Annotated in this window: 448 protein-coding genes, 8 tRNA genes, 1 other RNA gene and 17 pseudogenes (1 of these 474 cut by a window edge); 266 read left to right on the forward strand and 208 right to left on the reverse strand. The window is 67.9% G+C overall.

The genetic code is table 11. The features are described 5' to 3' along the window. The 12 genes from MTAB308_RS17155 to MTAB308_RS17210 form a co-directional block, all read right to left on the reverse strand. A protein-coding gene (locus MTAB308_RS17155; protein WP_108637438.1) for a galactan 5-O-arabinofuranosyltransferase crosses the window boundary here: on the reverse strand, positions 1-1764 show its 5' portion. Its footprint begins 93 nt before the window's first position; 1764 of the gene's 1857 nt are visible here — the first part of the coding sequence; its start codon is at positions 1762-1764; its stop codon lies beyond the left edge, outside the window. Positions 1765-1796: 32 nt separating this feature from the next. Next, complete coding sequence (dprE2, locus tag MTAB308_RS17160; RefSeq protein WP_077100667.1) at positions 1797-2561, reverse strand: decaprenylphospho-beta-D-erythro-pentofuranosid-2-ulose 2-reductase; 765 nt, start codon at positions 2559-2561, stop codon at positions 1797-1799. Further along, the gene (dprE1, locus tag MTAB308_RS17165; protein ID WP_077100669.1) at positions 2562-3926 is read right to left on the reverse strand and encodes a decaprenylphosphoryl-beta-D-ribose oxidase; all 1365 of its coding nucleotides are present in this window, start codon (positions 3924-3926) and stop codon (positions 2562-2564) included. A 112-nt stretch (positions 3927-4038) separates the two neighbouring features. Next, positions 4039-4467, reverse strand: a complete 429-nt coding sequence (locus MTAB308_RS17170; protein WP_077100671.1) for a GtrA family protein — start codon at positions 4465-4467, stop codon at positions 4039-4041. A gap of 39 nt (positions 4468-4506) precedes the next feature. Next, positions 4507-4986 carry a GreA/GreB family elongation factor gene (locus tag MTAB308_RS17175; protein WP_077100673.1) on the reverse strand — a complete coding sequence of 160 codons (480 nt, stop codon included), beginning with the start codon at positions 4984-4986 and terminating at the stop codon, positions 4507-4509. A gap of 148 nt (positions 4987-5134) precedes the next feature. Continuing rightward, positions 5135-5674, reverse strand: coding sequence for a 6-carboxytetrahydropterin synthase (locus MTAB308_RS17180; RefSeq protein WP_083746573.1), 540 nt, complete (start codon positions 5672-5674; stop codon positions 5135-5137). Between the two features lie 54 nt (positions 5675-5728). Next, positions 5729-7147 carry an HNH endonuclease signature motif containing protein gene (locus MTAB308_RS17185; RefSeq protein ID WP_173842197.1) on the reverse strand — a complete coding sequence of 473 codons (1419 nt, stop codon included), beginning with the start codon at positions 7145-7147 and terminating at the stop codon, positions 5729-5731. A 169-nt stretch (positions 7148-7316) separates the two neighbouring features. After that, complete coding sequence (gene wzm / locus MTAB308_RS17190) at positions 7317-8147, reverse strand: galactan export ABC transporter permease subunit Wzm/RfbD (protein ID WP_077100677.1); 831 nt, start codon at positions 8145-8147, stop codon at positions 7317-7319. After that, entirely contained in the window at positions 8144-9052 is a 909-nt protein-coding gene (glfT1, locus tag MTAB308_RS17195; RefSeq protein WP_077100679.1) for a galactofuranosyltransferase GlfT1, read from the reverse strand. Before glfT1 ends, wzm begins: the two co-directional genes overlap by 4 nt. Further along, on the reverse strand, positions 9049-9846 hold the full coding sequence (gene wzt / locus MTAB308_RS17200) for a galactan export ABC transporter ATP-binding subunit Wzt/RfbE (RefSeq protein ID WP_077100681.1): 798 nt from the start codon (positions 9844-9846) through the stop codon (positions 9049-9051). Before wzt ends, glfT1 begins: the two co-directional genes overlap by 4 nt. Before the next feature lie 9 nt (positions 9847-9855). Beyond that, on the reverse strand, positions 9856-10392 hold the full coding sequence (locus MTAB308_RS17205) for a bacterial proteasome activator family protein (RefSeq protein ID WP_108637341.1): 537 nt from the start codon (positions 10390-10392) through the stop codon (positions 9856-9858). A gap of 14 nt (positions 10393-10406) precedes the next feature. Continuing rightward, positions 10407-12386, reverse strand: coding sequence for a DUF6541 family protein (locus MTAB308_RS17210; protein WP_077100683.1), 1980 nt, complete (start codon positions 12384-12386; stop codon positions 10407-10409). 102 nt (positions 12387-12488) lie between these two features. Between MTAB308_RS17210 and MTAB308_RS17215 the strand changes: the two genes are divergently transcribed. Beyond that, complete coding sequence (locus tag MTAB308_RS17215; RefSeq protein ID WP_077100685.1) at positions 12489-13685, forward strand: cysteine desulfurase-like protein; 1197 nt, start codon at positions 12489-12491, stop codon at positions 13683-13685. An 8-nt stretch (positions 13686-13693) separates the two neighbouring features. Here MTAB308_RS17215 and MTAB308_RS17220 read toward each other — a convergent pair whose 3' ends face one another. Continuing rightward, positions 13694-14662 (reverse strand): NAD(P)H-quinone oxidoreductase, encoded by a 969-nt coding sequence (locus tag MTAB308_RS17220; protein ID WP_077100687.1) that lies wholly within the window; start codon positions 14660-14662, stop codon positions 13694-13696. A 37-nt stretch (positions 14663-14699) separates the two neighbouring features. On the opposite strand from MTAB308_RS17220, the gene MTAB308_RS17225 reads away from it, so the two are divergent. Beyond that, positions 14700-14786 (forward strand) — tRNA-Ser (locus tag MTAB308_RS17225). Positions 14787-14823: 37 nt separating this feature from the next. Here MTAB308_RS17225 and MTAB308_RS17230 read toward each other — a convergent pair. The 3 genes from MTAB308_RS17230 to MTAB308_RS17240 are packed head-to-tail and all read right to left on the reverse strand — an operon-like array spanning position 14824 to position 17131. Next, positions 14824-15015, reverse strand: coding sequence for a hypothetical protein (locus MTAB308_RS17230; RefSeq protein ID WP_077100689.1), 192 nt, complete (start codon positions 15013-15015; stop codon positions 14824-14826). A 29-nt stretch (positions 15016-15044) separates the two neighbouring features. Further along, a complete protein-coding gene (gene lipE / locus MTAB308_RS17235) occupies positions 15045-16280 on the reverse strand; it encodes a lipase LipE (RefSeq protein ID WP_077100691.1) in 1236 nt (411 codons plus the stop codon). Positions 16281-16306: 26 nt separating this feature from the next. Beyond that, on the reverse strand, positions 16307-17131 hold the full coding sequence (locus MTAB308_RS17240) for a crotonase/enoyl-CoA hydratase family protein (RefSeq protein ID WP_077100693.1): 825 nt from the start codon (positions 17129-17131) through the stop codon (positions 16307-16309). Positions 17132-17154: 23 nt separating this feature from the next. Here MTAB308_RS17240 and MTAB308_RS17245 point away from each other — a divergent pair, with 23 nt between their 5' ends. After that, positions 17155-17739, forward strand: a complete 585-nt coding sequence (locus MTAB308_RS17245; protein ID WP_173842198.1) for a TIGR03086 family metal-binding protein — start codon at positions 17155-17157, stop codon at positions 17737-17739. 82 nt (positions 17740-17821) lie between these two features. Here the strand turns inward: MTAB308_RS17245 and MTAB308_RS17250 are convergent, their stop codons facing one another. Further along, positions 17822-18283, reverse strand: a complete 462-nt coding sequence (locus tag MTAB308_RS17250; protein WP_077100697.1) for a DUF4334 domain-containing protein — start codon at positions 18281-18283, stop codon at positions 17822-17824. After that, entirely contained in the window at positions 18280-19344 is a 1065-nt protein-coding gene (hisC, locus tag MTAB308_RS17255) for a histidinol-phosphate transaminase (RefSeq protein WP_077100699.1), read from the reverse strand. The genes MTAB308_RS17250 and hisC overlap by 4 nt, the downstream gene beginning before the upstream one ends. An 89-nt stretch (positions 19345-19433) precedes the next feature. Between hisC and MTAB308_RS17260 the strand changes: the two genes are divergently transcribed. Both MTAB308_RS17260 and MTAB308_RS17265 read left to right on the forward strand, forming a co-directional pair. After that, positions 19434-19525 (forward strand) — tRNA-Ser (locus MTAB308_RS17260). A gap of 20 nt (positions 19526-19545) precedes the next feature. After that, positions 19546-19618: transfer RNA gene (locus MTAB308_RS17265), tRNA-Arg, on the forward strand. Between the two features lie 253 nt (positions 19619-19871). Here MTAB308_RS17265 and MTAB308_RS30465 read toward each other — a convergent pair. The 4 genes and pseudogenes from MTAB308_RS30465 to MTAB308_RS17280 form a co-directional block, all read right to left on the reverse strand. After that, positions 19872-20051: pseudogene (locus MTAB308_RS30465) on the reverse strand (DUF3800 domain-containing protein); the annotation flags it as partial. A 19-nt stretch (positions 20052-20070) separates the two neighbouring features. Continuing rightward, entirely contained in the window at positions 20071-20631 is a 561-nt protein-coding gene (locus MTAB308_RS17270) for a DUF3800 domain-containing protein (RefSeq protein WP_245831436.1), read from the reverse strand. After that, a complete protein-coding gene (locus MTAB308_RS17275) occupies positions 20628-21809 on the reverse strand; it encodes a tyrosine-type recombinase/integrase (protein ID WP_077100701.1) in 1182 nt (393 codons plus the stop codon). The genes MTAB308_RS17270 and MTAB308_RS17275 overlap by 4 nt, the downstream gene beginning before the upstream one ends. Beyond that, positions 21802-22356 (reverse strand): helix-turn-helix domain-containing protein, encoded by a 555-nt coding sequence (locus tag MTAB308_RS17280; RefSeq protein WP_077100703.1) that lies wholly within the window; start codon positions 22354-22356, stop codon positions 21802-21804. Before MTAB308_RS17280 ends, MTAB308_RS17275 begins: the two co-directional genes overlap by 8 nt. A gap of 112 nt (positions 22357-22468) precedes the next feature. Between MTAB308_RS17280 and MTAB308_RS17285 the strand changes: the two genes are divergently transcribed. From MTAB308_RS17285 to MTAB308_RS28930, 15 genes are all read left to right on the forward strand, one after another. Then, positions 22469-22681, forward strand: a complete 213-nt coding sequence (locus MTAB308_RS17285; protein ID WP_077100705.1) for an excisionase family DNA-binding protein — start codon at positions 22469-22471, stop codon at positions 22679-22681. 104 nt (positions 22682-22785) lie between these two features. Beyond that, positions 22786-23463 carry a hypothetical protein gene (locus MTAB308_RS17290; protein ID WP_157900960.1) on the forward strand — a complete coding sequence of 226 codons (678 nt, stop codon included), beginning with the start codon at positions 22786-22788 and terminating at the stop codon, positions 23461-23463. 77 nt (positions 23464-23540) lie between these two features. Next, positions 23541-23705: a hypothetical protein gene (locus MTAB308_RS29340; protein ID WP_173842199.1), complete on the forward strand. Its 165-nt coding sequence runs from the start codon at positions 23541-23543 to the stop codon at positions 23703-23705. Further along, positions 23705-24016, forward strand: a complete 312-nt coding sequence (locus tag MTAB308_RS17295) for a DUF2742 domain-containing protein (RefSeq protein WP_077100709.1) — start codon at positions 23705-23707, stop codon at positions 24014-24016. The genes MTAB308_RS29340 and MTAB308_RS17295 overlap by 1 nt, the downstream gene beginning before the upstream one ends. Next, positions 24013-25662: a hypothetical protein gene (locus MTAB308_RS17300; protein ID WP_077100711.1), complete on the forward strand. Its 1650-nt coding sequence runs from the start codon at positions 24013-24015 to the stop codon at positions 25660-25662. Before MTAB308_RS17295 ends, MTAB308_RS17300 begins: the two co-directional genes overlap by 4 nt. Further along, positions 25659-25964 carry a WhiB family transcriptional regulator gene (locus MTAB308_RS17305; RefSeq protein WP_077100713.1) on the forward strand — a complete coding sequence of 102 codons (306 nt, stop codon included), beginning with the start codon at positions 25659-25661 and terminating at the stop codon, positions 25962-25964. The genes MTAB308_RS17300 and MTAB308_RS17305 overlap by 4 nt, the downstream gene beginning before the upstream one ends. After that, entirely contained in the window at positions 25961-26173 is a 213-nt protein-coding gene (locus MTAB308_RS28925) for a zinc finger domain-containing protein (RefSeq protein ID WP_157900961.1), read from the forward strand. Before MTAB308_RS17305 ends, MTAB308_RS28925 begins: the two co-directional genes overlap by 4 nt. Continuing rightward, positions 26170-26442 carry a hypothetical protein gene (locus MTAB308_RS17310; RefSeq protein WP_077100715.1) on the forward strand — a complete coding sequence of 91 codons (273 nt, stop codon included), beginning with the start codon at positions 26170-26172 and terminating at the stop codon, positions 26440-26442. The genes MTAB308_RS28925 and MTAB308_RS17310 overlap by 4 nt, the downstream gene beginning before the upstream one ends. 68 nt (positions 26443-26510) lie before the next feature. Further along, a complete protein-coding gene (locus MTAB308_RS17315) occupies positions 26511-26762 on the forward strand; it encodes a hypothetical protein (protein ID WP_245831437.1) in 252 nt (83 codons plus the stop codon). A 169-nt stretch (positions 26763-26931) separates the two neighbouring features. Then, positions 26932-27141, forward strand: a complete 210-nt coding sequence (locus MTAB308_RS17320) for a hypothetical protein (RefSeq protein WP_077100719.1) — start codon at positions 26932-26934, stop codon at positions 27139-27141. Then, on the forward strand, positions 27131-27523 hold the full coding sequence (locus tag MTAB308_RS17325; protein ID WP_077100721.1) for a helix-turn-helix domain-containing protein: 393 nt from the start codon (positions 27131-27133) through the stop codon (positions 27521-27523). The genes MTAB308_RS17320 and MTAB308_RS17325 overlap by 11 nt, the downstream gene beginning before the upstream one ends. A 10-nt stretch (positions 27524-27533) precedes the next feature. Further along, positions 27534-28163, forward strand: coding sequence for a hypothetical protein (locus tag MTAB308_RS17330; RefSeq protein ID WP_157900962.1), 630 nt, complete (start codon positions 27534-27536; stop codon positions 28161-28163). 14 nt (positions 28164-28177) lie between these two features. Further along, a complete protein-coding gene (locus tag MTAB308_RS17335; protein WP_157900963.1) occupies positions 28178-28603 on the forward strand; it encodes a hypothetical protein in 426 nt (141 codons plus the stop codon). Between the two features lie 127 nt (positions 28604-28730). Further along, positions 28731-28985 (forward strand): hypothetical protein, encoded by a 255-nt coding sequence (locus tag MTAB308_RS17340; protein WP_077100726.1) that lies wholly within the window; start codon positions 28731-28733, stop codon positions 28983-28985. A gap of 19 nt (positions 28986-29004) precedes the next feature. After that, positions 29005-29190 carry a hypothetical protein gene (locus MTAB308_RS28930; protein WP_077100728.1) on the forward strand — a complete coding sequence of 62 codons (186 nt, stop codon included), beginning with the start codon at positions 29005-29007 and terminating at the stop codon, positions 29188-29190. A 273-nt stretch (positions 29191-29463) separates the two neighbouring features. Here the strand turns inward: MTAB308_RS28930 and MTAB308_RS17345 are convergent, their stop codons facing one another. Together MTAB308_RS17345 and MTAB308_RS17350 are read right to left on the reverse strand one after the other, a co-directional pair. Further along, positions 29464-29721, reverse strand: a complete 258-nt coding sequence (locus MTAB308_RS17345; RefSeq protein ID WP_077100730.1) for a hypothetical protein — start codon at positions 29719-29721, stop codon at positions 29464-29466. After that, positions 29718-30449, reverse strand: coding sequence for a RelA/SpoT domain-containing protein (locus MTAB308_RS17350; protein WP_083746574.1), 732 nt, complete (start codon positions 30447-30449; stop codon positions 29718-29720). Before MTAB308_RS17350 ends, MTAB308_RS17345 begins: the two co-directional genes overlap by 4 nt. A gap of 275 nt (positions 30450-30724) precedes the next feature. Between MTAB308_RS17350 and MTAB308_RS17355 the strand changes: the two genes are divergently transcribed. Then, the gene (locus MTAB308_RS17355) at positions 30725-35653 is read left to right on the forward strand and encodes a phage tail tape measure protein (protein ID WP_077100734.1); all 4929 of its coding nucleotides are present in this window, start codon (positions 30725-30727) and stop codon (positions 35651-35653) included. A 477-nt stretch (positions 35654-36130) separates the two neighbouring features. On the opposite strand, the gene MTAB308_RS17360 is transcribed toward MTAB308_RS17355, so the two are convergent. Then, the gene (locus tag MTAB308_RS17360) at positions 36131-36523 is read right to left on the reverse strand and encodes a DUF2510 domain-containing protein (protein WP_245831438.1); all 393 of its coding nucleotides are present in this window, start codon (positions 36521-36523) and stop codon (positions 36131-36133) included. A 246-nt stretch (positions 36524-36769) separates the two neighbouring features. After that, positions 36770-37024: a MerR family transcriptional regulator gene (locus tag MTAB308_RS17370; protein ID WP_077100739.1), complete on the reverse strand. Its 255-nt coding sequence runs from the start codon at positions 37022-37024 to the stop codon at positions 36770-36772. 317 nt (positions 37025-37341) lie between these two features. Between MTAB308_RS17370 and MTAB308_RS28935 the strand changes: the two genes are divergently transcribed. Continuing rightward, entirely contained in the window at positions 37342-37485 is a 144-nt protein-coding gene (locus tag MTAB308_RS28935) for a hypothetical protein (protein WP_157900964.1), read from the forward strand. 74 nt (positions 37486-37559) lie between these two features. On the opposite strand, the gene MTAB308_RS17375 is transcribed toward MTAB308_RS28935, so the two are convergent. From MTAB308_RS17375 to MTAB308_RS17390, 4 genes are read right to left on the reverse strand one after another with little or no spacing between them, the layout of a single operon-like run. Then, positions 37560-38102 carry a GNAT family N-acetyltransferase gene (locus MTAB308_RS17375; protein ID WP_077100741.1) on the reverse strand — a complete coding sequence of 181 codons (543 nt, stop codon included), beginning with the start codon at positions 38100-38102 and terminating at the stop codon, positions 37560-37562. 10 nt (positions 38103-38112) lie between these two features. Then, complete coding sequence (locus tag MTAB308_RS17380) at positions 38113-38739, reverse strand: hypothetical protein (protein ID WP_077100743.1); 627 nt, start codon at positions 38737-38739, stop codon at positions 38113-38115. A 39-nt stretch (positions 38740-38778) separates the two neighbouring features. Continuing rightward, the gene (locus MTAB308_RS29875; protein ID WP_077100745.1) at positions 38779-39285 is read right to left on the reverse strand and encodes a hypothetical protein; all 507 of its coding nucleotides are present in this window, start codon (positions 39283-39285) and stop codon (positions 38779-38781) included. Between the two features lie 19 nt (positions 39286-39304). Next, positions 39305-40336, reverse strand: a complete 1032-nt coding sequence (locus tag MTAB308_RS17390) for a phosphotransferase family protein (protein WP_077100747.1) — start codon at positions 40334-40336, stop codon at positions 39305-39307. A gap of 100 nt (positions 40337-40436) precedes the next feature. On the opposite strand from MTAB308_RS17390, the gene MTAB308_RS17395 reads away from it, so the two are divergent. Beyond that, on the forward strand, positions 40437-41378 hold the full coding sequence (locus MTAB308_RS17395; protein WP_077100749.1) for a class I SAM-dependent methyltransferase: 942 nt from the start codon (positions 40437-40439) through the stop codon (positions 41376-41378). Between the two features lie 18 nt (positions 41379-41396). On the opposite strand, the gene MTAB308_RS17400 is transcribed toward MTAB308_RS17395, so the two are convergent. Next, on the reverse strand, positions 41397-42230 hold the full coding sequence (locus MTAB308_RS17400) for a hypothetical protein (protein ID WP_077100751.1): 834 nt from the start codon (positions 42228-42230) through the stop codon (positions 41397-41399). Between the two features lie 69 nt (positions 42231-42299). Between MTAB308_RS17400 and MTAB308_RS17405 the strand changes: the two genes are divergently transcribed. The 5 genes from MTAB308_RS17405 (at position 42300) to MTAB308_RS17420 (ending at position 45578) form a co-directional block, all read left to right on the forward strand. After that, complete coding sequence (locus MTAB308_RS17405) at positions 42300-42710, forward strand: MmcQ/YjbR family DNA-binding protein (RefSeq protein ID WP_077100753.1); 411 nt, start codon at positions 42300-42302, stop codon at positions 42708-42710. Positions 42711-42810: 100 nt separating this feature from the next. Continuing rightward, positions 42811-43059, forward strand: coding sequence for a hypothetical protein (locus MTAB308_RS17410; protein WP_077100755.1), 249 nt, complete (start codon positions 42811-42813; stop codon positions 43057-43059). A gap of 12 nt (positions 43060-43071) precedes the next feature. Further along, complete coding sequence (locus MTAB308_RS29350) at positions 43072-43227, forward strand: DUF6131 family protein (protein WP_173842201.1); 156 nt, start codon at positions 43072-43074, stop codon at positions 43225-43227. Between the two features lie 148 nt (positions 43228-43375). Continuing rightward, positions 43376-44080, forward strand: a complete 705-nt coding sequence (tcrX, locus tag MTAB308_RS17415) for a two-component system response regulator TcrX (protein ID WP_077100757.1) — start codon at positions 43376-43378, stop codon at positions 44078-44080. Further along, positions 44058-45578, forward strand: coding sequence for a sensor histidine kinase (locus MTAB308_RS17420; protein ID WP_077104464.1), 1521 nt, complete (start codon positions 44058-44060; stop codon positions 45576-45578). Before tcrX ends, MTAB308_RS17420 begins: the two co-directional genes overlap by 23 nt. Here the strand turns inward: MTAB308_RS17420 and MTAB308_RS17425 are convergent. Then, positions 45575-46030 carry a lipoprotein LpqH gene (locus MTAB308_RS17425; RefSeq protein ID WP_077100759.1) on the reverse strand — a complete coding sequence of 152 codons (456 nt, stop codon included), beginning with the start codon at positions 46028-46030 and terminating at the stop codon, positions 45575-45577. The genes MTAB308_RS17420 and MTAB308_RS17425 overlap by 4 nt on opposite strands. Positions 46031-46192: 162 nt before the next feature. Here MTAB308_RS17425 and MTAB308_RS17430 point away from each other — a divergent pair, with 162 nt between their 5' ends. Next, positions 46193-48073 carry an alkyl/aryl-sulfatase gene (locus tag MTAB308_RS17430; RefSeq protein WP_173842202.1) on the forward strand — a complete coding sequence of 627 codons (1881 nt, stop codon included), beginning with the start codon at positions 46193-46195 and terminating at the stop codon, positions 48071-48073. A 15-nt stretch (positions 48074-48088) separates the two neighbouring features. Here the strand turns inward: MTAB308_RS17430 and MTAB308_RS17435 are convergent, their stop codons facing one another. The 7 genes from MTAB308_RS17435 to MTAB308_RS17465 form a co-directional block, all read right to left on the reverse strand. Then, positions 48089-49063 carry an NADPH:quinone oxidoreductase family protein gene (locus MTAB308_RS17435; protein WP_077100763.1) on the reverse strand — a complete coding sequence of 325 codons (975 nt, stop codon included), beginning with the start codon at positions 49061-49063 and terminating at the stop codon, positions 48089-48091. After that, positions 49063-49689, reverse strand: coding sequence for a TetR/AcrR family transcriptional regulator (locus MTAB308_RS17440; protein WP_425436280.1), 627 nt, complete (start codon positions 49687-49689; stop codon positions 49063-49065). Before MTAB308_RS17440 ends, MTAB308_RS17435 begins: the two co-directional genes overlap by 1 nt. Continuing rightward, a complete protein-coding gene (locus MTAB308_RS17445; protein WP_077100766.1) occupies positions 49679-50962 on the reverse strand; it encodes an acyl-CoA dehydrogenase family protein in 1284 nt (427 codons plus the stop codon). The genes MTAB308_RS17440 and MTAB308_RS17445 overlap by 11 nt, the downstream gene beginning before the upstream one ends. Before the next feature lie 18 nt (positions 50963-50980). Continuing rightward, positions 50981-51745, reverse strand: coding sequence for an SDR family NAD(P)-dependent oxidoreductase (locus tag MTAB308_RS17450; protein ID WP_077100768.1), 765 nt, complete (start codon positions 51743-51745; stop codon positions 50981-50983). Between the two features lies 1 nt (position 51746). After that, the gene (locus MTAB308_RS17455) at positions 51747-52793 is read right to left on the reverse strand and encodes a phosphotransferase family protein (RefSeq protein ID WP_077100771.1); all 1047 of its coding nucleotides are present in this window, start codon (positions 52791-52793) and stop codon (positions 51747-51749) included. A 63-nt stretch (positions 52794-52856) separates the two neighbouring features. Further along, on the reverse strand, positions 52857-53216 hold the full coding sequence (locus MTAB308_RS17460; RefSeq protein WP_077100773.1) for a hypothetical protein: 360 nt from the start codon (positions 53214-53216) through the stop codon (positions 52857-52859). Then, a complete protein-coding gene (locus tag MTAB308_RS17465) occupies positions 53213-53893 on the reverse strand; it encodes a class I SAM-dependent methyltransferase (RefSeq protein ID WP_077100775.1) in 681 nt (226 codons plus the stop codon). Before MTAB308_RS17465 ends, MTAB308_RS17460 begins: the two co-directional genes overlap by 4 nt. Before the next feature lie 63 nt (positions 53894-53956). On the opposite strand from MTAB308_RS17465, the gene MTAB308_RS17470 reads away from it, so the two are divergent. Continuing rightward, entirely contained in the window at positions 53957-54565 is a 609-nt protein-coding gene (locus MTAB308_RS17470) for a histidine phosphatase family protein (RefSeq protein WP_077100777.1), read from the forward strand. A 35-nt stretch (positions 54566-54600) separates the two neighbouring features. Continuing rightward, complete coding sequence (locus MTAB308_RS17475; RefSeq protein ID WP_077104466.1) at positions 54601-55647, forward strand: phosphotransferase family protein; 1047 nt, start codon at positions 54601-54603, stop codon at positions 55645-55647. 18 nt (positions 55648-55665) lie between these two features. On the opposite strand, the gene MTAB308_RS17480 is transcribed toward MTAB308_RS17475, so the two are convergent. Next, complete coding sequence (locus MTAB308_RS17480; RefSeq protein ID WP_077100779.1) at positions 55666-55983, reverse strand: lipopolysaccharide assembly protein LapA domain-containing protein; 318 nt, start codon at positions 55981-55983, stop codon at positions 55666-55668. Between the two features lie 114 nt (positions 55984-56097). Here MTAB308_RS17480 and MTAB308_RS17485 point away from each other — a divergent pair, with 114 nt between their 5' ends. The 5 genes and pseudogenes from MTAB308_RS17485 to MTAB308_RS17505 all read left to right on the forward strand — a co-directional run bounded on the left by MTAB308_RS17485 (position 56098) and on the right by MTAB308_RS17505 (position 60197). Then, positions 56098-57051, forward strand: a complete 954-nt coding sequence (locus MTAB308_RS17485; protein WP_077100781.1) for an ABC transporter substrate-binding protein — start codon at positions 56098-56100, stop codon at positions 57049-57051. Beyond that, positions 57048-58194: pseudogene (locus tag MTAB308_RS17490) on the forward strand (ABC transporter ATP-binding protein). The gene MTAB308_RS17485 and the pseudogene MTAB308_RS17490 overlap by 4 nt, the downstream one beginning before the upstream one ends. Next, complete coding sequence (locus MTAB308_RS17495) at positions 58152-58838, forward strand: ABC transporter permease (RefSeq protein WP_077100785.1); 687 nt, start codon at positions 58152-58154, stop codon at positions 58836-58838. Before MTAB308_RS17490 ends, MTAB308_RS17495 begins: the two are co-directional and overlap by 43 nt. Next, on the forward strand, positions 58835-59593 hold the full coding sequence (locus MTAB308_RS17500) for an ABC transporter permease (RefSeq protein ID WP_077104468.1): 759 nt from the start codon (positions 58835-58837) through the stop codon (positions 59591-59593). Before MTAB308_RS17495 ends, MTAB308_RS17500 begins: the two co-directional genes overlap by 4 nt. A 4-nt stretch (positions 59594-59597) precedes the next feature. Next, on the forward strand, positions 59598-60197 hold the full coding sequence (locus MTAB308_RS17505) for a putative glycolipid-binding domain-containing protein (protein WP_077100787.1): 600 nt from the start codon (positions 59598-59600) through the stop codon (positions 60195-60197). Here the strand turns inward: MTAB308_RS17505 and MTAB308_RS17510 are convergent. Next, on the reverse strand, positions 60160-61098 hold the full coding sequence (locus tag MTAB308_RS17510; protein ID WP_281253142.1) for a prephenate dehydrogenase: 939 nt from the start codon (positions 61096-61098) through the stop codon (positions 60160-60162). The two genes, MTAB308_RS17505 and MTAB308_RS17510, sit on opposite strands and share 38 nt — an antisense overlap. 102 nt (positions 61099-61200) lie before the next feature. On the opposite strand from MTAB308_RS17510, the gene MTAB308_RS17515 reads away from it, so the two are divergent. The 4 genes from MTAB308_RS17515 (at position 61201) to MTAB308_RS17530 (ending at position 62999) form a co-directional block, all read left to right on the forward strand. Then, entirely contained in the window at positions 61201-61722 is a 522-nt protein-coding gene (locus MTAB308_RS17515; RefSeq protein WP_068229845.1) for a tRNA adenosine deaminase-associated protein, read from the forward strand. 6 nt (positions 61723-61728) lie between these two features. After that, positions 61729-62184 carry a nucleoside deaminase gene (locus tag MTAB308_RS17520; protein ID WP_077100791.1) on the forward strand — a complete coding sequence of 152 codons (456 nt, stop codon included), beginning with the start codon at positions 61729-61731 and terminating at the stop codon, positions 62182-62184. Positions 62185-62213: 29 nt separating this feature from the next. Then, positions 62214-62303 (forward strand) — tRNA-Ser (locus tag MTAB308_RS17525). A 387-nt stretch (positions 62304-62690) separates the two neighbouring features. Then, a complete protein-coding gene (locus tag MTAB308_RS17530; RefSeq protein WP_077100793.1) occupies positions 62691-62999 on the forward strand; it encodes a WhiB family transcriptional regulator in 309 nt (102 codons plus the stop codon). A gap of 78 nt (positions 63000-63077) precedes the next feature. On the opposite strand, the gene MTAB308_RS17535 is transcribed toward MTAB308_RS17530, so the two are convergent. Then, positions 63078-64238: a cellulase family glycosylhydrolase gene (locus tag MTAB308_RS17535; protein WP_077100795.1), complete on the reverse strand. Its 1161-nt coding sequence runs from the start codon at positions 64236-64238 to the stop codon at positions 63078-63080. A 201-nt stretch (positions 64239-64439) separates the two neighbouring features. Then, positions 64440-64823, reverse strand: coding sequence for a hypothetical protein (locus MTAB308_RS17540; RefSeq protein ID WP_077100797.1), 384 nt, complete (start codon positions 64821-64823; stop codon positions 64440-64442). Between the two features lie 112 nt (positions 64824-64935). Here MTAB308_RS17540 and MTAB308_RS17545 point away from each other — a divergent pair, with 112 nt between their 5' ends. The 7 genes from MTAB308_RS17545 (at position 64936) to MTAB308_RS17575 (ending at position 71638) form a co-directional block, all read left to right on the forward strand. Then, a complete protein-coding gene (locus MTAB308_RS17545; RefSeq protein ID WP_066967387.1) occupies positions 64936-65322 on the forward strand; it encodes a DUF2237 family protein in 387 nt (128 codons plus the stop codon). A gap of 55 nt (positions 65323-65377) precedes the next feature. After that, positions 65378-66646 (forward strand): sulfotransferase family protein, encoded by a 1269-nt coding sequence (locus MTAB308_RS17550; protein ID WP_077100800.1) that lies wholly within the window; start codon positions 65378-65380, stop codon positions 66644-66646. A 14-nt stretch (positions 66647-66660) separates the two neighbouring features. Then, entirely contained in the window at positions 66661-67896 is a 1236-nt protein-coding gene (locus MTAB308_RS17555) for an MBL fold metallo-hydrolase (protein WP_077100802.1), read from the forward strand. Further along, on the forward strand, positions 67893-68642 hold the full coding sequence (locus MTAB308_RS17560) for an SDR family NAD(P)-dependent oxidoreductase (RefSeq protein ID WP_077100804.1): 750 nt from the start codon (positions 67893-67895) through the stop codon (positions 68640-68642). Before MTAB308_RS17555 ends, MTAB308_RS17560 begins: the two co-directional genes overlap by 4 nt. A gap of 16 nt (positions 68643-68658) precedes the next feature. After that, entirely contained in the window at positions 68659-69126 is a 468-nt protein-coding gene (locus tag MTAB308_RS17565; RefSeq protein ID WP_077100806.1) for a VOC family protein, read from the forward strand. Positions 69127-69139: 13 nt separating this feature from the next. Further along, a complete protein-coding gene (locus tag MTAB308_RS17570) occupies positions 69140-70111 on the forward strand; it encodes an LLM class flavin-dependent oxidoreductase (protein ID WP_077100808.1) in 972 nt (323 codons plus the stop codon). An 87-nt stretch (positions 70112-70198) separates the two neighbouring features. Beyond that, on the forward strand, positions 70199-71638 hold the full coding sequence (locus MTAB308_RS17575) for a hypothetical protein (RefSeq protein WP_077100810.1): 1440 nt from the start codon (positions 70199-70201) through the stop codon (positions 71636-71638). A 5-nt stretch (positions 71639-71643) separates the two neighbouring features. Here the strand turns inward: MTAB308_RS17575 and MTAB308_RS17580 are convergent, their stop codons facing one another. The 5 genes from MTAB308_RS17580 to MTAB308_RS17600 are packed head-to-tail and all read right to left on the reverse strand — an operon-like array spanning position 71644 to position 75689. Beyond that, positions 71644-72753, reverse strand: a complete 1110-nt coding sequence (locus tag MTAB308_RS17580) for an NAD(P)H-dependent amine dehydrogenase family protein (protein WP_077100812.1) — start codon at positions 72751-72753, stop codon at positions 71644-71646. Then, positions 72750-73355, reverse strand: coding sequence for a TetR/AcrR family transcriptional regulator (locus tag MTAB308_RS17585; RefSeq protein WP_077100814.1), 606 nt, complete (start codon positions 73353-73355; stop codon positions 72750-72752). The genes MTAB308_RS17580 and MTAB308_RS17585 overlap by 4 nt, the downstream gene beginning before the upstream one ends. Beyond that, complete coding sequence (locus MTAB308_RS17590) at positions 73352-74125, reverse strand: SDR family NAD(P)-dependent oxidoreductase (RefSeq protein WP_077100816.1); 774 nt, start codon at positions 74123-74125, stop codon at positions 73352-73354. Before MTAB308_RS17590 ends, MTAB308_RS17585 begins: the two co-directional genes overlap by 4 nt. Further along, positions 74122-74619, reverse strand: coding sequence for a VOC family protein (locus MTAB308_RS17595; protein WP_077100818.1), 498 nt, complete (start codon positions 74617-74619; stop codon positions 74122-74124). Before MTAB308_RS17595 ends, MTAB308_RS17590 begins: the two co-directional genes overlap by 4 nt. After that, the gene (locus tag MTAB308_RS17600) at positions 74616-75689 is read right to left on the reverse strand and encodes an NAD(P)H-dependent amine dehydrogenase family protein (RefSeq protein WP_077100820.1); all 1074 of its coding nucleotides are present in this window, start codon (positions 75687-75689) and stop codon (positions 74616-74618) included. The genes MTAB308_RS17595 and MTAB308_RS17600 overlap by 4 nt, the downstream gene beginning before the upstream one ends. A 99-nt stretch (positions 75690-75788) precedes the next feature. Between MTAB308_RS17600 and MTAB308_RS17605 the strand changes: the two genes are divergently transcribed. Continuing rightward, positions 75789-76652, forward strand: coding sequence for an SDR family NAD(P)-dependent oxidoreductase (locus MTAB308_RS17605; protein WP_077100823.1), 864 nt, complete (start codon positions 75789-75791; stop codon positions 76650-76652). A gap of 150 nt (positions 76653-76802) precedes the next feature. Next, positions 76803-77168: a hypothetical protein gene (locus MTAB308_RS17610; protein WP_077100825.1), complete on the forward strand. Its 366-nt coding sequence runs from the start codon at positions 76803-76805 to the stop codon at positions 77166-77168. Between the two features lie 33 nt (positions 77169-77201). Here the strand turns inward: MTAB308_RS17610 and MTAB308_RS17615 are convergent, their stop codons facing one another. Beyond that, the gene (locus tag MTAB308_RS17615; protein WP_077104470.1) at positions 77202-78008 is read right to left on the reverse strand and encodes a lysophospholipid acyltransferase family protein; all 807 of its coding nucleotides are present in this window, start codon (positions 78006-78008) and stop codon (positions 77202-77204) included. 176 nt (positions 78009-78184) lie between these two features. On the opposite strand from MTAB308_RS17615, the gene MTAB308_RS17620 reads away from it, so the two are divergent. Genes MTAB308_RS17620 through MTAB308_RS17640 form a run of 5 tightly spaced genes read left to right on the forward strand, consistent with a single transcriptional unit; the run spans position 78185 to position 83316 of the window. After that, positions 78185-79261, forward strand: coding sequence for an SDR family oxidoreductase (locus MTAB308_RS17620; protein ID WP_077100827.1), 1077 nt, complete (start codon positions 78185-78187; stop codon positions 79259-79261). 41 nt (positions 79262-79302) lie between these two features. Continuing rightward, entirely contained in the window at positions 79303-80658 is a 1356-nt protein-coding gene (locus MTAB308_RS17625) for a WS/DGAT/MGAT family O-acyltransferase (protein WP_077100829.1), read from the forward strand. Positions 80659-80664: 6 nt separating this feature from the next. Continuing rightward, positions 80665-81150 (forward strand): NUDIX hydrolase, encoded by a 486-nt coding sequence (locus MTAB308_RS17630; RefSeq protein WP_077100830.1) that lies wholly within the window; start codon positions 80665-80667, stop codon positions 81148-81150. A gap of 3 nt (positions 81151-81153) precedes the next feature. Further along, positions 81154-82059, forward strand: coding sequence for a haloalkane dehalogenase (locus MTAB308_RS17635; protein WP_077100832.1), 906 nt, complete (start codon positions 81154-81156; stop codon positions 82057-82059). Positions 82060-82089: 30 nt separating this feature from the next. Beyond that, positions 82090-83316 carry a cytochrome P450 gene (locus MTAB308_RS17640; RefSeq protein ID WP_077100834.1) on the forward strand — a complete coding sequence of 409 codons (1227 nt, stop codon included), beginning with the start codon at positions 82090-82092 and terminating at the stop codon, positions 83314-83316. Here the strand turns inward: MTAB308_RS17640 and MTAB308_RS17645 are convergent, their stop codons facing one another. Together MTAB308_RS17645 and MTAB308_RS17650 are read right to left on the reverse strand one after the other, a co-directional pair. Then, positions 83317-83685, reverse strand: a complete 369-nt coding sequence (locus tag MTAB308_RS17645) for a hypothetical protein (RefSeq protein ID WP_077100836.1) — start codon at positions 83683-83685, stop codon at positions 83317-83319. It abuts the gene before it with no gap. 41 nt (positions 83686-83726) lie between these two features. After that, positions 83727-84176 carry a hypothetical protein gene (locus tag MTAB308_RS17650; protein WP_077100838.1) on the reverse strand — a complete coding sequence of 150 codons (450 nt, stop codon included), beginning with the start codon at positions 84174-84176 and terminating at the stop codon, positions 83727-83729. Positions 84177-84343: 167 nt separating this feature from the next. Between MTAB308_RS17650 and MTAB308_RS17655 the strand changes: the two genes are divergently transcribed. Beyond that, positions 84344-84739, forward strand: a complete 396-nt coding sequence (locus MTAB308_RS17655; protein WP_077100840.1) for a hypothetical protein — start codon at positions 84344-84346, stop codon at positions 84737-84739. 56 nt (positions 84740-84795) lie between these two features. Here the strand turns inward: MTAB308_RS17655 and MTAB308_RS17660 are convergent, their stop codons facing one another. After that, on the reverse strand, positions 84796-85866 hold the full coding sequence (locus MTAB308_RS17660; RefSeq protein WP_077100843.1) for an ATP-dependent DNA ligase: 1071 nt from the start codon (positions 85864-85866) through the stop codon (positions 84796-84798). Between the two features lie 25 nt (positions 85867-85891). Between MTAB308_RS17660 and ligD the strand changes: the two genes are divergently transcribed. From ligD to MTAB308_RS17675, 3 genes are all read left to right on the forward strand, one after another. Beyond that, a complete protein-coding gene (gene ligD / locus MTAB308_RS17665) occupies positions 85892-86920 on the forward strand; it encodes a non-homologous end-joining DNA ligase (protein WP_108637443.1) in 1029 nt (342 codons plus the stop codon). A 143-nt stretch (positions 86921-87063) separates the two neighbouring features. Continuing rightward, the gene (locus MTAB308_RS17670; RefSeq protein WP_077104474.1) at positions 87064-90309 is read left to right on the forward strand and encodes a LuxR family transcriptional regulator; all 3246 of its coding nucleotides are present in this window, start codon (positions 87064-87066) and stop codon (positions 90307-90309) included. A gap of 130 nt (positions 90310-90439) precedes the next feature. Beyond that, entirely contained in the window at positions 90440-91447 is a 1008-nt protein-coding gene (locus tag MTAB308_RS17675; RefSeq protein WP_077100845.1) for an ABC transporter ATP-binding protein, read from the forward strand. Positions 91448-91481: 34 nt separating this feature from the next. On the opposite strand, the gene MTAB308_RS17680 is transcribed toward MTAB308_RS17675, so the two are convergent. Next, on the reverse strand, positions 91482-92270 hold the full coding sequence (locus MTAB308_RS17680) for a rhomboid-like protein (protein ID WP_245831439.1): 789 nt from the start codon (positions 92268-92270) through the stop codon (positions 91482-91484). A gap of 2 nt (positions 92271-92272) precedes the next feature. Then, positions 92273-93631, reverse strand: coding sequence for a diaminopimelate decarboxylase (gene lysA, locus MTAB308_RS17685; protein WP_077100849.1), 1359 nt, complete (start codon positions 93629-93631; stop codon positions 92273-92275). A gap of 190 nt (positions 93632-93821) precedes the next feature. Here lysA and MTAB308_RS17690 point away from each other — a divergent pair, with 190 nt between their 5' ends. Then, entirely contained in the window at positions 93822-94658 is an 837-nt protein-coding gene (locus tag MTAB308_RS17690; RefSeq protein ID WP_077100851.1) for a mycofactocin-coupled SDR family oxidoreductase, read from the forward strand. A 10-nt stretch (positions 94659-94668) separates the two neighbouring features. Continuing rightward, on the forward strand, positions 94669-95871 hold the full coding sequence (locus tag MTAB308_RS17695) for a cytochrome P450 (RefSeq protein ID WP_077100853.1): 1203 nt from the start codon (positions 94669-94671) through the stop codon (positions 95869-95871). A 6-nt stretch (positions 95872-95877) separates the two neighbouring features. Here MTAB308_RS17695 and MTAB308_RS17700 read toward each other — a convergent pair whose 3' ends face one another. Beyond that, positions 95878-96426, reverse strand: coding sequence for a TetR/AcrR family transcriptional regulator (locus tag MTAB308_RS17700; RefSeq protein WP_108637343.1), 549 nt, complete (start codon positions 96424-96426; stop codon positions 95878-95880). Positions 96427-96585: 159 nt separating this feature from the next. On the opposite strand from MTAB308_RS17700, the gene MTAB308_RS17705 reads away from it, so the two are divergent. Continuing rightward, positions 96586-97290, forward strand: a complete 705-nt coding sequence (locus MTAB308_RS17705; RefSeq protein WP_077100856.1) for an SDR family NAD(P)-dependent oxidoreductase — start codon at positions 96586-96588, stop codon at positions 97288-97290. 37 nt (positions 97291-97327) lie between these two features. After that, positions 97328-97714 carry a PPOX class F420-dependent oxidoreductase gene (locus tag MTAB308_RS17710; RefSeq protein ID WP_077100859.1) on the forward strand — a complete coding sequence of 129 codons (387 nt, stop codon included), beginning with the start codon at positions 97328-97330 and terminating at the stop codon, positions 97712-97714. On the opposite strand, the gene MTAB308_RS17715 is transcribed toward MTAB308_RS17710, so the two are convergent. Together MTAB308_RS17715 and MTAB308_RS17720 are read right to left on the reverse strand one after the other, a co-directional pair. Then, the gene (locus MTAB308_RS17715; protein ID WP_077100861.1) at positions 97698-98861 is read right to left on the reverse strand and encodes a zinc-binding dehydrogenase; all 1164 of its coding nucleotides are present in this window, start codon (positions 98859-98861) and stop codon (positions 97698-97700) included. The two genes, MTAB308_RS17710 and MTAB308_RS17715, sit on opposite strands and share 17 nt — an antisense overlap. 12 nt (positions 98862-98873) lie before the next feature. After that, the gene (locus MTAB308_RS17720; protein ID WP_077100863.1) at positions 98874-100262 is read right to left on the reverse strand and encodes a wax ester/triacylglycerol synthase family O-acyltransferase; all 1389 of its coding nucleotides are present in this window, start codon (positions 100260-100262) and stop codon (positions 98874-98876) included. Between the two features lie 151 nt (positions 100263-100413). On the opposite strand from MTAB308_RS17720, the gene MTAB308_RS17725 reads away from it, so the two are divergent. After that, the gene (locus MTAB308_RS17725) at positions 100414-100797 is read left to right on the forward strand and encodes a hypothetical protein (RefSeq protein ID WP_077100865.1); all 384 of its coding nucleotides are present in this window, start codon (positions 100414-100416) and stop codon (positions 100795-100797) included. Positions 100798-100805: 8 nt separating this feature from the next. Here MTAB308_RS17725 and MTAB308_RS17730 read toward each other — a convergent pair whose 3' ends face one another. The 3 genes from MTAB308_RS17730 to MTAB308_RS17740 form a co-directional block, all read right to left on the reverse strand. Beyond that, positions 100806-101792 (reverse strand): SDR family NAD(P)-dependent oxidoreductase, encoded by a 987-nt coding sequence (locus tag MTAB308_RS17730; RefSeq protein WP_077100867.1) that lies wholly within the window; start codon positions 101790-101792, stop codon positions 100806-100808. Positions 101793-101811: 19 nt separating this feature from the next. Further along, positions 101812-102510, reverse strand: coding sequence for a cutinase family protein (locus MTAB308_RS17735; RefSeq protein ID WP_077100869.1), 699 nt, complete (start codon positions 102508-102510; stop codon positions 101812-101814). Between the two features lie 108 nt (positions 102511-102618). Next, positions 102619-102792 carry a CsbD family protein gene (locus tag MTAB308_RS17740; protein ID WP_068106689.1) on the reverse strand — a complete coding sequence of 58 codons (174 nt, stop codon included), beginning with the start codon at positions 102790-102792 and terminating at the stop codon, positions 102619-102621. A gap of 303 nt (positions 102793-103095) precedes the next feature. On the opposite strand from MTAB308_RS17740, the gene lipL reads away from it, so the two are divergent. Continuing rightward, positions 103096-104403: an esterase/beta-lactamase LipL gene (gene lipL / locus MTAB308_RS17745; protein ID WP_077104477.1), complete on the forward strand. Its 1308-nt coding sequence runs from the start codon at positions 103096-103098 to the stop codon at positions 104401-104403. Here lipL and MTAB308_RS17750 read toward each other — a convergent pair. Genes MTAB308_RS17750 through MTAB308_RS17760 form a run of 3 tightly spaced genes read right to left on the reverse strand, consistent with a single transcriptional unit; the run spans position 104400 to position 107970 of the window. Next, positions 104400-105455, reverse strand: a complete 1056-nt coding sequence (locus MTAB308_RS17750) for an NAD(P)H-dependent amine dehydrogenase family protein (RefSeq protein WP_077100871.1) — start codon at positions 105453-105455, stop codon at positions 104400-104402. The genes lipL and MTAB308_RS17750 overlap by 4 nt on opposite strands. Positions 105456-105496: 41 nt before the next feature. Then, positions 105497-106654: a hypothetical protein gene (locus MTAB308_RS17755; RefSeq protein WP_077100873.1), complete on the reverse strand. Its 1158-nt coding sequence runs from the start codon at positions 106652-106654 to the stop codon at positions 105497-105499. Next, positions 106651-107970 (reverse strand): hypothetical protein, encoded by a 1320-nt coding sequence (locus tag MTAB308_RS17760; RefSeq protein ID WP_077104479.1) that lies wholly within the window; start codon positions 107968-107970, stop codon positions 106651-106653. Before MTAB308_RS17760 ends, MTAB308_RS17755 begins: the two co-directional genes overlap by 4 nt. Positions 107971-108014: 44 nt before the next feature. Between MTAB308_RS17760 and MTAB308_RS17765 the strand changes: the two genes are divergently transcribed. Then, positions 108015-108359, forward strand: a complete 345-nt coding sequence (locus MTAB308_RS17765; RefSeq protein ID WP_077100876.1) for a hypothetical protein — start codon at positions 108015-108017, stop codon at positions 108357-108359. Positions 108360-108362: 3 nt separating this feature from the next. Here MTAB308_RS17765 and MTAB308_RS17770 read toward each other — a convergent pair whose 3' ends face one another. The 3 genes from MTAB308_RS17770 to MTAB308_RS17780 all read right to left on the reverse strand — a co-directional run bounded on the left by MTAB308_RS17770 (position 108363) and on the right by MTAB308_RS17780 (position 112032). Then, positions 108363-109709, reverse strand: coding sequence for a CHAT domain-containing protein (locus tag MTAB308_RS17770; RefSeq protein WP_077104481.1), 1347 nt, complete (start codon positions 109707-109709; stop codon positions 108363-108365). After that, positions 109706-111436, reverse strand: coding sequence for a hypothetical protein (locus MTAB308_RS17775; RefSeq protein ID WP_077100878.1), 1731 nt, complete (start codon positions 111434-111436; stop codon positions 109706-109708). Before MTAB308_RS17775 ends, MTAB308_RS17770 begins: the two co-directional genes overlap by 4 nt. Before the next feature lie 95 nt (positions 111437-111531). Next, positions 111532-112032, reverse strand: coding sequence for a lipoprotein LpqH (locus tag MTAB308_RS17780; protein WP_173842251.1), 501 nt, complete (start codon positions 112030-112032; stop codon positions 111532-111534). 119 nt (positions 112033-112151) lie between these two features. Here MTAB308_RS17780 and MTAB308_RS17785 point away from each other — a divergent pair, with 119 nt between their 5' ends. Beyond that, the gene (locus MTAB308_RS17785) at positions 112152-112526 is read left to right on the forward strand and encodes a hypothetical protein (RefSeq protein ID WP_077100882.1); all 375 of its coding nucleotides are present in this window, start codon (positions 112152-112154) and stop codon (positions 112524-112526) included. Beyond that, on the forward strand, positions 112523-113263 hold the full coding sequence (locus MTAB308_RS17790) for an enoyl-CoA hydratase/isomerase family protein (RefSeq protein WP_077100884.1): 741 nt from the start codon (positions 112523-112525) through the stop codon (positions 113261-113263). The genes MTAB308_RS17785 and MTAB308_RS17790 overlap by 4 nt, the downstream gene beginning before the upstream one ends. A 15-nt stretch (positions 113264-113278) precedes the next feature. Here MTAB308_RS17790 and lucA read toward each other — a convergent pair whose 3' ends face one another. Together lucA and MTAB308_RS17800 are read right to left on the reverse strand one after the other, a co-directional pair. Continuing rightward, positions 113279-114061 (reverse strand): lipid uptake coordinator LucA, encoded by a 783-nt coding sequence (gene lucA, locus MTAB308_RS17795; protein ID WP_077100886.1) that lies wholly within the window; start codon positions 114059-114061, stop codon positions 113279-113281. Positions 114062-114174: 113 nt separating this feature from the next. Beyond that, positions 114175-114263, reverse strand: a tRNA-Ser gene (locus tag MTAB308_RS17800). 67 nt (positions 114264-114330) lie between these two features. Between MTAB308_RS17800 and ffs the strand changes: the two genes are divergently transcribed. Beyond that, positions 114331-114425: signal recognition particle sRNA small type (gene ffs / locus MTAB308_RS17805), an RNA gene on the forward strand. On the opposite strand, the pseudogene MTAB308_RS30600 reads toward ffs, so the two are convergent. Continuing rightward, a pseudogene (locus MTAB308_RS30600) lies at positions 114421-114591 on the reverse strand (2-isopropylmalate synthase); the annotation flags it as partial. The gene ffs and the pseudogene MTAB308_RS30600 sit on opposite strands and share 5 nt — an antisense overlap. Before the next feature lie 34 nt (positions 114592-114625). On the opposite strand from MTAB308_RS30600, the gene MTAB308_RS17815 reads away from it, so the two are divergent. After that, positions 114626-115921, forward strand: coding sequence for an aspartate aminotransferase type Ic (locus MTAB308_RS17815; protein WP_108637346.1), 1296 nt, complete (start codon positions 114626-114628; stop codon positions 115919-115921). 108 nt (positions 115922-116029) lie between these two features. Next, entirely contained in the window at positions 116030-117715 is a 1686-nt protein-coding gene (locus tag MTAB308_RS17820; protein ID WP_077100891.1) for a DNA polymerase III subunits gamma/tau, read from the forward strand. 7 nt (positions 117716-117722) lie between these two features. Here MTAB308_RS17820 and MTAB308_RS17825 read toward each other — a convergent pair whose 3' ends face one another. Beyond that, positions 117723-119033 carry a class I SAM-dependent methyltransferase gene (locus MTAB308_RS17825; RefSeq protein WP_216823675.1) on the reverse strand — a complete coding sequence of 437 codons (1311 nt, stop codon included), beginning with the start codon at positions 119031-119033 and terminating at the stop codon, positions 117723-117725. Continuing rightward, a complete protein-coding gene (locus MTAB308_RS17830) occupies positions 119030-120364 on the reverse strand; it encodes an FAD-binding oxidoreductase (protein WP_216823676.1) in 1335 nt (444 codons plus the stop codon). Before MTAB308_RS17830 ends, MTAB308_RS17825 begins: the two co-directional genes overlap by 4 nt. Positions 120365-120524: 160 nt before the next feature. Between MTAB308_RS17830 and MTAB308_RS17835 the strand changes: the two genes are divergently transcribed. After that, entirely contained in the window at positions 120525-120962 is a 438-nt protein-coding gene (locus tag MTAB308_RS17835; RefSeq protein WP_077100895.1) for an SRPBCC family protein, read from the forward strand. A 5-nt stretch (positions 120963-120967) separates the two neighbouring features. On the opposite strand, the gene MTAB308_RS17840 is transcribed toward MTAB308_RS17835, so the two are convergent. Then, positions 120968-121741 carry an Rv3717 family N-acetylmuramoyl-L-alanine amidase gene (locus MTAB308_RS17840; RefSeq protein ID WP_077100898.1) on the reverse strand — a complete coding sequence of 258 codons (774 nt, stop codon included), beginning with the start codon at positions 121739-121741 and terminating at the stop codon, positions 120968-120970. A gap of 98 nt (positions 121742-121839) precedes the next feature. Here MTAB308_RS17840 and MTAB308_RS17845 point away from each other — a divergent pair, with 98 nt between their 5' ends. Beyond that, complete coding sequence (locus MTAB308_RS17845; RefSeq protein WP_077100900.1) at positions 121840-122196, forward strand: YbaB/EbfC family nucleoid-associated protein; 357 nt, start codon at positions 121840-121842, stop codon at positions 122194-122196. A 12-nt stretch (positions 122197-122208) separates the two neighbouring features. Then, positions 122209-122820, forward strand: a complete 612-nt coding sequence (recR, locus tag MTAB308_RS17850) for a recombination mediator RecR (protein WP_077100903.1) — start codon at positions 122209-122211, stop codon at positions 122818-122820. Between the two features lie 4 nt (positions 122821-122824). Here recR and MTAB308_RS17855 read toward each other — a convergent pair whose 3' ends face one another. The 3 genes from MTAB308_RS17855 to MTAB308_RS17865 all read right to left on the reverse strand — a co-directional run bounded on the left by MTAB308_RS17855 (position 122825) and on the right by MTAB308_RS17865 (position 125591). Beyond that, positions 122825-123487, reverse strand: coding sequence for a C39 family peptidase (locus MTAB308_RS17855; RefSeq protein ID WP_077100905.1), 663 nt, complete (start codon positions 123485-123487; stop codon positions 122825-122827). Positions 123488-123661: 174 nt separating this feature from the next. After that, a complete protein-coding gene (locus MTAB308_RS17860; protein WP_077100907.1) occupies positions 123662-124369 on the reverse strand; it encodes a type 1 glutamine amidotransferase in 708 nt (235 codons plus the stop codon). Further along, positions 124362-125591 (reverse strand): Mur ligase family protein, encoded by a 1230-nt coding sequence (locus MTAB308_RS17865; RefSeq protein WP_077100909.1) that lies wholly within the window; start codon positions 125589-125591, stop codon positions 124362-124364. Before MTAB308_RS17865 ends, MTAB308_RS17860 begins: the two co-directional genes overlap by 8 nt. A 188-nt stretch (positions 125592-125779) precedes the next feature. Here MTAB308_RS17865 and MTAB308_RS17870 point away from each other — a divergent pair, with 188 nt between their 5' ends. Genes MTAB308_RS17870 through MTAB308_RS17880 form a run of 3 tightly spaced genes read left to right on the forward strand, consistent with a single transcriptional unit; the run spans position 125780 to position 127828 of the window. Beyond that, on the forward strand, positions 125780-126772 hold the full coding sequence (locus MTAB308_RS17870; protein WP_077100911.1) for a DEDDh family exonuclease: 993 nt from the start codon (positions 125780-125782) through the stop codon (positions 126770-126772). 46 nt (positions 126773-126818) lie between these two features. Then, positions 126819-127265, forward strand: coding sequence for a hypothetical protein (locus tag MTAB308_RS17875; RefSeq protein ID WP_077100913.1), 447 nt, complete (start codon positions 126819-126821; stop codon positions 127263-127265). After that, the gene (locus MTAB308_RS17880; protein ID WP_077100915.1) at positions 127265-127828 is read left to right on the forward strand and encodes a TetR/AcrR family transcriptional regulator; all 564 of its coding nucleotides are present in this window, start codon (positions 127265-127267) and stop codon (positions 127826-127828) included. The genes MTAB308_RS17875 and MTAB308_RS17880 overlap by 1 nt, the downstream gene beginning before the upstream one ends. Here the strand turns inward: MTAB308_RS17880 and leuA are convergent. Then, the gene (gene leuA, locus MTAB308_RS17885) at positions 127825-129627 is read right to left on the reverse strand and encodes a 2-isopropylmalate synthase (RefSeq protein ID WP_077100917.1); all 1803 of its coding nucleotides are present in this window, start codon (positions 129625-129627) and stop codon (positions 127825-127827) included. The genes MTAB308_RS17880 and leuA overlap by 4 nt on opposite strands. A gap of 328 nt (positions 129628-129955) precedes the next feature. Here leuA and MTAB308_RS17890 point away from each other — a divergent pair, with 328 nt between their 5' ends. The 14 genes from MTAB308_RS17890 (at position 129956) to MTAB308_RS29880 (ending at position 144039) form a co-directional block, all read left to right on the forward strand. Then, positions 129956-131221, forward strand: a complete 1266-nt coding sequence (locus MTAB308_RS17890; RefSeq protein ID WP_077100919.1) for an aspartate kinase — start codon at positions 129956-129958, stop codon at positions 131219-131221. Beyond that, positions 131222-132256, forward strand: coding sequence for an aspartate-semialdehyde dehydrogenase (locus MTAB308_RS17895; RefSeq protein WP_077100921.1), 1035 nt, complete (start codon positions 131222-131224; stop codon positions 132254-132256). A gap of 8 nt (positions 132257-132264) precedes the next feature. After that, positions 132265-133398 (forward strand): DUF4185 domain-containing protein, encoded by a 1134-nt coding sequence (locus MTAB308_RS17900; protein ID WP_216823677.1) that lies wholly within the window; start codon positions 132265-132267, stop codon positions 133396-133398. A gap of 96 nt (positions 133399-133494) precedes the next feature. Continuing rightward, the gene (locus MTAB308_RS17905; RefSeq protein ID WP_108637347.1) at positions 133495-133881 is read left to right on the forward strand and encodes a hypothetical protein; all 387 of its coding nucleotides are present in this window, start codon (positions 133495-133497) and stop codon (positions 133879-133881) included. A gap of 172 nt (positions 133882-134053) precedes the next feature. Beyond that, complete coding sequence (locus tag MTAB308_RS28940; protein WP_077100927.1) at positions 134054-134500, forward strand: hypothetical protein; 447 nt, start codon at positions 134054-134056, stop codon at positions 134498-134500. A gap of 69 nt (positions 134501-134569) precedes the next feature. Continuing rightward, positions 134570-136012 (forward strand): catalase, encoded by a 1443-nt coding sequence (locus MTAB308_RS17915; protein WP_077100929.1) that lies wholly within the window; start codon positions 134570-134572, stop codon positions 136010-136012. 52 nt (positions 136013-136064) lie between these two features. Continuing rightward, positions 136065-136712: a sensor domain-containing protein gene (locus tag MTAB308_RS17920; protein ID WP_108637444.1), complete on the forward strand. Its 648-nt coding sequence runs from the start codon at positions 136065-136067 to the stop codon at positions 136710-136712. Between the two features lie 165 nt (positions 136713-136877). Continuing rightward, entirely contained in the window at positions 136878-138137 is a 1260-nt protein-coding gene (gene egtA, locus MTAB308_RS17925) for an ergothioneine biosynthesis glutamate--cysteine ligase EgtA (protein ID WP_077100932.1), read from the forward strand. 26 nt (positions 138138-138163) lie between these two features. Beyond that, a complete protein-coding gene (gene egtB, locus MTAB308_RS17930; protein WP_425436347.1) occupies positions 138164-139438 on the forward strand; it encodes an ergothioneine biosynthesis protein EgtB in 1275 nt (424 codons plus the stop codon). Beyond that, positions 139438-140145, forward strand: a complete 708-nt coding sequence (gene egtC / locus MTAB308_RS17935; protein WP_077100936.1) for an ergothioneine biosynthesis protein EgtC — start codon at positions 139438-139440, stop codon at positions 140143-140145. Before egtB ends, egtC begins: the two co-directional genes overlap by 1 nt. Continuing rightward, the gene (egtD, locus tag MTAB308_RS17940) at positions 140142-141107 is read left to right on the forward strand and encodes an L-histidine N(alpha)-methyltransferase (RefSeq protein WP_077100938.1); all 966 of its coding nucleotides are present in this window, start codon (positions 140142-140144) and stop codon (positions 141105-141107) included. The genes egtC and egtD overlap by 4 nt, the downstream gene beginning before the upstream one ends. Further along, on the forward strand, positions 141104-142246 hold the full coding sequence (gene egtE / locus MTAB308_RS17945) for an ergothioneine biosynthesis PLP-dependent enzyme EgtE (RefSeq protein ID WP_077100940.1): 1143 nt from the start codon (positions 141104-141106) through the stop codon (positions 142244-142246). Before egtD ends, egtE begins: the two co-directional genes overlap by 4 nt. Before the next feature lie 188 nt (positions 142247-142434). Then, positions 142435-142614 carry a hypothetical protein gene (locus MTAB308_RS28945; protein WP_077100942.1) on the forward strand — a complete coding sequence of 60 codons (180 nt, stop codon included), beginning with the start codon at positions 142435-142437 and terminating at the stop codon, positions 142612-142614. Between the two features lie 30 nt (positions 142615-142644). Beyond that, a complete protein-coding gene (locus MTAB308_RS29880) occupies positions 142645-144039 on the forward strand; it encodes a PE family protein (RefSeq protein ID WP_245831440.1) in 1395 nt (464 codons plus the stop codon). Between the two features lie 24 nt (positions 144040-144063). Here MTAB308_RS29880 and MTAB308_RS17955 read toward each other — a convergent pair whose 3' ends face one another. Together MTAB308_RS17955 and MTAB308_RS17960 are read right to left on the reverse strand one after the other, a co-directional pair. Further along, complete coding sequence (locus MTAB308_RS17955) at positions 144064-144741, reverse strand: class I SAM-dependent methyltransferase (protein WP_077100946.1); 678 nt, start codon at positions 144739-144741, stop codon at positions 144064-144066. Positions 144742-144759: 18 nt separating this feature from the next. Further along, a complete protein-coding gene (locus MTAB308_RS17960) occupies positions 144760-146232 on the reverse strand; it encodes a glutamate-cysteine ligase family protein (RefSeq protein ID WP_077100948.1) in 1473 nt (490 codons plus the stop codon). Between the two features lie 182 nt (positions 146233-146414). On the opposite strand from MTAB308_RS17960, the gene glpK reads away from it, so the two are divergent. Then, positions 146415-147881, forward strand: coding sequence for a glycerol kinase GlpK (gene glpK, locus MTAB308_RS17965; RefSeq protein WP_245831527.1), 1467 nt, complete (start codon positions 146415-146417; stop codon positions 147879-147881). Between the two features lie 87 nt (positions 147882-147968). Here the strand turns inward: glpK and MTAB308_RS17970 are convergent, their stop codons facing one another. Further along, positions 147969-148679, reverse strand: a complete 711-nt coding sequence (locus MTAB308_RS17970) for a PadR family transcriptional regulator (protein WP_077100950.1) — start codon at positions 148677-148679, stop codon at positions 147969-147971. A gap of 203 nt (positions 148680-148882) precedes the next feature. Between MTAB308_RS17970 and MTAB308_RS17975 the strand changes: the two genes are divergently transcribed. Then, on the forward strand, positions 148883-149272 hold the full coding sequence (locus MTAB308_RS17975; protein ID WP_077100952.1) for a hypothetical protein: 390 nt from the start codon (positions 148883-148885) through the stop codon (positions 149270-149272). Between the two features lie 30 nt (positions 149273-149302). Here the strand turns inward: MTAB308_RS17975 and MTAB308_RS17980 are convergent, their stop codons facing one another. Continuing rightward, positions 149303-150199 carry an RDD family protein gene (locus tag MTAB308_RS17980; protein ID WP_077100954.1) on the reverse strand — a complete coding sequence of 299 codons (897 nt, stop codon included), beginning with the start codon at positions 150197-150199 and terminating at the stop codon, positions 149303-149305. A gap of 36 nt (positions 150200-150235) precedes the next feature. Here MTAB308_RS17980 and MTAB308_RS17985 point away from each other — a divergent pair, with 36 nt between their 5' ends. Continuing rightward, a complete protein-coding gene (locus MTAB308_RS17985; RefSeq protein WP_077100956.1) occupies positions 150236-151228 on the forward strand; it encodes a stage II sporulation protein M in 993 nt (330 codons plus the stop codon). A 16-nt stretch (positions 151229-151244) separates the two neighbouring features. Here MTAB308_RS17985 and MTAB308_RS17990 read toward each other — a convergent pair whose 3' ends face one another. The 5 genes from MTAB308_RS17990 to MTAB308_RS18010 are packed head-to-tail and all read right to left on the reverse strand — an operon-like array spanning position 151245 to position 156753. Then, entirely contained in the window at positions 151245-152567 is a 1323-nt protein-coding gene (locus MTAB308_RS17990) for a DUF58 domain-containing protein (RefSeq protein WP_077100958.1), read from the reverse strand. Then, positions 152567-153544, reverse strand: coding sequence for an AAA family ATPase (locus tag MTAB308_RS17995; RefSeq protein WP_077100960.1), 978 nt, complete (start codon positions 153542-153544; stop codon positions 152567-152569). Before MTAB308_RS17995 ends, MTAB308_RS17990 begins: the two co-directional genes overlap by 1 nt. Then, positions 153541-154704 (reverse strand): DUF4350 domain-containing protein, encoded by a 1164-nt coding sequence (locus MTAB308_RS18000; RefSeq protein WP_173842204.1) that lies wholly within the window; start codon positions 154702-154704, stop codon positions 153541-153543. The genes MTAB308_RS17995 and MTAB308_RS18000 overlap by 4 nt, the downstream gene beginning before the upstream one ends. Beyond that, the gene (locus MTAB308_RS18005; RefSeq protein ID WP_077100962.1) at positions 154686-155339 is read right to left on the reverse strand and encodes a DUF4129 domain-containing protein; all 654 of its coding nucleotides are present in this window, start codon (positions 155337-155339) and stop codon (positions 154686-154688) included. Before MTAB308_RS18005 ends, MTAB308_RS18000 begins: the two co-directional genes overlap by 19 nt. A 13-nt stretch (positions 155340-155352) precedes the next feature. Beyond that, positions 155353-156753, reverse strand: coding sequence for a DUF7847 domain-containing protein (locus MTAB308_RS18010; RefSeq protein ID WP_216823678.1), 1401 nt, complete (start codon positions 156751-156753; stop codon positions 155353-155355). Between MTAB308_RS18010 and MTAB308_RS18015 the strand changes: the two genes are divergently transcribed. Both MTAB308_RS18015 and MTAB308_RS18020 read left to right on the forward strand, forming a co-directional pair. Further along, the gene (locus tag MTAB308_RS18015; RefSeq protein WP_077100966.1) at positions 156752-157216 is read left to right on the forward strand and encodes a GatB/YqeY domain-containing protein; all 465 of its coding nucleotides are present in this window, start codon (positions 156752-156754) and stop codon (positions 157214-157216) included. The genes MTAB308_RS18010 and MTAB308_RS18015 overlap by 2 nt on opposite strands. A gap of 98 nt (positions 157217-157314) precedes the next feature. Next, complete coding sequence (locus MTAB308_RS18020) at positions 157315-159507, forward strand: FUSC family protein (protein WP_077100968.1); 2193 nt, start codon at positions 157315-157317, stop codon at positions 159505-159507. 10 nt (positions 159508-159517) lie between these two features. Here the strand turns inward: MTAB308_RS18020 and MTAB308_RS18025 are convergent, their stop codons facing one another. The 3 genes from MTAB308_RS18025 to MTAB308_RS18035 all read right to left on the reverse strand — a co-directional run bounded on the left by MTAB308_RS18025 (position 159518) and on the right by MTAB308_RS18035 (position 162539). After that, positions 159518-161146, reverse strand: coding sequence for a SelB domain-containing protein (locus MTAB308_RS18025; protein WP_077100970.1), 1629 nt, complete (start codon positions 161144-161146; stop codon positions 159518-159520). Continuing rightward, the gene (gene selA / locus MTAB308_RS18030; RefSeq protein WP_077100972.1) at positions 161134-162426 is read right to left on the reverse strand and encodes an L-seryl-tRNA(Sec) selenium transferase; all 1293 of its coding nucleotides are present in this window, start codon (positions 162424-162426) and stop codon (positions 161134-161136) included. Before selA ends, MTAB308_RS18025 begins: the two co-directional genes overlap by 13 nt. A gap of 18 nt (positions 162427-162444) precedes the next feature. Beyond that, a tRNA-Sec gene (locus MTAB308_RS18035) sits at positions 162445-162539 on the reverse strand. Positions 162540-162566: 27 nt separating this feature from the next. On the opposite strand from MTAB308_RS18035, the gene selD reads away from it, so the two are divergent. The 10 genes from selD to MTAB308_RS18090 all read left to right on the forward strand — a co-directional run bounded on the left by selD (position 162567) and on the right by MTAB308_RS18090 (position 173917). Beyond that, positions 162567-163559, forward strand: coding sequence for a selenide, water dikinase SelD (selD, locus tag MTAB308_RS18040; protein WP_077100974.1), 993 nt, complete (start codon positions 162567-162569; stop codon positions 163557-163559). 39 nt (positions 163560-163598) lie between these two features. Beyond that, positions 163599-166922 carry a formate dehydrogenase gene (fdh, locus tag MTAB308_RS18050; protein ID WP_245831441.1) on the forward strand — a complete coding sequence of 1108 codons (3324 nt, stop codon included), beginning with the start codon at positions 163599-163601 and terminating at the stop codon, positions 166920-166922. Next, a complete protein-coding gene (locus tag MTAB308_RS18055; protein ID WP_077100978.1) occupies positions 166885-167856 on the forward strand; it encodes a 4Fe-4S dicluster domain-containing protein in 972 nt (323 codons plus the stop codon). Before fdh ends, MTAB308_RS18055 begins: the two co-directional genes overlap by 38 nt. Then, complete coding sequence (gene nrfD, locus MTAB308_RS18060; protein WP_077100980.1) at positions 167853-168938, forward strand: NrfD/PsrC family molybdoenzyme membrane anchor subunit; 1086 nt, start codon at positions 167853-167855, stop codon at positions 168936-168938. Before MTAB308_RS18055 ends, nrfD begins: the two co-directional genes overlap by 4 nt. Before the next feature lie 65 nt (positions 168939-169003). After that, entirely contained in the window at positions 169004-169990 is a 987-nt protein-coding gene (locus tag MTAB308_RS18065) for an LLM class F420-dependent oxidoreductase (RefSeq protein ID WP_077100983.1), read from the forward strand. Between the two features lie 176 nt (positions 169991-170166). Then, entirely contained in the window at positions 170167-171117 is a 951-nt protein-coding gene (locus tag MTAB308_RS18070) for an SRPBCC family protein (protein ID WP_077100985.1), read from the forward strand. Next, a complete protein-coding gene (locus MTAB308_RS18075) occupies positions 171114-172283 on the forward strand; it encodes a zinc-dependent alcohol dehydrogenase (RefSeq protein WP_077100987.1) in 1170 nt (389 codons plus the stop codon). The genes MTAB308_RS18070 and MTAB308_RS18075 overlap by 4 nt, the downstream gene beginning before the upstream one ends. Positions 172284-172296: 13 nt before the next feature. Beyond that, entirely contained in the window at positions 172297-172851 is a 555-nt protein-coding gene (locus MTAB308_RS18080; protein ID WP_077100989.1) for a type 1 glutamine amidotransferase domain-containing protein, read from the forward strand. Positions 172852-172961: 110 nt separating this feature from the next. Beyond that, complete coding sequence (locus tag MTAB308_RS18085) at positions 172962-173645, forward strand: HemK2/MTQ2 family protein methyltransferase (protein ID WP_077104493.1); 684 nt, start codon at positions 172962-172964, stop codon at positions 173643-173645. After that, positions 173642-173917, forward strand: a complete 276-nt coding sequence (locus MTAB308_RS18090) for a CDGSH iron-sulfur domain-containing protein (protein ID WP_077100991.1) — start codon at positions 173642-173644, stop codon at positions 173915-173917. The genes MTAB308_RS18085 and MTAB308_RS18090 overlap by 4 nt, the downstream gene beginning before the upstream one ends. Here the strand turns inward: MTAB308_RS18090 and MTAB308_RS18095 are convergent. From MTAB308_RS18095 to MTAB308_RS18120, 6 genes are read right to left on the reverse strand one after another with little or no spacing between them, the layout of a single operon-like run. After that, complete coding sequence (locus MTAB308_RS18095) at positions 173859-174884, reverse strand: iron-containing redox enzyme family protein (protein WP_077100993.1); 1026 nt, start codon at positions 174882-174884, stop codon at positions 173859-173861. The genes MTAB308_RS18090 and MTAB308_RS18095 overlap by 59 nt on opposite strands. A gap of 43 nt (positions 174885-174927) precedes the next feature. Beyond that, positions 174928-177144: a SpoIIE family protein phosphatase gene (locus tag MTAB308_RS18100; protein WP_077100995.1), complete on the reverse strand. Its 2217-nt coding sequence runs from the start codon at positions 177142-177144 to the stop codon at positions 174928-174930. Beyond that, complete coding sequence (locus MTAB308_RS18105) at positions 177141-177713, reverse strand: SpoIIE family protein phosphatase (RefSeq protein WP_083746581.1); 573 nt, start codon at positions 177711-177713, stop codon at positions 177141-177143. Before MTAB308_RS18105 ends, MTAB308_RS18100 begins: the two co-directional genes overlap by 4 nt. Positions 177714-177759: 46 nt before the next feature. Continuing rightward, a complete protein-coding gene (locus tag MTAB308_RS18110) occupies positions 177760-178170 on the reverse strand; it encodes an ATP-binding protein (RefSeq protein WP_077104495.1) in 411 nt (136 codons plus the stop codon). Then, positions 178160-178549 carry an STAS domain-containing protein gene (locus MTAB308_RS18115; protein ID WP_066916656.1) on the reverse strand — a complete coding sequence of 130 codons (390 nt, stop codon included), beginning with the start codon at positions 178547-178549 and terminating at the stop codon, positions 178160-178162. Before MTAB308_RS18115 ends, MTAB308_RS18110 begins: the two co-directional genes overlap by 11 nt. Before the next feature lie 22 nt (positions 178550-178571). Further along, complete coding sequence (locus MTAB308_RS18120; protein ID WP_077100999.1) at positions 178572-179465, reverse strand: STAS domain-containing protein; 894 nt, start codon at positions 179463-179465, stop codon at positions 178572-178574. Between the two features lie 151 nt (positions 179466-179616). Here MTAB308_RS18120 and MTAB308_RS18125 point away from each other — a divergent pair, with 151 nt between their 5' ends. Beyond that, entirely contained in the window at positions 179617-179985 is a 369-nt protein-coding gene (locus MTAB308_RS18125) for an STAS domain-containing protein (protein ID WP_108637348.1), read from the forward strand. A gap of 57 nt (positions 179986-180042) precedes the next feature. Beyond that, positions 180043-180543 (forward strand): DUF6328 family protein, encoded by a 501-nt coding sequence (locus tag MTAB308_RS18130; protein ID WP_077101001.1) that lies wholly within the window; start codon positions 180043-180045, stop codon positions 180541-180543. Here the strand turns inward: MTAB308_RS18130 and MTAB308_RS18135 are convergent. Beyond that, positions 180517-181230: an HAD family hydrolase gene (locus MTAB308_RS18135; RefSeq protein WP_077101003.1), complete on the reverse strand. Its 714-nt coding sequence runs from the start codon at positions 181228-181230 to the stop codon at positions 180517-180519. The two genes, MTAB308_RS18130 and MTAB308_RS18135, sit on opposite strands and share 27 nt — an antisense overlap. Positions 181231-181478: 248 nt before the next feature. Between MTAB308_RS18135 and MTAB308_RS28950 the strand changes: the two genes are divergently transcribed. The 4 genes from MTAB308_RS28950 to MTAB308_RS18150 all read left to right on the forward strand — a co-directional run bounded on the left by MTAB308_RS28950 (position 181479) and on the right by MTAB308_RS18150 (position 184325). Then, positions 181479-181751 carry a hypothetical protein gene (locus tag MTAB308_RS28950; protein ID WP_077101005.1) on the forward strand — a complete coding sequence of 91 codons (273 nt, stop codon included), beginning with the start codon at positions 181479-181481 and terminating at the stop codon, positions 181749-181751. A 149-nt stretch (positions 181752-181900) separates the two neighbouring features. Further along, positions 181901-182203, forward strand: a complete 303-nt coding sequence (locus MTAB308_RS18140) for a DUF4193 domain-containing protein (protein WP_077104499.1) — start codon at positions 181901-181903, stop codon at positions 182201-182203. A gap of 58 nt (positions 182204-182261) precedes the next feature. Further along, entirely contained in the window at positions 182262-183635 is a 1374-nt protein-coding gene (locus tag MTAB308_RS18145; protein WP_108637349.1) for a cytochrome P450, read from the forward strand. Positions 183636-183734: 99 nt separating this feature from the next. After that, positions 183735-184325, forward strand: a complete 591-nt coding sequence (locus tag MTAB308_RS18150) for a restriction endonuclease (protein WP_077101008.1) — start codon at positions 183735-183737, stop codon at positions 184323-184325. Between the two features lie 131 nt (positions 184326-184456). Here MTAB308_RS18150 and MTAB308_RS18155 read toward each other — a convergent pair. The 4 genes from MTAB308_RS18155 to ponA2 form a co-directional block, all read right to left on the reverse strand. Continuing rightward, positions 184457-184530, reverse strand: a tRNA-Pro gene (locus MTAB308_RS18155). Positions 184531-184591: 61 nt separating this feature from the next. Continuing rightward, positions 184592-185698, reverse strand: coding sequence for an L-cysteine desulfhydrase Cds1 (gene cds1 / locus MTAB308_RS18160; protein ID WP_077101010.1), 1107 nt, complete (start codon positions 185696-185698; stop codon positions 184592-184594). Beyond that, positions 185695-186654: a metallophosphoesterase gene (locus tag MTAB308_RS18165; RefSeq protein ID WP_077101012.1), complete on the reverse strand. Its 960-nt coding sequence runs from the start codon at positions 186652-186654 to the stop codon at positions 185695-185697. The genes cds1 and MTAB308_RS18165 overlap by 4 nt, the downstream gene beginning before the upstream one ends. A gap of 92 nt (positions 186655-186746) precedes the next feature. Continuing rightward, positions 186747-189137 (reverse strand): transglycosylase/D,D-transpeptidase PonA2, encoded by a 2391-nt coding sequence (gene ponA2 / locus MTAB308_RS18170; protein WP_077101014.1) that lies wholly within the window; start codon positions 189135-189137, stop codon positions 186747-186749. A gap of 361 nt (positions 189138-189498) precedes the next feature. On the opposite strand from ponA2, the gene MTAB308_RS18175 reads away from it, so the two are divergent. Further along, a complete protein-coding gene (locus MTAB308_RS18175; RefSeq protein ID WP_066916639.1) occupies positions 189499-189849 on the forward strand; it encodes a WhiB family transcriptional regulator in 351 nt (116 codons plus the stop codon). A 460-nt stretch (positions 189850-190309) separates the two neighbouring features. Here the strand turns inward: MTAB308_RS18175 and bagB are convergent, their stop codons facing one another. Both bagB and bagA read right to left on the reverse strand, forming a co-directional pair. Next, on the reverse strand, positions 190310-191464 hold the full coding sequence (bagB, locus tag MTAB308_RS18180; RefSeq protein ID WP_077101016.1) for an ATPase BagB: 1155 nt from the start codon (positions 191462-191464) through the stop codon (positions 190310-190312). Next, the gene (bagA, locus tag MTAB308_RS18185; protein ID WP_066916635.1) at positions 191461-192486 is read right to left on the reverse strand and encodes an ATPase BagA; all 1026 of its coding nucleotides are present in this window, start codon (positions 192484-192486) and stop codon (positions 191461-191463) included. The genes bagB and bagA overlap by 4 nt, the downstream gene beginning before the upstream one ends. Before the next feature lie 74 nt (positions 192487-192560). On the opposite strand from bagA, the gene sp36 reads away from it, so the two are divergent. The 3 genes from sp36 to MTAB308_RS18200 are packed head-to-tail and all read left to right on the forward strand — an operon-like array spanning position 192561 to position 193979. Then, positions 192561-192722 carry a Sp36 family protein gene (gene sp36, locus MTAB308_RS18190; protein WP_007166633.1) on the forward strand — a complete coding sequence of 54 codons (162 nt, stop codon included), beginning with the start codon at positions 192561-192563 and terminating at the stop codon, positions 192720-192722. A gap of 2 nt (positions 192723-192724) precedes the next feature. Next, complete coding sequence (locus tag MTAB308_RS18195; protein WP_077101018.1) at positions 192725-193180, forward strand: RidA family protein; 456 nt, start codon at positions 192725-192727, stop codon at positions 193178-193180. Between the two features lie 4 nt (positions 193181-193184). Further along, positions 193185-193979: an MBL fold metallo-hydrolase gene (locus MTAB308_RS18200; RefSeq protein WP_077101020.1), complete on the forward strand. Its 795-nt coding sequence runs from the start codon at positions 193185-193187 to the stop codon at positions 193977-193979. 61 nt (positions 193980-194040) lie between these two features. On the opposite strand, the gene crp is transcribed toward MTAB308_RS18200, so the two are convergent. Together crp and MTAB308_RS18210 are read right to left on the reverse strand one after the other, a co-directional pair. Next, the gene (crp, locus tag MTAB308_RS18205; RefSeq protein WP_003877056.1) at positions 194041-194715 is read right to left on the reverse strand and encodes a cAMP-activated global transcriptional regulator CRP; all 675 of its coding nucleotides are present in this window, start codon (positions 194713-194715) and stop codon (positions 194041-194043) included. 97 nt (positions 194716-194812) lie between these two features. Then, positions 194813-195196, reverse strand: coding sequence for a hypothetical protein (locus MTAB308_RS18210; RefSeq protein ID WP_077101023.1), 384 nt, complete (start codon positions 195194-195196; stop codon positions 194813-194815). Between the two features lie 173 nt (positions 195197-195369). Between MTAB308_RS18210 and nth the strand changes: the two genes are divergently transcribed. From nth to marP, 4 genes are read left to right on the forward strand one after another with little or no spacing between them, the layout of a single operon-like run. Next, complete coding sequence (nth, locus tag MTAB308_RS18215; RefSeq protein WP_077101025.1) at positions 195370-196050, forward strand: endonuclease III; 681 nt, start codon at positions 195370-195372, stop codon at positions 196048-196050. A 17-nt stretch (positions 196051-196067) separates the two neighbouring features. Further along, a complete protein-coding gene (locus MTAB308_RS18220) occupies positions 196068-196706 on the forward strand; it encodes a TlpA family protein disulfide reductase (protein WP_077101027.1) in 639 nt (212 codons plus the stop codon). 17 nt (positions 196707-196723) lie between these two features. Continuing rightward, positions 196724-197545 (forward strand): NUDIX hydrolase, encoded by an 822-nt coding sequence (locus tag MTAB308_RS18225; RefSeq protein WP_077104503.1) that lies wholly within the window; start codon positions 196724-196726, stop codon positions 197543-197545. Between the two features lie 11 nt (positions 197546-197556). Further along, positions 197557-198750, forward strand: coding sequence for an acid resistance serine protease MarP (gene marP, locus MTAB308_RS18230; RefSeq protein WP_108637447.1), 1194 nt, complete (start codon positions 197557-197559; stop codon positions 198748-198750). On the opposite strand, the gene MTAB308_RS18235 is transcribed toward marP, so the two are convergent. Continuing rightward, on the reverse strand, positions 198743-199720 hold the full coding sequence (locus tag MTAB308_RS18235; RefSeq protein ID WP_077101032.1) for an alpha/beta fold hydrolase: 978 nt from the start codon (positions 199718-199720) through the stop codon (positions 198743-198745). The genes marP and MTAB308_RS18235 overlap by 8 nt on opposite strands. Beyond that, entirely contained in the window at positions 199721-200251 is a 531-nt protein-coding gene (locus MTAB308_RS18240; protein ID WP_077101034.1) for a phage holin family protein, read from the reverse strand. Between the two features lie 259 nt (positions 200252-200510). On the opposite strand from MTAB308_RS18240, the gene MTAB308_RS18245 reads away from it, so the two are divergent. Beyond that, positions 200511-201206: a S1 family peptidase gene (locus MTAB308_RS18245; RefSeq protein WP_108637350.1), complete on the forward strand. Its 696-nt coding sequence runs from the start codon at positions 200511-200513 to the stop codon at positions 201204-201206. Between the two features lie 6 nt (positions 201207-201212). Here the strand turns inward: MTAB308_RS18245 and acs are convergent, their stop codons facing one another. Beyond that, complete coding sequence (acs, locus tag MTAB308_RS18250; RefSeq protein ID WP_077101038.1) at positions 201213-203162, reverse strand: acetate--CoA ligase; 1950 nt, start codon at positions 203160-203162, stop codon at positions 201213-201215. A gap of 216 nt (positions 203163-203378) precedes the next feature. Between acs and MTAB308_RS18255 the strand changes: the two genes are divergently transcribed. Beyond that, complete coding sequence (locus tag MTAB308_RS18255) at positions 203379-203873, forward strand: DUF4232 domain-containing protein (RefSeq protein WP_245831442.1); 495 nt, start codon at positions 203379-203381, stop codon at positions 203871-203873. A 5-nt stretch (positions 203874-203878) separates the two neighbouring features. Here the strand turns inward: MTAB308_RS18255 and MTAB308_RS18260 are convergent, their stop codons facing one another. Further along, entirely contained in the window at positions 203879-204541 is a 663-nt protein-coding gene (locus MTAB308_RS18260; protein ID WP_157900966.1) for a hypothetical protein, read from the reverse strand. 59 nt (positions 204542-204600) lie between these two features. On the opposite strand from MTAB308_RS18260, the gene MTAB308_RS18265 reads away from it, so the two are divergent. From MTAB308_RS18265 to MTAB308_RS18285, 5 genes are read left to right on the forward strand one after another with little or no spacing between them, the layout of a single operon-like run. Further along, entirely contained in the window at positions 204601-206220 is a 1620-nt protein-coding gene (locus MTAB308_RS18265; RefSeq protein ID WP_077101042.1) for a peptide ABC transporter substrate-binding protein, read from the forward strand. 1 nt (position 206221) lies between these two features. Then, positions 206222-207148, forward strand: coding sequence for an ABC transporter permease (locus MTAB308_RS18270; protein ID WP_077101044.1), 927 nt, complete (start codon positions 206222-206224; stop codon positions 207146-207148). Next, positions 207141-208016 (forward strand): ABC transporter permease, encoded by an 876-nt coding sequence (locus tag MTAB308_RS18275; RefSeq protein ID WP_077101046.1) that lies wholly within the window; start codon positions 207141-207143, stop codon positions 208014-208016. The genes MTAB308_RS18270 and MTAB308_RS18275 overlap by 8 nt, the downstream gene beginning before the upstream one ends. Further along, positions 208013-209638: a dipeptide ABC transporter ATP-binding protein gene (locus tag MTAB308_RS18280; RefSeq protein ID WP_077101048.1), complete on the forward strand. Its 1626-nt coding sequence runs from the start codon at positions 208013-208015 to the stop codon at positions 209636-209638. Before MTAB308_RS18275 ends, MTAB308_RS18280 begins: the two co-directional genes overlap by 4 nt. Before the next feature lie 34 nt (positions 209639-209672). Next, a complete protein-coding gene (locus tag MTAB308_RS18285) occupies positions 209673-210431 on the forward strand; it encodes an oxidoreductase (protein WP_077101050.1) in 759 nt (252 codons plus the stop codon). A 431-nt stretch (positions 210432-210862) separates the two neighbouring features. On the opposite strand, the gene MTAB308_RS18295 is transcribed toward MTAB308_RS18285, so the two are convergent. After that, on the reverse strand, positions 210863-211720 hold the full coding sequence (locus MTAB308_RS18295; RefSeq protein ID WP_077101052.1) for an HAD-IB family hydrolase: 858 nt from the start codon (positions 211718-211720) through the stop codon (positions 210863-210865). 492 nt (positions 211721-212212) lie between these two features. Here MTAB308_RS18295 and ssd point away from each other — a divergent pair, with 492 nt between their 5' ends. Genes ssd through MTAB308_RS18335 form a run of 7 tightly spaced genes read left to right on the forward strand, consistent with a single transcriptional unit; the run spans position 212213 to position 216691 of the window. Further along, positions 212213-213262 carry a septum site-determining protein Ssd gene (gene ssd / locus MTAB308_RS18305; protein ID WP_077104507.1) on the forward strand — a complete coding sequence of 350 codons (1050 nt, stop codon included), beginning with the start codon at positions 212213-212215 and terminating at the stop codon, positions 213260-213262. Continuing rightward, positions 213259-214422: a TadA family conjugal transfer-associated ATPase gene (locus tag MTAB308_RS18310; protein ID WP_077101056.1), complete on the forward strand. Its 1164-nt coding sequence runs from the start codon at positions 213259-213261 to the stop codon at positions 214420-214422. The genes ssd and MTAB308_RS18310 overlap by 4 nt, the downstream gene beginning before the upstream one ends. Continuing rightward, positions 214419-215216 (forward strand): type II secretion system F family protein, encoded by a 798-nt coding sequence (locus MTAB308_RS18315; protein WP_077101058.1) that lies wholly within the window; start codon positions 214419-214421, stop codon positions 215214-215216. The genes MTAB308_RS18310 and MTAB308_RS18315 overlap by 4 nt, the downstream gene beginning before the upstream one ends. After that, a complete protein-coding gene (locus MTAB308_RS18320; RefSeq protein ID WP_077101060.1) occupies positions 215213-215815 on the forward strand; it encodes a type II secretion system F family protein in 603 nt (200 codons plus the stop codon). The genes MTAB308_RS18315 and MTAB308_RS18320 overlap by 4 nt, the downstream gene beginning before the upstream one ends. 18 nt (positions 215816-215833) lie before the next feature. Beyond that, a complete protein-coding gene (locus MTAB308_RS18325; protein WP_077101062.1) occupies positions 215834-216034 on the forward strand; it encodes a DUF4244 domain-containing protein in 201 nt (66 codons plus the stop codon). A gap of 35 nt (positions 216035-216069) precedes the next feature. Next, positions 216070-216360: a TadE family type IV pilus minor pilin gene (locus MTAB308_RS18330; protein WP_077104510.1), complete on the forward strand. Its 291-nt coding sequence runs from the start codon at positions 216070-216072 to the stop codon at positions 216358-216360. Positions 216361-216376: 16 nt separating this feature from the next. Further along, on the forward strand, positions 216377-216691 hold the full coding sequence (locus MTAB308_RS18335; RefSeq protein ID WP_077101064.1) for an Rv3654c family TadE-like protein: 315 nt from the start codon (positions 216377-216379) through the stop codon (positions 216689-216691). Here MTAB308_RS18335 and MTAB308_RS18340 read toward each other — a convergent pair. After that, positions 216688-217725 (reverse strand): PAS domain-containing protein, encoded by a 1038-nt coding sequence (locus tag MTAB308_RS18340; RefSeq protein WP_077101066.1) that lies wholly within the window; start codon positions 217723-217725, stop codon positions 216688-216690. The genes MTAB308_RS18335 and MTAB308_RS18340 overlap by 4 nt on opposite strands. Before the next feature lie 199 nt (positions 217726-217924). Further along, positions 217925-220240 (reverse strand): DEAD/DEAH box helicase, encoded by a 2316-nt coding sequence (locus MTAB308_RS18345; protein ID WP_077101067.1) that lies wholly within the window; start codon positions 220238-220240, stop codon positions 217925-217927. 248 nt (positions 220241-220488) lie between these two features. Between MTAB308_RS18345 and cspA the strand changes: the two genes are divergently transcribed. The 3 genes from cspA (at position 220489) to topA (ending at position 224446) form a co-directional block, all read left to right on the forward strand. Continuing rightward, the gene (cspA, locus tag MTAB308_RS18350) at positions 220489-220692 is read left to right on the forward strand and encodes a cold shock protein CspA (RefSeq protein ID WP_007166602.1); all 204 of its coding nucleotides are present in this window, start codon (positions 220489-220491) and stop codon (positions 220690-220692) included. Between the two features lie 155 nt (positions 220693-220847). Next, positions 220848-221447, forward strand: coding sequence for a hypothetical protein (locus MTAB308_RS18355; RefSeq protein WP_077101068.1), 600 nt, complete (start codon positions 220848-220850; stop codon positions 221445-221447). Between the two features lie 194 nt (positions 221448-221641). Continuing rightward, positions 221642-224446, forward strand: a complete 2805-nt coding sequence (gene topA, locus MTAB308_RS18360; RefSeq protein WP_077101069.1) for a type I DNA topoisomerase — start codon at positions 221642-221644, stop codon at positions 224444-224446. Here the strand turns inward: topA and MTAB308_RS18365 are convergent. Next, positions 224443-226113, reverse strand: a complete 1671-nt coding sequence (locus MTAB308_RS18365; protein WP_425436283.1) for an adenylate/guanylate cyclase domain-containing protein — start codon at positions 226111-226113, stop codon at positions 224443-224445. The genes topA and MTAB308_RS18365 overlap by 4 nt on opposite strands. A gap of 87 nt (positions 226114-226200) precedes the next feature. Here MTAB308_RS18365 and MTAB308_RS18370 point away from each other — a divergent pair, with 87 nt between their 5' ends. Together MTAB308_RS18370 and MTAB308_RS18375 are read left to right on the forward strand one after the other, a co-directional pair. Continuing rightward, positions 226201-227406 (forward strand): DNA polymerase III subunit delta', encoded by a 1206-nt coding sequence (locus MTAB308_RS18370; RefSeq protein ID WP_077101070.1) that lies wholly within the window; start codon positions 226201-226203, stop codon positions 227404-227406. Between the two features lie 42 nt (positions 227407-227448). Further along, positions 227449-227521, forward strand: a tRNA-Thr gene (locus tag MTAB308_RS18375). Between the two features lie 98 nt (positions 227522-227619). On the opposite strand, the gene MTAB308_RS18380 is transcribed toward MTAB308_RS18375, so the two are convergent. Continuing rightward, a complete protein-coding gene (locus tag MTAB308_RS18380; RefSeq protein ID WP_245831443.1) occupies positions 227620-229437 on the reverse strand; it encodes a hypothetical protein in 1818 nt (605 codons plus the stop codon). Here MTAB308_RS18380 and MTAB308_RS18385 point away from each other — a divergent pair. Next, positions 229403-230347 (forward strand): NAD-dependent epimerase/dehydratase family protein, encoded by a 945-nt coding sequence (locus MTAB308_RS18385; RefSeq protein WP_077101072.1) that lies wholly within the window; start codon positions 229403-229405, stop codon positions 230345-230347. The genes MTAB308_RS18380 and MTAB308_RS18385 overlap by 35 nt on opposite strands. Here MTAB308_RS18385 and MTAB308_RS18390 read toward each other — a convergent pair. The 3 genes from MTAB308_RS18390 to MTAB308_RS18400 are packed head-to-tail and all read right to left on the reverse strand — an operon-like array spanning position 230344 to position 232717. After that, entirely contained in the window at positions 230344-230685 is a 342-nt protein-coding gene (locus MTAB308_RS18390; protein ID WP_077101079.1) for a DUF2304 domain-containing protein, read from the reverse strand. The two genes, MTAB308_RS18385 and MTAB308_RS18390, sit on opposite strands and share 4 nt — an antisense overlap. Next, complete coding sequence (locus MTAB308_RS18395; protein WP_077101082.1) at positions 230682-231380, reverse strand: glycosyltransferase family 2 protein; 699 nt, start codon at positions 231378-231380, stop codon at positions 230682-230684. The genes MTAB308_RS18390 and MTAB308_RS18395 overlap by 4 nt, the downstream gene beginning before the upstream one ends. Positions 231381-231403: 23 nt before the next feature. Further along, the gene (locus MTAB308_RS18400; RefSeq protein WP_173842255.1) at positions 231404-232717 is read right to left on the reverse strand and encodes a hypothetical protein; all 1314 of its coding nucleotides are present in this window, start codon (positions 232715-232717) and stop codon (positions 231404-231406) included. Between the two features lie 54 nt (positions 232718-232771). On the opposite strand from MTAB308_RS18400, the gene MTAB308_RS18405 reads away from it, so the two are divergent. Continuing rightward, positions 232772-233860 carry a DUF475 domain-containing protein gene (locus MTAB308_RS18405; RefSeq protein ID WP_077101087.1) on the forward strand — a complete coding sequence of 363 codons (1089 nt, stop codon included), beginning with the start codon at positions 232772-232774 and terminating at the stop codon, positions 233858-233860. 6 nt (positions 233861-233866) lie between these two features. On the opposite strand, the gene MTAB308_RS18410 is transcribed toward MTAB308_RS18405, so the two are convergent. After that, positions 233867-234559, reverse strand: coding sequence for a hypothetical protein (locus tag MTAB308_RS18410; protein WP_077101089.1), 693 nt, complete (start codon positions 234557-234559; stop codon positions 233867-233869). A 55-nt stretch (positions 234560-234614) separates the two neighbouring features. Further along, on the reverse strand, positions 234615-235103 hold the full coding sequence (locus tag MTAB308_RS18415) for an inorganic diphosphatase (RefSeq protein WP_066916568.1): 489 nt from the start codon (positions 235101-235103) through the stop codon (positions 234615-234617). A gap of 115 nt (positions 235104-235218) precedes the next feature. On the opposite strand from MTAB308_RS18415, the gene dacB reads away from it, so the two are divergent. The 4 genes from dacB to hpt are packed head-to-tail and all read left to right on the forward strand — an operon-like array spanning position 235219 to position 239252. Further along, entirely contained in the window at positions 235219-236604 is a 1386-nt protein-coding gene (dacB, locus tag MTAB308_RS18420) for a D-alanyl-D-alanine carboxypeptidase/D-alanyl-D-alanine endopeptidase (protein ID WP_108637351.1), read from the forward strand. After that, positions 236601-237659 carry a zinc-dependent metalloprotease gene (locus MTAB308_RS18425; protein WP_077101093.1) on the forward strand — a complete coding sequence of 353 codons (1059 nt, stop codon included), beginning with the start codon at positions 236601-236603 and terminating at the stop codon, positions 237657-237659. The genes dacB and MTAB308_RS18425 overlap by 4 nt, the downstream gene beginning before the upstream one ends. Next, positions 237638-238597 (forward strand): tRNA lysidine(34) synthetase TilS, encoded by a 960-nt coding sequence (gene tilS, locus MTAB308_RS18430; protein ID WP_077101095.1) that lies wholly within the window; start codon positions 237638-237640, stop codon positions 238595-238597. The genes MTAB308_RS18425 and tilS overlap by 22 nt, the downstream gene beginning before the upstream one ends. Positions 238598-238640: 43 nt before the next feature. Further along, positions 238641-239252, forward strand: coding sequence for a hypoxanthine phosphoribosyltransferase (gene hpt, locus MTAB308_RS18435; RefSeq protein ID WP_077101097.1), 612 nt, complete (start codon positions 238641-238643; stop codon positions 239250-239252). Between the two features lie 3 nt (positions 239253-239255). On the opposite strand, the pseudogene MTAB308_RS18440 reads toward hpt, so the two are convergent. After that, positions 239256-239990 (reverse strand): annotated as a pseudogene (locus MTAB308_RS18440) (SIMPL domain-containing protein). Between the two features lie 617 nt (positions 239991-240607). Here MTAB308_RS18440 and MTAB308_RS18445 point away from each other — a divergent pair. Beyond that, positions 240608-240850, forward strand: a complete 243-nt coding sequence (locus MTAB308_RS18445; RefSeq protein WP_157900967.1) for a hypothetical protein — start codon at positions 240608-240610, stop codon at positions 240848-240850. 97 nt (positions 240851-240947) lie between these two features. On the opposite strand, the gene MTAB308_RS18450 is transcribed toward MTAB308_RS18445, so the two are convergent. The 3 genes from MTAB308_RS18450 to MTAB308_RS18460 are packed head-to-tail and all read right to left on the reverse strand — an operon-like array spanning position 240948 to position 244116. Next, positions 240948-241961: a zinc-binding dehydrogenase gene (locus tag MTAB308_RS18450; RefSeq protein ID WP_077101099.1), complete on the reverse strand. Its 1014-nt coding sequence runs from the start codon at positions 241959-241961 to the stop codon at positions 240948-240950. Beyond that, a complete protein-coding gene (locus MTAB308_RS18455) occupies positions 241961-243151 on the reverse strand; it encodes an LLM class flavin-dependent oxidoreductase (RefSeq protein WP_077101101.1) in 1191 nt (396 codons plus the stop codon). The genes MTAB308_RS18450 and MTAB308_RS18455 overlap by 1 nt, the downstream gene beginning before the upstream one ends. After that, complete coding sequence (locus MTAB308_RS18460) at positions 243148-244116, reverse strand: alpha/beta fold hydrolase (protein ID WP_108637352.1); 969 nt, start codon at positions 244114-244116, stop codon at positions 243148-243150. The genes MTAB308_RS18455 and MTAB308_RS18460 overlap by 4 nt, the downstream gene beginning before the upstream one ends. A gap of 137 nt (positions 244117-244253) precedes the next feature. Here MTAB308_RS18460 and MTAB308_RS18465 point away from each other — a divergent pair, with 137 nt between their 5' ends. The 19 genes and pseudogenes from MTAB308_RS18465 to MTAB308_RS18555 all read left to right on the forward strand — a co-directional run bounded on the left by MTAB308_RS18465 (position 244254) and on the right by MTAB308_RS18555 (position 261990). Next, positions 244254-244670: a VOC family protein gene (locus tag MTAB308_RS18465; protein WP_077101103.1), complete on the forward strand. Its 417-nt coding sequence runs from the start codon at positions 244254-244256 to the stop codon at positions 244668-244670. A 246-nt stretch (positions 244671-244916) separates the two neighbouring features. Beyond that, positions 244917-247304 carry an ATP-dependent zinc metalloprotease FtsH gene (gene ftsH, locus MTAB308_RS18470; protein WP_077101105.1) on the forward strand — a complete coding sequence of 796 codons (2388 nt, stop codon included), beginning with the start codon at positions 244917-244919 and terminating at the stop codon, positions 247302-247304. Between the two features lie 259 nt (positions 247305-247563). Then, a complete protein-coding gene (gene folE / locus MTAB308_RS18475) occupies positions 247564-248196 on the forward strand; it encodes a GTP cyclohydrolase I FolE (protein WP_077101107.1) in 633 nt (210 codons plus the stop codon). Further along, positions 248193-249017 carry a dihydropteroate synthase gene (gene folP, locus MTAB308_RS18480; RefSeq protein WP_108637353.1) on the forward strand — a complete coding sequence of 275 codons (825 nt, stop codon included), beginning with the start codon at positions 248193-248195 and terminating at the stop codon, positions 249015-249017. Before folE ends, folP begins: the two co-directional genes overlap by 4 nt. After that, a complete protein-coding gene (folB, locus tag MTAB308_RS18485) occupies positions 249010-249411 on the forward strand; it encodes a dihydroneopterin aldolase (protein WP_077101110.1) in 402 nt (133 codons plus the stop codon). The genes folP and folB overlap by 8 nt, the downstream gene beginning before the upstream one ends. Continuing rightward, positions 249408-249935, forward strand: a complete 528-nt coding sequence (folK, locus tag MTAB308_RS18490) for a 2-amino-4-hydroxy-6-hydroxymethyldihydropteridine diphosphokinase (protein ID WP_077101112.1) — start codon at positions 249408-249410, stop codon at positions 249933-249935. Before folB ends, folK begins: the two co-directional genes overlap by 4 nt. After that, on the forward strand, positions 249935-250411 hold the full coding sequence (locus tag MTAB308_RS18495) for a DUF3180 domain-containing protein (protein ID WP_077101113.1): 477 nt from the start codon (positions 249935-249937) through the stop codon (positions 250409-250411). The genes folK and MTAB308_RS18495 overlap by 1 nt, the downstream gene beginning before the upstream one ends. 87 nt (positions 250412-250498) lie before the next feature. Then, positions 250499-251745, forward strand: a pseudogene (locus tag MTAB308_RS18500) (DUF6779 domain-containing protein). 125 nt (positions 251746-251870) lie between these two features. After that, positions 251871-252782 (forward strand): Rossmann-like and DUF2520 domain-containing protein, encoded by a 912-nt coding sequence (locus MTAB308_RS18505; protein ID WP_077101115.1) that lies wholly within the window; start codon positions 251871-251873, stop codon positions 252780-252782. Then, complete coding sequence (panC, locus tag MTAB308_RS18510) at positions 252779-253708, forward strand: pantoate--beta-alanine ligase (RefSeq protein WP_077101117.1); 930 nt, start codon at positions 252779-252781, stop codon at positions 253706-253708. Before MTAB308_RS18505 ends, panC begins: the two co-directional genes overlap by 4 nt. Next, positions 253708-254127, forward strand: coding sequence for an aspartate 1-decarboxylase (gene panD / locus MTAB308_RS18515; RefSeq protein WP_066971501.1), 420 nt, complete (start codon positions 253708-253710; stop codon positions 254125-254127). The genes panC and panD overlap by 1 nt, the downstream gene beginning before the upstream one ends. 2 nt (positions 254128-254129) lie before the next feature. After that, entirely contained in the window at positions 254130-254954 is an 825-nt protein-coding gene (locus tag MTAB308_RS18520; RefSeq protein ID WP_077101119.1) for a type III pantothenate kinase, read from the forward strand. Positions 254955-255040: 86 nt separating this feature from the next. Then, positions 255041-256540, forward strand: a complete 1500-nt coding sequence (gene lysS, locus MTAB308_RS18525) for a lysine--tRNA ligase (RefSeq protein WP_077101120.1) — start codon at positions 255041-255043, stop codon at positions 256538-256540. A gap of 113 nt (positions 256541-256653) precedes the next feature. Further along, positions 256654-256992 (forward strand): histone-like nucleoid-structuring protein Lsr2, encoded by a 339-nt coding sequence (gene lsr2 / locus MTAB308_RS18530; RefSeq protein WP_036363110.1) that lies wholly within the window; start codon positions 256654-256656, stop codon positions 256990-256992. 279 nt (positions 256993-257271) lie between these two features. Then, positions 257272-259806, forward strand: a complete 2535-nt coding sequence (gene clpC1, locus MTAB308_RS18535) for an ATP-dependent protease ATP-binding subunit ClpC (protein ID WP_077101121.1) — start codon at positions 257272-257274, stop codon at positions 259804-259806. A gap of 130 nt (positions 259807-259936) precedes the next feature. Further along, on the forward strand, positions 259937-260317 hold the full coding sequence (locus MTAB308_RS18540) for a YbjQ family protein (protein ID WP_077101122.1): 381 nt from the start codon (positions 259937-259939) through the stop codon (positions 260315-260317). 137 nt (positions 260318-260454) lie between these two features. After that, positions 260455-260670: a CbtB domain-containing protein gene (locus tag MTAB308_RS18545; protein WP_077101123.1), complete on the forward strand. Its 216-nt coding sequence runs from the start codon at positions 260455-260457 to the stop codon at positions 260668-260670. Between the two features lie 4 nt (positions 260671-260674). Further along, positions 260675-261442 (forward strand): CbtA family protein, encoded by a 768-nt coding sequence (locus MTAB308_RS18550; RefSeq protein ID WP_077101124.1) that lies wholly within the window; start codon positions 260675-260677, stop codon positions 261440-261442. Then, entirely contained in the window at positions 261439-261990 is a 552-nt protein-coding gene (locus tag MTAB308_RS18555) for a histidine phosphatase family protein (RefSeq protein ID WP_077101125.1), read from the forward strand. The genes MTAB308_RS18550 and MTAB308_RS18555 overlap by 4 nt, the downstream gene beginning before the upstream one ends. A 73-nt stretch (positions 261991-262063) precedes the next feature. Here MTAB308_RS18555 and MTAB308_RS18560 read toward each other — a convergent pair whose 3' ends face one another. From MTAB308_RS18560 to mhuD, 3 genes are read right to left on the reverse strand one after another with little or no spacing between them, the layout of a single operon-like run. Next, positions 262064-262840 (reverse strand): hypothetical protein, encoded by a 777-nt coding sequence (locus tag MTAB308_RS18560; protein WP_077101126.1) that lies wholly within the window; start codon positions 262838-262840, stop codon positions 262064-262066. 1 nt (position 262841) lies between these two features. Further along, positions 262842-264188 carry a serine hydrolase gene (locus MTAB308_RS18565; RefSeq protein WP_425436284.1) on the reverse strand — a complete coding sequence of 449 codons (1347 nt, stop codon included), beginning with the start codon at positions 264186-264188 and terminating at the stop codon, positions 262842-262844. Next, entirely contained in the window at positions 264181-264501 is a 321-nt protein-coding gene (gene mhuD / locus MTAB308_RS18570; RefSeq protein ID WP_066916506.1) for a mycobilin-forming heme oxygenase MhuD, read from the reverse strand. The genes MTAB308_RS18565 and mhuD overlap by 8 nt, the downstream gene beginning before the upstream one ends. Positions 264502-264564: 63 nt before the next feature. Here mhuD and MTAB308_RS18575 point away from each other — a divergent pair, with 63 nt between their 5' ends. Further along, complete coding sequence (locus MTAB308_RS18575) at positions 264565-265332, forward strand: alpha/beta fold hydrolase (protein ID WP_077101128.1); 768 nt, start codon at positions 264565-264567, stop codon at positions 265330-265332. Here the strand turns inward: MTAB308_RS18575 and MTAB308_RS18580 are convergent. Both MTAB308_RS18580 and MTAB308_RS18585 read right to left on the reverse strand, forming a co-directional pair. Continuing rightward, positions 265316-267013: a GMC oxidoreductase gene (locus MTAB308_RS18580; protein WP_066916502.1), complete on the reverse strand. Its 1698-nt coding sequence runs from the start codon at positions 267011-267013 to the stop codon at positions 265316-265318. The genes MTAB308_RS18575 and MTAB308_RS18580 overlap by 17 nt on opposite strands. Further along, the gene (locus tag MTAB308_RS18585; protein WP_066916500.1) at positions 267006-267794 is read right to left on the reverse strand and encodes a gluconate 2-dehydrogenase subunit 3 family protein; all 789 of its coding nucleotides are present in this window, start codon (positions 267792-267794) and stop codon (positions 267006-267008) included. The genes MTAB308_RS18580 and MTAB308_RS18585 overlap by 8 nt, the downstream gene beginning before the upstream one ends. 182 nt (positions 267795-267976) lie before the next feature. Between MTAB308_RS18585 and MTAB308_RS18590 the strand changes: the two genes are divergently transcribed. The 7 genes from MTAB308_RS18590 to MTAB308_RS18620 are packed head-to-tail and all read left to right on the forward strand — an operon-like array spanning position 267977 to position 275329. Continuing rightward, positions 267977-268312: a lsr2/espR transcriptional regulator gene (locus tag MTAB308_RS18590; protein ID WP_066916498.1), complete on the forward strand. Its 336-nt coding sequence runs from the start codon at positions 267977-267979 to the stop codon at positions 268310-268312. A gap of 5 nt (positions 268313-268317) precedes the next feature. After that, complete coding sequence (locus MTAB308_RS18595) at positions 268318-268797, forward strand: NADH-quinone oxidoreductase subunit B family protein (RefSeq protein ID WP_066916496.1); 480 nt, start codon at positions 268318-268320, stop codon at positions 268795-268797. Further along, positions 268794-270770, forward strand: a complete 1977-nt coding sequence (locus MTAB308_RS18600) for a proton-conducting transporter transmembrane domain-containing protein (RefSeq protein WP_083746584.1) — start codon at positions 268794-268796, stop codon at positions 270768-270770. Before MTAB308_RS18595 ends, MTAB308_RS18600 begins: the two co-directional genes overlap by 4 nt. After that, positions 270767-271726, forward strand: coding sequence for a respiratory chain complex I subunit 1 family protein (locus tag MTAB308_RS18605; protein WP_077101130.1), 960 nt, complete (start codon positions 270767-270769; stop codon positions 271724-271726). Before MTAB308_RS18600 ends, MTAB308_RS18605 begins: the two co-directional genes overlap by 4 nt. Continuing rightward, complete coding sequence (locus tag MTAB308_RS18610) at positions 271723-272385, forward strand: hypothetical protein (RefSeq protein WP_066916492.1); 663 nt, start codon at positions 271723-271725, stop codon at positions 272383-272385. Before MTAB308_RS18605 ends, MTAB308_RS18610 begins: the two co-directional genes overlap by 4 nt. Next, entirely contained in the window at positions 272385-273854 is a 1470-nt protein-coding gene (locus MTAB308_RS18615; RefSeq protein WP_077101132.1) for a proton-conducting transporter transmembrane domain-containing protein, read from the forward strand. The genes MTAB308_RS18610 and MTAB308_RS18615 overlap by 1 nt, the downstream gene beginning before the upstream one ends. After that, entirely contained in the window at positions 273851-275329 is a 1479-nt protein-coding gene (locus tag MTAB308_RS18620) for a hydrogenase large subunit (RefSeq protein WP_066916490.1), read from the forward strand. The genes MTAB308_RS18615 and MTAB308_RS18620 overlap by 4 nt, the downstream gene beginning before the upstream one ends. Positions 275330-275339: 10 nt before the next feature. Here the strand turns inward: MTAB308_RS18620 and MTAB308_RS18625 are convergent, their stop codons facing one another. Further along, positions 275340-276239, reverse strand: a complete 900-nt coding sequence (locus MTAB308_RS18625; protein WP_066916488.1) for an HhH-GPD family protein — start codon at positions 276237-276239, stop codon at positions 275340-275342. On the opposite strand from MTAB308_RS18625, the gene MTAB308_RS18630 reads away from it, so the two are divergent. Both MTAB308_RS18630 and MTAB308_RS18635 read left to right on the forward strand, forming a co-directional pair. After that, on the forward strand, positions 276238-276855 hold the full coding sequence (locus MTAB308_RS18630) for a carbonic anhydrase (protein ID WP_066916486.1): 618 nt from the start codon (positions 276238-276240) through the stop codon (positions 276853-276855). The genes MTAB308_RS18625 and MTAB308_RS18630 overlap by 2 nt on opposite strands. Before the next feature lie 105 nt (positions 276856-276960). After that, on the forward strand, positions 276961-277776 hold the full coding sequence (locus MTAB308_RS18635) for a hypothetical protein (RefSeq protein WP_108637449.1): 816 nt from the start codon (positions 276961-276963) through the stop codon (positions 277774-277776). 6 nt (positions 277777-277782) lie between these two features. Here the strand turns inward: MTAB308_RS18635 and disA are convergent, their stop codons facing one another. From disA to MTAB308_RS18650, 3 genes are all read right to left on the reverse strand, one after another. Next, a complete protein-coding gene (gene disA / locus MTAB308_RS18640) occupies positions 277783-278856 on the reverse strand; it encodes a DNA integrity scanning diadenylate cyclase DisA (protein ID WP_066916482.1) in 1074 nt (357 codons plus the stop codon). Then, complete coding sequence (gene radA / locus MTAB308_RS18645; protein ID WP_077101136.1) at positions 278853-280289, reverse strand: DNA repair protein RadA; 1437 nt, start codon at positions 280287-280289, stop codon at positions 278853-278855. Before radA ends, disA begins: the two co-directional genes overlap by 4 nt. 71 nt (positions 280290-280360) lie before the next feature. Beyond that, positions 280361-280879, reverse strand: coding sequence for a copper chaperone PCu(A)C domain-containing protein (locus tag MTAB308_RS18650; RefSeq protein WP_077101138.1), 519 nt, complete (start codon positions 280877-280879; stop codon positions 280361-280363). Between the two features lie 291 nt (positions 280880-281170). Here MTAB308_RS18650 and carD point away from each other — a divergent pair, with 291 nt between their 5' ends. From carD to MTAB308_RS18690, 8 genes are all read left to right on the forward strand, one after another. Then, positions 281171-281659: an RNA polymerase-binding transcription factor CarD gene (gene carD, locus MTAB308_RS18655; protein WP_003419482.1), complete on the forward strand. Its 489-nt coding sequence runs from the start codon at positions 281171-281173 to the stop codon at positions 281657-281659. Positions 281660-281674: 15 nt separating this feature from the next. After that, entirely contained in the window at positions 281675-282361 is a 687-nt protein-coding gene (gene ispD, locus MTAB308_RS18660; protein WP_077101141.1) for a 2-C-methyl-D-erythritol 4-phosphate cytidylyltransferase, read from the forward strand. Beyond that, a complete protein-coding gene (gene ispF, locus MTAB308_RS18665) occupies positions 282358-282843 on the forward strand; it encodes a 2-C-methyl-D-erythritol 2,4-cyclodiphosphate synthase (protein ID WP_077101143.1) in 486 nt (161 codons plus the stop codon). The genes ispD and ispF overlap by 4 nt, the downstream gene beginning before the upstream one ends. A 41-nt stretch (positions 282844-282884) precedes the next feature. Further along, positions 282885-284294, forward strand: a complete 1410-nt coding sequence (gene cysS, locus MTAB308_RS18670; protein ID WP_077101145.1) for a cysteine--tRNA ligase — start codon at positions 282885-282887, stop codon at positions 284292-284294. A gap of 11 nt (positions 284295-284305) precedes the next feature. Next, a complete protein-coding gene (gene rlmB, locus MTAB308_RS18675) occupies positions 284306-285235 on the forward strand; it encodes a 23S rRNA (guanosine(2251)-2'-O)-methyltransferase RlmB (protein WP_077101147.1) in 930 nt (309 codons plus the stop codon). After that, positions 285236-286204: a glycerophosphodiester phosphodiesterase gene (locus MTAB308_RS18680; RefSeq protein WP_077101149.1), complete on the forward strand. Its 969-nt coding sequence runs from the start codon at positions 285236-285238 to the stop codon at positions 286202-286204. 103 nt (positions 286205-286307) lie between these two features. Then, positions 286308-288935, forward strand: coding sequence for a helix-turn-helix transcriptional regulator (locus tag MTAB308_RS18685; RefSeq protein ID WP_077101151.1), 2628 nt, complete (start codon positions 286308-286310; stop codon positions 288933-288935). An 89-nt stretch (positions 288936-289024) separates the two neighbouring features. Beyond that, on the forward strand, positions 289025-290413 hold the full coding sequence (locus MTAB308_RS18690; RefSeq protein ID WP_108637354.1) for a cytochrome P450: 1389 nt from the start codon (positions 289025-289027) through the stop codon (positions 290411-290413). Here MTAB308_RS18690 and MTAB308_RS18695 read toward each other — a convergent pair. The 5 genes and pseudogenes from MTAB308_RS18695 to MTAB308_RS18715 form a co-directional block, all read right to left on the reverse strand. After that, positions 290410-291623 (reverse strand): annotated as a pseudogene (locus MTAB308_RS18695) (SLC13 family permease). The gene MTAB308_RS18690 and the pseudogene MTAB308_RS18695 overlap by 4 nt on opposite strands. 5 nt (positions 291624-291628) lie before the next feature. Next, positions 291629-292549, reverse strand: a complete 921-nt coding sequence (locus MTAB308_RS18700; protein WP_077104525.1) for an MBL fold metallo-hydrolase — start codon at positions 292547-292549, stop codon at positions 291629-291631. Beyond that, positions 292549-293307: a LamB/YcsF family protein gene (locus MTAB308_RS18705; protein WP_077101153.1), complete on the reverse strand. Its 759-nt coding sequence runs from the start codon at positions 293305-293307 to the stop codon at positions 292549-292551. The genes MTAB308_RS18700 and MTAB308_RS18705 overlap by 1 nt, the downstream gene beginning before the upstream one ends. 39 nt (positions 293308-293346) lie before the next feature. Continuing rightward, entirely contained in the window at positions 293347-294057 is a 711-nt protein-coding gene (locus MTAB308_RS18710) for a sensor domain-containing protein (RefSeq protein ID WP_077101155.1), read from the reverse strand. A gap of 33 nt (positions 294058-294090) precedes the next feature. Continuing rightward, positions 294091-294407 (reverse strand): annotated as a pseudogene (locus tag MTAB308_RS18715) (metal ABC transporter permease); the annotation flags it as partial. 92 nt (positions 294408-294499) lie between these two features. Here MTAB308_RS18715 and MTAB308_RS18720 point away from each other — a divergent pair. Further along, positions 294500-295582 (forward strand): Rv3575c family transcriptional regulator, encoded by a 1083-nt coding sequence (locus MTAB308_RS18720; RefSeq protein WP_077101158.1) that lies wholly within the window; start codon positions 294500-294502, stop codon positions 295580-295582. A gap of 1 nt (position 295583) precedes the next feature. Here MTAB308_RS18720 and kstR read toward each other — a convergent pair whose 3' ends face one another. Beyond that, entirely contained in the window at positions 295584-296195 is a 612-nt protein-coding gene (gene kstR / locus MTAB308_RS18725) for a cholesterol catabolism transcriptional regulator KstR (RefSeq protein ID WP_157900968.1), read from the reverse strand. Between the two features lie 268 nt (positions 296196-296463). Here kstR and MTAB308_RS18730 point away from each other — a divergent pair, with 268 nt between their 5' ends. After that, the gene (locus tag MTAB308_RS18730) at positions 296464-298587 is read left to right on the forward strand and encodes an acyl-CoA dehydrogenase family protein (protein WP_077101162.1); all 2124 of its coding nucleotides are present in this window, start codon (positions 296464-296466) and stop codon (positions 298585-298587) included. A 103-nt stretch (positions 298588-298690) separates the two neighbouring features. Beyond that, positions 298691-299567: pseudogene (locus MTAB308_RS18735) on the forward strand (hypothetical protein). A 75-nt stretch (positions 299568-299642) separates the two neighbouring features. Here the strand turns inward: MTAB308_RS18735 and MTAB308_RS18740 are convergent. Continuing rightward, entirely contained in the window at positions 299643-300176 is a 534-nt protein-coding gene (locus tag MTAB308_RS18740; protein ID WP_077101164.1) for a hypothetical protein, read from the reverse strand. A gap of 28 nt (positions 300177-300204) precedes the next feature. After that, positions 300205-301287 (reverse strand): ferredoxin--NADP reductase, encoded by a 1083-nt coding sequence (locus MTAB308_RS18745; protein WP_077101166.1) that lies wholly within the window; start codon positions 301285-301287, stop codon positions 300205-300207. Positions 301288-301436: 149 nt separating this feature from the next. On the opposite strand from MTAB308_RS18745, the gene hsaA reads away from it, so the two are divergent. From hsaA to MTAB308_RS18770, 5 genes are all read left to right on the forward strand, one after another. Then, a complete protein-coding gene (gene hsaA / locus MTAB308_RS18750; protein ID WP_077101168.1) occupies positions 301437-302621 on the forward strand; it encodes a 3-hydroxy-9,10-secoandrosta-1,3,5(10)-triene-9,17-dione monooxygenase oxygenase subunit in 1185 nt (394 codons plus the stop codon). 16 nt (positions 302622-302637) lie between these two features. Then, on the forward strand, positions 302638-303516 hold the full coding sequence (gene hsaD / locus MTAB308_RS18755; RefSeq protein WP_077101170.1) for a 4,5:9,10-diseco-3-hydroxy-5,9,17-trioxoandrosta-1(10),2-diene-4-oate hydrolase: 879 nt from the start codon (positions 302638-302640) through the stop codon (positions 303514-303516). Further along, positions 303513-304415 (forward strand): iron-dependent extradiol dioxygenase HsaC, encoded by a 903-nt coding sequence (gene hsaC, locus MTAB308_RS18760; protein ID WP_077101172.1) that lies wholly within the window; start codon positions 303513-303515, stop codon positions 304413-304415. Before hsaD ends, hsaC begins: the two co-directional genes overlap by 4 nt. Positions 304416-304428: 13 nt before the next feature. Continuing rightward, on the forward strand, positions 304429-304992 hold the full coding sequence (gene hsaB / locus MTAB308_RS18765) for a 3-hydroxy-9,10-secoandrosta-1,3,5(10)-triene-9,17-dione monooxygenase reductase subunit (protein WP_077101174.1): 564 nt from the start codon (positions 304429-304431) through the stop codon (positions 304990-304992). A 72-nt stretch (positions 304993-305064) separates the two neighbouring features. After that, positions 305065-305892: a CHAD domain-containing protein gene (locus MTAB308_RS18770; protein WP_245831444.1), complete on the forward strand. Its 828-nt coding sequence runs from the start codon at positions 305065-305067 to the stop codon at positions 305890-305892. 59 nt (positions 305893-305951) lie between these two features. Here the strand turns inward: MTAB308_RS18770 and MTAB308_RS18775 are convergent, their stop codons facing one another. Continuing rightward, positions 305952-306386, reverse strand: coding sequence for a hypothetical protein (locus MTAB308_RS18775; protein ID WP_216823679.1), 435 nt, complete (start codon positions 306384-306386; stop codon positions 305952-305954). Between the two features lie 150 nt (positions 306387-306536). On the opposite strand from MTAB308_RS18775, the gene MTAB308_RS18780 reads away from it, so the two are divergent. Then, the gene (locus tag MTAB308_RS18780) at positions 306537-307367 is read left to right on the forward strand and encodes an arylamine N-acetyltransferase family protein (RefSeq protein WP_077101178.1); all 831 of its coding nucleotides are present in this window, start codon (positions 306537-306539) and stop codon (positions 307365-307367) included. Between the two features lie 81 nt (positions 307368-307448). Beyond that, positions 307449-309308, forward strand: a complete 1860-nt coding sequence (locus MTAB308_RS18785; RefSeq protein ID WP_077101180.1) for a fatty acyl-AMP ligase — start codon at positions 307449-307451, stop codon at positions 309306-309308. Here MTAB308_RS18785 and MTAB308_RS18790 read toward each other — a convergent pair. The 5 genes from MTAB308_RS18790 to fadD3 are packed head-to-tail and all read right to left on the reverse strand — an operon-like array spanning position 309298 to position 315026. Beyond that, complete coding sequence (locus tag MTAB308_RS18790) at positions 309298-310467, reverse strand: pyridoxal phosphate-dependent aminotransferase (RefSeq protein WP_077101182.1); 1170 nt, start codon at positions 310465-310467, stop codon at positions 309298-309300. The two genes, MTAB308_RS18785 and MTAB308_RS18790, sit on opposite strands and share 11 nt — an antisense overlap. Continuing rightward, positions 310464-311417, reverse strand: coding sequence for an acyl-CoA dehydrogenase IpdE2 (gene ipdE2 / locus MTAB308_RS18795; protein WP_108637355.1), 954 nt, complete (start codon positions 311415-311417; stop codon positions 310464-310466). Before ipdE2 ends, MTAB308_RS18790 begins: the two co-directional genes overlap by 4 nt. Continuing rightward, positions 311414-312349, reverse strand: a complete 936-nt coding sequence (locus tag MTAB308_RS18800) for an acyl-CoA dehydrogenase family protein (RefSeq protein ID WP_077101195.1) — start codon at positions 312347-312349, stop codon at positions 311414-311416. The genes ipdE2 and MTAB308_RS18800 overlap by 4 nt, the downstream gene beginning before the upstream one ends. After that, positions 312349-313482: an acyl-CoA dehydrogenase family protein gene (locus tag MTAB308_RS18805; protein WP_077101197.1), complete on the reverse strand. Its 1134-nt coding sequence runs from the start codon at positions 313480-313482 to the stop codon at positions 312349-312351. The genes MTAB308_RS18800 and MTAB308_RS18805 overlap by 1 nt, the downstream gene beginning before the upstream one ends. Beyond that, positions 313482-315026: a 3-((3aS,4S,7aS)-7a-methyl-1,5-dioxo-octahydro-1H-inden-4-yl)propanoate--CoA ligase FadD3 gene (gene fadD3, locus MTAB308_RS18810; RefSeq protein ID WP_077104529.1), complete on the reverse strand. Its 1545-nt coding sequence runs from the start codon at positions 315024-315026 to the stop codon at positions 313482-313484. Before fadD3 ends, MTAB308_RS18805 begins: the two co-directional genes overlap by 1 nt. A 59-nt stretch (positions 315027-315085) precedes the next feature. Between fadD3 and ipdE1 the strand changes: the two genes are divergently transcribed. Further along, on the forward strand, positions 315086-316234 hold the full coding sequence (ipdE1, locus tag MTAB308_RS18815) for an acyl-CoA dehydrogenase IpdE1 (RefSeq protein WP_077101199.1): 1149 nt from the start codon (positions 315086-315088) through the stop codon (positions 316232-316234). Further along, a complete protein-coding gene (ipdF, locus tag MTAB308_RS18820; RefSeq protein WP_077101201.1) occupies positions 316231-317019 on the forward strand; it encodes a (5R,7aS)-5-hydroxy-7a-methyl-1-oxo-2,3,5,6,7,7a-hexahydro-1H-indene-carboxyl-CoA reductase in 789 nt (262 codons plus the stop codon). The genes ipdE1 and ipdF overlap by 4 nt, the downstream gene beginning before the upstream one ends. A 337-nt stretch (positions 317020-317356) precedes the next feature. Here ipdF and MTAB308_RS18825 read toward each other — a convergent pair whose 3' ends face one another. From MTAB308_RS18825 to MTAB308_RS18835, 3 genes are all read right to left on the reverse strand, one after another. Then, complete coding sequence (locus MTAB308_RS18825) at positions 317357-319000, reverse strand: PPE family protein (RefSeq protein ID WP_077104530.1); 1644 nt, start codon at positions 318998-319000, stop codon at positions 317357-317359. A gap of 190 nt (positions 319001-319190) precedes the next feature. Further along, complete coding sequence (locus tag MTAB308_RS18830) at positions 319191-320837, reverse strand: PPE family protein (protein WP_077101204.1); 1647 nt, start codon at positions 320835-320837, stop codon at positions 319191-319193. Positions 320838-320987: 150 nt separating this feature from the next. Then, positions 320988-322640 (reverse strand): PPE family protein, encoded by a 1653-nt coding sequence (locus MTAB308_RS18835; protein WP_077101206.1) that lies wholly within the window; start codon positions 322638-322640, stop codon positions 320988-320990. Between the two features lie 298 nt (positions 322641-322938). On the opposite strand from MTAB308_RS18835, the gene kstR2 reads away from it, so the two are divergent. Beyond that, positions 322939-323541 carry a TetR family transcriptional regulator KstR2 gene (kstR2, locus tag MTAB308_RS18840; protein ID WP_108637356.1) on the forward strand — a complete coding sequence of 201 codons (603 nt, stop codon included), beginning with the start codon at positions 322939-322941 and terminating at the stop codon, positions 323539-323541. An 88-nt stretch (positions 323542-323629) separates the two neighbouring features. After that, positions 323630-324790 carry a steroid 3-ketoacyl-CoA thiolase FadA6 gene (gene fadA6 / locus MTAB308_RS18845; protein WP_077101208.1) on the forward strand — a complete coding sequence of 387 codons (1161 nt, stop codon included), beginning with the start codon at positions 323630-323632 and terminating at the stop codon, positions 324788-324790. Between the two features lie 85 nt (positions 324791-324875). On the opposite strand, the gene MTAB308_RS18850 is transcribed toward fadA6, so the two are convergent. Genes MTAB308_RS18850 through echA20 form a run of 7 tightly spaced genes read right to left on the reverse strand, consistent with a single transcriptional unit; the run spans position 324876 to position 330231 of the window. Then, positions 324876-325616 (reverse strand): hypothetical protein, encoded by a 741-nt coding sequence (locus MTAB308_RS18850; protein WP_077101211.1) that lies wholly within the window; start codon positions 325614-325616, stop codon positions 324876-324878. After that, on the reverse strand, positions 325613-326260 hold the full coding sequence (locus MTAB308_RS18855; protein ID WP_077101213.1) for a SatD family protein: 648 nt from the start codon (positions 326258-326260) through the stop codon (positions 325613-325615). The genes MTAB308_RS18850 and MTAB308_RS18855 overlap by 4 nt, the downstream gene beginning before the upstream one ends. A 42-nt stretch (positions 326261-326302) precedes the next feature. Further along, positions 326303-326725 carry a nitroreductase/quinone reductase family protein gene (locus MTAB308_RS18860; protein WP_083746586.1) on the reverse strand — a complete coding sequence of 141 codons (423 nt, stop codon included), beginning with the start codon at positions 326723-326725 and terminating at the stop codon, positions 326303-326305. A gap of 53 nt (positions 326726-326778) precedes the next feature. Further along, complete coding sequence (ipdC, locus tag MTAB308_RS18865; RefSeq protein WP_077101215.1) at positions 326779-327852, reverse strand: (3aS,4S,5R,7aS)-5-hydroxy-7a-methyl-1-oxo-octahydro-1H-indene-4-carboxyl-CoA dehydrogenase; 1074 nt, start codon at positions 327850-327852, stop codon at positions 326779-326781. Then, positions 327849-328595, reverse strand: coding sequence for a cholesterol ring-cleaving hydrolase subunit IpdB (ipdB, locus tag MTAB308_RS18870; protein WP_077101217.1), 747 nt, complete (start codon positions 328593-328595; stop codon positions 327849-327851). The genes ipdC and ipdB overlap by 4 nt, the downstream gene beginning before the upstream one ends. Beyond that, a complete protein-coding gene (ipdA, locus tag MTAB308_RS18875; RefSeq protein WP_077101219.1) occupies positions 328592-329476 on the reverse strand; it encodes a cholesterol ring-cleaving hydrolase subunit IpdA in 885 nt (294 codons plus the stop codon). The genes ipdB and ipdA overlap by 4 nt, the downstream gene beginning before the upstream one ends. Continuing rightward, a complete protein-coding gene (gene echA20 / locus MTAB308_RS18880; protein ID WP_077101221.1) occupies positions 329473-330231 on the reverse strand; it encodes a (7aS)-7a-methyl-1,5-dioxo-2,3,5,6,7,7a-hexahydro-1H-indene-carboxyl-CoA hydrolase in 759 nt (252 codons plus the stop codon). Before echA20 ends, ipdA begins: the two co-directional genes overlap by 4 nt. 84 nt (positions 330232-330315) lie before the next feature. On the opposite strand from echA20, the gene MTAB308_RS18890 reads away from it, so the two are divergent. Together MTAB308_RS18890 and MTAB308_RS18895 are read left to right on the forward strand one after the other, a co-directional pair. Beyond that, the gene (locus tag MTAB308_RS18890) at positions 330316-331074 is read left to right on the forward strand and encodes an SDR family oxidoreductase (protein ID WP_077104533.1); all 759 of its coding nucleotides are present in this window, start codon (positions 330316-330318) and stop codon (positions 331072-331074) included. Positions 331075-331088: 14 nt separating this feature from the next. Continuing rightward, positions 331089-331994: an SDR family oxidoreductase gene (locus MTAB308_RS18895; protein WP_077101223.1), complete on the forward strand. Its 906-nt coding sequence runs from the start codon at positions 331089-331091 to the stop codon at positions 331992-331994. A 79-nt stretch (positions 331995-332073) separates the two neighbouring features. Here the strand turns inward: MTAB308_RS18895 and MTAB308_RS18900 are convergent, their stop codons facing one another. From MTAB308_RS18900 to MTAB308_RS18910, 3 genes are read right to left on the reverse strand one after another with little or no spacing between them, the layout of a single operon-like run. Beyond that, on the reverse strand, positions 332074-332529 hold the full coding sequence (locus tag MTAB308_RS18900; protein ID WP_077101225.1) for a nitroreductase family deazaflavin-dependent oxidoreductase: 456 nt from the start codon (positions 332527-332529) through the stop codon (positions 332074-332076). Between the two features lie 21 nt (positions 332530-332550). After that, positions 332551-332925 carry a DUF8021 domain-containing protein gene (locus MTAB308_RS18905; RefSeq protein WP_077101227.1) on the reverse strand — a complete coding sequence of 125 codons (375 nt, stop codon included), beginning with the start codon at positions 332923-332925 and terminating at the stop codon, positions 332551-332553. Continuing rightward, complete coding sequence (locus MTAB308_RS18910) at positions 332926-334089, reverse strand: steroid 3-ketoacyl-CoA thiolase (RefSeq protein WP_077101229.1); 1164 nt, start codon at positions 334087-334089, stop codon at positions 332926-332928. Between the two features lie 194 nt (positions 334090-334283). On the opposite strand from MTAB308_RS18910, the gene MTAB308_RS18915 reads away from it, so the two are divergent. From MTAB308_RS18915 to MTAB308_RS29885, 7 genes are all read left to right on the forward strand, one after another. Next, positions 334284-335537: a cytochrome P450 gene (locus MTAB308_RS18915; RefSeq protein ID WP_077101231.1), complete on the forward strand. Its 1254-nt coding sequence runs from the start codon at positions 334284-334286 to the stop codon at positions 335535-335537. A gap of 17 nt (positions 335538-335554) precedes the next feature. Further along, positions 335555-336568 carry an acyl-CoA dehydrogenase family protein gene (locus tag MTAB308_RS18920; RefSeq protein ID WP_077104534.1) on the forward strand — a complete coding sequence of 338 codons (1014 nt, stop codon included), beginning with the start codon at positions 335555-335557 and terminating at the stop codon, positions 336566-336568. Next, complete coding sequence (gene fadE29 / locus MTAB308_RS18925; RefSeq protein WP_077101233.1) at positions 336559-337722, forward strand: acyl-CoA dehydrogenase FadE29; 1164 nt, start codon at positions 336559-336561, stop codon at positions 337720-337722. The genes MTAB308_RS18920 and fadE29 overlap by 10 nt, the downstream gene beginning before the upstream one ends. Beyond that, positions 337719-338666 (forward strand): bifunctional MaoC family dehydratase N-terminal/OB-fold nucleic acid binding domain-containing protein, encoded by a 948-nt coding sequence (locus MTAB308_RS18930; RefSeq protein ID WP_077101236.1) that lies wholly within the window; start codon positions 337719-337721, stop codon positions 338664-338666. Before fadE29 ends, MTAB308_RS18930 begins: the two co-directional genes overlap by 4 nt. Then, positions 338663-339064 (forward strand): MaoC family dehydratase, encoded by a 402-nt coding sequence (locus MTAB308_RS18935; protein WP_077101238.1) that lies wholly within the window; start codon positions 338663-338665, stop codon positions 339062-339064. Before MTAB308_RS18930 ends, MTAB308_RS18935 begins: the two co-directional genes overlap by 4 nt. Beyond that, positions 339064-340257, forward strand: a complete 1194-nt coding sequence (locus MTAB308_RS18940; RefSeq protein WP_077101240.1) for a lipid-transfer protein — start codon at positions 339064-339066, stop codon at positions 340255-340257. Before MTAB308_RS18935 ends, MTAB308_RS18940 begins: the two co-directional genes overlap by 1 nt. A gap of 106 nt (positions 340258-340363) precedes the next feature. Then, entirely contained in the window at positions 340364-340600 is a 237-nt protein-coding gene (locus tag MTAB308_RS29885; protein ID WP_245831445.1) for a hypothetical protein, read from the forward strand. Between the two features lie 331 nt (positions 340601-340931). Here the strand turns inward: MTAB308_RS29885 and MTAB308_RS18950 are convergent, their stop codons facing one another. Together MTAB308_RS18950 and istA (MTAB308_RS18955) are read right to left on the reverse strand one after the other, a co-directional pair. After that, positions 340932-341645, reverse strand: a complete 714-nt coding sequence (locus MTAB308_RS18950) for an ATP-binding protein (RefSeq protein WP_083746431.1) — start codon at positions 341643-341645, stop codon at positions 340932-340934. 98 nt (positions 341646-341743) lie between these two features. Next, positions 341744-343261 carry an IS21 family transposase gene (gene istA / locus MTAB308_RS18955; protein WP_077097808.1) on the reverse strand — a complete coding sequence of 506 codons (1518 nt, stop codon included), beginning with the start codon at positions 343259-343261 and terminating at the stop codon, positions 341744-341746. A 186-nt stretch (positions 343262-343447) separates the two neighbouring features. Between istA (MTAB308_RS18955) and MTAB308_RS29890 the strand changes: the two are divergent. After that, a pseudogene (locus tag MTAB308_RS29890) lies at positions 343448-343816 on the forward strand (hypothetical protein); the annotation flags it as partial. A 61-nt stretch (positions 343817-343877) separates the two neighbouring features. On the opposite strand, the gene MTAB308_RS18965 reads toward MTAB308_RS29890, so the two are convergent. Further along, entirely contained in the window at positions 343878-344738 is an 861-nt protein-coding gene (locus tag MTAB308_RS18965) for a MaoC/PaaZ C-terminal domain-containing protein (protein WP_077101242.1), read from the reverse strand. 1 nt (position 344739) lies between these two features. Further along, the gene (gene kstD / locus MTAB308_RS18970; RefSeq protein ID WP_077104535.1) at positions 344740-346422 is read right to left on the reverse strand and encodes a 3-oxosteroid 1-dehydrogenase; all 1683 of its coding nucleotides are present in this window, start codon (positions 346420-346422) and stop codon (positions 344740-344742) included. Between the two features lie 72 nt (positions 346423-346494). On the opposite strand from kstD, the gene MTAB308_RS18975 reads away from it, so the two are divergent. From MTAB308_RS18975 to MTAB308_RS19010, 8 genes are all read left to right on the forward strand, one after another. Beyond that, a complete protein-coding gene (locus MTAB308_RS18975) occupies positions 346495-347280 on the forward strand; it encodes a 2-keto-4-pentenoate hydratase (RefSeq protein ID WP_077101244.1) in 786 nt (261 codons plus the stop codon). Between the two features lie 41 nt (positions 347281-347321). Further along, on the forward strand, positions 347322-348242 hold the full coding sequence (locus tag MTAB308_RS18980) for an acetaldehyde dehydrogenase (acetylating) (RefSeq protein ID WP_077101246.1): 921 nt from the start codon (positions 347322-347324) through the stop codon (positions 348240-348242). Beyond that, a complete protein-coding gene (gene dmpG / locus MTAB308_RS18985; RefSeq protein ID WP_077101248.1) occupies positions 348239-349294 on the forward strand; it encodes a 4-hydroxy-2-oxovalerate aldolase in 1056 nt (351 codons plus the stop codon). Before MTAB308_RS18980 ends, dmpG begins: the two co-directional genes overlap by 4 nt. Before the next feature lie 139 nt (positions 349295-349433). After that, a complete protein-coding gene (locus MTAB308_RS18990) occupies positions 349434-350651 on the forward strand; it encodes a PPE family protein (protein ID WP_077101250.1) in 1218 nt (405 codons plus the stop codon). A gap of 78 nt (positions 350652-350729) precedes the next feature. Then, positions 350730-351035, forward strand: coding sequence for a hypothetical protein (locus MTAB308_RS18995; RefSeq protein ID WP_077101252.1), 306 nt, complete (start codon positions 350730-350732; stop codon positions 351033-351035). Between the two features lie 97 nt (positions 351036-351132). Next, a complete protein-coding gene (locus tag MTAB308_RS19000) occupies positions 351133-352260 on the forward strand; it encodes a hypothetical protein (RefSeq protein WP_077101254.1) in 1128 nt (375 codons plus the stop codon). A gap of 2 nt (positions 352261-352262) precedes the next feature. Further along, positions 352263-353045 (forward strand): SDR family oxidoreductase, encoded by a 783-nt coding sequence (locus MTAB308_RS19005; protein WP_066916357.1) that lies wholly within the window; start codon positions 352263-352265, stop codon positions 353043-353045. Then, positions 353045-354190, forward strand: a complete 1146-nt coding sequence (locus MTAB308_RS19010) for a sulfotransferase family protein (RefSeq protein ID WP_077101256.1) — start codon at positions 353045-353047, stop codon at positions 354188-354190. The genes MTAB308_RS19005 and MTAB308_RS19010 overlap by 1 nt, the downstream gene beginning before the upstream one ends. 16 nt (positions 354191-354206) lie before the next feature. Here the strand turns inward: MTAB308_RS19010 and MTAB308_RS19015 are convergent, their stop codons facing one another. Next, a complete protein-coding gene (locus MTAB308_RS19015) occupies positions 354207-354497 on the reverse strand; it encodes a hypothetical protein (RefSeq protein WP_235852806.1) in 291 nt (96 codons plus the stop codon). Positions 354498-354602: 105 nt separating this feature from the next. Between MTAB308_RS19015 and MTAB308_RS19020 the strand changes: the two genes are divergently transcribed. Next, positions 354603-355175 (forward strand): TetR/AcrR family transcriptional regulator, encoded by a 573-nt coding sequence (locus MTAB308_RS19020; protein ID WP_066916353.1) that lies wholly within the window; start codon positions 354603-354605, stop codon positions 355173-355175. A 1-nt stretch (position 355176) separates the two neighbouring features. On the opposite strand, the gene MTAB308_RS19025 is transcribed toward MTAB308_RS19020, so the two are convergent. Beyond that, a complete protein-coding gene (locus MTAB308_RS19025; protein WP_077101258.1) occupies positions 355177-355623 on the reverse strand; it encodes a hypothetical protein in 447 nt (148 codons plus the stop codon). Positions 355624-355627: 4 nt separating this feature from the next. Then, positions 355628-356785 carry a 3-ketosteroid-9-alpha-monooxygenase, oxygenase component gene (locus MTAB308_RS19030; RefSeq protein ID WP_066916349.1) on the reverse strand — a complete coding sequence of 386 codons (1158 nt, stop codon included), beginning with the start codon at positions 356783-356785 and terminating at the stop codon, positions 355628-355630. Between the two features lie 109 nt (positions 356786-356894). Here MTAB308_RS19030 and MTAB308_RS19035 point away from each other — a divergent pair, with 109 nt between their 5' ends. Beyond that, positions 356895-357419: a gamma carbonic anhydrase family protein gene (locus tag MTAB308_RS19035; protein WP_066916347.1), complete on the forward strand. Its 525-nt coding sequence runs from the start codon at positions 356895-356897 to the stop codon at positions 357417-357419. 119 nt (positions 357420-357538) lie between these two features. On the opposite strand, the pseudogene MTAB308_RS19040 reads toward MTAB308_RS19035, so the two are convergent. From MTAB308_RS19040 to MTAB308_RS19060, 5 genes and pseudogenes are all read right to left on the reverse strand, one after another. Next, a pseudogene (locus MTAB308_RS19040) lies at positions 357539-358436 on the reverse strand (PE family protein); the annotation flags it as partial. A 111-nt stretch (positions 358437-358547) separates the two neighbouring features. Further along, complete coding sequence (locus tag MTAB308_RS19045; protein WP_066916342.1) at positions 358548-358982, reverse strand: nuclear transport factor 2 family protein; 435 nt, start codon at positions 358980-358982, stop codon at positions 358548-358550. A gap of 2 nt (positions 358983-358984) precedes the next feature. Then, complete coding sequence (locus MTAB308_RS19050) at positions 358985-360172, reverse strand: thiolase domain-containing protein (RefSeq protein WP_066916340.1); 1188 nt, start codon at positions 360170-360172, stop codon at positions 358985-358987. Next, entirely contained in the window at positions 360172-361236 is a 1065-nt protein-coding gene (locus MTAB308_RS19055; protein ID WP_066916338.1) for a thiolase domain-containing protein, read from the reverse strand. Before MTAB308_RS19055 ends, MTAB308_RS19050 begins: the two co-directional genes overlap by 1 nt. Before the next feature lie 15 nt (positions 361237-361251). After that, positions 361252-362247 (reverse strand): Zn-ribbon domain-containing OB-fold protein, encoded by a 996-nt coding sequence (locus MTAB308_RS19060; RefSeq protein ID WP_077101262.1) that lies wholly within the window; start codon positions 362245-362247, stop codon positions 361252-361254. Between the two features lie 64 nt (positions 362248-362311). On the opposite strand from MTAB308_RS19060, the gene MTAB308_RS19065 reads away from it, so the two are divergent. Genes MTAB308_RS19065 through MTAB308_RS19075 form a run of 3 tightly spaced genes read left to right on the forward strand, consistent with a single transcriptional unit; the run spans position 362312 to position 365293 of the window. Next, positions 362312-363343, forward strand: a complete 1032-nt coding sequence (locus tag MTAB308_RS19065; protein ID WP_066916334.1) for an LLM class F420-dependent oxidoreductase — start codon at positions 362312-362314, stop codon at positions 363341-363343. 43 nt (positions 363344-363386) lie between these two features. Next, positions 363387-364103, forward strand: coding sequence for an acetoacetate decarboxylase family protein (locus tag MTAB308_RS19070; protein ID WP_077101264.1), 717 nt, complete (start codon positions 363387-363389; stop codon positions 364101-364103). After that, positions 364100-365293: a cytochrome P450 gene (locus tag MTAB308_RS19075; protein ID WP_066916330.1), complete on the forward strand. Its 1194-nt coding sequence runs from the start codon at positions 364100-364102 to the stop codon at positions 365291-365293. The genes MTAB308_RS19070 and MTAB308_RS19075 overlap by 4 nt, the downstream gene beginning before the upstream one ends. Before the next feature lie 63 nt (positions 365294-365356). On the opposite strand, the gene MTAB308_RS19080 is transcribed toward MTAB308_RS19075, so the two are convergent. Together MTAB308_RS19080 and MTAB308_RS19085 are read right to left on the reverse strand one after the other, a co-directional pair. Then, complete coding sequence (locus MTAB308_RS19080) at positions 365357-366196, reverse strand: hypothetical protein (RefSeq protein ID WP_066916328.1); 840 nt, start codon at positions 366194-366196, stop codon at positions 365357-365359. A gap of 114 nt (positions 366197-366310) precedes the next feature. Continuing rightward, complete coding sequence (locus tag MTAB308_RS19085; protein WP_077101266.1) at positions 366311-367123, reverse strand: crotonase/enoyl-CoA hydratase family protein; 813 nt, start codon at positions 367121-367123, stop codon at positions 366311-366313. 64 nt (positions 367124-367187) lie between these two features. Between MTAB308_RS19085 and MTAB308_RS19090 the strand changes: the two genes are divergently transcribed. Genes MTAB308_RS19090 through MTAB308_RS19105 form a run of 4 tightly spaced genes read left to right on the forward strand, consistent with a single transcriptional unit; the run spans position 367188 to position 372011 of the window. Further along, positions 367188-368828 carry an acyl-CoA synthetase gene (locus MTAB308_RS19090; protein WP_077101268.1) on the forward strand — a complete coding sequence of 547 codons (1641 nt, stop codon included), beginning with the start codon at positions 367188-367190 and terminating at the stop codon, positions 368826-368828. Between the two features lie 15 nt (positions 368829-368843). Next, a complete protein-coding gene (locus MTAB308_RS19095) occupies positions 368844-369611 on the forward strand; it encodes a fructosamine kinase family protein (protein ID WP_077101270.1) in 768 nt (255 codons plus the stop codon). 28 nt (positions 369612-369639) lie between these two features. Further along, entirely contained in the window at positions 369640-370464 is an 825-nt protein-coding gene (locus MTAB308_RS19100) for an amidohydrolase family protein (protein WP_077101272.1), read from the forward strand. After that, a complete protein-coding gene (locus tag MTAB308_RS19105; RefSeq protein WP_077101274.1) occupies positions 370461-372011 on the forward strand; it encodes an acetolactate synthase large subunit in 1551 nt (516 codons plus the stop codon). The genes MTAB308_RS19100 and MTAB308_RS19105 overlap by 4 nt, the downstream gene beginning before the upstream one ends. A 59-nt stretch (positions 372012-372070) precedes the next feature. Here the strand turns inward: MTAB308_RS19105 and MTAB308_RS19110 are convergent, their stop codons facing one another. Genes MTAB308_RS19110 through MTAB308_RS19125 form a run of 4 tightly spaced genes read right to left on the reverse strand, consistent with a single transcriptional unit; the run spans position 372071 to position 376644 of the window. After that, a complete protein-coding gene (locus tag MTAB308_RS19110) occupies positions 372071-372778 on the reverse strand; it encodes a serine hydrolase (protein WP_077101276.1) in 708 nt (235 codons plus the stop codon). A 12-nt stretch (positions 372779-372790) separates the two neighbouring features. After that, a complete protein-coding gene (gene fadD17, locus MTAB308_RS19115) occupies positions 372791-374299 on the reverse strand; it encodes a long-chain-fatty-acid--CoA ligase FadD17 (RefSeq protein ID WP_108637452.1) in 1509 nt (502 codons plus the stop codon). 38 nt (positions 374300-374337) lie between these two features. Next, on the reverse strand, positions 374338-375435 hold the full coding sequence (locus MTAB308_RS19120) for an acyl-CoA dehydrogenase family protein (RefSeq protein ID WP_077101278.1): 1098 nt from the start codon (positions 375433-375435) through the stop codon (positions 374338-374340). Positions 375436-375462: 27 nt separating this feature from the next. Beyond that, a complete protein-coding gene (locus MTAB308_RS19125) occupies positions 375463-376644 on the reverse strand; it encodes an acyl-CoA dehydrogenase (protein ID WP_077101280.1) in 1182 nt (393 codons plus the stop codon). Positions 376645-376856: 212 nt separating this feature from the next. On the opposite strand from MTAB308_RS19125, the gene MTAB308_RS19130 reads away from it, so the two are divergent. From MTAB308_RS19130 to MTAB308_RS19185, 12 genes are all read left to right on the forward strand, one after another. Next, a complete protein-coding gene (locus MTAB308_RS19130; protein WP_066916368.1) occupies positions 376857-377048 on the forward strand; it encodes a ferredoxin in 192 nt (63 codons plus the stop codon). 13 nt (positions 377049-377061) lie between these two features. Further along, positions 377062-377973 carry a 3-oxoacyl-ACP reductase gene (locus MTAB308_RS19135; protein ID WP_077101282.1) on the forward strand — a complete coding sequence of 304 codons (912 nt, stop codon included), beginning with the start codon at positions 377062-377064 and terminating at the stop codon, positions 377971-377973. 240 nt (positions 377974-378213) lie between these two features. Continuing rightward, positions 378214-378978, forward strand: a complete 765-nt coding sequence (locus tag MTAB308_RS19140; protein WP_077104537.1) for an MlaE family ABC transporter permease — start codon at positions 378214-378216, stop codon at positions 378976-378978. Positions 378979-378994: 16 nt separating this feature from the next. Further along, on the forward strand, positions 378995-379837 hold the full coding sequence (locus tag MTAB308_RS19145) for an MlaE family ABC transporter permease (RefSeq protein ID WP_077101284.1): 843 nt from the start codon (positions 378995-378997) through the stop codon (positions 379835-379837). A gap of 6 nt (positions 379838-379843) precedes the next feature. Then, a complete protein-coding gene (locus tag MTAB308_RS19150; protein WP_077101286.1) occupies positions 379844-381046 on the forward strand; it encodes an MCE family protein in 1203 nt (400 codons plus the stop codon). Then, the gene (locus MTAB308_RS19155; RefSeq protein WP_066916310.1) at positions 381046-382098 is read left to right on the forward strand and encodes an MCE family protein; all 1053 of its coding nucleotides are present in this window, start codon (positions 381046-381048) and stop codon (positions 382096-382098) included. The genes MTAB308_RS19150 and MTAB308_RS19155 overlap by 1 nt, the downstream gene beginning before the upstream one ends. Further along, positions 382088-383152 carry a virulence factor Mce family protein gene (locus tag MTAB308_RS19160; protein WP_066916308.1) on the forward strand — a complete coding sequence of 355 codons (1065 nt, stop codon included), beginning with the start codon at positions 382088-382090 and terminating at the stop codon, positions 383150-383152. Before MTAB308_RS19155 ends, MTAB308_RS19160 begins: the two co-directional genes overlap by 11 nt. Beyond that, positions 383149-384594 carry a virulence factor Mce family protein gene (locus MTAB308_RS19165; protein WP_077101288.1) on the forward strand — a complete coding sequence of 482 codons (1446 nt, stop codon included), beginning with the start codon at positions 383149-383151 and terminating at the stop codon, positions 384592-384594. Before MTAB308_RS19160 ends, MTAB308_RS19165 begins: the two co-directional genes overlap by 4 nt. After that, positions 384591-385757: an MCE family protein gene (locus MTAB308_RS19170; protein ID WP_066916304.1), complete on the forward strand. Its 1167-nt coding sequence runs from the start codon at positions 384591-384593 to the stop codon at positions 385755-385757. Before MTAB308_RS19165 ends, MTAB308_RS19170 begins: the two co-directional genes overlap by 4 nt. A gap of 9 nt (positions 385758-385766) precedes the next feature. After that, positions 385767-387488, forward strand: a complete 1722-nt coding sequence (locus MTAB308_RS19175) for a virulence factor Mce family protein (protein WP_077101290.1) — start codon at positions 385767-385769, stop codon at positions 387486-387488. Next, positions 387488-388207 carry a mammalian cell entry protein gene (locus tag MTAB308_RS19180; RefSeq protein WP_077101292.1) on the forward strand — a complete coding sequence of 240 codons (720 nt, stop codon included), beginning with the start codon at positions 387488-387490 and terminating at the stop codon, positions 388205-388207. The genes MTAB308_RS19175 and MTAB308_RS19180 overlap by 1 nt, the downstream gene beginning before the upstream one ends. Beyond that, positions 388207-388698, forward strand: coding sequence for a mammalian cell entry protein (locus MTAB308_RS19185; RefSeq protein WP_077101294.1), 492 nt, complete (start codon positions 388207-388209; stop codon positions 388696-388698). Before MTAB308_RS19180 ends, MTAB308_RS19185 begins: the two co-directional genes overlap by 1 nt. Before the next feature lie 3 nt (positions 388699-388701). Here the strand turns inward: MTAB308_RS19185 and MTAB308_RS19190 are convergent, their stop codons facing one another. From MTAB308_RS19190 to MTAB308_RS19200, 3 genes are all read right to left on the reverse strand, one after another. Continuing rightward, on the reverse strand, positions 388702-389280 hold the full coding sequence (locus tag MTAB308_RS19190; protein WP_077101296.1) for a hypothetical protein: 579 nt from the start codon (positions 389278-389280) through the stop codon (positions 388702-388704). An 81-nt stretch (positions 389281-389361) separates the two neighbouring features. After that, a complete protein-coding gene (locus tag MTAB308_RS19195; RefSeq protein WP_077101299.1) occupies positions 389362-390843 on the reverse strand; it encodes an alpha,alpha-trehalose-phosphate synthase (UDP-forming) in 1482 nt (493 codons plus the stop codon). Further along, on the reverse strand, positions 390844-391008 hold the full coding sequence (locus MTAB308_RS19200; RefSeq protein ID WP_096866203.1) for a hypothetical protein: 165 nt from the start codon (positions 391006-391008) through the stop codon (positions 390844-390846). Positions 391009-391102: 94 nt separating this feature from the next. Between MTAB308_RS19200 and MTAB308_RS19205 the strand changes: the two genes are divergently transcribed. Both MTAB308_RS19205 and MTAB308_RS19210 read left to right on the forward strand, forming a co-directional pair. Then, complete coding sequence (locus MTAB308_RS19205; RefSeq protein WP_066916292.1) at positions 391103-392026, forward strand: enoyl-CoA hydratase; 924 nt, start codon at positions 391103-391105, stop codon at positions 392024-392026. A 332-nt stretch (positions 392027-392358) separates the two neighbouring features. Next, a complete protein-coding gene (locus MTAB308_RS19210) occupies positions 392359-393567 on the forward strand; it encodes an exonuclease domain-containing protein (RefSeq protein WP_066916364.1) in 1209 nt (402 codons plus the stop codon). Between the two features lie 4 nt (positions 393568-393571). Here MTAB308_RS19210 and MTAB308_RS19215 read toward each other — a convergent pair whose 3' ends face one another. From MTAB308_RS19215 to MTAB308_RS19240, 6 genes and pseudogenes are all read right to left on the reverse strand, one after another. Then, positions 393572-394795, reverse strand: a complete 1224-nt coding sequence (locus tag MTAB308_RS19215; protein WP_077101301.1) for an IS110 family RNA-guided transposase — start codon at positions 394793-394795, stop codon at positions 393572-393574. A 366-nt stretch (positions 394796-395161) separates the two neighbouring features. After that, complete coding sequence (locus tag MTAB308_RS19220; RefSeq protein WP_066916289.1) at positions 395162-395707, reverse strand: hypothetical protein; 546 nt, start codon at positions 395705-395707, stop codon at positions 395162-395164. A 34-nt stretch (positions 395708-395741) separates the two neighbouring features. Beyond that, the gene (locus tag MTAB308_RS19225; protein ID WP_066916288.1) at positions 395742-396116 is read right to left on the reverse strand and encodes a DUF3060 domain-containing protein; all 375 of its coding nucleotides are present in this window, start codon (positions 396114-396116) and stop codon (positions 395742-395744) included. Positions 396117-396939: 823 nt separating this feature from the next. Next, positions 396940-398535: a 3'-5' exonuclease gene (locus MTAB308_RS19230; protein ID WP_157900971.1), complete on the reverse strand. Its 1596-nt coding sequence runs from the start codon at positions 398533-398535 to the stop codon at positions 396940-396942. A 157-nt stretch (positions 398536-398692) separates the two neighbouring features. After that, a complete protein-coding gene (locus tag MTAB308_RS19235; RefSeq protein ID WP_083746588.1) occupies positions 398693-399235 on the reverse strand; it encodes a DUF4352 domain-containing protein in 543 nt (180 codons plus the stop codon). 362 nt (positions 399236-399597) lie between these two features. Next, positions 399598-399993: pseudogene (locus MTAB308_RS19240) on the reverse strand (IS30 family transposase); the annotation flags it as partial. Positions 399994-400068: 75 nt separating this feature from the next. Here MTAB308_RS19240 and MTAB308_RS19245 point away from each other — a divergent pair. The 3 genes and pseudogenes from MTAB308_RS19245 to MTAB308_RS19255 form a co-directional block, all read left to right on the forward strand. Then, positions 400069-400893, forward strand: a pseudogene (locus MTAB308_RS19245) (IS256 family transposase); the annotation flags it as partial. Between the two features lie 236 nt (positions 400894-401129). After that, positions 401130-402353: an IS110 family RNA-guided transposase gene (locus MTAB308_RS19250; protein ID WP_077101307.1), complete on the forward strand. Its 1224-nt coding sequence runs from the start codon at positions 401130-401132 to the stop codon at positions 402351-402353. 81 nt (positions 402354-402434) lie between these two features. Then, positions 402435-402914, forward strand: a pseudogene (locus MTAB308_RS19255) (transposase); the annotation flags it as partial. Positions 402915-402961: 47 nt separating this feature from the next. Here the strand turns inward: MTAB308_RS19255 and MTAB308_RS19260 are convergent. Beyond that, positions 402962-403495 (reverse strand): hypothetical protein, encoded by a 534-nt coding sequence (locus MTAB308_RS19260; protein ID WP_066916280.1) that lies wholly within the window; start codon positions 403493-403495, stop codon positions 402962-402964. 991 nt (positions 403496-404486) lie between these two features. On the opposite strand from MTAB308_RS19260, the gene MTAB308_RS19265 reads away from it, so the two are divergent. The 5 genes from MTAB308_RS19265 (at position 404487) to MTAB308_RS19285 (ending at position 412978) form a co-directional block, all read left to right on the forward strand. Then, entirely contained in the window at positions 404487-405533 is a 1047-nt protein-coding gene (locus MTAB308_RS19265; RefSeq protein WP_173842207.1) for a PPE family protein, read from the forward strand. Between the two features lie 842 nt (positions 405534-406375). After that, positions 406376-407437: a PPE family protein gene (locus tag MTAB308_RS19270; protein ID WP_066916276.1), complete on the forward strand. Its 1062-nt coding sequence runs from the start codon at positions 406376-406378 to the stop codon at positions 407435-407437. Positions 407438-409083: 1646 nt separating this feature from the next. Further along, positions 409084-409599 carry a MarR family winged helix-turn-helix transcriptional regulator gene (locus tag MTAB308_RS19275; RefSeq protein ID WP_066916274.1) on the forward strand — a complete coding sequence of 172 codons (516 nt, stop codon included), beginning with the start codon at positions 409084-409086 and terminating at the stop codon, positions 409597-409599. Positions 409600-411076: 1477 nt separating this feature from the next. Continuing rightward, positions 411077-411589 (forward strand): MarR family winged helix-turn-helix transcriptional regulator, encoded by a 513-nt coding sequence (locus tag MTAB308_RS19280; RefSeq protein ID WP_066917772.1) that lies wholly within the window; start codon positions 411077-411079, stop codon positions 411587-411589. A 1014-nt stretch (positions 411590-412603) separates the two neighbouring features. Continuing rightward, entirely contained in the window at positions 412604-412978 is a 375-nt protein-coding gene (locus tag MTAB308_RS19285; RefSeq protein ID WP_083746702.1) for a winged helix-turn-helix transcriptional regulator, read from the forward strand. A gap of 62 nt (positions 412979-413040) precedes the next feature. Here MTAB308_RS19285 and MTAB308_RS19290 read toward each other — a convergent pair whose 3' ends face one another. From MTAB308_RS19290 to MTAB308_RS19300, 3 genes are all read right to left on the reverse strand, one after another. Then, entirely contained in the window at positions 413041-413697 is a 657-nt protein-coding gene (locus MTAB308_RS19290; RefSeq protein WP_077101314.1) for a DUF5642 family protein, read from the reverse strand. A gap of 78 nt (positions 413698-413775) precedes the next feature. Then, positions 413776-414462 (reverse strand): hypothetical protein, encoded by a 687-nt coding sequence (locus MTAB308_RS19295; RefSeq protein ID WP_077104538.1) that lies wholly within the window; start codon positions 414460-414462, stop codon positions 413776-413778. A gap of 59 nt (positions 414463-414521) precedes the next feature. After that, the gene (locus MTAB308_RS19300; RefSeq protein WP_108637357.1) at positions 414522-415319 is read right to left on the reverse strand and encodes a hypothetical protein; all 798 of its coding nucleotides are present in this window, start codon (positions 415317-415319) and stop codon (positions 414522-414524) included. A 58-nt stretch (positions 415320-415377) separates the two neighbouring features. On the opposite strand from MTAB308_RS19300, the gene MTAB308_RS28965 reads away from it, so the two are divergent. Then, the gene (locus MTAB308_RS28965; RefSeq protein ID WP_157900972.1) at positions 415378-415704 is read left to right on the forward strand and encodes a hypothetical protein; all 327 of its coding nucleotides are present in this window, start codon (positions 415378-415380) and stop codon (positions 415702-415704) included. Between the two features lie 1269 nt (positions 415705-416973). Beyond that, positions 416974-417666 (forward strand): annotated as a pseudogene (locus MTAB308_RS30605) (PE family protein); the annotation flags it as partial. A gap of 501 nt (positions 417667-418167) precedes the next feature. On the opposite strand, the gene MTAB308_RS28975 reads toward MTAB308_RS30605, so the two are convergent. From MTAB308_RS28975 to MTAB308_RS28980, 3 genes are all read right to left on the reverse strand, one after another. Then, positions 418168-418461: a hypothetical protein gene (locus MTAB308_RS28975; protein ID WP_157900974.1), complete on the reverse strand. Its 294-nt coding sequence runs from the start codon at positions 418459-418461 to the stop codon at positions 418168-418170. Between the two features lie 217 nt (positions 418462-418678). Then, a complete protein-coding gene (locus MTAB308_RS19305; protein WP_077101316.1) occupies positions 418679-419890 on the reverse strand; it encodes a hypothetical protein in 1212 nt (403 codons plus the stop codon). Positions 419891-420453: 563 nt separating this feature from the next. After that, positions 420454-420636: a hypothetical protein gene (locus MTAB308_RS28980; RefSeq protein WP_157900975.1), complete on the reverse strand. Its 183-nt coding sequence runs from the start codon at positions 420634-420636 to the stop codon at positions 420454-420456. A gap of 506 nt (positions 420637-421142) precedes the next feature. On the opposite strand from MTAB308_RS28980, the gene MTAB308_RS19310 reads away from it, so the two are divergent. After that, positions 421143-421946 (forward strand): sulfotransferase family protein, encoded by an 804-nt coding sequence (locus MTAB308_RS19310; RefSeq protein ID WP_077101318.1) that lies wholly within the window; start codon positions 421143-421145, stop codon positions 421944-421946. A 79-nt stretch (positions 421947-422025) separates the two neighbouring features. Here MTAB308_RS19310 and MTAB308_RS30470 read toward each other — a convergent pair. Together MTAB308_RS30470 and MTAB308_RS19315 are read right to left on the reverse strand one after the other, a co-directional pair. Beyond that, positions 422026-422370: pseudogene (locus MTAB308_RS30470) on the reverse strand (PIN domain-containing protein); the annotation flags it as partial. A gap of 98 nt (positions 422371-422468) precedes the next feature. Further along, a complete protein-coding gene (locus MTAB308_RS19315; RefSeq protein WP_077101320.1) occupies positions 422469-423278 on the reverse strand; it encodes a sulfotransferase family protein in 810 nt (269 codons plus the stop codon). A gap of 407 nt (positions 423279-423685) precedes the next feature. Between MTAB308_RS19315 and MTAB308_RS19320 the strand changes: the two genes are divergently transcribed. Then, positions 423686-423934 (forward strand): hypothetical protein, encoded by a 249-nt coding sequence (locus tag MTAB308_RS19320; protein WP_157900976.1) that lies wholly within the window; start codon positions 423686-423688, stop codon positions 423932-423934. Between the two features lie 691 nt (positions 423935-424625). On the opposite strand, the gene MTAB308_RS19325 is transcribed toward MTAB308_RS19320, so the two are convergent. Beyond that, positions 424626-425774 carry a PPE family protein gene (locus tag MTAB308_RS19325; RefSeq protein ID WP_245831530.1) on the reverse strand — a complete coding sequence of 383 codons (1149 nt, stop codon included), beginning with the start codon at positions 425772-425774 and terminating at the stop codon, positions 424626-424628. A 56-nt stretch (positions 425775-425830) separates the two neighbouring features. Continuing rightward, on the reverse strand, positions 425831-426130 hold the full coding sequence (locus tag MTAB308_RS19330) for a PE family protein (protein ID WP_066916244.1): 300 nt from the start codon (positions 426128-426130) through the stop codon (positions 425831-425833). A 793-nt stretch (positions 426131-426923) separates the two neighbouring features. On the opposite strand from MTAB308_RS19330, the gene MTAB308_RS19335 reads away from it, so the two are divergent. Next, entirely contained in the window at positions 426924-427484 is a 561-nt protein-coding gene (locus MTAB308_RS19335) for a MarR family winged helix-turn-helix transcriptional regulator (protein WP_083746703.1), read from the forward strand. 58 nt (positions 427485-427542) lie between these two features. On the opposite strand, the gene MTAB308_RS19340 is transcribed toward MTAB308_RS19335, so the two are convergent. From MTAB308_RS19340 to MTAB308_RS19350, 3 genes are all read right to left on the reverse strand, one after another. Continuing rightward, positions 427543-428418, reverse strand: coding sequence for a peptidylprolyl isomerase (locus tag MTAB308_RS19340; RefSeq protein WP_077104542.1), 876 nt, complete (start codon positions 428416-428418; stop codon positions 427543-427545). A gap of 87 nt (positions 428419-428505) precedes the next feature. Next, entirely contained in the window at positions 428506-429588 is a 1083-nt protein-coding gene (locus tag MTAB308_RS19345; protein WP_235852804.1) for a hypothetical protein, read from the reverse strand. Between the two features lie 171 nt (positions 429589-429759). Further along, a complete protein-coding gene (locus MTAB308_RS19350; RefSeq protein WP_077101328.1) occupies positions 429760-430911 on the reverse strand; it encodes a hypothetical protein in 1152 nt (383 codons plus the stop codon). A 642-nt stretch (positions 430912-431553) separates the two neighbouring features. On the opposite strand from MTAB308_RS19350, the pseudogene MTAB308_RS29895 reads away from it, so the two are divergent. Further along, positions 431554-432003 (forward strand): annotated as a pseudogene (locus MTAB308_RS29895) (Fur family transcriptional regulator); the annotation flags it as partial. Between the two features lie 774 nt (positions 432004-432777). Here MTAB308_RS29895 and MTAB308_RS19360 read toward each other — a convergent pair. The 4 genes from MTAB308_RS19360 to MTAB308_RS19370 all read right to left on the reverse strand — a co-directional run bounded on the left by MTAB308_RS19360 (position 432778) and on the right by MTAB308_RS19370 (position 434477). Beyond that, positions 432778-433371 carry a DUF3558 domain-containing protein gene (locus MTAB308_RS19360; protein ID WP_077101330.1) on the reverse strand — a complete coding sequence of 198 codons (594 nt, stop codon included), beginning with the start codon at positions 433369-433371 and terminating at the stop codon, positions 432778-432780. Between the two features lie 54 nt (positions 433372-433425). Then, entirely contained in the window at positions 433426-433563 is a 138-nt protein-coding gene (locus MTAB308_RS28985; protein ID WP_157900978.1) for a hypothetical protein, read from the reverse strand. 253 nt (positions 433564-433816) lie between these two features. Beyond that, on the reverse strand, positions 433817-434230 hold the full coding sequence (locus tag MTAB308_RS19365) for a type II toxin-antitoxin system VapC family toxin (protein ID WP_077101332.1): 414 nt from the start codon (positions 434228-434230) through the stop codon (positions 433817-433819). Then, entirely contained in the window at positions 434223-434477 is a 255-nt protein-coding gene (locus MTAB308_RS19370; RefSeq protein WP_066916240.1) for a type II toxin-antitoxin system Phd/YefM family antitoxin, read from the reverse strand. Before MTAB308_RS19370 ends, MTAB308_RS19365 begins: the two co-directional genes overlap by 8 nt. A gap of 268 nt (positions 434478-434745) precedes the next feature. Between MTAB308_RS19370 and MTAB308_RS19375 the strand changes: the two genes are divergently transcribed. From MTAB308_RS19375 to MTAB308_RS19385, 3 genes are read left to right on the forward strand one after another with little or no spacing between them, the layout of a single operon-like run. Beyond that, positions 434746-435378, forward strand: a complete 633-nt coding sequence (locus MTAB308_RS19375; protein WP_066916238.1) for a nucleotidyltransferase domain-containing protein — start codon at positions 434746-434748, stop codon at positions 435376-435378. Positions 435379-435416: 38 nt separating this feature from the next. Further along, positions 435417-435779, forward strand: coding sequence for a hypothetical protein (locus MTAB308_RS19380; protein ID WP_245831447.1), 363 nt, complete (start codon positions 435417-435419; stop codon positions 435777-435779). Between the two features lie 51 nt (positions 435780-435830). Next, complete coding sequence (locus tag MTAB308_RS19385) at positions 435831-436661, forward strand: SDR family oxidoreductase (RefSeq protein ID WP_077104546.1); 831 nt, start codon at positions 435831-435833, stop codon at positions 436659-436661. On the opposite strand, the gene MTAB308_RS19390 is transcribed toward MTAB308_RS19385, so the two are convergent. After that, the gene (locus MTAB308_RS19390; protein ID WP_077101334.1) at positions 436644-437534 is read right to left on the reverse strand and encodes an NAD(P)-dependent oxidoreductase; all 891 of its coding nucleotides are present in this window, start codon (positions 437532-437534) and stop codon (positions 436644-436646) included. The genes MTAB308_RS19385 and MTAB308_RS19390 overlap by 18 nt on opposite strands. Before the next feature lie 19 nt (positions 437535-437553). On the opposite strand from MTAB308_RS19390, the gene MTAB308_RS19395 reads away from it, so the two are divergent. Continuing rightward, positions 437554-438345, forward strand: a complete 792-nt coding sequence (locus tag MTAB308_RS19395; protein ID WP_077101337.1) for an SDR family NAD(P)-dependent oxidoreductase — start codon at positions 437554-437556, stop codon at positions 438343-438345. A gap of 68 nt (positions 438346-438413) precedes the next feature. Here the strand turns inward: MTAB308_RS19395 and MTAB308_RS19400 are convergent, their stop codons facing one another. Further along, on the reverse strand, positions 438414-438698 hold the full coding sequence (locus tag MTAB308_RS19400; protein ID WP_142308749.1) for a hypothetical protein: 285 nt from the start codon (positions 438696-438698) through the stop codon (positions 438414-438416). 122 nt (positions 438699-438820) lie between these two features. On the opposite strand from MTAB308_RS19400, the gene MTAB308_RS28990 reads away from it, so the two are divergent. Next, positions 438821-439111: a hypothetical protein gene (locus MTAB308_RS28990; RefSeq protein WP_142308748.1), complete on the forward strand. Its 291-nt coding sequence runs from the start codon at positions 438821-438823 to the stop codon at positions 439109-439111. Positions 439112-439171: 60 nt separating this feature from the next. Here MTAB308_RS28990 and MTAB308_RS19405 read toward each other — a convergent pair whose 3' ends face one another. Beyond that, positions 439172-440716 carry an LCP family protein gene (locus MTAB308_RS19405; RefSeq protein WP_077101339.1) on the reverse strand — a complete coding sequence of 515 codons (1545 nt, stop codon included), beginning with the start codon at positions 440714-440716 and terminating at the stop codon, positions 439172-439174. Between the two features lie 877 nt (positions 440717-441593). On the opposite strand from MTAB308_RS19405, the gene MTAB308_RS19410 reads away from it, so the two are divergent. The 4 genes from MTAB308_RS19410 (at position 441594) to MTAB308_RS19425 (ending at position 445638) form a co-directional block, all read left to right on the forward strand. Further along, positions 441594-442202, forward strand: coding sequence for a TetR/AcrR family transcriptional regulator (locus MTAB308_RS19410; RefSeq protein ID WP_077101341.1), 609 nt, complete (start codon positions 441594-441596; stop codon positions 442200-442202). A gap of 63 nt (positions 442203-442265) precedes the next feature. Next, positions 442266-443012 carry a TetR family transcriptional regulator gene (locus MTAB308_RS19415; protein ID WP_077101343.1) on the forward strand — a complete coding sequence of 249 codons (747 nt, stop codon included), beginning with the start codon at positions 442266-442268 and terminating at the stop codon, positions 443010-443012. A gap of 176 nt (positions 443013-443188) precedes the next feature. Next, positions 443189-444172, forward strand: a complete 984-nt coding sequence (locus tag MTAB308_RS19420; RefSeq protein ID WP_077101345.1) for an AAA family ATPase — start codon at positions 443189-443191, stop codon at positions 444170-444172. Continuing rightward, a complete protein-coding gene (locus MTAB308_RS19425) occupies positions 444172-445638 on the forward strand; it encodes a S8/S53 family peptidase (protein WP_108637359.1) in 1467 nt (488 codons plus the stop codon). Before MTAB308_RS19420 ends, MTAB308_RS19425 begins: the two co-directional genes overlap by 1 nt. A gap of 37 nt (positions 445639-445675) precedes the next feature. Here the strand turns inward: MTAB308_RS19425 and MTAB308_RS19430 are convergent, their stop codons facing one another. Together MTAB308_RS19430 and istA (MTAB308_RS19435) are read right to left on the reverse strand one after the other, a co-directional pair. Beyond that, positions 445676-446488, reverse strand: coding sequence for an ATP-binding protein (locus MTAB308_RS19430; RefSeq protein WP_077097804.1), 813 nt, complete (start codon positions 446486-446488; stop codon positions 445676-445678). Next, positions 446485-448038, reverse strand: a complete 1554-nt coding sequence (gene istA / locus MTAB308_RS19435; RefSeq protein ID WP_077097370.1) for an IS21 family transposase — start codon at positions 448036-448038, stop codon at positions 446485-446487. Before istA (MTAB308_RS19435) ends, MTAB308_RS19430 begins: the two co-directional genes overlap by 4 nt. Positions 448039-448205: 167 nt before the next feature. Between istA (MTAB308_RS19435) and MTAB308_RS19440 the strand changes: the two genes are divergently transcribed. Beyond that, a complete protein-coding gene (locus tag MTAB308_RS19440) occupies positions 448206-449324 on the forward strand; it encodes a S8 family serine peptidase (protein ID WP_281253122.1) in 1119 nt (372 codons plus the stop codon). Between the two features lie 228 nt (positions 449325-449552). Here MTAB308_RS19440 and MTAB308_RS19445 read toward each other — a convergent pair. Then, positions 449553-450087, reverse strand: a pseudogene (locus MTAB308_RS19445) (DUF222 domain-containing protein); the annotation flags it as partial. A 93-nt stretch (positions 450088-450180) separates the two neighbouring features. Between MTAB308_RS19445 and MTAB308_RS19450 the strand changes: the two are divergent. The 5 genes from MTAB308_RS19450 (at position 450181) to MTAB308_RS30475 (ending at position 453155) form a co-directional block, all read left to right on the forward strand. After that, on the forward strand, positions 450181-451056 hold the full coding sequence (locus MTAB308_RS19450) for an alpha/beta fold hydrolase (protein WP_216823681.1): 876 nt from the start codon (positions 450181-450183) through the stop codon (positions 451054-451056). A 188-nt stretch (positions 451057-451244) separates the two neighbouring features. Then, positions 451245-451892 carry a S1 family peptidase gene (locus MTAB308_RS19455; protein ID WP_077101347.1) on the forward strand — a complete coding sequence of 216 codons (648 nt, stop codon included), beginning with the start codon at positions 451245-451247 and terminating at the stop codon, positions 451890-451892. An 84-nt stretch (positions 451893-451976) separates the two neighbouring features. Further along, the gene (locus MTAB308_RS19460) at positions 451977-452447 is read left to right on the forward strand and encodes a lipoprotein LpqH (protein WP_077101350.1); all 471 of its coding nucleotides are present in this window, start codon (positions 451977-451979) and stop codon (positions 452445-452447) included. 40 nt (positions 452448-452487) lie between these two features. Further along, complete coding sequence (locus MTAB308_RS28995; protein ID WP_157900979.1) at positions 452488-452994, forward strand: hypothetical protein; 507 nt, start codon at positions 452488-452490, stop codon at positions 452992-452994. Continuing rightward, entirely contained in the window at positions 452988-453155 is a 168-nt protein-coding gene (locus MTAB308_RS30475) for a hypothetical protein (RefSeq protein WP_173842208.1), read from the forward strand. The genes MTAB308_RS28995 and MTAB308_RS30475 overlap by 7 nt, the downstream gene beginning before the upstream one ends. Positions 453156-453488: the final 333 nt, after the last annotated feature.

The raw sequence follows: 453488 nt of genomic DNA on the forward strand, positions 1-453488 counted from the left end.
GGTGTACCGACGAACGTTGGGCTGGTTGGGATACACGTCCTGCGCCAGCCGCAACGTGTAGGTGCTGTTCGCCCCGCGGCGCATCAGGAAAACCGTCGGCGGGGGCCACGGCGACGTATCCAGCGCGTGGATGAACTCGTCGGCGGTCTTGAGCTTGGACCACTTCTCGATCTGGGTGGCTCGCAGGTCGAATTGCGCCAGCGGGTTGGCGTAGTGCGACGTCAGCCCCTGGAAGCCCCAGTACGGGTAGTAGGACAGGAAGCTGTAGTCGGCCGTCATCACGACGATCTGGTCGCGCGGCCTGCCGGTCATCTTGAGGATTGCGGCGTCGATGACCGGGTAGAACTTCTCGGAACTCGGCGGTCGCCGGTCGCCGCGCTGGCCGTGGCCGTCGGTGTCCGTATAGGCGATGGTCAGATCCGGGCGCAGCACGTCGGGGATGTCCTGGCTGAACGCGATGGCCCCGGCCAGCCCGATCGCGGCGGCAACCGGCACGACGGCGCGGCCGCGCGGGGCGAGGGCCGTGACGGCCTCGACGAAGCCGAACACCCCGGCGGCCACCAGCAGCACGCTCAACGTCGGCTGCAGCCGGAACGACAGCAGCGTGGTGCGCGCCAGTGTGGTCAGCATCGACAGCAGCGACCACAGGTACACGGCGAGCACGCCGATGGCCAGGGCGCCCGCCCGCACCGAGGTGCCCGCCCGCACCACCAGCCACAGCGTGCCCAGCATGCAGATCGCCCCCAGCAGCGAGAACTGCAGCATCGGGAAGGTCAGTTCGGCGCCGTCGGCCGGCAGGTAGTGCAGGGCGCTGCCGCTGTTGCTCACCGGGCTGCGGGCCACACGCAGAATGAACGGCAGCCAGGTGATGCTCGCGATGGCCGCCGCGATGACGGCGATGAGGGCGAACCGGCGCAGCGGGTCCAGCGCGGGCCGGAAGCCGTCGCGCCGCCAGCGCGCACCGGCCAGCAGCAGCGCCATCAGCCCCATCGTGAACGCGGTCAAGCCGAACAGCAGCGTGTACCAGGTGGCCGTCCAACCGAGGAACAGCCCGGCGCCGACCACAGCGGCCCTGGGGGCACCTCCCGCTTGCGGGGGTCCGCCGCGCTCGCCGGCCCGCAGTCCCGACCACGTCAGCACCAGCACCGGCGGCAACATCACCGTGATCATCGCGGAGTAAGGCTCCGGCGAGCTGTAGGCAAGCGTCACCGCCGCGGTCGCGGTGGTGACGATCAGCGCGTATTCGAAGCGAATCAGCCGCCACCACAGCACCAGCGCGACGGCGACCGCGATGGTGATCGAGGTGATCGCCCACGGCTTGTACATCTCCCAGGCCGGCGTGCCCGTCAGCGCCGCGACGCGGCCGCCGATCCAGAACCAGCCCGGCGGGTAGAAGGTCGGCAGCCCGAGGTAGGTCATGTCGTGCAGGGCGGGGCTGTCCGCGAGGCGGGTCAGGTATTCGGTGCGGAACTGCTGGTCGACGGAGATGCCGAACAGGTACAGCTTCGTGGCACCCAGCGGCATGCCCAGCGTCACGACGGTGAACGCGGACAGGAACACCAGCCCGCCCAGGCGCGCCACGACGCGACGCCCGCGGCGCCACAGCCAGCCGACCGCGACGAGCCCGGCCAGGCAGCCGACCTGCCCCACGGTGGTCAGCGCGTGCAGCTGGTTCGACGACGGAAACGCCGGCCATTGCACGCCGGCGATCGCGATCAGCGACGGCACCGCCACGATCACCGCGACCGCCAACCCCGCGGCCATCTGGCCCAGGGTGGCCAGCGCGTTGCGCACGCTCAGATTGGCAGCTTGCGGAAGATGCTCCGCGGAATGTGTCGCAACACCATCATCACGTAACGGAATGCCGCTGGCGCCCAAACCAATTCCTTACCTTGTGCCGCCGCGGTCACCGCGAGGTTGGCGACGTACTCCTTGTCGACGGTGAGCGGGGCCTCCTTGACGTGCGCGCTCATCCGGGTGCGAACCTGGCCCGGCCGGATCACCAGGACACGAACCCCGAACTCGCGCAACGCCTCTGCCAATCCGAGGTAGAAACCGTCCAGCCCGGCCTTGGTGGAGCCGTAGACGAAGTTGGACCGACGCACCCGCTCGCCGGCGGCCGAACTCATCGCGATGATCTGGCCGAAGCCCTGGGCGCGCATTTTCTGGCCCAGCAGGACGCCCACGGAAACCGCTGCGGTGTAATTGATCTCGGCGGCCAGCACGGCCTTGTGCTGGTTCTGCCACAGCTCCTCGGCGTCGCCGAGGATGCCGAACGCGACGATCGCGACGTCGACATCGCCGTCGGCGAAGGCCGCCTCGATCATCTTCGGGTGGCTGTCGGGGTCGGTGGCCTCGAAGTCGATCAGCTCCACCGAGCGCGCGCCCGCGGCCTTCATCTGGGCCACCGCTTCGTCGCGGCCCGGGTCATTTGGCATGGCCGCCAGGATGATTCGGGCGTGCGCGTTTTGCAGGTAGCGCTCGCAGATGGCCAGTCCGATCTCGGAGGTGCCCCCGAGCAACAGGATGGTCTGCGGATTTCCCACGGCGTCAAGCACCATCTACAGCAGCTCCAAGCGTCGGGCCATGTCGGAGGCGAACACCCGCAAGGGATCGACCTTGCGGCGCACGGCGATCCACTCGTCGATGCGCGGGTACATGGCGTGGAAGGTTTCGGCGTTGGTGCGCGAATCCTTGGCGGTGTAGACCCGGCCACCGAATTCCAGCACGCGGCGGTCGAGTTCGTTGAGGAACTCGTTGAGCCCCGGCTTGATGGGGAAGTCGACGCACACGTTCCAGCCCGGAATCGGGAAGCTCAGCGGGGCCTGGTTGCCCGGGCCGAACAGCTTGAACACGTTGAGAAACGAGTAGAAACCGGACTTTTGGATGTCGCGGATGATGCCCTTGAACTGCTCCACCGCGGTGGTGGGCACGACGAACTGGTACTGGCCGAAACCGGCTGGGCCGTAGGCGCGGTTCCATTCGCCGAACATGTCCAGGGGGTGGTAGAACTGCGTCAGGTTTTGAACCTTGCCCCGGTAGGTGCCGGACTTGCGGTACCACAACTCGCCGATGGACCCGAAGGTGTACTTGTTGGCCAACCCGTTGGGGAAGACATCGGGCACCGTAAGCAGTTGCGGCGCATCGAATTTCAGCGGATTGCGCCGTAGCTTCGGCGGCAACTGATCGAGCTTGGCGAGTGAGCCGCGCGATATCGCAGCGCGGCCGAGTTTCGGCGGCGCGCTGATCGCGTCGAACCACGCGCTGGAATAGGTGTAGTCGGCCTCGCTGCCGTCACTGTGAAATGCGATGGTTTCGTCCAGGCTGGCGGTGACGTCGCCGTCGGCGATGAAATAGGCCGTCTCCGTCGGCGTCATCTCAACGGTGGCCCGCAGGATGATCCCGGTGAGGCCGTTGCCCCCGACCGTGGCCCAGAACAGCTCGGAGTCCGCACCGATCGGCGTGAGGTGGCGGACCTGGCCGTCGGCGGTCAGCAGGTCCATGCTGCGCACGTGGTTGCCGAAGCTGCCCGCGCTGTGATGGTTCTTGCCGTGGATGTCGCACGCGATCGCCCCGCCGATGGTGACCTGCCGGGTGCCGGGCAGGACCGGCACCCACAGGCCGAACGGCAGCGCGGCCTTCATCAGTTGATCGAGGTTGACCCCGGCATCGAGGTCGGCCAGCTTGGTGTCGGCGCTGATGGAGTGAATGGTGTTCAGCTCGGTCATGTCGATCACCAGGCCGCCGCCGTTTTGCGCGTTGTCACCGTAGGAACGGCCCAGCCCGCGGGCGATCACGCCGCGCCCGCCCGAGTCGGCCGTGTTGGCCACGGCCTTGGCGATTTCTTCCGGGTCCGGCGTGGAAAGCACCGTCGCCGCCGACGGCGCGGTACGCCCCCAGCCCGCGAGCCGCTTGGTGGTGGACATCGTCAAAGAGGGTACCGCCTGGTTCGGCGACGATGCGGGACGCGTGCATCCCGCTGTGGGGGCACCTCCCGCTTGCGGGGGAGAGGCGGACAGTCCGATCGGGCCAGGTCGGTCAGCGGATGCGGAAGATAACGGCTCGCTGCACGATGAAGTTGATCACCGTCGCGGTGCCCTGCGCGATCACGAACGCGACGACGGGCGCCCACCCCCGATAGTGCAGAAGCACGAGGCAGAGGTGGTTGAGCCCGACCTGCACCGAGAAGGTGATGGCGTAGAGCACCATGACCGCGACGAACCGGGCGGTACTGGCCGCCGCCTGAAACGTCCATCGGCGATTGATCAGGTAGGCGGTGATGGTGCCGACGATGAAGCTGGTGGCCTTGGACAGGTCAACCTGCAGGCCCACCACCTTCCAGAGCACCAGGTAGAGGCTGAAATCGACGATCCCGGCCAGACCACCGGTGACGACGAAACGCGTCACCTGTGTCGTCAGACCCAGGTGTGGGCGCGCGGGAGCGGCGCCAGGTTCTGGGGGGATCATGGCGGGGAGTCTATCGGGGCCGGCGCCGACGACGGTGAGTTAGCGGGGCAGCTTCACCGAGATGAGCTCGACCTGGTTTTCGCCCTGCGGGGTCGTGTACGTCACCGTGTCGCCCGCCTTGCGCCCGGCCAGGGCCTGGCCCAGCGGGCTGCGGGCGGTCAGCGTCTCGGCCTCGCGGCCGATGGGGGTCTCCTCGACGATGGAGATCACGTGCATGGTGACGACCTCCCCGTCGGGGAATCGCAGCGTCACCTCGGTCCCGCCGGGCAACGTTTCCGAGTCGTCCGAGGCTGACGGCCCGCTGCGCAGTCGCCGGTCCAGCTCGTTGATCCGGTCGGCGAGGACGACGAGCTCGTCCGCGCGTTGTATCGCCTCGGCCGCGTCGCCATGGTCACCGACCATGCCGCGGTCATTTTTGACCTCGACCTCGAGGCGATCGTGCCGCTGCTTGAGCCGGTCCAGCTCCGCGGCGAGGTTTTCCCGCGCCACGTCCACCGCCGACTTGGCCTTTTTGCTCACGTCAGTCGACCCGATCCAATCTGCCGTCACTGCTGACCTGTAGCGCTACAGTGTCGCACCACCACCAGGCAGCCGCCACCTTACGCGAACGCAAACTTTGGTGTTCTACACATACCCAGTAGGACGGCGGCGAATCTACCCCCGGTAGCTACGCCCAGCCGCCGGCCGTCACCGGTCCCGCGGTGAGGGTGACCACGTTGTTGCGGCTTTCCCGCGCCTCGATGCGAGAGACCCACACCCGGCCGCCGGTCGCCAGCGCGACGATGCGCTCGGCGGTCTCGAACGCCCAGGCCGCCGAGCCCTCCATGCCGGTGTTCTCCATGATCCGCAGGTCGACGACGCCGCGCTCGGCCAGCAGTTCGAACAGGTCGCGCTGCGGGTCGTCCGCGGCGATCAGCGTGGTGTGGTCGAACTGATAGCGCAGTGCCGAGCGGATTTCGCCGACGGCGCTGCCGTCGACCACCAGGCCGGTGCCGAGTTCGGTTTCGGCGCAGGCGAACTCGACCTCGAACGCGCGCTCGCAGCCGTGCAGGAAGAACCGCTTCCCCAGATTGGCCCACGAGCGATGGCAGCACGGGAGTTCGTCGAAGAGCTTGCGCATGTGGAATCGCGCGGTGCGGCCGCTCGGTGCGTCGGCGCGGTGCATGGTTGCGACGTACACGTCGTCGTCGAAAGCAATGTGACTCATGAGTGCAGCGTCGGGTCGGCGCCTTGACGGATCCTTGAAACATCCTTGGCACCGCTAGAAGGGCGGCGGCTCGTAGCTGGCGGCGATACGCTCGGCGCGTCGCGCCGCCTCTGCGGCGATGCGCGCTTCGTTCATGCCGCGCTCCCACCTGATTCGCGCCGCTCGCTCCTGTGCCCGGGTTCGCCGACGGGCCGGCATCATCAGTCCACGGCTTTCATGCGGCTGGGGCGCGTCAGTGGGCAGCACCAGCGCTCCGGTCGGAACGGCCAACGCTGGAAAGAGCAGGCTCCCACCGGGTTTGGTGGCGTACTGATGCCCCGTCGGCGAGGTCCACACCACAGTGCCGTCGGGCTCCTGCCGATCCCGCCATTGGACGTAGAAGGTCTTGAGCAGGTGGTGGTAGCGGCAGAGCAGTTTGAGATTGGACGGGTGGGTGGGCCCCAGCGGAAACGGCACCGTGTGGTCGATGTCGCAGATTTCAGCCGGCGCGTCGCAACCCGGGAAGCGGCAGGTCAAATCGCGAAACCGGACGAACTCGGCCAGCGCCGCCGACGGTCGATAGCCCGACTCCGCCTTGGCCGGCGGGAGCCAGAGGGGCTTGATCTTGGCGTTTCCGGCCACCTCCCGTAGCAGCTCCGCCGGCAGCGGACCATGACCGGACAGATAGCCCGGAGCCTGCGACTCGCCATCGACCGCACCCTGCTCGGCGAGCACGTGAATGACGACGTTCGTGCCAGCGCGTTGCGGCGCGGCGCAATCCGGTCCACCGCACAGGCAGCCCAGTACCTCGGCCCCGGCGGCTAAGGCCCCCAGCGCGTCGGCTCGGCGCTGGGCTTTGGTGCGCGGATCCTCGCGGCAGACCGTGGCGGCGAGCGCGTCGAGCTTCTGCTCGAGGGTGGCCCCGTCGGTGGCGTGCAGCTGCGCCCACACCCCGGCCAGCCCCGCGTCGGTGGACGCGATATCGACGTAGCGATTGTCGTTGCGGGGCCCGGGCACCCGCACCCCGGCGGGGTCGAAGCGGGCCACCCACATGTCGATGCGCTCGGCGACGCTGGGCCCGGACAACCGCATCCACTTCGTGGCGTGGCGGGCCACCGCGGCGTCGATCTTGGCGATCAACTCCGCATCGTCGACCACCTCGGTGCGCGTCACCAGCGCCGCTACCAGCCGGAAGTCGATATCGCCCCGCGCAAACACCTCGGCTACCCGGGGCAACCGCTCACGAAGGGCGATCGCGTGCCGCAGCCGCCCCCGGGCGCGGCCACGGCTGATCCGCAACGCCGCGGCGACCTCGGCGACCACGTTCTCGTGCCCGTCGACGGCCCAGCTGAACCGCTCGCAATCGTCGTCGGGCGCCCGTCGCGCGTACAACTCACCTATCGCCGCCAACTCCCGGGCGCACGCCACGTTCTGTGCGCGACCCGCATCGGAGATGGCATCCACCACCCCGGCATCGCCCACGGTATCGAACATACGTTCGAATATACACCGGTCCATTGACTTAAACTTTTGGCAGGGTCGCCGCTTGTGCATAACCGCGGCTGCGGGGTCGCCCCCACCAGATATAGCTGCGACAGTTGCAGACCGCCCTCGACGAGGCGAATCGTTTGCTACCGCCCACCGGCGGCCCGGCTAGAGCCAGCTAGACCCAGTACGGCACCCGGGCGCGGTATTGCCGCATCGCGAACGCGGCCAGCAGCCAGCCGACGCCGGTGAGGACCAAGACCACCACCCAGTGCCGCAGTTCCTGGTGGCCGCCCAACAACGGCGTCCGAACGATGTCGAGGTAGTGCAGCAGCGGGTTGAGCTCGATGATGCTCGCCCAGCGCCCGGCACCCTGCGCCCGCAGCGTCTCGTCGTTCCAGATGATCGGCGTCATGTAGAACAGCAACTGCACAACCGAGAACAGCAGGGGACCGATGTCGCGGTAGCGGGTCGCCAGGATGCCGAAACACAGTGACACCCAGATGGAATTCAGCACGATCAACCCCAGCGCCGGGATGACCGACAGGTCGGCCCACGACCACGGTTTGGGGAAGATGATGGCGACGACGACGTAGATGGCGATGTTGTGTGCGAACAGGATCATCTGCCGCCACACCAGCCGGTAGACGTGCACGCTCAGCGGCGTCGGCAGCTGCTTGATCAGCCCCTCGTTCGCGACGAACACCTCGGAGCCCTCCAGGATGGCGGCGTTGATCATGTTCCAGATGATCAGCCCGAGGGTGACGTAGGGCAGGTGCACCGCCAGATCGAGGTGGAACAGCTTGGAATACAACGCGCCCAGCGCGACGGCGGTGGTGCCGGTGGCGATGGTGATCCAGAACGGCCCCAGGACGGAGCGGCGGTAGCGCTGCTTGATGTCCTGCCAGCCCAGGTGCAGCCACAGCTCGTGCCGGCGGAAGCCGTCGAGCAGGTCGCCGCGGGCGCGCCCGAACGTCCGCGACTGCGCCGCCGCGTCGATGAATGTCATGCCGACCCTCCCGGTTTCCCGAAGCGCTCGCGACGCCCCAAGCGGCGCAACCGGATCCACTCGACCAGGCCCTTGGGGTCGTGGCGGGTCACCAGGAAGTACCAGCCAAAGCGGACCCACTCCTGGAACAGGAGCCTGCGCAGGCCGGGCTGCGCCATCAGGTAGCCGCGGTTGCGGTAGGTGAAGAACCGCTTGGCGGCGTCGTCGGGGTACTGGGTGTGCATCCGGCCGCCCAGGATCGGCTTGAACTCGTCGGATCCGCACGGGTGCAGGTAGACCGCGTCCAGGCAGGTGCCGAACGGCAGGCCGGACCGAACCAGCCGGCGGTGCATCTCCACCTCGTCGCCGCGAATGAACAGCCGCAGGTCCGGAACGCCGATCGATTCCAGCGTCGACGCCCGGAACAGCGCGCCGTTGAACAACGACGCGATGCCGCGCAGCAGCTCCTGGCCCGCTTCGGTGCGCAATTCGCTTGCGCGCCTGCGCCATACGAGGCCGCGGCGCAGCGGAAACGCCAGCCGCTGCGGGTCGTCGGAGTTGCACACCATCGGCGACACCTCGGCCAGGCCGTACTTCTCGGCGCAGGCCAGCAGCGTCGCCAGCACGCGAGAGTCCTGCGGGCGCCCGTCGTCGTCGGCGAGCCAGACCCAGTCGGCCCCCTGTGCCAGCGCGTGCAGCATGCCGAGCGCGAAACCCCCTGCGCCGCCGAGGTTTCGGCGCGAACCGAGGTAGGTCGTCGGAACCGGTTGGCCGGCAACCAGATCCCGGACCCGGTCGTCACCGTCGTTGTCGACCACGATCAGGTGATCGGGCAGCCGGGTCTGCGTGCTGAGCACGTCCAGCGACTTGGCCAGCTCGTCGGGGCGACGGTGGGTGACCACCACGGCGCAGACGGTGTCGCTCACGGCTGTCCGGCGGTCTCGGCCAGCACCTCGCGCACGTGCCGTGCCGCGTCCTCGCCCTCGTAGGCGCGCACCACGTCCTCGATGCCGCCGGACATGCGGATGACGCCGTGGTCGATCCACATCGCGGTCTTGCACAGCCGGGCGAGAAATTCGTTGGAATGGCTGGCGAACACCAGGATTCCGGAGCGCTCCACCAGTTTCTGCAATCGGGTCTGGGCCTTCTTCAGGAAGTCGGCATCGACCGCGCCGATGCCCTCGTCGAGCAGCAGGATCTCGGGGTCGATGCTGGTGACCACGCCCATCGCCAGCCGGACCCGCATCCCGGTGGAGTAGGTGCGCAGCGGCATCGACAGGTAGTCGCCCAGCTCGGTGAACTCGGCGATCTCGTCGACCTTGGACATCATCTGCTTTCGCGTCTGCCCCAGGAACAGCCCGCGGATGATGATGTTCTCGTAGCCGGAGATCTCGGGGTCCATGCCGACCCCGAGGTCGAAGACCGGCGCGACCCGTCCGGTGACCTTCGCCCACCCGCGGGTGGGCTCGTAGATGCCCGAAAGGAGGCGCAGCAGAGTCGATTTCCCGGCCCCGTTGTGGCCGACGAGCCCGACCCGGTCGCCCAGCTCGAGCTTCATGGTGATGTCGCGCAACGCCTCGACCACGACGACGTTGGAGCTGTTACGACCGATCGTGCCGCCCGCCTTGCCCAGGAAAGCCTTCTTCAACGATCGCGACTTGGCGTCGAAGATGGGAAATTCCACCCACGCGTCGCGCGTCTCGATGTGAGGCCCCGGCACCGTTGGCTACTAGAGGTATTGACCGTGTCCGGAGCCGCCGCCCTGCTTGCCGAGGCCCGGCGGCAATGCGCCCTGGCGCATCTGCTCAAGCTGCGCGCGGGCGGCCATCTGCTGGGCGAACAACGCGGTCTGAATGCCGTGGAACAGCCCTTCCAGCCAGCCGACCAGCTGCGCCTGCGCGATGCGCAATTCGGCGTCCGACGGCGCGACGTCCTCACTGAACGGCAGGGTGAGCCGATCGAGCTCCTCACGCAGTTCCGGTGCCAGGCCCTCCTCGAGCTCACGGATGCTCGTGGCGTGGATGTCGCGCAGCCGGTTGCGGCTGGCCTCGTCCAGCGGCGCGGCGCGCACCTCCTCGAGCAGTTGCTTGATCATGGTGCCGATCCGCATCACCTTGGCCGGCTGCTCGACCAGGTCGGTCAGGGAGCGTTCGTCGGAGTCGTCCTCCGCGTCGCGGATCGCCATGATTCGCGGGTCGACGCCGCCGATGACCTCGATGCCGTCGGCGTCCGGTCCGTCGTTGCCGTTCGTCAATCCATTCACCATCCTCTTTGGGGACTTTAAGGGTGCGGGGCCGCCACGTCCGGGCGCCACTCGTAGATCCGAGCCCCACCGTTGTCGTAGATCATCGTCCACGACGTCGATTTATCCAGAGAGACTAGCCCTTCGGGAGTGGCAAACCCTCTGACGTTGGGCGTGCTGGTCAAGATGTACCTGATATTGAGCGCTTTAATCGCCTCGACCACCTTCGGATCCGCTTCACCTTTGCGCGCCGAGGTCCAGAAGATGTAGCGGTAGTAGCCGGGGCCGGTCTGCTGCGGGAAGTCGTAATGCGTCCATAGCGGGTGCAGGTCGGCCACCGCGTACATCCACGTGGTGCCGTCGACGTTGGAGTCGCCGATCAGCGTGTCGTGAGCGCCGGGCAGCGTGGCCAGGTAGGCCATCGCCATGAGGTCGCGCTGGTCGACGATCACCGAGTCGTACTTGTCGCCGAACAGCACGAGGTGCCGGTACAGGTAGTGCCGGGCGGTCAGCACGGTGGCCAGCAGAAGAAGGACCGCCGTGGCGGCGGTCCAGACCGGGGAACGTATCTGTTTGAACCGGCCGGTGACATACCTGGCCGCCCCCACCACCACCGCGACGATCGCGCACAGCGCGATGGCCGCCATCGGCGTCACCAGCATCGTCACCACCGCCGCCAGGCGCCGCGGATCGTTGTAGAAGAACTGGCTGAACTCCTCGATGGCGCGGCCGACGGGATTGCGAAACGGCGCCCCCGAGTAGATCGTCGCCACGGTCAGCACCAGCCAGACGGCCGGTGGCCACCAGATCCGCTTGTACAGCAGGATCGCCATGCCGAGGTAGATCAGCACCAGCAAGCCGTATTGGGTGGGGAAGTCGTTGAGGTGGCGGGTGTGCAGGAGCAGCGCGTCGATGACGCCCTGCTTGGCGCTCTTGAAGCTGGGGAACGCGTGCCCGGCGATGATGTCGGCCTGCCGGAGCACCCCGAGGAACTGCGGGGCCAGCACCAGGCCCGTCGGCACGGCCACGGCGGCCAGGGTGAGCGCGTCGGCGAGGCGGCCCCGCACCGGATGCCACACGGCGTCCAGCAGCCACCAGGCCAACAGGAACAGGATGACGATGAACCCGCCGGTCAGGTGCATCGACAGCACGCCCACCAGCGCCAGCGCCGCCGCCGGAACGCGATCGCGGTGCCGCAACGTCGACGCGATCAGGACAAACGTCGGGATCGCGACCCCGTAGGCGGCCAGGTTGGGCATCGCGGCGACGCCGAACTCGACGTAGGGGACCGAGGTGAACGACGCCGACAGCGCCGCGGCGGTCGCCGAGACGGCGGCCGTGCGCCATTGGGTGCTGATCGGGCGCAGCAGGAACCAGGTGAGCGTGGCGGCGCTGGAGGGAAACAGCCACACGGACGCGGCCAGCGACGTCAGGGTGTAGCCGGTGGTCGGAGCCGCACCGGTGAGCTGGCAGTAAATCGCGGTCAGGGCGTGAAAGACCGAAGGGTAGTACAGCGGCTGGTGGGTCTCGACGTTGCGCAGCTCGCCCATGTGGGTGGAGGACGCCTGGCCGGTGTCGAGGATGTAGCGCACCTCGTTGGCGTGCCAGGCCGCGTCCCAGGTGCTGGGGATCGACTGCCAGTGCGTGAGCCCGCGGTAGCCCGCCCACATGATCAGCGCGGCGCCCAGCAGCACGCCCGCGGCCACCAGCGCCGCCGGCCAGCCGCCGATTCCGCGGGCCCCTCCTTCCCCGGCGTCGCCGCGGTGGTAGCGGGCCATCAGCAGCTGCAAACCCGTCGCCGCCAGGCACACCGCCGCGAGCGTGGCCAGCGCAGTCCAACCGTTCCAAGGGATTCCGAGCGCACCGAAGGGGATAATCGCCAGCGCCACAACGCCATAGGTCAGCGCCGGGCCAACCGCGATGGCGGCCGGCCACGTTTGCTGGGCGATGCGCGCGACTATCACACCCGGTGCGATCAGCAAGAACAGCGCGATCAGCGTTCCGGTCCATAGGCCCACTCGACTAGTATGGCTGCCCGGGTGACCCGGCTTGCCAATGCCTAAGGGGCACCCGCTACCGTCACAATTTTCGCGGAATTGCGAAGCTCTAAGGTGGCTGGCATGGCTTACGACGTCGCCCGGGTGCGCGGACTGCATCCGTCGCTGGGTGACGGATGGGTGCACTTCGACGCGCCGGCCGGCATGCTCATCCCGGATTCCGTTGCGACCACGGTGTCCACCGCGTTTCGCCGGTCCAGCGCCACCACCTCCGGCGCCCACCCGTCGGCCCGGCGCAGCGCCGCGGTGCTCGACGCGGCGCGGGCCGCGGTGGCGGACTTGTTCAACGCCGACCCGGCGGGCGTCGTGCTGGGCGCCGACCGCGCCATCCTGTTGTCGTCGCTGGCCGAGGCGTCGTCCTCGCGCGCCGGCCTCGGCTACGAGGTGGTCGTCAGCCGGCTCGACGACGAGGCCAACATCGCCCCGTGGCTGCGGGCCGCCCACCGCTACGGCGCCAAGGTGAAGTGGGCCGAGATCGACATCGAGACCGGCGAGCTGCCGACATGGCAGTGGGAAAGCCTGATCGGGAAGTCGACCCGGCTGGTCGCCGTCACGACGGCGTCGGCGACGCTGGGCACGGTCACCGACCTGCGGGCGATGACCAAGCTGGTGCACGACGTCGGCGGCCTGGTGGTGGTGGACCACTCCGCCGCCGCCCCGTACCGGCTGCTCGACGTCAGGGAGACCGACGCCGACGTGGTGGCGGTGAACGCCCTCGCCTGGGGCGGCCCGCCGGTCGGGGCGCTGGTGTTCCGCGACCCGGGCATGATCGGCACGTTCGGCACCGTCTCGACCGACCCCAACGCGTCCGGCCCGTCACGCCTGGAGCTCGGCGCCCACCAATTCGGCCTGCTGGCCGGGGTGGTCGCCAGCATCGAGTACCTGGCGACGCTCGACGAGTCGGCCCGCGGCGGCCGCCGCGAACGCCTGTCGGTCTCGACGCAGTCCGCCACCGCGTACCTGAACCGGGTGTTCGACTACCTGATGGTCGCGCTGCGGTCCCTGCCGCTGGTGATGGTCATCGGCCGTCCCGAGGCGCGGATACCGGTCGTCAGCTTCGCCCTGCAGGACGTCCCGGCCGAACGCGTCGTGCAGCGCTTGGCGGACAACGGAATCCTGGCCGTCACCAACGAGAGCTCGCGCGCGCTCGACGTGCTGGGCGTCAACGACGTGGGCGGCGCCGTCACCGTCGGGCTGGCGCATTACTCGACGACGGCCGAGGTCGACCAGCTGGTGCGCGCGCTGGCGTCGCTGGGCTGAGCGCGCCGCTAGACGGTCAGCACGATCTTTCCGGTCACCTTGCTGCCCACCAGCTGTTGGTGCGCCTCACCGGCCTGCTGGATGGGCAGGCGCGCGCCGATGATCGGCCGCACCCGGCCCTCGGCGATCATCGGCCACACCGAGGTCCGCACCGCCTGCACGATCTCGGTCTTGCTGTTCGGCCCGGTCACCGGGCGCGCCCGCAGCGTGGTGCCGATGACCCGCGCCCGCTTGGCCAGCAGCTTGCCGATGTTCAGCTCGCCCTTCAGGCCGCCCTGCATGCCGATGATGACGAGCTGCCCGTCGGTGGCCAGGGCGTCGATGTTGCGGTCAAGGTAGGCGGCGCCCATGATGTCGAGGATCACGTCGGCGCCGCCCTGTTCGCGTAGCCGCGCGACGAAGTCCTCGTCGCGGTAGTTGATGGTGATCTCGGCGCCCAGCTCGCGGCAGAATTCGAGCTTCTCCGCCGACCCGGCGGTGACGGCCACCCGCGCGCCGAGCGCCCGCGCGACCTGGATCGCGTGGCTGCCGATGCCGCTGCCCCCACCGTGCACCAGCAGCACCTGGCCCTTACCCAGGTGGGCGACCATCACCAGGTTCGACCACACCGTGCACGCCACCTCCGGCAACCCGGCGGCGTCGACGAGGTCCACGCCGTCGGGAACCGGCAGCACCTGGCCGGCGGGCACGGCCACGTATTCGGCGTAGCCACCGCCGGCCAGCAAGGCGCAAACCTCTTGTCCCGCAGACCAATCCGTGACGCCCTCGCCCGCATCGGCGACAACCCCCGACACCTCCATGCCGATGATGTCGCTGACGCCCGGCGGGGGCGGGTACTTGCCGGCGGCCTGCAGCACGTCGGCGCGGTTCACGCCGGCCGCGGCGACCTTGATCAATATCTCGCCGGGCCCCGCCGCGGCATCGGGCACTTCTCGCCAGGACAGCTGGTCGGAGGATTCGGCGACGATGGCGCGCATGGGGGCAACGCTACCCAGCCCCGTTACCCTTATCAGCGGTGGCGTGGCAGAGCGGCCTAATGCACTCGCCTTGAAAGCGAGAGACGGCTAAAACCGTCCGGGGGTTCAAATCCCTCCGCCACCGCGGCACGTTGGTTGCCCCGCCAGTCGGGAGACAAACACTAGTAGCTTCGATCGCCCTCGCTGTCGTCGAAGAAATGCCATTCGCCGTCCTGCTCGACTTCCATGCGCCAGCCCAGTTCGTTGCCCTCGACCGCGTCGTCGGCGAACCACGCGTGGGCCTTGTCGGCGCTGTCGATCTCCTTTGTCGCGACGACGTCGCCCTTGGGGTTGAGCACTCGGTAGGTAGCCATGTCGGCAGTGTTCCCACCGCCGGCAGAGCTCAACCGGTCGGAATCTCGGCGGCGATCGTGTCCATCAGGGCGGTGTAGCGGCCGATTTCGGGATCGCGGCCCGGCTTGCCGCTGCTGATCACGCCGGCGGCCAGGCTGCGCTCGGGGTCGGCCCAGATCGCGATGTTGGCCAGGCCGAGGTTGCCGAACGCCTTAGACGCGTTGCGGCCGAACGGTCCGAAGCGCTTCGTGCCCAGCATGTACCCGGTGCCCCAGCGGGCCGGCTGCAGGCCGACGGCGAAATCTGGCCGCAGCCGCCGGCACTCCTGCACCGCGCCGTACATCCGCTCCGGGCTGATGATCCGCACCCCGTCGAGTTCGCCACCGCGCCGCCACATTTCGGCGAATCGCGACAGTTCGTTGGCGGTCGAGATGGTGTTGGACGAGGGCACCACGGTGGACAGGAACGCCGGGGTGTTGGTGTACGGGATGATCTCGTGCACGGTTCCGCCGATCGCCTTGCGGAAGATCGCCGCGATCACGGGCGGCAGGGGCTTTCCGGTGGCGTGGCTGGGCGCCACCAACGGGATGTCCTCCTTGGCGACGCCGAAGTTGGTCCAGCGGAAGCCCAGCGGGTCGAGGATCTCGGTGGCCAGGATTTCGCGGATGTCCTTTCCGGTGGCGGCGTAAACGATTTCGCGCATCAGCGGGCCCCAGGTGAGCGCGTGGTAGATGTGCACCAGCCCCGGCCGGTACAGCGGCCGCAGCTTGCCGAGCTGTTCCTGCGCGTACTCGTGGTCGTCGGCCCGGCGCAGGTCCGGCTTGGGCCCGGTGGGGAACGGGACACCCGCGCTGTGGGTCAACACGTGCCGGATCGTGGTGCGGTGCTTGCCGTGGCTGGTGTAGGTGGGGATGTACTCGCAGACCCGGTCGTCGAGCGAGAAGTGCCCCTGTTCGACGAGCATGTGGACGACGGTTGCGGTGATGCCCTTGGCCGCCGAGTACACGCAGAACGGTGTGTCGGTGGTGACGGGCTTCTTCTCGGCGTCGGGCGGATCGGTGGGCGCGTTGCCCCAGCCGTGGCCGATGGCGCGGTTCAGCACGACGCGCCCGCGGTGCCGGATGGCCACCTGGATGGCGGGGTGGAAGCCGGCCCGGTACCAGTGCCGGGCGGCCTGCCAGACGCGCTCGACGGCCGCGCTGTCGATTCCGGAGTGGTCCTCGTCGCCGATCGCCGTCACGGCGTCCAGGTCGGCCGGGACGCGGATTCTGCCGTCGGGAGTCACTTCAGCGAGAGTAGCCGAGGGGCTCGTCACTCCCCGGTGAACTGCGGCGGGCGCTTGGCGAACGTCGCCGAGATGCCCTCGGTCAGGTCCTTCGACGGCAGGAACGCCGCGTTCCAGGCGGCGACGTAGCGCAGGCTCTCCGAGACCGCCGCGATGCGCTGCTGGTCGAGGACGTCCTTGATGCCGTTGACCGTCAGCGGCGGATTGGCCGCGATCTCGGCGGCGGTGGCGTGGGCGGCGGCCAGCGTGGCGTCGGGGTCGGCGTAGACGTCGTTGACCAGGCCGATCTTCTCGGCGCGGGCCGCGTCGATGTCCTTGCCGGTCAGCGCCAACTCCCGCAGGTGTCCGTCGTTCAGGATCAGCGGCAGGCGGGCGAGGCTGCCGACGTCGGCGACGATGGCGAGCTTGACCTCCCGCACCGAAAACTTGGCGTCGGCGCTGGCGTAGCGGATGTCCACCGCGGAGATCAGGTCGACGCCGCCGCCGATGCACCAGCCGTGCACCGACGCGATGGTCGGTGTCCGGCAGTCGGCGATGGCCGTGATCGCGGCCTGCATGCGCTTGACCTCGCGGTGGAAATCCGCGCGCGGGCCGGCCAGCGCGTCACCGGACAGGAGCGGGGTGAACGACCCGCCCATCGCGGGCACGTCGAGGCCGTAGCTGAAGTTCTTGCCCGACCCGGTGATGACGATCGCCCGCACGTCGCGGTCGGCGTCCAGCGCCGCGAACACCTCCGGCATCTCCGACCAGAACGCGGGCCCCATCGCGTTGCCCTTGCCCGGCCCGATCAGCGTCACCTGCGCAACCTGGTCCTTGGTTTCGATGGTGACGGATTCGTATGTTTCGCCCATCAGCAGACCGTAGCGTGGCAAACATGGCTCCCGATCTGCGACCCGGACCTCATTCCCCGCCCACCGACGAGCTGCACAGCGCCGAGGACACCCTGGCGGTGTTGCAGCGCGTCCTGCACCCGATCGCCGCCGACGACCTGACCCGCCAGACGCCGTGCAGAGAGTTCGATGTCACGCAGCTGACCGCGCACCTGCTGGAGTCGATCGCCGGCGTCGGCGGCATGGTGGGCGCGGAAATGCCGGAGCGTGACGAGGGCGATTCGGTGGAGCGGCAGGTCATCGCCGCGGCCCGGCCGGCCCTGGACGCCTGGCACCGCCGCGGTCTGGACGGCACCGTGCCGTTCGGCAAGGGCGAGATGCCGGCCAGGAGCGCGTGCGGCATCTTCTCGATCGAATTCCTGGTCCACGCTTGGGATTACGCCGCCGCGGTGGGACACGAGGTGCACGCCCCCGAACCGCTGTGCGAGTACGTGCTGGGGTTGGCGCACCAGATCATCAGGCCGGAACTGCGGGGCAGCGCCGGGTTCGACGAGCCGGTCGACGTGGCCGCCGACGCCGGCGCCCTCGAGCAGCTGATCGCGTTCACCGGCCGCAGACCGGCCCGCTAGCTGCCTGCGCCGAGCGTGCTCTCAGGGCGAGATCCCGCACGGATTTTCGCCGTCACGACACGCTCGGCGCCGGCGACGGGCCCTACGCGCGCTCGAGGTAGAAGTAGTAGTACCGGCCGTCGTCCAGGACGCCCTTGCCGTTCATGATGCCCATCACGGCGTCGTCGTCGATCTTCTTGAAGTGGTCGTGCACGGGCTGGCCGTCATAGACCATCGTCGCGGTGACCTCGCCGCGGAATTCCTCCAGCCACAGGCTGGCCTCACCCTTGCCCATCGCCTTGTTGGAGAACTTGTTCCCGTCGGCGTCCAGGCAGACCAACGGCTGCACGTCGGCGGCCGAGGTGAAGGTCTTGCCGAACCAGCCCGCCTTTTCCAGCTGGCCGTTCATCTTGTGGCCGGTGCGGAACTCACCGCCCTTCCACTCGCCCATCATGCCGTCGATGGTCGCGGGCGCCAGCGTCGCCCAGAAGTCGTCCAACTCGGCGTCGGCGATGGCGTCGCCTCGCTCCTTGAACTCGGTGAACTTCTTGCGGGCCAGGCTCATTGGTTCTCCTTGTTCCAGTCGCGGGCAAACCGCAGCAGGGCGTCGTTCTCCTCGGGCGCCCCGACGGTGATCCGGACGCCGTCGGGCGCGAAGGGACGGACCACGATGCGCGCGTCGGCGGCCCGCGTCACGAAGTCCAGCGTTTGAGCGCCCAGCGGTAGCCAGACGAAGTTGGCCTGCGAAGGCGGCAGCGCGTACCCGGCCTCCCGCAAACCGTCGGCGACCCGGCGGCGCTCGGCGACCACGGCGTCGGTGCGCGCCAACAGCTCGTCGGCGGCATCCAGTGAGGCGATGGCGGCGGCCTGCGAGATGCTCGTCACCGCGAACGGAACGTAGACCTGGTCCAGCGCCGTGATCACGTCGGGATGGCCGACGGCATACCCGACGCGCAGGCCCGCCAGCCCATACGCCTTCGAAAAGGTGCGCAGCACAACGACATTGCTGCGGGCGCGGGCCAGCCCCAAGCTGTCGGGCAACATGCCGTCGCGGATGTACTCGACGTAGGCCTCGTCGATGGCGATCAGGATGTGCGGGGGCACGGCCTCGACGAACCGGGCCAGGGCGTCGGGGTCGACGACCGTCGACGTCGGATTGTTGGGGTTGCAGACGAAGATCAATCGCGTGCGGTCGGTGATCGCGGCCAGCATCGCGTAAAGGTCGAATGCGTGGTCGGCCAAGGGCACCTTGACCGCGGTGGCTCCGGCGACCTGCACCATGGGCGGATACAGCTCGAAGCTGTGCCACCCCATCACCACCTCGTCGCCCGCCGAGGCGGTGATCTGGATCAGCTGCTGGCACAAACTCACCGAACCGCAACTCACCGCGACGTGCTCGGGCGCGAAGTCCGAACCGAGGTGCTTCGCCAGCGCCTCCTTGAGTTGCACGTTGGCGCTGTCGGGGTAGCGGTGCACCGTGTCGGTGGCCCGCTCGATCGCCGCGCGGACACTGGGCAACGGACCGTGCACCGTTTCGTTGCTGGCCAGCTTGATCGAACCCGGCACCGTTTTACCGGGGACGTAGACCGGCAGACCTGCCAACTCGGGTCGCAGGCGGGCGGTCACTTCGACAGCATATGTCGGCGCTGTGTACGCTATGCCTCCGGCGGTTCGGGGACACCCGAAAGGGTTCGGGTACCCTCAGGAAGTCCAATGGAGGCGTGCCAGAGCGGCCGAATGGGGCTCACTGCTAATGAGTTGTCCCCCTCAAAGGGGACCGGAGGTTCAAATCCTCTCGCCTCCGCCACGCGAGACAACTGAAGACAGGCGCCCGTAGCTCAACGGATAGAGCATCTGACTACGGATCAGAAGGTTGGGGGTTCGAATCCCTTCGGGCGCGCTCACTACCAGGAAAAACGGCTCCGGTTGGCCACGCGACACGCCGAAAATCTGACACTTTCCTGATACTTTCAGACGCTGCTCGTCCGCCACTGTCACCGGTCAGGAGTAGGGTGTTGCCCGCACACTTTGCGCGAAATGCGCGAAATGACGGCGTTTAGTGACATACTGGTGGTTGCTGGCTGAGCCGGTCGCATGGCCGGGGTAGGTCAGCCGTCAAGGGAGGTGCCGAGAGGCGCCTCCCCTTCACTTTGCTACGGCCACTTGTAGATTCCGTCGCCGCGCGTGCTGACAGCTTTCATCTGAATCTGATCCAGACGCTCCCACATCGTCCTGTCGCAGATACGAGTTGTCTTGCCAGACGCGGGAACTGCATGGCGCGACGCGGCGTACGAGACAAGATCCGCGAGCTGGATGAAGTACGAATGCTGAGAGTTGCGGGGTACCGGATCTTCAACAAGGAGCCTCGCCGAACCGAACTGAGCACCTTGCCAATTGGCGCCGGAACCGTCTTAGGTGCTTACGCACCCGATCTTCATCCCCCTGATCGTGGATGAGCAGGATTGGTTGCTGCCGATCTTCGGTCCGCTTCCGAAGTCGGGTGAGCAAGTACTCCCAGGCCGTCGCAAAGACGTCGATGTCTGGCCTCTTGATTTCCGATTTATGCACCACGATGGCCCCGACACCGCTGCAGGATTGCACGCAAGCGTCTATGTGCCGCCGGTAAATGTCTCGGACCTGGCCGTCGCCAAGTCCAAGGTCGCGGTACACACTCTTCACGCCGACCAGGTGGTTGGCCTTGACCTCTTGCGACATCTTCAGGCCGTAGGTCGATTTCAGGTTGCGCCGAAGGTTCACGAAGTAGTCCAGCGAATCGGTCCACCGAAGCATCGGGATCAACACGCAGCCCAACGTGTAGGTCTGCGACCCGCCGTTCGAAACGCTCCCGATGTCCCCAGTTTCGTCGACGTAGGCAAATTCAGGACCTACAGGCCGCTCTTGCACCGCGGTCACCGGCGTCCGGGCCTTCCACTGCCCTGATTGGCGAATTGGTCCAGCACTCCTCGTACATCCGGCCCATGGGTCCGCCGCTGCAGGTAATGGGCCTCCGTGGTCGCCAGCTTGGCGTGGGAAAGCTGCTGCTGCGCCAACTCCGCCCCCATCGCGTCCCTGACGACACTGGCGACCGTGCGCCGGAACGCGTGCGGGGTCACCCAGGAAAGGTCGTCGGGGAGCGCAGCCCGCAGCGCGCGCCGCATATTCGCCAATGACATCCAACCGCCCTCGCGGTTTGCGAACACGGGCCCGTCCATTCCCGATTCACCGACCACCGATGCCAACGCGTCGACACCGAACCGAGGGAGAACCACCGTGTGCGGCGGGGCATCGCCCTTGCGAGAATCCTGCCGATGCAGAGGTTTACCAGCGATACGCCCATGGTCGACCAGGGTCCCGGTGATCGTCACCGTGGGTGGCTCGCCAAGGAGGTCCACATCTGCCCACTGCAACGCCAAGAGCTCGTTCGGCCGGGCGCCGGTCGCCGCCAGCAGGTCCACGAATGCGGGCAGCAGCCGCGCCGGCCGCGGACCTGGACCTTGCTTCTCGACGTAGGCCCGCGCCGCCGCGCGGACCCGCGCAAACTCGGCCGGCGTCGCAGCCCTAGCCGCCTTTCGTACTGTCTTGACAGTGCGAGCCTCGCGAATCGGGTTCACCGACAACACGTCGTAGCGCACCGCCAACCCACACATTCCCGACAAAATCATCCGAAGGCGCTTCGCCTGAGTCGTCGACCCCATCGCCTGCAGACGGGCATTTGCGCGGCTGGCCGGCAACTCAGTTATGCGCAGCGCACCCAGCTGCGCCGCCCCGTGAACCTTCCAAACCGCCCGATAGGCATCTGCCGTCTGCCGGCTGACTCCGTCCTCGGCCACCTTCGCCTCAATCCACAGATCGAACAACTCGGCCAGCGTCGTCCGATCGGTCACGACCTGACTCGTCAACGGCGACCGGCGCTGCACCAGGTGCCGCTGCAGCAACCGGCGCGCGTCCTCGACAGACCTGGCGCTGGACCGCTCCACACGACGCCGCCTACCATCCGCATCACGCACATACGTCGAAGCGAAAAACCTTCCACCACTAGCCTTCTCGGTAATTCGACCATGCTCCCCAGGTCGCATACGCTGCCTAGGCATCGTTGATGACACCGCCCGCCTCGTGGATCTCGGCGTTGAGCCGGCTAATCCGGGCAGCGACCTCGGTCCGGCGGCTTTCCAACGATGCCTTGAGCGCAGCGTCATAGCCGTACAGGCCAGCATTCACGTGCAAATGGGCCAGCTCCGCCATCAGGTCCGAGCGCTCGCGTACAGCGGCAATCAAACGCTCGCCGGCGGTCGGCGCGGCAGCAGGACTCGTTAGTGACGGGCCGATGCCGGTTGCCCACAAGTAGGCCACCCAGCTTGTACCGATGCGGCCAGGGATGATCTCAACCTGACCGGCTGGCAAATCCGGGTAGAGCAACACCATCGGCGGAACATCAAGCGCCGCAGCAAGAATCAGCAACTCGGCGATGTCCAAATTCTTCTTCCGGCCGCTTTCATAGTTTGCAATTTGCGCCCGACTGATCGGATAGCCGAGTTCCGCAGTCTTGTCCGCGAGCCATTGGGCGGAACGGCCGGCGCCCCGATGTTTCTTGATTGCGGCAGCGATCCGCGCATGCAGGTCCGCATCCCATTGGCTCATAACGACACAGATTATCAGGTACTTGTGCGGATTCAACACGACGTGTAAGAATCTCTCATTAGGACACAAAACTGTCCCAATCGAGTGTCAAATCTACACAGGAGGGTTCCTGATGACCGAGATCCAAACCAGAACGCCGCCGACGCTGCACCCGGTCGAGTCTGTTATGGCCCGGCTGCACTTGGGCCGCTCGAAGGTTTTCGAATTGCTTGCCAGCGGGGAGCTTCGAAGCGTCAAAGTTGGTCGGCGACGGCTTGTTTCGGAGTCTGCGCTGTGCGAATTCATCGACAAGCTGGACGGCACAATCGGCGGGGATGCAGCCTGATGACCACTCCGCAAAAGACAGCGGCCCCCGCATGTCCAGGTGTTGGAGCACCTGGCGGAGGCCGCTGCAACCCATCCACTTACACCAGACAGGAAACCAACATCATGCCACACGTCAACGACGTCCCGCTCCCCGAAGGCGCATCGCCAGGCAACGAAGGCTGTGCAGCGTGGGACGGCGCGTTCCGGGTGATCTACGGCATCGAGCGCAAGATCATCGATAGCGACTCCTGGGTGCAGACATCAGCCGTCCAGCTGCCAGACGGCACCCTCGACAGCGCGGAGGGGCCATCACGCTCCGATCCCGGCATCAGCGTCAACTCATCCTGGGAGAACTACCTCACCGGCTCGCAGGCCCGTCAACTCGCAGCCGCGATCATCGCCTCAGCCGACGAACTTGATACCTGGACGCGTGAGCGCCACGGGTGCCCGTTTTCCTGGTGCACCACCAGGCCGCGCCACACCGATGACCAGGATCACTGGTCGGGAATCACCTACACGACTGCATCACTTCGCCACGGCGACCCTTACCACCTGGAGGGGGACAGGTCGCCGCTGACGGTTGGAGCAGGCGTCGCATATGTCGAGGGCCAAATGCCCGCGGTGGTAGTGCATCTCGACGGCGGCCAGTACGACTACGACCACGACGCTTTCCTCCGCCTCGACGAGGCCTACGAACTCCGGCGCGCACTCGACCAAGCAATCGACCACGCCACCGAGGCGTTCAGCCACATGTGCGACGAAATCGTCTCCGGCGCGCACACCCTGGGCGGTGACAAGTGAGCAGCCGGTCGCGCCAGCGCCGCCCGCGGCTGCGTCCTTGTGACCGCTGTGGTCGCCGGGGCCGCAGCCTCGCGGCAATGGCCGACTGGAATGTCATCGTCGAGTACGGGCTCATCACAGGCCTGCTGTGCCCGGCCTGCCAAACCCCAGAAGAAAACGTCGAGGCCGCGGTCAACGAAGCCACCCTCGACTACACGATGATCGGCGACCGGCTGGCCGGCAGACCCAAGGGGCTCTGCTAATGGCGCAGTACGACATCGAATCCCGGTCGGTCGACTGGTACTCGGTCCACCTATTCGTGATTCCGGTGCTCGACGAGGCGGGGAGCTGGCCACTGGCCGGCTCCCCAGCCTGGCGCCAGCTCCCCGATGGCCATCCAGCCAAGCTCGCTGCCGTGCTCGACGGCGGCCGGCACTGGGCCCTACACGTCGATGTCGCTCAGGAGGCATTAGCCCAAGCCTCCCGAGCCATTTCAGCGGCCGCGGACTGGGCCGAGATCTCGCGCGACATCCGCCGCCGCAACGCGATCTACATTCCGAGGAGGTCGGCGTGACCGGCATTGAGTTCGAAGAGTTCTGGACGGCCTGGCCAATCCTGGCGCATATCCGTCAGTTCGCTCAGTCCCGGCGCCGCTGTCCGTGGGCGGTCCTCGGCGTGTCCATGGTCCGCGCCGCCGGCCTCATTCCGCCGGGGACCGCGCTGCCACCCCACGCCGGCGGCCGCGCCAGCCTCAACCTCTTCGTGGCGTTAACCGGCCCGAGCGGTGCGGGCAAAGGCACCAGCGAGGCTGCAGCGCGAGACGCGATCGCGTTGCGCTGGCACCACGGCGCAGTAGTCGACCTGCCCGAATTCCCAATCGGCTCCGGCGAGGGCATCGCCCGGACGTTCATGCCGCCCCCCATGGACAAAGACGGCCTGCCCGAGCGCGAACAGATCACCACCGCCATCTTCTCGGTGCCCGAAATCGACACCGCCGCGGGCCTCTTCTCCCGCTCGGGCAGCACGTTGGAGTCCGAGCTGCGCAAGGTCTTCAGCGGAGAGCAGCTGGGATTCACCAACGCCCAGGCCCACACCCGAACACGGGTGCCGGCACACACGTACCGCTGCGGACTCGTCGTCGGTGTGCAGCCTGGCCGGGCCGGCGCGCTGCTTGACGGCGCGGACGGTGGGACACCTCAGCGGTTCGTCTGGCTGCCCGTGCTGGATGCCGACATGCCCGACGAGCGTCCCGCCGAGCCCGCCCCCGTCGTGATCACTCAGCCGCGCTTCGCCGGCGACCTCACGGTGCCGAAGGTCGCGCGCGACGCCATCGACGCCCACCAACTCGCAATGCACCGCGGCACCGTCGACCCCCTCGACGGCCACAAGCTGCTGGTGCGGCTCAAGGTGGCGGCGGCGCTGATGGTCCTCGACGGCCGCGACGAGAAACCGGCCATCAACGATGAGGACTGGAACCTGGCCGGGGTGGTGATGGCGGTCTCCGATCACACCCGCGCGTGGGTCCAGCACGAGCGCACCAAGGCCGCCCAGCAAAACAACCGAGGCCGCGCGCTCGCCACGGCCGAACGCGACGAGGTGATCTCAGATCGCAAACTCCAGCGGGCCAAGGAAGCCGTGCTGCGGTGGCTGGCAAGACAAGCCTCTGGTGAGACATTCGGCGCGGACCTTCGTAGGAAGCTGAAGGCCGACCTGCGCGACAACTTCTCAGCAGCCGTATCAGAGTTAGCTGATGAGGGCCGCATCATCGTTATCGAGACCGACAAGGGAAGCCGCTACCGTCTGGCGGCTGAAAGTACACCGTGTACCGAAAGTACACCCCTATATCCGCAGGTCAATGGCGGTGTACCCAAAGTACACGGTGTACCCCCTGTTGCCGCCACAGCCGCCGATTCTCCCAGCTCGCCGCGATCCGACGCCTCAGCCCAGTCCGACAGCCCGACCGGCGAGCCCACCCTCACAACCGCGGAGGAACCAATGAATCAACCCCGCCCAAAGGTTTGCCAGCGCTGCAACGTCGAGCTGCCGTTGGCCGCGGCCGGACCGTTCTGCGACGACTGCGACGGCCCACCGGCCCGGCCACCAGCCGCCCGGAAAGCACCAGAAACCACCCTCCGGGTCGTGCATAACGGCACCAACGATCGCGGCCTCCCGCGCGCACCGAGCAAAAGACCAGACGCTACCCGGGACGTGGGAACGTGACCCTCGACAACCTGCTCTCGGTCATCGGCGGCGCACCCGCACTACCCGGCGCACGCTGCCGCGGCCGGCATCACCTCTTCGATGACGCCGGGCCCGGTGAGGACCCCGAAGCCGTCGAGCAGCGCCACAATCAGGCGCTGGGGCTGTGCTCCCGGTGTCCGGCCGCTGACCGCTGCCGCGCCTGGTTCAGCACGCTGCCGGCGCGGCAACGCCCCCTCGGCGTCGTCGCCGGCCGCGTCAACACGCCGCGACCCGTCGGCCGGCCTCGTCAGACCCAGGCCGCGGCGGAGGTGACTTCGTGAGGACGCCGCGACCCGTGCGCACCGCCTACGAAACCGCGCTCGACGTCGCCTGCAGTAACTGTCGCGCCGAGCCCGGCCAGTGGTGCACCCGCGACGACGGGATGCCCAAGCGGATCCCCTGCGTCGCGCGCCTCGCCGCGGCCGGCGCGACAGACCAGGGCCACCCACATAACTTCGACGAACCCCGAACCACGGAAGGAACGCCATGACCACGATGCCACCAACGACTCTCGGCCTCGCTGATCAGGCCCGCGCTGCGCGCCTCGCCTTGGCGGTGCTCGACGGCGACGGAGACAGATACGACGCTGCCGTGGCCGACGCGCTCGGCCGGGGCCCTGAGCTGATCTATGCACTGGTCCGCAACTGGATCATGGCGCTGATCGAACACCAAGGGAAAGCCCGAGCTCGAGACCGCGTCGTGCAGATCCTCGCTGGCATCGTCGAGCACTACGAAGAGCTTGGGGAGCCCCGATCATGACCAAGCCGAGGCGCCGACTGCGCAACAGGTCAGGCCCACCCCCAGCCGAACCGGCTGAGGCACAGCAATTGTCGGCCCTCCGGGCGGCCGCGCTCGGGCTGCTGCTTGCCGGCCTCACCGGTGACGGCGCGCGCGTCGGTGTCGAAACCGGGCGGATCATCGCGGCCGGCGAGAAGGTGACAGCGGCCGTGATCGGGTTCTTGACCGCGCATGCCGCCGAGGCCTACACCAACAAGTACGGGAGCCAGGAGGCCGCGATCGACGCGGTCAGCACCGAGCTGGACGCCGCCGTGCTCGCAGCTAGCGAGAGACAGCTATGAGCAGCCACCGGAAGCTCCCAATCACCGAGTCGCCGCTACCCGAATCACAAACCATCGGAATCGACGCGCCGCGACCAGTCATCGTGCGCAACTGTCCAGACTGCGGCCGGACAATCGGGCCCATGCCGCCGTCCGACGTGGTGTGTCCCCGGTCTGACGGGCTGACGTCATGAAGCTGAGCTGTCATCAATGCGGTCGTGAGCTCGACGCCGACGACCGCGCGGGCTGGGCGGCGTGGCCCTTCAGGGGTCATGTCCGGATTCGACTGGGCACCATACGGATCACCGCCACACCGGACGAGGCTTTCCAGCTGGCCAGCGAGCTCGTCGACGCGATCGACACACTCCGCGGCGCCCGCGAGGTGCCTAGTGGCCGCTGACATCCGCTACGGCGACGGCATCACGATCAGCGTCGCCGCAGCAGCCGTCATGGTCGAAGTGATCGGCCTGGCCGAGAAACTGCTGGCCCGGCAGAACGGTCAGCCCCTTTCACCGAGATTGCAGGCGATGCGAAACGACTTGACGGACTGCGTTGCTCGCGCCGCCGCTAACGCCGACGTCAGCACCAACGAGGTGACGGCCCGAGCTGTCCTAGCCTTCGAGAAGGACACCACCGCTGCAGCTGAGGCCCTCGGGATCAGCCCTAGTGGTGTCCGCTGGGCCTGCCGGGCAGGTCGGCTCGGCAGGAAAGTCGGCGACCGCTGGCTGATCAGCGATCAGGAGATTGCAATGTACAAGCAGCAGACTCAGGGAGTGTCCTGAAATGCCGAAAATGACTGATACGCAACGACAACTCCAAGAAGACCTCGACGTGCGGCTGGTCGCAGCCGCGATAGAGGACGGCCGCATCAGCGCCGCCAACGCACCGAACTGGGTGCTAGCCATGAGGGCCGACCGCGTCCAGGCGCGCGGGATGCTGGCCGCCTTGACACCGATTCCGGGCAAGGACTTGGTGCATGAGATGGCTGAGGAACGTCGCTCTGGCACCGACGCTTCAGCAGGCGGTGTCGGCGTTACCGATGCGCACAACGCGGTCATGGGCTTCCTACGCGGCACCCCGCCGCCAACACGGCGCACACCGCGACCAGCAGTGCAGGCTTCCGCCACTCAAGCACCCGCCGCCCCGGCGCCCGTCGACGACCTCGGTCTGCCGATCCCGCAGGCATCGCAGCCGGTGCGCATCCGGCAGGGCACCCCGGTCGAGCAGTGGACACCGCAGCAGCAGGCCGACTGGTTCCAACGGCAACTCGGGCCGGCGTTCCACCCGGGCACCCAACCGCCGCCGCCGGCCGACGGCTGGTACCACCCCAGCCCCAACGATCACTGCGAGTTTGTCCAAAACGCCGACGGCACCGGCGGTTGGCGTGAAAAACCCGACTACCGCCCGCACAACTGGGACTAGGAGGAGCACAGTCGATGCTCGCAAATGCGCCGACAAACGAGCCGATGGGCATCACCGGAGACTGGAAGCCAAGATTCCGGGTCACCGCGGCACTCGTCATCGCCCACGATCAGCAAGGGCGCCTTCGCCACTGCTACCGCGATTCGCTGCTCGGCTGGCTCAGCGACGAGCAGGCCGCGCACTTCGTGACCCACAACCTCGTCGAGCGAATCGAGGAAAGCCCTGACGTGCCGACAATGCCGGCCGCCGAAACGGTCGCGAATTGCGTTGTGGCGCTCGACAATCTGGGAATCAGAGTCGCGGCCGGCGACCCGACCGCGCGCCAGGCCCTCCGCGACGCCGGCCACCGGTTCGCCAACGACGTCGTCGCCGCCGCCGTCAAACAACGCAAAGCCTCCAAACCCGACCTGGACGAAGAATTCGACGAAATCACCATGTGAACTGCCCCAGACATCCCGCACAGGCAGCTGAAAAGAACTGCCCTACCCGATATTCGGCGCCGCCGGAGAAACAGACTCCGACGCGACCGGCCGGGACTCTAACCAGACAAGAAAGAGGAGCAAGCCAATGAACGCAACCACCGTCACCATCGGCACCACCCCCACGCTCATCTGCGCGATCAGCTACGGAACCTGCGGCGCAATCGTCCAAAACTCCGGCGACGTACCAGTGTTCCTCGGGAACCAGTCAGTAGCCCCCGACAACAGCCTGTCCTTAGCCCCCGGCCAGGTCATCACGATCCCCGGAGGCACCGACCGCGGCTTCACCCTCTACGGCGTCGCCGCCACCGACACCGGCGCCGTGACATTCCTCGACCTCTGACGCGCGCAGGAGGTAGACGATGGCACACAGCGACGCTGCACAGAAGCGCTGGACAGAAGCCACAGCAGCTCAGCGGCTGATGATCGGCATGAGCGATCGCCCCGGACAGTTCCGCCAAGACCCGATGATGGCGCTGATCAACCAGGCCCACCGCGCCACACAGAGCAGCCACGACGGCATCGACTACATGTCCACGCCTTTCTAGGCGTGCAGAACACGGCCACCGAGCGCGGCCTCGGGCCGCAGGTAATCCCGCTGGCCCCTACCCGCGGCACCAAGCGATGGTGGCCGGACAAAGGGGCCCCACCCCCCGGCCGAAAAAATCAAGGGGAGGGGGGCACCAGGCGACCGCCTGTCCGTCGCCGATTTTTACGTACAGGCCCAAAAAATCGGGGAACTAGCCCTCTGACGTGGGATTTTGGCCTATTGTTGCGGTGTTGCGGTGTTGCGGTGTTGCGGCGCGCGTGCCGCCGATAGTTCAGATGCCGGCGAAGTATTTCGAGACGGCTACGGTGCCGTCGAAGTAGTTCGCGTGGGTGATCTTCACGGTTTCCAGCGAATCCGAGCCGATCAGGACGATCTCGATCGAGTCTGACTCTTTCATGTGTGCACGTTCTAGCCGGGCGTATTCGGCCATCGCACTCTTGGCGTCCGTGCCGAACTCTTTCAGGCCGATCAGCTGGGCGCGGTTGTGGTCGAATACGAGCAAGAAGTGCTTGAGCTGCGATGCAGTCATCGACGAACTCCTTGCAAGTAGGGTTGGGCTGTCTCTCTCAGTTTATATACCCGGTGCAGAAGCTCTGGGCCCACCGGTTGGTCGTGTTCCTCGAGTGCCATCGCCTCTGACACTGCCGCGAACCAGTCTCGCACGGGCGGCGGCCCGCCGCCAGCTTTGATATCCAACCCGAACCGAGATGTGACGCTCTCGACCGTGTAGGCCCATTCATGCTGGACCTGCGTTCGAAGCTGGACTTCGATCAGCCGCCCCTGATAGCGGACGATCACGTGCACTGCGCGATAGCCGTCCGGTTTTGGCTGGGCAACGTAGTCCTTGGTTCTGGCAGTGACCGGATCGCCGGAATATCTCGATTGGACGCGTTGGACCTCGTCCAGGCTCTGCAGGACAGCGCGACATCCGCCGATGTCGTGCATCCGGCCCAGGTTCATGCCAGGCTCGCGTCTGAGTTTGTCGATGATCGTTGGAATGCGCTTCAACCGCTGCGAGACCTCGATATGAGCGCAGCCCATTGTGGCGACACGTGACCGCAGTCCCATCGTTGCGGCCCCGAGAGGACGAGCGTGCGCGGCGCGCCACGCCTCCAGTGTGTCCAGTGCGGCGAAGATCTGTTCGGCCGTGATCTCCACCGCGGCGGGCACCTTGACCCGATTCCCGGTTACTCGCAGATTGCGCAAGACATTCCCGGCCCGGTTCACTGCGGACACGCTCGGCACAGACGCAGCCATGATAGGGAACGCTACCGCTCGCACGGCGCAGGCCTGCGCAGGCTTGCTCGCGCCGGCGCGAGCAAGCGAAGCGTTTAGGGCTCTTGGTCTCTAGCGTTTGAGCTATGAGTTACCTGCGCGGCGCCGGCCTGGGCTTGGTGGTTCACCCGCCGTCGGGCGAGCGGCTTCGGCGATAGAGGGGGTCCACCATTCCTGTCTTCCTCGACGTTGAGAGCCGCCTGGATCGCTCCGCCCTTACGGCGACCGCCCGCGAGATTCGGCAAGCGTTCGACGCCTTGGGCAAGGACATCTCCCACGGGCTGGGCGGCTCGCTCTCTCAGGCGTTCAGGGCGTTTGATGCCGGCAGTGCGCGTCAGCATGTGTTGGCGATGCAGCAGGATCTGGCGCGGCTGCGTGATGCTGAGATTGAGACTGCGCGGGTGGCGCAGCGTTCGGCTGCTGAGGTGGAAGTCGCGACGCGTCGTGCGGCTGAGATGACCGCCCGGTGGGGGGATGCGAGTAGTCAGGCGGCGCGGGGGCAGATGCTGTTGGCCGATGCCCAGGCCCGCCAGGCGCGGGATATGCGGGCGAATGTGGATGCGCTGGCGGCGAGTGAGGCGGCGCACCGGAAACTGGGCAGCGCAGCTGAAGATAGCGCAGCGGCCGCCACTGTGGCGGGGCGGGCGTGGAATGCGGTCGGTGTCGGGTCTTTGGCGGTGCTGGGGACGTCGTTGGTTTCGGCGACCGAGGCTGCGGGCAATTTTCAGGCCTCGCAGACGCGGCTGGTTGCCTCTGCGGGTGAAACGACCGCCAATCTGCGGGCGGTGCACGATGGCATCTTGCAGTTGTCCGGCCAGGTGGGCTATTCGGCGCAGGACTTGATGAACGCGATGTACGGCGTTGAGAAGGCCGGCTATCGGGGTGCTGACGGCGTGAATGTGCTCAGAGCCGCATCCCAGGGTGCGAAGTCGGAGAACTCCGAGCTGAAGGAGGTTCTCAATGGTCTGACGACGTCGATGAATGACTTTGGCTACAAATCGGATGATGCCGCCGATGTGATGTCGAAGATGGTCACGGCAACGTCGTTGGCGAAGAGCAACTTTCAGGATTTCTCGGGAGCGCTTCATTCTGCTGAGCCGCTGATCGCGAACATCGGTAAGAGCCAGGGTCTCAGCGCGACTCAGATGCATTATCTGATGGCCGACCTCTATGGGCTGGGCGCGCAGATGACGCAGACGGGTGACTCGGCGCAGCACGCGTTTGAGCTGATCGGTCACGCGACGTCGAAGATGCTCGGCCCCACGGCGTCGATGCGGGCCATGATGGGTTCGCTGGGCCTGGACGCGCAAGATGTGACGGACCATCTTGGCGAGCGCGGTGTGACAGGGACGCTGCAGCTGCTGCAGCAGGCACTGCAGGCGCACACCAAAGACGGCATGGTCGACGTCGGTGTGCACTACCAAAGCGCCCAGGCTTCCCGCGCCGAGGCTGAAGCGTTCAACGCGCTCACCGGGCCGGCGAAAGCTGTTGCCGAGCAGATCAAAAACGGATCGCTCACCTACCAGGAGTGGCGCAAGTCCAGGGGCGGCGTAAGTAAGCAGCTGACCAGCGAGCTCGGCCAGTGGGACGCGCTCTACAGCAAGCTGACCGGTTACAACGATTTAATCAAGAGCGGTATCGGCGATCACATCAGCTACGACCAGGCGCTGAAGATCCTGACCGGCGACCAGGAAACCCTGCAGGTCGCGTTGCAGGCAGCCGGTGAGAATGCCGGCGCGGTGAACGACAAGATCAAGCAGATCGATGGGTCGGTTCGTGAGGCCGATGGAACGGTCAAGGGCTACACCGAGACCACCGCCACGTTCAACGCCAAGATGGACCAGTTCAAGCATTCGATGGGCGCGGCGCGGATCGAGATGGGTGAGGCGTTCCTGCCGGTCATGACGGACGTGGCTGGGGCACTGCGGACCACGGGCCAATTCCTGGCAGAGCACAAGGGTCTCGCGGAGGGGTTGACGATCGCGGTCGGCGCCCTGGGCGTGACGTGGACCGCCACCAAACTCGCCACCCTGGCCTACAAGGATGTGCTGAAACCTCTTGGCACTGCGGCGGCCTGGGCGTTCAACAAGATCGGCGCGTCGGCAGGTACCGCGAACACGGCGATCGCGGCGGGGGGCCCGGCCGCGGCCACCGCTGCGGCCCAGGTGGACGCCGCGGCCGCGGAGGAAGTGGCCGCCGAGGGCCGAGTGCGGGACGCTGCCTTGCAGGCCGACGCCGCCATGGACGCCGGCCACGGCCCAGCCGGCGGCGCGGGTGGCGGGGGTGGTGGCCGGTTCTCTGCTGCGTGGGGGCCGCTGGGGTTGGCGTTCGCCGGCGCAGGTCTGGCCAGTGAGGCGATGGACCACATCAAGGAAAAGTTCCCGTCGCTGGGGCCGACGCTGGACACGTTGTGGCTGCATAACCCGGCGTCGGGGGTGGGGGCCTATAACTTCCTGTTCGGCGACGGCCACGCTGGCGGCGGCCCGATCCACGGCCGCGGTCCCAAAGGTGTTGATTCGGTGCCGATCTGGGCTGCGCCGGGCGAGCACATGCTGACCGCCGACGATGTGGATGCGATGGGCGGCCACGGCGCGGTTCACGCCTTCCGGAACGCTTTGCACCGCCAGTACGGCGGCCCGATCGGTGATGATGACGGCGGCCCGGTGTCGCGGCTGTATCAGGAAGCCCAAGCGCTCAACGGCGGCCCGTATGTGTGGGGCAGCACGGACTGCTCGGGCGCGGTGTCGGATTTGGTGAACGCGGCGCTGGGCACCAGCGGGCGGATGTCGACGGCGACCGCGCAGAACTGGTTGGCGGAGAAAGGTTTCCAGCCAGGCATGGGCGGCCCGGGTTCGCTGAACATCGGCTGGTACAACGGCGGACCCGGCGGCGGCCACATGGCGGCGACACTGCCGGATGGTACGCATTTCGAGTCCGGTGGCTCCCACGGCGGCATCATGCTCGGCGGCGGCGCTGCCGGCGCGGAGTCGAGCGAGTTCACCAACCACATGCATCTGCCGTTGCAGGGCTTCTATCCGGACGGCCCCGCTGGCGCCGCCGGCGGAATGGGCATGTTCGGTGGTGGCGGCTTGGGCGGCTTCGGTGGTGGCGGCTTTGGCGGTGGGATTCCGCCGGGCGCGACGGCGGGCACCGGTCCGGGCGGGATGCCCGGCTATTACACGCCGAATCCGCAGCGGGTGGCATCCGCTCAGGAGCAGCTGCGTCACATCGACGCGGAGATAGCGGCCGCCGAGAAACGCCGCAGTGAGCTCAAGAGCGACGCGAAGCAGTCGGAGAAGGACCGCCTCGATGAGGAGATCCGCCACCTCAGGGCCGAGCGCGTCCAGGAGGAGCAGCGGCTACAGCAGGCTGAGCGCGGCACATTCCACGCCGGACACGGCCGCGGCGGTATGGGCGGTATCGGGTTGCCGGTGCCGCTGGCTGACCGGTTCGGGCTCGGGAAGGGCCTTCCCGGCCTGGCGGAGTGGGCTGTCGGGTTCCTCGAGGACCTGGTGCTGGGCCCGATGGAGACCGCGGTGATGGCCGGGCTCGGCGGCAGCGCGGGCGGTTTCGGCAATGTCGGGTTGGCGCAGGCACTGGGCCCGCTGACCAACGGCCCGCTCGGCGGCGTTGATCTGGCCAGCGCAGTAGGTCCAGCCAGCGGCGGCGGGGGTGGCGGCGGAGGGGCGCCCATTTCTGGGCCATCCGGCGGGGCGCCGGCGACTCCGGGCTGGTACAACGACCCCTGGTTCAAGAGCGGCGCGGCGCCCGGCGGTTCAGCGCCCGGCGGTTCGGCCCCCGACTGGTCGCGCCAGGATCTGGTCCGCAAGTACTTTCCGGCGCCGGGCTCGCGATACAACCCCAAGACAGGCGAATGGGAGGCGCCCCCGCCGGGCGCCCCGGCTGCAGCTCCTGTAGCGCCGCGAAACCCTATCCCCGGCGTCGACTACCCAGGGCTGGCCGAACTTCCGCCCGAGATCAGGCAGTGGGCGTTGCAGCGCGGCTACATCGACGCGTACGGCAACTACACAGGTCCGCCGATCCCATCCGGACCCGTCGGGACGCCCCCAACGGCCAGCGTGCCAAGAGGCCCCTACCCGGGCGATCTGGACCAGCTTCCCAACGAGGGCAAACCAGGCCGGAATTGGCGCCAGGGCCTTCCCGTGCCGCCGCCCGGCGGCTACCTTCCCGGCGTCAACCCCGGCGCGGTGCAACACCACGCCGCCGGCGGCCCGTCTGGGTCGGACACGATTCCGTCATGGCTCTCGCCAGGGGAGTTCGTCGAGCAGCCCTCGGCGGTGCAGCGCTACGGCGCCCCGTTCATGGATGCCCTGAACCAGGGCCGGGTCGATCCGTCGTCGGTGCGTTACTTCGGTGGGGGCGGCCCGACAGATTTTGCGTTGACCCCTCCGCCGGCGCCGGCGCCGCAGCCCGGACCGAAGACGGCCAACCCGGCGCCCGGCGGCCAGCCCAAACCCCCGCAGCCCGGCCCCACCCTCACCGGCGCCCGGCGGCCAGCCCAAACCCCCGCAGCCCGGCCCCACCCTCACCGCCGCCGTGACCCCCGGCGTTCCCGGCGGCGCCAACACCCACCAAGGGCTGCAGCAGCCCGGCGCGTCAAAAGAGGTCTTCGGCCAGGAACTCCCCGCCTCCCCAGGCCTCGGCCTCGGCGGCGGCTTCCTCGGGGCAGCCGAGAGCGCAGCCTCCCAGGCCGCCGGCATGGCCGCCAGCATGGGCAGCTTCGGCGGCGCGGGCGGCGCGGCGAGCTCGGCGACGCAGATGGCTTTCCAGCTGCTCAACCGGACCGCCGCCTACGGCGCCCAGGACGCGGGGATCCTCGCCGAGGGGATCATCGAAACCCTCTCACTGTCCGACAGCCCGTTGTCGAACTTCGCCAACACCCTCCCCGGCAAGCTGCTGGCCGGCGTCGCCGGTGTGCGGCCGGCGGAAAACAACACCGCGGGCCAGACCAAAGCGCCGCTCACCTCAGACCAAGCCGGCGCCCAGGGCGGCGCAGGCGGCCAGGGCGGCGGGGGTCAGTCCTTCCACGTCTCCGGCGACGTCAACGTGCACCCACGCAACTTCGACGACATGGTCAACCAGATCGCCGACCGCGCCCAACGGATGTCCTACGCCAGCGCCGTCGCCCAACACGGCGACACCCGCGGATAACGACAAGTTGCTAATCCGCAGGTCAGATACTCCGGGTTCAAACCCGGGTATCTAGGAGACGTGTTGGGCTACTTCGGTGGGCAAACGACATTCGGCAGGAATGCCTCGCCGGCGTACACCCTCCTCCAGTCGCGGCGTAACCGCTGACGCTGTTTACGGCGCTCGCGTCGCCGGCGTTGCGCCTCGGTGCGGTCGGGATACTCGGCTGCATGGCACATCGGACAGCAGCACACCCTGATGTCCGTTGCGAAGAACTCCCTACGGCAACGCGTCCCCAGCCGGCTAAACGCCAAGGCATCCAACCGGTCCGGCAGATCACAGCAACCGTCACGATGATCGTGACGCTCAACAACCGCCAAATCACCATGAGCGAGCTTCACCCAAAACGGCTTGGTCTTATCGGTGCGGCTCAACAGCACGCCCCCTCGGGACTCCGCCCCACAAGCGAAGTCCGCCAGCGTACACGCAAGCGGGCGACCCTCAAAAGGGGCCTACCGCGTCGGAGTCGGAAACGGCACCTGTGACGGCCCGGGAGCGGTCGGGAACGTCGTAAACGGCCGCTCGGGCAGCGGCGAACTCGACCATGGCGCCAACGACGTCGGGGTGCCGGTGTCGGTGACCATCGGAACCGGAATCCGATCGGCGCGCGAGCTGACCACGATCAGCAACGCCACCACACCCAGCAGAGCGCAGACGACCAGCACGACGATTCCGGTGAGCATTGCGCCTGTCACTCCAACAGCCACCGATCCCACCGTCTTCGCCGTGCTGCCCTGACCTGGCGGCGGAAACGGCGCGGGCATCTGCCACGCCCGGCCGTCCCAGTACAACATCCCGGGCGCACCCGACGGGTTCGGATACCAACCCGGCGGACTCGGCGTCATCATGCGCTCCCGGAGGGCTTGAAATTGGTCGTCGGCACGATCCACAATCACACCCACTTCTGGACCCGGGCTTGCCTCGTTTCCCGGGCGCACGGCACGGCGGCAACTCCTGCTCGACGACGATCGGCTCGTCGGCAGGCGTTTCCACGTCGGGTTCGGCAGGTGGTGTACTTTCCACCACCTGAGCGAGGTCCTTGATTACGGTCTTGCGGCTGACTCCGGTCGCCGCACGCCAAGGGCGGCCCATCAGGTCAGCCTCTGCAACCGGCGGCGCGACCGTGGAGATAATCCGTCGAGGAAACTAGCCGGACTCTCATCGGCTGGATCGGCGGTCGCCAGCTTCGGTTGATTCACGGTGTTGCTGTAGCGGGCGATCAGCGCTTCGACGTCGGCGGCTGTCATCCGCCACACCCGGCCGACCTTGTATCCGTGGATCTCGCCGGCGTTGAGTCGACGTGTAAGCCAACGCTTGCCATCACGCCACTCAGGCGGCAGAACCATCGCCGAGACCTCATCGAGACTGTACGTCTGAACAGGACCAGGGGCTGAGGATGGCTGGGGCTCCGTCAAGTCTCCACTTTCCTGATACAAACGCCGGCGGTCGCGCCCGGATTACGCAATTCTGCTACGAACGCAAGATTCCATATCCTGTTGCGGCATAATACTTTAGCGGACCATAGCGTACTGTCCGCGCTGGCCCGAATACGCCAGAAGGTTGGGGGTTCGAATCCCTTCGGGCGCGCAACAGCTCGGCGTGGTTCAAATCGTTAAGACGGAGTTTGTTGTGGCCGCGGATATTCGGCTATAACGTCCGGCCCATGATGACGATCAGCAGTGTGGAAACGATGGGTATCGGCGGCGGTGCGGGCGGTGGCCGCTTCGGCGGTGGCGCCGGCGGTGGCCGCTTCGGCGGCGGTGCCGGCGGTGGCCGCTTCGGTGGCGGCGCCGGCGGCGGGCGCTAGCCTCTTACAACCTTTCGGCTCGGGACGGGCGCACCCAAGGCGTTGCCCGTCCCGGGTTGAAGCCTGTCTGCCCGCTAGGTGATCGGGCCCGCCGGCGCGCCCCGATCGGCATCGCCGAGCAGATCGAGTTGCATCCACGCGACGTCGTGCCAGCTGCCGAGCTTCCATTCGACCCGCCGGTACAGCCCGGCTTCGGTGAACCCGAAGGATCGATGAAAACCGTTGCTGGCGGCGTTGGGCTGGGTGATGCCGGCGACGGCCCGCCGGTAGCCGCGCTCCGCCAGCCGGCGCAGCAGTTGCGTGTACAGCTCGCGGCCGCCGCCGGTTCGGTGGTGGTCGGCGTCGACGTAGATGCCGGTCTGAGCCGACCACTGGTAGGAAGCCACCCGATAAAGGGCGTGCCCGTATGCGTAGCCGATGACCCGGTCGTCATGTTCGAGGACGAGCCATTCGTGGGTCTGGCGCGCCGCGGTGATGCGCGCGGCCATCTCGTCCACGGTCGGGACTTCGAGTTCCCAGCTGATCGCCGTGTCCAGGACGTAGGGGCGGTAGATCGCCGCGCAGGCGGGCGCGTCCTCCGGGCCGGCCGGCCGGACCCGACCGATGCTCGCGTGCATGCCGGCGGTCTCAGCCGTTGACCGGTGTCCAGTCGTCCCAGAACTCCGAGAAGTCGAGCGTCGTCTGGGGGATCGGGGCGGTGCGGATGATGTCGCGGAAGTGATCCTGCCACCCCCACCACAGGCAGATGATGAAGACATACTGATACCAGCTCAGCTGGTAACCGTCCGGAATGGCTTGCCCCTTGTTCTCCGGTGCAAACACGGCGATCGCCAACAGACCGATCGCGGCCGCCGCGGGAAGCTGGATCCTCCCGGTTTTCCAGAGTTGGATTCCCAGCGGGCGGGGCCCGTGGGGAGTCAGTTCGAATCCCGCGGGCAGCTCGTCGTCGTGGCCGTGGCTCCAGCGGTGAACGCCGTAGAGGACATCGGCGATGTCGGGACGGCCGTCCGGCAGGTCCGACTTCACCGCAATGGGAAACCGGGTCTGCTCCAAGTCGATATCCGGTGCCGCCATCACCCGGAAGATGTCCATCGAATCGCGGATCGTCCGCTTGAAGCGGGTCGCCACCCCCAGCTGCGGGTAGCGCTTTTTCGCGGTTTCATCGAGGCCGTTGCCGGCGTGCACCATGGCCGCGTCCCACTCACCGCGTTCCCAATGGTCGAGTGAGTGCCTGACGGAGTCCCCGACTTCCACCCATCGGATGCTATCCGCCCGGCTGCAGCGATGTCTGCACTATGGGCGCGGCTGGAACGGTCGCCGCGGGGGGACGGTCACGGTCTGGGTGACCGTACTGGTTTCGGTGCTCGGCGAAACCGTGACCGTGCTCGGCGGGACGGTCGTCGTGGGCGTGTCCGTGGGGGTGGCGGTAGGCGTGTCGGTGCTCGGCGGCGGCGCCGTCTCGGTGACGGTCTGCGTCGGCGCGCCCCCGCCGCCTCCGTGGTGCCGCGGTGGCTCCGCCGTCGTGCTCGGCACCGTCGTGCTGGGGATGGGCGTCGTGGTCGTGGTGGTGCTCGGGGCCTTCGGCGCGGGCGGGCCGGCCACGAGCTTGACCACCGCGTACGCCGCGAGACCGAGCACGATCACCGCGAGGGCGCCGGCCGCGACCAGGGCCGCCGGACGGCGGTACCAGGGCGTCGGCGGCTCGGGCGGCGGCGGCCCGGGCTCGTCGTAGTAGCCACCGTATCCAGCAGCCTGCGTCGGCTCGGAGTAGAAGTCGGGGTTCTCGGGGTAGGACGGCACGGGGGGAGATGTTAGTGCGTCAGGGTTGCGTGTCGATAAGTGTCAGCGCCCGCTCGAACAGGTGCACCGTGGCGGCGTGGAGCTGGTCGCCGACCTCCTTCTCGGCCTTGCCCGCGCAGGCCCGCGCCAGCGTGCCCTCGATCACGATGCCGAGCTTGAAGCAGGCCAGCACCGTGTACCAGGCGATGTTCGACAGGTCACGGGTGGTGTTGGCCGCGTACCGCCGGAACACGTCGTCGGTGCTGGCCAGCCCGTCCTGGCCGCCGAGGGCGTGGCTGAACACGCTGGACCCGTCGGGCTGGCGCCAGGTGGCCAGCAGCCAGCCCAGGTCCAGCAGGGGGTCACCGATCGTGCACATTTCCCAGTCGACGATCGCGACGACCTCCGGCCCGGTGCGGGAGAACATGACGTTGGCGGCGTGGTAGTCACCGTGCATGATCCCCGGCGTCCACGTCGTTGGCCGGCGCCGCTCCAGCCAGGACGACACCTCCTCGATCCCAGGGATCTGCGGCCCGGGGTAGCCGTCGTACTCGCGGTAGGAGTCCAGCTCCGAAAGCCAGCGCGGCACCTGGCGCTCCAAAAAGCCCTCCGGCTTGCCGAAATCCGCGAGCCCCACCGCGACGTGGTCGACGGCACCCAGCTTCGCCAGCGCGTCGGCCATCGACAGCCCCATCCCGAACCGCACGTCCGGGTCGCCCGCGTGCAACGGCGGCAACCCCTCGCCGGCGTTGAACCCGTCGACGGGTTCCATCAGGTAGAAGACGGCGTCGCCGAGCACGGCGGGGTCGTCACAGGTGGCGATCAGGTGCGGATGCGGTACGTCGGAGCCGGCCAACGCCGCAAGGACCCTGGTTTCCCGCAGGATCACGCTGTTGCTGCGCGGCCGCAGGTGCCGGGGCCCGCGCCGCAGCACGTAGGGCCGGCCGGCCCGGGTGAAGCGCAGCATGACGTTCTGCGTTCCGCCGGTGACGGTGGCGACATCCTCGAGCGGTCCCTCGCCGAGCCCCTGGGCGGACATCCATCCCGCTACGGCCTCCAGGTCGACGGTCATGGGAAGAAGCCTAGGTCACGGGGGACGAGCGGCGGGTCGCGCGGGAGGCTGGAACAATAGTGTGCGGAACTAACGGACTTTGGGCCTGAAGGGGTTGGCGATGCCGCGTACCGACAACGATTCCTGGGACATCACTCAAAGCGTGGGGGCCACCGCGCTGGGTGTCGCCGCGGCGCGGGCCGCCGAGACCGAGAGCGCGAACCCGCTCATCAGCGACCCGTTCGCGCGCGTGTTCGTGGATGCGGCGGGCGAGGGGATGTGGAGCATCTACGCGGACCCCAAGCTGCTGGCCAAGGCGGTCGAGCTGGAGCCGGACGTGCGGGCGCGGATCCAACTGATGATCGACTTCATGGCAACGCGCACAGCATTTTTCGACGAATTCTTCCTCGGTGCGGCCGACGCCGGTGTCCGGCAGGTGGTGATCCTGGCCGCAGGCCTGGACGCACGCACCTGGCGGCTGCCGTGGCCGGACGGCACGGTGGTGTACGAGCTGGACCAGCCCAAGGTGCTGGAATTCAAATCCAACACGCTGCGCGAGCACGGCGCGGACCCGAAGGCGCGGCTGGTGAACGTGCCCATCGATCTGCGCCAGGATTGGCCGAAAGCGCTGCGGGACGCGGGTTTTGACTCCTCACGCCCGGCGGTCTGGTCGGCGGAGGGGCTGGTCCGCTACCTCCCGGCCCAAGCCCAGGACCTCCTGTTCGAACGCGTCCACTCGCTGAGCGTCCCGGGCAGTTGGCTGGCGTCAAACGTGCCCGGCGCCGGCTTCACCGACCCCGACCTCGTCCGGCGCCAGCGCGAGGACATGCAGCGGATGCGGGCCGCGGCCGCCAGGCTGGTCGACACCGAGATCACCGACTTCGACGACCTCTGGTACCCCGAGGAACGCACACCCGTCGACGGTTGGCTGCGCGAGCACGGCTGGGACGTGTCGACGGCGACCTTCGCCGAGCTGATGGCTCGGTATGGCCGCAGCATTCCGGAGGGCACCGGGCACGTGATGCCGCCGACGCTGTACGTGTCGGCGCAGCGGCGAGCGTGAATTGCCTAGCGGCGCAAGCTAGCCCGCCGCGCTCGCCCGCATCCCCTCCACGTCCTGCTTGATCGCCGCGATCGCGTCGACGGGCGTGAGGTCCTGGCCTTCGCTGTTCTGGCCGAGCTGCGGCCAGCCCGCGCCGTCCGGCCCGCGCAGCTGGTCCCAGATGTCGCGGACCTTGCTCAACAGCTCGGCTTGTTCGGCGTCGGTGAGTGCCATCAACCATCCTCCGTTCGCGCTGATGCCGCACGCGGCGGCAAACTCTTGCGGTGTCAGCCCGTCGGCCGAGTTCATGTCGCAGTTTCCGAAGGGCGGACACCCCTGCGGCAGGTTCGGGCTGAAGCCGGTGCCGTCGGTGTACTGGTGGGCGACTTGGCCCGGAAGGTCCGGGTTGGTTCCGTAACCGGCCGCGATGACCCGTAGGCCATCGGGCCGCGTCCGCCACATGTTGAAGAAGTCATAGGCGTTGGCATAACCGATGATTCGCGCGGGATCACCGGCGTAGTCGGCCAGGTTCCAGTACAAACCGTTGATCCAGCTCGAACCGTCGCCGGGCGGGTTCCCGCCCGATTCGACGTCGAGCATCAGGGCGACCCGCGGATGCAGGCCGCCGCCGGCATCGACCATCGAGCGCACCGTGTTGGCGTTGTCCAACCAATTCGGGCGGACGTAGGTGTAGACGATTCCGAACGTCAGGCGTCCGCTGTCCAGGGCTGCCCGCATCCACGCATAGTTGGCCGCGAAATTGTGATCTCTATAGGTGCCATCACAGGCGCGGACCGAGAGCACCCGGTACGGATACGAATCATTCACGGGGACTTGAAATTCGGAGACGTCAGCGAACAGGGTGTCAGTCACCGCACATCAATCCCCCTTCACCGCAACGCCACTCGCCATGCTACAGATCCGGGCGGTAGTGTCGCGGCCATGGGTGATCGGCCCGCCCGGGTGGGCGACGTGCATCGGATCGCCGCGTCGATGCCCCACGTCAGGCGGTTGGAGGGCCCGAAGGGCAATCCGATCTATCAGGTGGGCGGAAAGTCATTCGTCTTCTTTCGCACGCCCCAGCCCGACGCGGCCGATCCGGACACGGGCGAGCGCTACGGGGACGTGATCATGCTCTGGGTGGAGTCGGAAAGCGACAAGCTCGCGCTCACCCAGGATCCCGCGTCACCGTTCTTCACCACGGGCCATTTCGACGGGCACCCCTCGGTGCTGGTGCGGGCCAGCCGACTGTCCGAGATTACGACGACAGAACTGGCCGAGCTGATTCAGGACGCGTGGCTGTCGCGCGCCTCGAAGCGGCGGGCCGCGGCCTGGCTGGCCGAGCATTCCTAGCGTCTCGCTTTAGCGGTTGACGCGGGAGGAATGGGAATCGGCAAGGTTTAGACATAAGTCGAACGGGTAACGCTAGGCGCACGGGAATTTCTCGAACACAATGGAGGTCACCATGCGTGGACGCGGAGTGATCGGCGCGATTGTCCTGGTGTGGCTGCTCATCGGAGTCTTCGCGGCGTTCCAGCGCGACTACTTCAAGGGTGATTCAACAAACTGTGTCACTGCGGGAAATATCGCGTTGACAGTAATTGCCGGGCCGTTGAACTACGCGGGTGTCAATCCGAAAGTCAAGGATTGCAAAGTCCCGCAGCCCAGCTCGATGTCCAGCAGCCTACTACCCCTCATGTAAAGGAAATTTGTCATGATCATCCTCGGCATCGTCTTGCTTGTTCTGGGATTCATCTTCGGCATCCATTTGTTATGGGTGCTGGGCGTGGTCTTGCTCGTCATCGGCGCGGTCCTGTGGATATTGGGATCCGTCGGCCGGCCGGTCGCCGGCAGGCGGTATTGGTATTAGCCAGCGCCCGGATACCGGATCGCGTGACCGCCCGGCGGTCACGCGATCTTTTCACAGGACACCCATAGGAATGGCATAGCGTCGACTCAGTCCGCTGCGGATACTGGACCCTGTGACACAGTCGCGAGCGTCGGTAGAGCGGGTTGTCATGTGCCGTGCCGACGGCAACCCGATCAATGTCCTCGTCGTCGACGACGAAGCGGTCCTGGCCGAAATGGTGTCCATGGCACTGCGGTACGAGGGCTGGAACATCTCCACCGCCGGCGACGGGTCGTCGGCCATCGCCTCCGCCAGGGCGCAACGGCCCGATGTGGTCGTCCTCGACGTCATGCTCCCCGACATGAGCGGGCTCGACGTGCTGCACAAGCTCCGCGAGGAGAACCCGCAGCTGCCGGTGCTGCTGCTGACGGCCAAGGATGCGGTGGAAGACCGCATCGCCGGGCTGACCGCGGGCGGAGACGACTATGTGACCAAACCGTTCAGCATCGAAGAGGTAGTGCTGCGATTGCGCGCCCTGCTCCGGCGTACCGGGGTCACGACGGTGGACAGCGGGGCGCAGCTGGTGGTCGGCGACCTGGTGTTGGACGAGGACAGTCACGAGGTGACCCGCGCCGGCGAGCCAATCTCGTTGACCTCTACCGAGTTCGAGCTGTTGCGCTTCATGATGCGCAACTCCAAGCGGGTGCTGAGCAAGGCCCAGATCCTGGACCGGGTGTGGAGCTATGACTTCGGCGGCCGATCCAACATCGTCGAGCTCTACATTTCCTACCTGCGCAAGAAGATCGACAACGGTCGCGAACCCATGATCCATACGCTGCGTGGCGCGGGCTATGTCCTCAAGCCAGCCCGCTAGGACACGGCGGGTCTGGTCGCTTCGGCTCCGGCTGTTGGTCGGGCAGATCGTCGTTCTGGCCGTCGTCTGCGTCGGCATCACCGCGGCCACCGAACTGGCGTTGCTGCACCATCTGGTGGCGCAGCTGGACGGGCAACTCGCCGGGGCTTCCTATCGGTCGGCACTGATGTACCCCGAGCCAAAACGTCCCGGCTGGCGCCATGAATCGCACTTCTACTATCCGCGGCCGGGTCCCGGTCCGCGGTTCCTCGATGCCCCGGGCCAGCCCGCCGGCATGGTCGCCGCGGTGATCAGCAACGGCAAGACCGTCGACGCGGGATACCTGACCAGCGCCGGGTCGCGGGCCGCGCTGACCCCCGCCGCGCAGGCACAACTCGAACACATCGCCGACAGCCGCAAGGCGATGACGCTCGACCTCGACGGGCTCGGGCGCTACCGCGTCGTCGCCGCCCCGAGCCGCAGCGGCGGCGACATCATCGTCACCGGCCTGTCCATGTCCAACGTAGACGCCACCATGATCCGGATGCTGGTCATCCTCGGAATCGTGACGGTGATCGCGCTGGTCGCCGCGACCACGGCGGGCGTCGTCATCATCAGGCGGGCGCTGGCGCCGCTGCGCCGCGTCGCGCAAACCGCGAGCAAGGTGGCGGACCTGCCGTTGGACCGCGGCGAGGTCGAGCTGCCGGTGCGGGTGGCCGAGTCCGACGCGAACCCGGCCACCGAGGTGGGTCAGCTCGGGTTCGCGCTGAACCGGATGCTCGACCACATCGCCGCCGCGCTGTCGGCGCGGCAGGCCAGCGAGACGCGGGTTCGGCAGTTCGTCGCGGACGCCAGTCACGAATTGCGCACGCCGCTCGCCGCGATCCGCGGCTACACCGAGCTCACCCAGCGCATGGGTGATGACCGCGAGGCGGTGGCGCACGCGATGAGCCGGGTGGCATCCGAGACGGAGCGGATCACGCGCCTCGTCGAGGACCTGCTGCTGCTCGCCCGCCTGGACTCCGGCCGGCCGCTGGAACGCGAACCGGTGGACCTGACGCGCTTGGCGGTCGACGCGGTCAGCGACGCGCACGTCGCCGGGCCGGATCATCAGTGGGAGCTCGACCTGCCCGAGGAACCCGTCGTCGTCACAGGCGATGCGGCGCGGCTGCACCAGGTCTTGACGAACTTGCTCGCCAACGCCCGCGTCCACACCGCCGCCGGCACCGTCGTGACGACGAGGCTGACCACCGAGTCGGCGCACACCCTGCTGCAGGTCATCGACAACGGCCCCGGCATCCCGGCGGCGCTTCAATCCGAGGTCTTCGAGCGATTCGCGCGCGGCGATTCCTCGCGCTCCCGAAAGGGGGGCAGCACCGGGCTGGGCCTGGCGATCGTCTCGGCCGTCGTCAAGGCGCACAACGGGACGATCACGGTCAACAGCGCACCGGGCCACACCGAGTTCACGGTGCGGTTGCCACTCAACGGGTGGCAACCGCCCGCAGAGTCACCGAGTTAAGAGCAAGTCGCGTCGATTTCGAACGGCTTGTTCACCGGTTGCATCGGGTTGGCCATGTCCACGCCCGTGGCGGTGCCGGTGATCTTGTAGGTGTTGCCGTCCTTGGTCGCCGAGGCGTTGCCCTGACCGCCCTGCGCGTACTGCAGGGTCACACCGTTGACGTTGCCGAGCTGGACTGCCTTGACACCGGGCGGGTTGGCATCGGTAAGCACCACGCTGATCCCGGTGTTGCTGCCGCCGACCGCGATGTTCACGTTGCCGGCGGCCTTGGTGCACACGGTGCTGCCCTGGACGTTCTGGTCCTTGCCGTCGATGATGACCTTCGTCGTGCCGCCGGTGCTCGCCGTGACGCCGCCGCCACTGACCGTAGTTCCCTTGTTGCTCGAACAACCCGCAATACCTGCTGCCAGAATTGCGGCTCCGGCCGCCGCGATTGTCAGTCCACGCTTCACCTGTTCTCCTTCGCCCGATCGTTGCGGTCCTCGCCATCGAGAGCCGTCAAGGCAGTATGCGGGTTTGCCCCGCCGCATAGAAGAGGTTCAAGGAAAATTCTTTTGACCGGCCAGCTGTCTTTTTTGCGTTCGTTCCCGGGACGGCGCGTTAGTGGCAATGTATTGCCGGTGGAACATAAGCCCCCGACCGCCATTATCGAGTCGGCCCATGGTGGACACGCCTTGCCGGTCGATGACACAAGGGACTTCGACGACGCCGATCGCGGCTTCATCGCGGCCCTGTCGCCCTGCGTCATCAAGGCGGCCGACGGCCGCGTGGTGTGGGACAACGACGCCTACTCTTTCCTCGGCGGGGCCGCGCCGACGTCCGTGCACCCCAGCCTCTGGCGTCAGTCGACCCTGGCCGCCAAGCAAGGTCTCTACGAGGTGGTGCCGGGCATCTATCAGGTCCGCGGCTTCGACATCTCGAACGTCACCTTCGTCGAGGGCGACACCGGTGTCATCGTCATCGATCCGCTGATCTCCACGGAGGTGGCCGCGGCGGCGCTGGCGCTGTATCGCACCCACCGCGGTGGCGACCGCCCCGTCGTCGCGGTCATCTACACCCACAGCCACGTCGACCATTTCGGCGGCGTTCTCGGCGTCACCGCGCAGGCCGACGTGGACAGCGGAGCGGTCGCGGTGCTGGCCCCCGACGGCTTCGTCGAGCATGCCGTGCAAGAGAACGTCTATGCGGGCCCGGCGATGACGCGCAGGGCGACCTACATGTACGGCACCCTGCTGGCGCGCGGGCCGATGGGTCAGGTGGGCTGCGGGCTCGGCCAGGCCCCGTCCACCGGCGAGGTGGCCGTCATCGTGCCGACCATCGACATCCGGGAGACCGGCGAGAAGCACACCATCGACGGCGTGGACATCGAATTCCAGATGGCACCCGGCACCGAGGCGCCCGCCGAAATGCATTTCTACTTCCCGCGTTTCCGCGCATTGTGCATGGCCGAGAACGCCACCCACAACCTGCACAACCTGCTGACGCTGCGCGGCGCGCTGGTGCGCGATCCGCACGCCTGGTCCGGCTACCTTACCGAGGCGATCGACACCTTTGCCGACCGCGCCGACGTGGTGTTCGCCTCCCACCACTGGCCGACCTGGGGACGCGACCGCATCGTCGAATTCCTTTCGCTGCAACGGGATATGTACGCCTATCTGCACGACCAGACTCTGCGGCTGCTCAACAAGGGCTACACCGGCGTCGAGATCGCCGAGATGTTCCGGATGCCGCCCGCGCTGGAGCGGGCCTGGCACACCCACGGGTACTACGGGTCGGTCAGCCACAACGTCAAGGCCGTCTACCAGCGCTACATGGGCTGGTTCGACGGCAATCCGGGGCGGCTGTGGCCCCATCCACCCGAGGCCCTCGCCCCGCGATACGTCGATGCGATGGGCGGCATCGACCGGGTCGTGGACCTCGCCCGCTCGGCCTTCGGCGCCGGTGACTTCCGTTGGGCGGCAACGCTGCTCGATCACGCGATCTTCACCGACAGCGATCACGCCGCGGCCCGTGCGTTGTACGCCGACACGCTGGAGCAGCTGGCCTACGGTGCCGAGAACGCCACGTGGCGCAACTTCTTCATGAGTGGCGCAACCGAACTACGGGAGGGCAATTTCGGCACCGCCGTGACCGCGGCGTCGGCCTCGATGCTCAACCAGCTGACACCCGAGCAGATCTTCGACAGCTTCGCCCTGCGGGTCGACGGGCCGCGCAGCTGGGACCTCGACATCGCGCTGGACATCTCGTTCGCCGACCTGGCCGCCAACTATCGACTCACCCTGCGTAACGGGGTGCTGGTCTATCGAAAGGCGGCCGCCGACGCGGCGACAGCTGCCGTTACGGTCAAGCTGGACAAGAAGTTTCGATTGCTGACGGCGGCTATGGGTGACTTCGCCTCGCCCGGGCTCGAAATTTCCGGCGACCAGTCGGCGCTGCAGGCGTTTTTGGGTGTGCTCGACGAGCCGGACCAGAACTTCAACATCGTCACGCCGTAGCGCCTGCGCGGGGAACTACCGCGCCACGTCGATGACGACCTTGCCCAGCACCTTGCGCTCGGAAACATGCCGCAGCGCGGCCGCGGTTTCGGATAGCGGGAACCGTGCGGCGATGTAGGGCCGGACGGTGCCGGCGGCGAACATCCGCGACAGCTCGGCCATGTCGCGCGCTGCGTCGTCCGGCCGGTCGCCCATGAAGGTGCGAATCTCCATGCCGCGGATAATGATTCCCTTGAGCAAGACAAGGTTCAGCGGTATGGACGGGATGCTGCCCGAGGCGTAGCCGAGGGTGACGAACGTGCCGCCACGGGCCAGACCCCGCAGCGCGGGCTCCGCGTAGGACCCGCCCACGGGGTCGAGGACCACGCGGGCGGCGTCGCCGGTGAGCTCGCGGATCCGTGTTTTCAGGTCTTCGCTGTCGTAGTCGACGGTTGCCTCCGCCCCACGCCGCCGGCACAGCTCGAGCTTCTCCGGGGTGGACGCCGCCGCCAGCACCCGGGCCTTCATCGCCACCGCCAGATCGACGGCGGCCAGCCCCACGCCACCGGCGGCGCCCAGGACTACCACCCAATCGCCTTGCGCCACTTCGGCGATCGATCGCAGCGCGTGATAGGCGGTTCGATACGTGACGCCGAACGCCGCGGCGGAGGCGAAGTCGGCGCCGTCCGGAATGGGCGCCACCGAGCCCGCATCGAGCAGCGCCTGCTCCGCGAACGCCCCGGTCGGCGTGGTCGCGAACACCCGTTGGCCGCGCCGGTACGGCGTGCCGTCACCGACGGCCACCACTTCCCCGGCCAGCTCGCTGCCCGGGATGAACGGCACCGGGATCTTGACCTGATACTTCCCGGCTATCAGCAGCACGTCGGGAAAGTTGACGGCCGCGGCGTGCACGCGAACCACGAGCTGGCCGGGGCCGGGTACGGGGTCGGGAACGTCGTCGACGACCAGGTCCTCCGGCGTGCCGTAGGCGCGGCAGACGGCGGCGCGCATCATCCGACCCCCAGGCCGCGCAGGCAGAACCCCACCAGGTGTGCGATGTCGTCCGGCTCGGGCCGGTCGGTGGAACCGACATATCGCCGCATGGCCGCGGCGGTGCAGCAGAACACCGCTTCGACGTCGCGGTCGACATCGGTGCTACCCAGCGCCGCAACGGGTTCGGAAAGAAGCTCCCGCAGCGGTCGCAACATCTCCTGGTCGGCCATCCGCCGATTGGCGCCGGCCGACATCTGCCCGGCCGCCGCGCGGCTCATGCTGATCAGGTGGGGGTCGGCGACCTGCGCCAGCGTGCCCTCGATCCAGCGCGCCACCTTGTCCTGCGGCCGGGTCTCCTTGGCCATCTGGTGCTGCAGGTAGGACACGACGATGGCCACACCGCGTTCCATCACCGCGAGGATGAGGTCGTCCTTGCCGGCGAAATACCGGTAGAACGCCTTGTTCGACGAGCCGGCCTCCGCGACGATGTCGCTGACCCGGGGCGCCTCGGGCGCGACCCGTTCCATGACGCGCACCGCGGCCGCCAGGATGCGCTCGACCTCCTCGGTTGCCTCCCGCTGGCGCTCGTCGAGGGCCCGCTCGACCGCCGCGACCACCCGGCTATTGGGCTTGCTAGTTGTCAATGAGCTCACCGTATTTGGCGCGGGCCGCCTCGCGCCGGACGTCCAGCATCTCACTGGGCCAGTCCCCGCCCTCGGCCTCGTAGCCCTTGAGCAGCATCCGCGCCAGGTTGACCTTGTGCGCCTCCGTCGGCCCGTCGGCCAGCCCGAGCGCGATGCCGCCGAGCAGCACGTTGACCAACGGCAGTTGATCCGTGAGCCCCAGCGCGCCGTGGACCTGAATCGCCCGCAGCGCAATCGACTTCAGCACCTGCGACGCCAGGATCTTGCAGGCGGCGATCTCGGCGCGGGCGGCGCGCTCGTCGCCGTTGTCAATGAGCCAGGCGGCGTGCAGCACGGTCAGCCGGAACGGCAACAGCTCGGTGTAAGAGTCGGCGACGAACTCCTGCACCAACTGCTTGTCGGCCAGCGAGCTACCCTGGGTGAAGCGGCTTTTCGCGCGCCGGGACATCATCTCGACGGCGCGTTGCGCCATGCCGATCGAGCGCATCGCGTGATGCAGCCGCCCGCCGGCGAGGCGGGTCTGCAAGATCAGGAAGCCCTGGCCCGGTTCGCCGAGCAATGCGTCGGACGGCACCCGCACCGCGTCGTAGCGAACCAGGGAATGCCCGGGCTCGTGTGGGTCGGCGCCGACGAGGTGGTGGGTGGCCGCCACGTTCAGACCGGGGGTTCCGGCCGGGACGAGGAACGTGGAGGCGCCCTGATGTACGGGGACGTCCGGATCGGTGATCGCCACCACGATGAAGAACGAGGCGACGGAGGCGTTGGACGAGAAGTACTTTCGGCCCGTGATGACCCAGTCGTCACCGTCCCGTTCGGCCCGGGTGGTGAAGACCCGGGGATCCGACCCGCCCTGCGGCTCGGTCATCGAGAAACACGAAAAGATCTCCCCGGACAGCAGCCCCGCCAGGTAGCGGTCCTTCTGCTCTTGGGTTCCGAAGCGCGCGATGATCTCCGCGTTGCCCGTGTCGGGCGCCTGCGTGCCGAACACGATCGGCGCCCACGGGCTGCGGCCCAGGATCTCGTTGATCAACGTCAGCTTGACCGCCCCGAAGCCCTGCCCGCCCAGCTCGGGGCCCAAATGCGGGGCCCACAAGCCGTTGTCGCGTACCTGCTGCTTCAGCGGATCGACGATCCGGCGCCGCTCGTCGTTGAGCGGCAGGAACTCAGCGCCCGGAAACAGCACCTCGAGGGGTTCCACCTCCTCGCGCACGAATTCGCGGACCCAGTCCAGCTTCTTCTCGAACTCCGGTTCGGTGGAAAAGTCCCACGGCATTGCGAATACTCCTCGTTGTCAGGGGATCCCGCCGTCGGCGCGCAGGATCGAGCCGGTGGTGAAGCTGGACGCGTCGGAAGCCAGGAACAGCGCGGCGCCGACGATTTCACGCGGGTCGCCGGCGCGCCGCAACGCCAGGTGGGCGAACGGTTTGCCCTCGGCTTGGTCGAGATTCCAGGCCTTGCTGACGTCGGTGAGAAACGGCCCCGCCATCAACGTGTTCACCCGGACGGCCGGTCCGAACGCCTTCGCCAGGGCTTCGGTCATGGCGTTGAGGCCGGCCTTGGCCGCGGCATACGGGACGATGTCGGGGGCCGGGCGCAGCGATCCGGCGGTACTCACGTTGATGATGGATCCGCGACCCGCCGCCACCATCCGCTCACCGACCAACGCCGACAACCGGAACGGCCCCTTGAGGTTCAGGTTGAGCACCGCGTCGAACAGCTTCTCGGTGACGTCGGTCAGCTTGTCGTACAACGGTGACATGCCAGCGTTGTTGATCAACGTGTCCACCTTGCCGAACCGCTCGTAGGTCGCATCGACCAGGCCGTCGAGCTGTTCCCAGCGCCCGACGTGCACCTGGTAGGGCATCGCGGAACGGCCCGTCTCGGCCTCGATCTCCTTCGCGGTGGCCACGCAGTTGTCCATGTTGCGGCTGGCGATCACCACGTCGGCGCCGCAGTGCGCGACGCCGAACGCCATCTCGCGCCCCAGGCCACGGCTGCCGCCGGTGATCAGCACCACTCGGTCCGTGAGGTCGAAAAGCCGCTCGGCATAAGCCATTTCAGCGTCTCCGCGAAGGCAGGGACCGGGCGAGCTCCGCTGCGGTGGCGATCAGGCGGGGGATCATCGTCCCGAAGGTGTCTTGGATCTGGGGGTCCACCTTCCCGGTGCGCACGCCGGCCGCATAGGTCTTCTCCAGCACGATCCCCAGCTTCCAGTTGGCCAGCACCAGGTAGTAGTCGATGTTCTCGGTGGACAGCCCGCTGACTTTCTCGTAGTGCGTGAGCAATTCGCTGCGCGTCGGCATGCCCCGCATGTCCAGATAGAACCCGTCGGTGCTGGGCTCCTCGCCGTCGTAGCCCAGCAGCGCCCACGCGAGATCGAGCAGCGGATCACCGACCGTCGTCATCTCCCAGTCCACGATCGCGGCCAGCCGCGCCGGCTCCCCGTGCGCGAACATCACGTTGGCGAACTGGTAGTCGCCGTGCATGATGCCCGGCCGGTAGCTCGCGGGCCGGTTGTTGCGCAGCCAGTCGGCGGCCTCGTCCAGCCCGGGCAGCTCGCGCACCCGGTAGGCGTCGAGGAACTTCAGCCAGCGGTCGACCTGGCGCTCGTGGAATCCGTCCGGGCGGCCAAAGCCCTCGAGCCCCTGCGCGCGCCAATCCACCCGGCCGAGCTTGGCGGCGCCCTCGACGAGTTGGAACGCGAGGCCGCGACGGGCGCGCAGGTCGGTGTCGAAGGGCGCCTGCCACCCGCCGTCCATCGGGCTCCAGCCGTCGATCGCCTGCATCACGTAGAACGGCATGCCCAGCACGGCGCCGGTGTCGTCGGCGGCGACCAGCGCCGCGTGCGGGACGTCGGTGCCCGACAGCGCGCGGACCAGGCGGATTTCCCGCAGCAAGCCATCGATGCGGGCCGCGTCGGCGCGGGCGCCGGGCATCCGCAGGACCATCCGCTGCCCGCCCCGCTCGACCAGGTAGAGGGTGTTCTGGGAACCGCCCTTCAGCGGTTGAAGCACCGGTTGCTCGCCGCCGCCCGGTGCGTCGTTCGCATCGAGCCAGCGGGCAAGAACGCCCGCGTCCAGTTGGGATTCGCTGACACTCGTCATAGGCTGCACACCCCGCTCTCCACAGGGAGAATAGCATTCTCCGCGGTGGGCGGGAACCCTCGGCTATCCGCCGATGCCGTTGTCGAGGCCGAGATGGGTGATGAAGTACCACGGGATGCCGATCCATTGGACGAGCGCGACGAGGGCCAGGGCGACCACGGCGGCGAGCGATCCGATGGCGCGGGCCCGTGTGCCGATCGGCGCGAAGGCGAGGGTCAGAAAGGCGAGAACGAAAGCCACCTCCACCCATATGAGGATCCGTTTGGGCGTGTCGGCCGCTTTGTCGTAGTCAGTGAAGTGGGAGTCGGGAAAGCCGGTGAGGTAGAGATCCGCGGACGCCACGGACACCAGGCCCAGCGCCGCGACGGCGCAGACTACGCACGCGGCCGTCAGCGGGGCTCTCCAACTCCGCGAACGCGTCATCGCTCCGGCTTGTGCGCGCTGAGCAGGAAGCCGGGAGCCAGAAAGTGGCCTTCGTCGTCACGTCCGACGCGCGGCGACAGGCCCGGGGCGGACGCGAGTGCGGAGGCGTTGCCGTACAGCGTTGCGGGGCGGATGTCCTCGACCCGCCACCACTGCCCGACGGCCTCGCGCAACTCCGCCTCGGTGAAGCCGCGCGGGCCGGGCCCGTCGCTGTCGCCCAGCGCGCCTGCGGCGAACGCCAGGATGTACAGCGCGGCGCCCGGCGCGGCGGCCCGAGAGATCGACTGCAGGTAGTCCTGGCGTCGCTCGGGCGGCAGCGCGTGGAACAGCCCGCTGTCCAGGATCGTCGAGAAGCGCCCTTCGGAACCGCGGGGGTAGCCCCGGAAGCTGGTGACGTCGGCCTGCGCGAAGGTCGCCGTCGTCAATCCACGTTCGGCCGCCGCCGCCGTCGCCGCCGCGACCGCGGTCGCGCTGGCGTCCAGGCCGACCACCGTGTAGCCGCGCGCCGCGAGCGCCAGCGACAGCTCGGCGTGGCCGCAGCCGGCGTCCAGGACATCGCTGCAGACCTTGCCTTGGTCGATCAGAACCGCCAGCTCGGGTTGCGGCCGGCCGATGCTCCACGGCGGCGGTGACTCCTGACGGTAGGCGGCGTCCCAATCCATGCCCGGCTGGGTCATCTCTCCTCCTGTGAGGCGCGATGAGAAACTGGCGCTGCCCACAATCCGACGACGGGAACGAACATGCAAGTGCTGCTGGTCCGCCACGCGTTACCGCTGCGCAGCGAACACGGCGAGGGCTCCGATCCGAACCTGTCGGAGGACGGGTTGGCTCAGGTCAAACGGCTGCCCGACGCGCTCGCCAGGTTTCCGATAGCGCGCGTGGTGAGCAGCCCGCAGCGGCGCGCCATCCAGACCGCCGAACCCGTCGCGGCGGCCCGCGGGCTCAGCGTCGAAATCGACCCCCGCTTCGCCGAATACGACCGCGACCTTCCGGTCTACATCCCCGTCGAGCAGATCAAGGCGGAACGGCCGGAGGAGTGGAAGCGCCTGGCCCAGGGGCAGCTACCCAGCGCGGTCGACGAGGACGCGTTTCGGGCGCGCGTCCGCGCGGCGGTCGACGACCTGGTCACCGCCGCCGATCCGGAGGACACGGTTGCGGTGTTCAGCCACGGCGGCGTGATCAACGTGCTGCTGCACCAGATCCTCGGCACTGCCCGGTTGTTGTCCTTTCCCGTCGATTACGCGTCGGTGAGCAGGCTGTTGTTCTCGCGGTCCGGCGAGGCGACGGTGGCGGGGGTCAACACCATCGAGCACGTGTGGGACCTGTTGCCCCGAAACCAGCGGTGGTGAACTTGGCCGGCACCGGCGGTGGTAAACAATCTCGAGTGACTTCAACTGACCGACTCGAAGGGCTGGACCTGGTCGCGCTGGACAGGTACCTGCGCTCCCTCGGGATTGGCCGCGACGGCAAGCTGCGGGGCGAGTTCATCTCCGGTGGTCGCTCGAACCTGACGTTCCGGGTGTACGACGACGCGACGAGCTGGCTGGTGCGCCGCCCCCCGCTGCACGGGCTGACACCGTCGGCACACGACATGGCCCGCGAATACAAGGTCGTCGCCGCGCTGCAGGACACCCCCGTCCCGGTGGCACGCACGATCGCGCTGTGCGAGGACGACTCGGTGCTGGGTGCGCCGTTCCAGATCGTCGAATTCGTTGCCGGGCAGGTGGTGCGCCGCCGCGCGCAACTCGAAGCGTTCAGCCACACCGTCATCGACGGTTGCGTCGATTCCCTGATCCGGGTGCTCGTCGATCTGCACAGCGTCGACCCGAACGCCGTGGGGCTGGCCGACTTTGGCAAGCCCAGCGGTTACCTGGAGCGGCAGGTGCGGCGGTGGGGTTCGCAGTGGGAGCTGGTGCGGCTGCCCGACGACCACCGCGACACCGACGTCGAGCGATTGCATTCGGGCCTGCGGCAATCAATTCCGCAGCAGAGCCGGACCTCGATCGTGCACGGTGACTACCGGATCGACAACACCATCCTGGACGCCGACGATCCGACGACGGTGCGCGCCGTCGTGGACTGGGAGCTGTCCACGCTGGGCGACCCGCTGTCCGACGCCGCCCTGATGTGCGTCTACCGCGACCCGGCGCTGGATCTGATCGTCAACGCGCAAGCCGCCTGGACATCGCCGCTGCTGCCGACGGCCGACGAGCTGGCGGACCGCTATTCGCTGGCGGCGGGGCTGCCGCTGGCGCATTGGGAGTTCTACATGGCGCTGGCCTACTTCAAGCTCGCCATCATCGCCGCGGGCATCGACTTCCGCCGTCGGATGTCGGACCTGGCCAGCGGAACGGAGCCCGAACACACCCCCGAGGTCGTCGCGCCCCTGATTTCGCGCGGATTGGCGGAGCTCGCCAAGCTGCCCGGCTAGGCTAGGCGGCCGGCACACTCAGGGATTCGAGTGTGCCGCCGAGTGATGCTTCTTGGCTGCGCGACGCAGCTGAAGGATCCGCGCGGTGCCGGCCGCGACGGTGATCAGCCCGCCCACCACCGCCGCCAGCAGGATCGCCACGCCCAGCGGCAGGCTCCAGCGCCAGCCGAAGAACGCAAACGACGCCGAACTCGTGTTCTGGGCTATGAAGATGAGCAACAGGATCAGGGTCAGGAAGCCGACGGTCAGGGACGTCCACAGGGCGCCGGCGCGGGTGAACCCGACGGCCGGCTCCATGGGGGTCGCGCCACCATGGGCAGGCGGGGGTCCGCTCATACTGTCATCTTTGTCCCATCCTGGGCAGATTCAAACAAATACACGCAAAACACCACCCGCGACCTGCCCTCGGGACGGGCGCGTAGCGGCGGTTCTGCCGTTAGTGTCGGCGTTATGAGTCAGCTGCCGCGCGTCCGCCGCACGACCTTGCGCGCGGCACTGTGGCTGGCCACGGTATGCCTGATCGCGGGCTGCAGCAATTCCGATCCGCTGGGGGCGGAGACCCGCAGCCCGAAATCCATCGTGGTCGGCTCCGGTGATTTCCCGGAATCGCAAATCGTTGCCGAGATCTACGCACAAGCGCTGCAGGCCAACGGTTTTGAGGTCGGGCGGCGAATGGGCATCGGCAGCAGAGAGACTTATATCCCTGCGCTGAAGGATCATTCCATCGATCTGGTGCCCGAGTACATCGGGAACCTGCTGTTGTACTTCGCGCCCACCTCCACGGCCACCATGCTCGACGACGTCGAGTTGGAGTTGTACAAGCAACTTCCCGGTGACCTGTCGATTCTCACGCCGTCACCGGCTTCCGACACCGACACGGTCACCGTCACCGCCGGCACCGCCCGCAACTGGAACCTGAAGACGATCGGTGATTTGGCCGCCCACTCGCCCGAGGTGCGGTTCGGGGCGCCCTCGGCGTTCGAGAACCGGCCGTCCGGCCTGCCGGGCCTGCGCCAGAAGTACGGCCTGGCCATCAGCCCGGGTAACTTCGTCGCCATCAACGACGGCGGCGGCGCCGTGACCGTGCGCGCGTTGCTGGAGGGCAGGGTTACGGCCGCCAACATCTTCAGCACCTCACCGGCCATCCTGCAGGAACACCTGGTGGCGCTGGAGGATCCCGAGCACAACTTTTTGGCCGGCAACATTGTGCCGCTGGTGAATTCGCAGAAGAAGTCGGATCTGCTCAAAAGCGTGCTCGACGCGGTCTCGGCCAAGCTCAGCACCACCGGCGTGGCCGGCCTCAACGCCGCGGTGTCGGGCAACTCGGGGGTAGACCCGGACCAGGCGGCCCGAAACTGGGTGCAATTCAACGGCTTCGCCCACCCGATCGGCCAACGGCGTTGATCGTCTTCGACAACGTCAGCAAGGTATTCGCCGACGGGACCGCCGCCGTGGACCGGCTGAGCCTGGTGGTCCCCAACGGCAAATTGACCGTCTTCGTCGGGTCCTCGGGCAGCGGAAAGACCACCGCGCTGCGGATGATCAACCGGATGATCGAGCCGACCTCCGGCACCATCACCGTCGACGGCAAGGACGTCAGGGCCGTCAACCCGGTCCGGCTGCGGCTCGGGATCGGCTACGTGATCCAGCACGCCGGCCTGATGCCCCACCAGCGCGTCATCGACAACGTCGCAACAGTTCCCGTCCTGAAGGGCCAACCTCGTCGGGCCGCCCGCAAAGCCGCCTACGAGGTTCTCGAACGCGTCGGCCTGGACGCCAAGATCGCCACCCGCTACCCGGCCCAGCTGTCCGGCGGTGAACAACAACGCGTCGGCGTGGCACGCGCGCTTGCCGCCGACCCGCCCATCTTGCTGATGGACGAGCCGTTCTCAGCCGTCGACCCCGTGGTGCGCCACGAGCTGCAAGACGAAATGCTGCGGCTGCAAAGCGAATTGCACAAGACCATCGTCTTCGTCACGCACGACATCGACGAGGCGCTCAGACTGGGCGAGCGGGTGGCCGTGTTCAAGAGCGGCGTACTGCAGCAGTACGACGAAGCGGCGCAGCTACTTTCGCGGCCCGCCAACGAATTCGTGGCCAGGTTCATCGGGCTGGGCCGCGGCTACCGATGGCTGCAGCTCATCGACGCGTCCGACGTTCCCCTTCGGGACATCGAGCGCGTCGCCGCGGCCGGCCTGCGCGAGGCCGGCCCGCCCGACGGATGGGCGGTGGTGGTCGACGATGCGGGAGCCCCGGTGGGGTGGATCGACGCCGAGGGCCTGCGCAAGCACCGCGCGGGTGCGTCGTTGGCCGACAGCGTGAGTGGCGTCGGCTCGCTGTTCCGCCCGGACGGCAACCTCAGCCACGCCCTCGACGCGGCGCTGTCGTCGCCGTCGGGCATCGGCGTCGCCGTGGACGACGGGGGCAAGGTCATCGGCGGCGTGCTGGCCTCCGACGTGCTGGCCGTGGTCGACGCGCGGCGACGGGCCTGAAGGAGGGGGTCGATGCACTACCTGCTCACCCACCTCGACGACGCCTGGGCCCTGACCGTGGTGCATCTGCGGCTCTCGTTGGTGCCGGTAGTGATCGGGTTGGCGATCGCGGTCCCGCTGGGGGTCGCGGTCCAGCGCACGCCCGTCGCCCGGCGACTGACGACGGCCACCGCGGCGGTCGTGTTCACCGTTCCGTCGCTGGCGCTGTTCGTGGTCTTGCCGATGATCATCGGGACGCGGATCCTCGACGAGGCCAACGTCATAGTCGCGCTGACCGCCTACACCGCTGCGTTGCTGGTGCGGGCGGTGCTCGAGGCGCTGGATGCGGTGCCGGCCCAGGTGCGTGACGCCGCGACCGCCGTCGGCTACCCGGCGCTCAGGCGGATGCTGAAAGTCGAACTGCCGCTGTCCATCCCGGTGTTGGTCGCCGGGTTGCGCGTGGTGGTGGTGACCAACATCGCGATGGTCTCGGTCGGCTCGGTGATCGGCATCGGCGGCCTGGGCACCTGGTTCACCGAGGGCTACCAGACCGACAAGAGCGACCAGATCGTCGCGGGCATCGTCGCGCTGTTCGTGCTGGCGACCGTCATCGACGCGCTCATCGTCGTGGCGGGGCGGCTGGCGACGCCGTGGGAGCGCGCCGGGCGCAGGCCCGGGCGCCGCCCGGTGGTGGCCCCGGTCGTGGGCGGCGCGCGATGAACTTCGTGCATCAGGCGCTCTCCTACCTGCTGACCGCCGACAACTGGACGGGTCCGGTCGGGCTGGCGGCGCGCATCGCGGAGCACCTGGAGTACACCCTCGTCGCGGTGGCCGCCTCCGCGGTGATCGCCGTCCCGATCGGGCTGATCATCGGGCATACGGGTCGCGGCACGCTCCTGGTGGTGGGGGCGGTCAACGGCCTGCGGGCGCTGCCGACGCTGGGCGTGCTGCTACTGGGGGTGTTGCTGTTCGGGCTGGGCATCGGGCCGCCGCTGGTCGCCCTGATGCTGCTCGGCGTGCCCTCGCTGCTGGCGGGCACCTACGCGGGCATCGCCAATGTCGAGCCGACGGTCGTCGACGCCGCCCGTGCCATGGGGATGACGGAGACGCGGGTATTGCTGCGCGTGGAGATACCCATCGCGCTGCCGCTGATCCTGGGTGGGCTGCGCAACGCGACGCTGCAGGTGGTTGCCACCGCGACGGTGGCCGCCTACGCCAGCCTGGGTGGGCTGGGCCGATACCTGATCGACGGGATCAAGGAGCGCCAATTCCAGCTCGCGCTGGTCGGCGCGCTGATGGTGGCCGCGCTCGCGCTGATCCTCGACGGCCTGCTCGCGGTGGCGGTGTGGGCGTCGGCGCCGGGCACCGGGCGGTTGCGGGGCCGCCCGGGCGGGGGCCGCCCGGGCGCCAGCCACGTGACGCCCACCGCAGTTCGGGGCAAACCCGCCGCCGCGGATGGACAAGTCCTACGGTAGAAGCGTGAACGCAGCCCCCTCTGATCCAGCCAAGCGCGTATGGCAGGCGATGTTGACCTGGCGCGCCCAGGACGTATCCCGCATGGAATCGGTGCGAATCCAGGTGTCCGGCAAGCGGATCCGGGCCAATGGGCGCATCGTGGCCGCCGCCACCGCGACCAACCCGGCGTTCGGCGCCTACTACGACGTGCAGACCGACGAGTCCGGCGCCACCAAGCGGCTCGGCCTGACCGTGACGCTGGCCGAGCGGGAACGCGTGCTCTCCATCGCCCGCGACGAGGAAAACATGTGGTTGGTGACCGACCACCAGGGCGAGCGGCGCGCCGGGTACAACGGCGCGCTCGACGTCGACGTGGTGTTCAGCCCGTTTTTCAATGCGCTGCCCATCCGGCGCCTCGGGCTGCACGAACGGGCGGACATGGTCACGCTGCCGATGGTCTATGTGAACGTGCCCGACATGTCCGTCACCGCGGCGACGGTGAGCTACACCAGCGAAGGAAGCCCCAACGGGATCAAGCTGCGCTCCCCGGTCGCCGACACCGCGGTGAGCGCCGACGAAGAGGGATTCATCGTCGACTATCCCGGCTTGGCAGAGCGGATCTGATCACCCCACCCGCCCGGCCCGCGGCGGCCAGTTCTTCCCGCCAGTTCTCCGCGCCGATGACGACGGTGAAGATGTCGGAGCGCGGGAAGCTGTCGTAACGGGTCCGCGCGGCGTGGCCGGCGTCGATGAGCTCGGCCACCGAGTTGTGGGAGGCCAGCGACTCGCGGGCGCGGGTGAGTAGCTCGATCACCTGGTCGAGCTCCGGCAGTAGCTGAGCGGAATTGGACTCGCACATCGCCCGCACCAGTTCCGGGGCGGTGCCGGCCACCCTGGTGCCGTCGCGGAAGGAGCCGGCCGCCAGGGCGAAGGCGAGCGGGACCTCGCCGGCGGTGACGGCCAGCGCCTCGGCGAGCAGGTGCGGGAGATGGGAGATGGCGGCCGCCGCGGCGTCGTGCTCGTCCGATTTGGCCGGCACCACCAGCGCGCCGCAGTCCAGCGCGAGCTGCATCACCATCGACCAGATCCGGGGGTCCACGTGGTCGTCCACGCTGACCACCCACGGCGCCCTGGTGAACAACCCGGCGTAGCCGGCGGCCCAGCCCGAATCCGCGGTGCCCGTCATGGGGTGACCGCCGACGAAGCGCTCCAGCAGGCCCGCCGCGGCCACCGCGTCGAGCACCGCGCTTTTGACGCTGGTGACGTCGGTCAGCGGGCAGTCGGGGGCCACTTCGCTGATGTGGGCGAGCATGCCCGTCAACGCCGGCATCGGCACGGCCAGGACGATCAGCGCGCCGGTGTCGGCGGCCCGGGTCAGGGTCTGGGTGAGATCGGTGCTGGCGTCGAAGCCGTCGGCGCTGGCGGCGTGCGCGCCCTCCACCGACCGGTTGTAGCCGAACACCTCGCGCCCGGCCGCCTTGGTGGCCCGCATGATCGAGCCGCCGATCAAGCCCAGCCCGAGCACGCAAACGGGTGCCTGGGACCGAGGATGAGCCACGGTCCAAGGTTGGCACAGTCAGCGCTGCGTCTGGTCAGAGGGCCTGGTCAGCGACTAGCGTAGGCGCCCATGGGAGCACAGCGGGCCTCGGCGCAAGGCCCGTCCGCGGACACGCCGGACGGCTTCGGCGTCGCGGTGGTGCGCGAAGAGGGCAAATGGCGCTGTTATGCCATGTCTCCCAAGGCTCTGACGAGCCTCAAGGCCGCCGAGACCGAGCTGCGTGAGCTGCGCAGCTCCGGCGCGGTCTTTGGGCTCCTCGACGTGGACGACGAATTCTTCGTCATCGTTCGCCCGGGACCTTCGGGGACCCGGCTGCTGCTCTCGGATGCCACCGCCGCACTGGACTACGACATCGCCGCCGAAGCGCTGGACAACCTGGACGCCGACATCGATCCCGAGGACCTCGAGGATGCGGACCCGTTCGAGGAGGGCGACCTGGGGCTGCTGTCCGATGTCGGGCTGCCCGAGGCGGTGCTGGGCGTCATCCTCGACGAGAGCGACCTGTACGCCGACGAGCAATTGGGCCGCATCGCGCGCGAGATGGGCTTCGCCGACGAGCTGTCGGCGGTGATCGACCGCCTCGGTCGGTGATCACCGATCACCGACGAAGATCTGATCCGCACCGCGCTGACGGTCGCCGCGACGGCGGGCCCCCGCGACGTGCCGATCGGCGCGGTGGTGGTCGGCGCCGACGGGACCGAGCTGGCACGTGCGGTGAATGCCCGTGAGGCCCTTGGTGATCCGACCGCGCACGCCGAAATCCTGGCGATGCGCGCGGCGGCGCAAGTGCTCGGTGACGGGTGGCGGCTGGAGGGCGCCACGCTCGCGGTGACCGTCGAACCGTGCACCATGTGCGCGGGCGCGTTGGTCCTGGCCCGCATCGCCCGGCTGGTGTTCGGGGCGTGGGAACCCAAGACGGGAGCGGTCGGATCGTTGTGGGACGTGGTCCGCGACCGTCGGCTCAACCACCGCCCGCAGGTGCGCGGCGGCGTTCTCGCGCGGCAATGCGCCGCGCCGCTGGAGGACTTCTTCGCCCGCCAGCGATTGGGGTGAGCGGCCAGCGGTTGGGTAAGCTGCCTGGCGGTGGCGTGTCCGAGCGGCCTAAGGAGCACGCCTCGAAAGCGTGTGACGGCTAAAACCGTCCGAGGGTTCAAATCCCTCCGCCACCGCCAAAGCCAGTCGAGCCGACGGCGTTCTTCACGCCGGGGTTAACGGCGTTTATCGTGCGCCGATATCCGCCGGTGTCGCCTCGTGATGCCTCCCTCTCGGTCTGTTCGGCCGCGTGCCGGGCGGTGCCCGATGGGTGCCTGCACACCCACACGTCTACGGAGTCGCGGGCTGCTTCTGCGCCAATTTGCGAGGAAAGGTACGTCTGTACCAGAAAGCCGTTGCGCAATCGATATCGAACCGCTACCTTGGGCGATGGGGGGATCCAGGTCACAGCAACGGGCTCATGTGGCGCGAATCCCAGCATCGGGGAGGCGGTCGCAGACTCGCGGCCGAGACGAAGGGACGGCTCGTTGCCAGGAACAGGACCGGCCTTGCGGCCGCTAGATCTTGTGCCAGACGCCCGCGCTTCGCGCGCGGTGGACCCGGGCGATCGCGCGTGGGTCACGAAGGCGCTATGTCGGGAAACAGATCCCGAAGAACTGTTTGTGCGGGGAGCCGCCCAGCGAAGGGCTGCGGTTATCTGCCGTCACTGCCCGGTGATGCAGGAATGCGGGGCCGAGGCGCTCGACAACAAGGTCGAGTTCGGGATCTGGGGTGGGATGACCGAGCGGCAGCGCAGGGCCCTGCTCAAGCAGCACCCCGAGGTCGTTTCGTGGGCGGATTTCTTCGACAGGCGCAAGGCCCGCTCGGTCGGATAGGAGCCCGTGGGTGCGAACCCCGGCGGGGCCTCGAGTTCCTCATTACGATCTTGTTACGGCTTCCCGCGCCCGCCGCGCTCAGGTAGGCCCGCCGCTGGTCAGGCCCCGAGCCACCTGCAATTCGCTATCCCGGAAGGGCCGGCCATCGGGTTGCAGAAGGTCATGGAACCACACCTTCGGGGGCGCCGCATACGGATGGTCCCAGGAGTCCCACGGGAAATAGGTCTGGGTCTTGCCGGCGACCAAACCCCAGTTGAAGGCGCCGACGTTGCGCCGCTTTGCGATGGGCAGGATCGCCTCGATGGTGCTGCCCTGCGGCCGGGCCATGTACTCCGTGCAGATGATCGGTCGCCCCAGCGGCGCAAGCTCGGCGATCCGCGACTCGAAGCCGGCGGGCTCGGCATACGAGTGAAAGGTGATCACGTCAGCGTTGTTGAGTTGGATGTCGCTGATCGGGCTGTGGCCCCCTTGCTCGCCCTGATCGGCTCCGCGCCACACGCCGCTCGTCAGAGGTTGGCTGGGGTCGACCGCGCGGGCCCACCGGAACACCTGGGGGAGCAGGTCGGCGACGAGCTCCAGCTTGTCTTTTCTCTCCACCTTTTGGTACACGCGCGCCGGGTTGTCGGGCTCGTTCCACATGTCCCAGCCCAAAATCCGGTTGTCACTGCGGAATTGGGTCAACACGCTCGTCACGTAGTCATGCAGGACGCGGGTATAGCTGGGATCGCCGAGGCGTTCGGCGCCGGGGCTCTGCACCCAGCCCGAGTTGTGCACGCCGGGCCTCGGCGCCCGTTGCGGACCCATTTTGGGGAACGGGTCCCAGCACGAGTCGAAGAAGACGAACAGCGGCCTGATGCCATGGCTGGCCGCGACGCTGACGAACTGCGCGAGGCGATTGTGGAAGCCGCGGGCGTCCTGGGCCCAGAGCTGATCGTGCAGAAAGACCCGCACGCTGTTGAAGCCGTAGGCACGGGCCCAGCCCAGCTCGGTGTTGATGCGTCGCAGGTCGTAGGTGCCCGGCTGGAACATCTCGAGCTGGTTGATGGCGGTGGACGGGATGTAGTTTGCGCCGACGAGCCATCCCTGCGCTTGGTACCAGCGATTGGCGCGGTCGGGTGACCACCGGATCACCTCACCGGAGGAGCGGGGTGCCGGTTCCGCCGAGGCGCGGGGGGCGTGGGCCAGCGCCGTGCCCGCCGCCAGCAGCAAGGGGATCTTGAGGGCCGTTCGACGGTGCACGATCTGACGATAAATTTCGCGGGGCCGCCTCCCCGGTATTTGGCCAGCGAGTCGCCGAGGAGCTTATCGGCCCTTCGGCAATTGTTATCTTGTTGTGACCTAGCGGCATTCACGCGCGGGGTCCGGTGGTGCGTTGTGGCCCTTGGGGTGCGACCGCGACGGGCGCCAAGACCGTTGTGCGCCTAGTGAAAACGGGCACACTCAGATGCCGAATGACTGCGGCGACCACTCATCTACGACAAGGGGTAAAGAGACCACCGAATCGCCGCACGAAACGTCGATCACCCAGCGGCCGTCAAACGGCAGCCGCGTCTCGATCGGAAAGAAGGCAAAACCGGGAAATTCCCCGACGGCGGCTTGTGGCGCTTCGAACGACGTGTGTTGAGTGGCGTCAAGCGTCGGAGGCTTCATTTCCACGTCGATCCGGCGTTCCGAATCCTCGCCATCGGGCAGCGTCAGCACGACGAGGACAACCCGGGCTACCCGGTCGGGCCCCACCGTGAATTTGGACAGCACGCCGCCCTGCACGTTGAGTTTGTTGTCGACCGTCGCGGCCGCTTCCGCCAGGAAAGCACCGGTAAGCATCACACGCAGAAGGTACCGCTTAGCAGGGCCGATTGGGTACCGGATGGCATTGCCCGTAACGGATGCCAAAAGATCCTTCAAACTTCGCGCCGGGGAGCGCGATACTAATCGCGTGCCTGATCGCAATGTGCTCGGCGGTCCGCTGGAACCGTGCGGCACGGAACCTCTTACCGGTTACTACCGCGACGGCTGTTGCTCGACCGGTTCGGAGGACCTCGGCCGGCACACGATCTGCGCGGTGATGACCGCCGAATTCCTGGAACACCAGCGTTCCATCGGCAACGACTTGCTGACGCCGGTTCCCGAGCTTCGGTTCCCCGGGCTGTTGCCCGGCGATCGCTGGTGTGTCACCGCGCTGAACTGGCTCCGAGCGCATCACGACGGGTGCGCCGCGCCCGTGGTGCTGGCCTCCACCCACGAGCGCACGCTCGAGGTGGTCCCGCTGGAGGCGCTGCAGGAGCACAAGGTCGACGTTCCCGACGACCTGGCCAACCTGTAGAACTCCCGGCTTGCTGCGGTAACTTCGACGCAGTCGAAGTCGAGGAGGCGGGCGCGTGGGTCATGCGGTCGGCGACGTGGACGACATCGACTTCGACGATCTGACGTCGCCCCGGCTGACCGATGTCCAGCGTCAGATTCTGGAATTCACCGAAGCCAGGCGCGTCGACTTCGACATCGACCGGATGCTGGCCGAAGCGGTCGAGCAGGCCGGCGCAGACGACCTCGACGACGGCGACGGGTTCGGTGAGCGACTGGCCGCGCACGTGGCGGCGATCGAGGCGGACGAAGGGCTGACCCAGCTCACCCGCACGTCACTGCGGCAGCGAGTGGTTCGCCTGCTGCGCAACCGGCTGTCGCTGGTCGAGCTCATCAGGCGCTATCCCGAAATCGAGTCGATCGCGATCGAAAAGCCCTTCATCGTGGTCGGGATGCCGCGATCCGGTACCACGCACCTGGTGAACCTCATCGCCGCCGATCCGCGCCGGCGCGCGCTGCCCTACTGGGAGAGCCAGGAACCGATTCCCGCCCGCGGCCAGGGCCCCGACATCTTCGGGGTCGACCCCCGCTACGCGCGGGCGAAGTCCGAGCACGACGCGCTCATGGCCAGCGCGCCGGTGGTGGCCGCCATGCACGACCGGTTTCCCGAGGCGATCGAGGAGGAGGTCGAACTGCTCGACCTTGACCTGGCCGCCTATGTCCTGGAATGGCATGCGCGCGTGCCCGATTGGCGCGACTACTATCTCGCGCTCGACCAGAACCGGCACTACCAGTACCTGAAGAAAGTCCTGCAGGCGCTGACCTTCCTGCGCGGTCCGCGGACCTGGGTCCTGAAAAGCCCGCAGCACTGCGAGCAGCTCGGCCCACTGATGGTGACCTTCCCCGACGCGACGGTGGCCTTCACCCATCGCGACCCCGTCGCGGTGGTGCAGTCGGCGATCACGATGATGGCCTATTCCGATCGGCTGCGCCGCACCAGCATCGACCCGGGCTGGCTGCTGGACTACTGGAGCGACCGGGTGCAGCGGTTGCTCGGCGCATGCGTGCGCGACCGGGACCTCGTTCCCGCCGAGCGCAGCATCGACATCGGCTTCCACCACCTGGGCGGCAACGAGATGCCGTTGCTGGAGCAGCTATACCAGCGCGGCGGTGTCGAGCTGACACCGAAGGTGCGGGGGCGCCTGCAGCAGTACCTGCAGGGCAACCCGCGGGGCAAGCACGGTCGCATCCGCTACGACCTGCGGCGGCACTTCGGCATCTCGCCCGACGAACTGCGCGGGCGCTTCGGCTTCTACTTCGACAGGTTCGACGTCCGCCCCGAATGAAGGAGACATCAGCGATGGAACCCCTCTATCGCAGCAGACCCGGCGCCGACGCCCTGCGCCCGGCGGCCGCCGAGAAGGCCGACCAGATAGCGCCGGGACTGTGGTGCTCGCCGGGCCTGTCGAACGCCTACCTGCTGACCACCGCCGATGGCCGTGTCGTCGTCAACACCGGGATGGGGTTCGAGGGACCGGTGCATCGCGCCAACTTCGACGCCGTCGACCCCTCCCCGGTGCGCTACATCATCTTCACCCAGGGCCACGTCGACCACGTCGGCGGCCTGGACAGCGTGCGCGATCCCGATACAACCGTTGTCGCGCAAGCGAACTGGACCACGTGGCGCGACGACAACGAACGGCTTATCCCGTACCGCGCCGCCCGCAGCGCGTTCGCCTTCAAGGACAAGCTGGCGACGGGAATCCAAGCCATCCAGCGCCGTCTCGGTACGACGCGGCTGGCCGGCCAGAGCGTCCCCGTCGTCGACGTCGAATTCGAGGATACGTTGACCCTGCAGGTCGGTGGCCGGCGGATCGAGCTGATCTCGGTGCCCGGCGGGGAGACCACCGACTCGCTGGTGGTGTGGCTTCCCGACGAACGGATATGCCTGTGTGGAAACACCTTTGGCCCGGTGTTCGGGCATATCCCCAACCTCGTGACGATGCGCGGTGACCGGTACCGGGACGCCCTGACGGCGATCGCATCGGTCGAGCGGGTGCGCCAGCTGGAACCCGAACTCCTGGTGACCGGCCACTTCGACCCGATCGCCGGCAAGGAGCGCATCAACGCCGAATTGACCCGGCTGCGCGACGCGGTCCAATACATCCACGACCAGACCGTCGCCGGGATGAACGCGGGCAAGGACGTCCGGACCCTGATGCGCGAGATCACCTTGCCCCCGGAATACGAAGTGGGCCAGGGCTATGGCAAGGTCGCGTGGGACGTGCGCGCCGTCTGGGAGAACTATTCGGGCTGGTTTCATCACCGGTCGACCACAGAGCTGTACCCCATTGGGTTCGACGCCGTCGCCGCCGACGTGGTGGAGCTGGCCGGCGCCGACGCGCTGGTGGACAAGGCGCGCACGCACCTCGAGGCGGGTCGGGCGCTGCACGCCATCCACCTCGCCGAGCTCGTGCCCGCCGAGCACGCGGGCGCGCGCGAAGTGTTGCACAGGGCGCATGAAACGCTGCTGGCCGACAGCACCAACTTCTGGGAAAGCGCCTGGCTCACAAACCAATTAGCGAGGAACTCATGACGGCGCGTGTCACCTTCGACTTCACCGGGACGGCGGTGCTGATCACCGGCGGCACCAGCGGTATCGGGCACGCCACCGCGACGCTGTTCCGCGACGCCGGCGCCTCGGTCGCCATCACCGGGACCAAACCGACCACCGCGGACTACGAGGCCGATCTGTCCGGGATGGCCTATCACCAATTGCAGATCACCGAGGAGAAGTCGATAGACGCACTCGCGCAGAAGTTCACCCGCCTCGACGTGCTCGTCAACAACGCCGGCGCGAATTTCCCCGGCGGCCTTGACGAGTCGAAGCCCGAGGGGTTCGACGCGTCGGTGGCGCTCAACCTGACCGGTCCGTACCGGCTCACGGTCGCCCTGTACGCGGCGTTGAAGTCGTCGGCCGCGGCCGGGGGCGCCAGCGTGGTCAACCTGGCCTCGATGTCCGCGCTGCGGGCCGTGCCGCTGGTTCCCGGCTACGGTGCCGCGAAGGCGGGGATCGTCTGCATCACCCGCAATCTCGCGGTCAAGTGGGCGCGCAAGGGTATCCGCGTGAACGCGGTGGCGCCGGGCACGATCGACACCCCGATGACCGCTCCCATGCACGGGGCGAGCGAATTGGTGGAATCCGAATTGGCGCACATTCCGTTGCGCCGCTTCGGCTCCGTCGGGGAGATCGCGCCCACGATCGCGTTTCTGTGCACCGAGCAGAGCAGCTACACCAGCGGCGCGCTGTTCGTCGTCGACGGCGCGTCCGACTGCGTCTGAAAGCAAAGGACTCACAATGACATTCGCTTTGCGGCCGGAGGACTTCTACCATACCGGCATCGTCGTGCCCGACCTCGACGCGGCGATGGCCAGGCTGAGCGCGCTGGCCGGCTACCGGTGGATCACTCCGATGAGCTACACGCTGCCCTTTCGCACCGCCGCCGGCGTCCGCGAACTGACCTCGACCATCGTCTACTCCCTGCAAAGCCCCCACGTCGAACTCGTGCAAGAGGTGCCCGGCAGTCCGTGGACTGCCGCGCCCGGCAACGCCGTCCATCACCTCGGTTACTTCAGCGACAACCTGGCCGAGAGCGCCGGGGCGCTGGAGGCCAACGGCTTTACCTTGGAGATGACCGCCGATACGCCCGGCTCCGATCTCGCGCTGTTCGCCTACTACACGGACGCTTGCGGCACCCGCATCGAGATCGTCGACCGCGGGCTTTTTCCCGACTTCCCCGCATTCCTGCAGTCGATGGCCGGCTGACCGGAGGTTTGACGTGCTATTGACCGTGCTGCGCTTCAATTTTGCTTCCCCGCAGGGCGACCCGCGCGTGCAGAGCGAACTGCTCGCGGCCGCGCTGGAACTGGCGCAGTGGGGCGAATCCCACGGGATCACCTCGATCAGCGTGGACGAGCATCACGCGACCGGGCACGGGTGGAGCTGCAACCCGATCATGGCGGCGTCGATGTTCCTGGCGCGCACCTCGACGCTGATCGCCAGCGTCGACTGCGCGCTGGGGCCGCTGTGGAATCCCGTCCGGCTGGCGGAGGACATCGCGCTCGTCGACAACATGAGCCGCGGCCGGCTGCACACCACCGTGGGCCTGGGCTACCGCACGGTCGAATATGACTCGCTCGGGGTCGATTTCGCCCGCCGCGGCGCACTGATGGACGCCCTGGTCGAGCGGATGCTGTCCGTCTGGTCCGGTGCCGACGCCGACGCGGGAGTATGCACCGGTACCTGGACGCGGCCGCATCCGCCGCTGTACGTCGGTGGCGGTTCGCGCGCCACCGCGCGGCGGGCGGCGCGTTTTCGGCTGCCGCTCAGCCTGGCCGACCACCTGCCCGAGATCGCCGCCTACTACCGCGAGCTGTGTTCGGGGGCCGGCATCAAACCCCTCATCCTCATGCCCGGCCCGGTCAATCGCGGGATGATCTACCTGCACGAGGATCCGGACCGGGCCTGGGCGGAACTCGGTGAGCACATCCTCTGGGAGGCAGTCACTTACGGCGGATGGTCGGCCGAGGAGCGTTCGCTCATGCACCTGCCCGGCGTGCGGACCCTGGACGAGGTCAAAGCCTCGGGACGGTACCGGTTCCTGACTCCCGACCAGCTCGTCGCCGAAGTGCGAGAGTCCCGGCAGTACGGGCCGCTCGTCCTGCATCCGCTGGTCGGTGGGATGCCGGTCGACGAGGCGTGGAAGTCGGTTCAGCTGCTCACCGACAAGGTCCTGCCCGCGCTCGTCTGATCGCCCCCGCGCACAGCGGGCGCGGCGAGGTGTCGCCGTGTGGTTCGATCAGCACGAGCGACGGCCGACAATGGAGGCAGGACAAACGTGACACGACGATTCGGCGGGATCCTCGCGGTCCCGTTCCTCGCGGCGCTGGCGATGCTGCTCGCGCCGTCTGCTTGGGCCGACGGCTACACCGACCAGGTGGTGGGCCGGTTCAACGCGCAGACCCACGTGGTGGCGGACGCCGCGGGCCGGCCGCCGCTGGAAAACGCCGACAAGCTGAACCAGCAGATCCTCACCAGCAGGTGGGCGTGGAGCCCCGCCCCGCCGGTGTGGGTGGCCGCGGTGGCGCCCGACCAGACCGGTGTGACGACGCCGGACGCCATCCACAACATCATCGTGGGCCGCGATCCGGGGTTCAGCGGCGTCATCCTGGTCATCGACGCCAAGGGCTATCACGTGCGCGCCTACAACGTGCCGAGGGTGATCGCGGACAGCGTGGACCCGTTCCTGGGACAGTCGGCCAGGGAGCACCGCAACGACCCCTACGGCGCGACCAGTGACTTCGTCAGCAAGCTCTCCGGTGTGACCGCCGCGTCCGGTAGCACGGTGACGACTTCGCCCGTCGGCAGCGCCAGGCACACCGGCTTGGCTCCGCTGTGGACGGCGCTGATCGTCATCGGCGTCGCCCTGGCGGTAGTCGGCCTGATCTGGTTCGCCGTGAGCCGAAGCCGCAAGCGCCGCAAGGACAACGAGGCGCGCGAGTGGATCAAGGGACAGCTGATCGCCGCCGAATCCGAGGTCGCCGATCTCGACAACGCGGTGATCGCCAACGCCGACATCGACGTCAGCGCGGAGTCGCTGAAGGCGAACGCGGGTCTGGGCGACGCCCGAAAGGCCTACCAGGCGGGCGATTACACCGCTGCGCGGGCTCACCTGCGGGCCGTGCAGGCCACCGTGAACAAAGCGAACCGCAAGCTGAACCCGGGGCCCAACGTTTCCGCCGTGACGTCGGTGCCGGAGCAGGACCGCAAGCAGGCCACGGTGCGGGCGAAGGACCCGGACACCGGGCAGTACGTGACGATCAACAACAACAACTACAGCACCACCCCGCAGCCCGGCTATGCGAACTACTACCCCGGTGGCATGTACAACGGGATGTTTTTCTACCCCGGTTACTACCCGTACGCGTTCTGGGGGCCGGGCTGGGGTTGGGCCCTCGCCGATGTCCTGTTGATCGACGCCATGCTCGACGACCATTGGGGCGGCAGTTACGACCGCGGCTTCGACGCCGGATGGGATTCGGCGACGGCGAATCAGAGCTTTGACTACGCCCCGAGCGGCGGCTACGACAGCCAGCAGGGCGACGCCGGCTTCGACGGGGGCTACCAGTCTTCAGGCGGCGGCGACACCGGTTTCGGCGGCTACGACTCGGGCGGCGGCTACGACTTCGGCGGATCGGACTTCGGCGGCGGGTTCGACTCGGGCGGGTCGGACTTCGGCGGCGGGTTCGACTCCGGCGGGGGAAACGACGGTTTCTGAGGCCCTCAGAAGGCCGAGATCCCGTCGCGACGCGGGTGCAGCGCCCCGACCGGTGAGGTCAGCGGGAGATGCAGTGCGTCAACGATTCCCGGCTCGGCCTCGCAGACCCTGGGGATGGCGTTGACCGCGCGCATGCCGGTTGCCAGCAGGCCGTGATCGTTGTGGCTGTCGCCGGGCCGATGCCCGACTTCGAATTCGGCATCGAAGCTCGGCTCACCGTCGATGACGACGCGCCAGATGCCATCGGTTCCGCCGGTGCGTCCCTTGGGCCAGTCGGGGGCGAGGTCGTCGGCGATGCGGTCGACGTGCTCGATGGTGATGACGTCGACGCCGTCGACGACCCCGATGCAGCGCGCCCGGGTGGCGCCGACTGTCCCCGCTTCGACAAGCCCGAACGCGGTGGGAATGTCACGCGGCGTGGCCTGAAACTCGCACGTTTCGCGAATGTCGTCGAGTCGCGCCCCCAGCGCGTCGGCCACCATCGTGACCGCGGCGCCCCAGCCCCAGCGGAGGACGCCCGGCCTCATCAGGCCGCCTTGGTAGTCCAGCGGCTGGCCGAATCCGAACAGCTCGCGCATGTCGTATTCCGCCGGGTACTCGGAGTAGTTCGTGATTTCGATGCCCCGCACCGAATAAACCTTGTGCGACATCGACATCAGCGCGATCGGGAACAGGTCGGCGCCGAACCCGGGCTCGATGCCGCTGGAGAACAACGAGCTGCCGCCGGTGTCGGCCGCGCCGCGGATCGCATCGATCACCTTCTCGGGCAGCGAGCCGCGCGGGTACACCAGCCCCGGTATCGCGGTCGTCACCACGTTCTTGCCGGCGGCAAGAATTCGGCACAGGTCGCCGATCGCCTCCTTCATCCGGGGTGGGGCAGGCGCCGCGTAGACGACGCAGTCCGCATCGCCGCCGAGGATCGTCGACTCGTCTTGGGTGGCGAGAACGCCGACGGGAGCTATGCCGGCGAGTTCGCCGGCGTCCTTGCCGTTCTTGCTGTCCGAGTGCACCCACACCCCGACGAGATCGAGGTTGGGACGGTCGGTGACGGTTCGGATCGCGTACTTCCCGACGCCGCCGGTGGCCCATACCGCGACTTTGTACCTGTCCTTCACGAGATCGACTTCCTTTTCCAGTGGTTGCCCTTGACCGCTTCGAGGGCCTCGGTGACGTAGAGATCCAGCGTTCGCGGCGCCCCGGATTGCCGCACCCATTGCTGGAAGGCGAAATCGGCTGCCGCGAAGGCAAGTTGGACCAGCAGGCCGGGCCGGAGGTCGTCCCCGGGGTTGGCGCCCATCCGTTCGCCCACCAGCTTGGCGGCGCGTTCTTTGTCGGCGGGCGTGTGGATCGTGGCCTTGTCGAGCAAGCCGGGGGCGACCAGCAGGGCTTCTCGCCACTCCTCGACGTCGGCTTGGTCGAACGAGCGGATCCGCGCGACGATGGCGTTGATCAGCGCGACATCGGGCGACTCCCGGGGTGGCCGCTGTTCGAGCAGGTTGACGATCGCGGCGCCGCCGTGCCGCACGGGAGCCAGCAGCAAGTCCTCCTTCGTCGGCACGTGGCGGAAAAAAGTGCGCGGGGAAACGCCTGCGGCCGAGGCGATTTCCTCGGTGGTCACCGCGTCGTAGCCGCGCTCGATGAACAGCCGGAACGCCGCGCGCCGGATCTCGGCGCGGATCTGAGCGCGCTGTCGATCCCGCAGGGACCCCTCGGTCATCGGAAACAGCCGATGCCACCGTCGACGTGAATGGTCTGTCCCGTGATGAACGTCGCATCGGTGCCCAGCAGGAACGCCACCAGCGCTCCGACGTCGGTGCGGACGTCGCCGATCCGCTTCATCGGCACGCGTCGAACCGCCTTGGCGTAATCGTTGGGCGCGAACTGCTTCCACAGCTTGACACCGTCGGACTCGGCGAACGGGCAGATGACGTTGACGCGGATGTTGTCGCGGCCCCACTCCAGCGCGGCGACCTTCGACAACCCGCGGATGGCCTCCTTGGCGGCGGCGTAACCGCCCCACCTCGGTTCACCGCCGGTGCCCGTACCCGAGCCGAGGTTGACGACCGACCCACCACCGGCCGCGACCATCACCGGGTGGGCGGCCTGCATGAGCAGGAATGTCGCGCGGGGGCCAACGTCGTAACCGAGTGCCAGGTCTTCGGTGGTGACATCGACGAACGGCTTGGGCTCATTGGTGGCGATGGCGTTGTTGACCAGCCCGTGCACGGTGCCGAAGGCGTCGACGGCGGCGGCCACGATCCGCGGGGCGTTGCCGGGGTCGCGCAGGTCGGCGACCAACTTCTCCACCGGGCCCGCGGCACTCAGTTCGTCGGTGGTGGCGCTCAGGGCGTCGGACTGAATGTCGACCAGCAGCACCGACGCACCGCGCTCGAGCAGCGCCGCCGCTATGCCCTTGCCGACGCCCTGCGCGGCGCCGGTGACGATGGCGACGTGCCCGCGCATCGAGGCCGGGTGCGTATACGTCATCGCGCGGGCCCGATGTGCAACGGCACGCCCCGGTGCATCTCGTAGGTGCTGCGCACCCCGTTGGGCAGCTCGATGAACTCGACCGGCGTCCCGTCGGGGTCCTTGACGAAAAACATTCGCACACCGCCTATTTCGAAGGGATCCTGGTCGGGCGTGTAGCCCGCCGCGTGCAGCCGGCGGTGGGTGTCATCGAGGTCGCGGACGGACAGCGAGACGTTGTGGATCCCGGTGCCGGCCCGGCGTGCCGGTGGGTCGGCGGTGGGCTTGGCGCCCAGCGAGAGCAACTCGACCATCAGCCCGCCCAGCAGGCCGCCGACCACCCGGCCCTCCTGATTTCTTTTCGCGTGCAACACCGCGTCGAAGGGCTCGCCGGAGATCAGCGTTTCGAAGACGATGTCCATGCCGAGCGCGTCGCGGTAGAACGCCAGCGCGCGGTCCATGTCGGTGACGCCGATGACGAGGTGGCAGAACGACACGTCGCCCACGACGGTCATGGGGTCGCCGCCGCAAGATCGGGGGCCGGGCGGCCCGCGAACAACGGCAGCTGGAGGTAGGTCTTGATGCCGGGCGCGGCGGCGCACACGTCGGGGATGGCGTTCACGCAGTGGTTGGCCGTGGCGACCACGCCCGGATTCTTCACCAGCCCTTCGGCGATCGTCTCGGGTTGCAGACCTTTGAAGGTGAGGCTCACGGTCGGGTCGCCGGTGATCTCGACCTCGAAGCGTTCGCCCCGCCCGCCGAAATTCCAGGCCGGCTCCAGGTCTTGTTCGCCCATCAACCAGTTCACCGCGGCGGTGATGACCGGTTCGCCATCCACCAGGGCCTGCCAGCGGAAGCGGCGCGCGGCCACCGTTCCCGTGGTGATCGGGAAAGGGGCGTAGTCGATGTCGGCGGTCGCCACCGCGACGTCTTGGATGGTCCGTATGTTCGGTTCGATGCGAAATCCCATGTGGTCGGCGATCATTCGGACCGATTGCTTGAAGCCCGCCTCGAGCAGGCTGGCCATGGGGCCTTGCATCGCTTCCTCGGGCGTGCCGCCGAATCCCATGATGTGGCGCACGACGTCCGGGGCGTTGTAGGTGCGGATGTCGGAGAACTCCTCGGCGCGCACGTGCGTGACCGCCGACGACAGCGACGACACCATGAGCGGGAACCGTTCGGTGATGCCCCCGGGGTGGATCCCCGAACCGTGCAGGGTGACCCCGCCCTCGAGCGCCGCGTCGGCAACCGCCTGGTGGCGGGGATTGCCCGGGTCCGGGTACACCCAGCCGACCGGGGTGACCACGTTCTTGCCGGACCGCAAGATCGCGATGACCTCGTCGTCGTTGGGGACCAAGGGGCTATAGACGACGCAGTCCGCCTCCAGGGCCAGCAGCTCGTCGACGTTGGTGGTGGCGGCGACGCCGAGCGGCGCCGTGCCGATGATGTCGCCGACGTCCACGCCGTCCTTGCTCGCACTGTGCACCCAGCAGCCGACCAGGTCCAGCTGCGGATGATTGAGCACGCACGCGATGGCGGCCTTGCCGACACCTCCTGTCGCCCATTGGATGACGCGGATGTTCATGTGGCCTCCCAGGTGCCCCGCCTTTACACGCCGACGGCTGAAATGGCACAGTATGACCCGCTGACAGTCACTGTCAATGACGCACAGGAAGGCCTGACGATGGGCGCCCTCGACGGCAAAATCGCGATCGTCACCGGAACCAGCCGCGGTGTGGGCGTCGGCATCGCCCACGAATTGCTACGCGCGGGCGCCACGGTCATCGGCTGCTCGCGCTCGCCGCTGGCGGCCATCCCGGGTGTCGACGCGGAACCCGACTGGGCGGCCCGAGCCCACCAAAAGGTTTGCGACCAAGGCGATTACCGCTCGATCGACTCATTCGTCGCCGATGTCGTGGCCGCGCACGGGCGCATCGACATCCTGGTGAACAACGCCGGCGGCACGGTGCCGGCGCCGCACGCCGAAAGCATTCCCGAACTCGTGCAACGCATCCAGGGCGCGCCGCCGAGCGACGACGACTATGAGCGCACGGCGCTGTTTCACGCGTACGCGATCCAGATGAACCTCATCAGCCCGCTGTGGTTCGCGATCCGCGCGTACCGGCAGATGAGCACCCAGGACGGCGTGGGCTGCATCATCAACATCTCCAGCGGCGCCGGGCACCCCGCCGGGTCGCCCACGCTGGTCTCCTATGGCGCGGCCAAGAGCGGGCTCAACCAGCTGACCCGGTCGCTGGCCGAGGAATGGGGGCCCAACGTCCGGGTCAACTGCGTCGCGCTGGGCCCGACCATGACCGAGAATTTCCGGTCGTTCGTCCTGCCGAAGGACGACCCGACCGGCGAGAAGTACTTCGCCGCCGTCCCGCTGCGCCGGGCGGGCGAGCCGGCGGAGGTGGGCCGGGTCTGTGTGTTCCTGGCGAGCGGAGACGCGGACTTCGTCAACGGCACCACCATCGAATGCGACGGCGGCATGCTGCCCGGCGTGCTGTACGACGCGGGCCTGAAGACCATCACGGACCTGCTGTAGCGCCGTCTTCGCTCGTCCACCGAAACTGCCCACGTTGATCAACGGCGGTGCTAACTTCCCGGTTAGTCAATGGTTCGGGGAGGCACCATGCATCGGATAGTCGCTGCGGCAACGTGGGCCGCGCCAGTGATCGTCGCAGTTGGCTGCTGCATGGGAACGCAGCGGGCCGCCGCGGACAATCCGGTCTGCATACAGACGTGGTGTTCGTTCTTGTCCCCGTCCGGCAACATCGGCTGCGAGATGGATTACCAGCGCAACGGCGTTCCCGACGAAACCTATTGCCAGTCCACCTCGCCGCCGCAGTCCGCGCGGCTGTCCACCGACGGAACCTTCAAGAGCTGCGCGGGGGAGTCCTGCCTCGGCAACGCGGGGGAGGGCACGCCCACCCTGCCCTACGGCCAAACCGCTTGGATGGGTCCCTTCAGCTGCCGGTCGGAAGAAAGTGGCATCACCTGCAAGGTCACGTCCGGCCGCGGATTCACCATTTCCAACGCGGGGATCGAGCCGCTCCGGTAACGGTCAGATCGCCACGCCGGAGTGGCCGCTCGCTTAGCCAAGGATCGGGAGACGGCGCTCGCGGCCCAGCGCGTCGAGGGCGGCCTGCATGACCGAGCGCACGTAGGCGTCGACCTCATCGACGTCGGGATCCTCACCGAACCTCGCGGCGACATCGATCGGCTCCAGCACCCGATAGACGATCTTGGCCGGCAACGGCATGTTGGCGGGGAAGAAGACTGTCATACCGAAGGGGAAACCGATAGTCACCGGGAGGATCTCAATCCGAAAGCGCTTGAATCGCAGCCGCTTCGCGAGCCAATTGCCCCGGGTGAGGAATAGCTGCGTCTCCTGACCACCGATTGACACGGCGGGCACGATCGGCACGCCCGCTTCGATTGCGGTCCGCACATATCCGGTACGGCCGCCGAAGTCGATGACGTTCTGGCTCAGCGTCGGTCGGAACGCGTCATAGTCGCCGCCCGGAAATGCCAGCACGACTCCGCCCGAGCGCAACACCTCGCCGGCGTTTTTCCGGCTGGCATGAATGACGCCGAGGCGGCCCAAGGCCGCGCGAAACGGCGTGAAGAACACGCCATAGTGGGCGAGGGTGTACAGCGGGCGGTCGTAGCCGAATCTGCCGTAGAGCGCTGGGGCCAAGACGTTCCAGTCGGGTGTCAGCACGCCACCGGAATGGTTGGACACCAACAAGGCGCCGCCGGCCGAGGGGAAGGTTTCCAAGCCCCGCACCTCCGGCCGGAACCATCGGTTGATCACGGGCGTCACCGCATTGATCAGAAGCTCGGTGAAGGTGGGGTCCCACTTGGCCACCTCGTGCGGGGCCACTTCGTCGCCGGCCATGTTCACTCCTGCGCTGCAGTCCAATGCGGTCATGCTCGCGCGCCCATGGGGCGCCGCGGCAGAGCCACAATTCCCCGCAGCCGGGGACCAATGGCGGCCATGGTGGGTCAAAAGACTCGTTCGAACCACCGCGGTCATCGATACCGTCAGCCCTCGAGTGAGTTAGAGGTGCGCCCATGACTGTATTGATGACCGGATTTCCCGGCTTTCTCGGCAGCGCACTGCTGCCGGGAATCCTCAAACGCGTTGACAGCTCAGCAATCTGCTTGGTGCAGCCCAAGTTCGCGCCGCTCGCGGAGCGGCGCGTGGCTGAACTGAGCGGTGCCGATCCGTTCCTGGAGGGCCGGATCGCGGTGGTCGAGGGTGACATCACGCAGCCTGGTCTGGGCCTCGCGGCGGATGCGCTCACCGGGGTCACCGAGGCGTGGCACCTGGCCGCCGCCTACGACCTGGCCGTGCGCCGCGACGTGGCGGTCCGGGTCAACGTCGACGGCACGCGGAACGTCCTGGATACGCTCGAACGCTGCCCCATGTTGACGCGACTGCACTACTTCAGCACGTGCTACGTCAGCGGCCGCTACGCCGGCCCGTTCGGCGAGGAAGACCTCGAAGTCGGCGCTCCGTTCAACAACTACTACGAGGAGACCAAGAACCTCGCCGAGGCGGAGGTCCGCCGGCACATGGCCGCCGGCATGCCGGCCACGGTCTATCGCCCCGCAATCGTCGTCGGTGACAGCCGCACCGGTGAGACGCAGAAGTTCGACGGACCCTACTTCGTCATGCAGTGGCTGTTGCGGCAGCCACGCCGCGCGCTCCTACCGCTGGCCGGCGACCCGACGGCGACGCGGGTGAACGTGGTGCCGCGCGACTTCGTCGTCGATGCGGTCGGGTACTTGAGCGGCCTTCCCGCCTCCGAGGGCCGAACCTATCAATTGGCGGATCCGCGCCCGCTCACCGTCGAGGAGATCGCGGAGGCGCTCGCCGAGGCGACGGGCCGGCAACTCATCAAGGTGCCGTTGCCGCGCAAGCTGGCCAGGGCGTCCCTGGCGCACGTGCCGGGGCTCTACCGCCTGATGCGGATCCCGCCCGAGGCGGTCGACTACTTCGCCCACCCCACCACCTATTTGACCGACCATTGCCGCGCCGACCTCGCCGGCAGCGGCATCGAGGCGCCGCCGTTCCGCAGCTACGTCGATCGGCTCGTCGAGTTCATGCGCGGCCATCCCGAGGTCGGGTCGGCGGCGATGTTCTGAGAGCGCTTCGCGTCGCGAGCCGTTCGGGGTCTAATTGGTGGATGGAACTGATGATGCCCACCGACGCGGTCTTCCTGCTGGGGGAATCCCGTGAACACCCTATGCACGTCGGCGGCTTGCAGTTATACGAGCCACCCCCGGGCGCCGGTCCCGACTTCGTCCGGGAGTTCACGGACGCGCTGATCTCCAGCGACGAATTCCAGCCCACATTTCGCAAGCACCCCGCGACGATCATGGGCGGGATAACCCCAATGGCGTGGGCCTATGACGACGAGGTCGACGTCGACTACCACGTTCGGCGCTCGGCGCTGGCCTCACCGGGCCGGGTGCGCGAACTGCTGGAGCTGACCTCCCGGCTGCACACCAGCCTCCTCGATCGCCACCGCCCGCTGTGGGAGCTCTATGTAGTGGAGGGGCTGAAGGACGGCCGGTTCGCCATGTACTGCAAGATGCATCACGCGCTGATCGACGGCGTCTCGGCGCAGAAGCTGATGCAGCGCGCACTGTCGAACGATCCCGATGACCCCGAGATTCGCGCGCCGTGGAGCCTGGCGAAACCCAAGCGCAAGTCCAGCCCCACCTCCCGGGTGGGCTCACTGCTCCGGACGGCGGGATCGGTTGCGGCGCTTGGTCCTTCGACGGTGTCGCTGGCCCGCGCCGCCCTGTTTGAACAGCAGGTGACGTTGCCGTTCGGCGCCCCGCGCACCATGCTGAACGTCAAGATCGGGGGCGCCCGCCGCTGTGCCGCCCAGTCCTGGTCGGTGGACCGCATCAAGAGCGTCAAGCGGGCCGCGGGGGTGACTCTCAACGACGTCGTCCTGGCCATGTGCTCGGGTGCGCTGCGCTACTACCTGCTCGAGCAGAACGCGCTGCCGGACACGCCCCTGGTCGCGATGGTCCCGGTGAGTCTGCGTCGCGAGGACGAGGCCGACGCCGGCGGCAACCTCGTCGGCGCGATCCTGTGCAACCTGGCCACCGACGCCGACGACCCCGCGGAGCGGCTCCAGGCCGTCAGCGAGTCGATGCGCAGCAACAAGAAGGTGTTTTCCGAATTGCCCCGGATCCAGGCGCTGGCGCTGTCGGCGATGAACATGGGCTCGCTGGCCCTGGCCGCGGTCCCGGGTTGGGTGAACTCCACGTCGCCGCCGTTCAACCTCGTCATATCGAACGTGCCGGGTCCCCAGGAGCAGCTGTACTGCGGGGGTGCGCGGCTCGACGGCAACTACCCGCTGTCGGCCATCCTGGACGGACAGGCGCTGAACATCACCCTGGTCAGCAACGCCGGCAATCTCGATTTCGGTCTGGTCGGGTGCCGTCGCAGCGTTCCGCACCTGCAGCGCCTGCTCGCGCACTTGGAGTCGTCGCTCAAGGATCTGGAACGCGCCGTCGGGGTCTGACGGTCGATGCCGACGCTCAGCGCGGGCGTGCTGGTGTACCGGATCGTCGACGGCGTCGTCGAGGTCCTGATCGCACACCCGGGTGGCCCGTTCTGGGCACGCAAAGACGATGGCGCCTGGTCGATTCCCAAGGGCGAGTATGCCGACGGCGAGGATCCCTGGGCCGTCGCGCAGCGCGAGTTCCATGAGGAACTCGGGATGCCGGTGCCGGCCGGGCCGCGCGTCGACCTCGGCGCGCTGAAACAACCGAGCGGCAAGGTGATCACCGCGTTCGCCGTCGCGGCCGATCTCGACGTCACCGACGCGCGCAGCAACACCTTCGACATGGAGTGGCCCAGGGGCTCGGGCCGGATGCGGGAGTTTCCCGAGGTCGACCGGGTTGGCTGGTTTACGGTGGCGCGGGCACGCGCGAAGCTGCTCAAGGGTCAGCGCCCTTTCCTCGATCGGTTGCTGGCCGATCCGGCGCTGGCGGGATTGGACGAAGGGACTTGAAATATGCAGACGCTCCGCACCCCCGACGACCGATTCGACGACGTGCCCGACTTCCCTTATGCGCCAAGGTATTGCGAGATACCGGACGGCGAGGGCGGTGCGCTGCGGGTCGCCTGGGTGGAGGACGGGCCGCGGGATGCCGACCCGGTTCTGATGCTGCACGGCGAGCCGTCCTGGTCGTACCTGTACCGCAAGATGATTCCGATACTGGTGTCCGCCGGGCACCGCGTCATCTGCCCCGACCTCGTCGGCTTCGGTCGCTCGGACAAGCCGACCCGCCGCGAAGACCACAGCTATGCGCGCCACGTCGAGTGGATGCGCGCCGTCGCCTTCGACGTCCTGGGCCTTCGCGACGTGACCCTGGTGGGCCAGGACTGGGGCGGGCTGATCGGATTGCGGTTGGCGGCCGAGCATCCGGAGCGGTTCGCCCGGCTGGTCGTCGCCAACACCGGTCTGCCGAACGGCGAGCAGCCGATGGCCGAGGACTGGTGGCATTTCCGTAAGGCCATCGACATCATGCCGGACCTCAACATCGGGTGGTTCGTGCAGGGCGGATGTATCCAGCAGCTGAGCCACGGGGTGTGCGCGGCGTATAACGCGCCGTTTCCCGATGACGAGTACTGCGCGGGGCCACGGGCGATGCCCGGGCTGGTGCCCACCACACCGGACGACCCCGCCGCGGCGGCCAACAAGGCGGCGTGGGCCAAGCTGTCCGTGAGCCCGACGCCCATGCTGGTGGCGTTCAGCGACAGCGACCCCATCACCGGGCCAATGGCCGCGATTTTTCGGCGCGAGATGCGCGGCGCCCAGGGTGTCGACCACCCGACGATCCGCGGCGCCGGGCACTTTCTGCAGGAGGATGCCGGCGAGGAACTGGCCAACCACATCGTGGAGTTTCTGCGGCGCTGAGCCGACCGCCGGTGCGGGCAGAATGTGAGCATGACGACCGCCCAAGCCGAATCGCAGGGGCTGTTGCTGCAGCTGATCGACCCGGCCAACCGCGCCGACCCGTATCCGCTGCTGGCACAGTTTCGTGACCGCGGTCCGCTGCGACTGCCGCAGACCAACCTCACGGTTTTCTCGGCGTACCGAGACTGCGACGAGGTGTTGCGGCATCCGTCGTCGAGCAGCAGCAACATGAAGTCCACGGTCGCGAAGCGCCAGCTCGAGGCGGGATTGTTGCAGCCCCGGCCGTTCCCGCCGGGGTTTTTGTTCCTCGATCCACCCGATCACACCCGGCTACGCAAGCTGGTCGCCAAGGCGTTTTCGCCGAAAGTGGTGAACGCGCTGCAACCCGAAATCGTTGCGCTGGTGGACGGACTGCTTGATCGGATCGCCGAGAAGGGCGAGTTCGACGTCGTCGAGGATTTCGCCTATCCGCTGCCCGTGGCGGTGATCTGCCGGCTGCTCGGCGTGCCGCTCGACGACGAGCCGCAATTCAGCCAGGCGTCGGCGGTGCTGGCGCAGGCGCTGGACCCGTTCTCGACGATCACCGGTGTCCCGCCGGACGTTGTGAATGAGCGAATGCAGGCGGTGCGGGGGCTGCGCGGCTATCTCCACGACTTGATCGAGCGGCGGCGGTCAGAGCCGGGCGACGACCTGTTATCGGGCCTGGTCGCGGTGGAGGAGTCCGGCGATCAGCTGACCGAGGAGGAGATCGTCTCCACCTGCAATCTGCTTTTGATCGCCGGACATGAGACCACGGTGAACCTGATCGGCAATGCGATCTTTGCCATGCTGCGCCACCCCGAGCACTGGATGGCCCTGGGCGCCGACCCGGCCCGGGCTCCGGCGATCGTGGAGGAGACGCTGCGCTACGACCCACCCGTGCAACTGGCCGGGCGGGTCGCGGCGGCGGACATGACGATCGGTGACGTCGACATGCCCGCGGGCGACATCATGATGGTCCTGCTCGCCGCGGCCCAGCGTGATCCCGCCGAGTTCGACCGGCCCGACAGCTTCGACCCGGACCGGGGGACCCTGCGGCACTTGGGATTTGGCCGCGGAATTCACTATTGCCTGGGCGCACCGCTGGCGCGGCTGGAGGCCGGCGCGGCCCTGTCGGCGGTCACGGCACGCTTCCCCCGTGCGCGGCTGGCCGGTGAACCGCACTACAAGGCCAACGTCACGCTGCGCGGCCTATCGGAGCTGATGGTCGCGGTCTGATCAGCCGCGCTCCCACGGCGCGCTTTCGCCCATCTTCTTGTAGTACTTCGCCAGGTGGCTTTTGACGCGGGCGACGTCTGCCCTGGGCAAATCGATACCGCCGCGAGCGCCGTCCATGATCGCGCCCGCAATCATCACCCCCCGCGGCACCGCTTTGAGTTCGCCGCCGATCACGTCGGCGAACAGCAGCTTGTATGCCGTGAAGTTGTCCTTTTTGCCGCTGTCGTACCAGATGTGGGCGTCCCGGTATTTCTGGTTCGGTTTGTCCCGGGCACCGGCCCACTTGCGCACCCGCTTTTCGGCGGCGGCGCCGTCCCACGGGCGGTCGCGGTCGGCCAGCGGCAGATCCTTGAACGCTGTTACGGACATGGTTTTCCGCGTGCCCGCTGAAAGGCCCGGATAAACGCCGACTAACCGTCCGCTTCGGCGGCCTCGGGGACCTCGCCGGCTCGGCCGGCCGCGGCCAACGCGATCGAAACCGGTACGGGCGTGGCCATCTCGATTTTTCCGTGCGGATCGTAATAGGCGCCGATGGTGTACTCGCCTTCGGCCTCGACCGGGAAGCTCAGGTTTTCGGTGAAGCACCGGTACTTGGACGGTCGGTCGCCATCGTCCGGCCAGTGCCACGACGCCTCGAGGCTGCCGCATGGCTCCCACGCGGGATCTTTGCACACGACGTGCAGTTCCGCGTCGTAGTCACCACCGGACCGCGCGTGCACCACGAGGACGATCGGAACAATTGCCAGCAAGGGGATTTGGTCGACCCGATACCACGTCGTGGGTATGCCGGTGGCATAGATCGCGCCGTTGTCGTCCAGCGCGGCACTGCCGGCCACGAACAGCGCGGCGATATTCAGCATCACGACAGCTTAATTCGCAAGAAATTCGCAAGTGATCGGCGGTAGCTTTCGGCTCGGCGAACTGAAGTTGGGACCGGTAGCAACGCGGGCGATGTCGAATTGCACAGCAACCCGGCCCACCAGGGCCCCCACCATCGGAAAGGACAACGATGAGCAACGTTCGTTCCATGACACGACGAATCGCGCGGGCCGCGACGACGGCGTTGGTGGCCGGCGGTATCGGCGTGGCCGGCCTTGGCCCGACCGCAGCAACCGCCCACGCGCACCCCGGCCCCGTGCCGCTGAACGCCTGGCCCGGCTGCCCGAACGATCACCCGCAGGGGCCCTGCCACTGGTGCCCCGGGGATCCCCCCGTGCAGACGGGCAACCTTCGGGTCGACCCCGTACGTTGGGACGCGAATGTCTGCCACACCTACTGGTACGTGTATCCGGGGCAGGGCAACGTTGCCAACATGATTTTCGAGGGCGACAGTCCGCCCCCGCCACCCCCGCCGGCGGGGCCGGGCCTGATCAACAGAGACAACTGCCAGCAGATCCTCGGGATCTTCTGCCCTCACGCCTGATCGGACGCGTGGCGATCGCAAGCGCGGCGCAGCCGGGCGCGGCGGGTCGCCACCATCTAGGCCGGCCCGAGGCCGGGCACGATGTCGCCGAGGCGGAACGTCACCGGCTGCTCGAGCTGCGCGTAGGTGCACGAGCGGGGGTCACGGTCGGGTCGCCACCGGCTGAACTGGGCGGTGTGCCGGAACCGCGGGCCTTCCATGTGGTCGTAGCGGACCTCGACCACCCGCTCGGGTCGTAGCGGCACGAACGAGAGATCCTTGCCGGCGTTCCAGCGCGAGAATTCGTTCTTGCGCGGCGTGCGTTCGCCGGCCTCGTGCGCGGCCCAGTTCCACGGGTGCCCCTCGAAACCGGTTACCAGCGCCTGCAATTCGGCGAACAGCCGTCGCCGTTCGGCCATCGCCAAGGCGCCGATCACGCCGACCGAGGCGAGCTGCCCGTCGTCGGTGTAAAGCCCGAGCAGCAGCGAGCCGATCGCTTCGCCGCCCGACTTGTGTACCCGATAGCCGGCGACGACGCAGTCGGCGGTCCGCTCGTGCTTGATCTTGAACATGACGCGCTTGTCCGGCTGATACGTGACGGTCAACGGCTTGGCGATGACGCCGTCGAGCCCGGCGCCCTCGAACTCCTCAAACCATCGTTGCGCGGTATCCGGGTCGGTGGTCGCCGGCGTGAGATGAATCGACGGCCCGGAGCCCGCCAAGGCGTCGACGAGGGCGGCGCGCCGCTCGTGGAACGGGCGCCCGGTGTAGTCGTCATCGCCGAGTGCGAGCAGGTCGAACGCGATGAACGCGGCCGGCGTCTTCTCGGCCAGCATCCGCACCCGCGAATCGGCCGGATGGATCCGCTGCTGCAGCGCCTCGAAGTCCAGGCCGTGGTCGCTCGCGACGACGATCTCGCCGTCGATCACGCAGCGTTGCGGTAGTTCGGCTCGCACCGCCGCGACCAGCTCGGGGAAATAGCGCGTCATCGGGCGCTCGTTGCGGCTGCCCAGCTCGACCTCGTCGCCGTCGCGAAAGCAGATCGACCTGAAGCCGTCCCACTTGGGTTCGTACGACGCGTCCGCGGGGATCGATCGCACCGGCTTGGCCAGCATCGGCGACACCGGCGGCATGACGGGCAAGTGCATGAGGTCATTGTGCTGGAATCATCGGGTGGCTGTTGCAGCGGAGGAAATCGACGTCGACGGCATCGCCGTGCGGCTGACCAACCCCGACAAGGTTTATTTCCCCGCGCTGGGGTCGGAAGGGACCAAGCGGCGGCTCGTCGAGTACTACCGGGCCGTGGCGGGCGGGCCGATGCTGACCGCGCTGCGCGACCGGCCCACCCATCTGCAGCGTTTCCCGGACGGCATCGACGGCGAGGAGATCTACCAGAAGCGGGTACCGCAGCACCATCCCGACTACCTGGAGACCTGCCGGGTGACGTTCCCGTCGGGACGCTCCGCCGACGCGCTGAAGGTGACCCACCCGTCGGCGATCGTGTGGGCGGCGCAGATGGGCACCATCACGCTGCATCCGTGGCAGGTGCGCTGCCCGGACGTCGACCATCCCGACGAGTTGCGCATCGACCTGGATCCGCAGCCCGGCACCGGTTTTCAGCAGGCGCGCGCGGTCGCCGTCGATGTGCTGCGGCCGCTGCTCGACGAACTCGGCCTGGTCGGCTACCCGAAGACCTCGGGCGGGCGTGGGGTGCACGTGTTCCTGCGCGTCGCGACCGACTGGGACTTCGTCGAGGTGCGCCGGGCGGGCATCGCGCTGGCCCGCGAGGTGGAGCGCCGTGCGCCCGACGCCGTGACCACCTCGTGGTGGAAGGAGGAGCGCGGCGAGCGGATCTTCATCGACTTCAACCAGAACGCCCGGGACCGCACCATGGCCTCGCCGTATTCGGTGCGGCGCACGCCGATCGCGACGGTGTCGACGCCGCTGACGTGGGACGAGCTGGCCGGCGCCGATCCCGACGACTACACCATGGCGACCGTGCCCGACCTGGTGCGGCGCCGGTCCGATCCGTGGGCCGGCATCGACGACGTGGCCCAGTCGATCGCGCCGTTGCTGGAGATGGCCGACGCCGACGAGAAGCGCGGACTGGGCGACATGCCCTATCCGCCGAACTACCCGAAGATGCCGGGCGAGCCGAAGCGGGTGCAGCCCAGCAAGGACACGGACCGCAAGCGGACCTGAGCCGGAAGAAGTCCGCGTGCGCAGCGGCTAGACGTACGCGTTTTCGCTGATGTTTTATTGCGCCTGTGGGCCGCATGCTGGCTAGCATGAGCGAGATTGATCCACGCGCGGATGCACCGCTGGTGGAGTGGAGCGATCTTGGTGTGAGCGGGCTTTTGCCGACGGGCACAGTAACGCTGCTGTTGGCTGATGTGGAGAACTCGACCGGGTTGTGGGAGTCCCAGCCCGAGCAGATGACCGCGGCGTTCGCGCGGCTGGATGAGGTGTTGTCGCAGCTGCTGGCCGCCCATGGTGGGATGCGCCCGGTGGAGCAGGGTGAGGGCGACAGCTTTGTGGTGGCCTTCGCGCGGGCCAGTGATGCGGTGGCGTGCGCGCTGGGTTTGCAGCGGGCGCCGTTGGCTCCGATCGGTTTGCGGATTGGGGTGCATACCGGCGAGGTGGTGTTGCGTGGCGAGGGCAACTACATCGGTCCGGCCATGAATCGCACGGCGCGGCTGCGTGATTTGGCCCGTGGCGGGCAGACGGTGTTGTCGGGTGTGACCGAGGCGCTCGTGGTCGACACGCTGCCGCCCGATGCGTGGCTGATCGATCTGGGCACCCACGAGCTGCGCGGTATGGCCCGCCCCGAACGCGTGGTGCAGCTGTGCCATCCCGACCTGCGCACCGAGTTTCCGACCTTGCGCACGCCAAAAAGCATTGCCGCGCACAATCTTCCGTCGCAGTTCACCCGGTTTGTGGGCCGCCGCCTACAGGTGACCGAGGTCCGCAAGCTGTCGTCGGAGGACCGGCTCGTCACCCTGACCGGGGCGGGCGGGGTAGGCAAGACGCGCCTGGCCGTGGAAGTCGCGAGCCAGTCGGTGGCCGAGTACGGCGATGGTGTTTGGTATGTGGATCTGGCGCCGATCACCGACCCCGAGCTGGTGCCGGTGACGGTGGCCCGCGCGCTGGGGCTGCCCGACCAGCCCGGCCGATCGACGATGGACACAGTGCTGCACTTCGTTCGCGATCGCCAGCTGCTGATGGTGCTGGACAATTGCGAGCACCTGCTGGACGCGTGCGCGGAAATGGTTGTCGCTCTCTTGAGTGCGACACCGGGGCTGAGCCTGCTGGCCACCAGTCGTGAACCGCTCGGCGTGGGTGGCGAGGCGACGTGGCGAGTGCCGTCGTTATCGGTGGCCGACGAAGCCATCGAGTTGTTCGCCGACCGTGCGCGTCTGGGCCACACCGGTTTCGCCCTCACCGACGACAGTGCCGCCGTTGTTGCCGAGATCTGTCAGCGTCTCGACGGGATGCCGCTGGCAATTGAGCTGGCGGCGGCACGTGTACGGGCGTTGTCGCTGCCCGAGATCCTCGGCAGCTTGCACGACCGCTTCAGGCTGCTGACCGGCGGGTCGCGCACCGCGGTGCGCCGCCAGCAGACGCTGCGCGCGTCGGTGGATTGGTCGCACGCGTTGCTCACCGAGCCGGAGCGGGTCCTATTCCGCCGGCTGGCGGCATTCTCGGGTGGCTTCGACCTCGACTCCGCCCAGGCAGTCGCCGCCGGCGGCGAGATCCAGCGCTACCAAGTGCTCGATCAACTCAGCCTGTTGGTGGACAAGTCTCTGGTGGTGGCGGACGAGAGCGGCAGCCGAACGCGCTATCAGCTCTTGGAGACGGTGCGCCAGTACGCGCAGGAAAAGCTCGGGGAGTCCGGCGAGGCCGATGCCGTGCGGACGCGCCACCGCGATCACTACACGGCGATGGCGGCTCTGCTCGACGCGCCAGCGGGCAGTGATTACGAGCAGCATCTCGAGCAGGCCGAAACCGAGATCGACAACCTGCGCGCCGCGTTCGGGTGGAGTCGCGAAAAGTTCGATCTCGAGCCGGCGTTGGCGCTGGCGTCGTCACTCCAGCCGCTGTGGCAGGGACGTGGCCGCCTCCGGGAAGGGCTGGCCTGGTTCAACGCCGCCCTCACCGGCGACAACGCGCCGTGTCCGGAGGTGGCGGGCGCGGTGCGGGCGAGCGCGCTCGCCGACCGAGCCTTGCTCGCCACCTGGATGGGCGAGCCCGACACTTTGGATCAGGCTCAGCAGGCTCTGGCGCTCGCGCTCGAGGTCGACGACCCCTCGCTGCTGGCGCGGTCGCTGAGCGCCTGCGGGTACGTAGCCGCCTACACCAATCCAGAGGCGGCCCGGAGATACTTCGCGGAAGCGATCGGCCCGGCCCGGGCGTCGGGCGATCGGTGGAGTCTTAGCCAGATCCTGGCCTCGCAGGCGGCCGGGGCAATCGTGGCGGGTGACCCGATCGCGGGGCGCGCGGCCGCCGAAGAAGGACTCGACCTTGCCGATGCGATCGGTGACCGGTGGACCTCGCGCCGGTGCCGCTGCGGCCGCGGAATCACGCAGCTTTGGCAGGGCGATCTGGCTGGAGCCGTAGCGCAGTTTCGCGAGGTCGCTGCCGAGGCTGAGGCTGCCCACGACCATGTCTTCAGGGGGGACAGCCTCGCATACCTGGGCGTTGCACTCGCGCATAAGGGCGACGCGGATGCGGCCCGCGCCGCCGCCGACGCCGCCGTCGAAGCCGCTGTCGAGCTGGGTCGGCTCAAAGCGGGCGTCGCCTACGTCACGTTGGCTGTCGCGGCCTTGGCTGTCGGCGATGCTGCGACAGCGCGGGACGCAACCGAGGCCGCGCCTGAGCTGAGTGTTCATTTGGAGGGGCGCCGCGCCATGGGTGCGGAAACCGCGCTGGCGGCCGGGGATTTGATCGCTGCGCGCCGTCGGGCCGACGACACGATCGCGACGGCTTCCGGCTTTTGGTTGATGTCGGCCCTGACCACACGCAGCCGCGTAGCGATCGCGCAAGGCGAGCCGGAGCTGGCCGAACGCGACGCCCACGACGCGCTCGCAATCGCCGCCGAGATCGAGGCATACCTCTTGGTCCCCGACATTTTGGAGTGCCTCGGTGTGCTGGCCGGCGACACCGGCAGCCACCGCGGGGCCACCCGCCTCTTCGGCGCGGCGCGCGCCAGCCGTCAGCGCATGGGCACCGTGCGCTTCAAGGTCTTCGACGCCGGCTACGAGGACTCTGTGGCGGCGCTGCGAGCAGCGTTGGGGGAGAAGGACTTTGACTCCGCCTGGGCCGAGGGCGCCGCGCTGTCCACCGGGGAGGCGATCGCCTACGCGCGGCGCGGGCGCGGCGAACGCAAACGGCCCGCCAGCGGCTGGGCGTCGCTCACGCCAGCCGAGCGCGACGTCGTAAGACTCGTCAGCGAGGGGCTCGGCAACAACGACATCGCCACAAGGCTGTTTGTTTCACCGCGCACCGTTCAGTCCCACCTCACCCACGTCTACGCCAAACTCGGCCTGACGTCGCGGGTGCAGCTCGCGGCGGAGGCGGCCCGCCAGGCCTGAGCGGCCTCGCGTCCGCTGTCGGACTTCAATCAGGGAATCTCCAGCTCACGGGTTTTTCGCGGCGGTCAACCGGTTATTCCGTCTCAAAAACCATCGACCGCAGAATTGCACGATCAACTGGAGGTCGCACATGGGCATCGGAATTTCGGTCCGGGGGTTGACCAAGTCGTTCGGGGCCGCCCGAGTGTGGGAAGACGTCACGCTGGACATCCCGGCTGGGGAGGTGAGCGGGCTGATCGGCCCGTCGGGAACCGGCAAATCGGTGTTTTTGAAGTCGCTGATCGGGCTGCTGCGCCCGGAGCGCGGCTCGATCGTCGTCGACGGTGTCGACATCATGCAGAGCACGGCCAGGGAGCTGTACGAGATCCGCAGGCTGTTCGGCGTCATGTTCCAGGACGGCGCGCTGTTCGGCTCGATGAACTTGTACGACAACACCGCATTCCCGTTGCGGGAGCACACCAACAAGACCGAACGCGAGATCCGCGACATCGTCATGGAGAAGCTCGAGCTGGTGGGGCTGCAAGGCGACGAAAACAAGTACCCCGGCGAGATCTCCGGCGGTATGAAAAAGCGCGCCGGACTGGCCCGCTCGCTGGTCCTCGACCCGGAGATCATCCTCTGTGACGAGCCCGACTCCGGACTGGACCCCGTCCGCACCGCCTACCTGTGCCAGCTGCTCATCGACATCAACGCGCAGACCGACGCCACGATCCTGATCGTGACCCACAACATCAACGTGGCTCGCACCGTGCCCGACAACATCGGCATGCTGTTCCGGCACAAGCTGGTGATGTTCGGTCCGCGCGAGATGCTGCTGACCAGCGACGAACCGGTGGTGGGACAGTTCCTCAACGGCCGCCGCATCGGACCGATCGGCATGTCCGAGGAGAAGGACGAGGCGACCATGGCCGAGGAGCAGGCGATGGTCGACGCCGGCCAACACGCGGGCGGCGTGGATGACGTCGAGGGGGTGCCGCCGCAGGTGGTTGCCACTCCCGGCATGCCGGTGCGCAAGGCCGTCGAGCGTCGCCGCGCTCGTGTGCGCGAGATGTTGCACACCCTTCCACCCAAGGCGCAGCAGGCCATCCTGGACGACTTGGAGGGCGATACCGCATCGGTTGGCGCACAGCGGCGCTGAGCACCCGGTGCGGAAAGCGATCCTAGCCCGGCGGCTACGCCGGCGAGGGCTGCGGCCGCGATGCGCGGCCGGCAAGTAGCCCGATGAGGGCCGCCGCCAGGCCGGTAGCGGTCGCCTCCACCGACGACCCCGACAGCACGAAATACCCGAAAGCGCAGCCGCCGCACAGCAAAACGATGCGCGACGGCGTCCACGCGGCCGCGGAGGGCAGCCGGTAGGACAAACCGATGCCGAGCAGCAGGGCCAGGACATGGCCGACGGCGGTGAAGTCCGCTCCCAGCGCCACCGTCACTGCGATCCCGAGCCACCACCCGGCCCACGCCGCTCGCCAGCGCGACGGTACGGACGCCGTCAGCGCCCCGAGCACGCACACTGCGCCGTAACTGACCCCCACGTCGCTCGCTCGCGCAATAGAGGACGGCAGCCAGCCCGCCTCGAGCGCGACGACCAGCCCCAGCGCGACCAGCAACGTGGCGCCGATATGGCCGACCGCGAAGGTGACGACCAATCCCTTGCCACGCCAAAGCAATTCGCCCAAGGCTAACAAGCACACCAGCCATGGCAGCCAGAGGTAGACCTCGCCACCGTCGTCGACGAACGCGCTGCCGACCAACGTGGTGAGGCGCCCGTGGGCGAGGTTGTGCAGGTTGGTGCTCATCCGGCTGACGACGACGTCGCGCGCGTGCGGACCGAGCGCCTTCAGCATGACCGAGATCGCGGCCAGCGCGACGGCGTAGGCCGCCGTGACGCGCACCGATGCCGCGCGGGACAACGCCCGCGCGGCCCAGCTCGCCGTGGTCTCGCGAACAGCTATGGCGGCCATCGTCATTCGGTCGCCTCCGACCGGCCCGACCAGCCGCGGTCTCGGGCGAGCAGGTCGGCGATGGTCTCGCGGCGGACCAGTTCACGGGCCCTGCCCGCGGCGGCGGCGACCAGCGGCGGGCGGCCCACCTGGCTGCAGGTGGATCCCATCGAGTAGTGGTAGGCGCCGGTGCAGGCCACCGCCAGCAAGTCGCCGGGATGGATGTCGGCGGACAGCTCGACATCGCTGGCGATCTCGTCACCGGCCTCGCAATGACGGCCCACCACCGTAACCAGCGTGGTGTCGGCGCACGAATGCCGATTGGCCAGCGCCACCGTGTATTTCGCGTCGGCGCCGGCCACGCGCGGATTGTCGCTCATCCCGCCGTCCACCGCGACGAAGGTGCGTCCGTCGCTCTGGCGCTTGACGGCCACCACCCGGTACAGCGTTATCCCGGCGCGGGCGGCGATCGCGCGGCCCGGCTGGATCACGATGCGCGGTTGCGGATAACCGTATTTCCTGCAAGCGGATTGGAGTGTGGCGTCGATGACCGCGCCCAATGCCCGCGGGTCGAGCTGGGGATCCCCGGACCGATAGGGGACGGCGTGGCCGCCGCCGAGGTTGAGCTCGCCCAGCGCGATCCCGTGGCGGTCACGGACCTGGGCCATCGAGGCGATCACCTGCCTGATCGCCTCGCCGTACAGCGCGACGTCGGCGAGCTGCGAGCCCAACTGGCAGTGCAGCCCGACCAGGTCGAGCCACGGCTGATCCAAGACGCGCTTGACCGCGCCGTAAGCCTGGCCGCCCGCCAACGCGAAGCCGAACTTCTGGTCGAGCACCCCGCCGCTCACCGCGCCGGCGTCGATGTCGGGGATCACCCGGATCAGCACGCGCTGGCGGCGGCGCACCCGGCCGGCCAGCAGCGCGATCTCGTGGGGCGTGTCGATCACGATCCGCCCCACCCCGGCGGCCACCGCATCGTCCAGCTCGCCGGCGGTCTTGGCGTTGCCGTTGAGGATGATCTTCGCCGGCGGCACCTCGCCGGTGAGGGCGGTGGCCAGTTCGCCGCCGGAACAGACGTCCACGCCCGCGCCTTCGTCGGCGGCCCACCCCGCCACGGCCGCGCTCAGCAGCGCCCGACCGGCGTAGATCACTTCGGCGCCGGGAAGCGCCGCACGATAATCGCGGATGCGCGTCCGGAAATCGTCCTCATCGACGACGTAGGCGGGGGTGCCGAACGAGGCGGCCAGCTCGGTGGCGGCGACCCCGCCGACGCACAACCGGCCCCTCCCGTCGACGTAGCTGCTCAGCGGCCAGATCGCCCGGTCGAGGTGCGAATCCACCTCGTGCCGCGGCGAGGAAACCAGCTCGAACAGCGTCATACGTCCACGGTGCAGGTGCGCGGCGGGCTCCGCCTCGCTCTTAACGAAGCTTTCACACCCGTGTGATCAATCTTCACAGAATCTGCACGGCCGCCAGGCTCGTCCGCGCCTTGACGCGCTCGTCCCGGTGCTGCTACACATGGCGTGCGGCAGAAATTGGGCGATCGCCCAAAAATGGATAGAGGTGACTATGGCGGGCCGGATGGACGGCAAGGTCGCGTTCGTGACCGGCGCGGCGCGCGGGCAGGGCAGAAGTCACGCGGTGCGGCTCGCGCAGGAGGGTGCCGACATCATCGCCGTCGACATCTGCCGCAAGTTCGAGGCCTCGCCGGCGGACGGCGCGACGCCCGAGGACCTCGATGAGACCGCGGGCCTGGTGAAGGACGCCGGCGGTCGGGTCGTCACTGCCAAGGTCGACGTGCGCGATTTCGACGCCTTGCGGGCCGCCGTCGGCGGCGGGGTCGAACAACTGGGGCGCCTGGACGTGATCGTCGCGAACGCCGGCATCGGGACGACGGCGGGAAAGCTCCACAAGACCGACGAGGCGCTGTGGCAGGAGATGATCGACGTCAACCTGAGCGGGGTATGGAAGACGGTGAAGGCCGGCGTTCCGCACATCCTGGCAGGCAATCGCGGCGGCTCCGTCGTCCTCACGTCCTCGGTGGCCGGGTTCAAGGCCTACCCCCACGTGGGCCACTACGTGGCGGCCAAGCACGGCGTGATCGGGCTGATGCGTTCGTTCGCGGTCGAATTGGGCCAGCGCATGATCAGGGTCAACGCCGTCCTGCCGACGCACGTGAACTCACCGCTGCTGATGAACGAGTCCACCTACCGCGCCTTCCGGCCGGAGCTGGAGAATCCCGGCCCCGACGACCTCGCGCCGGTGTGCCGAAGCTTCCACTACCTGCCGATCCCCTGGGTGACCCCGGAAGACATCACCAACGCCGTGCTGTTCCTGGCCTCCGACGAAGCGCGCTTCATCACCGGCGTCGCGCTGCCCGTGGACGCCGGCAGCTGCCTGAAGTAAGGAAGCATCGATGACCGTCACCCATGACACCGACGTCTACTACGACCCCTACGATACCGGCATCATCGCCGACCCGTACCCGACCTATGCGCGGCTGCGCGAAGAGGCGCCGATCTACTACAACGAGCGGTACGACTTCTGGGCGATATCAAGGCATTCCGACGTCGAACGCGCGCTGGCCAACTGGGAGGTGTTCTCCAACCGCCGCAGCGACATCCTCGAGTTAATTCAGTCGAAATTCGACATGCCCGGCGGCGTCATGATGTTCCAGGATCCGCCCGAACACACCAGGCTGCGCGGCCTGATGTCGCGGGTGTTCACGCCGCGCCGGATGGCCGAGCTCGAAGACCAGATCAGGCGGTACTGCGTGCGGTGCCTTGATCCGCTCGTCGGGTCGGACGGATTCGACATCATCGCCGAACTCGCATCGATGATGCCGATGCGAGTGATCGGGATGCTGCTGGGAATTCCTGAGTCCGAACAGGTTACGGTCCGTGACGCCAACGACGCCAACCTGCGCACCAAGCCGGGCACGCCGATGAAGGTCGCCGACGCCGACTCCATCGCCGACGGGCGCATCTACGCCGACTACGTCGAATGGCGTTCCAAGAACCCGTCGGACGACCTCATGACGACTTTGCTCAACGTCGAGTTCGACGACGAGCACGGGGTGCACCGAAAGCTGACGCGCAAAGAGGTGCTGCATTACACCCAGGTGGTGGCGGGCGCCGGAAACGAGACGACGGGCCGGCTGATCGGCTGGCTGGCCAAGGTCCTCGCCGAGCGCCCGGACCAGCGGCGCGAGGTCTACCAAGACCGGTCGCTGCTGACCCGGACGGTTGACGAGACGCTTCGATTCGAGCCCACCGGTCCCCACGTAGCCCGTTGGATGGCAAAGGATTTCGAGTGTTACGGCAAGACTGTTCCGGCCGGCAGCGCCATGCTGCTGCTGTTCGGCGCGGCCAATCGCGATCACCGCCGCTATACCGATCCGGACACGTTCAACATCCGTCGCGACAACATCTCGCACATCACTTTCGGCAAGGGCGTGCATTACTGCCTCGGGGCGAACCTGGCGCGACTCGAGGGCCGCGTCGCGCTCGACGAGATCCTCAACCGGTGGCCGGAATGGGACATCGATTACGACACGGCGCAATTGGCGTCGACGTCGACCGTACGCGGCTGGGAGCGCCTGCGGGTCGTGCTGCCCTAGGTCACCTCAATCGCGCCGCTTGCTCGGCATCTCGAACCGGTCCAGGAATCGGGTGACCAGCGCGACGGCCTCGTCGTGGCCGCCCTTGGTCCCGAGCGTCTGCTCGAGGATCAGGGTGCGTCCGACCGCGGCGATGACGACCGCGAGACCCGCCGGCGGGAATTCGCTTGTGTCGAGGCCATGTTCGCGGACGATGAAGTTCAGCGCGGTGATCTGCATCTCGCGCCACCGGTCCTGCCAGGCGGAGATTTCCGCACGGATCTCCTTGCGGTGGTTGGCAAGCCCCATGAACTCCAGCAGCAGCCGGGCGTCCTTGGGTTCGATGAGCGTCTCCCAGAAGGCGTGCAGGGGCCGGTCGGAGGCGAGCGCCTCGCGTTGCCGTTCCAGGTAGGCCGCGGCGCCCCGCCGGAACACGTCCAGATACAGCTCGTCCATCGTCGGGAAGTAGTAGTGCACCAGGGCCGGTTTGACCCCGGCCGCGGCGGCCACACGCCGCGAGGTGGCCGCGGCGTACCCCTCGTCGACCATGATTCGACTCGTCGCGTCGATCAGCATGTCCCGAGTGGTGGAGTCCCTGGCCATCAACGGACCCTAGATTGGGCGATCGCCAAAAATCAACCGTCCGGCGTGGCGCGCGGCTTGACCCTCGTCGCACGCGGGTGGTAGGCAGTGTCAAGCCCCATGCTGGGCGGTCGCTCAGGAAGGTGGGTGCGCGTGAAGACTGCGGTGGTGACCGGCGGGGCGTCCGGGATTGGCCGAGCGGTGGCGGAGCGATTGCGCAGCGACGGATTTCGGGTGGCGGTCATCGACCTGTCGCCCACCGGCGACGGGTTCGGCTACGTCGCGGACGTGACCGATCGTGCGCAGGTCGACGCCGCGATGTCGGCGATCCGGGATGCGCTCGGTCCGATCCTGGTGCTGGTCAACGCGGCCGGCGTGGAGGGCTTCAAGAAATTCCTGGGCATGTCGTTCGAGGAATGGTCGAAAGTGGTCGACGTCAACCTCAACGGTGTGTTCCACACGATTCAGGCGGCGCTCCCGGACATGGTCGAGGCGGGCTGGGGGCGCATCGTCAACATTTCGTCGTCCAGCACGCACTCCGGTCAGCCGTTCATGGCCCACTACGTCGCCGCCAAGTCCGCGGTGAACGGCCTGACCAAGTCGCTGGCCCTCGAGTACGGGCCGAGCGGGGTCACCGTCAACGCGGTCCCGCCGGGGTTCATCGACACCCCGATGCTGCGCAGCGCCGAGCGCCGGCAGCTGCTGGGCGGCACCGTGGAGGACCACATCGCGCGCACGCCGGTGCGCCGGGTGGGCAGGCCGGAGGACATCGCCGCCGCGTGCGCGTTCTTCGCCTCCGAGGAGGCCGGCTACATCACGGGCCAGATACTCGGCGTCAACGGTGGACGCAACACCTGAGGGTTAGGAAATCGCGTCAATGGGGAACTGTTCAGCCGTGCCTCCGCGCTTTCAGGACGTCATCGCGTCCAAGTACCTGCTCCTGACCACCTTCACCAAGGACGGTCGTCCCAAGCCGACACCGATCTGGGGCGTGCGGGACGGCGACAAGCTGTTGGTCATCACCGACGACGGGTCGTGGAAGGTGAGGCGGATCAAGAACACGCCCCGGGTGACGATCGCCCGCAGCGCGGCGCTGGGCAAGCCGAAGAGCGAACCGGTCGAAGCGGTCGCCCGGGTGCTGCCGAAATCCGAGACGCGGCGGGTCTATAACGCCGTGCTCAAGCGGTATTGGTATCACGCGTGGTGGTTCTACGCGCACTCGATCGTGCGGGGCGGCATCGACAAGGTGCACGTGGGGCTGGAGATCACGCCGGCTGCGTAGCGTCGCTGCGGGGGTCGATGAGGATTTTCGCGTGCGCCTCGGGGTCGCCGAGGGCGTCGAACGCGGCCTCGACGCCGGCCAGCCCGACCGTCCCGGTGATCAGCGGCGTGACGTTGACCTTGCCGTCGGCGATCATGTGCAGCGTGTCGCGGAACTCCAGCGGGGTGTAGCCGAGCACGAAGCGAAGGTCGATCTCCTTGTTGATCGCCATCGCCGGCCGGAGGCGGTCCGAGCCCATGCAGACGCCGACCACGACGACGCGCGAGAACACCGGCGCGCTGGCGATGATCCCGTCGATAATGCCTGGGACGCCGACGCATTCGAAGATGACGGGGTGCTTGGGCGTTGCCGCGCCGGCGGCCTCGGCGGCGCGCCACACGTGCCACCAGGGCAGCCGTAGCCTTTGCAGCTTCTCGATCGTGCCGACCGCCAGATCGAACGCCTCGAGGATCCCGTGCAGGTGTTTGCGGCTCGCGTCCGTCGCGTAGGGCGAATCCTGCGCGGGATCGACGACGACGTCGGCGCCGCAGGCGGTCGCCAGCGCGCGCCGGCCCGGTGCGAAGTCGCTGGCGATCACGGTGCGCACCCCGTGCGCCTTGAGCATGAGGATCACCGCGAGACCAATTGGCCCGCAGCCGATCACGATCGCCACGTCGCCCTTGCCCACCTCGCCGCGACGGACCGCGTGCCAGCCGACGGCCATCGGCTCGGTGAGGGCCGCCATCGTGGGGGACAACCCGTTCGGGACGGCGAGCGTCAGCGACTGCTCGACGAGCAGCTGCTCGGCATAGGCTCCCGGCGCCATCGTGGACAACCCGATCCCGTGCACCTCCTTGCCGCGGCGCAGCAGCGGCAGGGCGACGACCGTGCTGCCGGGCCGCGGTGCCTTGCGCGTGCCCGGGCCGTAATCGAGCACCTCGCCGCAGAATTCGTGACCGAAGACGACCGACTGATGCGATCGCATGAACGCGTCGTACCCGGATTCGACCATCACGTCGGCGAGCTCGTCGCAGTGGTGGCGCGCATGCAGGTCCGATCCGCAGATGCCGCACCGCAGGACCTCGATCAGCAACTGACCCTTCGCCGGGGCCGGGGCCGCGGTGTCGACCACCTCGAGCTTCGCATTGGTGCACGTGACGGATTTCATGTGCCGATCCTCCTACACCGCCGCGGGTTGCAGGCCCGCCGCCTCCCTCAACTCCTCGTAGGCTCGCCTCGTGCAGCGGGCGAGTTGCGGAAGGCCGTCGAGCGCGGCGCTGTTGCCGACGAACCCGAAGTCCATGCTGTCGTGGTAGGACGCCAACGTGGCGTTGAGCCCGATCGAGGCGGCGAGGGCCGAAACCGGGTAGATGCCAACGAGGCGCGCACCGTTGAGGTATCGAGTTTCCTTGGCTCCCGCCACATTTGAAATGACGAGGTTGCACGCCGGGCGCGCCACCCGGTCCAGGTGTGTCGATGCCCCGAGGCCGGCGAGCGCGACGAGCCCCACCGCATAGGTCATCGCCGCCTCGCTGGACATGCGGCCGAGTTCCTTCTTGCACGACGCGACCGAGTCGGCCACTTGGCGGATTCGTTCCGCCGCGCCGGCGCCGGGGTCGCCGAGACGCGGGAATATCGCCGACACGCGCGTGCCGATCGCGGTGTCCCCGTCGGCCCGCATCGACACCGGGCACATCGCGATGAAGGGATGCGCGACGGCTCGGCCCGTCTCCCTTAGGTAGGCGTGCAGCCCCGCGTCGATGACGCTGACCGCCACGTCGTTCAGGGTCGCCCCGAAGTGGCGGCCGACCCGGCGCATCTCGTCGAGCGGCAGCGACAGCGTCGCGAAGCTCCGCCCGATGTGGAGCGGGGCGTTGGTGGGGCCGTGCTGCGCCACGAACGGCAGGCTGCCCTCAAGACGCGATCGCAGTGCGCCCGCGAGCACCTTGCGCAGCGCGCCGACGGAAACCTGGTTCAGCGCCTCGACCTGCATGAGCGCGCCGCGAACCGAATCGGCGATGCGCGCTGCCAGCGACGTCGCGGAGTGCGCCGGGGGCTCCGGTGTGCCCAACGCAAAGGCGGGGGGTGGGACGGTGCGCCGGTCGGTCGTGCTCAGCCCGGCGTAGAGCCGCCGCAGGCCCGATTCTCCGTCGATGATCGAGTGGTGGGTCTTGGTGTAGATCGCGAACATTCCGTCCGGCACACCATCGATGACCCAGCAGCGAAAGAGCGGCCGATCACGGTCGAGTTGTGGCTCGTGCAGATCGGCGACGAGCCGCAACAGGTCGTCATAGGACGCTCCGGCGGGCAGCGCCAGGTGCCCGACGTGGTAATAGGGGTCCCAGTCCGTCACCTCCCGGAAATGGGGCGCACTTCGGCCCAGCAGCTCGGGGACGTAGTTGAACGGCGGCACCGGCGTGCACGCCCGATAGGCGTCCACGATCTCCCGCACGATGGGCGCGCGGCCGGCCGGCTTCTCGAACAGCAGCATCGCGCCGACGTGCGTCGTGCCGGCCGGTGATTCGATCAACAGCCACGAAAGGTCCAGCGGCGGAATCGGTTTGGTCATGCCGTACCTCCTGGCCGATGTCCGCGGCGCTTGCCGGAGCGCGCAGGAACGAAAACCCCACGGTGATGATCTCTCCGGGGACCGGCGCCCACGAGGGCACTAGGGCACCCGTTAGGGCGGTCGTAAGTCCCTCAGCGCTTAGGGTTGATCCATGCCGCGCGACCGCACCCGGACAGCGCCACCGATCTTGGCACTGGTGGCAGCGGCGCGCGTCGGGGTGGGCGCGACCATGCTCCTCGCGCCGGACCGGTTCTTCTCACCCGAATCGGGAACGGAGACCCTGCTGATGCAGACGATCGGGATTCGCGACCTCGTCCTGGGGTCGGGCGGGTGCGCGGCCTGGCTCCGCGGCGTCGACAACGAGTTCCGGGGCTGGGCGACGATCGGTTTGATCAGCGACAGCGCCGATCTGCTGCTGGGGCTGCGCAGCAAGCCCCTCGTCGGTACCAGGGGCGCGCTGGTCGCCACGCTGGCGCCCGTGCCATTCGTCGGCGCGGGCTTGTTCGGCTTGGCACGCCGGCTCCGCACGGCCTGACATCGCGGCTAAGCGCCCGCGGCGCGCAGGGCCTCGAAGGTGTCCGCGATGGTTTCCTTGGGGTCCCGATAGGTGATGCCGAGTTCCCGCTCGCTGGGCGAATCGTCTGACGCCGGCATCTGCGTGTAGTACTGCATCCCCGCCGACGTGAAGGGCGTGTCGAAGGGCAGGAACCGGCCCGCCCGATCCATCACCGCGCCGGCAACGCGCAGGGCGCTGTCCGGGATGGGAACCGCCACCATCGGGGTCCCGGCGACCTCGCCGAGCATGGTCGCGAGCTCGGCCGCGGGGACGCGGTGACCGCCGGCGGTGTAGCGGCGCGGCCCGCGCCCGGGTTCGAGGAGCGCCGCGTGCAACGCGGCCAGGTCCCTGGCGTCGACGACCAACCATGCCGCGCTGCGCCCCGGGATCGCGTGCATCTGCACCGCCGCCCTGACACCCTCGCCGGCCTCACCGAACTGGTTGCCGACCGGCGGGCCCAGCACCATGCCGGGATAGGTGATGTTCACCGGTGCGCCGGCGTCCTGCAGCCCGCGAGCATAGATTTCGACCTGCGCCTTGGACGTCCCGTAGCCGTCCGCCCCGCCGACGACCGGGAGGTCCGAAGTCAGCGTCTCCAGGCCGGGACGGAACAGTGCGGTGAAGCTCGACACGTGAATGATCGGGTCCAGGCCCAGCTCGACGGACTGCCCGAGGACGTTTTGCGCGCCCTGCATGTTCGTGGTCAGCATCTCGTTGGTCTGCCGGGGGTCGACGGCCACCAGGGCGGCGCTGTGCACCACGGCGTCGCAGCCGCGCAGGGCATCCCGCACCGAAACGCGATCGGTGATGTCCCCGACGGCGAAGTCCGAGACGTCGACGCCCAGTTTGGCCACCGAGGTGTGCAGCCGATCGGGATTGCGCACCAGGAACCGGATGGAGTGCCCGGCGTCGGCGATCGCCTTGGCGGTCCACCCGCCGACGAATCCCGTCCCGCCCGTGACCAGAACGTGCATGGTGCGATTCTGCACGGGCCTACAAATGGCTCGCGGCGTAGGTCGCGGCTTGGCCCGTCATGCCGTTCATCGGATAGGACATATGCGCGAAGGCGTCGTTGCCGTCACCGCAAATCCCGTCGCCCGGCGCGCACAACTCGAGCGTCTTGGGCTGATACAGCGGGCCGATGACGATCACCGGTGCGCCGTACTTCTGCAGCCACGGACCCGACGGCGTCCCGAACAGCGTGACCGCCGCGACGTGGTTCGCGATCTCCGGTGGCATCGGCGGGGGCACCGCGGAAGCCGGGACGCCCGCCGGCACGGCGGCCGAGGTGGTGAAACCCGCCACCGCGGCGCCCTGGGAATACCCGCCGAGCACCTCTTTGGTGTTCGGGCAATTTTTCGCCATCGACTCGATGTGGGTGCCGGCGTCACGGATGCCGTCGATGACGGTCGCCGGGAAATCGGGGTTGGAAAAGTCAGTGCTCGCAGGGTAATTGACCGGGTACACCCCGAGCGAGCGGGCGCCGAGCTGACCGCGCAGCGCATCGATGAACGATCCGCCGACGCCGCCGACACCGGGCGGCTCGCCGGATCCGCGCGCGAAGACGACCTCGACGTCCGGGCACGGATCGCCGGACGCCGGGGTGGGGGCGCCCAACAGCGCGAAGGCGGCCAGCATCGCCGCAACTCCGGCGGATGTCGTGAATCGGCGCATGCTCGTCAACCTTCGCATCATCGATGTCCTTACCTGATATTCGGCGCCACACGCGCTGCGGATTGCCACAGCGAACGACCAGCGGGCCGGCAGCCGTCTGGGCGGGCCCGCTGGTCGTTCGATCGGTTACTTCTTGAAGGCGTCCTTCACCTTCTCGCCGGCATCCTTCAGGCTGGACTTCGCCTGATCGGCGCGGCCTTCGTTCTTGGTGTCGTGATCGCCGGTGGCCTTGCCGATGGCTTCCTTGGCCCGGCCGCCCAGATCCTCGATCTTGTTCTTCGCCTTGTCTGTGCCGCTCATGTGTACTCGCTCCCTCGTCATCGATGCGTTATTCGTGCTCTTGTGGCTACCCAGCGGCGGGTGATATTGAAACCGCAGCTCGTCCGGGCTGTCATCATGGACTGCGTGGGCACCGCAATAGTGGTGGCGATCGTTGCGACGCTGATGCTGCTGGGCATCGGCATGGTGGTCAATCAGCTTCTTCGGCTCAGGAAGTGGCTGAACGCCCAGCCCCCCGAGCCACCGCCGGGCGAACAGGCCCACCCCACCCCCCGGAGTGATTTGTGTCCGGGCCTTTTCCCGGCTGATAGCTTGATTTCCGTGATGGCCTCGCGGCGCGGATCGGCCCTGTTGGTGACCGACGACGGCTTGCCACGCGGCGTGTCCGGGGCCGCCGACCCGCACTTCGCCAACGTCATCGGGATCTTTGCGCGGCTGTTCCCCGGCCGCCGGTTCGGCGGGGGAGCGCTGACCGTCTACATCGACGGCGTGCCCGTCGTCGACGTCTGGACGGGCTGGTCGGACCGCGCCGGCACCGAGCCCTGGACCGCCGACACCGGCGCGATGGTGTTCTCGGCGACCAAGGGCGTCGCATCGACGGTGATTCACCGCCTGGCCGACCGGGGTCTGCTGTCCTACGACGATCCCGTCGCCGACTACTGGCCCGAATTCGCGGCCAACGGGAAGGCCGACATCACGGTCCGCGACGTCCTGCGGCACCGGTCCGGGTTGTCGCACCTGCGGGGCGTCACCAAGGCGGAGCTGATGGACCACGTCCTCATGGAGGAGCGCCTCGCCGCCGCGCCCGTCGATCACCTGCGCGGCGTGCAGGCGTATCACGCGCTGACCTACGGATGGCTGCTGTCCGGTCTGGCCAGGGCCGTGACGGGCAAGGGCATGCGAGAGCTGATCCGGCAGGAGATCGCGCGCCCGCTCAACACCGACGGCCTGCACCTGGGCCGCCCGCCCCGGGGCGCGTCGACCCGGGCGGCTCAGATCCTGATACCGCAGGGGAAGCTGCGCGCCCCGGTGTTCAATTTCATCGCACCGAAATTGGCCGGCCTGCCGTTCTCGGGCGCGCTGGGGGCGATGTACTTCCCCGGCGTCATATCCCTGATCAAGGGGGAGACCGAGTTTTTGGACGGCGAGGTCCCGGCGGCCAACGGCGTGGTGACCGGACGCGGGTTGGCCAAGATGTACGCGGTGCTGGCCAACGACGGCCGCATCGACGGCAAGAAGTATTTGTCGAAGGAGTTGGTGCGCGGCCTGACGGGCCAGCCGCAACGCAAGTGGCCTGACGCAAACATGGTGGTGCCCATGCCGTTTCATTTGGGCTACCACGAGTCGCCGGTCCCCGGCCTGCTCAAGGGATTCGGTCACGTGGGGCTGGGTGGAACGCTCGGCTGGGCCGACCCGGAATCCGGCAGCGCGTTCGGGTTCGTCCACAACAGGCTGTTGACGCCGTTGCTGTTCGACATGGGATCGTTCGCGGGCTTGGCCGGCCCGCTGCGCAACGCCATCGAGGCCGCCCGTCACCAGGGCCCGCTTCCGGTGCCGCAGCTGGGCGCGCCCTACGCCAGGCCCGCCCGGAGGAAGGCCGTGCAGGCGACGGCGGCGTCGGGCGGGGGTTAGACCTTTGCGAAGCCCCTGGGAAGCGTGAGCGGCAGGTCGGTGTACGTCACGATGCCCGGCGGCGCGGCGACGACGGCCGGGATCGCGTTGATGACCGGCAGCGCCGTCATGATGTGCCCGAGCGCCATGAAGTCGGCGATGGTCTCGGCCTGGAAGTAGGGGGGTGGCAGGAACCCGACCTTGGTGGTCACGGTCGGCTGCCCGTCGATCTGGATGACCCAGCCGTCCTGGTCGATCTTCCAGTCGGGCTCCAGCGTCTGCCCCTTGCGCCACCGGACGTTGAGGTCGATCAGTGTTTTGTCGCCGACGATGCCCTGCCAGCTGATGTATACACCCGCGACGCATCCCGCGGCGATCGTCCAGGATGCCATCTCGAGATCGGCTGTGGTCTGGGCGAATTCGGCCACGCAACGCACCTCGTCGAGTTCGACACCGAGCGCGTCGGCCACCAGCCGCACGGCCTCGCCGAAAATGGCCGTCCCCTTGCGGGCCATCTCCGAAAGGTCCGGATGGTCGATCGGCTGACCGAAGCCCACCGGCTTCTCGGTCTCCGGCGAGTCGTAGAACGTGGTGTCGGCCGCCTCGATCACGCTCACCTTGTCGATCCTGTTGCACACCATCGCCGAGACGATGGCCAACAGCTCGGCGAAGCCCGGGCTGACGCCGGAGCCGAACATCGTCGACCCGCCCTTCTGGCAGGCTTCGACGATTCGGTCGCGGCCATCGCCGAGGTTGGCCCCGGTGATGAAGGACGCCGTCGTCACCACGTTGACGCCCGCGGACAGGATGCGGACCAACTCGTCGACGTCGATCCACATCGGGTTGTACACGACGCAGTCGGGTTTCAGGGCGAGCAGTTCGTCGACGTCGTTGGTGGCGGCCACGCCCAGCGGCGCGATGCCGACCAGCTCGCCGGCGTCGCGGCCTACCTTCGACTCTGACCAGGCATAACAGCCCACAAGCTCGAGCGTGGGGTTGTCGGCGATCGATTGCAGCGAGCTCTTGCCGACGTTCCCGGTGTTCCACTGGACGACCCGATAGGTGTTTGGCACTCGCTCAGCATAGGGAATGACGCCGGGCCGGGCGAGAAAGATCAGTAATCCGATTCGGCGGCCAGGATCTCGGCCAGGAAGGCGTCGTGCGGCGGCCGGTCCAGCCGCGCCCGCGCCCAGCGGCGGACCCTGTCCCGAGTGTCGCGGGTCTCGATCCCGCCCGACACGTCCGCGCCGACGATCACCGAGGTCGCCGACCAATCGTGGGCCCAGGCAGCCGATTCCGTCACCGGCCGCCGCTCGCGGTCGACCAGGGCGAGGGTGGCGTCGCCGTCGGCGTCCAGGGCGCCGCTGCCGCTGATGGCCCCGGACCGCAGGTGCACGGCTATCCCGGTGGCCGGGCCGGGCCCGATCACGCCCGCCCGCACGACGGCGACCACCTCGGCGCCGGCCACCTCGACGCTCCAGTCGACGGTGTTCTCGCCCGCGTCGAAGATCCCGGGCGGCACCGCACTCCAGCTGACGGACGCGACACCGCGGGCGATCGGGGCCGCGTCCCGGGGGCCGGCCCCGGTGCCGGCGGCCAGCGCGTAGTCGTCGCGACGCCCGCCCGGCCGCATCGGCTCACCGGCCGGCGCCAGGTCCGGATCGTCGAGCAGCGCCAGCAGTTGCGCCCATCCCGCGCCGTCGACCCCCACCTCGTCGGCCAGCCCGGCGCCCGCTCGCACCATGTCGACGACTCGCGGATCGCCGCCCCGCGCGTGGGCGATGAGGGCCAGGGCGTGCGGCGCCAGCAGCTCCTCCACATCCGAATCCAGGGTGTCGTCGGTGAAGAAACCCTCTGCGCCGGAGGTCAACAGCGCGACCTCCACGTCGAGCAGAGCTCGGTCGAGTCCGGCGATGCCGTCCACGCGGCTGACGGGCCACCACCGCCGCAGCCAGTGGCCCACGGCCAGCCGCCGGAGCGGGGCAACCGAGCCGGGCACGATCTCGACGCCGGCGAGCTCGATGCCGTGCGGTCGATCGGCCGCACCGTCGACCGCCGACACCAGCGCGACGTGCCCGGACTCGCCGAGGACGCGCCAAAGCCAGTCGGCGCGTGCCAAATCGGTGAAGGCGATTCGGGTGCCCGCATCGCCGGGGGGATCGTCGATCGTCCAGGACAGCACCGCGCCACTGACTTCCAGCACCACGGCCAGCGGGGTCTCGACGGGGGCCGCGCCCGTCGTCCACAGGCCGGAATCGGCAACCAGTCTCATCCGGCCACCTGCAATTCCAGCATCGCCTTGATCCGCTGGCGGTGGTCCAGGCTCACCGACCGCGCGACTCCCTCCAGCAGGGACCGCACCTCGTCGACGTCATCGCAGGGCTCCTGCCAGACGTCGCGTCCGTGCAGTCGCGCCCACAGCCGGCTCAGGTAGGGCCTGGTGTATGCCGCCAGGTCGTCAACGACCTGCCGTTGGCGGGGATGGATCGGACCGCCCTCGGCGAGGTAGCGCCGGGCGTGCAGCACGTAGGCCTCCTTGCGCAGCCGGGCCTGGATCTGCGCCGCCAACGCGTAGCGGCTGGCGACGGACGGGTCCAGCGGCGCCAGCTCGACGGCCACCTCGATGCCCGCCACCAGCGTGGCCTGCTTGTCCTCGGACAACAGCCCCCAGGGCGCCGACGCCCGGTCCACTTCCTCCTCGCACAGCAGCGGGATGTCGGGCAGCGCGTCGCGGTCCAGGGCGCGCCGCAGCGTCGCGCGTACCCGATCCACCACGCTGCGATCCAGCGGACGATCGCTGTCGGATTCGCCCGCGATTCGGGGTTGTCGTTGGGGCTCAGCCGAACTCAACCCCAGCCCGACGATCGACCACGGCAGCTCGGCGCCCTCCAAGCGGGCCGACGCCCCCAGGTTGTACGGGGTCGCGTCGGCGATCACGGCCGACCAGACACGCTGCCGGCCCGCCGCGGCGCGATGGCCGTTGACGGCTCCGAGCACCGTCCCGAGTTCGGCCAGGAACGGGCCGGTGGCCGTGGGTGCGGCCCGCACGTCGCGCCAGCTGCGGTCGAGCTGCTCGGCCAGCCTGCCCACGACATCGGGGCTTGCCACGTATTGGCGCAGCACCTCGATAGCGGTGCGGTCGCGGCCCTGGTGGATGTCGGTGAGCACGGCGGCAGCGGTCTCTCGATCTTGCGGCGCCGGTGGGCCTTTCGTCACCGCGAGCTCGAAGCACACCGGGAAATACAGTTCCTGGGCGTTGCCGGTGCGGATTCGCTGCCTGCGGCGCTCGAGCTTGAGTGTGTCGAACCATGATGCCGCGTAACGCAATTCGCGTGCGCTCCCGACGATCAGGTCGTGCATCGCGGCAGCGGTTTCCGGAGGGACGACGGGTGCGGAATACTGGGGATTGGCGCGTAGCCGAAGCACCAAGGGGTCGAGGATGCGTTTGACGGTCCGGCTCAGGGGCCCGCCGTCGTCGCTGCTGAGCACCTCGACGCCCGGGCCGATCGCGCGCCACGCAGCCTCGATCACCGACCGGCGCGGCTGGCCCACGGCGACGTCGGTCGCGATCTGCGAATCCGCGCTCATCTGCACAGGATAGGGGCATTAGGAAAATATCGGCAGCCGAAAAGTTGGGTTCGGTAGCCGCCCGGCGGTTGGAGCCTGGTGGCATGACGAAGCTCATCATGTTGCTGGACCGGTTCCCGTTCGCTCGCCGTCGGATCCCGGCGGGCCCCGCCGTCGCGGTCGGCACCGTGCGCAACGTCGGTGACGAGCGCCAGGTTTTCATCGAGGTGGTGGCCGTGTCCGGCGAGACCTTCATCGGGAAATTGGCGGGCGGCGCGGGTGATCCGGCCGTGTCAATGCTGCGGCCCGGGCTGGTCGTGCTGGTGGCGTTCGATCCCGCTGCCCGCGAGGAGCTTTCGTTGCCGGATGACGTGCTGGCCGTCCACGCCGCCTGGCCGGCGTCGGTCTGAGCGCTATCGCGCGCCGTCCACCGCGAAAGTGACCAGGGCGCCCCAGTACAGCGGGCTGGCGGTGCCGTCGCCGTCCCGCCAGCGCCGCATCTGCGCACGCTGCCAACGATTCACCGCGCACCCCGCGTCGGCGCCGTCGTGCGCGTCGTCCACGGCGGCAACGACATCGGCCATCGGGTCGGCCGCTTCGTCTGCGGTGAACCGTCGATATGCCGCGGAGGTGGGCAGCGACCACAACGTGGCGGTCACCAGCTCGGCGCCGCCGAGGATCATGGCCGCGACCAGACCGGTCGCCTCGTCGAATTGATAGTCGCCGCCCGATCCGCACGCGAGCAGGGCGACCCGCGGCGGGATCGGCAGTTGCAGCGACATCAGGTCCGAGGCGGTCAGCGGGCGATGATCGCCGATCGCCTCGGCATCGCCGGGGATCCCGGCCCCGCAGGCCAGGTGCAGCGCGGCCTGGTCGGCCCTGCCGTGCGCCGAACTGGCGTGGCCGACGTACACGAGCCGACCCGGGGCCTGCGCCAGCTGCTTGGCCAGCCAGAGGCGGTCGGCGTCCTGGCGGCGGAACAGCTCGACCGGGTCGCCGACCTCCGGCAGCACCGGGCGGCGTTTCATCAGCCCGGCGAAGTGTTGCGCCAGCGGCGTTTCCGGCGACGGCCTGCCGAGCACCGAGCCGAGCGCGGAGTCGGGGCGCTGCCCGGGTACCCGGGGGTCGAGCAGCAACACCGGCGGAGCGCCCCGCCTGGCGTCCCAGCCGGCCGGTGACCGCGGCGAGTGAACGATGTTGGGCGGCACCGCCATCAGGACGTCGACCAGCTCCATCAGCCGGTGGCCGTCGGTTTGGGCGCCGACGTCGGCCAGCTGCCAGGGGATTCGGGCGGCTACCCGCCCGCTGCGTGTGATAGCGTCCTGGCGCGCGCGCACCAGCTCTTCCTTGCTCGGGCCCGATTTCGGCACCGCCAGCAGCCCCCAGGGAATGCGTGCCAATCGCGCGCTGGGCGAGACGAACAACACCGCCCGCGGCGATGCCGCGCACTGCAGCAACAGCTCCCACCCCGCCGACCCGATCAGCAGCACCCCGAGGATGTAGGCCACCGTGAGTTCGGCTTCCGGCGCCGCGAACGGACCACTGGTCAGTGCCCGCTCGATGGCTTCGGCCCGGCTCTCGGCGCCGTGTGGCTCGGGGAGGGCGTCGGTCAGCTCCTGCAACGCCGCGAGCAGAATCGGTTCCTCCACCACCCAATTGACGGTCTTGGCGGGCTGCCCCACGACCCGCAAACTGCCGTAGGTGGCGATCCCGACGTCGGCGAAGCGCAGTACCAGAGTCAGCCGGTCCGGATCGCTCATGGCCAGGTCGACCACGCCGGCTCGGCGGCGGTGACATCGCGGCCGTAGCGCTGCCGCGCCAGGTCGCGATAGTGGCTCATGATCGGCGGACTGCCGGGCTGCATCTGCAGCGGTGGCAACGGGCCGAGCCGCGTCAGCGAGCCGCCGGCGCGCGCCGCGGCCGGGCCGGCCGCGGCCAGCGCCAACTCCGCGTCGGTGTCGATGACGACGGTCGCGGTGGCCGTCGAGGCCCATTCCCCGATCTTCGGCCGCTGCAGGTCCGTGTCGAAAGTGCCTCGTGCACTGTGGTATTCGACCAGCTCACTGATCAGTTGGGTGTTTTCCCACTCCCACGCGACGGCGAAGGCGCCGGCCAGGATGGGCGCTGAAATGCTGGCCGCCCAGCGCGCTCTCGCGTCGGCGTCGGCGATCGAATAGCGCACCGAGTCGACCGCCAGCGCGGCCGGGACTTTGAGCTCCGCGGCCTGTTCGAGTTTGGTCATCGCGCGCCAGTACTGGGGGGTGCCGACCTCGCCGTGCAGGATGCCGAGCCCCTCGGCCTGCCGCGCCTCGGTTTCCTGCAGCGTCTCGTCGGGGTCGCCCGAACTGTCGAAACCGAGGTCGGCCAAGGCGTCCGCGCGCCACACGGTGCCGAGATGGCTGTCGAGCTGGGCGTACTGCAACCAACTGCTGCGCGGCGAGGCGTCGAGTAGCTCCCGGGCCTGCGCGATGAGCTCGACCGCATCGGCGAAGCGGCTCCAAAAGATGGCAATCCAGCTGCGCTGCAACAAGATACGATGCAGATGCAGGGGCTTCCCCAATTCACGCCAGAGCCGCTCGGCATGCTCCCAGCACTCGTCGGCGGCCTCCAGCGCTCCGGATCCCAGCCGGGTGAGCCCCATGTACAGCCAGCAACGCGCGACGTCGTGCGTCCGGCCGTATCGGGCGACGACGGGCTGGACCTCGGATGCCAGCTGCTCGGTCGTCGCGTGGTCACCGACCAACCAGCGGGCCGCGGCCCGCTCTAATTTCGTTCTGGCGCTTGCCAGTTCCCATTTTCGCGCCTCCGCCCTGGCCCCGGCGCGACGCAACCAGGGTTCGGCCTCGGGCAACCGGCCCGTTTCCACGCAGAACCGGCCGAAGGCGGTGCCCGCGGCGATCAGGAGATGGTCGGCCAGCTCGCTGCCGTCGCGGAGCTGGTCCACGCCGTCAAGAACCTGCTCCCACAACGGAACTGATCGCACATGCAGGTCGTCGTCGCAGAGCGCCGCGGCGCACAAGACTTGCGCGTGGGTGCGCAGGTAGGTGTGTTCGTCAACCAGGTCGTCGAAGCCGGACTCGGTGTCGCTCAACGCGCTCAGCGCCGACGCGGCGCCCTCATGGTCGCCGACGGCCGCGGCCAGGCCCGCCTCCAGGAACAGCGCCCGCCGTGAGTACCGGCAGATGAGGTGCGCCATCTCGGCGTCGGACATGCTTACCCGCGCCGCGGCGTCCGGCAGCGTCCCGGCGGCGATACCCGAATAGATGCCCAGGCAGTCGCGGATGCGCCGGATGGACTCGCGCACCCCCTCGTGCGTTCCGCGCGCCAGGTAGATCTCCCCAAGCTGCGCAAAGACTTCCAGCATCAGGTCGTCACGGTCTTCTCGCTCGATCTGCGGCATCAGCGACAGCAGCAGATCCCGGGCGCGTGTCTCGTCGGCGGCATACGCCAACCGGCGGGCGTTCGCCAACTCGACGGGGATCGACACGGCTGCATCATAAGTCCGCCGTCGCCGGCGTGGCGAGGATCCGGAGTGGCGGGCGTGTGAGTGAGGGCACGCCCGCCACCCCGGAGTTCCATCGATCAACCGCAAGTCACCTTGATGTTGAAGTCCTTGGTGATCATTCCGGCCATCGGGTTCTTCATGTCGGCGCCCTGCGCCTGTCCGGTGATGGTGTAGGTCTTGCCGTCCACCGCCACGTTGGCCGAACCAACCTTGGCGCCCATGCCGTTGCTGACGGACAGGGCGTTGCCGTCGACGAAGAGGGCCAGCGACTCGACCTTGGGGGTGGTCTCGTCGGTCATCACGACGGCCAGCGCTTGCTGGGCACCCGTGTTGCCGCTGCCGATGTCGATCTTGCCGCCGGTCCGGACGCAGGTCACCGAGGACGGGTTCAGGCCGGCGAGGTCGGTTCCGCCCACCTTGACCTGCGCGTTGGTACCGGTGGCGGCGCTGGTCGGCGCCGCGCTCGACGCGGGGCTGGCCGTGTGGCCGCCACTCGAGCAGCCCACCAGCGCCGACGCGACGCCAAGGGTTCCGATCGCTCCCGCGATAAGACGTTTCACTGGGTTTCCTTCCTTCATGCGCCGCCCGATTGGCGTCGCCATGAGCGCAAGTACAGCCCCGCCTCGCCGCTACCGATCCCAATTTCCGGCCCGGCCCGGTAGGCTGCCTCGACACGGCCGATGAAGGGAGACGCGCGATGGCGAGCGTGAAATGGCTGGAAAAGCCTGAGGCGCATGACTTCCCGGCGGCAGCCGACTACCTCGCCCTGCTCGCGGAGCCGGGGACCGCCAATCAGTTGGCGGAAAAGCTGAAGGCCGGAATCGTCAGCCACAAGAAGGCAAAGGACATCCTCCGGGCGGCGCGGCTGCGGCTGCTGCCAGACGACAATCCCCACGTCGCCGCCGATCTTTCCAAGATCAAGAAGGGGCAGGCGTTGTCCCCGATCCTGCTGGTGCGGGGCGATTTCACGACGGGCGTCCCGCTGCAGATCGCCGACGGCTACCACCGGGTGTGCGCGAGTTACCACACCGACGAGAACACCGACATCCCCGTCGTTATCGTCTCATCGTGATCGAGATCGAAGCCGCCGGCGCGGTCCAGGTGCTGACCCTTTCCTCCGGGCGCGTCAACGCCCAAGACGTCGAGCTGCTCAAAGAGCTGGCGGACGCGCTGGGCGAGCTGCAGCACTCCGGCGCGAAAGCGCTCGTGATCACCGGCGCAGGCCGCGCGTTCAGCGCGGGGGTCGACCTCAACCGCGTGGTCGACGGCAGTGCCGACTACACCGACCGGCTGATCCCGGCGCTGTCCGAGGCGTTCGAGGCGATGTTCTGCTATCCCGGCCCGACGGTGGCCGCGATCAACGGCGCCGCCATCGCGGGCGGATGCGTGCTGGCGTGCGCCTGCGACCGCAGGCTGATCGGCCCCGAGGCGCAGATCGGGGCATCCGAGGTCCGCGTCGGGGTGGCGTTTCCGGTCGCCGCGCTCGAGGTGATGCGCTACGCGTGCGGGGACCGCGCCGAGGACGTGTTGCTGGGCGGGCGCGTCTATCGGGGTGACGAGGCGATCGCCAACGGGCTCGCCCATCGCGTCGTCGCCGACGACCTCATCGGGGCGGCGGTGGCCGAGGCCGCCGACCTCGGCGGCATCCCGGCCGACGCCTATCGACACACCAAAGTGCAGCTGCGAGCCCCCGCCCTGGCGCGGATGCGCGAGGGCGCCCTCATCGACAGCGAGGTCCGTCAGCTGTGGGGCGCCGAGCAGACGCAGCGGCGCATCGCCGCCTACGTGGACAGCCTCAAGCGCCGCTGACGGCGCTGGCGGCGGTCATTCGTCGACCGCGACGCCGCCTCGGGTGCGCCGGCGCCGCATCCAGTGGGAACCCTTGCCCGTCGGGCGGCGGTTCTGCAGCCCACCCTTGGTCTCTCCGGTTTCCTGCGCCGCCGGCGTTTCCTCGGTGGCTTCGTCCGTTTCGACCGGTTCTTCGGGTTCTTTGGCCGGCTCCTCCGCCGCGGTTTCTCCGCTCGCCTCGGTCTCCGGGGCCTCTTCGGTCTCTTCGGCCTCGGGCTCAGCACCCTCGTCGGCGACTTCTTCGGTCACCTCTTCGGCCTCGTTGCCCTTCTTGCCGCGCAGGCCCCGCTTCTTGCGCTTTTCCTTCTTCGGCTTGATCGGCTTCGGCGGTGGCGGCGGCAACTCGGCGATGAACGACAGATAGAACGCGAAGACGCCGAGCACCCCGATCGCCGCGGCGGCGCCGTAAACGCCGAACAGCCAGCGCCCGGCGGCGTCGATGCTGAGCCAGATCTCGCTGATCGCGGTGCCGATGATCAGCGCGCCGGCCAGCACGTGGGCCACGATCGACCACAGCCGGATGGTCAGCGCCAGCTGCGGCGTGCCCAACTCCGGCTTGCGGGTCCGCAGCTGGGTGAAAACCACCGGCAGCGCGGCCAGGGCGACCAGCGCGCCGGTCACGATCCGCAGCGTCGTCCCCACCGAATGCGAGGTGTCGCCCATCAGTTCAGGCCAGCGGGGCAGGACGAAAAAGAAGTAGAGGACGCCGGCAGCGATCGAAAACGTCGCGTGCCACGGTATGGCGACCTTGCGCCCCATACGCCTCCTCATGCTGCCGGTGAGCCTTGTCGGCCGGTAAGCCAGCCTAAAGGCCGGTCAGAGCGATTCCAAACAACCCCCGTGCGTGGTCGCGCCCTATCGGGTGCGACCGGTGGCGGAGGATGCGGGATTTGAACCCGCGAGGGCTGTTAACCCAACCCGCGTTCCAGGCGAGCGCCATAGGCCACTAGGCGAATCCTCCGTGGGCCATGGTAACCGAGTGGCACGCGGTCGCCGCCGGTTGTTCGGATCCCAGGGACTACACTCACCATGGACCCCGCGCGGCGTCTATCCTGTGAACTCCCCCAGGGCCGGAAGGCAGCAAGGGTCAATGGGCTCTGTCGGGTGCGCGGGGTCCCCTATGTCAGACGGTGGCGACCCGCCTCGCCCGGCTCCGCCGCGCTCGCGATCGCCACTAGGGTGAAACGGTGGCGACCCGCCTCGCCCGGCTCCGCCGCGCTCGCGATCGCCACTAGGGTGAAACGGTGGCGACCCGCTTCGCCCGGCTCCGCCGCGCTCGCGATCGCCACTAGTGTCCAGCCTTCGACAGCGAAAGGGCCCCTGGTGTCTTTCGATTCCCTCAGCCCTGACGAGCTGACCGTGGTGCACGCGCGCAACCAGCAGGATTACGCGGAGCTGCAGGGCAAGAAGCTGGCCCTGGATCTGACCCGCGGCAAGCCCTCGCCCGAGCAGCTTGACCTGTCCAACCAACTGCTGAGCCTGCCCGGCGACGATTTCCGCGATTCCGAGGGCACGGACACCCGCAACTACGGCGGCCTGCACGGGCTGCCGGAACTGCGGGCCATCTTCGGGGAGCTGCTCGGGATCCCGGTGCAGAACCTGATCGCGGGCAACAACTCCAGCCTCGAGCTGATGCACGATCTGGTCGCCTTCTCGATGCTGTACGGCGGGGTCGACTCGCCGCGGCCCTGGATGAGGGAGCAGGACGGCATTAAATTCCTGTGCCCGGTCCCCGGCTACGACCGCCACTTCGCCATCACCGAGACGATGGGCATCGAGATGATCCCCGTCCCGATGATGCAGGACGGGCCTGATGTCGACCTCATCGAGGAATTGGTCGCGGTCGACCCGGCGATCAAGGGGATGTGGGCGGTGCCGGTGTTCGGCAACCCCACCGGCATCACCTACTCGTGGGAGGCGGTTCGCCGGCTGGTGCAGATGCGGACGGCGGCGCCCGACTTCCGCCTGTTCTGGGATAACGCGTACGCGGTGCACACGCTGACGCACGACTTCGTCCGCCAGGTCGACGTGCTCGGGCTCGCGGCCACGGCCGGCAACCCCAACCGCCCCTACGTCTTCGCGTCCACCTCGAAGATCACCTTCGCCGGCGCCGGGGTCAGCTTCCTGGGCGGGTCGCTGGGCAACATCGCCTGGTATCTGCAATACGCGGGGAAGAAGTCGATCGGCCCGGACAAGGTCAACCAGCTGCGGCACCTGCGCTTCTTCGGCGACGCCGACGGGGTGCGCCTGCAGATGCTGCGCCACCAGCAGATCCTGGCGCCGAAGTTCGCGCTGGCGCTCGAGATTCTGGACAACCGGCTGAGCGACTCCAAGATCGCCTCGTGGACCGAACCCAAGGGCGGCTACTTCATCAGCCTCGACGTGTTGCCCGGCACCGCGCGGCGGACCGTCGCTCTGGCCAAGGACGCCGGTATCGCGGTGACCGAGGCGGGCGCGTCGTTCCCGTACCGGAAAGACCCCGACGACAAGAACATCCGGATCGCGCCCACCTTCCCGTCGCTTCCGGACCTGCGCGACGCGGTCGAGGGGCTGGCGACGTGCGCGCTGCTGGCGGCTACGGAGTCGATGCTGGTCTCCTCCGCATCGAGTGTGAGCTGACGGCGACGACACGCCGGGCGGTTGACCGCAGGTTCGCACACAAAAGCCGGCGATGCACACCCGACGCCCGCCCGGCTGTAGTCAGCGCGCGCCGGTAGCCTGCTGACCGTGGCCCTCTACCGCAAATACCGACCGGCAACCTTCGCCGAAGTAGTAGGGCAGGAGCACGTCACCGAGCCGCTGTCGATCGCCCTGGAGGCCGGCCGGATCAACCACGCCTACCTGTTTTCCGGGCCGCGCGGCTGCGGCAAGACGTCGTCGGCGCGCATCCTGGCCCGGTCGCTGAACTGCGCGCAGGGGCCGACGGCCAACCCGTGCGGCGTGTGCGACTCCTGCGTCGCGCTGGCGCCCAACGCGCCGGGCAGCATCGACGTGGTGGAGCTCGACGCCGCCAGCCACGGCGGCGTGGACGACACGCGCGAGCTACGCGACCGCGCGTTCTACGCCCCCGCGCAGTCGCGCTACCGGGTGTTCATCGTCGACGAGGCGCACATGGTGACCACCGCCGGGTTCAACGCGCTGCTCAAGATCGTCGAGGAACCGCCCGAGCATCTCATCTTCATCTTCGCCACCACCGAACCGGAGAAGGTGTTGCCGACGATCCGGTCGCGCACCCACCACTACCCGTTCCGGCTGCTGCCACCCAAGACCATGCGGGCGTTGATCGGGCGGATCTGCGAGCAGGAGGACGTCGTCGTCGACGACGCCGTGTACCCGCTGGTGATCCGGGCCGGCGGGGGTTCGCCGCGCGACACGCTCTCGGTCCTGGATCAGCTGCTGGCCGGCGCGGAGGGCAACCACGTGACCTACCAGCGCGCGCTGGGGCTGCTCGGCGCCACCGACGTCGCACTGATCGACGACGCCGTGGACGCGCTGGCGGCGTCGGATGCCGCGGCCTTGTTCGGCGCGGTCGAATCGGTGATCGACGCCGGCCACGACCCGCGGCGCTTCGCCACCGATCTGCTGGAGCGGTTCCGGGATCTCATTGTCCTGCAATCGGTTCCGGATGCCGTGAGCCGCGGCGTGGTGGACGCGCCCGAGGACGTGCTGGACCGGATGCGCGAGCAGGCGGCGCGGATCGGCCCGGCGACCCTGACCCGGTACGCCGAGGTCGTGCAGGCCGGGCTGGGGGAGATGCGCGGTGCGACGGCGCCGCGCCTGCTGCTCGAGGTGGTGTGCGCGCGGCTGCTGTTGCCGTCGGCCAGCGACGCCGAGTCGGCGCTGCTGCAGCGCGTCGAGCGGATCGAGGCCCGCCTGGGTGTGTCCCTCCCCGCCTCGGAGAGCGCCGCGGCGCCGTCCCCGCAGCCCGAATCGGCCGCTGCCCCAGGCGAACTCAACGCGGCCGCGCTGCGGTCGATGTGGCCGACGGTGCGCGACAAGGTGCGCCAGCGCAGCCGCACCACCGAAGTGATGCTGGCGGGCGCCACGGTCCGGGCGGTGGAGGACAACACGCTGGTGCTGACCCACGCGTCGGCTCCGCTGGCCAAGCGGCTGTCCGAGCAGCGCAACGCCGACGTCATCGCCGAAGCGCTCAAAGACGCGCTGGGGGTGAACTGGCGGGTGCGCTGCGAGGTCGGCGCGGGCGACCCGGCCGCGAGCGCCCCGGCGCCCGCCAGGCAGGTGGCGCCCGTCGACGAGCCGGCCGAGGCGGAATCGGCGCAGCGAGACGAAGAGGAGCACATGCTCGCCGAGGCCGGGCGCACCGAGCCGTCCGCGCCGCGTCGCGACCCCGAGGAGGCCGCGCTGGAGCTGCTGCAGAACGAGCTGGGCGCCCGCCGGATCGACGGGAGCTAGCGGCGGCCTAGGGCGTCCACCACGGCCGCAGCGGCAGGCCGTCGTCGCCGCGGGCGGCGACATTGGCCGCCAGCACGTGGTGCAGCTGAAGGTTGTTCTGCTCGAAGGCCACCCGTGAGGCCGCCATGTACAGGCCCCACACCTTGGCCGTCGCCAGGCCGACCTCGTCGACCGCTTCGTCCCAGTGCTCGACGAGGTTGTGGCACCAGTCGCGCAGCGTCATCGCGTAGTGATGCCGGAAGTTCTCCGCGTGCAGCACCTCCAGGCCGGCGTCCTGGGCCTCGGTGATGATGCGGCCCGAGCCGGTGAGCTCGCCGTCGGGGAACACGTAGCGGTCGGTGAACCCGCCGGCGAACGAGGTCGACTTGTTGTCGTGGCGGGTGATGCAGTGGTTGAGCAGCAGGCCGCCGGTGCGCAGCTTGGACTTCAGGAAACCGAAGTACGCAGGGTAATTCTTGACGCCGATGTGCTCGGTCAGGCCGATGGAGGAGACGGCGTCGAAGTCCGCCTCGGCGACGTCGCGGTAATCGGAGTGACGCAGCTCGGCCAGGTCGGCAAGACCCTCGTCTTCGATGGCCCGTTGCGCCCATTTCGCCTGCTCGGCCGACAGGGTGGCGCCGATCGCGCGGACACCGTGCCGCGCCGCGTAGCGCACCATGCCACCCCAGCCGCAGCCGACGTCGAGCAGCCGGTCCCCAGGCTGCAGGCCCAGCTTGTCGAAAATCAGCCGGTACTTGTTGTCCTGGGCCTCTTCCAGCGTCGCGTCGGCGTGCGGGTAGACGGCGCAGGTGTAGGTCATCGACGGACCCAGCACCCATTCGTAGAAGGTGTTGGAGACGTCGTAGTGGTGGTGGATGGCCTCGGCGTCCCGGGTCTTGCTGTGCATGACACCGGCCGCAACCCGCCGCCACCGCGGCGGCGCCTCCTCCGGCGGCGGGGCGACGGGCAGCAGGTGCTCGACGCCCATGGAACGGACGACGTTGGCGAGCGTCCGCGCCGACGGCCGCTTGAAGTTGACCCGGTCGGTCAGCGTCTTGAGCAACTGATACGGATCGCCGGGATGCACGCCGTATGCCCGCAGGTCACCCGACACGTAGGCGCGGGCCAGGCCGAGTTCGCCGGGGGCGGTGGCCAAATAGGTGGCCCCGCGCGGCGAGCACAGGTCCAGGCCCAGCTCCGCGTCCTCGCTGCCCGCGATGCTGCCGTCGTACGCGGTGAACTTCAGCGGGTGCCGTCCGGTCGCGGCGAAAAGCTCCAGGATCTCCGCCATGCTGAGCTTCCCGGTCGTGGTGTGGTGGGGTTCTCGGGTGGTCGTCATCGCCGTTGCACCGCCTTTGCGTACAGGTCCAGAAGACGCGAATCGGGGTCGTAGATTTTCTTGACCGTCTTGTAAGCCTCCCCGCCGTAGAGCTCGTCAAACTCCTCGCGGGTGTAGTAGGAGTCGGAATACAACGACTTGTGCCCGTCCAGCTCGCTGACCTTCGCCTCGATCGCCCGGTTGGTGACGCCTTCGGTCGAGCCGGCCGGTACTGACGACCAAAACCCGATGTTGACGTAGGTGTGGTCCGGGCGGATCGGGTACAGCGGCCAGCCGTCTTGATCGCGCAGTCGCAGCGGGCACAACCAGATCGGGGTGATCGGCACGTTGCTAGCGAACCACTCCAAAAACTCGCAGGTCCGTTCGACCGGCACCTCGACGTCCTGCACCACCCGCTCGCGCGGCGGACGGCCGTTGCGCTTCTCGATACGGTCGGCGACGCCGAAACGCTGGTCCAGGGCGACTAGCTTCCAATAGAAGCTGCTGCGCCGGTATCGGCGCGGCCACCAGCGCCGCAGCCGCGGGTTCTGGGCGCCGAAGGCGCGCGAGCACCAGAACCAGTCGGTGTCCCAGCGCCAGAAATAGTCGTGAATCGTCAGCCGGTCGTCCTTGGTGGCCTCCACGCCGGGGGAATCGTGCCGAATCGATTGGTAGTAAATGTTTTTCCCGGTGTAGTCGCTGACCGGGCCCGGGGTGGCGGTCCGACGGCCCACGCACAGGTAGCTTTCGTCGGGGCTGAAAACCACGCCGTCCAGATAGTCCACCGGGGTGCCGCCCTGGCCGCCGGTGTCGATGATGCGTTCCATCGCCGCGATCATGTCGGGCAGCGCGCGGAATCGGATATGCCGCAGCGCCACAAACGGCGCGACGGGTTCCAGCTCGATGCGCAGCCTGGTCGAATACCCCAGGGTGCCATAGGAATTGGGAAAGGCGCGAAACAGGTCAGGGTGTCGGCTGCGCGATGCGGTCAGCAATTCACCGGCGCCGGTGAGGATGTCCATTTCCAGCACCGATTCATGCGGCAGGCCATTGCGAAACGACGCCGACTCGATGCCCAGGCCGCTGACCGCACCGCCCAGGGTGATGGTCTTCAGCTGCGGAACCACCAGTGGCGAAAGGCCATACGGCAGGGTCGCGGCCACCAGGTCCTCGTAGGTGCACATGCCGGCCACGTCGGCGGTGCGGGCGTCGGGATCGACCGACAGGACACCGGTCAGGCCGGAGGTGTCCAGGCCGCGCGCATCGCGTTTGGCGCGGGCGCGGAACAGGTTTGAGGTGGGCTTGGCTAGCCGGACGGCGGACGTCGCGGGGATGGATCGATAACTCGCCATCAACCGGTCGACGCCCGCTGCGTGAGCGGAGAGTGCAGATCCAGGGACAGGCACCACATATACCCTAGTCTTCGGAGTCAGCCCGTGCACCGCGTGCGGGGGATTACCAGGCATCACAATGTCATCGAAAAAGTGTCGTCGAAAAGAGGAGTCGCGCCTGATGGGCCAGGTGAGCGCAGCCAGCACGATCTTGATCAACGTCGAGCCCGGGGCAACCCTGGCCGCGGTCGCGGACTATCAGAAGATGCGCCCGAAGATCCTGTCCCCGCAGTACAGCGAGTACCAGGTGCTGCAGGGCGGGCAGGGGGCGGGCACCGTCGCCAAGTGGAAGCTGCAGGCCACCAAATCACGGGTTCGCGACGTGCAGGTGAACGTCGACGTGGCCGGCCACACCGTCATCGAGAAGGATGCGAACTCGTCCATGATCACCAACTGGACGGTGGCCCCCGCCGGGCCGGGATCGTCCGTCACGGTGAAGACCAGCTGGACCGGCGCCGGCGGCGTCAAGGGCTTCTTTGAGAAGACCTTTGCGCCCTTGGGGCTGAAGAGGATTCAGGGCGAGGTGCTGGCCAACCTGAAGAAAGAACTGGAAGGCTAGCGCGCTCAGCGCGCCTGGCCCTGGGTGGCCAGGAAGCCCGCGACGCCGCGGACGAGCGCATCGGCGTACTTCTGCCGGCCCTCGGGCGACTCCATCAACGCCGAGTCCACGGGATTCTTCATGTTGCCGCACTCCACCAGGATCGACGGATACTGCGCCAGGTTCAGACCGGCGAGGTCCGAGCGCCCGTACAACCCGTCCTGGCCGATGTAGTTTGCGGGCGGAATGCCCGACGCCTGCATCTGGTCGCGCATGATTCGGGCGTACTGCACCGAGGGCCCGGCCTGCGCCGGGTTGAGCGGCGGCGCCGAGTAGTTGACGTGGAACCCCCGCCCCGACGGCGGGCCGCCGTCGGCGTGGATGCTCAGGACCGCGTTGGGGTGCAATGAGTTGGCCGCGGCGGCGCGCGCGTCTACGCACGGCCCCAGCCCGGTGTCGTCGCCGCGCGACATGGCGGTCCGCACACCCAGGGCGCTCAGCTCGGCGCGCACCCGCAGCGCGGTGTCCCAGGTGAAGGTGTGCTCCATGTAGCCGCTGTTCGTCGACGTTCCGCTGGTCTGGCAGTCCTTGGTGCCGCCGCGGCCGGTGGGCACCTGGCGGCCGATGGATGCGTCGTTGGACCCGTTGTGGCCGGGGTCGATGAAAACGACCATGCCGGCGATATTGGACGGCACCCCCCAGGCGGCCGGGACGGCCGTCGGCAGGATCGCCGCCGAGGCGGCGACCAGCACACCGACCAGCGATTTGATTCCGACACGCCTGCTCACTCGTAGGTCCACGGCGCAAAGGTAACCTCGCGCGGTCTACGCTGGGTGTTTCGAATCGCCCGGCACCCACAGGCGAAACCAACTCGAGACCAAGATGCGAGGGGATTGTCATGCAACCCGGAGGCGATATGTCGGCGCTGCTCGCTCAGGCGCAGCAGATGCAGCAGAAGCTACTGGAGGCCCAGCACCAGCTCGCCAACGCCGAGATACACGGTGAAGCCGGCGGGGGCTTGGTCAAGGTCGTCGTCAAGGGGAGCGGCGAGGTGACCGGGGTCGAGATCGACCCCAAGGTCGTGGACCCCGGCGACATCGAGACTCTGCAGGACCTGATCGTCGGCGCCATGCGCGACGCGTCGGCGCAGGTCACCAAGATGGCGCAGGAGAGGCTCGGGGCGCTGGCCGGCGGCATGGGCGCCCCACCGGCTCAGTCGCCGGCGCCGCCACCGACTCAGATGCCGGGGCTCTGACGCTGCACCGACATGTTTGAGGGACCTGTCCAGGATTTGATCGACGAGCTCGGCAAGTTGCCGGGCATCGGGCCCAAGAGCGCGCAGCGCATCGCGTTTCACCTGTTGTCGGTCGAACCGCCGGAGATCGACCGACTGACGGCGGTGCTGGGGAAGGTCCGCGAGGGCGTGCGCTTCTGCGCGGTGTGCGGCAACGTGTCCGACGACGAGCGCTGCCGCATCTGCTCCGACCCTCGCCGGGACGGCTCGCAGGTCTGTGTGGTCGAGGAGCCGAAGGACATCCAGGCCGTCGAGCGCACCCGCGAATTCCGCGGCCGCTACCACGTGCTGGGCGGCGCGCTCGACCCGCTGTCCGGCGTGGGCCCCGAGCAACTGCGCATCCGCGAGCTGCTGACCCGCATCGGTGAGCGGGTCGACGACGTCGACATCACCGAGGTGATCATCGCCACCGACCCCAACACCGAGGGGGAGGCGACGGCCACCTACCTCGTCCGGATGCTGCGCGACATCCCCGGCCTGACCGTGACGCGGATCGCGTCCGGGCTGCCGATGGGCGGTGACTTGGAGTTCGCCGACGAGCTGACCCTGGGCCGCGCGCTCACCGGCCGCCGGGCCATGGTCTGAGCCGTCAGTTGGTGACGACGGCGAAGTTGTCGCTGGTCTGCCACGCCGCTTCGAAGGTGGCAACGGAAACTTGTTCGTCGCGGCCGGCCGCGCTGCCGCTGTCGTTCAGGTGCACCACGTGGGCTGAGGTGTCGACGCCGATGACGACGACGAAGTGGTTTTCCTGGCTGCGGTCGCCCGACTTGTTCCAGAGGATCCTGTCGTTGAGCCCGACGATCACCTTGCGCCCCTGATCCAGGTCGTGGGCGAGGGCGTCGAGGTTGGGGTGGACCGCGGTGGCCGGGACGCCGTAGTGCGCCAGCAGCACGGGCAGGTCGGAGTTCTTGGTGTTGGCCCCTGGCCGGTAGATGGGTCCGGGATGGCTGACGCTCGGGATGTTCCCGGCCGCGGCGGTGATCTCGTTCTCGCTGGGTTCCTGGCCGGTGACCTGGCCGACGACGTCGGCCACCGCCATCTCCCCGCAATCGCGGTCCTGCTGCTGGTAGCGCCAGTAGGGCGCCGCGGCGGCCGGATTGCCGTGCATCCCGTCATGGCCGGCGACGGGAGCGCCCGGGGCAGCGTCGGCCGTCGCGGCGAACGCAACCATCGAGCCGGTGGCCGCGCTCAAGACGGCCGCGAGCCCGACGATGCGGGCAGCCTGGGCGACGATAGTTCTGGCATTGCTCATTCGAGTCCTTTTCTCGGTCGGTGCGTCGAGAAAAGGCTGGGGGGCGCCGCTAGACGGATCCTTGAAGAAAACTTGGAGCCCAAGTCAGGCGGCGTCAGCCCGAGATGTAAACCCTTGCGACGGGCCTCGGCGTGTCGTCGCAGAGATTTATGTGTCGCGGACGCAGGGCGGCGCTCAGCGAGCCGCCAGTCGCTCGCGGCGCAGCAGGTCCACCTCGGGCAGTTGCAGTGGCGCGAGGTCGCCCACCACCTTGCCGAGCAACAGGTCGGCCAGCTCGGGGTTGCGGGCCAGGCACGGCCCGTGCATGTAGGTCGCGACCACGCTGCCCTGCACCGCGCCGTCGAAGCCGTCACCGGCCCGGTTTCCCGCGCCCTTGACCACCGCGCCCAACGGCGCCGCGGCCGGCCCCAAAACGGTGCCGCCCCGGTGGTTCTCGAAGCCGGTGAGCCGTTGCGTGAGGCCGGCCAGCAGCGGCTTGCTGACCAGCTCGCCGATGGTGCGCCTGTCTTGCGGTGTGGTCGTCAGATCCAGCAGGCTCACGCCGTCGACCCGTTCCCCGGCCGACGTCTCATACCAGTGCCCGAGCACCTGGATGGCCGCGCAGATCGCCAGCACCGGTGTGCCGCGGTCCGCGGCGCGCTGCAGGCCCGGGTAGCGAAGTAGGTGCCGGGTGGCGAGCCGCTGCGCGTAGTCCTCGGCCCCGCCCAGCGTGTACAGGTCCAGCGACTCGGGCACCGGATCGGTCAGCGTGATCTCGACGATCTCGGCCGCGATGCCCCGCAACCGCAGCCGCTGGCGCAGCACCAGGGCGTTGCCGCCGTCGCCGTACGTGCCCATCACGTCGGGCAGCACCAGCCCGATCCGCACCGTCGAGTCAGCCATGGCGCGCCAATGCCCGCTGCAGCTGCAGGAAGGCGGTGTAGTTGGCCACGACCTCCACCCGCCCGGGCGGGCACGACGCGATGGCGGCCACGGTGTCGTGCACCAACGTGTGCTCGACGCCCGCGTATCCCAGACGCACCGCGAGGTCGGTGCCGCGTTCCCCGGCGGCCACGACGGCGGTGTGCTCGAAGTGTTCGAATCGCACGTCCCACAGCCAGGACAGGTCCTCGCCGTCGGGCACCTGCCCGTTGACCGAGATGACCACCCCCGCCGCGTGCTTGTCGACCATCGACAGCGCCTCCTGCCAGCCGGCCGGGTTCTTGGCCAGCAGGATCCGCGCCTCGTGGTCGCCGACGCGCACGCTGCGGTAGCGCCCGGCAACCTCGTCGACTCGGGCAACCGCCGCCACCGCTTGCGCTGGGTCGGCGCCCAGCGCGACCGCGGCGGCCACGGCCTGGGCGGCGTTGCCCCGGTTCACCGCGCCCGGCAGCGCCAATCGCATCGGCAGGGCCAGGCCGTCGGGCCCATGCAGCGTCTCGTCGTCGAACCACCACTGCGGCCTGGGCCGCTTGAAATCGGCGCCGGTGGAATACCAGTGTTCGTTCTCGCGGACGATGACCTCGCCGCTGCGCGGGCAGCTGACCGAGTCGTTGGCCCACGCGCCGCCCGCGGCCACCCACACCACGTTGGGGCTGTCGTACGCCGCTGAGGTCATCAGCACGTCGTCGCAGTTGGCGACGATGACCGCCTTGGGGTGACGCGCCAGGCCGGCCCGCAGCGTGCGTTCGATGACGTTGATCTCCCCGACCCGGTCCAGCTGGTCGCGCGACAGGTTGAGCAGCACGATGACGCTGGGCTCGACGGCGTCGGCGACGTGCGGCACGTGCATCTCGTCGACCTCCAGGGCGGCCAGCGCGGCCTCGCGTTCGGCGGCCAGCGCGGCGACCAGGCCGGCGTCCATGTTGGCGCCCTCGGCGTTGGTGGCCACCGGGCCCAGCGTCGCGAGCGCGGCCGCCGTCATCCGCGTGGTCGTCGACTTGCCGTTGGTGCCGGTGACGATGACGATGCGCCGCCCGGCCCCGAGCTGGCGCAGCACCGAGCGGTCCAGCGTCATCGCGACCAGGCCGCCGATCATGGCCCCGGCCCCGCGCCCGGTGACGCGCGACGCCCAGCGCGCACTTGCGCCCGCGGCGAGGGCCAGGCGTGCGCGGGTGGTGATCACCCGGGAGAGTTTAAGGGCGATCACTAGCGCGGCGCTTTGCGCCGGGCGCAGTGGGTCGCCCCCGTTGTTTAAGGGCGATCACTAGCGCGGCGCTTTGCGCCGGGCGCAGTGGGTCGCCCCGTCGATTTTGTTCACGACACGACTCGCAGCGAACCGGTGATGTCGGTCCGGCATGCCATCCTCGGTTCATGAACCGGGTGTCCTGGGGGCGGCCGGCCAGCGAGCCGGGCGGGGGTTGGGCAGTCATCGACGTCGAGACCTCGGGCTTTCGGCCGGGTCAGGCGCGGATCATCAGCGTCGCCGCGCTCGGGCTCGACGCCGACGGCCGCGTCGAGCAGTCGGTGGTCAGCCTGCTCAATCCCGGGGTGGACCCGGGGCCGACCCACGTGCACGGCCTGACCTCCGCGATGCTCGAGGACCAGCCGCAGTTCGCCGACATCGTCGGTGACCTGGTCGAGGTGCTGCGCGGGCGCACGCTGGTGGCGCACAACGTCGCCTTCGACTACGCGTTCCTGGCCGCGGAGGCCGAGCTCGCCGAGGCCGAGCTGCCCGTCGACGACGTCATGTGCACCGTCGAGCTGGCGCGGCGGCTGGACCTCGGGGTGGAGAACCTGCGGCTGGAGACGCTCGCGGCGCACTGGGGCGTGGTGCAGGAGCGCCCGCACGACGCCTTTGACGACGCCCTGGTGTTGACCGGCGTGCTGGAGTCGGCGCTGCAGCGGGCGCGTGAACGCGACGTCTGGCTGCCGGTGCACCCGGTGACCCGGCGGCAGTGGCCGAACGGCCGGGTGACCCACGACGAGCTGCGCCCGCTGAAGGTGCTGGCGTCGCGGATGCCGTGCGCCTACCTCAACCCGGGGCCCTTCGTGCGGGGCCGGCCACTGGTCCAGGGCATGCGGGTCGCGCTGGCGGCCGAGGTGAGACGCACGCACGAGGAGCTCGTCGAGCGGATCCTGCACGCCGGGCTCGCCTACAGCGACGTGGTGGACGGGGAGACCTCGCTGGTGGTCTGTAACGACGCCGCTCCCGTACAGGGCAAGGGCTTTCACGCCCGACAGCTGGGGGTGCCGGTGGTGTCCGACGCGCAGTTCATGGAGGGCGTCGGTGCCGTCGCGCGCGGCACCAACATGGAGGAATTCACCGACGTCACCGTGACCGACGCGCAGCTAGCGCTGTTCTGAGTCCACACCTTGTAATCACTACACCTGTAGTAGTACTGTCGTGCGCATGGGGACCACTACAGATGTAGTACAGAGGGCTTGGTGGGCCGCATACCGCCGCCACCACTACTTTTTCCGCGCGGCGGGCCTGCTGACCATTTCGCTCGGTGTGCTGATCCACCTGTACCGGGTGATCTTCGGCGACGAGCTCACGCTGAAATACGCGATGACGCTGACGACCGACCGGATCCTGCTTGTCCCGATGACGTATGCGGCCGTCACCGGCATCCTGGTGTACCGGCGCGTGCGGTTCGCCAACAAGCCGCATCGGGCGTTCTTCACGGCGTCGCTGATCTACATCGCCGCCAGCGTGCCGCTGCACATCTACTGCTCGTATGTGACCAAGGATCTTTCGCTGTACATGTGGTTTCCGATGTGGTTCAGCTACCTGCTGCTGATCGCCGTGTATCCGGCTTTCCTGACGATGTTCTGGCGGCTGCGCTACAAAGACTGATGCCGCCTAATCCGGAGCGCCGCGCGCAGCTGCTGGACGCCGCGATCGGCATCCTCGCCGACACCGGCGTCGGTGGTCTGACGCATCGCCAGGTCGACGAGCGGGCGGGCCTGCCGGCGGGCACCACCTCGAACTACTTCCGCACCCGGCAAGCGCTGCTCGAAGCCACCGCGTCGCGGACCGTCGATCTGCATTGGGAGCGCGTCGAGGCCCTGCGGGCCTCGATCGGCTCGCTGACGCGGGACGGCGTCAAAGCGCTGATGACGCGGCTGATCTCCGACCCCGACGAGCGGGCCCGGCGTTACACGCTGGCCCGGTTCGAGTTGTTCATGGAGGGCACACGGCGGCCCGAGCTTCGCCCGCTTCTGACGGAGCTGCAGGCCGCGGCGGTGAAGTCCGCCACGCTCATCTTCGAGGCGGCGGGCCTTGCCCCGGAACCGCAACAGCTGGAGGAGCTAAGCCGCCTGCTCAACGGCTACGTGTTCAGCAAGCTCACGATGCCCACCGATGATGACCCGGCGGGGCTGGTCGATCGGCTGCTGCAAGCGTTCTTCGACGCCTAGCGAGAGGCGCGGTTGACCGCCGAGACCACGGCCCGCAGCGACGCGGTGGTGATCGACGGCGCGATGCCGACGCCCCACACCGTGCGTCCGTCGACCGACGCCTCCACATATGCGGCGGCCTGCGCGTCGTCACCCGAGCTCATCGCGTGCTCGGAGTAATCCAGCACGGCCACGTCGAAGCCGACGGTCCCCAGCGCGTGGACGAATGCCGCGAGCGGGCCGTTGCCGGCGCCGCTGATCTCGGTCTCCACGCCGTCGATCTTGACGGTGGCTTCGATCGTCGTCACGCCGCCGTCTTCGTCGGAGGCGTCGACGCGCTGCTTGATTCGCTCCAGCGGCCGCACCGGGGCCAGGTACTCCTCGGAGAACGCGTCCCACATCTCCTTGGGCGAGACCTCGCCGCCCTCGCCGTCGGTGATCTTCTGGATTACCTGGGAGAACTCGATCTGCAACCGCCGCGGCAGCGCCAAGCCGTGGTCGGCCTTCATGATGTAGGCCACCCCGCCCTTGCCGGACTGCGAGTTGACCCGGATCACTGCCTCGTAGGTGCGGCCGACGTCCTTGGGATCGATCGGCAGATAGGGGACTTGCCAGAGCATGTCGTCGACGTCGGTGTCGGCCTCGTCCGCCGCGATCTTCATCTGGTCCAGGCCCTTGTTGATGGCGTCCTGGTGGCTGCCGGAGAACGCCGTGTAGACCAGGTCCCCGCCGTAGGGGTGGCGCTCGGGCACCGGCAGCTGGTTGCAGTACTCGACGGTCCGGCGGATCTCGTCGATGTTGGAGAAGTCGATCTGCGGGTCCACGCCGCGCGAGAACAGGTTGAGCCCCAGCGTCACCAGGCACACGTTGCCGGTGCGCTCCCCGTTGCCGAACAGGCAGCCTTCGATGCGGTCCGCCCCGGCCTGATAGCCCAATTCGGCCGCGGCGACGGCGGTTCCGCGGTCGTTGTGCGGATGCAGGCTCAGGATCACCGATTCCCGGTTGGCCAGGTTGCGGCTCATCCACTCGATCGAATCGGCGTAGACGTTCGGGGTGGCCATCTCCACGGTGGCGGGCAGGTTGAAGATGATCGGGTTGTCCGGCGTCGGCGCGATGATGTCGCCGACGGCGTCGCACACCTGCTTGGCGTACTCGAGTTCCGTGCCCGTGTAGGACTCCGGCGAGTACTCGAAGCGCCACTGCGTGCCGGGATGTTTGGCGGCCTCCTCGACGCACTTGCGCGCGCCGTCGGTGGCGATCGCCTGAACCGCGGCCCGGTCGGCCCGGAACACCACCCGGCGCTGCAGGATCGACGTCGAGTTGTAGAAGTGCACGATGGCCCGGGGCGCGCCCGCACACGCCTCGAAGGTGCGCTCGATCAGCTCCGGCCGGCACTGGGTCAGCACCTGGATCGTGACGTCGTCGGGGATGGCGCCCTCGGTGATGATCGCGCGGACGAAGTCGAAGTCGGTCTGGCTGGCCGACGGGAAGCCGACCTCGATTTCCTTGTAGCCCATGCGCACCAACAGGTCGAACATGCGGCGCTTGCGGGCCGGGCTCATCGGGTCGATCAGCGCCTGGTTGCCGTCGCGCAGGTCCACGGCGCACCACAGCGGGGCGCGGGTGAGGACCCGGTCGGGCCAGGTGCGGTCGGCCAGGCGGATGGGCTCGACCTCTTCGGCGAAGGGTCGATACCGGTTGATCGGCATCGACGACCCGCGCTGGAGATTCCACGCGGGCTGGCCGGGCCCCCGCGGGCCGGCGGGTTTGACGATGGTGCGTGCCGACTTGTAGGCGTCGGGCGAATCAGGATTGGTCACGGTAGTCGCTCCGGGGTTTGGAAGGAACCTCAGACCGGCGCATCGCGAACCCCCGCGACGGGAAGCCGGTCTGGATCAGACCCCGTCGCGGCGTCCGAGGAGGAGCACCCGCTGCACGGTGTGCACTCTACCGCGATCGGCGCCGCGAGGGAAAACCGGCGTCGAGCGTGCGGTGACGGCTTTGCGCGTGCGTTCAGGGCGAGAAAATCGTGAAAGTCCCGCCCTGAGCTCACACGCAAAGCCCAGATCGCACTAGCAACGGCCGAAAAACCGAGATGCGCCCCCACGTATTCTGTTGTGGACTTAAGACCAGCCGGGAAGGGAAACAGTGGCGCTCGTCGTACAGAAGTACGGCGGATCATCCGTGGCAGATGCCGACCGGATCCGCCGCGTCGCCGAGCGCATCGTCGCGACCAAGAAGCAGGGCAATGACGTCGTGGTGGTCGTATCCGCGATGGGCGACACCACCGACGACCTGATGGACCTGGCCCAGCAGGTCTGCCCGGCCCCCCCGCCGCGGGAACTCGACATGCTGCTGACCGCCGGTGAACGCATCTCCAACGCGTTGGTCGCCATGGCGATCGAATCGCTTGGCGCGCAGGCGCGGTCGTTCACCGGTTCGCAGGCCGGCGTGATCACGACCGGCACGCACGGCAACGCGAAGATCATCGAGGTCACGCCCGGCCGGCTGCGGACCGCGCTCGACGAAGGCCGCATCGTGTTGGTCGCCGGGTTCCAGGGGGTCAGCCAGGACACCCGGGACGTCACCACGCTTGGCCGTGGCGGCTCGGACACCACCGCGGTGGCCCTGGCCGCGGCGCTCGAGGCCGACGTCTGCGAGATCTACACCGACGTGGACGGCATCTTCAGCGCCGACCCCAGGATCGTGCACAACGCCCGCAGGCTGGACACCGTCACGTTCGAGGAGATGCTCGAGATGGCGGCGTGCGGCGCCAAGGTGCTGATGCTGCGCTGCGTCGAATACGCTCGCCGCTACAACATTCCGGTGCACGTCCGGTCGTCATACTCGGACAAGCCGGGCACCGTCGTTAAGGGATCGATCAAGGACATTGCCATGGAAGACCCCATCCTGACCGGAGTCGCGCACGACCGCAGCGAGGCCAAGGTGACCATCGTCGGGATACCCGACATCCCGGGTTACGCCGCCAGGGTGTTCCGGGCCGTCGCCGACGCCGACGTCAACATCGACATGGTGCTGCAGAACGTCTCCAAGGTCGAGGACGGCAAGACCGACATCACCTTCACCTGCTCGCGCGACAGCGGGCCCACCGCGGTGGAGAAGCTCGACGCGCTGCGCGACGAGATCGGGTTCACCCAGCTGCTCTACGACGACCACATCGGCAAGGTGTCGCTGATCGGGGCGGGCATGCGCAGCCATCCGGGCGTCACCGCGACCTTCTGTGAGGCGCTGGCCACCGTGGGCGTCAACATCGAGCTGATCTCCACCTCCGAGATCCGGATCTCGGTGCTGTGCCGCGACACCGAACTAGACAAGGCCGTCGTGGCGTTGCATGAGGCGTTCGGGCTCGGCGGCGAGGAGTCGGCGACGGTATATGCGGGGACGGGCAGATAGATGGTTGCGATAGGCGTAGTGGGCGCCACCGGTCAGGTGGGCCAGGTGATGCGCACGCTCCTCGAAGAGCGTGACTTTCCCGCGACGACGGTGCGGTTCTTCGCCTCCGCCCGCTCGCAGGGCCGCAAGCTGGCCTTCCGCGGCCAGGAGATCGAGGTCGAAGACGCCGCGACCGCGGACCCGACGGGGCTGGACCTGGCGGTGTTCTCGGCGGGCAAGACGATGTCGCTGGTGCAGGCACCGCGGTTCGCCGCCGCCGGCGTGACGGTGATCGACAACTCGTCGGCGTGGCGCAAGGACCCCGACGTCCCGCTGGTGGTGTCGGAGGTGAACTTCGCGCGGGACGCCGCCAACCGCCCCAAGGGCATCATCGCCAACCCGAACTGCACGACGATGGCCGCGATGCCCGTGCTCAAGGTGCTGCACGACGAGGCGCAGTTGCAGCGCCTGGTGGTGTCCAGCTATCAGGCGGTCTCCGGTAGCGGTCTGGCCGGCGTCGAGGAATTGGCCACCCAGGCGCGCGCCGTCATCGACGGCGCCGAGCAGCTGGTGTACGACGGCGGCGCGTGCGACTTTCCGGCGCCGAAGACCTACGTGGCGCCCATCGCGTTCAACGTCCTGCCGCTCGCCGGATCGCTGCTCGACGACGGTTCCGGCGAGACCGACGAGGACGCCAAGTTGCGCTTCGAGAGCCGCAAGATCCTGGGCATCCCCGACCTGTTGGTGAGCGGCACCTGCGTGCGGGTGCCGGTGTTCACCGGCCACTCGTTGTCGATCAACGCCGAATTCGCGCGGCCGCTGTCCCCGGAGCGGGCCCGCGAACTGCTCGACGGGGCACCGGGCGTCAAGGTGGTCGACGTGCCGACGCCGCTGGCCGCCGCCGGTGTGGACGAATCGCTGGTCGGGCGCATCCGGCGCGACCCGGGCGTGCCCGACGGGCGCGGCCTGGCGCTGTTCGTCTCGGGGGACAACCTGCGCAAGGGTGCGGCGCTCAACACCATCCAGATCGCCGAGTTACTCGCCGCCCAGTTGTGAATCCGCGGGTGAGTTCCGCGACGCGGTTCTCGCTAGTTGTGGCCGCTTTGATTGTGCCGCAGTGCTTTTGGGCAGCGCACGCCGATCCCCCGGCGCCGGCGCCGGAGCCGATCCTGCAGCCGCTGGCGCCCGGGCAGGTGCTGCGAATCGGACCGACGGCCGGCACCGGCACCCCCACGGGGGACTACGGCATCGGCGCGACGGACCTATGTGAGTTCGTCGAGTTCCCCACCGAGCTGCTGCAGGTCTGCGGCGACAGCTTCGCCGGCCAGGGCGTCGGCTTCGGCGGCTGGTACTCGCCGATCGCGCTGCGGGTGGATACCGCGTCGGTCGACGACCCCGCCGGGGTGCGCTACACCGGCGTCACCGGGATCAACAAGCCGCTGCTGGCCGACCCCACGCCGGCCGGGGATTCCCAGCTGCCCGCCGGGGTGGTGCAGATCAACCGGCGCAACTACCTGATGGTCACCACGACGAAAAACCTGGAGCCGCAGAGCTCCCGGCTGGTGACGCCCGAGCCGGCACACGGCAGCTGGCAGACCGTCGCGGGATCCTGGCGCGACGGCTCGTATCAGGGTGGTTCGCAGTCGCAGATCAGCGGCTACTACGACCCCATTCCCGCGCCCGATTCGCCGAGCGGGTGGGTGTACATCGTGGCCAACAGCTTCACGCGTCGTAATCCGGTGTTGCTGTACCGGGCCACCCCCCAGACGTTCACCGACCGGTCCCGCTGGCAGGGCTGGGCGTCGGGCGCCGGTGGCGGCTGGAACAAGGCGCCGACGCCCCTGTGGCCGGATCAGGTGGGTGAGATGTCCATCCGGCAGATCGACGGCAAGGCGGTGCTGTCCTATTTCAACGCCAGCACGGGCAACATGGAGGTCCGGGTCGCCGACGACCCGACCTCACTGGGCACCGCGCCCGTGACCACGGTGGTGCAGCACGACGAGTGGCCCGATCCGGCGGAGAGCCTGCCGCCCCCGTACGACAATCGGTTGGCACAGCCGTATGGCGGCTACATCTCGCCGGGGTCCACCCTGGACGAGCTGCGGATCTTCGTCAGCCAGTGGAATAACGTCGATCCGCGTGCCCGGTCGCCGTACCGGGTGATCCAGTTCGCGGTCAACCCGTTCAAGCCCGATTAGCCGTCGCTGGGGTGGTTTGGGCAGGTCAACGCCGCTTTCAGCTCATAGCTGGTACTTAAGTAGCGCATAGCCGTCACTACTGTTAACGCCCGCATCATGAGTCTCATGAGTGAAACATCTGACACCCCAACTGTGCGGACCTCAACCGCAACTGCGCCCGCGCCGGCGGCCGAGCCGGCGCTCTTCCGGACCCCTCGGGTCTTCATTGCCGCGGCATGGGTGGCCATCGTCGCCGGCGTCGTGTTCATCGTCTCGGTGATCTTCTTCACCGGGATGGCCCTCGGGCACCACGGTCACGGCGGCATGCACCACCACAAGCACCACGCGGCCTTCATGCACCCGCACCGCTTCGGCGGCCCGGGTGGTCCCGGCGGGCCGGGTGGCCCGGCGGCGGTCCAGGGCGGCGGGCCCGCGTCGGCGACACCGGGCGCGCCCGGACCCAGCCAGATCCCGTCGTCGGTCGCGCCGTCTCGCACGCCGTAGGCGGGCATTTAAACCTCCACCGATAGCCCGGCGCTCGAACGAGCGCCGGGCTACACAATTCACAGCAACTTTTTGTCCGCGTGACCTGTTAGCGGGGTCGACGAGACGGGCACTATTCAAGGCGTCCGCGTGACCTGTTAGCGGGGTCGACGAGACGGGCACTATTCAAGGCATGACCCAAGCACCCGAACCGTCAGCGCCACCGACTGCCGCCGCCGCCCCGCCGCCGCCCGCCTACGAGCGGGTCAAGCCGCCCAGGCTCTACGTCGCCGCCGCGTGGGTGGTGATCGTGGCCGGCATCGTCTTCATTCTGTCGACCGTCTTTTTCGCCGGCGCCATGGTCGTCGGGTTCAACCATCACTGCCACCACAAACATCATCACGGCATGATGTACGGCCCCGGCGGCCCCGGCGGGCCGGGCGGCGGCCCGTGGCAGTTCGGCGGGCCCGGCGGTCCGGGCATGGTCGTCGGCCCGTGGGGCCCGCCGGGCTTCGCTCCAGGTGGGCCGGGCGGCCCGTTCGGTCCGCCGCCGGGTGCCGGTCCGGGTGGTCCCAGCCAGTCGCCGACGCCCAGCGCGCCCGCACCGGCGCCGAACACCCCGGGCAATCCGCGCCCGTAGCCACACCGTTGGTGCCGCGCGCATCGAAAGCTGTTGGGCTCGTTCAAGATAACGAAGAGGTAGATAAGAATGACTGACCGCCATACCACCACCGACGCCGGCATTCCCGCACCCAGTGACGACCAATCGTTGACGATCGGCCCCGACGGGCCGATCCTGCTGCAGGATCACTACCTGATCGAACAGATGGCGATGTTCAACCGGGAGCGCATCCCGGAACGCCAGCCGCACGCCAAGGGCGGCGGCGCCTTTGGCCACTTCGAGGTGACCAACGACGTCAGCCGGTACACCAGGGCGGCGGTGTTCCAGCCGGGCACCAAAACCGAGACGCTGATCAGGTTTTCGACCGTCGCGGGCGAGCGCGGCAGCCCGGACACCTGGCGGGATCCACGCGGCTTCGCGCTGAAGTTCTACACGACCGAGGGCAACTTCGACATGGTCGGCAACAACACGCCGGTCTTCTTCATGCGCGACCCGATGAAGTTCCAGCACTTCATCCGGTCCCAAAAGCGCATGCAGGCAACGAATTTGCGCGACCACAACATGCAGTGGGATTTCTGGACGCTGTCGCCGGAGTCCGCACACCAGGTCACCTGGCTGATGGGCGATCGCGGGATCCCCAAGAGCTGGCGGCAGATGAATGGCTACAGCAGCCACACCTACAGCTGGATCAACGCCGGCGGCGAGATCTTCTGGGTGAAGTACCACTTCATCACCGATCAGGGCGTCGAGTTTTTGACCCAGGAAGACGCCGACCGGCTGGCCGGGGAGGACGGCGACTACCACCAGCGGGACCTGTACGACGCGATCGAGCGCGGCGATCACCCGAGCTGGACGCTGAAGATGCAGGTCATGCCGTACGAGGAGGCCAGGAACTACCGGTTCAACCCGTTCGACCTGACCAAGGTGTGGCCGCACGGCGACTACCCGCTGATCGACGTCGGCAGGCTGACGCTGGATCGCAACGTCACCGACTACCACACCGAAATCGAGCAGGCGGCCTTCGAGCCCAACAACACCGTGCCCGGCACCGGATTGAGCCCCGACAAGATGTTGCAGGCTCGTGGGTTCTCCTACTCCGACGCGCACCGCGCCCGGCTGGGGACCAACTACCGGCAGATCCCCGTCAACACGCCGAAGGTCGAGGTGAACAGCTACTCCAAGGACGGCGCGATGCGGATGAACAACGTCTCCGATCCGGTGTATGCGCCCAATTCCTACGGCGGCCCGCAGGCGGACCCCGCCCGCGCCGCCGAGGTGCGCTGGCACGCCGACGGCGACATGGTCCGCGCCGCGTATACGCTGCACGCCGAGGACGACGACTGGGGCCAGGCCGGCACCATGGTCCGCGAGGTGCTCGACGATGCGGCCCGGGAACGCTTGGCGCACAACATCATCGGGCACGTTTCCAAGGGCGTCAAAGAGCCGGTGCTATCGCGGGTGTTCGAGTACTGGCGCAACGTCGACCCCGACCTCGGTAAGAAGGTGGAGGAGGGGGTGCGGGCGCAATAATCCGGCGTTCGCTATCGCGCACCCGCCCCTGGCATGATCGAAACCCATGACCATGCGGATCTGTGCCGCGGTGGTGGCCGTCGGCGTTGCGGCCGGAACGGGGATGGGCGTTCCCGTGGCGGCCGCTCATCCGTCAGAGCCCGGGGTGGTCAATTACGCGGTCCTGGGCAAGGGGTCGGTCGGCAACATCGTCGGCGGGCCGATGGGCTGGGAGTCGACGTTCACCCAGCCCTTCCAGGGCTTCTCCGTCGACGTGCCGGTGTGCAACAACTGGGCGGACATCGGGCTGCCCGAGGTGTTCGACGATCCGGACCTGGCGTCGTTCAACGGGGCGACCACCCAGACTTCGGCCAACGACCAGACCCATTTCGTCAAGCAGGCGGTCGGGGTGTTCGCCAGTGACGACGCCGCGGGCCGGGCGTTCCATCGCGTCGTGGACCGGACCGTGGGTTGCGCGGGGCAGACCACCGCGATGCATTTGGACAACGGGAGCACGCAGGTGTGGGCGTTCGACGGCGGCCCGGCGACGGGTACCGATGCCGGTTGGACCAAGCAGGAGGCGGGCACCGACCGGCGCTGTTTCGATCAAACCAGGCTGCGCGAAAACGTGTTGCTGCAGGCCAAGGTCTGCCAGTCTGGCAACGCGGGTCCCGCGGTCGACGTCCTGGCCGGGGCGATGCAGAACGCGCTGGGCCAGTAGCGTGGACGCGCGAACCCGGGCGGGCGGATGGTTTTTGACTGGGAAGTCCCGGCGGGACGGGAATATGTCGGTGCGATCTGCAAGATGAAGTAGTGGCGATATTTCTCCGTTCGTTGCGCAACCAGCGGTCCGCGTCGTCAGCCCGGGCCTCGAAGGGATCGTGATATGACGTCCGCCGCCGTCAGCGCCGCCCAGGCGGAAATGGTCGACTCCGCCGCCGCCGCGAAATACATCGCCGAGGCCTGCCTGATCGATGGACCGCTGCGGCGTATCGGCCTGGAGCTGGAAGGGCATTGCCACGACCCGACCGACCCGCACCGCCGGCCCGGCTGGGACGAAATCAGCGACGTGCTCGAGCGGCTGCCCGCCCTGCCCGGCGGCAGCGCCGTCACGGTCGAACCCGGCGGGGCCGTCGAGTTGTCCGGCCCGCCCGCCGACGGGGCGCTGGCCGCCATCGACGCGATGAATCGGGATCAGGCCGTGCTGCGGTCGGCCCTCGCCGACGCCGGGCTGGGCCTGGTTTTCCTCGGGGCCGATCCGCTGCGGCCGCCGAAGCGCATCAACCCGGGCCCGCGCTACCGCGCCATGGAGCAGTTCTTCGGCGCCAGCCGCTCCGGGGAGGCGGGTGCGGCGATGATGACGTCCACCGCGTCGATTCAGATCAATGTCGACGCCGGGCCGCGGGACGGCTGGGCGGCGCGGGTCCGGCTGGCGCACGCGCTGGGCCCGACGATGATCGCGATCTCCGCGAACTCCCCGATGCTGGGCGGCGAGTTCACCGGCTGGGTGTCGACCCGGCAGCGGGTGTGGGGAGACATGGACTCGGCACGCTGCGGGCCGATCCTGGGCGCCAGCGGCGACGACCCGGGCACCGACTGGGCGCGCTATGCGCTCAAGGCCCCGGTGATGCTGGTGCGCGACCCCGAAGCGGTGGCCGTCACCCGGTGGGTGCCCTTCGCGGACTGGGTGGACGGCCGCGTATTGCTCGGCGCGCGGCGCCCGACGATCGCCGACCTGGAATACCACCTGACCACGCTGTTCCCGCCGGTGCGCCCGAGGCAGTGGCTGGAGATCCGCTACCTCGACAGCGTCCCCGACGCGTTGTGGCCGGCGGTGGTGTTCACGCTGGTGGCGCTGCTCGATGACCCGGTCGCCGCCGACCTGGCGGCCGAGGCCGTCGAACCGGTGGCCACCGCCTGGGACACGGCGGCCCGGCTGGGCCTGCGCGACCGGCGGCTCTACGAGGCGGCCAACAAGTGCATGGCGATCGCGGCCGAGCGGGCGCCCGCGGAGCTGACCGAGTCGATGCAGCTCCTGGTCGGCGGCGTCGAGCAGGGCCGATGTCCGGGCGACGAGTTTTCCGACCGGGTCATCGAGCATGGCATCGCGCCGGTGGTGGCGCGGTTGGCGCAAGGGGGCCTGTGAGGTCCCGACAGAGGCTTGCCGACGACATGGCGCGGGCGCGGGCGCGCACGCTGCGACTGGTCGATTTCGACGACGACGAGCTGTGGCGGCAGTACGACCCGTTGATGAGCCCGCTGGTGTGGGATCTGGCGCACATCGGTCAGCAGGAGGAGTTTTGGCTGCTGCGGGGCGGCGACCCGGCCCGGCCGGGGATGTTGCCGCCGGCCGTCGAGGGTCTCTACGACGCGTTCGAACACTCCCGGGCCAGCCGCGTGGAGTTGCCGCTGCTGCCCCCCGAGCGGGCGCGGTCCTATTGCCGCACCGTGCGGTCGGCCGCGCTGGACGCTTTGGACGCGCTGCCCGACGACCCCGCCGGCGACCGAGCGGCGTTCGTCTTCGGGCTGGTGGTCAGCCACGAAAACCAGCACGACGAGACCATGCTGCAGGCGCTGAACCTGCGCACCGGCGCGCCGCTGCTGACCGGCGGTTCCGCCCCGCCCGAGGGCCGGCCGGGCCTGGCCGGGACGTCGGTGCTGATCCCGGGCGGCCCCTTCGTGCTGGGCGTCGACGCCGCGAGCGAACCGTACTCGCTCGACAACGAACGCCCCGCCCACGTCGTGGACGTGCCGGCGTTCCGGATCGGCCGGGTTCCGGTCACCAACGGCGAGTGGCGCCAGTTCATCGACGACGGGGGCTACCACCAGCCGCGGTGGTGGTCCGAGCGTGGCTGGCAGCACCGTCAGGCCGCTGGCCTGAGCGCGCCGCAGTTTTGGAGTCGCGACGGCAAGACCCGCGCCCGGTTCGGCTACATCGAGGACATCCCCGCCAATGAGCCGGTGCAGCACGTCACCTACTTCGAGGCCGAGGCCTACGCCGCCTGGGCGGGCGCGCGGCTGCCCACGGAAGTGGAATGGGAGAAGGCCTGCGCGTGGGACCCGGCGAGCGGCACCCGCCGGCGCTATCCGTGGGGTGAGCAGGAGCCGTCCGAGGCCCTGGCCAACCTGGGCGGCACCGCGCTGCGTCCCGCGCCCGTCGGCGCGTACCCGGACGGCGCCTCGGCCTACGGGGTCGAGCAGATGCTCGGTGACGTCTGGGAGTGGACCGCCTCGGCGTTGCGGCCGTGGCCGGGCTTCGTCCCGATGATCTACGAGCGCTACTCCCAGCCGTTCTTCGACGGCGACTACCGGGTGCTGCGCGGCGGCTCGTGGGCGGTGGAGGCGGGGATTCTGCGGCCCAGCTTCCGCAACTGGGACCATCCGGTGCGCCGGCAGATCTTCTCCGGCGTGCGGCTGGCCTGGGACGTGCTGGAGGAATCGGCCTGATGTGTCGCCACCTGGGCTGGCTCGGCGCCGACGTGACCGTCTCCTCGCTGGTGCTGGACCCGCCGTGCGGGCTTCGGGTGCAGTCGTATGCCCCGCGTCGTCAGAAGCATGGCCTGATGAATGCCGACGGTTGGGGCGTCGGGTTTTTCGATCGCGAGGTGCCCCGCCGCTGGCGCAGCCCGGCACCGCTGTGGGGCGACGTGTCGTTCGACTCGATCGCGCCGGCGCTGCGCAGCCACTGCGTGGTGGCCGCGGTGCGCTCGGCGACCGTGGGGATGCCGATCGAGGCCAGCGCGACCGCGCCGTTCACCGACGGCCGCTGGCTGTTGTCGCACAACGGGGTCGTCGATCGCGCGGTGCTGCCGCCCACTTCGTCTGCCGAATCTTCTTGCGACAGCGCGATACTCGCGGCCACCATCTTCGAGCGCGGGCTTGACGCACTAGGCGACACCGTCGCAGAGATCGGGGCCGCCGACCCGCTCGCCCGGCTCAACATCCTGGCCGCCGACGGCTCCCGGCTGCTGGCGACCGCCTGGGGAGACACCCTGTTCATCCTGCGGCGCGACGACGGGGTGGTGTTGGCCAGCGAGCCCTACGACGACGCGCCCGGCTGGGACGACGTGCCCGACCGGCACCTCGTCGAGGTCACCCCGGCGGGCGTCACGATCACCCCGCTGAGCCACCCGCATTCGAAAGGATCTCGATGACGCTGACGCTGTCCAACCACCTCGCCGCCGACTCCGCGTATCACGCGCTGCGACGCGACGTGCTCGACGGCCTGCAGCAGACGCCGAAAACCTTGCCGCCCAAGTGGTTTTACGATTCGGTGGGCAGCGACCTGTTCGACCAGATCACCCGGCTGCCCGAGTACTACCCGACCCGCGCCGAGGCCGAGATCCTGCGCGACCGGTCCGGCGAGATTGCGTCGGCCAGCGAGGCCGACACCCTGGTCGAGCTGGGCGCCGGAACGTCGGAGAAGACGCGGCGGCTGCTGGACGCGCTGCGCGACCGCGGCTCGCTGCGCGGGTTCGTGCCGTTCGACGTCGACGCCAGCGTGCTGTCGGCCACCGCCACCGCCGTCCAGCGCGAATACCCGGGCGTCGAAATCAACGCCGTCTGTGGGGATTTCGAGGAACACCTGACCGAGATCCCCGACGCGGGCCGGCGGCTGTTCGTTTTCCTGGGATCGACGATCGGCAACCTCACGCCCGAGCCGCGCGCGGAATTCCTCAGCACCCTCGCGGGGGTGATGCGGCCGGGCGACAGCCTGCTGCTGGGTACAGACCTGGTCAAAAACGCCGAACGGCTGGTGCGCGCCTACGACGACGCCGCAGGGGTGACGGCCCGGTTCAACCGCAACGTGCTCGCGGTGATCAACCGCCAACTCGACGCCGATTTCGACGTCGAGGCCTACCAGCACGTGGCGCGCTGGAACACCGACGACGAACGCATCGAAATGTGGCTGCGGGCCGGCCGGCGCCAGCGGGTGCGGGTCGGGGCGCTCGACCTGACGGTCGATTTCGCGGACGGCGAGGAAATGCTCACCGAAGTGTCGTGCAAGTTCCGCCCGGACGGGGTCAGCGCCGAATTGGCCGAGGCCGGCCTCCGTCGCGTCCGGTGGTGGACCGACGGCGCGGGCGACTTCGGCCTGTCGCTGGCGGTGAAGTGACGGCGGATTCGCTGGCCGACCGGTGGCGGGCGGCGCGTCCGCCGGCGGCAGGGCTGCACCTCGACAGCGCCGCCTGCTCGCGCCAGAGTTTCGCGGCGCTCGACGCCGCCGCCCAGCACGCGCTGCACGAGGCCGAGGTCGGCGCCTATGTCGCGGCCGAGGCGGCGGCCCCGGTGCTTGACGCCGGACGGGCCGCGGTCGCGAGGCTGTGCGGCATGCCCGACGCCGAGGTCGTGTTCACCACCGGCTCGCTGCACGCACTGGATCTGCTGCTGGGCGCCTGGCCGACCGACCAGCGCACGCTGGCCTGCCTGCCCGGCGAGTACGGGCCCAACCTGGCCGTGATGGCCGCCCACGGCTTCGAGGTGCGCACCTTGCCGACCCTGGGCGACGGCAGGCTGGCGCTCGACGACGCGGCATTCCAGCTTGGCGAGGACCGGCCGGACTTGGTGCACCTCACGCCGCTGGCCAGCCACCGCGGCGTGGTGCAGCCCCTTGCCATGGTGGCCAGGCTCTGCGGTGAACTGGGCGTGCCGCTGGTGGTCGACGCCGCACAGGCGCTGGGGCACGTCGACTGCGCCGTCGGCGCCGACGCCATGTACTCGTCGTCGCGCAAATGGATCGCCGGGCCGCGCGGCGTCGGCGCCCTGGCCGTGCGACCCGGGTTGATGGATCGGCTGACGCCGCGACTGCCGGCACCGCAGTGGGCCGCGGGCCTGTCGGTGGCGCAGCAACTCGGCTTCGGGGAAGCCAACGACGCTGCGCGCGTGGGCTTTTCGGTCGCCGTCGGCGAACACCTGGCCTACGGGCCGGAATTGATCCGCGCCCGGTTGGCCGAGCTCGGCGACATCGCCCGCGGCCTGCTGGCCGACGTCGACGGCTGGCTGGTGATCGAGGAGACCGAGGAGCCGAGCGCCATCACCACGCTGGCCCCCGTCGACGGCGCCGACCCCGAGGCGGTGCGGGCATGGTTGCTCGCCGAGCGGCGCATTGTGACCACCTACGCGGGGGTGGCGCGGGCGCCGCAAGAGCTGTCCGCGCCGGTGCTGCGGATCTCGCCCCACGTCGACACCACGGCCGACGACCTGGAGAGCTTCGCCGAGGCGCTGATCGCGGCCACCGCGGCCACCGGCACCTAGCGGTCCGGCCGCGGCGCCGCCCGAAGAAACCGATTCGGGAAATCCGGTGGGAAATTTTGACCGAAAGTATGAAAAGCCCTGGGCTTATTAAGCACGTGTGCGGTAGGTTTTTTCTAGCGCGCCCGGGTTAAGGGTCGGCCCGCGACTGCACGCCGCTCGACGACGAGCAGGTGAGAAAGGGGTGCCGGATGAGATCCGCTCCGATGCTTCAGGCGGCGGCCCGGGACCTGCGGAGCGGCGAATTGGGCGCGGCCGCAGCGTCATTCAGCTCGGTGACCCCGGGCCTGGCGGGTGCGGCACGGCAGGGTTGGGCGGTGCAGGCGATGACGGCCGCTGCCGCCCGGCCCCTCTCTTTGCGGCGTGCGTGAAAGGAGATGGCGATGTCGTATGTGATCACCGTGCCCGACGTGGTGCAGGGTGCAGCTCAGGACCTGGCGGGTATTCGTGCCTCGCTGAGCCAGGCCGCCGCGGCCGCGGGCCCCACTACCACCGGGATAGCGGCGTCCGCGGCAGACGAGGTATCGATCGCGATCGCCTCGCTGTTCGGCAGCGCCGGCCGGCAATTTCAAGCTCTGAACGCCCAAGCGCAGGCGTTCCACGCCGAGTTCGAAAGCTTGCTGAGCGCTGGTGCGGCGGCATATGTCAGCGCCGAGGCCGCTAACGCGGGGCAGGTTCTGAGCAACGCGGTGACCGGTGGCGGCCCAGCGGCCGCCGCGGCGGTACCCGCCGCGACCTACCGCACCTTCAACCTTTTCAACAACGCACTCGACATCAACATCGGGACGGGTGGCATCCAATTCACGATCAGCACTCCGGGGGTCATCCTGCCGGCGGTGCACGTGCCTCCGATCAGCGTCGCCCCCTTCAACCTGCCTCAGCTCACCATTCCGCCCATCAACATTCCGGCGGGTTCCACGGTCGCCAACGTCACGGTGAGTGCGTTCAGCTTGCCGCAACTGTTGATACCGTCAATCGAGATCCCGGCCGGCACCACCCCTGCCAACATCACCGTCGGCGCATTTGACCTGCCGTCGATAACGACCCCCGCCATCACCGTGCCGCCGATCAACCTGCCGGCGGTGACCATACCGGCGTTCCAGACGCCCCTGATCCAGGTGACGGGCTGGAGCCTGCCTTCGATAACCGTCCCGCAAATCACCCTTCCGCAGATCCAGTTCCCGGATATCAATGTTCCGGGTGGTGGCCAGACAGTGGTCCACTTGCACACCAGTAACGTCCTCTTCCCGGACTATGACATCAACCTCGAGTCGTTCGATCTCGCGCCATCGCTTGGCTTAAACACACTGGGCTATATCACTCAAATCAGCATCCCCAGCATCCAAATCGGGGCTTTCACCCTGCCGTACCTGAACATCAGCAACCCGAGCGGCGGCAGTTACGTGTTCCCGTCCATCGGCCTCGCCGGCTTCTCCATCCCGTCGGTCACCGTTCCGCCCATCGCCGTCAGCGGTTTCACGCTGCCGCAGGTGAGCTGGCCGGCGGTCACCACGGCACCGCTGACCGTCCCGCCGATCGGCGTCGGTGGTTTCACGCTGCCGCAGGTCAGTTGGCCGGGGTTCGCCACGGCACCGTTGACCGTCCCGCCGATCGGCGTCGGCGGCTTCAGCCTGCCCGACGTCAACATCCCCAACATCACCCTGGCCCCCGTTCAGCAGGAGCAGTTCACGATCCCGCCAATACCCACCTGGCTGAACGGAGCGACCGTCATAGCAAACGACTTTGTTTCGATCGTGGATGACGTCGCGGCCAGCCTGCTGGGCGTGAGCCCCTGACCCGCGCGTGGCGCGGTTACATCCTCAGCCGGACTTGTGCGCGGTCAGCAGGTAGGCCGGCAACTTCGTCCGGCCCTTCTCGTCGTGGTCGTGCGGCGGAAACTCGAACGGCGCGTTGGAGATTGGGGGAATGTTCGCGTGGATGTAGGCGGGCCGGATCTCGTCGATGTCCCAATACTTGCCCACCGCGGCGCGCAGCTCGTCCGCGTCGACCTCGTTCGGCTTCGGTTCCATCTCCGCGGGGAAGGCGCCCTTGGCGAACACCAGCACGAAATAGGCGGCCCCCGGGGCGGCCGCGCGGTGGATCGAGCTCAGGTAGCCGTCGCGGCCCTCCACCGGTAGCGAATGGAACAACGTGCTGTCGACAACCGTCGAGAAGCGTCCGTCGTATCCCGTGAACGACGTGATGTCGGCCTGCACGAAGCTGGCGGTGCTCAGGCCGCGTTCTTGCGCCGCCCTGGTGGCCGCCGCGACGGCGGTCGGCGTGAGGTCGATGCCGACCACGGTGTAGCCCTGCGCGGCCAGCGCCAGCGACAGCTCGGCGAAGCCGCATCCGGCGTCAAGCACGTCGCTACGGAACTGTCCGGCCTCGATCAGCGCCGCCAATTCCGGCTGCGGCTCGCCGATGTTCCACGGCGGTGGCCCCTCGAATTCGCCGTCCTCGCGATAGGCGCCGTCCCAATCCATGATGTCGGATGACATGGTTACCCCTTTGCGCAGCTATGGATCCCAGGTGTGCACCGGCTCGTTGGCGTGCATGTGTTCGCAGTACCTGCGCAGCATCTCGGCGAGTGCCGCAGGCCGGCTCACACCAGCGTTCTCCAGGGTACGCACGGTGGACACCTGCCAGGTCGCCCCGTTGCGGCCGGCACGGGCGCGGCCCTCGATGACGCCGAGGAAGCGGTCGCGCACCTCAGCGTCGACGCCCCAGCGGCGCAGGCCGTCGTCGGCGATCGGCAGCAACGTGTCGAGGACCAATTCGCGGGCCGTCACTTCGCCGACGCCGGGCCAGTGCAGCCGGGCGTCGATGCCGTGGCGGGCCGCCTCGAGGAAGTTTGCCTGTGCCACAACGAAACCCATCTTGTTCCACAGCGGGTCCTGGGCTTCGGACAGGCTGCGCAGCACGCCGTAGTAGAAGGCGGCGTTGCCGAGCATGTCGATGACGGTCGGCCCGGCCGGCAGCACCCGGTTCTCCAGCCGCAGATGCGCGCGCTCGTCGACGACGTCGTACACCGGCCGGTTCCAGCGGTACACGGTGCCGTTGTGCAGGCGCAATTCGGCGAGCTGCGGGGTGCGCCCGGCGGCCAACTCGGCGACCGGGTCTTCGTCGGAGATTTCGGGCAGCAGGGACGGGAAGTATTGGATGTTCTCTCCGAACAGGTCGAGCACGGAGGCGATCCAGCGTTCGCCGAACCACACCCGTGGTCGCACTCCCTGGGCCTTGAGTTCCTCGGGCCGGGTGTCGGTGGATTGCGCGAACAACTCGATGCGGGTTTCCGACCACAGCTGATGGCCGAAGAAATAGGGGGAGTTGGCCGCCAGGGCCAGTTGGGGGGCCGCGAGCACCTGGGCCGCGTTCCAGTTGGCCGCGAATTCCTCGGGGGCCAGCTGCAGGTGCAATTGCATGCTGGTGCAGGCGGATTCGGGCGCGATGGTCGCGGCCCGCCAGCTCAGCGGTTCCGGGCCGGAGATGTTGATCGGGATGTCCTCGCCGCGGGCGGAAAAGATCGAATCGTTGAGGGCCGCATACCGCTTCGATTCGCTCATCCAGTTGTCGTCGAGATGCTCGGGCATCAGCGTGGGCAGGATCCCGATCATCACGATGTGGGCACCCCAGGAGTTTGCCTTCAGTTCGGCGTCGTTGAGGCTGGTCCTCACCTCGGCCTCCAGGTCCAAGCCGGTGTGCCCGGGCAACGGCCGGGGCGGAACGTTGAATTCGATGTTGTAGGCACCCAATTCGGTCTGATAGGCCGGATCTGCGATGGCGTCCAGCACGACACGGTTCGACATGGCGGGCTGATAGTCGGAGTCGACGAGATTGCACTCGATCTCCATGCCGGTGAGCGGCCGGTCGGCGTCGAAGCGCGACCGTGCCAGCATCGTCTCAAAGACGTCCAGGCACAGCCGCACCTTGCGCCGGTATTCCTCCCGCTGCGCGCGGTCGTACGTGGTGCGCTTGACCTCTTCGCCCACAACGCCGATGGAACAGGTTTACCGGCCGCAACGCAAGGCCGCGGGGCTGACCTGTGCGGACGGGCGCCGAGCGGGTAGACCATCATGGACGTGCACGTCTCACATGGGTGGAGGAGAGCTCGTTGGCCGAGTCCGCGGAATTCGTAGCCGCCATCGATCAGGGCACCACCAGCACCCGGTGCATGATCTTCGATCACGACGGGGCCGAAGTGGCCCGCCATCAGCTCGAGCACGAGCAGATACTGCCCCGCGCCGGGTGGGTCGAGCACGACCCGGTGGAGATTTGGGAGCGCACGTCGTCGGTGCTCATGTCGGTGCTGAACCGAGCCAACCTGTCGTCGAAGGAGCTTTTGGCCCTGGGCATTACGAACCAGCGGGAAACGACGCTGGTGTGGAACAAACGGACCGGACGGCCGTATTACAACGCGATCGTCTGGCAAGACACCCGCACCGACCGGATCGCGTCGGCGCTGGACCGGGACGGCCGCGGGGACGTGATTCGGCGCAAGGCCGGCTTGCCGCCGGCGACCTATTTCTCCGGCGGCAAGCTGCAGTGGATCCTGGAAAACGTGGACGGTGTGCGCGAGGCCGCCGAAAGCGGTGACGCCCTGTTCGGCACCGCCGACACCTGGGTGTTGTGGAATCTGACCGGCGGCCCGCGGGGCGGCGCGCACGTCACCGACGTGACCAACGCCAGCCGCACGATGCTGATGAACCTGGAGACGCTGGACTGGGACGACGAGCTGTTGTCGTTCTTCGCGGTTCCGCGCGCGATGCTGCCGGCGATCGCGCCGTCGTCGCCGCTGCAGCCCTACGGCGTGACGCTGGAGTCCGGGCCCTTAGGCGGCGAGGTGCCGATCACCGGCGTCCTCGGCGACCAGCACGCGGCGATGGTCGGCCAGGTGTGCCTGGCCGAGGGGGAGGCCAAAAACACCTACGGCACCGGGAATTTCCTGCTGCTCAACACCGGCGAGACGATCGTGCGGTCGGACAACGGCCTGCTGACCACCGTCTGCTACCAGTTCGGCGACGCCAAACCCGTTTACGCGCTTGAGGGTTCGATAGCGGTCACAGGCTCGGCGGTGCAGTGGTTGCGCGATCAGCTGGGCATCATCAGCGGCGCCGCGCAGAGCGAGTCGCTGGCGCGTCAGGTTCCCGACAACGGTGGCGTGTATTTCGTTCCGGCGTTTTCCGGTTTGTTCGCCCCGTATTGGCGATCCGACGCCCGTGGCGCGATCGTGGGGCTGTCGCGGTTCAACACCAATGCGCACCTGGCCCGCGCGACGCTGGAGGCGATCTGCTACCAGAGCCGCGATGTGGTGGACGCGATGCAGGCGGATTCCGGTGTGCGCCTTGAGGTGCTGAAGGTCGACGGCGGCATCACGGGCAACGACCTGTGCATGCAGATCCAGGCCGACGTGCTGGGCGTGGACGTGGTGCGGCCGGTGGTCGCCGAGACCACCGCGCTCGGCGCCGCCTACGCGGCGGGACTGGCCGTCGGGTTCTGGGCGGACCCGTCCGACCTGCGGGCCAACTGGCAAGAGGACAAGCGCTGGACGCCGACGTGGGACGACGACCGGCGCGCCGCGGGGTATGCGGGCTGGCAAAAGGCCGTGCAGCGGACCCTGGACTGGGTCGATGTGACCTGATCCAGGGCCCACCGCCGCGAGCGTGCGTGTTTGTACGCCGACACGCCGGTGTGGCCGTACATTTGCGCACGCTCGCGACGAACAGGTTCAGTCCTCGCCGAGGATGCCGTAGACCTCGCGGCGGGCATTGTTGAGGATTTCGACGATGCGCTGCTGCTGCTCGGCGGTGGCGGTATGCGCGGATTGCGCGACCGCGCCGAACAGCTGGCCGATCGCGGCCCGCAGGTTAACCTGGCCGGGATCGGCGCCCTCGGCGATCTCGTCCCACGGCGGGGTCTCGATCTTCTCGGCCGCCGCGCGGCCCTCGTCGGTCAGTGTGAAAAGCTTTTTGCTGCTGTCGGTTTCGGTGGCGCTGACGAGGCCCTCGTCGTCCAGCAGCTGCAGCGTCGGGTACACCGACCCCGGGCTGGGCCGCCAGATTCCGTTGCTGCGCTCGGCGATCTGCTGAATCATTTCGTAGCCGTGCATCGGCCGCTCGGCCAGCAGGGCCAGGATGGCCGCTCGCACGTCACCGCGGCGTCCGCGGCCGCGGCCGCCACGACGCGACCCGCGCCGGCCGCCGGGGCCGAAGCCGAATCCCGGGCCGAATCCGGGCCCGAATCCGGGGCCGAATCCAGGTCCGAAGCCGGGGCCGAAGCGGTCGCCACTGTGGTCGCGGAGGTGTTCGCGGAATTCGCGGCGGGCCTGGCGCCTGGCGTCGTGCAGGGCGCGCCGGTCCACCGGGCCGGGGCCGAAGCCGAATCCGAAACCGGGCCGGCCGGCGAATGGTCCCTCGGGGGGAGTAAAGGGGTTGCTCATGTTGGTGGTCCTTACGTAGTGGGGAACGCACACGTCGTGCGCTTCGGAGTATCACGATATATCGGAAACTAACGCGATGCAACAAGATATTCCGGAATAACGGGAAGCGCTGCCCGCCGCGGCCCTCTGAGCTGCGGGAAATGGAACCGAGGACCGCGGGACCCGCGGTTTGCCTCCCACGGACCGGGGGTAGGAACTGGAGGATGGACGCTCACAACGACCTGACCGTCGGCGGCGGCACCGGCAGCGTGGCCGAGGTCGCGCCGCGCGAGGGCAGCCGCGGCCGCAACGCGTGGCCCTGGGTCAACTGGGGGTTGGCGCTGGCCACGGTGCCCGCCGCGGCCATTGTGATGCTCTTCGCGCTCGGCGCGGTGATGAGCACCGACGGGTGCGGCGAGCGGACCTGTCCCAACCTGGGCCGGGGCGGCATCGATTTCGGTGTCGCGTTCTACGGCGCACCCGTCGTGGCCTTCGTCGTCATCGTCATCTCGTTCTTCACCGCTAAGCGCCGGGGCGGCATCGCGGTTCCGCTGGCCGGCTGGGCGCTCCTGGTCCTGGACGTGGCCCTGATGGCGGCGGCCGTATCTGGCTAGCCGCGTCGCCCGGTCGCGACGGTCCAGCTGCTAGACCGGCGGCGCGAACCCACCCGGTGGCGGCCCCGGCGTAGCGGGCTCCGGCCCCGGGTTGGTCGACCCCGGTTGCGGCCAGGGCGCCGGCGTCGGTGGCGCGGGCGGCCAGCGGGGCGGGCCCGGTTGCGCCCAGGTCCCCGCGGGGGGCATCGCGGGGCGAAGCCGCGCCAGTTCCCGGCGGTGTCGCTCGGCGAGCACCGCGGCCAGCGCCAGCTCCGGCGGCGCGCCGGGCGGCGGTGGCGGGGCGATGCGCGACACGACGTCACCGGCGATTCGGTACGCCATCTGCTGGCGTAACTGGCGGTCGAGTTGCGGTGCGCGGGAAAGGAACTGGCGTGCGACCTCGGCCTGGCCGGCGTCCAGGCCGGACAACTGCAGCGAGGCCGCCCACCACGCCAGCGACGGTGGCATCACGGGCGGAGGGTCGGACCGCGGCCCGCGTTCACTGATCACGACCGTGCCGGCAAAGACGTCGCCGATGCGTTTGGCCTTCGCCGACAACAAGCTGCAGATGACGGCGGGACTTCCCGCGAGCATCCAAATTTCGACCACGGACGCCAGCGCGCGAAACAGCGCTTGCCGGAAGCGTTCTGGGCCGCCGTCGTCGGACACCACGCGCAGGCCCATCACGATCTTGCCGACCGATCGCCCACGGGTGGCGGTTTCGAACAGCACCGGATACCCGACGATCACCAGGACTGTGAAAATGAGCAGGATGGCGGCGCTCAGCGCGCTGTCGAATTGGGTGAGGGTGGCCGCCCACAACATCAAGCCGAGCACGTAGCCGACGAAGATCACCGCAATGTCGATCAGTGCGCCCACCGCCCGCACCGGCAACTGCGCGATCTGCACATCGAGCACCACGGCGTCCCCGGTGACCACCTCCGACATAACACCGAACGGTACAGGGCGATTAGGCTGCGCAGGGTGGACGTCGACGCATTCGTGCTGACCCATCGCGCAACGTGGGACCGGCTCGACCAATTGGTCAGAAGGCGCCGATCCCTGACCGGCGCCGAGGTCGACGAACTCGTCGAGCTCTACCAGCGGGTCTCCACCCATCTCTCGATGCTGCGGTCGGCGTCCTCGGACTCGCTGCTGATCGGCCGGCTCTCGAGCCTCATCGCGCGGGCCCGCTCGGTGGTGACCGGCGCGCATGCGCCGCTGAGCAGTACGTTCGCCCGGTTCTGGACGGTGTCGTTTCCGGTCGTCGCGTACCGCACGTGGCGCTGGTGGGTGGGCACGGCGGTCGCGTTCTTCGCCGTCGTGGTGGTCATCGCGATCTGGGTGGCCGTCAATCCGGAGGTCCAGTCCGCGCTGGGAACGCCAAGTGACATAGACGAATTGGTCAATCACGATGTGGCGTCGTATTACAGCGAACACCCCGCCGCGGCATTCGCCCTGCAGGTATGGATCAACAACTCCTGGGTGTCCGCCCAGTGCATCGCCATGTCGGTCGTGTTGGGCCTGCCGATCCCGATCATCCTGTTCAACAATGCCGCCAACCTGGGGCTCATCGCGGGGCTGATGTTCCAGGCCGGCAAGGGTGGCATCCTGCTGGGGCTGCTGGCCCCACACGGGCTGCTGGAGCTGACGGCGGTATTCCTGGCCGGGGCGACGGGGATGCGACTGGGGTGGTCGGTGATTTCGCCCGGGGACCGGCCGCGCGGACAGGTGCTCGCCGAGCAGGGCCGCGGCGTCGTCTCGATCGCCGTCGGATTGGTGGCGGTGCTGCTGGTGTCGGGATTGATCGAAGCTCTCGTGACGCCGTCCCCGCTGCCGACGTTCGTCCGGGTGGGCATCGGAGTTCTCGCCGAGGCGGCGTTCTTGTCCTACATCGTCTACTTCGGGCGCCGCGCGATGAAGGCCGGCGAGACCGGCGATGTCGAGGACGCGCCCGACTTCGTCCCGACCGCGTAGGCCGCTTGCCCGAAAGCTAAAGCCGGCCAGTCGCTTTCATCGCCAGGTAGTGGTCGGCGAGGGCGGGCGCGATCTCGGCGGGTGGCGCGTCGACGACTTCCACTCCGCTGTGGCGTAGCCGGGTGGCGATCGCGCGCCGGTCGTTGCGGGAGCGTTCGGCGGCGGCCGCGTCGTAGACCGCCGCCGCGTCCGAGCGCCCCGCCGCCATCTCGTCGACGCGGGGGTCGCCGACGGCGGCGATCATCACGTGGTGTTTGGCCGACAGTTGGGGGAGCACCGGCATCAACCCCTCGTCCAGCGCGGTCGCGTTCAGATCGGTCAGCAGCACCACCAGCGAACGCCGCCGGGTGCGCCGCAGCACGGCGGCGACCATTGCGCGCCAATCGGGTTCGATCAGGGCCGGTTGGAGCGGTGCCATCGCCTCGACCAGCTGGGCGAGCAGCTCGGTGCGTGACGCGCCGAACACGGCGGCGCGGCTCACCCGGTCGTGGGCGAGGAAGTCGACGTGGTCGCCGGCCCGGGATGCGAGCGCGGCCAGCAGCAGCGCGGCGTCCATCGACCAGTCCAGCCGGGGCCAGCCCGCCGGATCGGCCGCCGTCGGGTCGACACCGACGCGACCCGCCGCCGTGCGCCCGGTGTCGAGCACGATCACCACCCGCCGGTCGCGTTCGGGCCGCCACGTGCGGACCACCACGTCGGCGCGCCGCGCGGTCGCGCGCCAGTCGATCGAGCGCACGTCGTCCCCGACGACATACTCACGCAGCGAGTCGAATTCGGTGCCCTGCCCGCGTATCAGCGTCGGCAGGAGGCCGTCGATCTCGCGCAGCTTGGCCAGCCGCGACGGCAGGTGCTTGCGCGACAAGAACGGCGGCAGCACCCGGACCTGGCCCGGCACCGAGCGCGAACCCTGCCGTCCGGCCAGCCCCAGCGGCCCGACCGACCGGGCGGTGATCAGCGCCGCGCGCTGATCGCCCCGGCGAACCGGTCGCAGCCGTGTCTGCACGCGCAGCTGCTCGCCGGCGCCGATGCCGACGGCATGACTGCGCGGTTCGGCGCGCGCGCTGGGCGGCCAGGCGTCGCGGACCTGCCCGCGGAACCGGCGGCCGCCGTCGTTGTGGATCACCAGCTCGACGTCCACCTGCTGCGCCAGGCGCGCCGAGCAGTCCGGCGACCGGACATAGCGCAGTGCGCGGGGGCTGGCCGCCAGCGCCGCATCGACGATCACGAGTGCGATAAGGATGAGCAGCAGGACGACGAAAGCCCTTGCGGGCCAGGGTGATGCCGCAATGGGCAGGACGCAGATCAACGCCACCAGCCCGGTGCGCCCGGTCAGGATCACTAGCGGGGCACCGGCACCGACGCCAGGATTCCGTCGAGCACGCCGTCGGGCGTGGCCCCTTCGAGCTCGGCCTCCGGACGCAGCATCACCCGGTGCCGCAGCGTCGGGCGGGCCATGGCCTTCACGTCGTCGGGGGTGACGTAGTTGCGGCCGGACAGCCACGCCCAGGAGCGGGCGGTGGCCAGCAGCGCCGTCGCCCCGCGAGGCGACACTCCCAGCTGTAGTGCGGGGGAGGAGCGGGTGGCGCCGACGATGTCGACGATGTAGCCCAGCACCTCGTCGGCGACCAGGACCTGTTGCACCGCTTGGCGTCCTGCGGCGAGTTCGGACGGTCCGGCCACCGGCTTGATCGCCGACAGGTCGCGGGGGTCGAATCCGTGCGCATGCCGGGACAGGATGGCGATCTCCGCGTCGCGAGCCGGCAACGCCACATTCAGCTTGAGCAAAAAGCGGTCCAGTTGGGCTTCGGGCAGCTGGTAGGTGCCCTCGTATTCGATCGGATTCTGCGTCGCGGCGACGATGAACGGGTCGGGCAGCGGCTTGGCTTCGCCTTCCACGCTGACCTGGCGCTCCTCCATGGCCTCCAGCAGGGCGGCCTGGGTTTTGGGCGGGGTGCGGTTGATCTCATCGGCCAGCAGCAGGTTGGTGAACACCGGACCCCGCCGGAATTCGAACGCGGCGGTGCGCGTGTCGTACACCAGCGAGCCCGTCACGTCGCCCGGCATCAGGTCGGGGGTGAACTGCACCCGCTTGAACTCCAGCTGCAGCGCGGCCGCCAGCGACCGCACCAGCAGCGTCTTCGCCACTCCCGGAACGCCTTCCAGCAGCACGTGGCCGCGGCACAGCAGCGCGATCACCAGGCCGCTGACCACTCCCTCCTGCCCGACGACGGCCTTGGCGAGCTCCGCTCGCAACGCGAGCAGCGCCTCGCGCGCCGAATCGGTAGCGGGCGTCTGGGTGGCGGATGGTTGCGTCACGTGTGTGTGACCTGCCTTTCGATGTCGTCGAGCGCACGGGCGAGGTGTAACAGGTCCTGGTCGGTGGCCGGGGGCGGCCCGAACAAGTGATAGGAGACGAATCCCGAGTCGGCGCCGGTGCGCTGGGCCACGGTCGCCACCACCGCCGGTGGCGGTGCGCCCGGGCCGAGGCCGAGCCTGGGCAGCAGCCGCTGCACGGTGGCGGTACGCAACGCCGCGGCGGCGCGATCGCGGGCCCGGCGCGAGCGGTAGAGCCGGCCGCGACCCTCGACGGTCTCCGAAGCCCGCACCACGACGGGCAATTCCTCGGCCACCAGCGGTCCGGGGCGGCGGCCCTTCCACAGGGCGACCAGCAGTACGACCAGGCACAGCTGCCACACGATCCAGGTGACGTTCTGGGGAATCAGATCCAAAACCGATGAGGGCGTGGATGTTTCGCCCTCGACGCGGTGCGGTGCGTACCAGACGAGGCGGGGCCGATCGCCGGCGAGGTTCATCGCCAGCGCGGCATTTCCCGCCTGCAGCAGGCCGCCGTTGGTCATGAAGTCGGTGTTGCCGACGGCGGTGATGGTCCGTCCGTCGTCCCGATAGCGGATCAGCACCCCGTCGTAGCAGCTGGTCATGGTCCGGGAGTCGGTGGCCTGGTAGGTGTCGCTCGGTCCGAAGCGGGCGGTCCCGGCGCGATTGGCCTCGCGCAGGGTGCAATTGGGGTTGCTGTCAAAGGCAATGCTCCCGACCGACTTCCGCACGCCCGGCATCAGCGCATCCCGGGTGCGCGCCGTGGGTTCCACCAGCAGCAGGTCGGCGGGGACCTTCGCCAACCGGTCCAGCAGCGCGGTGTCGGTGAGGAATTGGCTCTGTGCCACCAGGATCTGCGTGCCGGGCCTGGTCGCGCGTTCGACATCGGCGATGGTGTCGGCGACCACGACCTCGACGCCGCCGTCGCGCAACAGCGTCACCAGCGCGCGCGCCCCGTCGGGCAGCGTCGATTCCGGGTCCATCCGGTCGCCGGGCCGCGGTGCGGTCAGGTAGGCGCCGATGCCGGCGATGGCGGCGAGCGCCACGATGGTGGCGACCGCCCAGGCCCATGGCCTCCAGCGCCGCGCGGCCCCGGCTGGCGGACGCGCCGCGACGGTCGCCATCACCGGACCTGCGCCCATGCTTCGGTTGCCGCCGGCTGGCCCGCCATCGCCGGTGGGCTCGGTGCGCGCGACCGCAGATGATCGTCGAGGGCGACGATCGTCCGGTAGGCTGCCTCGGTCCCGGGCCGCTCGCCGTACGTCACGTCGTTGAATGCCGTTGCCGCCTGGGACAATTCGTCGGCCAGGTGGGGGAGTGCTGCGGCGGCGTCTCGGGCCAGCTCGTTGGCGGTGCGGCCCGGAGCCGGTTCCAGGACGCCGGTCTCCTCGAGCTGGCGCGCGACGGCGCGCAGCCGGTGCCGGATCGCCGCCGACCAATTTCCCTCTGCGGCATAGCTTTCGGCGGTGGCGCGATGCTGGGCCGCGGTGAGCAGGCCGGCCTCGAACAGCAGGTAATCACCGCCCCGGTTGGTGCGCATGGTGCGTCGTGCGATGTGGATGCCGACCACCACCGCGACAGCCAGCAGGACGAGGAGCACGGTGGTGGTGAACCATCCGCCCGGTATCTTCGCGGTCTTTTCCAGCAGCCGGTACAACAGTTCGTTGACCCAGTCGGCGAATTGCCGGGCCGCGGAACCCTTGGAGTAGATCGGTTTGTTCAGCTCGATCTGTGCGGCCTGATGGGCGGCATCGCGGTCGATGTCGATGGAAGGCACGGTCAGTGGGTCCTCAAGCCGGCCGGGTCAGCCATAGGTTGTCGGTGGATTCGACCGCGTAGGGCCCGCCGGCGGCGCCGCTCTGCAGCACCAGGTCGAACGCCTCGGCCCGCATCCGGCGGTCGGTGTAGAGCAGCACGATGACACCGGCGTTGAACGGCGCGATGATGATCTGGCCGATCGCCGTGCCGACCGCCGCGATCGCGGTGCTCAGCAGCAGCCCCCCCGTGGACGGGGTCAGGACGGCGAGCAGGATCTGCCCGCCGATGGCGAAGGGCGCCGCGACGGCGTTGCCGATGAACGACGCCACGATGAAGGTCAGCGTCCGGATCCCCAACACCCGCCAGAAGCCGTTGCGGACCAGCGCGAACGATCTGGCGACCGCGTCGAAGACCGGCAGCCGCTCGAGGACGATCAGCACCGGCGCGAACAGCACCACGGTGTACAGGTAGACGAGCAACGCGATCACCGCGAACACCAAGGGCAGGCCCAGCAGCACAGCGAGCGCCGCGCCGCCGGCGACGGCAAATAGCGCGATAGCAACCGCCACCAGCCCGAAAAGAACCGCCACCACGGCGGCTTCCAGCAGCGCCAGCCCGAGCAATGGCACCAGGCGCCCCCGGATCTTGATCCAGGTTTCCCCGATGGTGATCGGCGATCCGAACACCGCCCGGCCCACGATGACGGTCAGCATGCCGGACAGCAGCATGCCGCCGAGCCAGGTGACCAGCATCCCGGCGCCCATCGACGCCATCCAGGCGCCCACGATGCCGCCGCTCAGCTCGTTGGAGCGCGCGATGGTGATCCTGCCGTAGGCGGCCAACGGGCCGAACGTCGCCACCAGCGAGATCAGCTGCATGAGCACCACGACCGTCGCGGTCAGTCCCAGCGTCGCCCGGGGGTTGGCCCGGACGTAGCCGACCGCGCCGTTGAAGATGTCGCTCAGCGTCAAGGGGCGCAGCGGGATGATTCCGGGTTTGATCGCTCCGGGAACCAACTGCGGCGGGCCGTAGGGCGTCCCGTAGCCGGGCGGCGGGCCGTATCCGGGTGGTGGTCCATATCCCGGTGGGGGCCCGTAGCCGGGCGGTGAGCCGTAGCCGGGCGAGGCGCCGTACCCGGGTGGCGGTCCATATCCCGGTGGCGGGCCGTAGCCGGGCGGCGGTCCGTAGCCCGGTGGCGGTCCGTAGCCCGGTGGGGGGCCGTAGCCCGGTGGCGGGCCGTACGCCCGCGGCGCATAACCGCCCGGCGCATACTCACCGGGCGGGGGCACAACCGGATAACCGGGCGGCGGCGCGGTCACTGTGTTCCGCGACCTGTAAAGCCGGGCCCGTCGTTCGTCATGGGCTCCATCCTGTCGGCGGTCCGGGCATTTCACAATCTCGACCGGCGCCCCGGCGCGTAGCGTCTCAGGCATGGCGGAACTCAAATCCCGGCTTCGGGCCGACCTCACCCAGGCGATGAAGGCCCAGGACAAGTTGCGAACCGCGACCCTGCGCATGCTGCTGGCCGCGATCCAGACGGAGGAGGTCTCCGGCAAGCAGGCTCGCGAGCTTTCCGACGACGACGTCATCAAGGTGCTGGCCCGGGAATCCCGGAAGCGTGGTGAGGCCGCCGAGATCTACACCCAAAACGGTCGCGGTGAGCTGGCGGCCAACGAGCACGCCGAGGCGCGGATCATCGACGAGTACCTGCCGACGCCGCTCACCGAGGCCGAGCTGGCCGACGTCGCCGACACCGCGATCGCGCAGGTCGCCGAGGAGATCGGGGAGCGGCCGGGCATGAAGCAGATGGGACTGGTGATGAAGGCGGCCACCGCGATCGCGGCCGGCAAGGCCGACGGCGCGCGGCTCTCGGCGGCGGTGAAAGAGCGCCTGTAGGGCCAATTGCCCTGTGCCGCTGGGGAATCCGGCGGCCGAGCGCGCGGGGCGGCGGTCTCGACGCGACCGCCGCCGGGTAACGGCCCTATCATCCACTCATGCTGACCCGGGTCTCGCCGATCCGGCGCGCGATGCAGGTGGTTCGTGACACGGATCCGGAGCGCGACGGGCTGCGCCGCGCCGTCCGCGCGGCGATCATGGTGCCAGCGACGGCCGGGTTCGCCTTCGGCGTCGTGGGCGGCAAGGCGGTACCGCTGTACGCGTTGCTCGGGGCTTTTTGGCTGTTGGTGGTCACCGAATTCCCGGGCAACCGCCAGCAGCGCGCGGTGGCCTACCTCGGCTTGGCCGTCAACGGTTTCGTCCTGATCACCCTGGGCACGCTGGTGGCTCCCATCGCACCGCTGGCGGTGACACTGATGTTTTTCCTCGGTGTGGCGGTGGTGCTGGCCGGCATGCTCAGCGCGACGATGTCGGCCGGCCTGCGCGCGACCCTGTTGTGCTACGTCTGGCCGGTCTGCACACCGGTCGGGCCCGTCGGCGAGCGGTTGCTGGGCTGGCTGATCGCCGTCGCGATATGCGTCCCGGCTGCGCTGTATTTGCTCCCGCCACGGCACTACGGCGCCCTGCGCCGTCACGTCGCACTCGTGTGCGGCGCGCTGGCCGACCGGATCGAGGGTGTCGGCTCGGCCGAAGACGTGGCGGCGGCCATGGACGAGCTGCGCGCCAATTTCCTGGCCGCCAGTTTTCGACCGGTCGGCCTGAGCGCCGGCAGCCGGGCCCTGGTCCGCGTCGTCGACGTTCTCGAACTGGTCGCCGACCTGGTTGACGACGACACCGGGGTGACACTGGGGGCCGTGGCACCGGCGGCTGTCGACGTCCTGCGCAGCTGCGCCCGGTTGCTCGACGCCTCGCAACTGCCCGATCGCGCCGCGAATCGCGCCGTTCTCGATGAGGCGCTGCCCCGATTGCGGTCGTCGGCACGTCACAATTACCGCGAGGACGTGGCACTGATTCTCGGCGCCAAAGACGACGCGTCGGCCATCGAGACCGGTCGGCTGCTGCTTGGATGCCGAATCATCACGACAACCATCGCGTTGACGGGCAGGGTCATCGCCGCGGCCGCGGCGGCCGACGCCCGGCCGGTGTGGGCACGGGCCCTCGGCCTACAACTGCCACCCACCGGATTCGCCGACCGGCTGTCATCGGAGACCGCCGCCGGCGCCACGATCGTGACCGGGTTTCTGGCCGCCCGTTCCGTTGCGGCACACAATGGCCTCCGCATGGGGGTGGGGCTGGCCCTGGCCGTCGCCGTCACGCATCTGCATCTGGTGGAGCACGGCTTCTGGGTCGTGGTGGGAACGATGGTGGTGCTCAGCAGCAGCGCCCTGAGCACCCGAACCAAAGTGTTTCAAGCGGTTGCGGGTACCACGCTGGGAATCGCCCTCGGCGGTGTGCTCGTCGGGGCCGTCGGTTCAGTACCGGCGGTGCTGTGGCTGCTGGTGCCGGTCACCGTTTTCGGGTCGACCTACCTGCCGCGGTTCCTTTCCTTTACCGCCGCTCAAGCCATGAGCGCGTTGAGCTTGCTGGTGATCCTCAACCTCACTGCGCCCGCCGGCTGGCACGTCGGCCTGTTGCGCATCGAAGACATCGCGATGGGCGCGGCCGTCGGCATGGCCGTGTCGCTGCTGCTGTGGCCCAGAGGAGCCACGGCCGCGGTGGCCTCGTTGATCGGCGCCGCGGTCGACGTCAACGTGCGCTATCTCCAGGTGGCCGTGCTGCGCGTCGTCCGGGACCGCCCGCAGCATCCCCCGCAGGGAACGGAGGGAGCGGAGGGGGCTGACGGCCACCTCGCGGCCCTGAGTCACGACGCGCTCGTGGGCGGTCGAAGAGTCGATGACGCTGTGCGCCACTACCTTTCGGAGACGGGAAGCGGGGCCGACCTCCGGACCCCGGTGGTGCGGGCCGCCAACCGGGCCACTTGGCTGCGCCTCGCGGCCGACATGGTCGCCGACGTCAGGACGCTGCCGCCGAGCGGGGCCTACCCAGCCGCCCGGGCCGTATTGAAGGAGCACCTGCAATTCGTCACCCAGCAGGCCTCGGGGCGCAGCGACGCGGCAAGTCGGCCCATGGCCGGGGAAGTCGCCCGGGCACTGCGCGCCGAGGCGATCGATCAAGTCGAACCGGTCGAGGCGGCGCAGCCGTTCGTCACGGTGGCGGCCACCCTCTCCCAACTCGAGTTGATCCTGCAACACGAAACCGACTCCGCCACAACAAGTTCCATATCCGAGTAGATACGCTTGATCAGACGACCATCCGGGTGCCGTCGCCGCCCCGGCTGGTGACACGCCGGGCGTCGAGCTGCTCCAGCAACGGCACGGCGACGCGCCGGGTGGTCCCCAGCGCCCGGCGCGCCTCGCTCACGGTGAACGGTTGGGGCAGCGTGGCGAGGACCCCGGCCGCTCGGTCCAGCGCGTCGGGTCCCAGCACGACACCGTCGGCGATCCGGGTCAGTCGGCCGGCGCGCACCGCCGCGGCCAGCTCGCGGGGCCCGAGCTTCAGGTCGGCCAGTTCGTCGGCCTCCGGCGCGCGGAAGGGCTCGGCGGCCAGCCACTCCTCGACCGCGCGCACGGCCTTGTCGACGCGGGGCGGCAGGCCCGCCCCGGGCGGGCGCACCAACCCGTCGACCACCTCGAGGCCGGTGCCGGCGAGCAGCGGCGCCACGAGTTCGGCCGCGGGGAGCCCGACGCGCTGGCGCAGCGCCTCCAGCGGCATTCCCGCCGCGATGTCGTGCTCGTTGGCCCAGCGCCGCGCGGCCGCGGTCGCGCAGTCGCGGCGTTCGGCCCACCACCGGGGGTCCACCACCCAGTCGCCCACCCGCTGCCCATGCGCCGGCAGGCCCATGGCCCGCAGTTCGGCCGCCCGGGCGCAGTCGGGCGGGCGGGCGCGGCCCGTTGCCAGGTCGGCGGCGCGGTCGCGGGCCGCACCCCGGCGGCGCAGCCCCGGCGGGTCCGAGACCCGCAACGGCAGCGGCCTGCCCAGGCGCAGCCGCGCCGCCGTCGCACCGAGCCGGCGCACCTGAACCGGCACCGCGGCGGACCCGATGTGCAGCACGAGCTGCCGGTGCAAGGCGCCCGGTGATCGCAGGCCGACGTCGATCTCCGCGGTGTCCAGCCATACTCCCGGCGTCCGAACGGCATCCCCGCGGCCGACGTCGCGGCGATCCACGCCGCGCAGGTTGAGCGCCACCCTGGAAACCGGGCCCACCGCGTCGGCGCCGCGGCCCAGCGACTGCAGCCCGCGGACGGTGACGCGGCGCCCGGCGAGCTCCAGCTCGTCGCCCGCCCGCACCGTGCCCGCCGCCAGCGTGCCGGTCACGACCGTGCCCGCGCCCCGGACGGTGAAGCACCGGTCGACCCACAACCGCACGTCGGCGCCGGGGTCCGGCGCTGGCAGCCGGTCGGTCAGCGCCAGCAGTTCGGCCCGCAGCCGGTCCAGGTCGGTGCCGATCACGACGGGGGCGTCGCCCAGCGACGTGGCGGCGAACCGCTCGGACACCTGCGCGACCGCCGGACCGGGGTCGGCGAGGTCGGCCTTGCTGATCACCACCAGCCCGTGGCGCACCCCGAGGGCGTCCAGCGCCGCCAGGTGCTCTTCGGACTGCGGCATCCAGCCCTCGGTGGCCGCCACCACGAACACGACGGCCGGGACGGCTCCCACCCCGGCCAGCATGTTGGCCACGAACCGCTCGTGGCCCGGCACGTCGACGAACGCCAGCTGACGTCCGCCGATCTCGGTCCAGGCGAAGCCCAGGTCGATGGTCAGGCCCCGGCGTTGCTCCTCGGCCAGCCGGTCGGGCCACATGCCGGTGAGCCGGTGCAGCAGGGTCGACTTGCCGTGGTCGACGTGCCCCGCGGTGGCTAGGACGAACACGCCAGCACCGCCGCCGCCAGCGGCGCGTCGTCCTCCGGTGCCACGGTGCGCAGGTCCAGCAGGCACCGGCCGGCCTCGATGCGACCGACGACCGGCGGGCTGCCCGCGCGCAGCGCGGCGGCGTAGGACTCGGGCAGGCTCACGGCGGCGCTGGGCAGCTCGACGCCCGGCGCCCCGCCGCCGCCGACGGCGGCCACGCAATCGACCGCCAGTGCGCCCGGCAACTGAGCGGCAAGCGATTCGGCGCGCGCCCGCAGCCGCAGCACGTCCGCGGCCAGCGCCTCGTGCACCGGCGGCGGCGGGCCCGTCAGGGTCGCTTCCAGCGCGGCGAGGGTGAGCTTGTCGACGCGCAGGGCGCGCGCCGACGGGTGGCGGCGCAGCCGCTCGATGAGCCCGGCGTCGCCGAACAGCAGGCCGGCCTGCGGCCCGCCCAGCAGCTTGTCGCCGCTCGCGGTGACCAGGTTCGTGCCGGCGGCCAGCATCGACGCCGCGTCCGGCTCGTCGGGCAGCGCGGGATGCGGGGCCAGCAGCCCGGAGCCGATGTCGACCACCAGCGGAACGTGGCGTTCGCCCAACAGCTCGGCCAGCTCCGCCACGCTCACCGCCGAGGTGAACCCGGTGACGTGGAAGTTCGACGGATGCACCTTCAGTACGAAACCGGTGTCCGGCCCGATCGCGTCGGCGTAATCGCGCGCGCTGGTGCGGTTGGTGGTGCCGACCTCGCGCAGCCGCGATCCGGTGGACGCCAGCAGCTCGGGGATGCGGAAGCCGTCGCCGATTTCGACGAGCTCGCCGCGGCTGAGCACGATCTCCTTGTCCGGGGCCAGCGTGACGGCGGCCAGCAGCAGCGCGGCGGCGTTGTTGTTGACGACGTGCACGCCGCCCGCGGCGGGCACCGCCCGGGCCAGGGCGCCGAGCGCCCCGCGGCCCCGCCGCGCGCGCCGGCCCGTCGCGAGGTCGAACTCGACGTCCGTGGTGCCCGCCGCCGCGACCACCGCGTCCACCGCGGCCCGAGACAGCGGCGCCCGGCCCAGGTTGGTGTGCACCACCACCCCGGTGGCGTTGATGACGGGCCGCAGGCTCGACGCGGTGGGCGGCAGCGCGGCGACCGCGCATTCGGCGACGCGCTCGGGCTCGATCTCCCCGGCCCGCGCCCGCTGCTGCGCGTCGGCGATCACCGACTTGACCAGCGCCCGGCCCAACACCCGCTCGGCCTGGGCGAGGCGCGGATCGGCGAGCAGTGTGTCGGTACCCGGCACCCGCCGGCGCGGGTCGCTCATGTCGGGACCGACGGAGTATGGCGGAGGCGGACGGGAATCGAACCCGCCAGCGGCAGCGTCTGCCGTTCGACGGTTTTGAAGACCGCGCCGGTCACCAGACCGGACACGCCTCCTCGGACCATGGCGACAATTATGTATCCGTGAGCTATCGACTGACCCAGTACGCCCATGGCGGCGGCTGCGCGTGCAAGATCCCGCCCGGGGAGCTGGAGGACGTGGTCCGCGGGTTGGGGGCGGGCGCGCCGCGGGATCCGCTCGGCGAATTGCTGGTCGGGCTGGACCACGGCGACGACGCGGCCGCGGTGCGCCTGGCGAACGGCATGGCGCTGATCGCGACGACGGACTTCTTCACCCCGGTGGTGGACGACGCCTACGACTGGGGTCGCATCGCCGCGGCGAACGCGCTGTCCGACGTGTACGCGATGGGCGGGCGACCGGTGGTGGCGGTGAACCTGCTGGGTTGGCCGCGCGAGGTGCTCCCCTTCGAGCTGGCGGCGGAGACGCTGCGCGGCGGGCTGGACGTGTGTGGCCTGGCCGGCTGCCACCTCGCCGGCGGGCACAGCGTCGACGATCCGGAGCCCAAATACGGGCTTGCCGTCACCGGGATCGCGGACCCGGACCGGTTGTTGCGCAACAACTCCGGCAGGCCCGGCGTCCCGTTGTCGCTGACCAAGCCGCTGGGCATCGGTGTGCTCAACAGTCGGCACAAGGCCACCGGTGAGCGCTTCGAGCAGGCGATCGAGGCCATGACCACGCTCAACGCCGCCGCGGCCACCGCGGCGCTGGCCGCCGGCGTCGAATGCGCCACCGACGTCACCGGATTCGGCCTGCTCGGGCACCTGCACAAGCTGGCGCGCGCCAGCGGCGTCACCGCGATCCTCGACGCCGCGGCGGTGCCCTACCTGGACGGCGCGCGGGACGCCCTGGCGGCCGGCTACGTCAGCGGTGGCACGCGGCGCAACCTCGACTGGGTGGCGCCGCACGCCGACCTGTCGGGGGTCGGCGAGGACGAGGCCCTGTTGCTGGCCGACGCGCAAACCTCGGGCGGCCTGCTGATCGCCGGCGAGATCCCCGGCGCCCCGGTCATCGGGGAGCTGGTGCCGCGGGGCGAGCACACCATCGTGGTGCGCTGAGCGAGCGACGTTTCGGCGCCACGCACTAGGGTAAGAGTCATGCCCATGCGGAGGATTTTCCTGGAGTGGCCCGTCCTGCGTCAGCTGCGGTCGGGGGACAAGCTCGGCCGCGGGTCGGCCGTAACCTCCAAGCGCACCCGCGCGATCACGCCGCGCACGACGACGGCCGACCGGGTGGTGCAGAGCGTGTGCCCGTACTGCGCGGTCGGTTGCGGGCAGCGGGTGTTCGTCAAGGACGAGCGGGTGGTCCAGATCGAGGGCGACCCTGACTCGCCGATCTCGCGAGGCCGCTTGTGCCCCAAGGGATCCGCCAGCGAGCAGCTGGTCAACTCGCCGGGCCGGCAACTGCACGTGCTGTACCGTGCGCCGCGGGCGACCGACTGGCAGCCGCTCGAGCTGGACACCGCGATCGACATGATCGCCGACCGCTTCATCGAGTCGCGCCGGCACACCTGGCAGGACATCGACAAGAAGGGCAACCTGCTGCGGCGCACCATGGGCATCGCCGCGCTCGGCGGTGCCACGCTCGACAACGAGGAGAACTACCTCATCAAGAAGCTCTTCACCGCTGCGGGCGCCATACAGATCGAGAATCAAGCTCGTATTTGACACTCCGCCACGGTTCCCGGTCTGGGAGCCTCCTTCGGGCGCGGTGGCGCCACCCAAACACTGCAAGACATGGCCAACGCCGACTGCATCGTCATCCAGGGCTCCAACATGGCCGAGTGCCACCCGGTCGGCTTCCAGTGGGTCGAGGAGGCCCGGGCCCGCGGCGCCCGGGTGATCCACGTCGACCCGCGCTTCACCCGGACCTCGGCCGTGTCGGACAAACACATCCCGATCCGGGCCGGCTCCGACGTCGTCCTGCTCGGCGCGCTGATCAATTACGTCCTCAGCAACGACCTGTGGTTCTCCGAATACGTCGTCGCCTACACCAACGCCGCCACGCTGATCAACGAAAAGTTCAGGGACACCGAGGATCTGAACGGCTTATTCTCCGGCTTCGACCCCGAAACCGGGCAGTACGACACCTCGACGTGGGCGTACGACGAGCCCGAAAACGGCCAGATCGAGTCCCCGGCCGGCGGTCACACGCACGGCGCCACCGCCGCGCAGAGCGCGGCGGGTGACGAGCATGGCAGCGGCGGTCCGCCCCTCGCGCACGCCCGGGTGAAGCGCGACGAAACCCTGCAACACCCGCGGACCGTCTTCCAGATCCTCAAGCGCCACTACGCCCGCTACACCCCGGAGATGGTCACCGACGTCTGCGGCATCAGCCGCGCGGATTTCGATTACCTGGCCCGCTCCATCGTGGAGAACTCCGGGCGCGAGCGCACCACCTGCTTCGCCTACGCGGTCGGTTGGACGCAGCACACCCTCGGGGCCCAATTCATCCGCACCGCAACCATTTTGCAGCTCCTGTTGGGCAACGTGGGCCGCCCGGGCAGCGGCATCATGGCGCTGCGCGGCCACGCCAGCATCCAGGGCTCCACCGACATTCCCACCTTGTTCAATCTGCTGCCCGGTTACCTGCCGATGCCCAAGGCGGGCACGCACGACACCCTGCAGGCCTACCTCGACGCGGTGGGATCCAAGCGGCAGAAGGGCTTCTGGGCCAACGCCGACAGCTATGCGATCAGCCTGCTCAAGGCGTGGTGGGGCGACGCGGCCAGCAAGGACAACGACTGGGCCTACGGCTACCTGCCGCGGCTGACCGGACCGCACGGCACCTACCAGACCGTCACCGGGATGCTGGCCGACGAGGTGGAGGGTTACTTCCTGCTCGGCCAGAACCCCGCGGTCGGTTCGGCACACGGCCGCATGCAGCGCCTCGGCATGGCCCACCTCAAGTGGCTGGTGGTCCGCGACCTCAACCTCATCGAGTCGGCCACCTGGTGGAAGGACGGTCCCGAGATCGCGTCCGGCGAATTGAAGACCGAGGACATCGAGACCGAGGTGTTCTTCCTGCCGGCGGCCTCGCACGTGGAAAAGGCGGGATCGTTCACGCAGACGCAGCGGCTGCTGCAGTGGCGCCACAAGGCCGTCGAACCGCCCGGCGACTGCCAAAGCGAATTGGCCTTCTTCTACGAGTTGGGCAAGCGCATCCGGCAGCGGCTGGCCGGCTCGACCGACGACCGCGACTGGCCCCTGCTGAACCTCACGTGGGACTACCCCACCGACGAGCACGGCGACCCGGATGGGGAAGCGGTCCTGGCCGAAATCAACGGATATCATGTCGAGCAGGGCAATCCCCTGTCGTCGTACACCGAGCTGCGCGCCGACGGGTCGACCGCCGCCGGCTGCTGGATCTACACCGGGGTCTACGCGGACGGGGCCAACCAGGCCGCCCGCCGCGTCCCGCACGGCGGCGCGTCGCCCAGCCAGCAGGAGTGGGGCTGGGCGTGGCCCGCCGACCGCCGGATCCTGTACAACCGCGCCTCGGCCGACCCGGACGGCAGGCCGTGGAGCGAGCGCAAGCGATACGTGTGGTGGGACTCCGACCGGCAGCGGTGGGTCGGCTATGACGTGCCCGACTTCGTGGCCGACCGGGCACCGGGCAGCCGGCCCGATCCCGACCTCGGCGGTCCCGACGCGCTGGCCGGCGACGACCCGTTCATCATGCAGGCCGACGGCAAGGGTTGGCTGTTCGCACCGAAGGGCGTCGTCGACGGGCCGCTGCCCACGCACTACGAACCGCAGGAGTCACCCGTCGCCAATCCGCTGTATCCCCAACAGCGCAACCCGGCGCGAATCACCTTCCCGCGCAAGGACAATCTGAGCGCCCCCAGCGCCGGTGAGCCGGGAGCCGATGTGTATCCGTACGTGTTCACCACCTACCGGCTCACCGAGCATCACACCGCCGGCGGGATGAGCCGGTGGCTGCCGTACCTGTCGGAGCTGCAACCGGAGATGTTCTGTGAGGTCTCCCCGGAGCTGGCCGCCGAACGCGGTCTCGAGCCCTACGGGTGGGCCACCATCGTCTCGCCCCGCGCGGCGATCGAAGCCCGGGTCCTGGTCACCAAACGCGTTGCGCCGCTGGTCATCAACGGCCACACGGTGCATCAGATCGGGTTGCCGTATCACTGGGGCGTCGGGAGTGACGCGGTGGTCAGCGGCGATGCGGCCAACGACCTGCTCGGCGTGACGCTGGATCCCAACGTACAGATCCAGGAGTCCAAGGTCGGCTCCTGCGACATCCGCCCCGGGCGCCGGCCGCACGGCGAGGAACTGCTGCGCCTGATCGCCGAGTACCAATCCCGCTCCGGCGCCACCACCGAAACCGGCAACGCACCAATCAGCGACGGCGTATGGGAAGGGGGAGCCGATGGGTCAGCTGAGCGGCCCGACCGACCCGACGAGTGACGCGGGTTGGTCACATGCCAAGACTCGCAAGGGATTCTTCACCGACACCTCGATCTGCATCGGCTGCAAGGCCTGCGAGGTGGCGTGCAAGGAATGGAACCGCAACCCGCAGGACGGTGACCTCGAACTGCTGGGCTCGTCCTACGACAACACCGGCTCGCTGGGCGCGAGCACCTGGCGGCACGTGGCGTTCATCGAGCAGGACCGCGACCGCATCGAGGAGGCGCGCGAATCCGGGCGCGCCCTCATCGATTTGGGGATGCCCCCGGTTCCCGGGGTCGCGAGCCACCCCGACATAACGCCGCCGGACACCCCGGAGTTCCGCTGGCTGATGTCGTCGGACGTCTGCAAGCACTGCACGCACGCGGGCTGCCTGGACGTCTGCCCGACGGGGGCGTTGTTCCGCACCGAGTTCGGCACCGTCGTCGTGCAGGACGATGTCTGCAACGGCTGCGGGACCTGCGTGGCCGGGTGCCCGTTCGGGGTGGTCGAGCGCCGCAACGACGGCACGTACACCACCCCGGCGCAGCGCCCCGGCCGCCCGGCCGAAAAGCCCGTCACCGGGGTCGCCCAGAAGTGCACCCTGTGCTACGACCGCCTGGTCGAGGACCAGATACCGGCGTGCGCCCAGACCTGCCCCACGACCTCGATCAAGTTCGGCGACCACGACGAGCTGGTGGTCAAGGCCCGCGAGCGGGTCGCACAGCTGCACGCGCAGGGTCTCACCGAGGCCCGGCTCTATGGCGCCAACGAGCGCGACGGTGTCGGCGGCACCGGGTCGATCTTTTTGCTGCTCGACGAGCCGGAGGTCTATGGCCTGCCGCCCGATCCGCGGGTGTGCACGGCTGACCTGATGACCATGTTCAAGCGCGCCGGCGTGGCCGCGGCCGGCATGGTCGGCGCGGCCGCCTGGGCTTTCTGGAGGGGCCGGTGAGTACGTCCGAGTTCGACAGCTTCCGTCCGCCGGAGCCTGAGGGCGGCAGGCGCAAGAAGGGTAGGCGCGCGGGCCGTCGCGGTGGCGGGGACGGTTCCCGCGAGATGCCGATGGTTCCCGAAGCCGAGTTCACCTCGTATTACGGACGACCGGTCGTCAAACCCGCGCCGTGGGGACACGAGGTCGCGGCGTATCTGTTCCTGGGCGGCGTCGCCGGTGGGTCCGGTCTGCTGGCGGCCGGCGCCCAGCTCACCGGGCGAAACACGTTGCGCCGCAACACACGGCTGTCCGCTCTGGTTGCGGTGATGCTGGGCGCCGCCGCGCTGGTGAAGGACCTGGGCCGGCCCGAGCGTTTCGTGAACATGCTGCGGACGGTCAAATTGACCTCGCCGATGAGCATCGGCTCCTGGATCCTCAGCTTCTTTTCCGCCGGCATCGGGATTGCCTCGGTCGCCGAGGTCGACCGGATGACCGGCGGACGAATCCCGTTGGGCCGATTGCGGCCCGTGCTGCGCGCCGTGGAAGGGCCGGCGGGATTGGAAGCCGCCGTGTTCGCGGCGCCGCTGGCGGTCTACACCGCGGTGCTGCTCACCGACACCGCCACCCCGACCTGGAACGCCGCCTATCGAGACCTGCCGTTCGTCTTCGTCAGCTCGGCGAGCCTGGCCGGATCGGGGCTGGCGATGATCACCACCCCGGCCGCCGAGGCCGGCCCCGCCCGCAGGCTGGCGGTCATCGGAGCGATCGGTGACCTGATCTCCGCCCGGTTCACCGAGTACCGGATGGACCCGGTGACCCGGGAGCCGCTGCACCGGGGCAGGCCGGGCCGGCTGCTGGCCTGGAGCGAACGGCTCGCGGCCGCGGGCGGTCTGGGCGCGTTGCTCGGCGGCCACCACCGCGGCGTCGCCGCCTTGTCCGGTGTCACGTTGCTGGCGGCGTCGGCACTGCTGAGGTTCGGTTTCTTCGAGGCCGGCCTGGAATCGGCCAAAGACCCCCGCTACACGATCGAGCCGCAAAAACGCAGGCTCGCCGCCCGCCGGGCGGCCGGGGATACCGGGGACTCCATCACCACCGCGGACTGATCCTCGCGCGGTCTGCGCCGCCGTTCGCGCGGTTTGCGCCCCGCGGACCGGGGTACGCATAGCGCATGACGAATTTTGGCTACACCCTCATGACCGAGCAGAGTGGACCCAAAGAGCTTGTGCGCCACGCTGTCTCGGCGGAGGAGCGGGGCTTCGACTTCGAGGTGTGCAGCGACCACTTCTCGCCCTGGCTGACGTCGCAGGGCCACGCGCCCAACGCCTGGGCGGTGCTGGGGGCGGTGGCGCACGCCACCGAGCGGGTCGACCTGTACACCTACGTGACCTGCCCGACGATGCGCTATCACCCCGCGATCGTCGCGCAGCAGGCCGCCACCGTGCAGATCCTGTCCGACGGCCGGTTCACCCTCGGGTTGGGCAGCGGTGAGAACCTCAACGAACACGTGGTCGGCAGGGGTTGGCCGACGGTCGAGCGTCGGCAGGACATGCTGCGCGAGGCCATCAAGATCATCCGAGAGCTGCTCGGCGGCCAGCTGGTGAATTGGCGGGGCGAGTACTTCCAGGTGGATTCGGCGCGGCTGTGGGACACCCCGGACGTTCCGGTCGCCATCGGGGTGGCGATGTCGGGGGCGAAGGGCGTCGAGAAGTTCGCCAAGCTGGCCGAACACCTGATCGCCGTGGAACCCGACGGCGAACTCGTCCGCGAGTGGCACGCCGCACGGCAGGCCGCCAACCTCGCCGGGGGCGGACGGGCGGTCGGCCAAATCCCGGTGTCCTGGGATCCCGACCGTGATGCCGCCGTCAAGCGCGCCCACGACCAGTTCCGCTGGTTCGGCGGCGGCTGGAAGGTCAACGCCGACCTGCCGACACCGGCCGGTTTCGCCGGTGCGACCCAATTCGTGCGACCCGAGGACGTCGCCGATGCCATCCCCTGCGGCCCTGACCTGGACGCGATCGTCGACGCCGTCCGGCCCTATTGGGAGGCGGGGTTCACCGACATCGCGCTCGTCCAGATCGGGGGTGAGACGCAGGACCGTTTCCTCTCCGAAGCCGCCCGCCCTTTGCTCGAGGCGCTGCGCGACGCGTCGGGGTGATGGCAAGTTTGGGCCGTTCCTGCACGGGTACCCGATTGCAATCGTGGGCATCGGGCCACCACCGGCAGTTTGACCTACCACCAACGGCCTAGGGCCGGGCGAGCGGACGGCCGGCAAACAAGCTGTCCAGCAGTTGTTTTGCGCCATCGCATGTTCGGCCTGACAGGGAGTCGACGATGAATGATCAATCCGGCAACACCACCGCGCCGCTGGTGCGGGCGCTCGCCGGTGCCAGCTTCGGGCTGGGTTTCGCCGAGCTGATGGCGCCCCGGAAAGTTGCTGCGGTTGCGGGGGTGGACGACACGCGCCTGTCCCGCCGGGTCATCCGCGCGTTGGGTGCGCGCGAATGCGGCCACGGCACGGCGCTGTTGGCCGGTTCCGACAAGCTGGTCTGGACGCGGGTGGCCGGCGACGTCTTGGACGTGACGCTGCTGTTGGCCGGCGTGGCGGCCCGCGGCCGCGGCCGGCGGCGCCGGGGCGCGTTATCGGCCGCCGTCCTCGGCGGCATCGGCGCGGTCGACCTCTACGTGGCGCTGGGTGCCACCCGCGATGGCGGCGCCCGACACGCCAGCGGTGCCCCGCGCCGCACCCTGCGCGCCGCGGTCACCGTGCGCCGCCCACCCGAGGACGTCTACCGCTTCTGGCGCGACCTGGAGAACCTGCCCAGCTTCATGCACCACCTGCGGTCGGTCACCGTCGGCCCCGACGGCCGGTCCCATTGGGTCGCCAGCGCGCCCGTCGGCCAGCCGGTGCAGTGGGACGCCCAGATCACCGAAGACCAGCCCAACGAGCGGGTCGCCTGGCAGTCGCTGCCCGGCTCGGCGATCGACAACGGGGGCAGCGTCGAATTCACGCCCGCGAGCAACGGCGCCGGGACCGAGGTCCGGGTCCGGATGGGCTACCAGATGCCGGGCGGCGTCATCGGCAAGGCCGCCGCGAGCCTGTTCGGCGAGTCGCCCGACCAACAGGTCAACGACGATCTCCGCCGGTTCAAGCAGATCCTCGAGACCGGCCAGGTGCTGCGGTCGGACGGCTCCCCGGAGGGCACCGTCGCGGCCCGACAGTTGCGTCAGCAGCCCGCTCAGCCCAACGGTGACAAGGGCACCAGCAAAGGAGCCACCGCATGAGAGCCACCGTCTGGGCGGGACGCAACAGCGTTGAGGTGCAATCGGTTCCGGACCCGAAGATCCTCAACGATCGCGACGCCATCGTGCGGGTCAGCTCGACGGCGATCTGCGGATCGGACCTGCACCTCTACGACGGCTACATCCCGACGGTGAAGCGCGGGGACGTGCTGGGCCACGAGTTCATGGGCGAGGTCGTCGAGGTCGGCAAGGCGGTGAACAACCTCGCCGTCGGCGATCGGGTGGTGGTGCCGTTCCCGATCGCATGCGGGTCGTGCTCGGCCTGTGAACGCGACCTGTACTCGCTGTGCGAGAACTCCAACCCGAACGCCGGCATCGCGGAGAAGTTCATGGGCCATTCGCCGGCGGGATTGTTCGGCTATTCGCACATGCTTGGTGGATTCGCCGGCGGCCAAGCCGAATACGCCCGCGTGCCCTTCGCCGACGTGGGGCCGCTCAAGGTCGACGACGACCTCACCGACGATCAGGTGTTGTTCCTGTCGGACATCTTGCCAACCGGCTATATGGGTGCGGAGATGTGCGACATCCAGCCGGGCCAGGTCGTCGCGGTCTGGGGTGCCGGACCCGTCGGCCTGTTCGCGATGATGAGCGCTTTCTTACTCGGTGCATCCAACGTCATTGCCATCGACCGGGTACCGTATCGCCTGGCGTTGGCCGAGAAGATCGGCGCCACACCGGTCAACTTCTCCGAAACGTCGGTGCTCGGGGAGCTTCAGGACATCACCGCCGGACGGGGACCGGACCACTGCATCGACGCGGTCGGCATGGAAGCCCGTAACGGGTCTGCCCCGGTGGACGCCTACGACCGCGTCAAGCAGGCGATGCGCCTGGAAACCGAACGCCCGCATGCACTTCGGGAAGCGGCGATGAGTTGCCGAAACGGCGGCACCATTTCGATCGTCGGTGTCTACGGCGGGCTGATGGACAAGTTTCCCATCGGCGCGGTCATGAATCGGTCGCTGACCATCAAGACCGGGCAGTGCCACGTGCAGCGTTACATGCGCCCGCTGCTGGAGCGGATCCGCCGCGGAGACATCGACCCGACCATGATCATCACCCACCATTTGGGACTCGATGAGGCGCCGCACGGCTACGAGATCTTCAAGCACAAGCAGGACGGCTGCACGAAAGTCGTCCTCCACCCATGAAGGAGGTACCGCGATGTCAAATGAGTTGCGAGGGGTGAAGGTTGCCATCCTGGCGGCCGACGGCGTTGAGAAGGTCGAACTCGAGCAGCCGCGCTCGGCCGTCGAAGAGGCCGGCGGCCAGGTCGAGGTGTTGTCGCTGAAGCCAGGCGAAATCCAGGCGCGCAACCACGATCTCGAGCCGGCCGGGACCTTCGCGGTCGACCGCGCCGTGTCGGACGCGTCGGTGGGCGAGTTCGACGGCCTCGTGCTGCCGGGCGGCACGGTGAATCCGGACAAGCTGCGCATCGACGAGGCCGCGGTCTCGTTCGTCCGCGACTTCGTCACATCCGGAAAGCCGGTCGCCGCGATCTGTCACGGACCGTGGACGCTCGTGGAGGCGGGTGTGGCCGTGGGTCGGACGCTGACGTCGTACCCCAGCATCCGCACCGACCTGCGGAATGCGGGAGCGCATGTGGTGGACGAAGAGGTTGCTGTCGACGGCAATCTGATCACCAGTCGCTCACCGTCGGACCTTCCGGCGTTTTGCGAGACGATCATCAAGCAATTCGCGCGCGCGTCGACGGGATAGCCGAACCGAAATCGTTCCGCACCGTTTTAACCACCGCTGTTGGGGGAATCACACAGGTCAAGGCCGTGATCGGAACGGCGCTCTTTTCCAGGCTGACCGAAAGGCCCACTTTGACAACCACCTATCCCGAGCCCGCCATTTCGGTTGCGCACAACGTGTATCAGCCGCAAGAAGATTCCCGATTGCTGGTCGACGCGATGCACCATTCCGCGCTGATTCCGGGGCGGCGGGTGCTCGATCTCTGCACGGGCAGCGGGTTCGTCGCGATCGCCGCGGCCGAAATGGGCTGTGCCAGCGTTACTGCGTTCGACATCTGCCCGCACGCGGTGCGGTGCTGCGGGGACAATGCTGCGCTAGCGGGCGCCGCGGTGGATGTCCGTGAGGGATCGTGGCTGGACGCCGTCGACCTCGCGCCGTTCGACGTGGTGGTGGCCAACCCGCCGTACGTACCGACGCCTCCCGGCGACGACTCCGGATCGATCGGCGCCGGCCCGTCAGTGGCCTGGAACGCGGGGTCCGATGGGCGGCTGATCCTGGATCCCTTGTGCGAGGCGGCGCCGAAGCTGCTGTGCGACGGGGGATCGCTGCTGCTCGTGCATTCCGCGATCGCCGGGGTCCAGCAATCGCTGGACCGGTTGAAGTGGGCCGGGATGGAGGGTGAAGTGATTGCCTCCAAGTGGATCCCGTTCGGCCCCGTCATGTCGGCGCGGGCGAAGTGGTTGGAGGACACGGGCCGGATCCCGCGCGGCCGCCGTGAGGAGGAGCTCGTCGTGATCCGGGCGGAGAAGCCGTGACGACGACGCGCGTACAGGTGGTCAAGGGAGGACCCGTGCTGGTCTCCGGACCGGTGCGCATCGAGATGCCCGACGGCGGCGTGGTCGAGTCCGACCGGTTCATGGTGGCGATCTGCACCTGCCGGCGCAGCGAGGCATATCCGTTGTGTGACACCAGCCATCGGCGTTGCCGTCGCACCGGGAAACGGGCGGGCGCGGAAGGCTCCCGAAAGGCTATGGCCAATCCAGCGGCCGCCGCAACGACGTCTGACCCCGCTGCCACGACTCCATAAGCCTGTCCGCCAAGCGGTTTTCGACCGCTGCGTGTGCCCGCATCCCGAATACGACATCGGGGTCCAGGTGCGGCTCCCGGGCGACGAGATCGCCGACGACGTCGATGCGCACCACCTGCTCGTGTACCGCGTCGGCTTCGACATGCTCGCTGTAGAAACCGATGCACGCCGACGGCGCCCCCATCCGCTGCAGGGCCTGCACCATCCGTCGGGATCCCGGCGGGGAGGTGATCTCCGTCGAGGCGAAGTGCCCCACCGCGGCGCCCCGGCGCGAGCGGTGCAGCCCGAACAGTGACATGAGATTGACCACCGCCAACGACTCGGCGGGCACGGCGTCGAGGTAACCGAGATACGTCGAATCCAGCTCGGCGGCCACCAACAGATCGGCGAAGAGTTGCTGGTGCAGGCGCGGCCCCCGACCGGCGCCGTATTCGTCGAACTCGACGGCCACGAACGCCGCCTTGGCGGTCCCCATCAGCCGCGGGATCGCGAAGGCGTGCGGATCGCCCTCCTTCAGGTGATACAGCGACCGGTGCGCGAAGTACTCGCGCATCTGCTCCCAGCTCCCCGAGTCGCGCAGGTAGTACGACGGACCGGTCCCGTCGGTGGGCTCGATGGAGATCGCCTCCATCTCGGCGGCCGCCGTGTGCCCGGGTTCGATGGGGCCGACGTCGCGTCGCACGCCGGCCAAAAAGACGCGTTCGAGTTGGGCGCGCAAGTGCAGCAACCCAGGGTTCCACTCCCAGGCGGGGTCGACGCCCGCGAATCCCCGATAGTGCAGTTCGTAGCACATGCACAGCGCCAGCTGCAGATCCAGGCCGTAGGGATCGGAGTCCCGGACGGACGCACCGATGCGTGTGAGGTGATCGTGCGAGGGCGGCCCGACCAGCGCATGCCGGACGGCGGTCGACAGCGGCCCGTGGACCGCGGGCAGGGCGGGTTCCACCGGGATTGATGTGCGGGTCACGCCGATGACTACCCGTCAACGGGCCGGGGCAAACGGTGGTGCGTCACTGCCCCACTTCGGGAACGCGGAAGGTGATCTCGACGGCGGTGCCCGTCGGGGCGCTTTGCAGGTCCATCGCCTCACTGAGCGCGCGCATCAACACCAGCCCGCGTCCGCTGTTGCCTGGGTCGGCGGCCGGTGGTTTCCACGAACCCGTGTCGGAGATCCTGGTTCGGACCCGGCCGGCGGTGACTTCGGCTTCGAGCAGCATGGTCCCGATGCGGTGTCCGCGGTAAGCATGCTCGACGCAGTTGGTGCACGCCTCGTTGACGACCAGCACGATGTCGGCCGCCACCGCCTCCGGGACATTGGCGGTGCGCAGCCAGGCCGCCAGCCGATGCCGGATGTCGACCAGCTGCCCGGCGAAGGCCTCGCTTTCGATGCGGAGCTGCGTCGGGAGATGCCGGTACATCACCATCGCGACGTCATCGTCATACCCCGACGCCGGGGCGAGCGCGCCGACTACCGCCTCCGGGGCCCGTTCCAGGGGAAGCTGGGCCGTCTCGAGCAAAACGTCCGCGGCACGGGCGATTCCGATGTCAATCGACTCGTGTTTGCGCTCGACCAGGCCGTCGGTGTAGAGCATCAAAGTCGAGCCCGGTGGCAGCACCCGGGACGCCTGGGGTCGCGGTTCGTCCCGCCGGACCGCCAGTGGCACCGACGCGGCATCGGTCAGCACGCTGGTGTTCGCCGGTGCAGGGCCCGCGACCATTGCGGGCATGTGCCCGGCATTGCTGTATTCCAGCACTCCGGTTTCGGTGTCCAGGATCGCCAGAAAGACCGTGGTGCAGTACGCATTCGGGATGAGCGACGCCGCCAAGTCAAGCTGCTCGAGCAGCAGCGCCGGTTGAGCGCCGTTAATCAACAGCGCCCGCGCCGAGCTGCGCAGCTGGCCCATGGTCGCGGCCGCCTGCAGGCCACGGCCGACGCAGTCGCCGACGACGATGCCGATGCGGTTGTCGCCGATGGGCAGCACGTCATACCAGTCGCCCCCGATCTCCAGGGGCGGCACCGCGGGTTCGTAGCACACCGCGAAGCCGGGAGGCGTCTGCACCGTGGGCAGCATCGCGCGCTGCAGCGTCAGCGAGGTTTCGCGGGCACTCTCGAACTGACGCACGTGCTGCATGGCCAGGCTGAGGTGGCCGATGAGCACCGTGATCAGGAGCCGATCTTCGGCGCTGACCCAGCGGGGGGAACGAAGCTCCAACCACAACGCCAAGTCCCCGGCATTGGACAGCACTGCCACCAATCCCTGTGCCTTGCCGGGATTGTCGGGCCTGTCGACGGTCTTCGCGGTCAGCGGCAGCTGGTTGCGGGCGTCCTGGAAAGTGCTACGCAACCAGGGATCCATTCCGCGCCAGGATGTTTCGGGCGGCCCGCCCGCCACCTGGACGTCCGGTTCGCCGCCGCCGCTGGGCCACGACACGGCGATCACGCGTTGGACGTCGATCGCCGCCCGGCACTCGTCCAGGGTGATCGCCAGCAGCTCGGCGACGCTCTTGGCCACCGCCACCGCCGTCGCCAGTCGCAGGACCGCGCTCTCCCGCGCGGCGAATGCCCGCTCCGCCGTGATGTCGCGAATCGTTCCCACGTAGACGTCTCGATCGCTGCCGGCCTCATTGACCGCGTTGATGCTCACCATCACCCAAGCCAGATGGCCGTCCCGGTGCCGGATCGGGGTTTCGTACTCGGCGCTGCCGTTGCTGCGGACCAGGGATTGTTGTTCCCGGGCGGTCTTCTTGTCGACCAGCCAGGGGTGGGGCCAGCGGTAGGGCAGGCCCGAGGCGGGATAACCCAGGATCTCGATGAAGGCCTTGTTCATCTCGATCACCGAGCCTTCGTGGTCGGCGACGAAGAAGCCCTCCTGTAGCGAATTCACCAGGGCGGTGCGGAATTTGTCGCGATCGGCCAGACCCTCGGCGCGGGCCCGCTCGCGCGATAAGAGCTTGGTGCCGTCGAGGAATCCCCGGGTCGCCACGTCCAGCGGCGCCAACGTCTGCAACAGAAATTCCAAAGCGACGGGCGCGGCGATTCGCGCGTCGTCGAATAGATCGAAGACCAGTTGCACATGGTGCTCGATGATTTCGAGCATGCTGATTTGCTCTTGCAGGGCGCGGCGTCCGAGCTCATGCCCCACGCTCAGGCTGTCCTCGTCCCGGGTGTCGAGGTAGGCGCGCAGGGCGGCCGCATATGCGGCGAGAAATTCCTGGTTGGTGCTCATGTCGACACCCCCCGATGACGCGCGGCGAGCACCATGGCATCGTCGGTTTCCTTGGCGTGCTTGCTGAGCAGATCTTCGGCGATTGTCACGGAGTGAGCCGCAAAGTCGATGTGCTCCAAGTAATCCTCGCCGATGCCGTCGGTGCTGATCACCAGCAGGTCACCGGGCCGGATCGAAAGCGTCTGGGCGGGCCTGATTTCCGGTATGCGGTAGCCGACGATTCCGGCGCTGAGGCGGGCGCTGGATCGGACCTCGACGCCGGTCGGGGCCTTGGCCACCAGATCGGCGGTGACGTTGCCCACGCCCGTCCACGCCAGCGTATTCGTGGCAAAATCGATCCGCGCCAACGTCATTGCGACTCCGCGGCTGCCGGTCAGCACGCGATGGCACAGCTGGATCAGCACCTCGAGCCGCTCGGAGCTTGCGCGCTTGACCGCATCGACGGCGCGCAGCGCGGCGGTCGCGGCGTCCGGACCATGGCCGAGCCCGTCCACCACGCCGAACAGCGCGGCGGCGCCGTCCAGATCCACCGCGATGCCCCGGTCGCCGGACGTGAACTCGCTGGGCATCGGGCGACCCGCCCTTGCCCACTCGATCGGCCCGAAGCGACCGTCCTCATGCACGCGCGGGAACCCACTTCCACATCTCGATGACGGTCCCGTGGCCCAGTGTCGAGTCGATGATCAACCGGTCCATCAGCCGCCGCGCTCCGGGCAGGCCCAGCCCCAATCCGCGACCGGTCGAATAGCCGTCCTCCAGCGCGCGCTCGATGTCGGCGATGCCGGGTCCGTCGTCCTCGGCGCGCACCACCAGCGCCTTGCGGCCGTCCCGGTCGGCCACCCAGAGATGAACCGTGCCCCGACCCGCGTAGCTGGTGATGTTGCGGGCGACTTCGGAGATGGCCGTTGCGACCATGGTGACGTCGGTCAGCGAGAATCCGAGATTGAGGGCGAGCTCATGTCCGGCTCTGCGGGCGGCGACGATGTCGTCGGAATTGTTGATGTCGACGACAACGTCAGCCGCCACCATCGCGCCCGATCGTCGATTTCCCCAGCCCCAGTTGCCGGTTCAATAGGGCGAGGCCCTCTTCCAAATCCAGCGCGGTGTTCATGTCGTCGAACGCCAACCCGAGTTGGACCATCGCGAACGCGACCTCTGGCTGCAGGCCCACGATGACGGTGTCCGCGCCCCGCAATCGGGTCATGTGCGCGATGGTTCGCAGCGATCGGGCGGCGAACGAGTCCATTACGTCGATGGCGGTGACGTCGACGATGATGCCCTGCGCGCGAAACCTGCTGACCCGCTCCATGAGGTCGAGCCGCAGCCGCTCGGTCTCGGAATCGGTCAGGGCGGACTGCACCGTGGCGATCAGGATCGCGCCCTGTTTCAGGATGGGGACTGGCATGGGGTGCTCGTGCTAATGGTGTCTACCCGGTGGTCTCGCCGGTGCGGGTGACCTCGTAGCCCAGCAGGCGTTCGGCCTCTTCGATACCGCCCTGCAGGTCGCCGACGGCGTTCATCTTGGACAGGTCCAGCCCGATCGTCACCAGGGTCAGGGCGATTTCCGAGGACAGGCCGGTGATGATCACGCTCGCACCCATCAGGCCCGACGCGTCGACCGTCTGCACCAGGTGGTTGGCCACCGTGGAGTCGATCGTGGGCACACCGGTGATGTCGATGACGACGACCTTCGCGCGGTTGGCGCGGATGGCTCTCAGCAGCTGTTCGGTGACCTGGCGGGCGCGCTGACTGTCCAGCACGCCGATGATCGGCAGAATCAGCAACTGCTCGCGCACCTGCAGCACCGGTGTCGACAGCTCGCGGATCGCTTCCTGCTGCTGCCGGATGATGCGCTCGCGCTCCTGCACGAAGCTGACGCCCACGGTGTTGGCGATGCGGTTGGCCGCCGGCTCGTAAGCGTCGAGCACCCGGTTGAGCATCTCGAAATCGGTCTGGTACTTCTCGAACAGCGAGCGCGCGAGCACGTCGCGCAGCAGCAGGACGATTCCCAGCACCTCGTCGGTCTCCACGCCGCGGGGGATGATGCGTTCCGACAGGTCGCGCGCGTAGGCCTGCAGGGCCTCGACGCTGCCGGTCTCGAGCACCTCGACGTAGTTGTCGTAAACGGCGGTGGCCTCGGAGAAGAGCTCCTCGGGGGTCATCGCGGTGAGCAGCTGCGCCTCGGTGATCCTGCGGGCCCACTCCTCGCGCAACACGGTGCGGTTCTGGCGCAGGTGCTGGACCAGCTGGGGCAGCAGGCCTTCGCTGACTGTCTGCGCGGCGGTGGTGGTGCTTCCGAACTCCGACGACGAATCTGACATCTAGCCTCCCGTTGCCGCGTCGCGCTCAGCAGTGCCTATGGGGAGACTAGTCTGGGTTATCGCGTCGCAAGTGTCGAGGGCATATTCTTCTCGCAGTTCGCCCCGCAGGTTACGCTTGCACCACACTTACGCCCGGGACAAAGGATCGCCATTGTCAGCTCCTGATTCGATTACCACGCTGGTCACCGACCACGACGGTGTGTCAGTGGTCAGCGTCAGCGGCGAAATCGATCTGGTCACCGCCCCGGCGCTCGAACAGGCCATCGGCGCGGTGGTCGCCGACGCCCCGACGGCACTGGTCATCGACCTTTCCGCGGTGGAGTTTCTCGGCTCGGTGGGTTTGAAGATCCTCGCCGCGACCTACGAAAAGCTGGGCAAATCCACCGAGTTCGGTGTGGTGGCCCGGGGGCCGGCGACCAGGCGGCCGATACACCTGACCGGCCTGGACAAAACCTTCCCGTTGTACCCGACGCTGGACGACGCGTTGACCGCCGTCCGGGACGGCAACCTCAACCGCTGAAGATAGGCCACCGCGAGCCTTTCTTACTTCGCGGCCGTCGGTGCGAGGATCACCACCATGGACGTCGATCACCCCGAGGACGACCAGCAGTGGGACCGCAACGAGCGCGGCGAGACCGAAATTGAACGGCTGGACCGCAATTGGAACAGCCTGCTGCAGGAGCTGCGCGTGGTGCAGACCGGGGTGCAGCTGCTCACCGGCTTCCTGTTGACGCTGCCATTCCAGCAGCGCTTCGACGTCCTCAGCGACCAGATGCGGTTGGTGTACCTGGGGACGGTCGCGTGTTCGGTCGGCGCAACGGTGCTGCTGGTCGCCCCGGTCGGCATTCACCGGCTGCTGTTCCGGCGGCACCGCCTCCAAGTCCTGGTGTCGGCCGCGCACCGTTGCGCCTATGCGGGGTTGGCGCTGCTCGGCTTGGCGCTGACGGGGGTGACCGTGATCGTTTTTGCCTCGGTGGCCGGAAACCGGACGGCGTTGATAGCGGGAGCCTGTGCGCTGGCGCTGTTTACGTGCTTTTGGTGGGTATTGCCGCTACTGCTGCGAACCCGCGGTATGTAACTCGGCGATGCGGGTGGACCCCCAGTGATCGAGGAGGTCCTGCGGATCCGCGAAAATCGGCGACGCGCCGGCGGCCTCCAATTCGGCTGAGGAGATGCCGCCGCTCAGCACCCCGATGCACGGCACTCCCGCGGCCGCGGCGGCGTGCGCGTCCCACACGGCGTCGCCGACGAACACCGCGTGGTCGGCGCCCACCCCGGCCCGGTCCAGCGCGACCTGCACGATGCCGGGTTCGGGTTTGGCCGTGTCGACATCGCCCGACGACGTCGTCTCGGCGATGACGTCGTCGCAGTCGAGCGCCTTGAGCAGCGCCTCGAGTTCGTCGTCGGGCGCCGAGCTGGCGAGCACCACTTGCAGTCCGAGGCCGGCGACGTGCCGCAGCAACTCGCGGGCGCCGGGCAGCGGTGCCAACAGCGGTAGGAGGTCGCGGTAGTACCGGCTGTGGCCGTCGCTGAGCCGTTCCCGAACGTCGTCCGGCGCGTCATCGGACAGGGTGCGGACCAACTTGTCGCCGTCCATGCCGATGCAACGGTGCATCTTCCACGCGGCGACCGGCAGTTTTTCGTCATCGAAGGCGCGCTGCCAGGCATAGACGTGCAGATAGTTGGAATCGACGAGGGTTCCGTCGACGTCGAACAGGACGGCGGGGGTGCCCTGAAGGCGCCCCGCCGGCTTCGCGGTTGTCATGTGCGCGGCATACCCGCGCCGAGGCGTGCCGACACGTCGCTCGGGGCCGTCGCGTCGCGGGTACCCTTCGAGCGATCCCGTCGCGGCGGCGCGCCGTACGAAAGACGTTGGCGGACAGCATGTCTCCGGTTGGCCAGCGGGCACGCCGCTCCGAGCTGCGTTGGCACGTCACGAATTCGGGCCGGCTCGCGCCCCCAGCCGAGGTACCCAGAGGTTTAAATTTCGGCCTGACCGGGTAAAACCTCAGCATGCTCGACACGTCCGACAGGCTGCACGCCGGAATCGATTTCGGCGTTCCCGGCCGGGTGGCCGCGGCGCTCTGGGCGCTGGGTGTGCTGGCCGGCGTGCTGGCGCTGCTGACGGGGCACGCCGGGTTGGCCATCGCGGGGCTGGTATTGGCCGTCGCGTCGCCATGGTTCGGGCTGGCCTATGTGTCGCACAACCACCGTCGGCCCGACGAATCCGCTTGGGCCGCCAGTTCAGCGCCGGTCGTCAGCGGGCCGATAAGCCTACGCAGCTGAACTTATCGACGCCGAGACGCGTCTATTGTCATGCCCGCAAAATTTTTGGGCCCGATTAGGTGTGGCGCAGGCCCGATCGGGGTATCGACTCAGCCACGGGTGAGTACAGGCAAGTGCGGGAACCCGTCATCCAGCAGGAAGGAACGCCCATGGCGACCGCAAGCGATTACGACGCACGCCGTGTAGCCGATGTCGAGACCCAGGACCCGTCCCCGCTCCGCGAGCTGGCCACCACTCTGCCCGCCTCGTCCACCGCGGTTGTCGACGAGGATCCCAACGACGTTCTCTTCTTCGAGCTGCCGGGCGCGGACCTGTCGAGCGAAGAGCTGTCGGTGACGGTGATTCCCCAGCGGGCCGACGAGTTCACTTGCTCGAGCTGCTTTCTAGTGCAACACCGCAGCCGGATGCGTACCTCGGGTTCGGGGCTTCCCGTCTGTGCCGACTGCGCCTGACGCCCGGGCCTGCCACGCACCTTGACCCGAGCCGAGGCGCCGTGTTTGTGTCGTCAACGTGGCAGCCTCCGCGATTCGTCCGGACGGTAAGCCGGACGCCTTGAGCCCCCCGCCGGGCCTGCCCGCTCCGCGTGCGCTTCGCTCGGCTTTCGCCGCCGCGTACGCGGTCGCGTACCTCGTGGGCGGCGAGCGCCGGATGCTGAGGGTCATCCGCCGCTACGGGCCCATCATGACCATGCCCATTCTCAGCCTGGGCAACGTCGCGATCGTGTCCGACCCGGATCTGGTCAAGCAGGTGTTCACCGCGCCGGCGGACGTGCTGCTCGGCGGCGAGGGCGTGGGTCCCGCGTCCGCCATCTACGGGTCGGGATCGATGTTCGTGCAGGAGGAGCCGGAGCATCTGCGGCGCCGCAAACTGCTGACACCCCCGCTGCACGGTGCCGCGCTGAGCAGCTACGTGCCGATCATGGAGAACTGCGCACGAACGGCGATGCACGGCTGGCCCGTGGACCGTCCGTTCGAGATGCTCAAGGCGGCGCGGGCGCTGACGCTGGACGTGATCGTCAGGGTCATCTTCGGCGTCGACGATCCCGACGAGGTTCGGTGCCTGGGCCGGCCCTTCGAGGGCCTGCTGAACCTCGGTGTCTCAGAGCAATTGACGCTGCGCTATGCGCTGCGCCATCTCGGCGCGTTGCGGGTGTGGCCGCAGCGCGCCCGCGCCCACCGGGAGATCGACGACGTCGTCATGCCCCTCATCGCGCGGCGCCGCAACGACCCCCACCTCAGCGAGCAGCTCGACATTCTCGCGTTGCTGATGTGCGCCCGCGGCGAAGACGGAGAAAGGCTGTCCGACAGCGAGATTCGTGACGATCTGATCACCCTGATGCTGGCCGGGCACGAAACCACCGCTACCACGCTGGCGTGGGCCTTCGACCTGCTGTTGCATCACCCCGAGGCGCTACGACGCGTGCAAGCCGAAGCGCTGAGTGGGGAGGAGGCTTTCACCACCGCGGTGATCCACGAGACACTGCGGGTACGGCCGCCCGCGCCGTTCACGGCTCGCGTTGCGGCACAACCATTTCCGATCGGCGGCTACCTCGTCGACGCCGGCACGCGTATCGTCGTTCACATCATCGCGATAAACCGCAACCCGGTCACCTACGAGCACCCGAACGAGTTCCGGCCGGAGAGGTTCTTGGGCAGCCGGCCCGAGACGTACGCGTGGGTGCCGTTCGGGGGCGGGGTGAAACGCTGCCTGGGGGCGGCGTTCTCGCTGCGGGAGTTGATCACCGTGCTGCACACGCTGCTGCGCGAGGGCGAGTTCAGCGCCGTCGACGACGAGCCCGAAAGGATCGTGCGGCGCTCCATCATGCTGGCGCCGCGCCACGGCACCCGGGTGCGGATGCGCCCGATCCAGGCGGGTGCGCGATAGCCGGACCGGTCGTCCCGCACCCGCGCCTGCGCCTGCGCCGAAATGTCGCACCCATCCGCTAGGTTCGTCGGCGAGTGCATGCCGTCACCGTGAGGAGTCATGGAGAAGATACTCGGGTCCTTCCTGCTGGTGGGGTTGGCTCTGCCTTGGTTTTTCACTCAGCGCGCGACCGGCAGTGTGGTCGCGGGATTCTCGGCGGGACTGGGCGGCCTCGTCTTCACGGTGGTCGCCCTGCTGTGGCTCGGTGTGCAGCGCGACCGCTATCGGACCGGGCGGCAGCGCCGGCGTGACCTGCGGTACGCGATGTCGGACCTCGCGGCCGTCGATGACATGTCGGGGGTCGAGTTCGAAGAGTTTGTCGCGGCGCAGCTTCGGACCGTGGGGTGGGGCGTCACCCACACCGCCAGCACCGGAGACTACGGCGTGGACCTGGTCGCCCAGAAGGACGGCACCCGCATGGCGGTCCAGTGCAAACGGCAGGCGAAGGCGGTCGGTGTGGCCGCCGTCCAACAGGTCGTCTCCGGCGCTCGCCAGCATGGCTGCAACCGGGCGGTCGTGGTGACCAATCGGGCGTTCACCAAAGCGGCCCGCCAGCTGGCGGCCACCCATCGATGCGGCCTCGTCGGGCGCGAGCAACTGCACATCTGGGCGCGGGCCGAAATCGACGCCGGCGCGAAGAAGTACGAGTAGGCGCGGCCACGGCACGTTCGACAGCGCGCGTCCTCGGAAGCGTCGGCAGCAGCGATCGGCCCAATTCCTCGGCGTCAGTGTCGTGCGGGCCGCCGAGACCACCGCCGCCATCGCGGAGATACTCGACTGAGTCGGGGTGGCGGGATTCGAACCCACGGCCTCTTCGTCCCGAACGAAGCGCGCTACCAAGCTGCGCCACACCCCGCTTGAAGCCACGACAGCCTATCGCACCGGCCCGCCGACTGACCAAACCGCAGGCCGCCGCGCTAGCTCCACGCGCAGGTGCGCTCGAATTCGACCAGCGCCTCCGCCGGGCCGCTCGGGTCGAGCCCCTGCGCGGCGACCCACTCGTCGCTGAAATAGGTGTCGGCGTAGCGGTCGCCGCTGTCGGCGAGCAGGGTGACCACCGACCCGCTGCGGCCCTGCGCGACCATCTCGGCGATCAGCCCGAAACAGCCCCACAGGTTGGTGCCCGTCGACGGCCCCACCCGGCGGCCGAGCACGGCGCTGACGTGGCGGGCCGCGGCGATCGACGCCGCGTCGGGCACCGCGACCATGCGGTCGACCACGCCGGGCAGAAATGACGGCTCGACCCGCGGCCGGCCGATGCCCTCGATCCGCGAGGACGTCGGCATCACGACGTCGTCGCGCTCCTCGGCGTAGGCGGGAAAGAACGCGGAGTTCTCCGGGTCCACGACGCACAGCCGGGTCGCGTGCCGTCGGTAGCGGATATAGCGGCCGATCGTCGCACTGGTCCCGCCGGTGCCCGCGCCGACCACGATCCACTCCGGGACGGGGTATCGCTCCTCGCCCATCTGCTCGAAGATCGACTCCGCGATGTTGTTGTTCCCGCGCCAGTCGGTGGCGCGCTCGGCGTTGGTGAACTGGTCGAGGTAGTGCCCGCCGGTGTCGTGGGCGACCCGCTCGGCCTCGGCGTACACCTGACTCGAATCCGTCACGAAATGGCAACGGCCGCCCTGTGATTCGATCAGCGCCACCTTTGCAGCGCTGGTCGATGCCGGCATCACGGCGACGAACGGCAGCCCCAGCAGGGCCGCGAAATAGGCCTCCGACACCGCCGTCGACCCCGACGACGCCTCGACAACCGTGGTGCCCTCGCCGATCCACCCGTTGCACACCGCATACAGGAACAGCGAGCGCGCCAGCCGGTGCTTGAGGCTGCCGGTGATATGCGTGCTCTCGTCCTTGAGGTACAGCGCGATGTCGACGCCCGTGTCCCAGGCCGAGGGTAGCGGGTAGCGGAGCAGGTGGGTATCGGCGCTACGCCGGGCGTCGGCCTGGATCAGCCGGATCGCGTTGTCCGTCCAGTCTCGTGGCAGGGAGCGAACCGCGATCCGCGCCCGATCGCTCAACGCACCGAAGCTGTTGGCTGCGAACGGCTCAGGTCACTGGTGGCATCGCGGTCGCCCATCGCCGTGGCGATCAGCGTCAGCAGCATCGCCTCGGGCCTGCAGCAGAATCGCACCGGCGCGAACGGGGAGGTGCCGATGCCGGCGGACACGTGCAATTGCATGTTGGCGCCCCACCGGGACGGTCCCTTCGCGCGGGAGCGGTCCAGGCCACTGTTGGTCACCAGGGCGCCGTAGAACGGCAGGCAGAGCTGCCCGCCGTGGGTATGCCCCGCCATCACCAACTGGTAGCCGTCGGCGGCGAAGCGGTCCAGCACCCGCGGCTCGGGGGAATGGGTCAGCCCCAGTCGGAGGTTCGCGGCCGGGCTGGCAGGGCCGGCGATCGTGTCGTAGCGGTCCCGGTCAATGTGCGGGTCGTCGACGCCGGCGGCGGCGATGTGCAGGCCGGCCACCTCGAACTCGCGACGGGTGTGGGTGAGGTCGAGCCAGCCGCGCTCGGTGAACGCCGCCCGCAGGTCCTGCCAGGGCAACGGCTCGCCACGGACCCGATGCGACGGGTTGGTGAGGTAGTTCAACGGGTTCTTCAGGCGCGGCCCGAAGTAGTCGTTGCTGCCGAAGACGAAGACGCCGGGCCGCGACAGCAGGTCGCCGAGGGTCTGCACCACCGCGGGCACCGCCTTGGGGTGCGCCAGGTTGTCGCCGGTGTTGACCACCAGGTCGGGCTCCCAGGCGGCCAGCTCGCGGAGCCAGGCCTGTTTGCGGCGCTGGTTGGGCAGCATGTGGAGGTCGCTGATGTGCAGCACTCGCAGCGGCGTGGATCCCGGCGACAGGACGGGCATGGTGATCTCGCGCAGCACGAATGCATTGCGCTCGACGAACGCGGCATAGCCGATGCCGGCCACGGTCGAGCCGAGCGCGACCGCGCCGGTGCGCATCAGGACGGGCATAACTGAAGCCATGCAGGCAGCCTACTGCCGGTTGGCTTCTGGTCGCGTGTAGCTTGCGCCAACGGGGGCCGCGCGCCTAGGGGGGCGGCCCCCGTTGGCGCAAGCTACACCGGGATCGTGATGGGCGGCAGACCGGGGATCTCGACGACCTGCGATCCGATCGGCACCGGCGCACCCTCGGGCGGCGGAGGCGGCGCCGGAGGGATGCCGTTGCTGACCTGGATCGTGACGATCGAGCCCGGAATCGTTTGGCCGCTCGGCGTCGTTCCGACCACCTCGCCCGCCTTCGCGCTGCTGTTGACCGAGTTCGTTTGGTCGGCGACCTGGAAGCCGGCGTCCTTGAGGCGCTGGCGGGCCATGTCGACCTCCAGGCCGGTGACGGCCGGCACCCGGGAACCGGGGGAGCCGTCGACGTAGCGCGGGTCGGTCGGCGGCAACGCCACCGGCCCGAAGTTGGTGGCGATCGGCTTCATCGCCGTGAACCAGGTACGCGCCGGCTCGTTACCGCCGTACAGGTCACCCTCGCTGCAGTGGCGCAGCGGGGAGGAGCACAGGTCGGTCGGGTTGGGAGAGTCGTCATAGATGTAGTTCGCCGCCGCGTAGTGGCTCGTGAAACCCACGAAGCCGGACGACCTGTGGGCCTCGGTGGTCCCCGTCTTACCCGACACCGGCAGGTCCCAGCCCGCCGCCCCGGCCGAACCGGCCGCCGTGCCGCTGCCCACCGCGTCCTTGCTCATCGCGTTGGCCATGGTGTTGGCCAGACCCTCGGGCACCACCTGATCGCAGGTCTCGGTGGTCACCGAGACCTCGTTGCCGTTGCGGTCGATCAGCTTGTCGATCGGGTTCGGCGGGCACCACACCCCGCCGGACGCCAACGTCGCGGCGACATTGGACAACTCCAGCGCGTTCACCTCGATCGGGCCGAGGGTGAACGAGCCGATGTTCTGCCGCTTGACGAAATCCGCCAAGCTCTCGTTGCTGTCCCGGTTGTAGTCGCGGGCCGTGCCGGGGTCTGCGTAGGAGCGCAGCCCGAGCTTGATCGCCATGTCGACCGTGCGGGTGACGCCGACCTGCTGGATCAGCTTGGCGAACGCGGTGTTGGGCGAGGTGGCCAGGGCATCGGTGACGTTCATCGAGCCCCGGTAGTTGCCCGCATTGACCACGCACCAGGTGTCCTTGGGGCAGCCCTTGGCCCCGCCGCTGCCCATGCCCTTGGCCTGGAACCTGCCCGGAACCTCGAGGGTGGCGTTGATGCCCATGCCCATGTCCAGCGCGGCGGCGGTCGTGAAGATCTTGAAGACCGACCCCGCGCCGTCTCCGACGAGGGAGAAGGGCTGCGGTCGCATCGTTTCGCCGGCCTCGGTGTCCAGCCCGTACTTGCGGTTACTCGCCATGGCCATGACGTGGTGGGAGGTCTTGCCGGGCTCGATCACGCTCATCACGCTTGAGATGCCCTGCAGGTTGGGGCTGGCGAACTTGTCGATGGCCGCCTTGACCGGGATCTGCACGTCCGGGTCCAGCGTGGTGCGGATCAGGTAGCCGCCCCGAGCCACCTGTTCCTTACTAATCCCCGCGCGCGAGAGGTACTCCTGGACGTAGTCGCAGAAAAAGGCGCGGTCGCCGGCCGCGATGCAGCCGCGGGGCAGCTCATTGGGTTGCGGCAGTACGCCCAGCGGCGTGGCCTTGGCGGCGCGCAGGGCGTCGGCCTCCTGCGGCAGGTTCTCGATCATCGTGTCCAAGACCAGGTTCCGCCTGGCCAGCGCGCCGTCGGGGTTGGTGTACGGGTTCAGCGCGCTGGTGGACTGCACCATGCCCGCCAGCAGCGCCGCCTGCTGCCAGTTCAGGTCCGACGCGTTGATGCCGAAGTAGGTCTGCGCCGCGTCCTGCACGCCGAACGAGCCGTTTCCGAACGAGACCAGATTGAGGTACCGGGTCAAGATCTCGGGCTTGGTGAACGTCTTGTCCAGCGTCAGCGCCATCCGGATTTCGCGCAGCTTGCGCGCCGGGGTGGTCTCGACGGCCGCGCGCTTCTCGGCGTCGGTCTGAGCGGTCACCAGCAGTTGGTAGTTCTTCACGTACTGCTGCTCGATGGTCGAGCCGCCGCGGGTGTCGACGTCGCCGGACGCGTAGCCCGCAAGCCCGGTCAGGGTGCCCTTCCAGTCCACCCCGTTGTGGTCGGCGAACCGCTTGTCCTCGATCGAGACGATCGCCAGCTTCATGGTGTTGGCGATCTTGTCGGTGGGCACCTCGAACCGGCGCTGCGAATACAGCCAGGCGATGACGTTGCCCTTCTTGTCGACCATCGTCGATACCGCCGGCACCTCGCCCTGTAGCAGCTGCGCCGAGCCGTTGGCGACCACCTCGGAGGCCCGGTTGGACATCAGCCCGACGCCGCCGACGAGCGGAAACATCAGCGCGGTGGCGACGACGCTGGCCAACAAGCAGCACCCCGCGAGCTTGACAATCGTGAGCGCGGCCGGGGGGCGGTCTGACATGCGTTCCAGGGTAGCGGCCCCTGATCAGCCGGCCACGCCACGAGGTGACCAAGGCCTCTCCCGCACGGTGACCAGCGAACTTACGCTCGGGTTTGGCAGAAAATTTGCGCCGCCGTCACAGCTCATCCACCGGCACGAAGTGCGCGGTCGGTTTGGCGGGCTTATCCTTTCCGACAAGACTGCACGCGCGTCCCAAAAAAACCGTTATCAGACTGTTGCGCAATTGCCACCTGACCACCTAACTTAGACACACGGTGAGATTCAGATAACACCGAACTGCATGGTGTGGCGTAGATCGCAAGCAGGGTCTGCACCTGAGGAGGGCGGCCGCGACGAGCGGTCGGAAGGAAGGGAACAGCTCGTGTCAGGTTCACGGCCGGCCGCGCGTAGAACAAACAATGCGGCTGCACAGGGGGTTCTGCGCAGTGTCGATGCCGAAGACCGGATCGCCTGGGTCTCAAGAGCGTTGTGTCGGACCACTGACCCCGATGAACTGTTTGTCCGGGGCGCCGCCCAGCGTAAGGCGGCGGTGATCTGCCGGCATTGCCCGGTAATGCAGGAGTGCGGGGCGGACGCGTTGGACAACAAGGTCGAGTTCGGAGTCTGGGGCGGCATGACCGAGCGCCAGCGGAGGGCTCTGCTCAAGCAGCACCCGGAGGTCATCTCCTGGTCGGACTTCTTCGAAAAGCGCCGCGGCCGCTCCGCCGGCTGACTCGATCGATTATTACGGCGCCGTTTCGCCACCGGCGGGGGAACCCGTCCAATGGTTTTGAAAATATCGGTTTTCATAATTACGTCATTGTTACGTCTCTAGTCGGCCGACCCGGCTGCACCATGTCTAATAGCGGGCTGACGTGTGTTGAATACGAGCTGGCTTGTGCCCAATAGGAATTCGACAGCAACGAAAGCGGGCTTTCCGGATAAGACTGGCTCGTGTCAAATAATGCGCAACGGGCACTTACTGGCGTGTGATAAATAGGATCAGCCACTCAGCGGATCGTCGCCGCCAATTGCCGAGCGTGAAGTGTGCGTAGCATTTTCGGCGTGTTCCGGCGTGAATTCACGCTCGGCAGCACGGGCCGTCCGGTTCTCCCCCGCAAGCGGGTGGTGACCCCACAGCGCCCGGCGGGGCGGGCCGCCTCGTCGCCGGCGGGGTTCGGATTCGCCGCTCCTCAGCGCCCCGCGGGGCGGGCCGCCTCGTCGCCGGCGGCGGTGATCTGGTCGGCGAGAGCGCGCAGCGCATCCAGGTCCGAAACGTCGAAGGGCAGCGACGGGACCCCGATGACCGGCACGTGCGGGTGGGCCCCGGTGAACCGGGAAAGCAGCCTGACCTCGCGTTTGGCGGTTTGCGCGCGGTCGGAGTGAATCCGCAGGACCGCGGCCGCCAGCGCGGCGGCCTCGGAGTCCAAGGCGTCCAACGTCTCGGTTCCGTCGATCGCCCGTTCGGCCGGCAGGGAACACAGTGTCGGGTGAGTGCGGTTCAAGACCAGCCCGGCCAGCGGCATGGCTTCCTGCGACAGTCGGTCGACGAAGAAGGCGGCCTCGCGCAGCGCGTCCGGCTCGGCGGCGGACACCACCACAAACTGAGTGCCGCGCCTTTTCAGCAGCGCGTAGGTGCGGTCGGCTTTCTCACGGAAGCCGCCGAAGGTGCCATCTAGCGACTGCACGAATGCGGCGGCGTCGCCCAGCATCTGCGAGCCGAGCACCGTCGACAGCGCCTTCATCGCCAAACCCATTGCGCCGGTGACCAATCGGCCGATGCCTCGTCCGGGCGCGAGCAGCAGCCGCCACAATCGGCTGTCCATGAAGCTGCCCAGTCGCTTGGGCGCATCCAAGAAGTCGAGCGCGTTGCGCGACGGGGGAGTGTCCACCACCACCAGGTCCCAGCGGTCCTGGCCCAACAGTTGGCCGAGCTTTTCCATCGCCATGTACTCTTGCGTGCCGGCCAGCGAGGTCGCGACGGTCTGATAGAACTGGTTGTCCAAGATCGCTTGTGCGCGACCGGATCCCGAGTACTGGACCACCATTTCGTCGAACGTGCGGCGCATGTCGAGCATCATTGCGTGCAGCTCGCCGGACACCTCGGGCGCCAGCGGCACCCGCTGCGGTGTGTTGCCGAGGTCGTTGACCCCGAGCGCTTGCGCCAGCCGCTTGGCCGGGTCGATCGTCAAAACGCAGACGGTGCGACCGTATTCGGCCGCGCGCAGCGCCATGGCCGCCGCGGTGGTGGTCTTGCCGACGCCGCCGGCCCCGCAGCACACGACCACCCGGTTGGCCCTGTCGGCCAGGATTGCTGCCATATCAAGGGCTGTCGGTGCGGTACTCATCGAACTCCCTGCTGCGCAAGCGATTCGGAAAGCTCATACAGGCTGCCGAGGTCGACTCCGTCGGAGATGGCCGGCAGTTCCAGCCGCGGCACCTTCAAGGCGTCGAGCTGCTGTGCGGTCTCGGCCCGCGCGGTGATCCGGGTCGCGTGCTCGATGGTTTCGGTCAGCAGGCCGGCGAAGTCGGTGTCGTTGAGCTTGATTCCGGCCATCTCCAGGCCGGCCCGCACCGAGTCCGCGTCCACGTCCCCTTCGGCCGCCTTGGCCAGGTCGCGCGGCTCCAGGAAGGAAGGGATGTTGCGGTTCACGATCACACTGCCGATCGGCAGCTCCATCTCGGCAAGCTCCTCGATGGCTTCCAGCGTCTCCTGCACGGGCAGCGCTTCGAGCAGTGTGACCAGATGGATGGCCGTCGCCTCCGAATGCAGCAGCTTCACCACGCCCTCGGCCTGCGAGAAAACGGGCCCGCCCTTGGCCAGGTCCTTCACCGCCTTGGTGACATCGAGGAAGCGGGCGATCCGGCCCGTCGGCGGCGCGTCGACGACGACCGCGTCGTAGACAGGGGTCTTGGACCCCTTGTTGAGGCGCACCACCGACTCCTTGATCTTGCCGGTGAGCAGCACGTCGCGCAGGCCCGGCGCGATCGTCGTCGCGAACTCGATGGCGCCGATGCGGCGCATCGCGCGGCCCGCGATGCCCAGGTTGTAGAACATGTCCAGGTATTCCAGGAACGCGGCCTCGATGTCGATCGCCAGCGCGTTGACCTCGCCGCCCCGCTCGGCTGTGGCGATCTTGAGTTCCTGATAGGGCAGGGGCGGCACGTCGAAAAGTTGCGCAATCCCTTGGCGCCCTTCGACTTCGACGAGCAGGACCTTGCGGCCTCCCGCCGCCAGCGTCAGTGCCAGCGCGGCCGCTACCGTCGACTTACCCGTCCCGCCTTTGCCGGTCACGAAATGCAAGCGGGCCTTCGACAGGCGCGATGGCCAGCCGACCGAACTGCCGCCGCTAGGAATGGATGCCACCATCGCATGCTAGCCCGACCGCCGCACGGCGCTTGGGCAGGCCAGAGCCGTTGAACGCCGACCGATAAGCTCGCGTCATGAGCCAACCCACCGCATGGGAATACGTCACGGTCCCACTGCTCACGCACGCGACCAAACAGATCCTCGACCAGTGGGGGGCCGACGGCTGGGAGCTGGTGTCCGTACTGCCCGGGCCCACCGGCGAGCAGCACGTCGCGTATTTGAAGCGCCCCAAATAGAGATGAGTGCTTCCGCCCGGCTGGAGCGGCTCGGGGTCGCGCTCCCGGAGGTGGCTGCGCCGCTGGCCTCGTACGTACCCGCGGTACGAACCGGCAACCTGGTCTACACCTCGGGTCAGCTGCCGATTCAGTCCGGACAGCTGGCGGGGACCGGCAAGGTCGGCGCCGAGGTCAGCCCCGAACAGGGCAGGGCGATGGCGCGGATCTGCGCCTTGAACGCGCTCGCGGCTGTGAATTCGCTGGTGGGCGTCGACGCCGTCGCCCGGGTGGTCAAGGTGGTCGGGTTCGTCGCCTCGGCTCCGGGTTTCAACGGCCAGCCAGGAGTCGTCAACGGCGCATCGGAGCTGCTCGCCGAGGTGTTCGGCGACGCGGGGGCGCACGCGCGTTCGGCGGTCGGCGTATCCGAGCTGCCGCTGGACGCGCCGGTGGAGGTGGAGCTGATCGTGGAGGTTGGCTGAGGCCGTGACCGAGGTTGCCGAGTCACTGACCCACCCCGCATACGGCAGGTTGCGGGCGGTCACCGACACCGTCTCGGTCCTGTTGGCCGACAACCCCGGCCTGCTGACGCTGGAGGGCACCAACACCTGGGTGCTGCGCGGCCCCGGCAGCGACGAGATGGTCGTCGTGGATCCCGGGCCGGAGGACGACGAGCACATCGAACGGGTCGCCGCCGCCGGTCGCATCTCCCTGGTGCTGATCAGTCACCGGCACGGCGACCACACCGACGGCATCGACAAGCTGGTCGAACGCACCGGTGCCACCGTCCGGTCGGCGGGCAGCGGGTTTCTGCGCGGCCTCGGCGGTGAGCTCGTCGATGGGGAAGTGATCGATGCGGCCGGCCTGAAGATCAAGGTGATGGCGACGCCCGGCCACACCGCCGACTCGCTGTCGTTCGTCCTGGACGACGCCGTGCTCACCGCGGACACCGTGCTGGGCCGCGGCACCACCGTCATCGACAAGGAGGACGGGAGTCTCGCCGACTACCTGGAATCGCTGCGGAGGCTACGCGGCCTGGGCCCGCGCACCGTGTTGCCCGGGCACGGGCCGGATTTGCCGAATCTGGAAGCCGTCGCGGCCGGATACCTGATGCACCGGCACGAACGTCTGGAGCAGGTGCGCGCGGCGTTGCGGCAACTCGGCGAGGATGCCAGCGCGCGCCAGGTCGTCGAACACGTCTACGTCGACGTCGACGAGAAGCTCTGGGACGCGGCCGAGTGGTCGGTTCAGGCGCAACTGGCCTACCTGCGTCGAGACTGAATTTCTGCAAGAAAGGTGCGAGTAGGGGCCTGCAAAATCACAGGCTCGGCGCGGGCCGCGGCTAACGAGCGCGCCTGGCCAGCCGTTCGGAGTCCGAAATCAGCACGCTCTTGCCCTCCAGCCGGATCCAGCCGCGGTGGGCGAAATCGGCCAGGGCTTTGTTCACAGTCTCCCGGGACGCGCCCACCAGCTGGGCGATCTCCTCCTGCGTCAGGTCGTGGGTGACCCGCATCGCGCCGCCCTCCTGGGTGCCGAAGCGCTGGGCCAGCTGCAGCAGCTGCTTGGCCACCCGGCCGGGCACGTCGGTGAAGATGAGGTCGGCGAGGTTGTTGTTGGTCCGGCGCAGGCGCCGGGCCAACACCCGCAGCAGCTGTTCCGCGATCTCCGGCCGGTCGGCGATCCAGGCCCGGAGCGCGTCGCGGTCCATCGACACCGCCCGCACCTCGGTAATGGTGGTGGCGCTGGAAGTCCGCGGGCCGGGGTCAAAGATCGACAACTCACCGAACATGTCCGACGGGCCCATGATCGTCAGCAGATTTTCCCGGCCATCGGGCGAACGCCGCCCGATTTTGACCTTCCCCGAGACGATGATGTACAGGCGATCCCCGGGCTCCCCTTCGGCGAAAACCGTGTGCCCGCGCGGGAAGTCGACGGGTTGCAATTGCTTGGTCAGCGCGGTGACCGCGCTGGGCTCAACCCCTTGGAAGATTCCTGCTCTTGCCAGGATCTCGTCCACGTTGCCTCTTCAGCTTTCCGATTATGTGTACGGGCAGGCCAACCCTGCTCGTGTGACGTAAGTCTAGAGGTAAGCGAATTGTGTCCAACGTGCCACGCTACACACGATTGACGTGTCGAGCCCCCCTAAATTGCGGATTGACATGCGAATGGGCTCCCACCCGCGTCGGCAATCCGGGCTCGTCGGGGGCGCCGAAGGCGATGGCAAACTCCGGCGCGGCGTGGCGGGGGCCGGCCGATTCCGGCCCGGCCGGCCGCAGCGCCTGGCGCCGATGCAGGTATTCCAGCGCCTCGGGCATGCCCTCACGGGCCAGCGTGTGCACATCGACGGCGTCCGCATGGTCGAGGAAGTCCTCGACGTCGCTCGTCGTGACGGTGTCGTGGGCGAGGTCGGACTCCAGCCGCCCCAGACCGAGCGCCACGAGCATGAGCAGCCCGGGAACGCACGCCACCAGCAACCATGACACAAGGAGAGTAAACATGGCTTAGGTCTCAGCCAGATCACGAAATCAGTACTCTGTCGTAGGTGACAGCGGCGAAGGCATCCGGGCGTTCGAAGCCCAAGCCGACCACGCAAGACGGTGCCGTCAACGGGCGGCGCAGGGCGCCGGAGACCCCGGAGACCCGGGTTGGCCTGGTCCGCCGGGCGCGGCGGATGAATCGCGCACTGGCGCAAGCGTTTCCCGACGCGCACTGCGAATTGGATTTCACGACGCCGCTGGAGCTGACGGTGGCCACCATCTTGTCGGCGCAGAGCACCGACAAGCGGGTCAACCTGACGACGCCCGCGCTGTTCAAGCGGTACCGCTCGGCGCTGGATTATGCGCAAGCCGACCGCGGCGAGCTGGAGAATCTCATCCGCCCCACCGGGTTTTTCCGCAATAAGGCGGCCTCTCTCATGGGCCTGGGGCAGGCCCTGGTCGAACGGTTCGACGGCGAGGTGCCGTCGACCATGGCCGACCTGGTCACCCTGCCCGGCGTGGGGCGCAAGACCGCCAACGTCATCCTCGGCAACGCCTTCGGCATCCCGGGAATCACCGTCGACACCCATTTCTCGCGACTGGTGCAGCGGTGGCGCTGGACGGCCGAGAAGGACCCGGTGAAGATCGAGCACGCGGTCGGGGCACTGATCGAACGCCGGGAGTGGACCATGTTGAGCCACCGGGTGATCTTCCACGGCCGCCGGGTGTGCCACGCCCGCAAACCCGCATGCGGCGCCTGCATCCTGGCCAAGGACTGCCCCTCGTTCGGTCTGGGGCCGACGGAACCGCTGCTCGCCGCGCCGCTGGTCCAGGGGCCGGAAACCGAGCACCTGCTGGCCCTGGTGGGGCTCTAATACCGGGGCCGGAGACCTTGACCCGGACGACCCGCTGGACCATCGCGATCCTGGCGGTGGTGGCGGCGTTGGTGGTGGCCCTGGTGGCCCAGTTGCACGACGGGTCCGCGCCGACCGCGCCGAACCAATCGCGGGCCCCCCGGGAACACCGCGACGCCGACACCCCCGCCGCGCTGGCGGGTCCCCGGCAGCGCGCGAACCTGCCGCCGTGTCCGGCCGACGGCCCCGGCCCCGGCCCCGAGGCGCTGCGCGGCATCACCGTGGACTGCGCCGCCGACGGCTCGGCCGTCGACGTCGCCCGCGCGTTGGCCGGACGCCGAGTGGTGCTCAACCTGTGGGCCTATTGGTGCGGGCCATGCGCCGCCGAGCTTCCGGCGATGGCCGAGTACCAACGGCGGGTCGGGGCGAACGTGATGGTGGTGACGGTGCACCAGGACGAAAACGAGACGGCCGCATTACTGCGGTTGGCGGAGTTGGGCGTTCGCCTCCCGACCCTGCAGGACGGTCGTCGTCGGGTCGCGGCTGCGCTGCGTGTGGTAAATGTGATGCCTGCGACGGTCGTCCTCCGGCCGGACGGTAGCGTTGCCCAAGTGCTGCCGCGGCCTTTTGCCAACGCCGACGAGATCGCGGCTGCCGTCGGAAACGACGCGAGTTGAGGCCGAGGGAGGTGCCGGTGAGCGCTGGGGGTACGCCCCCGCCTAACGGGGACCCAACCCACGGGCGGGCACCGGTTCCGCTCAGGCCCGACGTGTCACCGTCCTGGCTGCGCCCGCTGGTCGACAACGTGGGTCAGATTCCCGAGGCGTACCGGCATCGGCTGCCGGCCGGCGTGCTGGCGATGGTGACCGCGGCCAAGGCCGCATCGTCGATGGCGTCATTGGTCGGCGACGACCGCGAGGCCGCCGTTCTGGTGTTGTTCTCGGGCCCCGAGTCCGGGCCGCCCGGCGGCGGCCTGCCCGACGACGCCGATCTGCTGCTGACCGTGCGGGCCTCGACGCTGCGCCACCACGCCGGCCAGGCGGCCTTTCCCGGCGGCGCTTCCGATCCCACCGACGAAGGTCCGATCGCCACCGCCCTGCGCGAAGCGCGCGAGGAAACCGGGATCGACGTGAGCCGGCTGCATCCGCTGGCCACCATGGAGCGCACGTTCATCGCCCCGTCGCGGTTCCACGTCGTCCCGGTGCTCGCCTATTCGCCCGATCCGGGGCCGGTGGCCGTCGTCGACGAGACCGAAACGGCCATCGTATCGCGAGTTCCGTTGCGCGCCTTCATAAATCCGGACAACCGGCTGATGGTGTACCGCGGCAACCTCGGCCGCCGATGGGCCGGGCCGGCGTTTCTGTTGAACCAGATGTTGGTGTGGGGTTTCACCGGCCAGGTGATCTCCGCGATGCTCGACGTCGCCGGCTGGGCTCAGCCCTGGGACACGACCGACATCCGCGAGTTGGACGAGGCGATGGTGCTGGTCGGCAACGAGGGCGGGTCCCGCCGATGAACATGAACTCGATGACCCCGTCGCAGTGGCTGGACATCGCCGTCCTGTCGGTCGCGTTCATCGCGGCCATCTCGGGCTGGCGTTCGGGGGCGCTGGGCTCCCTGCTGTCGTTCGTCGGTGTGCTGCTGGGCGCCATCGCGGGCGTGCTGCTGGCGCCCCACATCGTCAGCCACATCGCCGCGCCCCGCGCGAAACTCTTCACCGCGCTGTTTTTGATCCTCGCGCTGGTCGTCGTCGGTGAGGTCGCCGGCGTGGTGCTGGGCCGTGCCGTGCGGGGCGCAATCCGCAGCCGCACAATACGATTGGTCGACTCCGTCATCGGGGTGGGCGTGCAGCTCGTCGTGGTGCTGACCGCGGCGTGGCTGTTGGCGACGCCGCTGACCCAGTCCAAGGACCAGCCCGAGCTGGCCTCCGCGGTCAAGGGCTCCCGGGTCCTCGCCCAGGTCAACGAGGTGGCGCCACCCTGGCTGAAGACGGTGCCCAAGCGGCTCTCGGCGCTGCTGAACACCTCCGGGCTGCCCGCGGTGCTCGAGCCGTTCAGCCGCACCCCGGTGATTCCGGTCGCCTCACCGGATCCCGCCCTGGCCAACAACCCGGTGGTGACCAGCACCGCACCCAGCGTCGTCAAGGTGCGCAGCCTGGCGCCGAGCTGCCAAAAAGTGTTGGAGGGCAGCGGATTCGTGATAGCCCCCGACCGGGTGATGACCAATGCGCACGTGGTGGCGGGGTCCAACAGCGTCCAGATCTACGCCAGCGGCAACCCCCTCGACGCCACCGTGGTGTCCTATGACCCGTCGGTCGACATCGCGATCCTGGCGGTCCCCAACCTGCCGCCCCAGCCGTTGGCCTTCGCCCAGGGCGAGGCGAAGAGCGGGGAAAGCGTTGTGGTGCTCGGTTATCCGGGCGGCGGCAACTTCACCGCGACCCCGGCCCGGATTCGCGAGGCCATCAGGCTCAGCGGCCCCGACATCTACCGGGATCCGGCGCCGGTCGCCCGCGACGTGTACACCATCAGAGCCAGTGTGGAGCAGGGCAATTCGGGTGGACCGCTGATCGATCTCAACGGTCACGTGCTCGGGGTCGTGTTCGGCGCCGCCGTCGACGACCCCGACACGGGGTTCGTGTTGACGGCCGACGAGGTGGCCTCTCAGCTTTCCAAGATCGGTGCCACCCAGCAGGTGGGCACCGGCTCGTGCGTCAGCTGATCCGGGTTCCGTGCACCTGCTCGAAAAACTTCATCAGGTGCCGGTTGGTTTCCTCGGGCGCCTCCTCGTGGCTGAAATGCCCTGCGCCGGTAATGGATAGATAGCGGCCCTGGGGCGCGTAGCGCTGGGTGTGATCGACCGGGTCGGCCAGCACGTAGGGGTCGGCGTCACCGCGCAGGTGCAACAACGGCATGCCGAGCTGTTGGCTCATCGACCGCATGAATCGCCGGCCTTCGCCGCGCAGCTGGCTGCGTACCGCCCACCGCTGATACTCCAGCGCGCAGTGCGCCGCGCCGGGAATCTGGATCGCCGTCCGCAGGTAGCGGATGGATTGCGAAAAGTCCTCGGAAGCAACCCATTTGGCGCAGCTGCGGCTTCTGACCAGGCGCTCGATCTCCGCCGCGTTGTCCCGGGTCAGCACGCGTTCCGGCCACAGCGGCACCTGGTAGGCCAGCAACGTCGGCAGCAGCGCGTAACCCTGGTCGCGGCGCATCAGCGTGGATCGCCGCAGCGCCGCCGGGTGCGGCGAGCTGATCAGCGCGATGGCGCGCACCAGCCGCGAATGCAGCAGCGCGGTCGCCCAGCAGGCCAGGCCGCCGTCCGCGTGGCCGACCAGGGTCGCCGACGAGTGTCCGAGCGCGCGGATGAGCCCGGCCGTGTCGCCGGCGAGCGTCCAGCCGTCGTAACCGCGGGGCGGCTTGTCGCTGCCCCCGTAGCCCCGTAGGTCGACCGCGACCACGCGCGCCCCGGTCAGCCCGCGCAGCTGATGGCGCCAGGACCACCAGAACGATCCGAAACCGTGCAGCAGCATCACCAGCGGCCGCGCCGTGGCCGGTTCCATGGGCGGAACCGCCGGATCCTGTCCGTCCGGCAGGGCTTCGACGACGTGGAATCGGATGCCGTTGGCGTGCACGTCCAGGTGGCGCCACGGCCCGTCGATGCGGGTGACCGACGGATCTGGTGACGGCATCTACCAACCCGAGGGATCCGTGGGTTTTTCGTGCCGGCCGCCGGGGGATTCGGGAAGCTGCTTGGCCTCGGTGGCCGCCTTGTCGTGGCCGGGCGTGAGCGCCGTGCGGGTCTCCTTGACCGATTCGATCGTGTCCCGCGGCCCCCGGATGCGCCGGACCTTCAGGTAGCCCAGCAGCCCCAGCAGCGCCCCGACCACCACCATGATTCCGAACACGATCAGGTAAGCCACCCAGCGCCACAGCCAGGTATCGAGGAGTTCGGCGACGAAAAAGAAGAAAAAGAACGTGGAGTAGAACAGCACCACCAGCGCGGCGATGAAATAGACGCTGCCGGTCAGGCCCTTCTTGACGTCCCGGGTGATCTCCGAGCGCGCCAGTTCGACCTCGGCGCGCACCAGCGTGGAGACCTGGGCCGAGGCGTCTTTGATCAGGTCACCGATCGACGGCTCGGCGGCTCTGGCGTGCGGGTCGGCCAACGGAATCGTGGTCAGGGTGCTGGGCACACCGTTGTTGCGATCGTCTTTGCTCACAGACCCGTCCTCTCGGTTCTCTCGTCGCGGTTTATGTTGCCATGTGGTGCCGGGCCAGACGAGGGCAGCTGAAGGCCACGGGTGGGGCTTGCCGACAGCGAATCCGGCGCCGGGGCGGTAAAGTGGGCGATCCCCTTGAGCGGGAAAGGAATAAGGGAAGCGGCGTCGCTACCGCATCGACCCCGGCGAACCGCATACCTTGGCCGACTAGACTGACCGGGCCACTGGGGATGCCCCACCGCTCGATGGGAGTGTTGCGTTGCAGACGGTTCACCGTTGCTACAGGGCGGCGATGGTGGCCGTGCTGGTGTCATTCCTGGCGATGCCCGCCCCCGCGGGAGCCGATGACAGGGTCCCGATGGGCGGTGGGGCCGGCATCGTCATCAACGGGGACACGATGTGCACCCTGACCACGATCGGCACCGATGCGGCCGGTGACATGATCGGCTTCACCTCTGCGCACTGCGGCGGTCCGGGCGCGCAGGTCGCCGCCGAGGCCGCGCAGAACAGGGGCCCGCTGGGCGTCATGGTCGCGGGTAACGACGTCCTTGACTACGCGGTGATCAAATTCGATCCGGCCAAGGTGGCGCCGGTGGCCAACTACAACGGGTTCGTGATCAGCGGCATCGGTCCAGATCCGGCCTTCGGCCAGATCGCCTGCAAGCAGGGCCGGACCACCGGCAACTCGTGCGGTGTCACCTGGGGGCCGGGCCAGGACCCGGGCACCATCGTCATGCAGGTGTGTGGCCAGCCGGGTGACTCCGGCGCGCCGGTAACCGTCAACAACCTGCTGGTCGGAATGATCCATGGGGCGTTCAGCGACAACCTGCCGACGTGCATCATCAAATACATCCCGCTGCACACCCCGGCGGTTGTGATGTCGATCAACGCCGACCTCGCCGACATCAACGCCAAGCACCGGCCCGGCGCGGGATTCGTGCCGCTGCCGGCCTGACGGGCCCTACTTCCCGGACTTGATCGCGTCGAACACGCCGGGATCCAGCAGCGTCGACGTGTCACCCAACTCCCGGTTCTCGGCGACGTCGCGCAACAGCCTGCGCATGATCTTGCCGCTGCGGGTCTTGGGTAGTTCCGGCACGACGTGGACCTCGCGCGGCTTGGCGATGGGCGAGATCTCCCGCGCCACCTCCACGCGCAGCTCGTCGACGATCCCGTCGTGCACCTCGAAGTCGGCGCACAGCACGACGAACGCGCAGATCGCCTGGCCGGTGGTTTCGTCCGTCATGCCGACCACGGCCGCCTCGGCCACCGCGACGTGGCCGACCAGCGCGGATTCCACCTCGGCGGTCGAGAGGCGATGCCCCGACACATTCATGACGTCGTCGATGCGACCGACCACCCAGATGGCGCCGTCGGAGTCGTAATAGGCGCTGTCGCCGGCGAAATACCAGCCCTGCTCGGCGAACCGGGACCAGTAGGTCTCGACGTAGCGGTCCGGATCGCCCCAGATGCCGCGCAGCATCGACGGCCACGGCTGGTCCAGGACCAGATATCCGCTGGCGTGCTCGCCCTTCGCGTCGGCCGGCGGGATCTCATCGCCGTGGTCGTCGACGATCTTGGCCGAGATGCCCGGCAGCGGCCGCATCGCCGAACCCGGTTTGGCCGCCGCCACCCCGGGCAGCGGGGTGATCATGGCCGAACCCGTTTCGGTCTGCCACCACGTGTCGACGATCGGGAGGCGCTCGGCGCCGATCACCTTGCGGTACCAGCGCCACGCCTCCGGGTTGATCGGCTCACCGACCGACCCGAGCAACCGCAGGCTGGACAGGTCGTGCGCGTCGGGGATCTCGCGTCCCCACTTCATGAACGTGCGAATGAGCGTGGGCGCGGTGTAATAGATTGTCACGCCGTACTTTTCGATGATCTCGAAATGCCGGTGCTGGGTGGGGGAATCGGGTGTGCCCTCGTAGAGGACCTCGGTGACGCCGTTGGACAGCGGACCGTAGACACCATAGGTGTGTCCGGTGACCCAGCCGATGTCGGCGGTGCACCAGAAGACGTCGGTTTCGGGCTTGATATCGAAGACGTAGTAGTGCGTGTAGGAGCACTGAACCAGGTAGCCGCCGCTGGTGTGGACGATGCCCTTCGGCTTGCCGGTGGTGCCGGAGGTGTACAGCAGGAACAACGGCTGCTCGGCGTCGAACGGCTGCGGCGTGTGTTCGGGCGACGCTGTGTCGACGACGTCATGCCACCACAGGTCGCGATCTTCGTTGAAGGACACGTCAATTCCGGTGCGCCGCACCACCAGAACGCGCTCGACCGGACTGTCGGATTCGGCGACGGCCTCGTCGGCCGCGTCCTTCAGCGGCGCCGGCTTGCCACGGCGGAACTGGCCGTCGCTGGTGATGAGCAGCTTGGCCTGGGCGTCGGCGATGCGGGCGCGCAGCGCCTTGGCGGTGAACCCGGCAAACACGACGCTGTGCATGAGGCCCAGGCGCGCGCAGGCCAGCATCGCTATCACGGCCTCGGGGATCAACGGCATGTAGATCGCCACGCGGTCGCCCGCGACCAGACCGAGGTCGGTCAGCGCGTTGGCCGCCTTGCACACCTCGGCCTGCAGATCGGAATAGGTGAGGCTGCGGCTGTCGCCGGGTTCGCCCTCCCAGTGGATGGCGACCCGATCGCCGCGCCCGGCCTCCACGTGGCGGTCGACGCAGTTGTAGGCGACGTTGAGCTTGCCGTCGGCGAACCACTTGGCGAACGGCGCCTGCGACCAGTCCAGCACCTCGGTGAACGGCGTCGACCAGGTGAGCCGGTTGGCCTGCTTGGCCCAGAACGCCAGGCGGTCCTCCTCGGCTTCGCGGTACAGCTCCTCACCGGCGTTGGCCTGCTCGACGAACTGCGCCGGCGGCGGATACGACGACGGGCCCTCGGTGTGGGTGGCGGTCACTGGTTTCCTCCTAATGTCGAGGCGCGTCAACCGTCAGTGAGCCTAGACCTTCGAGGTGAAAAGCCGCTCGCCGATCCTGGGTCAAATGCGCCCCCCTGGCGGATAATCACCGGTGTGCCGGGACCGCACGGGCGACTCCTCCGCCGCCGACTCCTTGGCGAACCGCCACGCCCGGCGAGGCCGCGCCTGCGATCGCCAAGAGTCACCAGCTTGGCCGTGGCCGCAACGGGTTACGCGGCCACCACCCTGCTGGGGTCACCCGCGTGGGCCGAACCGGCCGACGTCGTCGACCAGCCGGCGCCATGCTGGTCGGACCAGGTCGCCGTCAGCGCGTCCCCGACGCAGGGCGCCGCGGGCCACCGCGGGCTGTCGCTGATGTTCACCCTCGCCGGCGGCGCGGACCCCTGCACGCTCACCGGATACCCGGGGGTCGACTCGGGCGCCGGGGGCCCGCCCATCCATGCTCAGCCCACGCCGCGCGGCTACATGGGCGGCCTGCCGGCCGGAGTCGAGGCGCCGCCGAGCGTCACCCTGTCGCTATCCACGCAGGAGCACGCGATCGTCGAGGGGTTGGGCTCCGACGCCGACGGCAACGCGTGCCCGACCTACACCGATCTGGCCGTCAGCCCGCCCGACATCATTCAGGTGTTCACCGTGGCCGCCACCATCGACGCGTGCCGACTGGAGGTCCACCCCGTCATCGCGGGCTGATGGTGTCAGGAACCGGTCGGTGCCAGGCAGTAGACGCGCGGCGGAGCGGGGTAAGCGATGGATCTGTCCTCTGGCCGGCATCGCGTTGTGTCCGTGCTGCCGTCGATGCGCTGCACGACTTTGGCCTGCATGGGCTGAGGTTTGCCGCAGTCGCCCAGTGTCATCGTCAAGGTCTCGGCGCCGTTGGCCAGCTGGTAGCACCGGCCCTGCTTGAGGTTGAGCGCAAAGCACATGATCGTGTAGTTATCGGTGTACCGGTTGTAAATGGAGCGATCCCGTTTGCCGTCCGGACAGGTCGCCGAGGGAGCGCCCCTGAAGGCCAGTTCATAGGTATTCACCGGGTTGGCGCAGGAGTTTCCCGGGTATGAACCGAAACGCGTTGCGAGAAAGGTATTTTGGTCGACGCACTGACCGACCCGCATGGACTTGTCGGTGTCGAACGGGCTCAGGTAGTACGCCTTCACGAGACTTCCGGCGATTCCCAGCCCACCCAAGTTCAGCATGACGACACCGACGATGATCAGCGGTGTGGCCGACACTACCCTCCGGCGCCGCCGAGCCCGACTGCGCGCGCGCAGTCCGGTGATCAGACAGACCAATCCAACAGCGCCAACGCCGAACAGCGCCACCAGATACCCGAACTGAGCAGCGAGTTCGCGCGACGTCACGGCGCCATCCTAGCCGCGGCGACAAGTTGCGGCTCTCGCCATCGCCTAGGGTCGCTGTCATGCGTCCGATGCGGGCCGCGCTGGCCGTCCTTGCCGCCGGGACACTGGCGGTCGGGTCGCTGTCGGGCTGCGGCGGCGGCGCGTTGAGCCCCGACCTCGTACTGGTCAACGGCGGGGAACCGCCCTACCCGCTCGTCCCGACCAGCACCAACGACAGCAACGGCGGGCGGATCATCGACCGGCTCTTCGCCGGCCTGGTGTCCTACGACGCCGCCGGACACCCCGCAAACGAGGTGGCCCAGTCGGTCGAGACCACCGACAACGTCAACTACCGCGTCGTCCTCAAACCCGGCTGGCGGTTCACCGACGGCTCGCCCGTGACGGCCCATTCGTTCGTCGACGCGTGGAACTACGGGGCCCTGAGCTCCAATGCCCAACTGCAGCAGAGCTTTTTCAGCCCGATCGACGGGTTCGACGACGTCGCCGGCGGCGAGACCAAGAGAAGCACCATGTCCGGGTTGCGGGTCGTCAACGATCTCGAGTTCACTGTGCGCCTCAAGGCGCCGACCATCGACTTCGTGTTGCGGTTGGGCCACAGCGCGTTCTATCCGTTGCCCGACGCCGCGTTTCGCGACATGGCCGCGTTCGGCCGCAACCCTTTTGGTGACGGACCGTACCGGCTCGCCGACAGCGCCGACGGTCCGGCGTGGGAGCACAACGTCAAAATCGACTTGCGTCCCAACCCCGATTATCACGGCAACCGCAAACCGCACAACAAGGGCTTGCGGTTCGAGTTCTACGCCAACCTCGACACCGCCTACGCCGACCTGCTCTCGGGCAATCTCGATGTGCTGGACACGATTCCGCCGAGCGCGCTGCCGGTCTACCAGCGCGACCTGGGCGCCGGCAACGTCGCCAGCGGGCCGGTGGCGGTCAAGCACAGCCTGGACACCCCGTTGCGGCTGCCGCACTTCGGCGGCGAGGAAGGCCGCCTGCGCAGGCTGGCGCTGTCGGCCGCAGTCAACCGTGAGCAGATCTGCCAGCGGATCTTCATGGGCACCCGCACCCCGTCGCGCGATTTCACCGCGCGGTCGTTGCCGGGTTTCGAGCCGAACCTGCCGGGCAACGACGTCCTGAATTTCGATCCCGATCGCGCACGGCAACTCTGGGCGCAAGCCAACGCCATCTCGCCGTGGGGCGGCCAATACGCCGTCGCCTACAACGCCGACGCCGGAAACCAGGAATGGGTGGACGCGGTTGCCAACAGCATCAAGAACGTGCTGGGCATTGACGCCGTCGGCGCTCCGCAGCCGACCTTCGCCGGGTTTCGCACCCAGATCACCAACCACACCATCGCGACCGCCTTTCGCGCCGCGTGGCAGGGGGACTACCCGTCCATGATCGAGTTTCTCGCCCCGTTGTTCGCCACGGGCGCGGGCTCCAACGACGTCGGCTACGCCAACCCCGAATTCGACGCGGCGCTGGCGGCCGCCGAGGCCGCGCCCACGATCGAGCGATCGAATGCCCTGGCCAACGCCGCGCAGCGAATCCTGTTCCACGACATGCCCGTTGTCCCGCTGTGGGACAACATCGGTGTGGTGGGCTGGTCGACGGAGGTCAAGAATGTCACGGTCACCTGGAACGGCCTGCCCGACTACGAGAACATCGTGAAGGGCTGAGATGGGCTGGTACATCGCGCGGCGGGTCGCCATCATGGTGCCGGTGTTCCTCGGCGCCACGCTGCTGATCTACGGCATGGTCTTCCTGCTGCCCGGCGATCCGGTCGCGGCGATGGCCGGGGACCGGCCGCTGACCCCAGCGGTAGCCGCGGCGCTGCGCGCCCGCTACCACCTCGACGATCCGTTCATCGTGCAGTACCTGCGTTATCTGGGTGGCATCCTGCACGGCGACCTGGGCCGGTCCTACTCCGGGCTGCCGGTCAGTGCCGTTCTGGCCCATGCCTTTCCGGTCACCATCCGGCTGGCGCTGATCGCCGTGGCGGTGGAAACGGTGTTCGGGATAGGCTTCGGCGTGGTCGCAGGCCTGCGTGAGGGCGGCCTGTTCGATTCCACCGTGCTGATCGCCGGCCTCGTCATCATCGCCATCCCGATTTTCGTCCTGGGCTTCGTCGCGCAATTCGTGTTCGGTGTCCGGCTGGGAATCGCGCCCGTCACCGTGGGGGAAAGGGCGAGCTTCGCGCGGTTGCTGCTGCCCGGGATCGTCCTGGGCGCAGTGTCATTCGCGTACGTGGTCCGGCTCACCCGGTCCGCGGTGGCCGCCAACGCGCACGCCGACTACGTCCGGACCGCGACCGCCAAGGGCCTGTCACGGCGACGAGTGGTGACCGTGCACATCCTGCGGAACTCGCTGATCCCGGTGGTGACGTTCCTCGGCGCCGACCTCGGGTCGCTGATGGGCGGGGCCATCGTGACCGAGGGGATCTTCAACATCCACGGCGTCGGCGGCGTCTTGTATCAGGCGGTCACCCGGCAGGAGGCGCCGACCGTCGTCTCGATAGTCACGGTGCTGGTGGTCGTCTACCTGGTCGCGAACCTCGCGGTGGACCTGCTGTACGCCGCTCTCGATCCCCGGATCCGCTATGGCTGAGCGCCTCACCGTTCGCCACGGCTTCTGGCGCGACACCTGGCGCACGCTGCGCCGGCGTCCGAAGTTCGTCGTCGCCGCCGCGCTGATCGCGCTGGTCGTCGTCGTAGCGTTGTTCCCCGCGCTGTTCACCGGGATCGATCCCAGCTACGCCGACCCGAGCCAGAGCTTGCTTCCGCCGTCGGCCGCGCACTGGTTCGGCACCGATCTGCAGGGTCACGACATCTACGCGCGAACCGTGTACGGGGCGCGGGCCTCGCTGACGGTCGGGCTCGGGGCCACCCTGCTCGTGTTCGTCGTCGGTGGAGCCCTGGGCGCGCTGGCCGGCTTCTACGGGGGCTGGGTCGACGCCTTCGTCTCGCGCATCACGGACGTGTTTTTCGGCCTGCCGCTGCTGCTGGCGGCCATCGTGATCATGGGTGTCATGCACCACCGCCGGGTGTGGACCGTCGTCGCCATCCTCGCGCTGTTCGGCTGGCCGCAGGTGGCCAGGGTGGCCCGCGGCACGGTACTCGAGGTCCGGTCCGGCGATTATGTGGTGGCGGCGAAAGCCCTGGGGCTGACCAACTTCCAGACCCTGATTCGGCATGTGCTGCCCAACGCGGCGGGTCCGGTCTTCGCGGTGTGCACCCTGGCCTTCGGCGTGTTCATCGTCACCGAGGCGTCGCTGTCCTACCTCGGCGTCGGCCTGCCGGCGTCGGTGGTGTCGTGGGGCGGCGATATCAACCTGGCGCAGAGCAGGCTGCGGTCCGGCTCGCCCATCCTGTTCTATCCGGCGGGTGCGCTGGCGATTACGGTGCTCGCGTTCATGATGATGGGCGACGCCCTGCGCGACGCCCTGGACCCCGGCTCGCGGGCGAGCCGCGCATGAGCACCCCCGAGGCGCCGCTGCTGTCGGTCGAGGGCCTGGAGGTCAGGTTCGGCGGCCGTGCGCCCGCAGTCTGCGGCATGGACCTGACCGTGCGCCGCGGCCAGACCGTCGCGGTGGTCGGCGAATCGGGATCGGGAAAGTCCACGACGGCCGCCGCCATCCTCGGGCTGCTGCCGCCCGGCGGGCGAATCTCCGCCGGCCGCATCGTTTTCGACGGGCGCGACATCACCGGCGCCGACCGCCGACTGCTGCGGTCGGTCAGGGGCCGCGGCATCGGCTACGTCCCCCAGGATCCGATGACCAACCTCAACCCGGTCTGGAAAGTCGGGTTTCAGATCCGGGAAGCGTTGCGGGCCAACACCGATACTCGCGACGCGCGACGACGCGCACTCGAGCTGCTCGCCGAGGCGGGCATGCCGGATCCGGTCCAGCAGGCCGCCCGTTATCCCCATCAGCTGTCGGGCGGCATGTGCCAACGCGCGCTGATCGCCATCGGCCTGGCCGGTCGGCCTAAGCTGCTCATCGCCGACGAGCCGACCTCCGCGCTCGACGTCACCGTGCAACGGCAGGTGCTGGACCATCTTCAGGGGCTCACGGCCGATCTCGGCACCGCGCTGCTGCTGATCACCCACGACCTGGCGTTGGCGGCCGAACGGGCCGAGTCGGTGGTCGTCGTCCATCGCGGGCAGGTGGTGGAATCCGGTGCGGCAAAGGCCATTCTGCGACAGCCGCGACACGAATACACCCGGCGATTGGTGGCCGCCGCCCCGTCGCTGACGCCAAGTCCGGTCCGGCCCCGGGCGCGCACCCCGAACGAGCCGTCCGGCGACATCCTCGTCGCCGCCGGGCTGACCAAGGTCTACGGCGAGTCGCGCGGTGCGCCGTGGTGGCCGGGAAAGCGCCGCGCCGCATTCCGCGCCGTCGACGCCGTGTCGTTTCGGCTGCGCCGGGCGAGCACGTTGGCGATCGTGGGCGAGTCGGGGTCGGGAAAATCGACGTTGGCGCGGATGGTGCTGGGTCTGCTGTCACCCACCGCGGGCACCGTGGTCTTCGATGGGACCCCGATCGACGACACCCTGGACCGCGAGCGGGCGTTGGCGTTTCGCCGGCGGGTGCAGCCGGTGCTCCAGAACCCTTACAGCAGTTTGGATCCCAGGTATTCGGTTTTCCGGGCTGTTGAGGAGCCGTTGCGGATCCATCGGCTGGGCGGCCGCAAGGAGCGCGAGCGCGCCGTGCGCGAGCTCGTCGACCACGTGGCGCTGCCGTCGTCGGTGCTGGGACGGCTGCCCCGCGAACTGTCGGGCGGCCAGCGGCAGCGGGTTGCGATCGCGCGGGCACTGGCTCTGCGGCCCGACGTCCTGGTGTGCGACGAGGCCGTCTCGGCGCTCGACGTGCTGGTGCAGGCGCAGATACTGGCCCTGCTGGCCGACCTGCAGGCCGAACTCGGCCTGACGTACCTGTTCATCTCTCACGACCTGGCGGTGATCCGGCAGATCGCCGACGACGTGCTGGTGATGTGCGCCGGCCGGGTGGTGGAACACGCGCCCACCGAGGAGCTGTTCACCCGGCCTACCCACGATTACACGCGCCGGTTGCTGGATTCCATTCCCAGGCCGTCATGAGGCGGTCGGCGTCACCCCGATAGGTTGGCAAGCTGTGACGGCTGACCCGCTGGCCCCGCTGCTGGAACTCCCGGGCGTCGCCGAGGCCAGTGACCGGGCCCGCGACGCGCTGGGTCGCGCCCACCGGCACCCGGCCAACCTGCGGCGCTGGCCCGTGACCGCCGCCGAAGCGGCGCTGCGGGCGGCGCGCGCCTCGTCGGTGCTCGACGGCGGTCCCGTGCGGCTGGACGATCTGGCGGACGCCGCGCAGGTGAGCGAGCCGGTGTTCGGCGGCGCGCTGCGAGTGGCCCAGGAACTCGAGGGCGGGGGAGGGCCCCTGATCGGCATCTGGCAGCGGGCGCCGCTGCAGGCGCTGGCTCGTTTGCACGTGCTCGCGGCGGCTGGCCAAGTCGATGACGATCGGCTGGGCCGCCCGCGGCCCGATGCCGACGTGGGACCGCGGCTGGAGTTGCTCGCGGGGCTGGTGACCGGCCGCACGTCGGCGCCGGCGCCGGTGGTGGCCGCGGTCGCCCACGGAGAGTTGCTGACGCTCAAGCCCTTTGGCAGCGCGGACGGCGTGGTGGCCCGGGCGGTTTCGCGGCTGGTGACGATCGCCAGCGGGCTCGACCCCCACGGATTGGGTGTGCCCGAGGTGAGTTGGATGCGGCAGCCGGCGGACTACCGGGACGCCGCATGCGGCTTCGCCGATGGCACCGCGGAGGGTGTCGGCGCATGGCTGGTGCTGTGTTGCCGGGCGCTGCAGGCCGGGGCGCAGGAGGCTTTGTCGATCGCCGAAGCGCTGCCGAATCGGTAGCCGGCGCGCCTCAAAACCGGCGACGGGGAATTTGTTTCACAAATGTAAAGCGGGCGACGTCCCGAATTATTCGGTCCGCCGCCCGCTAGCACGGAACTCGGTTACCAAGCGTGCATTTCTGGGTTGCGTGGGTTGGCCTCGGCGATCTTGCGACGCTTCCGGCTGCAGCCCAACCCAAAGGGCCGTCGACGCCTTTCACTTTTCGCAATTACGCAGGCCCGCAACACTTCTGCCATTATCGCGGCTATGACTCCGCGTGGGTGCCGGGTTCCGTGCTGGGCGCCAGGTTCGGGAGAACGATCCTTCTCTTCCGGATCGACCTTGGCCTCACCGGGCTTCCGTGGTTCCTTTGTACTACTAGACCCGAACCACATCAAGGCCAAATTGCGAAGCAAAAATATATTGCGCGAATGGCATGTTTGCTGTCACGCCTAAAAGGCGTAGCGGCGCAGCAATGAGTAGGTGACCGCGCCGGCGGCGAGCGCGGTGACGCCTACCGCGGCGGTGGTCGCGATCGCGGCACCCGACGGTGCCGGAAGCCGGTCGCGCAGCGACACCGGGCGGGAAAACATCAACACGGGCCAACCCCGCTCGACCGCCTCTTTGCGCAAACCGCGGTCCGGATTGACCACGCTCGGGTGGCCGACGATCTCGAGCATCGGCAGGTCGGTGATCGAGTCGGAATAGGCGTAGCAGTGCTCGAGCGGGTAGCCCTCGCGGGCGGCCAGCTCGCGGATCGCTTGCACTTTGCCTTCGCCGTAGCAGTAGAACGCGATCTCCCCGGTGTACTTGCCGTCCTCGACGACCATCCGGGTCGCCATCGCGTGCGTGGCGCCGAGCGCCCGGGCGATGGGCGCCACGATTTCCTCGCCGGACGCCGAGACCACGACGACGTCGCGGCCGCACAGTTTGTGGGCGGCGATGAGGTCCGCGGCTTCCGCGAACACCAGCGGGGTGACGATGTCGTGCAGCGTCTCGTTGACGATCGACTTGACCTGTTCCACATCCCAACCGGCGACCATGTTCGTCATGTGAATGCGCATCCGGTCCATCTGGTCATGATCAGCGCCGGAGAGCAGATAGATGAACTGGGCGTAGCTGGACTTGAGCACGGCGCGGCGGTTGAGCAGTCCCTGGTTGAAGAAGGGTTTGCTGAAAGCCAGCGTGCTGGACTTGGCGATGATGGTCTTGTCCAGGTCGAAGAAGGCGGCAGTACGGGCGTGGGGACCGGTAGTTGCAGCTGTTTCCGGTGAGGTTTGCTGCCGCGCGGCCGAGTCGAATACGGTCACCGACCCAGCATAGGTCGGGCGTCCGGCGGCGCCGCGGAGTTAGGCCGAAAACGGCCGCTCATCGCCCCCCACAGAACATACCGTCGGTATTTTTGCGGCTCAACGCACCTTTCGCCGTAACAACTACTTGCGTTAGTGCGGACTGTCATGTGTATAGTAAGCATTACTCGGCCTGAGCCGAGGGTGCATCAGCCCGACCCCCCGGGGCTGATACACGACGACCCTCGCCTCCTCCCCCCCTGGCGGGGGTCGTCCCTTTTCTGGGGTAAGTTTTCCGGCCCGGCCCAGCGTCACCCCGCGGGCTGCAGCGCGTTGCGGGAAACGCGCCCCCACGCTCGCTGGCGGGCTGCGCGGCGACGCCTTTGTACACACTCGCGTCTCTATCCACAAATCCGGCTTTGGGACTGGTGTGCCAAGGTCACGGCCCCGCAGGGTGGGTGGATGACCGGCAGCGCGGGCACAAAAGCGGCGGGGTCCTCGGCCGTGTTGGCGATGGTGTCCGACCCGAAACTGCGCGACGAGACGGACCGGGTGGCCGCGGCGGTCGGCGTACGGGTGGTTCATGGCGGCGCCGCCGCGGTCAGCCGCAAGACGTGGTCGGCCGCCGCGGCGGTGATGCTGGACGAGGCGGCGGCCCGACGATGCGGGCAGGCGCCGCTGCCGCGGCGCGACCACGTCTGCGTCGTGACCCTCGCGCACCCCGCGACGGCGACCTGGGCGGCGGCCGTCGCCGTCGGCGCCCGATGCGTGCTGACGCTGCCCGACCAAGAGCGCGAATTGATCCACGAGCTTGCCGAGGCCGGTGAAGCGGCGCGCGACGACGGGTCGCGCGGCGAGGTCGTCGCCGTGGTCGGGGGTTGCGGCGGGGCCGGTGCCTCGTCGCTCGCGGTCGCCGTGGCGCAGTCCGCCCGCGACGCGCTCCTGGTGGACCTCGACCCATGGGGCGGCGGCATCGATTTGCTGGTGGGCGGCGAGAGCGCACCTGGCCTGCGGTGGCCCGATCTGGCGTTAGAGGGCGGCCGGCTGAACTGGTCGGCGGTGCGTGAGGCGCTGCCGCGGCACCGGGGGATCAGCTTGCTGTCCGGGACCCGCCGCGGGTACGAGCTGGGCGACGCACCGGTGAACGCCGTCGTCGATGCCGCGCGGCGCGGCGGGGTCGCCGTCGTGTGCGACCTTCCGCGCCGTCTCACCGATGCGACGCAGGCCGCGTTGGACGCCGCCGACCTCGTCGTGGTGGTCAGCCGCTGCGACGTGCGGGCGTGCGCGGCGACCGCGGCCATGGTCCCCGTGCTCTCCGCGGCCAATCCCAATCTCGGGCTCGTCGTGCGTGGGCCGTCGCCCGGGGGACTGCGGGCCACCGAGGTCGCCGACATCGCTGGGGTGCCGCTTCTCGCGTCCATCAGGGCCCAGCCGCAACTCGCCCGGCAGTCGGAACACGGCGGCCTGCGGCTGGGGCGGCGCAGTCCCCTCGCCGCGGCGGCCCGGCGGGTGCTGGCCGTGCTGCCGTCGGCCGGGTCGGCGCGGAACGGCCGGGCGGCGTGAGCGGCTCACTGATCGAACGGGTGCGCGAGAGGCTGGCATCCGAAGCCGCCCCGCTGCGTCCCGGCGTGGTGGCCGCCGCGATTCGCGCCGAGTCCGGCGGGATGCTCGGCGATACCGAGGTCCTCGCGAACCTTCGGGTGCTGGAAACCGAGCTCACCGGCGCCGGCATCCTGGAACCGTTGTTGTGCGCGGACGGCACCACCGACGTCTTGGTCACCGCCCCCGACGCGGTGTGGGTCGACGACGGATACGGACTGCGGCGCAGCAACATTCGATTCCCCGACGAGGCTGCGGTGCGCCGGTTGGCGCAGCGGCTGGCGTTGGCTGCCGGTCGCCGTCTCGATGACGCGCAGCCCTGGGTCGACGGCCAGCTGACCGGCATCGGTTCCGGGGGCTTCGCGGTGCGGCTGCACGCGGTGCTGCCGCCGATCGCGGCCGGCGGCACCTGCCTGTCGCTGCGGGTGTTGCGCCCGGCTACCCAGGGCTTGGCGGCCCTCACCGCCGCCGGCGCAATCGACCCGGTGGCCGGCGCACTGGTCGCCGACATCATCGCCGCACGGTTGGCCTTCCTCGTGTGCGGCGGCACCGGGGCGGGCAAGACCACCTTGCTGGCGGCGATGCTCGGCGCCGTCGCACCCACCGAACGGATCGTGTGCGTCGAGGATGCCGCCGAACTGGCGCCCCGGCACCCGCACCTGGTCAAGCTGGTCGCGCGGTGCGCCAACGTCGAAGGCGTCGGGGAGGTTCCGCTGCGCGAACTCGTCCGGCAGGCGTTGCGGATGCGGCCCGACCGCATCGTGGTCGGCGAGGTCAGGGGCGCCGAGGTGGTCGATCTGCTGGCGGCGCTGAACACCGGCCACGACGGCGGCGCGGGCACCGTGCACGCCAACTGTCCGGCCGAGGTTCCGGCCCGACTGGAGGCGCTCGGCGCCCTCGGCGGTCTAGGCCGGGCGGCGCTGCACAGCCAGCTCGCCGCGGCGGTTCAGGCGCTGCTGCATGTCGCGCGGGACGGCGCGGGCCGGCGCCGGCTCGCCGAGATAGCCGTGCTGCGCCGCGTCGACGGGCAGGTCCGCGCGGTCACCGTGTGGCGCGCGGGCCGCGGCCTGACCGACGACGCGGGCGATCTTCATCGCCTGCTGCGAAGCCGGGCCACGGCATGAACGCCCTCACAATCTCCGCCCTGCTGTTATCCCTTGCGCTGCTGGCCCTTCCGCCGCCGGCGCGGCACCGGCTGGCGGGCCCGGCGCGGGTGCGCCGACCGCGCGCCGGCAGCCGTGGGCTGCTCTACGTCGCCGCGTGCGCCTTGGTGACCGTCGCCGTCTTGCTGCCGGCGACGGCGGTGCTCGCGATCGTGATCGTGGGCGCGACCGCGAGCCTGCGCCACCGCCGGCGCCGCCGCGCCCGGCGCGCCGCGGCAGAGGGCGCGAATCTGGAAGCGGCCCTCGATGTGCTGGTCGGCGAGTTGCGCGTGGGTTCCCATCCGGTGCGCGCGTTCCACGTCGCCGCCGGGGAAAGCGTTGGGGCGGTTGCGGCGTCGTTGCGCGCGGTCGGGGCGCGGGCCAGGTTGGGTGCCGACGTCACGGCGGGCCTGCGCGCCGCGGGGCGCTCGTCGGCCTTGCCCGCGCAGTGGGATCGACTGGCGGTGTGCTGGCAACTGGCCAGCGACCAGGGGCTGGCGATAGCCACGCTGATGCGTGCCGCACAGCGCGATATCGCCGAGCAGCAACGCTTTTCGGGGCGCGTCACGTCGAGCATGGCCGGGGCGCGCGCCACCGCCACGATACTGGCCGGCCTGCCCCTGCTCGGCGTTTTGCTGGGGCAGCTGATCGGCGCTCGGCCGCTCAGCTTTTTGCTGGGCGGGCACGCCGGCGGCGGGCTGCTGGTCGCCGGGACGACGCTGGCCTGCGGCGGGCTGCTGTGGTCGGACCGCATCACCGATCGGCTCGGGGCATGAATACGGCGGCGGCGCTGCTGGCCGCCGCCCTGTGGGTCGGCCCCGGCCCGTCGGCGGTGCGGTCGCGCGCGGGCCTACCGCTTCGCGCCCACCGCGGACGGGAGGCGGCCGCGGGGAGGCCGCGCCGCGGTGAGGGCCCCCTCGCGGTCGCCGCCACCCTCGATGTGTTCGCCGTGTGCCTGCAGGCCGGCATGGCGGTATCGACGGCCGCGGCGGCGACCGCACCGTCCGCACCGCCGCAGCTGGCCGCGGTGCTGCGCCGCGCCGCCGACCTGCTGGCGCTGGGCGCGGATCCCGCTGTGGCATGGTCGATTCCGCCGGACCACTCGGCAGGCGCGCCCGGCGTTCACATCGATGCGCTGCTGCGCCTGGCGCGGCGGTCCGCGTCCTCCGGCTCGGCCCTGGCGCGCGGCGTCGCCGAGCTGGCCGACCAATCCCGCCAGGACGCCGCGCATGCCGCCACGGCGGCCGCCGAACGAGCCGGGGTCCTGATCGCCGGGCCGCTCGGTCTCTGCTTTCTTCCGGCGTTCGTGTGCCTGGGCATCGTTCCGGTGGTGGCGGGGCTGGCCGGTGATGTCTTGCAATCGGGCCTGCTGTGAAACGAAAGGAAGGCATTGATGCTCAACATGTTCCGCGCCTTGCTGGGACGCCTCGCCGTGCTGGCGACCGACGAGTCGGGGATGTCCACCGTCGAGTACGCGATCGGCACGATAGCCGCCGCCGCGTTCGGCGCGATCCTCTACACCGTCGTGACGGGCGATTCCATCGTCTCGGCGCTGACCAACATCATCGGTCGTGCGCTCAACACCAAGGTTTAGCGGGTTGTGCCGGGGCGAGCACCGTCGAGGCGGCGCTGGCGATCGCATCGCTGGTCGTGGTGCTGGTTTTGTGCCTGGCCGGTGTCACGGCGGTCTCCATGCAGGTGCGCTGCGTCGACGCCGCCCGCGAGGCGGCCCGGCTGGCCGCCCGCGGTGACGAACGGTCGGCGCTCGACACGGCACGCCGCGTCGCGCCGGCCGGGGCGCGGGTGCAAGTGCGCCGGGACGGCGATTTCCTCGTCGCCACGGTCATCGCCCGGTCAAAGCTGTTGCCCTCGTTGGACATTAGGGCCAGGGCGGTCGCGGCCGCCGAACCTACCCGGTGAGCGGGGATCCGCGACGGTGGTCGCCGCGGCGATGGTGGTCGTATTGCTGTCGGTCACCGGCGCGGGCGCCTACGTCGGCTCGGCGGTGCTGGCGCGGCACCGCGCGCAGGCCGCGGCCGACCTGGCCGCGCTGGCCGGCGCCGCACGGCTGCCGGCCGGTGCCGCGGCGGCCTGCGCCCGCGCGACGGCGGTGGCGCGCGCGATGCGGGTCAACGACGCGCGATGCGAGGTGGACGAGCTCGACGTCGTCGTCGCGGTCCAAGTGGCCGTGGCGTTCGGCGGTGCGGCGCGGGCCGCCGCGCGGGCCGGGCCGGTCGGCAACGACGGCTAAGAAGCGTTGTCTGCGCCGTTCGGCAAACCGGCGGCGGCGACTTCCTCGTCGGTCGGCAGGCGCAGCGAAACCAGCCCGGCGAAGGTGTCCGGCTCCAGTTCCACCTTGCTGACCGTGACGTGCACCGGAACCCAATCGCCGTCGTGGCCCCGCATGCGCAGTACCCGACTGGTCGGGCCGTCAACGAATTCCGTTGTCATAGCGGCCTTCAGGTGTTCGTCGTCGGGATGGACCTTGGGCCTGTCCGTCTTGTGGCCGCGCCAGTCGTAGAAGGTGCAGGGGTCGTCGAGCCATTTCAGCAGGGTCCAGCTGTCGAGGTCGACGAGCGCCCGGTGGACACCGGCCTGGGCCAATCCGTTCAGGATGCGTTGCGCCAGATCGTCGGTGGACACCACCGGGCCCCTGAGCACCGACCGCCAGTTCATCGCCCGGGCGATCAGGTGGTCGCGGCCGTCCGGCCCCGGTTCCACGGCGGTGCGCGCGACGAAACCGATCCGGATGGGTTTGCCCTGCCAGTCGGTGACATCCCAAGTGCTGCAGATCGTTTGGTCGGGCTTGGCCCTGACCGCCATGGCGAGCACCTTGGTTTCGTTCGGGTTGAGCTCGCGCGACGGCAGGTCTTCCGCGAATGCCCTGCCCAAGGTCACTTCGACGTCGGGATTCTTGCCGCTGTTGGCCAGCGATTGCCTGGTATCGGTGGCCACGCCCAGGGTCAGGTCCCACTTCAGCGGCCCCGGGATGGGCCGTTGGGACGGTTCGGCGTCGGCGGGTCCGGTCCAGACGTGGACGCCGTGCACGTGGCCGTCGGACATCACCACCGGCTCGGTGCGGATGACGCGGTCGCGCTTGGTGGTGATGCTGGTCAGGCTCTGGCCGGTCTGGACGGACTCGGCGATCGCGGTCCGGACGGCCGCGAGATGGGGGCTGCGGCGCAAAAACGTGGTGATCGGGACGAGGTTTTTGAGCTGCCGTCCCTGCGCCACTACGGCGGGCTCGCCCCCTAACGTCTCCACGAGCAACCAGTCGTGGGCCATGGGGCCGATTTTACGGCTGCCGGCGGGTGCCACGGGGCCCGGGTGCGGTAGGACGCGGAGTGTCATTTGCCCACGTCTTCGCGGTGTGTGGTGGTATGTTGCATTTCGTCAGAGTGAGGAAACACGCGTTCTGGCGGCGCGCGACGCTGACTTGTGGGGTCGACCGTTGAGGGGTCGGTCGCCATCCCATCCGGGGTAGTCAACGCATGTCGCGACCCAGTTCCGCGAGCACCAACCGCAGCACCCTCACCGCGCCCGACTTGTCCAGGGGATCGTTGCCGTTGCCGCATTTGGGCGACTGCACGCACGACGGGCATCCGTTCGGGCATTCGCACGCTTCGATCGCCGCCGCCGTGGCGCCCAGCCAGGTGCGGGCCCGGCGGAAGCCCCGTTCAGCGAAACCCGCCCCGCCCGGATAACCGTCGTAGACGAAGACGGTGGGCAGCCCCTCGGGACCGATCGCGGTGGACAGCCCGCCGATGTCGCCGCGGTCGCAGCTGGCCACCAGGGGCAACAGCCCGATGGCGGCATGCTCGGCCGCGTGGAGTGAGCCCGGAACGCGCGGCGCTTCAATACCGATGTGCAGCAGGGCATCCGGGTCGATCGTGTACATGGCGGCGGTGGTGGGCAATACGTGCTCGGGCATATCCAGCTCGATGAAGTCGATGACCTCCCCGGACAGCCGGCGCCGCAGGTAGCCCACCACCCGGTGCGTGACCCGAACCGGCACCAAACCCAAACTGACGGAGCCGAACTCGAAGCGCTCACCGGTCCCGGTCACGACGATGTCGGTGAGCTCGCGCGCGAACGTCGCGTAGCCGGGATCCTCGGCGTGGACGAACGCGATCCCGTCCTCGGTGTCCAGGGAATCAACGACGTAGGTCTCCCCCTGATGCAAATAGACCGCTCCGGGGTGAACCGAGGCCGGGGCCTGATCCACGCCGGCGCTGCCGAGCAGCCGCCCGGTGTCGGCCTCGACGATGACGATCTGGCCGCCGGACGAGCCCCGAATGTCCACCGCGCCGTGCGGTTGGACGCCGGCCGCCGGGAAGTACTTGTCGTTGCGGCGCCGCAGCAGCCCATCATCGATCAGGCCTTGGGCCACGTCGGCGGCGCCGAAACTGCGGACCTCGGCCTCGTCGAGCGGCATCTCGGTCGCCGCGCAGAGCAGCTGTGGACCGAGGATGTAGGGGTTGGCGGGATCGATCACGACCCGCTCGACCGGCTTGCCCAGCAGCGCGTCGGGGTGGTGCACCAGGTAGGTGTCCAGCGGATCGTCGCGGGCGATCAGTACGACCAGCGCCCCCTGGCCCCGCCGACCCGAGCGGCCGGCCTGCTGCCAGAACGAGGCGACCGTCCCGGGGAATCCGGCGAGCACCACCGCGTCGAGGCCGGCGATGTCGACACCGAGCTCCAGCGCGTTGGTGGTCGCCAGGCCGCGCAGCCGGCCCTCGGCCAAAGCGCGCTCCAGCGCGCTGCGGTCCTCGGCGAGGTAGCCGGCCCGGTAGGACGCCACCTTCGAGGACAGCTCCGGGGCGATGTCGTCGAGCCGCGCCCGCGTCCCCAGCGCGGTCAATTCCGCCGCGCGCCGCGATCGGACGAACGTCAGCGTTTGCGCCCCCTCGGCGATCAGGTCGGCCATCACGCGCGCCGCCTCGGCGCCGGCGGAGCGGCGCACCGGCGCTCCGTTCTCGCCGGTCAGGTCGGCCCGCAACGCGGGCTCCCACAACGCCACGGTCCGCGCCCCCTGGGGCGAGCCGTCCTCGGTGACCTCCTGCACCGGCCGGCCGATGAGTTCGGCCGCCGTCGCACCCGGCGAATCGGTGGTCGCGCTGGCGAAAACGAAAGTGGGCGCCGACGAATAGCGCTCGCACAGCCTCAACAACCGGCGCAGCACCATCGCCACGTTCGACCCGAAAACCCCACGGTAGTAGTGGCATTCGTCGACGATGACGAAGCGAAGGCCGCGCAACAGGACCGCCCAGCGGGCGTGGTTGCGCAAGATCGACAGGTGGATCATGTCGGGGTTGGAGAACAACCAGCGGGAGCGCTCGCGGGCGAAGCGGCGCACCTCGGCCGGGCTGTCGCCGTCGTAAGCGGTGGGCGCGACGTCATGCAGCCGCGGAACGGCCGCGGTCAGCGCGTGCGCGGCGCGCAACTGGTCGTGGCCCAGCGCCTTCGTCGGCGACAGGTACAACACCCGGGCGCGCGGGTCCGTCGCGAGCGCGTTGAGGACGGGCAGCTGATAGGCCAGTGACTTGCCCGACGCGGTGCCGGTGCTGATCACCACGTGACGGCCGGCGTGGGCCAGCTCCGCGGCCGCCGCCTGATGTGACCACGGGTCACTGATGCCGCGTTCGGCGAACGCCCGGACCACGTCGGGCTCGGCCCACTCGGGCCAGCGATGCGCCCGCCCGCTGCGCGCGGGCAACTCGGCGACGTGACGCAGCGGACGCTCGTCCGGCGCGGTGCCGGAGAGCGCGACGGCGAGCAGGTCGGCGCCGAAACTGCCCACCTCACGCCCTCCAAGAATCAGTCCTGGACACAAGTCTGTCGCCGACGCCATGAACATGGTTGACTATTTGCGGTCGCAGCTTCTGTGTTCGTGTCAAACTTTCGCAGGAACAACGTTGCGGCCGCGGTTCCTGCGAGGTTAATCGGTCGGGTGAAGTTCCGGCGACTCAGCGAGGTATGGCGGTCGTACTCGGCCCGGGGCACCGAAAGGCGGTGCCCCGCATCCAAAAGAAAAGGAAAGATCGAGAGATGCCACAGGGAACTGTGAAGTGGTTCAACGCGGAGAAGGGCTTCGGGTTCATTGCGCCCGAAGACGGTTCCGCAGATGTTTTTGTCCACTACACGGAGATCCAGGGTTCGGGCTTCCGCACCCTCGAAGAAAACCAGAAGGTCGAGTTTGAGATCGGCCACAGCCCTAAGGGCCCCCAGGCCACCGGAGTCCGCTCCGTCTGAGACGAGCAGATTCTCCACGAGAGCCCCCCGCGCGACCCGCCTAGCGGTCCCGTCGGGGGGTTTTCATTATGTCTGGAGTCTGTCCGGAGGCTGCCCAACCCGCCGCGCCGAATACCTGAAGACGCGGACGGACGACCTGGCCTACTGTCGGTGGCGTGAGCCAGCTTTCCTTCTTCACAGCGGAGTCGGTGCCGCCCGCGGTCGCCGATCTCTCCGGGGTGCTGGCGGCTTCAGGGCAGATCGTGCTGGTAGGCGCTCCCGCGGAAAATCGCGCACCGGGCGCTCGGCTTTCGGTGGTCGTCGACCGCATGTGGCGGGCCTCGGCGCTGGCCGAGATGATCCGTGAGGCGGGCCTGGTGCCCGAGATCGGCCGCACCGACGAGGACACGCCGTTGGTGCGGACGGAGGTGACACCCTCCTTGGTGACGCTCGCCGCCGAATGGACCCGCGGCGCGGTCAAGACGGTGCCCCCGCGGTGGCTCCCCGGGCCGCGCGAGCTGCGGGCGTGGACGCTGGCGGCCGGCAACCCGGAGGGCGACCACTATCTGTTGGGTCTCGACCCGCACGCACCCGACACCCATTCCCCGCTCGCGTCGGCGTTGATGCGGGTCGGAATTGCGCCCACGCTGATCGGCACCCGCGGCGGGCGCCCGGCGCTGCGGATCAGCGGCCGTCGCCGGCTATCGCGCCTGGTAGAGAACGTGGGGGAACCCCCGGACGGCGACGAGGCGTTGTCGCTGTGGCCCCGCGTCTAGCCGGGCTCGAGCGCCACAGATTTCGGCGGCCGGTTTGCGCAGGCCCGCCCGAGGGTGCGAAATTGTCAGATGCCCTGAAGGGCGAAGGAACGCTGGCGTATCTGATTTCACCGGAATTTCGGACGCTGGCCTGTCATTCTTCCTGCAGGGCGGTCTCACAGGGGGCCGAGATAAGAGATGGAGCGTAAGCGCAGTTGGCTGACCCGAAGCTAAAAGACCGCGTCGGCGGCGAAAACGGCAGCCGTCGGCGGCTCGTGATTGTCGAGTCGCCGACGAAGGCGCGCAAACTGGCCGGCTACCTGGGCTCCAGCTACATCGTCGAGTCCTCGCGCGGCCACATCCGTGACCTGCCCCGCGCCGCGGCCGACGTGCCCGCGAAGTTCAAGTCCGAGCCGTGGGCCAGGCTGGGGGTCAACGTCGACGCCGACTTCGAGCCGCTCTACATCATCAGCCCGGAGAAGAAGCATACCGTCAGCGAACTGAAGGGCCTGCTCAAGGACGTCGACGAGCTCTATCTGGCCACGGATGGTGACCGCGAGGGCGAAGCCATCGCCTGGCACCTGCTGGAAACCCTCAAGCCCAACATCCCGGTGAAGCGGATGGTGTTCCACGAGATCACCGAACCGGCGATCCTGGAAGCCGCCGAAAATCCCCGCGACCTCGACATCGACCTGGTCGACGCGCAGGAGACCCGGCGCATCCTGGACCGGTTGTATGGCTACGAGGTCAGCCCGGTGCTGTGGAAGAAGGTCGCGCCCAAGCTGTCGGCGGGCCGGGTCCAGTCGGTGGCCACCCGCATCATCGTGCAGCGCGAGCGCGACCGCATGGCCTTCCGCAGCGCGTCGTACTGGGACATCGTCGCTCAACTGGACGCCAGCGTGTCCGACCCGCAGGCCCAGCCGCCCACCTTCACGGCCCGGCTGACCAATGTCGACGGCCTGCGCGTGGCCACTGGCCGCGACTTCGACTCGCTGGGTCAGCTGCGCAAGGCGGACGAGGTGGTGATCCTGGACGAGGCTGGCGCCACCCAGCTGGCGGCGGGATTGCGGGGCGCCCAGCTGTCGGTGGCGTCGGTGGAGGAGAAGCCCTACACCCGGCGCCCGTACGCGCCGTTCATGACGTCGACGCTGCAGCAGGAGGCCGGGCGCAAGTTGCGGTTCTCCTCCGAGCGCACGATGAGCATCGCGCAGCGCCTTTACGAGAACGGCTACATCACTTATATGCGCACCGATTCCACGACGCTGTCGGAGTCGGCGATCAACGCGGCGCGCACCCAGGCGCGGCAGCTGTACGGCGCGGAGTACGTGTCGCCCTCGCCGCGTCAGTACACCCGCAAGGTGAAGAACGCCCAGGAGGCGCACGAGGCGATCCGGCCGGCCGGCGAGACGTTCGCGACCCCGGACGCGGTGCGCCGCGAGCTCGACGGCGACGAATTCCGGTTGTACGAACTGATTTGGCAGCGCACGGTGGCCTCGCAGATGGCCGACGCGCGCGGCACCACGCTGAGCCTGCGGATCGCCGGCACGGCCGGCGAAACGCCGGTGGTGTTCTCCGCGACCGGGCGCACCATCACGTTTGCCGGCTTCCTCAAGGCGTACGTGGAAACGGTGGACGAGCTGGCCGGCGGGGAGGCCGACGACGCCGAGCGCCGGCTGCCCCACCTGAGCGAGGGGCAGCGGCTGGAGGCCCTCGAGCTCACCCCGGACGGCCACGCCACCAACCCGCCGGCGCGCTACACCGAGGCCTCGCTGGTCAAGGCGCTCGAGGAGCTGGGCATCGGCCGTCCGTCGACGTACTCCTCGATCATCAAGACCATCCAGGACCGCGGCTACGTGTACAAGAAGGGCAGCGCGCTGGTGCCCTCGTGGGTCGCGTTCGCCGTCACCGGGTTGCTGGAACAGCATTTCGGTCGCCTCGTCGACTACGGCTTCACCGCGGCGATGGAAGACGAGCTCGACGCGATCGCGTCGGGCACGGAGCGACGCACCAACTGGCTCAACAACTTCTACTTCGGCGGCGACCACGGCGTGCCCGACTCGGTGGCCCGCTCCGGTGGTCTGAAGAAGCTCGTCGGCGTCAACCTCGAAGGCATCGACGCGCGAGAAGTGAACTCCATCAGGGTGTTTGACGACGCGCAGGGCCGGCCCGTCTACGTCCGGGTGGGCAAGAACGGGCCCTACCTGGAACGCACCGTCACCAACGACGAGGGCGAGCCGACCCCGCAGCGGGCCAACCTCAATGACTCACTGACCCCCGACGAGCTGACCCTTGAGGTGGCCGAAGAACTCTTCGCCACACCGCAAGAGGGGCGCGTCTTGGGCGTCGATCCGCAAACCGGGCACGAGATCGTCGCCAAGGACGGTCGGTACGGGCCGTACGTGACCGAGGTCCTGCCCCCGCAGCCCGACTCGGGCGACGGCGGTCCCGACAGCGGAGCGCCGGCGAAGAAGGGAAAGAAGCCCACCGGGCCCAAACCCCGCACCGGCTCCCTGCTGCGCAGCATGGACCTGCAGACCGTGACGCTCGAGGATGCGCTCAAGCTGCTGTCGCTGCCCCGCATCGTCGGCGTGGACCCCGAATCCGGCGATGAAATTACCGCGCAGAATGGCCGCTACGGCCCATACCTGAAGCGGGGCAACGATTCTCGTTCCCTAGCGACCGAGGACCAGATCTTTGACATCACCCTCGAAGAGGCGCTGAAGATCTACGCCGAGCCCAAGCGCCGCGGCAGGCAGAGCGCTGCGGCGCCGCCGCTGCGCGAGTTGGGCGCCGCCCCGGCGTCGGGCAAGCCGATGGTGATCAAGGACGGCCGATTCGGGCCGTACGTCACCGACGGCGAGACCAACGCCAGCCTGCGCAAGGGCGACGACGTGATGTCGATTACCGACGAGCGCGCCGCCGAGCTGCTGGCCGACCGGCGAGCCCGGGGCCCCGCCAAGCGGCCCGCGAAGAAATCGACCCGCAGGGCGCCGGCCAAGAAGGCCACCAAGCGCGCCTAGCCGCTGATCTCGCTCGAAACCTGTTCGTTGGCAGCAACTTCGGGGGTGGCCAGTTTCACCGGACGGGCCAGCTGAGTTGGTGCCGCGCGCCCGCGGAGGTACACCACCTCACCGACGTCCCAGCACAGCGCCTCGGCGTCCAGCGCGCCGCTGACCGCGATAGCGGAGGCGAGCACGTGCCCGGCCTCGAGCTTGGCCAGCTCGGTGAGCCGTGCGGCCTCGTTGACCGGGTCGCCGATGACCGTGTACTCGAAGCGGGCCTGCGCGCCGATGTGGCCGGCGATGGCCCGGCCGGCCGACACCCCGATGCCGAACTCGGCCGACCCGATCACGGGAAGGATTTCGTCGTGCAGCTCGCGGGCGGCCGCCAGCGCGCCGCCCGACGCGTCGGGGTGCTCGATCGGCGCACCGAAGATGGCCAGCGCCGCGTCGCCCTGGAACTTGTTGACGAACCCGCCGTGCTTGCCGACGGTGTCCACCACGACGCGGAAGAACTCGTTGAGCAGGTGGACCACCTCGGCGGGCGGTCGCGTCGCGGCCAGCTGGGTGGAGCCGACCAGGTCCACGAACAGCACCGCGACGTCGCGCTCCTGCCCGCCCAGCTCGGTGCCGCGCTCCAGGGCGCGGCGGGCCACGTCCTCGCCGACGTAGCGGCCGAACAGGTCGCGCAACCGCTGCCGCTCGGAAAGGTCGCGGACCATGTCGTTGAAGCCCGCCTGCAGCAGGCCCAGTTCGCTGGCGTCGTAGATCTGCATGTGCGCGTTGTAGTTTCCGCGCTGCACCTCGGACAGCGCCCAGCGCAGCTGCCGCAGCGGGTCGGCGATGGACATCGCCACCAGCAGCGTGCTGACCAGCCCGACGCCGAGCGCCGCCAGCGCCAGCAGCAGGATGGGGTTGAACAACTTCTCGGGCGTGGCGTGCAGCAGCGAGATCTTGTCGGCCACCACGGCCAGCACGATCGCCAGCAGCGGCACCGCGGTGGACAGCATCCAGCTCAGCATCTGGCGCAGGATGACGCCGGGCGCCTTGACGTTCTCCGGCACGCCGCTGCGCAGCGCCGCGACCGCCACCGGGCGCAGCACCCGCTCGGACTGCAGGTAACCGATGATCGCCGTCGCCGCGGCGCCCAGCGCGACCGCGACCGCCACGACGGGCGCGGTGTACTTGGCCACCGACCAGCTGGCGACGATGAACACCACACCGCCGATACACCAGGCCACCCCACTGGTCATGGTCCGGTAGTAGGGCATCCGCAGCGCGCGGCTGCGGGCCAGTTCGGTGCCGGCCGGATCGGTTTCGGCGAGCAGATTGTCGCGGCGCTGCCAGCGGAAAACCGGCAACATCAGCCTGAGGTTGAACACGATCCCGGCCAGGAACAGGCTGATCACGACGATGATGAAGACGGCCAGGTTGACCGGGGGCAGGTCCTGCAGCTGGATGCGGTCCTGGGGCGGCAGCGCGTAGCGCAGGAAGCCCAGCACGAAAAGTCCGCCGATGATGTCGGCCTGCAGCATGCTCAGCGCGAACAGCGGCCACGGGGTGCGCACCACCCACCGGACGAACGCGCCGATTCGCCCGGGCAGTGCTGCCTCGGTTGCCACCAATCCACCGTATCGGGCAGGGCGGACTTGGCGGAAAACATTAACTATCTCGGCAAGTTGCCGCACCTGCCGAAACGCGCGCCAGGTAACGGAATTGTCGCGATACGGTGGCCGATCGGTATCCGTCTGCAGGTGTCACTACTGTTGCCGGTGATGTCCGGAGTGTTTACGCGGCTGGTAGGCCAGGAGGCCGTGGTGGCCGGGCTGCTCGCCGCCGCCCGCGCGGCCCGCGGTGATCCGGCTCACAGCGATGCGGGCGACGGGACTATGACACATGCGTGGCTGATCACCGGGCCGCCGGGTTCCGGCCGCTCGGTGGCGGCCCTGTGCTTCGCGGCCGCGCTGCAATGCACCGCCGACGGGGAGCCGGGGTGCGGGAGCTGCCGGGCGTGCACGACGACCATGGCCGGAACCCACGCCGACGTGCGACGCGTGATCCCGGAAGGCCTGTCCATCGGCGTGGACGAGATGCGCGCCATCGTGCAGATCGCGTCGCGCCGCCCCACCACCGGGCATCGGCAGATCGTGGTGATCGAGGACGCCGACCGGCTGACCGAGGGTGCGGCGAACGCGTTGCTGAAGGTCGTCGAGGAACCGCCGCCGTCGACGGTGTTCCTGCTGTGCGCGCCGTCGGTGGATCCCGAGGACATCGCGGTCACGCTGCGGTCGCGATGCCGGCACGTCGCGCTGGTCACCCCGCCCACCGAGGCGATCGCGCGTGTCCTCGTCGACAGCGACGGCCTGGACGCCGACACGGCGAACTGGGCGGCGTCGGTCAGCGGCGGGCACGTCGGGCGGGCGCGCCGGCTGGCCACCGACCCCGAGGCCCGCCAGCGACGCGAGCGGGCGCTGGGCCTGGTGCGCGACGCCGCGACGCCGTCAAAGGCCTACGCCGCCGCGGAGGAACTGGTGGCCGCCGCCGAGTCCGAGGCCGTGGTCCTGACGGCGGACCGCGCCGAGGCCGAGACCGAGGAGCTGCGGACGGCGCTGGGCGCCGGTGGGACCGGCAAGGGCACCGCGGGTGCGCTGCGGGGCGCCACCGGCGCGATGAAGGACCTGGAGCGACGGCAGAAGTCGCGCCAGACGCGGGCGTCGCGCGATGCGCTGGACCGCGCGCTGATCGACCTGGCCACCTACTTCCGCGACGCGCTGGTGGTGTCGGCGAACGCCGCCGGCGTCCAGGCGAATCATCCCGACATGGCCGATCGGGTGGCCGCGCTCGCGGACCACGCCTCACCCGAGCGGCTGCTGCGCTGCATCGAGGCGGTGCTTCAGTGTCGTGAGGCGCTGGCGATCAACGTCAAACCCAAGTTCGCCGTCGACGCGATGGTCGCAACGATCGGCCAGGAACTTGGGTGACTCCGTTCCTCTGCCGTAGACTCGTGCCGCCCGGCAGGGCACGCCACCTTAGCTCAGTCGGTAGAGCGGCTCACTCGTAATGAGCAGGTCAGGAGTTCGATTCTCCTAGGTGGCTCGCTGCTTTCACGCGCCGAATGTGACGCCAGCGTCACGCTCGGCGCCGAACGTGACCATAGCGGCACGTTCGGCGAGCACCTCGCTGCGCTTCCAACATCAGGCCGGCGCGACGAAGCCGACCGGCCCCGACGCCAGGCACAACGCCAGCGCGGTCGTGTTGGCCCGTACGGTGATCGCGTCCCCGGCGCCGGGCAGTCGCACGAAGACGCGGTTCAGACCCGGATGCACCAGAACCTTCACATCGGGGCCCTCGGCCAGGGCGAGCGTCATCGAGCCATCGCTGTTGGCAAGGTAATTGAGCTCGACGGTCCAATCGGCGGGCAGCAGCGGACCGTCGAGAACCAGCCGCGCCGGCTTGTCCGGCTGGGCGAAATAGCCGCACTGCGGCATGGGTCCCGGCACGATGGTGCGGATCCAGGTCACGCGCGCGTTGATCAGCCGGCCGGAGCTGTCGATCATGCGCAATTGTGTTGTTGCCGAGTCGAATTCGGGCCTATCGCGCAGCAGCGCGAACATGTGGCTGGCCAGGTTCTGCGGTGCGGCCACCCGTTGCAGGACCAGTGGGTCGACCTCCTGATCCAGCAGCGGAGCGTCCGAGGCCGCGTGCGCGGCGGCCAGGCCGGCGCGGGCGTTCTGCAGGTAGGGCTGGGCGGGGTTGTCCCGCCAGCTGGTCAGGAAGGTCTCCGTCGAGTACAGGCTGCTGGCCACGAACGCCGCCGCCAACCCGGCCGTCGCCAGCGTGCGTGTCGGCGTCGCGTCGAGCCACCGCGCCGTGGCCGGCCGGTTGGGGGCGCACAACGCGACCGCGGCCAGCAGCGCCAGCACGACGACGAGGTCAGGCAGGTAGCGCAGCGTCTGCGCCAGCTCCAGCGCGGTCTGCTTCGACGATCGCATCAGATAGATCGGCACCTGACACGCGACGGCATAGCCGGCCGCGGCCAGCCACACCGGCCCGATGCGGCGCTTGCGCAACAACGACAGGGCCACTGCCCCGATCAGCACCAGCCAGCCGAGCGCCATCACCGATGGCGGCGGCGTGGCCCACGGCGAGGCCGGCGCCCACCGGTCCCAGTGCCACGGCCCGCCGGCCAGACCCGGGACGATGCCATGGGTCACCGATCGCCACAGCAGATCCCCGGTCATCGCAAGGTCGGTGCTCCACCGCCGCTGGTCGACCACGGCCAGGTACAGCGCGACCCAGGCGACGGTCAGCGCCAGCGACGCAATCCACAACCGCCGGCCGGCCCGCCACACCGTCCGCACCGCGGAGCGGTCACCGGACACGTGGACCAGCAGGGCGGCCACGGTGAACGCGACGAACGGTATGACGGCGGCCTTCTCGAAGAACAGCAGCCCGCCGAGGTAAACCAGCACTCCGGTCAGGGCGTGGCGATGGATTCCGGTGCGCACCAGCAGGATCGCGTCGCCGCACACCCACGCCAGCGCGGCCAGCATGGGCAGCGAATTCAGCGCCGCCGCCCACCACGCGAAGCCCGGCACCCCCAGCGGGGTGAACAGCGCGAACGTCAACGGCATCAGCAGCACCCACCGCCAGCCGAGGATGACGTACAGCGCGCGCAGCAGGGTCAGCGAGGCCACCAGCTGCAGCACCAGCAGGCTGACCGCCGGCAGCGTCCAATCCAGCGGTGCCAGCCGGGTGATGGCGCCGGCGACCAGGAACGCGGCCGGCATCACGTGCCCGTCGTGGTCGTCGAACAGGTACGACGGCGACAGCAGGCCCTCGGTGCCGGCCTTGCCGACCAGAATCAGGTCGTCCCAGTAGAAGTAGCCCCGGAAGGCCAGCACCGCGCGGACTCCCAGCTGCACGACGATGAGTGCGGCGGCTGCCGCGATGACCCCCCGCTTGTATGGTGGGCCGGTGCGCGCACTGGTCACCGGGGGAGCCGGATTCATCGGGTCGACGCTAGTCGACCGTCTGCTGGCCGACGGCCACGCGGTGGTGGCGCTGGACAATTTCGCGACCGGTCGCGCGACCAACCTCGAGCATCTGGCCGACAGCCCGGCGCACGTCTTCGTCGAGGCCGACATCGTCACCGCCGACCTGCACGCCATCCTGGACGAGCACCGCCCGGAGGTGGTGTTCCACCTTGCGGCGCAGATCGACGTGCGGCAGTCGGTGGCGGACCCCGAGTTCGACGCGTCGGTCAACGTCATCGGCACCATCCGCCTGGCCGAAGCGGCTCGCCTGACCGGGGTGCGCAAGATCGTGCACACCTCGTCGGGCGGATCGATCTACGGCACGCCGCCGGTGTACCCGACCCCCGAGACGGTGCCCCCGGACCCGGCGTCGCCGTACGCCGCGGGCAAGGTGGCCGGCGAGGTCTACCTGAACACGTTCCGCCACCTGTACGGCCTGGACTGCTCGCACATCGCGCCTGCCAACGTGTATGGCCCCCGCCAGGACCCCCACGGCGAGGCGGGCGTGGTGGCGATCTTCGCCCAGGCGCTGCTGTCGGGGAAGCCCACCAAGGTGTTCGGCGACGGCGGCAAGACCCGCGACTACGTATACGTCGACGACGTGGTGGACGCCTTCGTCAAGGCCTCCGGCGACGCGGGCGGCGGGCAGCGCTTCAACGTCGGCACCGGAATAGAAACCTCGGACCGCCGACTGCATTCGGCGGTGGCCGCGGCCGTCGGGGGGCCCGACGATCCGGAGTTTCATCCCGATCGCCTGGGTGACCTGCAGCGCTCGTGCCTCGACATCGGCTTGGCGGCGGAGGTTTTGGGCTGGCGCCCGCAAATTCAGCTCGACGAGGGCGTGCGCCGCACGGTCGAATACTTCCGCAACAGCCACACGGCCTAGCGCGGTTCGGGTTCCTGCGCGCCCTCCAGCGCGACCGCCCGGGCCAGTCGGGCGTAGCGCAGCTCCAGGTCCTTGAACCGCATGTAGGTGCTGAGCGTGGTGAAACAGAAGGCCATGACCAGCGCGTAGAGCATCAGGTCGGTGCCGCGGCGCACCCCGAACCAGTGCGCCACCACCGTCGTGTCGTCCGGCCGGAGCACGGCGTAGATGCCGCCGAGCACGAACACGACATACCCGACCTTGACCCACGCCTTCGACCGTGAGTTCCGCCGGGACCGCAGCAGGTACACCAGCAGCGCTACGATCGACCCGATCAGCAGCACCTGGATCCAGTTCATGGGGTCCTCCTTCGCAGAAGCCCGTCGAAGATGATGTTGACGCCGTTGAGCAGGGGCTGGCCCTTGGACTTCGAGTAGTCGGTGTAAAGCACCTCGACGGGTTGTTCGACGACGCGCCAATGGTTTTCGGCGATCAACGAAATGAACTCGTTGGCGTGGCTCATGCCGCTCATCGTGATGTTGAGCCCGTCGGCGACCTTCTTGTTGAACACGCGCAGCCCATTGTTGGTGTCGGTCAAGCCAAGTCGGCGACCGCGCCGGCTGAGCCGCGCCGCGGTCTGTAGCACGATCCGCTTGAAGAACGGCGGCCGGCTACCCTCGCGCGTGCCGAACCGGGTGCCGATGACGATGTCGGCGTCGGTCGCTCCGAGCCGGTCGATCATCGCGGCCACGTCCTTGACGCGGTGCTGGCCGTCTGCGTCGAAGGTAGCGAACACCTGCGCCCCCGGCTGCTTGCGCGCGTATTCGACACCGGTCTGGATCGCCGCGCCCTGGCCGAGGTTGACGGGATGGCGCACCAAATGGGCCCCGGCCCGCCGGGCGATTTCACCGGTGCCGTCGGTGCTCCCGTCGTCCACGCAGACGACGTGATCGAAGACCGAGCGCACATCGGCGACCACCTCGCCGATGACCGCGGCTTCGTTGAAGGCGGGAATGACGATCCAGACGCCGGAGTATTGGGATTCAGTAGCCATCTAAGCCCATAGGTTAGCCAGGATCAGCCGGTTGAGCGCCCGGCGCGCGCCAGCGCCACCAGGTGGACAGCGATTCCCACCAGTGGGCCGCACAACAGGCCGACGACGGTGCGCGTCTGCAGCGGCAGCGGCAACAACAGCAACAGCCCCGACGCCACCGTGGCCCCGACCCACCCCAGCGCATAGGCCCGATGCAGCGCGGCGGCGACGGTGGCGGCGCCCGTCAGCGTCAGCACGGCGATCGCCACGGCGGCCGCGGTCAGCCAGGCCAGCAGCGCGCTGCTGGCCTGGTACTGCGGCCCGAAGAAGACGCGCAACAACCACGGGCCGACCACCCCCGCCGCCAGCACGCCGACCGCGCCGATGGCTCCGATGATCCCCGCCGGGCGCACCAGCGCCCGGAGCCGGTCGCTGCGCTCGTCGACGAAGTGAGCGATGAGGTTGCCCTGCATGGCGGTGAGCGGCACCAGCAGCGGCGCGCGGGTCAACGTCACCGCGAGGATGATCACGCCCCCCTCCGCGCCCAGGTCGGTGCTGGTCAGCTTCAGCAGGACCGGAAACCCCATGACCAGGATCGCGCTGGCACCGGCCGCGGTGATCGAGTGGGCCGCCCCGCGCAGGAAGGTCGCGGTGTCGCCCGGCGTCAGCAGCCGGGCCGCGGCGCGCGCCGTGGGCGAGACCCCCAGCGTGATCAGCCACGCCGTCGCGCCCGCCACGGTGGCCCACAGGAACCCGGCCAGGCCCCAGCCGATCACGAACGTCGCCGCGGCCACCGCCACCCGGATGACCGCGTCGGTCACCATCAGCGCCCCGTACGAGGTCCAGTGATTGGTGCCGGCCAGCATGCCCAGCAGGGTGGCGTGCAGGCAGAACCCGGCCAGCCCGACGCTGAGCAGCGCCACCGACAGCCAGCGGTCCTCGACGAACACCCGTGCGCTCCACAGCGGCGAGCTGCCGGCGATCACGACGGCGGCGGCCACGCCGACCATCGCGGCGACGCGCAGCGGATGGGTGCGCCCGAGCGGGGCCGCCCCGATGTCCCCCAGGTAGCTCGCCGAGCGGACCTCCCGGGTGGTCTCCTGCAGCAGCCCGTTGGCGGCGCCGGTCACCAGGCCGAACGCCCCCCAAAACACCCCGAAGACCGAGAAGCCGCGCGGCGCCAGGTCACGGGCGGCCAGATAGATCACCGCGTACCCGCACAGCGCGGTCAGCGCGGTGGCGGTGCCGACCCGGGCCACGCTGCCACGCGCGACCGGCCCCCTCGAGGCCCCGACTTCGGTCACCGGGGCAGCGCCTGTATCCCCACAATTTGAAAATAGTAAGTGCCGAGCACCGATGGACCGCGCCGGCGAGGCGGTTCGCTATCGTGGGCGGCTGTCGGGGAAGGATCCATGGCCGCGTTCCGCATCTTCGGGATCTCGCTGTTAGTCACCGTGGCGGCGCTCGCGGCCGGGTACGCCCACGGCGGCGCGAATGCCCTGTTTGTGCTGCTGGTGCTGGCCGTTCTCGAGGTGTCGCTGTCGTTCGACAACGCGATCATCAACGCGGCGATCCTCAAGCGAATGAGCCCGTTCTGGCGGCAGATGTTCCTGACTATCGGGATCTTGATCGCCGTGTTCGGCATGCGGTTGGTGTTCCCGCTGCTGATCGTGTGGGCGACCGCGGGCCTGGCACCGGTGCGCGCGTTCGAGTTGGCGCTCAACCCGCCGCCGCACGGTGCGCAGGAATTCCCCGACGGGTCACCGAGCTACGAAAAGCTGATCCTCGCCGCCCACCCCCAAATCGCGGCGTTCGGCGGAATCTTTCTGTTGATGCTGTTTTTGGATTTCGTCTTCCACGATCGGGATATCAAGTGGCTCAAGTGGATTGAGATCCCGTTCGCGCGCATCGGGCGCCTGGGCCAGGTGTCGGTGGTGGTGGCCGGGGTCGCGCTGGTCCTCGCCGGGACGCGGCTGACGCACTCCAGCGACGAACGCGCGACCGTCTTGATCGCCGGGCTGCTGGGCCTGATCGCCTACCTCGTCGTCAACGGTGTGAGCCGGGCGTTTCGGCCCTCCGACGTCGAGGCTGTGACGGCCGGCACGACCGCTGGCGCGGCGGTCGGCAAGGCCGGGCTGACGCTGTTCCTCTATCTCGAGATGCTCGACGCCGCCTTCTCGTTCGACGGGGTCACCGGCGCCTTCGCGATCACCTCGGACCCGATCCTCATCGCGCTGGGCCTGGGGTTGGTGGGCTCGATGTTCGTCCGGTCGATCACCATTTATCTCGTCCAACAGGACACCCTGGACCGCTACGTGTACCTGGAACACGGCGCGCACTGGGCGATCGGGGTGCTGGCCGCGATCATGTTGTTCTCCATCGAGCCGCGTTTTGCGGTGCCAGAGCCGGTCACCGCTTCGGTGGGCGTGGTCTTCATCGCGGCGGCGCTGGGCTGGAGTGTGCTGCGCAATCGGCGCAATGCCGCGGCGAACGCGGGCTAGTTCGGGCTAGGCCTCGATCTGGCCGGCGATGCGCCGTTCGATGGCGGCGCGGGCCGGCGCCGGCAGCACGATGAGCCCGTCGAGTTCCGTGCGCGCCCGCAGATAGGCGTTCTGTCGCTCGTCGCGGGTCGCCGCCTCGTCTTGCGCCAGGCGCAGCAGGTTCTGCGCGCGCACCAATCGTTGTTGGTCGTCCCGCGAGAAGTCGCTGCGGCGCCGGCGGATCGCCTCGGCCTCGGCGATCTCGAACGCGCTGATGTAGTCGTGGACGGCGTCGCGATATTCCCGCTGGGCGGTCCGGTCGCCGGCGAGGTCCTCGGCGCGCTCCGGGCGCAGCAGGTCGGCGCGCCGCTTCGCCTTGTGAAAAGCGATGGTCAGCGGATCGCGCATGTCGGTCATCATCGGGAAGTCCAGCAATTTGGCGATGTCGAGTTCGTACTCGAACCAGCGCGCGTCGGTACGGTCATGCGCTGCAACGAGTTTGGCGAGCTCCCGTCGTGATCCTTCCTGGTCGTCGCGCTCGCGCCCGGCCGCCTCGGCCGCCGCGATCTTGGCTTGCTGCTTGAGCCGGTAGCGCTCGAGGCGCCGTTCGGCCCGGCGTTCGTTGGCCGCCGCGACCGCCCTGATGCCCGCGCCGATCGAGCCGCCCAGCGGGAAGATCAGCCACCAGAAGTTGCCGGCGAAATGCAGCAGCGGGGTCACATCGCCAGGATGCCACCGCGCCGCGGCGCGCGGTTACGCCGAACGCGAGAGCGCGTCAGTGCCCGTGGGCCTTGAACCGCTCCACCGAACGCTGCACCTCCGCTTCGGCTTCGGCGCGGTCGACCCAGTCGGCCGCCTTGACGAACTTGCCCGGCTCCAGCGCCTTGTATTGCGAGAAGAAGTGCTTGATGACGTCCAGCTCGAATTCCGGCACGTCGCCGATGTCTTGGATGTGGTCCCAGCGATGGTCGCCGGCCGGAACGCACAGCACCTTGTCGTCGCCGCCCGCCTCGTCGACCATTCGGAACATGCCCACCGGGCGCGCCTCCACGATCACGCCGGGAAACACCGACTGCGGCAGGAGCACCAGCGCGTCCAGCGGGTCGCCGTCCTCACCCAGGGTGTCCTCGATGAAGCCGTAATCCGTGGGATAAGCCATCGAGGTGTAGAGGTAGCGGTCCAGACGCACCCGGCCCGTCTCGTGATCGACCTCGTACTTGTTGCGTTGGCCTTTCGGAATCTCGATGGTCACGTCGAATTGCACCGCGCCGGCTCCTTCACGAGGGGGTGGGTCTTGGTAGGTCAGTACGCCGGGCATCACCCTAGTCGAGCGCCATTCGGCCGATTCGGCAGAATGGGTTCAAACAGTCAGGAGAGTGATGGGTCCTACTCGCTGGCGGAAATCCACCCAAGTGTTCATCGGGCTGGCCGTGCTGGCGTTCGTCGCCGCGGTGGTGGCGGCGGCGACGTTTTTCACCACGGGCGGGCACGGCGCCGGCGCCGCGCACGTCCCGGTGCCGCCTCCGCGCCCGCCCACGGTCAAGCCGGGGATGGTCGCGGTGCCCGACAGCGCCGAGACGCCCAGCGCCGGCGGTGTGGCCGCCGCGCTCGCCGCCCCGGCGGCCGATCCCAACCTGGGCAAGCTGGGTGGCCGGATCACCGACGCCCTCACCGGGAAAGAGCTCTGGCAGGTGGCCCCCGACCTGCCGCTGGTGCCGGCGTCGACCAATAAGGTCCTGACCGCTGCCGCGGCGTTGCTGACGCTGGATCGGCAGGCCCGGATCAGCACCCGGGTGGTCGCCGGCAGCCCCAATGCCCAGGGCCCTGTCGTGCTGGTCGGCGCCGGGGATCCGGCGCTCTCGGCGGCGCCGCCCGGTGTGGACACCTGGTACCGGGGTTCGGCGCGCATCAGCGACCTGGTCGAGCAGGTCAAGCGCAGCGGCGTGACCCCGACCGCGGTGCAGGTGGACACCTCCGCGTTCAGCGGACCGACGATGGCCCAGGGGTGGGACCCGGCCGACGTCGACAACGGCGACATCGCGCCGATCGAGTCGGTGATGATCGACGCGGGCCGCATCCAGCCGACCACGGTCAACTCGCGGCGGTCCAAGACGCCCGCGCTGGACGCCGGCCGGGAGCTGGCCAAGGGCCTCGGGCTGGATCCGGGCGCGGTGACGATCGGCGCGGCGCCGTCGGGCGCGCGCCAGCTGGCCGTGGTCCAGTCGGCGCCGTTGATCCAGCGGCTGTCCGAGATGATGGACCACTCCGACAACGTCCTGGCCGAGTGCATCGCCCGGGAGGTGGCGGCCGCGATCAACCGGCCACAGAGCTTCGCCGGGGCGGTCGACGCGGTGACCAACCGGTTGAGCGCCGCCCACGTCGACACGGCCGGTGCCCGGCTGGTGGATTCCAGCGGGCTGTCCGTCGATGACCGGCTGACCGCCAAGACGCTGGACGGTGTGGTGCAGGCGGCGGCCGGGCCCGACCAGCCGGCGCTGCGGGCGTTGCTGGACCTGCTCCCGATCGCCGGCGGCAGCGGGACGCTGGGCGACCGGTTCCTCGACGCGGCCACCGATCGAGGTCCCGCCGGCTGGCTGCGCGCCAAGACCGGCTCGTTGACCGCCGTCAACTCGTTGGTCGGGGTGCTCACCGATCGCAGCGGGCGGGTGCTCACGTTCGCGTTCCTGTCCAACGACGCGGGCCCGAACGGCCGCAACGCGATGGATGCGCTGGCCACCAAGCTCTGGTTCTGTGGGTGCGCATGACGCCCTCGTCGAGCCTGACCCTCGGCACTGCCGTCGACTGGCGATTCGCTGCGACGGTCGGCCAGCGGCTGGCCCGCCCGGGCCCGGCCTCCAGCGACTACACCCGCCGACAGGCGATCGAGGAGCTGACGAGCGCGGCGGCCAAAGCCGAACCGCCGGTGCGCGAGGTCACGGGCCTGGTCACCGACGGTGCGGTGCCGCCCGCCCGAATCGTTGACCGCTCGCAGTGGATCGGTGCCGCGGCCGAGTCGATGCGGGTGATGACCAACGGCAGCGAGACGCCGCGGGGTTTCCTGACGGGCCGCATCACCGGTGCGCAGACGGGCGCCGTGCTGGCGTTCGTGTCATCGGGGATCCTCGGCCAGTACGACCCGTTCGCCAGGAGCCAAGAGGCCACAAAAGACGGAAGCCTGCTGCTGGTGTATCCGAACGTCATCGCGGTCGAGCGCCAGCTTCGGGTCGAGCCCTCCGATTTCCGGTTGTGGGTGTGCCTGCACGAGGTGACCCACCGGGTCCAGTTCACCGCCAACCCGTGGCTATCCGATTACATGTCCGAGGCGTTGGGGCTGCTGACGCAGGACGTGGGGGAGGACGTCGGCCAGGTGGCGGCCCGTCTCGCCGAGTTCGTGCGCAACCGCGGCGCCGCCGAATCCGACGGCGGCGCGTCCGGGATCATCGGGCTCGTGCGCGCCGTGCAGTCCGAGCCGCAGCGCGAGGCCCTGGATCAGCTGCTGGTGCTCGGGACCCTGCTCGAAGGCCACGCCGACCACGTGATGGACGCCGTCGGGCCGGTCGTCGTGCCGTCGGTGGCCATCATTCGCCGCCGATTCGACGAGCGTCGCCACCGCAAGCAACCCCCGCTGCAGCGCGTGCTGCGCGCGCTGCTCGGGCTCGACGCCAAGCTCAGCCAATACACGCGCGGCAAGGCGTTCGTGGACCACGTGGTTGGCAGGGTGGGAATGCAGCGGTTCAACACCGTCTGGTCGGGCCCCGATACGCTGCCGCTGCCCTCCGAAATCGAAAACCCCCAGCGATGGATCGACAGGGTGCTGTAGGGCAGCTGCGCACGGCTGTCGAGGCGTTCGCCCACACTTATCTCGCCACCGAGGAGCCGTGGTGCGTTGCGCTGTCCGGCGGCCCGGATTCCCTGGCGCTCACCGCCGTCGCGGCGCCGCTTCGGCCCACCACCGCGCTGATCGTCGATCACGGCCTGCAGGACGGTTCGGCCGCCGTCGCCGAGACCGCGCGCCGGCAGGCCATCGCCCTGGGATGCATTGACGCGCAAGTGCTTTGCGTCCAGGTGGGCAAGCACGGCGGCCCGGAGGCGGCGGCGCGCTCCGCCCGCTACGCCGCCTTGCGCGAGTCCTCCGCCGGCCCGGTGCTGTTGGCCCACACGCTCGACGATCAGGCGGAGACGGTGCTGCTGGGGCTGGGCCGCGGCTCGGGGGTGCGCTCGATCGCCGGGATGCGCCCGCACGACCCGCCGTGGTGTCGGCCGCTGTTGGGAGTGCGGCGCTCGGCGACGCACGCCGCGTGCGCGGAACTGGGTCTGGCGATCTGGCAGGACCCGCACAACAGCGACCGCCGCTTCACCCGGACCCGCCTGCGCCTGGAGGTGCTGCCCCTGCTGGAGGACGTGCTCGGTGGCGGCGTGGCCGAGGCGTTGGCGCGCACCGCGACCGCGTTGCGTGAGGACACCGAGCTGATCGACGCGCTCGCGGCGCAGGCGCTGCCCGGGGTGCGGGCGGGCCCGGGGCTGCAGCCCGGGGCCCTCGGTAAATTGTCCGGCCCCGTGCGCCGGCGGGTGATCCGCGGCTGGCTGCTGGCCGGGGGCGCAACCGGGTTGACCGACAAACAGATCCGCGGCGTGGACGCGCTGATCACCGACTGGCGCGGACAAGGCGGGGTGGCGGTGGGTTCGGCGCTGCGGGGCGAGCGTTTGATCGCGGGGCGGCGCGACGGCGTGCTCACCCTGTGGCGCGAGCCTGTGTAAGTCGGGCCTGCCGTTGGTTATTCGGCCGCTGGCGTGGCACTCTGTGGTCGTGGCCCAGACGTCGCCGCCGATCACCCCGGCGCAGCCCGCGGAGCTGTATCCCGGGGATATCAAGTCGGTGCTGCTCACCGCCGAGCAAATTCAGGCCCGCATCGCCGAACTCGGCGAGGAAATCGGCAACCACTACCGCGGGCCAGCCGCCGAGACGGGTCAGGATTTGCTGCTGATCACCGTGCTCAAGGGGGCGGTGATCTTCGTCACCGACCTGGCCCGTGCGATTCCGGTGCCGACCCAGTTCGAATTCATGGCCGTCAGCTCCTACGGGTCCTCGACGTCATCGTCCGGCGTGGTGCGGATCCTCAAGGATCTGGACCGCGACATCAACGACCGCGATGTGCTCATCGTCGAGGACGTCGTCGACTCGGGATTGACCTTGTCCTGGTTGCTGCGCAACCTCAAGAGCCGGCGTCCGCGCTCGCTGCGGGTCTGCACGTTGCTTCGCAAGCCCGACGCGGTGCGCGCCAAGGTCGAGATCGCTTACGTGGGCTTCGACATTCCGAACGACTTCGTCGTGGGCTACGGCCTGGACTACGACGAGCGCTACCGCGACCTGTCCTACATCGGGACTCTGGATCCGCGGGTCTACGAGGAGTAGGGGCTAATCCAGCTCCCACACGGCGGTCACCGAGAAGCTCACCGTCTGCTGCCCCGGCTCCAGCGGGACCGCGGCCACGCTGCGGGGCGGCGCCGGCGGGCCGCCGGGCGTCGGCGCGTTCCCGGAGGTTTCCGAAATCGAGAGCACCCTGCCCAGGCGCAGGCCGGATAACTGCGCGTACTGATCGGCACGGGCCTTGGCGTCGTTGAAGGCCCGCGCGCGGGCATCCCTGACCAGCTGCGAGTCGTCGGCGATGGAGTACCTGACCGAGCTGATCCGGGTGGCGTCGCCGCCGGTGCCGACGACGAGAGCCAGCATTCGGGACGCGGCATCGGTCGGATGGATCTTCACCTGTATCGCGTTGGTGGCGCGGTAGCCGGTGATCGTGGTGGCGCCGTTGCCGTACTGCGGTTACAGGGTGACCGTCGTGGTGCTGATGTCTTTGCGGTCCAGTCCCGCCCCGACCAGAGCGTTGATCACCGCTTGCTGGCGATCGTTCGTCTGGTTCATCGCGGTGGTGACGTCGGGTGCGGTGAACTCGATGCCGGCGTCGGCGGTCAGGGTGTCGGGGACGCCTTGGACCTGCCCCGAGCCGACGACGGTCACCTGGCGGGGGTTCGCGCCCGGTGGCGTCGCGTTGTGCTTGTCGCACGACGGCAGCGCGGCGACGGTCAAGGCGGCGGCGGTCGAGGTAATCCATTTGCGGGCCAACCCCGGGGCGTTCGATGCGATCGGCATGTGTGGACACTAGCGCCAGTGCCCCCGCCGGATCAGCGGTTCGGGCGAAGGCGGCTCGGACGGCAAAGCCTAGTCGACATTGCGACGATCGCACCAAAGTTCATGTCGAACTCTAATCATATTGATTCACAACATCTTTGAGTTCATCCACCCAAGTTGCAGCGTATGGCCCGGCTAAATGAACAGTTTTCGACTCGCCAATGAATACGCGCGGCGAAGGGTCGTGGTGCCCGGATCGCTCCGGCCTAACCTCTGATCTGCTCCGGCGACGCCCGCTGTCGCCGACAACCATTCATCGGAAGCGCTTTTGAGAAGAATCCATGTCGGTCGTGATCGGACGACCCGAGGTGCTCGTGTACAGGAGATCCGTCGCCGCAACGGCTTGGCGCACAAGGAATTTGGGAACTGCGACGCTGCGGCGGCGGGATAAATTAACGTTCAAGAAGATTAGTCTCGACGGATTGGCGGTTTAATCCGCGCGCGCCTGGGTACAGCTTCTTATGTCCCCCAAGCAATTACACACACGCCAGTATTCTCCCGTCGCTGCACGCGCGAAGCGAATCAAGGCCACCGGCCGGCACTCCATCAGGCTCGTAGCGACCACGGCGACGGTCGGCGTGGCCGTCTGGTGTGGCTCCGGCATCGCCCACGCCGACCCCAACTACGAGCAGCAAGCGTGTGCACTGATGGACGATCACGCCAGTGCGATACACCTGGGCTATTCGTCGTATCCCAGCGAGTACGCGTTCTCGGTGCTTTCCAAGGAGATGCCACCGCTGGACGCGGCCCACACCCTGCGGGCTGCCACGCGTGACGTCTGCCCCAACCACGCGGGCGACATGCCGCGAGACTGGCAATAGCCCGACCGTCTGACGGACACCGGGCGACCGAGGGCGACGCGCCGGCCCGGCCGCCGGCCTGCTCGACGCCGGCCTAGCCGCCGGTGACGGACTTTGCTTAGGGCGTTACCAGAATCTTGCAGTGTCGCTCTGGGTCGGCGAGGTCGTCGAAGGCCTGGCCGACCCCTTCCAGTCCGACCTCTCCGGTGATCAGCGGCGTGACGTCAATCTCGCCCTCGGCCAGCGCGCGCAGCGAGTCACCGAACTCCTCTGGGTTGTAGGCGAGCACGAATTGCACGTTGATTTCCTTCGCGATCGCGAAGAAGGGGTGCACGGTGTCGGGCTGCATGCAGACGCCCGCGACCACCAGGCGTGTGCCCGGCCGCGCCCGCCGCAGCACGTCGTCGATGATTCCGGGGACCCCTACCGCCTCGAACACGACGGCGGGTTTGACGGTGTCGAACGGTGAGCCCTGGGCCGCATCCACCGTCTGGTGTGCGCCCATCGCCGTGGCCAGCTCACGACGCTTCGGCGAGAAGTCCGCTGCCACGATGTTTTCCACCCCTCGAGCCCGAAGGGACGCGACGATCGCGATGCCGATCGGCCCGCAGCCGAGCACCAGGGCAGTCTCGCCCGGCTGAATGTTCGACTTGTTCACGGCGTGCAATCCCACCGCCATGGGTTCGGTCAACGCCGCATGCTTGAGGTCCAAGCCGTTGGGGATGGGCATCAGCAGCGGGGCCGACAGCAGCATCCGCTCGGCGTAGCCCCCAATGGTGCTGTTGCTATAGACAATCGGCTCGACGCCCCCGGCGGAGAGCAGCAGGGGAAGCGAGGTCACCGGGGTGCCGGGCGGATGCGTATCCGTGTCGGGCCCGGCCTCGAGCACTTCGGCGCTGAACTCGTGCCCCATGAACACGTCGCTGTTCAGGTCGACGGCCATGCCCCCGGCGCCGGCGGACACCTGGGCGGTCATCTCCACCACCTCGTCGCCATGGGCGGCGAAATGCAGGTCCGAGCCGCAGATTCCGCACGCTTTGACACCGACCAGCACCTGGCCCGGCCCGGGCACGGGCTCGGGGACGTCGTCGCGATACACCATCCGGCCGTCGCGTAAAACCGCAGCGCGCATCAGTTTCCCACGCCCTTCTGCTCCTCGACATGCTCGGTGATGGCCTTCACGACGGCCTCGCCGGCGCGTCCGATCAATTGGTCGCGTCTGCCCCTGGCCCAGTCATGGGAGGAGCGCGACGCCTCGAGCTGTCCCTTGAAATAGGGAATCACCTTGCGGGCCATCAGGTCATAGCAGTGGTAGGTCGCCTCGGGTGAGGCCCAGTCGTGGCCGAGCATCAACAGCGTTCCGAAACCACCCGACCTCTCCAGCAGGTCCTCGATGTGGGCGATCGCGTCGTCGGGCGTGCCGATGCAGCAATTGCCTTTGGCCGCATAGTCGGCGACGAACTCGTGCGGCGTCTGCGCCTCACCGTCGACCGCGTTGGACAGCGGCACGAAGCCCGCCGCGCCGAAGTAGTCCGCGAAATCCTGCAGCCCGTACGTGCAATCCTCGATGGCCTGCTCGCGGCTGTCGGCGATGTGCATGATGCTCAGAACGCGCCAGGAGGCGCGGTCCGGCTCGTCGCGGCCGACCTTGGCGGCCTGCTCGCGCACCACCTCCCAGGTGTTCTCCAGCGCGGCGTAGCCGCCCGGCACCGACATCGACAGCGACAGCAGCGACGTGCCCAGCGCACCGGCCAGCCGCGGACCGGACGGCGAAATCATTGCGGCCGTGGAGATCTCGGGGTAGGGCCAGGTGTAGGGGCGGATGTGCAACTGGGCGTCACGCAGCGTGAACCAGTCGGAGTGGCGGTCGATTCGCTCCGCCGGGTCGGCGCGGAACAGCGCAAGGATCGCCTCGAGGGACTCCTGCATCATGTGACGCTGATCGACCGGGTCGATGCCCATCATGTACGCGTCCGACGGCAGCGCGCCGGGGCCGGTGCCGAACATGACCCGGCCGCGGGTCAGGTGGTCGAGCAGCACCCAGCGATCGGCCACCATCAGCGGATGGTGGTACGGCAGCGACACCACTCCGGTGCCCAGTCGGATGTGCTTCGTCCGTTCCGCGGCGGCCGCGATGAACACTTCCGGGCAGGCGATCAACTCGTAGCCACCCGAGTGGTGCTCGCCGAACCAGGCTTCGTCGAACCCGAGGCGGTCCAGCGCGACCACGCGCTCCATGTCGTATTCCAAAGCGACCGTGGGGGATTGGCCGGTCGGATGGAATGGGGTGATAAAGACTCCGAAACGCAGCGGCGCGCTCATCGCAGCTCCAATCCGTTGAGGAATTCCAAGAGGGCGGCGTTGACTTCCTCGGGCCGCTCCTGCTGCAGCCAGTGTCCGGCGCCTTCGATCATCAACTGGCGGTATGGCCCGGAGATCACCTCCGACGCGCGGTCGGCGCTGGTGAAGGACAACACCGGATCGCCGGTCCCGCCGATAAACAAACACGGCACAGGGATTTTGGCGTCCGCGAGCTCCGGCGTGATCTCCCAGTTCCGGTCGAAGTTGCGGTACCAGTTCAGGCCGCCGGTGAAGCCGGTGCGGGAGAATTCGCCGATGTAGTGGTCGAGTTCGTCCTGGCTGATCCAGTCCGGCAGCCCGCCGGGTTCGGGGAGCCGGTCGATGAAGCCCTCGGGGCCCGGGGTGGCCATCCGCACCAGCGCATCACTGCCCCCGGACGTGTGTAAGCCGCCCATCATCCGGCGGATCACCCGGGCGGGATCACCGTTGAGTTCGGCGTCGGCGACGCCCGGTTCCTGGAAATACAGGATGTAAAAGAAGTTTTCGCCGAATATTTTGCGCCACGCCTTCGTCGGCGCCACGTGCGGGCGCGGCAGGGGCGGGACGCTCAACGCGGCCACCGCCGCCACGCGGTCGGGATGCAGCAGCGGCGCGTTCCACACGACGGCGGCGCCCCAGTCGTGCCCGATCCAAACGGCGCGCTCGGCCCCGACGTCGTCGAGCAGCCCGACCAGGTCGGCGGTCAGCTGGTGAATGTCGTAAGCCTCAATGGCGTCGGGACACGATGAGCCGCCGTACCCGCGTTGGTCGGGCGCCAGCACGTGATAGCCGGCGTCGGCGAGCGCCGGTATCTGATGCCGCCATGAATAGGCCAACTCGGGAAAGCCGTGGGCCAGGATCACGACGGGCGCGCCGCGATCTCCCGCCTCGGTCACCCGGAGTCGCACACCGTTGGTGTCCACTAACCGTTCGGTTGACGAAAGCACCGTCTCACCAAAGCACAAGGACCCCGGGCTGAGAAGGGTATGCCTGGATTGGAAATTGCCTTCCTGCCTTGCCGAGTCCGACGGCCTGGTAGACATCGCGACTGATGCGTCGGCGGTAGCTGAAAGGTGGACTTTGCATGAAGCGGCTCGACCACATCGTCTTATGGATCAAGGATCCGCAAGCGTCGATGGACTTCTACTCGAGGGTGGTCGGCCTCGCGCCGGTGCGGTTCGCCGAGTTCGCGGCGGGGGAAGCGCCGTTCCCCAGCGTGCGCGTGTGTGAAGACTCCATCATCAATCTCCTGCCGATGACGAACGTCTCGGGCACCGAGTCGTTCACGAAGGTCGTGGGCAGCGCCGGCCATCCGGTGAACCACGTGTGCCTGGCGATGTCGAGGTCCGAATACGAGGCGTTGGATCGGCGGCTGCAGGAACAAGGCGTGGACACCAGCGCGCGACTGCACCACAGCTATGGGGCACGCGGGTTCGCGCCGCAGGGCTTTTACTTCGCCGACCCCGACGGCAATGTGGTCGAAGCGCGCTATTACGAGTGAGCCGCCTGGAGCGGCGGCGCGACGATGTGTGGTTTGCCACGTCGGGAACCAGATCGGGAACTGCCGGTCGTTGTACGGGCAGATGCTGCGCCCCGGCTCTGCCGGGGCTGGCGATCGACACCGGGTGAATGGTGCCGACCCGCTGCGCCCCGGCTCTGCCGGGGCTGGCGATCGACACTAGCGGTAGCCTGGACTTTTCCAGCTTCGTGTTTCGCGGAAGGACCTGGCCGACGAGGCCGATGATTGATGAACCGGAAAAACGTGATTCGCACGCTCACGGCGATCGCCGTTGTGGTGCTGCTGGGTTGGTCGTTTTTTTACTTTAGCGACGACACCCGCGGTTACAAGCCCGTCGACACCTCGGTGGCGATGGCCCAGATCAACGGCGACAACGTCAAGAGCGCGCAGATCGACGATCGCGAGCAGCAATTGCGGTTGACGCTGAAAAAGGGCAATAAGGACACCGACAATTCCGACAAGGTCATCACCAAGTACCCCAGCGGATACGCCGTAGACCTGTTCAACTCGCTGAACTCCAAGAACGCCAAGGTCAGCACCGTCGTGAACGAGGGCAGCATCCTGGGCGAGCTGCTGGTCTACGTGCTGCCGCTGCTGTTGCTGGTGGGCCTGTTCGTGATGTTCTCCCGCATGCAGGGTGGCGCGCGGATGGGCTTCGGGTTCGGCAAGTCGCGCGCGAAGTTGCTGAACAAGGACATGCCCAAGACCACGTTCGCCGACGTCGCGGGCGTCGACGAGGCGGTCGAGGAGCTTTACGAGATCAAGGACTTCCTGCAGAACCCCAGCAGGTACCAGGCGCTGGGCGCCAAGATCCCCAAGGGCGTGCTTCTTTACGGGCCCCCCGGAACGGGCAAGACGCTGCTGGCCCGCGCCGTGGCGGGCGAGGCCGGGGTGCCGTTCTTCACGATCTCGGGCTCCGACTTCGTGGAGATGTTCGTCGGTGTGGGCGCCTCGCGGGTGCGCGACCTCTTCGAGCAGGCCAAGCAGAACAACCCGTGCATCATCTTCGTCGACGAGATCGACGCCGTCGGCCGCCAGCGCGGCGCCGGCCTGGGCGGCGGCCACGACGAACGCGAGCAGACGCTGAACCAGTTGCTGGTCGAGATGGACGGCTTCGGCGATCGCACCGGCGTCATCCTGATCGCGGCCACCAACCGTCCCGACATCCTGGACCCCGCGCTGCTGCGGCCCGGCCGCTTCGACCGGCAGATCCCGGTGAGCAACCCGGACATGGCGGGCCGCCGCGCGGTGCTGCGCGTGCACTCCAAGGGCAAGCCGATCGGTCCCGACGCCGACCTCGACGGGCTGGCCAAGCGCACGGTCGGCATGACCGGCGCCGACCTGGCCAACGTCATCAACGAGGCGGCGCTGCTGACCGCCCGGGAGAACGGCACCGTCATCACCGGCGCCGCGCTCGAGGAGGCGGTCGACCGGGTCATCGGCGGGCCGCGTCGCAAGGGCCGCATCATCAGCGAGCAGGAAAAGAAGATCACCGCCTACCACGAGGGCGGCCACACGCTGGCCGCGTGGGCGATGCCGGACATCGAGCCGATCTACAAGGTGACGATCCTGGCCCGCGGGCGCACCGGCGGGCACGCGGTCGCGGTGCCGGAGGAGGACAAGGGGCTGCGGACGCGGTCGGAGATGATCGCCCAGCTGGTGTTCGCGATGGGCGGGCGCGCCGCCGAGGAGCTGGTGTTCCGGGAGCCGACCACCGGCGCGGTGTCCGACATCGAACAGGCGACCAAGATCGCGCGCGCGATGGTCACCGAATTCGGCATGAGCTCCAAGTTGGGCGCCGTGAAGTACGGCACCGAACATGGTGACCCCTTCCTGGGCCGGACCATGGGAACGCAGGCGGACTACTCCCACGAGGTCGCGCGGGACATTGACGACGAGGTCCGCAAGCTCATCGAGGCCGCGCACACCGAGGCCTGGGAGATCCTCACCGAATACCGTGACGTGCTCGACACGCTCGCCGGCGAGCTGCTGGAGAAGGAGACCCTGCACCGGCCCGAGCTGGAGGGCATCTTCTCCGGCGTCGAAAAGCGGCCCAGGCTCACCATGTTCGACGACTTCGGCGGCCGGATCCCGTCGGACAAGCCGCCGATCAAGACGCCCGGCGAGCTGGCCATGGAGCGGGGCGAGCCGTGGCCGCCCCCGGTACAGGAGCCGGCCTTCAAGGCGGCCATCGCCCGCGCCAGCGAGGCCGCGCAGGCCGAGGCGGCCCGAAACGCCAACGGCGGCAATGGGTCTCACGGTGGCCAAGGGGCCGGCAATCGCCAGCCCGTTCCGCACGGCTCGACCCAACCCGACTACGGCGCCCCGGCGGGCTGGTATGCGCCGGGATGGCCGCCGCAGCACCAGCAGCAGCCGAATCATTGGTACCCGCCGGCCGCGAGCCCCACACCACCGGCGCCGCAGCCCTATTGGCCGCAGCCCGCCCCGGGTTACCCGGGCCAGCAGGGCCCCCAGGGCCAGGGGCACCCTACCCACCAGCATTACCCGCCCTATCCCCCCTATCCGCCGCCCGCTCAACCGAATCCGGATGCCGGAAAGGCTCCCGACAGCCGGGGCGACGACGTGAGCCGGTCCAACCCGCCGGCCCACGGCTGACGAACGGAGGATCCGATGGCTCTCCCAGATTTGGAGCCGGATTTGGGCCCGGACGACCGCCACACGACTCCACGCATACGGGCGTTCGATCGGCAACGCGCCGNGCCAGGGGCACCCTACCCACCAGCATTACCCGCCCTATCCCCCCTATCCGCCGCCCGCTCAACCGAATCCGGATGCCGGAAAGGCTCCCGACAGCCGGGGCGACGACGTGAGCCGGTCCAACCCGCCGGCCCACGGCTGACGAACGGAGGATCCGATGGCTCTCCCAGATTTGGAGCCGGATTTGGGCCCGGACGACCGCCACACGACTCCACGCATACGGGCGTTCGATCGGCAACGCGCCGAGGCGGCCATCCGCGAGCTGCTCTACGCGATCGGCGAAGACCCGGATCGAAACGGCTTGCAGGACACCCCGGCCCGCGTCGCGCGTGCCTACCGCGAGATGTTCGCTGGGCTCTACACCGATCCCGACAGCGTCTTGAACACGATGTTCGACGAGGACCACGACGAGATGGTGATCGTCAAGGAAATCCCGATGTACTCCACCTGTGAGCATCACCTGGTGTCGTTCCACGGGGTGGCCCACGTCGGGTACATCCCCGGCAAGGACGGCAGGGTGACCGGCCTGTCGAAGATCGCCCGTCTGGTCGACCTCTACGCCAAGCGGCCCCAGGTGCAGGAGCGGCTCACCAGCCAGATCGCCGATGCCCTGGTGAGCAAACTGGATCCGCGCGGGGTGATCGTCGTGGTCGAGGCCGAACACCTGTGCATGGCGATGCGCGGTGTCCGCAAGCCCGGCGCCGTCACCACGACCTCGGCGGTGCGTGGCATGTTCAAGACCAGCCCCGCCTCCCGAGCCGAAGCGCTCGACCTCATCCTGCGCAAGTGAGGCGGGCGCCCGTGCAGGTGATGGGGGTCCTGAACGTCACTGACGACTCCTTCTCCGACGGTGGGCGCTACCTCGATACCGACGATGCCGTCGCCCACGGTCTGGCGATGGCCGCCGAGGGGGCCGGGATCGTCGACGTGGGCGGGGAGTCGACCCGACCCGGCGCCGTCCGCGTCGACGCGCGCCTCGAGACGTCCCGGGTGGTGCCCGTCGTCAAAGAACTTGCCGCGCAGGGCATTACCGTGAGCATCGACACCATGCACGCCGACGTTGCGCGGGCGGCGCTGCAGAGTGGCGCGCGAATCGTCAACGACGTGTCGGGCGGGCGGGCCGATCCCTCGATGGCGCCGCTGCTGGCCGAGGCCGGCGTGCCGTGGGTGTTGATGCACTGGCGAGCGGTGTCCTCGGAGCGCCCCCACCAGGCGCCGCACTACCGCGACGTGGTGGCCGAAGTGCGCGCCGAGCTGCTCGCCAGCGTCGACGACGCGGTCGCGGCGGGCGTGGATCCCGACCAGCTGGTGATCGACCCCGGGCTGGGATTCGCCAAGACGGGACAAGACAATTGGGCGCTGCTGCACGCGCTGCCGCAGCTGGTCGCCACCGGGGTGCCGGTGTTGCTGGGCGCCTCGCGTAAACGGTTCCTGGGCACGTTGTTGGCCGGACCCGGCGGGTCGCCGCGCCCGCCCGACGGGCGCGAGACGGCGACCGCGGTGATCTCCGCGCTGGCCGCCCTCTCCGGGGCCTGGGGCGTGCGCGTACACGACGTGCGCGCCACCGTCGATGCCCTCAAGGTCGTGGAGGCCTGGGAACGAAATGGCTGATCGAATCGAGTTGCGCGGCTTGACGGCCCGTGGCCGACACGGGGTGTTCGAGCACGAGCGCGCCGGCGGGCAGGAGTTCGTCGTCGATATCACCGTGTGGATCGACCTGGCCGACGCCGCCGCCACCGACGACCTGGCCGACACCTACGACTACGGCGCGCTCGCCCAACTGGCGGCCGACGTCGTCGGGGGGCCGCCGCGCCAGCTGATTGAGGCGGTCGGCGGGGAGATCGCCGACCGGGTGATGGTCGACCAACGCGTGCACGCCGTCGAGGTGGTGGTGCACAAGCCGCAGGCGCCCATCCCGCACGAGTTCGCCGACGTCGCCGTGGTCGTTCGGCGGTCGCGGCGCGGCGGTCGCGGTTCGGTGATCCCGGCGGGCGGGGCGGTATGACCCGCGTCGTGCTGTCGATCGGATCCAACCTGGGCGACCGGTTGGCGCGGCTGCAGTCGGTGGTCGACGGGTTGGGCGAGGCGGTAGTGGCGGTGTCCCCGGTGTACGAGACGGACCCCTGGGGCCGAGTGGAGCAGGCGCCGTTCCTCAACGCGGCGCTCATCGCGGAGGACCCGGCGTATGACGGGCAGGGCTGGCTGCGCCGGGCGCAGGAGTTCGAGCGGGCCGCGGGGCGGGTGCGCGGCGAGCGCTGGGGCCCGCGCACCCTCGACGTCGACCTGATCGCCTGCTACGGCGACACGGAGTTGGTCGTCCGCGAACCCAACCTGACGCTGCCGCACCCGCTGGCCCACCTGCGGGCGTTCGTGATGGTGCCGTGGCTGGCGATCGAGCCCGACGCCCGGCTGACGGTCGCCGAAGGGCCGCGTCGGGTCGCGCAGCTGCTGGCCGAGCTCGAGCCGGCCGACCGGGCCGCGGTGCGGCCCTCCGGCCTGACGCTGGAGTTGAAGGGGCGCCATAGCTGATGGGCCCCACCAGGAAGCGTGACCTGACGGCCGCGGTGGTCGGCGCTGCGGTGGTGGGCTACCTGCTGGTGATCACCCTGTACCGGTGGTTTCCACCCATCACGGTGTGGACGGGCCTGTCGCTGCTCGGCGTGGCCATCGCCGAGGCGCTGTGGGCGCGCTACGTGCGGGTCAAGATCAACGACGGCGAAATCGGGACCGGGCCCGGCTGGCTACACCCGCTGGCGGTCGCGCGCAGCGTGATGGTGGCGAAGGCGTCGGCCTGGGTGGGCGCGCTGGTGTTGGGCTGGTGGATCGGGGTCTTGGTGTACTTCTTCCCCCGGCGATCGTGGTTGCGCGTCGCCGCCGACGACACCAACGGGACCGTGGTGGCCGCCGTCAGCGCGCTGGCCCTGGTTGTCGCCGCGCTGTGGCTGCAGCATTGCTGCAAGTCCCCGCAGGATCCGGCCGACCACGGCGAGGGCGCCGAAACGTAGTGCGCGCCGAGGCCCCGCAATGACCCCGGCGAGAATCGCCGGTGCCGCGCGACACGCGGAGTGACCTCGCGCAGGTACTCTCAGGCCATGACCGTTCTGTCCCGCGGCGCTCGTGTTCGGCGCGGCGGCCGCAGGCCGGGGTGGCTGCTCTTGACGGCGTTGCTGGTCCTCGCGATGGGGGCCAGTTCCGCACTGGTTTTCACCAATCGGGTGGAACTCCTCAAGCTCGCTGTAATCCTGGCGCTGTGGGCCGCAGTCGCCGGCGCCTTCGTTTCGGTGTTGTACCGCCGTCAAAGCGACGCGGACCAGTCCCGGGTGCGCGATCTCAAGCTGGTCTACGACCTGCAGCTGGATCGGGAAATCTCGGCCCGGCGTGAGTACGAGCTGACCGTGGAGTCCCAGCTGCGTCGCGAGCTGGCCTCCGAGCTGCGCGCCCAGGCCGAAGACGACCTGGCCGCGCTGCGCGCCGAGCTGAGCGCTCTGCGAACCAGCCTGGAGATCTTGTTCGACACCGACCTGCAGCACCATCCGGCGCTGGAGACGGTCGAAACCGAGGCGCCGCGAACCCGCGCCTACAGCGATTGGGAGCGCAACGGCGAGAGCAACCCGGACTGGGTGTCCAGCGATCGGGTGACATCGGTCACGCGGGACCACCCGCCCGGTCACGGCGCCGGCCGCGCCGACGAGGCCGCGATCATCGATGTGCCCGAGGAGCCGCTGCTGCCGCCCCGCCAACCGCCGCCGCCCCCGCGCGAGCGCGTTCGCGGCCAGTACGAGGTCCCGCCCGACGCGCGGTACGTGGTTTCCCAGGAGCCCCCGTACATGACGGCGCCGCCGGAGCCCGAGCCGCGATTCGAGCCCCGGCAACAGCCGCCGGGACCTCAGCCGCAGATGCAGGATTGGCAGCCGACCGCCGCCGAGGGGCAGTGGGCGCCCCCCGGCGCGCCGGGCGGCAACTGGGCCGGCGCCCAGTCGGCCGGCGCACCGGTTGGTGAGCCGACGGGTGGGCGTCGCGCGCGGCATTACGGCGCCGGGGAAACCCTGGACGGCTCGCCCTTCGAGCACCCGCAGCCGCCGGCCTACGGCGAATCCGGTCGCCGGGCGCGGGCTCGGCATTCGGCCGAGTACCGCGACGCCGGCGACCGCAGCTTCTGGGGCCCGGGCGAGCCCGCGCGGAGCCGGTCCCGCGCCATCGCGGCGCGGATCCCCTGGAGCCGGGGCCGGATGGCTCGGCCGACGGGCCGCCGAGCGGTGGCCAGTCGGTGGCCGAACTTTTGGCGCGGCTGCAGGTCGAGCCCTCCGGTGGCGGCCGGCGCCGTCGACGTGACGGCTGAGCTGGGAGCTTCCTCACACCGGCTTTCATTGGGCTCGGCCTGATGGATCGATTAAAGTCTTAGTGACCGTCCGGTACCCGAGCAGTGGACCGGAACGAACAAAGAAAGCTGTGAGGTCGTCTGCGATGGGGCAGTTCGACGGATTGCGCCCCGCCCGGCTCAAGGTGGGAATCATCTCCGCCGGCCGGGTGGGCTGCGCGCTCGGTGTCGCGCTGGAGCGCGCCGACCACGTCGTGGTGGCGTGCAGCGGTGTGTCGAGGGCGTCGCGTCAGCGCGCGCAGCGCCGGTTGCCCGATACGCCGGTGGTGTCGCCGCCGGATGTGGCCGCCAACGCCGAACTGCTGCTACTGGCGGTCCCCGACAGCGAGCTCGCCGGCCTGGTGTCCGGCCTGGCGGCCACCGACGCCGTGCGGCCGGGAACCATCGTGGCGCACACGTCCGGCGCCAACGGCGTCGGCATCCTCTCCCCGCTTGCCCACGACGGCTGCGTTCCGCTGGCGATCCACCCGGCGATGACGTTCACCGGCTCCGACGAGGACATCAGCCGCCTGCCCGACACCTGTTTCGCGATCACGGCGGCCGACGACGTCGGGTACGCGATCGGGCAGTCGCTGGTCCTCGAGATGGGCGGGGAGCCGTTCTGCGTCCGGGAGGACGCCCGCGTCCTGTACCACGCCGCGCTGGCGCACGTCGGCAACCACATCGTGACGGTCGTCGCCGACGCGCTCGAGGCGCTGCGGGCCGCGCTGCGCGGCAGCGAACTGCTCGGCCAACAAAGCGTCGACGACCAACCCGGCGGCCTCGCCGAACGGATCGTCGGGCCGCTGGCCCGCGCCGCGCTGGAGAACACCCTGCTACGCGGCCAGGCGGCGCTCACCGGTCCGGTCGCCCGCGGTGACGCGGCCGCCGTCGCCGAGCACCTGGCCGCGCTGGGCGACGTCGATCCCGACCTGGCCCAGGCCTACCGCGTCAACGCCCTGCGGACCGCCCAGCGCGCGCACGCTCCGGACGACGTCGTCGAGGTGCTGGTGCGATGACGGCCCCGCGCAAGCCGGCTTTCACTCCCGGCCGACTCAACGTCTACCCGGCGCCGCGCGATGTCACCGACGTCAGCCGCGCGCTGCGCCACACCGGTCGCCGGGTGATGCTGGTGCCCACCATGGGCGCCCTGCACGACGGGCACCTGGCCCTGGTGCGCGCGGCCAAGCGGGTGCCCGGCTCGGTGGTCGTGGTGTCGATCTTCGTCAACCCGCTGCAGTTCGGGGCCGGCGAAGACCTCGACGCCTACCCCCGCACCCTCGACGACGACCTGGCGCTGTTGCGCGGCGAGGGCGTCGAGATCGTCTTCACGCCGACCGCCTCGGCGATGTATCCCAACGGGCTGCGCACCACCGTGCAGCCCGGCCCGCTGGCCGCCGAGCTCGAGGGCGGCCCGCGGCCCACCCACTTCGCCGGCGTGCTCACGGTGGTGTGCAAACTGCTGCAGATCGTGCGCCCCGACCGGGTCTACTTCGGCGAGAAGGATTATCAGCAGCTGGTCATGATCCGCCAGATGGTCGCCGACCTGAACGTCGACGTGACCGTCGTCGGCGTCCCGACGGTGCGCGAACACGACGGTCTGGCGATGTCTTCGCGCAACCGCTACCTGGACGCCACCCAGCGCGAATTGGCCGTGGCGCTTTCGGCGGCGCTGACGGCCGGGGCGCACGCCGCCACCCACGGCGCAAAGGCCGCGCTGGACGCGGCTCGCGCGGTGCTCGACGCCACGCCCGGCCTGGTGGTCGATTACCTCGAGCTGCGCGACGCTGACCTTGGACCGCTGCGGGACAACGAATCCGGCCGGCTGCTGGTCGCGGCCCGGCTCGGCAGCACCAGGCTGCTCGACAACGTGTCAATCCAGATCGGAAACCTCGCCGGCACCACCGGGCCGGACGAACTCGCCCAATCACATTGGAGGAATTGATGTTACGGACGATGCTGAAGTCGAAGATCCATCGCGCCACCGTCACGCAGGCCGACCTGCACTACGTCGGCTCGGTGACCATCGATGCCGACTTGATGGAAGCCGCCGACCTGCTCGAGGGCGAACAGGTGACCATCGTCGACATCGACAACGGCGCCCGCCTGGTCACCTACGCGATCACCGGCGAACGCGGCACCGGGGTGATCGGGATCAACGGCGCCGCAGCGCATCTGGTGCACCCGGGCGACCTGGTGATCCTGATCGCCTACGGGACGATGGAGGAAGCGGAGGCGCGCGCCTACCGCCCGCGGATCGTCTTCGTCGACGCCGACAACAAGCCGATCGACCTCGGGCACGACCCGGCGTTCGTGCCGGCTGACGCGGCGGAGCTGTTGGACCCGCGGATCGGCGCGCGGTAACCGTGCTGCTGGCCATCGACGTCCGCAACACACACACCGTCGTCGGACTGATCTCCGGATCCAAGGAGCACGCAAAAGTCGTGCAGCAGTGGCGGATCCGCACCGAATCCGAGGCCACCGCGGACGAACTGGCGCTGACCATCGACGGGCTCATCGGCGACGATTCCGAGCGCCTCACCGGCGCCGCCGCGCTGTCGACCGTCCCGTCGGTGCTGCACGAGGTGCGGGTGATGCTCGATCAGTACTGGCCGTCGGTGCCGCACGTGCTGATCGAGCCGGGCGTGCGCACCGGGATTCCCCTGCTGGTCGACAACCCGAAAGAAGTGGGCGCCGACCGCATCGTCAACTGCCTGGCGGCGTTTCACAAGTTCGGCACCGCGGCCATCGTCATCGATTTCGGATCCTCGATCTGCGTGGACGTGGTGTCGGCCAAGGGCGAGTTTCTGGGCGGCGCCATCGCGCCGGGCGTGCAGGTGTCCTCCGATGCCGCCGCGGCCCGCTCAGCCGCGCTGCGTCGCGTCGAATTGACCCGGCCCCGTTCGGTGGTCGGCAAGAACACCGTCGAATGCATGCAGGCCGGTGCGGTGTTCGGGTTCGCCGGGCTGGTCGACGGCTTGGTCCAGCGCATCCGCGAGGACGTGGACGGCTTCGCCGACGCCCTGGGCGACCAGGTCGCGGTCGTGGCGACCGGCCATACCGCGCCCCTGCTGCTGCCCGAGCTGCACACCGTCAGCCACTACGACCAACACCTCACGCTGCACGGTCTGCAGCTTGTCTTCGAACGCAACCGGGACGCCCAGCGCGGTCGGCTGAAGACGGCGCGCTGACGGCCGTCGCCGTCGCATCGAAACCGCGCACACCGCGCGATGCCGTCGGCGCAGGCCCGCTGCCCGGTCAATTAAGCTGGCACGTCGTGAGCGAAGCCGACCCCGACCTCCCCGAGCAGTTCCGGATCCGCCGGGACAAGCGCGCTCGCCTGCTGGAGGAGGGGTGCGACCCCTACCCGGTCGCCATCGAGCGCACCCACACCCTGGCCGAGGTGCGCGCCGCCCACCCCGACCTGCCGACCGACACGGCCACCGACGACATCGTCGGCGTCGCGGGCCGCGTCATCTTCGCGCGCAACTCCGGCAAATTGTGCTTTGGGACACTCCAGGACGGCGACGGCACCACCCTTCAGGTGATGATCAGCCTCGACAAGGTGGGGCAACAGGCGCTCGACGCGTGGAAGGCCGACGTCGACCTCGGTGACATCGTGTACGTGCACGGCACCGTGATCAGCTCGCGGCGCGGCGAGCTGTCCGTCCTGGCCGACTCGTGGCGGATGGCGGCCAAGTCGCTGCGCCCGCTTCCCGTCGCGCACAAGGAGATGAACGAAGAGTCGCGGGTGCGGCAGCGCTACGTCGACCTCATCGTCCGCCCCCAGGCCCGGTCCGTGGCCCGGCAGCGAATCGCCGTCATCCGCGCGATACGCAACGCGATGGAACGGCGCGGGTTTCTCGAAGTCGAAACGCCTATGTTGCAGACGCTGGCCGGTGGCGCCGCGGCCCGGCCGTTCGTCACCCATTCCAATGCGCTCGACATCGATCTCTACCTGCGGATCGCGCCGGAACTGTTCCTCAAGCGCTGCATCGTCGGCGGATTCGACAGGGTCTTCGAGCTAAATCGCGTGTTCCGAAACGAAGGGGCCGATTCGACGCATTCTCCAGAATTTTCGATGTTGGAGACCTACCAGACCTACGGAACCTATGACGATTCAGCGATCGTCACGCGTGAGCTTATTCAAGAGGTGGCCGACGAGGCGATCGGAACCCGACAACTCCCGTTGCCAGACGGCAGCGTCTACGACATAGACGGAGAATGGGCGTCTATACAAATGTACCCCTCGCTGTCGGCGGCGCTCGGCGAGGAGATCACGCCCGAGACGACGGTCGACCGGCTGTGGGCCATCGCGAATCGGCTCGGGGTGCAGATCCCCGAGGACCGCGGCTATGGACACGGCAAGCTCGTCGAGGAACTGTGGGAGCACGCCGTGGGAAACGCGCTGAACGCTCCCACATTCGTCAAGGATTTCCCTGTCGAGACAACGCCTTTGACCCGCCAGCACCGCAGCATTCCCGGCGTCACCGAGAAGTGGGACCTCTACCTTCGCGGGGTCGAACTGGCCACCGGGTATTCCGAACTCAACGACCCGGTCGTGCAGCGCGAGAGGTTCGCGGCGCAGGCCCGCGCCGCGGCGGCCGGCGACGACGAGGCCATGGTGCTCGACGAAGACTTTCTCGCCGCGCTCGAGTACGGGATGCCCCCATGCACGGGAACCGGAATGGGTATCGATCGGTTGCTGATGTCTTTGACCGGCCTGTCGATAAGAGAGACAGTTTTGTTCCCGATTGTTCGGCCGCACTCCGGTTGAGTTACCCGTTGCGTCTGGATTGAGTATCCTGCGTTCTTATGGCAGATTGGTGCCTTGGGGAGTGAATCCAAACTGCTCAGCAACTGCTCAGGACGAAACGCGAGGGTAAGCTAATGGCGAAAAAAGTGACCGTCACCTTGGTCGATGATTTCGATGGTGCGGGCGCGGCCGACGAAACGGTTGAATTCGGGCTTGACGGGGTGACCTACGAGATTGATCTTTCGTCCAAGAATGCCGCGAAACTGCGCAACGATTTGAAGCAATGGGTAGCGGCGGGACGCCGCGTCGGCGGTCGTCGGCGCGGGCGCTCCGGCTCGGGACGTGGCCGTGGGGCCATCGACCGCGAGCAGAGCGCCGCGATCCGCGAGTGGGCCCGCCGCAACGGGCACAACGTGTCGACGCGCGGCCGCATCCCCGCGGACGTCATCGACGCGTTTCACGCGGCTACTTAAGCGGAGCGCTTACCGGCGCCCGGGTCCCCCAAGGCCTGGGCGCCGGTTGCTTTTAATTTCGCTGGCGGCGGAATGAGGGCAGGCGCTCGCGGGAAACGCTTTGGCGATTTTCCTCGTTTACCTGTTACGGCCCTGCGCTAACAGGGGACTAACGGAGGTATGCGGCCTGGCCGCCAGCCACCGCAACGTTAGGACCCCCGGCGGGCCGACCATTACAGTGGATGGCAGGTACGCGATGCCCCAGCTGTACCGATGGTGAGGGAGAGCAGGTAACCACCGATGTTCGAAAGATTTACCGACCGTGCCCGCAGGGTGGTCGTCCTGGCGCAGGAAGAGGCCCGGATGCTCAACCACAACTACATCGGCACCGAGCACATCTTGTTGGGCCTGATTCACGAGGGCGAGGGCGTCGCGGCGAAGTCGTTGGAGTCGCTGGGCATCTCGTTGGAGGGCGTCCGCAGCCAGGTCGAGGAGATCATCGGCCAGGGGCAGCAGGCGCCGTCGGGACACATCCCCTTCACGCCGCGCGCCAAGAAGGTTCTCGAGCTGAGCCTGCGCGAGGCGCTGCAGTTGGGCCACAACTACATCGGCACCGAGCACATCTTGCTGGGCCTGATCCGCGAGGGTGAGGGCGTGGCCGCCCAGGTGCTGGTCAAGCTGGGCGCGGAGCTGACCCGGGTGCGCCAGCAGGTGATCCAATTGCTGAGCGGCTACCAGGGCAAGGAGGCCGCGGAAGCCGGGACCGGTGGCCGCGGCGGCGAGTCGGGCAGCCCGTCCACGTCGCTGGTGCTCGATCAGTTCGGGCGCAACCTGACGGCCGCCGCGATGGAAGGCAAGCTGGACCCGGTCATCGGCCGCGAGAAGGAAATCGAGCGGGTGATGCAGGTGCTGAGCCGGCGCACCAAGAACAACCCGGTGCTGATCGGTGAGCCCGGCGTCGGCAAGACCGCCGTCGTCGAGGGCCTGGCGCAGGCCATTGTGCACGGCCAGGTCCCGGAGACGCTGAAGGACAAGCAGCTCTACACGCTCGACCTGGGTTCGCTGGTCGCGGGCAGCCGCTACCGCGGTGACTTCGAGGAACGCCTCAAGAAGGTGCTCAAGGAGATCAACACCCGCGGCGACATCATCCTGTTCATCGACGAGCTGCACACGCTGGTCGGTGCGGGCGCCGCCGAGGGCGCGATCGACGCCGCGTCGATCCTCAAGCCCAAGCTGGCCCGCGGTGAGCTGCAGACCATCGGGGCCACCACGCTCGACGAGTACCGCAAGTACATCGAGAAGGACGCCGCCCTGGAGCGCCGCTTCCAGCCGGTGCAGGTGGGGGAGCCGACGGTGGAGCACACCATCGAGATCCTCAAGGGCCTGCGCGACCGCTACGAGGCGCACCACCGGGTGTCGATCAGCGACGCCGCCATCGTCGCCGCCGCCACCCTGGCCGATCGCTACATCAACGACCGGTTCCTGCCGGACAAGGCGATCGACCTGATCGACGAGGCCGGCGCCCGGATGCGGATCCGCCGGATGACCGCGCCGCCAGACCTGCGCGAGTTTGACGAGAAGATCGCAGAGGCGCGCCGCGAGAAGGAATCGGCCATCGACGCCCAGGACTTCGAGAAGGCCGCCAGCCTGCGCGACCGGGAGAAGCAGCTGGTCGCCCAGCGGGCGGAACGCGAAAAGCAGTGGCGCTCAGGCGATATGGACGTGGTCGCAGAGGTCGACGACGAACAGATCGCCGAGGTGCTGGGTAACTGGACCGGCATCCCGGTGTTCAAGCTCACCGAGGCCGAGACCACCCGCCTGCTGCGCATGGAGGACGAGCTGCACAAGCGGATCATCGGCCAGGAGGACGCGGTCAAGGCGGTCTCGAAGGCGATCCGCCGCACGCGTGCCGGATTGAAGGACCCCAAGCGCCCGTCGGGCTCGTTCATCTTCGCCGGCCCCTCCGGTGTCGGGAAGACCGAGCTGTCCAAGGCCCTGGCCAACTTCCTGTTTGGCGACGACGACGCCCTCATCCAGATCGATATGGGCGAGTTCCACGACCGGTTCACCGCGTCGCGGCTGTTCGGCGCCCCGCCGGGATACGTCGGCTACGAAGAGGGTGGCCAGCTCACCGAGAAGGTGCGGCGCAAGCCGTTCTCGGTGGTGCTGTTCGATGAGATCGAAAAGGCGCACCAGGAGATCTACAACAGCCTGTTGCAGGTCCTCGAGGACGGCCGGCTCACCGACGGCCAGGGCCGCACGGTGGACTTCAAGAACACCGTGCTGATCTTCACGTCCAACCTGGGCACCTCCGACATCTCCAAGCCGGTCGGCCTGGGCTTCACCCAGGGTGGCGGTGAGAACGACTACGAGCGGATGAAGCAGAAGGTCAACGACGAGCTGAAGAAGCACTTCCGTCCGGAGTTCCTCAACCGCATCGACGAGGTCATCGTCTTCCACCAGCTGACTCGCGACGAGATCATCCGGATGGTCGACCTGATGATCACCCGGGTCGCGACCCAGCTCAAGAGCAAGGACATGGCCCTGGAGCTGACCGACAAGGCGAAGTCGTTGCTGGCCAAGCGCGGCTTCGACCCGGTGCTGGGTGCTCGCCCGCTGCGGCGCACCATCCAGCGCGAGATCGAGGACCAGCTGTCCGAGAAGATCCTCTTCGAAGAGGTCGGCCCCGGACAGGTCGTCACCGTCGACGTGGACAACTGGGACGGCGAAGGCGCCGGCGAGGACGCGGTGTTCACGTTTGTCGGAACCCGCAAACCGCCGGCCGAGCCGGACCTGGCCAAGGCCGGGGCGCACAGCGCACCGGAAACGCCGTAGCGCTCCAGCAAACGGGTGGCGGGCCGATCGCGGGCGCGGCGAAGCCGGGCGAAGCGGGTCGCCACGATCGGACTAGTCTCGTTGCGGACTAACCACCCGTTTTGCTGCGCTGTGGAAGAAGGGCCCGCCTGTGCTGATCGTGACCACCAACGACCTCCCCGGCTGGGAAATCCAGCGGGTGTGCGGCGAAGTGTTCGGGTTGACGGTGCGATCGCGAAACGCGTTCTCTCAGATGGGCGCGGGCTTCAAGGCAATGTTCGGCGGCGAGCTGGCCGGCATGACCAAGAATCTCGCCGAGAGCCGCAACGAAGCGATGGGCCGCCTGATCGCCGAGGCGCGCAACCGCGGTGGCAACGCGATCGTCGCGATGCGGTTCGACACGACCGAGATCGGCGATGTGTGGACCGAAATCTGCGCCTATGGGACGGCGGTCCAGGCGGTCCCGGTTACCGACGGGGCCAAGTACACCGCGAGCCAGCTCGGCTACGGCTCCGCGGCGCCGCAGCATTGACCCGCCGTCTACACTGACCAGCGACGGCAAACCGGAATTCTGGTGGAAGTCCAGAACGGTCGCGCCACTGTCACAGTCAGACCCGGACCCCGTCACCCATCCCCAGGCGGGACGCGAGATCCCGGAAGGAGTCACCTGTGACCACTCCCCAGCCCACTGACACCCGCACCCGATCCATCGATCTGTCGGCGGCAAGTGCCGTGATCTGGTTGGCGGCGACCGCCTTCCTGGCGCTGCTGGCGCTGTACTTCGTCGGCGTCGACCAGGGGGCGGTGTCGTTGTTCGGCGGCGATTCACACGTGCACGAGTTCGTGCACGATGCCCGGCATCTGCTCGGCTTTCCCTGCCACTGAGCGCATGGAGAAGCGTCTGATCGGACGCGGCCTGCTGGCCGGTGCAATCGGCGCGGTGCTGGCGTTCGCGTTCGCCCGCCTGTGCGCCGAACCGGTCATCGGCCGCGCGATCGCTTTCGAGGACGGACGCGCCGACGCCCTGGACGCCCACGGCGTGCACGAGCACGGTGCCGAATTGTTCAGTCGCGGAGTGCAGTCCAACGCCGGGCTGGGTTTCGGTGTTCTGATCTTCGGCGTTGCGATGGGCGCACTGTTCGGGGTCGTGTTCTGCGTGGTTTTCGTGCGCGCGGGAGGCGTTGCGCCACGCCGGCTTTCGCTGTTCTTGGCTTCGGCTGCATTCGTTGCGGTGTACCTGGTGCCGTTCGTGAAATATCCGCCGAATCCGCCCGCGGTGGGCCAGGCCGACACGATCGGGGCGCGTACCGGCTGGTATCTGGTGGCGGTGCTGATGTCGGTGGTGCTGGCCATCGCCGCGGTGTGGTTGGCGCGGGGTCTGACGCTCCGGTTCGGTGAGTGGAACGGACGGCTGCTCGCGGCGGGCGCCTATGTCGCGGCGGTCGCGGTGGTGCTGGTGCTCCTGCCGAGCAACGACGAGACGCCGCAACCGCTGCGGGACGCCTCGGGGGCGATCGTCTATCCGGGCTTTCCCGCCGACCTCCTCTACGAGTTCAGGCTGCTTGCCCTGGCCACTCAGCTGGTGTTATGGGCGACCATCGGCCTGGTGTTCGCCACGCTCGCCCGACGGACGCTGGAGGAACGAGTCCGCGCGTGACCGACGTCGTCCGGCTGACTCTTGTGTCGCACGCTATGACCGACGCCATGGCGGCCGGACGGTTTCCGGCCGACGAGTCGCTCAGCCAGATCGGTCGCCGGCAGGTCAAAAAGGCTGGACGCCTTGATGTTCAGAAAGACGCGCGCCTATTCGCGGGACCCGAGCAGCGGGTGCGGGAGACCGCGCAGCTGCTGGGCCTGCACGCCGTAACCGAACCGCGGCTGGCCGACCTGCAGTGCGGGGATTGGTGCGGGCACACGCTGCGGGCCGTCGGACCCACCGAGCTCGAGACGTGGCTGACCGATCCGGCCCGGGCCCCGCACGGCGGTGAGTCGATCGTCGACCTGATCCAACGGGTGGCGGGCTGGCTGCAGTCCCTGACCGCCAACACGGCGCCCGTCGTGGCGGTGACGCATCCGGCGGTGATCCGCGCCGCCATCTTGCACAGCCTCGACGCACCACCGAAGTCGTTCTGGGGCATCGACATTGCCCCGGTGAGTCGCACCGTGCTGCACTTCCGCAACGGCCGCTGGACCCTGCGGTTGTAACTTGCTTTGGAGGCTCTCCAGACCATGCGGCTTGCCCCGATGTTGATAGCGCAGACGCTATCGAATTCGTCAGTCACGTCTGCCCCGAGTCGATCGGGGTCACGAGCGCCGGTCGGGCTTCCGCGTCCGGCGGTACGCGCAGCCAGGCCGTTGAGACCGCGGACCAGTGCGCGACGCTGGCGTACCGTCCCGCTTCGCTGTGCGCGCGACCGGACGCATCGGTTGGGTCGAACGGGGTGTCCGAGATCTTGGGATGGGCCAGGAGCAATCCCGCGGGTGAGAGGTGCACCGCGTCCCAAGACTCCGCGATCGCCGGCCAGTCCGGGTACTTACAGCCACCGGCCGTGGCTGAATGCGAGTCGATCAGTTCGGCCCAATCGCCGGCCGAATCGATCCGCGCGACGCGAACGCGCTTGGCGTCGAAATGCACCTCCCAGCGCGGGCTTTCCCGCTTCAGGTTCTCACCGCACAGGGTCCAGGTGTCTTCGCCGTCGGTGATCGGTGTGGACGTCCAGAACGCGCCGTTTGGCAGCGCGCTCAACGGCTCCCGGTTGCGGATGTTCGGCGCGCGCCACTCGGTGAGAGTCCCCTGATGAATTTGCGGCGATCCAAACGCAGTTAGCCCCGATAGCGCCGCGAGCCCTGCGGCGTCGTACGCGCGAAGCTCCGGATCGTCCACATCGAGGCCCGCTACGTCGAGCCAACGATCGGAGTAGAGGTAGCCGCTGACGGACCAGGCCGCGGCCCTGACGAGCCGTTCTGGGATCGCCAGGCCGCCGAAAGACCGCATGTCCTCGATGAACAGGCGCCCCGGGAAGGTGTCCAGCAGCGACTCGCCGGCGCTGATCACGCTACGGCGGCGCGATGAGCGCGAAAACCTGCCTGGCCACCTGCAACATCCAGCCGGTCACGGTGGGCCCGTGATCGCGCGGCCAGTTGAGCTGGAAGCTCACCACCCACGGCTGCCGGTTCTTGTCGACGGCATACCAGCTGAACGTCAGATCACCAGGCAGCCCACCGGCTTTCGCACCGATATACGGCCAAACGTTCCGGTCCAGCTGGATGCCGGCCACCGCGGAAAGGATCTCCCTGACGGGCTCCGCGGGGCCGACCGCATCGGCCTGCAGCGCCGCGTGCACGCGGCAGATGTCCTCGGCGCTGCCGTACCACTCGGCGCCGTAGGCCGAGGCCGGGGTGTGGGCGCGGGTCGGATCGGGTTCGTAGGGGGTGGAATTCGCCTGTTCCAGCAGCTGGGCGCGGACCTGCGGGGAGCCATGCTTCCATTGGTCGCGCAGGTCCGGTTTGCCCCAACCGACGGAGAACAGCTCGTACATCGTGGGGAACGGCGTCATGCTGGCCGGGTCGTGATGGCCGGCCGTTGCGAGCGCCTCCTCGATGGCGCGCGTGCCCATCCGGCCGATGAGCAGGTCGGTGGCCATGTTGTCACTCGTGGCGATCATCTTCTCGGCGGCCGTGCGCACCGAAACGTGTGCTCCGACAGGTAGTTCCAGGCCCGACGAGCCCACCGCGCGGCCCTTGTCCGTGACGGTGAGCTGATCGTCCCACGACACCGTCCCGTTCCGGACGGCGCCGGCCAGCGCGTGCAGCACGTACAGCTTGAAAATCGATGCCAGCGGCAAGGATTCGCCGGTGTTGGTGCCCGCGACCGGGTCGCAGTGGCCGTCGTCGACCTTGGCGACCTGGTAGGAGTAACGGGCGCCCGTCTTGCTCAGCACCGCGTCGACGTCGTGCCAGGAGTTGACCTTCGGCGCCTGCGTGTCGACGTCGAACCGGTCCACCCGGCCTCCGTCGTCGGTGTGTATTCGGATGTCCTGGCGCGCGCCGTACGAGGTGACCAGGTGCAGGGTGGCCACGCTGGCGCTGATGTCGACGCCGGCGAGGGTGAACGGACGATCCCACCACAGCCCCTCCATGGTGGCCTCGACCGACTCGACTTTGCCGGGCGCGGCGAGGGTGCCGACGCCGACCGGGCCGATGGGCCAGTCCGAGTTCAGCATGTCCAGAGTCTGCTGGGCCCGGATGCCGGGGGGCGTCCGGGTGTCGATCTGCCGCCCCGGGTTGGCAGCGTTCGCGTGCGGGGCGGGCGAGGGCGCGCAACCCGGCGCCAGCGTCACCACCAGAGCCGCGGCGGCGCCCAACGCCGCCACGCGGCGCCGCGTCGACCGACCGCTAGCCACCCTGCTTGGTGCCGGCAACGTCCATCACGACCTCGAATTCCAGCAGCGACGCCCCGGTCGCCACGGGGTTGGCCCGCTCGCCGGCATGGGCCTCGATGGCGGGTCCCTTCGCCCAGGCCTGGAAGGCATCTTCGGACTCCCAGTGCGTCACCACGAAGTAGCGGTTTTCGCCCTTGATGGGACGCAGCAGCTGGAAGCCGAGGAAGCCGGGTTGCCGATCGACCGCGTGCGCGCGGTGGGCGAACCGCTTCTCCAGTTCGGGGCCGGCGTCCGCGGGCACCTCGATTGCGTTGATCTTCACCACGTGCGGCATTGGGCTAGGCTACCGCGCCGCCCGCGTTGTCCAACCCCCGGGCGGGCCCCGCAAGATGGTGGTATGCCCAACGATCTGTTGACCTGCCACGGCGGCCGTGGCGAGCCGTTGGTGCTGGTGCATGGCCTGATGGGCCGCGGTACCACCTGGTCGCGGCAGCTGCCGTGGCTGGCCCGGTTGGGCACCGTCTACACCTACGACGCCCCGTGGCACCGCGGCCGCGACGTCGACGATCCACACCCGATCAGCACCGAACGCTTCGTGGCCGACCTGGCCGATGCGGTCGGCGCCCTGGGGGCGCCGGCCAGGCTGGTGGGGCATTCGATGGGCGCCCTGCACTCGTGGTGCCTGGCCGCCGAGCGTCCGGAGCTGGTGTCGGCGCTGGTGGTCGAGGACATGGCGCCGGACTTCCGGGGCCGAACCACCGGGCCGTGGGAGCCGTGGCTGCACGCCCTTCCGGTCGAATTCGATTCTGCCGAGCAGGTTTTCGACGAATTCGGGCCGGTCGCCGGCCGGTATTTCCTGGACGCCTTCGACCGCACGGAAAGCGGGTGGCGGTTGCACGGGCACACCTCGCGATGGATCGAGATCGCCGCCGAATGGGGCACCCGTGACTACTGGGCGCAGTGGGAGGCCGTGCGAGCCCCGGCGCTGCTCGTCGAGGCCGGCAACTCGGTCACCCCGCCGGGCCAGATGCGCGCGATGGCCGAAACAGGTTCCCCGACAACCTATTTGCACGTTCCGCAGGCCGGCCACCTGGTCCACGACGAAGCGCCACAGGAGTACCGGGAAGCGGTGGAATCCTTCCTGGCGGCTACCGCCGGCCGGTGAGCCCCAACGCGGTGCGCAGCGCGACCGCCATGAGGGTGTTGGTCGGGTTCTGGCAGCCCGAGGTGACGAACACGCTGCCGTCGGCGACGTAAACGTTGTCCATCTGGTGCATTCGCCCGTTCGGGTCGACGACGCTCGTCGCCGGGGACACGCCCATCTGCATGCCGCCCATGACGTGCTTGGTGTTGGGCGGCGTGCCGCCGCTCAACTTCCGCTCCAGGCCGTCCGGGATGGCGGCGAACAGCTGAGCGCCGGCGGCCGCCATCATCGCGGTGATGGGCACCAGGAAAAACGTTTGCGCGACCGCCTCGTGCCTGCCGGGCGCCCAGGTCACGCGCGCCACCGGCTGGCCGTTGAGGTCGGTGACCGTCGGGTCGAGGGTGACGTTGTTGGTCAGGTAGGGCAGGTCGGTGCCGATGAAGTTGACGCCGGCGAGCCGGTCGCGCAGCAGCGAGGCGCGCATCAGGTCCTTGAACGGGCTGCCGAACAGCTGCACCCCCGGCAGGAACCCCAGGATCTCCTGGTAGAACTTGCCCTCGGTGATCGGGTCCTGGCTCCCGCCCAGCTCGCACAGCCCGCCGCGGATGTAGGGCAGCCCGGCCAGTTTCGCCGCGAGGCGGGCCCCGGGGAAGTTGGGGTCGCAGAAATCCTCCATGCACTGCGTGATCGAGCGGCCGCGATAGGCGTGCACGCGCTGGTCGAGGTAGATGCCGAACCCGTCGACGAAGTTGTGGAACATCAGCCGGGCGCCGATGCGTCCGCTGGCGTCCGGCAGGCCGGAGAGCAGCGCCAGCCGTGACGTCTCGATCGCCGAGGCGGCCAGCACCACCAGGTCGGCACTCTCCCCGCCGGGATTGCCCTGCGGGTCGAGATAGGAGACGCCGGTGGCGCGCCGGCCGGTGAAGTTAACCTTGGTGACGGTGGTTTCGGGGTGCAACTGCGTCCGCCCGGTCCGCAGCGCCAGGCGCAGCGGCGCCAGCGCGCCCACCCGGGCCGAGATCGGGCAGCCGTAATTGCTGCAGAACCCGCAGTTGTTGCACGCGGGGCGGCCGTCGTACTCGACCGAATTGATCGCGGTCGGAAACGGATACGGGTGCAGCCCAATGCGCTTGGCCCCCTTGGCGATGAGCGTGGAGGAGCGCTGCTGCGGTCCCGGCGGCATCGGGAAATTCTGCGTGCGCGGCGCGTGCTTGAAGGAGAGCGCGGGGATCGCCCGGACGTCGCCCTGCGTCCCGAGCAGCGTTTCGATCGTGTCGTAGTAGGGGGCGATCTCGCTGTATTCGAACGGCCAATCCTGCACGTCCGCGCCGGGCTGCGGGCCCAGCATCGACAGCCCCTTGAAGTCGATGTCCCAAAACCGTGGGACCTTCGCATCCCAGTGCGTGGTTCCGCCACCGACGGTCACCGGGAGTTCGTTGACCGGCCCGACGTAGCTGGCCGCCTGGCTGGCGTTGGCGCGAAACGTGCGCGGATAGGCCAGGGGGTCCGGTTGCTCGAAATAGCGGTACAACGACTTGAGTTCGTCGTTGGAGAACGTCGTCCCGAGGGGGCCGGTGCCGTCGAGGTTGGTGTAGTAGTTCGACCCCTTCTCGAATATCACGACGTCCCAACCATTTTGGGCGAGCTCCATCGCCACCGTCGACCCGCCGGCGCCGGAGCCAACGATGATCGCCTTAGGCACTCACGCCGCCCCTTCCGCCCAATTTGGAGACCACCTGTTCCCAGCCGTGGCGCAGCCGGTTGATGATGTCGGTGACGATCACCACGTCCCACTGGATCGCTTCGACCTGGGCGGGGGTGTATCCGCGCGGCTGGGAGTCCCCGGGGTACTTGATGTCCTGCCAACCGACCAGGTTCGCGTTGCCGCCGTATTCGGGGACGCTGTACATCGCCTCGATGGTGTGGCCGAACAGGACGCTTGCGAAGGCCGCCGCCGGCCCGTGGGCCAGGATGAGGTCCTGCCGGACGGGCTGCACCGCGGTGAAGTCGCCGCCGGCCTGCTGGTCCAGCAGCGCGATGCCGCTGGTGTACTGGTTGCGAAGCTGCGTCAGCCGCTGTTGCCACCCGTACGCCTGGGCGCGGTTGAGCGGGACGAAGGTGGCCATGTAGTCCTGGGAGCCGCCGGCGCGGTTGCTCCATGGGCCGCCGGCGTGCACATCGGCCGGCGCGACGTCGAACACCGACAGCATCCGGTCCAGGTAGTTCACCACGTTCGCCTCGTGCGCCCCGGGGCTGCCGGACTCCACCGGGCAGTCTTGCGGCCCGGGGACCAGCCGGCGGGTGGCGGCGTCGAGCACCGCTGCCTGGTGCGGCGACAGGAATCGATAGCCCGGGTCGGCCGACGCGGCGGGCAGCGGCCCCCGCATGGTGGCGGCCAGCGGCAGCAGGCTCAGGCCGCCGAGCACCGCGCGCCGGGACACCGGCGGCAAGCGGGATCCTTCGGCGGCCTCCTCGCTGGGCACATCGGCAGGGTAAGACGCGGATTTGAGTCTCCGGTGGAACGGCCGCCCGGCGGCGTGTCGGGTTGCGCCGACGCCGGACTCTGCGATACCGGGCGGACCCTCGCCGCGCGGGCCGAGGCGCAATCTGATAAATTCTTCAACTGTTCATACCTAGGATCCAATGAATCTTCAGGAGAGCTGGCGTGTCGGAGCCGCTGTACAAGGTCAAGGCCGATTTCTTCAAGACGTTGGGCCATCCGGCGCGGATCAGGGTCCTCGAGCTGCTCGTCGCCGGGGACAAGTCGGTCGCCGAACTGCTGCCCGAGGTCGGGCTGGAATCGTCGAACCTGTCCCAGCAGCTGGGGGTCTTGCGCCGGGCGGGTGTGGTCGACGCGCACCGGGACGGCAACACGATGATCTACTCGATCGCCTCACCGGATATCGCCGAACTGCTCTTGGTGGCGCGCAAGGTTCTGACCGGGGTGCTCAGCGACCGGGTGGCGCTGTTGGAGGACCTGCGCGCCGGGAGCGCGCAGTAGCGTTCATGGGCTGGATTCGTAAGGCCTTCGGCGTCGGCCGGATCGCCGAACCCGCGGGACCGTTACCGCCGCCAGCGATGAAACCGGTTGCGGGAGTGCGTGGTTCGCTGCAGATCCGGCATGTCGACGCGGGATCCTGCAATGGATGCGAAGTCGAGATCGCGGGCGCATTCGGCCCGGTGTACGACGCCGAGCGATTCGGCGCGCGCCTGGTGGCGTCCCCCCGGCACGCGGACGCGCTGCTGGTCACCGGCGTCGTGACACACAACATGGCCGGTCCGCTGCGCGCCACGATCGATGCCACGCCCCGGCCGCGACGGGTGATCGCCTGTGGAGACTGCGCGATCAACCGCGGCGTCTTCGCCGATGCCTACGGTGTGGTCGGCGCGGTCGCCGAGGTGGTGCCGGTCGATCTGGAAATCCCGGGCTGCCCGCCGACGCCGGGCCAGATCATCGAGGCCCTCCGAGCGGTGACCGGCAAATGACGACGCAATTGACGGCTCACCCCGTCCATGCGCCGAACCTCTCGCCCCGCAACGGTTTCCGACCCGCGTCGGCGGGGGCGCTGACGTCGCTGCTGGGTTTCGGTGGGGTATGGGCGGGCCTGATCGGGATGTTCGGCTCGGTGCGAGAAGTCCGCATCGGGTGGTTACTGCCGCTATCGGGGGTGCAGCTGAGCCTCGACCCGTTGGGCGGGTTCTTCATGGCGCTCACCGGCGCGGTCGCGGTCGTCGTCGGGCTGTACACGATCGGGTATGCCCAGCGCGGCCAGCTGGGCAGTGCGACGCTCGCGGTGTTGCCATTGTTCGTCGCGGCGATGCTCGCCGTGCCCGCGGCCGGTTCGGTGACCACCTTCGCGTTGGCGTGGGAGTTGATGGCGGTCGCGTCGTTGGTGTTGGTGCTGGCCGAACACACCCGCCCGCAGGTTCGCGCCGCCGCCCTGGTGTACGCGGTGATGACCCAGTTGGGGTTCGCCGCGATCCTGATCGGACTGATGGTGCTGTCGGCGGCCGGCGGCGCAAACCGGTTCGCCGAGCTGCATCGGATATCGCCGGGCGCCTGCAACGCCGTGTTCCTGCTGACGGTCGCGGGGTTCGGGTCCAAGGCCGGGCTGGTGCCGCTGCACGCCTGGCTGCCGCGCGCCCATCCGGAGGCGCCCAGCCCGGTGTCGGCGCTGATGAGCGCGGCCATGGTAAACCTGGGCGTCTACGGCATCTGCCGTTTCGATCTGCAGCTGCTGGGCCCGGGTCCCCGCTGGTGGGGCCTGGTCCTGATGGTTGTCGGCGGGGTTTCGGCGCTCTATGGCGTGATGCAGGCCTCGGTGGCCACGGACCTCAAGCGGTTGCTTGCGTATTCGACGACCGAGAACCTCGGGTTGATCACGCTGGCCTTGGGAGCCGCGACCCTCTTCGCCGCCACCGGTGCACACCGGCCGGCGACGATCGCCGCCGCGGCGGCCATGCTGCACCTGATCGCGCACGCGGCGTTCAAGAGTCTCGGCTTCCTGGCCGCGGGCTCCGTGCTGGGCGCCACCGGGCTGCGTGACCTCGACCGGCTGGGCGGTCTGGCTCGCCGGATGCCGGCGACCACCGCCCTGTTCGGGGTGGCAGCGCTCGGCGCGTGTGGGCTACCGCTGGGCGCCGGGTTCGTCAGCGAGTGGCTGCTGGTCCAGTCGCTGATCCACACCGCCGCAGAACACGTCGCGGTGTTGGCGTTGACCACGCCGCTGGCGGTGGGCGCGGTCGCGCTCACCACGGGCCTGGGCGTGGCGGCGATGGTGAAGGCCTTCGGCATCGGATTTCTGGCGCGGCCGCGTTCCGAGCAGGCTGCCCGGGCCGTCGAGGCGCCGCGCAGCATGCTGGCCGGCATGGGGGTCGCGGCGGCCGCCTGTGTGACGCTGGCCGTGGCGCCCTCGACCGTCGCCCCCGCGCTGCGCCGGGCCGTCGCCGCGCTACCAGCCGCGCGGGCAGTGGAATTCACCGATTTCGGCGCGCTGGTCCGCCTGCCCGGGCTGCAAGGGTCGATCGCGCCCGGCGTGATCGCCGCCGGCTGCTGCGTGGCCGCGGTGGCGGCGGCCGTGCTCGCACAATGGCGCCGCAGGCGGCGCCCCGAGCCCGTGACGGCCCCGCTATGGGCCTGCGGCGCCGACGAACTCACCGCCCGCATGCAGTACACGGCGACATCCTTCGCCGAGCCGCTGCAACGGGTCTTCGACGATGTCCTGCGTCCCGACACCGACATCGAAATCACCCACAGCGCGGAGTCGCGTTATCTGGCCGACAAGATCACCTACCGCAGCACCATCGCCGATGCGATCGAGGAGCGTTGCTACCCGCCGGTGATCCAGGCGGTCTCGGCCGCGGCGGCGTTGGTCCGGCGCGCCCACACCGGCAGCGTGCACCTGTATCTGGCCTACGGCGCGCTCGGTGTGCTGATCGTGCTGGTGGTCGCCCGATGAACGTCCTTTCCTACGTCGCGGGCGCGGTGCAAATCGGCGCCGTGATGGCCGGCGCGCCGCTGGTGGTCGGCCTGACCCGCCAGGTGCGCGCACGCTGGGAAGGCCGCGTGGGCGGCGGCATCCTGCAGCCGTGGCGCGACATCGTCAAACAGCTTGGCAAGCAACAGATCACGCCGCGCGGGACAACCGCGGTATTCGCGGCCGCTCCCGCCGTCGTCGCCGGCTCGACGCTGCTGATCGCCGCGATCGCGCCGCTGGTCGCCACCGGATCCCCACTGGACGCCAGCGCCGACCTGTTCGCCGTCGTCGGCCTGCTGTTCGTGGGCACCGTCGCGTTGACCTTGGCCGGCATCGACACCGGCACCTCGTTCGGCGGCATGGGAGCCAGTCGCGAGATCACCATCGCCGCGCTCGTCGAACCCACGATCCTGCTGGCGGTCTTCGCGGTATCGATGCCGGCGGGGTCGGCGAATCTCGGTGCCCTGGTGGCGCACACCGTCGCTCACCCCGGGCAGGTGGTGTCGCTGGCCGCGGTGCTGGCGTTCACCGCGCTGGTGATCGTCATCGTCGCCGAAACCGGACGCCTGCCGGTCGATAACCCGGCGACCCACCTCGAGCTGACGATGGTGCACGAGGCCATGGTTCTCGAATACGCCGGTCCGCGACTGGCATTGGTCGAGTGGGCGACCGGGATGCGGCTGACGGTGTTACTGGCGCTGCTGGCAAACCTGTTTGCGCCGTGGGGCATTGCGGGCGGCCGGCCCGGCGCTGTGGGCGTCGTCGTCGGCCTCGTGGCGGTGGCCGCCAAGGTCGCGGTCCTGGCGGGACTGTTGGCAACCGTCGAGGTGTTCGTCGCCAAGCTCCGGCTGTTCCGGGTTCCCGAGTTGCTGGCCGGGTCGTTTCTGCTGGCGCTGCTCGCGGTCGTCGCGGCCAACTTCTTCGGGGTGCCGGCATGACGTACAGCACTTTTGCGGTCCTCGTCGACCTGGCCGCCGGCGGATTGCTGCTGGCCGCGGTGCTGATCGTGTGGCGCCGCGACCTGAGGGCCATCGTCCGCCTGCTGGCCTGGCAGGGAGTCGCCCTGGCGGCCATCCCGGTGCTGCGCGGTGTGTATGACGGCGACGGCGCGCTGATCGGTGTTGGCGTCGCCGTGCTGGCGTTGCGGGCCGCGGTGTTGCCGCGGCTGCTGGCGCGCGCGGTCGGCGCGGAGTCGCAATGTCACCGCGAAGCCACCCCGCTGGTCAACACCGCGACCTCGCTGCTCATCACCGCGGCGCTGACGCTGGCCGCCTTCGCCGCCACCGGTTCCCTGGTGAACCTACAGCCCGCGGCCACCACCACCGCGGTGCCGGCCGCCATGGCGGTGGTGCTCATCGCGTTGCTGGTCATGGTCACCCGGCGGCACGCGGTGTCGCAGGCCGCGGGATTCCTCCTGCTGGACAACGGAATCGCCGCGACCGCGTTCTTGCTCACCGCCGGGGTGCCGCTGATCGTGGAACTGGGCGCCTCGCTGGACGTGCTGTTCGCGGTCATCGTGATCGGCGTCCTGACCGGCCGGTTGTCCCGCGCGTTCGGCGGCGCGGACCTGGACGCACTGCAGGAGTTACACGACTGATGATGGGACTCCTGCTCGCCGCGATCCTCGCGCCCGTCGGTGCGTCGATCGCCACCCTGATCGCCGGATGGCGCAGGGCCACCGCGGCATTGATCGTCGTCTCGGCAGTGTGCGTGCTCGGTTGCGGCGCGGCCCTCGGGGTGCTCACCCGATCGGGCACGCGGTTCGCGCTGGGCGGGCTGCTGCGAGTCGACGCCCTCACCGTCACGATGTTGATCGTCATCGGAAGCGTTGCGACGCTGGCGACCTGGGCCAGCATCGGCTACGTGAACGCCGAACTTGCGCACGGGCATACCGATGCGCGGGGCGCCCGCGAATACGGCGCGCTGACCGCGGCCTTCGTGGCGGCGATGGTCGTCGCGGTGTGCGCCAACAACATCGGCATCGTCTGGATCGCCATCGAAGCCACCACGGTGATCACCGCGTTTCTGGTTGGGCACCGCCGCACCCGCGGCGCGCTCGAGGCGACGTGGAAGTACGTCGTGATCTGCTCGGTCGGCATCGCGATCGCATTCCTGGGCACGGTGCTGCTCTACTACGCCGCCGAGCACGCGGGGGCGCCGGCCGCGGCCGCCCTGAACCTCGACGTGCTCGCGGCGCGCGCCGGGGGCCTCAATCCCGACATCGCCCGGCTTGCGGGCGGATTGCTGCTTATCGGCTACGGCGCGAAGGTGGGGCTGTTTCCGTTCCACACCTGGCTGGCCGACGCCCACAGCCAGGCCCCGGCGCCGGTTTCGGCGCTGATGAGCGGGGTGCTGCTGTCGGTGGCGTTTTCGGTGCTGATCCGCATCAAGCCGATCGTCGCGGCGGCGGCCGGGCCCGCGTTCATGCGGTCGGGTTTGCTGGTGATCGGGTTGGCGACTTTGGTGATAGCGGCCCTGATGCTGACGCTGACGCCCGACATCAAACGGATGCTCGCCTACTCGTCCATGGAGAACATGGGGCTGATCGCGATCGCGGCGGCCGCCGGAACCACGCTGGCCATCGCGGCGGTGCTGTTGCACGTCCTCGCCCACGGCATGGGCAAGACGGTCCTGTTCCTGGCGACCGGTCAGCTGCAGGCCGCGCACGGCTCCACCGCGATCGCCGACGTCGGCGCGGTGCTGCGGCGCTCCCGCCTGATCGGACTATCGCTGGCCGTCGGCGTGGTCGTGCTGCTCGGGCTGCCGCCGTTCGCGATGTTCGCCAGCGAGTTGGCCATCGCCCGATCGCTGGCCGATGCCCGGCTGACGTGGGCCCTGGGGCCGGCACTGCTGCTGATCGTGGTCGCGTTCGGTGCGCTGGCGCGCAATTGCGGGCGAATCCTGCTGGGCGAGCGCCCCGCGGGCACACCGGAAATCGCCGTGCCGAAAACGGTGGCGGCGGCCCTGGTCGTCGGCGTCGCCGCGTCGCTGGTCCTCGGCGTCACGGCCGGCCCGCTGACCGGCCTGTTCACCACCGCGGCGACCGACGCCGGGGCACCGCGATGAGCCGACACTGGCTGCACCACAGACTGTCCCAGGAGAGTATCGCGGAGATGGCGGAAGAATTGCTGGGCAAGGGTTTTCGCCTTGCCCTGGTGGCCGCCCACGACGACGCCGACGTATTCCGTGTCGTTTACCTGTTTTTGGCCGGCCGCCCCGATCGCCGCATCGAGCTCGAATGCGCGGTGGGCAAGGACGATCCGGCGCTGCACTCGCTGGCGTACCTGTCGTTCGCGGCCGGCCGCTTCGAGCGCGAGATGGCCGACCTGTATGGAATCCGGCCACTCGGGCATCCCAAAGCGCGCCGACTGGTGCGGCACGCTCATTGGCCCGAGGAGTGGTATCCCATGCGCGGCAACGCCGGGCCCGCGCCGCGCTTCGACCGCGTCGGTGCTTTCCCGTTCGTCACCGTCGAGGGGCCCGGGGTGTACGAGATTCCGGTGGGCCCGGTGCACGCCGGGCTGATCGAGCCCGGTCATTTCCGCTTCTCGGTCGCCGGTGAAAGCGTGCTGCGGCTCAAGGCCCGGCTGTGGTTCGTACACCGAGGTTTGGAAAGGCTCTTCCAGGGCCGGCCGGCCGGCGGGGCCGTCGAGCTGGCCGAGCGCGTCAGCGGCGACACCTCCGTCGGGCACGCCCTGGCCCACAGCCTGGCCGTCGAGGACGGGCTCGGGATCGAACTGCCCGACGAGGCGCACCGCCTGCGGGCGCTGCTCGTCGAACTCGAACGGCTCTACAATCACGTCGCCGATCTGGGGGCGCTGGCCAACGACGTCGGGTTCGCCCTCGCCAACGCCCACGCTCAACGCGTCCGCGAGAAACTGCTGCGGCTCAACGCGAATGTCGCCGGACACCGGCTGCTTCGCGGTGCCATCCGCCCCGGCGCGGTCGCGCTGCGGGCGCTTCCCGACGCCGACGACCTGCGGTCCATCGCGGCCGACGTCGCGGAGATCGCCGACCTGACCCTGCGCAACTCCGGGGTGTACGACAGGTTCGCCGGCACGGCCGTGCTGCACGATGAGGACGCGCAGGCCCTTGGCTGCCTGGGCTATGTCGCGCGGGCCAGCGGCATCCGCACCGACGCCCGGCTCGAACACCCGACCACCACGCTGCCCGTGACCGAGGTCGGCGCCGCCGCGGGCGATGTGCTGGCCCGCTACACGGTGCGGCGCGACGAATTCGCCGCGTCCACCGAACTGGTCTGTCACCTGATCGAATCGCACACCGGTGCGATCGAATACACCGAGGAACTGCCGACGCTGCGCGCGCCTCGAAGCGGGATCGGCATCGTCGAAGGATGGCGCGGCACCCTTGTTCACCGCGTCGAGATCGACGCCGCCAATCGCATCACCCGAGCGAAGATCGTCGACCCCTCGTGGTTCAACTGGCCCGCGCTGCCCGTCGCGATGGCCGACACCATCGTCCCCGACTTTCCGCTGGCCAACAAAAGCTTCAACCAGTCCTACGCCGGCAACGATCTCTGATCGACGCCGGCTACCCCTCGCCCAGTAGCGCGAACCGGCCGTCGACCGTCCTGGTCACCAGGCCGTCGGCCAGCAGCGAATCCAGCGCGCGGTCGCGCTGCGCCGGATCGGTCAACCATGCCACGTCCAGCTCCGCCCGGGTGACCGGGGAATCGTTGGCGCGCAAGACATCCAGCAGCCGCCCGCGGACTTGGCGGTCGGTGCCGGCGTACGTCTGCGCCCGCCGGGCCGGCCCTTGCACGGGGGGACAGCCCGCCCCCCGCCACGCGCACCGGTCAAGCGGGCACAACCCGCATCGCGGGGCCCGCGCGGTGCACACGATCGCCCCCAGTTCCATCAGCGCGATCGAAAACTGCGGTGCCCGTTCGTCATCGGGCAGCAACGCGGCCACGTCGGCGTGGTCGCGAGCCGCTGACGGTGCACCGGCGTCGGCCAGGCCGTGCACCGCGCGCGCCACCACCCGCCGCACGTTGGTGTCCACCACCGGCACCGGGCGGCGGTAGGCGAAGCACGCGATCGCTCGCGCGGTGTAGCTGCCGACGCCGGGCAGCGTCATCAGGGCGTCGACGTCGTCGGGGACCACGTCGTCGTGGTCGCGGGCGATGACCGTCGCGCACTCGTGCAACCGCTTGGCGCGCCGCGGATAACCCAGCTTGCCCCAGGCGCGCAGCACGTCGGCGGCGCTGGCTGCGGCGGTGGCCGACGGGGTCGGCCAGCGTCGCACCCAGTCCGGCCAGATCGGCAGCACCCGCGCCACCGGCGTCTGTTGCAACATGAACTCGCTGACCAGGATCTGCCATGCCGTGACATCCGCGGCCCGCCAGGGCAAGTCGCGTCGCGACCGGTCGTACCAGTCGATGAGTTCTTTTGCTGGGATGTTCATCTGCTTGTGCGGCATGATGTGTGGCATGCCAAACACCAGCCCGGTAACCGCATGGAAAGCACTCAAAGAGGGTAACGACCGATTCGTTGCCGGCCAGCCGCAGCATCCCAGCCAAAGCGTCGACCACCGGGCCAGCCTGGCCGCGGGCCAGAAACCCACCGCGGTGGTGTTCGGCTGTTCGGACAGCCGCGTGGCCGCCGAACTGATCTTCGACCAGGGTCTGGGTGACATGTTCGTGGTTCGCACCGCCGGGCAGGTCATCGACTCGGCGGTGCTGGGCTCCATCGAGTTCGCGGTGACGGTGCTCGACGTGCCGCTCATCGTCATCCTCGGCCACGACAGCTGCGGCGCCGTCAAGGCGGCGCTGGCGGCGATCCAGGACGGTGCGATACCGGGCGGTTTCGTGCGCGACGTGGTGGAGCGGGTCGCGCCGTCGATCCTGATGGGGCGGCGCGACGGCCTGAGCCGGGTCGACGAATTCGAGGAGCGCCACGTCAAGGAGACGCTGGCGCAACTCATGGCGCGCTCTTCGGCCATCGCGGAGCGGGTGTCGGCGGGCACGCTGGGAATCGCCGGCGTGACCTATCACCTCGCCGACGGGCGCGCCGCGTTGGTCGACCACCTCGGTGATATCGGCGAATAACGGCCGCCTTTCTCACGGCCACTAACACGGCGGTCGGCCAGCAAACAGGGCGACACGCCGACGCGGATCGAACAAATCCGCGTGACCTGGACCTACGGTGTGATCGTGCTGGATCTGGAACCGCGTGGCCCGCTACCTACCGAGATCTATTGGCGGCGCAGGGGCCTGGCCCTGGGCCTTGCGGTCGTCGTGATCGGGGTCGTGGCCGCCATCGTCGTTGCCTTCATGGGCAACAAGGCGGGCGCCAAGCCCGCCAGCGCCGACAAGCCCAACTCCGCCCAGAACAAGCCCGCCGCGCCCCCGGGCCAGGCGCCGCCCCCGGGGCAGGAAGGCGTCACGCCGGTGCCGGCCCCGCAGGGGCAAAACCCCGAGTCGCCCACGCCCACCGCCGCGGTGCAGCCGCCGCCGGTGCTGAAGGAGGGCGATGACTGCCCCGATTCGACGCTGGCCGTCAAGGGCCTGACCAACGCGCCCCAGTACTTCATCGGCGACCAGCCGAAGTTCACCATGGTCGTCACCAATATCGGCCTGGTGTCCTGCAAACGCGACGTGGGCGCGGCGTCGCTCGCCGCCTACGTCTACTCGCTCGACAACAAGCGGCTGTGGTCCAACCTGGACTGCGCGCCCTCCAACGAGACGCTGATCAAGACCTTCACGCCGGGCGAGCAGGTGACGACGGCCGTAACCTGGACGGGCATGGGGTCGGCGCCGCACTGCCCGCTGCCGCGGCCGGCGATCGGGCCGGGCACCTACAACCTCGTCGTGCAGCTGGGCAACCTGCGCTCGCAGCCGGTTCCGTTCATCATGAACCAGCCGCCGCCGCCGCCGGGACCCGTACCGGGGCAGCCGGGTCAGCCGGCGCTCGCGCCGCCGCCGGAGGCTCCGCCGGGCGTCGCCCCGGGCCCCATTCCCGCGGGCTGACCGGCTTCAGGTGAGCGGATCGGCGATCGTCGATTCCGCCAGCTGTGACAATCCCTCTCGCACGTGGCGGGCCCACATCCCGCCGATGCCGTCCACCGACTCGAGGTCGTTAGCGCTGGCCGCCAGCAGGCCCTGCAGCGTTCCGAACGTCCGGACCAACAGGTCCACGTGCGCGAACTGCAGCCGGGGGATGCCGGCCATCGCGCGGTAGCCGCGCGGGCTGAGCGCCGAGTCCTGCGCCTCCGCCGTCGTCGGATATCCGAAAACCTTTGCCAGCGAGGTGAAGTCGAGCAGCTCGGTGTCCGATAGGGTGTCCAGCTCGTCCAAGGTGGCCGTGATCTGCGCTTCGGACAACGGTTCCGGGCTGGCGTGGTAGTCGCGCACGACCAGTTCGCGGGCGATGTCGTTGCCGCCCAACAATTCCTCGAGCTGCAGCCGCAACTGGCGGCCGTCGGTGCCCAGCTCGACGCAGTCGTAGTCGATCGCCAGGCCGATGCGCCGGACCAACTCCAGCCGCTGCACCACCGTCATCACGTCGCGCAGCGTGACGAAGTCCTCGATCTCCGCCCGCGACAGCTGCCGGCTGACCTCGTCGAGCCTCATCTTGTACCGCTCCAGGGTGGCGATGGCCTGGTTCGCCCGCGACAGGATGGTCGCGGAATCGGCCACGACGTGGCGCTCGCCGGCGACGTAGACGGTGACGATGTTCATCGAGTGGCTGACCGAGATCACCGGGTAGCCGGTCTGGATCGCGGCCCGCTCCGCGGACCGGTGGCGGGTACCCGATTCGTCGGTGGGTATCGACGGATCCGGGACGAGTTGGACGTTGGCGCGGACGATGCGGCCGCCGTCGGTGGACAGGATGACGGCGCCATCCATCTTGGACAGCTCGCGCAGCCGCGTCGGCGCGTACCGGACGTCGAGGGCGAAGCCGCCGTCGCAGATGGCCTCGACGTTCTCGTCGTTGCCGAGCACGATCAACGCGCCGGTGCGGCCGCGCAGGATGCGCTCCAGGCCGTCCCGCAGCCCGGTGCCGGGCGCAAGGCGGGCGACGGTCTCACGCAGTGTCGGACGGGTCACAGCCTGTCATTCTGCGGCCCCGCGGCGTTATGCGTCCAGCCGTTGGGTCGTTCGGCGATGTCTTTCATGTGTTGCAGGGCCGCGACGATGGTCGGTGCGCGCAGTGCCCGCATCCCGCTCGGCACGATCTCGCGCCGCGGGTCGTCGCCGTCCGGGATGAGCGCGATGCTGAACCCCTGGCGCGCCGCTTCGGCCAGCCGCCGCTCCATCCCGGTGACGCGGCGCAGGTCGCCCGCGAGCCCCACTTCGCCGATCATGACCGCGGTGGTGGGCAGCGGCAGGTTCGTATACGCCGAGGCCAGGGCGATCGCCACCGCCAGGTCCGCGGACGGATCGGTCAACCGCATGCCCCCCACGGTCGACAGGTAGACGTCGTTGACGGCGATGTTCAGCCGGGCGTGCTTTTCCAGCACAGCGGCGATCATCGCGGCGCGGGCGTGGTCGATGCCGCTGACCGCCCGGCGCGGCGAGCCGCCCGACGGGCTCGCCAGCAGCGCCTGCACCTCGCCGATCAGGGGCCGCTTGCCGTCCAGGGCCACCGTGATCGCGGTGCCCGCGACCGGCGCCGGCCGCTGATCCAGGAATAGATGCGACGGGTCGTTGACGTCCTCGATCCCGTTGTCGTGCAGCATGAAACAGCCGACCTCGTCGGCGGCGCCGAACCGGTTCTTGATCCCGCGGACCATCCGCAGCGAGCCGTTGCGGTCCCCCTCGAAGTGCAGCACCACGTCGACGAGGTGTTCCAGGGAGCGCGGTCCGGCGATGGCGCCGTCCTTGGTGACGTGGCCGACCAGGATCAGGGCGACCCCGGCGGCCTTCGCGGCGGCCGTCAGCGCGGCGGTCACCGCGCGCACCTGCGTGACGCCGCCGGCGACGCCGTCGGCCTCGGTGGTCGACATGGTCTGCACCGAGTCGATGATCACCAGCGCCGGCCGGACCGTCGCGATGTGGTCGAGCACCGTGTGTAGGTCGGACTCGGCGGCCAGGTACACCTCGTCACCGCCGCAGTTGATGCGGTCGGCGCGCAGCCGGATCTGGCCGGCGGACTCCTCGCCGGAGATGTACAGCGCCCGGCTGCCCGCCTGGGCCCAGCGGTGGGCGACCTTGAGCAACAGCGTCGACTTGCCCACGCCGGGATCGCCCGCCAGCAGCGTGACCGAGCCGGGGACCACGCCGCCGCCGAGCACCCGGTCCAATTCGCCGACGCCGGTGGAGCGGTGCCGCGTGCTGTGCGCTGCTATCGAGCTGATGGGGACGGCCCGCGACGCCGCGGCCGCCGCCGCGCCCGCGCGACGCCCCGCGCCGCCGACGGCGGCCAGGACCGGCACCTCGTCGACGGTGCCCCAGGTGCCGCACTCCAGGCAGCGACCCACCCACTTGGCGGTGACGTGCTGGCATTCGGAGCAGCGGTATTGCGAGCGCGGATGAGCCACGTCATGACGGTATCGGGCGGGTGCGACAAGCCCGGTGTGACAGGCCGGGTCGGTCCCCGGTTGGCGCCCGCTCAGGCGGGTTGGGGCCCCACTCCGGCCGAAATCGGCACCATCACGCTGGCCTGCCCGGCCTTCTCGAAGTTGAAGGTGAAGTTGTAGTTCAGGCCGTTGCTGATGGGCTTCGCCAGGGCGACGGTCGCCTTGACCGCGTTGTTCGGCTCGAGTGGACCGGGGGCCACGGTCTGGCCTTCGGGCTTGCCGATGAACAGCATCCCTCCCGGAGGGAGCCGGCCATCGCCACCGATCGTGACCGCGCCGATGTCAGTGGTGATGCTGACCAGCCGGTCCGCGACGTCCGGCGACTGGTTGATGGCCACCGCCACCAGGTCCACCGTTCGCCCCGGCTGCAGGAAGTCGCTGGTCTGCACGGCCTGCATGCGGATGTCGCGCAGCGCGACGTTGTTGATGGTGACCTTGTTGCCGTTGACGGCGGGCTCCTGGGTGGCCATCTGGGAGATCTGACCGGCCCCGCAACCGCTGAGCAGGGCGGCGACCAGGGCGACCAGACCGACGACGGTGAAGCGGTTCACTCAATGCCTCCTGCTCGGCTGACCACCATGTCCAGTGGTTCGACTATGCAACTATGCACAGTAGTAGGAAGGTGTTCGCGGCGGTAGCGCAGGGCGTCAGACCAGCGCGGCAAGGCCCCCGGTGGGGTGCTTGCTCGGGTGCAATTGGGGCGAGCGTAGTGTGACCCCTTGCACGTCTTCCTCCGCCTGTCAACCCCTAATCTGCACGCGTTGTGCCCCTGACCTGCATCGTTGTTCCGCAAGCCTTGGGCCGGCGTGTTAGACTGAAGTAACGAAAGGGGCTCGAATCAGATGATCTTCAAGGTCGGCGACACCGTTGTCTATCCACACCACGGTGCTGCGTTAGTCGAGGCGATCGAAACCCGCACCATCAAAGGGGAACAAAAAGAGTATCTCGTCTTGAAAGTCGCGCAGGGAGACCTGACCGTTCGAGTGCCCGCGGAAAACGCCGAGTACGTCGGTGTCCGCGACGTCGTCGGGCAGGAGGGCCTCGACAAGGTGTTCCAGGTGTTGCGCGCGCCCCACACCGAAGAGCCGACGAACTGGTCCCGCCGCTACAAGGCCAACCTGGAAAAGCTCGCCTCCGGCGACGTCAACAAGGTGGCCGAGGTAGTGCGCGACCTGTGGCGCCGTGACCAGGAGCGGGGTCTGTCCGCCGGCGAGAAGCGCATGCTGGCCAAGGCCCGACAGATTCTTGTCGGTGAGTTGGCGCTGGCCGAGAGCACCGACGACGCCAAGGCGGAAACCATCCTCGACGAGGTCCTGGCCGCCGCTTCCTGAAGGCCCTGAGGTTCGGTGGTTACCCCAACCGGCACCTCGGGCAAAGTCATTGCGGTCGTTCCGGCCGCTGGTTCGGGCGAGCGGCTGGCCGCCGGCGTCCCGAAAGCATTCTGTGAGCTCGACGGGCGCATCCTGCTGGACCGCGCCGTGGCCGGCCTGCTGCAGTCGGGGGTCGTCGACCACGTCGTGGTGGCGGTCCCCGCCGACCGCATCGACCAGGCCGAGCACGTCCTCGGCGGACATGCGACGGTCGTGGCCGGCGGGGCCGACCGTATCGACTCGGTCCGTCTTGCCTTGCGCGCTTTGCCCCGCGACTGCGAATTCGTGCTGGTCCACGACGCCGCCCGGGCGCTGACCCCGCCCGGGCTGATCGTGCGGGTCGTCGACGCGCTGCGGTCGGGGTACGGCGCCGTCGTGCCCGCGCTGCCCCTGTCTGACACCATCAAGGCCGTGGACGCCAACGGCGTGGTGCTGGGCACACCGGAGCGGGCCGGCCTGCGGGCGGTGCAGACGCCGCAAGGTTTCGTCACCGACCTGCTGCTGCGGGCCTATGAACGGGCGGGCACCGCCGATTTCACCGACGACGCGTCGCTCGTCGAGCATGTCGGCGGCCAGGTGCAGGTAGTCGAGGGCGACCCGCAGGCGTTCAAGATCACCACGCCGCTCGACCTGGTGCTGGCCCAAGCGATCGTGCGCCGGTGAGCGAGCTTCGGATTCCAAGGGTCGGGCTGGGCACCGACGTGCATCCGATCCAGCCGGGGCGCCCGTGCTGGCTGCTGGGGCTGCTGTTTCCCGGCGACGACGGGTGTGCGGGCCACTCCGATGGAGATGTGGGGGCGCACGCGCTGTGTGACGCGCTGCTGTCGGCGGCCGGGCTGGGCGACGTCGGTGCCGTGTTCGGCGTCGACGACCCCCGCTGGGAGGGCGTCAGCGGCTCCGACATGCTGCGCCACGTCGTCGGCCTGATTTCGGGGCAGGGGTACCGCGTCGGCAACGCCGCCGTCCAGGTGATCGGCAATCGGCCGAAGGTCGGTCCGCGCCGCACGGAGGCGCAGCGGGTCCTGTCCGATCTGCTGGGGGCTCCGGTGTCGGTGTCCGCGACGACCACCGACGGCCTGGGCCTGACCGGCCGGGGCGAGGGATTGGCCGCCATCGCCACGGCGCTGGTGTTCCCGAGCGGCTAGCGCCGCGGCTCGCGGTAATTGGGCAGGTAAGCTGGCACGTCGTGACCGATCGCGCCCGCCTGCGGCTCCATGACACGGCAGCCGGTGCCGTGCGCGATTTCGTTCCGCTGCGCGACGGGCACGTCTCCATCTACCTGTGCGGCGCCACGGTCCAGGGCCTGCCGCACATCGGGCACGTCCGCAGCGGAGTCGCCTTCGATATCCTGCGCCGCTGGTTGATCGCCCGCGGCTACGACGTCACGTTCATCCGCAACGTGACCGATATCGAGGACAAGATCCTGGCCAAGGCCGCCGCGGCCGGCCGGCCGTGGTGGGAGTGGGCGGCCACCTACGAGCGCGCCTTTTCGGCCGCCTACGACGCCCTGGACGTCTTGCCGCCGTCGGCCGAGCCGCGGGCCACCGGGCATATCACCCAAATGGTCGAGTTAATGGAACGCCTGATCGAAACCGGCCACGCGTACGCCTCGGCCGGCGACGTCTACTTCGACGTGCTCAGCTATCCGGAGTACGGCCAGCTGTCCGGGCACAAGATCGACGACGTCCATCAGGGCGAGGGAGCGGCGACCGGCAAGCGCGACCAGCGCGACTTCACCCTGTGGAAGGGTGAAAAGCCCGGCGAGCCATCGTGGCCCTCGCCGTGGGGCCGCGGACGTCCGGGTTGGCACCTGGAATGCTCGGCAATGGCCCGCACCTACCTGGGCCCGGAATTCGACATCCATTGCGGCGGAATGGACCTGGTCTTCCCGCATCACGAGAACGAGATCGCGCAGAGCCGCGCCGCCGGGGACGGCTTCGCCCGCTATTGGCTGCACAACGGCTGGGTGACCATGGGCGGCGAGAAGATGAGCAAGTCGCTGGGCAACGTGCTGGCCATCCCGGCGATGCTGCAGCGCGTGCGGCCGGCCGAACTGCGCTATTACCTGGGCAGCGCCCACTACCGCTCGATGCTGGAATTCTCCGAAACGGCCCTGCAGGACGCGGTCAAGGCCTATGTGGGGGTGGAGGAGTTCCTGCACCGCGTGCGCGGCCGGGTCGGTGCCGTCGAGCCGGGAAAGTGGACGCCGAAGTTCGCCGAGGCGCTCGACGACGACCTGGCGGTCCCGGCCGCGCTGGCCGAAATTCACCACGCCCGCGCGGAGGGGAACCGCGCGCTCGACGCCGGCGACCACGAGGGCGCGCTCAAGCATGCCGGCGCGATCCGCGCGATGATGGGCATCCTGGGCTGCGACCCCCTCGACGAGCGCTGGGAATCCCGCGACGAGACGTCGGCCGCGCTGGCCGCCGTCGACGTGCTGGTGCAGGCCGAAATCGAAAATCGGGAAAAGGCGCGGCGGCAACGCAATTGGGCCCTCGCCGACGAGATCCGGGATCGGCTCAAGAACGCCGGCGTCGAGGTCACCGACACCGCCGACGGGCCGCAGTGGGAACTGCAGGGCGGTCCAGAAAAATGACAGCCAAGTAGATGGCCGGTAACTCGCGGCGCCGCGGGGCGGTACGCAAATCCGGCACCAAGAAGGGCCCCACCGTCGGCTCGGGGGGCCAGCGTCGCCGCGGTTTGGAGGGGCGCGGCCCGACCCCGCCGGCCCATCTGCGCCCCCACCATCCGGCGGCCAAGCGGGCCCAGTCGCAGGCGCGCCGGCCCGCCAAGCGCACCGACGAGACCGAAACGGTGCTGGGCCGCAACCCGGTGCTGGAATGCCTGCGCGCCGGTGTCCCGGCGACCGCGCTGTATGTCGCGCTCGGCACCGAGGCCGACGAGCGGCTCACCGAATCCGTCGCTCGCGCTGCCGATTTGGGTATCGCCATCCTGGAGGTGCCGCGCGCCGACCTGGACCGGATGACCACCAACCACCTGCACCAGGGCATCGCCCTACAGGTACCGCCGTACCACTACGCCCACCCCGACGACCTGCTGGCGGCCGCCGCCGACTCGCCACCGGCGCTGCTGGTCGCGTTGGACAACATCTCCGATCCCCGCAACCTCGGCGCCATCGTGCGCTCGGTCGCCGCGTTCGGCGGCCACGGCGTGCTCATCCCGCAGCGGCGTTCGGCCTCGGTGACGGCGGTGGCCTGGCGCACCAGCGCCGGCGCCGCGGCGCGCGTCCCGGTGGCGCGGGCACCCAATCTCACCAGGGCGCTGAAGGGTTGGGCCGACGCCGGATTGCGCGTCGTCGGATTGGATGCCGACGGCGACACCGCCCTCGACGACCTGGACGGCGCCGACCCGGTGGTGGTGGTCGTCGGCTCGGAGGGCAAGGGCCTGTCGCGGCTGGTGCGGCAGACCTGCGACGAGGTGGTGTCGATTCCGATGGCGGGTCGCACCGAATCGCTGAACGCCTCGGTGGCCGCCGGGGTGGTGCTCGCCGAGATCGCCCGTCAGCGCAGGCATTAATTGATAGCGCGCCTGGTCGCCGCGCTGCTGGGGCTGGGGCTGCTCGTTGCGTCGCCGGCTGCGGCGCAACCGGCCGAGTTCGACCTGCAGGCCCATCGCGGCGGACGCGGCGAGACCACCGAGGAATCGCTGCGGGCATTCGCCAAGGCGCTCGAATTGGGCGTCAGCACACTGGAACTGGACATCGGCCTGACCAAGGACAGCCACCCGCTGGTGTGGCACGACCCGACGATCGACCCGGCGAAGTGCTCCGACACGGCGCCCGCGTTCGCCGGCGATCCGGCATACCCCTACGTCGGGAAACTCGTCCACGAGCTCACCCTCGTCCAAATTCGCACGCTCGACTGCGGCAAGCGCCTCGCCGAGTTTCCCGACGCCGAGGTCGTGCGGGGCAACGGGATCGCGACTCTGCCGGAGGTCTTCGCGCTCACCGACTCCTATCACGCCGGGGTGCGCTTCAACATCGAGACCAAGGTCGAGGCCGACGAGCCGGGCGCCTCGGCCGGGCCCCAGGAGTTCGTCGACGTGATACTGGCGGCGGTCAGGGCGGCGGGCGAGGTCGATCGGGTGGAAATCCAGAGCTTCGACTGGCGAACGCTCCCCATGGTGCACCGGGCGGAGCCGTCAATTCCGTTGGTGGCCCTGTACAACAAGCAGACGTGGGCGCCGGGTTCGCCGTGGCTGGCCGGCGAAGCCCCGGACCTCATCGGCGATCCGCTGCTCGGCGCGCTGCTGGTGGGCGCGAACGTGGTCTCGCCCGACTACACGCTCGTGACAGGCAAACCCTATGTCGATCGCGCGCATGCGTTGGGGCTCAAGGTCATTCCGTGGACCGTCAACGACGCCGCCGCCATGCGCGCGCAGATCGGGTACGGCGTCGACGGGATCATCACCGACTTCCCGACATTGGCGCGCACCGTCATGGCCGGGCTCGGCGCGCCCCTGCCGCCGGCCTACCACCGCGCCTAGCGCGTCGCGGCAAAGCGCCGGTCGGACCCGGAACTGCCAAGTCTGTCTGCTCAACGTCCAAAATGTGGCCCATGCACCGCTAATGCACCGATATAGTCGCCACGTGATCAGCGGCGACCCGCTGGCTGGGCGTGACAGCGAACTGGGGATCATTCGCCGCGCCCTGAGCGGGGCTGGCAAGCACTCCGGCGTGGTGATCGCCGGAGCCGCCGGTGTGGGCAAGACCAGGCTGGCCCGCGAAGTGCTGCGCCGCGCCGAGGCGTCGGGCGAGCGGACAAAGTGGATCGTCGGCACCGAATCGGCGTGTGCCCTGCCGCTGGGGGCGTTCATCGGCGCGCTCGGCGAGGCGATGTCGGACCCGCTGGCGAACGTGCGCCGAGTGATCGACTCGTTCGTCGCGCAACAGCGCAAGGCTCGCGTGCTGCTCGGGGTCGACGACGCCCACCTGCTCGACGGGTTGTCCGCCCTCGTCGTTCACCAGCTGGCGCAGTCGGGCGGGACCCGGCTGATCGTCACCATGCGCACCGGCGGTCGGGAACCGGACGCGGTGACGGCGTTGTGGAAGGACGGGCTGCTGGCCCGCCTCGATCTCGAACCGCTGTCGGCCGCGGCGACGCGCGAACTCATCGAAAGCACGCTCGGCGGTCCCGTCGATGCCCGCAGCGCGAACCGGTTTCGAAAGCTGACCGGGGGAAACACCCTGTTCCTGCGGCAGCTGCTGAGTGATCAGATCGCGGCCGGGCGGATGCGGCAATTGGCCGGGGTCTGGATGTGGGACGGCGACGTCGCGGTCTCGGCGACCCTGTCCGACACGATCGCGCGCCAGATGGGGCGGCTCAGCCCGGGAGTGGCACTCGTGGTCGACACGCTGTCGCAGTGCGAGCCGCTGGCCGTCGACGTGCTCTGCGATCTGGTGCGCCGGCCCGACCTGGCGGCCGCCGAGAGCATGGGTTTGGTGAACGTCGAGCGCACCGGCGCCAGCCTGATGGCCAGGCTGGCGCACCCGCTGTTCGGTGAGCTGCGCCGCGCGAGCGCCGGCGAGATGTATCTGTCCGGGATCCGGGGCAGGCTGGCGACGCGGCTGGCCGAAGAGGGTGACGCCGACATGCAGGCCACCGTGCGACGTGCCCTGCTGAGGCTCGAATCGGACCTTGATCCCGAGCCCGGGCTGTATCTGGAGTCGGCGCGGCATGCCATGACGCTGCTCGATCTGGATCTGGCCGACCGGTTCGCCGCGGCGGCCACACAAGCCGGGGCGCCCGGAGCCGCCGGGGTGCGGGCGATGAACCTGGTGCTGCTCGGCCGCGGCGAGGAGGCCGAGACGGCGCTGCGCGACATGGTCGACAGCGGCCTGCCCGACGGCCATCACTGGGCGACGGTACGGGCGGCCAACCTGATCTGGATCCTCGGCAAGCCGCAAGTCGCGGCAGCGATCCTGGAAGATCTCGCCGCGGGGTCGGAGACCCCGGCGCAGGCGGCGGAGCGTCTGGCCGTGCAGGCCTGCCTGGACGCGGTCTCCGCGCGCTGTGAGCTCGCGGCCCAAAATTCCCGGGCCGCATTGAGTTTCGAGGCCCTGCCGGGATTTCACGCGATGATGGCGTCGCTCGCACTGATCATGGCGATGGGGGCGCTGGGGGAGGTCGATGAGCTCGCCAGCGTGGCCGAGCAGGCGCTGCGGCGAGCGACGACGTCGTTCCAGGCCTCCCACATGCGATTCTGGTTCGGAGCGGTATACGGTCGCGCCTGCCGGTTGACCGGGCGCATCGAGGAATTCGTCGGCACGGCGAAGCAATTGGCCGACTCGGCCCGCGACGTCCCCGGCCTCGCCTATGCGAACCTGGCCCTGCTGTTGGGCAACGCCGAACTGGTTCGCGGCGCCGCCGCCGACGCGGCCCGACTGGTGCATGAGGCGCTTGCCGGAGCCGAAAGACACGCCGTCACAACGGGTTTGCGGGCGGCAAGCTATTTCGCACTGGCCGAGGCGCACGCCAAGCTCGGACAGGCCACCGAGGCGAACGACGCCGTCGACGGGGCCCGGGCGTGTGTGTCACCCGACTTCTTGTTCATGCACACCGCCCTCTCGCTGGCCGGCGGGTGGGCGATGGCGGCGAGCGGCCGCCTGAGCGAGGCCGTGGCGAGCGCCCGGCAGGCGGCGCAGCTTGCCCGCGACCGCGGCCAGCCCACCCACGAGCTGGCCTGCATACAGGCCGCGGCTCAATGGGGCGATGCCTCGCAGGCCGCGCGGGCGCGGGAGCTGGCCAAGGCGTTGTCGCTGCCGCTGGCCGACGCCGTCGCGCTGCATGCGGACAGCTTGCTCACCGGGGATGGCGAGGGCTTGCTGGCCGCGTCGGCGGCCTACCGGCGGATCGGCGATCTCGCCGCGGCCGCCGACACCGCCGCGCAGGCGTCCGTCGCCTTCGACGAGCGCCAGCACCATCGGCGCGGGCTGTATGCCGCGGCGCTGGCCAAGGAACTGGCCGACAACTGCGGCGGTTTGTGCACGCCGGCGCTGCGGACCCCGGCGGGTCTCAAGCTCTCGGGCCGCCAGCGCGACGTCGTCGAGCTCGTCGTCGCCGGCCTGTCCAACCGCCAGATCGCCGAGAAGCTGGTGATGTCGGTGCGCACCGTGGAGGGCCACGTCTACCGCGCCTGCCAGCGCGTCGGGGCCCAGTCCCGCGAGGAACTGGCCTCGATCGTCAGATCCGGACCGGGCGACGGCGGAACCGGCTGACGGCCCACCCTCGCCAAGTCGAGTAGCCGACTACGCGTGCCCGAGCACCGGATTCGGCCCTACCGTGCCTGCGACAGAAGGAGTCGGGCATGGTCGAGATGCTGGAACAATTCGAAGTCGGGGCGAGCCCGGTGCCTGTGCCGGTGCCGAAGAATCCGCTCCCGTATTGGCGCCAGGTCAAGGCGGTGCGCTCCTACATCGACGGCATCCAGACGCTGTTGGACGCCGGCGGACCCCTCACCCGCATCGTGCTCGGACCGAAGTGGCTGGTACCCGAGATAGTGCTGATCGCCAGCCCGCAAGGCGCCCGCGACGTGTTGGGCCGCACCGACGAGGTCGCCGACCGCGGCCGTTCCCGCACCATGGTCGAGATGCACGCCCTGATGGGCGGCAACCTGCTCGACCTTCCGCACGAACGGTGGCTGCCGCGCCGGCGCACGCTGCAGCCGATGTTCACCAAGCGTCATGTGTCCCGCTACGCCGGTCACATGGGCGCGGCGGCGCAATCCGTTGCCGGCGGTTGGCGGGACGGCGCGGTGGTCGACCTGGACGCCGAGTGTCGCAAGCTGACCCTGCGGGCGCTGGGGCGCTCGGTGCTCGGGACGGACCTCGACCAGCGCGCCGAGGAGGTCGGCCAGGCGCTGCGAGACTCGTTGACGTGGGTGGCCGACCGCGCGGGACGCCCGGTGAACCCCCCGCGGTGGTTGCCCACCCGGGGGCAGCGCGCGGCGCGGCGGGGCAACGACACGCTGCACCGGCTGGCGGCCGAGATCCTGCGCGCGGTCCGCGTTGATCTCGATCGCGATGCCCCCCTGGTGCGCGCGCTGATCGAGGCGATCGATCCGGAAACCGACCGGCCGCTGACCGACGACGAGATCTGCCACGAACTGGTGCTGTTCATGCTCGCGGGCCATGACACCACCTCGACCACGCTGACGTACGCGTTGTGGTCGCTGGGGCACCACCGCGACATCCAACAACGGATCCGCGCGGAGGTGGCCGCGCTGGGTGAGCGGGCGCTGACCCCGGAAGACGTGCCCGCCCTCGGCCTGACGGTGCGGGTGTTGCACGAGGCGCTGCGGTTGTGTCCGCCCGCGGCGGGAACGATGCGCACGCCGACCCGCGACATCGTGGTGGACGGCCACCTGGTCGAGGCCGAAAGCATGGCCCTCGTGAGTTTTTATGCGCTGCATCGCGATCCGGCGCTGTGGGAGGAGCCGCTGCGTTTTGATCCGGACCGGTTCCTGCCGGAACGGTCGAAGGGCCGAAGCCGTTGGCAGTACCTGCCGTTCGGCGGCGGGCCGCGCTCATGCGTCGGCGATCACTTCGCGATGCTGGAGGCCACCCTCGCGCTGGCGACGATCGTGGGCGCGGCCGACATCGAATCGCTGGAGTCGGACTTCCCGCTGGATACGCCCTTCACGGTGGTCGCGGCGCGACCGGTCAGGGCCGTGGTGCGGGCGCGCTCGCGCGCCTAGACACCCAGCAGCCGCATCGACGCCCACAGCGCCAGCACCGCGACCACCAGCCCCGCGGGCACCGTGCACAGCCCGAGGCGGGTGTACTCGCCGACGCCGGCGTCGACGTCGTGGCGGCGTAGCACGCGCCGCCACAACAGGTTCGACAGCGAACCCACGTAGGTCAGGTTGGGGCCGATGTTGACCCCGATCAGGACGGCCAGGATGGCCCCGGCGCCGCCGGGTGCGACCAGCGGCAGCAGCACCAGCGTGGCGGGCAGATTGTTGACGACGTTCGCCAGCAGCGCGGCGATCGCGGCGATCGCGAGCAGCGCGGGCAGTCCCGAACCGGACGGCAACACGGACGACATCGCCCTGTCCATCCCGTTGACCATGACCGCGCGCACCACCACGCCCAGCGCCAACACGAACACCAGGAACGACACGTGCGCCGAGCGCACGATGTCGGCCACCGAGGTGTGCCGGCGGCTCAGGCTGCGCACCGCCAGCACCGACGCGCCGATGAGCGCCACCCAGGCCGGTGCGACCCCCACCGACTGGCCGATCACGAATCCGGTCAGCGTCAGCCCGACCACCACCAACACGAACACCGGCGGCCGCGGCGCCGGCCCCAGTTCCTCCGGATCGGGTTGCACGCGCAGGTCACCGGCGAAGAACCACCGGAAGATCACGTACAGCGTGGCCACCGCGCCCAGCCACGGCAACGCCATCAACGCCGTGAACCTGGTGAACGAGAGGTTGGCGGTATGAAACGCCAGCAGGTTGGTCAGGTTCGACACCGGCAGCAGCAGCGAGGCGCCGTTGGCCAGGTGTGCCGTGGCATAGGCGTATGGCCGCACCGGGGTGCGCAGCCGCCGCACGGCGACCAGCACCACCGGGGTCAGCAACACCACCGCGGCGTCCAGGCTCAGCACCGCGGTGATCAGGGAGGCGACGACGAACACGCGCCCCAGCAGGCCGGCCGACCCGCCGCCTCGAACAGGCCCTCGTCGTCGCACAGCTTGGCCAGCACCAGCACCGCGCCCAAAAACCCGACCACGCCCGATAATCCGGCCACTTCCTCGGTCGCCTGATGCACCGAGACGGCGCCGACCGCGACCAGGATCAGCGCCGCGGGGACCGCCGCCACCGCCTCGGGCCAACCCCGCGGGCGGACGACGGCGAACACCAGCACGGCAGCAAGCAACACCAGCGCAATGGCTAAAGGCATACGTCCTACGTCCAGGGGTCTTCGCGTCGCCACACCGTCGGCATGTGCAGCGCGACACCGTCGCGGGCGGCCAGCTCGTCGAGGACACGGATGGACACGTCCAGGTCGTCGCCCGCATAAGGCAAGGCCCGCAGGGGCTTTGACAACGGGCTGAAGAAGTCGTCCCAGTGGATGAGGATCACCCGGCGCGCGCCCACGGCGCGCACGGTCTCGGCCCAGTAGTCCAGGAGATAGGACCGCGGCCGCAGCCCGAGCTGGCCGACGCTCAGGTAGACGGCATCCGCGCGCCGCCCGGCCAGGGCGCCTTTGACGAACCCGGCGCTGCCCTGGATCAGCAGCCGCCGGCCCGACGGCCGGTGGTGCACCAGCGTCGACCAGGCCTCGCCGCAACGGTACGCCGACGCCCGCACCGGCGGCCGCAGCGGTGCGTCGATCACCCCGGGGAACCGGTCCGGCGGGCAATGATGCGACGCCACCAGCGTTACGTCATAGGCGCCCAGGCGAATTGGCTCGCCGGAGGTGGCGACGGTAAGGCGGTCCTCGGGCAAGCCGTACCCGCGCCCGACGTTGGCCGCCGACTCACCGCCGACGAGCCGCGCGCCGGTGCGGTCGGCGACCAGGGCGGTGTCCAGCGCGTGGTCGATGTGGGTGTGCACGGGGATGACGGCCTGAAGCCGCGACACCCCGGCCCGGGCCAGGCAGCCGTCCACGCGGGCCGGTGACGGCGACACCTTGCCGGCCGCCACCCGCGCCAAGCTGGGCCGCGAGAAGTAGCCGTCGGTCAGCAGCGCCGACGACCCGTCGTCGAGCAGCAGCGTCGCCACACCCATCCAGGTCGCCGACAGCGGCGAATCGGGGCCGGCGGCGGGCACGTCGAACCGGTCCGAATATCGCGCCAGATCGGGCCGGCCGGGTTTGACTCGCATCAGCAAAACGCCCTGACGTCGGCGCCGGCCGCGGCGAGCCGATCCCGCACCGCGGTCGCGATCTGCACCGCGCCCGGCGAATCTCCGTGCACGCAAACCGATTCCACGGTGAGGCCGATCTGCGTGCCGTCGATCGCGGTGACCCGTCCGGAGGTCACCATCGTCACTACGCGGTCCGCGATCTCCGCCGGGTCGTGCAGCAGCGCACCCGGTTCGCGGCGGGACACCAGCCGGCCGTTGGGCTGGTAGGCGCGGTCGGCGAACGCCTCGGCCACGGTGCGCAGGCCAAGGCGGGCGGCCTCGTCGAAAAACGCCGAACCCGCCATGCCCAGCACCGGCAACGCCGGATCCACCATGCGCACCGCCTCGGCGACGGCGGCGCCCTGGTCTGGATCGGTCACGATCGTGTTGTACAGCGCGCCATGGGGTTTGACGTAACACACCGTCGACCCGGACGCCGTCGCGATCGCCTGCAGCGCGCCGATCTGGTAGACGACATCGGCAACCAGGTCGTCATGGGCGACATCGATGTAGCGCCTGCCGAATCCTGCCAAATCGCGGTAGCTGACCTGCGCCCCGATGCGCACGCCGCGCTCGGCGGCCGACCGGCACACCCGCAGCAGGCCCATCGGATCCCCGGCATGGAACCCGCACGCCACGTTGGCGCTGGTGACGATGCCGAGCATGGCGGCGTCGTCACCGAGGCGCCAAACGCCAAAGCCCTCGCCCAAGTCGGCGTTGAGGTCGATACCGGGCACCCGCCTAGCTTATGGGCCGCGCGAAAGCCGCCGCACCGCCTACTGCCGGGCCACCTTGGCCGCGATCCGCTCGGCTATGCCGACCGCCGAGCCGGCGGCCAACGGCGAGGCGCACGCCAGGACGTCGATGGTGACGTTGTTGCGCACGGTCAGGGCCCGTTGGCAGGTCCACCCGTCGCCGCCTTCCTGAACCTCGGACGTGCTGAGCGTGCCGCCGGCTTTGTCGATGCCGGCCACCGTCCACACGACGGGGGGCTTGCCCTGGGGCAAATCCGAAAACCGCCGGTTGGCGCAGGCGGACCAGCTTTGCGCCGAGGAGTCGTAGAAGGCGTTGGCGTCGCGCGCCGACGGGTACGCGATCACGGCCTGGATGGCGTAGTGGTCGCGGCTCTTGGAGTCGTCGACGCTGTCGTCGAGCCGCTGGCCGCGGATGGCGGTCCATCCGCTGCCCGCATAGACCTTGTCCTGGCCGGGCCCGTCGAGCGGCAGGCAGTCCTTGTCGCTGATGCTCGAGCTCCAGTCCCACATCGCGTCGGCGCTGAACCACACCTTCATCGACGTCGCGTTCAGCGCGGTGTTGATCTGGCTCGCATCGAGCAGCAGCCCGTCGAGGGCCGACACCGCAACCGGGTCGTGCGGCAGGGGACCGGAATGGTCGGCGGGGACGGCCCTGCCGCCCGCGACGGTGGTACAGCCGACGGCGAGCGCGGACACCCCAGCGAGCACAACCGCGGTGAGTCGCTGGCGCACTGCTGTCCCCCATCCCCACTTTGTGCGACCAGCTTAAGTGGCAACCTCGCGGCGTCGCCCGACGAGCCAGCAAAACAGATAGACGACAAACGAGATGGTCGCGACGAACACCGACACCGGAACGCCGGGCGCCGGCGACAGCAGGACGCCCCCGACGGCGGCGACTTCCGCGAAGGTCACCGAGGCCGGCACCGCCAGCGCCGGCGAGGCCACCACCCGGGCGGCCGCGGCGGCCGGAGTGATGAGCAACGACATCACCAGCAGCGCCCCGACGATCTGCCCAGGGCGCGCACCGGGACCCCGCGCGCCGCCGCGACCTCCGGGTCGACGGTGGCGAACAACAGCGGCCGCCCCGTGATACTGATGAAAATCGTTTCCATTAGAAAGTGGCGCCGTGCGGCCTCGTAGGCGGCGACGGCGGGCCGCTGTAGCGTCACCGAACGTGAGGAGTCCCACCCCGCGCCGGCGTGCGACTCTGGCGTCATTGGCGGAGGAACTGAAGGTTTCGCGCACCACGATCTCCAATGCCTTCAACCGGCCGGACCAGCTCTCCGCCGACCTACGCGAACGGGTGCTGGCGACGGCGAAGCGGCTCGGATATCCGGGACCCGATCCCCTCGCGCGGTCGCTGCGGACGCGCAAGGCGGGCGCGGTGGGTCTGGTGATGGCCGAACCGCTGACCTACTTCTTCAACGACCCGGCGGCGCGGGATTTCGTCGCGGGCGTGGCGCAATCGTGCGAGGAACTCGGGCAGGGGCTGCTCCTGGTCGCCGTGGGGGCCAGCCGCAGCCTCGACGACGGAACGGCCGCCGTCCTCGGCGCCGGCGTCGACGGGTTCGTGGTGTATTCGGTCTGCGACGACGATCCCTACCTGCAGGTGGTGCTGCAGCGCCGGCTGCCGGTCGTGGTGGTCGACCAGCCCAAGGGGCTGGCCGGAGTGTCCCGGGTCGGCATCGACGACCGGGCGGCGATGCGCGCGCTGGCCGACTATGTGCTCGGGCTTGGGCACCGCGAAATCGGTTTACTGACCATGCGGCTGGGCCGGGAACGCCGGCAGGGCCTGGTGGACGCCGACCGGCTGCGGTCGCCGGCCTTCGACGTCCAGCGCGAGCGCATCATCGGCGTGTGGGAGGCGATGACGGCCGCCGGTGTCGATCCGGATTCGCTGACCGTGGTGGAGAGCTACGAGCACCTCCCCGAATCGGGCGGCACCGCGGCCAAGGCGGCGCTGGAGGCCAATCCGCGCATCACCGCGCTGATGTGCACCGCGGACATCTTGGCCCTGTCCGCCATGGATTACCTTCGCGCACATGGCATTTACGTGCCCGGCCGGATGAGCGTCACGGGGTTCGACGGCGTGCCCGACGCGATAGGCCGCGGGCTGACCACGCTGGCCCAGCCGAGCCTGCAGAAGGGACGCCGGGCGGGTGAGCTACTGCTGAAGCCCCCGCGATCGGGCCTGCCGGTCGTGGAACTCCTTGACACAGAGCTGATTCGGGGCCGCACCGCCGGACCGCCCGCTTAGGTCATTGGGGACGCTGGGCGCTTTCGGTGTCGCCGATCAGCAACCGCACGGCCAGGTCCAGCCGCTTGCTGACGTCGGTCGCCGAGGCCCGGCGGGTGAGCCAGGCGAGCAGGTTCGACAGCCACACGTCCGAGATCACCCGCGCGATGTGGTACTGGTCCTCTGTCGGTTCGCCGTCGGCCATCGCCCGCGCGAACATGCTGTCGATGAGCTTCTCCACCTGGTCGACCTCGCTGGCCGCCGACGCGTCGGCGAACACGTAGGCGCGCGTCATCGCCTCGGTGAGCAGTGGATTGCGTTGCATCGCCCGGTTGAGCTTTCCGACCATGAAGTTCAACCGCTGAAACGGCGTGCCGCCGGCGACCGAGGAGCGGTCGGTCTTGGCGTCGATGCGGCTGAACTCCCGGCCGAGCGCCGACACCAGAAGATGCACCTTGGAGGGGAAGTACCGGTAGAGCGTCCCCACCGCCACGTCGGCGCGGTCGGCGACGGCCCGCATCTGCACCGCCTCGTAGCCGCCCTTGGACGCGATGGCCATGGTCGCGTCCAGGATGCGCTTGCGACGCTCCCGCTGCGCCTCGGAACCGAGTTCGGACTCAGCCAGGACCGCCACGTTCACGACCTCGCGCGGTTGCGAGTCAGGTACGCGCGCCGAACTCGGGTTGGCTGACGACATCTGAAGAGTGGCTCCTTTTTCAGGTGGTTCGTTCGCAAACGATACGCATGCTGTGCGTAAATTTCCCACCTCCCCGCAGCAGGGACAACCAGGTGTACTGCTGTGATGGCGTTCGACTTGACGCTCGATCGCTGGCACTATTAGAACACGTTCTAGTGGGCTTTAGCGCCCCTTCATCCCGAACCAGGCACGCGGAGGACTAGAGGTGGTAGCGACCGTCACCGAGGAACAGTTCGCCGCGCGTGCGCTGGTGCGCGACTGGGCGCGCAATCCGACGTCGGGACCCGGCGGAACCACCGCGATCCGCGACGTCGAGCAAGGCAAAGCCGACGCGTGGCGGCCCGTCTTCGCCGGCCTCGCCGACCTGGGGCTGTTCGGGGTGGCGATACCGGAGGACCGCGGCGGCGCGGGCGGCAGCATCGAGGATCTGTGCGCGATGGTCGAGGAAGCGGCCAAGGCGCTGATCGCCGGGCCGGTTGCGACGACTGCCCTGGCGACGCTGGTCGTCGACGACCCCGAATTGTTGGCCGGGCTGGCGTCCGGGGAGCGCTTCGCCGGGGTGGCGCTGCAAGGCGACGTTCGGTTCGACGGCGAGGCGGGACGCGCGTCGGGCACCCTGCCGTGGGTGCTGGGCGGAGCGGAAGGTGCGGTCGTCCTCCTGCCCGCGGACGGGAAGTGGCTGCTCGTCGACACCGACGCCGAGGGCGTGCAGCTCGAGCCGCTGCGGGCCGCCGACTTCTCCCGGCCGCTGGCCCGGGTGGTGCTGACGTCGGCGCCGGCCGCCGTGATCGGGGCGCCGGGGCACAGGGTCGAGGAATTGGCCGCGACGGTGCTGGCGGCCGAGGCGGCCGGCATCACCCGATGGTCGCTGGACACCGCGGTCGCCTACGCCAAGGTGCGCGAACAGTTCGGCAAGCCGATCGGCAGCTTCCAGGCCGTCAAACACCTGTGCGCCGAGATGCTGTGCCGCGCCGAGCAGGCCGAGGTGGCCGCCGCCGACGCCGCGCGCGCCGCCGCGGAACCCGATGCGGACCAGTTTTCGATCGCGGCCGCCTTGGCCGCGGGCGTCGGCATCGCCGCCGCCAAGGCGAACGTCAAGGACTGCATCCAGGTGCTCGGCGGCATCGGCTGCACCTGGGAACACGACGCGCACCTGTACCTGCGCCGCGCCCACGCCATCGGCCGGTTTCTCGGCGGCGGCCAACGCTGGTTGCGCCGCATCACCGCCCTGACCCAGGCGGGGGTGCGCCGCCGCCTGGGTATCGACCTCTCGGAGGTGGAGGGCCTGCGCCCCGAGATCGCCGCGGCGGTCGCCGAGATTGCCGCGCTGCCGGAAGCCCAGCGCCAAGCCGCCCTGGCCGAGGCCGGGCTGCAGGCCCCGCATTGGCGGCCGCCGTACGGGCGCGGCGCGTCACCGGCCGAGCAGTTGCTGATCGATCAGGAGATGGCCGCTGCCGGTGTGGTGCGGCCGGACCTGGTGATCGGCTGGTGGGCGGCGCCGACCATCCTCGAGCACGGCACGCCCGAACAGATCGAACAGTTCGTGCCGGCCACTCTGCGCGGCGAATTCCTTTGGTGCCAGCTGTTTTCCGAGCCCGGCGCCGGGTCGGACCTGGCGTCGCTGCGCACCAAGGCGGTGCGGGGGGATGGCGGCTGGCTGCTCACGGGGCAGAAGGTGTGGACGTCCGCCGCGCACACGGCGCGGTGGGGGGTGTGCCTCGCGCGCACCGATCCGGACGCCCCGAAACACAAGGGCATCACCTACTTCCTGGTTGACATGCGCTCGCCGGGCATCGAGATCCGGCCGCTGCGCGAGATCACCGGCGACTCGCTGTTCAACGAGGTGTTTTTGGACAACGTGTTCGTCCCCGACGAGATGGTGGTCGGCACGGTGAACGACGGCTGGCGGCTGGCGCGGACCACGCTGGCCAACGAGCGGGTCGCGATGGCCAACGGCACCGCGCTGGGCAACCCGATGGAGGAGCTGCTCCGGGTGCTGGCGGAGATGGACCTCGACGCCGCCCAGCAAGACCGGCTGGGATGGCTGATCGCCACCGCTCAGACCGGCGCGCTGCTGGATCAGCGCATCGCCCAGCTGGCCGTGGGCGGCCAGGACCCGGGCGCGCAGTCCAGCGTGCGCAAGCTGATCGGCGTCCGCTACCGGCAGGCGCTGGCCGAATACGCGATGGACGTCTCCGAGGGCGGCGGGCTCGTCCACAACCAGGCGGTCTTCGACTTCCTCAACACGCGCTGCCTCACGATCGCCGGCGGCACCGAGCAGATCCTGCTCACCGTCGCCGCCGAGCGGCTTCTCGGCCTGCCGCGCTGATTCGTTTCACCGAGCCGGTAATTTCGCAGGGCTTTACTCGCACTTTGTCTGCAGATTTACAGCCTCGGCGTTGGTGTCGGTGTCCTGGGCCACTATTCAGCCCATGGCCGGGGTGCTGATCGGTAGCGAAGCCGTCGCGCGGGGAGTTGTGACGCGACACGAATTGCGACGCTGGTATGTGCGGCTCTACCCCGGCGTGTATGCCGCTAAGGGCGAACAGCTTTCGCTGCGGCAGAGGACCGAAGGCGCATGGTTGTGGTCGCGGCGAAGTGCGATCGTGTCGGGTGTTGCGGCGTCGGCGTTGCATGGCGCTCGGTGGGTCGACGCCGATATCCCCGTCGAGTTGGTTTGGTCGAACACCCGGCCGCCGCGGGGGATAGTCGCGCGTGAGCAGCTGCTGGCGGAGGACCGAAACCACCCGCGTCGCGGGATTGCCGGTCACCACTCTCGTACGAACGGCGTACGACTTGGGCCGGTACCTTCCACGCGGACGGGCGGTGGCGCGCCTCGACGCGTTGATGCGGGCCACCCCGTTTGCGCCGGAGGATGTACTGCTGGTTTCCGAGCGGTACCCGTCTGCTCGCGGGACACGCCGGCTGCGGCAGGTCTTGCGTCTCGTCGACGGCGGAGCGGCCTCGCCGAAGGAGACCTGGCTGCGGCTTCTGCTGATCGACGCGGGCTTGCCCATGCCGACCACCCAGATTCCGGTGGTCGAGGGCTACTCTGCCCTGGCCATGCTCGACATGGGCTGGCCGGAATTCGGCGTAGCTGCCGAGTATGACGGCGACCAACACCGCAGCGATCGGCGTCAGTTCGTGAAGGACCACTGGCGAATGCGAAAGCTCGCGGAAATTGGCTGGATCGTCATTCGCGTGATCGCCGAGGACAGGCCGGCGGATGTCATCGACCGGGTCCGGCGGGCGCTGCTCGCACGGGGTTGGCGACCCGGGGGAACGGCCGTCGTCGCGTTGGCGGGATGACTCCCGCCGAGCCGGTAATTTCGCAGGGCTTTACTCGCACTTTGTCTGCAGATTTACAGCCTCGCGAAACCGGCGCTAGGAAAAGTTCGTCTGCGCGCAGGTGCTGGGCGAGGTGATGTTGACGCCGCCGTAGACCACCTGGATGTGGGTGCAGGTGATGACGCTGATGTCGGTCTTGGGCTGGCCGGTCTGCCAGTCGGTCGAGTCGATGCGCCCGGTCGTCTGGTATTTGTCCGGCGGTCCCTCCCCGAAGTACACGGTGGTGATCTCGTCGGATCCCATCGCCTTGTGCACCCTCTCGAACTGGCCGTTGGCGTGCGTGTCGAGGTATGCCAGCCGGTTTGGCGACCGAACCTCGGTCGTCTGCCGCGCCCACAGGCCGGGCGGGAAGCCGGTCACGCCGTCGGGGGTGAGCATGTCGGCCCCGGCGGTGAAGTTGCAAAAGCCGCCCGACTTGAAGCATTCGAGGGTCATGTGCGTCTCCAGCTGGTTGGGGCCGTCCAGCGGGAACAGGGTGGTGGCGGTGTTGCTCGCCGCCGAAGCGATCGGACTCGGCGCCAGCGCCAGCACGGCTGCGACCACGGCAAACCCCGGCAATAGCCGCTTCATCGGCGCCCCCTTCCGGTTCGCTACGCGACTACTCGTCGTAGGTGACTTCTACCGAATCAGATTCGGGGCGAGATTGACAGGCCAAAATCAGCCCGTCGTCGAGATCCTGCTGCTCCAGGACGTCGTTGACCTCCATGTTGACCTTGCCGCTGCGCAGGGTGCAGGCGCACGCGCCGCAGTGTCCCTCGCGGCACGAGAACGGCGCGTCCAAGCCCTTCGCGAGCAGCACGTCGAGCAGCTTGGCGTTGCGCGGCCACGACACGGTGTGCGTTTCGCCGTCCAGCTCCACCACGGCCGTGGCCGGCGGCTGGTCCCCTTCGGCGGTGTCCTCGACCTTCACCGCCGCGAAAGGATCCGACTCGAGCGACTTGAACACCTCGATATGCACCTGTGCCGGAGGCACTTCCAGCCCGTTCAGCGCGACCCGCGCCGCTTCCATGAAGGGCCCCGGGCCGCAGATGAACACGGGCCGATCGGTGAAGGGCGACGCGAGCTTCGCCAGGGCGGTCGCGCTGGGCAGCCCCTGCAGCGATTCCAGCCAGTGCAGCACCGTGAGCCGGTCGGGATACTTCGCGGACAGCTCGCGCAGCGCGTCGGCGAAGATCACCGAGCGGTCGTCGCGGTTGGCGTAGACCAGCGTCACCTGCCCGCTGCCCTCGGCGAGCGCGGACTTGCAGATCGACATGATCGGCGTGATGCCGCTGCCGGCCGCCATCAGCAGAAAGTCATCGTCGAGCGTCTTGGGCACGAAGTTGCCCGACGGCGCCAGCACGTGGATGCGCATGCCGGCGTGCGCGTGGTCGCACAGCCAGTTCGACGCGTAGCCGTCCGCGGTCCGTTTCACCGTCACGGTCAGCGCGTCATCGGTGAACGGCGAGCTGCACAGCGAGTAGCACCGAGCCACCGAGCCGGTGCGCTCGCTGGGCACGCGCAACGTCAGGAACTGTCCGGGGGCGTACCGGAGCCGCTCCGGCGGGATCGCCGGATCGCCGGGCGCGTCGGGCACCGCGAACACCAGCGACCGCGCCTCGTCGGTTTCGGCGACGACCTCGGCGATCTGCAGTTCAAGGACGTGGTCGCCGAGCGGCTCGTCGGGAATCGCTTCCGTCAAGACCCGTCCCTTCCTTTCCTGGCAACTAGAACATGTTATAGAAAACCGGATTCGTATCGCTACCAGCCGCAGGAATACCCTGCTCGACACAAATCGGAACGTGTTCTAGTCTTCTGGGTAAGTCCGCACTCCCGGGGAGGCAAACTTACGTGACGTCCATTCAACAGCGCGATGCGCAGACGGTGTTGGCTGGGATCGACGATCTACTTCCGCTGATCCGGGAGCGCGCCCAGGCCACGGAGGATCTGCGCAGGCTGCCCGACCAGACCGTGCAGGAGCTCGAGGACGTCGGGTTCTTCACCCTTTTGCAGCCCGAGCAGTGGGGCGGGCTGCAGTGCGACCCCACGCTGTTCTACGAGGCCGTCCGCCGGCTGGCCAGCGCGTGCGGCTCCACCGGGTGGGTCAGCTCGATCATCGGCGTGCACAACTGGCACCTGGCGCTGTTCGACCAGCAGGCCCAGGAGGACGTCTGGAGCGACGACCCCAAGACCCGCATATCGTCGTCGTACGCCCCGATGGGCGCCGGCGTCGTGACCGACGGCGGCTACCTGGTGAACGGCTCGTGGAACTGGTCGTCGGGCTGCGACCACGCCTCGTGGACGTTTGTGGGCGGCCCGGTCATCAAGGACGGCCGGCCGGTTGACTTCGGCAGCTTCCTCATCCCCCGCAGCGAGTACCGCATCGACGACGTGTGGCACGTCGTGGGACTGCGCGGCACCGGCAGCAACACGCTGGTCGTCAAGGACGTCTTCGTGCCGCGGCACCGGTTCCTGTCCTACAAGGCGATGAACGACGGCACCGCCGGCGGCTACGCGACCAACACGGCTCCGGTGTACAAGATGCCGTGGGGCACCATGCACCCCACCACCATCTCGGCGCCGATCGTCGGCATGGCCTACGGCGCGTACGACGCGCACGTGGAGCACCAGGGCAAGCGGGTGCGGGCGGCGTTCGCCGGCGAGAAGGCCAAGGACGATCCGTTCGCCAAGGTCCGCATCGCCGAGGCGGCCAGCGACATCGACGCCGCGTGGCGGCAACTGAGCGGCAACGTCGCCGACGAGTACGCGCTGCTGTCCGCCGGCAAGGAGATCCCGTTCGAGCTGCGTGCCCGCGCCCGCCGCGACCAGGTGCGCGCCACCGGCCGGTCGATCTCCGCGATCGACCGCTTGTTCGAGGCGTCCGGCGCCACCGCGCTGGCCAACGACCAGCCGGTGCAACGGTTCTGGCGCGACGCGCACGCCGGGCGGGTGCACGCGGCCAACGACCCCGAGCGCGCCTACGTGATCTTCGGGAACAACGAATTCGGGTTGCCGCCCGGCGACACGATGGTTTAGCGGCAAGGCCTGAGCCATGACGGCGACAACGGGGGAGCTGACCTTCGAGTCCACCTCGCGGTTCGCGGAGGTCGACGTCGACGGACCGCTGAAGCTGCACTACCACGAGGCCGGGACCGGCAACGACCAGACCGTCGTACTGTTGCACGGCGGCGGTCCGGGCGCGTCGAGCTGGACCAACTTCTCGCGGAACATCGCGGTGCTCGCGGAGCGGTTCCACGTGCTGGCCGTCGATCAGCCCGGGTACGGACATTCCGACAAACGGGCCGAACACGGCCAGTTCAACCGCTACGCCGCGCGGGCGCTGGGCGGGCTGTTCGACCAACTGGGCCTGGGACGCGTTCCGCTGGTGGGCAATTCGCTCGGCGGGGGCACCGCGGTCCGGTTCGCCCTCGACTACCCCGACCGGGCCGGGCGCCTGGTGCTGATGGGCCCCGGCGGGTTGAGCGTCAACCTGTTCTCGCCGGACCCGACCGAGGGCGTCAAGCGGCTGTCGGCGTTCTCCGCCGCCCCCACCCGCGAGAACCTCGAAGCCTTCCTGCGGGTGATGGTCTACGACAAGAACCTGATCACCCCCGAGCTGGTGGATCAGCGCTTCGCGTTGGCCAGCACGCCGGAATCGCTGGCGGCGACCCGGGCGATGGGAATGTCGTTCGCGGGGGCCGATTTTGAGCTGGGCATGATGTGGCGCGAGGTGTACAAATTGCGCCAACCGGTGTTGCTGATCTGGGGGCGCGAGGACCGCGTCAACCCGCTGGACGGGGCGCTGGTGGCGCTGAAGACCATTCCGCGTGCGCAGCTGCACGTTTTCGGGCAATGTGGGCATTGGGCGCAGGTGGAGAAGTTCGACGAATTCAACAAGCTCACCGTTGATTTCCTGGGAGGCGCGCGATGAGTATCCGGTCCCTGGGCTACCTTCGCATCGAGGCCACCGATATGGCGGCCTGGCGCGAGTACGGCCTGAAGGTGCTCGGCATGGTCGAAGGCAAGGGCAGCACCGAGGGGGCGCTCTACTTGCGCATGGACGACTTCCCGGCCCGGCTGGTCATCGTGCCCGGCGAACGCGACCAGCTGAGCGAAGCCGGCTGGGAATGCGCGAACGCCGAAGGCCTGCAAGAGATCCGAAACCGGCTCGACGTGGAGGGCACGCCCTACAAGGAGGCCACCGCGGCCGAGCTGGCGGATCGCCGGGTCGACGAGATGATCCGGTTCTCCGACCCGTCGGGCAACTGCCTCGAGGTCTTCCACGGTGCCGCCCTGGAACATCGCCGGGTGGTCAGCCCGTACGGACACAGGTTTGTCACCGGTGAGCAGGGCCTGGGGCACGTGGTGCTGACCACCCGCGACGACGAGGAGACGCTGCACTTCTATCGGGACGTGCTGGGCTTCACGCTGCGCGACTCGATGCGCCTGCCGCCGCAGGTGGTGGGGCGGCCCGCCGACGGGGCGCCGGTCTGGCTGCGGTTCTTGGGCTGCAACCCGCGTCATCACAGCCTCGCGTTCATGCCCGGGCAGACCCCGAGCGGCATCGTGCACCTGATGGTCGAGGTGGAAGAGGCCGACGACGTCGGCCTGTGCCTGGACCGGGCGCTGCGCCGTCAGGTGCCGATGTCGGCCACGTTGGGCCGCCACGTCAACGACCTGATGTTGTCCTTCTACATGAAGACCCCCGGTGGGTTTGACATCGAGTTCGGTTGTGAGGGCAGGAAAGTCGACGACCACGACTGGATCGCCCGGGAAAGCACCGCAGTGAGCCTGTGGGGCCACGACTTCACGGTCGGCTTCCGCGCCTAACCCGAGGCCAACCATGTCGGCACAGATCGATCCGCGAGCCTTCCGGCAGGTGCTCGGTCAGTTCTGCACCGGGATCACCATCATCACCACCGTGCATGACGACGTCCCGATCGGCTTCGCCTGCCAGTCTTTCGCGGCGCTGTCGCTGGACCCGCCGCTGGTGCTGTTCTGCCCCACCAAGGTGTCGCGGTCCTGGAAGGCCATCCAGGCAACCGGCCGGTTCTGCGTCAACGTGCTGACCGAGCAGCAGAAGGACGTGTCGGCCCGGTTCGGATCCAAGGAGCCCGACAAATTCGCCGGAATAGACTGGCACCCATCGGAATTGGGTTCGCCGATCATCGACCGCTCGCTCGCCTACATCGATTGCACCGTGGCGTCCGTGCACGACGGCGGGGATCACTTCGTGGTGTTCGGTGCGGTCCAATCGCTGTCCGAGGCCCCCAAGATCAAGCCCCGGCCCCTGCTGTTCTATCGCGGCGACTACACCGGCATCGAGCCCGACAAGACCACGCCGGCCCAATGGCGCGACGACTTGGAGGCTTTCCTCACCACGACCACCCAGGACACCTGGCTGTAGAGCCGCGCGCGGCGACGCGCCGGCGGCGCGCCCATGTTTGGCGGCCGCGGGCTTTCGGGAATGCGTTGTGTCATGCGCTCACCAGCGACACGGGCGTTGACGGACTACCTGAACGCTCAAATCGGCCAGATACAAATCGGCGATAGTGAGCTGCGCGGCGCCGAAAACCGGGACACCATTCACGACACCCGCGTCGCCACTCGGCGATTCCGCAGCACGCTGCGCGTCTTCGCCAAAATCCTCGATGCCGGCATCGGCGACCTGGACCGCGAACTGAAGTGGTATGCCGGGCTGCTCGGCGACGTGCGCGACTGCCAGGTTCAGGGGCGCCGGTTCGACGAGGCGCTGGACGCGATGCCCGAGGAGCTGATCCTCGGCCCCGTCCGCTCGCGGATCCGCAACGATCTGCAGGCGATCGAGCTGCCGGCCCGTGCCCGCCTGAGCGAGGCGATGGACTCCGACCGCTACCACCGGCTGCAGGCGGCGTTGCGCCGTTGGCGCGACGAACCGCCCGTCGACCAACGGCTCTCCGCCAAGGCGCTGCGCAAGCGGGCCCGGCGGGCGCAACGCAAGGCGGACCGGCGATTGGCGGCGGCGCTGGACTCCGGCGACGACGTGATGCTGCACAGGGCGCGCAAGGCCGCCAAACGCGCTCGCTACGCCGCCGAACTGGGCAAACCGCTGGACCAGGGCGCGGGGCGAACCATCAAGCACTACAAGCGGATTCAGGGCCTGCTCGGTGACCACCAGGACACCGTCGTCGCCACCGAGGCGCTTCGGCAGATGGCGGTGACCGCCGGTACGACGGTGGGCGAGAACGGCTTCAGCTACGGCGTGTTGTACGCGCGCGAGCTACAGATCGCCCGCCGATGCCGGGAAGGAGCGTTGCAGCTCGTGTGAGAGGCACACCCGATGGCCCGCTTGAGGGGGGCGGGCCATCGGGTGTGCCCGGGTCTGATTCAGCCCGTTGCGGGCCGGTGCGGTCGGACGGATTCCGCGTCGTCGGCCGCTGGCTCGTGCGACGCCTCGCCGGTCTTCTCGTCCGTGTCCCTGACGTTCGGGTCGAGGCGGTCGGCGCGCCTGAATTGATCCTCGAGTTGCTCGCGCGATGTCGCCGCGTCGCTCTGGTGACTGGCGGCTCGTTCCTGCAACCTCGCGGCTTCGGCGGCCTTGGCTTCGGCCTCGGCCTGGGCCGCCCGCGCCTTGGCCGCCGTTTCGTCGGCGAGCGCTTGCCGCCGTTCTACCCGCGATGACGCGACCTTGGCCTCTTCGCGAATCTGTTCGGCTTGCCGCTGGCGGCGGCGACGCGTCGCTCTGGTCGCCGCGACGATCAGGGCGGCGATCACCAGGACCGCCACGATGACGGCGATGACAATCCAAATAGTGCTGCTCATCAGGGGCTCCGTACGTTTCGTGGGTGGTGTGCTGCAGCGCCCGTCCGTACCGGGTTCCCCATATTTGACAGATATAAAACAAGGCGCTTCGGCGGGCGCGCCGCGCGTTTGGCGCAAACGATCGCGGCTGACGCGGGCCAGAATGGCCCTATGACGCTGGATCTCACCGGGTACTTCGACCGCATCGGCTTCCGCGGCGCCGCCGAGCCGAACCTGGAGGTCTTACAGGCCCTGATGACCGCGCACACGCTGGCGATCCCGTTCGAGAACCTCGATCCGCTGACCGGAGTGCCGGTCGACGACCTGAGCCCAGAGGCCCTGACCGACAAGCTCGTTCACCGCGGCCGGGGCGGCTATTGCTACGAGCACAACGGGCTGATGGGTTACGCGCTGCGCGAAATCGGCTTCCGGGTGCGGCGATTGGCCGGCCGGGTGGTCTGGATGCTGCCGCCCGACGCGCCGCTCCCGGCGCAGACGCACACGGTATTGGCGGTGACCTTCCCCGGCTCGCAGGGGCCATACCTCGTCGATGTCGGCTTCGGCGGCCAGACGCCGACCTCGCCGCTGCGTATCGAAACCGGCAGCGTCCAGCAGACGACCCGCGAACCGTACCGGCTCGAGGACCGCCGCGACGGGCTGGTCCTACAGGCCCTCATCTCCGACCAGTGGGTGCCGCTCTACGAATTCACCACGCAGACCCAGCCGGACATCGACCTGAAGGTGGCCAGCTGGTTCGTCTCCACCCATCCCGCGTCGCACTTCGTGACCGGCCTGATGGCCGCAAAGGTCACCGACGACGCCCGGCTGAACCTGGCCGGCCGGAATCTGACCGTCCACCGCGCCGGGGCCAGCGAGAAAATCCGCCTGCCCGACGCGGCCGCCGTCATCGACACCCTCGCCGAACGGTTCGGGGTCAACGTGGCCGACATCGGCGAGCGCGGCGCACTGGAAGCCCGCCTCGACAAGGTCCTCGACGCCTAATCCGCACGTCATTCGACGTGATGACCGCCATACCGAGGTAAATGCGGCAATTTATAAGAACGTCTATTAATCTGTCCCGACGTGAGTCGGGATCACGGGTCAACCAATGCTGTCGCCGTCGCCTCGGACAGCGTAGAGGCCGACGCAGCCGCGGCCGGCAAGATCGTGGTGCCCGAGGGCGTGACGTTGACCTCGAATTTCGACCGGAACCGGGCTCAGCTCGGTGACAGCCCGGCGTACCGCTTCCTCGACTACTCGCAGGACCAGGACGGCCGGGTCGTCGAGCTCAGCTGGAACGAGCTGTGGTCGCGGGTCTGCGCGATCGGCGCCCGCTTGCAGCAGGTCACCCGGCCCGGAGATCGGGTGGCCGTCCTGGCGCCGCAGGGCCTCGACTATGTGGCGGGCTTCTTCGGCGCCATCCATGCGGGCAATGTCGCGATCCCACTCTTTGCGCCGACTTTGGCCGGGCACGGCGAGCGGCTGGCGGCGGTGCTGGCCGACGCCCGGCCCGCCGCGGTCCTGACCACGACGTCGGCCGCCGAATCGGTTCGGACGTTTATCCGGACGTTGCCCGCGCGCGAGCGGCCGCGGATGATCGCGGTGGACGCGGTACCCGCGACGCTCGGCGCGACCTTTACCGACCCCGTCCGGGACACCGACGACCTCGCCTATCTGCAGTACACGTCGGGATCGACCCGCACGCCGGCCGGGGTGGAGATCACCCATCGCGCCGTGTACACCAACGCGATGCAGATGATCCTGCACGGCGGGCTGAACACCGACGTCCAATGCGTGAGCTGGTTGCCGCTGTATCACGACATGGGACTGATGATGATCGTGTTCACGGCGTATTTCGGGGCGCACGTCACGCTGATGGATCCGATGGCTTTCCTGCGCCGGCCCTACCGATGGATCAAGCAACTGGGCATCGCGGCGACCCGCGGCCGGACAATGGCGGCGGCGCCGAACTTCGCGTTCGAGCTGACGGCCCAGCGCGGCCTTCCGCCCAAGGGCGAGGATCTCGACCTCAGCAACGTCGTGTGCCTGCTCAACGGTTCGGAGCCCGTGAGCATGTCGGCCATCGAGCAGTTCACCAACGCGTTCGCCCCGTATGGTCTGCCCGCGACGGTGGTCAAGCCGTCCTACGGGATGGCCGAAGCGACGCTGTCGGTCGCCAGCATCGCCTCGGACGCCGCGGCCAGCGCGATCTTCCTCGACCGGGAGCAGCTCGGCGCCGGCCGCGCGGTGGTCGTCGAGCCGACCGCGTCCGGTGCGGTCTCGCTTGTCTCATGCGGCCAGCCGATCCTCGAGGAGTGGGCGGTGATCGCCGACCCGGACGGCGCGGAGGTGCCCGACGGCACCGTGGGGGAAATCTGGTTGCACGGCAACAACGTCGGCCGCGGATACTTCGGGCGCGAGGAAGAAACGCGACGGGTGTTCGGCAACAAGCTGCAGACCCGGCTCGAGGCCGGGAGCCACGCCGAGGGCGCCCCGGACAACGGGTCCTGGCTGGCCACCGGCGATCTCGGTGTCTACGTCGACGGCGAGCTTTACCTGACCGGGCGGATCAAAGACCTCATCATCATCGACGGCCGCAACCACTACCCGCACGACATCGAAACGACGGTGAGCGAAGCCTCGCCGGCCATCCGCACCGGCTATGTGGCCGCGTTTTCCGTTCCCGCCGAGGCGGTTTCCTCCATCCCCGGCGGCGGCTCCGGCGAGCAGGTGGTCGTCGTCGCCGAGCGCGCCGCCGGGGCGGGTCGCGCCGAGCTGGGGCCGATCGTTGACACCGTGCGCGCCGCGATCTCGCGGCATCACCAGATTCGTGTCGCCGATGTGCGGCTGGTGGCCGCCGGGGCCATCCCCCGCACGACGAGCGGTAAACTTGCCCGCAACGCCTGCCGCGCCGAGTACCTCGCAGGGCGTTTCAACCGCTGATCGGCAGCCACGACCCTATCCGGTGCAGGGCCTCCTCGATGTCGCTCGTGGGTCCGGCGAACGAGAGGCGGACGAACGAATTGCCGCGCGCGGTGTCGAAGTCGATGCCCGGCGCGATGGCAACGCCGGTGTCGGCCAGCAATTTTGAGCAGAATCCCAGCGAGTCGCCGGTGAAGTCCGAGACGTCGGCGTACACGTAGAACGCGCCGTCGGTGGGCGCCAGCCGGTCGACGCCGATCGCGCGGAGCCCGTCGAGGAGCAGCGACCGGTTGACCGCGTAATGCCGCAGATTGCCGTCGGCCTCGGCGGTGGCCTCCGGGGTGAACGCCGCCACCGCGGCGATCTGCGACAGCACCGGCGGGCAGATGGTGAAGTTGCCGGTCAGGCAGTCCACCGCCCGGCGCAGCTCGGGCGGCACCAGCAGCCAGCCGAGCCGCCAGCCCGTCATCGCGTAATACTTCGAAAAGCTGTTGACCACCACCGCGTCTCGCGATGTCTGCCAGGCGCAGCTGGTCTCCGGTGCCGCGTCGTAGACCAGGCCGTGGTAGACCTCGTCGCTGATCAGCCGTACGCCGGATGCCTGACACCACGACGCGATCGCGGACAACTCGGCCGGCGGGATGACGGTCCCGGTGGGATTGGCGGGGCTGGCGACGATCACGCCCTTGATGGGTGGGTCCAGTTCGGCGAGCATCCGCGCGGTGGGCTGGAACCGGGTTTGCGGCCCGCACGCGATGTCTACTACCTCACATCCCAACGCGGACAGGATGTTTCGGTAGCAGGGATAGCCGGGACTGGCCAGCGCCACGCGATCGCCGACGTCGAAGCACGCCAGGAAGGCGAGCAGGAATCCGCCCGAGGAGCCCGTGGTCACGACGACCGCGTCGGGCTCCACGTCGATGCCGTGTTTGTGTTGGTAGTCGGCCGCTATCGCGGCGCGCAGTTCCGGAATGCCCAGCGCGACCGTATAACCCAGCTGGTTGGCGTGCAGCGCGGCGGCCGCCGCCGCGCGCACCGGCTCGGGCGCGCCGACGCTGGGCTGGCCCGCCGACAAGTTCACGAGGTCGCCATGGGTGCGCTGCCGCTCCGCGGCGGCCAGCCAGACATCCATCACATAGAACGGCGGGATGCCGGCGCGCAGGGCGACGTGGTCGGTCACGTCGGCAAGACTTCACATTCCAGCTGGCGCAGCAGCTCGCGCGGCGAGCCGAGCAGTTGTGCGCTGCCGTGGGCGCGCTTGAAGTACAGGTGCATGTCGTGTTCCCACGTGATCGCGATCCCGCCGTGCAACTGAATCCCCTCGGCGGCGACGTCTTTCAACGCCTCGGTGGCGGCCAGGCGCGCGGTGGCGGCGTTGGTGGGCGTGGGGTCGTCGCAGGCGTCGGACACCACGGCCTTCGCCGCGGCAACGGTGACATACAGGTTGGCCATCCGATGCTTGAGCGCCTGAAAGCTGCCGATCGGCCGGCCGAATTGAACCCGGCTCTTGGTGTATTCGACGGTCAGTTCCAGGCAACGTTCGGCGGCGCCGATCTGCTCGGCCGCCAGCAGGATGGCCGCGGTGTCGGCGATGCCCGGGTCGGCGCCGATCGTTTCGGTCTCTTCCGGGCGCACCCGGGCGAGGCGGCGGGTGGGGTCCATGGTGTCGACGGGCTGCGCGCTGAACCGGGTCCACCTGTTCAGCCGGCCGCCGTCAACCGCGACGACGACGTCGGCGATGTCGCCGTTGACCACGTAGTCGGGGTCGAGCACCAGCGCGCCGATCGAACCGCCCTCGGCGAGCCCCGCCAGGGTCTCGCCGTCCGGCTCGGCCGCGGCGAGCAACGCCAGCTCCGCCAGCGTCGTGCCCAGCAGCGGTGAGGGCACCAGGGCGCGACCCAGCTCCTGCAGAACGGTTGCGGCGTCGGCCAATTCGCCGCCCGCACCCCCCAGTTCCTCGGGAATCACCAGGGCCGCCGCGCCGACCTGCTCGCACAGTAGCCGCCACAGCGTCTCGTCGTAGCCGCGCTCGGACTCCGTCGCGGCGCGCACCGCCGCCGGTTCCGCGTGCTTGGCCACCAGGGCCGCGACGGTCTCGCGCAGCAGCTCGCGCTCTTCAGTCATGCTCATAGCGCCTCCAGCACTCGGCGCCGATGCGCCTCGGGCGTGCCCCACGCCGAGCGTAATGCCTGCACCCGCAGCAGCCACAGGGACAGGTCGTGTTCCTGGGTAAACCCGATCGCGCCGTGGGTTTGCAGCGAGGCGCGCGCCGCCAGCAGGGCGGCCTCCGACGCCGCGGCCTTCGCCGCGCCGACGTCGCGTGCTTCTAGGGAGAGCGCCGCGCCGTAGACCAGGGGACGGGCCAGCTCGATCGCGATGTGCACGTCGGCCAGTTTGTGCTTGATCGCCTGGTAGGAACCGATCACTCGGCCGAACTGGCTGCGTTGCTTGGCGTAGTCGACGGCGCCGGCCAGCAGCGCCTCGGCGGCGCCGACCAGCTGCGCCGCGGTGGCCAACGCGCCGAACTCGTAGGCGCGCTTGACGTCCGCTTGCCAGGGCTCACCGGACGGGGTGACGTCGTAGAGGCGGCGGCTGGGGTCGACGGACTCGTGCTGTTCACCCGGGGCCGCCTGCGTCACACCGCCCTCGCGGGCCAGCAGCACCAGCCCGGCCGTCTCGGCGTCGACGGCACGCGGGTTGTGTGGCGGCATCGCGACGGTGGCGATGAGCTCGCCGGAGGCCAGGCCCGCGCAGCGCTCGTCGTCCGCCAGCAAAATCGGTGCCACCGCGAGGGATTCGGCCACCGGTCCCGGCACGCACCAGCGGCCGAGACGTTCGAGGGCGACCACCAGGTCGACGGGCTCGGCGCCGATGCCGTCGAATTTCTCCGGCACGGCCAGCGCGGTGACGCCCAGGTTCGCCAGCTGCTCCCACACCTTGCGGCCGGGCGCGGTATCACCGGCCGACCACGCGCGGATGGTGCCCGGCAGGTCCGCCGCCCCCAGCGCCGCGTCGATGCTCGCCGCGAAGTCGCGCTGCTGTTCGTCTAGTGCGAAGTCCATTACCTTTTCTCCCGGGGCAGACCCAGCAGACGTTCCGAGATGATGTTGCGCTGGATTTCGTTGGTGCCGGCGTAGATCGGGCCCCCCAGGGCGAACAGCAGCCCGTCGGTCCACGGGCCGGCCAGCTCGCCGTCGGCGTCGAGGACGTCGAGGGCCGTCTGATGTATCGCGACGTCGAGGTCCGACCAGAACACCTTGGTCACCGACGATTCGGCGCCGAGCTCGCCGCCGGCGGCCAGCCTGGTCACCGTGCCGAACGTCTGCAGGCGGTAGGCCTGCGCCTTGATCCACGCATCGGCGACCCGGTCGGCGAGTTCCGGGGGGCTGCCGCGGTCCTGCCACAGGCCCACCAATCGTTCCGCCGCCGCGAGGAAGCGGGCGGGGCTGCGCAGCGACATGCCGCGCTCGTTGCTCGATGTGCTCATGGCCGCCCGCCAGCCCTCGTTCGGGGTGCCGATGACGTCCTCGTCGGGGACGAAGACGTCGTCGAGGAAGATCTCCCCGAAGCCGGTGTCGCCGCCGAGCTGCACGATGGGCCGCACGGTGACGCCGTTGGCCTTCAGGTCGAACATCAGGTAGGTCAGGCCGTTGTGCCGCTCGGCCGAGGGGTCGGACCGGAACAGCCCGAATCCCATTTCGGCGAACGGCGCCCGCGAGCTCCAGATCTTCTGGCCGTTGAGCAGCCAGCCGCCGTCGGTTCGGGTGGCGGTGGACCGCAGCGAGGCCAGGTCGCTGCCGGATTCGGGCTCCGACCACGCCTGCGCCCAGATCTGTTCGCCGCTGGCCATTTTCGGCAGGATCCGGTCGAGCTGCTCGGGGGTGCCGTGCGCGAACAGCGTCGGGGCCAGCATCGAGGTGCCGTTGGCGCTGGCCCGTCCCGGCGCCCCGGCGCGAAAGTACTCCTCCTCGAACACCACCCAATGCAGCAGCGGCGCGTCGCGGCCGCCGTACTTCTTCGGCCAGGTGATCACCGACAGGCCGGCGTCGAACAGGACCTTGTCCCAATGCCGGTGCTGGGCAAAGCCTTCGGCGTTGTCGTAGGACTTCGTCGGGATCTCCGCGGCGTTGGCCGACAGGAACTCCCGGACCTCGGCCTGGAAGGCCAGCGTGTCGTCGTCTAATTGCAGGTCCATCAGGCCAGCTCCCGCAGTTGTGGTTTGACCACCTTGCCGCCCGGGTTGCGCGGCAACGTGTCGACGAAGCGCACCGACCGCGGCGCCTTGAAGTTCGCCAAATGCTCACGGGTGTAGGCGATCACGGACTCTTCGTCGAGGTTGGCGCCCGGCCGGGCCACCACGAACGCGCGGCCGACCTCGCCCAGCCGCTCGTCGGGCACCCCGATCACCGCGGCGTCGGCCACCCCCGCCATGCGGGCCAGGACCTGCTCGACCTCGGCGGGGTAGACGTTGAATCCGCCGCAGATGTACATGTCCTTGAGCCGATCGGTGATGCGCAAGTTGCCCGCCTCGTCGACGGCGCCGATGTCGCCGGTGTGCAGCCAGCCGTCCGCGTCGATGGCGGCCGCGGTCGCGGCCGGGTCATCGAGGTAGCCCAGCATGACGTTCGGCCCGCGCAGCAGGACCTCGCCGGCTTCTCCGGAAGCGCTTGAGTCGATCCGCAATTCGAAGTCGGCGAAGGGCCGCCCGCAGGTGGTGGCGACGGTGACCGCGTCGTCGTCGGCGCGGCACATGGTGCCCATGCCGTTGGCCTCGGTCAGCCCGTAGGCCGTCAGCACGATGTCGATGTCGAGCTCGGACTGCATGCGTTCGACCAGCACGACCGGCACCGTGGCCGCGCCCGTCACCGCGAACCGCAGCGAGCTCAGGTCGTAGTCGCGCCGCGCCGGATGGTCGAGCAGGGTCTGGTAGATGGTGGGCGGCCCGGGCAACACCGTGATGCGGTGTTGCTCGATCGCCTGCAGCGCGCGCAGCGGGTCGAAGGTCAGGTGGGGGATCAGCGTCGCGCCGGTCTGCAGGCAGGCCAAGATGCCGGCCTTGTAGCCGAAGTTGTGGAAGAACGGGTTGATGCAGAGGTATCGGTCGTCGCTGGTGATCTTGCCGTTGGCCGCCCACGACGCCGAGGCCGACAGCGACTGCCGATGCGCACACAGCACGCCTTTGCTGCGCCCGGTGGTACCGGAGGTGAACAGGATGTCGCTGATGTCGTCGGGGGTGACGGCGGCGGCACGGCGCCTTACCGCGTCGGTGGCCGGGGATTCGGTGCCACGCGCGATGAAGTCGTCCCACGTGCCGTCGCCGGCGTCGATCGGGATTCTGACGATGTGCCGCAGCGCCGGCAGCGCTTGAGAGTTCAGGTCGGCGACGGGGTCTTTGCCGAGGAATTGCCCCATGCCGAACAGCACCGGCGCGGCGGTGCGCGCCAGGATGTCGGCGGCCTCCTCGGCGGTGTAGCGGGTGTTCAGCGGCACCATCGCGGCCCCGGCGTGGTGGATCGCCAGGCACGCCACCACCCAGTGCCAGGTGTTCGGCGACCAGATCGCGACCCGGTCTCCGGCCCGGACGCCCAGCGCGATGAGTGCGGCCGCCGCCCGATGCACCTCGGCGCGCAGCGCGGCCGACGTGAACGTCCGCTCGTCGGTGATCAGCGCGTCGTGATCGGGGAGCCGCTGCGCCAGGCGATCCAGCGCCGCCGGCACGGTGCGCGGGTCGCCGATCATCATCGCTCCTCTGGACCGCTCCTAACAAAGCAAGTGCTTGGTAGGTTAGCCTACAGGGCATGCAGGACGTCGAGGAGTTCCGGGCCGAGGTCCGCGGTTGGCTCGCCGACAATCTGGTCGGCGAATTCGCGGCGCTCAAGGGGCTCGGCGGGCCGGGGCGCGAGCACGAGGCGTTCGAGGAACGGCGCGCGTGGAACCAGCACCTGGCCGCCGCCGGCCTGACCTGCCTGGGGTGGCCGGTCGAGCACGGCGGCCGCGGGCTGTCCACCGCACACCGGGTGGCGTTCTACGAGGAGTACGCGAAGGCCGACGCGCCGGACAAGGTCAACCACTTCGGCGAGGAGCTGCTCGGCCCGACGCTGATCGCGTTCGGGACGCCCGAGCAGCAGCAGCGCTTCCTGCCCCGCATCCTCGACGTCACCGAGCTGTGGTGCCAGGGCTATTCCGAGCCCGGCGCCGGCAGCGACCTGGCCAACGTCTCGACGACCGCCGAACTCGACGGCGACCAATGGGTGATCAACGGCCAGAAGGTGTGGACGTCGCTGGCGCACTTGTCGCAGTGGTGCTTCGTGGTGGCGCGCACCGAGAAGGGCTCCAAGCGACACGCCGGCCTGTCGTACCTGCTGGTGCCACTGGACCAGCCCGGGGTGCAGATCCGGCCGATCGTCCAGATCACCGGCACGGCCGAGTTCAACGAGGTGTTTTTCGACGACGCCCGCACCGACGCGTCGTTGGTGGTCGGCCAGCCCGGGGACGGCTGGCGCGTCGCGATGGGGACGCTGACCTTCGAGCGAGGCGTCTCCACATTGGGACAGCAAATCCGCTACGCCCGTGAGCTTTCCAATCTGGCCGAGCTCGCGCGGCGCACCGGCGCCGCCGACGACCCGTTCATCCGGGAGCGGCTGACGCGGGCGTGGACCGGACTGCGAGCGATGCGTTCGTACGCTTTGGCCACCATGGACGTCGAGCAGCCCGGCCAGGACAACGTGTCGAAGCTGTTGTGGGCCAACTGGCATCGCGATCTGGGCGAGCTGGCGATGGACGTCATCGGCAAGCCGGGGATGGCGTTGTCCGACGGGGAATTCGACGAGTGGCAGCGGCTTTTCCTGTTCACCCGAGCGGACACCATCTACGGCGGCTCCAACGAGATCCAGCGCAACATCATCGCCGAGCGGGTGCTCGGCCTACCCCGAGAGGTCAAGGGATGAGTCTGTCCGATACTCCGAAAGAGGTTGCCGGACACGGCCTGCTGGAAGGCAAGGTGGTCGTCGTGACCGCGGCCGCGGGAACCGGGATCGGTTCGGCGACGGCCCGCCGCGCCCTGGCGGAGGGTGCCGACGTGGTGGTGTCCGACCACCACGAACGACGCCTGGGGGAGACGGCCGACGAACTGAGCGCACTGGGACTGGGCCGGGTCGAAAAGGTGGTGTGCGACGTGACATCCACCGCCCAGGTCGATGCCCTGATCGACTCGACCACCGCGCGGATGGGCCGCTTGGACGTGCTGGTGAACAACGCCGGCCTGGGCGGGCAGACGCCGGTGGTCGACATGACCGACGACGAATGGGACCGCGTGCTGGACGTGACGCTGACGTCGGTGTTCCGGGCCACCCGCGCGGCGCTGCGGTATTTCCGGGAGGCCTCGCACGGCGGCGTTATCGTCAACAACGCCAGCGTGCTGGGCTGGCGCGCGCAGCACTCGCAGTCGCACTACGCCGCCGCCAAGGCCGGCGTGATGGCGTTAACCCGCTGCAGCGCAATCGAAGCCGTCGAGTACGGCGTCCGGATCAACGCCGTCTCGCCGAGCATCGCGCGGCACAAGTTTCTCGACAAGACGACCTCGGCCGACCTGCTGGACCGGCTGTCGGCGGGCGAAGCGTTCGGGCGCGCCGCCGAGCCGTGGGAAATTGCTTCCACCATTGCCTTTTTGGCCAGCGACTACTCGAGTTACCTGACGGGAGAGGTGATCTCGGTCTCCAGCCAGCACCCGTGAACGGATCGGGACGATTACCAGTCTCGGATGCCGAATCAAATGGCCTGGGTAGACTTGGTCAGATTGAACGAGGCCGTGATGGCGGTGCCGGAGTTCAACAAGCCCGAGACGTCATCTGTGGCTACAGGGAGTTGAGCGGTCGGGACGGCTTTGTTGAAAGAGCCTGATGCAGCGCCGTTGTCGGCCGTGCCGCCGCTGGCCGAGTCGAACAAGCCCGGGCTGACGGCACCCGTATTGCCGAAGTCCGAAGTGGGTGGCGCCGCTGCCGATGGTCCTGCCGGCGCCGGTGTACGCATTGTCCGAATTCCAGAAGCCCGTGCGTCCCATCAAGCGCGCGCTAACCCGCAAACAGTCGACCGAGGCTGAAGAGGCCCCCAAACTGGGTTCCTGTATTGAAGAATCCGGATAACGCGCCGCTGAAAGTGGGGTCGAACGTGGGGACTCCCGTGTTGTCGATTCCCGACATCGCACCCCCACCGATCACGGTGTTGAAGAATCCCGAGGCGAACCCGCTGGTGGCGGTGTTGTCGAACCCCGAGATATCCGAACCGTTGTTGTTGAAACCTGAGTTCGGAGCGCCGCTGTTGGTGGTGAACCCGAAGCCCGTGTTGGCCAGGCCCGAATTCCATGCGCCGGTGTTGAATCCGCCCGAATTCCCCCAGCCCGTGTTCGTGCTGCCGGAATTCCAGAAGCCGGTGTTAAAACCGCCGCCGTTCCCGAAGCCGGTGTCAAGCCCACCCGAGTTGCCGAAGCCGGTGTTGACGTTGCCCCCGTTGCCGACGCCGAAATTCCAGTCGCCCGCGTTCCCGAAGCCGATGTTGCCCGCGCCAGAGTTCGCGAAACCAAAGCTGTTGAGGTGCCCCGGCAAATGGGTGTTGCTCCCCGTCGAGAAGATGCCGATGTTGCCGCTGCCGGAGTTGAAGAAGCCGATGTTGCCGGCGCCCGAGTTCCCGATGCCGATGTTGCCGCTGCCCGAGTTCAGGCCGCCGAAGCTGAACTGGTTGGTCGCGGTGTTGAAATAGGTGTTGCCGATACCGATCTCGTTGTTGCCGGTGAGCCCGAAGCCGATGTTGTTGTTGCCGGTGTTTCCGCCGCCGATGTTGTTGTTGCCAATGTTTCCGCCGCCGATGTTGTTGTTGCCAATGTTTCCGCCGCCCCTGTTCCCGTCCCCGGCGTTGCCCAGGCCCCAGTTGTTGCTGCCGGCGTTGCCGAGCCCTACGTTGTGGCCGGAGTCGGTGAGCGAGCTGGGGTTGAAGCCGTTGCCGACTCCGATGTTTCCGTTGCCCTGGTTCCCGAAACCGACGTTTCCGTTGGCCGTAAGGCCATTGAAGCCGTTGCCGCCGCCGAGGTTGGAGTTGCCCGTGTTTCCGCTGCCGATGTTGCCGCTGCCGGTGTTGCCGGGGCCCAGGTTGCCGTTGCCCTTGTTGCCTATGCCCAGGTTCGGCAGGCTGGCGAGGAGGTCCTGCAGCGTTTGCGCGGGGTTCAACCCGGCGGCCGCCGCGGACGCCCCGGAGTAATAGCCGGACATGGCCGAAACGTCCTGGGCCCACATGGCCTCGTAGTCGCCCTCGAGTTGGGCGATCGCCGGGGCGTTGAGGCCAAACCAATTAGACATCGCCAGTCGCACCAGCGAATTGCGGTTGAGCGCCACCATGATCGGCTGCACGGTCGCCGCCTGCGCGGCCTCGAACGCGCTCACCACCGCCCTCGCCTGGCCGGCCGCTCCCGCTGCGTGAGCGGCAGCCTGACTCAGCCACACCGCATACGGGTTGGCTGCGGCCGCCATCGCCTGAGATGCCGGGCCCTGCCAGGCCTGCCCCGCCAGTCCCGAGGTCACCGACGCAAACGACGACGCCGCCGAACCCAGCTCCGAGGCCAAGCCGTCCCAGGCCGCCGCGGCGTCCAGCATCGGCGCCGATCCGGCGCCATTGAACATCAGCAGAGAATTGATTTCCGGCGGCAACATCGCAAAATTCGCCATCATGGCCTCCTACCCGTCCCGCTGGCCCCATTGAGGCGGCCGGTGATCGATACGGAATCGAGTAATCCTTCACAGATGCTACGACCGTGCGTGCCTTGACGTGAACCCCTCGCGGATTTTTTGCCGGCGGTTACTTGTTGTTGCCTGACCGGACAGGTGATTACCTCGTCCGACCAGCACCCATGAGCCGTTAGGGCAACAGGTGACTGAGGTTGAAGATCCCCGATATCAGGCTGCCCATGTTGAAGAATCCCGAGCCGTCGCCGGCCGTCGTGGCGCCCAGGAAGGAGTTCGGGATTCCGACGTTCCCGATTCCCGAGAGCGCCCCAGTCAAGGTGGTTCCGCCGTGTGCGCTGTTGAACAAGCCCGACATGAAGCCGGCCGTAACGGGTCCGGTCGCGGTGTTGAAGAACCCCGACTCGTCGACGCCGACGTTGCCGAAGCCCGAGTTGGTCAGGCCGGTGTTCGTGGTGGAACCGACCGCCGTATTCGTGTCGCCGGAATTCCAGAAACCCGTGTTGGTGGAGCCCGAGTTCCCGTTGCCGGTGTTGATGTTGCCCGAGTTGTCGAAGCCGGTGTTGACGATGCCCGAGTTGCCGAAGCCGGTGTTGTTGGTCCCCGCGTTGCCGAAGCCGGTGTTCAAATCGAACCCGTTCCCGATGCCGGTGTTGAGGACGCCGGCGTTGCCGATGCCCACATTGCCGATACCCGTATTCCCTATGCCCACGTTGTTGAAATGGGCTCCAGTAAGGGTGTTGGTGCCCGAGTCAAAGATGCCGATGTTGCCGCTGCCGGAGTTGAAGAAGCCGATGTTGCCGGTGCCCGAATTTCCGAAGCCGATGTTGCCTGCACCGGAGTTCAGCCCGCCGAGGTGGAACTGGTTGGCGGTTCTGTCGAAGTAGGTGTTCCCGATCCCGATTTGGTTGCTGCCGGTCAACCCGAAGCCGATATCGTTGCTGCCGTTGTTGCCGCCGCCGATGTTGCCGTTGCCGGTGTTGCCGCCACCCATGTTTTGGTTGCCGCTGTTTCCGACGCCGAAGTTGTTGTTGCCGTTGTTGCCCAAGCCGACGTTGTTGCCGGTGCTGAGGGACGTGCCGACGTTTCCGAAGCCGATGTTTCCCGCGCCGCCGTTTCCGGCGCCGAAGTTGTTGTTGCCGATGTTTCCGCTGCCGACGTTGGCGTTGCCCGTGTTTCCGCCGCCGACGTTCTGATTACCGTTGTTTCCCTCGCCGAGGTTTTGGTTGCCGGTGTTGCCGGCGCCCACGTTCGCGTTGCCGATGTTGCCGACACCCAGGTTGGGCAGGGTGGCAAAAAGCTGTTGCAGGGTCTGCGCGGGGACCAGCTGAGCGGCCGCCGCCGACGCCCCGCCGTGGTAGCCCACCATTGCCGACACATCCTGGGCCCACATCGCCTCGTAGTCGCTTTCCAGCTCGGCGATGGCGGGTGCGTTGAGCCCGAACCAGTTCGACACCACCATCTGCACCAACGAGTTTCGGTTGAGCTGCACTAGGAGCGGGTGCACCGTGGCCGCCTGCGCGGCCTCGAAAGCGCTGGCCACCGCGCGGGCCTGCCCGGCCGCCCCGGCTGCCTGGGTCGCCGCTTGGCTGAGCCACCCCGTGTAAGGGGCCGCAGCGGCCGTCATCGCCTGCGCCGCCGGACCCTGCCACCCCTGGCCTGCCAGACCCGAGGTCACCGAACCGAACGACGACGCCGCCGCCCCCAGTTCGGAGGCCAGGCCGTCCCAGGCCGCCGCAGCGCCCAGCATCGGCGCCGAGCCGGCGCCACTGAACATGAGCAGAGAATTGATTTCCGGTGGCAGCACCGCAAAATTCGCCATTTCGGCCCTCCTGCTCGTTTCCCCCGGCCGCCACGAAGCGGCCGGTGCCCGAAGGGAATCGAGTTTTCGGCACGAATGCTACGACGACTCCGAACCGCTTTCCTGGTTTTCGCCAGAACGGCCGGTTAATTCAGCACCGCGTCCGATAAGTCAGGGCAACATCCGGCTGAGCCCGAATAAGCCGGATGAGCCGGTGATCGCATTGAAGAAGCCGGACGCGTATCCGCTGACGGCGGTGCCCAGGAAGCCGTTCGGGTCGGGCATGATGTGGTTTCCAATGCCCGAGACTTGGTAGTCGAAAACGGAACCGCCGGTGACCGAGTTGAAGAAGCCCGAGACAAAACCGTTGAAGTTTGCCCCGCCGCTGGCCGTGTTGAAGAAGCCCGACACGTCGTCACCGACATTGCCGAAGCCGGAGCTCTGCAGGCCCGAATAGGTGGTGAAGCCGACGCCGGTGTTCGCGAGACCCGCATTCCACATTCCGGTGTTGACCGAGCCCGAATTCCCATCACCCGTGTTGACGCTGCCCGAATTCCAGGTCCCGGTGTTGTCGACGCCCGCGTTACCGACGCCGGTGTTTTGAGCGCCCGAGTTCCCGAAGCCGGTGTTGAACTCCCACGAATTCCCGAAGCCATTGTTTCCAAGGCCCGAGTTCCCGATGCCGATGTTGTTGCTGCCCGAGTTCCCGATGCCGATGTCGTTGATGTTGCCGAGGTTGAGGGTGTTGGCCCCGGTGTTGAAGATGCCGACGTTGCCGCTGCCGGAGTTGAAGAAGCCGATGTTGCCGGCGCCCGAGTTCCCGATGCCGATGTTGCCGCTGCCCGAGTTCAGGCCGCCGAAGCTGAACTGGTTGGTCGCGGTGTTGAAATAGGTGTTGCCGATACCGATCTCGTTGTTGCCGGTGAGCCCGAAGCCGATGTTGTTGTTGCCGGCGTTGCCGCCGCCGATGTTGTTGTTGCCGAAGTTCCCGCCACCGCGGTTGCCGTCGCCGCTGTTGCCGAAACCGACGTTGTTGTTGCCGTTGTTGCCCATCCCGACGTTTTGCCCGCTGGTGGCCGTCTTTCCGGTGTTTCCGAAGCCGATGTTTCCGAAGCCGGCGTTTCCGGAGCCGAAGTTGCGGTTGCCGGTGTTCCCGTCGCCGACGTTGTGGTTGCCGATGTTTCCGCCGCCCAGGTTTGAGCTCCCCGCGTTGCCGTTGCCGGCGTTGCCGCTGCCGGTGTTGCCGCCGCCCAGGTTGGCGCTGCCCAGGTTGCCGAGACCCAGGTTGGGCAGGCCGGCCAGCAGGTCTTGCAGCGTCTGGGCGGGGACCAACTGCGCGGCCGCCGCCGACGCACCGCCGTGGTAGCCGACCATCGCCGCCACGTCCTGGGCCCACATCGCCTCGTAGTCACCCTCGAGTTCGGCGATCGCCGGGGCGTTGAGGCCGAACCAGTTCGACATCACCATCTGCACCAGCGAGTTGCGGTTCAGCTCCACCATGACCGGATGCACGGTCGCCGCCTGCGCCGCCTCGAACGCGCTGATCACCGCGCGGGCCTGCCCCGCCGCCTGGGCCGCCTGGGAGGCGGCCGCGCTCAACCACCCGCTGTAGGGGGCCGCCGCCGCCGTCATCGCCTGGGCCGCCGGGCCCTGCCAGGCCTGGCCCGCCAACCCCGACGTCACCGACGCGAACGACGACGCCGCCGAACCCAGCTCCGAGGCCAGACCGTCCCACGCGGCCGCGGCTTCCAGCATCGGCGCCGAACCGGCCCCAGCAAAGATCAATGCCGAATTCAACTCAGGGGGCAATACCAAAAAGCTCACGACCGTAGCCTCCTAGCCATTCGGCTTGCCGCCGCCGCGGCCAGCCTTAGTTGATGGGGGACCGCTCCTTTGGCGACCGGCGCCGTCGAACACGCCCCGATAGGGGCCTCATGAACGGCCTGGCGCCTCTGTCGGCCACCACGACGTCGCTCAGGTCCCAGCAAATCGCCACGTCTGGGAGATTACGACGAGACGCCCGAAAGCGGGCGTTTTCGACGAAATTGCTACGAGTGCGAACGCGGCGACGACGGGGCGGCCGCAATTGGCCGAGCAAGCGCTTGGTTGATACGCTGATCCGGTGGACCGATTGGCCGGTCAGGCAAACAGTCGCCGAGACGAGTTGTTAGAGCTCGCGGCGACGATGTTCGCCGAGCGCGGTCTGCGCGCCACCACGGTACGCGACATCGCCGACGGCGCCGGCATTCTCTCCGGCAGCCTGTATCACCATTTCTCCTCGAAGGAGGAGATGGTCGACGAGCTGCTGCGCGGCTTCCTGGATTGGTTGTTCGCGCGCTACCGGGAGATCGTCGACAGCGAACCGAATCCGATGGAACGGCTCAAGGGGCTGTTCATGGCGTCGTTCGAGGCGATCGAGGATCGGCACGCCCAAGTCGTCATCTACCAGGACGAGGCCAAACGGCTGCTGTCCCAACCCCGGTTCTCCTACATCGAGGACATGAACCGGCAGCAGCGAAAGATGTGGGTCGAGGTGCTCAATCAGGGCGTCGACGAGGGTTGCTTCCGGCCCGACCTCGACGTCGACCTTGTCTACCGCTTCATCCGCGACACCACCTGGGTTTCGGTGCGCTGGTATCAGCCCGGCGGACCGCTCACCGCACAGCAGGTGGGGCGGCAATATCTCGCCATCGTGCTTGGCGGCATTACCAAAGAAGGAGTTTGAACATGCCCCGTGTCGGCGACGATGCAGTGGGGGTGCCCCCAGCCGCGCCGCGGCGAGGGGGACGAAGCGATGAGGAGGAGCGACACAAATGACAGAGGCGTACGTCATTGACGCTGTACGTACCGCGGTTGGCAAGCGTAACGGCGCGCTGGCCGGTGTGCATCCCGTCGACCTCGGCGCGTACGGGTGGCGCGGACTGCTCGACCGTGTCGACGTCGACCCCGCCGCCGTCGACGACGTGATCGCCGGTTGCGTCGACGCCATCGGGGCGCAGGCGGGCAACATCGCCCGGCTCTCCTGGCTGGCCGCCGGCTATCCCGAAGAGGTTCCCGGTGTCACCGTGGACCGGCAGTGCGGCTCCAGCCAGCAGGCCATTTCCTTTGGCGCCCAAGCGATCATGTCCGGGACGGCCGACCTCATCGTGGCCGGCGGCATGCAGAACATGAGCCAGATCCCGATCTCGTCGGCGATGACCGTCGGCGAGCAGTTCGGCTTCACCTCACCGACCAACGAGTCCAAGCAGTGGCTGCACCGGTACGGCGACCAGGAAATCTCGCAATTCCGCGGCTCGGAGATGATCGCCGAGAAGTGGAACTTGTCGCGCGAAGAGATGGAGCAGTACGCGCTCACCAGCCACGAGCGCGCGTTCGCGGCGATCCGCGGCGGGCATTTCGACAACGAAATCATCCCTGTGGAAACCGATTCCGGGCCCTTCCGGGTCGACGAGGGCCCCCGCGAGTCGTCGCTGGAGAAGATGGCCGGCCTGAAGACGTTGGTCGAGGGTGGCCGGCTGACGGCGGCGATGGCCAGCCAGATTTCCGACGGCGCCAGCGCGGTGTTGTTGGCTTCCGCGCAGGCCGTCAAGGACCACAAGCTCACCCCGCGAGCCCGCATCCATCACATCAGCGCCCGCGCCGCCGACCCGGTGTTCATGCTGACCGGTCCCATTCCGGCCACCCGCTACGCGCTGGAAAAGACCGGGCTCTCCATCGAAGACATCGACACCGTCGAGATCAACGAGGCGTTCGCACCGGTGGTTCTCGCATGGCTCAAGGAGATCAAGGCCGACCCCGAGAAGGTCAACCCCAACGGGGGCGCGATCGCCCTGGGTCACCCGCTCGGTGCCACCGGGGCCAAGCTGTTCACCACCATGCTCAACGAGCTCGAGCGCATCGGCGGCCGCTACGGGCTGCAGACGATGTGCGAGGGCGGCGGCACCGCGAACGTCACGATCATCGAGCGGCTCTAACCCGCTGGGCCACCCGTCGCGACACTGAAACTACGCACGCGACACGCCGATTCGCGTGTGCGTAGTTTCAGTCTCGCCGCGGCGCTCACCGCGCCGCCAGCACCAGCGCGATCCCGCCGAGCGCCAGCAGCCAACTCGTGAAGCTGCCCACCAGAAAGTACTCCGTCACCTCGTCGATGCCGACGTCCCCGTTGCGGTCTTTCTGGGCGCTCAGCTCGGGAAAACGGATGATGCCCTTGGCGGCGACGACGGCGCTGGCCGCGGCCACCTGCCCGCCGACGCCGAGGCTCAGGATCAGCAGCCGTTCCATCGGGCCCAGCAGCCGGCCGCCCTTGAGCCGGTCGGACGGCTGCGGCTCGCCGGCCGGGCGCACCGCGCCCACCGAGCCAAGCACCAGGCGCACCAATTGATTTCCGGTGGCGAACTGCATCAGCACCACGCCGAGGATCATCAGCATCCGCGTGGGCGTCACGTGGCTCAGCGGCAGCTGCACCCACGCCGACCACCGCCCGACGATGCCGCCGACCGCCGAGGACCAGCCGGACAAGACGACCAGCAGCACAAGTGCCGCCACGAACACCGCCAACGGGGCGGCCTGCTGCCCGCCGCTGCGTTCGCTGCGCACGCATAGCCACTCCCAGACCACCGCCGCGGCGGCGGCCACCAGAAGCAGCGGGACATCGCCGCGATGCCACAGCGCGCCCAGCGCCGCGCAGGCCACCACCACGGCCGGTCCGGTCGCCAGTGCAGGCCACGACGCGCGGACCGCTCGCCGGCACAGGTCGGCTATTCCGACGGCGAGCAGCAGGACCGCCACGGCGCTCACGGCAGCCCCCGAAGATCCTGAGAGGCAACGACAATCAGGTCCAAACCGTCGCGGGCGGCCCGTTGGGACACCGCGGACGGGCTGATGCCCTCGGCCGCGGCGAGTTCCTTTTTGGTCCGGCCGGTCATCAAGCCCCTCACAATTCGCAACGATCTTTCATCGAGCGATCCAAGCAGATGGTCCCGACAAATCAGGGCCGCGTTGACCGCGGCGACGTCGGTGCGCGTGTCGGCTTCCGCCCGGAACGTCGTGCGCACCAGCGTGAAGCCGGGCTGCCGCTGGGTCTGCGCCGTCTGCTGGATGGCCTCGCGCGCGGTCCACCAGCCCGGACCGTCCTGGATTCCGGCCTCGGCGTCAAGGACGGTGACCATGCCCCAGCCGATGCCGAAACGGACGTCGATCTCCGGGGCGAGCTGCAGGCGGATGGCCAATGCGGCGTCGATGGCGGCGCCGAGCGTGGGGTAGCTGCCCTGGAACTCATCGCCGACGGTGAAGGTGGGCGGGTCGATCGCGCCGGTCGCGACGTGGTGCAGGGCGGCGGCCACGCGCCGATGCAGCGCGGGCCGGTCGCCGGCCTGCCTGGATCCCACCACGTCGCCGATCACCGTCGCACGCAGTGAAGGGCCAGCCTTCACTCTAGGCATATGAAGACTATAGCTTAATTACCGGCGAAATTAGGAAATAGCTTAATCCGACGGCTGGTCCTCGACCCTGAGGTACTGCTCGACGCCGACCCGCTGGAAGGTGCGGCGCCGTTTGTCCGACAACTGGGGCAGGGCCGCGGCCGCATCGATGATCGCCGGCCGCACCACATCGTGGCTTTCGCCCTGAACGCAAATCGTCGCCCTCCCCGCCGCGAGCACGTTTTGTAACCAGTCGACGCTGGCGCCGTAGGGCAGCGGAATGATGAAGCCGTCGGCCACGCGCTCGGCGACGACGGGTGTCGCGTACTGCTTCCCCGAACGCCGCCCGGTGTGCCGGATCGCGGCTGCGTACCAATGCTTGTGGCCGGCCAGTCGCAGCATCACCGGGTTGAGCAGGCGTCTATTGGAGGCGCGAATCGCGTTCAACAGCGGGGTGGGCCAGGAGGCCGGGGCCAGCGTCATCATCCATTCAGGATGAAGCCGCGCCATCGGGCGGGCCAGGGCCGTTGGTCCTCGGCTCAGGGTTCTTCGATCCGCGCGGCGGCGGCCCTCAAGTGGGTGATCGCGTCGCGCACGATCGACTCGATCAGCTCGGCGCACGACGGCAGGTCGTCGAGGATGCCGGCCACCTGCCCGGAGGCCAGCACGCCGGCCTCGGTGTTGCCTTCGACCAGCCCGGCCTTGAGCAGCATCGGGGTGTTCGCCGCCATCACCACCTGCGACCAGGTCAGCTCCTTACCGTGCCGCATCGCCAGGCCGTCACGGATCATCGACGCCCACGTCATCTGCGACATCTTCTTGAACTTCGCCGCGTTGCCCACCGCCGCCGCGAAACCCCTGACCGGCGAGCCGCTTTCCAGCTTTTCGACCAATCCGGTGCGCAACACCCGGTGCGGCATGCCGTCGACGCGCGTGGTGACCACGGTGCCGTCCAGCGCCGCCTCGAGGTAGCGCCGCTTGACCGCCTCGGGCACGGTGGAATCCGAGGTGAGCAGGAAGCGGGTGCCCATCGCGACGCCGGCGGCGCCGTAGGACAACGCGGCCGCGAGCCCGCGGCCGTCGAAGAATCCACCCGCCGCGATCACCGGGATCCCGGTGCCCTGCACGGCGTCGAGCACGGACGGCAGCAGCAGCGTGGTCGCGACGGGTCCGGTGTGTCCGCCGCCCTCGCCGCCCTGCACGATCATCGCGTCGGCGCCCCAGCCCGCGACCTTGCGCGCGTGTTTGGCGGCCCCGATCGACGGGATAACCACCGCCCCCGCCTCTTTCAGCCGGGCGATCAGCTCCTGCTTGGGCGCCAAGGCAAAGGACGCCACCTTCACGCCCTCGCGGATCATCAGCTCGACGCGATCGCCGGCGTCGGCGGCGTCGGCGCGGATGTTCACCCCGAACGGCTTGTCGGTCGCGGCCTTGACCTTGCCGATCGCCGTCGCCAACTCGTCCAGCGTCATCGTCGCCGAGGCCAGGATGCCCAGCCCGCCCGCGTTCGCCGTGGCCGAAACCAGCCGTGCGCCGGCCACCCAACCCATCCCGGTTTGCACCACCGGGTGCTCGACACCGACCAGCTCGGTCAGCGGCGTGCGCAATCTCATGAACGTATCTCGCGGTCGCGCAACGCCTTCGGGTCGATCACCTCGCGGATCAGGCGCAGCTCGTCGTCGGTCGGGAGCCTGGTTTCCTCGGCCTCGTCGAGGCCGTCCACCCCGAACGACGTGCTCTCGCGGACATCGTCGGGGCGCACGCCGGGGTGCAGGGACACCGCCCGCATGGTGTGGTCGGGGCCGTTGAAGTCGAACACTCCCAGGTTGGACACCACCCGATACGGGTTGGCGAATCGAAACGCCGGGTTGTCGGCGTCGATCTTGTCCCAGCCGATGCCGCACACCACGTCGACGGTCTCGCAGAACACCCGCTTGGAGTGGTTGCCGACCCAATAACTGGTCGAGTGGTTGATCGCGTTGCCTGGCGCGCCGCGCAGCCCGAACATCTGCCGGGTCGGGTGCTGCAGCGGGCCGAACGCCGAGATGTTCTGATTGCCAAAGCGGTCAACCTGATTGGCGCCCATCACCACGTGGCGGCGCCCCCAGGCCAGGGTCTCGAAAACCCGTCCGAACGGCATCCAGCCCTCGATGGCGCCGGTCTTGCCCAGCGCCGGGGTGTCCGCGAGTAGCTGCGCCTCGCCGTCGGTCAGCAGGATGTCCGGCGAGAAGGTCAAACGCGCCAGCCGCGCGCCGACGGAGGCCATGTTCGTCATCGGGCTGATCATGATTTCGCCGGCGTCCCTGAACAATTCGGCGCAGGCAACCGCGCAGATCTCGGCTCGGGTGCTGCTCACTTGGGGGCCTCCTCTGCGAATGCGCGGACCGCGGCCTGGTAGTCGTCCTCGCCGCCGGACAGATAGGTCGCGACGAACTGCTGCCAGCCCTCGTCCGTGGAGGCCGCCTCGGCGTAGTGCCGCTGAAACTTCTCGTCCCGGCCGTAATCCGGTGCGGCGGTGGTGAAGTGGGCACCGCCCGGGGCTTCCACCACCGCGTCGACCATCATTCGGTTCACCAGCAGCGCCTGCGGGGGGACCGCCTTGACGAGCTCATCGGTGGAGACGACGCGTTCCACCGACAGGTAGCGGTGCCGTGCGGCCATCAAGAAGAGGTCGTCGAAGTAGGGGTCGATGCCGGTGTAGGCGGCGTTGCCCTGGCTGTCACCGAGGTTGAGGTGCACGAAGGCGGCGTCCAGGTCCAGGGCCGGCATGGCGAGCAGCGTCTCGTGCCCGCCGCCGGGCGCCGGATAGGGGCTGGTCACCGTCCGCAGCTCGCCCTCCCAGAAGTCCGGGACCGAACTGCCCAGCCCGGCGCGGATCGGCAGGAACGGCAGCCGCTGGGCCGCCGCCTGCAACCCGCACCGCAGCATGCCCTCGTCCATCTCCCGGGCCTCGATGGCCCCGCCGGTGCGCGCCTTCGCGAACCACGGGTCGTAGAACGGGGCGGAGTCCAGCGACACGAATCCGTAGTAGACCCGCCTGACCTTGCCCGCCGAGCAGAGCAATCCCAAGTCGGGCCCGCCGTAGGTGACCACGGTCAAGTCCTTGACGTCGGTGCGCAGCATGGCGCGCACGAACGCCATGGGCTTGCGCCGAGATCCCCAGCCGCCGATGCCGATCGTCATGCCGCTGCGCAGTTGCGCGACGGCCTCGTCGAGGGTGGTTCGCTTGTCGCTCACGACTTTTCGCCCTTCGTCGTGCCGGCAAACGCGTCGCGGTGCTCGTCGGAGACCCCGGCGAGGTTGAGCTCGAACGTAAAGCCTTGCTCCATACGGTAACTCGAGTTGACCCGTTGCACGTCGATGAGGTTGAGCGCCTCCTTGGCGGCGCGGATGACGCGCGTGTCCTTGGCGGCGATGTCGCGGGCGACCCGTAACGCGGCCTCGTCCAACTGATCCCGGGGCACCACCTCGTGCACGGACCCGAAGTGGTGCAGCGTGGCCGCATCCACGGTGGCGGCGGTGAAGAACAGCCGCCGCATCATGTGCTGCGGCACCAGGCGCGACAGATGAGTCGCCGCGCCGAGCGCGCCGCGTTCGACCTCGGGCAGCCCGAAGGTGGCGTCGTCGGAGGCCACTATGACGTCGGAGTTGCCCACCAGGCCGATCCCGCCGCCGACGCAGAACCCGTTCACCGCCGCGATCACCGGCACGGCGCATTCGTAGACCGCGCGGAACGCGGCGTAGCAGCCGCGGTTGGCGTCGATCAGGGCGGTGAAGCCCTCGGTGCGCTGCATCTCCTTGATGTCCACACCGGCGTTGAAGCCCCGGCCCTCGGCACGCAGGATCACCGCGTGGGTCTCGGGATTGGCGCCGGCCGCCGTGATCGCGTCGGCGAGTTCGAACCAGCCGCGCGACGGGATGGCGTTGACGGGCGGATAGTCGACGGTGACCGCGACGATGCCCGGTTCGGGGGTGGTGGAATTGATCGTCATTGCACTTCCTGGCTGGGCTGACTACCTAAGCAAGCACTTGCTTGGTACGCTAGCACAGTGACTCCCGCCGAAGCAGCCGACGGTATCAACCTGGGGCTGGCCGGGCGGATCGTCCTCGTTACCGGCGGCGTGCGGGGCGTCGGTGCCGGCATCAGCTCGGTTTTCGCCGGGCAGGGGGCGACCGTGATCACCTGCGCGCGACGGTCCGTCGAGGGCCTGCCCTACGAGTTCCACCCCTGCGACGTCCGCGACGATGACGCCGTCAAGGCGATGATCGACGCGATCGTTGACCGGCATGGCCGGCTCGACGTCGTCGTCAACAACGCCGGCGGTTCGCCGTACGTGCTGACCGCGGAATCCAGCGCGAAGTTCAACCGCAAGATCATCGAGCTCAACCTCATTGGCGCGTTGTGGGTTTCGCAGCACGCCAACGAGAAGATGCAGAACCAGTCGCGCGGCGGATCGGTCATCAACATCTGCAGCCTCAGCGGCAGGCGGCCGTCCCCCGGTACCGGGGCGTACGGGGCGGCCAAGGCCGGCCTGGAAAGCCTGACGCAGACGCTGGCGGTGGAATGGGGCCCCAAAGTGCGCGTGAACGCCTGCGTGGTCGGGATGGTCGAGACCGAACAGGCCGACCTGTTCTACGGTGACGCCGAGTCGATCGCCGCGATCTCCAAGAACGTCCCGCTGGGCCGCCTGGCCAAGCCGGAGGATGTCGGTTGGGCCACAGCGTTTTTGGCCTCCGACGCGGCGTGCTACATCAGCGGCGCCTCGTTAGAGGTGCACGGCGGCGGCGAGCCGCCGCATTATCTGGCCACCACCAACGCGAATGCGGTCAAGTAGAGGAGACAGGATCGATGGGATTGGTTGACGGCCGTGTCGTCATCGTCACCGGGGCGGGCGGCGGCATCGGCCGCGCCCACGCGCTGGCCTTCGCGGCCGAAGGCGCGCGCGTGGTGGTCAACGACATCGGGGTGGGCCTGGACGGTTCGCCGGCCGGAGGCGGCAGCGCGGCACAGGGCGTGGTCGACGAAATCACCGCGGCCGGTGGGGAAGCCGTCGCCAACGGATCCAGCATCGCCGACTGGGACCAAGCGGCCGCCCTGGTCCAGGCCGCCGTCGACACGTTCGGCGGCCTCGACGTTGTGGTCAACAACGCCGGCATCGTGCGCGACCGGATGATGGCCAACACCAGCGAGGAGGAGTTCGACGCCGTCATCGCCGTGCACCTCAAGGGGCACTTCGCCATGATGCGCCACGCCGCGTCGTATTGGCGGGGGCTGTCCAAAGAGGGTAAAACCGTCGACGCGCGGATCATCAACACCAGTTCCGGGGCGGGCCTGCAGGGCAGCGTCGGGCAGGGCAACTACAGCGCGGCCAAGGCGGGCATCGCGGCGATGACGCTCGTGGGCGCCGCCGAAATGGGGCGGTACGGCGTGACCGTCAACGCGATCGCACCGTCGGCGCGCACCCGCATGACCGAGACCGTGTTCGCCGAGATGATGGCAACGCAGGACCAGGATTTCGACGCGATGGCGCCGGAGAACGTCTCGCCGCTGGTGGTCTGGCTGGGCAGCGCCGAGTCCCGCGACGTCACCGGCAAGGTGTTCGAGGTCGAGGGCGGCAAGATCCGCGTCGCCGAGGGCTGGGCGCACGGCCCCCAGATCGACAAGGGCGCGCGGTGGGATCCGGCCGAGCTGGGGCCCGTCGTCGCCGACCTGCTGGCCAAGGCGCGGCCGCCGGTCCCCGTCTACGGGGCCTAGGCGACGCTCGCGCCGAACGTGCACTCACGGCGAGCTTTTCGCGGATTTTCCGCCGCCAGTGCACGTTCGGCGGACGGGCCTAGGGGTCGCAGATGACGATCGGGATGGTGCGGTCGGTCCAGGACTGGTAGTCGTCGTAGGACGGGTACATGTCCACCAGTTGCGGCCAGTACCGGGCGCGCTCCTCGTCGGTCGCGTCCCGCGCGGTCAGGTCGAGCACCTCTTTTTTGATCTGCACCTGCACCTTGGGGTTGGCCTTCAGGTTCAGGTACCACATCGGGTTCTTCGCGGCGCCGCCCTTGGAGGCCGCGACGATCACCCGGTCGCCGTCGCGCAAGAAGTACAGCGGGCTGACGCGGGGCTCGCCGGTCTTGCGGCCGGTGGTGGTCAGCAGCGCGACGGGAATCTTCTGGAACGTGCCACCGAGGCCCTCGCCGCCGTTGCGGCGGTACATGAACGCGTTGAGGCGGGACATCCACTTGATCAGGAAGTCGGCGTATGGCGAGTCGTGAAACCGTGGTGGTGATTTCGGCATGGCTCTGATCCTACGGGCCGGCTAGCGCTGAATGAATGGGCGCAACCTGGCCCTGATGTGGTGGATCAGCCCGTCGTCTTCCGGTATCACGAAGGTTTCGTCGACCCGCGACGCGACCCGCCGCCCGCCGAACGCGACCTTGGTCAGCACGTCGTACACCGCGCGCACCTCGTCGCCGGACAAGGTGTACTCGGGGCGTGTCGTGGCCGCGATGATGCGGTATTGCGGTCCGCGATTGAGGCTGCGCCGCAGGTGATTCCCGGAGAACCCGGATTTGAGGCCCACCTCGATGCGGGTGCACTCGTCCGCGAACGGGACGGCGTCGGCGTCGTGGGTGACCAAGGCATCGATGTACGCCTGGGCCGCCGCGATGCGGTCGGCCTCCGAGACGCCCATTCAGATCCGTTCGATGATGGTGCCGGTGGACAGGGCGCCGCCGGCGCACATGGTGATCAGCGCGGTGCTCTGGTCGGTGCGCTCCAACTCGTGCAGCGCGGTGGTGATCAGCCGGCTGCCGGTGCTGCCCACCGGGTGGCCCAGCGCGATCGCACCGCCGTTGACGTTCACCTTGGCCATGTCGGGTTCGTGGACGCGCGCCCAGGACAACACCACCGAGGCGAAGGCCTCGTTGATCTCGGTGATGTCGATGTCGCCCATCTTCATCCCGGCCTTCTCCAGCACCCTCGCCGTCGACTGCACCGGGCCGTCGAGGTGGTAGTAGGGCTCCGCGCCGACGAGCGCTTGGCTGACGATCCGGGCCCGCGGCCGCAGCCCGAGCGCCTTGGCCTTGTCCTCGTCCATCCACAGCACCGCGGCGGCGCCGTCGGATATCTGCGACGACGTGCCCGCCGTGTGGATCCCGCCCTCGATCACCGGCTTGAGCTGACTCAAACCCTCCATCGTGGTGTCGCGCAGGCCCTGGTCGCGGCCCACCATGTGGCGCTCGCTGGTGGGCTGCTTCTGCTCGTCGAGCACCGGCGCCTCGATCGGCGAGATTTCCCGGTCGAAACGCCCCTCCTCCCAGGCCCGCTTGGCGCGCAGCTGCGACTGGAAGCCCCATGCGTCGATGTCCTCGCGGGTGATGCCGCGGCGCTTGGCGATCCGCTCGGCGGCGGTGAACTGGTCGGGCAGGTCGATGTCCCACGACGCGGGCCGCAGGATGCTGCGGTCGGGGCCGGCGTTGGCGCCCAGGCCGACTCGGCTCATGGCCTCGATCCCGCAGGCGATGCCGATGTCGATGGCGCCCGCCGCGATCAGCCCGGCGACGAGACCGTTGGCCTGCTGGCTGCTGCCGCATTGGCAATCCACGGTCGTGGCGCCGACGTGCTCCGGCAGGCCCGCGACGAGCCAGCTCACCCGGGTGATGTTGTTGGACTGTTCGCCGAACTGCGTCACGCAGCCGCCGACGACCTGTTCGACGTCGTTCGCGTCGATGCCGGCCTTTTCCACCAGTGCCTTCTGCACCGCGCCCAGCAGTTCGGTGGCGTGCAGTCCTGAAAGCCATCCGTTGCGCTTGCCGATCGGGCTGCGGGTGGCTTCGACGATTACCGGGTTACCCATGGAGCCAGGCTAGAACACGTTTCATTACTATGACAAGCGACGATGCGCCGGCGCCTTTTTTCTACGGTGGAGGCATGTTTTACTGGCAACAGAGCTCCACTAGGAGAGCTAGTGTCCTGGGATCGCCAGCCGCTGGGCGAGTCACCGAGCCAGGCGCAGGACCAGCATAGGGACCAGCAGTAAGGAGAAGTAGCGTGGCCAGCCCCAACCTTCCACCCGGGTTCGATTTCACCGACCCCGACATCTACGCCGAGCGGATCCCCGTCGAAGAGTTCGCCGAGGTGCGCGCGACCGCGCCGATCTGGTGGAACGAGCAGGCCCCGGGCCACGGCGGCGGGTTCAACGACGGCGGCTTCTGGGCGATCACCAAGCTCAACGACGTCAAGGAGATCTCGCGACGCAGCGACGTCTTCTCCAGCTACGAGAACTGCGTGATCCCGCGGTTCAACGACGACATCGCGCGCGAGGACATCGAGCTGCAGCGGTTCGTCATGCTCAACATGGACGCGCCGCACCACACGCGGCTGCGCAAGATCATCTCCCGCGGCTTCACCCCGCGGGCCGTCGGGCGCCTGGAGGACGAACTCAGGGAGCGCGCCCAGAAGATCGCCCGCGACGCGGCGTCCGCCGGTTCCGGCGACTTCGTCGAGCAGGTGTCCTGCGAGCTCCCGCTGCAGGCGATCGCCGGCTTGCTCGGGGTGCCGCAGGAGGACCGCGAAAAGCTCTTCCGCTGGTCCAACGAGATGACCGGGAATGACGACCCCGAGTACGCCGACGTCGATCCCAAGACGTCGTCGTTCGAGGTGCTCAACTACGCGATGCAGATGGCCGCCATCAAGGCCGAGAACCCCGGGGAAGACATCGTCACCACCCTGATCAACGCCGACATCGACGGGGAAAAGCTCTCCGACGACGAGTTCGGCTTCTTCGTGATGATGCTCGCGGTGGCCGGCAACGAGACCACCCGGAACTCCATCACCCAGGGGATGATGGCGTTCGCCGACTACCCCGACCAGTGGGAGCTGTTCAAGAAGGAGCGCCCGGAGACCGCCGCCGACGAGATCGTCCGCTGGGCCACCCCGGTCACCTCTTTCCAGCGCACGGCGCTCGAGGACTACGAACTCTCGGGAGTGCAGATCAAGAAGGGCCAGCGCGTGGTGATGTTCTACCGCTCGGCCAATTTCGACGAAGAGATCTTCGATGACCCCTACACCTTCAACATCTTGCGAAACCCCAACCCGCACGTGGGTTTCGGGGGCACCGGCGCGCACTACTGCATCGGCGCCAACCTGGCCAAGATGACGATCAACCTGATCTTCAACGCCGTGGCCGATCACATGCCCAACCTCAAGCCGATCTCGGAGCCCGAGCGGTTGCGGTCGGGATGGCTCAACGGCATCAAGCGCTGGCAGGTCGACTACACCGGTAAATGCCCGGTGGATCACTGATGGACTCCAACGCGACCATGGACTTCGACCTCACCGCCGAACAGCAGGCGGTCGCCGACGTGGCGACGTCGGTGCTGGACCGCGATTTGGGTTGGGACGCCCTGGTCAGCGGCGGCCTGACGGCGCTGCCGGTGCCGGAACGCCTCGGCGGCGACGGCGTGGGCCTGCCCGAGGTCGCCACGGTGCTGACGGAAGCCGGCCGCCACGGCGCGATCACGCCGGCGCTGGCCACGCTGGGTTTCGGGGTGGTGCCGCTGCTGGACCTGGCCTCCGAGGGGCAACAGGACCGCTTCCTGGCCGGGGTCGCCAAGGGGGGCGTGCTGACCGCGGCGCTCAACGAGCCCGGCGCCGCCCTGCCCGACCGGCCCGGGGTCGCGTTCACGGACGGCCACCTGTCGGGCACCAAGGTCGGCGTCGGCTATGCCGAGCAAGCGGATTGGATGATCGTGACCGCCGACAGCGCCGTCGTCGTGGTGTCGCCCGAGGCCGACGGCGTGCGGCTGGTGCGCACCCCGACGTCCAACGGCTCGGACGAGTACACGGTCACGTTCGACGGTGTGGCGGTTGGTGATTCGGACGTGCTGGCGGGTGCTTCGGCGCACCGGGTCAACCAGCTGGCGCTGGCCGCGATGGGCGCCTACGCCGACGGCCTGGTGGCGGGCGCGCTGCGGCTGACCGCGGACTACGTGGCCAACCGCAAGCAGTTCGGCAAGCCGCTGTCGACCTTCCAGACCGTGGCGGCGCAGCTCTCCGAGATCTACATCGCCTCGCGCACCATCGATCTGGTGGCCAAGTCGGTCGTTTGGCGACTGTCGGAGGGCCGGGACGCCGACGACGACGTGGACGTCCTCGGCTACTGGATTACTTCGCAGGCGCCGCCGGTGATGCAGCTCTGCCACCACCTGCACGGCGGCATGGGCATGGACATCACCTATCCCATGCACCGGTATTACTCCTCGATCAAGGACCTGTCCCGGATCCTGGGCGGGCCATCTCATCGCCTCGATCTGGTGGGAGCGCAATGTTCATAGAACTGACTCCGGAGCAGCGTCAGCTGCAAGCCGAACTGCGGGAATACTTTTCGAATCTGATCTCGTCCGACGAGATGAAGGCGATGGAGCAGGACCGCCACAACGAGGCCTACCGCGCGGTGATCCGCCGAATGGGCAAGGACCGCAAGCTCGGGGTCGGGTGGCCCAAGGAGTTCGGCGGCCAGGGCTTCGGACCCATCGAGCAGTCCATCTTCGTCAACGAGGCCCATCGGGCCGACGTGCCGCTGCCCGCGGTGACGTTGCAGACGGTCGGCCCGGTGCTGCAGCAGTTCGGCAGCGAGGCGCAGAAGAAGAAGTTCCTGCCGGCGATCCTGGCCGGCGAAGTGCACTTCGCGATCGGCTACACCGAGCCGGAGGCCGGGACCGATCTGGCCTCCCTGCGGACCACCGCCGTGCGCCAGGGCGATGAGTACATCGTCAACGGGCAAAAGATCTTCACCACCGGCGCCCACGACGCGGACTACATCTGGCTGGCCTGCCGCACCGACCCGGAAGCCGTGAAGCACAAGGGCATTTCGATACTGATCGTCGACACCAAGGACCCCGGCTACTCCTGGACGCCGATCATCCTGTCCGACGGCGCCCACCACACCAACGCCACCTACTACAACGACGTGCGGGTGCCCGCCGACATGCTGGTCGGCGAGGAGAACGGCGGATGGCGGCTGATCACCACGCAGCTCAACAACGAGCGGGTGATGCTGGGCCCGGCGGGCCGCGTCGCCGGCATCTACGACCGGGTGCACGCCTGGGCGTCCAAGCCGGGCAGTGACGGCGTCACGCCGATCGACCACCACGACGTCAAGCGGGCGCTCGGCGAGATCCACGCGATGTGGCGGATCAACGAGCTGCTGAACTGGCAGGTGGCCGCCGCGGGCGAGGACATCAACGTGGCCGACGCCGCGTCGACCAAAGTCTTTGGCACCGAGCGCATTCAGTACATCGGCCGGCTTGCGGAGGAGATCGTCGGCAAGTACGGCAACCCCGCCGACCCGGACACCGCGGAGGTGCTCAACTGGCTGGACTCGCAAACCAAGCGGAACCTGGTCATCACCTTCGGTGGAGGCGTGAACGAAGTCATGCGTGAAATGATCGCGGCCGCCGGCCTCAAAGTGCCGCGGGTGCCCAGATGACGGACATTGCCGAAGCCGTCGCGGAGATCAAGGCGGCCGGCGACCCGAAGCCGCGCGCCGGCCGCGACCCGGTGAACCGGCCGATGATCAACAACTGGGTCGAGGCCATCGGCGACCGCAACCCGATCTATGTGGACGAGGCCGCGGCCCGCGCGGTCGGTCACCCCGGAATTGTCGCGCCGCCGGCCATGATTCAGGTGTGGACCATGTTCGGCCTCGGCGGGGAGCGTCCGAAGGACGACCCGATGGGCCCCATGATGAAGCTGTTCGACGACGCCGGCTACATCGGTGTGGTCGCCACCAACTGCGAGCAGACCTACCACCGCTACCTGCAACCCGGCGAGCAGGTCAGCATCACCTCCGAGATGGGTGACGTCGTCGGGCCCAAGCAGACCGCGCTGGGCGAGGGGTACTTCGTCAACCAGCACATCATCTGGCGGGTGGGCGACGAGGACGTCGCCGAAATGAATTGGCGCATCCTCAAGTTCAAGCCCCGCGAATCCTCCGGGCCGGCCGTGCCGGACGACCTGGACCCCGACGCCATGATGCGGCCCTCGTCGTCGCGGGACACCGCGTTCTTCTGGGACGGTGTCAAGGCGCACGAACTGCGGATCCAGCGGCGTCCGGACGGCAGCCTGCAGCACCCGCCGGTGCCGGCGGTGTGGCAGGACAAGTCCGAGCCCATCGACTACGTGGTGGCCGGCGGCAAGGGCACGGTGTTCAGCTTCGTGGTGCACCATGCTCCGAAGGTGCCCGGTCGCACCCTGCCCTTCGTCATCGCCTTGGTCGAGCTCGACGAGGGCGTGCGCATGCTGGGCGAGCTGCGTGGAATCGACCCGGCCCAGGTCGAGATCGGAATGCCCGTGCGCGCAACGTATATCGACTTTCCGGCCGGTGACAGCGGGCCGGAATGGACCCTCTACGCCTGGGAGCCTGACGCATGAGCGCACCGGTGATCGAAGTGGGCACCAAGCTGCCCGAGCTGAAACTGCATGGGGACCCCACGTTCATCATCTCGACGGCGCTGGCCACCCGGGACTTCCAGGACGTGCACCACGACCGTGACCTCGCGCAGGCCAAGGGGTCGAAGGACATCTTCGTCAACATCCTCACCGACACCGGTCTGGTGCAGCGCTACGTCACCGACTGGGCCGGGCCGTCGGCGCTGATCAAGTCGATCGGGCTGCGGCTCGGGGTGCCGTGGTACGCGTACGACACGGTGATGTTCTCCGGTGAGGTCACCGCCGTGGAAGATGGCCTGATCACCGTAAAGGTGGTGGGCAGCAACAGCCTTGGCGATCACGTCATCGCGACGGCCACGCTCACGATGGGGGACGCCTGATGTCCCCCGCAAGCGGGGGGAACCCGCTGTCCGGTAAGGCGGCGATCGTCGGCATCGGGGCCACCGACTTTTCGAAGGACTCCGGCCGAAGCGAGCTGCGGTTGGCGGCCGAGGCCGTCTTGGATGCGTTGGACGATGCGGGCCTGAGTCCGGCCGACGTCGACGGGCTGACCACGTTCACGATGGACAGCAACAACGAGACCGCGGTGGCGCGGGCGGTTGGCATCGGGGACCTGAAGTTCTTCTCCCAGATCGGTTACGGCGGCGGGGCCGCGTGCGCGACCGTGCAGCAGGCCGCGATGGCCGTCGCGACCGGGGTGGCCGATGTCGTGGTCGCATACCGGGCGTTCAACGAACGGTCCGGCATGCGGTTCGGCCAGGTGCAGAGCCGGTTGGCGGGAGACGGTGGGGCGCGGGCGGATTCGACGACGGCCGACAACGCCTTCTCGTATCCGCACGGGCTTTCCACGCCCGCCGCGCAGGTCGCGATGATCGCCCAGCGCTACATGCACCTGTCCGGCGCGACCAGCCGCGACTTCGGTGTGATCTCGGTGGCCGACCGCAAGCACGCCGCCAAGAACCCTAAGGCGTACTTCTACGAGAAGCCGATCACCATTGAGGACCACCAGAATTCGCGGTGGATCGCCGAGCCCCTGCGGTTGCTGGACTGCTGCCAGGAAACCGATGGTGCGGTCGCGATCGTGGTGACGTCCGTCGAGCGCGCTCGCGACCTCAAGCAGCGTCCGGCGATCATCGAGGCGGCCTCGCAGGGCTCCAGCCCCGACCAGTACACGATGGTCAGCTACTACCGGCCCGAGCTCGGCCTGCCCGAGATGGGTGTGGTGGGTCGGCAGCTCTGGGGTCAGTCCGGGCTTTCGCCGTCGGACATTCAGACCGCGATTCTGTATGACCATTTCACACCGTTCACCCTGATTCAGTTGGAGGAGTTGGGCTTCTGTGGTCGCGGCGAGGCGAAGGACTTCATCGCCGACGGTGCCATCGAGGTGGGCGGCAGGCTGCCGATCAATACGCACGGCGGTCAACTGGGCGAGGCCTACATCCACGGCATGAACGGGATCGCCGAGGGCGTGCGGCAGTTGCGCGGCACGTCGGTGAACCCGGTGCCCGACGTCGAGCACGTGTTGGTCACGGCCGGCACGGGTGTGCCCACGTCGGGCTTGATCCTCGGCTAGCGCCTCGGCCTCCGTCGCGAGCGTGACACTGCCGTCACGCTGGGCGTCGAACGTGACTGCAGTGTCACGCTCGAGGGCTGTCGGTGGTCGTTGGCACACTGCCGCCATGGGAGAACCGTTCATCGGCAGTGAGGCCGTGGCAGCCGGAACCGTGTCGCATAGTCAGCTGCGTCGGAACTACACGCGTGTCTTCCGCGATGTCTATGTCAGCGAGGGCACCGAGCTGACCCACGCGCTACGCGCCCGGGCCGCCTGGTTGTGGTCGGGACGTCGTGGCGTGATCGCCGGCTTCTCGGCGGCAAACCTGCACGGCAGCGAGTGGGTAGACGCTAATCGGCCATAGACATCATTCATGACAACCGCCACGCGCTCACCGGTCTGAGGATTTGGGGTGACCGGTTGGACAGTGACGAGTTCGAGTCGGTTGCTGGTGTCGCAGTGACGACGCCCGCCCGTACCGCGCTCGATCTCGCTTGCTGGTATTCAACGACGACGGCCGTCGCAGCCCTTGATGCCCTGGCCCGGGCGACTGAGTTCAAGATGCCCGATGTAGACCTGCTGCTGGCTCGACGTGTGTCAACGGTCATGTAGTTCTCCCCACTGACGGTCAGGAGATCTCCTCGCTGGTGGCCACGAGTACTCCCCACGGACGGACGTGGGATCTCCCCGGTTGATCAGTTGGGTAGCGGCGCCACCCCCTTGCCGGTGGTGGCTTGGGCGAGCCTGAACGATTGGCCTTCGGTGACGCAGACGTGGGCGTGGTGTAACAGCCGGTCGACGGTGGCGGTGGCCAGGGTCTTGGGCATGAGTTCGTCGAAGCCGGCCGGGTGCAGATTGGATGACACTGCCAGCGAACGGGTTTCGTAGCAGGCGTCGACAAGCCGATAGAACCCTTCGGCGGCGTCCTCGCCGACGGGCAGCATGCCAATGTCATCAAGAATGATCAGATCGACTCGGGTGATGCGGCGGACCGCTTTGGTGATGGAGTCATCGGCGCGGTGACGGCGTACCAGGGCGCCGAGGTCGTCGATGGAAAACCAGGCCACGGTGCGTCCGGTGTCGATGGCCAGCTGTCCCAGGGCCTCGCAGAAGTGGCTCTTGCCGGTGCCGCTGGGACCACAGACGCAAAGGTTCTCGCGCCGGTCGACCCATTCCATGCCGCGCAGGGCTTGCTGGGTGGGTGCGGGGATGGAGCAGCGGGTTTCATCCCAAACGGCGAAGGTCTTGCCGGCCGGGAAGTTCGCCCGCGCTCGCCGCAGCCGTAGGGTGGCTTCGTCGCGGCCGGTGATCTCCTCACAAAGCAGTACGCGCAGCACCTCGGCGGGGTCCCAGCGTTGAGCTCGGGCGGTGGGCACCACGTCGGCAATGGCTTTGCGCAGGTAGGGCATCCGCAGGCGGCGGGTTAACGCGATCACCTCCTCGAGGGTCTGGGTGGCGGGCCCGGCGACACCGGATCCGACCGTCACTGCCGGTTTTTTGGTTGCGGTCACTTTTCACCGCCGGGATTGGTCGCGCCGAACCCCGACCAGCCGGCGGTGCCGGGTTGCAGGCTGTGGGTTTCGGTGGCCCGGGTCGGCGGGCCGTTGGGCCCGTGCTGCTGGTGGGTCAAGATCGCGGCCAGATCCGCATCGGCGAATCGGCCGGCCAACGCCGCGGTGCCCAACGCTTGATCGACGGCAACCGAGCCGTGCAGTTTGGCGAACGCCACCGCTTCGGCCATCTTCGAGCGCACCCGAGCCGCGCCGGACGCAGCGGCCTCGGTCAGCCACGCGGCCGCGCCGTCACCGATAGCCAGAAACGCGGCCTCGGCCGGGTTGGCCGCGCGTGGGGTGCGGTCCCCGGGCAGCGCGCGGCCTCCGGGATGGTCACTGGGGTAATGCTCGTCGCGGATCTGGGGTCGCCCACGTTGCCCGCGCCCGTGGCGGGCGATCTCGACCGGGCCCGCTTCATCGATGACGGTGACTACCAATTCCTCACCGCACCAGCGCACCCAGACCCGCTCATCGATGTGGTGGTGCGGCACCGAATAGCGCACTCCCTCCACGCTGATCGTGGAGTCCCAGCCCACCCGGCGGGTCAGGCCGAACGCAATGGCCACCGGTTGGGCGGGCAGCACATGCAGCCGTGCACGTTCCTCGACCAACAGCTCAGCGGGGACCTGACCGGTCACCCGATGCGGCCGGGCATTGACCTGCTCACAGAAGTCACGACAGGCCTGGGCCAGCTCAGCGAAGGTGGCGTAGGCATCAAGCAGATTAGCCTCGGTGGGCACCAGATCGGCTTTGGCGATGCGCACGGTGGCCTCCGCACCGCCCTTGGACTGAGGGTCAGCCGGCACACAGGTGCGGATCGTCATCCCGTAATGCCGACCCGCGGCCACCACGTCGGGATGCCGAATCGGTACCCGGGCAACATGTTCGACAGTGACCGTCTTCTCGTTGTCAGTCAACGCATACGTCGGTGCCCCACCGATCACCCGCAGCGTGGCGTCCAAACAGCCCAGCAGGGTCGGCAGGGTGCGATCCCAGGTGGGCAGCACCACCCGAAACCGTGACCAGGCCAGCCAGGCGCAGAACAACAACGTGGGCCGACCGGCGACGGTGGGCCCTTGGCCCCAGTCGAACTGCAGCCATAACCCCGGCTCAGCCACCCACGGCCGAAACACCCTGCGATGACCCGACCGCCACGACTTCTTCGCCGCCGCCACCGCTCGCCGGGTGGTGCGCTCCGAGCCGCCGAAGCCCATCGCAACCAGCTTGTCGTGCGCGACGTCGGCGCGGATCAACCCCTGCGAATGGTCCACCCACTCCTCGATCTTGTCCAGGAACGGATCAATGGCCATCGCCCGCCGCGGCCGCTCCTCCGGGCTGAGCCCGGCATCGCGCAACGCCACGTAGTGAGCCACCGTCTTGTGATCACAGCCAGCCAACGCCGCCGCCGCTCGTAATCCGCCGGTCAAATCAAACGCCTCCAAAATCTCCATGATCTCCTCACTGCTCTTCACTTACTGGCCTTCCGCCCTGGACACATTCGGTCCAGAACAGCCAGCCCGACACCGCCGCCGACAACCGGCAGCGACACGACCGCAATGGGGAAATCCGTGGCCGTCAGTGGGGAGAATTCATGACCGCCAGCGGGGAGATCAGCTGGCCGTCAGTGGGGATTTTTCCGTGTCCGCCGACAACGTGCGGGGCGTCGCGGGCTCCAGCGCGCCCGCGTCGCACTCGACCTCGTCGACGCTGGTGCACAATCGCCGAAGGAAACCTGGCTACGTCTGGTTCTCGTGGAGGCCGGTTTGCCTCGGCCGCAAACCCAGATTCCTGTTCATGACGAGTTCGGCAATGTCGTCGCTTACCTCGATATGGGTTGGGAGGACGTCAAAGTTGCGGTCGAGTACGACGGCGAGCAGCATCGCAATGACCGGCGTCAGTACGGCTGGGATGTCCGACGGCTGGAAAGAGTTGAGCGCCGCGGTTGGATCCTGGTGCGGGCGCTTGCCGGGGATCGACCAGCGGAGATCCTGCGCCGTGTTCGCGCGGCCCTCGCTTGTCGAGCGTGACGCTGCAGTCACGCTGGGCGTCGAACGTGACTGCAGTGTCACGCTCGGCGCAGAAACAACGCTAGGCCGGGACCAGCTCCACGCCGCTTAGCACGACGGCGTTCTCGCGCGACGGCGCGACGACGCTGGCCAGAAACCGCCCGTTGTCTTTCCAGATGCCGACCTTGAGCGTCTCGCCGGGATAGGCCACGCCCGCGAAGCGGGCGCCGTACGCCGCGACGGCCCCGGCGTCGCCGTCCAGCAGCGCGTCGGTGATCGCCTTGCAGGTCATGCCGTAGGTGCACAGGCCGTGCAGGATGGGCCTGGGAAAGCCTGCGGCGGCCGCGAATTCGGGGTCGGAGTGCAGCGGGTTGCGGTCGCCGCAGAGCCGGTACAGCAGCGCCTGCTGCGGCAGGATCGGCACGTCGACCTCGAGGTCGGGGGCCCGGTCCGGCGCGGCGTCCGCCGAGGACGGCCCGCGCTCACCGCCGAAGCCGCCCTCGCCGCGGGCGAAGATCGACCGCCGCTGGGTCCACAGGAGGGTGCCGTCCGGGGCGCTGACGGTCGTCTCGCTCCAGATCACCGCGGCCTTGCCCTTGTCCCAGATGTCGGTGAACCGGGTGACGGCCTTGGCCGAACCCGACGGCGGCAGCGGGCCGGGCACCTCGATCCGTTCGCTGGCGTGCAACACCCTGCTCAGCTCGATGTCGATGCCGGGGAACTGCACCGTCGGCGGCTTGGTCATGTGGAAGGAGGCCGCGACATTGCCGAACGTCGGCAGCACCTGAGGCGTGTCGTCCACCAGATAGCGCAGCTCGCGAGGATCCATGGGGTCGGAGCCGGCTCCCAGCCCGAGGTGGTAGAGCTGGATATCGCTGCTGCTCCAAGCGAACTCGATGGGGTCGAGCTCGGCGCTCAGCGCGACGTCTGCATCGATCGGCATCTCAGTTGCTCCCCGCGATGTGCAGCGCCGCCAGATAACCGAACGTCATCGCGGGCCCGATGGTGCCGCCCGGGCCGGGGTAGGTGTGGCCCATCACCGGGGCGCTGACGTTGCCCGCGGCGTACAGGCCCTCGATGATGCTGCCGTCGTCACGCAGCGCCCGGCCGTGCACGTCGGTGCGGATGCCGCCCTTGGTGCCCAGGTCGCCGGGCACCATTTTGGCGGCGTAGTAGGGCGGGTGGCTGATCTCGCCGAGGTTGGGGTTCGGTTTGTTGGTGGGGTCCCCGTAGTAGCGGTCGTAGGCGCTTTCCCCGCGGTGGTAGTCGTCGTCGACGCCCGAGCGCGCGAAGCCGTTGAAGCGCTGCACGGTGGCCGCCAACTCATCGCCCGGCAGGCCGGCCTTCTCCGCCAGCTGCGAAAGGGTATCGGCCTGCACGATCACGCCGGAATCCAGCCATTTACGCGGAATGCGTTGTCCCGGTTGCAGTCCCGCGAAGATGTAGCGGTCCCGGTACTGCTGGTCGAACACCAGCCACGCCGGGATGTTCTCGCCCGGCCCCGGCCCCTGACCGAATTCGCCGCCGTACATGTGGTGGCAGGCCTCGACGTAGGGCATCGACTCGTTCATGAACCGCTTGCCCGACATGTTGACGATGATCGAGCCGGGCGAGTTGCGCTCCGACAGGGCGAACCACGGCGCGCCCACCAGCGGCACCGTCGGGCCCCACCACGCGTCTTCCATCAATTCCAGTGCGGCTCCGAGCTTTTCGCCGGCGAGAATTCCGTCGCCGGTGTTGGCCTTGGCGCCGACCGTCCACTCGGTGGTGATGGGCGCGCGCTGGTACTTCACCCGCATCTGCTCGTTGTGCTCGAACCCGCCGGACGCCAGGATCACGCCGCGACGGGCCCGGATCAGCCGCGGCTCAACGGATTCCGACGCACCGGTGTCGTTGACATAGACCCCGCGCACCGCGCCGTCCTCGACGTAGAGGTCGGTGAGCGCGGTGTTGAGCACGACCGGAACGCCGGCGCGCTGCAACCCGATCCGCAACGGCCCGATCAGGGCGCGCCCCATTCCGACCAGGTTCTTACCGGTCGCCTTGGCCCACATCGTGCGCGCGCCGACCTTCAGGCTGCGCGCCACGCCGCGCGGATGCCGTTTGAGCTGGTTGAGACGCACGTAATCCTGCTGCATCACCACCACGTTGAGCGGAACCTTGCCGTAGGCCGGTTCGAGGCCGGCTTCGTCGGCTCCCAGCTTGCGCGCGTTGAACGGCTTGGGCTCGATCGACCGGCCGCCCGCGCGGCCCCCCGGCGCCTCCGGGTAGTAGTCGGAGTAGCGCGGCACCCAGCACATCTTCAGCGGGGTGTGCTTCAACACGAAGGACAGCATCTCGGGGCCGTGTTCGAGGTAGGCGTCGATGCGCTCCGGCTCCACGATGTCGCCGATGATGCCGTGTAGGTAGGTGCGGGCGGCCTCGGGGGTGTCTCGCACGCCGTCGCGCTTGAGCACCTCGTTGTTGGGAATCCAGACCCCGCCCCCGGACCGCGCGGTGGAGCCGCCAAAATGAGCGGCCTTCTCGATGACTACTGTCGAAAGGCCGCGGTGCGCGGCGGTAAGGGCAGCCACCATGCCGGCTCCGCCGCTCCCCACCACGACGACGTCGTACTCGTGCGCTGTCATGTAGAACACGTTATAGAATTGCCCGGGTTGGGCGCTACCGGCCCGGTCACAAGAACGAGGGGACTTCGGTAAATGCTCAGTGTTGCGATCCGCGACGAGCTGGCCGCCGACCTGGCGCAAGCCGAGCGCAGCCGCGAGCCCATCGCTCCGCTGACCGCCCGATACCCGGACATCGACGTCGTGGATGCCTACGAGATTCAGCTGATCAACATCCGCCAGCGGGTGGCCGAAGGCGCCCGGGTGCTGGGGCACAAGGTGGGCCTGTCGTCGTTGGCGATGCAGCAGATGATGGGCGTCGACGAGCCGGACTACGGCCACCTGCTCGACGAGATGCAGGTGTTCGAAGACACCCCGGTCAAGGCGGGCCGCTACCTGTATCCGCGGGTGGAGGTCGAGGTGGGATTCATCCTGTCCGCCGACCTGCCGGGGGCGGGTTGCACCGAAGACGACGTGCTGGCGGCCACCGAAGCCCTGGTCCCTTCGATCGAGCTGATCGACACCAGGATCACCGACTGGAAGATCGCGTTGTGCGACACCATCGCCGACAACGCCTCCTCGGCGGGCTTCGTGTTGGGTGCGGCCCGGGTGTCGGCGGCCGACGTCGACGTCAAGGCGATCGACGCGGTGCTGACCCGCAACGGCGAGGTGATCGCCGAAGGGCGCAGCGACGCCGTGCTGGGCAACCCGGTCACCGCGGTGGCGTGGCTGTCCCGCAAGGTGGAAAGTTTCGGGGTGCGCCTGAAAAAAGGTGACATCGTGTTACCCGGATCGTGCACGCGAGCGATAGATGCACGCGCCGGAGACGAATTCGTCGCCGACTTCACGGGACTGGGTTCCGTGCGGTTGTCCTTTGAATAGCGCCGGATTAGTTTTGAATTAGTCCAAAAACAAGGAGCATCATGCCGTCCAAGGCGAGTGTGGCCATTGTCGGATCGGGAAACATCAGCACCGACCTGCTGTACAAGCTGCTCCGATCGGACTGGCTGGAGCCGCGCTGGATGGTGGGCATCGACCCGGAAAGCGAGGGCCTGGCGCGCGCCCGCAAGCTGGGTCTGCAGACCACCCATGAAGGGGTGGATTGGCTGCTGGCCCAGCCGGAGAAACCCGATTTGGTATTCGAGGCGACGAGTGCCTACGTGCACAGGGACGCGGCGCCAAAATACGCGGCCGCGGGAATCCGGGCCATTGACCTGACGCCGGCCGCGGTGGGGCCCGCGGTGATCCCTCCGGCGAATCTGCGGGAGCATCTGGACGCGCCCAACGTCAACATGATCACCTGCGGGGGACAGGCGACCATCCCGATCGTCTACGCCGTCAGTCGCGTCGTCGAGGTACCGTACGCGGAGATCGTCGCTTCGGTGGCTTCGGTTTCCGCGGGCCCCGGGACCCGCGCGAACATCGACGAGTTCACCAAGACCACCAGCAAAGGCGTTGAGACCATCGGCGGCGCCAAGCGCGGCAAGGCCATCATCATCCTGAACCCGGCCGACCCGCCAATGATCATGCGCGACACCATCTTTTGCGCCATTCCCGAGGACGCCGACCGCGATGCCATCGCCAAGTCCATCCACGACGTGGTGGCCGAGGTGCAGACCTATGTGCCGGGCTACCGGCTGCTCAACGAGCCGCAGTTCGACGACCCGTCGCTCAACTCCGGTGGCCAGGCCCTGGTCACCACCTTCGTCGAGGTCGAGGGCGCCGGCGATTACCTGCCGCCGTACGCGGGGAACCTCGACATCATGACCGCCGCGGCCACCAAGGTCGGCGAGGAGATCGCGAAGGAATCCCTGTCAGCGACGGCGGGAGGAGCGCAGGCATGAGTGACATCTTTTTCAACCCGATCTGGGACGTCCGGATGACCGACACGTCCCTGCGCGACGGCTCCCACCACAAGCGCCACCAGTTCACCAAGGACGAGGTCGGCGCCATCGTGGCCGCCCTGGACGCCGCGGGCGTCCCGGTCATCGAGGTGACCCATGGCGACGGGCTGGGCGGCTCGAGCTTCAACTACGGCTTCTCCAAGACCCCCGAGCAGGAGCTGATCAAGCTCGCGGCCGAGACCGCCACGCAGGCCAAGATCGCCTTCCTGATGCTGCCCGGCGTGGGCACCAAAGAGGACATCAAGGAGGCCCAGAACAACGGCGGCTCGATCTGCCGGATCGCCACGCATTGCACCGAGGCCGACGTCTCGATCCAGCACTTCGGTCTGGCCCGCGAGCTGGGGCTGGAAACCGTCGGCTTTCTGATGATGTCCCACACCATCCCGCCGGAAAAGCTCGCGCAGCAGGCGCGGATCATGGCCGACGCCGGATGCCAGTGCGTCTACGTGGTCGACTCGGCGGGGGCGTTGGTCCTCGAAGGGGTGCGCGACCGGGTGGCGGCGCTCGTCGCCGAACTGGGGGACGACGCCCAAGTTGGTTTCCACGGCCACGAAAACCTCGGCCTGGGCGTGGCCAACTCGGTGGAGGCCGTCCGCGCGGGAGCCAAGCAGATCGACGGCTCCTGCCGCCGGTTCGGGGCCGGTGCGGGGAACGCGCCCGTCGAGGCCCTGATCGGGGTGTTCGACAAGATCGGAGTGAAGACCGGCATCGACTTCTTCGACATCGCCGACGCCGCCGAGGACGTGGTGCGGCCGGCCATGCCCGCCGAATGCGTGCTCGACCGCAACGCGCTGATCATGGGGTACTCGGGCGTCTATTCCAGCTTCCTCAAGCACGCCGTGCGCCAGGCCGAGCGCTATGGCGTGCCCGCGCACGCGCTGCTGCACCGGGCGGGTCAGCGCAAGCTCATCGGCGGCCAGGAAGACCAGCTGATCGACATCGCGCTGGAAATCAAGCGCGAGCAGGACAGCGGCGCGGTCGTCACGCATTAGCCGTGTTCCGACCGGGTGCGGGGGTGTACACCCACGGCCGTAGCCTTAGAATTCTTTGAATCGGGCGGAAGGTCGGAAACCGACGTCCGGTTTGGCCTAGCGTTTGTTCTATCGACTGCGTGCTTTGCTAGGGGATGTTGTGAGCTTCTTGACGTTGCCACCGGAGATCAACTCGCTGCTGATGTACTCGGGCGCCGGTTCGGCTCCGATGCTGGAGGCCGCGGCGGCGTGGAACGGGCTGGCGTCCGAGCTATCGTCCGCCGCCCAGTCGTTTGCGTCGGTCACGTCGAACTTGGCCAGCCAGGCGTGGCAGGGCCCCGCCGCGCAGGCGATGGCGGCCGCGGCGGCTCCATATGCCGGGTGGCTCAATGCGGCGGCGTCGCAGGCGGCCGGGGCGGCGGCCCAAGCCCAGGCGGTCGTCAGCGCCTTCGAGAGCGCGATGTCCGCAATCGTGCACCCGCTGCAGGTGGAGGCCAACCGCAACGGCTTGGTCCAGCTGGTGATGAGCAACCTGTTCGGCCAAAATTGGCCGGCGATCGCGCAGACCGAATTCAACTACATGGAGATGTGGGCACAGGACGTGTCCGCGATGCTGGGGTATCACGGCGGCGCGTCGGCGGCCGCCGGGCAATTGCTGTCGGGACAGGCCAGCCTGCCGGCCATCCCCAGCCTGCCCGGCCTCGGGGGCATCGGCGCCGGTTCGAGCCCGGCCGGCGGCACGGTCGGCACCGCCGGCGCCGTGGGCGCCGCCGGCGCCGCCGGCGGCGGTGGTGACACCCAGGCCAACCCGAACGTGGGTGCCGGCAACAGCGGCGGCGGAAGTGACAATCCCGGTGCGGGTGCCGCGGTCGGCGGCGGAAATGTGGACAGCAGCTACGCCAGCGGTGCCCCGGCAACCGACGCCAACGCGGGCCCGATCACGACGGGCGGCACCTACCTTGGCACCGGAAACGTGGGCGCGGCGAGCGCCGGTGGCATGATCGGCGGCGGCGGAAGCCCGGGCTTTATAGGAGCCGGCGGCATGGGGGCGATGATGATGGCGTCCGCGGCGATGAGCTCCTCGAACTCTTCGTCGACAGGTTCGGCGACGGGCATGCCGGTCCCCACCACGACGGCCGTGGAGGAAACAGCGACGCCCGCCGCGCCGCCGGCGCCGGAAGCGGTCGCACCGGAAGTCGAGGAAGCACCGGTTCCGCTCGCCGCCACACCTCTCGCGACCACACAGGCCGCGGCCGGACCGGCCGCGGAGATCTCGGCAATCAAACCGAAGGCAGCCGCAGCGCCGGCATCGGGGGAGAGGCTGGCCATGGAGCTGCCGCCGGACGACGCGCCCGAACCCGAAGCCCAGGCCAACTAGCCGGCACCACCGGCGCGGTGCCCTCATCGTCGATTCGGCGGTGGTCGGGACTCGGTTTACGCGGGTAACCTCGGCTCTATGACCGTGATATCCAGGACCGCCAGGGTTCGTCGACACGGACTGTACGGCGTGCTCGCCGGTGCTCTGCTGACCGCCACCGCGGCGGTGACGATCGCACTGCCGCTCGCCGGCGCCGCGCCGCAATGCGATCAGACCGTTGGTCAGTCCATCGACTCGTACCTGAAGGACCATCCCCAGCTCCACCAGCAGCTGCAGGCCAAGTCTGAGGCCGAGGGCGGCAACGGCAACGTCATCGACTACCTGAACCGGCATCCCGATGTGCGGCAGCATCTGATCGACCTGTCCCAGCAGTGCGCACCCTAGTGAGCGGGCTTAGTCTTTCAAGTCACTAAATCCCCCGGACGACACGCGGGAACGTTCGCCATTGACGAAAAAGTAGAACACGTTCTAGCGTCTAGGCGTGTTCACTAATCCCCTCACCTCCGCGATCGCCGAAGCCGAACAGCTCGTCGCGGCCGCGCCGTTCATCGAGACCGAGGCCGACCTGCTCGAAGGTATGCAATACCTGGCCGGCTGCATCGCGGGCTGTATGCACCTGGCCTTCGACTACGAGCGCGACCATCCGTTCCTGCAGTCGGGGACCGGGCCGTTCACCAAGATGGGTCTGGACAATCCCGACACGCTCTACTTCGGCACCCGCGTGCAGGCCGAGCACGACTATGTCGTCACCGGCAGGCGCGGCACCACCACCGACCTGAGCTTCCAGCTGCTCGGCGGCGAGTACACCGACGACAACGTGCCCGCCAGCCAAGCCGCGTTCGACGATCGCGAACTCGAGATCGCCCCCGATGGCAGCTTCGAGTGGCGGGTGCGACCGAACAGCCCGGGGCAACTGGTGATCCGCGAGGTGTACGGCGACTGGTCGGCCCAACGCGGCACGCTGACCATCTCCCGGCTGGACACCGCCGGCACCGCGCCGCCGCCGCTGGCCCGGCAGACGATCGAAAAGCGTTACGCCACAGCAGGTAAGCAGTTGGTGAACCGGGTGAAGACCTGGTTGCAGTTTCCCGAGTGGTTCTACCTGAACATTCCCGTCAACACCATGGTTGCGCCCCGGCTGACCCCCGGCGGCCTGGCGACGCAGTACTCGTCGGCGGGCCATTTCGACCTGCGGCCCGACCAGGCGCTGGTGATCACGATCCCGGTCTCGGACGCCCCCTACCTCGGCTTTCAGCTTGGCAGCCTGTGGTACATCTCGCTGGACTACATCAACCACCAGACGTCGCTCAACAACACCCAGGCCCAGGCGGATCCGGACGGCAAGGTCCGCATCGTGGTCGCCGATCAGAACCCGGGCGTGACCAACTGGGTGGAAACGCTCGGCCACCGTCGGGGTTACGTGCAGTTCCGCTGGCAGCGGGTGTCGCGCGAGCTCACCGAGGCCGATGGGCCCACCGTCGAGCTCGTGGACTTTGACGCGGTGCCGGCCGCCCTGCCGTATTTCGAGCACAACAAGATTTCCGAGGATCAGTGGCGGGCGCGAATCGCGTTGCGTCAACAGCAAATTGCGGCCAGGATGCTGGGGTGACGATGTCAGGAATGCTCGAACGAAAGGTGGTCGTCATCAGTGGCGTCGGGCCGGGGCTCGGCACCACGCTGGCGCACCGGTGCGCGCGTGACGGTGCCGACCTGGTGCTGGCCGCCCGGAGCCTGGACCGGCTGGAGGCGGTGGCCAAGGAGATCAACGACTCCGGGCGCAAGGCGTTGGCGGTGCGTGCCGACATCACCAACGACGAAGAGGTGGACTACCTCGTCGAGACCGCCATGGCGAGCTACGGCAAGGTCGACGTGCTGGTCAACAACGCGTTCCGGGTGCCGTCGATGAAGCCCTTGTCCGGCACGTCATTTCAGCACATCCGCGATGCGATCGAGTTGAGCGCGCTGGGGGCGTTGCGGCTCATCCAGGCCCTGACGCCGGCGCTCGAGGAGTCGCACGGATCGATCGTCAACGTCAACTCGATGGTGTTGCGCCACTCGCAAGCGAAGTACGGGGCGTACAAAATGGCCAAGTCGGCTCTGCTGGCGATGTCGCAGTCGCTGGCCACCGAACTCGGCGAGAAGGGTATTCGCGTCAATTCCGTTGCACCGGGCTATATCTGGGGCGAGACGCTGAAGGCCTACTTCGAACACCAGGCCGGAAAGTACGGCACCACCGCGGACCAGATCTACCAGGGCACCGCCGCGAACTCCGACCTGAAGCGACTGCCCACCGAGGACGAGGTGGCTTCGGCGATCCTGTTCCTGGCCAGCGATTTGTCCAGCGGCATCACGGGTCAGACGCTGGACGTGAACTGCGGGGAGTACCACACCTGATGGCCGACCGCACTGATGTGGGGACGGTCGACGAACTGCACGCGTCGGCCACCAAGCTGACCGGGCTGGACGACTTCGGCGCCGACGACGACAACTACCGCGAGGCGCTGGGGGTGCTGCTGGACTCCTACCGCAGCGAAGCGGGCCTCACCGTGTTGGGCAGCAAGATGAATCGGTTCTTTCTGCGTGGCGCGCTGGTGGCCCGGCTGCTGTCCGAATCCTCTTGGAAGCAATACCCACAGCACGCCGACGTCGTGATCGAACGACCGATCTTCGTCACCGGGCTGGTGCGCACCGGCACCACGGCCCTGCACCGCCTGCTGGGCGCCGACCCGGCGCATCAGGGTCTGCACATGTGGCTGGCGGAGTTCCCGCAGCCGCGCCCGCCGCGCGAGACCTGGGAATCCAACCCGATGTATCGCCAGCTTGACGCGCAATTCACCCAGCACCACCAGGAAAACCCCGGCTACACCGGTCTGCATTTCATGGCCGCATACGAGCTGGAGGAGTGCTGGCAGCTGCTGCGGCAGTCACTGCATTCGGTGTCCTACGAGACCCTGTCGCACCTGCCCAGCTACTCGAAGTGGTTGTCGGAGCAGGACTGGACGCCGTCGTATCGCCGGCATCGCAAGAACCTCCAGCTGATCGGGCTCAACGACGCCGACAAGCGGTGGGTGCTGAAGAACCCCAGCCACCTTTTCGCGTTGGACGCGCTGATGGCGACTTATCCGGACGCGCTGGTCATTCAGACCCACCGGCCCGTCGAGACCATCATGGCCTCGATGTGCTCACTGGCGCAGCACACCGCGGAGGGATGGTCGACGACATTCGTGGGCGCCCAAATCGGCGCTGACTCAATGGAAACCTGGTCGCGCGGTTTGGAACGATTCAACACCGCGCGGGCCAAATACGACCCGGCCCAGTTCTACGACGTCGACTATCGCGCCCTGATCGCCGATCCGATGGGCACGGTGGCCGACATCTACCGGCACTTCGGCCTGGCGCTGACCGACGAGGCCCGGACGGCCATGGAGAAGAGTCATGCCGCTAGCCAGTCCGGCGAGCGTGCGCCCAAACACAAGTATTGGCTTGCCGATTACGGGTTGACCGAGGAAGCGGTGAAGGAGCGATTCGCGGGGCTGTGACCTCTCGCTGGCACGGTCAACCTTCGATCCGGCGCGGCCCCAGCCACACCCCGTCGGGGGGCCCGACCGCGCCCGCTCGCTCACGCGCCGCGGTCAGCTCCGGTGAGGCCGCGAACCGCCGTGCGGCATCGATGTTTTCCATGTCCATGACGACGATGACGGTGTCGGGGTCGTCCCCGTCGACGTAGGTCCCCGTCACCACGAGTCCGTGCCGGCGCCGGATTGCGTCGAGCTGCGCACCGCGAAACACGTTGTTCCATCGGTCGACGCTGGCGACCCGTTGTTTGACCAGCATGACCCCGGTCATGGCATCTCCTCCCCGCCACTACGTCTACAGTTGTAGACATATCCGCCAGCCTAGCGCCGCCCCGCTGACTATGTCTACAGTCGTGGACAATGCGAAGGGAGTGACATGAGCAGCGTGTCGCCGCGGCGCCGCGATGCCGGCGCCACCCGGACCCGACTGCTGGAAGCGGCGCGCGAGCTTTTCCTGGCGCGCGGCTATAGCGCCATCGGCCTGCGCGAGGTCGCCGCGAAGGCCGGCGTGGATGTCACCCTGGTCCGCCGTTACTTCGGTTCCAAGGAAAGGCTTTTCGAGGAGGCGACCGATGTTTCGGAAGACGTGGCGCAACTCCTGGGCGCAGCCGACCAGGCGCTGGGGGAGCGGTTGATCGCCCGCGTCCTGGCTGCCCGCCGCGACGTCGACGCGCCGTTGTTCGCGTTGCTGCGGTCCAGTGGGGACCCCGCGGTGGTGGCGCGCCTCAATGCCCAGCTCGACGCGGGCCTCACCCGCAACCTGGCCCGGCGGATAGCCGCCGACCGGCCCAGGATTCGCGCGGACATGGTCACGGCCTTGTTGTTGGGCATCGGGGTGCAGCGGGTGTTGCTAGGAAAGAAGCCGCTGGCCGGCGCGCGCGACGACGATATCGCCGAGGTGTTCCTCGAGGCCTTCGAGGCGATAACCAAACTGCCCCGAGGCGACTGACTCAGTCGTCGTCCGGGTGGTCCAGGTAGCCCTCGGCGGCGGCGTGCTCGATGCTGTCGCTCAGCTTGGGGCAGGCGCGAGCCCGCGCGGTGTCCCCGCCGGATTCGCGAATCTCGCTGAAGTACGCGCAACGCTGCACCGCCTGGGTGTTCCACTGCACCGCGGTGTGACCCGGGCCCAGCCGCCGCACGGTGACCGTGACGTGGCAGAAGCGGCAATCCACCGGCAGCAGCCCCGACGTCAGGTAGCGCTCACGATCGGCGCGGCTGGCCTCGGCGACCGCGGCGGCGCGTTGCGGGTCGTTAGCGAAATCCCTTGACTTGGACCAGGATCCCGTCCCACCGTCTCGCGGCGGCGATTCGTCGTGATCGTGATGATCGCCATACAGCAGCAGCATCGACCGGGCGAGCCGATCGACGTCCGGTACTGCCGGGTGATCTTCGGGCATGGTCCTAATGTTGCTCGGCGGGTACCTCTTCGGACTCCCGCGCCTTCATGTTTTCCTCGACTTCGGCGTTCCAGTACTCGTTGGCGCGGGTGGTGTCGACCTCGATCTCGAAGCGCTCCACCATCTCTGGGGTGATGTCGGCCACGTCGACATAGAACTGCTGGTACCAGCGACGCAGCTGGTAGACGGCGCCGTCCTCCTCGACCAGCAGCGGGTTTTCGATCCTGGTCTTGTGCTTCCAGATCTCGACGTCCTGCAGGAATCCCTTGCTGACGCCCTCGGTGAACACCCGGGACAGCTTGTCGGTCATCGCTTCGTCCATGCCCTTGGGCTTTTCGACGATGACGCCCCACTGCAGCACGAACGAATTCTGCGTGACCGGGTAGTGGCAGTTGATCAGGATCGACTCGGCCTTGTAGCCGCCGTAGCTGTTGTGCAGCCAGTTGATCATGAACGACGGCCCGAAATAAGAGGCTTCAGAATCCAAGTGCGCTTCGCCGTACGAGGTCCCCAGATCCTCCACGTCGGGCCGGCCGACGTTGTGCAGGTACTGCGAGGCGATGTGGCCCTCGAAGACGTTCTTGAAGTACGTCGGCAACCCCAGGTGGATGTAGAAGAAGTGCGCCATGTCGGTGACGTTGTCGATGATGTCGCGGCAGTTGGAGCCCTCGATGAGGATGCGGTTCCACCGCCAGTCGGTCCATTCGTTGCTGGCCGCCTCGGGGATCTCCGGGATCCTGACCGCGGGGTCCGGCGGATTGCCCTCGTGGTCGTGCCAGACGAACAGCAGGCCGCCGCGGACGTCGGTGGTCCACGACCGGGTGCGCGCGGTCTTGGGGGTGCGCTTGGCGTACGGCACCAGCTTGCAGCGGCCGTCGCCGCCCCAGCGCCAATCATGGAAGGGGCAGGCGACCTCGTCGCCCTTGATGGTGCCCTCGGACAGGTCGCCGCCCATGTGCCGGCAGTAGCCGTCGAGCACCTTCAGGTCCCCGTGGGAATCGGCGAAAACCACCAGCTTGGTGCCGAACGCCTGCACGGGGTGCGGCTTGCCGTCCTGGAAGTCCTTTGCGACGCCCAGGCAGTGCCAGCCGCGCGCGTATCTGGTCGGCAAGGCGCCGGGGTCGATTTCCCGGATGCCGACCGCCTTGGTGTCGGTACTCACCTTCCACCTCCAAGTAGTCTCTAACTAGAACACGTTACAGTTTTGGGTCACGGTGGGCAACGAAGGCTGCCCTGGCTAGGGCATATCGACGCTGGGGTATATCTAGACGATGCCGCTGTTTGCTTTCGAGGGTCGGTCGCCCCGGATCGACCCCACCGCGTTTGTGGCCCCGACCGCGACCCTGATCGGTGACGTCACCGTGGAGGCGGGGGCGTCGGTCTGGTTCAACGCGGTGCTGCGCGGCGACTACGGGCCCATCGTGGTGCGCGAGGGTGCCAACGTCCAGGACGGATCGGTACTGCACGCTCCGCCGGGCATCCCCGTCGACATCGGCCCCGGGGCGACGGTGGCGCACATGTGCGTCATCCACGGGGTGCACGTCGGCCCCGAGGCGCTGATCGCCAACCACGCCACGGTTTTGGACGGCGCGGTGATCGGCGCCCGCAGCCTGATCGCGGCGGGTTCCCTGGTGCTGGCCGGCACCCAGATTCCGGCCGGGATGCTGGCGGTCGGGTCGCCGGCGCAGGTGAAGGGACCGGTCGCCGGAACCGGCGCGGAGATGTGGATCAACGTCAACCCGCAGGCCTATCGTGAGCTGGCGCAGCGTCACCTTGCCGGCCTGGAGCCGATTTAGGCCTCGACGCCGAAAGCTCTGTCGCACAAGCGAACACAGAGCTGACCCCGAACCTTCGATGGGTCGCTTTATCTGGCAACGACTTCCGTTAGCGACTACGTCTGCCCGGGTGTCCCGATGAAGCCGAACAGCAGCCCGGCGGTGCCGCCGTTGCCCCCGTTCCCGTTGCCGCCCACCAGGCCGACCCCGGCGTTACCGCCGTCACCGCCGTTGCCGACCAGCTGGGCGTTGCCGCCGTTGCCGCCGTTGCCGCCCTTGCCGCCGACGCCCAAGTTGGCGATGGCTTCCCCGCCGGCCCCGCCCGTGCCGCCGGAGCCGCAACAGCCGGCCTTTCCGCCGTTACCGCCGTTTCCGCCGTTTCCGCCCGCCGCCGGCGCCCCCATTGGGGCCGCCAAGCCCGCCGGCGCCGCCGGCACCGCCGGCACCGAACAGTCCGGCAGCGCCACCGGCCCCGCCGTTACCGCCGTTGACGGTAGTTGAATTCCCGCCGGCACCGCCGGCCCCGGGGGTGCCCCCGAAAAGTCCGGCGGCACCGCCGTTTCCGCCGTTCTGGCCCGCTGCGCCCGAGCCACCGCCACCGCCGTTGCCGAACAAGATGCCGCCGTTGCCGCCATTTTGCCCCGTTCCCGGCTGGCCGTTGGCACCGTTACCGATCAGCGGTCGCCCCACCAGCGCCTGGGTCGGTGCGTTGACCACGTTCAGCAGTTGCTGCTCAATGGCCTGCAAGGGCGAGGCATTGGCGGCTTCGGTCGCGGCATAAGTACCCGCCGCCATGTTCAGGGTGCGCACGATGCCGTCGTGAAACGCCACCGTGCGTGCGGCCAGCGCTTGATAGGCCTGGCCCTGCTCAGCGAGCAGCGCCGCGATGGCCGTCGACACCTCATCGGTCGCGGGCGCCAGCATCGCCGTCGTCGGGGCCGCGGCCGCCTGATTCGCTGTGCTGATCGTCGATCCGATGGCCGCGAGGTCCGCCGCCGCTGCCGTCATCGTCTCCGGCGAGGTGATCACAAAAAACATGGCGCACCTTCCCGAACTTCGGGTCGACGCCGCCAGTGCGGCGACGGCCATCTGCACGCGGAATCATATCCGCGCAAGATCAGCCCGTCATGCCCGCGGGCCGGCGCCGAATTACGCGCCGGCAACCTTTCGGACGCTCGCGGCTGCCTGGTCCATTTCCCAATACGCGCGCAGGGCGACCATCTTGCCCTCGTCGTTGGCCTTGTAGGTGAACACGCCTTCGGCGGTGACCTGATAGTCACCCGTCGTGATGAGGATGTGCCCGACGTTGGCTTCCTCGTTGCCGCACTGGTAGGTGTCGCGGAAGACGAACTCGATCTTCGTGGTGGGGGCGATGGCCAGGTCCCAGAACGCCGAGATCGCGTCGCGCCCCCTGTGCCCCTTGCCTTCGGGATCGAAGGCCGACGGGCCGATCGGATCTTCGACGATCGCGTCGTCGGCGAACACCTCCAGCCAGGCCGCCTTGTCCCTGGCCATCACCGCCTCGCGGGAGCGGCGGCCGGCCTCGTGAGCGGGGTGCTTGGTCTTTTCCTGAGTGTCGGTCATTGTCAACCTCTTTCGGGTTTGTCCGCCCCCACGACCCACATCGAGTAGTACTGCGAGCCGCCGCCGTAGGCGTGCCCCAGGGCCTTTCGGGCGTTGGGCACCTGGTGATCCCCGCCCTTGCCCATCACCTGGATCGCCGCCTCGGCGAACCGGATCAGGCCCGAGGCCCCGATCGGGTTCGACGACAGCACGCCGCCCGACGGGTTCACCGGCAGCCGCCCGCCGATCTTGGTCTCGCCGGCCTCGGTAAGCTTCCAGCCTTCGCCCTCGGCGGCAAAACCGAGGTTTTCCAACCACATCGGCTCGAACCACGAGAACGGCACGTAGATCTCGGCGGCATCGATCTCGTCGATCGGGCTGGTGATGCCGGCCGCCTTCCACAGCGCCGCGGCCGCGTCACGCCCCGCCTGCGGGCTCACCTGGTCGCGGCCGGAGAACTGCAGCGGCTCGGTGCGCAGCGCGGTGGCGTGGATCCAGGCGACCGGATTTCCCTGCGCCAGGCGGGCTTCGGCGCTTTCCTCGTCGCCGATCACCACGGCGGCGGCACCGTCGGAGGACGGGCAGGTCTCGTCGTAGCGGATCGGGTCCCACAGCATCGGGGACTCCATCACCTTCTCCAGGGTGATGTCGGGCTGGTGCAGATGGGCCAGCGGGTTGCGGGCTCCGTTGAGCCGGTCCTTGACCGCGACCATGGCGCCGATGTTCAGAGGTGCCCCCGACCGTCGAATGTAGGACCTGACGTGCGGGGCGAAGTAACCGCCGGCGCCGGCGCCGACCGGCTTGATGAAGGGGATCGGAATCGACAACGCCCACATGGCGTTTGACTCCGACTGCTTCTCCCAGGCCATCGCCAGCACTCGCCGGTACTTCCCGGACTGGACCAAACTGGCGGCCACCACCGCGGTGGACCCGCCGACCGAGCCCGCGGTGTGCACCCGGATCAGCGGCTTGCCGGTGGCGCCCACGGCGTCGGCCATGAACAGCTCCGGCATCATCACGCCCTCGAAGAAGTCCGGCGCCTTGCCCACCACGACGGCGTCGATGTCGTCGAAGGTGCAAGCCGAGTCTTCCAGCGCCCGGTCGATGGCCTCGCGCACCAGCCCGTTCATCGAAACGTCTTTGCGCTTGGCGACGTACTTGGTCTGCCCGGTACCCAGTACCGCGGCCAGGTGTGCTCCCGCTCCGGCCATCAGTTCTTTCCTTCCATGACCGCGACCAGGTTCTGTTGCAGCGCGGGCCCGCTGGTGGCGTGGGCCAGCACCCGTCCGGCCGACCCGTTCCAGATGTGCTGTGCGGCAAAGCCGATCCGCTCCAGGCCGGCGACGAACATGGGGTTGGCCGCCAGCGGGCCACCGGAGGGATTCACCTTTGTGGCCTCCTGTATGTCGATCGCCTCCGCGAGGATCAGGTGCTGGTGGGTGAACTGCCCGCAAATCTCGGCCACGTCTAGGTCGCGGGTGTTCCCGCCGGTGGCCGCCTTGGCCGCGGCGGTGGTCGATGGCGATTCGGTGAGATTCCGGACGCCCAGCGACGGTGATTCGATGCGGTGCTCGATGCCGGTGATCCAGGCCGGGTTTTCGCGCAACTCGCGCGCCCGGTCGTCGGCGGCGAGCACGATCGCGGCGGCGCCGTCGGTGATCGGGGCGATGTCGTGCCGGCGCAGCGGGTCGGCGAAGAACGGCCGCTCCAGCAGGTCGTCGAGGCTGACGGGAGGCTGCACGGAGTCCACTCGTTTTGCGCACGCGAAGGATTCGAACGCGACACGCGCCATTTGCGTCTCGGTCCACCTGCCGGTGTCGAGCCCGATGCGGGCCTGTAGGCCGGCCATCGACACCGAATCGGGCCACAGCGGCGCGACGGTGTAGGGGTCGGTCTGGCGCGACAGGATTTGGCGCAGGATTCCGGCCGAGGACTTGCCGAAGCCGTACACCAGCGCGGTGTCGACCTCGCCGGTCAGGATCTTGATGTAGGCCTCGTACAGCGCCCACGCCGCGTCCATCTCGACATGCGATTCGTTGATCGGGGGAACAGCGCCGATGGAGTCGATCGCGGAGATGAACGAAAACGCCCGTCCGGCAAGGTAGTCGGACGATCCCGAACACCAGAAGCCGATGTCGGCCTTGGTGATGCCGAGCTGCTCGTAGAGCTCGGCGAAGCACGGCATCAACATCTCGACGCCGTTGGTGGTGCCGTCGGTACGGCGGACATGCGGGGCGTGGGCGAAGCCGACGACCGCCACGTTGCGAGCGCTCATGTGTTCCTAAGCCCTTTACAGGTGGTGCTTGTAGGTGTCGTAGTCGGCGTCGGGTTCCCCGGTCGGCCGGAAGTACTCGATGTTGTCGATGCCAAAACCCCACTCCTCGCGGGGTTTCCACACCGCCTCGACCCGCATGCCCATCCGCACCTCGTGGGCGTCGATGTCGGCGACCAGGTGCAGGAACGGGATGTCGGCGCCGTCGAGCAGCACGTAGGCCGCCACGTAGGGCGGTTTGATGCGCTGGCCCTGGAACGGGATGTTGATGATCGCGAACGTCGTCACCGTGCCCTTGTCGGGCAGCTCGACGAACTCGGTGGTCGGCTGGCCGGTGGCCGGGTCGGCCCCGTGCGGCGGGAAGTACACCTTGCCTGTCTCACCAGTGCGCGCCCCCAACAACCTGCCCTCGGCGATGGCGCGCAGGTACGCGCTCTCTTCGTGCGAGGCGGTGTGCTGGATCGTCAGCGAGATCGGCGTCACGATCATGGTGACCGGTTCCTGGTCCCCATCGGTCGAATCGGGGACGGCCTCGGCTTGGTCGCCGAGCGCGAAGTAGGCGATGTCCGTGATGGCGCCGACCGTCTCGTCGGCCCAGTGCACGTGGACCCGGGCGCCGGTCCGAATAGCCTCGGGTTCGCCCGCATCCACCGCGTGCATTAACAGCGTGTCCGCGCCGTCCAGCTTGATCAGTGCCCACGCGAAGGGCCGGTCCAGTGGTTGCCCCTGCAAAGGCTCGGGCTGCCACGTCCAGGACGCGACGGTGCCGACCGCCGACACCGGTACCATCTCGCCCAGCGGCTCATAGGTAACCGGGTCATATTCCGCCGGCGGGACATGTACCCGGCCATCGGATCCGCGCACCCCCAGGATGCGGCGCTCACGCAACGCGGTGAAGAACTTGCTGAGCGTGGAGCCCACCGAACGGGTGTAGTCGAAGGACAACGTCAGTGGCGCGGAGAGCGGTGGCTCAGGATGATCTATCAAGGTCGGGCTGCTCGAACTGGCTGTCACGCCTTCGAGTAGAACAGGTTCTAAGAATCGTTTCAACACTGGGTCGGGTCGGAAGGCGGAGGCTATGAAGCTTGGGTTGCAGCTGGGGTATTGGGGCGCTCAACCGCCGGAGAACGCCACGGAACTCGTCACCGCGGCCGAGCAAGCCGGATTCGACGCCGTGTTCACCGCCGAGGCGTGGGGATCCGACGCCTACACGCCGCTGGCCTGGTACGGATCCTCGACGTCGCGGGTGCGGCTGGGCACGTCGGTGGTCCAGCTGTCCGCGCGGACTCCGACGGCCTGCGCAATGGCCGCGCTGACCTTGGATCATTTGAGCGGCGGTCGGCACATCCTCGGGCTGGGCGTGTCCGGCCCGCAGGTGGTCGAGGGCTGGTACGGGCAGCGATTCCCCAAACCGCTGGCGCGCACCCGCGAGTACATCGACATCCTGCGGCAGGTGTGGGCGCGCGAAAAGCCGGTGACCAGTTCCGGGCCGCACTACCCGCTGCCGTTGACGGGGCCCGAGACCACCGGGCTGGGCAAGCCGCTCAAGCCCATCACCCATCCGCTGCGCGCCGACATCCCGATCATGCTGGGCGCCGAGGGCCCGAAGAACGTCGCGCTGGCCGCCGAGATCTGCGACGGCTGGCTGCCGATCTTCTACACACCGCGAATGGCCGACACCTACAACGAATGGCTCGACGAGGGGTTCGCCCGGCCCGGCGCGCGCCGCAGCCGCGAGGACTTCGAGATCTGCGCGACCGCCAACATCGTCATCACCGACGACCGCAGCGCCGCGTTCGCGGCCATGAAGCCCTACCTGGCCCTCTACATGGGCGGGATGGGCGCGGAGGACACCAACTTCCATGCCGACGTCTACCGCCGGATGGGCTATGCGGAGGTCGTGGACGACGTGACGAAGCTGTTCCGGTCGAACCGAAAGGACGAGGCCGGGAAGATCATTCCCGACGAGCTCGTCGACGACGCCGCGATCGTCGGCGACCTGGACTACGTGCGTAAGCAGATCAAGGTCTGGGAGGCCGCGGGCGTAACGATGATGGTGGTGTCCGGCCGAAGCACTGAGCAGATCAGCGAGCTTGCCACGCTGGTTTAGGCGTTCCTTGCCAGGGGAGTAGAACGCGTTCTAGATTGGCCCGATGACAGCCTCGCAGCACACCATCGCGGGCACGGTGATCACGATGCCGGTGCAGATCCGCAAGGCAAATCAGCACATGGCGATGTTCTCGGTGGACGCCGACGCCGCCCAGCACCTGATCGACTACAGCGGCCTGCAGGTCTGCCGCTACCTGCCCGGGCGCACGATCGTGGTGCTGATGCTGATGCACTACATCGACGGCGATCTGGGCCAGTACTACGAGTTCGGCACCAGCGTCATGGTCAACCCGCCCGGCTCGAACGCGAGCGGGCCGCGGGCGCTGCAGTCGGCGGGCGCGTTCATCCATCACCTGCCCGTCGACCAGGCGTTCACCCTGGAGGCGGGTACCAAGATCTGGGGCTACCCGAAAGTCATGGCGGACTTCACCATTCGGGAGGGCCGCGAGTTCGGGTTCGACTGCACCGTCGACGGGCAACTGGTGATCGGCATGGACTTCCGTCGCGGCCTGCCGATTTCGCTGACCCCGCGCCAGTCGGCCCAGCGCAGCTACTCGCACCGCGACGGCATCACCCGTGAGACCGCCTTCGAACACACGCTGGACGGCGTGCGGACCCGACTCGGTGGAGTGCGCGTCCGGCTCGGCGATCACCCGTACGCGAAAGAGCTGGCGTCGCTGGGCCTTCCGAAGCGCGCGCTGCTGTCCAGTTCCGCGGACCAGGTACAGATGACATTCGGTGACGCCCAGGAGCTCCCATGACGATGACCAGGCCAGACGTCGACCTGACCGACGGCACCTTCTACGCGGGCGACTCCCATGCCGTCTACCGTTGGATGCGGCAGAACGAGCCGGTCTTCCGGGACCGCAACGGGTTGGCCGCCGCGTCGACGTACCAGGCGGTGATCGACGCCGAGCGCAACCCCGAGCTGTTCTCGAACGCCGGCGGCATCCGACCCGACCAAGACGGGGTCGAGATGATGATCGAGATGGACGACCCCCAACATCTGTTGCGCCGCAAGCTCGTCAACTCCGGTTTCACCCGCAAGCGGGTGAAAGACCAAGAGTCCAAGATTGTTTCGCTGTGTGACACGCTGATCGACGCCGTGTGCGAACGGGGCGAGTGCGACTTCGTCTGGGACCTCGCCGCGCCGCTGCCGATGGCGGTCATCGGCGACATGCTCGGGGTGTTGCCGGAGGAACGCGAGATGTTCCTCAAGTGGTCCGACGATCTGGTCGGCGCCTTGAGCAGCACCGCGGCCGAAGCCGACATTCAGGTCACCATGGAGGCCTTCGCCGCCTACAGCGAATACATGATGGGCATGATCGCGGCCCGCAAGTCCGAACCGACCGACGACCTGGTCAGCGTCCTGGTTCACGCCGAGGTCGAGGGATCGCGCCTGGAAGACCACCAGATCGTCACCGAGGTGCTGCTGCTGCTCATCGGCGGCGACGAGACCACCCGTCACACCCTGTCCGGCGGAACCCGGCAGCTGCTGTTACACCCCGATCAGCACCGGCGCCTGGTCAACGATTTGGATTTGTTGCCCAACGCGATCGAGGAGATGCTGCGCTGGACGGCCCCGGTGAAGAACATGGCCCGCACGATCACCGCCGACACCGAGTTCCACGGCACCAAGCTGACCCAGGGCGAGAAGATGATCCTGCTGTTCGAGTCGGCGAACTTCGACGAGAAGGTCTTTGACGATCCGGAGAGCTTCGACATCGAGCGCTACCCGAACAACCACCTCGCGTTCGGCTTCGGGACGCATTTCTGCCTGGGCAATCAGCTCGCCCGCCTGGAGCTGTCGATCATGCAAACGCGGCTGCTGCAGCGCCTTCCGGACCTGCGGCTGGCCTCGGATGCGGCGCTGCCGTTGCGGCCGGCGAACTTCGTGTCCGGCCTGGAGAAGATGCCGGTGGCGTTCAGCCCGACCGCGCCGTTGGGCTAGAGGGCTCGCGCCTCGCCGAGCGTGCACTCACGGCGAGGAATCGGCCAAATTTCGTGCGTGAGTTCACGTTCGGCGATCCCACGCCGTGGCCAGCCGCGCCAGGACGCCGCCCCGCGTGTGGTCGGCCGTGACGCGGATGGCGATCCAACCCAAAGCGTGCAGCGCTTCATAGCGGTCGATGTCCCGGCGCAGTTGCCGACGATCGGTCCGATGGTGGTCGCCCTCGTACTCGAGGGCTATTTTGAGCTCCTCCCAACCGATGTCGACAACCGCGACAAGCTCGCCATATTCGCCGTAGACCGGGATCTGGGTCTGCGGCGGAGGGTATCCGGCCTCGATGACGGTGAGCCGCAGCCAGGTCTCCCGGGGTGACTCCGCACCGGCATCGACAAGCGCGAGCGCGCGCCTGGCTCGCCGGATGTTCCGGTGGCCTTTGTAGCGTTCCGCAACCAATTCCGCATCGGCGACCTTCAGTCGGGTTGCCCGAGCCAGGGCATCGATAGCGGCGACCGCGTCCCCGACCGGATTGCGACAGGCCAGGTCGAACGCTGTGCGGGCCGGATTCGTCGCCAGCACGTCACCGATCACCTCAGTCTCATCGTCGGCGACGGTGTCCGACCAGGTACGGATGCCGGCCGGGGGGCGACGGTGCTCGTAGAGCAATTGCGCCGGCGCGCGGCGATCCACCCAGTTGGCGCCGTGCAGCGCCGACGCGGAATGCCCCGCGACCACCCCGCGCCGCCGGGACCACAGCCAGGCGGCACGCGCGCGCGTCACTGCGGTCAAGTCCTCGTCGCACGGGACGTAGACGTCCGGATGGAGGGCGACGAATCTGCTTCGCAGCGCATGCCGCGTCAAAGCGCCCGCAGCGAGTGCTTCGCTGCCGATCAAAGGTTCTCCCACTCAGGCAGTGTGGCTCGGACCACCGACAACCGCGCCGAGCGTGAAGCCAGGTATCAAATTCCGGCGAAATCCCGCCGACAGTTCACGTTCGGCAACGGGGACGGGGCGCTGCGGTCAGCGGTTCTGGAAGTTGGGCTTGCGTTTCTCGGCGAACGCCCGCGGGCCTTCCTTGGCGTCGTCGGACAGGAACACCTTGATGCCGATCTGGGTGTCGATCTTGAAGGCATCGTTCTCGTGCAGGCCCTCGGTCTCCCGGATCGCCCGCAGGATCGCCTGCACGGCGAGCGGGCCGTTGTTCTCGATCAGTTCGGCGATCTCCAGCGCCTTGGTCAGCGCCTGGCCGTCGGGCACCAGGTGGCCGATCAGGCCGATCTCCTTGGCCTCGGCGGCGGTGATGTGCCGGCCGGTGAGCAGCAGGTCGCACGCGACGGTGTAGGGGATCTGCCGCACCAGCCGCACGGCCGAGCCGCCCATCGGGTACAGGCTCCACTTGGCCTCCGAGATGCCGAACTTCGCGCTCTCGCCGGCGACCCGGATGTCGGTGCCCTGCAGGATCTCGGTGCCGCCGGCGATCGCGGGCCCTTCGACGGCCGCGATGAGGGGTTTGGTGAGTCTGCGGCCTTTGAGCAACGCGTCGATCCGTGACGGGTCGTAGCTGCCGTCCTTGAACGAGTCGCCGGGCGGTTTCTTGGTCGCCGTCTTGAGGTCCATGCCGGCGCAGAAGTAGCCACCGGCCCCGGTCAGGATGCAGCAGCGGATGTCGTCGTCGTTGTCGACGCGATCCCAGGCCTGCACCATGATTTCCATCATTTCGGTGCTCAGCGCGTTGCGGGCGTGCGGCCGGTTCAACGTGACGATCAGGGTGTGACCGCGCTGCTCGACGAGGGCGTCCGGTCCCGATTGTTCGTTTGCTGGCGCCTGAGTCACAGCTACCGCCTTTCCGTCGTCGTGGGGGGCGAGCTTGTCAAGAAATGTAACACGTTCTAATTTGGTGGCCGTGGCCCTGAATATTGCCGACCTCGCCGAGCACGCCATCGACGCTGTGCCTGACCGTGTCGCCCTCATCTGCGGCGATGAGAAGCTGACCTACGCCGAACTGGAGGAGAAGGCCAACCGCCTCGCGCACTACCTGATCGACCAGGGCGTCAAGAAGGACGACAAGGTCGGCCTGTACTGCCGCAACCGCATCGAGATCGTGATCGCGATGCTCGGCATCGTCAAGGCCGGGGCCATCCTGGTCAACGTCAACTACCGCTACGTCGAGGGCGAGCTGCGCTACCTGTTCGACAACTCCGACATGGTGGCGCTGGTGCACGAGCGCCAGTACTCCGACCGGGTCGCCAACGTGCTGCCGGACACCCCCAACGTCAAGACCATCCTGGTCATCGAGGACGGCTCCGACAGCGACTACCAGCGCTACGGGGGCGTCGAGTTCTACTCCGCGATCGCGCAGGGCTCACCCGAGCGCGACTTCGGCGAGCGCAGCGCCGACGACATCTACCTGCTGTACACCGGGGGTACCACCGGCTTCCCGAAGGGCGTGATGTGGCGCCACGAGGACATCTACCGGGTGCTGTTGGGCGGCACCGACTTTGCCACGGGCGAATTCGTCAAGGACGAGTACGACCTGGCCAAAAGCGCCGTCGCCACCCCGCCGATGGTCCGCTACCCGATTCCGCCGATGATCCATGGCGCCACCCAATCGGCGACCTGGATGTCGATCTTCTCGGGTCAAACCACCGTGCTGGCACCGGAATTCAACGCCGAAGAGGTGTGGCGCACCATCCACGAGCACAAGGTCAACCTGCTGTTCTTCACCGGTGACGCGATGGCCCGGCCGTTGCTCGACGCGCTGGACAAGGAACACGAATACGACCTGTCGTCGCTGTTCTTGCTGGCCAGCACCGCGGCGCTGTTCTCGCCAAGCATCAAGGAGAGGCTGCTGGAGCTGCTGCCCAACCGGGTCATCACGGATTCCATCGGCTCCTCCGAGACCGGGTTTGGCGGCACCAGCGTCGTGGCCGCGGGTGCGCCGCACAGCGGCGGCCCCCGGGTCACCATCGACCACCGCACCGTCGTGCTCGACGAGGAGGGCAACGAGGTGAAGCCGGGCTCGGGTGTGCGTGGCTTCATCGCCAAGAAGGGCAACATCCCGGTCGGCTACTACAAGGACGAGAAGAAGACGGCCGAAACCTTCAAGACCATCAACGGCGTTCGCTACGCCATCCCCGGGGACTGGGCCCTGGTCGAAGAGGACGGCACGGTCACGATGCTGGGCCGCGGCTCGGTGTCGATCAACAGCGGCGGCGAAAAGATCTACCCCGAGGAGGTCGAGGCCGCGTTGAAGGGCCACCCCGACGTCTTCGACGCGCTCGTGGTGGGCGTGCCCGACCCCCGTTACGGCCAGCACGTGGCCGCCGTCGTGCAGCCCCGGCCCGGCTGCCGGCCAACGCTGGCGGAGCTGGACAGTTTTGTGCGGTCCGAGATCGCGGGATACAAAGTGCCGCGCAGCCTTTGGTTGGTCGACGAAGTGAAGCGTTCGCCCGCCGGCAAACCCGACTACCGCTGGGCCAAGGAGCAGACCGAGGCGCGCCCGGCCGACGACGTGCATGCGAGCCACGCGACGACCTGAGGCGCACCTAGCGGCGTGACCGACTTCGTCAAGCAGCACCCGGACGCGCCCGCCGGCTATTTCGCCTGGGAGGCAGCGGGTTTGGGGTGGCTCGGCGACGTCGACGGCGGCGTGCCCTGCGCCCGGGTTGTCTCGGTTGGCCCGACGAGCCTGACCCTGCAGCGGCTTGAATCCGTGCCCCCGACCGCCGAGGCGGCGGACACGTTCGGCGCGCAATTGGCCGTCACCCACGACGCGGGCGCCCCGGCGTTCGGCGCGGGACCCGACGGGTGGGACGGGGCCGGGTTCTTCGGGCCGCTGTCGCGGCCGCTGCCGATGTCGCTGCGTCGGCACCGACGGTGGGGCGATTTCTACGCCGACGAGCGGCTGGCCCCGATGGCCGAGTTGGCCGCGCCGCGGCTGGACGCGTCGACCCGCGCCGCGATCGACGCCGTCGCGGCTCGCTGCCGCGCGGGCGACTTCGACGACGATGACCGGCCGGCCCGGCTGCACGGCGACCTGTGGAGCGGCAACGTGATGTGGACGGCCGACGGGGTGGTGCTGATCGACCCGGCGGCGCACGCCGGTCACCGCGAGACCGACCTGGCGATGCTCGCGCTGTTCGGCTGCCCGCACTACGACGCCATCCTGGCCGGTTACCAGCGGGTCCGACCGCTGCACTCGGGTTGGCGCGGCCGCATCGGGCTGCGCCAGCTCTACCCGCTGCTGGCCCACGTCGTGCTGTTCGGCGGCGGGCACGCCGCGCGGACGGGAGCCGCCGCCCGCGCCGCGCTCTCGGCCTGACCAACACCGCCGTCTACAGTCGATCGCGATGACGATCGACGTGTGGATGCAGCATCCGACGCAACGGTTCCTGCGCAGCGACATGCTGGCCTCGCTGCGGCGCTGGACCGGCGGGTCGATCCCCGAGACCGACATTCCCATCGAGGCGACCCTCGCGGCCATGGACGCCGCCGACGTCGGCTTCGGCCTGCTCAGCGCCTGGCGCGGCCCGGCCGGCCAGGACCTGGTCTCCAACGACGAGGTCGCGGAATGGGTGCGGTCACACCCGACCCGGTTCGCGGGTCTGGCCGCCGTCGACCTCGATCGCCCGATGGCGGCGGTCCGCGAGCTGCGGCGCCGCGTGCAAGAGGGCTTCGTGGGCCTGCGGGTGGTGCCGTGGCTGTGGAACGCGCCGCCCACCGACCGCCGCTACTATCCGCTGTTCGCCGAATGCGTGGAGTCCGCCGTGCCGTTCTGCACCCAGGTCGGGCACACCGGCCCGCTGCGGCCGTCGGAGACCGGACGCCCGATTCCCTACATCGACCAGGTGGCGCTCGACTTCCCGGAGCTCGTCATCGTGTGCGGCCACGTCGGCTATCCGTGGACCGAGGAGATGGTAGCGGTCGCCCGCAAGCACGAGAACGTCTACATCGATACCTCGGCCTACACCATCAAACGGCTCCCCGACGAGCTCGTCCGCTTCATGAAAACCGGTACCGGCCAACGCAAAGTGTTGTTCGGCACCAATTACCCGATGATCACCCACACGCACGCTCTGGCGGGAGTGGACGAACTCGGGCTCAGCGATGAGGCCCGCCGAGACTTCCTGCGCGGCAACGCCGAACGTGTTTTCGGACTGGAGGCAAACAGGTGAACGGCGCTCAGGCACTGATCAACACCCTGGTAGACGGCGGCGTCGACGTCTGCTTCGCCAACCCCGGCACGTCGGAGATGCACTTCGTGGCCGCACTCGACACGGTTCCCCAAATGCGCGGCGTGCTGGCCCTTTTCGAGGGTGTCGCCACCGGCGCGGCCGACGGCTACGCGCGGATAGCCGACCGGCCCGCCGCGGTGCTGCTGCACCTGGGGCCCGGGTTGGGCAACGGCCTGGCCAACCTGCACAATGCGCGGCGCGCGCACGTGCCGATGGTGGTGGTCGTTGGCGATCACGCCACCTACCACAAAAAGTACGACGCCCCACTGGAATCCGACATCGACGCGCTGGCCGGCAGCGTCTCGGGATGGATGCGCCGCACGGACAAGACCGCCGACGTCGCGTCCGACGCGGCCGAGGCGGTCGCCGCCAGCCGGTCGGGCTCGCAGATCGCCACCCTGATCCTGCCCGCCGACGTGTCCTGGTCCGACGGGGCGCAACCCGCGGCCACGGCGCCCGCGAATCCCTCCAGGCCAGATCCGCAGCTGGCGTCCGCGGCGCTCCAGGTGCTGCGTTCCGGGGAGCCCACGGTGCTCATGATCGGGGGCGACGCGACCCGCGGGCCGGGGCTGGCGGCCGCGGCGCGGATCGCCCAGGCCACCGGCGCCCGGCTGCTCTGTGAAACGTTCCCGACCCGACTGGAGCGCGGCGCGGGCGTTCCCGCGGTCGAGCGGCTGGCTTACTTCGCCGAGGCCGCCACCGCCCAGCTGAACGGCGCCAAGCATCTGGTGTTGGCGGGCGCCAAGTCGCCGGTGTCCTTCTTCGCCTACCCGGGCATGCCCAGCGACCTGGTGCCGGCCGGCTGCGAGGTGCACGTGCTCGCCGAACACGGCGGCGCCGCAGCCGCTTTGGTCGCTTTGGCCGACGAAGTGGCCCCGGACACGGCCGCGCCGGCGGCGGAAGCGTCGCGCCCGCGGCTGCCGACGGGCGCGTTGACGTCGGCGTCGGCGGCCGACGTGATCGGGGCGTTGCTGCCCGAACGCGTGATCGTCGTCGACGAGTCCAACACCTCCGGCCTCCTGCTCGCCGCGGCCACCGCCGGTGCGCCGGCTCATGATTGGCTGACGCTCACCGGCGGCGCGATCGGCTACGGCATCCCGGCCGCGGTGGGCGCGGCCGTGGCCGCGCCGGATCGTCCGGTGCTGTGCCTGGAATCCGACGGGTCCGCCATGTACACGATTTCGGGGTTGTGGACCCAGGCCCGAGAGAACCTCGACGTGACCACCGTGCTCTATGACAACAGCGCCTACGACATCTTGCGCGTCGAGCTGCAACGTGTCGGAGTCGGGTCCGCGCCCGGCCCCAAGGCGCTTGATTTGCTCGACTTATCCCGTCCCACAATGGATTTCGTCAAGATAGCCGAAGGTATGGGGGTCCCGGCGCGCCGCGTCACCACCGCCGAGGAGTTCGCCGACGCCCTGCGCGCGGCCTTCGCCGAACCCGGTCCGCACCTCATCGACGCGGTGGTGCCCTCGCTGATGGGATAGTGCCGGCGCCGATGCCACCGCCGGGTAATGGGTTGGCGATGCCCACCAACGCGGTGCCGTCACGGTTCGCGTATTGCGGGTAACTGCGCGACGAGCCAGTCGGCCATCGCGTCGATGACGGCGACCCCGGCGTCGAACGCCCCGGCTTGCGCCGCCAGCGCCACACCCAGATGTCCCGATTCCGTTGGGACGATGCCGAACTGCCGGACCAGGTAGTCGTCGGCGGATCCGGGTCCCCAACCGGCTTTTGCCGCAATGCCTTTGGCGGCCAGGCCCCAGCGCTGGTCGGTGGTCAGTTGGCGCATCAGGTCGACGACGATCGCGGCGTCACCGAGCGCGGGCAGTCCCGCGGCGAATCGTGCCTGACTATCCAGGGACCATTGCGTTTGGCCAAACGCGGTGAAGGGCGGACGAATTCGTTGCGATTCGACCGCGGTGTCGGCGTCGCCGCATTCGGCGACGACGGCTTGTACCTGGAGGGCGGCCCGGGCGGGATCGCCCAACTGGGACCACAACCGCTCGGACGCCTCGTTGTCGGACTCGGTGATGGCCTTGACGACCAACTCTTGGGCACGCGCGGGATCGCGACGCAGGGCCGCGATTGCCAGCGGTACTTTGATCGTCGACCACGCGACACCGGATGACCATCGGCCCAAGGAAAGCACGTCGGCAACGTCGGAACGGGCGACCGCGACGCCGATCGTCGCCGGGACGGCGGCGGCAAGCTCTCGAAAGCTCGCCTCCAGTCGGGGCGGTGCGGGGGTCATGTCGGCTCGGCGCTACCGGCGAATCGGCCACATCGGATCGCCGCAGTCGACGCCCTGCGCCGACAACTGCCGCTTGAGTACCTTGAAGGTCACCGTGCGCGGCAGCTCCGGACTGACGCGGACGTACGACGGCCATTGCTTGGGTCCCAGGTCGGGCTGCTCGGCCAGAAAGGCCCGGAACTTTTCGGGATCGAACTCCACGCCGGCCGCCATGACCAGCGCGGCCATCACCTGGTCGCCGACGACCGGGTCTGGCACCGCGTACACCGCGACCTCGGTGGCGTCCGGGTAGCGCGACAGCACGCGCTCGATCGGGGCGGCGCCCAGGTTTTCGCCGTCGACCCGCATCCAATCGCCGAGCCGCCCGGCGAAATACGCGTAGCCGTCCTCATCGCGATAGGCGAGGTCGCCACTGTGGTACATGCCGCCGGCCATCCGCGCGGCCTCGGCGGCCTCGTCGTTGTAGTAGCCCTCGAAGCGGCCGGGCCCCGCGGTGTTGACGATCTCGCCGACCACCCCGACCGGGCACGGCTCGCCGGTGTCGGGGTCGACGATCGCTATCCCGTCGGGCAGCGGCCCCAGCGCGCCCGGCGGGGTGTCCGGGGTCCGAGCGATGGCCACCCCGCCCTCGGTCGAACCGAACCCGTCCTGGACGACGCACCCAAACCTGCGCCCGAAGCGCTCGATGTCGGCCGGTACACCCTCGTTGCCGTACACCGCGCGCAGCGGGTTGTCCGCGTCGTCGGGCCGCTCGGGGGTGGCGAGCACGTAGGACAGCGGCTTGCCCACGTAGTTGGCGTAGGTGGCGCCGTACCGTCGGACATCGGCCAGGAAGTTCGACGCGGAAAACTTGCGCCGCAAGGCCATTGAGCCCTGGCACGCCGCGGCCACCGCCCACCCGACCAGCACCGCGTTGGAATGGAACAACGGCATCGACACGTAGCAGACGTCGTCGTGGCCGAGGTCGAAGCGCTGCGACATCGTCACGCCGGCGATGGCCACCTTGCCGTGGCTGCACTTCACCGCCTTGGGCTCGCCGCTGGTGCCCGACGTGAAGATCAGCATGAACAGGTCCGCGGGCGACGCGGACTGGAAACGAAGCTCGGCGCCCCGGTGCGCGTCTATCTCGGACGCCCACTCGGCGGAATCGACGTTCGTGTGCTCGATATCGCCCAGTGGCGCAGCCGATTTCGAGTCAGCCAGCACCAATTGGCAGTCGGCATGCGCGATGTCGCGGGCCAGCGCTTCACCTCGGCGCACCGGGTTGAGCCCCACCGGCACGATCCCGGACATCCCCGCCGCGACCAGCATCGCCGAGAAGAACGGGGTGTTCTCCAGCAGCACGCCGACATGCGGCGGCTTGGCCGGGTCGAGGCGGTCGCGCAGCGTCGCAGCGATCGCGGCGCCGTGGCGGACGTGATCGCGCCAGCTGGTGAACGAGTCTTCGAAATAGACGCCGCTGTCGTCGATCTCGGCCAGCGGGACCAGCAGCTTGGTGACGGTCGGGTCGGCGGGAATCACGAAACCCACTTGGCCCTCCCCGTCGATTGCTCGCGCGCTCAGGCGGGGGTTTCCGCCAGTTCACGGCCGATCCGGCGCAGTTGCCCGGTGGCCCCGCGCAGCGCGAACTCGATTTCCTTGGCGGCCAGGAAGTAACGGTGCACCGGGTGGTCGGTGTCGACGCCGACGCCGCCGTGCACGTGCACGACGGTGTGCGCCACCCGATGCCCGGCGTCGGCGGCCCAGAACCCCGCGCTGGCCACGTCGATCTCGGCGGGGTGGTCCTCCGAAACCCGCCAGGCCGCCTGGGTCAGCGTCAGCCGCAACCCCTTGACGTCGATGTAGCCGTCGGCCAGCCGCTGCGCCACCGCCTGGAAACTGCCGATCGGGCGATCGAATTGCTCACGGGTCCGGGCGTATTCGGCGGTGAGCTGCAGGCCCCGCTCCAGCACCCCGAGCTGATAGGCGCTGCGGCCCAAGGTGGTCAGCGTGTCGAGCCAGACGGCGACGATCCCGTCCCCGACCTGTCGGCCGCCGTCCACCTGAACCCCGTCCAGCGTCAGGTGCCCGACGCTGCCGAGGCCGGTGGTCTCCAGCGCCGTCACCGTGACGCCCGGATCGTCGGCGGCAACCAGGAAAACGGCAGCACCGGAATCGGTTTCGGCCGGAACCAGGAAGGCGTCGGCGACCGGGCCGAAGCCGACCTGCGTGCGGCTGCCGGTGAGCCGGAAGCCGTCACCGGCACGGGTGGCCTGCACCGGCCCCTCGCCCATTTCGCCGTCGAGCGCGACGGTCAGGATCTTCTCGCCCCGAACCGCCGGCCCGCCCCAGCCCTGCTGCAGTTCGTCGGAGCCGAACCGGGCCAGCGCCCCGGCGGCCAACACCACCGACTCCAGGTAGGGCACCGCGGCCAGCTGGTGGCCCAGCGCGACCAAGATGGCCACCTGCTCGAGGACGCCAAAGCCGTCGCCGCCCAGCGACGTTGCCGACGCGCTGGTCAGAATGTCAGCCTCGACGAGCTTGCGCCACAGGTCGCGGTCGAAGCGTTGCGCAAGCTTGTCGAGCTCGCGCTGATGCTCCGGGGTGCACACCGCATCCACGATGGTGTCGACCAAACCGCCGAGGTCCTGCGCGGCTTCCGTTGTCGTGAAGTCCATGAATTCTCGTCCTTATATAGAGGAAGCTCAGCGGTTGGCTCGGGGCAGTCCCAGCGCGACCATCCCGATGATGTCGCGCTGCACCTCGTTGGTGCCGCCGCCGAAGGTCAGGATCAGGCAGGCCCGGTGCATCCGCTCGACGCGGCCGCGCAGCACGGCGCCGGGCGAGTCCGGGCGCACTGTGGCCGCGGTACCCAGCACCTCCATCAGGAGGCGGTATGCCTCGGTGGCCAGCTCGGTGCCGAACACCTTCGCCGCCGAGGCATCGGCCGGCGACAAGTTCTCACTCGCCGCCGACGCCAGCTCCCAGTTGATCAGCTTGAGAACCTCGGCCTTGGCGTGCACGCGGGCCAGGTTGAGCTGCACCCACTCCGAGTCGATGAGCCGGGCGCCGCTGGCGTCCTTGGTGTGCTGGGCCCACTCACGGACCTCGCGCAGGGCCACGATGATCGGCTGCGCCGACACCAGGGCGACCCGCTCGTGGTTGAGCTGGTTGGTGACCAGCTTCCAGCCGCCGTTCTCCTCGCCGATCAGGTTGGTCACCGGGACCCGCACGTCGGTGTAGTAGGTGGCGCTGGTGTCGGGGCCGGCCATCGTGTGCACCGGCGTCCAGGAAAAGCCTTCGGCGGTCGTCGGCACCACCAGCATCGAAATGCCGCGGTGCTTCTTGGCCTCGGGGTTGGTGCGCACCGCCAGCCAGACCCAGTCGGCGTACTGGATCAGGCTCGTCCACATCTTCTGGCCGTTGATGACGTAGTCGTCGCCGTCGCGAACGGCGGAGGTGCGCAGGTTGGCCAGGTCGGTGCCGGCGCCCGGCTCGGAGTAGCCGATCGAGAAGTGCAGGTCACCGGCCGCGATCTTGGGCAGGAAGAACTTCTTCTGTTCGTCGGTGCCGAAGGCCATGATCGTCGGCGCGACGCTGTTGATCGTCAGGAACGGCACCGGCGCGCCGGCGATGGCCGCCTCGTCGGTGAAGATCAGCGAGTCCATCGGCGAGCGGTCCTGCCCGCCGTACTCCTTCGGCCAGTTCAGGGTCAGCCAGCCGTCCTTGCCCATCTGCGAGACGACCTCGCGGTACGCGTTGCCCGTCCCGATCTCGCCCTGTGTGGAGCTCAGCGCCTCGCGGCGCTCCGGAGTCATCAGCGTGGTGAAGTACGACCGCAGTTCGCGACGCAGCTCCTCCTGTTCAGGGGTGTAACTGATGCGCATAACCAGCCGTCCTTGTTCGTTAAGCGTCGATATCGAATGCCACGTCACGTGTGGTAACCCTGCCAACGGCTACCCGTTCGCCTCCCCGGTTGTAACACGTTCTAGTCTTGGAATCCAGCGACCGTTTCCCCTGACGCACCGGGGCCCTATGGTGGACCTACATACCGATGGGGCGAGTGCTCAGTTTGAAGGCCAGGTTCGAGGAGGGTGCCGTGCGGGTGATCGTGGATCGTGACCGGTGTGAAGGGAACGCGGTGTGCATGGGAATCGCGCCTGACCTGTTCGACCTGGACGACGAGGACTACGCCGTCGTGAAGATCGATCCGATTCCGCCCGACCGAGAGCAGCTGGCCGATCAGGCCATCGCCGAGTGCCCCCGCGCCGCTTTGCTGCGCCAGGACTAGAGGTATTCATAAATTGACTAGCAGCACAAACGTGGCCGATCTGTCCGGAAAGGTCGCGGTGGTGACCGGTGCGGCCGCGGGACTGGGTCGCGCCGAGGCGCTCGGCTTAGCCGGCCTCGGCGCCACCGTCGTCGTCAACGACATCGCCGGCGCGCTGGATGCCTCCGACGTGATCGACGAGATCAGCGCCACCGGCGTCAAGGCCGTCGCCGTGGCCGGGGACATCAGTGAGCGCGCCACGGCCGACGAGCTGGTGGCCACCGCCGACGGGCTCGGCGGGCTGGACATCGTCGTGAACAACGCGGGGATCACTCGCGACCGGATGCTGTTCAACATGTCCGACGAGGAATGGGACCTCGTCATCGCGGTGCACCTGCGCGGCCATTTCCTGCTGACGCGCAACGCGGCCACCTACTGGCGCACGAAGGCCAAGGACGTCGGCGGGACGGTCTTCGGCCGCATCGTCAACACCGCCTCCGAGGCCGGTCTGGTGGGGCCGGTGGGCCAGGCCAACTACGGCGCGGCCAAGGCCGGCATCATCTCGCTCACCCTCACCGCCGCGCGGGCCCTGGGCCGCTACGGGGTGTGCGCGAATGCGATCTGTCCGCGGGCCCGCACGGCGATGACGGCCGACGTCTTCGGGGCGGCACCCGAAGTAGAGGCCGGCGGCATCGACCCGCTCTCGCCGGAGCACGTGGTCAGCCTGGTCAAGTTCTTGTCATCGCCGGCCGCCGCGGAAGTCAACGGTCAGGTGTTCATCGTCTACGGTCCGCAGGTGACGCTGGTTTCCGCGCCAACAGCGGAGCACAGGTTCTCGGCGGACGGGCCGGCGTGGGAACCGGGCCAACTCAGCGGCGAGCTCCAAAAATACTTTGCTGGACGCGATCCGGAGCGGAACTTTTCCGCCGTCGGGCTGATGGAGTAATGGCCGTGTAAGCGAATTTCGCGGGGGGAATTGACCGAGTAGAACATGTGTCAGATTGAAGTAACGGCAACGCCTCTGACCTGGACAAACTGACGCTTCGGATACAGAAATGCTGTTCATTGACAGCACCCACTTCTTCTGAGTTAATATGAGCCGGCTCACACGGGGCCGCGAGCGGCCGAAGACAATGCAAAGGCGGAACACAGGCTTCGCCGCGACCAGCAAAGGGGGGTGGCCGAGTTGAGACAACAGCTTGCGGTTCCCGCCCGCGCTGTGGGCGGGTTCTTCGAGATGATGATCGACACCGGCCGTGAGACCTTCCGGCGGCCGTTTCAGTTCGGCGAGTTCCTCGAACAGACGTGGATGATCGCCCGCGTGTCGCTGGTGCCGACGCTGCTGGTCTCCATCCCGTTCACGGTGCTGGTCGCGTTCACCCTCAACATCCTGTTGCGCGAGATCGGGGCGGCCGACTTATCCGGCGCTGGAACGGCATTCGGCACCATCACCCAGCTGGGCCCGGTGGTCACCGTGCTCGTCGTGGCCGGCGCCGGCGCCACCGCGATCTGCGCCGACCTGGGTGCCCGCACCATCCGCGAAGAAATCGACGCGATGCGGGTGCTCGGCATCGACCCGGTCCACCGGCTGGTGGTGCCGCGGGTCCTCGCGTCCACGGTCGTCGCGCTGTTGCTCAACGGCCTGGTGTGCGCCATCGGCCTGTCCGGCGGCTACGTGTTCTCCGTCTTCCTGCAGGGCGTCAACCCGGGCGCGTTCATCAACGGCCTGACCGTGCTCACCGGGCTGCGCGAGCTGGTGCTCGCCGACGTCAAGGCCTTGCTGTTCGGCGTGATGGCCGGGCTGGTCGGGTGCTATCGCGGCCTGACGGTCAAGGGCGGTCCCAAGGGTGTCGGGAACGCCGTCAACGAAACCGTGGTCTACGCGTTCATCTGCCTGTTCGTCATCAACGTGGTCATGACGGCCATCGGCGTGCGGATTACGGCGAAATGAGGCGAGTGAGCACCCGATGAGCTACGACGCCACCCTCCGGTTTCGCCGCATCATGACGAGGTTGCAGGCGCCCGTCGACGACTTCGGCGAGCAGGCCTTGTTCTACGGGGAGACCCTGCGGCACGTCCCCGACGCACTCACCCGCTACCGCAAAGAGACGATCCGGCTCATCGCCGAGATGACGCTGGGCGCGGGCGCTCTCGTCATGATCGGCGGCACCGTCGGGGTGGCGGCCTTCCTGACCCTGGCCTCCGGCGGCGTCATCGCCGTGCAGGGCTACTCGTCGCTGGGCAACATCGGCATCGAGGCGCTCACCGGGTTCCTGTCGGCGTTCCTGAACGTCCGCATCGTCGCGCCGGTGATCGCCGGCATCGCGCTGGCGGCCACCATCGGCGCCGGCGCAACCGCCCAATTGGGCGCCATGCGGGTGTCCGAGGAGATTGACGCCGTCGAATGCATGGCGGTGCAGTCGGTTTCGTACCTGGTGTCCACCCGGCTGATCGCCGGCCTGATCGCGATCATTCCGCTGTATTCGCTGTCGGTCCTGGCCGCGTTCTTCGCCGCCCGCTTCACCACGGTGTACATCAACGGGCAGTCCAAGGGCCTGTACGACCACTACTTCAATACCTTCCTCATTCCGTCCGATTTGCTGTGGTCGTTCCTGCAGGCCATCGTGATGTCCATCGCGGTGATGCTCGTCCATACCTATTACGGCTACAACGCCAGCGGCGGGCCGGTCGGGGTCGGCATCGCGGTCGGGCAGGCCGTGCGAACCTCGCTGATCGTCGTGGTCGTCATCACCTTGTTCATCTCGCTCGCCGTCTACGGCGCGTCCGGCAATTTCAATCTCTCCGGGTAAGGGTCGATGGCAGAACGGGTATCGCGACGGTCAAGTGTCCGGCTGGCAGCGGCGCTGCTGGCCGCTTTGATTGTGGGCTTCGTCGCCCTGACTTACCTTTCGTACACGGCGGCTTTCGCCTCGACCGACACCGTCACCGTCTCGTCGCCGCGGGCGGGGCTGGTGATGGACAAGGGCGCCAAGGTCAAGTACCGCGGCCTCCAGATCGGCAAGGTCACCGGCATCGACTACTCCGGTGACCAGGCGCGGCTGACGCTGGCCATCAACAGCGACCAGATGCACTTCATCCCCTCCAACGCGACGGTGCACATCGGGGGGAACACCATCTTCGGCGCCAAGTCGGTGGAATTCCTTCCGCCCCAAGCGCCCTCGCCGACGTCGCTGCGCCCGGACGCGCACGTGGAGGCCTCGGCGGTGCAACTGGAAGTCAACACATTGTTCCAGTCGCTGATGGACCTGCTGCACAAGATCGACCCCGTCGAATTGAACGGGACGCTCAGCGCGCTCGCCGAAGGCCTGCGCGGCCACGGCGACGACTTCGGCGGCACCTTGTCAGGACTGAATACCCTGGCACGGCAGGCGAACCCGAAGCTGCCCGCCCTGCAGGAAGACTTCCGCAAGACCGGGATCGTCACCAACACCTACGCCGACGCCGCCCCCGACCTGAATACCGTCTTCGACAGCTTGCCCACGATCAACAGGACCGTCGTCGACCAGCAGAAGAACCTCAACGACACGTTGTTGGCGACGATCGGGCTGGCCAACAACGCCTACGAGACGCTGGAGCCCGCCGAGCAGAACTTCATCGACGCGATCAACAGGCTGCGCGCGCCGATCAAGGTGGCCGCCGACTACTCGCCCGAACTCGGCTGCATATTCGCGGGTATCGATCGAGGCATCAAGGAATTCGGCCCCCTGCTCGGCGGCAACAAGGCGGGCCTGTTCACGTCGTCGAGCTTCATCTTGGGCGCACCGTCGTACACGTATCCGGAAGCCCTGCCGCAGGTCAACGCGTCCGGTGGCCCGAATTGCCGCGGGCTGCCTGACATTCCGAGCAAGCAACACGGCGGGTCGTTCTACCGGGCGCCGTTCCTCGTCACCGACAACGCCAACGTCCCGTACGAGCCCTTCACCGAACTCCAGTTCGACGCGCCCTCCACGCTGCAGTTCCTGTTCCACGGCGCCTTCGCGGAACGGGACGACTTCTGATGGCCGCCTCGGGAATGCCGTCGCACCGGTCGATGGTGATCAAGCTCGGCATCTTCGCGGTCGTGATGCTGGTGGTGGCCGCCGGTCTGGTGGTGGTATTCGGTGATTTCCGGTTCGGTCCCGAGACCTCCTATCACGCAACCTTCACGGATGCGTCGCGGTTGAAGGCCGGCCAAAAGGTTCGCATCGCCGGGGTGCCGGTCGGCGCCGTGTCGGGCATCAAGCTCAACCCGAACAACACCGTCGACGTCCAGTTCGGAGTCGACAGCCGCTACACGCTATACACGTCCACGCGCGCGGTGATCCGTTACGAGAACCTGGTCGGCGACCGCTTTTTGGAGATCACGTCGGGCCCGGGGGAGCTGCGGAAGTTGCCGGCGGGCGGCACGATCAACTCCGAGCACACCCAGCCCGCACTGGATCTCGACGCGCTGCTGGGCGGCCTGCGGCCGGTGCTCAAGGGCCTGGATGCCGACAAGGTCAACACCATCAGCAGCGCGGTCATCCAGTTGCTGCAGGGCCAGGGGGGAGCGTTGTCCAACGTGCTGGCCGACACCAGTGCCTTCTCGTCGGCCCTGGGCCACCGCGACCAGCTCATCGGCGACACCATTACGAACCTGAACACCGTGCTGGGCACCGTCGATCAGAAGAGCGCGCAGTTCTCGGCCAGCGTTGATCAGCTCCAGCAATTGATCACCGGTCTGGCCAAGAACAAGGACGATGTCGCGGGCGCCATCCCGCCGCTCGCGTCGACGACGACGGATTTGACTGAGCTGCTGAAGAATTCGCGGCGTCCGCTGCAGGGCATCTTGGAGAACACCCGGCCCCTGGCCACCGAGCTGGACAACCGCAAGGCCGAGGTGAACAACGACGTCGAGCAACTGGGCGAGGACTACCTGCGACTGTCCGCGCTGGGCGCCTACGGCGCCTTCTTCAACATCTACTTCTGCTCGGTAACGATCAAGATCAACGGCCCGGCCGGCGGCGACATTCGGATACCCATGGGCGGCCAATTGGACCCCAGCAAGGGGAGGTGCGCTTTTGCCAAGTAGCGCAAGACGTGAACGCGACCCGTTGCGCACCGGCATCTTCGGCGTGGTGCTGGTGGTCTGCGTCGTCCTCATCGCATTCGGCTATAGCGGCCTGCCCTTCTGGCCGCAGGGCAAAACGTACAACGCCTACTTCACCGACGCCGGCGGCATCACGCCCGGCAACGCCGTGTACGTCTCAGGGTTCAAGGTCGGCAAGGTCCAGTCCGTCGGGCTCGCCGGGAACAGCGCCAAGGTGACGTTCAGCGTGGACCGGCACGTCGCCGTGGGTGATCAGTCCCTCGCTGCGATCCGCACCGACACCATCCTCGGCGAACGCTCGATCTCGGTGAGCCCCGCCGGCCACGGCAACGCCACCACCATCCCGCTGAGTCGGACCACCACGCCCTACACGCTGGCGGGTGCACTCGAGGACCTCGGTCAAAACGCCAGCAATCTCAACAAGCCGCAGTTCGACCAGGCCCTCAACGTGCTGACCGACACGCTGCACGACGCCACCCCCGAACTGCGCGGCGCCCTGGACGGGGTGACGTCGCTGTCGCGCACCCTGAACCGCCGCGACGAGGCCCTGCAAGGCCTGCTGGCGCACGCGAAGTCGGTGACGGCGGTGTTGTCGCAGCGCGCCGACCAGGTCAACAAGCTGGTCGACGACGGCAACGAGTTGTTCGCCGCGCTCGACGAGCGGCGCGCCGCGATCGGTCAGCTGATCTCGGGTATCCACGACGTGTCGGCGCAGATTTCCGGTTTCGTCGCCGACAACCGCAAGGAGTTCGGCCCGGCGCTGAGCAAGCTGAACTCGGTTCTGTCCAACCTCAACGAGCGCCGCGACTACATCACCGAGGCCCTCAAGCGGCTGCCCGCCTACGCGACAACGCTGGGCGAGGTGGTTGGCTCGGGGCCCGGGTTCAACGTGAACGTCTACAGCGTGCTGCCGGCGTCGATGATCGCGATGGTGTTCGACTTCTTCTACCAGCCGGGCAAGCTGCCGGCCAGCCTCTCCGACTACCTGCGCGGGCTGATTCAGGAACGCTGGGTGATTAGGCCGAAGTCACCATGATGAAGCGGATCACCGGCAGCCGCGGGCTGCGCTATGGCATCATCATCGCGCTGGTCGCGATGGTGGCGGCGGGCGTGTATGTGCTCTCCGCGCAAGGCAATAACCGCACCGTCGTCGGTTACTTCACCTCCGCCGTCGGCCTGTACCCCGGCGACCAGGTCCGTGTGCTGGGCGTGCCGGTCGGCTCGATCGACTCGATCGAGCCGCGGCCTTCCGACGTCAAGATCACCATGTCGGTGTCCAAGGACGTGAAGATCCCCAAAGACGTCAAGGCCGTCGTCATGTCGCCAAACCTGGTGTCGGCACGGTTCGTTCAGCTCGCCCCGGCGTACACCGGCGGGGCGGTGCTGCCCGACGGTGCCAGCATCGATCTGGCCCGCACCGCGGTGCCGGTGGAATGGGACGAGGTGAAGGAGTCGCTGACCCAACTGGCCGTACAGTTGAGCCCCGCGGCGGGACAATCTCAGGGCCCGTTGGGTGCGGCGATCAACCAGGCCGCGGACACGCTCGACGGCAAGGGCGAATCCTTCCACAACGCGCTGCGTGAGCTCTCACAAGTCGCCGGGCGGCTGGGCGATTCGCGCGGCGACATCTTCGGCACGGTCAAGAACCTGCAGGTGCTGGTGAACGCGCTGTCGGCGAGCAACGACCAGATCGTACAGTTCGCCGGCAACGTCGCCTCGGTGTCACAGGTGCTTGCCGACAGCTCGCGGCACCTCGACAACACCCTGGGCACGCTCAACCAAGCGCTCTCGGACATCCGGGGTTTCCTGCACGAGAATAATTCGACTCTGATCGATACGGTCAACAACCTCAACGACTTCGCCCAGACGTTGAGCGACCAGAGCGACAACATCGAACAGGTGCTGCACGTGGCCGGCCCCGGCATCACCAACTTCTACAACATCTATGACCCCGCCCAGGGCACCCTGAACGGCCTGTTGTCGATACCCGAATTCTCCAATCCGGTGCAGTTCATCTGCGGCGGGTCCTTCGAGACGCCCGCGGGACCGAAAGCGCCGGAGTACTTCAAGCGTGCCGAGCTCTGCCGTGAGCGCCTGGGCCCAGTGCTGCGCCGTCTGGCGGTGAACTATCCGCCGGTGATGTTCCACCCGCTCAACACGATCACCGCGTACAAGGGTCAGATCATTTACGACACCCCGGAGACCGAGGCCAAGGCGAAGACACCGGTTCCCCAGCTGACCTGGATACCCGCTAAAGGCGCTCAATCGCCGCCAGCCGACCAGAGCCCGACGGATCTGCAGGCCCTGCTGGTTCCGACGGCGCCGCAGGCGGGCGCTCCTCCAGGGCCGCCGCCGGCCGGGGCGAGCCCGGGTCAGGCCTCTAGTCCCGGACCCGGTAACGCGTTCGGTCCGCTACCTGGCCCGGCGCCGAGCCAGGCGCCCAGTGGCCCGGCGGCCAACCTGGGCGGTGGCGGATGAGCCGAATCTGGCTGCGCGCCAGCGTGTTAGCCGTGGGTGGCGCGCTACTGGCCGGTTGTCAATTCAACGGGCTGAACTCCGTGGCGATGCCCGGCACAGCCGGCCACGGGAGCGGCGCGTATTCGGTCACCGTCGAAATCCCCGACGTGGCGACGCTGCCGCAGAACTCGCCGGTCATGGTCGACGACGTGACCGTGGGCAGCGTCTCGGGCATCTCGGCCGAGCAGCGGGCCGACGGATCCTTCTATGCCGCGGTGAAGCTGGCGCTCAACAAGAACGTGGTGTTGCCGGCCAACGCGATCGCGACGGTGGCCCAGACATCGTTGCTGGGTTCGCTGCACATCGACCTGGCTGCCCCAAAGGGCAAGCCGGCGATCGGCAAGCTTGTCAACGGGTCGAAGATCCCCGAGTCCAGCACCGGCCGCTTTCCCACCACCGAAGAGGTGCTTTCTGCCCTGGGCGTAGTGGTCAACAAGGGCAACCTCGGTGCGCTGGAAGACATTACGAACGAGACCTACCAGGCCGTCGCCGGCCGCCAGGACCAATTCGCCGACCTGATCCCCCGACTCGCCGAATTGACGGCGGGGCTGAACCGGCAGGTCAACGACATCATCGACGCGGTCGATGGGCTGAACCGGTTCTCGGCGACCCTGGCGCGCGACAAGGACAACCTGGGCCGCGCGCTGGACACGCTGCCCGAAGCGATCGGCGTGCTCAACAAGAACCGGGGCCACATCGTCGACGCGTTCGCCGCGCTGAAGAAGCTGGCCGGCGTTTCGTCGCGCGTGCTCTCGAAAACCAAGGTGGACTTCGCCGAAGACGTCAAAGGCCTGTATTCGGTCGTGAAGGCGCTGAACGACAACCGGAAGAATTTCGTCACGTCAATGCAGATCCTGCTGACGTTCCCGTTCCCCAACTGGGGCATCAAGCAGGCCGTGCGCGGCGACTACCTCAACGTGTTCACCACCTTCGACCTCACCCTGCGGCGGCTTGGCGAGACGTTCTTCACCACGTCGTATGCACTCGACCCGAACATGATGCACATGAACGAGATCCTCAACCCGCCCGACTTCTTGACCGGCGAGCTGGCGAACCTGTCCGGACAGGCGGCCGATCCGTTCAAGATTCCGCCCGGCACGGCTTCGGGTTCTGAGGGGCGGTAGGGCAGCGCGATGCTAGATAGACTGACGAAGATCCAGCTCGGCATTTTTGCGCTGATCACCGCGATCACCCTGATCGTGACGGCCATCTTCTACCTGCGCCTTCCGGCGACGTTCGGCATCGGGACCTACGGCGTCAGCGCCGATTTCGTCGCCGGCGGCGGCCTGTACAAGAACGCCAACGTCACCTACCGCGGCGTCGCGGTAGGCCGCGTCGAGTCGGTGGGCCTGAACCCCAACGGCGTCACCGCCGAAATGCGGCTCAACAGCGGCACTCCCATTCCGGCGAACGTCACCGCGACCGTGAAGAGCGTGTCGGCCGTCGGTGAGCAGTACATCGACCTGGTGCCGCCGGACAACCCGGCAACGGTCAAACTGCACAACGGATCCCGGATCGACCGGCAGAACACCCGGATCGGTCAGGACGTCGCCGCCCTGTTGAAACAGTCCGAGACGCTGGTGAACAGCCTCGGCGACACCCGGTTGCGCGAGCTGCTGCATGAGACGTTCGCCGCGGCCAACGGCTCGGGCCCGGAGCTGGCGAGGCTTTTCGAGTCAGCCCGGTTGCTGGTGGACGAGGCCAACGCCAACTATCCGCAGGTCTCGCAGCTGATCGATCAGGCGGGCCCGTTCCTGCAGGCTCAGATCCGGGCCGGCGCGGACATCAAATCCCTGTCGGACGGGTTGGCCCGCTTCACTTCTGACGTGCGTCAGGCCGACCCGCAGCTGCGCTCGACGTTGGCCAACGCCCCGGGCGCGGCGGACGAGGCCAGCACCGCGTTCTCCGGCATTCGCCCCTCCTTCCCGGCGCTGGCCGCGAGCCTGGCGAACCTTGGCCGGGTGGGCGTGATCTACCACAAGTCGATCGAACAGCTCCTGGTGGTCTTGCCCGCGCTGTTTGCCGCGATCATCACGGCGGCCGGCGGCACCCCCCAGGATGAGGGCGCGAAGCTGGACTTCAAGATCGACCTCAACGATCCGCCGCCGTGCTCTGTCGGATTCCTGCCCCCGCCGCTGCAGCGCACGCCGGCCGATGAGACGCTGCGCGAGCTGCCGAAGGACATGTACTGCAAGGTCGCCCAGAACGATCCGAGCACCGTGCGCGGCGCCCGAAACTACCCATGCCAGGAGTTCCCCGGCAAGCGGGCGCCCACGATTCAGCAGTGCCGCGACCCGAAGGGCTATGTGCCGGTTGGGCGCAACCCCTGGCGCGGCCCCCCGGTGCCCTACGACACCCCGGTGACGAACGGGCTGAACGTGTTGCCGCCCAACAAGTTCCCGTATATCCCGCCGGGCGGCGATCCCGATCCGGGGACTCCCATGGTGGGTCCACCCCCGCCGGGGGTGGTGCCCGGGCCCGGGCCGGCGCCGCACCAGCCCGCCTACGATCCGCCGCCCCCCAACGACAGCGGGCCGCCGCCGGGTAACCCGTCGTGGCACCCGCCGGGGGTCCCCCCGGAGCCGCCCCAGCTCCCGTATCCGAAGTGGCTTCCGCCGCCGGCACCGCCGGAGGGGATCAATCCCCCGCCGGCAGGACCGGGTCCCGAGAAGCCGTGGGGCCCGCCGCCCGGCCCGCAACCGCAGGCCAGCGGTCCCTCCTACGCCACCTATGACCAACAAACCGGAGCCTTTGTGGATCCGGCGGGCGGCACTGGTATCTTCGCGCCCGGCACCAGCGGTGCATCCAGCGCCGAGAACTGGGTGGACCTGATGCGCGACCCGAGGCCGCTTTGATGGAGCCCGTCTCGAAAGACGAGCAGACCACGTCGCAACGGGTCCGCCGCCGCGCGTCCCGCCCGGCGGGTCCGGTGAAAAGCGGTTCGGCTGAGGCCGTTGAGGTTCACGTCGAAGTCGCTGACGAGCCGGAGCGGACGGCGAAGCCCACTGCCAAGAAGGTGAAGACTCTCAACCCCGTCAAGCCGCCGCCGCGGCGGCGGGCTCACCGGGTGCTGGTGGGATGCGTCGCGCTTGCCCTCGCCCTGTTGGCGATCGGTGGGTTGGCCGCCTCCTTGACGTCGCTGATCGTCCAGCAGCGCCATGCGGATGCCGAGCAAGCGCGCGACCGGCGCTTCGTCGACACCGCCACGCAGATGGTGGTCAACATGTTCAGCTACAAGCAGGACAACGTGGACGACAGCGTGAATCGCTTCTACAACAGCACCAGCGGTCCGCTGCGCGGAATGCTGGGCGCCAACAACAACATCGAGAATCTCAAGGCGTTGTTTCGGTCCACCAACGCGACGTCGGAGGCCGTCATCAACGGCGCCGCCCTCGAGGGCATCGATTCGGTCACCGACAACGCCTCCGTGCTGGTCTCGGTGCGGGTCACGGTTGCCGACATCGATGGGACCAACAAACCGTCCATGCCGTATCGGCTCCGGGTCATCGTGCATGAGGACGACGCCGGCCACATGACCGGCTACGACCTGAAGTATCCGGACGGGGGCAACTGATGCGGTTGCGGCGGTGGCTGATCGCCGCCGTGGGCTGCTTCCTGCTGGTAAGCATCATCGGATTGGCCGCTGCCGCCGGCTGGTTTTATTGGGACCGGGTGGAGACCCGCGCTGAGCAGTCAGCGCGCGCCCTGTTGCCGCAACTGGCATCAAAGGAGATTCCGGAGGTCTTCGCCTACGACTACCAGACCGTCGAACGTAGTCTCGCCGAAGCGTATCCGCTGCTGACGCCCGCCTATCGTCAGGAGTTCCAGAAGAGCGCCAACGCACAGATCATCCCGGAGGCCAAGAAGCGGGAAGTCGTTGTCCAGGCGAACGTTGTCGGCGTCGGTGTGATGATGGCGAAACGCGATTCCGCCTCGGTCATGGTTTACCTGAACCGCACCGTGACCGACAAGTCGCGCCAGCCGCTATACGACGGCAGCCGGTTGCGGGTGGACTTCAAGAAGATTGGCGACAAGTGGTTGATCGCCTACATCACACCCATCTAGCCGTCAGAAGCAAATCGCAATGTCGTTGCATCGCAAGGGATAACGCTGGGCCGGGCTGGGCGGCGGGCCCGCGAGCGCCAGTGAGAACGGTTGCTTGCTCATCGACGGCTCCAAGCCGCATTCGGCGCCGTGCAGCGTGGTGTGCGTGCCCGCGAGCGTCTCGTTGTCGAAAGCGTAAGTCTCAGTCGATGCCGCCGTGCCGCCACCCGGGCACGAAACGCCGTTGGGCGCATTGACCTCGAACGTCCAGAGCCCGCTCACGAGTCTGGCCCTGCCGCTGTAGTTTTGGAGCTTATCCTGGCGACTGATCTGTTCGGACGTCGAGCTCACCACGTTCAAGATACAAAAGTCCGCCATGATCGTGGGATTGTCGTAGTCCTTGTAGTAGCGGCTTCCGTTTACTTGATCGCACAGCGCCGACACCAGCCAGGTCACCCCGGACACACCTGCCTGATTGAACGAGTAATTGCCGTCCGCCGGTGGCGCGACCGCATGCGCCGGGGTGCCGGATTCCACTGCTATACCAAGAGAAATGGCCGAAAAGATTCCGGCGCCGGCGGCCAATCCGCGACGAAGCTTCACGACAATCCTTCCTTTTCACTGCTGCATTGAGTATCACAGCGTTTTGGCCGAAACGCCATGGGTTTCGGAGCTAAACGCCCGCTAATCAGCGTCGTGTGGATGTGACTCGACAAGCGCGTCGAGGAATGACCGCGCCCAGCGGTCTACGTCGTGAGCGAGCACCTGGCGGCGCATCGCTCGCATCCAGCGCCGGCCCTCCTCGTCCGTCTGGTTGAGTGCCGCTTCGATCGCGTCCTTGAGCCCCTCGAGGTCGTGCGGGTTGACCAGATACGCCTGCCGCAATTCGGCCGCGGCGCCGGTGAATTCGCTGAGCACCAGCGAGCCGCCTAGGTGGACGCGGCAGGCGACGTATTCCTTGGCAACCAGGTTCATCCCGTCGCGCAGTGGGGTGACCAGCATGACGTCGCTGGCCACGAAGAACGCGATCAGTTCGTCGCGGGGAACGGGGCGGTGCAGGTAGTGCACCACCGGGTGGCCGACCTCGCCGTATTCGCCGTTGATGTGGCCGACCTGGCGCTCGACGTCGCTGCGCAGGATCTGATAACTCTCCACGCGTTCGCGGCTCGGGGTGGCGAGTTGGACCAGCACGGTGTCGTCGCGTTTGGCGCGGCCCTCGGCCAGCAGCTCGGCGAAGGCTCTCAGCCGAACGTCGATGCCCTTGGTGTAGTCCAGCCGGTCGACCCCCAGCAGGATCTTTCGCGGGTTGCCCAACTCGGCGCGGATCTCCCGCGCGCGGCGCCTGACTTTCGGGTCGCGGGCCGCGTGGTCGAGCGCGGACGAGTCGATCGAAATGGGGAAGGCGCCCACCCGGACGGTGCGCGCCGCAAGCTCCACCTCGCCGAATCGCGACCGCACCCCCACCGATCCCCGGGAGGTGTTGACGCCGATCAGCTGCCGGCACAGGACCAGGAAGTTCTGCGCGCCCCCGGGCAGATGGAAGCCCACCAGGTCCGCGCCGAGGAGGCCCTCGATGATCTCGGTGCGCCACGGCATCTGCCTGAACAGCTCCACCGGCGGGAACGGGATGTGCAGGAAGAAACCGATGGTCAGGTCGGGACGCAGCTCGCGCAGCATCTTGGGCACCAGCTGGAGCTGATAGTCCTGCACCCACACGGTCGCGCCCCGGGCCGCCGCGTGCGACGTGGCCTCGGCGAAACGCCGGTTGACCGTGACGTAGCGGTCCCACCATTCGCGGTGGTAGATGGGTTTGACGATGACGTCGTGGTACAGCGGCCACAGCGTGGCGTTGGAGAATCCCTCGTAGTACTCGGCGACGTCGTCGCCAGTCAGCCGCACCGGATACAGGTGCAGGTCCTCCTGCACGATCGGCTGGTAGTCCAGTTCGTTGTCGTCGTCGGCGACTCCCGGCCATCCGACCCACGCGCCGCGCCGGCGACGCAGCAGCGGCTCCAACGCCGTGACCAATCCCCCGGGGCTGCGTTTCCAGGCCGTCGTGCCGTCGGGCAGCCGCTCGAGGTCGACGGGCAGCCGGTTGGCGACCACCACGAAATCCGAGCTCCCGAAGTGTGCGTTCTTCGAGTTTGGGCCGCCCTGAGGAGCCATTTATGTTTCGTGCTTGGCCGGCCCGATACCCAGCATCGACAAGAAGATGCGGCACTCGTCGGCGTCGTTCGCGTACGCGGCGACGACCCGCCTGGCCTGGCTTGCGGTGCTTGCTGCCAGCGGCTCCACATCGCCGAGTTCGCCATGATCAGATTTGGTAGGCATGACATAACTCTAGGCCAAGCGCGAGACCCGGCGGGGACCCGCTTACATACTCGCCGTAATGTGTAAACACTGGCGGATCTGAAAGGTGGGCGGAATGACACTCTCCGACCAAGCCGATGCCCGGGCCGGCTCGAAGGCGGCCAATGAGCTGGTGACCTATGAAACCCTCGACGACGGCCGCGTCGCCAGGATCTGGCTCAACCGGCCCGAGGCCCACAACGCGCAAAGCCGCGGCCTGCTGATCCAGCTCGACGAGGCGTTCCTGCGCGCCGAGGCCGACGACACCGTGCGCGTGGTGATCCTGGCGGCGCGCGGCAAGAACTTTTCCGCCGGCCACGACCTGGGCTCGGAGCTGGCGATCACCGAGCGCAGCCAGCTGCCGAGCTTCCGCATCAACGGCGGCACCCGTGAGCCCATCGCGGAGAAGATCTACCTGCAGGAGTGGCACTACTTCTTCCAGAACACGTGCCGCTGGCGCGATTTGCGCAAGATCACCATCGCCCAGGTGCAGGGCAACGCGATTTCGGCGGGCCTGATGCTGATCTGGGCCTGCGACCTGATCGTGGCGGCCGACAATGCGAAGTTCAGCGACGTCGTCGCCGTGCGCTTGGGGATGCCGGGCGTCGAATACTACGCCCACCCTTGGGAATTCGGGCCGCGCAAGGCCAAGGAGCTGTTGCTGACCGGCGATGCGCTGGACGCCGACGAGGCCTACCGGTTGGGCATGGTGTCGAAGGTGTTCCCGGCCGACGAACTGGCGGACAAGACGCTGGAATTCGCCCGGCGCATCGCCGAGCGGCCCACGATGGCGGCGCTGCTGGTCAAGGACTCGGTGAACGCGGCCTCCGACGCGATGGGATTCACCGAGGCGCTGCGGCACGCGTTCCACATTCACGAGCTGGGCCACGCCCACTGGGCCGCCCACAACGAGAACAGGTACGCGGTCGGCCTGCCGCCCGACGTCGAGGACTGGCGCGACGCCAAGCCCACCCAGATCGCCCGCCGCGATACGCCTTAGGAACAGCTCTTCTCTGGGGCACATGCGCCCTTTGCGTCTCCTGCAGCAGCCGGCACCGTTGTGCCCTCACAGCGACAGGCCGATATTGTCGCGCTGAGGTGGACAAACCGTCGACCACCCCCGGACAGGGCTTGTGTAGCGCCCGCGAAACATAACGCGGCTCACGGCCTAAATCGCTGATCACGGCAATCTGAACTGCTATTCGGCGCGGTCGGCTGAGATTTGCGCACTAAGTCGCAGCCGCACAAAGGAATCTTTCCCGAACGCCGGAATTCCGGCAAAACCCCGCTTACGCTGCGGAAGACAGGTCGCCGTGAGTAAGAGGAGTGGACGTGGCCGGCTTCGCAGTCCTCGATTTTGAGACCACCGGATTGGCAGCCAATCAGAGCGACCGCGTGGTTGAAGTGGGCATCGTATTGCTCTCGTCGCACGGTGACACCGAAGACGAGTGGTCTACTTTGCTGAATCCTGGTCGCGACGTTGGCCCTACTGAGATCCATGGGATTTGTGCCGCCGACGTGCTGGCCGCGCCCACTTTCTCTGCAATCGTTCCGAGGCTGTTGAGGTGCCTTCGCGGGCGAATTGTCGTCAGCCACAACATCGCTTTCGACCTGCGCTTCCTCGGTGCGGAGTTGCGGCGTGCCGGCGTTGCGCTCGACAACCCCTGGCTGACGGGGCTCTGCACCATGAAGTGGGCTGGTCGGCTGCTTCCGGCGGCGTCCCGAAAGCTACGGGATTGCTGCGATGCCGCTGGCGTCCTCCTCACGGATGCGCATTCCGCGCTCGCAGATGCCCGGGCCGTGGCAGGTCTGCTGAAGCACCTTCTGGAACGCGGCGGCGTTCCACCGCCTTGGGCGAGCGAGATCTCCGGTGCAGAGGAGTTCCGGTGGCCAGACGTCGCCGGTCCGGAGGTGCGGCTAGTAGTGCGCGGAACTTCCCGTCAGCGGCGGCCGGCGGGATGGCTTGATCGCATCGTGGCACGAATGCCTCGACACGAGGATATCCGGGTCGAGTCGTATCTCGAGATCCTTGAGTCCGCCCTGCTCGATCGCTACCTGTCGCTCCACGAGGAGGAGGCACTCGTGGTGACGGCTGAGGAGCTCGGCCTGTCACGCCAGCTGTTGGACGAAATCCATTGTGAATACCTGCGATCGATGGCGAGGGTAGCGCTTGCCGATGGGTTGGTCACAGACGACGAGCGCGCTGAATTGCTTCAGGTTGCCGAACTCTGCGGATTGGGTCCCAGCCACGTTGAGACCGCGCTGGCATTGGCGCCCGTACGTCAAGCAAGGGCTGAGTACGCGTTGGCCCGGGGTGACGTTGTGTGCCTCACCGGAGCAATGCGCCGAGCGCGATCCGAATGGGAGACAGAGCTCGCACGGCGCGGCATCGCGACTGGGGCGCTCACCCGTAGGACGCGCATTCTGGTCGCCGCCGATCCCGATTCGGTCAGCGGCAAGGCCAATAAGGCGCGCGAATACGGTATTCCGATCATCACCGAGGACGCCCTCACCCGCCTGCTAGACATCCCAGGTCCGTAATTTGTCAAGCGGCGTTGGTGGTGGGGGTGTTGTGGCGGGGTGACCACGCTAGCTGTTCGTTGTATGTGGTGTGGTGGCGTAGGCAGCCGTGGAGGATTCCGACGAGGCGGTTGCCGACGGCGCGGAGGGCTTGGTGGTGGAGGTCTTCGGCAGCGCGGTGCTGGTCGTAGTAGGCGCGTGCGCCTGGGCTGCGGGTGATCGCGCAGAACGCCCATTGGTCGATAGCGTCGTAGAGCCGGCGGTTGCGGACGTGGCGGGCCAGCACGGCGCGTTTTTTGCCCGACGCGACTGTCAGCGGGGAGGTTCCAGCGTAGTTTTTGCGAGACTTGGCGGTGGTGTAGCGAGTGGGGTCGTCCCCGAACTCACCGAGCACCCGGGCGCCGAGCACAACACCAAGTCCTGGCAGGGAGCGGTAGATGTCGGCGTCCGGGTGTGTCTCAAAATGTGTCGACAGTTCGGCTTCCAGATCGCTGATCTGGTGGTTGAGCTCGATGATGATGCTGACTGTGGCGCGGGTGGTCGCCGCGAACGCGGCGCTGACAGAGGCAGCAGTGGTGAGTTGCTCGCTACGCAGAATTTCCTGGATTTGTAGTGCTCGGGTATCGAGGTTTCGTTGGCGCCCAGCGGCTTTGAGCGCTGACCGGATCTTGGCCACGCTCAAGCGAGCGCCCTCGGCCGGGGTCGCGGCGCGGCCGAGTACAGCCAGTGCGTCGCGGTCGGCCAGGTCGTCGAAGGCGTCCAGCGCGGCCGGGTAGTACTCGCGCAGTGCCGATCGCAGCGCGTTGGTGTGCCGGTTGCGGGTCCAGATCAGGTTCTGGTGCCCACGCGCGAGCACCTTGATCGCCTCGGCGTCGGCGCTGTCCCCAGCGATCGGGCGATGATTGTGGCGGTCGGTGCGCACCAGCTCGGCCAGCAGTTTGGCATCGCCGGCATCGGATTTAGCTCCGGAGACATGGTGGCGGTCGCGGTAGCGAGCGACCGCCAGCGGGTTGACCGCATACACCTGGTAACCGGCCGCGACCAGCGCGTTGACCCATAAACCTCGATCGGTTTCGATGCCGATCACGACCTGTCGGGGGTCTTGGGCGTGGGTGGCCACGATGTCGTGCAATCCGCGGATGCCGGGGAGCCCTTCTGGCAGCCGGCGCGAGGCCAGCCGGGTGCCGTTGTCGTCCATCACGTGGATGTCGTGATGATCTTCGGCCCAATCGTCGCCGACGAAGATCATCGATCACCTCCTCTGCCGAAACGGGTGGAACCTGTTCGAGCCCAAGGCAACCCGGCGGCGACCTAATGGATCAGTGCTCGAATCGGCACGACACCCCATCAGCGCTATGGGAAGCCTCACCAACCGGCCGGGGCACGGTCTAGCCGTAGGAATCGAACATCACTCCAGGGCGCGGAAGTGCTCACCGACCGGCGGCTCGGCGACCAGCGTCCCGCTACCGGATCACTATCCGTTCGAGGCTCGCCGATCAACTCCCATTAGGACGCGAGGGTTCATCGATGTCTGCTTCCGGCGCATCGGGATGACGGTGACGCGCTCTATGGACAAGCTGTTGCGTGCCCCGCCGCGGGACACGTGGCGCCCAGGTCAAAGGTTCCACTGGGCGAGGTGATAGCCCGTCTTCTTGTCCAGCAGGACGACGGTGGAGACCGGGTCGCGGTAGGCGTCCCAATAGACTTCGCCGCGCACGATCGCGCCGCTGGGCGCGTTGACGAGCACGTTGTCCAGCGCGTCGGGCGCGTCGCTGGCACGCGGTTTGTAGGCGTCGGCGAATGGGGTAACGCCGTCGAAGCTGAAGTCGGTCGCCATGATGTGCGGGTTGGGCACCCGGATCGCGTGGATCGTCACGTCGGCGCGGTTAGGGGTGCTGCCGGGGAAGCTTTTGATCGGCACGCCGCTGCGGGTGTAGCCGAATCCGGGGGGCGGGTCGCAGGGGGTCACACTGCTGACGGTGACGTCGGCGATGTAGGTGCCGGTGTCCACCCGCAGGGTGTCACCGATGTGGCCGATCGGCGCGTCGCCCGCCCACGCGCGCGGTGCGGATACCACGCCGACGCCCGCGGCGGCGACGAGAAAGCCGGCCAGGGCGAGTGCGGCCAGTTTGGACGGGCTGTCCGTAAAGTGATCGCGCATTGATCCTCGACTCCCCTCGGGTCGTTGCGGCGCCTCAGCCCGCTTGCTGGAGCCGGTTGGTCATGCCCAATTCGCGGCCGCGGTCCCAGAGGACCGGGTCGCCGCTGTGATAGAACACCGTCTGGTCGTAGCCGTACACGGTGATGTCGTGGGTGACCGAGTCGGCGACAACGGTGTTGCCCGATCCCATGACGGTCACGGCCCAGCAGTTGCCCTTCGCGGTGATGACGTTCGCGGTGCCATTGACGATCAGCGTGGCGTCGTTGCAGTCGAGCGTCTGTTCCACGCCCTGCCCGGTGATGTGCGTGTCGCCATTCTTCGCCTGTGCAGCCGGCGACTCGGCGGCGGTCGAGGCGGCGATGATGATGGCACAGGTGACCAGCGGCGCCGCGACGGTTGTCCAGTTCACTACGGGCCCCTTTCGAGACGGGTCGATCTGCTCGAATGAGCCTACGTGCATTCTCACTTTCTGTGTATGGGGTAAAGCACGCCCGTCGGAGAATTCTCAATATTCAAACAAATCACTGAGAAACCACCGGTTGGTCAAGTGCGAAATATGTTCTGCGGCAGCAGATGCCGTCGCTCAACCCTGCTTGTGGCGGCCGCTGCGTAAACTATTTGCACTTTGCAGCATCTGTGGATTAAGCGGGATGGGCGCATGAGGGAGCGTTGGCGGCTCCGACGGCAGCCGCCGGGGTTGGGCGGCCGGATTTGCCCCGAGCGCGAAAGATATTCTGCGGCATCAGATGCCGGGGCTAACATTGCCCGCCGCGGCCCAGGAGGCCAATTGTTTGCATTTTGCAGCATCTCGGGGTTAAGGCGCAATCTCGTCCGGATCTGTGACCGCGACGAGTGCAAAGGTAAGGGTATGACGATCAACCCCCTCGCCTCCGGCATGGCCGCGGCCGGAGCCTGCGGAATCCGGTTGCCGCCTATGGTCTGATCGGCGCTGCGGCCGCTTATCCGCTGTCGCGGCGACGGCTGGGCATCGATGGACGAGAAGCCCCTAACGCTGGCCTTGGCCTGCACCGTCGTGGCCTTGGCGGCGAGCATGCCGAGCAGCCGGGCGCGCCGCCTGGTGCCCGCCGGTTGGGTCATGCGCGCAATCTATGACGCCGCATTCACCCACGACGCGAACGTCACCAGGCTGCCGGGATGGTATCCGCCATTTCGCGCGGGCGTAGACGTCGCAATGGGTGCGCGGCTCGCCCTGACGAACCTTCGTAGGTGCCTCACCCACCGACATCTCCCGCAAGTTCTGACCTTCGCCAGACGGGTCGCCAGTAGGCGTCAGCCTCGATCTCGCGTTGGCGACGCCTAGCGGCGAACTCATCTAATTCCCGCTGGCGCTCGCAGGCCTTTATCTCCGCGTCACGTATCGCTTCATCGAGCCGAGCTGATGCGTGCGCAGGTGTCAGGATCGGGATGCTCAGTTTGCGGGCGGACGAATGCCGAGAATCGTCCGCCTCGGGTGTGGTTGTGGCAAGCCATTGAACGGTTTTCGTGACGTTCACGGCGAGCTTGGCCCCATAAGCTTCCGCGCGTTCACGCAGCGCGACGACCTCGGGGTCCTCGCCGGCAATTGCCACTCGAAGCCCGCGGAGGTACCGCGCCTCGGGTGACGGTTCGGGCTCGGAGCATGCGGCAATGACCGAATTAACTTCCGATGCGAGATCCGTGAGCCCCAGCGCCTCGGCCACTAGGTACATTTCTCGGCGTCGCAGCGGTGTCAAAGCGGCCCACGGCCCATCCTTCTCATCGGCGAAGGTGGCGTCCCAGGCCTGGCGATGAATCTGCCGAAGCCGGGTGCCCGTCACGCCGGTCGCGATGGCCAGTCGAGTCAAATCGGAGGCCTCTTGCATCGTGAGCCGACCGTCGTGGACCGAGTCGTCGAGCAGCCGCCGGTACCTCTGGATTGCGCGCGGGTCACCTCTGCGGGTTCTCGTTGACTGGGGAAACGATGCCAGCAACTCTGCCATTGAGGCGCGCACGAGCGGTACGGGGCGGCAGCTGATCTGGCAGGTATCGAGCACCGGCGAAGGCGCACCGTAGCGCGGTGCCTGCGTGAAGTAGAGAGGAGACGGCGCTCGGTGCAGGAGCCACAGCAGAACCTCTTTCGCCGCGCGTGCGTCACCCAATGCTGTGTGCCTGTCATGTGCCCACTCGCCAGTCGCCGTCTTGTACATCGCTGGCAAGCTGAAAGCACGGCCGTCGAGGTGGCGCCGACACGTCTCCAACGTGCAGACGCCGACGACGTCCGGCGGTGGGATTCCGGCTCGCCACGCGGCAATTGACAAAAAGCCTTCCTCGAAGGCGAAGTTGTGGGCGACGAGCACGGTCCCGGAAATGAAGGAGAACGTCTCCCGGAGCACGTCTTCGATGCGCGGCGCGCCGGCGAGATCGCTGTCGAGGATACGGTGAACGCCGATTGCTTCCCGGCTCGAGCCCGGATTGTTCACCAACGTGGCGAACTCGTCGATTGTTCGTCCGTCGGCCGAGAACTTGACGAGTCCGATCTCAACGATGCGGTCAATGTCGGGATCAAGCCCGGTCGTTTCCAGATCTACAACGGTGAAGGTCGCCTGTGCCGCCGGGTATGCAGTGACGCTGCGAGTGAGACGTGCGCAGGGAATTCTTGGGTGACGACGACGCGGCTGGACGCCGAGAGGCGCCCGCCTTTCTGCGACGTCGGTTGTCGAGTTCGACGCGCTGGGGCCAGATTTGGGGACGACCCAACCGACGACTGCCACGGTTAGGAACGCAAGCCACGACAGTTCGAACACCCACCCGACGACTGATCGCGCGGTGGATGGGTTGCCAGCGCCCATGTGGACGGCAATGTACGTGCCACACCACCACGGCCATGCCGACGCGCAGATCGCCGACGCCAAAAGCAAGATGACTGTGCCGCCGCGTCCAGAGGAAGACGAACTGTGCCTTCGTCGCGATGTGCTCGGTGACACGCACGGCTCCTGCATCTGGTGATCAATCTCCGAAGCCCCAAGAATCCGCCGAACGCCGTTGCGCGCGAATCTCGGTCTCGCTAATTTGTCGTGGAAATGCGACGCCGACGCCCGGCGATGCGGCCGAGGCATGCAACTCCAGCGCACCCCACCGGGGTGTGTCTGCCGGCACGTCGAACGACAACACCACCGACACGCGCGCACCGGGGAAGACGGTGACCCCGCCGGCCAGCGCTGTCGATAATGCCGCACCGTTATCGACGTGGAAGACGACGCCTTCGACCTTGAGCTTTTGATCGGCCGCCGAAAACACCTTCGGTTCTGTGCCGGTGTTTGTCATTGTCAGGTGGGCATTGACGAAAGCACGCTTCGCGGTGGCCTGCTCGGACCGATCGACGAAGGTCAAGAGGAACACAAAGTCATCGTCGATGGCCAGCTGTCCCAGGCGAACCAGATGAAATCTCGCTTGCCGGGCGCGAAGTGGATCCGTCACCGCCGGTGCGAGCGCGTTGCCAACATGTCGGAAACAACGGCAACCGTTGATGCCGCGGCAGCGCGCAGCCATTCAAACCTACGCCGAGGCCGCTGTCTGCGGACAGCTGGCATCCAGGCGCTACAGGCCAACAAGCCGGACGTCATATACGTATCCTCATGCGGAATCCTGGTAATCAGTGGGGGCGTCGGTATAACGCGTGAACATTACCTAGCCAGATGCGGCCAACGAGAACGTTATTACATTTTGCAAAGAATTCTACAAGTGGAATCTCTTGCGCTGGGGCTTCAAACATGCACTGCGGCAACAGGTATCGGTCGCGCCGCGTGCGATCCCACCTACCGCAAATGTTTTCATTTGCAGCGCTGAGGAAGTGCCCGGGTACCGGTCGTTTCGTTGAACCTGTACTGCTGCAGGCCGTTACTCGGGCGGTTTCAAGGTTTGCTTGCAACAGTGGCTTCTGACGCGGTTGACAGTAGCCGATCGAGGACTTTGGCGGGGCTGTCCCAGTCGAAGCGTTTCCGGGGCCGGTTGTTGAGCTCGATGGCAACCTCGTCAAGATGGGCAGCCGAGTGCACCGAAAGGTCAGTGCCCTTTGGAAAGTATTGCCGCAGAGGGCCGTTTGTGTTTTCGTTACTGCCGCGCTGCCACGGCGAATGTGGGTCACAGAAGTAGATATCGATCCCGGCGGCGATGCTGATACGGGCGTGGGCCGCCATTTCGTGGCCCTGATCCCAGGTCAGCGTTTTCCACAGATTCTGAGGAAGGGCTTGGATCTTGGCGATCATGGCTTCGGCGACCACGTCGGCCTCGCGGCTAGCGGGCAGGTGCAGCAGCTGGGGACTGTGGAAATAACGGTGTTTCCGGCACTGACACGCTGAGCGATGCTCGGCGAGAAAGGTGCCGTGATGACGACACTGGAAGATGTGGCGAAGAAGAAGGCGGCTGAGCAGTCCGCAGAGCAGAAGGCCGCGGTCGAGCTGGTCCGACTGGCCCAAGAACAGGGCCTGTCGCTGACCGGGCCCGATGGGCTGCTCAAGCAGTTGACCAAGACGGTGCTCGAAACCGCGCTCAACGAGGAGATGACCGAGCACCTGGGCTATGAGAAACACGACCCGCCCGAGGCGGGCTCGGGCAACATCCGCAACGGCACCCGCACCAAGACGGTGCTGACCGACACCACTGGCCCGGTCGAACTCGATGTGCCGCGCGATCGGGCATCGACGTTCGAGCCCCAGATTGTCAAGAAGCGCCAACGCCGACTGTCTGGGGTGGACGAGGTGGTCTTGTCGTTGTACGCCAAAGGTCTTACTACCGGGGAGATTTCAGCGCATTTCGCCGAAATTTACGGGGCGTCGGTCTCCAAGGAGACGATCAGCCGCATCACCGACAAGGTGATCGAGGAGATGAATGATTGGTCGGTGCGGCCCCTGGATGAAACCTACGCAGCCATCTTCATCGACGCGATCGTGGTCAAGGTCCGCGACGGCCAGGTCGCCAACCGCCCGTTCTACGCCGCCATCGGGGTCACTTTGGCCGGGGAACGCGACATCCTCGGCTTGTGGGCCGGCACCGGTGGGGAGGGTGCGAAGTTCTGGATGAGCGTGCTGACCGATCTACGCAATCGCGGGTGTCGTGACGCGTTGTTCGTCTGTTGTGACGGGCTGACCGGGCTGCCCGAATCCATTGCCGCGATCTGGCCACAGGCCATCGTTCAAACCTCATCTATCGACAATGGGTGGGCCGGGATGGTCTCGGCGTTCACCTGCACCACCACGGGCAGGACCTATGCAAACGCGTCACCTTCGAGGTCCACATGCAGACCCGTCCGCCCGTGGTGGCTGCGGGGCTCGGACCGGCCAGCGAGAGCAGCACCACCGGTATCAGCGGTGAGTGCCGAGATGAGGTTCCGGGCGGGCCTCGCAATTGCAGCGTGAACCTTCAAGGTCGAAGGGATCTGACTGCAATGAATCAGGATAGTCCGAGCGATTTACACGCCAGGTTTTGGTGCGGCATCGACTGGGGCGGACGTTTCCATCACGTCTGTGTCCTGGATGACGATGGTCAGCAGCTGCTCAGCCGCAGAATCGCGCATACCGTCGAGGGTCTGAGCGCTCTTGTCGCGATGATCGCGGCGCTGCCCGGTTCGGTGCGCATCGCGATCGAACGCGCAGAGGGATTGCTCGTCGAACACCTTCAACTTCATTGCGACGTCGAAATCTATTGTGTATCACCAAAAATCTCGGCGCGGGCGCGCGAACGGTATCGGATGGCGGCGGCGAAGTCCGATGAGTTCGATGCCTATGTTCTGGCTGACACGTTGCGTCATCAGCATGCCCAGTGGCGGCCGCTGGTCATGCCGTCGCCGGTGTTGGCGGAGCTGATCGCGGTGAGCCGGGATCGTCAACGGATCCTGGACTTGCAGGTGGACACCGAGAATCGGTTGCGCGCCATCTTGGAGTCCTACCACCCCGCGCCGTTGCACCTGTTTTCCTCACTGGACCGCGACATCACTTTGGCGTTCATCCGGACCTACCCCACCCCGGCACAGGCGAGCAGAATCAGTGCGGCACGGATGGGCGCATTCACGAGCCGTCACGGCTACAGCGGTCGCCAGAAGGCCGAGTCGCTCGTTGACCGGATGCATCCGCACTTGCTCTCGGCAAGTGACGGCACGGTCGCCGGAAAAGCACTGGCGGCCAAAGCATTCACAGAACAACTCACCCTACTCAATGCCCATCTGCGCATCCATGACAAGCGCCTAGATGAACTGCTCGCCGCTCACCCAGACACCCCGATCTTCACGAGTTTCCCCGGTATCGGACCCGTCATCGCAGCAGTGTTGATCTCCGAGATGGGCGAAGCCAGACAACGCTTCCCCTCACCGCCGTCGCTGCTAGCCGACTCCGGGCTGGCTCCGGTCACCAAGGCATCCGGGCGCACTCGCCAGGTGAGGTTCCGCTACGCCGCCAACCGGCGGATGCGACATGCCATCGACTGGTGGATGTTCGTCGCCGTCCGTGAAGATCCCTGGTCAGCTGACATTTACCAACGCGCACGCGCGGCCGGCCAGCCCCACCACCGCGCGTTGCGCGGTCTCGGCGCCCGCTGGGTGCGGATTCTGTGGCGCTGCTGGACTGACCACATCACCTACGATCCGGCCATTCATCACCGCATGACCGTGGCCTAACCAACCAAACGCTTTGCCATTCCGCGCCGTCGCAAACCTGGTCAGACGCGGCGGTCGAGCACGCCACGGACTGAAAGGTTGACAGTGGGAGTCTGCATCATCCACTTGCTGCGCAACACTTTTCGGCTCACCTCCCGTAAGTACTGGGATGAGATCAAGCGTGATGTCAAACCGATCTACACCGCAGTCAACGCTACCGCGGCCCGCAAGGCGTTCGACGAGCTGGCCGAGAAATGGGGGCAGCGCTACCCGGCGGTGATCCGCCTATGGGACAACGCCTGGGACGAGTTCATCCCGTTCCTGGATTATGACCTGGAGATCCGCCGCGTCATCTGTAGCACCAATGCGATCGAATCCCTCAACGCCCGCTACCGCCGCGCGATCAAGGCCCGCGGACACTTCCCCTCCGAGCAGGCCGCGCTCAAGTGCCTCTACCTGGTTACCAGATCACTGGACCCAACCGGTGCCGGCAGGGCACGATGGATGATGCGGTGGAAACCTGCCCTGAATGCGTTCGCGATCACCTTCGGCGACCGATTCCCGGCAGCCGAAACCTACTGATGAAAACCGCCGGAAACACCGTTAGCGAGATAGTCCCCTCGGCCACCCTACGAGAAAGTGGTCTGTGCGCAAGTGCTCGGTGAGGTGGTGTTGACGCCGGGGTAGACGACCTGGATGTGGGTGCAGACGATGACGTTGACATCGGTCTTGGGCTGGCCCGTCGACCAGTCGGCCGAGTCGATGCGCCCGGTTGTCTGGTACTTGTCGGGCGGACCTTCACCGAAGTACACGGTGGTGATCTCGTCGGAACCCAATGCCTTGTTGACTCGCTCGAACTGGCCGTTGGCGTGCGCGTCCAAATAGGCCATCCGGTTTGGTGATCGGGCTTCGGTGGTCTGGCGCGCCCACAGGCCGGGCGGGAAGCCGGTCGCACCGTCGGGGGTGCGCACATCGGCCCCGACGGTGAAGTCGCAGTGGCCGTCAGCTTTATAGCAATCGAGGAAGGCGTGGGTCTCCAGCTGGTTGGCGCCGTCCAAGGGAAACAGGGTGGTGGCGGTGTTGGTGGCCGCCAAGCACACGGGAGCGGGCGCAAATGTCAACGTCGATCCGACGACTGCAAACCCCGCAATGAGCCGCTTCACCCTGACTCCTTCCCGCTTCATCGACAAAATAACCTCGACTACGTACCTGACTATCGTCTATGGCGGACGTCATCTGGATACCAGACGGAAGAAGGCGACCCCAATATATCGCACGATGTACGGCATCGGCATGGGCTGCGAATCTCGTTGAGTGGCAGCCCTTTCGGTCCTGAAGCACACATGAGCGCTACTCGCGGGTAGTTTCAGGTTGAAGTTTGCCAGCTGCTGCAAGGATTTGCTAAGCCGCTAAGTGCAGAACCTTGTCCAGTAATTATGTATGCCAAGGGCATTGCCAGTACTGGAAAGTCGCGAGCGGTTTCGTCAATTTCCTCGAAACAGCATCGTTCCTCGGCCGCCTCTTCGGTACTGTTCCACACACGTCAGATCATGGCTATCAGGTTTTTCTCGGAGGACTGCAGATGCGGCTAGTGCTTCACCTCTAATTTCGTTGCTCAACACCATGAAAGGGAGCCCGGACCGGTCGATGGTCGAGGCTCACCGGTGACTCGGAGGGAGTTACCGGTGCCGGCTGAGCATACCGGTGACTCGCGAGGGCTGCTGCTGGTCCAAAATTCCCTTTCCTTGCCGGCGGCAGACGGGCAGCTTTCCCGCGGGGCCCCACCCTCACGGGAAAGCTGCCCGTACATCAATTGCGGAGATGTCATCAACGTGAGCTTGGTGCGCATCATCGGTACTAGCGACGGACCATGTTGTCCGGGAGGGGGATTGAATGGAGCCGCGGCGCGGCGATCGGCAGCCACGCAGCTCGACGGGGTTTACCCCGCGAGGTTGGGGCGTGACGTTTCCGGCTGACGATTCAGGACCGTCGAGTGTGACCGCCAAGGCCTTGTCCAGCATCTGCTTTTCGATCGCGGCCCACTACGTGGCGGCGGCGCCGGTACTACAGCCCGGTCGGAGGGGGCCTGGCGCAGACGTGCTCTTGGATGCGCGGCCTGAATCGGCCGGCACGGCTGGGTAACAGACTGCAATGGTGAACTTGTCGGTTCTTCCGCCAGAGGTGAATTCCGCGCTGATCTACAGCGCTCCTGGCTGGGAAAAGCTGGGTGCCGCAGCGTCAGAGTGGGAGTGCTTCGCGACGGGATTCCATTTGATCGCGGTTTCGTTTAAGGCGACGTTCGCGGGACTGATTACAAACTGGCCCGGTCCGGCGGGGATTTGGATGGCAGGTGCAGCAGCGCATTACGCGTCGCGCATGACCGTGTTGGCGGCGCAGGCGGCCGGCGCCTGCGCCAACGCCAAGGCTGCCGAAAAGACCTCCAAGACGGTGTTCGGCATGGCGGTTCCGCCGCTAGTGATCGCGGCCAATCGGTCCTGGCTCGCGACGCTGGCAACGCACAATCTGCTGGGGCAGAACGCTCACGCGATTGCCGTCACAGAGGCTCACTACCTGGAAATGTGGGCTCAGGATGCGGTGACGATGAACGGGTACGTAACGGCGTTCCACAGTGAGGTCAAGACATCGTTATCGTCGAAGCCCGCGCTGGCGACCACGTACTCGACGACTTCAACCACCACTGCCGCCGATGACTGCCTGTCGGCGATCTTCGCCAGTAGGGTGACCGAAATACGTTGGGCCCTAGGCTCGCTGCTGGCAGAGGGGTGGCTGCTCGACAACGTCGGCCAGTTGCCCTCCGGGGGTGCCGCATCGCCGCGTTCGCCGGGCGGCGGGCCGAGCGATGCGGCCAGCGCTTCGGAGGGGTTGGCGATGTACCCCATCGGCATGTTGGTGCAGGCGGCACGGATGTCCCCGACCGGCGCAGCGGAGCTGAGCGCCAAAGGTAACGGGCTGTTCAACGGTTTTGGTCGGCTCGTCGACTACGTCTCTGGGTCGCGGGCGGAAAGGGGGAGCGACCAGCCGACGGCGTGGGTTGCGGACGTCTCCGCGCAGATGGCGCGGGCGCTCACGATGGGGGCGTTGTCGATACCGCCGGCGTGGTTGTCGGCAGCACCGGAGGTCGGCCACAGCCCATCGCAATTGCCTTGCGCTGTGGGCCGCGGAGCATTGACCGTCCTCTGAAAGTGCTGTTCAGCCAACGCTGATCGAACAGTTGGAGGCGCGGCGTGGGCTCCATCTCCTACATACGATGCCCGCCTAATTGACATCCGGGCTCCAATCGCTTGCCCGCATTCGCACGATGCCAACCACTTCCGGCCCAGTCCGCAAGAATCCATGTGTGCTGCAGGCTGTCAGCCGCGCCAACCCGCTCAGGCTACTGAACGGTAATTTCACCTTGAAACTCAACGGCTTGCGGGAGAGTTCGCTGCTCGACGGCGGATGTCGTTCTCGCATGATAATTCCAGATATCCACGTTTGCCGAGTGTGGGCACCGTCGGGCCGCTTGATCACTTCGGTCATCTGGGAATCAATTTTTTTGTGCGCCTTCGGTATCATACGACACGCGCCAACGGATGTTCGCCAGTCATCAGTGGGGGTTAGGTGAAGACACTGGTGTTGCTGCCCGTTGGTTCGTTGCGCAAGGCGCGGAACGAAGCTTCGTTGCCGTTGGCGCCTTCTCTCCGACCGGTGACGCAGGGGCGTTGCGGCTGGTTGGTATACCTTGCCCGTGCTGGCGGCAGTACCCGGCAGCTTTCCCGCGGTGCCGCGGCACGGCGGGAAAGCTGCCTAACAGCTGTGGTCGCGCGCCGGTTTGGGCTTGGGCATCCGGGGCTGGCTGACCCGGTATCAATGATTAGACGTGACAGGGATCGGATTGAACGAGCGCCTGACATTGCGATCGCGCGGTACGGATCGGGGGCTGGCACGTGATGCTCCAAGCTGGGCAGTCCGCTCGCCGCGATGTTTTGGTATCAGTGACCGAGTCTGTCAACGCGGTAGCGACTGCTTAGAAGTCGGGCGCCGTGAGTTTCTCGTTCTTTCCCCCGGAGTTCAACACGGAACTCGTCCATACCGCCCGCGGCTCGGGGCAGTTGAGTCTCGCCGCGTCCGCGTGGGATGTCCTGGCGGCGGGTTTGTGTTCGGCTGCCGGTTCCCTTGTGCCGGCGATCTCGGCATTGATCGCCAATTGGCCCGGGCCGTCGGTACTCGAGATCGCCGGTGCCATCGCCCAATACGCGTCGTGGCTCAACGCGACTGCCGCGCAGGTTGCGGACGTTGCCGCCAAGGCTGCGACCGCGGCGGATGCGTTGGAGACGGCGTTCGCGATGACGGTGCCACCGCCCGTGATTGAAGCTAATCGTGCATGGTTTAGGAAATTGGCAACAACGAATGTGTTAGGCCAGGATGCGTTAGCCGTAGCCGCAACGGAGGCGCACTATCTCGAGATGTGGGCCCAGGACGCGGCCACGTTGAATGGGTACATGACGGCGTGGCGCGATGCGGTCAGGATGTCGGCATACGGCAAGAGGGCAGCCGCGACGGATTCCACGGATGCGACGGCTGCAGGAACCGGCATGGCACCGCTTACGAATTCAAGCACTGAGAGGCGCTGGGCGCTAAGTTCGCTCACTGCACGCGAGGCCAAGCCGGGGCATTCCGGCCCGTCAGGCCCATCGGGCACCGCCCCGGACAGTGAGCGCGCCGCCGAGGCGGTCAGCACCGCCAGCGCGGCGGAGCGCTTGGCGATGTACCCGATCAGCACACTGGCGCAGGCGTCTCGGATCTGTGAGGCGGACGGTGCAGCGCTGAGCGGTACTCGCGATTCGCTCGTCAACCGTCGCGCTCAGCTCAAGGTTTGCGACGAACGCCTGCTAGTCGGCCGGGCGGACCGCCAGCAATACTCGTGGGGATCACCCGTCTCAGCACGGATGGCGCATGCCATGTCATTGGGCGGCCTATCGGTGCCGTCGACCTGGCCGGCGCCACCAGGGCTCCGCAATACCACCCAGGTTTTCGTCAACTTCCAGCGGCGGGCCCAGACATTGTCGTCCGACGGAGCACGAGGTAGTGGGCACTACCACTGAGGGCTGAGCGATCATTCTGCCGTCCAGACTGCCAGATGCCTGACCGTTCACGCGATTACGCGGCGGCAGGTCGACCCCGATCAGCGAGGCTGCAGCTCAAGGCCTTTCATGACGAGCCGCTGCCATCGGCGGCTACCCCAGCTGTAAGGTAGCGTGAGCCAGGTCTCACCAAAAGGTGTAAGCGAAGGACGGATTGGCGCCGCTCATTCTTGTGTTCAACCAACTGGTAGGTCAACGACGATGGTCCGACACAGCTGATGCTCAGAATTGTCTAATCTTGCACATTGGGTTGCAGATTGACGGCGAAGGCGATGGCATGGCCGCGAAGGTTGTCCACAGCTTGTTCCCCGGAGCCTAACGCCTCGGCGAATGCCGCCCGCCGGGGTGCCGACATTCGAAACATCGGCGGCCGCACCCGCGCTCAGGCGATGATGACCACCGGTCGCCCGGCCGAAGTACATTGGCTTGACACCCGTTAACTCCTGCCGCCCACTGGGCACGGCCAGCGCCACGTGAGGGTTAAGTCAGTTCGCGGTCGGCCTGGCAGCGTCAGCCTGTAAGGATGCCAGCAAATGTTGAAATAGCGTGTGCGCAGTTGTTCGACTTGCTGCTACAACGGTCGGCACGGTCAACCTGACTCTCCGGCGAGCTAACGAAAATCTGCATGTACCGCCGGACGTTGCAGCGATCAATGCTGTCAACGTCCCGTCCCGTGCCTCGTTGTCGTCGACGCCAAAGCTTAACGGCTAAGGGCCAGTACGGTTTTGACTCTAGATGCACGGAAACTAGCGCTGCTTTGTCCGTATCACAACAGATTTCACCTCACCATGAGCGTACCTGGGCTCTTAATCGTTTGGACTCGACAACCCAAACCGACGGGGCTGAAAGGAATTCCTTGATTTGCTGTCGCGCATACGTGAGTTTGAGCGCTCAATTGACGTGGCGGTCGGGAGGGCTGGGCTCAGGCCAGAGACCAAGTATCGCAATGTAATCCGTATGGGAGTGAAAACAGCGGTGTTCCGCAGATGTTCAATAGTGCCCGTATTGATCGGGGTACGTCGCCACGCCACCGGCTGAGCGAAAAGTCTTACCCCTCAGTAATTTTGCCGACAAGGGCGGGTGGGCCCATCTGATCCGCCGCGCTGACCATTGCCTCCGCAGGTCCCATAAACTGATCCGTAGGGGCGGTCATGTTTGCGGGCTCTGTCCGCAAGAACAGTGCCAGGGTGGCGCGTCGCGTTCTTACGCTAGCTAAATCCCTCGTATTACAGGTGCGACGCAAGCTACGAATTCCGACAATGCAGAAACGCACTAGATCGTGTTACACCACTGACGAGGTCAGCTAATTTTAGAATACCCCCTGTACTACTTGTGAGCTGCGAGTTATGCTGAGAAACACGAGGACGTGGCTATACGTAGAGCGTGTGGAACGCGTTCCAAAAATTGACCAACAAGTAATTTTCGCCTTGAACCAGATACTTCAAACTGACAGTTTTCTGGGCAGGGTCGGGGAGTCCTATGAGCAGTGCAAAATTGCCTCTTCTTCAGTCCCTGGCGTCCGCCCCAACGGTGGATACATGACAATCGTTGAGGCGGAAGTCGTTTCATCTACAGCGCGGCAATCTTCGTGGATACCGTCGCCCGCTGTGGAAGAGACGGGTCCTGAACCGCCAAGAATATGTCTGCCGGGACTCGACGATATAGAGCAGCGGTGCTGGCAGGCGTTCCTGGAATCGTCGGCGCTCCTGCTGGAAACGTTAGATCGCCAACTTGTAAAGATTCACAAGCTCAGGTTGTTCGACTTCCTCGTGCTCTCGATGCTCGCCCGGGCGAACGGCAGCGGTTCGGCTCGGATGGGCGATCTGGCGGAGGCTCTCGCGGTCGGGCCCAGCCGGATGACCCAGCAGATTCGCCGCCTAGAATCGGAGGGTCTCGTGCATCGCAGCCGCAGCACCAAAGACAAACGCGGAGTGATCGCGACGATCACCCGTGAGGGCCGCGCGCGGCTCCAGCCCGCGACCAGAACATATGCGAGACATGTTCGCGCGCATTACCTTGATCAGATGTCACGCCAGAAGATGATCGCCATGGGTGACAGCTGCCGGCGGATCAACCACCCGCTGAACAATTCCCAGGTAATGGACAGGTTTAAGCTCCTGTAGGCGGCGGTCCTCGACAAAGCGTGCCGGTCGATGAAATCCACATTCTGCGATACGGCCGTGGCAGATTTGAGGGGCTGCCCACGCCGCGAGACTGGCTCTTATCCAGAGCTAGCCGTGCCGCACCCGTGTTTCCACCGGATGTGCGGCAAGGCCCATCGGCTTGACGAGAATGGCCTGCGCGAAACGAGTTGCCTGCGGCGACAACTATTGTCCCGCCAGCTTTCACGCTGTGGCATTGCTAGCTGTTTCGGCTTCGGACGACGAAGGCGCCCATGAGAGATTACATCCTCGCGTTCCGACCAACCGGTAGGTTAGCGTCGACGATGGCAAGTAGGTCGCCTCGCAGTAAGTCCGCGTCATCGCGTCATGTCGCGGCGGCGGTTCGCAGTCGGCGCGGGTAGGTGCGGCTGTAGGGGAGGTAGGAAATGTTCGGGAGCAAGCGATCTTTGGCTCGAAGGATACCGCCACCGATTACGAGCGAGGACTTTCGTCTTTCCGCCAGCTAACGAAGATATGGCGCTTCTGTGTGCCTGGCCGCGACGAACGCTGGGCTTGACGAGGGTATCTCATATCCGCCTAGCTGAAATCTGCGACTGAATTCGCCACGGCCAGAACGATTTTGACGCTCATCATCAAGCATATCACACTTGCCATGTGTCACAGCATATTTCGTTCCAATGCAAGGTTATGACGACCCTAGTTGATTGGGGGCCAAACAGTCCGAAATGCCGTGGCGCGAAGTACTGTCACTCTGCGGGCCTTTGCGCCTGACGGCGGCACTCGCCTCTTCTGAATAGTGTGGAATCCAACGCCCGGCGCGCCCTATACCGCAAGGCGCCCAATATAATCCCTGCGGTCAAAGCATCGATCAATCACTCAGGAGCGGGCCCCACCGGTCAAGGGACACCTCTGGGAGTCTTTACTCGAGCGAAATCCTTTTCGCCAGTACACATTTGAATGCGGTGACCGGATTGGCCCTGCCCCTCTGGGACCTAATAATCCGCTCTTCAAGATAGCGGAGCCCGTCCTTGGATACCGAGCTAATGCTTTGTCAGTTTGCGGGAGAATCCGAACGCCTCGCGGTAGGTCTTACGCAGCTAATTCTCACACATTAGACCGCTGTGCAGTGATTCGAACGGGCTAGATCGTGTCGCACTATCGAGGCATTCAGCTAATTCCGAAATAATCCCTGTACGCCGTTGAACAGCGCGTGATCCTAGAACGAGCTAGACAATGGCTATGCGGAGCGTCGTGTGGAACGCGTTCTAGAAAGCTACCAACAAGTAATTTTCACCTTGAACCAGATGTTTCAGACTGACAGTTTTCTGGGGCGGAGTCGGGAGGGCTATGAACAGCGCAAAAGTGCCTCCTCCGGAGTTGCCGGCAGTCATTCTCGGCTGGTGGATCCATGACAATCGTTGAAGCTTACGTCGTTTCATCGCCTACGCGACGATTTTGTTGGATACCGTCCCCCGCCGTGGAAGAGACGGGTCCAGAACCGCCGATCAATCGCCTTCCAGGATTCGATGATACGGAGCAGCGATGCTGGCAAGCGTTTCTGGAATCGTCGGCGCTCCTGCTCGAGACTTTGGACCGACAACTCATGAAGGTGCACCGGCTCGGGCTGTTTGACTTTCTGGTGCTGGATATGCTGGCTCGCTCGAACGGCGGCTCAGCTCGGATGGGCGACCTTGCCGAAGCTTTGGCGGTTGGGCCCAGCCGAATGACGCAGCAGATCCGCCGCATGGAATCAGAGGGTCTCGTTCGTCGCAGTCGCAGCACAAGAGACAAGCGAGGAGTGATTGCCACCGTCACACGCGAGGGGCGATTGCGGCTTCAACCCGCCACGAAAACCTACGCGGGGCACATTCGCGAACACTACCTAAACCAAATGACGCGGCAGCAGATGATCGCTATGGGTGACAGCTGTCGACGAATCAGTCAGCCCCTGAACAACTCCCAGGTAATGGACCGGTTCAAGCCCCTCTAGGGTGCTGGCCCGCGAGGCCGCGCCCGGGCCGATGACATCGACGGGCTACCGTGCGGCGGTGGCACATCGACAACCAGATGGAAGTGGCTGGCCGTGGGGGTCGATCGATGGTTCGCACCGGCGCCTAATTGCGAGACACGCTCTTGCCCAGAGCTGACGGCGTCGAGCATGCGTTCCCATCATGCAACGTGCGCTAGGCCTGTGGCCTGGACCTCAGCTTGGGGTCGCCGCCGCCTCGACGAGCAGGTCGCGAATGCCGCGCTACTACCGAGTGACGGTTTAGTTCCGGTGCGCGGAGAGACGTCCGCCGAAATTGGCTGATGAGAGCGCTTTAGCTGGACCCGCAGTTATTTTCGGATTGAAATGCTTCCAACGTTGGCCGCTGCAGCGGCCAACGTTACGTATGCCTAACCACTAGGCTCACGACCTATGGAGCCAATGCGACCGCCATCGTTGTTGACCCCCTTGGTGATCGCCACTGGCGAAAGCGTGACAAGGCCAGCTCGCCACAATGGCGCGGGGCGACTCGCTCCACTCATCTCACGGTCTTTATAGTCGCTGATTTCGTTTATGCCACCACCACAAAGCCGATCAGATAGATTCGACCTTGACTCAGTGCGGACGGCGCAGCCCGACGCCGAAGCGTGATACAAATGAAGAAGCGTGATTCAAAGAAGTCGTGGCCACGAGGTCTCGTGCTTCGAACCGGTCTGGCTGTAGGAAGTGGCGCTCAGTGCGCCCGACGGCAATGTTTCCGTCACGAGACTGCAGGTTTCTTGGCCGATGGTCCCGGATGATTGGATCATCGAGGAGTTCCGCGGAGTGATTAAACGTAGCCACCTCTACTAGATAAAGGAATGCCTTGTCGAGGATCGCGAATGGCTCGGTGCGGATCATCGGAGATGGCCGTTGACACGCAGCCTTGGTGTCAGCGCCGCGGTATACGCCCATAACCAGATCGAACGTCGCTCTCGCCGGAATGCGACTCCGTCAACCGCGCAGGTGCGCGCTGCGATGGAGTTATTGGGCCAGCGATGGATACTGCGGGTCGTTTGGGAGCTTGAGCCCGGCCCACTGCGGTTCTTGGACCTGCGCCACCGCATGGACAACTGCTCATCGAGTGTGCTTTCCGAACGGCTTCGGCAGTTGTTGGCTGCAGGCGTAATCGTCAAGAACCCGACCAAAAGATGGGAGCTGACCACCGCAGGCGCCCAGCTTGGGTCGGCGTTGACGTCGGTATGGGATTGGGCCGAAAGTTGGGCCCGGGAAGAGATGACTGCCCGTGAACCGGGCGCTTCAAGGCCCCGGCCTTCGGGCCCGCCCATGAACGGGCGTTCGGAGCCACGGTTCGAGCGCACTCCGGCCGCGACACACATTGTCTACGGCTGATCGACAGCCCCTCCGATCCGCTACCCGCGCCTGACCCACGTGATGGGCCAGACCGCTCCAGGTTAACCCCGGATCGCGGCCACGCCCTTGACCAGCAGGTCGCGCGCGCGTTGAATATCGACGGGCGCGGCCGGCTGGTCGGGACTCATCGTCGGACTGGCGATCACAACAACCTCATAGTCGCCGAATTGAGCCGAATAGCGGTAGGCCTCGATGGAACGAGCGCCCTCGGGTGCGTCGGTCTGCATCACACGCCTCTCTCCGAGCGTCTTTGTCCCGTCGATCTTGGGTGCGTCGACCGCCTCGAGGCCTCCCTTCATGTGCGGCCCGGTGAAGGCCACCGTGCTGCAGTGATGTCCGGTTTCATTGGACGGCAGCGGCTGGGAGGTCTCCATCGCGACAACGAGGAGCCGGTTGCCGTTGCCCTCGGCGGAAACACCGGCCATGGTGCCTTTCAAGCCCGCGGGCATCTCGGGCCCGATCGCTACTTTTGCGCATTCGGGGGGATCGAATACGAGACCCGTGGGCAGCTTGTTCGCAGAGAGAAACTTGGGGTCGATAGCGCGTTTTGCGATGTCGTTGATTGTGAACTCGGCTCCAAAAGTCGACTTGACTTCGGTCACCTTGCTGATGTCCGCCTTCGACGAAGAGGCATTGACACCCGAAGAGCAGCCGGCGAGCGCGCATATGGATGCGATCACGAACACTACCCTCAACATGAAGCCAACCTACCCACCGCGCCGTGATACGACGGCGACGGCGAAGAAGAACCTCTCATGCTCACGGGTGCCTATGCGTCAACGATGAATCGGCGCCAAGTCGAGGACCAACCACCGGCCGCTTTCTTTTGTTAGTTCCACGCGGAAGGCGATCACCTCATATACCGGTGGAGCATCCGCCCTAGTCCGGGTGCCGCGCATAATTACCACGACGCTCGCCGCTGACGGCGTGAGGGCTTCCACGCCGGCCGAAAGCGTCCTCGCCTCTGCCGTGATCAGGCCTTGCGCCAGCGCGGAGGTGGACTTGTTGTACAGCTCTGTGAACGCAATAACGCGGTCGGGCACCATCATCGCGGTGGCGCGGTCGAGCGACCCTGTCGGGGTCTGTGGGGAGAACGTCGATGCGTTCTCGGCCATGGCGGTGGCGACGTGCATCACCTCGGACGAGTCGCGTTTGAGATCACGGTCCGGCACCGTCCAGCGGGTATAGCCAACCCCAAAGGCCGCCAGCGCGGCCGTCGCAGCCACGGCAATCACGGCCAGCCGCAGCCTGGGGCTGTTGTCGTTGGTGCCGAAGGTGACCGAATTGCGTCGGAAAAGGACAAAATTGACGAGCATGCCCGCGGTGATCAAGAGCGCGAGGATCGAGCATGTCGAGACCCACCACAGCGGCCAGCGAAGAGCGACGCCGATCATCAGCAGCGCGGCGATCGTGGCCAGGGGAGCGGCGATGTCGAAGGCGAGCACTCGCCAGAGGCTTATCAAAAATGTTCGGTTTCCCAGGAGTCTCAGGGACTTCGGGTCGACCACGCTCGTCAACTTTCTCATCGCAGGACCCTCAACCCCGAGATCAGCAAGTTGTCGTCGACATCGGAGACGTCGACCAGCAGGTTCCAGTACAGTGCTTGCGGTTTAGTGCCGGGGCTTCCGCTGACCGATGTGGCCGCCACCTGGATGGTGTCGGTGCGGCTGCCGACTTTGGCAGCCGCCGGCTCGGGCGCCGCAGTGGGAAACGTGCCGATGTCGCCCAAATCGTGGTGCACCGATTGGATGACCACCGACTCGATCTGGGTGGACCGATACGAGGGCAGCTGCTGCACCGCTTCCCGGTACGGCTGCATGGTGGCGTCGAAACCGGCCTTGAGCTGACCGGCCGTTCCGTCGCGCAGGCGCCGCAGGCTCGCATCGAGGTTGTTGTTGTTCATGTTCATGAGCACCAGCGCCCACTCGGCGGCGGCTTTTTTTGCCCGAATCTGGTAGTGGTGCTCGTCGACATCGCTGCGATGCGACGACCAGAGAACCAGGCAACCGACGACCGCGGCAAGCAGCAACACCCCGAGGAGGGTCGAGACGATGCCGTAGGCCGAGAGCATCCTGCCGCTCGACGGTCTGCGTCTCGCGCTGTCGGCGTGCGGTTCTTTGGCCGATTCACTATCGCTGTCGTCTGATGGTTCGAGCGGTTCACGATCGCCGTCGTTCGATTCACCGTCAGCGTCTTCCGACACGTGTGGCGCCTGATTGTCACTGTCGCCCGACAGTTGGAGGGAATCGCTATCGGTGTGGCCCGATGCTTCGTGCGGCTCGCTATCGGACGACGTGTTGTCGGACTCTGCATCGGGCATTGATAGTTCGGGCGCGGTATCTGTGTGGCGACGCCGCTTCCCAATCCCCTTTCTGGGTATGGCTGCGCGGCTCTGCGTAGGGAAAGTGTTGAGTCAACCGACGCAGGCCGTGCTCGTTGAGCACTCTTCGGCATGTTCTGTCACCAAGAGAATAGCGAACAACCAGCGGCAATCACTGCCGTATATCGGCGTCGTCACGAAGGCGCAGATCACGAAAGAACCGCTCGAGTTGTTGCAGGGAAGCCGTCGAACCGAAGCGCCTTGGACGAGCATCGTCTGGCGAGCGGTCGAAGTTCGGAGGCGGCAGACGGCCGCGCGGCGATATCGCGTGAATCAACGATGCACCGGTTCGATGACGATCGACGTGCTGCGGCAATGGGTGTAAGGCACGCGGTCCGCAAGCGGCCTTGACAGCGACACCACGATTGCCACCGCCAGCACGCATGGACCAGCAGCGTAGTCACCTCATAGCTAACTACCGGTCCGGGCCAAGGCGTTCCGATTGCGTCCGAGACTGTAATTTCGCATTGAAAGACTCTGACGCGCCAGTGCATTTGCTGAAATGCGGAGTGCCGCTGGAATGCCAGCCATTTTCGTCGTTGTCAGCATTGCGGGCCTTGGTGATCCCAACCCGGATCCGCGGCTGCCCACTGAAACCCGCATTACTTAGATTCTTCTCAGGTAGGTTTCTCATTCATCGTCATAGTTGTCGTGACAGGAAGGCGCACAGATGAAGCGTAAGCAGCACAGCATGAGGCGGAATCGCCGCAACGCGAAGGCGGATCGCCGCGGCCGTGCAGTCGGCCTCGGCACCGCCGCCGGCGCTTTTCTCACCGCGGCGATGGCCCCGGTCATCGCCGCGCCTTCAGCCCATGCCGGCGTGCTCGACATGATTATCAATCCGGTTATCGGCCCCATCATGGGGGCCATCAATAACGGGGCTGCCCAGGGCATCAACGCGGGCGCGGCCGCTATCGGTGGCATTTCCGCGGGTACGGCCGCCCTCGGTGGCCTTCATTCGGCTGCCCTGCAAAGCATCACCAGCAGCATCAATGCCAGCACTGCCGCTCTCAATCTGGGTGGGCTCAACGCGGCTGCAGCCAATAGCGTTAGTGGGGGTGCGGTCACGCTGGAAGGGCTTCATTCGGCTGCCCTGCAAAGCATCACTAACAGCATCAATGCCAGCACTGCCGCTCTCAATCTGGGTGGGCTCAACGCGGCTGCAGCCAATAGCATTAGTGGGGGTGCGGTCACGCTGGAAGGGCTTCATTCGGCCGCCCTCCAAGGCATAACTAACAGCATCAACACGAGTGCCGCCGCCGCGAATATCGGCAACGTGAGCGCGGCCGTCACTAATCAGGGTCCCGTTGCCATCTTCAATCAGATAGGTTATTCAGCCACGACCGGTTTCTACAACGGGATCCACACCGCCGGCGAGGCGTGGATAGCCAGCCCGATCGGTCAGGCAGTGGACGGGCCGGTCAACGCTCCGTTCGTTGCCGTGTTTGGGCGCGATCTGATCGGCAATGGCGTCAACGGGGCCACCGGTCCGAACACCTCTTTGCTCGGCCAAACCGGATTGTTCGGCAGCCTCCATGATGGCGGGTTCTTGTTCGGCGACGGTGGGGCCGGCGCGGCCGGCGCCACCCCCGGGGCGGCCGGTTTGGCCGGCGGTGCCGGGGGCTTGATCGGCAACGGCGGCGCGGGCGGAGCCGGTGCGGCGGCGGGCGTCGCCGGTCAGGCCGGTGGTGCCGGTGGTGCCGGTGGTGCCGGTGGCTTCCTGATGGGCAATGGCGGTACTGGCGGCATCGGCGGTCTCAGTGGATCCGGCAGCTTCGTCCTCGGCGGCGCAGGGGGCGCCGGCGGCAATGCCGGCCTGCTGATCGGCGACGGCGGCCCGGGTGGCGCCGGTGGCGCGGGCGCCCTCGGCGCCCCCAGCAGCAGCGTCGGCGGGTACGGCGGTGCCGGCGGTGCCGGCGGTGGGGCCGGCCTGCTGTTCGGTCGAGGCGGCCCCGGTGGCGCCGGCGGTTACGGCAGCACCTTCGTCGGCGGCAGCTCCATCGGCGGCGCCGGCGGCGCCGGCGGCACCGGCGGCAACGGCGGCGCGCTATTCGGCCAAGGGGGCAAGGGTGGCGCCGCCGGGAACGGCGGTGGTTTCCTCACCGGCAGCACCTACTCCGGTTTTCCGGGGGCCGGAGGCGCCGGCGGTGTCGGCGGGTTCCTCACAGGCAACGGGGCCAACGGCGGTCAAGGCGGCTCCGGTTACTTCTTCCAGCAGGCCAATGGTCAGGGCGGTGCCGCCGGATTCGGTGGGTTGCTCGGCCAAAACGGCGTGGCTGGCGCAAACGGCACCCCGGTCAACCCCTAGCAACTAGTGCCCCGACGAGCGTCATGGCCGCTGCACGTCAAGCGGCGGCCATGACGCTTTGCCGGGATCGCGCTCCATTGGCTCGTTTTGAGTCATTTCCATCCATGATCGGTCCCGTCGGCCTTGAGCCTGGGGCTACTGGCAAGGGGTTGAAGAACTCGAAACAGTGGGACGGCAGGAGGCGGTTCGTTCGGTTTCATTGCGCGGAGGCCAGCAATTCCCAGGCGAGTCGGACAAGTGGGGCCACATCAGACCGACACCCCAATACCCGCGACCACACTGATGGAGCCTATTCCGAACCGCCCTGGGGCCAAATCAGGCTGTCGCAGCTAGCGCGGGGAGTCGGTATCGCCGAGGAGCTGGGCCTGGCGGCATCGAGGGTCGTCTTTCCACGAGCTACGCCGGAAGCGCCATAATCGGGGCCGGTACTACTATGCCCCTGACGCGCAGCGGATAAACGATCGAGTAGCCAATTCCTGGTCATCGCGGACGCGCCGCGTCACCATCGACCAGCAAAGCAAGCTCTGTTGGTGTCCTCGCCGAACTGTCTGGGGCAAGCGGTGGGTTACCAGCTGCTCGTGAACTGCCGGTGCGGATTTCCAGGGAATTCGAGTGACCCTCGTAAAGCGGGACACGTTGCCGAAGTAGTGGTAGGGGGTGACGGGTCTGGCCGAAACCGATGTCATTGCGGGTTACGGCGGGCAGTGTCAGGGCGGGGCGCCGCGCGGTGTGCGTGAGGAGGTTCGAATCGAGGTCGATGTCGCTGACCGCCATCTGGCCATCGTCGCATGCCGGCAGCGGTGGCGAGCGGAGGTGGGGTTCGCAGGAGACCCAATTCCCGATCGCCATTCATGGCTTATTGTCGCGTTGCGGCCACCGGCCCGACCGCTGGCGCAGCCGAACCAGCGCCACCGCAACATGCACCCGCAGCGCAATGCGCCCGACTGGGTTAACCCAGTCGGGCGCATTGCGTGATTTCCTCGGGCGCGGCTCAGAGGCGGAGCAGACTCAGGATCATTCCGGGGATCGTCGATGCCAGGTTGGCGCCCACACCGCCCATCAGGCCGGCGATGTCGGCCGGTAGGCCTGCCAGGCCGCCGACGCCGGCCGCGCTGATGGCCCTCGCGACATCGGCTGACACCGAGCCGACCGACGGCGCGATGGCAGCGAGGTTGGCCGCGGTGCTGAAGGCTGCCGGCGACGCGAGGCCGGCAGCACCGCTAACGGCGGCCGCGCTCGCGGCACCGGCGGGACCATAAATACCCCACAGGGTCTGCAGGTTACTGACGATCGTTGACCACGACGGCCAACCGGTGACCAGCTGGTTGAGGAAACTCTCGATAGCGAACGGGAGGTTACCGCCCGCGGCGATGTTCTGCGCGTGGGGAGCGGCCATCGCCTTCGCGATGTTCGGCAGTATCGTGCTGAGCGTGAGGTAGAGGCTCTGGCTAGTAAGGGGGTCTACCTGTCCATACACGACCTCGCCGGGGATGTTGATCGCGTTCAACACCGCCCCCAAGAGATCGCCGGCGCTCAATGAATTGTAGGTAGCTTGCAGACCGTTTCCAAGCGAGTTGAAAAACGCGAAAGGCAGCACCTCGATGTAGGCAAGCCCGACTTGTATCAGACCGGTGCTTGTCGCGTAAGTGAGTCCCTTCCCGAGATCCGTCACGGCCGTTGCAGCGATACCCGGAATACCTTCGAGCGGACTAAGGATGGGGATCAACGTCCCGCCAAACAGCGCCTGATACAGCGGTCCACTGAAGGCCTGACTGATGTTGCCCGCCATGATCTCGCCCCACGCGGTGTTCATAAGGGGCACAAAATCCTTGGCCGCAGAACCGGTGTAGAAGTTGACTGCGCCCTGCGCGGCCTGCTGGAAGGCGCCAACGTATTGGCTCGCGAACTGTACCCAGTTAGCGGCGACCTGTTGCCCGATGACGAAGGGCGCCTGCCCCCAGAGGTCGATATTCGGCTGCAGGTTTTGTATTGCCGTGATGGGTATGTCGATCCACGTCTGCAGCGGGTTGGCGATGTAGTCACTGGCGATGAGCTCCACAGCGCGGTGCTCGATGGTGGCAGCGCGCTGTTGGAAAGCGGACTCGACGTCGTTGGCAACGGTCGGGGTCACGGCGATCAGGCTGGCACCTACTACCGCGGCACCCGCGGTGACGTATGGCCGGAAGTTTGCTAGCTGAAGCATGCGCACTGTTCCTTTGCTGTCTGTGGTCTGGCTGTTCGTAGACTAGCTGAGAGCAGACTAAGAGCAGGCGATTTCGGGAACAAACTGCAACCCGCCCCACCCCTCATGCGCTAGGCAAACATATTAGATAGAGATTGGGCTGTTAAGTAGATATGCGTGCATCTTATGGCAAACTCATTGGCCATCGTCTATGCTTCAATGCGCAACTACCCTACAATTGCGCCTCGGAGCCGTGAACGCATGGTGCTGTGGTTGCAGATTAACTTGTGAAACGTGTTTTACCGCAGGTCGGGACGGTAGTCGTCTATTTGATCATATTGCTAGGGCGGCTCTGGGTTGGATCGTCGCCGCCCATTAGAGCGGATGCCCATCAGGTTTCAAAAGCAGACACCCGACCGGCAATGCTGAACCTCGCTGAGGAATGGCACCGGGGTTTTCTGGTCCACACCTGGGCTGACCCACGGCTTCTGTGGCTGGGATAGGTGAAGATCTCGCCATTGGCGCGCATTATCTGGTCGATCGCCACTTTCGCGCCCGATCGGAGGATATTGCCGGCTGCACTGTCAGGGCGGCCATTTACGGGTCATCAGCGGGGCCGCGGGATCCTGCAGGTGACGGATTGGCGATGCGACCTCCAGCTCGGGTTGAACGGCCAGATCGGGATGTCCCAAGAGGGTTCTTCCCGGCAATAACGAAACGTTGTCGAGCCGGTCGCGGCTCCGCGTGTCATCCTTGCCGAGGTCCATGCGTTCGCACCCTGACGCCGCGGCGGCCTCTGCCGGCGCGGTTGCTCGCCGGAGGAGTTTAGGGGCGGCCGGCGTCCACTCCCGCCAAGCCCGGCTCGTATCGAAGATCACCTCGGCGGGGCACTCCGCGTACCCGACTCAAACCGCGGGTTCTGCCACGGCCAACGCAGCGAACAGTGTCGAACCCGACCTGCGGCAAGCCCGAGATGGGCCGTGATGTCGGGCGACCAGAGTCCTCGTCCGACGCCGATGCGGTGGTGCATGATCTGGTGATGGCCAAATATATCCTGCGTCCCGTCCCTGCCGGCACCAACGGTTCCGTTCAACAATTCACCCCTGTGCTGCGAGGTCCAATCATGCACTCCGCAAGGCGACGAGTGGTCGCCCGAGTGTGACATCGACATGGTCGCCAACGCCGCCGCCGCGAATAATTTTGGGCGAAGGTTGCCACTGCAGGGCCGGACCACGTCAAGTTCAATTTCCGATCAACTTGGAGGATCGATGAAGTGAGGCAGATCGGCCCCAATTTTTTCATCGTCGGCGCGGCGAAAGCGGCGACTACATCCCTCAGTTCTCTGCTTGAGACGCACCCGCAGGCCGCTATCGTGCGGTTCAAGGAGCCTCATTTCTTCTCCTACGATTATCGTTATGCCGAAGGCTGGCGCCTGTATCTGACGCTGTTTAGTCACGTCTCCGACGAGAAAGCGGTTGGCGATGCTTCGACATCCTATTCCCGCATCCGTTATCACCCGCAGGTGATCGAGCGCATCAAGCGGCACGTGCCCGATGCAAAGATCATTTATATGGTGCGGCACCCTATAGAACGCATGGAATCCGCGTACGTCGAGCACATGTGCACCGGCGACGAAATGCCCTTTACGTCGATCAACGACATTATCCGCCGACAGCCGATGATCATCGACTCGAGCCGCTACTGGGAGGTCTTCGATGCCTACCGGCGGGCCTTCGGTGAGGAACGGATCAAAATCGTGTGGTTTGAGGAGTATATTGCCGACCGGAAAACCATCTTTCAGAAAGTCTGCCGGTTTCTGGAGATCGATGATCAATTCGAGCCGAATTTGGATAGGGAACGGGTAAACAGCCGCGAGGACGCGGCCATGCGCATGGCGCGGCTGGGGCGCGGCGGCATACCGTTGGATCTGGTTTGGAGCGAGAATTTGCGCCGCGAAACGATTGCCCAGATTCGCGACGATAACCTGCGCTTCTTGGCTCACTTCGGCCGGCCAGCCAACTACTGGGGCGACCTATTCGAGAATGGCGTCCACGGAAAATCGTCTGGCCGCCGATAGGCGTGCCGGCTTGGTTTGTTACGCCAATTGCGGCGTGGGCTGTGCGCCCTACCTCGTCCTAGCACGTCCCCGATGACGGTCATGGCGTTTTGCCGGGCGCGACCACAGTCAACCCCAGTGCGTCCGTGCCCTCGCGGAGGCGACTGTGGTAAGTCATCAGTGCGGTCAATGGCGCAGTGGATTCGGCAGTTTGGGCAAGCGGCCAGGTGTATCGCGTCCAGCGAGCGGAGTCCGGGATCAAGGTAGGGCGCTGCGGTGGCGCAAATGAGCGAGGCGATTTCGAACCGGTTCGACCCGGCCAACACGGATGGAACGGCCGGCAGGCCGTCCGGAGCGACTTCCCGAATGGCTCTGGTCAGCTGTACTTCGGCCAAAAGCGATGTTATCCAGGCATTTCGGCACGACCGTCGAGCCAGTCAGGTAAATCACGGAATAGGAACTGCGCAGCGTGGGGCGCTCGATCGAGAGCGTGTCGCCGGGTCCGCGATGCGAATGCTCGGAACATCTAAATGTTCCGAGCGCTCACACGACCTGCAGGCCCTCGGGCATATCCCGCGGATTGCGCCAGAACGCGTCGTTGACAAAGCGGTTGAAGAGGTCGGGCGGCAGCAACGTGGTGCGCGGCTCGGCTTTGACCGTGCCGCGCACGGTGTGCAGCCCCGGCGTACCGGCACGCTCGTCGAACTCGGTGACGTCGTAATCGACATGTCCGAAATCGTGTTCATACAGTGGCTCACCGATAAACGCATAGATCGCGTGCATAACCTTGGCCGGGTCGGTGCTCAAGGTTTCATACTGGACAAGGAGCAGCCGATCCGTTTGCGCTCCGTAACACGCCTGCTTCAGCGCGTCGTAAGGGCCACCGACCATCCCATCGGGCCCCACAACACCCATAGCGCGGGTATAGACGGTGCCGCCGGGTTCGAAGTTGAAAATCGACGACGGGCTGAACACGTTGCGTTGCACCAACCGCTCGATGCTGTCGATCACCCACGGCAACTCGCGCACACAGGCAATGACCTTCGATTCGGGAAATAGCCGCGCTATGGCCGGCATCCACGCGCACCACGCACGGTTGGTATCGAAGATCACCTCGGCGGGCCTTTCGGCATAGAAGTTGTCGAACAGCCCATGCAGGATGCGCTCACGCGTAGCGTCATCGATAAACACCGAAAACTCATTGCGCGCACTCATCTGACCCAGCAGCGCGCCAAACAGCCCAGCCAACGGACCTGACATGCCGGCCTCAAAGCGCGGGTTCTGCCGCAACAAAGCCGCCAACAAAGTCGAGCCTGACCGCGGCAGACCCGAGATGAAATGCATTGATGCCATGCGGCGTCTCCTGGCTCAGGTTCACTTTGTGTGGGCGTTACCAGAGATATCGCCCTGGACTTATTCCATATGGTAACTGATCGCACGTGACCGCGACTGCATGTGATAACAACTGGCAGTCGCCTGGCGGCGGCTAGCAAATTCCGCTGACCGTCACATGAATCCTTCAACATGGTGGGCGGGGGTCGGCTGATGACATCCGCAGAGCCTGCGCGATTTCGCTGGCCTGTCGAGACTGAACGAGTAACGGGAAACTGCCAAATTGAGCCAACTGTTGCAAAGTGCAACCAATCTGTGCGGTCATCGAACGACTATGTACATCGGTGAACAATCCGCCGGTCGCATCCCGGGCGCATAGGCCGTCGATTATGCTCGTGGCATCACACCTAAGCGGCAGGAGAAGCATCGTGACGGACCCCAATGCCATCGCCGGGCTGCGGAGTATGAGAGTTCCCGAGGGGATGGGCAGCAGTCAGGCCCTCAAGGACTTCCTGATTGTTCAGAGCCAGGTCGACCAAAGTTCCACTTCCCTCGACGAGCAGATCAATGCCCACCGGCAGATGCTCGGTTTGCTCATCGCGTCGCACTTGGAGGTCGTTAACATCCTCGGTGCCATCGAGGAAACCCTAAAGGTAATGTCACAGCGATCCGCCTAGCTGACTTGTTGTCGGCGACGGCATCTCGGCCGTTAGTAGCGAGTCGAGACCACATCCAGCGTACAGGCGGAGCGAGCTTCAAACTATCGCAAATTGTCGGCTCCGAGAATTCGTCATGACGACGGCTCGGTCCACCGCTCAGCACACCTCAAGGTAGTGGTGCGTCAGAGACTCGCTGTTGCTCACGGCAAGTTGATCTTCTTCGGCGGGTAGCTGATCCGGAGGGAACTGTCACCCGCCGCGACCATCTCCTGGCGGGCCAGTGTGAGGATAGAGCTCAGTTCAGCGACATGCGAAATCAACATGTCGAAGTATTTCCTTTAACAGGCATCCCGTGCGTAGCCCTAGAACGCCTTCGATAGCTTACTGCAGCGCGGCTGGCATCTGAACTATTAGCTCTTTTGTTCGGATGAACGTCGAGGCGCGCGCAATAATCGATTGACCGAATGGTCACGCAGTCCGGAAGCGGGTAACGACTCCTGCAAGGTGTGAACCGCTCCGTCATCTCTCCTCCAGTCGGTTTGATGGGCAGTGGAAAACAGCAAATAATTAAAGTGAGCGAGACGGCGGCTCTTCGGGCTCCGCACCAGGCCCAATTGAGACTGCCGGTTAAACCTTTATCCGTGAGCGTCGATGCCTTCACCTTGGAAGCTGGGCGCAAGCGAAGGAAAATGGTCAACAATGTATTTGATCAGCCGCCGGCTGGCGAATGGGGGATGACTTTTGCGCCCGGCACTTTGCCGGCGATGCTGCCCATACCGCGGCCGCTCAGGGCTCCCATCAGCGCCTGGGCGAAGGGGCTGGATGGCATGGCCGATGCTTGTGCCATCGGTGGTGTGGCCACGCTGGTCGGAGGCAGCACCGGGGCGGCGCGGGTCATCCCCTGAGCGGCCGTCGACCAACCCGGCGGAATCGACAGCCCACCGATTTTCGCCGCATGCGCCAACTCCCCGGAGATGGTCGTTCCCCACGACTTGAGTTGATTGGTCACCCCGCCGACCACCAATTGCATCTTGCCGTCCACGAGCTGACCAATGCTGGTGAGGAGCTCCTCGCTACCCGTCAGGCCCGTCGCCCCCGTGGAGTTGGCGGTCGCGTTGCCCATGTTTGTGAGCAACGAAATGGGCTGCTGACCCATGCTCACCATGTAGTACGCAGCCTCCAGGGAATATAGCGACGATTGGCTGAATCCGCCGCCATTCAACAACGTACTCAGACCGGTGGTGTTCAACATCCAGGCCACCGGGGGCGCCGCCGACAGCGAACTCAGCGCCACCTGCGTCTGGGTGCCCAGAGTCGTCAACGCCGCCAACACACTGGCCCCATCGGTGAGACCCAGCGCCGGTGTCGCAGCCGCCGCGTTCGTCATCGACGGCGGGACACTTAGCGCCGGCACCTGCACCGCGCCGCTCGCCGAGGCCGCATACTCATTCATCGCAGCCACGTCCTGGGCCCACATTTCCATGTACTGGGCTTCAGTCGCCGCGATTGCCGGACTATTTTGACCGAAGATATTGGTGGCCACCAACGCCGCCAACAATGCCCGATTCGTCGCGACCACCGCCGGGGGCACCGTCATCGCAAACGCCGTCTCGTACGCGGAGACCGCCGCGCTCGCCTGGGCACTGGCCTGCGCCGCCGCCGCCGCCGTGGCGCCCATCCACGACACATACGGGGCGGCTGCACCGGCCATGGCCATCGCAGACGGACCCGACCACCCACTGCTCAAATTCGCAATCACCGACTGATAGGAGCTCGCCGTGGCATACAAATCGGTAGCCAACCCATCCCAAGCCGCGGCAGCCGCCACCAACGGCCCCGACCCCGGCCCGGCGTACATCAACGCCGAATTGACCTCCGGCGGAAAAAACGCGAAAAACACGGCGACCGTCCTTCTTAACCGGCCGCAGCCGTATTCGCCGCCTCGGCCACCGCGTATGACGTACCACCGGTGGCCATGGCGCCGACAAATGCGTCATGAATCTGACTGGCCATCGTCGCAACCGTTTGATACGCCAGCCCATGGACAGCGAACTGTGTGGCCACCAACGCCGACACCTGGTCGGCCGCCGGCGCCACCACCTGCGTTGTCGGACCTTCCACCGCCGCGCTCGCCGACACCATGGACGCGCCAATCGTCGACAGATTCCCTGCCGCAGCGGTCAACAATTCTGGTCGCGTGATCACAAAGGACACGCCCCACCTCCTTCAACACGACCACCGAGCTCCTTGCTTGGTGGATACCATCCAATTGCTATGCCGGATTGGTCATCTCACATCTGGCGTCTTCTGGTCCAGTAACATTTCGACCCACTGCGGCCTGCTGCCGACACCTCACGGATTCCGTTCGGGCGGTGCTGGGCAGGCAAGCCGCCCTCGTGGCCGCCAGTTGGCTTCCGCGTATGAAAGAGCTGAGATCGGAACCTTTTTTCATGTCGTTATCCAACGCAGTGACAGCAATGTCCGTATCTCGGGAATGCTGGTCAGCCGGGAGCTGAGCAGCGCACATCCAGACGCTTCAAGACCCTTCGCGAACACGGCGACCTCGAGGAGGCTCAGGCTTGCGACGGCCATCCCCCGGATGCCCGGGCGCCTAAGCGCTAACCGCATTTCCATCTCCTCTGACGTCTCGCGGATCGCATAACCAGCCGCGTGACCGCACAGTATCGAAGACGTCCTGTCGGAATGTGCTGTTCGGAATCAAAGACCCAAGCCTGCTTCGCATCTACCGCACCGGGCAACGCCTCGGCGAACCAAGCCGACTGATCAGTCGGCTTGGTTCGTGCTATCAGCAAATGTTTACCAGGGCTAGATTGTTTCAACGTGACAATACCTGCCGGTAACAAGACGACGAGTCATAAGGGCGAAGTTCGGTTATCCCGCAACGGTATTCATCCGTTAGCCGACCGACCGGGCCGGTCGCGCCCGTGCCAGCGGCGTGGTCGATTTCGCTTCTCATTGCATGATGTGTCGCTTACTATCCGGATTCATGAACGGCCTCATCGGCGGCCGGACCGCCAGCGATATACCCGGATTGGATATAGCCGAGCAGAAGTCTTGGGAGAATTTCCTCGCGGCAGCCATACACGTGTATGCCGTCTTGAACGGGCGATTGGTTGAGGCACACGGGTTGACGCTCGGAGACGTGAATTTGCTGCAGATATTGAGCAACTCACCCGCCGGTAGCGCCCGCATGGGTGACCTAGCTGCCGCACTTCCGTCTCCGCCAACGCATGTGACCCGGAAAGTCCGTCGCCTTGAAGGCCATGAACTGGTACATCGTGGTGTTAGCCCCATTGACCGGCGCGGCGTGATAGCCACCATCACTGACCGAGGTCGCGCGCTGGGAGAACAGGCGATGGTGACCTACGCCAGGGAAGTCCGAAAGATCTTCCTCGGCCAGATGTCGCACGCGCAGATCAGCGCCATGGAAGACAGGTGCCACCGGATAGCCGAGGCGCTCAAAGAGTCTGAGGCCGCGGCCAACCTTGTCCATTTCTCGACCCGTCGCGCCCGGCATCCGGGTCCGCTGCGAGGGCCGAAAACTTAACCGAAAAATTTTTGGAGCCGTACGACCACCAGGGTCTCGGCGCCGGATCGCACGCCAGTCAGCCGACCTGCACTGACTTAATCGTCACGTTGGTAGCCGGGGGCCCGTCGTCGCCACCGCCTACGACGCCTCCTTTGGCGATGCTGTTGAGCGTAGCCAGGCCCTCTGCATCAACCTTGCCGAACACGGTGTATTCCGGCGGTAGCTGGGAGTCCTTGTAAACCAGGAAGAACTGACTGCCGTTGGTGCTTTGCCCGGTGTTGGCCATGGCGACGGTGCCTCGCACGTAGACCACGGGCTGATGTGCCGTGGGGTCGTCCGGTTTAAACTGGTCGGTGGGATACTCGTTCCCAAATTGATAACCCGGGCCACCGGTGCCGTCGCCTTTAGGGTCGCCGCACTGGAGCACGCCGAGCTTCGGTGATGTGGTCAGCCGGTGGCAGTGGGTGTCGTCAAAGAACTTCTGTTTTGCCAGGCTGGTGAAGCTGTTCACCGTACATGGTGATTCGTTGTTGGCCAGCGTCAGCCCGATGGGACCCCGGTCGGTCATGATGCTGACTTTTATTTGTGCGGGATCGGTCGCTACCTTGCCCGCCTGTGGCGGGTCTACCGGTTTGCTGGCCGGCGCAGGCGACGGTGCGTATTCACAGTTCGCACCCACATCGACGGACGGTGCAAACGACGGCATAGGGGGCGCTCCGACCGACGCGGCGGGAGCGGGTCTGGAGCTACTCGCGGCTTCCGCGGCCTTATGGTGGTCGTCACGGTTGGCGAGAATGATGCTGACCACAACGGCGGCAATGGCGGCCATCGCCGCGACGGCCGAACCGACGGCGGTCAGGGTTCGGCGGCGGCGGTCCATCCGGGTCTGGCGCTCCAGGCGTTGTCGCAGTTTGAGTTTGGCTGCCGCTCGTCGCTCTTCGTTGGTCGGCACTGCCACCATTCCTCCGTGGTTGTCTTGCAAATCGGGGCGAAGTGTGGCCTTGGCTGGCCGAGCGCTTCGTCCTGTCGATAAACGGGATTACCTGCCTTGCACGGCAGCACAGGCTCCCAGGACCGTTGTGGAGAGGTAATTGGCCGCATTTGCCAGATGATTGTCGGGCGGCGAATATGTCGGCACGGCGAGGGCGAAAGCGCGGCGGTATTCAGCCGAGAGGCCGGCGAAATCCTGCCAGACGGGATTGCCGCTACTGCGGCCCAGCTGGTCAAGGCTGGCGGCGAATGTGTTCATCGCCTGAGCGGCGGCGTAATTAGTCGCTCTTTGCTCCTCGTTCCAGAGGATGGAGGGGATAGTCGGGTTGATGTTCTGCCACGCGGCGGTTTGCTGCCCGAACTGGTCCAGCGCCGACTTCCATTGCGCACAGACAGGATTGGGTCTGATCAGAAAGGGCTGCGGGTTTGCCGCATTTCCTACGGGCGGGACCTGCGACGGCGCCCCCTCGGGGGGCACCATCGGTCCGCGCGCCGCCGCCGACCCATCGGTGATGGCGGTGCAGATCGCCCCAAGCGCCGAGGCCGCGCTGTTTGCCGTGCCGGCAAAATTGTCGTCGGCCGGTGTGTATTTCTGGATATGCATGGCATAGGCGAACGAGTAAGCAATAAATTGCTCGTACAGTTCGCGGACGATGCGATGAGGTGTCAACTTCACCAGGCCGACGGTTTCCGCGGCCGCGTTTCGCATCGACTGCGCTGCCGCCATGAATTGCATGCGCAGCTTGTCGTCCCATGCCGAGGCTGGGACCGATCGGTCTCGATCGTTCCAAATGCCCTGTCCGTCATTGGCCAGCGAATTGTTGATCTGTGTCCACCCCGCGCAGCTGGGATCATCAGTAATGATGGCGGCGGGCCCGACGTCGTGCGCGCTGGCGACCGCAGCAGCTTCCTGGTTGGTACTTGCTCCCGACTGAGCGGACGACGAATTGTTTTCCGAATTGCTGCTGTCGAAGAACAACACCGCTGCCAGGATGATCGCCAGAACTGCGACCAGAGTCGCAGCGCCCAATGCCCGTTTCAGGTTCCTGTTTTCATCCGGGTCGTCGATGTCGTCGTCGTCATCAACGTCATCGTCATCGTCGTTGTCCAATGCGCGGGTGTGAGGCTTCACGCTCGGCAGCTTAAGTCAGAACGCGTCCGCTGTCGACGAATTCGCGATTTGAGCGCACCACCGTGCTACACGGAAGGTGCCCAACGGGATTCGAGGAACCGGGCCGCTAGCGCTGCAATTGTTTACGTATTGAAATATCGATCTGGTCATCGTGCACTGCCAGCCTGCTGCTCAGAAAGCGCGGACGACTGCGCTGACGATCCTCGTCAACGCGCTGGGAATCATCCGAGCCAGATTGCCACTCAGACCACTCAATAGACCGGTAATGCCGTTGCCGCCCAGTAATGCGGTGAGCTCCACACCCGCCGATCCTATGGACGCGGCCGCTCCTGGCGTCGTCGGCTCAGCTAGTGCGTGAGCGAGTTGCGTGGGCCAGGTGACCAGCAGTTGCTGAAGCAGGCTGCCGTTATTGAGCAGGCCGGTAAAGGCCTCGCCAGTCGGGTTGTAAATGGCGCTCGGGTAGACGTAGCCCTTGAGAAGGTCGCCGGCCAGGTCGGCGGGCACCTTGAGAAGGTCGGTCAGTGCCGCCGCGCCGTTCGCCGAGGACACGTCGCTGCCAATCTTGCCGAGATCCGCCAAAAGCCCGAAGGTGACGCCGATTTCGGGAGACAGTAGGGCGTCGCTGAGGAATTTCAGATTCGCGTAGGTCATAAACGTCTCGGTCACGTTCGTCAAGGTTTGCAGCATTTGGCCGGGGATCGTCGGCGTCGGCGGCGCCCCGGCCTTGGCGGTGCTAAGGAATGGGCTCAGCAAGGGCTTCATCGTGTGGTCCAACGCCTCCAGCGCCCACTCGTCGTAGTAGCCGAAGGCGCCGAAGAGGTTGCCCTGCTGCAGGGCGGCCAGGATCTGCTGCAGCGTGCTGCCCGACTCCGTCACACCAGCGTGCGTGACGGACCCCCCGAACAGCCCGAAGACAAATCCGTCATCGCCGCCGTACCACCCGCCGTAAACCGCGTTCTGCAAACCGGTTTGGGCACCCGAGAGCGCGGCGCTCAGCAGGCCTCCGTAACCGGAAAAGTTCGTTCCCGTCTGTTGCAAAAGCCCGGGAATCGCAACCTCGGCCCCGCCGCCCAGGGTCTGCAGATTGATAACCGCTTGACTGGCGACGTCTTCGTAGTTGCCGAGCACATCGCCGATACCGCTGGTGAGCTGGACCGCGCGGTGCTGGGCCTCGGCCAGCGTGTGCGTCGCGGCCAGACTGGGGGCTACCGGGTTCGCGGCGATAAGGCCGGCGCCAACCATGGCGGCGCCAGCGAGCAGCAATTTACGGGGGCTGCCCCGCAAGAGCTCGCCGATCGGATCGGGACGAGGGGAAAGCTGCACAGCGTCTCCTTAAGTACTTGGCTGTCAACACGCCGCGACGGACGCTACCTGAGGACCGCGGCCCAAACAATAGGCTTGCCTAAGCTAATTAAGGGCAGCCTCACCTAGTTTTCGTCGCCGGCCAGTTCTCAACCGCGGCCCGCGTTCGGGTGCTGACGGCTCGATGCGCTCGGGACCGATCGGTGCGCGCATGCCTCCCGCTGTCACGCAAGCCCGGGGCCGTTGACCATCCGAACGTCGGCTCACCAGCGTTGCGTAATGCCCATGACTGATTGTGCGGCGGGGAGTTCCGTGGACGGGAGTCAGGGTCTTCGTGGCTGCCGACGGATAGTTTCGACTTGAACTTCGCGTCGTGCTCTGCGTGTTCGCCACCGGCGCCACGGTATGGGCCGTGATCAGTGTCTTGGTAACGGCGGGTACGTCGTTGGCGGCGGATGGCCTTGCACGGCTTTGGTGAATTGCTCCAAGTGACAGCGTTTTCGGCAGTGTCTCGGCTACTGTTCAGCGCGCGTCAAACTTACGCCAGTTGCGATCGTCGTTCCAGACCGTCCTCAAGCGCGCCACAACGCCAGCGGGTTTCACGGTTCGATGAGAGGGGCCAGAGGCTTGATCAATTCCAGCAAAGACCTTCGCCTGGCGCAGGTGCCCTCGGTGGCGCTATATGCGGGGCGTCTTCGTTCGGCCGATCTGCGGGTGACGCGCCCGCGGATTGCGGTGCTTCATTCGGTGCACCTGAACCCGCACGCCGACACGGAAACGATCATCGAAGCCGTGCGCGCCTGTCTGCCCGACGTGTCCCGGCAGGCGGTGTACGACATCCTGCACGCGCTGACCGACGTCGGTCTGTTGCGACGGGTACAGCCCCCGGGCTCGGTCGCGCGCTACGAAACTCGCGTCGGCGACAACCACCATCACATGGTCTGCCGGAGTTGCGGGGCGATCGCCGATGTCGACTGTGCCGTCGGCGCGTCACCCTGCTTGACCGTTTCGGACACCAGCGGCTTCCAACTCGACGGTGCGGAGGTCATTTACTGGGGTCGCTGTCCCGGCTGCTCGGTATCACAGGTGCCTCAAGCCATCGGGGACCACAGTCCCACAGAACAACTCCCCCCCGGCCTGCTTAGCTCGGGCGACAGCGGCAACCTGCCAGCGAGCGATGGCCAACCGTTGCCGACGCCAACGCCAACCCCGGGCCCGGGGGAATGGCTTGCTCCCGGCCCGCTCACGCCCATTACCGGGTTGAAGGCGGCCGGAATTGGGACAGGCGGGCTGGGAGCCAATGCCGGCTGGGCTCGCTACGACATCGCTGATGCCACAGTGGCTAGCAACGAGCATCCCATCGAGCCTTCCGTTTCACGCCCGTCAACGTCTATATGAAATGAGTTGCTCGCACCGGTAGGCTGGTGCGTCGTGGGGTTCAAGGTTAAAGCATCCGCGGCGGCACGAGCTGCCGCCGCAGGAGTAGTGCTGCTTGCCGGCTGGGCGGCATCCGCGGCCGTCGCCGACGCCTTCCAGGTTCGTGGGTGACCTTGGGGTAGCTGCCGCCAGTTCGAGGGACCCCAATTTTCCTGCCCGCGTTATCATTCCGCCGAACGGGCGGAACCCGTCGGGGTGTAGCAGACCCGACGCTCGGCGGTTGGCCGCGGTGCACCACAGCACAATTCGGTGACGGCGTTTCCTGGATCCCGCGAAGGATGTCTGAACGGGATCCAGCTAGGAGGCATACTCGGCCAGATATCGGATTAGCGCGGTCTCGATATCTTGCAGAACGTTGCGACCGTGGTCGAGGCAGTGGAGATCGCCACCGATCAGCTGGGTGCCCTCAGGTGCGGCTACCTCGCCAGCCTCCGCTATGCCCTGTGGGGATTAGAACTTGTAATACGGCGCGAGGTCGTTGGCGCGTTGCAGATTGGTGGACATGCAGTCCACCTCCGGGTTGGAGTAGACGGTCGAGAAGTACAGCGCCTGCTGCAGCACCCCGTAGCTGGTCTTGAACACGACCATGCAGGAGTAGTACCAGAAGCTGTTGTGATAGGTCGGCTTCATCACCCAGTACTGCGCGGCCCGGTGACCCTGGATGGTGGTTTCCACGGCGTCGGGGGCCAGGGACTGTTCGTAGGTGCGCCAGATGATGGGCTCGACGGCCAGCTGGTAGTTGCCCGCGTCGAAGTGGCAGCGCAGCCCGTCCTCGTGTTCCGGAGGCGTGAACGCCAGCCCGAGCCGCTGCACGACGTCGAACGGAATGTCCTCGCACGCATCGAAGGGACGCGGATCGGTCGTCGCGACGATGGGGCTTTTCATTGTGGTCTCCATCGGCGCCGCCGTCGAGCGCAGCTCGACGGGCCCGCCCCCGCTGGGCCCCGCCGGTGCGCTCTGCCAGCCCACCGCCACCGCCGTGGCCAGCGCGCCCAGCGCTGAGATCAGACGCAGATTGGCAACCCTTGACGGCTCGGCGGTCACCTGCCGGAGTGTACAAGTCGAGTGCGCGCGATCACAGTCAAAAATGAACTACTTCTAAACCAGCACCACCGCGCGGCGGAAGAGGCCGCGCCAAGGCCGGCGGTAGGTCGTCGCACTGGACGCGGTTTCGGCATCACGACCTTGCGTGGCGAAGCCGTGGTCGTTGGCGTCATTGCGGTGATCGTGGGTCAATCGTCGAATAGATTTGGCGGCCATAGCCTTTGGAAGGCGACCTGCCAATTCACGCCTGCGATGACCGATGAGCACTGAAATTGGCGACGACGCCGTCTCTTTCGGTGCACACCGAGGTGGTCTGGCCTTATGGTCACGCTGACGGTGCCGTGGGCTCGGTGACGGGCAGCAAGGCGGCTGCAGCCGAAGTTCCGCGGACAGGTCGATTGGCTCCGGCTGGTTTCATGGTTGTGCTCGGCTGAACCCGTGGGGATCAGACGCCGACGATAGTCAGGAGGTCATCGAGCCCTCGGAAGTCATCGACGTTGCGCGTGTAGAGCGCAAGGTTGGCGGCCACTGCGGTGGCGGCGATCAACAGATCCACGGCTCGGGGGCCACGTGCCTTGCGCCCCGCCGCGACGATCGCGGCGTAGATGCGTCCGTAGGCCCTCGCCGAGTCGCCATCGAACGGCAGAGGATCAAAGCTGGCCTCGGCACGTTGTAGGCGATCTTGACGTCGTGCTCGCTCGTGCGCCTCGGCCGTCGCGTGAGGGCCGGCGGCAAGCTCAGCCATGGTAAGGGCGCTGATAGCGAGTTCGATTGGGAGCTGCTCGGCGTCGATGTGATCCAGATCGATCACGACCGAGGTGTCAATGAGCCCCAGCGGCGGACGAGGAGCCTCAGCCACGAGGCGTGATCTCCTGGCTGGCGGCCCGATCTAGATCCGCCCGGAACCGGTCGAACCCCACCCGCGGAGCGCCCCTGAACGCGGCGACGGCCGCCTCGGCGCTGATGAATCGGTTCCGGCGCAGTGGGGAGAGCTCGCCGACCAAGATTCCATTCCTGGTCACGACGAACGACTCGCCCTGGTCAAGCTGGCGCATTATCTCGCCGCTGTTATTGCGCAACTCCCGCTGAGTGATCTGTTTGGCCATACCGGAGTGTAGCACACGTGCTACGCAGCCCATGCATGGTGGCGGCCATCTCGACGGCAGGTAGGCGTGGCATGGGCAACGGCGGGGCCGGCGTAGGTGGGCCGGCGTAGCGACGTGCCTGGACTTAGCCCCGCCCAGTGTGAGCCTCTGTGTCGCGTTGACGTGTCAGCTTCCACGGTTGATCCGACTATAGTACGGTTATATCAACTAAAGTACGCTTAGACCAACTATAATACGCTTAACGTTGGGTGATCGCATGGAGGCTCCGATGCAGTTGAACCGACCTTTCGCCACAGTGACCCCGACCCTCGATGGCGATGTGTTGACAATCTTGGCGACGCACAATGCCGCATTCACGACCGGCCAGATCCATCGAATCCTGGATGGCTTCTCCGAGGAAGGGATACGCAAGGTCCTCGCGAGGCTCGTCCTCCAGGGCGTGGTTCTGGCCGATCGAGTGGGTAACGCGTTTGTCTATCGACTCAACTCCGAGCATCTTGCGGCAGAGCCGATCAAAGCACTAGCGCGGCTGACAAGCACATTCTTTTCTCGCCTTGAGCAACGCCTCGACGGCTGGGATCAACCGCCGGCATACGCGGCGGTTTTTGGATCCGCGGCGACGGGCCGGATGACGCTGCACAGCGACGTCGACATCTTCTTGGTACGTGGTAGGGATGCGACAGAGAGCATTTGGTCACGCCGTGTCGGCGAGCTCACGACCGCGGTGACTGAATGGACAGGCAACGATGCGCGCGTTGTCGAGTTCACGATCGACGAGCTGCGTCGTTCGGGTACCGAGCCCATGGTCCGCGATGTCGTAGAACACGGCCTCACCGTGGCCGGTTCACGAGCGTGGTTAGTTAAGCAACTCCGAGCGATTCCGAAGAAAGATCGAGCATGATGACCAGGCGCACGAGGCAGTGCTCCGAAGCCGTCCGGGTGGGCCGGCTGAAGAAGGCGACCGAGTTCCACGATGCCGCTGTGCTCATCGAAGACGACGCGCCGAACGCGGCGGTAGATCTATTCGTTGACGCCGGTATCGCTGCTGCAGACGCCATATGTTGTTGTCGACTGGGCGTGTACTCCGCCGGCGAGAGTCACAATGAGGCGATCGCCTTGTTGGAAAAGGCGGAGCGTGACGTAGCAAGGCACCTCCAAACCCTGCTGAACCTGAAGTCCAAAGTCGCATACTCCCACCAACCGGTGACCACGGACGATCGCAAGAAGGCCGGTCGGGCGGCCTCGAAATTGGTCGAGGTCGCCCGCCGCGTCGCACAGCCTGAGACCCGCCAAGGCGGATGACCGCTCGCCTATGCTAGAACCCGTTTCAGTTTCGGCGTGAAGGGACGCGGCGTGCAGCTATCTTTCGACAACCGGACGTACCTGGTGACCGGTGGTGGCAGCGGGATCGGCAAAGGGGTCGCCGCCGGGCTGGTGGCGTCCGGCGCCTCCGTCATGATCGTCGGCCGCAACCCCGATCGGCTGGCGGCCGCCGTCAAGGACATCGAGGTGCTCAAGGCCAATGGCTCGGTTCGGTATGAGCCCGCCGACATCACCAACGAGGACGAAGCGGCCCGCGCGGTCGACGCCGCCACGGCCTGGCACGGCCGGCTCCACGGCGTGGTGCATTGCGCGGGCGGGTCGGAGACCATCGGGCCGATCACCCAGATCGACTCGGAGGCCTGGCGTCGCACGGTCGACCTGAACGTCAACGGCACCATGTACGTGCTCAAGCACGCCGCCCGCGAGCTGGTGCGCGGCGGCGGCGGATCGTTCGTCGGGATCTCCTCGATCGCGGCCAGCAACACCCACCGGTGGTTCGGCGCCTACGGCGTCACCAAGTCGGCCGTCGACCACATGATGCAGCTCGCCGCCGACGAACTCGGCCCCTCCTGGGTCCGGGTCAACAGCATCCGTCCGGGCCTGATCCGCACGGATCTGGTCGTGCCCATCACGCAGTCACCCGAGCTGAGCGCGGACTACCGGCAGTGCACGCCGCTGCCGCGGGTGGGCGAGGTCGAGGACGTCGCCAACCTGGCGATGTTCTTGCTGTCCGACGCGGCTAGCTGGATCACCGGGCAGTGCATCAACGTCGACGGCGGCCACATCCTGCGCCGCGGCCCGGACTTCTCGGCGATGCTGGAACCGGTGTTCGGCGCCGAGGGATTACGCGGAGTGGTCTGAGCTTCCGGCGTCCCGGGCGGAGAGGGTGGCGAGGGCCGACCAGTCCAGGTGCCCGCCGCCGGTCGCCACCAGGGTGAGGAAGCGGTCGCGCAGCAGGCTGGCCACCGGCAGCGGCACCTCCAGCTGCTCGCCGGCCGCGAGCACCAGCCGGACGTCCTTGAGGCCCAGGCTCGCCGCGAAGCCGGCCGGCTCGAACTCCTGACGCGCGATCAGCCCGCCGTAGGTCTGATAGGCCGGCGCGGCGAACAACGTCGACGTGAGGATGTCGACGTACTGCTGCCTGTCGATACCGGCCTTGGACACCAGCGCCACGGCCTCGGCGATCGTTTCGATCGCCGACGCGAGCAGGAAGTTGCCGCTCAGCTTCACCAGGTTGGCGGTGTGCGGCTGCTCGGACACCACAAAGGTGCGCTGGCCGATCGCGTCGAACAGTTGAGACAACGGCTGCAGCACCTCCGGAGCGCCCGCCGCGATCACGAAAAGCTGTGCGGCAGTGGCCGCTTCGGGCCTACCGAACACCGGCGCGGCGGCGTAGCGCTGGCCGGCTTCGGCGTGCGCGGCGGCAAGGCGCTCCGACAGCGCGACGCTGATGGTGCTCGACGACACGTGCGTGGCCCCCGCGGGCAGCGAGGCCGCGATCCCGTCCGGGCCGAGCGTGACGGCCGCCACGGCCCGGTCGTCGGCCAGCATGGTGAACACCACCTCGGCGCGGCACGCCTCGGCCACGGTGCGCGCCGCGGTCGCGCCGCGCTGCACGAGGGCCTGCGCCTTGTCGGGGGAGCGGTTGTAGACGGTGACGCGGTGACCCGCGCCGATCAGGTTCGCCGCCATGCCCCGGCCCATGTTTCCCAGGCCGATGAATCCGATGTCCATGCCATACACTCTGCCTTCTATGAAGCGACTCGAGGGCACGCGGATCCTGGTGACCGGCGCCGCGTCGGGGATCGGCCAGGCGACCGCGCTGCGGTTGCTCGACGAGGGCGCCGCCGTGGTGGCCTCCGACGTCGCCGAGGACGGCCTGGCCCGGACCAAGGCGCTGGCGGATGAGGCCGCGACCGCCGACCGCCTCACCACCATGGCGATGGACGTGGCCGACGAGGAGTCGGTGATCGACGGCGTCCGCCGGGCCGTCCAGATCCTCGGCGGCCTGGATTCGCTGGTCAACGCGGCCGGTATCCTGCGCGCCGCGCACACGCACGAGACCAGCCTCGAACTGTGGAATCGGATCGTCGGCATCAACCTGACCGGGACCTTCCTCGTGGTCCGCGAGGCGCTCGGTGCCCTGCTGGCGAATCCGCGCAGCGCGATCGTGAACTTCAGCTCGACGTCGGCGTCGTTCGCCCATCCATACATGGCGGCCTACGCGGCGAGCAAGGGCGGAATCCAGGCCTTCACGCATTCGTTGGCACTCGAATACGCCAAACAGGGACTGCGCGCGGCGTGCGTGGCGCCGGGCAGCATCAAGTCCGGAATCACCGATGCCACCGGGGGATACATTCCCGAAGACGCTGACTGGTCACTGTTCCCCAGGCTCATGCCCATCCTGCCCACCACTGTCGAATCCAGCGGGGCGGGAATGGCCGAGCCCAGTGCGATCGCCGGCGTCATCGCCATGCTGGTGTCCGAAGACGGCGCCTGGATCACCGGCACCGAAATCCGCATCGACGGCGGCACGCACGCCTGAGTCGACTCGCTGCGGGCCTCACGTGGCACGGCGAGAAAAGCGGGCCGGGACGGTTCCGCTTGTGCAGGCTATGTCGGGTTGGGATTTCGCCAGTCGGCGAAGCGGATGTCGCCACTCGGATCGGCGGCGTCGCGCTCGAGTTCTTCGATGTAGCCCGGCTGGTTCCTGAGCGCGTCCTCTAGGGCAGTACGCACGACGGCCGGAGTGAGGGTGACAGTGCCATCCGGGCTGGTGGTGACCAGATAGACGCTATGTTGCGCGGCCTTAGGGAGTGTGATTCGCCGACGGCTGTCAACTTCGATTAGCTCCATGGGTTCGCTCCCTTGACGCGGGTTCATTCCCGCGATTTTCATCCGCTGCAGCTCCACTATAGGTTTCCAACACCCTATCGGTCCAATGGGTAAAATGGGTGTCGGGGTATCGGGGAAATCGGGTGTTAGGCTGAGGGGTCATTCGGCATCGAAAGGCGCCCTCCTTGCCTCTTTCCTTCGCACCGGTTGCAGCGGACCGCTGGCGGTCCCTGGCCGGCAGCACGCACCACTACGAACGAGCGGTTCGCGCGGCCATTACCCCGATTCTGGAAGATCTCGATGCGCATCCTGAGTTGCACCGAGTCGGGGCCAGCCAGTTCCGGACAACGCCGACTACCTGGGCGCGCACCGTGGACGTCGGCGAAGGGGCGAGTTGGATGGTTGTCTGGACGACCGGCGAGACTGCCGGTGATATTCGGATTCTGCGCATCGAACCCGCTCCGTCCATGAGTTGAGATCCCTGCGGGAGTAACGGAAGCCTTAGGCGCGTCGCCGGCTTTGCCGAGGCTCAACGCCTAGTTGACGCACGGTACCCCGCCGCCGTCGATCGGTTTCCCCTGATCGGGCGTCGGGTAGGTAGTGGCGGCGCCGTTGTAGTAGTACGTGTTCGACTTGCTGGTCGTCGTGTCGTCCATCGTGGTGTCGTCCTGGACGGGCATCGAGAAGTTGGTGTCCACGGTCACGCGGATGTGCCCGGGCTGCACGGCGGCGTTGGGCTGCTTGGGCGCATCGAGCCCGAGCAGGGTTGCCACGTTACGCGCGTCGGTCTCCGCGCCGGCGCCGTACGCGATGGTGGTGGCGGTCGGTTCACCCGAATTGCGGTCGCGCACTTGACCCGCGGTGTAGCCGCGCTTCTTCAGGGCGCGGGACACCTCGGTGGCGAGCCCGCTCATGCTGCCGGCATTAATCACGTCGACGACGGTTGACGGGTTGGGTTTGGCGGCGGTGGTGGCGGCCGTGGTCGACGCCTGTGGCGCGCCGATCGCCTCGGCCACCTCGGCCTTGATCGCCGCCGGGTCGATGATGTTCACGTCCTGGCCGTCGATGTTGTCGTAGCGCACGACGGGCAGCGTCCGGAATTCGACGTTGCCGCTGGAGAACAGCGTGCCCAGGCGCTGAATCAGTTCCTCGTCCCAGCCGGACGACAGGACCACATCCTTGCGCGCCACCGCCATCAGGCTCTTGAGCTTGTCGATGTTGGTGAAGGTGCCCGAGGCCTGCAGCTCCTGCATGACCGACGAGATGAACGCCTGCTGCCGGTGGGTGCGGTCCAGGTCCCCGTTTTCCAGGCCGTGCCGCTGCCGAACGAACGAAAGCGCTTGGGAGGCATCCAGTCTCTGCCGCCCGGCCGGGAAGTCGGCGCCCGAATACGAGTCGTAGACAGCGTGATTCAGGCAGACGTCCACGCCGCCCAGCGATTGGGCCAAGTCGTAGAAACCGGCCAAGTTGACCTCGGCGAAATAGTCGATCGGAACGCCGGTGAGGCTGCGCACCGCGCGCAGGGTCGCCGCCCGGCCCGCCTCCCGGCCCTTCGTCTCGAGTTCCTTCTGGCTGTAGGTGCCCTGATTGGCGAGCTTGTTGGCGACGTATTGCTTGGTAAGTCCGTACGCCTCTTTGATTTTGATGTGGTTGTATCCGGGGACCCCGCTGAACGCCACCCAGTCGTCGCGGGGAATGGAGAAGGCGACGACCTTGTTGTCGGCGCCGATGTGCACCAGGATCAGCGTGTTGGTGTTGTAGCCGCCGTCGTCGGAATCGCCGGCGTGCAAGTGCTTGAGGATCGACCACGGCAGGTCGTTGCCGTCCTGGTCTTTGCGCGAGTCGAGCCCGATGAGCAAGATGTTCATGTTGTCCCCGCTGGAGCGCGGGTCCTCCGGGGACAGCGCGTCGGAGACCGTGATGCCGCCGAGCGCGCCGTGGGCCACGTAGTACCCGGCCCCGGTCATCAGCACGGCCCCCACCGACACCAGCGCCATCAAGCCCCGCGCCAGTCCCCTGCGAAGGCGCGACGGCGGGGCGGCGGCGCGGTGGCGATGATAGGCACCGCCGGAGGGTGCCATCAAAGTCCTCGCGCTTTCACCAGCGCACCACCCATCACCGCAACGGCGGTTTGCGGTGATGTCGCTTGCAGCATGCCGTCAAGTATGCGTGAGCTTGCTGTGATCCCCCCAATTCAGCGGGTGGATGTAACGAGGCTCACCCGCGCGGAGCGGGGCGCATTTCACCGGGCCGGCCCGGGTCCTACCAGCGTTTTTGGCCACAATTGCGGCGCGTGCTGTCGGGGATAGCGAGCCCAACTTGTCACCGAACCGATGCCATCCCGCGGCACCTGGCGGCTTCAGGCGGGTCTGAGCTGCCAGCCGTTCGTATCGGGCCTCGGTGATGCGTCATGGGGGCCGTGCCGTGGTCAGTGGGCGTCAGCTCGATCGCGCGCCGGCGGCACGCGGGACCGGGAGGCAACCGGATGGTTTTCGAGTGGCCTGGTCGCACTCCATGGTATTTAAAACTGAAACTATTTCCAACGTATGCCATCCTGCAAACGCCGTTTCGTCCCCGCGGGCCGCGGACGGTCCACGTTGTTTACCCATCGAAGTTGGTTGTGCGGCAGTGTGTTTCGGGGCCGGGAGCCCTACTCGCGGGTAATTTCGCGTTGAAATTTGCTATCCGTCCTGCGTGTTCGCCAGCTCGCCGCAGCATAGGCAGTGATCAGCGCCGCAGTCAGAATCGTTACGTTGCTGGCCGCGGAAGTCATGGAACGGCTTTATTGAATTGTTCCAAGCCGCACCAGATTCCGAGCCTGTTTCGGGTACCGTGCAGCCCACGTCAGATCGACGCCAGTTGCGATTATTGGAGGGCGGCGGAAATCGTCCGTGCATTGTGCCTTCCGATTGCCCGCGACCTAGATGACTCCTTCCCCGACCTGAAAACCGTTAAGGCATGACTCCACAGCGGCTAGAGCCGCAGCATCGACGCGAACAGCTGCTTGATGCCGGAGCTGCGCTGTTCGCGGAGAAGTCATATGAAGATGTGATGATGGAGGATGTCGCTCTCCACGCAGGTGTGTCGAGGGGAACGCTGTATCGCTACTACCCGAACAAGCGCGACTTCTACATAGCGATATTCAAGCGAGCTGGTAACCGGTTGCTGACACGCGCCAGCCCTGATCCGCGGTTACCGCTCGCAGAACAGCTTGCTAACGGACTTGAGGCCTACATCCAATATTTTGTCGATCACCCCTTTGAAGCGATCGCGATCAACCGCGGCGCATTGTCGGATGACCCGTCAATCCAGCCGATCGTCACCGAAGAGCTGAACGCGGTCGGCCAACGCCTGATCGACGAACTCGTCGCGGAGGGACGTCTGCGCGATGTCACCGAGGTCGCCGTAGAGGGTTGGTTGGCGTTCGTTCGTGCGGCCTGCGTGAAATGGGTTCAGTTACAGAAGATTTCGCGGGCAGACCTCACCGAGGTGTGCCTACGCGCGTTCGGCTGCGCTCTTGAGTTCTCTGAGAAGCCGCGTGCGCGGTCGGATGTATGCAATATGTGACCTCCGTTGGTTATTCCCCTTGACTTCTTCATCATCACGCGATCCCGAGGGAGAGAGGCACGTATGGCCACACGCAGCACCCGCCGCGCCCGCATCGCAGAGGCCACCCGACGCGACATCCTGGCAGCAGGACGCGAAATCTTTTCCCAGCAAGCCTATTCCGAGGCCACAATTACACAAATATGCTACGAAGCGAGCGTCACCCGTGGAGTCCTGCAACATCAGTTCGGTAGCAAGCTGGGTCTATTTGTTGCCGTATTCGAAAGCCTCCAACACGACGCGTCCGTCCAGATAAGCGAAGCCATCGACCAGCACCAAGACCCGCGGGAACAAGCACGCGCCGGCGTCGCTGCATTCTTAGACGCATGCACCCAACCCGCATACCAGACCGTTGTGCTCAAGGAAGGCCCCGCGGCTATGGGCTGGGAACGCTGGCGAGAACGCGTCGCGCATTGCTACGCCGACCTGGTACGAGCATTTGTCGACATGCTCGCACCCGCCGGACAGGATGAGTACGCGTCGGCCATCCTCACGGCAACTATGCGCGGCGTCTTGACTGAATTGTCCTTTCAAATCGCACAATCCAGCGATCAAGCCTTGGCCCGCGACCACGGACTGCTCATTGTGAGCTGCATTTTGAATTGCTTTCGCGCGACATCTCCCGACAGTGCTTCGCCTGAACCGATCCGTGTCGGTATCGGCCAACTGCGCGCCGGTGCCAGCAGATATCTGGACCGCGTAGCGGCCGGCGAAACCATCGATGTGCTCCGTCGCGGCCGCGTCGTCGTAAGCCTGCAGTCCACGCGCTGACCAACTCGACGCGGCGAGTGGCAACCGGCAACAGCGGAACCGCCAACGTTGGCGTTTCGTCCAAGGCAGTGCCGGGTTTACGCTGCGCAGGTCGGCGCGGCTTCGCCCTGCTTGGTGGGCGCTCGGTAGCATGTGTTGCACGGTTGAGTGCCTAGTGGGATGAGGGGAACGAGACCATGGCCCGTGCGGATCTCCTCTTGGCGCTCGTTCAGTCCGGCGCTGGTGGTGACGACTTGGCTTTTCGTCGAGCCGCGGAGGCGTTGATCGCAGAAGAAGAGAATAAGAAGCATAACGTGCTGGCCTCGCAGCTCACCGTGGCGCTTCGCCGAAAAAGGTCCGTCAATGCGACCAGCGTGACGGCGTTGAGTCGCAACGAGGCCACCCGTGGGTTGTTCCATGAGCAGGAGCCCGAGCGCCGTATAGCGGATTTGGTTTTGCCTGCGGAAGCGCGCCAGTCCGTGGCGCAACTTGTTGAAGAGCATTATCGACGCGATCTGTTGCGTAGCCATGGTGTCGAGCCGCGTCATCGCATCCTGCTCGTGGGTCCCCCCGGCGGGGGTAAAACATCGCTGGCGGAGGCGATCGCTACAGAGCTTGCGGTCTCGCTGCTCAGCGTTCGATACGAGGGTCTGATCGGAAGCTTTCTCGGCGAGACGGCGTCACGGATGGAGGCGCTGTTCGACGCGGTGCGCGTTCGGCCATGTGTTTTGTTTTTCGACGAGTTCGATGTGGTGGCCAAGGAACGCGGTGACACCCATGAGACGGGCGAGATCAAGCGGGTGGTCAGTTCGTTGCTGCTGCAAGTCGACCGTCTTCCGAGCCATGTTGTCGTGATCGCTGCGACCAACCATGCGGAGTTGCTTGACAGGGCCGTGTGGCGCCGGATGCAGCTGCGGCTGGAGCTTCCGCACCCCACCAGGGCTGGGAAAATCGAATGGCTGCAGGGCTGGTCGGCCAAGACCGGAATCGAGTTGGGACTAAGCCCGCGGACCGTCGCGGACCGGCTCGCTCGGGTCAGCTTCGCCGAACTCGAGGAATTCGCGCTCGACGTGCAGCGGCGTTCGATCCTGTGTGGGCCCGAGCCCGATGGCGCGGCTGTCACCCAGCAGGTGCTCAAGCAGTGGGCCGCCCGCGCTGGCGATGGCGATGACGCAGATTAATGCCGCCCGACGGTGAGGTCGGCGCGAACCGGCCGGTGATCTTGGGACGGATCGCTGCGCCTCGTCCGATCGCACCTCGACGTGGCGGAGGTGGCCGAATTCAGTTCACCGATACAGCCGCGCGGGCTCGTCGCATCGATGCGCGGTTCGAGGAAGCGCTGGCCGCCATCGGTGATCAAATCCTTATCGCCGAATCGATCCAAGCCGCCGATCCACAGCTGGTCCTGGTGTTCGAGGCGCTTGATGAGCAGATCGACCTCAGCAACGTCGCGGAGAGATTGGGCATCGAGATCCTAATTGAAGTCGAGGATGCCGTTCTGCCATCCGACGGCGTTCGCCTCATGAGCGAGAAGCCCAGGAATGCCTTCGTTTCGTCGTGCCTGCACGCGCTGTGCGTGAATCAGGCAGCGCTGGACAATCTGCTGTCGCTGTGGCGCGCCTGGAAAGACACGCAGCAACTGCCGCGCGGCTATTCGCCGCTGCGCAACCTGTTCGCACACCTTCGGGATATTCGCCCCTGGGGACCGCAAGACCGGCTCCGCACGATAGATTGGGCCGACTATTTCGAGGGGCGAATCGACGATCGCCTGCACTCGATCGAAATTGAACTCTGGTATCGCCGAACCGCTTCGGTGCGCGACAAGAGCCAGCGCGAAGTCACTGCTCTGGTCGAACAAGCCGGAGGCCGCGTCACCACGGTGCGGATCATTGATCAGATCGGATATCACGGGCTCAAGTGCGAGGTACCGACCAAACTGCTTCGCTGGCTTGCGGCTGGCGATTTCGACGGTGTTCAGGTAGTCCGTTCCGCCAACGTGATGTACCTGCGGGTTACCGGGCAGTCGCTTCCGATCGCGGGCCCTCCGACAGAGATTCACGGCGACATCGAGGATCCGCTACCCGGTGGGGATCCAGTACTGTGCCTGTTTGATGGCGTGCCCATGGCGAACCATGTTCTACTGCGAGATCGCGTAATCGTTTCTGACCCTGACGATCTCGCTCGTTCGGCGACGGTTGACGAACGACGTCACGGGACCTGGACGGCCTCGGTAGCTGTTTGGGGAGATCGTGGTTCGAACCAGCCACCAGCCGCGCGGCCGGTTTTGGTTCGTCCGGTATTGGTGCCCTCTGAGGAGACGAGCGATCGGACCGAGGAGCTTCCCCCCAACGAATTGGCACCGGATCTGATGTGGCGCGTCTTCCGCGAACTATTCGAGGGCACACCAGACCAGGCGGCAGCGGGCCCGAGCGTCGCCATTGTCAACATCTCGGTGGGCGATCCTGCCTCACCATTCGACACCGTCGTGTCGTCCTGGGCGCGCATCATCGATTGGCTGAGTTATGAGTATGGCGTTCTCATCGTGATTTCGGCCGGAAACCATGGGACGCTGAGGTTGTTGTCGCCTGCCAGGGTGATGGGACCTCTGGTTTGCCATGAGCATGGGACCGGGTTGTTCCGGTTGTAGGCCGTGTGTTGATAGTGGCGGAAGGGGTGGTTGCCGGTCAATCCGACGCAGTCGGAGAGGCCGGCTTTCGGTTTCCTGGCTTCTGGCGTTGCCGGTAGGACTCGCCTTCGACGACGAGTTCGTAGGCCGCTGATTGCAGTCGGTCCATCGCGGATTGGGCCAGCAGCGGGTCGGCCATCATGGTCAGGATCTCGGGTGGTTCGCGGTTGCTGGTGATGACGGTCGATGCGGCGCGGTGGCGTTCGACGATGATCTCGTAGAAGTCGGTCGTCTCGGTGGCCTCCAGGCGGTGCAGCGCGAGGTCATCGATTATCAGCAGTTCGACGCGGTGCAGTTTGCGCATCTCGTCTTCGTAGCTGCCGTCCAGGCGTGCCCCGCGAAGGCGTTTGAACATTTTGTCGGCCCGTTCGGTGTGCACGCTGTGATGCCGGCGTACCGCGATGTGACCTAATGCGTTGGCCAAGAACGTCTTTCCCACTCCTACCGGTCCCATGACGAGCACGTTGTAGGCGTCGGCGAGGAACCGCAGTGAGGTCAGCTCGGCCCATAGTTGTTGATCGAAAGCCACGGCGGCGGAGTCATCCCAGGCCTGTAGCTGCATGGCCGGATCGAGATGGGCGGCCTTGGCGCGCCGGGTCGCGGATTCGCGGTCGCGGCGGGTGACCTCATCTGCGAACAACAGTTCCAGGAAGTCGTGGTGTGGTAGCCGGTTGGTACGGGCCAGCGCCAGCCGTTCGGGCAGCGTGTCGAGCAGCTGGCCGAGTTTGAGGCGGCGCATCAACGCTTTGAGCTCGCCGGACACCTCGATTGGCTTGACCGCCGGCGTGGCGTCGGGGCGCTGTGGGCTCATGAAGGCCTCCGCACCGCGAAATCAGAGCTTTCTCGGACAAACCGCGACGCTGCCCCGGGCGGTTTCGGTAGCAGGGGCAGTTGTTCACCGCCGCCGCGGGTCAAGATCCGCTCGATCAGCCCGACGTCGATCACCTCGGCGTCCAGGGCACGCCGGCACGCGTCGTCGACCTCCTCGGCGCCGTGGCGGCGCACCAGCCCCAGCAGCCGGTAGACCTGACGCATCTTGGTCCACGGCAGCGGATGCTCGAGCACCGCTGCCGCGTAGGTGCCGACATGGGTGCCGTGGGCGGCTGCCTTGCGCTGCAGGGCATTCAGATCACGCATCGCATAGACCGACACCTCAGAGGGAAGATCGGCCGGATCAGTATGGCGGCGACCCGGGGCCACGACCGGATGCACCTTGATCAGCTCACCACGCCAATAGAGCTTGACCGAGTGTGCATCAGCACGGGCCTCGATGCGCTTGCCGACCAGCTCTCCGGGCACGCTGTAGAGGGCTTTGGCGACCTGGACGTGGCGGTCCGGGGCCACTTTCGGGCGCGTCCAGATCGGAACGTCGAAGGCGGTGTCGGATACGGGCCCTAGTGCGGGCAGCTCATCGCCGATGAACACCTCGGCCGGCCGCAGGCGGGTGGTGCCGTGAATGCGCATACCGGCGGTCTGAGCGCACCAATGTTCGGCGCGGCTGCGACAGTCATTGAGATCCCGGAAATCTTCTCCGGCAAAGAAATTCGATCGCACATACTGCACCATGCGTTCCACCCGTGGCTTATCTTTCGGGCTGCGCACCCGCGCCGGGTCGACCGCAAACCCACGAGCCTGCGCATACTCGCGGAACGCATCGTTGAGCCGAGGCTCGGTCGCATGCGCGGTGGTGACGATGGCTTTCATGTTGTCAGGGATCACCACCGCGAACACCCCGCCGAAGAACGCCCACGCCGCATCGAACCCGGCGATCACATCGTTCAGGGTCTGGCGGTAGGTGGGCCAGACGAACATGTGCCGCGAATACACCGCGGTAAAGATCAACCCCTGCACGACTCGGCGCCGACCATCGCTGGCGTCGGTGAGCATCCCGAGGCGGCCGAAGTCGACCTGCACCTCCGCACCCGGTTCGCAGTCGGCCACCGGCACCGTGGCTTGACGGCGTCCGAAATCCAATTCGGTTGTGGCGTAACGATTCAGCGTCCGATAGGACACCACCACACCGCGGCGCCCAAGCAGCGTGTGGATCTTGGTCAGCGTCAATCCGTCTTTGAGCCAGGCCTTGATCTGCTCATGCTCTGCAGCGATCGTCTCCCACGCCAGGCTCTTGCCGCTGGGCCGGTGCGGACGCACTCCGGCAATCACCGCCGCGATCAACTCATCAGTGAGCTGACCGTCTCCACCATCGCGGTCCAGCCCACTAGCACGGGCTCGGTCGACGTAGCGTCGCACCGTTTTGCGGTCGGTGCCCGACAGCCGGGCCACCTCCCGCAACCCCAACCCCTGCAGCCACAGCCGCAGCATCTCCACGATCTCGATCACCGACACCTCCCGGTAGCTCATCAGGCCAATACAGCGGCCCAACTACCGGAAGAACCCGACACCACGCCGGGTGGTCCCATAACTGGCAAACCAGCCAGTCGAGTGGTCCCATCAATGGCAAACAGGTGGTCCCATGCTCATGGCAAAACCAGCTCTGAAGTGGTCCCATTCACCTGGCAGCCGACAGGTTGTTCCCGTCAACATCGGCCGAACTCGTAGGCGCAACGGGTGCAGAGCGACGCCAGGTTCTCCTGGATGCGATCGATCGACGACAAAACGAACGCAGAATCTTGGCGCCAGCGGAGTCTGTCAATGCAGTGACCGTCGGTGCTATCCACGACGATCGTTCTTCGGCGGTTGCCAAGGGCTATGTTGTCGATCCCACCGACGGGCATCCGAGTATCAGCCCCGTGACGCCGACGGGAAGCGGATACCGCCGTAGCATCAAGCCAGACCTGGTAGCGCCTGGTGGCCGAGCGTTCTACGGACAAGTCGCAACTCCGCAGGACGTCATAGCTTTTCGCGGTCAGACTGCCCTCGGGCCTGGTCTCAAGGTCGCCACACCGCCGCAAGCCAACGAAACACACGTGGCGGGGACCAGTTTCGCTGCCGGCCTCATCTCGCGGCAGGCCACGCGGCTTCACGATCTTGTCGATGAGATCGCCGCGGGCACTCCGATAACTCGCCGGCAGCGAGCCGCTGCGCTAAAGGCATTACTGGTTCACGGTACTGAATGGCCGAGCGACTTAGCCTACGCACCGCTGTCGCCTGAGGTCGCGGTCGGCAACGGTGTGGCCACAAGGGATTACGCGGATGGCTGCGCTCGCAACGAAGCCGTGGTTCTGTTCCTTGGATCGATTGGAGCGGCCGAAGAGCAGGAATTGTTGTTTCCGTTGCCGGACGGACTCAACGTCCGTGAGGCCAAACGTATCGAGGCGACCCTTGCCTGGCTTTCGCCGGTCAACTGGCGTTATCGCCAATATCGTTGCGCGGCGCTATCTTTTGTTTGCCCCGCTGGGGCGACTCCGAGACTTGGTGCTCCGTCTGGTCATCCAGCGGCAGTGACTACTCGCGGGGCTGCGACCGTACAGCATCAGCTCTGGGAGATGGAAAAGGCATTCGCCTCCGGGCAGGGATCGGATATGAGTGTCCGCGTGAAGTGTTACGAGCAGGCCGGTGGGTTGTCGGGGCGCAGGGTTGATTACGCGGTAGCTGTGTCGCTGTGGGTCGCCCCGGCTATCAATGTCGACGTCTACAGCCAAGTTCGAGAACAGATCAGGGAGCGCGTCGCGATCCGTCCCCAATAGCGCGAACGCGCGTTTGAATCGCGTTCGGCGGCTAGCAATCGTTGCGAAAGGAACCGCTTCGAAGGTCGTGCCCACACGACCCGACTTGGCTGAAAGCAGTGCGCACGTCTCAGTGGGGATCTTGATGTTGTCGGGCGTGCTTTTCCAGGATCCGATAACAGCGGGTGGCGCACACGAAATGCTTTATGCCCCAACACTAGCCAACTTAATTGTTGGGTGGTGTTGGTGGCCGTCGCGTTCGAACCAGACTTCACAGGTGGCATCACAGCTCAGGTATTGGCGTTCGGCGTCGGTGAGCAGCGGACCCAGATGCAGCGCCGCCACGCGCTGGGCCACGTCGAGGTGCACCACCACCGTGGTGTGCTGCCCGTGCGGGCGCCGCGCCGCCCCGGCATCCCAGCCGGCCTCGACCAGGCGCAGAAACGCCTCAAGCGTGCCCGGGAGCTGCGGTGTGCTCTCGGAGGCGGCCGCACCCGTGCCGCGGTCGTGTTTCCACTCGGTGATCAGCGCGTCGCGATGCGAGGCCAGCGCCGCGTCGAATTTCGCCGCCTCGGGGTGCGGAAGCCTGATCCGCCAACACGTACCCTGCTCATCGGAAGTCTTGGTGATCGACCGCTCCGGCTCAGGCCGAGGATCGGGTTTCGGGGCGCGGCTCCAACTTGACCGCGGTACGCAGCTGGTTAACCGACGCGACCGCCGCCAGCTGCGCGGAATGCTCATCAGAGCCCTCACCGGCGCGCGCGGCGATGACCCCGACCTGATCCAGAGGTTCTTCCGGCGGATCGCCAAACTCTTCGGAGCCGACTAATTCCCATGGAAGCGCGGGGACATCGCGAGATCGTCTTACTATCTCCTGGTGACGAGCGCACCCGAAACGTTTTCGACCCGCGGGACCGGCGGTGTTCGCATCGTGGCCGACCGCCTGGGCGATCCCCGAGCTCGCGCCGTGGTGTTTCTGCACGGCGGCGGGCAGACCCGCCGCTCGTGGGCCAAGGCGGCGGCGGCCGTGGCCAAGCGCGGGTGGCAGGCCGTCACGATCGACTTGCGTGGCCACGGGGAATCCGACTGGTCGAGCGAGGGCGACTATCGCGTGGTCAGCTTCGCCGCCGATGTCCAAGAGGTGCTGCGCACGTTGCCGCCGCAGCCGGTGTTGGTCGGGGCGTCCCTAGGTGGCTTCACCTCGATGCTCCTGGAAGGCGAGCTCTCGCCGGGCACCGCCAGCGCTGTCGTCCTGGTCGACATCGTGCCCAACATGGAGCAGTCCGGGGCGACCCGCATCCATAACTTCATGTCCGACCGGGTGGAGTCCGGGTTCGGCTCGCTGGAAGAGGTGGCGGACGCGATCGCCGAATACAACCCGCACCGTCCCCGCCCCACCGACCTCGACGGTCTGACCACCAACCTGCGCCGCCGCGGCGATCGCTGGTACTGGCACTGGGATCCGCAGTTCATCAGCGGCACGGCGCCACACCCCCCGTTCGAGGTCACCGACGCCGATCGCATGCACGCGGCCGTCGACGCGATACTGCGCAATGGCGTGCCGATGCTGCTGATTCGGGGCCAGGTGAGCGACCTGGTCAGCCAAGAGCGCGCCGACGAGTTCCTCGCGCGCTTCCCGCAGGTCGAGTTCACCGATGTGCGCGGCGCGGGGCACATGGTCGCCGGCGACCGCAACGACATCTTCGCCGAGGCCGTCCTAAGTTTCCTGGCCCCGCACGTCGACGCCGGCTGACGCCCGTTTCGCATACTGCCCGAGCAGTTTTCGCTAATTAGCTTCGCGGTCCTCAGTGAGATACTCGCCGCCGATAGCAAACACGCAACCTCCGCTCCGAGCCGGGCGGGCGGGCGGCAGATGACTTCGACCTGACCAGAATTGGGTTGCGCTGTTACCATGCTGCCCTACGCGAGAAGAGAGGCTGCGTGAGGTTGCGTCGGTTGCGAGGGTTGGGGGCGATTGCTGCCGTGGTTATTGCCGCGACGGCGCTGGCGCACCCCGTGCTGGCCGATCCCGGGGTGGCGCCGGGCATGAAGGTCGAGGATGAAAACAGCTCGTGCACAGCGGGCTTCGCGGCTCAAGGCAACGACGGCAGCTATTACCTGATGACCAGCGGGCACTGCGACCGCCACGACGATTCGGTATGGAGCTACAGGGGTGACGTGCCGCTCGGAAGGATCACGGCCAGCGAGCAAGAGGGCGACACGAGGGACGCCGCGATCATCCGTCTTGACCCGAGCGTTGGCGCGCCCGACGGCCACGTCGGCGGCAAGTATCTGGTCCGGGATGTGTTGAGTGCGACGGAGATTCACGTCGGCATGCCGTTCTGCAAGATCGGCGCGGTCACCGGGGAGACGTGTGGGACCGTCAAAGACGTGCAGAACGACGTCGTCGAGGCCAGCGTGTACAGCCTCAACGGCGACAGCGGCAGTCCCGGCTTCGTGAAAAACCCCGACGGCACCGTCAGCGCGGTCGGCCTGCTGATGTCATCCCCCGACGGCGACGATTACACGACGTACTTCGCGCTGGTGGACCCCCTGCGCGGCAGGTGGGGGCTGCGCGTCCTGCCCTGACCCACCGGGCGCGTGAGAACAAACGTTTGCAAATGGTAAGAACGGGGGAAAGGTAGCGAACCAGCGACACGAAGGGGAGCAGTAGTGAAGCGTGGGATCGTGGTGGGCATTGCGGGTGTGGCCTTGGCGGTCGCGGCGTGTGCCGGCTGTTCGAGCAACAAGTCCAGCACTGGCGCATCATCGAGCTCGGGGGCGCCGGCGGCGTCCGGCCCCCAGCTCACCGTCGATGGCCAGAATCAGAACGTCAGCGGCCAGGTCACGTGCAACACGGCCAACGGCGTCGTCACCATCGGAATCGGTGACGCGACTGCCGGCATCGGCGCCGTGCTCAGCACCGACAATCCGCCCATCGTTCATTCGGTCGGGCTGGGCAGCGTCAACGGCATCGCGTTAGGTTTTTCCGACGCCGCCCCGAACCAGGCCAGCAACGCGGGGGCCGCGGTCAACGGCAAGTCCTACGCGATCAAGGGCACGGCGACGGGTACCGATATGAGCAACCCGCAGCAGCCGACGACAGTGACCAAGCCATTTGAGCTGGACGTGACCTGCCCGTAGCGCAGGCGATGACACCCAAGAGGGGACGCATTCCATGTCGATGAAACGTATTGCCGGCGCTGCCGCTCTGGTTGCCGGGCTCGGGATCTCCGCGCTGAATCCGGGATTCGCCAGCTCTGCGCCGTTGGATCCGCCGCCGCCATGCCCGAACTGCCACGGCGGCGGCGGTGGCGGCGGCGCGACGCCGGCCCCGCAGACCCCGCCGCAGACGCAGGCGCCGAGCACGCAAAGCCAGCCGCCGGCCACGCATAGCACCGCGCCGCCGGCCACCCAAAGCCAGCCGCCGGCCACGCAGAGCACCGAGCCGCCGTCGACCCAGAGCACGCAGCCGCCGGCGACCCAGAGCACGCAGCCGCCGGCCACCACCCAGGCGCCGGCCACCGAAAGCACCCACCCGTCGTGGACGCGCGGCAGCGAGCCGCCGACGACGGCAACCACGCAGCCCGGCGGACAAACGACCCCGCCGAGCGCGCAAACCACGGCACCGGCGAGGGGACAAACCACCCCGCCGTCGGGGCGTGAGGCGCGCCCCGGCCCACGATGCTGAACTGGACGTTCGTTCCCGCGGGGCCGCCGCGCGACGTCGCCTACGCTCGGTCCGATTTCGGCCCGTTCGAGTACAACACCTTCACCGTCTTCCCAGTGTTCAACTGGCAGTACGGTGGTTGGGGTTACTGGTTCTTCGGCGTCTGGGTCCCGCTGTACTGACGCCCTCGAGCCGTTTTCACTGGTTGGTGGGTCAGTTTGAAGGCAGCTGATTTTGTCGCCGAGACTGTCGCCTGCGCCGTGTCGTGACAGGCGGCCCGCGTGGCCGATGTTCGTCGACGACTGAGGCTCAGGGCCAGAGCAATGTGCGGGTCCAGTTTCGTCGCTGGTCGACAACGTCATCGCATGCGGCTCGGGAACGCCTTCATCGACCGCCTCACGAAGCCACTGTTTAAACAGCTCCACCGGCTCATCAGGGAGAGCGCTGGTATCGAATTCGAGCGTAGCGCCGGCGAAGACGGGCAATGAGCGAAGGAATTCACGCGCGCGACGACG

Origin of the sequence: Mycobacterium terramassiliense (assembly GCF_900157385.1) — a bacterium.
Taxonomy (GTDB): domain Bacteria; phylum Actinomycetota; class Actinomycetes; order Mycobacteriales; family Mycobacteriaceae; genus Mycobacterium; species Mycobacterium terramassiliense.

What these genes read in the sequence shown, in the direction of transcription:
- MTAB308_RS17770 (WP_077104481.1), bottom strand. Translation starts at nt 109,709, where the DNA reads ATGAGCGATCCGGACCGGCTGACTCTGGTACTGCGCTTCGCCGACGTC.
- MTAB308_RS18965 (WP_077101242.1), bottom strand. Translation starts at nt 344,738, where the DNA reads ATGCCGATCGATGCAGACGTCGCGCTGAGCGCCGAGCTCGACCCCATC.
- tilS (WP_077101095.1), top strand. Translation starts at nt 237,638, where the DNA reads ATGGATCGACAGGGTGCTGTAGGGCAGCTGCGCACGGCTGTCGAGGCG.
- MTAB308_RS19025 (WP_077101258.1), bottom strand. Translation starts at nt 355,623, where the DNA reads ATGCCCGAAGATCACCCGGCAGTACCGGACGTCGATCGGCTCGCCCGG.
- dacB (WP_108637351.1), top strand. Translation starts at nt 235,219, where the DNA reads ATGGGTCCTACTCGCTGGCGGAAATCCACCCAAGTGTTCATCGGGCTG.
- selA (WP_077100972.1), bottom strand. Translation starts at nt 162,426, where the DNA reads ATGAGCGACCCGCGCCGGCGGGTGCCGGGTACCGACACACTGCTCGCC.
- MTAB308_RS19390 (WP_077101334.1), bottom strand. Translation starts at nt 437,534, where the DNA reads ATGGACATCGGATTCATCGGCCTGGGAAACATGGGCCGGGGCATGGCG.
- MTAB308_RS19425 (WP_108637359.1), top strand. Translation starts at nt 444,172, where the DNA reads ATGCCGCCCGACGGTGAGGTCGGCGCGAACCGGCCGGTGATCTTGGGA.
- MTAB308_RS19045 (WP_066916342.1), bottom strand. Translation starts at nt 358,982, where the DNA reads ATGACCGACACTCAGGAAAAGACCAAGCACCCCGCTCACGAGGCCGGC.
- MTAB308_RS19410 (WP_077101341.1), top strand. Translation starts at nt 441,594, where the DNA reads ATGACTCCACAGCGGCTAGAGCCGCAGCATCGACGCGAACAGCTGCTT.
- MTAB308_RS17675 (WP_077100845.1), top strand. Translation starts at nt 90,440, where the DNA reads ATGGGCATCGGAATTTCGGTCCGGGGGTTGACCAAGTCGTTCGGGGCC.
- MTAB308_RS29340 (WP_173842199.1), top strand. Translation starts at nt 23,541, where the DNA reads ATGGCCGACTGGAATGTCATCGTCGAGTACGGGCTCATCACAGGCCTG.
- MTAB308_RS18550 (WP_077101124.1), top strand. Translation starts at nt 260,675, where the DNA reads ATGGAGAAGCGTCTGATCGGACGCGGCCTGCTGGCCGGTGCAATCGGC.
- tcrX (WP_077100757.1), top strand. Translation starts at nt 43,376, where the DNA reads ATGTGCCGTGCCGACGGCAACCCGATCAATGTCCTCGTCGTCGACGAC.
- MTAB308_RS28995 (WP_157900979.1), top strand. Translation starts at nt 452,488, where the DNA reads ATGAAACGTATTGCCGGCGCTGCCGCTCTGGTTGCCGGGCTCGGGATC.
- MTAB308_RS18070 (WP_077100985.1), top strand. Translation starts at nt 170,167, where the DNA reads ATGAATGATCAATCCGGCAACACCACCGCGCCGCTGGTGCGGGCGCTC.
- MTAB308_RS29885 (WP_245831445.1), top strand. Translation starts at nt 340,364, where the DNA reads ATGGGAGAACCGTTCATCGGCAGTGAGGCCGTGGCAGCCGGAACCGTG.
- MTAB308_RS17495 (WP_077100785.1), top strand. Translation starts at nt 58,152, where the DNA reads ATGCACTACCTGCTCACCCACCTCGACGACGCCTGGGCCCTGACCGTG.
- MTAB308_RS17230 (WP_077100689.1), bottom strand. Translation starts at nt 15,015, where the DNA reads ATGGCTACCTACCGAGTGCTCAACCCCAAGGGCGACGTCGTCGCGACA.
- fadD3 (WP_077104529.1), bottom strand. Translation starts at nt 315,026, where the DNA reads ATGATCGGCGACCCGCGCACCGTGCCGGCGGCGCTGGATCGCCTGGCG.
- MTAB308_RS17285 (WP_077100705.1), top strand. Translation starts at nt 22,469, where the DNA reads ATGACCGAGATCCAAACCAGAACGCCGCCGACGCTGCACCCGGTCGAG.
- MTAB308_RS18275 (WP_077101046.1), top strand. Translation starts at nt 207,141, where the DNA reads ATGGCTGAGCGCCTCACCGTTCGCCACGGCTTCTGGCGCGACACCTGG.
- MTAB308_RS17480 (WP_077100779.1), bottom strand. Translation starts at nt 55,983, where the DNA reads ATGAGCGGACCCCCGCCTGCCCATGGTGGCGCGACCCCCATGGAGCCG.
- MTAB308_RS17560 (WP_077100804.1), top strand. Translation starts at nt 67,893, where the DNA reads ATGACGGCGCGTGTCACCTTCGACTTCACCGGGACGGCGGTGCTGATC.
- MTAB308_RS17615 (WP_077104470.1), bottom strand. Translation starts at nt 78,008, where the DNA reads ATGGCCGGCGACGAAGTGGCCCCGCACGAGGTGGCCAAGTGGGACCCC.
- MTAB308_RS18630 (WP_066916486.1), top strand. Translation starts at nt 276,238, where the DNA reads ATGCCAAACACCAGCCCGGTAACCGCATGGAAAGCACTCAAAGAGGGT.
- MTAB308_RS18395 (WP_077101082.1), bottom strand. Translation starts at nt 231,380, where the DNA reads ATGGCTACTGAATCCCAATACTCCGGCGTCTGGATCGTCATTCCCGCC.
- MTAB308_RS19010 (WP_077101256.1), top strand. Translation starts at nt 353,045, where the DNA reads ATGGCCGACCGCACTGATGTGGGGACGGTCGACGAACTGCACGCGTCG.
- MTAB308_RS17170 (WP_077100671.1), bottom strand. Translation starts at nt 4,467, where the DNA reads ATGATCCCCCCAGAACCTGGCGCCGCTCCCGCGCGCCCACACCTGGGT.
- wzm (WP_077100677.1), bottom strand. Translation starts at nt 8,147, where the DNA reads ATGACATTCATCGACGCGGCGGCGCAGTCGCGGACGTTCGGGCGCGCC.
- MTAB308_RS18905 (WP_077101227.1), bottom strand. Translation starts at nt 332,925, where the DNA reads ATGGGCGTCTCGGAGGCCGACCGCATCGCGGCGGCCCAGGCGTACATC.
- MTAB308_RS19015 (WP_235852806.1), bottom strand. Translation starts at nt 354,497, where the DNA reads ATGACCGGGGTCATGCTGGTCAAACAACGGGTCGCCAGCGTCGACCGA.
- MTAB308_RS18390 (WP_077101079.1), bottom strand. Translation starts at nt 230,685, where the DNA reads ATGAACTGGATCCAGGTGCTGCTGATCGGGTCGATCGTAGCGCTGCTG.
- ftsH (WP_077101105.1), top strand. Translation starts at nt 244,917, where the DNA reads ATGAACCGGAAAAACGTGATTCGCACGCTCACGGCGATCGCCGTTGTG.
- MTAB308_RS19325 (WP_245831530.1), bottom strand. Translation starts at nt 425,774, where the DNA reads ATGTACGCCGGGCCGGGGTCGGGGCCGTTGGTGGCGGCTGCCGCGGCT.
- MTAB308_RS18600 (WP_083746584.1), top strand. Translation starts at nt 268,794, where the DNA reads ATGACGACGCAATTGACGGCTCACCCCGTCCATGCGCCGAACCTCTCG.
- MTAB308_RS18055 (WP_077100978.1), top strand. Translation starts at nt 166,885, where the DNA reads ATGGGTCAGCTGAGCGGCCCGACCGACCCGACGAGTGACGCGGGTTGG.
- MTAB308_RS17845 (WP_077100900.1), top strand. Translation starts at nt 121,840, where the DNA reads ATGCAACCCGGAGGCGATATGTCGGCGCTGCTCGCTCAGGCGCAGCAG.
- istA (WP_077097370.1), bottom strand. Translation starts at nt 448,038, where the DNA reads ATGAGCTACCGGGAGGTGTCGGTGATCGAGATCGTGGAGATGCTGCGG.
- MTAB308_RS18135 (WP_077101003.1), bottom strand. Translation starts at nt 181,230, where the DNA reads ATGACAACCGCGAAGCCGGCGGGGCGCCTTCAGGGCACCCCCGCCGTC.
- MTAB308_RS17455 (WP_077100771.1), bottom strand. Translation starts at nt 52,793, where the DNA reads ATGACGAGTGTCAGCGAATCCCAACTGGACGCGGGCGTTCTTGCCCGC.
- MTAB308_RS19005 (WP_066916357.1), top strand. Translation starts at nt 352,263, where the DNA reads ATGTCAGGAATGCTCGAACGAAAGGTGGTCGTCATCAGTGGCGTCGGG.
- MTAB308_RS19180 (WP_077101292.1), top strand. Translation starts at nt 387,488, where the DNA reads ATGGAGCCCGTCTCGAAAGACGAGCAGACCACGTCGCAACGGGTCCGC.
- MTAB308_RS18450 (WP_077101099.1), bottom strand. Translation starts at nt 241,961, where the DNA reads ATGCGCGCTGCGGTTTTACGCGACGGCCGGATGGTGTATCGCGACGAC.
- MTAB308_RS19250 (WP_077101307.1), top strand. Translation starts at nt 401,130, where the DNA reads ATGAATCAGGATAGTCCGAGCGATTTACACGCCAGGTTTTGGTGCGGC.
- MTAB308_RS17205 (WP_108637341.1), bottom strand. Translation starts at nt 10,392, where the DNA reads ATGGTGAATGGATTGACGAACGGCAACGACGGACCGGACGCCGACGGC.
- MTAB308_RS18455 (WP_077101101.1), bottom strand. Translation starts at nt 243,151, where the DNA reads ATGAGCGCGCCGCTGCGTTTCGGAGTCTTTATCACCCCATTCCATCCG.
- MTAB308_RS18370 (WP_077101070.1), top strand. Translation starts at nt 226,201, where the DNA reads ATGTCCGGAGTGTTTACGCGGCTGGTAGGCCAGGAGGCCGTGGTGGCC.
- MTAB308_RS18140 (WP_077104499.1), top strand. Translation starts at nt 181,901, where the DNA reads ATGGCGACCGCAAGCGATTACGACGCACGCCGTGTAGCCGATGTCGAG.
- MTAB308_RS17445 (WP_077100766.1), bottom strand. Translation starts at nt 50,962, where the DNA reads ATGCCGTGGGACTTTTCCACCGAACCGGAGTTCGAGAAGAAGCTGGAC.
- MTAB308_RS17375 (WP_077100741.1), bottom strand. Translation starts at nt 38,102, where the DNA reads ATGCACGCGAGCATCGGTCGGGTCCGGCCGGCCGGCCCGGAGGACGCG.
- MTAB308_RS18620 (WP_066916490.1), top strand. Translation starts at nt 273,851, where the DNA reads ATGAGCCGACACTGGCTGCACCACAGACTGTCCCAGGAGAGTATCGCG.
- MTAB308_RS19125 (WP_077101280.1), bottom strand. Translation starts at nt 376,644, where the DNA reads ATGCGCATCAGTTACACCCCTGAACAGGAGGAGCTGCGTCGCGAACTG.
- MTAB308_RS18930 (WP_077101236.1), top strand. Translation starts at nt 337,719, where the DNA reads ATGACGGACATTGCCGAAGCCGTCGCGGAGATCAAGGCGGCCGGCGAC.
- MTAB308_RS19290 (WP_077101314.1), bottom strand. Translation starts at nt 413,697, where the DNA reads ATGTTGAGGGTAGTGTTCGTGATCGCATCCATATGCGCGCTCGCCGGC.
- MTAB308_RS18405 (WP_077101087.1), top strand. Translation starts at nt 232,772, where the DNA reads ATGGCCGCGTTCCGCATCTTCGGGATCTCGCTGTTAGTCACCGTGGCG.
- MTAB308_RS17465 (WP_077100775.1), bottom strand. Translation starts at nt 53,893, where the DNA reads ATGACCCAGCCGGGCATGGATTGGGACGCCGCCTACCGTCAGGAGTCA.
- MTAB308_RS19285 (WP_083746702.1), top strand. Translation starts at nt 412,604, where the DNA reads ATGGAGTTATTGGGCCAGCGATGGATACTGCGGGTCGTTTGGGAGCTT.
- MTAB308_RS18895 (WP_077101223.1), top strand. Translation starts at nt 331,089, where the DNA reads ATGGGATTGGTTGACGGCCGTGTCGTCATCGTCACCGGGGCGGGCGGC.
- MTAB308_RS17360 (WP_245831438.1), bottom strand. Translation starts at nt 36,523, where the DNA reads ATGACGCCGAGTCCGCCGGGTTGGTATCCGAACCCGTCGGGTGCGCCC.
- MTAB308_RS17650 (WP_077100838.1), bottom strand. Translation starts at nt 84,176, where the DNA reads ATGCTGAATATCGCCGCGCTGTTCGTGGCCGGCAGTGCCGCGCTGGAC.
- MTAB308_RS18980 (WP_077101246.1), top strand. Translation starts at nt 347,322, where the DNA reads ATGCCGTCCAAGGCGAGTGTGGCCATTGTCGGATCGGGAAACATCAGC.
- MTAB308_RS18320 (WP_077101060.1), top strand. Translation starts at nt 215,213, where the DNA reads ATGAATACGGCGGCGGCGCTGCTGGCCGCCGCCCTGTGGGTCGGCCCC.
- MTAB308_RS18210 (WP_077101023.1), bottom strand. Translation starts at nt 195,196, where the DNA reads ATGTTTACTCTCCTTGTGTCATGGTTGCTGGTGGCGTGCGTTCCCGGG.
- ipdE1 (WP_077101199.1), top strand. Translation starts at nt 315,086, where the DNA reads ATGCAGGACGTCGAGGAGTTCCGGGCCGAGGTCCGCGGTTGGCTCGCC.
- MTAB308_RS29350 (WP_173842201.1), top strand. Translation starts at nt 43,072, where the DNA reads ATGATCATCCTCGGCATCGTCTTGCTTGTTCTGGGATTCATCTTCGGC.
- hsaD (WP_077101170.1), top strand. Translation starts at nt 302,638, where the DNA reads ATGACGGCGACAACGGGGGAGCTGACCTTCGAGTCCACCTCGCGGTTC.
- MTAB308_RS18615 (WP_077101132.1), top strand. Translation starts at nt 272,385, where the DNA reads ATGATGGGACTCCTGCTCGCCGCGATCCTCGCGCCCGTCGGTGCGTCG.
- MTAB308_RS18080 (WP_077100989.1), top strand. Translation starts at nt 172,297, where the DNA reads ATGTCAAATGAGTTGCGAGGGGTGAAGGTTGCCATCCTGGCGGCCGAC.
- MTAB308_RS17970 (WP_077100950.1), bottom strand. Translation starts at nt 148,679, where the DNA reads ATGAGCAACCCCTTTACTCCCCCCGAGGGACCATTCGCCGGCCGGCCC.
- MTAB308_RS18805 (WP_077101197.1), bottom strand. Translation starts at nt 313,482, where the DNA reads ATGGACCTGCAATTAGACGACGACACGCTGGCCTTCCAGGCCGAGGTC.
- MTAB308_RS19170 (WP_066916304.1), top strand. Translation starts at nt 384,591, where the DNA reads ATGAGCCGAATCTGGCTGCGCGCCAGCGTGTTAGCCGTGGGTGGCGCG.
- MTAB308_RS18340 (WP_077101066.1), bottom strand. Translation starts at nt 217,725, where the DNA reads ATGGCCCACGACTGGTTGCTCGTGGAGACGTTAGGGGGCGAGCCCGCC.
- MTAB308_RS28950 (WP_077101005.1), top strand. Translation starts at nt 181,479, where the DNA reads ATGCTCGACACGTCCGACAGGCTGCACGCCGGAATCGATTTCGGCGTT.
- kstD (WP_077104535.1), bottom strand. Translation starts at nt 346,422, where the DNA reads ATGACAGCGCACGAGTACGACGTCGTCGTGGTGGGGAGCGGCGGAGCC.
- MTAB308_RS19100 (WP_077101272.1), top strand. Translation starts at nt 369,640, where the DNA reads ATGACGATCGACGTGTGGATGCAGCATCCGACGCAACGGTTCCTGCGC.
- MTAB308_RS18910 (WP_077101229.1), bottom strand. Translation starts at nt 334,089, where the DNA reads ATGGGTAACCCGGTAATCGTCGAAGCCACCCGCAGCCCGATCGGCAAG.
- ipdE2 (WP_108637355.1), bottom strand. Translation starts at nt 311,417, where the DNA reads ATGAGCATGACTGAAGAGCGCGAGCTGCTGCGCGAGACCGTCGCGGCC.
- egtB (WP_425436347.1), top strand. Translation starts at nt 138,164, where the DNA reads ATGGCGCGGGCGCGGGCGCGCACGCTGCGACTGGTCGATTTCGACGAC.
- MTAB308_RS18380 (WP_245831443.1), bottom strand. Translation starts at nt 229,437, where the DNA reads ATGAATCCGGCTCCCCCGGTGACCAGTGCGCGCACCGGCCCACCATAC.
- MTAB308_RS17720 (WP_077100863.1), bottom strand. Translation starts at nt 100,262, where the DNA reads ATGACCAAACCGATTCCGCCGCTGGACCTTTCGTGGCTGTTGATCGAA.
- lucA (WP_077100886.1), bottom strand. Translation starts at nt 114,061, where the DNA reads ATGGGGCGCAAGGTCGCCATACCGTGGCACGCGACGTTTTCGATCGCT.
- MTAB308_RS18325 (WP_077101062.1), top strand. Translation starts at nt 215,834, where the DNA reads ATGCTCAACATGTTCCGCGCCTTGCTGGGACGCCTCGCCGTGCTGGCG.
- MTAB308_RS18770 (WP_245831444.1), top strand. Translation starts at nt 305,065, where the DNA reads ATGCGCTCACCAGCGACACGGGCGTTGACGGACTACCTGAACGCTCAA.
- MTAB308_RS17870 (WP_077100911.1), top strand. Translation starts at nt 125,780, where the DNA reads ATGAACCGGGTGTCCTGGGGGCGGCCGGCCAGCGAGCCGGGCGGGGGT.
- MTAB308_RS17275 (WP_077100701.1), bottom strand. Translation starts at nt 21,809, where the DNA reads ATGCCTAGGCAGCGTATGCGACCTGGGGAGCATGGTCGAATTACCGAG.
- MTAB308_RS19405 (WP_077101339.1), bottom strand. Translation starts at nt 440,716, where the DNA reads ATGGCACCCTCCGGCGGTGCCTATCATCGCCACCGCGCCGCCGCCCCG.
- MTAB308_RS18690 (WP_108637354.1), top strand. Translation starts at nt 289,025, where the DNA reads ATGGTCGAGATGCTGGAACAATTCGAAGTCGGGGCGAGCCCGGTGCCT.
- MTAB308_RS18195 (WP_077101018.1), top strand. Translation starts at nt 192,725, where the DNA reads ATGAGTGCTTCCGCCCGGCTGGAGCGGCTCGGGGTCGCGCTCCCGGAG.
- MTAB308_RS18740 (WP_077101164.1), bottom strand. Translation starts at nt 300,176, where the DNA reads ATGAAGCGGCTATTGCCGGGGTTTGCCGTGGTCGCAGCCGTGCTGGCG.
- bagA (WP_066916635.1), bottom strand. Translation starts at nt 192,486, where the DNA reads ATGGTGGCATCCATTCCTAGCGGCGGCAGTTCGGTCGGCTGGCCATCG.
- bagB (WP_077101016.1), bottom strand. Translation starts at nt 191,464, where the DNA reads ATGAGTACCGCACCGACAGCCCTTGATATGGCAGCAATCCTGGCCGAC.
- ipdF (WP_077101201.1), top strand. Translation starts at nt 316,231, where the DNA reads ATGAGTCTGTCCGATACTCCGAAAGAGGTTGCCGGACACGGCCTGCTG.
- MTAB308_RS17405 (WP_077100753.1), top strand. Translation starts at nt 42,300, where the DNA reads ATGGGTGATCGGCCCGCCCGGGTGGGCGACGTGCATCGGATCGCCGCG.
- MTAB308_RS17715 (WP_077100861.1), bottom strand. Translation starts at nt 98,861, where the DNA reads ATGAAATCCGTCACGTGCACCAATGCGAAGCTCGAGGTGGTCGACACC.
- ponA2 (WP_077101014.1), bottom strand. Translation starts at nt 189,137, where the DNA reads ATGTCAGACCGCCCCCCGGCCGCGCTCACGATTGTCAAGCTCGCGGGG.
- MTAB308_RS19230 (WP_157900971.1), bottom strand. Translation starts at nt 398,535, where the DNA reads ATGGGCGCTGGCAACCCATCCACCGCGCGATCAGTCGTCGGGTGGGTG.
- fadE29 (WP_077101233.1), top strand. Translation starts at nt 336,559, where the DNA reads ATGTTCATAGAACTGACTCCGGAGCAGCGTCAGCTGCAAGCCGAACTG.
- MTAB308_RS18065 (WP_077100983.1), top strand. Translation starts at nt 169,004, where the DNA reads ATGACGAATTTTGGCTACACCCTCATGACCGAGCAGAGTGGACCCAAA.
- MTAB308_RS17635 (WP_077100832.1), top strand. Translation starts at nt 81,154, where the DNA reads ATGCAGACGCTCCGCACCCCCGACGACCGATTCGACGACGTGCCCGAC.
- MTAB308_RS18780 (WP_077101178.1), top strand. Translation starts at nt 306,537, where the DNA reads ATGACGCTGGATCTCACCGGGTACTTCGACCGCATCGGCTTCCGCGGC.
- MTAB308_RS17395 (WP_077100749.1), top strand. Translation starts at nt 40,437, where the DNA reads ATGCCGCGTACCGACAACGATTCCTGGGACATCACTCAAAGCGTGGGG.
- MTAB308_RS18120 (WP_077100999.1), bottom strand. Translation starts at nt 179,465, where the DNA reads ATGTCAGATTCGTCGTCGGAGTTCGGAAGCACCACCACCGCCGCGCAG.
- nth (WP_077101025.1), top strand. Translation starts at nt 195,370, where the DNA reads ATGAATCGCGCACTGGCGCAAGCGTTTCCCGACGCGCACTGCGAATTG.
- MTAB308_RS17835 (WP_077100895.1), top strand. Translation starts at nt 120,525, where the DNA reads ATGGGCCAGGTGAGCGCAGCCAGCACGATCTTGATCAACGTCGAGCCC.
- MTAB308_RS17855 (WP_077100905.1), bottom strand. Translation starts at nt 123,487, where the DNA reads ATGAGCAATGCCAGAACTATCGTCGCCCAGGCTGCCCGCATCGTCGGG.
- MTAB308_RS18575 (WP_077101128.1), top strand. Translation starts at nt 264,565, where the DNA reads ATGCCCAACGATCTGTTGACCTGCCACGGCGGCCGTGGCGAGCCGTTG.
- MTAB308_RS17610 (WP_077100825.1), top strand. Translation starts at nt 76,803, where the DNA reads ATGGGAACGCAGCGGGCCGCCGCGGACAATCCGGTCTGCATACAGACG.
- MTAB308_RS17470 (WP_077100777.1), top strand. Translation starts at nt 53,957, where the DNA reads ATGCAAGTGCTGCTGGTCCGCCACGCGTTACCGCTGCGCAGCGAACAC.
- MTAB308_RS19215 (WP_077101301.1), bottom strand. Translation starts at nt 394,795, where the DNA reads ATGATCTTCGTCGGCGACGATTGGGCCGAAGATCATCACGACATCCAC.
- MTAB308_RS19155 (WP_066916310.1), top strand. Translation starts at nt 381,046, where the DNA reads ATGGCCGCCTCGGGAATGCCGTCGCACCGGTCGATGGTGATCAAGCTC.
- MTAB308_RS17860 (WP_077100907.1), bottom strand. Translation starts at nt 124,369, where the DNA reads ATGGCTGACTCGACGGTGCGGATCGGGCTGGTGCTGCCCGACGTGATG.
- MTAB308_RS18010 (WP_216823678.1), bottom strand. Translation starts at nt 156,753, where the DNA reads ATGCCTGAGACGCTACGCGCCGGGGCGCCGGTCGAGATTGTGAAATGC.
- egtA (WP_077100932.1), top strand. Translation starts at nt 136,878, where the DNA reads ATGACGTCCGCCGCCGTCAGCGCCGCCCAGGCGGAAATGGTCGACTCC.
- MTAB308_RS17335 (WP_157900963.1), top strand. Translation starts at nt 28,178, where the DNA reads ATGCTCGCAAATGCGCCGACAAACGAGCCGATGGGCATCACCGGAGAC.
- MTAB308_RS19065 (WP_066916334.1), top strand. Translation starts at nt 362,312, where the DNA reads ATGAAGCTTGGGTTGCAGCTGGGGTATTGGGGCGCTCAACCGCCGGAG.
- MTAB308_RS17590 (WP_077100816.1), bottom strand. Translation starts at nt 74,125, where the DNA reads ATGACGTATACGCACCCGGCCTCGATGCGCGGGCACGTCGCCATCGTC.
- MTAB308_RS18000 (WP_173842204.1), bottom strand. Translation starts at nt 154,704, where the DNA reads ATGGGCGCAGGTCCGGTGATGGCGACCGTCGCGGCGCGTCCGCCAGCC.
- dprE2 (WP_077100667.1), bottom strand. Translation starts at nt 2,561, where the DNA reads ATGGTGCTTGACGCCGTGGGAAATCCGCAGACCATCCTGTTGCTCGGG.
- MTAB308_RS17680 (WP_245831439.1), bottom strand. Translation starts at nt 92,270, where the DNA reads ATGGCCGCCATAGCTGTTCGCGAGACCACGGCGAGCTGGGCCGCGCGG.
- MTAB308_RS17435 (WP_077100763.1), bottom strand. Translation starts at nt 49,063, where the DNA reads ATGCGCGCCGCCGTCTGCCGCGCCTACGGCACGCCGGAGGACCTGGTC.
- MTAB308_RS28975 (WP_157900974.1), bottom strand. Translation starts at nt 418,461, where the DNA reads ATGGCGGTCAGCGACATCGACCTCGATTCGAACCTCCTCACGCACACC.
- MTAB308_RS19195 (WP_077101299.1), bottom strand. Translation starts at nt 390,843, where the DNA reads ATGGCTCCTCAGGGCGGCCCAAACTCGAAGAACGCACACTTCGGGAGC.
- MTAB308_RS17625 (WP_077100829.1), top strand. Translation starts at nt 79,303, where the DNA reads ATGGAACTGATGATGCCCACCGACGCGGTCTTCCTGCTGGGGGAATCC.
- MTAB308_RS17725 (WP_077100865.1), top strand. Translation starts at nt 100,414, where the DNA reads ATGCCGCGCGACCGCACCCGGACAGCGCCACCGATCTTGGCACTGGTG.
- MTAB308_RS17740 (WP_068106689.1), bottom strand. Translation starts at nt 102,792, where the DNA reads ATGAGCGGCACAGACAAGGCGAAGAACAAGATCGAGGATCTGGGCGGC.
- MTAB308_RS19020 (WP_066916353.1), top strand. Translation starts at nt 354,603, where the DNA reads ATGAGCAGCGTGTCGCCGCGGCGCCGCGATGCCGGCGCCACCCGGACC.
- MTAB308_RS17605 (WP_077100823.1), top strand. Translation starts at nt 75,789, where the DNA reads ATGGGCGCCCTCGACGGCAAAATCGCGATCGTCACCGGAACCAGCCGC.
- MTAB308_RS19110 (WP_077101276.1), bottom strand. Translation starts at nt 372,778, where the DNA reads ATGACCCCCGCACCGCCCCGACTGGAGGCGAGCTTTCGAGAGCTTGCC.
- MTAB308_RS17410 (WP_077100755.1), top strand. Translation starts at nt 42,811, where the DNA reads ATGGAGGTCACCATGCGTGGACGCGGAGTGATCGGCGCGATTGTCCTG.
- MTAB308_RS28940 (WP_077100927.1), top strand. Translation starts at nt 134,054, where the DNA reads ATGACCCAAGCACCCGAACCGTCAGCGCCACCGACTGCCGCCGCCGCC.
- MTAB308_RS18860 (WP_083746586.1), bottom strand. Translation starts at nt 326,725, where the DNA reads ATGATGACGCTGGCCCCGGCCTCCTGGCCCACCCCGCTGTTGAACGCG.
- MTAB308_RS17280 (WP_077100703.1), bottom strand. Translation starts at nt 22,356, where the DNA reads ATGAGCCAATGGGATGCGGACCTGCATGCGCGGATCGCTGCCGCAATC.
- MTAB308_RS19305 (WP_077101316.1), bottom strand. Translation starts at nt 419,890, where the DNA reads ATGCTTCAGCTAGCAAACTTCCGGCCATACGTCACCGCGGGTGCCGCG.
- MTAB308_RS17390 (WP_077100747.1), bottom strand. Translation starts at nt 40,336, where the DNA reads ATGACCGTCGACCTGGAGGCCGTAGCGGGATGGATGTCCGCCCAGGGG.
- MTAB308_RS17420 (WP_077104464.1), top strand. Translation starts at nt 44,058, where the DNA reads ATGTCCTCAAGCCAGCCCGCTAGGACACGGCGGGTCTGGTCGCTTCGG.
- MTAB308_RS30475 (WP_173842208.1), top strand. Translation starts at nt 452,988, where the DNA reads ATGCTGAACTGGACGTTCGTTCCCGCGGGGCCGCCGCGCGACGTCGCC.
- MTAB308_RS17345 (WP_077100730.1), bottom strand. Translation starts at nt 29,721, where the DNA reads ATGACTGCATCGCAGCTCAAGCACTTCTTGCTCGTATTCGACCACAAC.
- MTAB308_RS17980 (WP_077100954.1), bottom strand. Translation starts at nt 150,199, where the DNA reads ATGTCGGAGGTGGTCACCGGGGACGCCGTGGTGCTCGATGTGCAGATC.
- MTAB308_RS17880 (WP_077100915.1), top strand. Translation starts at nt 127,265, where the DNA reads ATGCCGCCTAATCCGGAGCGCCGCGCGCAGCTGCTGGACGCCGCGATC.
- MTAB308_RS18605 (WP_077101130.1), top strand. Translation starts at nt 270,767, where the DNA reads ATGAACGTCCTTTCCTACGTCGCGGGCGCGGTGCAAATCGGCGCCGTG.
- sp36 (WP_007166633.1), top strand. Translation starts at nt 192,561, where the DNA reads ATGAGCCAACCCACCGCATGGGAATACGTCACGGTCCCACTGCTCACG.
- MTAB308_RS17350 (WP_083746574.1), bottom strand. Translation starts at nt 30,449, where the DNA reads ATGGCTGCGTCTGTGCCGAGCGTGTCCGCAGTGAACCGGGCCGGGAAT.
- MTAB308_RS17830 (WP_216823676.1), bottom strand. Translation starts at nt 120,364, where the DNA reads ATGGCGAGTTATCGATCCATCCCCGCGACGTCCGCCGTCCGGCTAGCC.
- MTAB308_RS18855 (WP_077101213.1), bottom strand. Translation starts at nt 326,260, where the DNA reads ATGCCTAGAGTGAAGGCTGGCCCTTCACTGCGTGCGACGGTGATCGGC.
- MTAB308_RS17695 (WP_077100853.1), top strand. Translation starts at nt 94,669, where the DNA reads ATGACCGTCACCCATGACACCGACGTCTACTACGACCCCTACGATACC.
- MTAB308_RS17310 (WP_077100715.1), top strand. Translation starts at nt 26,170, where the DNA reads ATGACCACGATGCCACCAACGACTCTCGGCCTCGCTGATCAGGCCCGC.
- MTAB308_RS18235 (WP_077101032.1), bottom strand. Translation starts at nt 199,720, where the DNA reads ATGCCGTCACCAGATCCGTCGGTCACCCGCATCGACGGGCCGTGGCGC.
- MTAB308_RS18825 (WP_077104530.1), bottom strand. Translation starts at nt 319,000, where the DNA reads ATGGCGAATTTTGCGATGTTGCCGCCGGAAATCAATTCTCTGCTGATG.
- MTAB308_RS19205 (WP_066916292.1), top strand. Translation starts at nt 391,103, where the DNA reads ATGACACTCTCCGACCAAGCCGATGCCCGGGCCGGCTCGAAGGCGGCC.
- panD (WP_066971501.1), top strand. Translation starts at nt 253,708, where the DNA reads ATGTTACGGACGATGCTGAAGTCGAAGATCCATCGCGCCACCGTCACG.
- MTAB308_RS18800 (WP_077101195.1), bottom strand. Translation starts at nt 312,349, where the DNA reads ATGGACTTCGCACTAGACGAACAGCAGCGCGACTTCGCGGCGAGCATC.
- MTAB308_RS19185 (WP_077101294.1), top strand. Translation starts at nt 388,207, where the DNA reads ATGCGGTTGCGGCGGTGGCTGATCGCCGCCGTGGGCTGCTTCCTGCTG.
- MTAB308_RS19165 (WP_077101288.1), top strand. Translation starts at nt 383,149, where the DNA reads ATGATGAAGCGGATCACCGGCAGCCGCGGGCTGCGCTATGGCATCATC.
- MTAB308_RS17370 (WP_077100739.1), bottom strand. Translation starts at nt 37,024, where the DNA reads ATGGTTCTGCCGCCTGAGTGGCGTGATGGCAAGCGTTGGCTTACACGT.
- MTAB308_RS17975 (WP_077100952.1), top strand. Translation starts at nt 148,883, where the DNA reads ATGGACGCTCACAACGACCTGACCGTCGGCGGCGGCACCGGCAGCGTG.
- MTAB308_RS17290 (WP_157900960.1), top strand. Translation starts at nt 22,786, where the DNA reads ATGCCACACGTCAACGACGTCCCGCTCCCCGAAGGCGCATCGCCAGGC.
- MTAB308_RS17760 (WP_077104479.1), bottom strand. Translation starts at nt 107,970, where the DNA reads ATGAGCGCGGATTCGCAGATCGCGACCGACGTCGCCGTGGGCCAGCCG.
- MTAB308_RS17630 (WP_077100830.1), top strand. Translation starts at nt 80,665, where the DNA reads ATGCCGACGCTCAGCGCGGGCGTGCTGGTGTACCGGATCGTCGACGGC.
- MTAB308_RS18165 (WP_077101012.1), bottom strand. Translation starts at nt 186,654, where the DNA reads ATGGCTTCAGTTATGCCCGTCCTGATGCGCACCGGCGCGGTCGCGCTC.
- MTAB308_RS18425 (WP_077101093.1), top strand. Translation starts at nt 236,601, where the DNA reads ATGACGCCCTCGTCGAGCCTGACCCTCGGCACTGCCGTCGACTGGCGA.
- MTAB308_RS19150 (WP_077101286.1), top strand. Translation starts at nt 379,844, where the DNA reads ATGGCAGAACGGGTATCGCGACGGTCAAGTGTCCGGCTGGCAGCGGCG.
- dmpG (WP_077101248.1), top strand. Translation starts at nt 348,239, where the DNA reads ATGAGTGACATCTTTTTCAACCCGATCTGGGACGTCCGGATGACCGAC.
- MTAB308_RS19235 (WP_083746588.1), bottom strand. Translation starts at nt 399,235, where the DNA reads ATGGCTGCGCGCTGCCGCGGCATCAACGGTTGCCGTTGTTTCCGACAT.
- MTAB308_RS19415 (WP_077101343.1), top strand. Translation starts at nt 442,266, where the DNA reads ATGGCCACACGCAGCACCCGCCGCGCCCGCATCGCAGAGGCCACCCGA.
- MTAB308_RS19300 (WP_108637357.1), bottom strand. Translation starts at nt 415,319, where the DNA reads ATGCCCGATGCAGAGTCCGACAACACGTCGTCCGATAGCGAGCCGCAC.
- MTAB308_RS18465 (WP_077101103.1), top strand. Translation starts at nt 244,254, where the DNA reads ATGAAGCGGCTCGACCACATCGTCTTATGGATCAAGGATCCGCAAGCG.
- MTAB308_RS17895 (WP_077100921.1), top strand. Translation starts at nt 131,222, where the DNA reads ATGGTTGCGATAGGCGTAGTGGGCGCCACCGGTCAGGTGGGCCAGGTG.
- ipdC (WP_077101215.1), bottom strand. Translation starts at nt 327,852, where the DNA reads ATGAGATTGCGCACGCCGCTGACCGAGCTGGTCGGTGTCGAGCACCCG.
- MTAB308_RS17690 (WP_077100851.1), top strand. Translation starts at nt 93,822, where the DNA reads ATGGCGGGCCGGATGGACGGCAAGGTCGCGTTCGTGACCGGCGCGGCG.
- cspA (WP_007166602.1), top strand. Translation starts at nt 220,489, where the DNA reads ATGCCACAGGGAACTGTGAAGTGGTTCAACGCGGAGAAGGGCTTCGGG.
- MTAB308_RS18270 (WP_077101044.1), top strand. Translation starts at nt 206,222, where the DNA reads ATGGGCTGGTACATCGCGCGGCGGGTCGCCATCATGGTGCCGGTGTTC.
- hsaC (WP_077101172.1), top strand. Translation starts at nt 303,513, where the DNA reads ATGAGTATCCGGTCCCTGGGCTACCTTCGCATCGAGGCCACCGATATG.
- folK (WP_077101112.1), top strand. Translation starts at nt 249,408, where the DNA reads ATGACCCGCGTCGTGCTGTCGATCGGATCCAACCTGGGCGACCGGTTG.
- MTAB308_RS18100 (WP_077100995.1), bottom strand. Translation starts at nt 177,144, where the DNA reads ATGAGCACCAACCAGGAATTTCTCGCCGCATATGCGGCCGCCCTGCGC.
- MTAB308_RS17620 (WP_077100827.1), top strand. Translation starts at nt 78,185, where the DNA reads ATGACTGTATTGATGACCGGATTTCCCGGCTTTCTCGGCAGCGCACTG.
- MTAB308_RS19055 (WP_066916338.1), bottom strand. Translation starts at nt 361,236, where the DNA reads ATGAGCGCTCGCAACGTGGCGGTCGTCGGCTTCGCCCACGCCCCGCAT.
- recR (WP_077100903.1), top strand. Translation starts at nt 122,209, where the DNA reads ATGTTTGAGGGACCTGTCCAGGATTTGATCGACGAGCTCGGCAAGTTG.
- MTAB308_RS19315 (WP_077101320.1), bottom strand. Translation starts at nt 423,278, where the DNA reads ATGGCATCAATGCATTTCATCTCGGGTCTGCCGCGGTCAGGCTCGACT.
- MTAB308_RS17755 (WP_077100873.1), bottom strand. Translation starts at nt 106,654, where the DNA reads ATGAGACTGGTTGCCGATTCCGGCCTGTGGACGACGGGCGCGGCCCCC.
- MTAB308_RS17515 (WP_068229845.1), top strand. Translation starts at nt 61,201, where the DNA reads ATGGGAGCACAGCGGGCCTCGGCGCAAGGCCCGTCCGCGGACACGCCG.
- lipL (WP_077104477.1), top strand. Translation starts at nt 103,096, where the DNA reads ATGGCCTCGCGGCGCGGATCGGCCCTGTTGGTGACCGACGACGGCTTG.
- MTAB308_RS18265 (WP_077101042.1), top strand. Translation starts at nt 204,601, where the DNA reads ATGCGTCCGATGCGGGCCGCGCTGGCCGTCCTTGCCGCCGGGACACTG.
- MTAB308_RS17875 (WP_077100913.1), top strand. Translation starts at nt 126,819, where the DNA reads ATGGGGACCACTACAGATGTAGTACAGAGGGCTTGGTGGGCCGCATAC.
- MTAB308_RS17660 (WP_077100843.1), bottom strand. Translation starts at nt 85,866, where the DNA reads ATGCACTTGCCCGTCATGCCGCCGGTGTCGCCGATGCTGGCCAAGCCG.
- MTAB308_RS17450 (WP_077100768.1), bottom strand. Translation starts at nt 51,745, where the DNA reads ATGGCTTATGCCGAGCGGCTTTTCGACCTCACGGACCGAGTGGTGCTG.
- MTAB308_RS18105 (WP_083746581.1), bottom strand. Translation starts at nt 177,713, where the DNA reads ATGCCCAGCGAGTTCACGTCCGGCGACCGGGGCATCGCGGTGGATCTG.
- MTAB308_RS18075 (WP_077100987.1), top strand. Translation starts at nt 171,114, where the DNA reads ATGAGAGCCACCGTCTGGGCGGGACGCAACAGCGTTGAGGTGCAATCG.
- MTAB308_RS19120 (WP_077101278.1), bottom strand. Translation starts at nt 375,435, where the DNA reads ATGGACTTCACGACAACGGAAGCCGCGCAGGACCTCGGCGGTTTGGTC.
- MTAB308_RS18975 (WP_077101244.1), top strand. Translation starts at nt 346,495, where the DNA reads ATGCTCAGTGTTGCGATCCGCGACGAGCTGGCCGCCGACCTGGCGCAA.
- MTAB308_RS17655 (WP_077100840.1), top strand. Translation starts at nt 84,344, where the DNA reads ATGACACGACGAATCGCGCGGGCCGCGACGACGGCGTTGGTGGCCGGC.
- lysA (WP_077100849.1), bottom strand. Translation starts at nt 93,631, where the DNA reads ATGACGCTGTTCGAGCTGGTTTCCTCGCCGCGGCACGAGGTGGATTCG.
- MTAB308_RS17730 (WP_077100867.1), bottom strand. Translation starts at nt 101,792, where the DNA reads ATGCACGTTCTGGTCACGGGCGGGACGGGATTCGTCGGCGGGTGGACC.
- MTAB308_RS17330 (WP_157900962.1), top strand. Translation starts at nt 27,534, where the DNA reads ATGACTGATACGCAACGACAACTCCAAGAAGACCTCGACGTGCGGCTG.
- MTAB308_RS17185 (WP_173842197.1), bottom strand. Translation starts at nt 7,147, where the DNA reads ATGTTCGATACCGTGGGCGATGCCGGGGTGGTGGATGCCATCTCCGAT.
- MTAB308_RS18700 (WP_077104525.1), bottom strand. Translation starts at nt 292,549, where the DNA reads ATGCGAGTCAAACCCGGCCGGCCCGATCTGGCGCGATATTCGGACCGG.
- MTAB308_RS18115 (WP_066916656.1), bottom strand. Translation starts at nt 178,549, where the DNA reads ATGCCAGTCCCCATCCTGAAACAGGGCGCGATCCTGATCGCCACGGTG.
- MTAB308_RS17295 (WP_077100709.1), top strand. Translation starts at nt 23,705, where the DNA reads ATGGCGCAGTACGACATCGAATCCCGGTCGGTCGACTGGTACTCGGTC.
- MTAB308_RS19035 (WP_066916347.1), top strand. Translation starts at nt 356,895, where the DNA reads ATGCCGCTGTTTGCTTTCGAGGGTCGGTCGCCCCGGATCGACCCCACC.
- egtC (WP_077100936.1), top strand. Translation starts at nt 139,438, where the DNA reads ATGTGTCGCCACCTGGGCTGGCTCGGCGCCGACGTGACCGTCTCCTCG.
- MTAB308_RS17785 (WP_077100882.1), top strand. Translation starts at nt 112,152, where the DNA reads ATGGCGAGCGTGAAATGGCTGGAAAAGCCTGAGGCGCATGACTTCCCG.
- mhuD (WP_066916506.1), bottom strand. Translation starts at nt 264,501, where the DNA reads ATGCCGCACGTGGTGAAGATCAACGCAATCGAGGTGCCCGCGGACGCC.
- MTAB308_RS19420 (WP_077101345.1), top strand. Translation starts at nt 443,189, where the DNA reads ATGGCCCGTGCGGATCTCCTCTTGGCGCTCGTTCAGTCCGGCGCTGGT.
- MTAB308_RS18595 (WP_066916496.1), top strand. Translation starts at nt 268,318, where the DNA reads ATGGGCTGGATTCGTAAGGCCTTCGGCGTCGGCCGGATCGCCGAACCC.
- MTAB308_RS17460 (WP_077100773.1), bottom strand. Translation starts at nt 53,216, where the DNA reads ATGACGCGTTCGCGGAGTTGGAGAGCCCCGCTGACGGCCGCGTGCGTA.
- MTAB308_RS17540 (WP_077100797.1), bottom strand. Translation starts at nt 64,823, where the DNA reads ATGCTTACCGGTGCTTTCCTGGCGGAAGCGGCCGCGACGGTCGACAAC.
- MTAB308_RS17780 (WP_173842251.1), bottom strand. Translation starts at nt 112,032, where the DNA reads ATGAAGGAAGGAAACCCAGTGAAACGTCTTATCGCGGGAGCGATCGGA.
- MTAB308_RS17320 (WP_077100719.1), top strand. Translation starts at nt 26,932, where the DNA reads ATGAAGCTGAGCTGTCATCAATGCGGTCGTGAGCTCGACGCCGACGAC.
- MTAB308_RS17955 (WP_077100946.1), bottom strand. Translation starts at nt 144,741, where the DNA reads ATGTCATCCGACATCATGGATTGGGACGGCGCCTATCGCGAGGACGGC.
- folE (WP_077101107.1), top strand. Translation starts at nt 247,564, where the DNA reads ATGGCTCTCCCAGATTTGGAGCCGGATTTGGGCCCGGACGACCGCCAC.
- MTAB308_RS18935 (WP_077101238.1), top strand. Translation starts at nt 338,663, where the DNA reads ATGAGCGCACCGGTGATCGAAGTGGGCACCAAGCTGCCCGAGCTGAAA.
- MTAB308_RS17915 (WP_077100929.1), top strand. Translation starts at nt 134,570, where the DNA reads ATGACTGACCGCCATACCACCACCGACGCCGGCATTCCCGCACCCAGT.
- MTAB308_RS19430 (WP_077097804.1), bottom strand. Translation starts at nt 446,488, where the DNA reads ATGAGCCCACAGCGCCCCGACGCCACGCCGGCGGTCAAGCCAATCGAG.
- folB (WP_077101110.1), top strand. Translation starts at nt 249,010, where the DNA reads ATGGCTGATCGAATCGAGTTGCGCGGCTTGACGGCCCGTGGCCGACAC.
- MTAB308_RS17555 (WP_077100802.1), top strand. Translation starts at nt 66,661, where the DNA reads ATGGAACCCCTCTATCGCAGCAGACCCGGCGCCGACGCCCTGCGCCCG.
- MTAB308_RS18315 (WP_077101058.1), top strand. Translation starts at nt 214,419, where the DNA reads ATGAACGCCCTCACAATCTCCGCCCTGCTGTTATCCCTTGCGCTGCTG.
- MTAB308_RS18900 (WP_077101225.1), bottom strand. Translation starts at nt 332,529, where the DNA reads ATGCCGAAATCACCACCACGGTTTCACGACTCGCCATACGCCGACTTC.
- MTAB308_RS17340 (WP_077100726.1), top strand. Translation starts at nt 28,731, where the DNA reads ATGAACGCAACCACCGTCACCATCGGCACCACCCCCACGCTCATCTGC.
- lsr2 (WP_036363110.1), top strand. Translation starts at nt 256,654, where the DNA reads ATGGCGAAAAAAGTGACCGTCACCTTGGTCGATGATTTCGATGGTGCG.
- MTAB308_RS19050 (WP_066916340.1), bottom strand. Translation starts at nt 360,172, where the DNA reads ATGGCCGGAGCGGGAGCACACCTGGCCGCGGTACTGGGTACCGGGCAG.
- MTAB308_RS18495 (WP_077101113.1), top strand. Translation starts at nt 249,935, where the DNA reads ATGGGCCCCACCAGGAAGCGTGACCTGACGGCCGCGGTGGTCGGCGCT.
- MTAB308_RS18505 (WP_077101115.1), top strand. Translation starts at nt 251,871, where the DNA reads ATGGGGCAGTTCGACGGATTGCGCCCCGCCCGGCTCAAGGTGGGAATC.
- MTAB308_RS19145 (WP_077101284.1), top strand. Translation starts at nt 378,995, where the DNA reads ATGAGCTACGACGCCACCCTCCGGTTTCGCCGCATCATGACGAGGTTG.
- ssd (WP_077104507.1), top strand. Translation starts at nt 212,213, where the DNA reads ATGGTGTCCGACCCGAAACTGCGCGACGAGACGGACCGGGTGGCCGCG.
- MTAB308_RS19400 (WP_142308749.1), bottom strand. Translation starts at nt 438,698, where the DNA reads ATGAAAATCGCGGGAATGAACCCGCGTCAAGGGAGCGAACCCATGGAG.
- MTAB308_RS17180 (WP_083746573.1), bottom strand. Translation starts at nt 5,674, where the DNA reads ATGAGTCACATTGCTTTCGACGACGACGTGTACGTCGCAACCATGCAC.
- MTAB308_RS18130 (WP_077101001.1), top strand. Translation starts at nt 180,043, where the DNA reads ATGGACGTCGATCACCCCGAGGACGACCAGCAGTGGGACCGCAACGAG.
- MTAB308_RS19175 (WP_077101290.1), top strand. Translation starts at nt 385,767, where the DNA reads ATGCTAGATAGACTGACGAAGATCCAGCTCGGCATTTTTGCGCTGATC.
- MTAB308_RS28945 (WP_077100942.1), top strand. Translation starts at nt 142,435, where the DNA reads ATGAGATCCGCTCCGATGCTTCAGGCGGCGGCCCGGGACCTGCGGAGC.
- hsaB (WP_077101174.1), top strand. Translation starts at nt 304,429, where the DNA reads ATGTCGGCACAGATCGATCCGCGAGCCTTCCGGCAGGTGCTCGGTCAG.
- MTAB308_RS17245 (WP_173842198.1), top strand. Translation starts at nt 17,155, where the DNA reads ATGGCTCCCGATCTGCGACCCGGACCTCATTCCCCGCCCACCGACGAG.
- MTAB308_RS19395 (WP_077101337.1), top strand. Translation starts at nt 437,554, where the DNA reads ATGAAGCGACTCGAGGGCACGCGGATCCTGGTGACCGGCGCCGCGTCG.
- MTAB308_RS17500 (WP_077104468.1), top strand. Translation starts at nt 58,835, where the DNA reads ATGAACTTCGTGCATCAGGCGCTCTCCTACCTGCTGACCGCCGACAAC.
- MTAB308_RS17595 (WP_077100818.1), bottom strand. Translation starts at nt 74,619, where the DNA reads ATGACCGTCGTGGGCGACGTGTCGTTCTGCCACCTCGTCATCGGCGTC.
- MTAB308_RS18150 (WP_077101008.1), top strand. Translation starts at nt 183,735, where the DNA reads ATGGAGAAGATACTCGGGTCCTTCCTGCTGGTGGGGTTGGCTCTGCCT.
- MTAB308_RS18920 (WP_077104534.1), top strand. Translation starts at nt 335,555, where the DNA reads ATGGACTTCGACCTCACCGCCGAACAGCAGGCGGTCGCCGACGTGGCG.
- marP (WP_108637447.1), top strand. Translation starts at nt 197,557, where the DNA reads ATGACCCCGTCGCAGTGGCTGGACATCGCCGTCCTGTCGGTCGCGTTC.
- MTAB308_RS17485 (WP_077100781.1), top strand. Translation starts at nt 56,098, where the DNA reads ATGAGTCAGCTGCCGCGCGTCCGCCGCACGACCTTGCGCGCGGCACTG.
- MTAB308_RS17220 (WP_077100687.1), bottom strand. Translation starts at nt 14,662, where the DNA reads ATGCGCGCCATCGTCGCCGAATCCTCCGACCAGCTGTCCTGGCGAGAA.
- fadA6 (WP_077101208.1), top strand. Translation starts at nt 323,630, where the DNA reads ATGACAGAGGCGTACGTCATTGACGCTGTACGTACCGCGGTTGGCAAG.
- MTAB308_RS18940 (WP_077101240.1), top strand. Translation starts at nt 339,064, where the DNA reads ATGTCCCCCGCAAGCGGGGGGAACCCGCTGTCCGGTAAGGCGGCGATC.
- MTAB308_RS17645 (WP_077100836.1), bottom strand. Translation starts at nt 83,685, where the DNA reads ATGTCCGTAACAGCGTTCAAGGATCTGCCGCTGGCCGACCGCGACCGC.
- panC (WP_077101117.1), top strand. Translation starts at nt 252,779, where the DNA reads ATGACGGCCCCGCGCAAGCCGGCTTTCACTCCCGGCCGACTCAACGTC.
- egtD (WP_077100938.1), top strand. Translation starts at nt 140,142, where the DNA reads ATGACGCTGACGCTGTCCAACCACCTCGCCGCCGACTCCGCGTATCAC.
- clpC1 (WP_077101121.1), top strand. Translation starts at nt 257,272, where the DNA reads ATGTTCGAAAGATTTACCGACCGTGCCCGCAGGGTGGTCGTCCTGGCG.
- MTAB308_RS19070 (WP_077101264.1), top strand. Translation starts at nt 363,387, where the DNA reads ATGACAGCCTCGCAGCACACCATCGCGGGCACGGTGATCACGATGCCG.
- MTAB308_RS19220 (WP_066916289.1), bottom strand. Translation starts at nt 395,707, where the DNA reads ATGCGCGATCACTTTACGGACAGCCCGTCCAAACTGGCCGCACTCGCC.
- carD (WP_003419482.1), top strand. Translation starts at nt 281,171, where the DNA reads ATGATCTTCAAGGTCGGCGACACCGTTGTCTATCCACACCACGGTGCT.
- MTAB308_RS17640 (WP_077100834.1), top strand. Translation starts at nt 82,090, where the DNA reads ATGACGACCGCCCAAGCCGAATCGCAGGGGCTGTTGCTGCAGCTGATC.
- MTAB308_RS17565 (WP_077100806.1), top strand. Translation starts at nt 68,659, where the DNA reads ATGACATTCGCTTTGCGGCCGGAGGACTTCTACCATACCGGCATCGTC.
- MTAB308_RS19200 (WP_096866203.1), bottom strand. Translation starts at nt 391,008, where the DNA reads ATGCCTACCAAATCTGATCATGGCGAACTCGGCGATGTGGAGCCGCTG.
- MTAB308_RS28965 (WP_157900972.1), top strand. Translation starts at nt 415,378, where the DNA reads ATGGCTGCGCGGCTCTGCGTAGGGAAAGTGTTGAGTCAACCGACGCAG.
- MTAB308_RS18280 (WP_077101048.1), top strand. Translation starts at nt 208,013, where the DNA reads ATGAGCACCCCCGAGGCGCCGCTGCTGTCGGTCGAGGGCCTGGAGGTC.
- MTAB308_RS17920 (WP_108637444.1), top strand. Translation starts at nt 136,065, where the DNA reads ATGCGGATCTGTGCCGCGGTGGTGGCCGTCGGCGTTGCGGCCGGAACG.
- dprE1 (WP_077100669.1), bottom strand. Translation starts at nt 3,926, where the DNA reads ATGTCCACCACCAAGCGGCTCGCGGGCTGGGGGCGTACCGCGCCGTCG.
- MTAB308_RS17215 (WP_077100685.1), top strand. Translation starts at nt 12,489, where the DNA reads ATGGCTTACGACGTCGCCCGGGTGCGCGGACTGCATCCGTCGCTGGGT.
- MTAB308_RS18830 (WP_077101204.1), bottom strand. Translation starts at nt 320,837, where the DNA reads ATGGCGAATTTTGCGGTGCTGCCACCGGAAATCAATTCTCTGCTCATG.
- MTAB308_RS28930 (WP_077100728.1), top strand. Translation starts at nt 29,005, where the DNA reads ATGGCACACAGCGACGCTGCACAGAAGCGCTGGACAGAAGCCACAGCA.
- MTAB308_RS28980 (WP_157900975.1), bottom strand. Translation starts at nt 420,636, where the DNA reads ATGGACCTCGGCAAGGATGACACGCGGAGCCGCGACCGGCTCGACAAC.
- MTAB308_RS17600 (WP_077100820.1), bottom strand. Translation starts at nt 75,689, where the DNA reads ATGAACATCCGCGTCATCCAATGGGCGACAGGAGGTGTCGGCAAGGCC.
- MTAB308_RS18950 (WP_083746431.1), bottom strand. Translation starts at nt 341,645, where the DNA reads ATGCCCTACCTGCGCAAAGCCATTGCCGACGTGGTGCCCACCGCCCGA.
- MTAB308_RS17825 (WP_216823675.1), bottom strand. Translation starts at nt 119,033, where the DNA reads ATGACGACCACCCGAGAACCCCACCACACCACGACCGGGAAGCTCAGC.
- MTAB308_RS18610 (WP_066916492.1), top strand. Translation starts at nt 271,723, where the DNA reads ATGACGTACAGCACTTTTGCGGTCCTCGTCGACCTGGCCGCCGGCGGA.
- echA20 (WP_077101221.1), bottom strand. Translation starts at nt 330,231, where the DNA reads ATGACGATCAATTCCACCACCCCCGAACCGGGCATCGTCGCGGTCACC.
- MTAB308_RS18625 (WP_066916488.1), bottom strand. Translation starts at nt 276,239, where the DNA reads ATGCCACACATCATGCCGCACAAGCAGATGAACATCCCAGCAAAAGAA.
- MTAB308_RS18015 (WP_077100966.1), top strand. Translation starts at nt 156,752, where the DNA reads ATGGCGGAACTCAAATCCCGGCTTCGGGCCGACCTCACCCAGGCGATG.
- MTAB308_RS19335 (WP_083746703.1), top strand. Translation starts at nt 426,924, where the DNA reads ATGAACGGCCTCATCGGCGGCCGGACCGCCAGCGATATACCCGGATTG.
- MTAB308_RS18020 (WP_077100968.1), top strand. Translation starts at nt 157,315, where the DNA reads ATGCTGACCCGGGTCTCGCCGATCCGGCGCGCGATGCAGGTGGTTCGT.
- rlmB (WP_077101147.1), top strand. Translation starts at nt 284,306, where the DNA reads ATGGCCGGTAACTCGCGGCGCCGCGGGGCGGTACGCAAATCCGGCACC.
- MTAB308_RS17700 (WP_108637343.1), bottom strand. Translation starts at nt 96,426, where the DNA reads ATGCTGATCGACGCGACGAGTCGAATCATGGTCGACGAGGGGTACGCC.
- MTAB308_RS19075 (WP_066916330.1), top strand. Translation starts at nt 364,100, where the DNA reads ATGACGATGACCAGGCCAGACGTCGACCTGACCGACGGCACCTTCTAC.
- MTAB308_RS17735 (WP_077100869.1), bottom strand. Translation starts at nt 102,510, where the DNA reads ATGCGAAGGTTGACGAGCATGCGCCGATTCACGACATCCGCCGGAGTT.
- MTAB308_RS19375 (WP_066916238.1), top strand. Translation starts at nt 434,746, where the DNA reads ATGCAGTTGAACCGACCTTTCGCCACAGTGACCCCGACCCTCGATGGC.
- MTAB308_RS17240 (WP_077100693.1), bottom strand. Translation starts at nt 17,131, where the DNA reads ATGGGCGAAACATACGAATCCGTCACCATCGAAACCAAGGACCAGGTT.
- MTAB308_RS17250 (WP_077100697.1), bottom strand. Translation starts at nt 18,283, where the DNA reads ATGAGCCTGGCCCGCAAGAAGTTCACCGAGTTCAAGGAGCGAGGCGAC.
- MTAB308_RS19370 (WP_066916240.1), bottom strand. Translation starts at nt 434,477, where the DNA reads ATGGCCAAACAGATCACTCAGCGGGAGTTGCGCAATAACAGCGGCGAG.
- MTAB308_RS17905 (WP_108637347.1), top strand. Translation starts at nt 133,495, where the DNA reads ATGAGTCTCATGAGTGAAACATCTGACACCCCAACTGTGCGGACCTCA.
- MTAB308_RS17585 (WP_077100814.1), bottom strand. Translation starts at nt 73,355, where the DNA reads ATGACCGAGGGGTCCCTGCGGGATCGACAGCGCGCTCAGATCCGCGCC.
- MTAB308_RS18775 (WP_216823679.1), bottom strand. Translation starts at nt 306,386, where the DNA reads ATGAGCAGCACTATTTGGATTGTCATCGCCGTCATCGTGGCGGTCCTG.
- glpK (WP_245831527.1), top strand. Translation starts at nt 146,415, where the DNA reads ATGATCTTCGATCACGACGGGGCCGAAGTGGCCCGCCATCAGCTCGAG.
- MTAB308_RS28935 (WP_157900964.1), top strand. Translation starts at nt 37,342, where the DNA reads ATGATGACGATCAGCAGTGTGGAAACGATGGGTATCGGCGGCGGTGCG.
- MTAB308_RS18995 (WP_077101252.1), top strand. Translation starts at nt 350,730, where the DNA reads ATGACCGTGATATCCAGGACCGCCAGGGTTCGTCGACACGGACTGTAC.